Source organism: Bacillus sp. F19 (assembly GCA_023823795.1).
Classification (GTDB): Bacteria; Bacillota; Bacilli; order Bacillales; family Bacillaceae; genus Bacillus_P.
Window position 1 is genome coordinate 4,151,383 of the sequence record CP085710.1, and the last position, 461,373, is coordinate 4,612,755.

431 protein-coding genes, 29 pseudogenes and 7 riboswitches (2 of these 467 cut by a window edge) are annotated in these 461,373 nt (G+C 39.5%); of the genes and pseudogenes, 158 read left to right on the plus strand and 302 right to left on the minus strand.

What is annotated here, in order from left to right; all coding sequences use genetic code 11:
• Both LIT25_21440 and LIT25_21445 read left to right on the plus strand, forming a co-directional pair.
• Positions 1-2,194 carry the 3' portion of a transthyretin-like family protein gene (locus LIT25_21440; protein ID USK33084.1) on the plus strand. Its footprint begins 110 nt before the window's first position, so the window shows 2,194 of its 2,304 coding nt (coding positions 111-2,304); its start codon lies off the left edge, out of view; the stop codon is at positions 2,192-2,194.
• A gap of 136 nt (positions 2,195-2,330) precedes the next feature.
• On the plus strand, positions 2,331-2,804 hold the full coding sequence (locus LIT25_21445; protein ID USK33085.1) for a hypothetical protein: 474 nt from the start codon (positions 2,331-2,333) through the stop codon (positions 2,802-2,804).
• Between the two features lie 230 nt (positions 2,805-3,034).
• Here LIT25_21445 and LIT25_21450 read toward each other — a convergent pair whose 3' ends face one another.
• The 5 genes from LIT25_21450 to LIT25_21470 all read right to left on the minus strand — a co-directional run bounded on the left by LIT25_21450 (position 3,035) and on the right by LIT25_21470 (position 5,338).
• Positions 3,035-3,442: a hypothetical protein gene (locus LIT25_21450; GenBank protein USK33086.1), complete on the minus strand. Its 408-nt coding sequence runs from the start codon at positions 3,440-3,442 to the stop codon at positions 3,035-3,037.
• A gap of 238 nt (positions 3,443-3,680) precedes the next feature.
• Positions 3,681-4,148, minus strand: a complete 468-nt coding sequence (locus LIT25_21455; protein USK33087.1) for a UPF0158 family protein — start codon at positions 4,146-4,148, stop codon at positions 3,681-3,683.
• A 68-nt stretch (positions 4,149-4,216) separates the two neighbouring features.
• On the minus strand, positions 4,217-4,330 hold the full coding sequence (locus LIT25_21460; GenBank protein USK33088.1) for a DUF3916 domain-containing protein: 114 nt from the start codon (positions 4,328-4,330) through the stop codon (positions 4,217-4,219).
• Between the two features lie 30 nt (positions 4,331-4,360).
• Positions 4,361-4,777, minus strand: coding sequence for a GNAT family N-acetyltransferase (locus LIT25_21465; protein USK33089.1), 417 nt, complete (start codon positions 4,775-4,777; stop codon positions 4,361-4,363).
• A 186-nt stretch (positions 4,778-4,963) separates the two neighbouring features.
• A complete protein-coding gene (locus tag LIT25_21470) occupies positions 4,964-5,338 on the minus strand; it encodes a YciI family protein (GenBank protein USK33090.1) in 375 nt (124 codons plus the stop codon).
• A gap of 600 nt (positions 5,339-5,938) precedes the next feature.
• On the opposite strand from LIT25_21470, the gene LIT25_21475 reads away from it, so the two are divergent.
• The 3 genes from LIT25_21475 to LIT25_21485 are packed head-to-tail and all read left to right on the plus strand — an operon-like array spanning position 5,939 to position 9,292.
• Complete coding sequence (locus LIT25_21475; protein USK33091.1) at positions 5,939-7,561, plus strand: amidohydrolase; 1,623 nt, start codon at positions 5,939-5,941, stop codon at positions 7,559-7,561.
• Between the two features lie 49 nt (positions 7,562-7,610).
• Entirely contained in the window at positions 7,611-7,811 is a 201-nt protein-coding gene (locus LIT25_21480) for a DUF3311 domain-containing protein (protein ID USK33092.1), read from the plus strand.
• Positions 7,808-9,292, plus strand: coding sequence for a sodium:solute symporter (locus LIT25_21485; protein ID USK33093.1), 1,485 nt, complete (start codon positions 7,808-7,810; stop codon positions 9,290-9,292). Before LIT25_21480 ends, LIT25_21485 begins: the two co-directional genes overlap by 4 nt.
• 361 nt (positions 9,293-9,653) lie before the next feature.
• Here the strand turns inward: LIT25_21485 and LIT25_21490 are convergent, their stop codons facing one another.
• From LIT25_21490 to LIT25_21510, 5 genes are all read right to left on the minus strand, one after another.
• Complete coding sequence (locus tag LIT25_21490) at positions 9,654-10,391, minus strand: energy-coupling factor transporter transmembrane protein EcfT (GenBank protein USK33094.1); 738 nt, start codon at positions 10,389-10,391, stop codon at positions 9,654-9,656.
• Positions 10,388-11,977 carry an ATP-binding cassette domain-containing protein gene (locus LIT25_21495; protein USK33095.1) on the minus strand — a complete coding sequence of 530 codons (1,590 nt, stop codon included), beginning with the start codon at positions 11,975-11,977 and terminating at the stop codon, positions 10,388-10,390. Before LIT25_21495 ends, LIT25_21490 begins: the two co-directional genes overlap by 4 nt.
• Complete coding sequence (locus tag LIT25_21500; GenBank protein USK33096.1) at positions 11,955-12,551, minus strand: ECF transporter S component; 597 nt, start codon at positions 12,549-12,551, stop codon at positions 11,955-11,957. The genes LIT25_21495 and LIT25_21500 overlap by 23 nt, the downstream gene beginning before the upstream one ends.
• Positions 12,551-13,234 carry a thiaminase II gene (gene tenA, locus LIT25_21505; protein USK33097.1) on the minus strand — a complete coding sequence of 228 codons (684 nt, stop codon included), beginning with the start codon at positions 13,232-13,234 and terminating at the stop codon, positions 12,551-12,553. Before tenA ends, LIT25_21500 begins: the two co-directional genes overlap by 1 nt.
• A 109-nt stretch (positions 13,235-13,343) precedes the next feature.
• A riboswitch (TPP riboswitch) is annotated at positions 13,344-13,447 on the minus strand.
• 706 nt (positions 13,448-14,153) lie between these two features.
• On the minus strand, positions 14,154-14,642 hold the full coding sequence (locus tag LIT25_21510; protein USK33098.1) for a universal stress protein: 489 nt from the start codon (positions 14,640-14,642) through the stop codon (positions 14,154-14,156).
• A gap of 597 nt (positions 14,643-15,239) precedes the next feature.
• Between LIT25_21510 and LIT25_21515 the strand changes: the two genes are divergently transcribed.
• Positions 15,240-15,815, plus strand: coding sequence for a TetR/AcrR family transcriptional regulator (locus LIT25_21515; GenBank protein ID USK33099.1), 576 nt, complete (start codon positions 15,240-15,242; stop codon positions 15,813-15,815).
• Between the two features lie 25 nt (positions 15,816-15,840).
• Positions 15,841-17,043 (plus strand): MFS transporter, encoded by a 1,203-nt coding sequence (locus LIT25_21520; GenBank protein USK33100.1) that lies wholly within the window; start codon positions 15,841-15,843, stop codon positions 17,041-17,043.
• A gap of 312 nt (positions 17,044-17,355) precedes the next feature.
• On the opposite strand, the gene LIT25_21525 is transcribed toward LIT25_21520, so the two are convergent.
• The 16 genes and pseudogenes from LIT25_21525 to LIT25_21600 form a co-directional block, all read right to left on the minus strand.
• Positions 17,356-17,652, minus strand: a complete 297-nt coding sequence (locus LIT25_21525; GenBank protein ID USK33101.1) for a hypothetical protein — start codon at positions 17,650-17,652, stop codon at positions 17,356-17,358.
• Between the two features lie 96 nt (positions 17,653-17,748).
• Positions 17,749-17,904 (minus strand): hypothetical protein, encoded by a 156-nt coding sequence (locus tag LIT25_21530; protein ID USK33102.1) that lies wholly within the window; start codon positions 17,902-17,904, stop codon positions 17,749-17,751.
• Between the two features lie 305 nt (positions 17,905-18,209).
• Entirely contained in the window at positions 18,210-19,781 is a 1,572-nt protein-coding gene (locus tag LIT25_21535; GenBank protein ID USK33103.1) for a SagB family peptide dehydrogenase, read from the minus strand.
• Between the two features lie 24 nt (positions 19,782-19,805).
• Positions 19,806-21,746 carry a TOMM precursor leader peptide-binding protein gene (locus tag LIT25_21540; protein ID USK33104.1) on the minus strand — a complete coding sequence of 647 codons (1,941 nt, stop codon included), beginning with the start codon at positions 21,744-21,746 and terminating at the stop codon, positions 19,806-19,808.
• Complete coding sequence (locus LIT25_21545; GenBank protein USK33105.1) at positions 21,743-23,674, minus strand: putative thiazole-containing bacteriocin maturation protein; 1,932 nt, start codon at positions 23,672-23,674, stop codon at positions 21,743-21,745. Before LIT25_21545 ends, LIT25_21540 begins: the two co-directional genes overlap by 4 nt.
• Positions 23,675-23,836: 162 nt before the next feature.
• On the minus strand, positions 23,837-24,136 hold the full coding sequence (locus tag LIT25_21550) for a heterocycloanthracin/sonorensin family bacteriocin (protein ID USK33106.1): 300 nt from the start codon (positions 24,134-24,136) through the stop codon (positions 23,837-23,839).
• A 487-nt stretch (positions 24,137-24,623) separates the two neighbouring features.
• Positions 24,624-25,703 carry a Gfo/Idh/MocA family oxidoreductase gene (locus LIT25_21555; GenBank protein ID USK33107.1) on the minus strand — a complete coding sequence of 360 codons (1,080 nt, stop codon included), beginning with the start codon at positions 25,701-25,703 and terminating at the stop codon, positions 24,624-24,626.
• Positions 25,700-26,584, minus strand: a pseudogene (locus tag LIT25_21560) (sugar phosphate isomerase/epimerase). Before LIT25_21560 ends, LIT25_21555 begins: the two are co-directional and overlap by 4 nt.
• A 21-nt stretch (positions 26,585-26,605) precedes the next feature.
• Entirely contained in the window at positions 26,606-27,421 is an 816-nt protein-coding gene (locus LIT25_21565) for a carbohydrate ABC transporter permease (protein USK33108.1), read from the minus strand.
• A gap of 18 nt (positions 27,422-27,439) precedes the next feature.
• A complete protein-coding gene (locus LIT25_21570; GenBank protein ID USK33109.1) occupies positions 27,440-28,390 on the minus strand; it encodes a sugar ABC transporter permease in 951 nt (316 codons plus the stop codon).
• Between the two features lie 62 nt (positions 28,391-28,452).
• A complete protein-coding gene (locus tag LIT25_21575; GenBank protein USK33110.1) occupies positions 28,453-29,709 on the minus strand; it encodes a sugar ABC transporter substrate-binding protein in 1,257 nt (418 codons plus the stop codon).
• Between the two features lie 10 nt (positions 29,710-29,719).
• On the minus strand, positions 29,720-30,703 hold the full coding sequence (locus tag LIT25_21580; protein ID USK33111.1) for a Gfo/Idh/MocA family oxidoreductase: 984 nt from the start codon (positions 30,701-30,703) through the stop codon (positions 29,720-29,722).
• Positions 30,700-31,698: a Gfo/Idh/MocA family oxidoreductase gene (locus LIT25_21585; GenBank protein USK33112.1), complete on the minus strand. Its 999-nt coding sequence runs from the start codon at positions 31,696-31,698 to the stop codon at positions 30,700-30,702. The genes LIT25_21580 and LIT25_21585 overlap by 4 nt, the downstream gene beginning before the upstream one ends.
• Before the next feature lie 27 nt (positions 31,699-31,725).
• Positions 31,726-32,718 (minus strand): Gfo/Idh/MocA family oxidoreductase, encoded by a 993-nt coding sequence (locus LIT25_21590; GenBank protein ID USK33113.1) that lies wholly within the window; start codon positions 32,716-32,718, stop codon positions 31,726-31,728.
• Positions 32,719-32,730: 12 nt separating this feature from the next.
• A complete protein-coding gene (locus LIT25_21595) occupies positions 32,731-33,573 on the minus strand; it encodes a sugar phosphate isomerase/epimerase (protein USK33114.1) in 843 nt (280 codons plus the stop codon).
• Positions 33,574-33,618: 45 nt separating this feature from the next.
• The gene (locus LIT25_21600) at positions 33,619-34,830 is read right to left on the minus strand and encodes an ROK family transcriptional regulator (protein USK33115.1); all 1,212 of its coding nucleotides are present in this window, start codon (positions 34,828-34,830) and stop codon (positions 33,619-33,621) included.
• A gap of 1,156 nt (positions 34,831-35,986) precedes the next feature.
• On the opposite strand from LIT25_21600, the gene LIT25_21605 reads away from it, so the two are divergent.
• Complete coding sequence (locus LIT25_21605; GenBank protein ID USK33116.1) at positions 35,987-37,345, plus strand: glycosyltransferase; 1,359 nt, start codon at positions 35,987-35,989, stop codon at positions 37,343-37,345.
• Positions 37,346-37,606: 261 nt separating this feature from the next.
• Here LIT25_21605 and LIT25_21610 read toward each other — a convergent pair whose 3' ends face one another.
• Together LIT25_21610 and LIT25_21615 are read right to left on the minus strand one after the other, a co-directional pair.
• Entirely contained in the window at positions 37,607-37,873 is a 267-nt protein-coding gene (locus tag LIT25_21610; GenBank protein ID USK33117.1) for a hypothetical protein, read from the minus strand.
• A 183-nt stretch (positions 37,874-38,056) separates the two neighbouring features.
• A complete protein-coding gene (locus LIT25_21615) occupies positions 38,057-40,396 on the minus strand; it encodes an immune inhibitor A (protein USK36366.1) in 2,340 nt (779 codons plus the stop codon).
• Between the two features lie 339 nt (positions 40,397-40,735).
• Here LIT25_21615 and LIT25_21620 point away from each other — a divergent pair, with 339 nt between their 5' ends.
• Complete coding sequence (locus LIT25_21620) at positions 40,736-41,053, plus strand: hypothetical protein (protein USK33118.1); 318 nt, start codon at positions 40,736-40,738, stop codon at positions 41,051-41,053.
• A gap of 92 nt (positions 41,054-41,145) precedes the next feature.
• On the opposite strand, the pseudogene LIT25_21625 reads toward LIT25_21620, so the two are convergent.
• A pseudogene (locus LIT25_21625) lies at positions 41,146-41,307 on the minus strand (IS3 family transposase).
• Between LIT25_21625 and LIT25_21630 the strand changes: the two are divergent.
• A pseudogene (locus LIT25_21630) lies at positions 41,302-41,529 on the plus strand (5'-methylthioadenosine nucleosidase). The pseudogenes LIT25_21625 and LIT25_21630 overlap by 6 nt on opposite strands.
• 496 nt (positions 41,530-42,025) lie before the next feature.
• Here LIT25_21630 and LIT25_21635 read toward each other — a convergent pair.
• Positions 42,026-42,865 (minus strand): MBL fold metallo-hydrolase, encoded by an 840-nt coding sequence (locus LIT25_21635; GenBank protein ID USK33119.1) that lies wholly within the window; start codon positions 42,863-42,865, stop codon positions 42,026-42,028.
• 56 nt (positions 42,866-42,921) lie between these two features.
• Positions 42,922-43,875: an RNA methyltransferase gene (locus tag LIT25_21640; protein USK33120.1), complete on the minus strand. Its 954-nt coding sequence runs from the start codon at positions 43,873-43,875 to the stop codon at positions 42,922-42,924.
• Positions 43,876-44,011: 136 nt separating this feature from the next.
• Between LIT25_21640 and LIT25_21645 the strand changes: the two genes are divergently transcribed.
• On the plus strand, positions 44,012-44,224 hold the full coding sequence (locus LIT25_21645) for a hypothetical protein (GenBank protein ID USK36422.1): 213 nt from the start codon (positions 44,012-44,014) through the stop codon (positions 44,222-44,224).
• A 343-nt stretch (positions 44,225-44,567) separates the two neighbouring features.
• Here the strand turns inward: LIT25_21645 and LIT25_21650 are convergent, their stop codons facing one another.
• From LIT25_21650 to LIT25_21680, 7 genes are all read right to left on the minus strand, one after another.
• Complete coding sequence (locus LIT25_21650) at positions 44,568-45,161, minus strand: hypothetical protein (GenBank protein ID USK33121.1); 594 nt, start codon at positions 45,159-45,161, stop codon at positions 44,568-44,570.
• Positions 45,162-45,612: 451 nt separating this feature from the next.
• Positions 45,613-47,058, minus strand: coding sequence for a DEAD/DEAH box helicase (locus LIT25_21655; protein USK33122.1), 1,446 nt, complete (start codon positions 47,056-47,058; stop codon positions 45,613-45,615).
• A 170-nt stretch (positions 47,059-47,228) separates the two neighbouring features.
• The gene (gene menC, locus LIT25_21660; GenBank protein USK33123.1) at positions 47,229-48,338 is read right to left on the minus strand and encodes an o-succinylbenzoate synthase; all 1,110 of its coding nucleotides are present in this window, start codon (positions 48,336-48,338) and stop codon (positions 47,229-47,231) included.
• Positions 48,328-49,164 (minus strand): GNAT family N-acetyltransferase, encoded by an 837-nt coding sequence (locus LIT25_21665; protein USK33124.1) that lies wholly within the window; start codon positions 49,162-49,164, stop codon positions 48,328-48,330. Before LIT25_21665 ends, menC begins: the two co-directional genes overlap by 11 nt.
• Before the next feature lie 17 nt (positions 49,165-49,181).
• On the minus strand, positions 49,182-50,327 hold the full coding sequence (locus LIT25_21670; protein ID USK33125.1) for an amidohydrolase: 1,146 nt from the start codon (positions 50,325-50,327) through the stop codon (positions 49,182-49,184).
• A 25-nt stretch (positions 50,328-50,352) separates the two neighbouring features.
• Entirely contained in the window at positions 50,353-51,210 is an 858-nt protein-coding gene (locus tag LIT25_21675) for a MurR/RpiR family transcriptional regulator (protein ID USK33126.1), read from the minus strand.
• A gap of 169 nt (positions 51,211-51,379) precedes the next feature.
• Positions 51,380-52,159, minus strand: coding sequence for a LysM peptidoglycan-binding domain-containing protein (locus LIT25_21680; GenBank protein ID USK33127.1), 780 nt, complete (start codon positions 52,157-52,159; stop codon positions 51,380-51,382).
• 611 nt (positions 52,160-52,770) lie between these two features.
• Between LIT25_21680 and LIT25_21685 the strand changes: the two genes are divergently transcribed.
• The 3 genes and pseudogenes from LIT25_21685 (at position 52,771) to LIT25_21695 (ending at position 53,530) form a co-directional block, all read left to right on the plus strand.
• Entirely contained in the window at positions 52,771-52,929 is a 159-nt protein-coding gene (locus tag LIT25_21685) for a helix-turn-helix transcriptional regulator (GenBank protein ID USK33128.1), read from the plus strand.
• 3 nt (positions 52,930-52,932) lie between these two features.
• Complete coding sequence (locus LIT25_21690; protein ID USK33129.1) at positions 52,933-53,220, plus strand: hypothetical protein; 288 nt, start codon at positions 52,933-52,935, stop codon at positions 53,218-53,220.
• Positions 53,213-53,530, plus strand: a pseudogene (locus tag LIT25_21695) (hypothetical protein). Before LIT25_21690 ends, LIT25_21695 begins: the two are co-directional and overlap by 8 nt.
• Before the next feature lie 24 nt (positions 53,531-53,554).
• Here the strand turns inward: LIT25_21695 and LIT25_21700 are convergent.
• A complete protein-coding gene (locus LIT25_21700; GenBank protein USK33130.1) occupies positions 53,555-54,451 on the minus strand; it encodes a sulfite exporter TauE/SafE family protein in 897 nt (298 codons plus the stop codon).
• Positions 54,452-54,953: 502 nt separating this feature from the next.
• Between LIT25_21700 and LIT25_21705 the strand changes: the two genes are divergently transcribed.
• Positions 54,954-55,976 (plus strand): aromatic acid exporter family protein, encoded by a 1,023-nt coding sequence (locus LIT25_21705; GenBank protein USK33131.1) that lies wholly within the window; start codon positions 54,954-54,956, stop codon positions 55,974-55,976.
• A 107-nt stretch (positions 55,977-56,083) separates the two neighbouring features.
• Positions 56,084-57,562, plus strand: a complete 1,479-nt coding sequence (locus tag LIT25_21710; GenBank protein USK33132.1) for a PAS domain-containing protein — start codon at positions 56,084-56,086, stop codon at positions 57,560-57,562.
• Between the two features lie 594 nt (positions 57,563-58,156).
• Here the strand turns inward: LIT25_21710 and LIT25_21715 are convergent.
• A complete protein-coding gene (locus tag LIT25_21715; protein ID USK33133.1) occupies positions 58,157-58,315 on the minus strand; it encodes a hypothetical protein in 159 nt (52 codons plus the stop codon).
• Between the two features lie 170 nt (positions 58,316-58,485).
• On the opposite strand from LIT25_21715, the pseudogene LIT25_21720 reads away from it, so the two are divergent.
• Positions 58,486-58,707, plus strand: a pseudogene (locus LIT25_21720) (helix-turn-helix domain-containing protein).
• 350 nt (positions 58,708-59,057) lie between these two features.
• Here LIT25_21720 and LIT25_21725 read toward each other — a convergent pair.
• On the minus strand, positions 59,058-59,834 hold the full coding sequence (locus LIT25_21725) for a YibE/F family protein (GenBank protein ID USK33134.1): 777 nt from the start codon (positions 59,832-59,834) through the stop codon (positions 59,058-59,060).
• Positions 59,834-60,967: a YibE/F family protein gene (locus LIT25_21730; protein USK33135.1), complete on the minus strand. Its 1,134-nt coding sequence runs from the start codon at positions 60,965-60,967 to the stop codon at positions 59,834-59,836. The genes LIT25_21725 and LIT25_21730 overlap by 1 nt, the downstream gene beginning before the upstream one ends.
• Positions 60,968-61,446: 479 nt before the next feature.
• On the opposite strand from LIT25_21730, the gene LIT25_21735 reads away from it, so the two are divergent.
• Positions 61,447-61,932, plus strand: coding sequence for a cadmium resistance transporter (locus LIT25_21735; protein USK33136.1), 486 nt, complete (start codon positions 61,447-61,449; stop codon positions 61,930-61,932).
• Between the two features lie 289 nt (positions 61,933-62,221).
• On the opposite strand, the gene LIT25_21740 is transcribed toward LIT25_21735, so the two are convergent.
• Positions 62,222-62,371, minus strand: a complete 150-nt coding sequence (locus tag LIT25_21740) for a hypothetical protein (GenBank protein ID USK33137.1) — start codon at positions 62,369-62,371, stop codon at positions 62,222-62,224.
• Positions 62,372-62,687: 316 nt separating this feature from the next.
• Positions 62,688-63,850 (minus strand): IS3 family transposase gene (locus LIT25_21745; GenBank protein ID USK33138.1). Its coding sequence is split into 2 segments (ribosomal slippage): positions 62,688-63,556 and positions 63,556-63,850, totalling 1,164 coding nucleotides; the frame shifts between segments, so codons are not numbered across the junction.
• 346 nt (positions 63,851-64,196) lie between these two features.
• Here LIT25_21745 and LIT25_21750 point away from each other — a divergent pair.
• Positions 64,197-64,538, plus strand: a complete 342-nt coding sequence (locus tag LIT25_21750) for a hypothetical protein (GenBank protein USK33139.1) — start codon at positions 64,197-64,199, stop codon at positions 64,536-64,538.
• 87 nt (positions 64,539-64,625) lie between these two features.
• Here LIT25_21750 and LIT25_21755 read toward each other — a convergent pair whose 3' ends face one another.
• Positions 64,626-65,270: a superoxide dismutase family protein gene (locus tag LIT25_21755; protein ID USK33140.1), complete on the minus strand. Its 645-nt coding sequence runs from the start codon at positions 65,268-65,270 to the stop codon at positions 64,626-64,628.
• 440 nt (positions 65,271-65,710) lie between these two features.
• Positions 65,711-66,124, minus strand: a complete 414-nt coding sequence (locus LIT25_21760; GenBank protein ID USK33141.1) for an Lrp/AsnC family transcriptional regulator — start codon at positions 66,122-66,124, stop codon at positions 65,711-65,713.
• Between the two features lie 261 nt (positions 66,125-66,385).
• Here LIT25_21760 and LIT25_21765 point away from each other — a divergent pair, with 261 nt between their 5' ends.
• The gene (locus LIT25_21765) at positions 66,386-66,955 is read left to right on the plus strand and encodes a hypothetical protein (protein ID USK36367.1); all 570 of its coding nucleotides are present in this window, start codon (positions 66,386-66,388) and stop codon (positions 66,953-66,955) included.
• Positions 66,956-67,838: 883 nt separating this feature from the next.
• Here the strand turns inward: LIT25_21765 and LIT25_21770 are convergent.
• The 9 genes and pseudogenes from LIT25_21770 to LIT25_21810 all read right to left on the minus strand — a co-directional run bounded on the left by LIT25_21770 (position 67,839) and on the right by LIT25_21810 (position 75,095).
• Complete coding sequence (locus LIT25_21770; GenBank protein ID USK33142.1) at positions 67,839-68,018, minus strand: hypothetical protein; 180 nt, start codon at positions 68,016-68,018, stop codon at positions 67,839-67,841.
• Positions 68,019-68,386: 368 nt separating this feature from the next.
• Positions 68,387-69,817 (minus strand): annotated as a pseudogene (locus LIT25_21775) (IS4 family transposase).
• Between the two features lie 319 nt (positions 69,818-70,136).
• Positions 70,137-70,433: a GNAT family N-acetyltransferase gene (locus LIT25_21780; GenBank protein USK36368.1), complete on the minus strand. Its 297-nt coding sequence runs from the start codon at positions 70,431-70,433 to the stop codon at positions 70,137-70,139.
• Between the two features lie 32 nt (positions 70,434-70,465).
• Entirely contained in the window at positions 70,466-71,008 is a 543-nt protein-coding gene (locus tag LIT25_21785) for a PepSY domain-containing protein (protein ID USK33143.1), read from the minus strand.
• Positions 71,009-71,062: 54 nt separating this feature from the next.
• The gene (locus tag LIT25_21790) at positions 71,063-71,602 is read right to left on the minus strand and encodes a PepSY domain-containing protein (protein USK33144.1); all 540 of its coding nucleotides are present in this window, start codon (positions 71,600-71,602) and stop codon (positions 71,063-71,065) included.
• 724 nt (positions 71,603-72,326) lie between these two features.
• Positions 72,327-73,079 carry an MBL fold metallo-hydrolase gene (locus LIT25_21795; GenBank protein USK33145.1) on the minus strand — a complete coding sequence of 251 codons (753 nt, stop codon included), beginning with the start codon at positions 73,077-73,079 and terminating at the stop codon, positions 72,327-72,329.
• 96 nt (positions 73,080-73,175) lie between these two features.
• Positions 73,176-73,616: an SUF system NifU family Fe-S cluster assembly protein gene (locus LIT25_21800; protein ID USK33146.1), complete on the minus strand. Its 441-nt coding sequence runs from the start codon at positions 73,614-73,616 to the stop codon at positions 73,176-73,178.
• Positions 73,617-73,700: 84 nt separating this feature from the next.
• Positions 73,701-74,690, minus strand: a complete 990-nt coding sequence (locus LIT25_21805) for a GTP-binding protein (GenBank protein ID USK33147.1) — start codon at positions 74,688-74,690, stop codon at positions 73,701-73,703.
• A 12-nt stretch (positions 74,691-74,702) separates the two neighbouring features.
• The gene (locus LIT25_21810) at positions 74,703-75,095 is read right to left on the minus strand and encodes a (2Fe-2S) ferredoxin domain-containing protein (GenBank protein ID USK33148.1); all 393 of its coding nucleotides are present in this window, start codon (positions 75,093-75,095) and stop codon (positions 74,703-74,705) included.
• A gap of 333 nt (positions 75,096-75,428) precedes the next feature.
• Between LIT25_21810 and LIT25_21815 the strand changes: the two genes are divergently transcribed.
• From LIT25_21815 to dcd, 5 genes are all read left to right on the plus strand, one after another.
• Complete coding sequence (locus LIT25_21815; GenBank protein ID USK33149.1) at positions 75,429-76,385, plus strand: GTP-binding protein; 957 nt, start codon at positions 75,429-75,431, stop codon at positions 76,383-76,385.
• Positions 76,386-76,619: 234 nt separating this feature from the next.
• The gene (locus tag LIT25_21820) at positions 76,620-77,651 is read left to right on the plus strand and encodes a metal ABC transporter substrate-binding protein (GenBank protein ID USK33150.1); all 1,032 of its coding nucleotides are present in this window, start codon (positions 76,620-76,622) and stop codon (positions 77,649-77,651) included.
• A gap of 54 nt (positions 77,652-77,705) precedes the next feature.
• Positions 77,706-78,413 carry a metal ABC transporter ATP-binding protein gene (locus LIT25_21825; protein USK33151.1) on the plus strand — a complete coding sequence of 236 codons (708 nt, stop codon included), beginning with the start codon at positions 77,706-77,708 and terminating at the stop codon, positions 78,411-78,413.
• Positions 78,359-79,207: a metal ABC transporter permease gene (locus LIT25_21830; GenBank protein USK33152.1), complete on the plus strand. Its 849-nt coding sequence runs from the start codon at positions 78,359-78,361 to the stop codon at positions 79,205-79,207. Before LIT25_21825 ends, LIT25_21830 begins: the two co-directional genes overlap by 55 nt.
• A gap of 50 nt (positions 79,208-79,257) precedes the next feature.
• Positions 79,258-79,833 (plus strand): dCTP deaminase, encoded by a 576-nt coding sequence (gene dcd / locus LIT25_21835; protein ID USK33153.1) that lies wholly within the window; start codon positions 79,258-79,260, stop codon positions 79,831-79,833.
• Between the two features lie 58 nt (positions 79,834-79,891).
• Here dcd and LIT25_21840 read toward each other — a convergent pair whose 3' ends face one another.
• Positions 79,892-80,056: a DeoR family transcriptional regulator gene (locus tag LIT25_21840; protein ID USK36369.1), complete on the minus strand. Its 165-nt coding sequence runs from the start codon at positions 80,054-80,056 to the stop codon at positions 79,892-79,894.
• A 579-nt stretch (positions 80,057-80,635) separates the two neighbouring features.
• On the opposite strand from LIT25_21840, the gene LIT25_21845 reads away from it, so the two are divergent.
• The 3 genes from LIT25_21845 (at position 80,636) to LIT25_21855 (ending at position 82,863) form a co-directional block, all read left to right on the plus strand.
• The gene (locus LIT25_21845; protein USK36370.1) at positions 80,636-80,947 is read left to right on the plus strand and encodes an ArsR family transcriptional regulator; all 312 of its coding nucleotides are present in this window, start codon (positions 80,636-80,638) and stop codon (positions 80,945-80,947) included.
• Between the two features lie 350 nt (positions 80,948-81,297).
• Positions 81,298-82,476: an MFS transporter gene (locus LIT25_21850; GenBank protein ID USK33154.1), complete on the plus strand. Its 1,179-nt coding sequence runs from the start codon at positions 81,298-81,300 to the stop codon at positions 82,474-82,476.
• A gap of 51 nt (positions 82,477-82,527) precedes the next feature.
• Positions 82,528-82,863 (plus strand): L,D-transpeptidase, encoded by a 336-nt coding sequence (locus LIT25_21855; protein ID USK33155.1) that lies wholly within the window; start codon positions 82,528-82,530, stop codon positions 82,861-82,863.
• Positions 82,864-83,163: 300 nt separating this feature from the next.
• On the opposite strand, the gene LIT25_21860 is transcribed toward LIT25_21855, so the two are convergent.
• Both LIT25_21860 and LIT25_21865 read right to left on the minus strand, forming a co-directional pair.
• Complete coding sequence (locus LIT25_21860) at positions 83,164-84,681, minus strand: flavin monoamine oxidase family protein (protein USK33156.1); 1,518 nt, start codon at positions 84,679-84,681, stop codon at positions 83,164-83,166.
• Between the two features lie 465 nt (positions 84,682-85,146).
• Positions 85,147-85,830 (minus strand): hypothetical protein, encoded by a 684-nt coding sequence (locus tag LIT25_21865; protein USK33157.1) that lies wholly within the window; start codon positions 85,828-85,830, stop codon positions 85,147-85,149.
• Between the two features lie 735 nt (positions 85,831-86,565).
• Here LIT25_21865 and LIT25_21870 point away from each other — a divergent pair.
• The 6 genes and pseudogenes from LIT25_21870 (at position 86,566) to LIT25_21895 (ending at position 94,431) form a co-directional block, all read left to right on the plus strand.
• Complete coding sequence (locus tag LIT25_21870; protein ID USK33158.1) at positions 86,566-87,735, plus strand: beta-lactamase family protein; 1,170 nt, start codon at positions 86,566-86,568, stop codon at positions 87,733-87,735.
• A 491-nt stretch (positions 87,736-88,226) separates the two neighbouring features.
• Complete coding sequence (locus tag LIT25_21875; GenBank protein ID USK33159.1) at positions 88,227-88,532, plus strand: hypothetical protein; 306 nt, start codon at positions 88,227-88,229, stop codon at positions 88,530-88,532.
• Between the two features lie 36 nt (positions 88,533-88,568).
• A complete protein-coding gene (locus LIT25_21880; GenBank protein ID USK33160.1) occupies positions 88,569-89,516 on the plus strand; it encodes a LacI family DNA-binding transcriptional regulator in 948 nt (315 codons plus the stop codon).
• Positions 89,517-90,912: 1,396 nt separating this feature from the next.
• Positions 90,913-92,520, plus strand: a complete 1,608-nt coding sequence (locus LIT25_21885; protein USK36371.1) for an alkaline phosphatase D family protein — start codon at positions 90,913-90,915, stop codon at positions 92,518-92,520.
• Positions 92,521-92,547: 27 nt separating this feature from the next.
• Complete coding sequence (gene tatA, locus LIT25_21890; GenBank protein ID USK33161.1) at positions 92,548-92,781, plus strand: twin-arginine translocase TatA/TatE family subunit; 234 nt, start codon at positions 92,548-92,550, stop codon at positions 92,779-92,781.
• A 354-nt stretch (positions 92,782-93,135) separates the two neighbouring features.
• A pseudogene (locus LIT25_21895) lies at positions 93,136-94,431 on the plus strand (IS4 family transposase).
• Between the two features lie 387 nt (positions 94,432-94,818).
• Here the strand turns inward: LIT25_21895 and LIT25_21900 are convergent.
• Complete coding sequence (locus LIT25_21900) at positions 94,819-95,412, minus strand: TetR/AcrR family transcriptional regulator (GenBank protein ID USK33162.1); 594 nt, start codon at positions 95,410-95,412, stop codon at positions 94,819-94,821.
• 136 nt (positions 95,413-95,548) lie between these two features.
• Here LIT25_21900 and LIT25_21905 point away from each other — a divergent pair, with 136 nt between their 5' ends.
• Positions 95,549-96,964 (plus strand): cytochrome P450, encoded by a 1,416-nt coding sequence (locus LIT25_21905; protein ID USK33163.1) that lies wholly within the window; start codon positions 95,549-95,551, stop codon positions 96,962-96,964.
• 536 nt (positions 96,965-97,500) lie between these two features.
• Here the strand turns inward: LIT25_21905 and LIT25_21910 are convergent.
• Positions 97,501-97,731, minus strand: coding sequence for a helix-turn-helix domain-containing protein (locus LIT25_21910; GenBank protein ID USK33164.1), 231 nt, complete (start codon positions 97,729-97,731; stop codon positions 97,501-97,503).
• A 462-nt stretch (positions 97,732-98,193) separates the two neighbouring features.
• On the opposite strand from LIT25_21910, the gene LIT25_21915 reads away from it, so the two are divergent.
• Complete coding sequence (locus tag LIT25_21915) at positions 98,194-98,553, plus strand: hypothetical protein (protein ID USK33165.1); 360 nt, start codon at positions 98,194-98,196, stop codon at positions 98,551-98,553.
• 70 nt (positions 98,554-98,623) lie between these two features.
• Here the strand turns inward: LIT25_21915 and LIT25_21920 are convergent.
• The 3 genes and pseudogenes from LIT25_21920 to LIT25_21930 form a co-directional block, all read right to left on the minus strand.
• Positions 98,624-98,824, minus strand: a pseudogene (locus LIT25_21920) (IS5/IS1182 family transposase).
• A 313-nt stretch (positions 98,825-99,137) separates the two neighbouring features.
• Positions 99,138-100,349 carry a UDPGP type 1 family protein gene (locus tag LIT25_21925; GenBank protein USK33166.1) on the minus strand — a complete coding sequence of 404 codons (1,212 nt, stop codon included), beginning with the start codon at positions 100,347-100,349 and terminating at the stop codon, positions 99,138-99,140.
• Between the two features lie 328 nt (positions 100,350-100,677).
• Entirely contained in the window at positions 100,678-101,802 is a 1,125-nt protein-coding gene (locus LIT25_21930; GenBank protein ID USK33167.1) for an acyltransferase, read from the minus strand.
• Positions 101,803-102,149: 347 nt separating this feature from the next.
• Here LIT25_21930 and LIT25_21935 point away from each other — a divergent pair, with 347 nt between their 5' ends.
• Positions 102,150-103,049 carry an NAD(P)/FAD-dependent oxidoreductase gene (locus tag LIT25_21935; protein ID USK33168.1) on the plus strand — a complete coding sequence of 300 codons (900 nt, stop codon included), beginning with the start codon at positions 102,150-102,152 and terminating at the stop codon, positions 103,047-103,049.
• A 131-nt stretch (positions 103,050-103,180) separates the two neighbouring features.
• On the opposite strand, the gene fabF is transcribed toward LIT25_21935, so the two are convergent.
• Positions 103,181-104,416, minus strand: a complete 1,236-nt coding sequence (fabF, locus tag LIT25_21940; protein ID USK33169.1) for a beta-ketoacyl-ACP synthase II — start codon at positions 104,414-104,416, stop codon at positions 103,181-103,183.
• 213 nt (positions 104,417-104,629) lie between these two features.
• On the opposite strand from fabF, the pseudogene LIT25_21945 reads away from it, so the two are divergent.
• Positions 104,630-105,196, plus strand: a pseudogene (locus LIT25_21945) (TerD family protein).
• 462 nt (positions 105,197-105,658) lie between these two features.
• The gene (locus LIT25_21950; protein ID USK36372.1) at positions 105,659-106,060 is read left to right on the plus strand and encodes a tellurite resistance TerB family protein; all 402 of its coding nucleotides are present in this window, start codon (positions 105,659-105,661) and stop codon (positions 106,058-106,060) included.
• A gap of 268 nt (positions 106,061-106,328) precedes the next feature.
• Here LIT25_21950 and LIT25_21955 read toward each other — a convergent pair whose 3' ends face one another.
• Entirely contained in the window at positions 106,329-106,547 is a 219-nt protein-coding gene (locus LIT25_21955; GenBank protein ID USK33170.1) for a hypothetical protein, read from the minus strand.
• A gap of 208 nt (positions 106,548-106,755) precedes the next feature.
• Here LIT25_21955 and LIT25_21960 point away from each other — a divergent pair, with 208 nt between their 5' ends.
• From LIT25_21960 to LIT25_21985, 6 genes are all read left to right on the plus strand, one after another.
• On the plus strand, positions 106,756-108,084 hold the full coding sequence (locus tag LIT25_21960) for a 5'-deoxyadenosine deaminase (GenBank protein ID USK33171.1): 1,329 nt from the start codon (positions 106,756-106,758) through the stop codon (positions 108,082-108,084).
• Between the two features lie 40 nt (positions 108,085-108,124).
• Complete coding sequence (locus LIT25_21965; protein USK33172.1) at positions 108,125-108,553, plus strand: hypothetical protein; 429 nt, start codon at positions 108,125-108,127, stop codon at positions 108,551-108,553.
• Positions 108,554-108,871: 318 nt separating this feature from the next.
• Positions 108,872-109,186, plus strand: a complete 315-nt coding sequence (locus LIT25_21970; GenBank protein ID USK33173.1) for a PTS sugar transporter subunit IIB — start codon at positions 108,872-108,874, stop codon at positions 109,184-109,186.
• 5 nt (positions 109,187-109,191) lie between these two features.
• Positions 109,192-110,508 carry a PTS cellobiose transporter subunit IIC gene (celB, locus tag LIT25_21975; GenBank protein USK33174.1) on the plus strand — a complete coding sequence of 439 codons (1,317 nt, stop codon included), beginning with the start codon at positions 109,192-109,194 and terminating at the stop codon, positions 110,506-110,508.
• Positions 110,509-110,520: 12 nt separating this feature from the next.
• Positions 110,521-110,841 carry a PTS lactose/cellobiose transporter subunit IIA gene (locus tag LIT25_21980; GenBank protein ID USK33175.1) on the plus strand — a complete coding sequence of 107 codons (321 nt, stop codon included), beginning with the start codon at positions 110,521-110,523 and terminating at the stop codon, positions 110,839-110,841.
• Positions 110,842-110,843: 2 nt separating this feature from the next.
• Positions 110,844-112,166: a 6-phospho-beta-glucosidase gene (locus LIT25_21985; GenBank protein ID USK33176.1), complete on the plus strand. Its 1,323-nt coding sequence runs from the start codon at positions 110,844-110,846 to the stop codon at positions 112,164-112,166.
• 35 nt (positions 112,167-112,201) lie between these two features.
• Here LIT25_21985 and LIT25_21990 read toward each other — a convergent pair whose 3' ends face one another.
• From LIT25_21990 to LIT25_22005, 4 genes are all read right to left on the minus strand, one after another.
• Positions 112,202-112,399 (minus strand): hypothetical protein, encoded by a 198-nt coding sequence (locus tag LIT25_21990; protein USK33177.1) that lies wholly within the window; start codon positions 112,397-112,399, stop codon positions 112,202-112,204.
• Positions 112,400-112,528: 129 nt separating this feature from the next.
• Positions 112,529-112,918 (minus strand): DoxX family protein, encoded by a 390-nt coding sequence (locus tag LIT25_21995; GenBank protein USK33178.1) that lies wholly within the window; start codon positions 112,916-112,918, stop codon positions 112,529-112,531.
• Between the two features lie 59 nt (positions 112,919-112,977).
• On the minus strand, positions 112,978-113,829 hold the full coding sequence (locus LIT25_22000) for a M48 family metalloprotease (GenBank protein ID USK33179.1): 852 nt from the start codon (positions 113,827-113,829) through the stop codon (positions 112,978-112,980).
• Position 113,830: 1 nt separating this feature from the next.
• Positions 113,831-114,244 carry a BlaI/MecI/CopY family transcriptional regulator gene (locus LIT25_22005; GenBank protein ID USK33180.1) on the minus strand — a complete coding sequence of 138 codons (414 nt, stop codon included), beginning with the start codon at positions 114,242-114,244 and terminating at the stop codon, positions 113,831-113,833.
• Positions 114,245-114,361: 117 nt separating this feature from the next.
• On the opposite strand from LIT25_22005, the gene LIT25_22010 reads away from it, so the two are divergent.
• Complete coding sequence (locus tag LIT25_22010; protein ID USK33181.1) at positions 114,362-115,267, plus strand: hypothetical protein; 906 nt, start codon at positions 114,362-114,364, stop codon at positions 115,265-115,267.
• 351 nt (positions 115,268-115,618) lie between these two features.
• Here the strand turns inward: LIT25_22010 and LIT25_22015 are convergent.
• The 5 genes and pseudogenes from LIT25_22015 to LIT25_22035 form a co-directional block, all read right to left on the minus strand.
• Positions 115,619-116,061: pseudogene (locus tag LIT25_22015) on the minus strand (HAD family hydrolase).
• Between the two features lie 118 nt (positions 116,062-116,179).
• On the minus strand, positions 116,180-117,052 hold the full coding sequence (locus LIT25_22020; protein USK33182.1) for an AraC family transcriptional regulator: 873 nt from the start codon (positions 117,050-117,052) through the stop codon (positions 116,180-116,182).
• A 126-nt stretch (positions 117,053-117,178) separates the two neighbouring features.
• The gene (locus tag LIT25_22025; protein USK33183.1) at positions 117,179-117,724 is read right to left on the minus strand and encodes a GNAT family N-acetyltransferase; all 546 of its coding nucleotides are present in this window, start codon (positions 117,722-117,724) and stop codon (positions 117,179-117,181) included.
• 131 nt (positions 117,725-117,855) lie between these two features.
• Positions 117,856-118,038: a DUF4017 family protein gene (locus tag LIT25_22030; GenBank protein USK36373.1), complete on the minus strand. Its 183-nt coding sequence runs from the start codon at positions 118,036-118,038 to the stop codon at positions 117,856-117,858.
• A gap of 77 nt (positions 118,039-118,115) precedes the next feature.
• On the minus strand, positions 118,116-118,820 hold the full coding sequence (locus tag LIT25_22035) for a hypothetical protein (GenBank protein ID USK33184.1): 705 nt from the start codon (positions 118,818-118,820) through the stop codon (positions 118,116-118,118).
• 745 nt (positions 118,821-119,565) lie between these two features.
• Between LIT25_22035 and LIT25_22040 the strand changes: the two genes are divergently transcribed.
• Positions 119,566-120,999 carry an amino acid permease gene (locus LIT25_22040; protein USK33185.1) on the plus strand — a complete coding sequence of 478 codons (1,434 nt, stop codon included), beginning with the start codon at positions 119,566-119,568 and terminating at the stop codon, positions 120,997-120,999.
• A gap of 363 nt (positions 121,000-121,362) precedes the next feature.
• Here the strand turns inward: LIT25_22040 and LIT25_22045 are convergent, their stop codons facing one another.
• Positions 121,363-121,548: a hypothetical protein gene (locus LIT25_22045; protein USK33186.1), complete on the minus strand. Its 186-nt coding sequence runs from the start codon at positions 121,546-121,548 to the stop codon at positions 121,363-121,365.
• Positions 121,549-121,703: 155 nt separating this feature from the next.
• On the opposite strand from LIT25_22045, the gene LIT25_22050 reads away from it, so the two are divergent.
• On the plus strand, positions 121,704-122,633 hold the full coding sequence (locus LIT25_22050) for an NAD(P)-dependent alcohol dehydrogenase (protein ID USK33187.1): 930 nt from the start codon (positions 121,704-121,706) through the stop codon (positions 122,631-122,633).
• A 152-nt stretch (positions 122,634-122,785) separates the two neighbouring features.
• On the opposite strand, the gene LIT25_22055 is transcribed toward LIT25_22050, so the two are convergent.
• Positions 122,786-123,049 carry a hypothetical protein gene (locus LIT25_22055; GenBank protein ID USK33188.1) on the minus strand — a complete coding sequence of 88 codons (264 nt, stop codon included), beginning with the start codon at positions 123,047-123,049 and terminating at the stop codon, positions 122,786-122,788.
• Between the two features lie 323 nt (positions 123,050-123,372).
• Positions 123,373-123,795: an SRPBCC family protein gene (locus tag LIT25_22060; GenBank protein ID USK33189.1), complete on the minus strand. Its 423-nt coding sequence runs from the start codon at positions 123,793-123,795 to the stop codon at positions 123,373-123,375.
• A gap of 558 nt (positions 123,796-124,353) precedes the next feature.
• Between LIT25_22060 and LIT25_22065 the strand changes: the two genes are divergently transcribed.
• The gene (locus LIT25_22065) at positions 124,354-125,670 is read left to right on the plus strand and encodes an alkaline phosphatase (protein USK33190.1); all 1,317 of its coding nucleotides are present in this window, start codon (positions 124,354-124,356) and stop codon (positions 125,668-125,670) included.
• 83 nt (positions 125,671-125,753) lie between these two features.
• On the opposite strand, the gene LIT25_22070 is transcribed toward LIT25_22065, so the two are convergent.
• Positions 125,754-126,458, minus strand: a complete 705-nt coding sequence (locus LIT25_22070; protein ID USK33191.1) for an SAM-dependent methyltransferase — start codon at positions 126,456-126,458, stop codon at positions 125,754-125,756.
• A gap of 187 nt (positions 126,459-126,645) precedes the next feature.
• Here LIT25_22070 and LIT25_22075 point away from each other — a divergent pair, with 187 nt between their 5' ends.
• Entirely contained in the window at positions 126,646-127,362 is a 717-nt protein-coding gene (locus LIT25_22075) for a vanadium-dependent haloperoxidase (protein ID USK33192.1), read from the plus strand.
• A 162-nt stretch (positions 127,363-127,524) separates the two neighbouring features.
• Here LIT25_22075 and LIT25_22080 read toward each other — a convergent pair.
• The 4 genes and pseudogenes from LIT25_22080 to LIT25_22095 form a co-directional block, all read right to left on the minus strand.
• Positions 127,525-128,372 (minus strand): annotated as a pseudogene (locus LIT25_22080) (spore germination protein).
• Between the two features lie 198 nt (positions 128,373-128,570).
• Entirely contained in the window at positions 128,571-129,950 is a 1,380-nt protein-coding gene (locus tag LIT25_22085; protein USK33193.1) for an amino acid permease, read from the minus strand.
• Between the two features lie 506 nt (positions 129,951-130,456).
• Positions 130,457-132,073, minus strand: coding sequence for an alkaline phosphatase D family protein (locus LIT25_22090; GenBank protein ID USK33194.1), 1,617 nt, complete (start codon positions 132,071-132,073; stop codon positions 130,457-130,459).
• A gap of 358 nt (positions 132,074-132,431) precedes the next feature.
• On the minus strand, positions 132,432-132,602 hold the full coding sequence (locus LIT25_22095; GenBank protein USK36374.1) for a hypothetical protein: 171 nt from the start codon (positions 132,600-132,602) through the stop codon (positions 132,432-132,434).
• A 216-nt stretch (positions 132,603-132,818) separates the two neighbouring features.
• On the opposite strand from LIT25_22095, the gene LIT25_22100 reads away from it, so the two are divergent.
• Together LIT25_22100 and LIT25_22105 are read left to right on the plus strand one after the other, a co-directional pair.
• On the plus strand, positions 132,819-132,998 hold the full coding sequence (locus tag LIT25_22100) for a small acid-soluble spore protein H (GenBank protein ID USK33195.1): 180 nt from the start codon (positions 132,819-132,821) through the stop codon (positions 132,996-132,998).
• 179 nt (positions 132,999-133,177) lie between these two features.
• On the plus strand, positions 133,178-133,333 hold the full coding sequence (locus LIT25_22105; GenBank protein ID USK33196.1) for a hypothetical protein: 156 nt from the start codon (positions 133,178-133,180) through the stop codon (positions 133,331-133,333).
• A gap of 307 nt (positions 133,334-133,640) precedes the next feature.
• Here the strand turns inward: LIT25_22105 and tatC (LIT25_22110) are convergent, their stop codons facing one another.
• The 7 genes from tatC (LIT25_22110) to LIT25_22140 all read right to left on the minus strand — a co-directional run bounded on the left by tatC (LIT25_22110) (position 133,641) and on the right by LIT25_22140 (position 143,048).
• On the minus strand, positions 133,641-134,369 hold the full coding sequence (gene tatC / locus LIT25_22110; GenBank protein ID USK33197.1) for a twin-arginine translocase subunit TatC: 729 nt from the start codon (positions 134,367-134,369) through the stop codon (positions 133,641-133,643).
• Positions 134,370-134,431: 62 nt separating this feature from the next.
• Positions 134,432-134,611 (minus strand): twin-arginine translocase TatA/TatE family subunit, encoded by a 180-nt coding sequence (tatA, locus tag LIT25_22115; protein USK33198.1) that lies wholly within the window; start codon positions 134,609-134,611, stop codon positions 134,432-134,434.
• 153 nt (positions 134,612-134,764) lie between these two features.
• Positions 134,765-136,393: a DUF839 domain-containing protein gene (locus tag LIT25_22120; protein USK33199.1), complete on the minus strand. Its 1,629-nt coding sequence runs from the start codon at positions 136,391-136,393 to the stop codon at positions 134,765-134,767.
• Between the two features lie 857 nt (positions 136,394-137,250).
• The gene (locus tag LIT25_22125; GenBank protein USK33200.1) at positions 137,251-137,616 is read right to left on the minus strand and encodes a helix-turn-helix transcriptional regulator; all 366 of its coding nucleotides are present in this window, start codon (positions 137,614-137,616) and stop codon (positions 137,251-137,253) included.
• Positions 137,617-137,722: 106 nt separating this feature from the next.
• Positions 137,723-138,709 (minus strand): Gfo/Idh/MocA family oxidoreductase, encoded by a 987-nt coding sequence (locus LIT25_22130; GenBank protein ID USK33201.1) that lies wholly within the window; start codon positions 138,707-138,709, stop codon positions 137,723-137,725.
• Positions 138,710-138,782: 73 nt separating this feature from the next.
• Positions 138,783-139,478, minus strand: a complete 696-nt coding sequence (locus tag LIT25_22135; GenBank protein ID USK33202.1) for an MgtC/SapB family protein — start codon at positions 139,476-139,478, stop codon at positions 138,783-138,785.
• 369 nt (positions 139,479-139,847) lie between these two features.
• Positions 139,848-143,048: an efflux RND transporter permease subunit gene (locus LIT25_22140; protein ID USK33203.1), complete on the minus strand. Its 3,201-nt coding sequence runs from the start codon at positions 143,046-143,048 to the stop codon at positions 139,848-139,850.
• A 369-nt stretch (positions 143,049-143,417) separates the two neighbouring features.
• Here LIT25_22140 and LIT25_22145 point away from each other — a divergent pair, with 369 nt between their 5' ends.
• Positions 143,418-144,269 carry a TetR/AcrR family transcriptional regulator gene (locus LIT25_22145; protein USK33204.1) on the plus strand — a complete coding sequence of 284 codons (852 nt, stop codon included), beginning with the start codon at positions 143,418-143,420 and terminating at the stop codon, positions 144,267-144,269.
• Positions 144,270-144,327: 58 nt separating this feature from the next.
• On the opposite strand, the gene LIT25_22150 is transcribed toward LIT25_22145, so the two are convergent.
• From LIT25_22150 to LIT25_22180, 7 genes are all read right to left on the minus strand, one after another.
• Entirely contained in the window at positions 144,328-144,942 is a 615-nt protein-coding gene (locus LIT25_22150) for a protein kinase family protein (protein ID USK33205.1), read from the minus strand.
• 33 nt (positions 144,943-144,975) lie between these two features.
• Entirely contained in the window at positions 144,976-145,422 is a 447-nt protein-coding gene (locus LIT25_22155; protein USK33206.1) for a DUF6376 family protein, read from the minus strand.
• A 256-nt stretch (positions 145,423-145,678) separates the two neighbouring features.
• Positions 145,679-145,993, minus strand: coding sequence for a hypothetical protein (locus tag LIT25_22160; GenBank protein ID USK33207.1), 315 nt, complete (start codon positions 145,991-145,993; stop codon positions 145,679-145,681).
• Positions 145,994-146,092: 99 nt separating this feature from the next.
• Positions 146,093-147,961 carry a fructose-specific PTS transporter subunit EIIC gene (locus LIT25_22165; protein ID USK33208.1) on the minus strand — a complete coding sequence of 623 codons (1,869 nt, stop codon included), beginning with the start codon at positions 147,959-147,961 and terminating at the stop codon, positions 146,093-146,095.
• 24 nt (positions 147,962-147,985) lie between these two features.
• A complete protein-coding gene (pfkB, locus tag LIT25_22170) occupies positions 147,986-148,897 on the minus strand; it encodes a 1-phosphofructokinase (protein USK33209.1) in 912 nt (303 codons plus the stop codon).
• On the minus strand, positions 148,894-149,646 hold the full coding sequence (locus tag LIT25_22175; GenBank protein ID USK33210.1) for a DeoR/GlpR family DNA-binding transcription regulator: 753 nt from the start codon (positions 149,644-149,646) through the stop codon (positions 148,894-148,896). Before LIT25_22175 ends, pfkB begins: the two co-directional genes overlap by 4 nt.
• Positions 149,647-151,455: 1,809 nt before the next feature.
• A complete protein-coding gene (locus LIT25_22180; protein USK33211.1) occupies positions 151,456-153,219 on the minus strand; it encodes an ABC transporter ATP-binding protein/permease in 1,764 nt (587 codons plus the stop codon).
• A gap of 162 nt (positions 153,220-153,381) precedes the next feature.
• Here LIT25_22180 and LIT25_22185 point away from each other — a divergent pair, with 162 nt between their 5' ends.
• Both LIT25_22185 and LIT25_22190 read left to right on the plus strand, forming a co-directional pair.
• The gene (locus LIT25_22185; protein ID USK33212.1) at positions 153,382-154,161 is read left to right on the plus strand and encodes a hypothetical protein; all 780 of its coding nucleotides are present in this window, start codon (positions 153,382-153,384) and stop codon (positions 154,159-154,161) included.
• A gap of 13 nt (positions 154,162-154,174) precedes the next feature.
• Positions 154,175-154,639, plus strand: coding sequence for a hypothetical protein (locus LIT25_22190; GenBank protein ID USK33213.1), 465 nt, complete (start codon positions 154,175-154,177; stop codon positions 154,637-154,639).
• A gap of 45 nt (positions 154,640-154,684) precedes the next feature.
• Here LIT25_22190 and LIT25_22195 read toward each other — a convergent pair whose 3' ends face one another.
• On the minus strand, positions 154,685-156,079 hold the full coding sequence (locus LIT25_22195) for an L-cystine transporter (GenBank protein ID USK33214.1): 1,395 nt from the start codon (positions 156,077-156,079) through the stop codon (positions 154,685-154,687).
• Between the two features lie 201 nt (positions 156,080-156,280).
• On the opposite strand from LIT25_22195, the gene LIT25_22200 reads away from it, so the two are divergent.
• On the plus strand, positions 156,281-157,105 hold the full coding sequence (locus LIT25_22200; protein USK33215.1) for a protein-glutamine gamma-glutamyltransferase: 825 nt from the start codon (positions 156,281-156,283) through the stop codon (positions 157,103-157,105).
• Between the two features lie 18 nt (positions 157,106-157,123).
• Here the strand turns inward: LIT25_22200 and LIT25_22205 are convergent, their stop codons facing one another.
• The 4 genes from LIT25_22205 to LIT25_22220 all read right to left on the minus strand — a co-directional run bounded on the left by LIT25_22205 (position 157,124) and on the right by LIT25_22220 (position 160,440).
• A complete protein-coding gene (locus tag LIT25_22205) occupies positions 157,124-157,384 on the minus strand; it encodes a hypothetical protein (protein ID USK33216.1) in 261 nt (86 codons plus the stop codon).
• 83 nt (positions 157,385-157,467) lie between these two features.
• Positions 157,468-158,088, minus strand: a complete 621-nt coding sequence (gene kynB, locus LIT25_22210) for an arylformamidase (GenBank protein USK33217.1) — start codon at positions 158,086-158,088, stop codon at positions 157,468-157,470.
• Positions 158,088-159,359, minus strand: coding sequence for a kynureninase (gene kynU, locus LIT25_22215; protein ID USK33218.1), 1,272 nt, complete (start codon positions 159,357-159,359; stop codon positions 158,088-158,090). Before kynU ends, kynB begins: the two co-directional genes overlap by 1 nt.
• Complete coding sequence (locus LIT25_22220) at positions 159,343-160,440, minus strand: nitronate monooxygenase (GenBank protein USK33219.1); 1,098 nt, start codon at positions 160,438-160,440, stop codon at positions 159,343-159,345. The genes kynU and LIT25_22220 overlap by 17 nt, the downstream gene beginning before the upstream one ends.
• 202 nt (positions 160,441-160,642) lie before the next feature.
• On the opposite strand from LIT25_22220, the pseudogene LIT25_22225 reads away from it, so the two are divergent.
• A pseudogene (locus LIT25_22225) lies at positions 160,643-161,009 on the plus strand (HIT domain-containing protein).
• A gap of 59 nt (positions 161,010-161,068) precedes the next feature.
• A complete protein-coding gene (locus LIT25_22230; GenBank protein USK33220.1) occupies positions 161,069-161,401 on the plus strand; it encodes a DUF948 domain-containing protein in 333 nt (110 codons plus the stop codon).
• A gap of 57 nt (positions 161,402-161,458) precedes the next feature.
• Here the strand turns inward: LIT25_22230 and LIT25_22235 are convergent.
• The 5 genes and pseudogenes from LIT25_22235 to LIT25_22255 form a co-directional block, all read right to left on the minus strand.
• A pseudogene (locus tag LIT25_22235) lies at positions 161,459-162,330 on the minus strand (MBL fold metallo-hydrolase).
• A gap of 50 nt (positions 162,331-162,380) precedes the next feature.
• Complete coding sequence (locus LIT25_22240) at positions 162,381-162,785, minus strand: secondary thiamine-phosphate synthase enzyme YjbQ (protein USK33221.1); 405 nt, start codon at positions 162,783-162,785, stop codon at positions 162,381-162,383.
• A 161-nt stretch (positions 162,786-162,946) separates the two neighbouring features.
• Positions 162,947-164,608, minus strand: a complete 1,662-nt coding sequence (locus tag LIT25_22245; protein USK33222.1) for an alpha-glucosidase — start codon at positions 164,606-164,608, stop codon at positions 162,947-162,949.
• Between the two features lie 419 nt (positions 164,609-165,027).
• Positions 165,028-166,341: a hemolysin family protein gene (locus LIT25_22250; protein ID USK33223.1), complete on the minus strand. Its 1,314-nt coding sequence runs from the start codon at positions 166,339-166,341 to the stop codon at positions 165,028-165,030.
• Positions 166,342-166,459: 118 nt separating this feature from the next.
• Positions 166,460-167,235: pseudogene (locus LIT25_22255) on the minus strand (glycosyltransferase).
• A gap of 165 nt (positions 167,236-167,400) precedes the next feature.
• Here LIT25_22255 and LIT25_22260 point away from each other — a divergent pair.
• Together LIT25_22260 and LIT25_22265 are read left to right on the plus strand one after the other, a co-directional pair.
• Positions 167,401-167,643, plus strand: coding sequence for an atypical membrane-integrating protein (Mistic protein) (locus LIT25_22260; protein USK33224.1), 243 nt, complete (start codon positions 167,401-167,403; stop codon positions 167,641-167,643).
• 12 nt (positions 167,644-167,655) lie between these two features.
• Positions 167,656-168,648 carry an NAD-binding protein gene (locus LIT25_22265; GenBank protein ID USK33225.1) on the plus strand — a complete coding sequence of 331 codons (993 nt, stop codon included), beginning with the start codon at positions 167,656-167,658 and terminating at the stop codon, positions 168,646-168,648.
• Here the strand turns inward: LIT25_22265 and LIT25_22270 are convergent.
• The 4 genes from LIT25_22270 to LIT25_22285 form a co-directional block, all read right to left on the minus strand.
• Positions 168,645-169,049 (minus strand): YugN-like family protein, encoded by a 405-nt coding sequence (locus LIT25_22270; protein ID USK33226.1) that lies wholly within the window; start codon positions 169,047-169,049, stop codon positions 168,645-168,647. The two genes, LIT25_22265 and LIT25_22270, sit on opposite strands and share 4 nt — an antisense overlap.
• Before the next feature lie 478 nt (positions 169,050-169,527).
• Positions 169,528-169,986, minus strand: coding sequence for a DUF523 domain-containing protein (locus LIT25_22275; protein ID USK36375.1), 459 nt, complete (start codon positions 169,984-169,986; stop codon positions 169,528-169,530).
• 125 nt (positions 169,987-170,111) lie between these two features.
• A complete protein-coding gene (locus LIT25_22280) occupies positions 170,112-170,456 on the minus strand; it encodes a cupin domain-containing protein (GenBank protein USK33227.1) in 345 nt (114 codons plus the stop codon).
• Between the two features lie 173 nt (positions 170,457-170,629).
• Complete coding sequence (locus LIT25_22285) at positions 170,630-171,100, minus strand: DinB family protein (protein ID USK33228.1); 471 nt, start codon at positions 171,098-171,100, stop codon at positions 170,630-170,632.
• Positions 171,101-171,176: 76 nt separating this feature from the next.
• Here LIT25_22285 and LIT25_22290 point away from each other — a divergent pair, with 76 nt between their 5' ends.
• Positions 171,177-171,542: a hypothetical protein gene (locus tag LIT25_22290; GenBank protein USK33229.1), complete on the plus strand. Its 366-nt coding sequence runs from the start codon at positions 171,177-171,179 to the stop codon at positions 171,540-171,542.
• A gap of 4 nt (positions 171,543-171,546) precedes the next feature.
• Here LIT25_22290 and LIT25_22295 read toward each other — a convergent pair whose 3' ends face one another.
• The gene (locus LIT25_22295) at positions 171,547-172,899 is read right to left on the minus strand and encodes a glucose-6-phosphate isomerase (protein ID USK33230.1); all 1,353 of its coding nucleotides are present in this window, start codon (positions 172,897-172,899) and stop codon (positions 171,547-171,549) included.
• Positions 172,900-173,042: 143 nt separating this feature from the next.
• Positions 173,043-174,206: an iron-containing alcohol dehydrogenase gene (locus LIT25_22300; GenBank protein USK33231.1), complete on the minus strand. Its 1,164-nt coding sequence runs from the start codon at positions 174,204-174,206 to the stop codon at positions 173,043-173,045.
• Between the two features lie 158 nt (positions 174,207-174,364).
• On the opposite strand from LIT25_22300, the gene LIT25_22305 reads away from it, so the two are divergent.
• Positions 174,365-174,598 (plus strand): DUF378 domain-containing protein, encoded by a 234-nt coding sequence (locus tag LIT25_22305; protein USK33232.1) that lies wholly within the window; start codon positions 174,365-174,367, stop codon positions 174,596-174,598.
• 311 nt (positions 174,599-174,909) lie between these two features.
• On the opposite strand, the gene yugI is transcribed toward LIT25_22305, so the two are convergent.
• From yugI to LIT25_22330, 5 genes are all read right to left on the minus strand, one after another.
• Positions 174,910-175,308 (minus strand): general stress protein 13, encoded by a 399-nt coding sequence (yugI, locus tag LIT25_22310; GenBank protein USK33233.1) that lies wholly within the window; start codon positions 175,306-175,308, stop codon positions 174,910-174,912.
• Between the two features lie 784 nt (positions 175,309-176,092).
• On the minus strand, positions 176,093-177,727 hold the full coding sequence (locus tag LIT25_22315) for a hypothetical protein (protein USK33234.1): 1,635 nt from the start codon (positions 177,725-177,727) through the stop codon (positions 176,093-176,095).
• Complete coding sequence (locus tag LIT25_22320) at positions 177,720-178,277, minus strand: RNA polymerase sigma factor (GenBank protein ID USK33235.1); 558 nt, start codon at positions 178,275-178,277, stop codon at positions 177,720-177,722. Before LIT25_22320 ends, LIT25_22315 begins: the two co-directional genes overlap by 8 nt.
• A gap of 213 nt (positions 178,278-178,490) precedes the next feature.
• Positions 178,491-179,657 (minus strand): aminotransferase, encoded by a 1,167-nt coding sequence (locus LIT25_22325; protein USK33236.1) that lies wholly within the window; start codon positions 179,655-179,657, stop codon positions 178,491-178,493.
• Entirely contained in the window at positions 179,654-180,154 is a 501-nt protein-coding gene (locus LIT25_22330) for an Lrp/AsnC family transcriptional regulator (GenBank protein USK33237.1), read from the minus strand. The genes LIT25_22325 and LIT25_22330 overlap by 4 nt, the downstream gene beginning before the upstream one ends.
• Positions 180,155-180,557: 403 nt before the next feature.
• Here LIT25_22330 and LIT25_22335 point away from each other — a divergent pair, with 403 nt between their 5' ends.
• Positions 180,558-181,385, plus strand: coding sequence for an alpha/beta hydrolase (locus tag LIT25_22335; GenBank protein USK33238.1), 828 nt, complete (start codon positions 180,558-180,560; stop codon positions 181,383-181,385).
• A 43-nt stretch (positions 181,386-181,428) separates the two neighbouring features.
• Here LIT25_22335 and LIT25_22340 read toward each other — a convergent pair whose 3' ends face one another.
• A complete protein-coding gene (locus tag LIT25_22340) occupies positions 181,429-181,683 on the minus strand; it encodes a YugE family protein (protein ID USK36376.1) in 255 nt (84 codons plus the stop codon).
• 685 nt (positions 181,684-182,368) lie between these two features.
• Here LIT25_22340 and LIT25_22345 point away from each other — a divergent pair.
• The 3 genes and pseudogenes from LIT25_22345 (at position 182,369) to LIT25_22355 (ending at position 184,441) form a co-directional block, all read left to right on the plus strand.
• Positions 182,369-183,535 carry a pyridoxal phosphate-dependent aminotransferase gene (locus tag LIT25_22345; protein USK33239.1) on the plus strand — a complete coding sequence of 389 codons (1,167 nt, stop codon included), beginning with the start codon at positions 182,369-182,371 and terminating at the stop codon, positions 183,533-183,535.
• Positions 183,536-183,778: 243 nt separating this feature from the next.
• Positions 183,779-183,931: pseudogene (locus LIT25_22350) on the plus strand (hypothetical protein).
• Between the two features lie 195 nt (positions 183,932-184,126).
• Positions 184,127-184,441, plus strand: a complete 315-nt coding sequence (locus LIT25_22355) for a hypothetical protein (GenBank protein USK33240.1) — start codon at positions 184,127-184,129, stop codon at positions 184,439-184,441.
• Positions 184,442-184,477: 36 nt separating this feature from the next.
• Here the strand turns inward: LIT25_22355 and LIT25_22360 are convergent, their stop codons facing one another.
• Positions 184,478-185,050, minus strand: coding sequence for a superoxide dismutase family protein (locus LIT25_22360; GenBank protein ID USK33241.1), 573 nt, complete (start codon positions 185,048-185,050; stop codon positions 184,478-184,480).
• A 202-nt stretch (positions 185,051-185,252) separates the two neighbouring features.
• Positions 185,253-185,456: a hypothetical protein gene (locus LIT25_22365; protein ID USK33242.1), complete on the minus strand. Its 204-nt coding sequence runs from the start codon at positions 185,454-185,456 to the stop codon at positions 185,253-185,255.
• A gap of 155 nt (positions 185,457-185,611) precedes the next feature.
• On the opposite strand from LIT25_22365, the gene LIT25_22370 reads away from it, so the two are divergent.
• Positions 185,612-185,995 carry a kinase-associated lipoprotein B gene (locus LIT25_22370; GenBank protein USK33243.1) on the plus strand — a complete coding sequence of 128 codons (384 nt, stop codon included), beginning with the start codon at positions 185,612-185,614 and terminating at the stop codon, positions 185,993-185,995.
• 34 nt (positions 185,996-186,029) lie between these two features.
• Here the strand turns inward: LIT25_22370 and kapD are convergent, their stop codons facing one another.
• Entirely contained in the window at positions 186,030-186,653 is a 624-nt protein-coding gene (gene kapD / locus LIT25_22375) for a 3'-5' exonuclease KapD (protein ID USK33244.1), read from the minus strand.
• 418 nt (positions 186,654-187,071) lie between these two features.
• Here kapD and LIT25_22380 point away from each other — a divergent pair, with 418 nt between their 5' ends.
• From LIT25_22380 to LIT25_22390, 3 genes are all read left to right on the plus strand, one after another.
• Positions 187,072-188,280, plus strand: a complete 1,209-nt coding sequence (locus tag LIT25_22380) for an MFS transporter (protein ID USK36377.1) — start codon at positions 187,072-187,074, stop codon at positions 188,278-188,280.
• A 115-nt stretch (positions 188,281-188,395) separates the two neighbouring features.
• Positions 188,396-190,267 carry a penicillin-binding protein gene (locus tag LIT25_22385; GenBank protein USK33245.1) on the plus strand — a complete coding sequence of 624 codons (1,872 nt, stop codon included), beginning with the start codon at positions 188,396-188,398 and terminating at the stop codon, positions 190,265-190,267.
• A gap of 58 nt (positions 190,268-190,325) precedes the next feature.
• Positions 190,326-190,724: a thiol-disulfide oxidoreductase DCC family protein gene (locus LIT25_22390; protein ID USK33246.1), complete on the plus strand. Its 399-nt coding sequence runs from the start codon at positions 190,326-190,328 to the stop codon at positions 190,722-190,724.
• Positions 190,725-190,757: 33 nt separating this feature from the next.
• Here LIT25_22390 and LIT25_22395 read toward each other — a convergent pair whose 3' ends face one another.
• Positions 190,758-191,315: a YufK family protein gene (locus LIT25_22395; protein USK33247.1), complete on the minus strand. Its 558-nt coding sequence runs from the start codon at positions 191,313-191,315 to the stop codon at positions 190,758-190,760.
• A gap of 114 nt (positions 191,316-191,429) precedes the next feature.
• Positions 191,430-191,663 carry a hypothetical protein gene (locus tag LIT25_22400; protein USK33248.1) on the minus strand — a complete coding sequence of 78 codons (234 nt, stop codon included), beginning with the start codon at positions 191,661-191,663 and terminating at the stop codon, positions 191,430-191,432.
• Between the two features lie 238 nt (positions 191,664-191,901).
• Here LIT25_22400 and LIT25_22405 point away from each other — a divergent pair, with 238 nt between their 5' ends.
• The 8 genes from LIT25_22405 to LIT25_22440 are packed head-to-tail and all read left to right on the plus strand — an operon-like array spanning position 191,902 to position 198,344.
• Positions 191,902-194,292, plus strand: coding sequence for a Na+/H+ antiporter subunit A (locus tag LIT25_22405; GenBank protein ID USK33249.1), 2,391 nt, complete (start codon positions 191,902-191,904; stop codon positions 194,290-194,292).
• A complete protein-coding gene (locus LIT25_22410; GenBank protein USK33250.1) occupies positions 194,289-194,726 on the plus strand; it encodes a Na(+)/H(+) antiporter subunit B in 438 nt (145 codons plus the stop codon). The genes LIT25_22405 and LIT25_22410 overlap by 4 nt, the downstream gene beginning before the upstream one ends.
• The gene (locus LIT25_22415; GenBank protein ID USK33251.1) at positions 194,726-195,067 is read left to right on the plus strand and encodes a Na(+)/H(+) antiporter subunit C; all 342 of its coding nucleotides are present in this window, start codon (positions 194,726-194,728) and stop codon (positions 195,065-195,067) included. The genes LIT25_22410 and LIT25_22415 overlap by 1 nt, the downstream gene beginning before the upstream one ends.
• A complete protein-coding gene (locus LIT25_22420) occupies positions 195,060-196,541 on the plus strand; it encodes a Na+/H+ antiporter subunit D (protein ID USK33252.1) in 1,482 nt (493 codons plus the stop codon). Before LIT25_22415 ends, LIT25_22420 begins: the two co-directional genes overlap by 8 nt.
• Before the next feature lie 5 nt (positions 196,542-196,546).
• Entirely contained in the window at positions 196,547-197,023 is a 477-nt protein-coding gene (locus LIT25_22425; protein USK33253.1) for a Na+/H+ antiporter subunit E, read from the plus strand.
• Positions 197,023-197,307: a Na(+)/H(+) antiporter subunit F1 gene (locus LIT25_22430; protein ID USK33254.1), complete on the plus strand. Its 285-nt coding sequence runs from the start codon at positions 197,023-197,025 to the stop codon at positions 197,305-197,307. Before LIT25_22425 ends, LIT25_22430 begins: the two co-directional genes overlap by 1 nt.
• Positions 197,291-197,650, plus strand: coding sequence for a monovalent cation/H(+) antiporter subunit G (gene mnhG / locus LIT25_22435; GenBank protein USK33255.1), 360 nt, complete (start codon positions 197,291-197,293; stop codon positions 197,648-197,650). The genes LIT25_22430 and mnhG overlap by 17 nt, the downstream gene beginning before the upstream one ends.
• 37 nt (positions 197,651-197,687) lie before the next feature.
• Positions 197,688-198,344, plus strand: coding sequence for a DNA alkylation repair protein (locus tag LIT25_22440; protein USK33256.1), 657 nt, complete (start codon positions 197,688-197,690; stop codon positions 198,342-198,344).
• Positions 198,345-199,109: 765 nt separating this feature from the next.
• On the opposite strand, the gene LIT25_22445 is transcribed toward LIT25_22440, so the two are convergent.
• The 10 genes from LIT25_22445 to LIT25_22490 all read right to left on the minus strand — a co-directional run bounded on the left by LIT25_22445 (position 199,110) and on the right by LIT25_22490 (position 207,177).
• On the minus strand, positions 199,110-199,670 hold the full coding sequence (locus LIT25_22445) for a GNAT family N-acetyltransferase (protein USK33257.1): 561 nt from the start codon (positions 199,668-199,670) through the stop codon (positions 199,110-199,112).
• Positions 199,671-199,738: 68 nt separating this feature from the next.
• On the minus strand, positions 199,739-200,128 hold the full coding sequence (locus LIT25_22450; protein ID USK33258.1) for a hotdog fold thioesterase: 390 nt from the start codon (positions 200,126-200,128) through the stop codon (positions 199,739-199,741).
• Positions 200,129-200,140: 12 nt separating this feature from the next.
• Positions 200,141-201,223 (minus strand): PQQ-dependent sugar dehydrogenase, encoded by a 1,083-nt coding sequence (locus LIT25_22455; GenBank protein USK33259.1) that lies wholly within the window; start codon positions 201,221-201,223, stop codon positions 200,141-200,143.
• A 264-nt stretch (positions 201,224-201,487) separates the two neighbouring features.
• On the minus strand, positions 201,488-202,174 hold the full coding sequence (locus LIT25_22460; GenBank protein USK33260.1) for an SIMPL domain-containing protein: 687 nt from the start codon (positions 202,172-202,174) through the stop codon (positions 201,488-201,490).
• A gap of 87 nt (positions 202,175-202,261) precedes the next feature.
• Positions 202,262-202,903, minus strand: coding sequence for a response regulator transcription factor (locus tag LIT25_22465; GenBank protein ID USK33261.1), 642 nt, complete (start codon positions 202,901-202,903; stop codon positions 202,262-202,264).
• Positions 202,904-202,983: 80 nt separating this feature from the next.
• Positions 202,984-205,281: a histidine kinase gene (locus LIT25_22470; protein USK33262.1), complete on the minus strand. Its 2,298-nt coding sequence runs from the start codon at positions 205,279-205,281 to the stop codon at positions 202,984-202,986.
• A gap of 38 nt (positions 205,282-205,319) precedes the next feature.
• Positions 205,320-205,481 carry a competence pheromone ComX gene (gene comX / locus LIT25_22475; GenBank protein USK33263.1) on the minus strand — a complete coding sequence of 54 codons (162 nt, stop codon included), beginning with the start codon at positions 205,479-205,481 and terminating at the stop codon, positions 205,320-205,322.
• A 16-nt stretch (positions 205,482-205,497) separates the two neighbouring features.
• On the minus strand, positions 205,498-206,433 hold the full coding sequence (locus tag LIT25_22480; GenBank protein USK33264.1) for a polyprenyl synthetase family protein: 936 nt from the start codon (positions 206,431-206,433) through the stop codon (positions 205,498-205,500).
• A gap of 134 nt (positions 206,434-206,567) precedes the next feature.
• Positions 206,568-206,708, minus strand: a complete 141-nt coding sequence (locus LIT25_22485) for a Degradation enzyme regulation protein DegQ (GenBank protein USK33265.1) — start codon at positions 206,706-206,708, stop codon at positions 206,568-206,570.
• A 241-nt stretch (positions 206,709-206,949) separates the two neighbouring features.
• Positions 206,950-207,177 (minus strand): hypothetical protein, encoded by a 228-nt coding sequence (locus LIT25_22490; protein ID USK33266.1) that lies wholly within the window; start codon positions 207,175-207,177, stop codon positions 206,950-206,952.
• Between the two features lie 156 nt (positions 207,178-207,333).
• On the opposite strand from LIT25_22490, the gene LIT25_22495 reads away from it, so the two are divergent.
• Positions 207,334-207,717: a hypothetical protein gene (locus tag LIT25_22495; protein USK33267.1), complete on the plus strand. Its 384-nt coding sequence runs from the start codon at positions 207,334-207,336 to the stop codon at positions 207,715-207,717.
• A 184-nt stretch (positions 207,718-207,901) separates the two neighbouring features.
• Here LIT25_22495 and LIT25_22500 read toward each other — a convergent pair whose 3' ends face one another.
• The 6 genes from LIT25_22500 to LIT25_22525 form a co-directional block, all read right to left on the minus strand.
• Positions 207,902-208,510 (minus strand): pyroglutamyl-peptidase I, encoded by a 609-nt coding sequence (locus tag LIT25_22500; protein ID USK33268.1) that lies wholly within the window; start codon positions 208,508-208,510, stop codon positions 207,902-207,904.
• A 144-nt stretch (positions 208,511-208,654) separates the two neighbouring features.
• The gene (locus LIT25_22505) at positions 208,655-209,287 is read right to left on the minus strand and encodes an NAD(P)-dependent oxidoreductase (protein USK33269.1); all 633 of its coding nucleotides are present in this window, start codon (positions 209,285-209,287) and stop codon (positions 208,655-208,657) included.
• 168 nt (positions 209,288-209,455) lie between these two features.
• Complete coding sequence (locus LIT25_22510) at positions 209,456-210,106, minus strand: DsbA family oxidoreductase (protein ID USK33270.1); 651 nt, start codon at positions 210,104-210,106, stop codon at positions 209,456-209,458.
• Positions 210,107-210,190: 84 nt separating this feature from the next.
• The gene (locus tag LIT25_22515) at positions 210,191-210,634 is read right to left on the minus strand and encodes an Rrf2 family transcriptional regulator (protein USK36378.1); all 444 of its coding nucleotides are present in this window, start codon (positions 210,632-210,634) and stop codon (positions 210,191-210,193) included.
• A 147-nt stretch (positions 210,635-210,781) separates the two neighbouring features.
• On the minus strand, positions 210,782-211,684 hold the full coding sequence (locus LIT25_22520) for an aldo/keto reductase family oxidoreductase (GenBank protein USK33271.1): 903 nt from the start codon (positions 211,682-211,684) through the stop codon (positions 210,782-210,784).
• Between the two features lie 66 nt (positions 211,685-211,750).
• Positions 211,751-213,022: a helix-turn-helix transcriptional regulator gene (locus LIT25_22525; protein USK33272.1), complete on the minus strand. Its 1,272-nt coding sequence runs from the start codon at positions 213,020-213,022 to the stop codon at positions 211,751-211,753.
• 139 nt (positions 213,023-213,161) lie between these two features.
• On the opposite strand from LIT25_22525, the gene LIT25_22530 reads away from it, so the two are divergent.
• Complete coding sequence (locus LIT25_22530; protein USK33273.1) at positions 213,162-213,302, plus strand: lipoprotein; 141 nt, start codon at positions 213,162-213,164, stop codon at positions 213,300-213,302.
• A gap of 142 nt (positions 213,303-213,444) precedes the next feature.
• Here the strand turns inward: LIT25_22530 and LIT25_22535 are convergent, their stop codons facing one another.
• The 3 genes from LIT25_22535 to LIT25_22545 form a co-directional block, all read right to left on the minus strand.
• A complete protein-coding gene (locus LIT25_22535) occupies positions 213,445-214,641 on the minus strand; it encodes a S8 family serine peptidase (protein ID USK33274.1) in 1,197 nt (398 codons plus the stop codon).
• A gap of 584 nt (positions 214,642-215,225) precedes the next feature.
• Complete coding sequence (locus tag LIT25_22540; GenBank protein USK33275.1) at positions 215,226-215,615, minus strand: YueI family protein; 390 nt, start codon at positions 215,613-215,615, stop codon at positions 215,226-215,228.
• Positions 215,616-215,694: 79 nt separating this feature from the next.
• Entirely contained in the window at positions 215,695-215,844 is a 150-nt protein-coding gene (locus LIT25_22545; protein ID USK33276.1) for a hypothetical protein, read from the minus strand.
• 353 nt (positions 215,845-216,197) lie between these two features.
• On the opposite strand from LIT25_22545, the gene LIT25_22550 reads away from it, so the two are divergent.
• Positions 216,198-216,440 carry a hypothetical protein gene (locus LIT25_22550; protein USK33277.1) on the plus strand — a complete coding sequence of 81 codons (243 nt, stop codon included), beginning with the start codon at positions 216,198-216,200 and terminating at the stop codon, positions 216,438-216,440.
• On the opposite strand, the gene LIT25_22555 is transcribed toward LIT25_22550, so the two are convergent.
• From LIT25_22555 to LIT25_22590, 8 genes and pseudogenes are all read right to left on the minus strand, one after another.
• Complete coding sequence (locus LIT25_22555; GenBank protein USK33278.1) at positions 216,396-218,450, minus strand: molybdopterin oxidoreductase family protein; 2,055 nt, start codon at positions 218,448-218,450, stop codon at positions 216,396-216,398. The genes LIT25_22550 and LIT25_22555 overlap by 45 nt on opposite strands.
• A 131-nt stretch (positions 218,451-218,581) precedes the next feature.
• Entirely contained in the window at positions 218,582-218,842 is a 261-nt protein-coding gene (locus tag LIT25_22560) for a substrate-binding domain-containing protein (protein ID USK33279.1), read from the minus strand.
• Positions 218,800-219,009: a LacI family DNA-binding transcriptional regulator gene (locus LIT25_22565; protein ID USK33280.1), complete on the minus strand. Its 210-nt coding sequence runs from the start codon at positions 219,007-219,009 to the stop codon at positions 218,800-218,802. Before LIT25_22565 ends, LIT25_22560 begins: the two co-directional genes overlap by 43 nt.
• A gap of 96 nt (positions 219,010-219,105) precedes the next feature.
• Entirely contained in the window at positions 219,106-219,321 is a 216-nt protein-coding gene (locus LIT25_22570) for a spore germination protein (GenBank protein USK33281.1), read from the minus strand.
• Between the two features lie 852 nt (positions 219,322-220,173).
• Complete coding sequence (locus tag LIT25_22575) at positions 220,174-221,328, minus strand: AI-2E family transporter (GenBank protein ID USK36379.1); 1,155 nt, start codon at positions 221,326-221,328, stop codon at positions 220,174-220,176.
• Between the two features lie 260 nt (positions 221,329-221,588).
• A pseudogene (locus tag LIT25_22580) lies at positions 221,589-222,946 on the minus strand (IS1182 family transposase).
• Positions 222,947-223,073: 127 nt separating this feature from the next.
• A complete protein-coding gene (locus tag LIT25_22585; protein USK33282.1) occupies positions 223,074-224,408 on the minus strand; it encodes a hemolysin family protein in 1,335 nt (444 codons plus the stop codon).
• Positions 224,409-224,491: 83 nt separating this feature from the next.
• Positions 224,492-224,905 carry a MerR family transcriptional regulator gene (locus tag LIT25_22590; protein USK33283.1) on the minus strand — a complete coding sequence of 138 codons (414 nt, stop codon included), beginning with the start codon at positions 224,903-224,905 and terminating at the stop codon, positions 224,492-224,494.
• 441 nt (positions 224,906-225,346) lie between these two features.
• On the opposite strand from LIT25_22590, the gene LIT25_22595 reads away from it, so the two are divergent.
• Together LIT25_22595 and LIT25_22600 are read left to right on the plus strand one after the other, a co-directional pair.
• Positions 225,347-225,892, plus strand: a complete 546-nt coding sequence (locus tag LIT25_22595) for a VTT domain-containing protein (protein USK33284.1) — start codon at positions 225,347-225,349, stop codon at positions 225,890-225,892.
• Positions 225,893-226,120: 228 nt separating this feature from the next.
• The gene (locus LIT25_22600) at positions 226,121-227,626 is read left to right on the plus strand and encodes a hypothetical protein (protein ID USK33285.1); all 1,506 of its coding nucleotides are present in this window, start codon (positions 226,121-226,123) and stop codon (positions 227,624-227,626) included.
• Positions 227,627-227,668: 42 nt separating this feature from the next.
• Here LIT25_22600 and LIT25_22605 read toward each other — a convergent pair whose 3' ends face one another.
• Positions 227,669-228,202 carry an HD domain-containing protein gene (locus LIT25_22605; protein USK33286.1) on the minus strand — a complete coding sequence of 178 codons (534 nt, stop codon included), beginning with the start codon at positions 228,200-228,202 and terminating at the stop codon, positions 227,669-227,671.
• Positions 228,203-228,440: 238 nt separating this feature from the next.
• Here LIT25_22605 and LIT25_22610 point away from each other — a divergent pair, with 238 nt between their 5' ends.
• Positions 228,441-228,902 (plus strand): helix-turn-helix domain-containing protein, encoded by a 462-nt coding sequence (locus LIT25_22610; GenBank protein ID USK33287.1) that lies wholly within the window; start codon positions 228,441-228,443, stop codon positions 228,900-228,902.
• 131 nt (positions 228,903-229,033) lie between these two features.
• Here the strand turns inward: LIT25_22610 and LIT25_22615 are convergent, their stop codons facing one another.
• Positions 229,034-229,600, minus strand: a complete 567-nt coding sequence (locus tag LIT25_22615; GenBank protein ID USK33288.1) for a hypothetical protein — start codon at positions 229,598-229,600, stop codon at positions 229,034-229,036.
• A 160-nt stretch (positions 229,601-229,760) separates the two neighbouring features.
• On the opposite strand from LIT25_22615, the gene LIT25_22620 reads away from it, so the two are divergent.
• Positions 229,761-230,249, plus strand: a complete 489-nt coding sequence (locus tag LIT25_22620; protein ID USK33289.1) for a DinB family protein — start codon at positions 229,761-229,763, stop codon at positions 230,247-230,249.
• A 156-nt stretch (positions 230,250-230,405) separates the two neighbouring features.
• Here LIT25_22620 and LIT25_22625 read toward each other — a convergent pair whose 3' ends face one another.
• Entirely contained in the window at positions 230,406-231,158 is a 753-nt protein-coding gene (locus tag LIT25_22625; protein USK33290.1) for a (S)-benzoin forming benzil reductase, read from the minus strand.
• Between the two features lie 155 nt (positions 231,159-231,313).
• Positions 231,314-235,831 (minus strand): cell wall-binding repeat-containing protein, encoded by a 4,518-nt coding sequence (locus LIT25_22630; GenBank protein USK36380.1) that lies wholly within the window; start codon positions 235,829-235,831, stop codon positions 231,314-231,316.
• Positions 235,832-236,975: 1,144 nt separating this feature from the next.
• Here LIT25_22630 and LIT25_22635 point away from each other — a divergent pair.
• Positions 236,976-238,208, plus strand: a complete 1,233-nt coding sequence (locus tag LIT25_22635) for a PucR family transcriptional regulator (GenBank protein ID USK33291.1) — start codon at positions 236,976-236,978, stop codon at positions 238,206-238,208.
• Positions 238,209-238,358: 150 nt separating this feature from the next.
• Positions 238,359-239,489, plus strand: a complete 1,131-nt coding sequence (gene ald, locus LIT25_22640; protein ID USK33292.1) for an alanine dehydrogenase — start codon at positions 238,359-238,361, stop codon at positions 239,487-239,489.
• A gap of 69 nt (positions 239,490-239,558) precedes the next feature.
• Here the strand turns inward: ald and LIT25_22645 are convergent, their stop codons facing one another.
• Positions 239,559-240,290 carry a DsbA family oxidoreductase gene (locus tag LIT25_22645; GenBank protein ID USK33293.1) on the minus strand — a complete coding sequence of 244 codons (732 nt, stop codon included), beginning with the start codon at positions 240,288-240,290 and terminating at the stop codon, positions 239,559-239,561.
• Positions 240,291-240,573: 283 nt separating this feature from the next.
• Between LIT25_22645 and LIT25_22650 the strand changes: the two genes are divergently transcribed.
• A complete protein-coding gene (locus LIT25_22650; GenBank protein USK33294.1) occupies positions 240,574-241,509 on the plus strand; it encodes a DMT family transporter in 936 nt (311 codons plus the stop codon).
• Here LIT25_22650 and LIT25_22655 read toward each other — a convergent pair.
• Positions 241,506-243,275, minus strand: a complete 1,770-nt coding sequence (locus LIT25_22655) for a PAS domain-containing protein (GenBank protein USK33295.1) — start codon at positions 243,273-243,275, stop codon at positions 241,506-241,508. The two genes, LIT25_22650 and LIT25_22655, sit on opposite strands and share 4 nt — an antisense overlap.
• Before the next feature lie 174 nt (positions 243,276-243,449).
• Positions 243,450-244,046 carry a sulfite oxidase-like oxidoreductase gene (locus tag LIT25_22660; protein ID USK33296.1) on the minus strand — a complete coding sequence of 199 codons (597 nt, stop codon included), beginning with the start codon at positions 244,044-244,046 and terminating at the stop codon, positions 243,450-243,452.
• 108 nt (positions 244,047-244,154) lie between these two features.
• Here LIT25_22660 and LIT25_22665 point away from each other — a divergent pair, with 108 nt between their 5' ends.
• Positions 244,155-244,739 carry a biotin transporter BioY gene (locus LIT25_22665; protein USK33297.1) on the plus strand — a complete coding sequence of 195 codons (585 nt, stop codon included), beginning with the start codon at positions 244,155-244,157 and terminating at the stop codon, positions 244,737-244,739.
• 145 nt (positions 244,740-244,884) lie between these two features.
• Here LIT25_22665 and LIT25_22670 read toward each other — a convergent pair.
• Positions 244,885-246,241, minus strand: a pseudogene (locus LIT25_22670) (IS1182 family transposase).
• A 116-nt stretch (positions 246,242-246,357) separates the two neighbouring features.
• Positions 246,358-246,891 (minus strand): DUF6241 domain-containing protein, encoded by a 534-nt coding sequence (locus tag LIT25_22675; protein ID USK33298.1) that lies wholly within the window; start codon positions 246,889-246,891, stop codon positions 246,358-246,360.
• A 188-nt stretch (positions 246,892-247,079) separates the two neighbouring features.
• Here LIT25_22675 and LIT25_22680 point away from each other — a divergent pair, with 188 nt between their 5' ends.
• The gene (locus tag LIT25_22680; GenBank protein ID USK33299.1) at positions 247,080-247,223 is read left to right on the plus strand and encodes a hypothetical protein; all 144 of its coding nucleotides are present in this window, start codon (positions 247,080-247,082) and stop codon (positions 247,221-247,223) included.
• Between the two features lie 115 nt (positions 247,224-247,338).
• On the opposite strand, the gene LIT25_22685 is transcribed toward LIT25_22680, so the two are convergent.
• The 3 genes from LIT25_22685 to LIT25_22695 all read right to left on the minus strand — a co-directional run bounded on the left by LIT25_22685 (position 247,339) and on the right by LIT25_22695 (position 250,813).
• Positions 247,339-248,667: a Na+/H+ antiporter family protein gene (locus LIT25_22685; protein ID USK33300.1), complete on the minus strand. Its 1,329-nt coding sequence runs from the start codon at positions 248,665-248,667 to the stop codon at positions 247,339-247,341.
• Positions 248,668-248,908: 241 nt separating this feature from the next.
• Positions 248,909-250,399, minus strand: a complete 1,491-nt coding sequence (locus LIT25_22690) for a leucyl aminopeptidase (GenBank protein ID USK33301.1) — start codon at positions 250,397-250,399, stop codon at positions 248,909-248,911.
• Between the two features lie 15 nt (positions 250,400-250,414).
• Entirely contained in the window at positions 250,415-250,813 is a 399-nt protein-coding gene (locus LIT25_22695) for a DUF309 domain-containing protein (protein USK33302.1), read from the minus strand.
• A 157-nt stretch (positions 250,814-250,970) separates the two neighbouring features.
• Between LIT25_22695 and LIT25_22700 the strand changes: the two genes are divergently transcribed.
• Both LIT25_22700 and LIT25_22705 read left to right on the plus strand, forming a co-directional pair.
• On the plus strand, positions 250,971-251,450 hold the full coding sequence (locus LIT25_22700; GenBank protein ID USK33303.1) for a divergent PAP2 family protein: 480 nt from the start codon (positions 250,971-250,973) through the stop codon (positions 251,448-251,450).
• A 12-nt stretch (positions 251,451-251,462) separates the two neighbouring features.
• Positions 251,463-252,278 (plus strand): cobalamin-binding protein, encoded by an 816-nt coding sequence (locus tag LIT25_22705; GenBank protein ID USK33304.1) that lies wholly within the window; start codon positions 251,463-251,465, stop codon positions 252,276-252,278.
• A 201-nt stretch (positions 252,279-252,479) separates the two neighbouring features.
• Here LIT25_22705 and LIT25_22710 read toward each other — a convergent pair whose 3' ends face one another.
• The 5 genes from LIT25_22710 to LIT25_22730 all read right to left on the minus strand — a co-directional run bounded on the left by LIT25_22710 (position 252,480) and on the right by LIT25_22730 (position 255,806).
• Positions 252,480-253,178 carry a 3D domain-containing protein gene (locus tag LIT25_22710; protein ID USK33305.1) on the minus strand — a complete coding sequence of 233 codons (699 nt, stop codon included), beginning with the start codon at positions 253,176-253,178 and terminating at the stop codon, positions 252,480-252,482.
• 140 nt (positions 253,179-253,318) lie between these two features.
• Entirely contained in the window at positions 253,319-253,609 is a 291-nt protein-coding gene (locus LIT25_22715) for a YuiB family protein (GenBank protein USK36381.1), read from the minus strand.
• Between the two features lie 102 nt (positions 253,610-253,711).
• On the minus strand, positions 253,712-253,837 hold the full coding sequence (locus tag LIT25_22720; GenBank protein ID USK36382.1) for a YuiA family protein: 126 nt from the start codon (positions 253,835-253,837) through the stop codon (positions 253,712-253,714).
• Between the two features lie 163 nt (positions 253,838-254,000).
• A complete protein-coding gene (locus LIT25_22725; protein USK33306.1) occupies positions 254,001-254,483 on the minus strand; it encodes an NUDIX hydrolase in 483 nt (160 codons plus the stop codon).
• 99 nt (positions 254,484-254,582) lie between these two features.
• Complete coding sequence (locus LIT25_22730) at positions 254,583-255,806, minus strand: NAD(P)/FAD-dependent oxidoreductase (protein USK33307.1); 1,224 nt, start codon at positions 255,804-255,806, stop codon at positions 254,583-254,585.
• 389 nt (positions 255,807-256,195) lie between these two features.
• On the opposite strand from LIT25_22730, the gene yumC reads away from it, so the two are divergent.
• A complete protein-coding gene (gene yumC / locus LIT25_22735) occupies positions 256,196-257,191 on the plus strand; it encodes a ferredoxin--NADP reductase 2 (GenBank protein USK33308.1) in 996 nt (331 codons plus the stop codon).
• A 210-nt stretch (positions 257,192-257,401) separates the two neighbouring features.
• Here yumC and LIT25_22740 read toward each other — a convergent pair whose 3' ends face one another.
• On the minus strand, positions 257,402-258,247 hold the full coding sequence (locus tag LIT25_22740; GenBank protein ID USK33309.1) for a hypothetical protein: 846 nt from the start codon (positions 258,245-258,247) through the stop codon (positions 257,402-257,404).
• Positions 258,248-258,376: 129 nt separating this feature from the next.
• On the opposite strand from LIT25_22740, the gene LIT25_22745 reads away from it, so the two are divergent.
• The gene (locus LIT25_22745) at positions 258,377-258,889 is read left to right on the plus strand and encodes a hypothetical protein (protein USK33310.1); all 513 of its coding nucleotides are present in this window, start codon (positions 258,377-258,379) and stop codon (positions 258,887-258,889) included.
• Between the two features lie 51 nt (positions 258,890-258,940).
• Here LIT25_22745 and LIT25_22750 read toward each other — a convergent pair whose 3' ends face one another.
• Both LIT25_22750 and dapF read right to left on the minus strand, forming a co-directional pair.
• Positions 258,941-259,303, minus strand: coding sequence for an iron-sulfur cluster assembly accessory protein (locus LIT25_22750; GenBank protein USK33311.1), 363 nt, complete (start codon positions 259,301-259,303; stop codon positions 258,941-258,943).
• Between the two features lie 90 nt (positions 259,304-259,393).
• Positions 259,394-260,254 carry a diaminopimelate epimerase gene (dapF, locus tag LIT25_22755; protein USK33312.1) on the minus strand — a complete coding sequence of 287 codons (861 nt, stop codon included), beginning with the start codon at positions 260,252-260,254 and terminating at the stop codon, positions 259,394-259,396.
• Between the two features lie 331 nt (positions 260,255-260,585).
• On the opposite strand from dapF, the pseudogene LIT25_22760 reads away from it, so the two are divergent.
• Positions 260,586-260,864 (plus strand): annotated as a pseudogene (locus LIT25_22760) (DUF2225 domain-containing protein).
• 150 nt (positions 260,865-261,014) lie between these two features.
• On the opposite strand, the gene LIT25_22765 reads toward LIT25_22760, so the two are convergent.
• Positions 261,015-261,257: a YuzB family protein gene (locus LIT25_22765; GenBank protein USK33313.1), complete on the minus strand. Its 243-nt coding sequence runs from the start codon at positions 261,255-261,257 to the stop codon at positions 261,015-261,017.
• A gap of 282 nt (positions 261,258-261,539) precedes the next feature.
• Here LIT25_22765 and LIT25_22770 point away from each other — a divergent pair, with 282 nt between their 5' ends.
• From LIT25_22770 to LIT25_22780, 3 genes are all read left to right on the plus strand, one after another.
• A complete protein-coding gene (locus LIT25_22770; GenBank protein ID USK33314.1) occupies positions 261,540-262,607 on the plus strand; it encodes an NAD(P)/FAD-dependent oxidoreductase in 1,068 nt (355 codons plus the stop codon).
• A 418-nt stretch (positions 262,608-263,025) separates the two neighbouring features.
• A complete protein-coding gene (locus LIT25_22775; protein USK33315.1) occupies positions 263,026-264,153 on the plus strand; it encodes an IS110 family transposase in 1,128 nt (375 codons plus the stop codon).
• Positions 264,154-264,813: 660 nt separating this feature from the next.
• Positions 264,814-265,515: a hypothetical protein gene (locus tag LIT25_22780; GenBank protein ID USK33316.1), complete on the plus strand. Its 702-nt coding sequence runs from the start codon at positions 264,814-264,816 to the stop codon at positions 265,513-265,515.
• A gap of 95 nt (positions 265,516-265,610) precedes the next feature.
• Here LIT25_22780 and LIT25_22785 read toward each other — a convergent pair whose 3' ends face one another.
• Together LIT25_22785 and LIT25_22790 are read right to left on the minus strand one after the other, a co-directional pair.
• On the minus strand, positions 265,611-266,381 hold the full coding sequence (locus tag LIT25_22785; GenBank protein ID USK33317.1) for a hypothetical protein: 771 nt from the start codon (positions 266,379-266,381) through the stop codon (positions 265,611-265,613).
• 655 nt (positions 266,382-267,036) lie between these two features.
• Positions 267,037-267,264, minus strand: a complete 228-nt coding sequence (locus LIT25_22790) for a WGxxGxxG-CTERM domain-containing protein (GenBank protein USK36383.1) — start codon at positions 267,262-267,264, stop codon at positions 267,037-267,039.
• A 214-nt stretch (positions 267,265-267,478) separates the two neighbouring features.
• Between LIT25_22790 and LIT25_22795 the strand changes: the two genes are divergently transcribed.
• On the plus strand, positions 267,479-267,985 hold the full coding sequence (locus tag LIT25_22795) for a DUF3231 family protein (GenBank protein USK33318.1): 507 nt from the start codon (positions 267,479-267,481) through the stop codon (positions 267,983-267,985).
• A 1,029-nt stretch (positions 267,986-269,014) separates the two neighbouring features.
• On the opposite strand, the gene LIT25_22800 is transcribed toward LIT25_22795, so the two are convergent.
• The gene (locus LIT25_22800; GenBank protein ID USK33319.1) at positions 269,015-270,289 is read right to left on the minus strand and encodes an IS110 family transposase; all 1,275 of its coding nucleotides are present in this window, start codon (positions 270,287-270,289) and stop codon (positions 269,015-269,017) included.
• 498 nt (positions 270,290-270,787) lie between these two features.
• Here LIT25_22800 and LIT25_22805 point away from each other — a divergent pair, with 498 nt between their 5' ends.
• The gene (locus tag LIT25_22805; protein ID USK33320.1) at positions 270,788-271,858 is read left to right on the plus strand and encodes an RES domain-containing protein; all 1,071 of its coding nucleotides are present in this window, start codon (positions 270,788-270,790) and stop codon (positions 271,856-271,858) included.
• Positions 271,859-272,515: 657 nt separating this feature from the next.
• Here the strand turns inward: LIT25_22805 and LIT25_22810 are convergent.
• Positions 272,516-272,749: a transcriptional regulator gene (locus LIT25_22810; protein USK33321.1), complete on the minus strand. Its 234-nt coding sequence runs from the start codon at positions 272,747-272,749 to the stop codon at positions 272,516-272,518.
• Positions 272,750-273,284: 535 nt separating this feature from the next.
• Positions 273,285-273,608, minus strand: coding sequence for a YuzD family protein (locus tag LIT25_22815; GenBank protein ID USK33322.1), 324 nt, complete (start codon positions 273,606-273,608; stop codon positions 273,285-273,287).
• Between the two features lie 145 nt (positions 273,609-273,753).
• Between LIT25_22815 and LIT25_22820 the strand changes: the two are divergent.
• A pseudogene (locus LIT25_22820) lies at positions 273,754-274,050 on the plus strand (NifU family protein).
• 45 nt (positions 274,051-274,095) lie between these two features.
• Here the strand turns inward: LIT25_22820 and LIT25_22825 are convergent.
• The 7 genes from LIT25_22825 to yutH all read right to left on the minus strand — a co-directional run bounded on the left by LIT25_22825 (position 274,096) and on the right by yutH (position 282,087).
• The gene (locus LIT25_22825) at positions 274,096-276,084 is read right to left on the minus strand and encodes a S9 family peptidase (GenBank protein ID USK33323.1); all 1,989 of its coding nucleotides are present in this window, start codon (positions 276,082-276,084) and stop codon (positions 274,096-274,098) included.
• Positions 276,085-276,263: 179 nt separating this feature from the next.
• Entirely contained in the window at positions 276,264-277,199 is a 936-nt protein-coding gene (gene thrB, locus LIT25_22830; GenBank protein USK36384.1) for a homoserine kinase, read from the minus strand.
• Positions 277,196-278,254, minus strand: coding sequence for a threonine synthase (gene thrC, locus LIT25_22835; protein USK36385.1), 1,059 nt, complete (start codon positions 278,252-278,254; stop codon positions 277,196-277,198). The genes thrB and thrC overlap by 4 nt, the downstream gene beginning before the upstream one ends.
• On the minus strand, positions 278,254-279,552 hold the full coding sequence (locus tag LIT25_22840; GenBank protein USK33324.1) for a homoserine dehydrogenase: 1,299 nt from the start codon (positions 279,550-279,552) through the stop codon (positions 278,254-278,256). Before LIT25_22840 ends, thrC begins: the two co-directional genes overlap by 1 nt.
• A 286-nt stretch (positions 279,553-279,838) precedes the next feature.
• Positions 279,839-280,012 carry a hypothetical protein gene (locus tag LIT25_22845; GenBank protein USK33325.1) on the minus strand — a complete coding sequence of 58 codons (174 nt, stop codon included), beginning with the start codon at positions 280,010-280,012 and terminating at the stop codon, positions 279,839-279,841.
• A 51-nt stretch (positions 280,013-280,063) separates the two neighbouring features.
• Positions 280,064-281,029 (minus strand): D-glycerate dehydrogenase, encoded by a 966-nt coding sequence (locus LIT25_22850; protein ID USK33326.1) that lies wholly within the window; start codon positions 281,027-281,029, stop codon positions 280,064-280,066.
• Between the two features lie 62 nt (positions 281,030-281,091).
• Positions 281,092-282,087: a spore coat protein YutH gene (gene yutH / locus LIT25_22855; GenBank protein USK33327.1), complete on the minus strand. Its 996-nt coding sequence runs from the start codon at positions 282,085-282,087 to the stop codon at positions 281,092-281,094.
• Between the two features lie 170 nt (positions 282,088-282,257).
• Between yutH and LIT25_22860 the strand changes: the two genes are divergently transcribed.
• Positions 282,258-282,758 (plus strand): phosphatidylglycerophosphatase A, encoded by a 501-nt coding sequence (locus LIT25_22860; protein ID USK33328.1) that lies wholly within the window; start codon positions 282,258-282,260, stop codon positions 282,756-282,758.
• Positions 282,759-283,055: 297 nt separating this feature from the next.
• Here LIT25_22860 and LIT25_22865 read toward each other — a convergent pair whose 3' ends face one another.
• Positions 283,056-283,826 carry a TIGR01457 family HAD-type hydrolase gene (locus tag LIT25_22865; protein USK33329.1) on the minus strand — a complete coding sequence of 257 codons (771 nt, stop codon included), beginning with the start codon at positions 283,824-283,826 and terminating at the stop codon, positions 283,056-283,058.
• An 82-nt stretch (positions 283,827-283,908) separates the two neighbouring features.
• Complete coding sequence (locus LIT25_22870; protein ID USK33330.1) at positions 283,909-284,346, minus strand: DUF86 domain-containing protein; 438 nt, start codon at positions 284,344-284,346, stop codon at positions 283,909-283,911.
• A gap of 202 nt (positions 284,347-284,548) precedes the next feature.
• Here LIT25_22870 and LIT25_22875 point away from each other — a divergent pair, with 202 nt between their 5' ends.
• Both LIT25_22875 and LIT25_22880 read left to right on the plus strand, forming a co-directional pair.
• A complete protein-coding gene (locus LIT25_22875; GenBank protein ID USK33331.1) occupies positions 284,549-284,815 on the plus strand; it encodes a DUF3055 domain-containing protein in 267 nt (88 codons plus the stop codon).
• Positions 284,816-285,016: 201 nt separating this feature from the next.
• Positions 285,017-285,304 carry a cytosolic protein gene (locus LIT25_22880; protein USK33332.1) on the plus strand — a complete coding sequence of 96 codons (288 nt, stop codon included), beginning with the start codon at positions 285,017-285,019 and terminating at the stop codon, positions 285,302-285,304.
• Between the two features lie 24 nt (positions 285,305-285,328).
• Here LIT25_22880 and LIT25_22885 read toward each other — a convergent pair whose 3' ends face one another.
• Positions 285,329-285,604: a YutD family protein gene (locus LIT25_22885; protein USK36386.1), complete on the minus strand. Its 276-nt coding sequence runs from the start codon at positions 285,602-285,604 to the stop codon at positions 285,329-285,331.
• Positions 285,605-285,717: 113 nt separating this feature from the next.
• Here LIT25_22885 and LIT25_22890 point away from each other — a divergent pair, with 113 nt between their 5' ends.
• Positions 285,718-286,371 carry a YhcN/YlaJ family sporulation lipoprotein gene (locus LIT25_22890; GenBank protein ID USK33333.1) on the plus strand — a complete coding sequence of 218 codons (654 nt, stop codon included), beginning with the start codon at positions 285,718-285,720 and terminating at the stop codon, positions 286,369-286,371.
• A 213-nt stretch (positions 286,372-286,584) separates the two neighbouring features.
• Entirely contained in the window at positions 286,585-286,890 is a 306-nt protein-coding gene (locus LIT25_22895; protein USK33334.1) for a hypothetical protein, read from the plus strand.
• A gap of 168 nt (positions 286,891-287,058) precedes the next feature.
• On the opposite strand, the gene lipA is transcribed toward LIT25_22895, so the two are convergent.
• The gene (gene lipA, locus LIT25_22900; protein USK33335.1) at positions 287,059-287,955 is read right to left on the minus strand and encodes a lipoyl synthase; all 897 of its coding nucleotides are present in this window, start codon (positions 287,953-287,955) and stop codon (positions 287,059-287,061) included.
• Between the two features lie 225 nt (positions 287,956-288,180).
• On the opposite strand from lipA, the gene LIT25_22905 reads away from it, so the two are divergent.
• Positions 288,181-289,176, plus strand: a complete 996-nt coding sequence (locus LIT25_22905) for a M23 family metallopeptidase (protein ID USK33336.1) — start codon at positions 288,181-288,183, stop codon at positions 289,174-289,176.
• A 149-nt stretch (positions 289,177-289,325) separates the two neighbouring features.
• Here the strand turns inward: LIT25_22905 and yunB are convergent, their stop codons facing one another.
• The 9 genes from yunB to LIT25_22950 form a co-directional block, all read right to left on the minus strand.
• A complete protein-coding gene (yunB, locus tag LIT25_22910) occupies positions 289,326-290,093 on the minus strand; it encodes a sporulation protein YunB (GenBank protein ID USK33337.1) in 768 nt (255 codons plus the stop codon).
• 131 nt (positions 290,094-290,224) lie between these two features.
• Positions 290,225-290,527, minus strand: a complete 303-nt coding sequence (locus LIT25_22915; protein USK33338.1) for a DUF1805 domain-containing protein — start codon at positions 290,525-290,527, stop codon at positions 290,225-290,227.
• A 60-nt stretch (positions 290,528-290,587) separates the two neighbouring features.
• Positions 290,588-291,991, minus strand: coding sequence for a bifunctional metallophosphatase/5'-nucleotidase (locus tag LIT25_22920; GenBank protein ID USK33339.1), 1,404 nt, complete (start codon positions 291,989-291,991; stop codon positions 290,588-290,590).
• A gap of 15 nt (positions 291,992-292,006) precedes the next feature.
• Positions 292,007-292,831, minus strand: coding sequence for a sulfite exporter TauE/SafE family protein (locus tag LIT25_22925; GenBank protein USK33340.1), 825 nt, complete (start codon positions 292,829-292,831; stop codon positions 292,007-292,009).
• A 20-nt stretch (positions 292,832-292,851) separates the two neighbouring features.
• Positions 292,852-293,709 carry a DUF72 domain-containing protein gene (locus LIT25_22930; protein USK33341.1) on the minus strand — a complete coding sequence of 286 codons (858 nt, stop codon included), beginning with the start codon at positions 293,707-293,709 and terminating at the stop codon, positions 292,852-292,854.
• Positions 293,710-294,195: 486 nt separating this feature from the next.
• Positions 294,196-298,491, minus strand: a complete 4,296-nt coding sequence (locus LIT25_22935; protein ID USK33342.1) for a S8 family serine peptidase — start codon at positions 298,489-298,491, stop codon at positions 294,196-294,198.
• Between the two features lie 170 nt (positions 298,492-298,661).
• Positions 298,662-303,074, minus strand: a complete 4,413-nt coding sequence (locus LIT25_22940; GenBank protein ID USK33343.1) for a S8 family serine peptidase — start codon at positions 303,072-303,074, stop codon at positions 298,662-298,664.
• A 617-nt stretch (positions 303,075-303,691) separates the two neighbouring features.
• Positions 303,692-303,874 carry a hypothetical protein gene (locus tag LIT25_22945; GenBank protein ID USK33344.1) on the minus strand — a complete coding sequence of 61 codons (183 nt, stop codon included), beginning with the start codon at positions 303,872-303,874 and terminating at the stop codon, positions 303,692-303,694.
• A gap of 343 nt (positions 303,875-304,217) precedes the next feature.
• On the minus strand, positions 304,218-307,730 hold the full coding sequence (locus LIT25_22950; GenBank protein USK33345.1) for a S8 family serine peptidase: 3,513 nt from the start codon (positions 307,728-307,730) through the stop codon (positions 304,218-304,220).
• A gap of 1,546 nt (positions 307,731-309,276) precedes the next feature.
• Here LIT25_22950 and LIT25_22955 point away from each other — a divergent pair.
• The gene (locus tag LIT25_22955; protein USK33346.1) at positions 309,277-310,332 is read left to right on the plus strand and encodes a hypothetical protein; all 1,056 of its coding nucleotides are present in this window, start codon (positions 309,277-309,279) and stop codon (positions 310,330-310,332) included.
• A 242-nt stretch (positions 310,333-310,574) separates the two neighbouring features.
• Here the strand turns inward: LIT25_22955 and LIT25_22960 are convergent, their stop codons facing one another.
• Positions 310,575-314,087 carry a S8 family serine peptidase gene (locus LIT25_22960; GenBank protein ID USK33347.1) on the minus strand — a complete coding sequence of 1,171 codons (3,513 nt, stop codon included), beginning with the start codon at positions 314,085-314,087 and terminating at the stop codon, positions 310,575-310,577.
• Between the two features lie 821 nt (positions 314,088-314,908).
• Here LIT25_22960 and LIT25_22965 point away from each other — a divergent pair.
• Both LIT25_22965 and LIT25_22970 read left to right on the plus strand, forming a co-directional pair.
• Positions 314,909-315,271 (plus strand): annotated as a pseudogene (locus LIT25_22965) (spore germination protein).
• The gene (locus LIT25_22970) at positions 315,268-315,483 is read left to right on the plus strand and encodes a DUF2711 domain-containing protein (protein USK36387.1); all 216 of its coding nucleotides are present in this window, start codon (positions 315,268-315,270) and stop codon (positions 315,481-315,483) included. Before LIT25_22965 ends, LIT25_22970 begins: the two are co-directional and overlap by 4 nt.
• A gap of 300 nt (positions 315,484-315,783) precedes the next feature.
• Here the strand turns inward: LIT25_22970 and sufB are convergent, their stop codons facing one another.
• From sufB to LIT25_23065, 19 genes are all read right to left on the minus strand, one after another.
• A complete protein-coding gene (gene sufB, locus LIT25_22975) occupies positions 315,784-317,181 on the minus strand; it encodes a Fe-S cluster assembly protein SufB (protein USK33348.1) in 1,398 nt (465 codons plus the stop codon).
• Positions 317,182-317,262: 81 nt separating this feature from the next.
• Complete coding sequence (locus LIT25_22980) at positions 317,263-317,691, minus strand: SUF system NifU family Fe-S cluster assembly protein (GenBank protein USK33349.1); 429 nt, start codon at positions 317,689-317,691, stop codon at positions 317,263-317,265.
• Positions 317,681-318,901: a cysteine desulfurase gene (locus LIT25_22985; protein USK33350.1), complete on the minus strand. Its 1,221-nt coding sequence runs from the start codon at positions 318,899-318,901 to the stop codon at positions 317,681-317,683. Before LIT25_22985 ends, LIT25_22980 begins: the two co-directional genes overlap by 11 nt.
• Entirely contained in the window at positions 318,901-320,205 is a 1,305-nt protein-coding gene (gene sufD, locus LIT25_22990; GenBank protein ID USK33351.1) for a Fe-S cluster assembly protein SufD, read from the minus strand. The genes LIT25_22985 and sufD overlap by 1 nt, the downstream gene beginning before the upstream one ends.
• Positions 320,206-320,222: 17 nt before the next feature.
• A complete protein-coding gene (sufC, locus tag LIT25_22995) occupies positions 320,223-321,008 on the minus strand; it encodes a Fe-S cluster assembly ATPase SufC (protein USK33352.1) in 786 nt (261 codons plus the stop codon).
• Positions 321,009-321,557: 549 nt separating this feature from the next.
• Positions 321,558-321,926: a carboxymuconolactone decarboxylase family protein gene (locus LIT25_23000; GenBank protein ID USK33353.1), complete on the minus strand. Its 369-nt coding sequence runs from the start codon at positions 321,924-321,926 to the stop codon at positions 321,558-321,560.
• A 174-nt stretch (positions 321,927-322,100) separates the two neighbouring features.
• A complete protein-coding gene (locus LIT25_23005) occupies positions 322,101-322,934 on the minus strand; it encodes a MetQ/NlpA family ABC transporter substrate-binding protein (protein USK33354.1) in 834 nt (277 codons plus the stop codon).
• Positions 322,935-322,947: 13 nt separating this feature from the next.
• On the minus strand, positions 322,948-323,604 hold the full coding sequence (locus LIT25_23010) for an ABC transporter permease (GenBank protein ID USK33355.1): 657 nt from the start codon (positions 323,602-323,604) through the stop codon (positions 322,948-322,950).
• On the minus strand, positions 323,597-324,622 hold the full coding sequence (locus LIT25_23015; protein USK33356.1) for a methionine ABC transporter ATP-binding protein: 1,026 nt from the start codon (positions 324,620-324,622) through the stop codon (positions 323,597-323,599). Before LIT25_23015 ends, LIT25_23010 begins: the two co-directional genes overlap by 8 nt.
• Before the next feature lie 1,108 nt (positions 324,623-325,730).
• A riboswitch (SAM riboswitch) is annotated at positions 325,731-325,842 on the minus strand.
• A gap of 105 nt (positions 325,843-325,947) precedes the next feature.
• The gene (locus tag LIT25_23020; protein USK33357.1) at positions 325,948-327,270 is read right to left on the minus strand and encodes an O-acetylhomoserine aminocarboxypropyltransferase/cysteine synthase; all 1,323 of its coding nucleotides are present in this window, start codon (positions 327,268-327,270) and stop codon (positions 325,948-325,950) included.
• Between the two features lie 71 nt (positions 327,271-327,341).
• Positions 327,342-327,451, minus strand: a riboswitch (SAM riboswitch).
• 75 nt (positions 327,452-327,526) lie between these two features.
• Positions 327,527-327,850 carry a hypothetical protein gene (locus LIT25_23025; GenBank protein ID USK33358.1) on the minus strand — a complete coding sequence of 108 codons (324 nt, stop codon included), beginning with the start codon at positions 327,848-327,850 and terminating at the stop codon, positions 327,527-327,529.
• Between the two features lie 161 nt (positions 327,851-328,011).
• Positions 328,012-328,320 carry a thioredoxin family protein gene (locus LIT25_23030; GenBank protein USK33359.1) on the minus strand — a complete coding sequence of 103 codons (309 nt, stop codon included), beginning with the start codon at positions 328,318-328,320 and terminating at the stop codon, positions 328,012-328,014.
• 25 nt (positions 328,321-328,345) lie between these two features.
• Positions 328,346-328,693: a toprim domain-containing protein gene (locus LIT25_23035; protein ID USK33360.1), complete on the minus strand. Its 348-nt coding sequence runs from the start codon at positions 328,691-328,693 to the stop codon at positions 328,346-328,348.
• Positions 328,694-328,809: 116 nt separating this feature from the next.
• Complete coding sequence (locus tag LIT25_23040; protein ID USK33361.1) at positions 328,810-329,022, minus strand: YusG family protein; 213 nt, start codon at positions 329,020-329,022, stop codon at positions 328,810-328,812.
• A 53-nt stretch (positions 329,023-329,075) separates the two neighbouring features.
• A complete protein-coding gene (gene gcvH / locus LIT25_23045) occupies positions 329,076-329,459 on the minus strand; it encodes a glycine cleavage system protein GcvH (protein ID USK33362.1) in 384 nt (127 codons plus the stop codon).
• Positions 329,460-329,520: 61 nt separating this feature from the next.
• A complete protein-coding gene (locus tag LIT25_23050; GenBank protein ID USK33363.1) occupies positions 329,521-329,880 on the minus strand; it encodes an arsenate reductase family protein in 360 nt (119 codons plus the stop codon).
• A 155-nt stretch (positions 329,881-330,035) separates the two neighbouring features.
• Positions 330,036-331,820 carry an acyl-CoA dehydrogenase family protein gene (locus tag LIT25_23055; GenBank protein ID USK33364.1) on the minus strand — a complete coding sequence of 595 codons (1,785 nt, stop codon included), beginning with the start codon at positions 331,818-331,820 and terminating at the stop codon, positions 330,036-330,038.
• A 40-nt stretch (positions 331,821-331,860) separates the two neighbouring features.
• Entirely contained in the window at positions 331,861-333,036 is a 1,176-nt protein-coding gene (locus tag LIT25_23060) for an acetyl-CoA C-acetyltransferase (GenBank protein USK33365.1), read from the minus strand.
• Between the two features lie 14 nt (positions 333,037-333,050).
• Positions 333,051-335,435 carry an enoyl-CoA hydratase/isomerase family protein gene (locus LIT25_23065; protein ID USK33366.1) on the minus strand — a complete coding sequence of 795 codons (2,385 nt, stop codon included), beginning with the start codon at positions 335,433-335,435 and terminating at the stop codon, positions 333,051-333,053.
• 201 nt (positions 335,436-335,636) lie between these two features.
• Between LIT25_23065 and LIT25_23070 the strand changes: the two genes are divergently transcribed.
• A complete protein-coding gene (locus tag LIT25_23070; protein ID USK33367.1) occupies positions 335,637-335,786 on the plus strand; it encodes a YuzL family protein in 150 nt (49 codons plus the stop codon).
• Positions 335,787-335,996: 210 nt separating this feature from the next.
• Here the strand turns inward: LIT25_23070 and LIT25_23075 are convergent, their stop codons facing one another.
• Positions 335,997-336,914 carry a proline dehydrogenase gene (locus LIT25_23075; GenBank protein USK33368.1) on the minus strand — a complete coding sequence of 306 codons (918 nt, stop codon included), beginning with the start codon at positions 336,912-336,914 and terminating at the stop codon, positions 335,997-335,999.
• 163 nt (positions 336,915-337,077) lie between these two features.
• On the opposite strand from LIT25_23075, the gene LIT25_23080 reads away from it, so the two are divergent.
• Positions 337,078-337,347 carry a hypothetical protein gene (locus tag LIT25_23080; GenBank protein USK33369.1) on the plus strand — a complete coding sequence of 90 codons (270 nt, stop codon included), beginning with the start codon at positions 337,078-337,080 and terminating at the stop codon, positions 337,345-337,347.
• Between the two features lie 12 nt (positions 337,348-337,359).
• Positions 337,360-337,698, plus strand: coding sequence for a spore coat protein (locus tag LIT25_23085; GenBank protein ID USK33370.1), 339 nt, complete (start codon positions 337,360-337,362; stop codon positions 337,696-337,698).
• 218 nt (positions 337,699-337,916) lie between these two features.
• Here LIT25_23085 and LIT25_23090 read toward each other — a convergent pair whose 3' ends face one another.
• Together LIT25_23090 and LIT25_23095 are read right to left on the minus strand one after the other, a co-directional pair.
• Positions 337,917-338,639, minus strand: a complete 723-nt coding sequence (locus tag LIT25_23090; protein USK33371.1) for a gamma-glutamyl-gamma-aminobutyrate hydrolase family protein — start codon at positions 338,637-338,639, stop codon at positions 337,917-337,919.
• Between the two features lie 89 nt (positions 338,640-338,728).
• On the minus strand, positions 338,729-339,271 hold the full coding sequence (locus tag LIT25_23095) for a GNAT family N-acetyltransferase (GenBank protein USK33372.1): 543 nt from the start codon (positions 339,269-339,271) through the stop codon (positions 338,729-338,731).
• A 122-nt stretch (positions 339,272-339,393) separates the two neighbouring features.
• Here LIT25_23095 and LIT25_23100 point away from each other — a divergent pair, with 122 nt between their 5' ends.
• Positions 339,394-339,609: a hypothetical protein gene (locus LIT25_23100; GenBank protein ID USK33373.1), complete on the plus strand. Its 216-nt coding sequence runs from the start codon at positions 339,394-339,396 to the stop codon at positions 339,607-339,609.
• Positions 339,610-339,805: 196 nt separating this feature from the next.
• On the opposite strand, the gene LIT25_23105 is transcribed toward LIT25_23100, so the two are convergent.
• The 5 genes from LIT25_23105 to LIT25_23125 form a co-directional block, all read right to left on the minus strand.
• Positions 339,806-340,072, minus strand: a complete 267-nt coding sequence (locus LIT25_23105; protein USK33374.1) for a YusU family protein — start codon at positions 340,070-340,072, stop codon at positions 339,806-339,808.
• 23 nt (positions 340,073-340,095) lie between these two features.
• Positions 340,096-340,827, minus strand: coding sequence for a (2Fe-2S)-binding protein (locus LIT25_23110; protein USK33375.1), 732 nt, complete (start codon positions 340,825-340,827; stop codon positions 340,096-340,098).
• Between the two features lie 2 nt (positions 340,828-340,829).
• Complete coding sequence (locus LIT25_23115) at positions 340,830-341,639, minus strand: ABC transporter ATP-binding protein (GenBank protein USK33376.1); 810 nt, start codon at positions 341,637-341,639, stop codon at positions 340,830-340,832.
• A gap of 74 nt (positions 341,640-341,713) precedes the next feature.
• A complete protein-coding gene (locus tag LIT25_23120) occupies positions 341,714-342,769 on the minus strand; it encodes an iron ABC transporter permease (protein USK33377.1) in 1,056 nt (351 codons plus the stop codon).
• Entirely contained in the window at positions 342,769-343,770 is a 1,002-nt protein-coding gene (locus tag LIT25_23125; protein ID USK33378.1) for an iron ABC transporter permease, read from the minus strand. The genes LIT25_23120 and LIT25_23125 overlap by 1 nt, the downstream gene beginning before the upstream one ends.
• Before the next feature lie 241 nt (positions 343,771-344,011).
• Here LIT25_23125 and LIT25_23130 point away from each other — a divergent pair, with 241 nt between their 5' ends.
• A complete protein-coding gene (locus LIT25_23130) occupies positions 344,012-345,013 on the plus strand; it encodes an iron-siderophore ABC transporter substrate-binding protein (protein USK33379.1) in 1,002 nt (333 codons plus the stop codon).
• Between the two features lie 84 nt (positions 345,014-345,097).
• Here LIT25_23130 and LIT25_23135 read toward each other — a convergent pair whose 3' ends face one another.
• Positions 345,098-346,699, minus strand: coding sequence for an acyl-CoA dehydrogenase family protein (locus tag LIT25_23135; GenBank protein ID USK36388.1), 1,602 nt, complete (start codon positions 346,697-346,699; stop codon positions 345,098-345,100).
• A 177-nt stretch (positions 346,700-346,876) separates the two neighbouring features.
• Between LIT25_23135 and LIT25_23140 the strand changes: the two genes are divergently transcribed.
• A complete protein-coding gene (locus tag LIT25_23140; protein USK33380.1) occupies positions 346,877-347,602 on the plus strand; it encodes a ZIP family metal transporter in 726 nt (241 codons plus the stop codon).
• A gap of 33 nt (positions 347,603-347,635) precedes the next feature.
• Here the strand turns inward: LIT25_23140 and LIT25_23145 are convergent, their stop codons facing one another.
• From LIT25_23145 to LIT25_23165, 5 genes and pseudogenes are all read right to left on the minus strand, one after another.
• Entirely contained in the window at positions 347,636-348,943 is a 1,308-nt protein-coding gene (locus LIT25_23145) for a TrkH family potassium uptake protein (protein ID USK36389.1), read from the minus strand.
• Positions 348,944-348,970: 27 nt separating this feature from the next.
• Positions 348,971-349,627 (minus strand): TrkA family potassium uptake protein, encoded by a 657-nt coding sequence (locus tag LIT25_23150; protein USK33381.1) that lies wholly within the window; start codon positions 349,625-349,627, stop codon positions 348,971-348,973.
• A 516-nt stretch (positions 349,628-350,143) separates the two neighbouring features.
• Positions 350,144-350,824, minus strand: a complete 681-nt coding sequence (locus LIT25_23155) for a response regulator transcription factor (protein ID USK33382.1) — start codon at positions 350,822-350,824, stop codon at positions 350,144-350,146.
• Positions 350,825-350,827: 3 nt separating this feature from the next.
• Positions 350,828-352,189: a cell wall metabolism sensor histidine kinase WalK gene (locus tag LIT25_23160; GenBank protein ID USK33383.1), complete on the minus strand. Its 1,362-nt coding sequence runs from the start codon at positions 352,187-352,189 to the stop codon at positions 350,828-350,830.
• A gap of 130 nt (positions 352,190-352,319) precedes the next feature.
• Positions 352,320-352,541: pseudogene (locus LIT25_23165) on the minus strand (dicarboxylate/amino acid:cation symporter).
• A 214-nt stretch (positions 352,542-352,755) separates the two neighbouring features.
• Here LIT25_23165 and LIT25_23170 point away from each other — a divergent pair.
• Positions 352,756-353,490: an alpha/beta hydrolase gene (locus LIT25_23170; protein USK33384.1), complete on the plus strand. Its 735-nt coding sequence runs from the start codon at positions 352,756-352,758 to the stop codon at positions 353,488-353,490.
• A 91-nt stretch (positions 353,491-353,581) separates the two neighbouring features.
• On the opposite strand, the gene LIT25_23175 is transcribed toward LIT25_23170, so the two are convergent.
• Together LIT25_23175 and LIT25_23180 are read right to left on the minus strand one after the other, a co-directional pair.
• Positions 353,582-355,375, minus strand: a complete 1,794-nt coding sequence (locus tag LIT25_23175) for a M3 family oligoendopeptidase (protein USK33385.1) — start codon at positions 355,373-355,375, stop codon at positions 353,582-353,584.
• A 143-nt stretch (positions 355,376-355,518) separates the two neighbouring features.
• Positions 355,519-355,695 carry a twin-arginine translocase TatA/TatE family subunit gene (locus tag LIT25_23180; protein USK33386.1) on the minus strand — a complete coding sequence of 59 codons (177 nt, stop codon included), beginning with the start codon at positions 355,693-355,695 and terminating at the stop codon, positions 355,519-355,521.
• A gap of 547 nt (positions 355,696-356,242) precedes the next feature.
• On the opposite strand from LIT25_23180, the gene LIT25_23185 reads away from it, so the two are divergent.
• Complete coding sequence (locus LIT25_23185) at positions 356,243-357,658, plus strand: amino acid permease (protein USK33387.1); 1,416 nt, start codon at positions 356,243-356,245, stop codon at positions 357,656-357,658.
• Positions 357,659-357,688: 30 nt separating this feature from the next.
• On the opposite strand, the gene LIT25_23190 is transcribed toward LIT25_23185, so the two are convergent.
• From LIT25_23190 to LIT25_23225, 8 genes are all read right to left on the minus strand, one after another.
• A complete protein-coding gene (locus LIT25_23190) occupies positions 357,689-358,102 on the minus strand; it encodes a CBS domain-containing protein (GenBank protein ID USK33388.1) in 414 nt (137 codons plus the stop codon).
• Positions 358,103-358,117: 15 nt separating this feature from the next.
• Entirely contained in the window at positions 358,118-359,269 is a 1,152-nt protein-coding gene (gene kdpDN / locus LIT25_23195) for a KdpD-like non-kinase potassium sensor (protein USK33389.1), read from the minus strand.
• 59 nt (positions 359,270-359,328) lie between these two features.
• Positions 359,329-359,910: a potassium-transporting ATPase subunit KdpC gene (gene kdpC / locus LIT25_23200; GenBank protein USK33390.1), complete on the minus strand. Its 582-nt coding sequence runs from the start codon at positions 359,908-359,910 to the stop codon at positions 359,329-359,331.
• Between the two features lie 35 nt (positions 359,911-359,945).
• Positions 359,946-361,958 (minus strand): potassium-transporting ATPase subunit KdpB, encoded by a 2,013-nt coding sequence (gene kdpB / locus LIT25_23205; protein ID USK36390.1) that lies wholly within the window; start codon positions 361,956-361,958, stop codon positions 359,946-359,948.
• Positions 361,959-362,090: 132 nt separating this feature from the next.
• Complete coding sequence (gene kdpA, locus LIT25_23210) at positions 362,091-363,767, minus strand: potassium-transporting ATPase subunit KdpA (GenBank protein USK33391.1); 1,677 nt, start codon at positions 363,765-363,767, stop codon at positions 362,091-362,093.
• 18 nt (positions 363,768-363,785) lie between these two features.
• Positions 363,786-363,863, minus strand: a complete 78-nt coding sequence (locus tag LIT25_23215) for a potassium-transporting ATPase subunit F (GenBank protein ID USK36391.1) — start codon at positions 363,861-363,863, stop codon at positions 363,786-363,788.
• A gap of 124 nt (positions 363,864-363,987) precedes the next feature.
• Positions 363,988-364,371, minus strand: coding sequence for a hypothetical protein (locus LIT25_23220; GenBank protein USK33392.1), 384 nt, complete (start codon positions 364,369-364,371; stop codon positions 363,988-363,990).
• 301 nt (positions 364,372-364,672) lie between these two features.
• The gene (locus tag LIT25_23225; GenBank protein USK33393.1) at positions 364,673-365,191 is read right to left on the minus strand and encodes a hypothetical protein; all 519 of its coding nucleotides are present in this window, start codon (positions 365,189-365,191) and stop codon (positions 364,673-364,675) included.
• A gap of 665 nt (positions 365,192-365,856) precedes the next feature.
• On the opposite strand from LIT25_23225, the gene LIT25_23230 reads away from it, so the two are divergent.
• The gene (locus LIT25_23230) at positions 365,857-366,234 is read left to right on the plus strand and encodes a DUF2294 domain-containing protein (protein USK33394.1); all 378 of its coding nucleotides are present in this window, start codon (positions 365,857-365,859) and stop codon (positions 366,232-366,234) included.
• Between the two features lie 45 nt (positions 366,235-366,279).
• On the opposite strand, the pseudogene LIT25_23235 reads toward LIT25_23230, so the two are convergent.
• Positions 366,280-366,585, minus strand: a pseudogene (locus tag LIT25_23235) (gamma-aminobutyrate permease).
• Positions 366,586-367,290: 705 nt separating this feature from the next.
• Between LIT25_23235 and LIT25_23240 the strand changes: the two are divergent.
• Positions 367,291-367,737, plus strand: a pseudogene (locus LIT25_23240) (glutamine synthetase).
• Between the two features lie 158 nt (positions 367,738-367,895).
• On the opposite strand, the gene gltP reads toward LIT25_23240, so the two are convergent.
• Entirely contained in the window at positions 367,896-369,146 is a 1,251-nt protein-coding gene (gltP, locus tag LIT25_23245; protein USK33395.1) for a glutamate/aspartate:proton symporter GltP, read from the minus strand.
• Between the two features lie 262 nt (positions 369,147-369,408).
• Here gltP and LIT25_23250 point away from each other — a divergent pair.
• Positions 369,409-370,790 (plus strand): annotated as a pseudogene (locus tag LIT25_23250) (amino acid permease).
• Here LIT25_23250 and LIT25_23255 read toward each other — a convergent pair.
• Complete coding sequence (locus tag LIT25_23255) at positions 370,692-370,910, minus strand: hypothetical protein (protein USK36423.1); 219 nt, start codon at positions 370,908-370,910, stop codon at positions 370,692-370,694. The pseudogene LIT25_23250 and the gene LIT25_23255 overlap by 99 nt on opposite strands.
• 63 nt (positions 370,911-370,973) lie before the next feature.
• The gene (locus tag LIT25_23260) at positions 370,974-372,152 is read right to left on the minus strand and encodes a D-alanyl-D-alanine carboxypeptidase (protein ID USK33396.1); all 1,179 of its coding nucleotides are present in this window, start codon (positions 372,150-372,152) and stop codon (positions 370,974-370,976) included.
• A 182-nt stretch (positions 372,153-372,334) separates the two neighbouring features.
• Between LIT25_23260 and LIT25_23265 the strand changes: the two genes are divergently transcribed.
• The 4 genes from LIT25_23265 to LIT25_23280 all read left to right on the plus strand — a co-directional run bounded on the left by LIT25_23265 (position 372,335) and on the right by LIT25_23280 (position 374,638).
• Entirely contained in the window at positions 372,335-372,937 is a 603-nt protein-coding gene (locus tag LIT25_23265) for a TetR/AcrR family transcriptional regulator (GenBank protein ID USK33397.1), read from the plus strand.
• A gap of 126 nt (positions 372,938-373,063) precedes the next feature.
• Positions 373,064-373,402: a multidrug efflux SMR transporter gene (locus LIT25_23270; protein ID USK33398.1), complete on the plus strand. Its 339-nt coding sequence runs from the start codon at positions 373,064-373,066 to the stop codon at positions 373,400-373,402.
• The gene (locus LIT25_23275; protein ID USK33399.1) at positions 373,402-373,716 is read left to right on the plus strand and encodes a multidrug efflux SMR transporter; all 315 of its coding nucleotides are present in this window, start codon (positions 373,402-373,404) and stop codon (positions 373,714-373,716) included. Before LIT25_23270 ends, LIT25_23275 begins: the two co-directional genes overlap by 1 nt.
• A gap of 13 nt (positions 373,717-373,729) precedes the next feature.
• Entirely contained in the window at positions 373,730-374,638 is a 909-nt protein-coding gene (locus LIT25_23280; protein ID USK33400.1) for a DMT family transporter, read from the plus strand.
• A 77-nt stretch (positions 374,639-374,715) separates the two neighbouring features.
• On the opposite strand, the gene LIT25_23285 is transcribed toward LIT25_23280, so the two are convergent.
• Together LIT25_23285 and LIT25_23290 are read right to left on the minus strand one after the other, a co-directional pair.
• Positions 374,716-375,279, minus strand: a complete 564-nt coding sequence (locus LIT25_23285; protein USK33401.1) for a hypothetical protein — start codon at positions 375,277-375,279, stop codon at positions 374,716-374,718.
• On the minus strand, positions 375,269-375,775 hold the full coding sequence (locus LIT25_23290) for an RNA polymerase sigma factor (protein USK33402.1): 507 nt from the start codon (positions 375,773-375,775) through the stop codon (positions 375,269-375,271). Before LIT25_23290 ends, LIT25_23285 begins: the two co-directional genes overlap by 11 nt.
• Positions 375,776-375,968: 193 nt before the next feature.
• On the opposite strand from LIT25_23290, the gene LIT25_23295 reads away from it, so the two are divergent.
• The 8 genes from LIT25_23295 (at position 375,969) to LIT25_23330 (ending at position 384,604) form a co-directional block, all read left to right on the plus strand.
• Entirely contained in the window at positions 375,969-377,036 is a 1,068-nt protein-coding gene (locus LIT25_23295) for a LacI family transcriptional regulator (GenBank protein ID USK33403.1), read from the plus strand.
• A gap of 118 nt (positions 377,037-377,154) precedes the next feature.
• Positions 377,155-378,312 carry a Gfo/Idh/MocA family oxidoreductase gene (locus LIT25_23300; protein ID USK33404.1) on the plus strand — a complete coding sequence of 386 codons (1,158 nt, stop codon included), beginning with the start codon at positions 377,155-377,157 and terminating at the stop codon, positions 378,310-378,312.
• Between the two features lie 36 nt (positions 378,313-378,348).
• Positions 378,349-379,314, plus strand: coding sequence for an ABC transporter permease subunit (locus LIT25_23305; protein USK36392.1), 966 nt, complete (start codon positions 378,349-378,351; stop codon positions 379,312-379,314).
• A 10-nt stretch (positions 379,315-379,324) separates the two neighbouring features.
• Positions 379,325-380,206 (plus strand): carbohydrate ABC transporter permease, encoded by an 882-nt coding sequence (locus LIT25_23310; protein USK33405.1) that lies wholly within the window; start codon positions 379,325-379,327, stop codon positions 380,204-380,206.
• A gap of 18 nt (positions 380,207-380,224) precedes the next feature.
• Entirely contained in the window at positions 380,225-381,832 is a 1,608-nt protein-coding gene (locus tag LIT25_23315; protein USK33406.1) for an extracellular solute-binding protein, read from the plus strand.
• 67 nt (positions 381,833-381,899) lie between these two features.
• Entirely contained in the window at positions 381,900-382,544 is a 645-nt protein-coding gene (locus LIT25_23320) for a DUF624 domain-containing protein (protein ID USK33407.1), read from the plus strand.
• Positions 382,541-383,632, plus strand: a complete 1,092-nt coding sequence (locus tag LIT25_23325) for a DUF3472 domain-containing protein (protein ID USK33408.1) — start codon at positions 382,541-382,543, stop codon at positions 383,630-383,632. The genes LIT25_23320 and LIT25_23325 overlap by 4 nt, the downstream gene beginning before the upstream one ends.
• Before the next feature lie 117 nt (positions 383,633-383,749).
• Positions 383,750-384,604 carry an oxidoreductase gene (locus LIT25_23330; GenBank protein USK33409.1) on the plus strand — a complete coding sequence of 285 codons (855 nt, stop codon included), beginning with the start codon at positions 383,750-383,752 and terminating at the stop codon, positions 384,602-384,604.
• 31 nt (positions 384,605-384,635) lie between these two features.
• On the opposite strand, the gene LIT25_23335 is transcribed toward LIT25_23330, so the two are convergent.
• From LIT25_23335 to LIT25_23355, 5 genes are all read right to left on the minus strand, one after another.
• A complete protein-coding gene (locus LIT25_23335; GenBank protein USK33410.1) occupies positions 384,636-385,841 on the minus strand; it encodes a M20 family metallopeptidase in 1,206 nt (401 codons plus the stop codon).
• Between the two features lie 19 nt (positions 385,842-385,860).
• Complete coding sequence (locus tag LIT25_23340) at positions 385,861-386,691, minus strand: MetQ/NlpA family ABC transporter substrate-binding protein (GenBank protein ID USK33411.1); 831 nt, start codon at positions 386,689-386,691, stop codon at positions 385,861-385,863.
• 13 nt (positions 386,692-386,704) lie between these two features.
• Positions 386,705-387,355: an ABC transporter permease gene (locus LIT25_23345; protein ID USK33412.1), complete on the minus strand. Its 651-nt coding sequence runs from the start codon at positions 387,353-387,355 to the stop codon at positions 386,705-386,707.
• The gene (locus LIT25_23350) at positions 387,345-388,376 is read right to left on the minus strand and encodes a methionine ABC transporter ATP-binding protein (protein USK33413.1); all 1,032 of its coding nucleotides are present in this window, start codon (positions 388,374-388,376) and stop codon (positions 387,345-387,347) included. Before LIT25_23350 ends, LIT25_23345 begins: the two co-directional genes overlap by 11 nt.
• Before the next feature lie 90 nt (positions 388,377-388,466).
• Positions 388,467-388,572, minus strand: a riboswitch (SAM riboswitch).
• Between the two features lie 82 nt (positions 388,573-388,654).
• Positions 388,655-388,764: riboswitch (SAM riboswitch) on the minus strand.
• A 69-nt stretch (positions 388,765-388,833) separates the two neighbouring features.
• Positions 388,834-389,253, minus strand: a complete 420-nt coding sequence (locus LIT25_23355) for a DUF4395 domain-containing protein (protein ID USK33414.1) — start codon at positions 389,251-389,253, stop codon at positions 388,834-388,836.
• A 1,778-nt stretch (positions 389,254-391,031) separates the two neighbouring features.
• Positions 391,032-391,139: riboswitch (SAM riboswitch) on the plus strand.
• Between the two features lie 72 nt (positions 391,140-391,211).
• Between LIT25_23355 and LIT25_23360 the strand changes: the two genes are divergently transcribed.
• Positions 391,212-391,982: an alpha/beta fold hydrolase gene (locus LIT25_23360; protein ID USK33415.1), complete on the plus strand. Its 771-nt coding sequence runs from the start codon at positions 391,212-391,214 to the stop codon at positions 391,980-391,982.
• 50 nt (positions 391,983-392,032) lie between these two features.
• Complete coding sequence (locus LIT25_23365; protein USK33416.1) at positions 392,033-392,767, plus strand: AAA family ATPase; 735 nt, start codon at positions 392,033-392,035, stop codon at positions 392,765-392,767.
• A gap of 476 nt (positions 392,768-393,243) precedes the next feature.
• Here the strand turns inward: LIT25_23365 and LIT25_23370 are convergent, their stop codons facing one another.
• The 9 genes and pseudogenes from LIT25_23370 to LIT25_23410 form a co-directional block, all read right to left on the minus strand.
• Positions 393,244-394,584, minus strand: coding sequence for a D-serine ammonia-lyase (locus LIT25_23370; protein USK33417.1), 1,341 nt, complete (start codon positions 394,582-394,584; stop codon positions 393,244-393,246).
• A 119-nt stretch (positions 394,585-394,703) separates the two neighbouring features.
• The gene (locus LIT25_23375; GenBank protein USK33418.1) at positions 394,704-395,576 is read right to left on the minus strand and encodes a Cof-type HAD-IIB family hydrolase; all 873 of its coding nucleotides are present in this window, start codon (positions 395,574-395,576) and stop codon (positions 394,704-394,706) included.
• Between the two features lie 131 nt (positions 395,577-395,707).
• Positions 395,708-396,490, minus strand: coding sequence for a DeoR/GlpR family DNA-binding transcription regulator (locus LIT25_23380; GenBank protein ID USK33419.1), 783 nt, complete (start codon positions 396,488-396,490; stop codon positions 395,708-395,710).
• A 25-nt stretch (positions 396,491-396,515) separates the two neighbouring features.
• Positions 396,516-397,529 (minus strand): ABC transporter ATP-binding protein, encoded by a 1,014-nt coding sequence (locus LIT25_23385; protein ID USK33420.1) that lies wholly within the window; start codon positions 397,527-397,529, stop codon positions 396,516-396,518.
• On the minus strand, positions 397,529-398,401 hold the full coding sequence (locus LIT25_23390) for an ABC transporter permease subunit (GenBank protein ID USK33421.1): 873 nt from the start codon (positions 398,399-398,401) through the stop codon (positions 397,529-397,531). The genes LIT25_23385 and LIT25_23390 overlap by 1 nt, the downstream gene beginning before the upstream one ends.
• Entirely contained in the window at positions 398,398-399,252 is an 855-nt protein-coding gene (locus tag LIT25_23395) for an ABC transporter permease subunit (protein USK33422.1), read from the minus strand. Before LIT25_23395 ends, LIT25_23390 begins: the two co-directional genes overlap by 4 nt.
• Positions 399,253-399,368: 116 nt before the next feature.
• Positions 399,369-400,202, minus strand: a complete 834-nt coding sequence (locus tag LIT25_23400; GenBank protein ID USK33423.1) for an alkaline phosphatase family protein — start codon at positions 400,200-400,202, stop codon at positions 399,369-399,371.
• Complete coding sequence (locus tag LIT25_23405) at positions 400,192-401,304, minus strand: extracellular solute-binding protein (GenBank protein USK33424.1); 1,113 nt, start codon at positions 401,302-401,304, stop codon at positions 400,192-400,194. Before LIT25_23405 ends, LIT25_23400 begins: the two co-directional genes overlap by 11 nt.
• A 124-nt stretch (positions 401,305-401,428) precedes the next feature.
• Positions 401,429-401,817: pseudogene (locus tag LIT25_23410) on the minus strand (class I tRNA ligase family protein).
• 48 nt (positions 401,818-401,865) lie between these two features.
• On the opposite strand from LIT25_23410, the gene LIT25_23415 reads away from it, so the two are divergent.
• Positions 401,866-402,159 carry a hypothetical protein gene (locus LIT25_23415; protein ID USK33425.1) on the plus strand — a complete coding sequence of 98 codons (294 nt, stop codon included), beginning with the start codon at positions 401,866-401,868 and terminating at the stop codon, positions 402,157-402,159.
• A gap of 355 nt (positions 402,160-402,514) precedes the next feature.
• Here LIT25_23415 and LIT25_23420 read toward each other — a convergent pair whose 3' ends face one another.
• From LIT25_23420 to LIT25_23430, 3 genes are all read right to left on the minus strand, one after another.
• The gene (locus tag LIT25_23420; protein ID USK33426.1) at positions 402,515-403,330 is read right to left on the minus strand and encodes a putative protein N(5)-glutamine methyltransferase; all 816 of its coding nucleotides are present in this window, start codon (positions 403,328-403,330) and stop codon (positions 402,515-402,517) included.
• A gap of 215 nt (positions 403,331-403,545) precedes the next feature.
• Positions 403,546-403,782: a hypothetical protein gene (locus tag LIT25_23425; protein ID USK33427.1), complete on the minus strand. Its 237-nt coding sequence runs from the start codon at positions 403,780-403,782 to the stop codon at positions 403,546-403,548.
• A gap of 141 nt (positions 403,783-403,923) precedes the next feature.
• Positions 403,924-404,379, minus strand: a complete 456-nt coding sequence (locus LIT25_23430; GenBank protein USK33428.1) for a hypothetical protein — start codon at positions 404,377-404,379, stop codon at positions 403,924-403,926.
• Between the two features lie 346 nt (positions 404,380-404,725).
• On the opposite strand from LIT25_23430, the gene LIT25_23435 reads away from it, so the two are divergent.
• Positions 404,726-405,076 (plus strand): YkgJ family cysteine cluster protein, encoded by a 351-nt coding sequence (locus tag LIT25_23435; protein ID USK33429.1) that lies wholly within the window; start codon positions 404,726-404,728, stop codon positions 405,074-405,076.
• 121 nt (positions 405,077-405,197) lie between these two features.
• Here the strand turns inward: LIT25_23435 and LIT25_23440 are convergent, their stop codons facing one another.
• The 3 genes from LIT25_23440 to LIT25_23450 all read right to left on the minus strand — a co-directional run bounded on the left by LIT25_23440 (position 405,198) and on the right by LIT25_23450 (position 406,791).
• Positions 405,198-405,473 (minus strand): DUF3986 family protein, encoded by a 276-nt coding sequence (locus tag LIT25_23440; GenBank protein ID USK33430.1) that lies wholly within the window; start codon positions 405,471-405,473, stop codon positions 405,198-405,200.
• 88 nt (positions 405,474-405,561) lie between these two features.
• A complete protein-coding gene (locus tag LIT25_23445; GenBank protein USK33431.1) occupies positions 405,562-405,957 on the minus strand; it encodes a hypothetical protein in 396 nt (131 codons plus the stop codon).
• Between the two features lie 192 nt (positions 405,958-406,149).
• On the minus strand, positions 406,150-406,791 hold the full coding sequence (locus LIT25_23450) for a DUF3885 domain-containing protein (protein ID USK33432.1): 642 nt from the start codon (positions 406,789-406,791) through the stop codon (positions 406,150-406,152).
• A gap of 252 nt (positions 406,792-407,043) precedes the next feature.
• On the opposite strand from LIT25_23450, the pseudogene LIT25_23455 reads away from it, so the two are divergent.
• Positions 407,044-408,383: pseudogene (locus tag LIT25_23455) on the plus strand (CitMHS family transporter).
• Between the two features lie 201 nt (positions 408,384-408,584).
• Here LIT25_23455 and hutG read toward each other — a convergent pair.
• The 8 genes from hutG to LIT25_23495 form a co-directional block, all read right to left on the minus strand.
• On the minus strand, positions 408,585-409,535 hold the full coding sequence (gene hutG / locus LIT25_23460; GenBank protein ID USK33433.1) for a formimidoylglutamase: 951 nt from the start codon (positions 409,533-409,535) through the stop codon (positions 408,585-408,587).
• Positions 409,507-410,790, minus strand: a complete 1,284-nt coding sequence (gene hutI, locus LIT25_23465) for an imidazolonepropionase (GenBank protein USK33434.1) — start codon at positions 410,788-410,790, stop codon at positions 409,507-409,509. Before hutI ends, hutG begins: the two co-directional genes overlap by 29 nt.
• Positions 410,791-410,804: 14 nt before the next feature.
• The gene (hutU, locus tag LIT25_23470) at positions 410,805-412,457 is read right to left on the minus strand and encodes a urocanate hydratase (GenBank protein ID USK33435.1); all 1,653 of its coding nucleotides are present in this window, start codon (positions 412,455-412,457) and stop codon (positions 410,805-410,807) included.
• Positions 412,454-413,986, minus strand: coding sequence for a histidine ammonia-lyase (hutH, locus tag LIT25_23475; GenBank protein ID USK33436.1), 1,533 nt, complete (start codon positions 413,984-413,986; stop codon positions 412,454-412,456). The genes hutU and hutH overlap by 4 nt, the downstream gene beginning before the upstream one ends.
• 118 nt (positions 413,987-414,104) lie before the next feature.
• Entirely contained in the window at positions 414,105-414,551 is a 447-nt protein-coding gene (hutP, locus tag LIT25_23480) for a hut operon transcriptional regulator HutP (protein USK33437.1), read from the minus strand.
• A 162-nt stretch (positions 414,552-414,713) separates the two neighbouring features.
• A complete protein-coding gene (locus tag LIT25_23485; GenBank protein ID USK33438.1) occupies positions 414,714-414,938 on the minus strand; it encodes a hypothetical protein in 225 nt (74 codons plus the stop codon).
• A 152-nt stretch (positions 414,939-415,090) separates the two neighbouring features.
• Positions 415,091-416,560, minus strand: a complete 1,470-nt coding sequence (locus LIT25_23490; GenBank protein USK33439.1) for a UDP-N-acetylmuramoyl-L-alanyl-D-glutamate--2,6-diaminopimelate ligase — start codon at positions 416,558-416,560, stop codon at positions 415,091-415,093.
• 369 nt (positions 416,561-416,929) lie between these two features.
• Complete coding sequence (locus LIT25_23495) at positions 416,930-418,186, minus strand: trypsin-like peptidase domain-containing protein (protein USK33440.1); 1,257 nt, start codon at positions 418,184-418,186, stop codon at positions 416,930-416,932.
• A 147-nt stretch (positions 418,187-418,333) separates the two neighbouring features.
• Between LIT25_23495 and LIT25_23500 the strand changes: the two genes are divergently transcribed.
• From LIT25_23500 to LIT25_23520, 5 genes are all read left to right on the plus strand, one after another.
• On the plus strand, positions 418,334-419,002 hold the full coding sequence (locus tag LIT25_23500; protein ID USK33441.1) for a response regulator transcription factor: 669 nt from the start codon (positions 418,334-418,336) through the stop codon (positions 419,000-419,002).
• Positions 419,002-420,348, plus strand: a complete 1,347-nt coding sequence (locus LIT25_23505) for a HAMP domain-containing histidine kinase (GenBank protein ID USK33442.1) — start codon at positions 419,002-419,004, stop codon at positions 420,346-420,348. The genes LIT25_23500 and LIT25_23505 overlap by 1 nt, the downstream gene beginning before the upstream one ends.
• 131 nt (positions 420,349-420,479) lie before the next feature.
• Positions 420,480-420,908: a hypothetical protein gene (locus tag LIT25_23510; protein USK33443.1), complete on the plus strand. Its 429-nt coding sequence runs from the start codon at positions 420,480-420,482 to the stop codon at positions 420,906-420,908.
• A gap of 35 nt (positions 420,909-420,943) precedes the next feature.
• Entirely contained in the window at positions 420,944-421,252 is a 309-nt protein-coding gene (locus LIT25_23515; GenBank protein USK33444.1) for an IS3 family transposase, read from the plus strand.
• Complete coding sequence (locus LIT25_23520) at positions 421,222-421,806, plus strand: IS3 family transposase (protein USK36393.1); 585 nt, start codon at positions 421,222-421,224, stop codon at positions 421,804-421,806. The genes LIT25_23515 and LIT25_23520 overlap by 31 nt, the downstream gene beginning before the upstream one ends.
• Positions 421,807-421,947: 141 nt before the next feature.
• Here the strand turns inward: LIT25_23520 and LIT25_23525 are convergent, their stop codons facing one another.
• The 9 genes and pseudogenes from LIT25_23525 to fumC all read right to left on the minus strand — a co-directional run bounded on the left by LIT25_23525 (position 421,948) and on the right by fumC (position 430,499).
• Positions 421,948-422,409, minus strand: a complete 462-nt coding sequence (locus tag LIT25_23525; protein USK33445.1) for an NUDIX domain-containing protein — start codon at positions 422,407-422,409, stop codon at positions 421,948-421,950.
• A 143-nt stretch (positions 422,410-422,552) separates the two neighbouring features.
• On the minus strand, positions 422,553-423,326 hold the full coding sequence (locus LIT25_23530; GenBank protein USK33446.1) for an HAD family hydrolase: 774 nt from the start codon (positions 423,324-423,326) through the stop codon (positions 422,553-422,555).
• Positions 423,327-423,624: 298 nt separating this feature from the next.
• Positions 423,625-424,389, minus strand: coding sequence for a DeoR/GlpR family DNA-binding transcription regulator (locus LIT25_23535; GenBank protein USK33447.1), 765 nt, complete (start codon positions 424,387-424,389; stop codon positions 423,625-423,627).
• Positions 424,390-424,635: 246 nt separating this feature from the next.
• Positions 424,636-425,223, minus strand: coding sequence for a twin-arginine translocase subunit TatC (tatC, locus tag LIT25_23540; GenBank protein USK36394.1), 588 nt, complete (start codon positions 425,221-425,223; stop codon positions 424,636-424,638).
• Positions 425,224-425,351: 128 nt separating this feature from the next.
• Entirely contained in the window at positions 425,352-425,552 is a 201-nt protein-coding gene (locus LIT25_23545) for a twin-arginine translocase TatA/TatE family subunit (protein ID USK33448.1), read from the minus strand.
• A gap of 154 nt (positions 425,553-425,706) precedes the next feature.
• Positions 425,707-427,530 (minus strand): discoidin domain-containing protein, encoded by a 1,824-nt coding sequence (locus tag LIT25_23550; protein ID USK33449.1) that lies wholly within the window; start codon positions 427,528-427,530, stop codon positions 425,707-425,709.
• Positions 427,531-427,823: 293 nt separating this feature from the next.
• Positions 427,824-428,716, minus strand: a pseudogene (locus LIT25_23555) (ABC transporter permease subunit).
• A pseudogene (locus LIT25_23560) lies at positions 428,716-428,874 on the minus strand (phosphonate ABC transporter permease). The pseudogenes LIT25_23555 and LIT25_23560 overlap by 1 nt, the downstream one beginning before the upstream one ends.
• A gap of 239 nt (positions 428,875-429,113) precedes the next feature.
• Positions 429,114-430,499 carry a class II fumarate hydratase gene (gene fumC / locus LIT25_23565; GenBank protein USK33450.1) on the minus strand — a complete coding sequence of 462 codons (1,386 nt, stop codon included), beginning with the start codon at positions 430,497-430,499 and terminating at the stop codon, positions 429,114-429,116.
• Between the two features lie 126 nt (positions 430,500-430,625).
• On the opposite strand from fumC, the gene LIT25_23570 reads away from it, so the two are divergent.
• The 3 genes from LIT25_23570 (at position 430,626) to LIT25_23580 (ending at position 431,440) form a co-directional block, all read left to right on the plus strand.
• Entirely contained in the window at positions 430,626-430,817 is a 192-nt protein-coding gene (locus LIT25_23570; GenBank protein USK33451.1) for a hypothetical protein, read from the plus strand.
• A 10-nt stretch (positions 430,818-430,827) separates the two neighbouring features.
• Entirely contained in the window at positions 430,828-430,974 is a 147-nt protein-coding gene (locus LIT25_23575) for a hypothetical protein (GenBank protein USK33452.1), read from the plus strand.
• Positions 430,975-431,155: 181 nt separating this feature from the next.
• Positions 431,156-431,440 (plus strand): hypothetical protein, encoded by a 285-nt coding sequence (locus LIT25_23580; GenBank protein ID USK33453.1) that lies wholly within the window; start codon positions 431,156-431,158, stop codon positions 431,438-431,440.
• Between the two features lie 58 nt (positions 431,441-431,498).
• Here the strand turns inward: LIT25_23580 and LIT25_23585 are convergent, their stop codons facing one another.
• A complete protein-coding gene (locus LIT25_23585; protein USK33454.1) occupies positions 431,499-432,401 on the minus strand; it encodes a DUF1059 domain-containing protein in 903 nt (300 codons plus the stop codon).
• Between the two features lie 14 nt (positions 432,402-432,415).
• Positions 432,416-434,260: a PAS domain S-box protein gene (locus LIT25_23590; protein ID USK33455.1), complete on the minus strand. Its 1,845-nt coding sequence runs from the start codon at positions 434,258-434,260 to the stop codon at positions 432,416-432,418.
• 229 nt (positions 434,261-434,489) lie between these two features.
• A riboswitch (TPP riboswitch) is annotated at positions 434,490-434,599 on the plus strand.
• A 121-nt stretch (positions 434,600-434,720) separates the two neighbouring features.
• Between LIT25_23590 and thiC the strand changes: the two genes are divergently transcribed.
• Complete coding sequence (thiC, locus tag LIT25_23595) at positions 434,721-436,430, plus strand: phosphomethylpyrimidine synthase ThiC (protein ID USK33456.1); 1,710 nt, start codon at positions 434,721-434,723, stop codon at positions 436,428-436,430.
• A 220-nt stretch (positions 436,431-436,650) separates the two neighbouring features.
• On the opposite strand, the gene LIT25_23600 is transcribed toward thiC, so the two are convergent.
• Positions 436,651-437,982, minus strand: a complete 1,332-nt coding sequence (locus tag LIT25_23600; protein USK33457.1) for an FAD-dependent oxidoreductase — start codon at positions 437,980-437,982, stop codon at positions 436,651-436,653.
• Between the two features lie 265 nt (positions 437,983-438,247).
• Here LIT25_23600 and LIT25_23605 point away from each other — a divergent pair, with 265 nt between their 5' ends.
• Together LIT25_23605 and LIT25_23610 are read left to right on the plus strand one after the other, a co-directional pair.
• Complete coding sequence (locus LIT25_23605) at positions 438,248-439,183, plus strand: ABC transporter permease (GenBank protein USK33458.1); 936 nt, start codon at positions 438,248-438,250, stop codon at positions 439,181-439,183.
• Positions 439,173-440,057, plus strand: coding sequence for an ABC transporter permease subunit (locus tag LIT25_23610; protein ID USK33459.1), 885 nt, complete (start codon positions 439,173-439,175; stop codon positions 440,055-440,057). Before LIT25_23605 ends, LIT25_23610 begins: the two co-directional genes overlap by 11 nt.
• 50 nt (positions 440,058-440,107) lie before the next feature.
• On the opposite strand, the gene corA is transcribed toward LIT25_23610, so the two are convergent.
• The 3 genes from corA to LIT25_23625 are packed head-to-tail and all read right to left on the minus strand — an operon-like array spanning position 440,108 to position 442,748.
• A complete protein-coding gene (gene corA, locus LIT25_23615) occupies positions 440,108-441,064 on the minus strand; it encodes a magnesium/cobalt transporter CorA (protein USK33460.1) in 957 nt (318 codons plus the stop codon).
• A gap of 15 nt (positions 441,065-441,079) precedes the next feature.
• A complete protein-coding gene (locus tag LIT25_23620; protein USK33461.1) occupies positions 441,080-441,847 on the minus strand; it encodes an ABC transporter permease in 768 nt (255 codons plus the stop codon).
• Complete coding sequence (locus LIT25_23625; protein USK33462.1) at positions 441,831-442,748, minus strand: ABC transporter ATP-binding protein; 918 nt, start codon at positions 442,746-442,748, stop codon at positions 441,831-441,833. Before LIT25_23625 ends, LIT25_23620 begins: the two co-directional genes overlap by 17 nt.
• A 38-nt stretch (positions 442,749-442,786) precedes the next feature.
• Between LIT25_23625 and LIT25_23630 the strand changes: the two genes are divergently transcribed.
• The gene (locus tag LIT25_23630) at positions 442,787-443,035 is read left to right on the plus strand and encodes a hypothetical protein (protein USK33463.1); all 249 of its coding nucleotides are present in this window, start codon (positions 442,787-442,789) and stop codon (positions 443,033-443,035) included.
• Between the two features lie 165 nt (positions 443,036-443,200).
• On the opposite strand, the gene LIT25_23635 is transcribed toward LIT25_23630, so the two are convergent.
• On the minus strand, positions 443,201-443,836 hold the full coding sequence (locus tag LIT25_23635; GenBank protein ID USK33464.1) for a lysozyme family protein: 636 nt from the start codon (positions 443,834-443,836) through the stop codon (positions 443,201-443,203).
• A gap of 238 nt (positions 443,837-444,074) precedes the next feature.
• Between LIT25_23635 and LIT25_23640 the strand changes: the two genes are divergently transcribed.
• Positions 444,075-444,512, plus strand: a complete 438-nt coding sequence (locus LIT25_23640; protein ID USK33465.1) for a GNAT family N-acetyltransferase — start codon at positions 444,075-444,077, stop codon at positions 444,510-444,512.
• 117 nt (positions 444,513-444,629) lie between these two features.
• On the opposite strand, the pseudogene LIT25_23645 reads toward LIT25_23640, so the two are convergent.
• The 4 genes and pseudogenes from LIT25_23645 to gnd all read right to left on the minus strand — a co-directional run bounded on the left by LIT25_23645 (position 444,630) and on the right by gnd (position 449,887).
• A pseudogene (locus tag LIT25_23645) lies at positions 444,630-445,986 on the minus strand (IS1182 family transposase).
• Positions 445,987-446,353: 367 nt separating this feature from the next.
• The gene (locus LIT25_23650; GenBank protein ID USK33466.1) at positions 446,354-447,160 is read right to left on the minus strand and encodes a 6-phosphofructokinase; all 807 of its coding nucleotides are present in this window, start codon (positions 447,158-447,160) and stop codon (positions 446,354-446,356) included.
• Between the two features lie 18 nt (positions 447,161-447,178).
• Positions 447,179-448,711 carry a gluconokinase gene (gntK, locus tag LIT25_23655; GenBank protein USK33467.1) on the minus strand — a complete coding sequence of 511 codons (1,533 nt, stop codon included), beginning with the start codon at positions 448,709-448,711 and terminating at the stop codon, positions 447,179-447,181.
• Positions 448,712-448,987: 276 nt separating this feature from the next.
• Positions 448,988-449,887, minus strand: coding sequence for a decarboxylating 6-phosphogluconate dehydrogenase (gnd, locus tag LIT25_23660; GenBank protein ID USK33468.1), 900 nt, complete (start codon positions 449,885-449,887; stop codon positions 448,988-448,990).
• Positions 449,888-450,138: 251 nt separating this feature from the next.
• Here gnd and LIT25_23665 point away from each other — a divergent pair, with 251 nt between their 5' ends.
• Together LIT25_23665 and LIT25_23670 are read left to right on the plus strand one after the other, a co-directional pair.
• On the plus strand, positions 450,139-450,984 hold the full coding sequence (locus LIT25_23665; GenBank protein USK33469.1) for a MurR/RpiR family transcriptional regulator: 846 nt from the start codon (positions 450,139-450,141) through the stop codon (positions 450,982-450,984).
• Between the two features lie 150 nt (positions 450,985-451,134).
• On the plus strand, positions 451,135-452,484 hold the full coding sequence (locus LIT25_23670) for a GntP family permease (GenBank protein ID USK33470.1): 1,350 nt from the start codon (positions 451,135-451,137) through the stop codon (positions 452,482-452,484).
• Positions 452,485-452,520: 36 nt separating this feature from the next.
• Here LIT25_23670 and LIT25_23675 read toward each other — a convergent pair whose 3' ends face one another.
• Positions 452,521-452,823 (minus strand): hypothetical protein, encoded by a 303-nt coding sequence (locus LIT25_23675; protein ID USK33471.1) that lies wholly within the window; start codon positions 452,821-452,823, stop codon positions 452,521-452,523.
• 145 nt (positions 452,824-452,968) lie between these two features.
• Between LIT25_23675 and LIT25_23680 the strand changes: the two genes are divergently transcribed.
• The 3 genes from LIT25_23680 to LIT25_23690 all read left to right on the plus strand — a co-directional run bounded on the left by LIT25_23680 (position 452,969) and on the right by LIT25_23690 (position 455,795).
• Positions 452,969-453,403: a MarR family transcriptional regulator gene (locus tag LIT25_23680; GenBank protein USK33472.1), complete on the plus strand. Its 435-nt coding sequence runs from the start codon at positions 452,969-452,971 to the stop codon at positions 453,401-453,403.
• Positions 453,404-453,407: 4 nt separating this feature from the next.
• Positions 453,408-454,628: an MFS transporter gene (locus tag LIT25_23685; GenBank protein USK33473.1), complete on the plus strand. Its 1,221-nt coding sequence runs from the start codon at positions 453,408-453,410 to the stop codon at positions 454,626-454,628.
• A gap of 153 nt (positions 454,629-454,781) precedes the next feature.
• Positions 454,782-455,795: a putative sulfate exporter family transporter gene (locus tag LIT25_23690; protein ID USK33474.1), complete on the plus strand. Its 1,014-nt coding sequence runs from the start codon at positions 454,782-454,784 to the stop codon at positions 455,793-455,795.
• Between the two features lie 38 nt (positions 455,796-455,833).
• Here LIT25_23690 and LIT25_23695 read toward each other — a convergent pair whose 3' ends face one another.
• Positions 455,834-456,313 carry a TlpA family protein disulfide reductase gene (locus tag LIT25_23695; protein ID USK33475.1) on the minus strand — a complete coding sequence of 160 codons (480 nt, stop codon included), beginning with the start codon at positions 456,311-456,313 and terminating at the stop codon, positions 455,834-455,836.
• Between the two features lie 109 nt (positions 456,314-456,422).
• Here LIT25_23695 and LIT25_23700 point away from each other — a divergent pair, with 109 nt between their 5' ends.
• Positions 456,423-456,746 carry a hypothetical protein gene (locus LIT25_23700; GenBank protein USK33476.1) on the plus strand — a complete coding sequence of 108 codons (324 nt, stop codon included), beginning with the start codon at positions 456,423-456,425 and terminating at the stop codon, positions 456,744-456,746.
• A 37-nt stretch (positions 456,747-456,783) separates the two neighbouring features.
• Here LIT25_23700 and LIT25_23705 read toward each other — a convergent pair whose 3' ends face one another.
• The 5 genes from LIT25_23705 to LIT25_23725 all read right to left on the minus strand — a co-directional run bounded on the left by LIT25_23705 (position 456,784) and on the right by LIT25_23725 (position 459,636).
• A complete protein-coding gene (locus tag LIT25_23705; GenBank protein ID USK33477.1) occupies positions 456,784-457,020 on the minus strand; it encodes a hypothetical protein in 237 nt (78 codons plus the stop codon).
• 60 nt (positions 457,021-457,080) lie between these two features.
• Positions 457,081-457,305, minus strand: a complete 225-nt coding sequence (locus LIT25_23710; protein USK33478.1) for an acylglycerol kinase family protein — start codon at positions 457,303-457,305, stop codon at positions 457,081-457,083.
• Positions 457,306-457,417: 112 nt separating this feature from the next.
• Positions 457,418-458,149, minus strand: coding sequence for a 3'-5' exoribonuclease (locus LIT25_23715; GenBank protein USK33479.1), 732 nt, complete (start codon positions 458,147-458,149; stop codon positions 457,418-457,420).
• Entirely contained in the window at positions 458,146-459,126 is a 981-nt protein-coding gene (locus LIT25_23720; GenBank protein USK33480.1) for a DUF294 nucleotidyltransferase-like domain-containing protein, read from the minus strand. The genes LIT25_23715 and LIT25_23720 overlap by 4 nt, the downstream gene beginning before the upstream one ends.
• A gap of 27 nt (positions 459,127-459,153) precedes the next feature.
• Complete coding sequence (locus tag LIT25_23725) at positions 459,154-459,636, minus strand: ArsR family transcriptional regulator (GenBank protein ID USK36395.1); 483 nt, start codon at positions 459,634-459,636, stop codon at positions 459,154-459,156.
• 241 nt (positions 459,637-459,877) lie between these two features.
• Between LIT25_23725 and LIT25_23730 the strand changes: the two genes are divergently transcribed.
• Positions 459,878-460,198, plus strand: coding sequence for a metalloregulator ArsR/SmtB family transcription factor (locus tag LIT25_23730; protein ID USK33481.1), 321 nt, complete (start codon positions 459,878-459,880; stop codon positions 460,196-460,198).
• Positions 460,199-460,457: 259 nt separating this feature from the next.
• On the opposite strand, the gene LIT25_23735 is transcribed toward LIT25_23730, so the two are convergent.
• On the minus strand, positions 460,458-461,373 hold the 3' portion of the coding sequence (locus tag LIT25_23735; GenBank protein ID USK33482.1) for a cation diffusion facilitator family transporter. Its footprint extends 5 nt past the window's final position; 916 of the gene's 921 nt are visible here — the last part of the coding sequence; the start codon falls outside the window, past its right edge — the gene reads right to left on this strand; the stop codon is at positions 460,458-460,460.

A 461,373-nucleotide genomic window follows, 5' to 3' on the forward strand; every position in this document is an offset into this window, starting at 1 on the left:
TAAAGAATCAGAAAAACCATTAGATGGCGTAAAAATGGTCGTAGAACCGATAAAAAATGAAAAGAAGAAAAATACAACTAATCAAGCGGTGATCAAGCTGAGTTCATCTGCAAATTCGGCGAAATACCGTGTCCATTTGCAAGCCAAAGGAGATGTGGAACTTCAGGGATTAACAAAATATGAAATCGAAGGTTCTGCACCAGGAGAAGAGGTGCAAAAGCAATTCTCTTACATAGTGAACGGAGAAGGAGCAGGATCGATCGAAGCAAACGTAGAGGTATTAGATACCCAAGGTATTGTGATAGCAGTAAAGCGCTCTAAGATTGACGTATTAGCAACGGAGGCAGGTGTTCTACAGGGGAACAGCGGCCTTTTTGCCTTGCAACTGCAAGAGTTAGAAACAAAGAGAACGTCTGGAAATTTGGACAAGGAAGAATATGAAACTGCGAAAAGGGATTTATTCCGCCAGGGCGCCAAAATAAATGTAGAGGAACAACAACGATTGACAGCAACGAGTGATGTCACCGTATCGGGTAAAATACTTTGGACAGATGGTTCTGGGAATACCCATCCAGCAGTAGGTGTTCCGGTGGAGATACTGGACGAGGACGATATCAGTGATGATCTCATTACAACCGTAAAAACAGATAATAACGGGAATTACAAGGCTACATTCGAGAATGATACAGGATTTTTCGAAGAAGGATATGACTTATTCGTACGTATCAAAGCAGAAGGCGAAGATTTCTCCGTTGAGCCGGATGGATGGTTTGAAGACGTCTATCAAATGGAAACCAATCCTAAGCAAGATGTGGAAAACGGCAGCAGTCATACCATGGATTTCACCTTAAACAATACTTCCGACAACCAGACTGCATTCGGCATTCATCAATCCATGCTGATGGCGACTAAATATGTAAGGGAAGTCAACGGTGAGGCTTTGGATGATCTTACCGTGTATTTTCCGACAAGCGATGATACCTCAAACTATGATGGCGACATAAACCTGCTCCAACTGGATCGTTTTGACTGGGATGTTATTCATCATGAATTCGGCCATCACGTTACAGACAGCCTAGACATTGAAGACAGCCCTGGAGGCAGCCATTCTTCAGGAGAAAATTTAGCAGATAGAATCGGTAAAGATGATGGAGTCCACCTTGCCTGGGGTGAAGGATGGCCTACTTATTTCGCAATTTCCCTTCAGAAGGAGATGAATGGTTCATCCCTAGGGCTTTCAAATGTGGGAGATACTCATTATCAAGATACTGAAGATAGTTCGCTTGTATATGACCTTGAAGCTCAAGATAGCTCAAGCCTGGGAGAAGACAACGAACTCTCTGTACAACGCGTTCTTTGGGATCTATACGATAGTAATAGTGACCATGGTGACAACGGCGTTGTTTTTGGAGATAAAAACATATGGGAAACATTAAAAAATGCGGAATCTGTTACACTCTCTGAAGCGATCCAAGCTTTTTACGAGGGGCGATCGATAGCTGAGATCATCAACATTGGTTCCATATTAACAGAACACAAGATCGCATCTGAACCAACTAAACCAGCAGACGGTCATGTTTTTACATTTAACCAATCCCAGATCCCTGTTTTCAATTGGGACGTAAATGGAAAAAGTAAAGAGTTTCCGAACAATTCGTTTGTCATAGAGTTTTATAACAGTACATTAGGCAAAAAAATCTTCTCCTCAAAAGAATTGAATACCGATTCCTATCAGCCAACGGCAGAAGAATGGAAACAAATTTTAGACGGGACTTCAGATCGTACAATACGCTGGGCAGTTAGGGCGAAACAAACAGCGGGTCATCTTACAGGTCCATATATAAGCTATAGCCGTCAAATCATGAAGAATCATGCCCCTGATGTAAAAAATGCAAAGCCAAACCCATCTAGACTCTGGCCTGTTGATGGAAGGATGGTCCCGATCAAAATTGAGGGTGTGGTGGACCCAGACCGTGACCCAGTAACGATTAAAATTAAAAGCATAAAGATAGATGAGCCTGCAAAAGGAACTGACATCGGTGGCATCGGAACAGATACGGCAAGAGTTCGTGCAACCCGTAACGGCAACGGAGATGGCCGGGAGTACCATATTACTTTTACCGCCGCAGATGATAAAGGTGGAGTTTCAACGGGAAAAGTAATCGTTTATGTTCCGCACGATCAAGGAAAATAAATGATTGACGAAGTAATAAAAAAGGAAAGGAGGAGGATCGTAAATCACGAAAATGAAATCACGTTTATTGACGACGGGAAAGTTTATCTTATTGTTCATGTTGATAATGGGGTGTTCACACAAACAAGGAGGGGATGTGAAGGAAACCCCTCCTCTTAAAGCCTTACTGATCTATCAAGATCGTGATTTTGCTAAACGAGAGAATGTCCTCATTACTGCAGAGTTACGTCTTTCTGAAGATAAATCAAGAAAAGTAAAAGTAAGAATAGAAGCTAGTGGTGTCATACAGGTTCAGGGGAAAACTTCTTACAAATACGAATTAGCTCCAAATGAAGTTACGAAAATACCTTTTCATCTTAACGTTAAAGGGCACGATACAGGGATGTTCCGCGTAAAGGTAGATGTGTACGACAATAACAATCAACACCTATACGGAAACTACCCAACACGTTTCGTACTATCGACACCTGAGGAGGTGCTCGTGGGCACTCAAGGGTACGATCGGTTGCGCCTTCAACACTTGGAGCATTTGCTGAAAAGGGGAAAGATTAACCAAGAGCAGTATGAAAAAGAAAAAAAGAAAATTAAATCGGGTGTGACCGATAAGTAGACACAGTAACATTTTAAAACTTAAATGATAAGCTAGGATGCTGACATGATTTTAAATAGTGCTTTTTCACTGAATAGCAAGAACCTGTTAGGAAGTAATATAAACAGGTTCTTTTTTTGTTTGTTGCTGACAGCTTGCTGAATTATTTATCAGTGTGAGATTTTCTATTATTCCTAAAGATTTAAATAGAAAAAGAGAATAAAACAATTCACTCTTTCCTCTTATTATTCTTAGAATTGAAGAAAAGCACCCGTTAGTGAAGATGGAACATTATTTTTTGTTAATTTTCCGCCCTTTGATTGGTAAAGTTTCAAAGCCTTTCCCTGTTCAGTTAGTGGATAATTCTTCACTTCACAGTAATAACTACCTTCTTGTACACCCTGATAATTCTTAGGAAACGAAATGATGCGGTTTCCATAGTTGACCTCCATATGTCCTCCTTTTGCATTATCGAATATGACGATTTCACAGTTCCCTTTGTATTGTTTCGTCTTATCAGCTAAAAGGTTAGGCAGGCCTAACAAAGAATAAACGAACAGGGACCCTGATAGGAAAAATAAAAAGGCAACTGTAAGAATGTCCTTGATCGGTATCTTATACGAATCTCCGTTTTTCCTTTTATTTTGTAAAAATGCCAAAGATAAGCCACCATCCCCACAAGCATTACAAATGACAAGATCAGTAAAAAGAAATACTGTGCCAATTTTCCTCAATTCCTTTTTTAGAGTTTTTTTTTAAACGTACCCCCGAACCAATGATGTTTCAATTCATTTGCTGCCAAATTAACCCACAATATTTTAATCTTGTTAAACTGCCATTAGTTTAACAAAAAATAAGCGATTACCTATTTAGCTTAGCAATCGCACGTAGTCTTATCTATTCAATATAATTTACGTTATTATTCTGACACCATTCTGTTGCAATTTGTTTAAAACGCTCGTCACGATAAGAATACCATTGATCTTCAATTCCAAAATCTATTACTTTATCCTTAAATCTTCTAAAGGCACCCTTTCCCTTAATTGCCCTTAATAAAGAATCTTGTTTACGTCGATCACTAACCGTTAGGCAATAGTCTTCCATGATTTCATATTCATTAACTTCATATTTAGTTGGTAACTCTATGTAATTTTCAAAGTTTTCAACAACATCATTCGCAACCATTATAATTTCTTGTTGCCATTCAGGTAAATGATCAACTGGTTTTTCATCTTCAACAGCTCTCAAATCATCAGATGTTACTAGAACTATTTCACCTGTTTTAATATTTAGTAATGAACGAGACTCTTCAAATTGTATTTCCATTTCTTCAACTATATCTTTAAGCTTTACTTGAATACTCATTATATTGGATCACCTTCTATATTTTTACTAATGCCACCCGTTAGTTCAAGTACGATGTTATTTAAAACTTACTCTAATTCACCTATAAACCAAATATCCCCTTTATAAATTTCCCCATCTTCATCAGTTATTTCTTCTTTTAATCCTAAAACATTCATATTTTCGGGGATATTTATTCCCATTCACTTTCAAAATTTCTTTATTTAAGCTTTTTATATTCTTTTTTCCAAATAGTAATGATTATGTCCTTTAGGATGATCTTTACTTACTCCTATCACTTTATATCCATGCTTCTTATAGAAATCTGGAGCTTGAAAACTAAATGTATCCAAGTTTATCAGTCGACAATCTTTTTCAATTGCAAATTCTTCAATATGTTTCATCAACTTGCTACCATAGCCTTCGTGTCTATATTCTTCAGAAACCCACAGAAAGTCAATGTGTAAGTGGTGCCAGAATGTTGTCGCCGTTACTCCTCCTACTATTTCTTCTTTTTCATTTTTCACTACAAAACTAATATTTTCCGAAGGAGTTTTTTCTTCATCTGAAAGATTTTTTAGGTTATGTTCAATCACTTTTTTTCTTATGTAATCACTATCTTCTTGTTTCCATTGTTTTATTATTTTCATTTTAAGTATCTCTCTCCTTTTTTAAATTTCTATTTTATTTATTCCATTTAATAATCAAATAGTCCTTTCTTATTCAACTAATTTGCCCTTTACTTCAATAAGAAGAGGCGACACTTTGTTAAGTAATCGCGCCCGATTGTGAAACATATTACTGGAATGCTGCCCTTAAGAAACTGTTCAGAAATATCATTCGCTCTTCTTGAAATAGTGTACAGGACGAATTTCAATACGAAAGCCAAATTCCTCTCCCTTACTCACTTGTGTTGTCGGATGCAGTGTGACAATCTGAATGGCTTCTTCAATGTCTTTTGCTTCTATTAGGAATACACTCCCAATCAATTCTTTGGTTTCTTTAAAAGGTCCATCAGTAACCGTTACGTTTCCGTTTACCCGACTCAAGCATTTTGTCTCCAATTCAAGACCAGCATCTATTATCACTTGACCTTTCTTGTAGAATTCCTCTAGGTGGGGCTGACATTCTCCCATAACAGCATCAATCTCTTCTTTTGGACGGGCGTCCATTTTTTCCGGATTAAAATAACCCATACATAGAAATATCATCTTAACCTCTCTTTAAAATTATAAAATTTGTTCATCTACTATAAAGGCGATCAGTAAACAGCGAAATCCACACAATAAAAAACTACTATTCTTCCCTACAATCGTCGACTTGTTTCAAAAAAAATTCCCTCAGACGCGTATTGGTGGTTAACGACGCCGCACGCATGTATTCTTCACACGCTTCGCAAAATTGTCCTAACTTCTGCAGAAAGTTGCCTCGAGTACTTGGTAATAAATAAATAGTTAAAATAGTCTTATTCCTTCTACTTAGAATACCAATACTTTTTTAAAATTTACAGTTTGATAAGTCATCTGATACTTAAAAGAAACATGGGTTTTTAGCGGAATTGTGATGACGAAACCTTGATTATTAAACAATATTTTGCAAAGGGAGACATAAAATACAACCAGTACATCAAGCTATTCTAAATGAATATCAACTTCTTTTTCTATTTCCATTTATACAGATTGTAACTTGTTTAGGTCATTTCATTTACGTTATGTCACATATATTTATTTAAATATTCTGATATTATTTACATATGCAAATTACTCAAGGTTTATTTTTCAGTTGAACAAACTAAAAAAGGAGGTTTTTAGATGGCCGATATCGTCTTTATAAATGGCCAAGTTGTTACAGCAGATTCTAGCAACCGAATTGCAGAAGCTGTAGCGATAACGGGCAACCGAATTGTTGCGGTAGGTCAGAACGAGAAAATTAAAAACTTGATTACAGATGCTGCAGCTGTAATTGATCTAAAAGGAAAGAGCTTGCTGCCTGGATTTATTGACTCTCATTTACATATTACTCTGCATGGTACGAACAAACTGGCAATCAATTGCAAAGAACCTCAAATGAAATCATTGGACGATATTTTTGATAAATTAAAACGCAAAGCACAGCAAACACCTAAGGGAGAATGGATACGCGCATGGGGGTTTAATGAGACAACCATTGCTGAACAACGCTATCCCACAAGAATAGAACTTGAAGAAATTTCTTCTGACCACCCTATTATGATTATGAGAACTTGTGCTCATCACTCGATAGTAAACAGCCAAGCTCTCAAAATCGCTGGAATAAACGAGAAAACACCTGACCCGCCAGGCGGAAAATTTGATCGTGACTGTTACGGAAACCTGAACGGTTTCTTAATTGAAACAGCTCATATGCAGATGTTAAACGCAGCCAAGTATAGTGAAATGGAGCTTAGAAAGGGAATTGCGTTAGCTTCAGATCACTACTTGGAAGCAGGAGACACAAGCATTCATGATGCCGGCGGAAATGATGCAGACAGTCTTAGAGCAATGCAATTGGCCGTTCAGGCAGGCGAGGTTAAAGTGCGAATCTACGCCATGCTGTCTTCCCTTAACCATTCGGCCAAATATGTAAGAAGGATTACGGATTCCGGCATGGTAACAGGACTTGGGAATGAGTATTTTAAAATAGGGCCTGCGAAGGTATTTACCGATGGGGCAAGCAGTGTTCCGACAATGGCTACAAGAGAGCCTTATACAAGCAATCCAAATGAATCCGGAGTCCTTTACTATGATCAGAATGAGCTGAATGAAGTCCTTGGAAAAGCTCATAAAAAAGGATTTCAAATAACAGCTCACGCTCAGGGAGACCGTGCTATAGACATGCTTCTTACATGTATGGAAACGGCTCTAAAAGAATTTCCGCGAGATAACCACCGCCACCGAATCGAACATGGCGGGCTTTCTATGCCAGACCTTATTAAACGGATGAAAAAGTTAAATGTCATTCCCATTCCGAATCCAAACTTCTTTTACGAATTTGGTGATGCATACATTAAGCATATAGGTGAGCGGGTGAATCAAATGTATCCATTGCGGGATTTATTGGATTCAGGGTTAGTCGTTGCCTGTGGATCGGACAACCCTGTGTCAGATCATAATCCTCTTCTTGGAATTCATTGTGCAGTGAATAGACGTTCCATGTCCGGTCAGGAGGCAGGTTTAAGTCAGCGGGTTGATGTTCTTGAAGCAATAAAAATGTACACCTGGAATGGGGCTTATGCAAGTTTTGAAGAAGAAATCAAAGGCAGTATTGAGCCTGGAAAACTGGCAGATTTAGTTGTACTGGATCAAGAAATCCTGACTATACCCACTGAACACATAAAAGAACTGAATGTCGAATCTACCATTATTGACGGAAAATTTGTCTATCAAAGTGAAACTTCTAATCTCTCTTATAACTAAACGTACACCAAGACTTAATAATTAATTTATAATTCAAAGGAGGTTCATTATGAAACCGATTTATCTGTTAGGATTGGTACCGTTTATTGGGATGCTTGGGCTATTGCCCATAGTCAATAGGGTTACTCCTTATGTGCTGGGCGTTCCGTTTATTCTGTTTTGGATTGTCATGTGGGTACTGCTCACTTCCGGCATTATGCTCATAATATTCAAACTGGATCCTGCAAATAAGGAAGGTGATTTTGAATGAATTCAGCAATGATTATTATTTTCGGATTTATCTTCCTCTCTATTTATCTGGGGATTCTGGCAAGAAAAGGAAAGGATATGGACTTGGAGCAGTGGACCGTTGGCAAACGGGGATTTGGCAGTCTCTTCGTCTTCCTCCTGATGGCTGGTGAAACATACACAACAGTTACTTTTCTTGGCGGAAGCGGGTGGGCCTACGATAAGGGTGGACCAGCACTTTATTTGGTTGCATATATTTCATTGATGTACGTCTTATCTTACTGGCTTCTCCCTGCAATCTGGAAATATGGGAAAGAAAACAATCTGGTTTCACAACCTGACTTTTATGTAAGCAAATATAAAAGCCCTGCGCTTGGAATAATTGTAGCCCTCATTGGGGTGCTTGCCATCATTCCGTACATCGTTCTTCAATTAAAAGGACTTGGCATTATTGTGTCAGAGGGGTCTTATGGAAAAATCTCACCCGCGCTTGCTATTTGGATTGGGGCAATCGCAATTACTATTTATGTCATGATTTCAGGCATTCACGGATCTGCCTGGACTGCCGTTCTTAAGGATATCTTGATCCTTATAGTAGTTGTATTCCTGGGAATTTACATTCCATTCCATTACTTCGGAGGCATACAGCCGATGTTTGAGGCAGTTGAAGCTGCCAAACCAGGATTCCTTGCACTTCCTGATAGCGGGTTTAGTATTTCATGGTTTATTTCAACTGTTCTGCTAACCGTGCTTGGTGTCTATATGTGGCCACATTTTTATGGCGCCATTTATTCAGCCAAAAACGGCAGGTCCTTCCGAAAAAATGCGATTATCAGCCCTTTATATACACTTATATTGTTGTTCGTTTTTCTTGTAGGATATACTGCTATCGTGAAAGTGCCGAATTTAAAAGGAACGGAAACCGATCTTGCTTTGCTCCGGATTTCCATTCAAACCTTCGATCCATGGTTTGTGGGGGTGATTGGAGCAGCTGGCTTATTAACAGCCCTTGTGCCAGGTTCCATGCTGCTTATGGCAGCATCTACCTCTTTATCTAAAAACGTATATAAAGTGTTTGTGCCAACAGCTACTGAAAAACAAGTATCCGTTCTGGCAAAACTGCTTGTCCCTGTTGTGACCCTTGTCTGTGTATACTTTACATTCAATGGGGGTGACAGCATCGTAACCCTCCTGTTAATGGGGTATAGTTTTGTCACACAATTGGCACCTGCCCTGCTTTTAAGCTTAATGAAGAATAATTTTGTAACGAAGCAAGGTGCGGCAGCTGGAATGATTATCGGAGTTGGGGTTGTGGCATATACGACCATTACACAAACAACACTTGCTACTCTTTTCCCTTCTCTGCCACAATTCGTTAAGGATATTAATGTAGGTGTTATTGCATTGAGCGTTAATGTTGCCACGATGTTGATTGTCAGCCTATTAACAAAGAATGTGGCTGTTTTAAAAGATTCTAACGCACCTATTGAAAGCACAAACTAAATGTAAAGCTATACCGCTGTTTTGTAATTGTAAAAAGTTGGAGCTTAAAATCGTTTAAGACCTTACTTGCTCCATAAACCCTGAAATTGTATAAATAACTCCATATTCTTAATGACATAGAAAAAAGCAGCTCCTATAAAGATTAAAGAGTTCCGTTTGAGATGCTTTTTCAAAATTAATAAGAAAAATGAGATTGGTTTTGACATTGAAATTGTCTTAGGTTAAATAAAAAAGACTCGTCATTGACGGGTCTTTTGACTTGTATGCGTCTATTTAGATTTATACGGATATTCCATTAAAGCCACTAATAAAAAGAAACACCCCTATTCAAGAATGACGTCCATTAATGGAATAACTAACTTTATTCAATAAAAATAAGGATCCCCAGTACAACTATTAACAAAGAAAATAAATAGACCCAGTCTTTTGTTACTATTTTAGTTGATTGATAATAGGTTCGGTGTCTTGTACCCGTAAATCCACGTGCTTCCATTGCTATAGCAATTCGTTCTGATTTTCGTATTCCTTGAGTAAACAGTGGTAAAGAGTACCTCATAAAAGCTTTCCAACTATTTTTTTGCTTATAGCCTCTTACTTTATGAGCAGTCTTCATTTGGTTTAGTTCAGATTGGAATAATGGGATAAAGCGGAACCCCGCTAATAGCCCATACGCCCATTTAGGTGAAAGTTTACATTGATGAATTAAACTCATAATGAACAAAGTTAAGTCTGTTGTAGAGGTGAATAATAGTCCATACGTTACAAACCCTAACATACGTAAAGCTAAAGTTAAGCCATGATTCATACTCTCTTCGGTGATATGGAACCAGGCCCATTTCCAAATTGTTTCTTGCCCTTCACCAAAAGCCGCCATCATCCAAAATACAAGAATAAAAAAACCTAAATAAGGAAAAAGCCTTTTCATGAGGAAGGTAATTCTCCATCCGCCTAAAAAAATCCCGAGTAATACCGCAAAAAACCATATCAAAAAAGTAACTTTTGGATGTGAAATTGTCATCAATATAAACATAATCAAAAAATGGGAAAGTAATTTGCATGAAGGATTTAGAGTAGAGAGGAATGAATGGTTAGTCTTCATAATAAATTACTCTCCTTTCGTGCATGCATCAATTGATAATGGAGCGGCGGAATTAACGCACTTTCACATAAAAGATTTTGATCAGAAAACAACCGATAAGGTGTCCCTTGATATGTCACTCTCCCCTTGTTGAAGAGAATTACTTTATCTGAAAAATCATCAACTAAATCCATATCGTGAGTCACCATGACAATGGTTGTTCCCTGTTCCTGTCTCTCTTTTAGGCGTTTAATAAGCTCTCTAGCTGTCTTTTCATCCTGACCGAAAGTTGGTTCGTCAAGTAATAATAAATTTTGATCAAACAATAACATAGTCGCAACACTTAACCGACGTTTTTGTCCTAAACTCAATGTAAAAGGGTGAGCATTGTGATAAGATTCCAATCCAAACTCCTGCATTAATTGTTTTGTTTTTGTATTAATTAGCTCTTCAGGCCAATTTCTTTGTCGGCCGCCAAAGGCAATTTCTTCAAATACAGTATCCGTTATAAATTGAAGTTCTGGATTTTGAAAAACAAAGCCCGCTTTTTCATATAATTCTCGATCTGACCATTTTTTCAGTTCAGTATCTTGAAAGTGAATTTTCCCTTTTTTAATTGGCTCCAAGCGTATAAGACTTTTTAAGAAGGTGCTTTTCCCGCTTCCATTTTCACCGACGATCGAAATCCATTCCCCTTTATGGATTCTTATATTAATGTCTCTCACTATTGCCTTCTTCCTATAACCAATTTCAACATTTTCGATGCTGATAAAAATATCCTCTTTTTTGTATTCTTTGGTTTTTAATATTGACTTCTTATCTCTTATATTTGAAAGTTTGATAGATAGCGGATGTGAACTATTATCAACAACTTCCATCCATTTTTCCGGAAATAATTTCGGCCGCCAAATACCAGCTTCTTTCATTTGATTATTAAAGTTCAGCAGAATCTCTTTTGGCTTTCCATCCCCGATAATACACCCACTTTCATTTATGATAACGACCCTATCCATCCATTCAATGCAGCCGTCTAATACATGTTCTACAAAAACCATCGTTTGGTTTGTCTTTTGGGAAATTTGATTCAATAAATCAAATATCTCGTTCCTGCCAGCAGGATCTAATTGGGCTGTTGGTTCATCAAAGAACAAGACTTCTGGTTCTAATGCTAATAAACAAGCTAATGCCAATCTTTGTTTCATACCACCGGATAATGTTTCAATTGGTGTTTTCTTATCTATCTTTAGCCCTACTTTATCCATCAAGTCAGAAATCATTTTGTCCATATCGTTTCGCGGAATAGACCGGTTTTCGAGACTAAAAGCAATCTCTTCACCCACATGAAGCATACAAAATTGAGAATCAGGATCTTGAAACATAACGCCGGCATCTTTCCTGAGGAATACTTCACCACTTACTTCTGCCTCAATATGCTCAGGGATAATACCTGCAAGAGCGGAAATCAAAGTAGATTTCCCACTCCCGCTAGGCCCTAGTATTAATACTTTCTCCCCTTTATTTATTGACAATGTAATACAACTGAGTATTTTTTCAGAACGATTATAAAAGCGAATAGATAGATCCTTACATCCCAGAAACATTTCCATTTAAGTTTTCCCTTTTCCTTTTTTCCTTCATAATTTCATATTGTTCTAAAACACCTGTTTTTGCGAGTGAGTCCACGACTACTTTAGCTAACCAACCACCGAGAATCATTCCGCTTATCACATGAATTACTAACGTAACAAAAAATACTTCTGTCGTGTAATATCCAAAACCGTTGGCAATTAAGTTATAGATCATGCTTCCAACCGCTGCAAGAGCCCCAGATAGCATTAATGTAAATAGGTTGTAGCGTTTATATCTGAATATCGCGAATGCGATTTCTGAACCAATACCTTGAAAGACACCAATTAAAAGGGCTGATAGACCAAAATGACTTCCTGTTAATAACTCTACTGCTGCCGCTGCAACCTCTGCAATAAGGGCCGCACCCGGTTTTCTGATAATATACGCTACAATTGGACTGGCAATCACCCAAATCCCAAACATAAAACCTGCACCCACCGGCCCCACAATAGCGGAAATCGGAATCCAAAGAGTAGACCATCCTAAATAAATAACTCCACAAGCCACTGCTAGAATAACAGCAAGAACTACTTCTTTCATCTTCCAGCTCATCACTTTACTGCCTCCATTTTCACAGGCCATTCTTCGAGTTTATAGGCCATATCCCAAAACATATATTCAAGCTGACAGCTTATTAAGAAATGTTCTTTCATCTTTTCTTTCTCTCTCTCTGTTGCTTCCTTTGCCCACTCATCTATACGGGCACAAAATTTAGTTGTGATCGAATCTGTACGATTACCATAAAAATTTATCCAGTCATAAAATGGATGAGAGCGATCTGGATTAACTTCATTTAATATTCTTTTCCCAATCTCCCAATACGTCCACGGACATGGTAATAAGACAGCTAAAATTTCCCCTAATGTTCCTTCGTGAGCAACTGTAAGCATATGACGTATGTAATGATGTGAAGATGGTGATAACGGATATCCTTGTAATTCCTCATATGGAACACCGGCTACTTGACAAAAGTTATTATGTGGATGGATTTCACTTTTTAATATAAATGAAATTTGCTGATTAAACATATCCATATCTTCACGATTCTCACACTTCGCGACCGCTATTCCATAGATTCTGATAAAGGAATTCAAATATTCAAAGTCCTGTTTAACATAATGAATTAATTGCTCCTTTTTTAATCCTCCATTGGCAATTCCTTTGACAAAAGGATGTTCGAAAATCGCATTAAAGATTTGATTTGCTTCCTTTCTTAGTTCTGCTGAAAAACTCATACATTTAGCCCCCTTATTGGTTATAACGGGAAGACACTATAGGGAGAGACTATAATTAAATACGAAAAAGCCGCTCCAAAAATGGAGCGGCAGAATAATTATATATATTCATACACTGACTCCACTTTCCTACGCTAGTATGAACTAGATCAGGTTCAAAGGGTCCAGGATAACTCCTGTCTCAGCCATAAAATGGCTCCCCTAGTGGTCTTCCTATTAATTTAATATTTACTGTACACATGCTTTATAATAAAGTCAATCAATTTGGCCTTAATATAATGAAAGAGCTCAATTCCAGCTGTATAATTGCAGCTGACATCAGACTTTTTAACTATCAAAAAGTGCAGTTCTCACTGCTTTAGTAAAATTTATTAGCTGTATATAATCTATATTATTATGTAAATTGAAATTTCATATTTTTATAACTTAGCTCTTTTACCGAAGGTTTGGGTGAAATACAATTTTAACTCAAACTTGAAGTTGAGGTATATAATTAATACCCTTCTTTCTGGCACTTGCATAAAATTCGACTGGTAATGTGATTAACTAAAATGCAGCTGCTGATGAAAAAAAATGATCACAGACCAACAAAATTTAGTACTTGTCGAGCCGCTGTTTAAATAAAACCTCCTGTATTCCTTTCTTTAACCCCGAGCCTGCAAGAAAAGCTTTTGTTTTTGAGTTTCATGGATATGCTATAGTAATTGAAGCGATTTCTTTTTAATAGCAACTTCTCTTCTCTCATATTTGATGAACACAATTGAATGACTTGTAGACATACTTGAACAGTAAACTAGAAAATCTGACCTATGGCAAATAGGTCAGCTTAAGTATCGCCTTTCTGCTCTCCATGCACTTAAGTAGATTTAGAGGGCTTTTATTTTTGATATTCAGATTTCATAGACAATAACCTTTCTTTTCACGTCCAAGCTGATAAAACCTTGACCTTACTTAGTGATAAGAACTGCCTGTGTGGCCTCTGATAATACTTTTTGGCTGACATGCCTAAGACCCACTTCTTTATTCTACTTAGTCCTCGGCTTCCCATAACGATAAGGTCAATGTTGTTCTTTTCTGAATACCCGCAAATGGATGCTGCTGGGTCACCATCTAATAGAGCTGTAGTAACCTTAATATCAGGAGATATTTCGTCTTTAGCTTTTCTAAATATAGCTTCACCTTTACCTATCTCAACTTCTTCAGCTCTTTCTACCTCTTCCTGAATAATTTGAGTGCCAGCTTCACTTACGGGGTATACTCCACCATAAAGTGGCAGATGGGTCTCGTTCTTAACATGAATCAATGTCAATTCTGCCCCATTGTTCATTGCTAGCTCATTTGCATGCTGTAACGCTTGCTTACTTCCCTCTGAACCATCAATAGCTACCAATATTCTCTTATAAATCATAACAACCTCTCCTTGATCTGAAGTATAGAGACATATTATTGCTTTATTTAATTACCTTAATTATTTACCCTATCTCTTCAGAACTAACACATATTGCCCTTAACTAAATAATATCTGTATCTGATTGATATAAACACAAAAAAACCTTCTCTTGAAAGAGAAGATTTTTTTCAAGGAATTATGAAATTTTGTTGCTTGTTAGCTTCAGCTTGTTAATCTTTAAGAACAGCTCCCACTGCTCTTCACTGTATATAAAATTGGTATTATACACGAAATTAACTTCGATTAATATTCGTTTCATTAAGGTCATATCCCTTTCTTTTAAAATTATTGTTTCTTCGATTGAAATTTTTCAAAGGCAACAATTTTTCAAGTAATGACTTTTATTACCACCCTAGCACTTCTCCAAAAGCACTCCTGTTCCTCCACAATCTGACTCTTAACTAAATTCTTGATGCAAAATTGCGAGCGATTGTGGATGATTTTTCTGCATTACCGTGCTGCAGAATACCCTTCTTTAAACTAATCTGCTTGCTTTTATTTACTTAATTTGCTAATATAACTAACGAACGTTCGTTAAATTTGAGGTGATATTTATTGAAAAGCAATGAAATTAAAAAGGCTGCTCTAAAATACTTCACAATTCACGGTTATGAAGGAGCATCTCTTTCTCTAATATCTGAAGAAGTCGGCATGAAAAAACAATCCATTTACGCCCATTTTAATGGTAAGGATGATCTTTTTCTGCAAGTTTTACGTGATGCGAAAGAGACGGAGCTGTCTTCAAAACTCCAATATTTAGTTGATGCAAAAAACCCAGAAAAAGATTTATACGGATTTCTACAATTGGTCATCAATCTTTTCCAACAAAATGAGCAGTTAAAGTTTTGGCTGCGTATGTCTTTTTTTCCGCCAGCCCATCTTGAAAAAGCAATTGCACGGGAAGTCATAGATATCGAGGAAAAGGTGCAGACGATACTGGAAAGAAAATTTCAGGATTGGATCAATGCTAAATTAATCGTCGGAGATGCAGCAATAATACCGACCTTTGCTTTCTTAGGAGTAGTCGATTCCATTATGCTAGAGCTTGTATACGGCAATGATGAGAAACGGCTGAAAGATAAATTAGCAGCCTCTTGGATAGTATTTTGGAGAGGTATTTCACATCAATGATTCATACAGAAAAAGGTGTTAATACATGAGGAAACCAATTAATAAACAAAAAGCGGTATTAATTATCCTGCTAAGCAATATATTCATTGCATTTCTGGGAATTGGACTCATCATACCCGTTATGCCGTCTTTTATGAATATCATGCATTTATCAGGAAGTACGATGGGCTATCTTGTTGCCGTATTTGCGGTAGCTCAACTGCTTATGTCACCATTCGCAGGTCGTTGGGTTGACCGTTACGGCAGAAAGAAAATCATCATATTCGGTTTATTCCTTTTTGGTGTTTCAGAACTTATCTTTGGTGTAGGCACGAATGTATCGGTGCTTTATATATCAAGGATTCTAGGGGGTATAAGTGCCGCCTTTATTATGCCAGGTGTTACTGCATATGTTGCAGATATTACGTCAGTTCAGGAACGGGCAAAAGCGATGGGCTATATTTCGGCCGCAATTAGCACTGGCTTTATTATAGGACCTGGTATCGGTGGCTTTATTGCAGAATATGGTGTACGCTTGCCCTTCTTCTTTGCAGCAGCCATTGCTTTTTTAGCATGCATTACATCGATATTTATTTTAAAAGAGCCGCTAACAAAGGAACAGCTTGCAGAAATTTCTGCTAATACAAAGCAAACAAACTTTATAAGCGATTTAAAAAGATCACTTAATCCGCTTTACTTTATTGCATTTATCATTGTATTTGTACTTGCTTTCGGTTTATCAGCATATGAAACTGTTTTTAGCCTATTTTCTGATCATAAGTTCGGCTTTACGCCTAAGGACCTTGCAGCTATTATTACAATAAGCTCAATCTTTGGAGTTGTTGTGCAAATATTTATGTTTGGAAAAATGGTAGATATACTCGGTGAAAAGAAAATGATCCAATTATGTTTAATTATAGGTTCAATATTGGCAGTGGCGTCCACCGTTGTCTCTAGCCTTTTAGGAGTACTAGTGGTAACTTGCTTCATCTTCCTCGCATTTGACTTGCTTCGTCCGGCATTGACGACATTTTTATCGAAAGCTGGCGGTAAAGAACAAGGATTTGTTGCAGGAATGAACTCAACATATACAAGCTTAGGTAATATCGTCGGGCCAGCCATGGGCGGAATACTTTTTGACGTAAACATCCACTATCCTTATCTTTTCGCAGCTGTCATTATGATCATTGGCCTTGGTATTACAGTCATGTGGAAAGAAAACCAATTGGCTGAAAGCTTAGCGGAATAATTAGAAAAGCACCAGACGCCCTAGAACAATTAAAGGCACAGATTATTCCTGCGATGATCATTCAAAGTAGCTTTCCTTGTGGAGCTACAAACCTAACTCCAAAACCTATACTCTTATCTTTGAATCTAAACCCCTTGTCCATATTGAACAAGAGGTTTAGATTTTAGTCCAGAATACCGAAAAAAACCCGTCTCTTAATGGAGAGGTTTTGTAACTTAGTCAGATGTACACTCTTTAATTTCACCCTGCAGACCGCCTAATGTAAAAAGAAGATCCCAACCATTAACTGGTTGAGGATCTTCTTTTTTATGATTAAAAAACCCTTAGTTGCTGCTTTGTCTTTTCAAACTTAAGTCTTGCTTGATAATAAACTTCTATAAGGTTGCTTATTTTTAATTTGATTTCTTCTACATTCCCATCACAATTTGAAATTACCTGTTCAATATTGCAGTGTAGGAATTCACTTAGAAGATTGTTTATTCTTTCGCTGTAAACATCTTTAAAGTATTTTGCAGAACCAAATTCAACTTGTTCCTGCTCTTTTTCAAATGTGAACAAATGAGGCAGCTCAATTTCTTCAATTGAAACGCTTTTTATTTCTTTATCCATGTAATCTCCCCCTTCGTAAACAGTACCACTTAAGAATATGAAGGGGAGGATATCTTTATAACCTAAAATTTGACTATAGAATTGGAAACTGAAGCATCATAATTCATCTTGATTCTTCACCACAATTTCATTTGGATCAATACCGTTTTTCTTTTTTTTATTTTTAGCCCAATTCACAAAAACTGTTATGATATAAATCCCGACTAGGAACATGATTATACCCAATAAAAGCGGAGCTGATATTACATCCATTACTACCACACCAATCTTTAATTTGTCTATTATCATTAGCTGTTTTACAATTTTCATACAAATTAATGTAAAATTTTACGAATTCAGATTGTATAAGTGACTGCGCAGTTTTATCCTGATATGCAATAAAAAAAGCCAACAAGTATTTGTCGACTTCATCCTACTTCACTATAGATCTGCAAATCTCCACGAGTTACGAATAGAACCACCTATCAGGGCGATAGATGGTTTTTCCATTTATTCCATTTCAGCATTGGCTCTGCAGACATTTTAACCGTTGAAAATATCTTCATTCTCGCCATAACTTAGCTTTGTAAACTCCCCTGTAACCAAGGGCGAGGTCGATAGGGACCAATCGGGATTTGGATTAGGCTGGTTTTTCCTTGATTATCCATCTTATATATTTCATCACTCAATTTCGCATCAAATCCTAGTAGTGGATGTCCTCCCATCTCGAGGGCTGAAGCCACTAACAATAATCGTTGCACGAGCATACCCGCTTCCATTTGCTGGATACGATACCCTCTGTACCCCAGTTCCGATATGAGGTGATCTTTGTTGCCTGCCACATGAAAGCAGAGTGGAACTTGGAATAAATTTACATTACCTACTGGCATTCCGTATTGTAAATGAAGTCGATGATCACCTGGATCTGCCTGTCGTAACGCATGATCATCGCAATCATAATAATAAGCACCGTCCGGAATGCCTTCTACATTATACAAACAGCCATACAGTGAGACACGCGGCTCGATTTTCTTATGTGCTTCATCCAAATCATTTCGATACAAGTATGCGGACGTTGCTTCCTGCAGAAGAGTTGCCAACTGCGATTGACTGACCTTTCCTAAGATGAAATCCATGTCCGGTGAAAATCGCTTTTGACATACCGAAGCCAGATCGTACGATAACCTCTTCATATGAGGGAGAGATAACGCTTGACTCTCAACATTCACATTCTCCCTCGCCTTTATTTGCCGAAACGATTGGGCTGATTCTAGCATGGACGCTTCATTCATCTTCGTTAACATCGGAAACGTTTTGATCCTCTGTGATCGGACGTAGTAATTAGGTTGAATTGCTTGCAGCTCTCGACACAGTTCAGCAGCAGAAACAAGCTCATCTCTGCCGCTCCCATTAGTAAACCAGCTTGTAGGTTCCACTGTCAGCGGGATAACTGCATACACACTCTCTTTTTCTTCGATTAGTCCAAGCAGATGGTTGATCGCCCGATCCAGATATTGGAAGTACACCCCCGAAGCAAAACCAAACCGTTTTGCTACTTCCAATAACTGTCCAATCAGCACCCCGGCATCTAACCCTTGCAGACGGTAGGCAAAGTTATTGTATTTATAGAAGTTTTTCCAAAACATTGTCGACACAAAAACGGTACCAAAACAAGCAGACACATCACAGCGATTACCAAGAGCCTTGGCTATATATGAATCGAAATTGCCTTCTCTCAACAGCACCAAGCGATGGTGTGCCACATCATAATGGTAAACACCAGCAGGCAAATCCTCCATCTTCAGATACACATACAATTCGTTTGGATATAACGCCCCGCCGGAAGGAACAAACCGCCGATACGACTGCATTAGTTCCGGTGCCTGATCTGCAGTGGAAAAAGCTGACTGGGAAAATTGAGTAAGGCCGAATACATACCAGAGAAAGTGACTGATTCTCCGAAGGTTAGGCTGTTCTGGTTCTTCCCATTCTTCAAGCGTCAGCGGTACTTCCAGAGATAATGAAAAAACAGGCAAGCCACGGTAAATCTTATACGGAAGCGGTGCATCTTCCCAATCCACTTCCCAGTCCGTTGGGCTTGCCTTGTCGATGTCAAAATGCAGATTGTGCAGAAATGTATCGAGACTCATCCTCCTGCCCCTCCTAGTTACCGTTTATGGAAACGGATGTGGATGTGGATTGAGCTGTTCAAGTGTGAGCGGCTGCTTGGTATATCCAAGTTCCATTGGTACCCTCAGCACCCTCTCAAGCCCTGTTACTCTCGTAAGGTGATGTCCGAATGTCATTGGCAGCATCCCCGGAATCAGCACTTTCACGCAATACAGTCCGTTTCGTTTCGTTTCCGATGTTGACTGATCCACCACAATCACATCGAGGTTCAATCGACGAAACTTCTGAAGAATGTCCTGCAGGTCATCGGTCAGATCTGCATGAGTCGATTTCCACTTGAATTCCTCATCAAACGACCGCAACGGACGATTATCGTCCAGCAAAAACTGCAGGCGCTCCTGCGCTTGCGGCAAACCGTACAGCATGCCATGATCATCCATCTTCTGCACCAAGGAAGAATCTTGCAGCATTCGCACAAACTCCTCATGGTCCGTCTCTAATTTCTCATCAAGCGTCAGCATCATGGCAGCCAACTCGTGAACCGTGCTTTTCACCGCCCGTACTGGATCCAGATGAGCTCCGGCTGCACAGATGATATTCACTCCCTTTTGCTTCCTGTTTTTTGCCATCGCCCAAACGCTTGGAATTCCGTGCTCCATCGTCGAGTTATAAATATGCAGATCATATCCCCCCACTGCCCGCACACGGTCGATCATTAACTGCAATTCTTTATCATTAGCCGAATAAGGATCAAGACGCGGGAGGGGCAGCTCTGCGTACCAAGTCATCAGGAACGAATCACGTTCCACCACTTCCAAAATACCGTAGAAAATGGCTTCCTCCAAACTTCCTCCTAATGCGCATCCGTTGGAAGTTTCATAGACAAATCCATGTCCGCACCCCAAGCTGTAATAGGCAAGCAGCTCTGGAACCAAAATTGGACGCTCTTGCAAAAACGAATAGCCCCATACCCAATTTATCGGACGATCAGGGTTAAACTGTTCAAATGGAAAACCAGGCCGGGCATACTGATCCTTCGCGTGCACTCCTACATTAATAGGATTGAGCGCTTGATCTTTCAGATTACGGTAACTATCATAGACCACCGTCCGCTTTCCACGGGGCGTTATACCGCAGGACCGCTCCAAGCCCTCCAAAATAGCAGTTAACTCACTTACTGCGTATGAATGAGTCCGTCCAGCTACTCCCTCATCCCCTGTGAATAACGGCAAATTCACACCTACATCAGCAAACGGCGGTACTAGGTCATACATTTTCCCATTCAAAATGCCCGTCCGGTGATCCAGATAGTCTTTCACTAGAACTTTACTTAGATCGTCCATCGAACGGCAGCGGTAACTGCCTTCCATTTTTGGACTTGGTTTTAGGGAAATTCGGGCTGCGTCCGGTGAATCATCAGGTAATTGACTGCAAACCGGACATAACGGATCGGGCAGAAAAGGATGCCATGAACCCTTTAATGTTTTCAGATTCATTAAAAATACCCGTCCTTCTGAGTACGCCATATCCCCTTGCAAGATCCTCTGAACCTCCGCCCCAAGCAGATAGGCGATCTGCATAAGCCCCGTGCTGGATGCCCACGCGTCACGCGGTATTCCATCGCCCGCAGCCAGCCTCTGCCCAATTTCCCACATCTCTTTACGGTCTCGTCCTGCCATGAGATGTCGCATGTCCGCACATTGGGAGCACCCCTGTGTATCCGGGCGAATCAGCGGTCCTACAACGCCTTCTCCAAATGAGACGAATCCACGCAGCCAAGGAATGCCGGTTGGACGTAACACTTCTTCCGCTTTTTGATGAACGGAAGGATTCCAGGCATCGTGCAACACTAGAACTAAATCAGTCGCTTCAGGTACTCCTGCCTCGAAATCAATATGTCGAACTACCTGGTATTGTGCTGATAATTCTTCACACAAGTGGTCAGCTAACATTCCTTCTCCGACAACCACTACGACTGCACTCACCGGGATTCCTCCTCTCGTAACAACGTACCATACACACCTACCGGTTCCTTTTTCAAAAATGGTTCCAATTCAAGTTCAAAAACCAAGATTCGCTTGCGGTTCCGTTTCAGGACCTGCATTGCGGACTGCAAAACCTTGGATATTTCTTCACTCGTACGGATTACAAGGCTTTGTGGTGCCTTTTCTGCCAGAAACACGGACGAATCCGGCAACGCTTGTGCCGATTGATTTTTTCCATTCATCAGCGCCTGTTGCAGCGCTTTTTGCAGCGCCATTGTTGTATTCAGATCTGCACTGCCATACCAGCGATCATTCGTGCCGACCCATACAACAGGGAAACCGGAGACTTCCTTACCCAAACCGATGATCGGTGCGCCCTGCATGGTGGTCAGTGCCTGTAAATAATACCGGCAACGTTCATCTTCTACATCACTTAACTGCACCCGGGAGACAACATTCTTCTGTTCCACCAGTTGTTTGTTCAGTTCCGCTGTTAAACACTTTTGCAATCCGCGGCAGACGCCTTCTGCAATTGTTTCTCCCGCTCCAACACCAACATATTCTCCGGTTTCTGCTTTCTGTCGTAGAGGAAGAGTGGCAACGAGCACATCGGCCATTTGAGACACATACGCTTCAATTCCAGTTAGACCCGCTTCTTTCCGTGCCTTCTCATGTGTCAATTCTGTACAGACAATGCTTGGCAGAAGCTCGGCTGGTCCCACAGACAACGGGTCAACTGCCTGTACGCGGCACTGTGCTAACGGTAATTGCTTTAAATCCTCCTCTTCTAAAATATGAAAAATACCAGATTCCGCAGATGTCAAATGGCTTAAATAGAGAAGCAGCCCGCCAAGCTCACCTTTGCCCGAACTCTGTTTGAGTCCCAAATCAAAATCTTGAATCCATTCAGCTGTAATACGTCCGGTCACAAGCGGATGAGGGATGAAATAATGCCAATTTCCTTCCAGCGTATCCGGATCAAGCAGGAAGAATTGATTCCCCTGTTCTGATTCAGTAACTCCCGTAACGTTTTTAAACAATTCAAACACGATCACATTGGCCAACATCGCTCCTGCTGTAGAAGTGAAACTTTGTAATTGCTCATCTTTACCAAACACTGATACGTGTATGCTGCGCCAAGCAGACTCCCAGCATCCTTCAGAGTCTGGATGAACCAGAGGACCTGCCAGACCCACCTGGTGCAGAAATAGAGCTGGGACAAACAGCTTTTTCTCTTCCCTGCAAATCTTATGAAGAGCTCGCAGTTCCTCTACATTGCCTTCCTGCGACACATACAAAATCGAATCAAACGACTTCACGATCTCCCGCCAAGAACTTTCCCCCTCCTTTTTCAGGATGACTTCCTCTACTGCTACCTCGGGGTCCGTTTTACGAGCATGTACCACCAATTCTTCTAACCGCATCCGATTGGTCGGTACTGAGTCCGTTATCAGCACATGGAACTTGGGCAATCCAGATTCAACCAACGAAGAAACCAACGAGACAAAAAAAGGGCCAGAGCCGATCGCAAGCACTTTGGCCTGACGATAGGCTTGAAAACGGTACGCACTTGAATCGCCGAAACTTTCTAAAAATTCAATTTGAGAAGCATAATTTTTAAGAACCTGATCTGCCAATTGATGAGGACGGTCTAGACTTGCATCCCGAACATACCCATTTTTATACAGAACTTCTGCAATTTCATATACACGATCTCGATATTGGTCCGGCAATCCGTGTGTCAAATTCCCCAATGTGTACTCTCCATTAAACATTGGCATCAGCTTGTTTACCCACTGATCGATCGTACTGCCTTTCATATGGAATGAACTTACATTATTTCGAAAATAAACACCGCTGTTTGGATCAGGGAGAAAAAAAGTGTCCCTTTTCACTTTCAGACGCATAGAAGGTTTCAAATTTGTCATTCCGCTCCTCCTTACCCGTGAGCTGTCCTCAAATCTATAGCATCATTTTTCATTTCACTATAAGCCTATGTACCGTAATTTGTCTCTTATGTCTCTTTAAAGAGAAAAACCCCTGCAATTCTGCAGGAGCTTTTCTCTTTAAGATCACTTATACGAAAATTATCAGCCGCCGCAGCGTCCCCCGCCGCAACGACCGCCACAATTACCGCCGCAGTGACCGCCGCAATTTCCACCGCATCTAAAGCAATTAGAGCAGCGAAAACAATTAAAGCATCGAAAACAATTAAAGCAGCGAAAACAATTAAAGCAATTAAAGCAGTTAAAGCAGCTAAAACATCGGAAAAAAACTCCAATTTGTCGATCTTGATCCATATTGTATTGGTTTGGATCCCAAGGAATGGCTTCGTTAGCCTGGAAATCACCAACATTCAACGATTGAAGTTCATTTTGGAAATAATTCATTTTTCATACCTCCGAATTTTATTTAATCAGGTTTCCTAACATAAAAGGGATTAGAACGAAAACAACTGTGTAACAAGAGAGACTCAACTAATACTTCAAATACTTTTCTCAACAAAATATGAAGACTGCTTGGGTATTGTTCCTGATTCAAATACCTATTTTTATTCGAAATAGTCATCCAGATTCTCTGCCCCTTCTTCCACTAACAGATTGAAGACTTCCTTAAACAGGTTATCAATTAATCCTTTCAACTTTTTGGAACGGAATCGATTGATTGTACGGTTTGAAATCCTCTGAGCCACATAAAGGGAAGATGTTGAGTCAGTTCTTATTTTAAGATCTTGATAATAAAAAAAAGGCTGACCCCAAAAAGGTCACTTTAAGTGTCCTTTTGGGTCAGCCCCTTTTCACTAGATTTATAGAATAAATTAAAGGTTTTTTTTGTTTTTTCATTTACATCTGCATAATAAACCCAGCTGAGCAATTTTTAAACTTGAACCTTTCCTTTTTCAAACTGAATTTCCATCCCTTTTTTACTCGATTCATAAATCGCAGTTAATATTTTCATCATTTCAACACCATCGTCCACTGAACTTAATGGGGATGATTCACCTAAGCAGCTTGAGATAAAACAATCAATTTCATTTTGAAATCCTGAAGCGAAATCGAAACCTGCGCTGTCAACCTGTGGGGTGATGTTCAAAATTGTATTGTATTTTTCCGTAATGATTTTGAATTCAGGATCGATTTCTGCTCCACCTTTATCACCATATAGTTTGATTATGCTTTCATCTTTTTGAGCATGGAGAGTATAACATACGTCTACAAGAAAAGAGGCACCGTTTTCAAAACGGATGATTGCATTCGCCAAATCCTCAACTGTGTTTTTGGTTGGATCATAATCAGCTGCTTTATAAAAAGATAGATTTTGAATGTTTGAACGATTTCCGAGCTTAGAATACGTGTTTCCGCTAATCGATTTTACTTTTGGCCTCCCCATTAGGTACCAGCATAAGTCAATGATATGGACTCCAACGTCAAGGAGAGGACCCCCTCCAGATATGTCCTTGTCAGAAAACCAGCCGCCTGGATTTCCTAGACGGCGAAGTGATGATGCCTTCGCATAATAAATGTTACCTATATCACCATTGTCGATGAACTTCTTTAAAGTATGGATGTTATTGTCATAGCGGCGTACGAAGCCAACCTGCAATACTTTTCCACTGTCTCCTGCAGCTTGTTTTACCTTTAGCGCTTCGTCTAATGTTTTACTTAATGGTTTTTCAACTAGTACATGCTTCCCATTTTCAAGTGCTGCAATTGCAATTTCTGCATGTGTATTATTCCATGTGCAAATACTGACTGCTTCAATTTCATCGTCATGAAGAAGCTCTCTGTATTCCGTATATACTTTTGAAGCACCATACTTTTTTGCTTTTAATCTTGCCCGTTCTTCATTTAAATCACAGACGGCGGTAAGCTCTGCCCGATCATTTTGTACATAAGATTGTAAATGCGCATCAGAAATTGATCCTGTTCCGATTACTCCTACCTTTACTTTTCTCATCTTATTATGCTCCCTTCTTTTGCGTCTGAAAAAATTCGTTTCACATTTTCCAAGGAAATTCTTGCCCCTTTTTTGCAATCTTCCATCCCTTCAAACTCTACTGATATGAAGCCATCATAGGCAGAATCCTTGATTATCTTTATGATTTCCCGAATATCAACATCCCCATTTCCAGCAATTGCACCCCGCAAATAATTCGATGAAGCTGTTTTAAACCAGCCTTCCCCGGGATTTTGAACAGCAGGACGATAATAAAAATCTTTGATATGAATCATGGAGGCGTATTAAATCGACTTCTTTACAGCAGACACAGGATTTTCTTCAACACAAAGGAAGTTTCCCACATCGAGTGTCGTTTTAAAGTTAGCTCTGTTTACTTCTTCCACTATCCTCAGCACTCTATTACTCGCTTGGATATAATAACCATGATTTTCAACACTAGTTGTGATCCCATATTTTTTTGCATGATCTGCAATCCGTTGACAAGCAGCAGCAATTGCAGGCAAATCTTGTTCAAAATGTTGAATCGATGTTTCATTTAATGGGCGTGATGCTACATCGTGGCGCATGAGTTTGACACCGAGCTGATTCGCTATATCTACTTCCTTCAATACTCTATCAATCTCAGCTTCATATGACTCTTCCGACTCTTTCACAAAGTTAGCCCCAATTGCATAGTTAGAAATTTCGATTCCAGTGTCCTCACATGTCTTGCAAATTTGCTCGATAAGCTCCTCATTGCCATTTATGGAAAAGTCTAAAGGAACAATTTCAATGTGTTCACTTCCATGATCTGCAGCCCACCGTATCACATCTAAAATGGTCATTTCCCCTGATCGAAGCGCCTCTTGTAAACTATAGGAACTTAGTCCAAATTTCATTTTTCTCACCGCCTATTCATTTTACTTTCTGACACCGCTTAGCGTAATTCCCTCAATCAGATATTTTTGCAGGAAAAGAAACAAAAGAATCATCGGTACAGTAGCCATTAATGCTCCAGCCATAAGCAGCGGATAATCAGTTGCATGTTGTCCCTGGAACGTTGCAATTCCAACTGAAAGAACTCTCATATCCTCTGAGTTCGTCATCGTTAACGGCCACAGGAAATCATTCCAAGAAGCAAGAATGGTGAAGATAGCCAGCGCTACAAGAGCCGGCTTTGATAATGGCAGGATAATTCTCCAATAAATGCCCCATAGTGTACAGCCGTCAATTTTCGCTGCCTCATCCAGCTCTTTTGGGATTGACATAAAGAATTGCCGCAGTAAAAAGACACCGAATGCACTAAACATTCCAGGAACAATTAATGCATAAAACGTGTTAATCCATCCTAGTTTGCTCATGATCACAAAGCTTGGAATCATGACTACTTGAGCAGGTACCATTAGAACGGATAAAAGGAGGATAAAAATAACATTTTTAAAAGGAAACTTTAAACGTGCAAAGGCAAATGCGGCTAATGAACATAATAATAATTGAGCAGCTGTTCTGCCGACTGTAACAAAGATTGTATTTGAGTAATATTTCAAATAATCAACCGCTGTAAAAACTTCCAGATAATTATCAAACTTCCACTCTTTAGGAAAAATTGTTGGCGGTACTTGCATCGATTCAGTAAATGTTTTTAGTGATGTTGATAACATCCACAAGAATGGGATCACCATTATAAAAGCTCCGAAGATTAACAAAATATGAATATACCACTTTTGTATTTTCATTTCCCATCTCTCCTTCCTTTAGGAATCATAGTGTACCCATTTATTTTGCAAACGCATCTGTATCACTGTAATAATTAAGATGATGATAAACAAAATGAATGCTTTGGCTGATGCATATCCCATTTCAAAGTATTTAAATCCGGATTCCCACACGCCATAAACAACTGTTCTCATTGGGTCAAGCAAAGAGTTCTCAGTGCCGACCATGATGAAGATCAAATCAAACATCTGCAGGGCGCTGATCATGGACATGACGAAGACGAAAAAAATGCTTGGCGTCAATAAAGGAACTGTTATATGAAAGAATTGACTTATTCTTGATGCACCATCTAGCTTGGCTGCTTCATAATAAGAGGTGCCGATCCCTTGAAGCCCTGCAAGTAAAAGCACTATATTGTTCCCGATGCTCATCCATACACTTACTAGAATAATAGAGATTAGTGCAATTTTTTCATCAAACAGCCATTCAGGCTGCGGGAGATGAAAGATTCCCAGCACATAATTTATTAACCCGAATTCTGAGTTATACAGCCATTTCCAAACCATACCCACGGCAACAGGCATAGTGACAACAGGTAAGAAATAGAGTGTCCTGTAAATAACCATTCCTTTTATTTTTTGGTTCAGCAGAACAGCTACAAGAACCGCTAAGACGATAGAGAGCGGAACAGAGAGAAAGGTAAAGATCACCGTGTTTTTCATGGAACGAATAAACGTTTCGTCCTTCATTAAATTCATCATATTCTCAAAGCCATTGAAAACTGGTGCTGTTAACCCATCCCATTCTGTAAAGGATAAATAAAATGAAGCAGCTGCTGGTACCATATAAAAAATAAAAAGACCAAGGACAACTGGAGCGATAAACAGATATGCGCCTATCGCTTCCTTATTTAGCTTCTTTCTTTTCTGTTTGATAACAACTGCCTCTTTTCTTTCAATCTTTAATGCTGGAGGATAGTTGTTCAACATAAACTCTCCTTTCAAGGAAAGGTAATAGAATACAGCATTCTATTACCTTTCGTTTTTATGTTTTACTTTTCGTTTTTAAGAATTTCATCCATTTCTTTTTGTACTGTTTCCGCTGCTTCATCAATTGATTTTTTTCCTAATAAGGCTTCCTTAAACTCTTTAACCTCAACATTTTGCCATTTTTCTGTATCCTTAGAAATTGGATAAGGAACTCCAAATTCTAAGGAATCTGTAAATACCTTAAGGTTGATTGAAGGGATTGATTCTACCCATAGGGATTCTGCCTCCTGATAAGCTGGAATGGAAAAACCAGATTCACCCATGTATTGACCTGCTTCTTTACCAGAAAGCTTTTTTAATAGTTCCCAAGCTAATTCTTCATGTTTGGTCTTGTCATTCATTGACCAGCTTAAGCCATGAACAATTGTTGCTTTTTGTTTGCCTTTAGGCAGAGGCGCTATGCCAAGATCTTCTCCCAGCATCTCATAATAGGTTGGAGCGATAACAGAAATGGCCGGTGCCATGGCTGCTTTACCTGAACCAAAAATCTGATCACCTTTTGTTTCAACCTGCGTTTTTGCGGAAGGAGAAATCCCTTTATCCATTAACCTTTTCGTGAATTCAAATGCTTCTTTTGTTTCTGGCAGGTTATATCCAGATTTTGTTTTGTCCTCGTTAATAACATAACCGCCAGCCTGGTGAATTAAGTTGTAGTAACCTTGCTGACTGAGGTTTGAAGCAATATATCCATAGATTTTCTTATCTTTGTCCGTTAATTTCTCTCCTACTTCTTCAATTGTCTCCCAGGTCCATGTTTCATCGGGATACGGAAGACCTGCATCATCAAACATTTTTTTGTTATAGTAAAGTCCTACTGAGTCTAAAAAGTATGGCATTCCATATAAGTGGTCTTCATACGTATATAAGTCCACTAATGCCGGTGTATAGACACTTGTATCAATCTTGTCTTTTTCAATAAGAGGCTGCAGATCTTTAATCAAACCGTTTGAAGCATATTGATGAAAGTTTGGTCCATTCATCCAAAAAATATCTGGTCCGCTGCCGCCCGCTGCACTTGTTTTTATCTTTGCCCAATAATCAGCAAAAGGCGTATAGGTAATGTTCACTTTTACATTTGGATGTTCTTTCTCGAATAATGCAACTGATTTATCCACAACTTCACTCACATTTTCGTCCCAGAGAGCAACATTTAAGGTTGCTTTTTCATCACCTGAAGATTTTTCATTTCCGCTGCAGCCTGCTAAAACCACTCCAAATATCAATATAATGCTCAATATGAACGAATAAGACTTTTTCATGTTCATCCCCCTATTCTCTTATTAATGTGATTACTGATTTTTCTTTTGCAGATTGGTAAGCGGCTTGAACCACCTCTAATGTACGAAGACCGTCTTCTCCTGAAATCGATGGAGTCCGCATTCCTTGTACACAATCAATGAAGTCATTTACAAGTCCAGAATCCATGTCGTCTCCCCATCCAATATGCTGTACCTTTTTCAGTTGGTCATTAAATAACACAAGATGCTGTTTAAAGGCATCGAGTGAGATTGTCCCTTTCGTTCCGACAATTTCCATCGTCACATCTCCCCATGTCGGGAATGTTTTCGGACGGGACCAGCTAGGATCGATCGTCACAATCGCACCTGACTCTAGTTCTAATGTGACAATTCCGCAATCCTCGACATCGATATCATAAAATCGGGTATCAAGTTCGGCATACGCTTTCTTCGCTTCTTCGTCTAACATCCACCTGATAAGATCCATCACATGAACAATATGGTCAACAGCTGCTCCTCCGCCTGATAGATCCTTTTGAACAAACCATCCCCCTGGCATTTGCCCATGATTTGTTGCATCAATTGCTACAATTTCTCCCAGTCCTCCACTGCGAATCACTTCTCTTACCTTTTGAACAGCAGGAACAAAACGAACGGGAAAGGCCACTTGCAGGATTACGCCGTGATCTTTGCATATGCCGATCATTTCTTTTGCATCCTTGACTTCTGTTGAAATTGGTTTTTCACACAAAATATGTTTTTTAGCCTTTGCCGCTTCAATTACATGGTTTTTATGGTTCGCGTTTTCTGAACAAATGACAACGGCTATAAGATCTGTTTGGAGGAAGCTAGTGAGATTCGAATAGTACTCGCAGTTAAAACGTTCAGCCATCATGCTTCCTCTTTCAATATCCTCATCCCAAATCGCTGTCAGTTCGACATCTGCATGTTCAGTTAAATGTTCGGCATAACTCACGGCATGCATATGTGCGAAACTGATGATACCTACTTTCATTTCAACACTCCCCCTTTCTTGAGTTGGATTGGCTGGCCAATTTTCACTGATTCTAATGCAGCTTCAACCATTTCAATCGCTTTAACGGCATCTGCTGCAGTTACAACGGCACTTCTCTTATTTTCAAGACAATCTGCGAAATGCTGAAGCTGATTTTCCAGAGGTGTTCGTTCAACAAGATAGCTCGGAACCGTAACTCTTTCTTGCTTTCTATCAATCTCGTGAAAAAGTTCTACTTCAACAGGGTCATGATCAGAACTTTTATACGTAATCATTCCTTCACTTCCAGCCAGCTCTAAGGAAGCTGAAAATTTAGTAATGCCCCAGGATAACGTTACATGGGCAATTGCGCCTGATGCAAAACGTAATGTGACAAGAGCATATTCAAGGTCTTCTCGTTTGACCTTTTTCGCCATTACACGTTCAACCTCACCGAATGTCCAATGGAGCCAATCAAAATCATGAATACCTAAATCTAATAGAACGCCACCGCTCTTGGATTCATCCCGATACCATTCATCACGGCCTTTTGGATAGGGACAGCCCCTTGATAATCTCATAACACCAGGCTTTCCAATTGCTCCATTTATGACTTGTTGTCTTGCTGCTTTGTATTCAGGAGAGAATCGCAGGACATGTCCTACGAATAGAGGTACATCGTATTTTTCACATAGATCCACAATTCTTCTTGCCGTTTTCGTATCAGCCGCTAATGGCTTTTCACAGATGACCGCTTTTCCAGCTTGCGCCGCAATCTTAATGACTTCCTCATGAAGGTGCGTTGGAACACAAACGTCAACAATATCAATAAGAAGCTGTTCAAGCGCTGCTTGTAAATCCTGGAAACCTTTTACGTTAAATTGTTCAGCAAGCTGAATGATGTTTTGTTCAGTCCGTCCGATAACGGCAACTACTTCGCAACTGCCTGCATTTTTCCAAGCTTCCAAATGCAAAGTTCCCATTGTACCTGTACCAACCACAGCCACTCTCCTCATTATTACACCTCATTTCTCATTTTATTGTTAACACACGGAAGAAGCTGACATAAATTCTGATAAATGAATGGCCTTGCCTGTTATACTGGATGCATTTGCAGCCAAAGTGACAGCTAACGTTTTCAGCCCTTCTCCGTATGGGGCCAACACTAACTCTTGATTGTTTAGGCGCACCGCATCAATAAAAGCACGATCCTGCTCTCCATAAAAATCATGGCTTGATTTATATGAAATCGTTTTGTCTTTATCAATGATGTGTAATGTTGAATTATCCAGCACTACTCTAAAGTCACGCCCTAATAGTTCAATGCCGGTATAATGATCTGCTTGTGTAAAGGAACTGGCAAGATGTCCGATCGCACCTGACTCTAACGTCATGCTAACAGATGTTACATCCGGTATATCGATATCTGGAATATCTCCCATCAGCTGCAATGCCATATTTGCATAAACAGTGTTCACATCACCCGCTAAATAACGGATTAAATCAAGTGTGTGTGTAGATTGTTCCACTAATTGCCCCCCTGACTTACTCATCAGGCGATACCAAGGGGTTTGAACAAATGATGTAATATAATGCCCTCGAACCATTGCAATTTCTTTACCCCGTAAATAATCTTTTGCCTTTGAGACTGTATCCAAATAGCGTAAGCAATAACCGGTTGCACAAATAATTCCTGCTTCCTCGATTACTTTGGCTTTTGCTGTAACAATTTCCAAATCAAGTCCCAGTGGTTTTTCAACCATCATATGAATACCACGTGCAGCAGCTTTTTCTTCAATATCTCCGTGTGCAAAAGGCGGTACGCAAACAAAAAGAGCATCAAGTGATTCGTTATCAAGCATCTCATCTACATTGGTGTAGCCATTTGCTCTATATTGATCTCCTGCTTGCTTAACCCGTTCGGCAGAAATATCACAGACTGCAGTGATTGTTGCATGTTCAATGCTGCTGATATTTTTCAAGTGGACGGAAGCAATTCCGCCAACTCCAATAAATCCAACTTTTACGTTTGCCATCTTTTTCTCCCCCTATACTCTTTGTGCCGCTGTTCCGCTTGCTAAAATCACATCCATATGCCGCGCCGTATCGTTTGCTAATTCATTTGGTGAAATATGATAAGGCGTTAATTCGGCTGTAATCACGTCGTGATAGCCAATCTCGCGAAGTGCTTCCATTACCGACGTCCAATTCACATCTCCAGATAAAAGCGGTACAAATCCTGTAATATTCCCCACTTTCGTTGAAAAATCTTTGACGTGGACTTTACGTATACGGTCCTTGAGTATTCGGATCCATTGTTCAGGATATCCGAATTGCAGGACGTTCCCGACATCAAAATAGGCACCTACATAGTCTGAATCAATCTCATCGATGTAACGGGCCATCTCAAGCGGTGACATTAAAAAGTGGTTCCAAACATTTTCAACACCAATATGTACCTCCTTCGTTTCTGCAACAGCTGACAGGTTCCGAAGCTCATTTTGACTAAGCTCATAACAAGCTCCATAGGATGTTTCTGCATTCACGAGTCCTGGAACAACTAAAATCGTATCGATTCCCATTACACTGGCTAGCTCTAATTGCTTCTTTACAATGTTCCTTCCGTGCTCCCGAACCCTTTCATCCGATGATGAAAGAGGTGCTTTCCACTGGAGAGCTGTCGATAAGCTAGGAAGTTTTAGACCATGCTTTTCTGCCTGCTTTACAATTATTTCTGCTTCCCGAGCGGTTGTATCTAATGTTAAGCCAATCCCATTTTTCTCATAAACATTCAGCTCCACCGCATCAAATCCAGCATTGGAACTATATTCAAAAACCTTCTCTAATGGCGTCCCCTCTGGGTAACACCATTGGTTAATTCCCTTCAACATATAAACCTCACCCCAATTTCCAATATTCAGATTTTTTAATGTGCACTAGATTACAGGCGATTGAAATTTTTCTTGTAAAAGAACAGCAGCGGCACCCAACATTTCAAATTCCGTACCAAGAGTCGTTGGACGAATCGTTATGTCTTCTCTTAAAACCGGAATGACATGCCTTGAAACATGCTGATGGATCGCCTCTAAAAAGATTGGATTCCCTTGAACAATCTCACCGCCAAGAATAATGACTTCCGGATTAAATAAATGGATATAATTAATGATTCCTGCAGCTAAATACGATACGACTTCATCTAAAATTTTCAGACATAGCTCGTCCCCCATATTTAAAGCTTTGATAAAAATAGCTGGAGTAATTTGGCTAATATCTTCCGGTACGAGTTCTTGGATCTTCGTTTGCTGTCCCCTTGTCATAATCGCGGATAAGATCTTCGAATAGATAGCCGGCCAGCGTACATAGCTCTCAAGGCAGCCTACATTTCCACACTCACATCTCACTCCGCTCCCCCGGTCAACCGTCGTATGACCCAATTCTCCAGAACTGCCTTTATGTCCCCGGTAAATTGAGCCGTTAATCATAAGTCCTGATCCTAGGCCGTCACCAACTGTAATATAAAGCAAATCTTTAAACTGACCATAAGGCCCAAAATGTTTCTCTGCTAAAACGAAAGCATTCGTATCATTATCCAAATAAGTCCGTAAACCAAATTGCTGCTCAACTAATTGTTTTAAAGGAACATCACGCAGATCCAATTTTGTATTATAAGAAATTATCCCTTTCTTTGCATCGACAATCCCTGGAGTAATAATAGTAATACCGACACATCTATTCATATATTCTATTTTTTCAAGAAACTGCCTGATCAGTTCCAATACATGATCAATGACCGATTGTCCGAAAAGAAGATTGGTTGAATAGATTTCCTTTCGGCGTATTTCAGCCTCTAAATTCATTTCCGCAATCTTTATAAAAGAATTAGTAATGGAGACTCCAATTATAAAATGACTATTTGGATCAAAGCGCAGCAACACCGGTTTCCTGCCCCCATTTGATACACCAATCCCATCTTCACGAACGTAACCTTCATTCATCAGTTCATTAACAGCTGAAGTAACTGTAGTAGGACTAATATTAATCCGTTTCGCAATTTCGCTTCTAGAAATAGGGGCTTGTTTTCGAATTATATCTAAGATAATAGAACGGTTTATCTCTTGTATTAGTTTTAAGTCCCCAGTTCTTCTCATTAAGGTATACACCCCTAACATATTCATTTTTCAATACATACTTTTTCCATTGGCTTTATTAAGATAGGATGATTAGGACTTATCATTCGTGATAGTAGAAGTAAATCTTTGTGATTTGAAGTGTGGTTTATTCTTTAGGTAATGTTTTTCTAGTAGTATTTGTATAATCATGATGGGGAGAAGGATTTATTGATTCCATTTGTGGTATATCTTTTGATGAAGGATGAAACACTTTCTTTTTCCAATGAGTTTATTAAGTGGAATTTCTCCTTCATTATAAACAGCATGCGCTCTACTAATAAATGGATAAATATATCTATTTTCTTAATTTTCTAAAAAAATATAAAAATAAGCATTATAGTTCATCAGCCATGTATCTCCTTCGTATTCTTTCTCTAATTCTCATCCCCCTTTCGACCTTAACTAGGGTAAAAACCGAATTAATAAATTTGTGGATACCTAGTTACATATGGAATTGATTTCACAAAAGCTCAATTTCATCTTTTATCTCTGTGAGTGCAATATCTGTAAATAAATAACCTAGTGCATTAGTTTGCTGTTATTCTCTCAAACTTATTGTTTTATTTTAATAGCTCTGAAAAATACCTGACTTAAATTACAAGCAATGCAATAATTAAGGCGCTAATAGAATCGTTTCTGAATAAAACGAATTACATGAATGTCTAAATGCCTGTTTTTTCAAAAAAAACGAAATCCTAAATGATTTCTAGTATTTTAGCATCATAAAATTATTTAGACCATTTTTTAAAAGATTGTTCAACCGATTCAGAAATGTAAACACAATTACGATCCCGATGGACTCCTAACGTGTTATCTCAAATGCAACGTACTGTTTATATTCTAAAAATGCACTTCCGAGTGACTAAAGGTTACGAATCTATAGAAGAGTTTATTGCACAAAAACGAACGTTATGAACGGATCAAAGTATTAAGCTTTCTTTATACATCTACATGCTTTTAGAGGGATGTCTCTTATTGGAAGGCAATAATCACACCTATCTGCGGAGGTTTATACTAAAGTTTCCTATCGATAAATCACTTAAATTTATTACCCTTCTTACAATTACCCTCATAAAAATACATTTTCCAAGAAAATATATGATATATTGTCTTTTTTAACCGAAGGAGTGTTTTTTTGGATATTTACAGTTTATTGCTCTTTTCTTTATGTATCATATTTCCAGTGATACATCTGATTCATAGTTTGCCTTGTTTCAAAAGGCAGACTGAGAAGTTAAAGTCTCCTGCAAAAGAGGATAAGGGCATCAGCATTTTAATTCCCTGCTACAATGAACAGGGAATTATCGCCACTTCTATTTTTAGTATGAAATCTCTGTCCTACTCAGCGTATGATGTCATTTACATTAATGATGGGTCTACTGATGACACTATGCTTCTGATGAACAAATTCCTGCAGCTGAAGCCAAGCTCTAAGCAGCCGCTTAGAAAAATAGCCCACCAAAAGATTCTGGGATTCTATCAATCTGAGCTTTACCCGAATATTTATGTAATTGATAAAGTGAATGGGGGGAAGGCAGACTCTTTAAACGCCGGAATTGAGTTTGCACAAAAAGAGCTGGTGATTACTCTTGATGCAGACACGATTTTGACAGATAAGGCGCTTCCTGTGGTGAATGATGCTTTTGAGGATGAGAACGTTGTTGCTGCAGGGGGAATGGTTCATGTGCTTCAGACGAAAACTGCTGAACCGTTGAAATCTTTATCTCTGCTTCGTGCAAATCTCCTTGTCAGCGTGCAAGCGCTCGACTTTCTTAAAGCCTTTTATATTACCAAAATGTCGCTTGCCCGCTTCCATGCTTTAGCGATCATTTCAGGTGCTTTTGGCATATTTAAAAAGCAAGTGCTGATCGAAGTCGGAGGATTTAGAACGACGATAGGAGAGGATATTGATATTACCTTGCGTATCCATAGACATATTTCCAATCATAAAAAGAAGAAAATTATCTTCATACCTGAAGCGGTCTGCTATACGGAGCTTCCGGAAAATTGGAAGGATTTATTTAAGCAGCGGATCCGCTGGCAAAAAGCCTTTATCGATTGCGTCATTCATTTCAGGGGATTTCTGGGAAAAACCCTGTTTAAGAAACCTGTTTCTTTCTTTTATTTGATCGAATCCTTCCTGGCGGGAACGATTGCAGCTTATGTAATGACTGGATTAATTGTTGTAAACGGAATGATTCATCCCCCATCTTCCTATTTGGACTACTTTTTGTTTTTTTCCATTTACATTGTGATATTCGGTTTGATATATGATCTAGCTGCTGTTCGAATGAGCAGACATTATGGCATTTCTTTTAAAAAGAGAGAAATTCCGAAATTGCTGGCGGCGATTCTTTTTGACGTACTGATCTACCGACTCGCCACGATGATATTCATTATGTACGGCAGCATTGCCTATTTCTTCAATCAGAATTGGAATAAGGTTGAGAGAACAGGCAGGGATTATCAGACTGATTCAGAAACAGCAGCTTAATAACAAAAAAAGGTGTCAAACCGGCACCTTTATTTCAGTTTAAATTCCTGCAGCCTCTTATTCTCAAGCTCTGCGACATACAAGTTCCACTCTGATCTACCGCTATATCATGCGGAATCTTCAATTCGCCTTCTACTTCCAAAACGCTACAGGATATTGCCTTTTTTATCAAGGACATGACTCTGCTTGTGAGGTTTTCCTTCGCTCCGTTCAAGAAATCTCCGCCGTTCACTACATATACTTTTTGCTACTCCTCTTGCTTCACCGGACAGCCGGATCACTTTCTGCATGCAGCCAGTCCTGAGTTGCCTGATTGACCAGCACCTGCTTTCCCAAATCCTCTGCCTGTGAGGTGACGGAGTTAATATAGATGGAGTATTGCTCCATCATTTCGACTGTTGAATCTTTTGTCTGATCTTCAATAACGGATGTAAACCATGCCGGAATTAGAAACGATAAAACAAGAAATGGAACGGTCAGGAGAATGGTAAAAATGATGAACAAGCGATTTCTCAGAGAATAAAACATGGAGCCTCCCGGGAACTTTTCAAAAGTTTCTGCTAGTTCTATTTCCTTAAAGTATAATACAAACCGGGGATGCCTGATTTGTATTTTTATAAACAATCCGTTTGGTAAAAAACGTCGGAAGTTAGACATCATTCCGTAAAAAAAGAAAAAAAAGCAGCTTAAAAGCAAGCTGCCTTTTTCCTCTTATTTCCGAATCCAAACCGCTCCAGCAGAGTTATCCTTCGCTTCGCCTACAACCTGGAATTTCAAGCCGTAGTTTGGAACTTTGCGTCCTGCGTCTGGAATGACTTCATTCATGTATGATCTTGAGTCATCGAAGAATGTAACTCCCTTTAAACCGTTGTAGCTGTATTCGCCGCGTGTTGGGCTGTTTACGTACCATGATGCAGATTTGTCATATGAGAATGCTGCGTCTGCGATTTGGTAGCGTGTTGATTGTGTTGTTGTCAGTTTTCCGTCTAGCAATCCGTATAATGGCTGCGGATGAGAGTCAACGACTCCAAGGAATCCTTCACCAGGATGCTTGCCAACCCAGTTGTCTGTGTAGCTGTCATCTGCATACCAGACAACCATGCCAGTATTGTATTTAGGTCCGCGGGAGAACGCTAATGCATTGTCAGATCCTGAGTAGTTTCTCCACTCAAGGTAGTAATGGTGCTTTGCAAGGTATGTTCCGTCGAATGCTTTGAAGCCATCTAATGTAAATTTAGACGTTCCTTCTGCATCGTCGCTGAAAACTTGCTCGCCATCAGCTGTAAGGACTGCGTTGTCTAAAGCAAACCCTTCAGGTGCAAGGCCGCCGTCTGTTAAGTAATCAAATACTAACTTTACTTTTTTGCCGGCAAATTCACTAAGGTCATAGGATTTGTCAATCCATTTTCCTTTTGTTGTTCCTTTAGTAGCGTCGCCATCTGTTACATCGCCGCCTAAGATTTCAAGAACTTTGGTGCCATCTGCTGTCTCTGCTTTTACGGTTAATGAGTCGCATGCGCAGCCGTATTCAATGTTATAGTTTGTTTTGTAAGTGAATGTAGCGCTTGTTTTTCCTGTTAAATCAAATTCAGGTGTTTCCATCACAGTGTGAACGTTATCGCCCTTTGTACTGTGATAGTATTTTTCCCCAAATTCAGGCTGAATTGTACTTTTCACTTGTTTCTCAGGAAGGTTTACTTTAACGATTCCTGGATTGTTTGATTTTGTGACACTTTGGTCGAGGAAAGTTGCTGTTCCTTCAGCTGTCACATCTTTGTAGTCAATTTCCTGGATGTTCGCCCAGTTTCCGCCCATAACTGTCTGGAAGTATTCTTTGTTTTGCGGGGAGAAGCTTGTCGGTTCTGTCCCTGCCGTTTGTCCATTCCAGCTTCCTCCGCTCATGATTGACCATGAAGCAACAGGCTCGCCGTTACCGCTGTACTGCGTGTCATATTCGTCAGGAAGACCTAAATCGTGACCGAATTCATGTGCGAATACACCGACTGCACCATCTTCTGGCTGGATCGTGTAGTCAAATGCAGCCATTTGTCCACCCCAATAAGGTACTTCTGCTTTTGTACCTTCAACTTTGTATACCCCGTCCAATGTCCAGCGGTGAGACCAGATTGCATTATTGCCCAATTTACCGCCGCCGGCTTCTTGTCCAGTTCCTGCATGTACAATCATAAGATGGTCAACAAGTCCGTCCGGCTCATTTTGATTGCTGTCTCCATCTAAATCATATAAATCGAACTTGTCATATTCAGCGAGGTCCATTCCAGATGCAGCTGCCGCATCCAGTGTATCTTTTACAAGGTCGCGAGGTCCAAGCGGTGCCAGGTTGTCATGGCCTCCAGCCGCATTGTCATCTCCATAATCAGCGGCTTTGCCCGCAACAGTCAGCCATTCAGAGACTGTGCCGTCAACTGTATAGCTTCCGCCTGATTGCTCTTCATAATATTGCTTGAATGTAGGTACTTTTTTACCGTCTAAAAGCTGAAACGGCTTGTCTCCGAAAAGCATTTTTTCATAATGTTCTTTGCTGAAATCATTCGAATACATGTAGCCATCTTCTTTGACAATATTGTTATGTTTGAAATCTTCAAACTCGACAAGCAAAATTAGGACTTTGTCTTCTCTTACAGTCCCATTGTATTCAGACTGCTTTGCCGGCTTTACATTTACAAAGTCGTCTTTTTTGCTTTTATCCAGCTTTTCATGACCTTTACTTAATTCCTTTGTCAGCTGTTCTTTCTGCTTTGTTAAGAAATCCTTTGATTTCATATCCATGTCCACTTTTGCCTCTTGATCATCTTCATGGAGATTTACTGTCGGTTTTTCGCCTTGCTTTTCCTCAATATATTTTTTCACGGCTGCAGCGACTTCCTTGTCACTTGCTTTTTGCGGAATGAGTCCTTGTTTTTTTAATGCATTTGCCAGGCGGTCTTCATTGATAATGTTCAGATCAATTGGTGCAGACAATGCTGTTTGAACGTCTGTTGGTACAGGTTCTTTCGCAAATGCAGCTGGCGCGAATAAGCTTGCGGCCAAACTTGTTGCCAGAAGTGATGTTCCGAATTTCTTGCTCCACTTTGTCAATACTACCCCTCCTATTTGTAAGAACATGTAGAATTTTCTGTTTTTTTCTACATATTTAAAGATAGCACAATCCGAATTAGATAGAATTGACCTTTTTTCCTATAATCGGAAAAATTTCACTAGAACAATAGATCAATAGGGATAAGCAGAACCTATTCCATTTAGCCTATAATCCTATTGCGAAAGCAGGGAAGAAGGACGATAATCCCCGGATTACCCCCAAAAAATAGTCATAGATTATAAATAGTGTATTGAGATACATAGGCGAATAAGCTGCTTAGGAGGGGAAAGATGGAATCATATGTGAAAGATTCTCTGCATCAATGGAAAGAGGACATGCTGAAGCAAAAGAATGAAATAGACACTGAATATGACAAAGTCAAAAGCGAACTTCAGTTATATTCCTATAAATTTGGCATTACAAAGCAAGTCATTCAATCTACTATAAACGATGAAATTATCAACAATATCAAAACAACCTATCAAAAACCATTCGAAGAAAAATTCAATGAGCTGAAGCTTTATATAAAAGAGCTGGAAGAGAAGCGCAGAGTTTATCAGATGTTTGTAGAGAAGATTGAGAAGGTTAGTGAGTCGGAGGAGAATTAACGGATTGAAATCATCTTTTTTAAGTGGCTCTGATCACCCAAAGAAAAGGACCATCAACGAAGTGAACCCAAAAAGTTAGACACTTTATTTACTTAGGTAGCCTTGAGGGCATGAATCCGGTAATCAACCGGGCTCATGCCTTTTAATTTTACCTTGATTCGTTGATGATTGTAGTAATGGATATATTCTTCTAGTTCTTGTTTGAAATGCTCCATGCTTTCAAATTCTTGAAGATAGAGTAATTCGGATTTTATGGTGATAAGGGTTTACTTGCAGCAGCTAATGCGGTCAAAGATACATACACAAAGGGCAAAATTGTAGAAGGTACAATAGGATCTGCGGATGTTTGGAATAATGAAGTGGATCGCATTAAATGGTTTTATACTAAGTATGGTTCGTCTGTAGAAGAAATGGAAGATGCCTCCGCTGCACAAATGGCTGAAGCTTACGATGTAGCATTCCTCAGTATCCGTGTCAACGTGTAGTTGTTGAGCGATATCCACACCAACAATAAGATGTGTATCGGAAATTCTTTCTATTAGTTGATTTTGTTTGTCTTGCATTTTAAAATTCATAGTAGGGCTTCCTCCTTAAGACTCTGAGTTAGATTGGACTCTATACTCGTATCTTACTGAGGGGCTCTATTTTTTTCAAACCTGATATTTAACGATCTACAGGAATGCTAAACTGCAAAGTGAACGGAACAACAAAAAAAGTTGCTTAAGCAACATGTTCACTGACCTTTTAGTTATCAGCTTGCTGTTTAATTAAAACCTTTAAAGTGATTTATTTTGGGAGTTTTAAGATTTTTTCTTTGATTTCATTAAAATTATTTCTCGGTTACTTCTACAATCTATGGAAATATCCCTCCCGAGCTGCAGAATTAGCGGATAATCTATACTATAAGGATCGCTGCCGGCTAAAAAATTGCAGCATAAAAAAACAGCCGGAGTAATCTTTTCCGGCTGTTTCCTATTGAAGATATTTCCCATGTTCAGGCACCGCAAGCTTTTCGAAATCCCTGCTTAATTCGGCCAGTCCTTTTCTCAAGACTTCGCCTGACATTGGCAGTCCATGGCCTGTAATAGCAGTTGATGGCTTAAGTGCTTCCAAGGTTTTCACTGAGTTCCAGGCAGCTTGCCAGTCTGTTGTGAAGTACCTTGGAGGACCTGAAATTTCCTGCTTTTGAGTAAACACCTTATAGAGTGAATCCTGTCTTACAGTTACAAACGCATCTCCTGCGATCAAAGTCCGGTCTTCTTCGCGATAGAAGGAAACATGGCCAGGTGTGTGACCAGGCGTATGGATCCATTTCCATTCTGTTAATCCTGGAATTTGTCCATTTTCTCCAAATGCCTGAACATGATCAGTTAGATTGATGGCATCATTCGGAAAAAGCGGTGACATCTTGGCGATCAAGCCGCCTTCAACGCTTCCATCCGGTTCCGGATAATCTTTTTGACCGGTCAGGTAAGGCAGTTCGAGTTCATGAGCATAGACTGGAACCTGCCACTGTTCAATGAGTTCAATGATGCCCCCCACATGATCAAAGTGCCCGTGTGTCAGCAATATTGCTTTTGGTGCAACTTCTACGCCAGCATGCGCTTCAAAAGCCGATTTAATCGTGTCTGCAGAGTGCGGCATGCCCGCATCAATCAAATACCAGTCATTGCCGCTTCTTAAAAAAACTACATTTACAATTTGATTGGTGTAGCAGTAGACCCCTGGCAGGACATCGAATTCCAGTCCGCTAGCAACAGATGTCATCGGCATCCATTTGTTCTCAAAGGAGCTCTCCATTTGGTCACTCATAGCTAATACCTCCTATGTATGGTTCAAAGGGTTAGTATCCTCAGGTCTGCCATTCTTTATTCACAAACTAGTATCTGCCTTGAAAACATCTGCTTCCTCACTGTACAGCGGTCTGCAATATGAAACCCTGCTTCTTCAACCATGTGATCCATCGTTTCACTTGTCACAATCACCGTTTTATTCGAAATTCGGCGGGCATGTTTTAAGATAGACATCTGCTCCTCAGGTGTGGCGTGGGTATAAAGGTTATAGGGCATATCAATAATGGCGACATCATACTTGCCTGTGACTTCTGAAATCGGTGCTGTCCTGACGTCGCATTCATAGCCGAAATGTGCGATGTTTTCTCTCGATCCATCTGTTACAAGCGGATTGATATCGCGTCCGATAATATCTATGCCCATGGATAATGCTTCTACAAGAACGGTTCCAATTCCGCAGCACGGATCGATCGCTTTTACACCAAAAGGATTTGGAACAGCAATATTGGCAACTGCCCTTGCAACCCTTGTACTTAGTGCAGTTGAATATTCACGCGGCTTTTTTAAATGATGCAGCCAGACCGGTTCGCTCCTGCGGTACTTTCCGAAATACCAGCGCCCTTCATGAGTTGTAATGCCAAACGTCTGATCTGGATTCCGGACATCTGCCTCTGCTTTAAAGGGCCAGCCAACCTGCCGCTCAATGTTTCTGCGCTCTTGATAACTAATTTGTTCATAATCTTCAAGATCATTGATTTTCAGAAAAATAATCTTAAACGTATCCGTTCCAATATCAATCTGCTCAACCTGCTTTACAATCTCAGAAAGCTCGTTTCCTTCATAGATGACTTCCAATCTCTCTTTCATAAAAGGACTTCTGCTTGGATCAATGTCAACATCACTTTTCAAACTGAATCCATCGGGCTGAAAGCCAAAAAATGAACGCATCTCCAAGTGACACAATAAAAGCTCCTCTTCTGTACACGCAAATGTATATATAAATGCCGGTTTTCGGCTAAGTTTATTCAATCTATTCCCATCCTTTAGCGCTTTAAAATATTCTTCCTTTCAAAACCATATCTGTATTTGCAGAGAAATGCAATTGTCCAGATGGGTAATTTCTTCTTTTTGAGCAAATGCTACGTATAAAAGGAGGCTGAGTGTCTTGAAAGAGAGAGAACCAATTAAAAGTCAAGAAGCTGATCAAACTTCAGAGGGTCTGAATCAGATTTTCGAGATCATAAATGCTAAAGGCGATGAAGGAGAATTAAAAGAGATCGTACAGACACCAGATGAACATTTGTTATGCAGCGACGATTTATTTGACCGCCAGCTTTTTGCGATTGTGGATGATACTGTACGTGAAGATGAAGAATAAATAGAAAAAAAGCGCACCTTCAAGTGAAAGTGCGTATTTTTATTCTAAAGGTATTAACTTAACCGGTGCCATCGTTTCAATGATATTGCCGTCATCGCAGAAAAACACATATTCCGGCACTGAGAATGAATCATTCCCAAGGATCGTGTTGACCGCTGCCATTCCGCTTGAATCATAGACGAAAAAATTGCTTCCACTGCTTTATACCTTCCTGCCGGCAAATCTTTTCCTGCACTTAACGTTTTGGGAGCTTCTTTACAAAAATTATATGGTTTAGACTGAACTTCTACCTTCTCGTTAGACAAAAAAATTGATTAAGGAAGCAGACTGAGTAAATTGAGGGCTATTTTTCATCAGCACCACTAGTATTTTGATTGTTTTCCTGAATAATCGTTTCCTGAATTTCCAACTCATCTTGGGGTTTTTCGTCAGCTCCAGCAGCCTTTTCCTGGCTTTTTAACATCTCTTCAGCTTTTATTGCAGCATCAGCAGCCAGTTGCAGGAGTGCCTGTTCTTCCAAAGCTTTATTTTCTGCGGCAGCCTGTTCCTGGCTTTTTAACATCTCTTTAGCTTTTATTTCAGCATCAGCTGCCAGTTGCAGGAGTACTTGTTCTTCTAAAGTTTTATTTTCTGCGGCAGCCTTTTTATTTGGTTCATTGCTTTTTTCATCTCGTTTTCGTTGTTTTAATTCTTCTTCCTTGAGCTTTTCAGCTTTTTCCTTCTCCTTTTTTTGTTGCTTGTTTAGTTCTTCATTTTTTAGTTTTTCAGCTTTTTTCTGCTCCTTTTTTTGTTGCTTGTTCAGTTCTTCATTTTTTAGTTTTTCAGCTTTCTTCCCATCTTGTTTTTGTTGTTTTTTTAGTTCTTTTTTCTTTAGTTTTTTGGCTTTCTTCTCATCTTGTCCGTCCTGGTTTTTCAGTTCTTCTTCCGGATTTTTCATGCTATTCCTCCCGTGTTATATTTACGGATTTTTGTTTGCAATTTATCTAATATTGATACCTTTTTCATTTTAGAAGTTAATTAGCTCAGATATTTTATGCTGGACTATTTTATATGTGATTCACATATAAAATAGTCCAGCATAATATAAATAAAGAGCAACTATATTAAGATATTCTGTTATTAGTCAATAATTAATAATTTTCAAATATAAAATAATTTTTAACCTTATCTTTTGTAATGATGTATCAGAAGCAATGGATAGTGATTTTACTCAAAGGGACCTCATTAGTATTCTTTTAGACGATTTTCTTTATCAAGCTAAAAGAAGAAGTAATCCTTACTACTTGTATCACTCACTAAATGAAAAAGGTGGACAAGAAATACATTACTAGGAAAAATGAATTAGAACAGCAAAAAACTCCGCCCACGATGAACGGAGTTTTCTTACTTTATTTATTCGCTTCATGAACTTTCAAAAGCTTGCCTTTAATCGTTGTATTCTTCATTGCTTTCAAAACGATTGGTCCTTTTCCATTTAGAATCTCTACATAAGAAACGTTTTCCTGAATGGTAATGATGCCAATGTCACCCGCTGTCATTCCGGGAATCTTGGCGATCGTTCCGACGAAATCAACTGCACGGATTTTCTTTTTCTTGCCTCCGTTGAAATAGATCTTCATAATTCCTTTATTCAGCTGGGCACTTTTGTCTTTTTTAATTTCAGGACGGGATGTTATTTTTTCTTCGAATGCACCTTTTGCTTTAGAAATATCTTCGCTCGAAGGGGGAAGTGTTCTAGGAATTTCAAAGCCAATATAATCTTCAATTTCGGTAAGGAATTTTTCCTCATATGGCGTAATGAAAGTAATCGCTTTTCCTGTTTTGCCTGCCCGGCCCGTTCTGCCAGTTCGGTGAACATAACTTTCTTTTTCAAGCGGCAGGTCATAGTTAATCACGTGTGTAATATTATCAATATCGATTCCTCTGGCGGCGACATCTGTCGCAACTAAATAGCGGAATTTCCCCCTTTTGAAATCATTCATGACAGCAAAGCGATCTTCCTGATAAAGGCCTCCATGAATTTTATCACAAGGATAATTGGCTCGGTCTAATTGCTTAAATACGGCATCAACCTGCTCTTGTGTTCTGCAGAAGATGATGCAGCTGTCAGGGTTTTCAACGACAGTCACAGCTTTAAGAAGCGGGAACTTCTCCTCTTCTCTCACCACAATTAATGAATGTTCAATTGATGCAGTCGTCAGTCCTGCAGCTTTTATCTCAATTTCAACCGGTTTTTTCATATATTTATGGCAGAGATTTTCTACATCCTTTGGTAAAGTAGCTGAAAAGAGCATTGTAACTCTGTCCGTCGGAAGCTCATCAATAATCGCTTCTACCTGGTCGATGAAGCCCATATTCAGCATTTCGTCCGCTTCGTCAATAATCAGATATTGCAGCTTTTCTAACGCAAGCGTTCCTTTTTCAATATGATCAAGGACTCTTCCGGGTGTTCCGACTACAACATGAGTCTTTTGCTTCAGCTCAATTTTCTGCCTGTCAAATGGCTGTTTGCCATATACGGCTGCCGCTTTTATCCGTTTGAACCTGCCGATGTTTGTTATATCCTCTTTTACCTGTGCAGCGAGCTCCCTTGTTGGAGTCAGAATTAAAGCCTGAGGCCTGTTTTCCTCCCACTCAACCATTTCACAGAGCGGAATGCCAAACGACGCCGTCTTCCCGCTCCCTGTTTGTGATTTCACGACAAGATCCTTCTTTTCTAAAGCGACAGGAATGACTTTATTCTGAACTTCTGTCGGTTCCGTATAATTTAAGCTATCCAGCGCTCTCACAATTTCCGCGCTTAATTTATAATCAATAAACCCTTTATTACTCATTTAGCATCCTCATTTTTTCTTGTGTTTTTTCAAGTATTTAACTCATGAATCATCATTATACTTGAAATAAGCTAATAGAGCGTGATAAATATTGGTTTTTGATTCATTTCACCTGCGGATGAAAAAACAAGAAAGTATAACCCTGCTTGCTTTTCCTGAGTTATCTTTAATTAATTATGATAAAAACGGCTGTATGACGTGATATTCTCGATTTGTTCCAGGTCCGGTTCATACCCGATTCCAGGACTTTCCGGAATATAAATGTATCCTTCTTTCATTTCCACTTCCGGAGTAATAATATCCTGCTTCCAATAATGAGAAGAAGGGGCTGTATCTCCAGGCAGAGTGAAGTTGTTCAGTGAAGTTATGGCAACATTATGAGCTCTGCCGATTCCCGCTTCAAGCATTCCGCCGCACCACATCGGAACATTGTGCAGCTCACATAAGTCATGAATTTTTTTTGATTCTGTGAGCCCGCCGACACGTCCGATTTTAAGATTGATAATCCTGCAGCTCCCAAGCTCAATCGCTTTTCTCGCATCTTCTGCACTATGTATGCTTTCGTCCAGACAAATAGGCGTTTTGAGATGAGCCTGCAGCCTTGCATGGTCAACGATGTCATTATGAGCCAGCGGCTGTTCAATCATTGTTAATCCGAATTCATCGAGTGCTTTTAGGTGATCTATATCATTCAGCGTATAGGCGCAGTTTGCGTCGGCCATTAGCTGAATATGCGGAAATTCCTGACGAATTAATCTAATGATATCAACATCCCAGCCCGGCATAATTTTCACTTTAATCCGCTTATATCCGGCCTTCAAATAACCATCGATTTGTTTTAGCATTTTCGCCTGAGATTGCTGGATGCCGACACTTACACCCACTTCGATTTTGTCTCTTGCACCGCCGAGCGCTTTCGCCAAAGTCATGTTTTTCTCTTTTGCATAGAGATCCCAAACAGCCATTTCAATCGCGGCTTTGGCATTGTAGTTACCGCGTATCTTTATAAATCGCTCTGACACCTCATCTGGATGAGTGACAGGCTCTTGATAAAGAAGCGGAATCAAGTGATCGCTCATCATATGCCAATTCGTTTTGACCGTTTCTTCATTATAGATTGGCTGCGTAATGGAAACAGATTCTCCCCAGCCTGATAACCCTGATCTCGATTTCACTTCAACTAAAATAATGTCTTTATCTTCTTCTGTTCCGACACTTGTGGTAAAAGGATGCAGCAGATCCATCTTGATTTGCCTTAGGATAATGCTTTTAATTTCCATTTCCTTGTCCCCCATTCTCTAATAGGTATAGATACTGGCCAATGTGACGCTTATCTTTCACTAAATCGGATACCACCCACCCCTGACTTAAATAATGGGAGAACACTTCGCCAGTTTTCTCTCTCCATTTTTTAGCAAGCTGAAAATCAGCCCTTTTGATTTCCTGAAACTGTGCCGGCACGGGAACGAAAATATGCGGACTATGCAGGGACAGGTCTGTTTTTTCCGGAAAAGGAAAATTGTCTATTTCATTTGTATAAAGAGCATATGGAATGTTTGCTTCTTTCACATCTACTTGTTTCACATTTACTTTGTTTTGCTTATTCAAATGCCATTCGACTAAAAAACGGTCTGTCGGTATACCGGCATTTAAATTGTCCGCCATTTCTCCGTAAACATTAGGGATATATTCCTTGGCAATTGCCCCCAGCTTATGTATGTTAAGATTTCCATTGACGGTTTCCAGCGGGTCGTATGTCCAGGTGATCCGGTCATATCCCATCTCAAGTGCTGTGTCTTTTTGTGCGATTTTCAGTTTTTCTCCGATTCCAAATTTGCGGTAATCTGGATGGATGCCTAAGCTGTGTGAAACGAGATACACTTTATTCCCGTCATATCCCGCAAAACTGTATTGAAAGCCGATGAGCTCATTTTTATAAAATGCGCCCAAAATAAATCCGCCGTTTTTCACCGCAGCCGCACTTTGATTAACAGGAACAGAATCCTCCATACTCCAGATTATTGCCTCAAGGCGCCTGACTTCTTCCAGCGCTTTTACCGTTTGAAGATTGCGGATAATCATTGATTCCTGCACTTCTTTTTTCAAGATACTATCACCCCTGTTTACCATCGCTGCTGATCTGCTTCCAGCAGCATTTGTGTTAAAATCTTCGTGCCATAAACTAAAGCCTCTTGATTAAATTGCATCTTTGGGTGATGCAAACCAGGCTTTAGGTCACAGCCGAGCCCAATCATCGTGGCAGCAATCGCCGGATTTTCCGCCGTATAAAAATGAAAGTCCTCTGCCCCGGGAGAAACACAGGCCTCTTCGGTATTCTCTTCGCCCAGTATTGAGACGATCGCTTTTCTTGCTATCTCAATCGCATGAAGATTCTTTACCGCTGCGGGTGAGTATTCCTCTACCTTTGAAGTAATTTCCGTCTCGGTTAACTCTTCAATTTTTGTAATCGTATGTTTCGCTTTTTCCAGAAGCATCTCCATCGTGTCATTCGATTCTGCTCTCAAATCAAGTGTAAAGCGAGCGTTCTCAGGAATCGAATTAGAGGCTTCTCCCCCATGCAGTTCCGTTATTTTAATTGAATAATGATCAGCTGCATTCAATTGAATTTGGCGTATCGCCCCGATTAACAGAGCGGCGGCTTCAAGCGGATTATTGCCCAGTTCTGGTCTGGCAGCGTGAGCGGGCACCCCCTTTATTACTCCTTTAATGCTTGCCGTTGAACTATGCAGAATAACTGGCGCGGCCTTTCCAAACGGAATTTCCATCACTGGACGCAAATGGATGCCGAAAAGAAACTTCACTTTCTGAAGGACGTTTTCCTCCATCATCTTAAGGGCACCCGCTGCCTTTTCTTCCGCCGGCTGGAAGATAAAACGGACCGTATGCTTCATCTTCTGTTTTGAGAGAGTGAGTGCGGTATACAGGACCATTGTGCTATGAGCATCGTGGCCGCAGGAGTGGTTGGGCACGACCGCCCCGTCCACTTCCTGAACCAGTGCATCCATATCTGCGCGGAGAGCAATAACATCTGACTGCTCCCCCTCAAGCTCTGCGATAAAACCGAAATGCCCTTCATAGGTTTGAATAATAAAGCCTGCATTTACTAGTTTTTCTTTTATATATTGTGAGGTTTTTTCCTCCTCCCAGCTCGGCTCTGCAAGCATATGCAGCTCATGATACGTTTTTATTATTTCTTCCTTGTGTTCGTCTGCAAAGTGCATTCCATGTAATTTCGGCACTCCATTCATTCAAATCCCACCCCTATGTTTGGTTTTACTCTAAAAATAATTCCTGATCCGTATAAAGCTTTTCTAATTTTTGCTGACGAAGGCTGATTCTGTCCCGATCCCGATGCTTAACACCTTCCATGATGACTTCCAGTAAACTGACAACAGAAGCAATCGAATGATCCCCCGAGTCCAGCTTCTCCTCCGTTGTTAACGTAATTTCAGCAAGCTGTCCAACAGGAGAAAACTGTCTGTTTGTAATGGCTATCACTTTTGCCCCTTGAGCTTGTGAGCATTTTGCAAGTTCTATGGATTCTTGCCGGTACCTTGGAAACGAGAAAATAATCACCGCAGAATTTTGATTCAGATCAAGAATATCTTCAAGTGAAAAGCCTGCTGGACTTGAAATTGCTACATTATCCCTATATTGCTTGAGGGTATAATGCAGCCAATAGGCAGCTCCGTAGGAACTTCCAAATCCGCCTATATAAATGCGGTCAGACTGTATAAAGTGATCAACCGTCTTCCAAATCTCACCCTCCTCGACCTGCATTAATAATTGCTGTAATACAGATATTTCTTTCTCGATGACCGTACTGAAAATGCTCATTTCATTAGGCTGTTTCAATTCTGCAGGCAATCCTTCAAGGCCTGCACCCTGTTTCATTTCCAGCCAATTCCTGCGCAGCGCCTCCTGCATGTCTGAATAACCTTTAAAACCTAGTGCATAGGCCAGACGAATAACGGTCGTCTCACTTACGCCTGCTCTTTTCCCTAATTGAAAAGCAGTGAGCAATACCCCTTCTTCCTTGTGCAGAGTAAGGAATTCAGCAGCTTTTTTCTGACCTTGCGATAAAGAAGAATAATTCTCCTTAATAATTTGAGAGATTGATTTTGGTTTCATGTCTGCTCCTTTTCATTCAGGTGAAGGAAAAACTTCATTTATTTTATTATATTAAATCCTATCCTTCATATTCAATCATTATTTTATTATTCAGAAATTAACCAATAAAAAATACGGCAAATTTCCATTTTTCGGAATATCTGCCGCATCTTATCAATCTGCTAATCTATTAATTTAATACCTTCACATTAACTTCTCTCTTACCGAATGCAACTGCAGAATCTTGTGTCGGGATGAAAACATCAATGCGGTTCCCATTAATTGCACCGCCAGTATCTTCTGCTGTTGCATAGCCGTAGCCTTCAACATATACCTTAGATCCAAGCGGAATGACGTTAGGGTCTACCGCGATTACTTTTTTATCAGGGTTCGCTTTTAAATCAACGCCTGTAGCAGTTGTTCCTGAGCAGCCTTCACAGCTTGCCGTGTATGCAGTAGCTATTACGGTTAATTCTTTTGCTACGTCTTCTTCACTGACGTCGTTTTCTGCCACTGCACTTGCAGAAGCTTCATTTACAGAAGGGTTTTGATCCTTCGGTTCTGGCTTAGCTTCCGGCTTTGGTTCTGGAGCGGGAGCTGGACTTGCATTGTCAGCATCACTGAAGATCACAAGCTCTTGACCAGGGTGGATGACATCTCCTGATAACTCGTTTTTCTCAGAAATATGCTCTACACTAGCGTCAAATTTCTCTGCGATGCTCCAAAGCGTATCGCCTGCAACAACTGTGTATACTTCTTCATCTGATATCTTTAATGTATTGTCTGCAATAATTATGTCTGATGTTAAATTGTTCCAGTTTTTAATATCATCTACTGAAACTTTGTGCTCCTGTGATAGGCTCCACAGAGTGTCTCCTTTATCTACTACGACTTCTTCTGCCTGCGCGCTAATTCCTGCTGTAGTTGTTAGAGCGGCTACAGCCGCTAATGAAAAGATAGTTTTTTTCATAATTTTTCTTCCTCCTTCAGCAATTTCGAATGTTTCCCATGTTATCACAAAAAAGAGGCTTATAAAAAACAGAGAGATAATAAATCTATTACAATTGTAACATCGCTATAACAATAACCTTACTAACAAACTGGAAATTTCCACTTTATTCCTTGTTTTCCTTCAAAAATCTCTTGCAATCTAGTTAATTAATCACCTTTTCACTATAATATTTCATTATATTAGCCCAGTTTGGTTTTCTGTCGTTTAGGGAAATTAAAAGGTACATTTGATAACATTTTCTGGCCTTTAAGATTAATAAAAGCTAATTAGATCATTTATTTAGTTTAGATTGAAACAATTTAAAAATGAAAATCGTCTTATTTATAAAAAGCACAAAGGGGTAATCAATAATGGGGAAATTCTTAAAGAAGATGGATATAACGAAACAAGACCTTATTTTTGGAATGGCAGGCTCTTTACTAATTGCATCATTTGTACAGTTTATTTCTTAGACGTCTTTCCTCAAGCAGGAAGATGTTTTTTTATTATTCTTTTTTTCTGTCCTGCTAGATTCACTCTCAAAACTTTTCTATAATAGCAGAAAAGTACAAGCAGCCGGGGTGAAACAGATGTTAGAGGGGAAACTGATTAAATTTTACCGCGAAAAAGAAGGATTCACACAAGGTGAACTCGTACAGGGCATTTGTTCTGTCACCCATTTAAGTAAAATTGAACGGGGCATTACGGAGTATTCGGGAGAGATCACTTTTTTACTATCAAAAGATTAAAAATTGATTTGGAAACAGAAGTGCCGCTATAACAAACTCGATGAAAAACTGACGGAATGGCACGAAGTGATGATCATGCAGATAACACAGGAAGTGGAAATTCTTAAAAATGAAATCGAACAGGAAACGCTAAAGGACTTGCCGGATTATTTAATTCTATACCGCTTATTGCTTTCTAAATATTATCTTTTTACGAATCAGCTGGAAAAAGCGAAACAGCTCATATTCACGCTTGGAAATCCGTTATTATCAATACATAGATTCAACTGCCCTAAACCACGCTTGTGTTGAAGTACCTTGCTTAGTCAATAAACGCGGAATCCAGCCAATTCATATTGGAGATTTGCCGCCTCATTTAGCAGCGATGAATATGACAAATATTAATGTCCAGCAGTTAGTTGTTGAAGCTGTTCTTACAGGAAATATAGACTGCGTTTATCAAGCGGTTATGCTTGATCCTCATACCTCGTCTGTTTTGTCACTGGACGAAATCTGGGATATGACTGCTGAGTTAATAGAAGCGCACGGTGATCGATTGCCAAAGTTTACAAAAGGAAGAAATCTTGCTAAGAAAGAAAAGGCAGTTTCTAAATCGCTGTAAACAAGAATTTGAAAAAGGAGGAGCCTAAGCCCTCCTTTTTTCTATTCTGATTGCTTCCTCCGCCTTTACCCGGTTTCTCCTGACCGCATATCCAACCGCAAGTGCCCAACCAATCAATATGAAGCCGTAAACAAATGGCACTACAGAAGCATCAACAGCCCAAGTAGTTAGAAGAGTTCTTGAATTTGTCAGAACAATAAATCCTCCAACCAGGACACCCAGAAGATAAGCCGGCAATTTTTTAACAAGCCATGCTGCAATCGGAGCTGCTACGATTCCTCCGATCATAAGAGCAAAAACCCAGTACCAGTTTACTTGCTCCCAGCCAAGTGCTATGAAAAATCCAAGGGTAGCAGAAACAGCGATGGCAAATTCGCTTGTGTCGACCGTTCCGACAACCTTTCGTGCAGATGACCCTTTTTGCGATAAAAGGACAGGAGTTGCAATCGGTCCCCACCCCCCGCCGCCTGTTGCATCTGCAAAGCCGGCAATTAACCCAAGGGGTATCGATTTTTTCCGTGTTAGTGGAAGGGATTCACTTTGCTCACGTGCTTCAAAATGAAATAAGAACCGCAGCATGACATAAAGACCCAATACCAAAAGAAAGATGGCTATAAAGGGTTTTGCCAAATCACCAGGCAAATTGCTCAAAAAGGCTGCTCCTGCAAAGGCCCCAATAGAACCTGGGATAATCAGTTTGTATACTGCCTGCTTATCAACATTCCCAAATTTTATATGTGAAGCACCTGAAGCGGCCGTTGTAACTACTTCTGCTAAATGAACGGAAGCAGAGGCAACTGCCGGGGCTATCCCAAACGTAAGCAGCATTGTTGTGGATGTAACACCATAGGCCATTCCTAAAGAACCATCAATAAGCTGTGCCAAAAAACCGATAAAAGCAAAAATAATTAATTTCCTCAAAGCAATTCCTCCCCACTTGGAAACGAAAAAGGCCCTTAACAAAATGTTAAGGACCTTTGGTTATCCAATCAGTCTGATTATTATAAATTTTTAATGTAATTTTATTATATATAATTCCTATGAGTTTACAAGGATTAATTTTCTGTTTTTTATTTCGGCCGCTCTTTTACATTTGCGATGTGTCTTATACTCCATCTCCATTTTTGGTCAAAATCCATTCAGCCTCTCATAGCCAGTTTCTGCGCGTTCACTTTATATATGTGCACGCTCGGGGAAATTTGTGCGCGTTCACCTTATATATGTGCACGCTCGGGGAAAGTTGTGCGCGTTCAGCCTGAATTTATACGCGATCTGCCAATTACATCCCAAATTAGCACGACTAAAAGCTTGATCAGATCCTTCACCGGTTGGGTCAGCACTCTACAAATTCATTTTTTTCTTAAATTTGAAAATCTGATAAACTAAGTGGAACACAAGATATAAGAAACGGAGTGTCTCCCCTTTGATACTAGGACCAAGAGTTTTAAAGACTGGATTATCAGTTACACTTGCTTTATTTATCTGCTCTATCTTTCAGCTTGAGCCGTCAGTATTTGCAGGAGTCGCAGCTATTTTTACGATTCAGCCCTCCATTTACCGCACATGGAAACAAGTACTTGATCAAGTACAGGCGAATACACTTGGAGCCTTGCTTGCTCTGTTTGCCATTTTCTTTTTCGGCAGCAATCCAATTGTGATCGGGGTTGTTGTAATTTCTGTTATTTTAATCAGCTTAAAGCTCAAAATGGAAGCGACCATTTCACTGACTTTAGTAACGGTCTTGGCGATTATGAGTGCTGCCGGCAATGAAGACTTCTTATTCGTCTGGAACCGATTCTTGATTATATTAATAGGCATTGCCTCTGCTTTTCTTGTTAATCTGCTGATTCTTCCGCCAAAGTATAAAGAAAATTACTTCGCAAAAGTTCAATCTGTTTTTGAAACCATGTCCCTGTTAATGAGGACAGCCATCTCAGATGAATTAACGGAGAAATATTTTCAGGAAAAACAAAAGGAATTTAGAACCGAGCTTCAAAAACTGGAGGATTTATACGAAATCTTTGACGAAGAACGGGAAAAGATGGCGAAGGTAAATCCGGTGAATGTCAGGGAACTGGTCGTTTTTAAACAAATGCTGAAAACCATTCAGCAGGCTGCAGACGTCTTAAAAGTCATTGAAGAACATTATTTTCAGAGCCGCAGCACAATGGTTGACGATCAGTTATTTGATTCCCAGATTGAACAATTAATAAAGTGGCATGAATATCTTCTCTTTAAGTATGAGGGGAAAATTAAGGTTAATGATCAGTTTGAAGATGACACCTTGATCCGCGAAAGCAGGATATTCCTTATTCAATTGATGGAGTCTGATTCTGATAAGCTTGAAAATCAGCGTTTGACTGTTGTTGCTTCAGCTATTTATGAATATGCGTTCCAATTGCACCGTCTTGATCAGCTTGTCGACCGGCTGGTAAAAAGAACATAAAATGAGGAAATAAAAATGCCCTTTATTGGGCTTTTTTTCATAAATCAAAGGATATCTCCGACTTTATGTCTAATTTAATAGGTATCAAAAGTTGTGAGGGATGAGAAATGGAAACCCTTAGCGAAAAAATCAAAGCTTCTGGCGGAGACCTTGCGGCTAGAACCATTGAGCTCTCTCCAAGTCTAAGAGAATATGAATCGATACTGAAGACTTTTTATCAAATTATCGGGGACTTTTTGCACAGTGAACAAGAAGAGCTTGAGCATATCTTCAGGTCCTACGCTAAATTATTTGCAGGAAGATTGATTAGCACACCCTCCACAGCAGATGGATCCATGAAAAGCGTCTCTGTTGTCCGGAAAGTTCTATTGGATTTTCTTGAAAGACAATCAGCAGACGTTCCCATTTCTGCGATTTTTAAGGTTCTGAAGAAACTTGATCCTCTGCTGCAGATGATGTCCGCTTCTATTTTGACCCACTATCATGAAAATCTTCTATTGGCAAAATTTGAACTGGATGAATCGAATAAAGATCTGCAGATTACTTTAAAGGAGCTTGCTGATCTCAAAAAAGCGCTGAATGAAGCCACTATTTTTGCCATTACAGATAAAAATGATGTGATTACATATGTTAATGATAAATTTTGCACAATCTCAAAATATGATAAGGAAGAGCTTATCGGTCAAAGTCATCATATCTTAAACTCATCCTTTCACCCAGCGGCATTTTTCGATGAAATCCTGACGACGATAAAGCATGGTCATGTATGGAAAGGCGAAATTCTTAACAGAGCAAAAGATGGTTCTGAATATTGGGTTGATACGACAGTCGTTCCCTTTTTAGATGATCATGGAAAAATCTATCAGCATATTTCCATTCAATACGATATTACAGATACGAAAAGAACGGAGGATATGCTTCGCAAAGCTGAAAAATTATCAATGGTAGGAGAGCTCGCTGCCGGCATCGCCCATGAAATCCGTAATCCAATGACCGCAATAAAAGGCTTTGTCCAATTATTGGACGAGTCATATGACGGAATGAAATATGCTGATACCATTTTAGCTGAAATTGAGCGGATCAATTTTATTGTCAGTGAATTTATGGTTTTTGCAAAACCTCATGCGACTTATTTCAGCAAGTGCAGCCTGCCTGAAATCGTTAATAGTGTGATAAAGCTATTAGAGCCTGAAGCGCTTTTGAAGAATGTTGTCATTTCCTTATCGGTTCCGTCTGATGAAGTTTCCATTTTCGGGGAAAGCAATCAATTAAAACAAGTCTTTTTAAATATGCTGAAAAATGCAATTGAATCCATGTCAGCAGGCGGAAACATTTATGTTTCCATTGAAAAAGATTCAAAACAAATCAAGGTTTCCATTCAAGATACAGGAATTGGACTGTCAGATGAAGAAATCCAAAAACTCGGCATACCCTTTTACACAACAAAGTCCAATGGAAATGGCCTCGGACTGATGGTAAGCTATAAAATTGTTCAAAATCATGGAGGGCAAATTGAGGTAACCAGCGCGGTAAATAAAGGAACATGCTTCACGCTTTTATTTCCTGTCAAATCAGATGGAGTTTAAAAGGGAAATAAAATGATCAGAATCAAAACGCTCTTCCTGGTAAACATCCCGTGAAGGATTCAATTTAGGTGTATAAATTTGATAATTTAATATTCTAACCCATTTTTTTTGCATCATATTCTCTCCTGTAAGTGAAATCCATGTAATGATTTTATTTTAAATGGTAGCCTCTTTTAAAAGTACAGAGTTCCTTAATTATTCTTTAATTTAATGTATGGTAATTAGTACTAAGTTACTATTATGATAGATGAAAGAAAATAATTTTTTATGTATTTCTTCCAAAAAAGATTTTTCACGTTTTAAATCGTAAGCATTATATACAACACTGATACAGTGTCACAGCAGAAAAGCGCTGTTCGGTATGTTATCTGTCTTTTATAAATCGAAATTGGATATTATTTACGAAAGGAATAAGCCAGGTTGAAAATCAGCATTTGCTAACAAAAAATTGTCGGTCAAGGAGATAAAAGGAAAGAATAATTTATCAGTCTCGACTCTATATTGCACTTCAAAAGAGAGGTAAGGGAAAAAGAGCATCTCATTTAAATGGGAAGCCCTTTCATTTTGCTATTTATTAAGATTCATAACTGTATCTTACAGTGAATACGGATCGTATTGCATGTGGTATTGAAGAATGTTTCTGTCATGGGTTCTTTGATCAAATACCAATACAGGATCTGGAACGCCTTCAGGACTAATAGCCTGAGTGCTTAGAAGGGTCGCTCCTTTTGGTAAAAGAATCATAACAGACATTTGAAATGGTCCTTGATTGACGCTGAAGCTTGGGCTTTCCTCATGTTGAAATATGCATTTCGTATGTTTTCTCTACTCTTGGGTGCTTTTTTGTATAGCCCTAAATAAAAGAGGAAAGTAATCCTTGATGATATAAATGGCTTTATACTCACTTAGTTCCCTTATTCGCAGCGTTTGCAGAATTTGAACGTAATCTGATCGAGGAACGCTCAGTTGCAGGACGAGCAGCTGCAAGAGCGCGTGGGCGTCTTGGTGGGCGACCGGAGAAGTTTGGACCAAAAGATATTGAAATGATGAAATCTTTAATTGAAAGTGGTACACCGATTAAAGATGTTGCGGAAAAGTGGAGCGTGTCTCGCACGACGATTTATCGCTATTTAGAAAAACAGTAAATCGGATGTGCAAATTAACACTTAAAACACACGCAAAATATCTCCAAAAGTTCCTCAACAATCGGGCCATTTAATTGAATAAGAATCTTAAACCAAATTGTATATTTATATTAACATTAGTATGGGATGGAGAGTTTGTGAAGGATTGTACTTAAACCAAAGTGGCAGAATAGTTTTAAAGACCTCCTTTTTAAAAGAGGTCTCTTAATTTTGGGGTTCCCATTGTTTATTATGAAGTAATTTAATAACTGGGTAACTATCAATTTCATTAAGGCCGAATAGATTCGGATTGATGTCAAAAGTTAAAGTATCAGTTCCCATGTATTTTGTGGTCTTTCCTGTCATAAAACCTATTTAAATGTCTCGTTATTTTCTCTTGTTTTCACTAAAAAATAGGCAGTAATCCAGGAAGTAATTGGAATAATCAGGGCTATGCCAATTCCAGCACAAAATATAGTGATCATTTCTGCACTAAATACTTTTGAATTTACGATATCGCCAACAGAATAAGATAAATCTTTAAACCAGATGAGCAATCCGAGATAGCCTCCAAAGAAGGCAAAAAATAACGTATTCGTATTGGTTCCTAAGATATCCTTCCCAATACTTATTCCAGATCTATATAAAGCTTTCCTACTAATTAGTGGATTATGATTCAATATTTCGCGCATTGGAGAGGCAATGGAAATCGCAACATCCGTAATCGCACCTATTGTACTCATAATAATCACGGCAGCTCCAATTTTAGCAAAATCCACTCCGATATAAAGGGAAAACATGCCAAGCTCCTCCGTTTCTTCCTCGCCAAATCCCTGAATCATTGCATTTTCTGTCACGAAGAGAATAAAAAAGAGTAAAATCACAATTGTGATAATAGTAGAAAAGAATGCTGTTGCTGTTTTACGATTCACTTCATTAATAAAAAAGAGAGTAATACAACTAATCAATGTAGATGCAATCACTGTTAAGATAATCGGATTAAGATATGGATCTGCCATAAAAATGATTGTTAGAAACAACACAGCAAAGTTTAAAAAGAGAGCAATAAAAGACCTAGCTCCTTTTTTTCCACCAATAAGTATCATCAATATAAATAAAATAGTTGCTAGCAACACTAATACATTCATTATCTTGCCCTCTTTCGATTAATGAAAAAAATAGAGGTATATAGACCGATTGGAATAGTTAACACGATTCCAATACCACCAGCTAGAGCTCTAGCCAATTCCAATGAAAGGTTCATGGAAAGGGTAAATCCCAATGGAGAAGCATTCTTCAAATACAAAATAAGCATTGGAATCGAACCACTTATATATGCAAAAAACAAAATATTTGTCATGGTTCCCATAATATCTTTCCCAATTTCCATTCCTGAAGTTTTAAGTGCTTTTATTGGTATGTTGTTATTCTTTTCATACAACCCATATATAGACGAAGACATTGTAATGGCTACATCCATTACAGCTCCTAAAGATCCTACTAATACCCCCGCCATAAACACCATTAGTGGAGGACGAGTTATAAATTGCATTTCTTCAAATCGAAGGCCATTTCCTGAAGTTAACCACATAACAAGATAGGTAATTAACAGCGATATAAACGTTCCTAGCAGAGTCGCAATAATAGCTGCATATGTTTTTCCATTAAAACCGTTAACGAGTAATAAAGAAATAAAAGTAAAGAAAATAGCACTTATACTGCAAATCAATACCAAACTGATGCCTGATGTATTCAGATAAATATCTAATGCATACGATAATAATGCAGCATTGACTGCCAAACTTATAATTGAAAACAGTCCTTGCTTTTTTCCAACGATAAGTAATGTCAAGATAAAAATCCAAGCTATAATCAAAACGTATTTATCACGTTTTACATCTTTTATGGTTCCAGTTAAACCTGTATTTTCTTCTGTGTTCGTATTAATCGAAACAAACAATTCATTTCCAACATGGTATTCTTGATCAAACGCTCTAGAGGATGAATACTCATTCGTTAAATGGATAAGCTGCCCTTTATTTTCTCCATTTTTTAACTCTGCTATTATACTCTGTGTGAATAGCTTATCTTCATTATTGTGTAAATCAACCATTTCAGAGGTATTTTCTAGTTTGGTATCAATAACTTCGGCTATTGGACGTTCATAGAATGAATAATTGTGATTAACAAAAAAAACAGAGGCGACAAAACAAAGTCCTATTATGGTGTACATAATAATTTGTTTATAATCCATTTTTTTAAATTTGTTTACTTTTAACATTCAAAAAAAACCCTCCAAGTATCAGGATAGAACAAAGTGTATAAAATTTAAGATTTATTGGTTTGATTATGTATGATTTTTTCTTATTAAGCAAACGGGCCATATTCTGAAGTAAAAAAAGGCAATTAGTTGGTTCATCTCGAAATGTATGTTATTCCGATTAAAGGGCCATTTTAATGGAATAAATCTTATTGAGCCGCGGGGAGTTTAGTTCAAAATAAAAACCATTCACAGATTCCACCATTTAATCATATTAAATTATGTTAAATGCTTATGTGGGCTGATGGTTTAATGAGTATTTGGGGAGCCGTTGTTTCAGGAACGATAGCATTTGCATCAACCAACTTAGACGATATTTTTGTTTTGATGACACTGTTTTCGCAACGTAATTCTAAATTTCGAGATCATCATATTGTTGTTGGTCAGTATCTTGGTATAGCTATTCTTACTACGCTTAGTATATAGCTGCTTATGGTGTTTTGCTTTTCCCAAAGGTTTGGATTGGATTACTCGGTCTAGTACCTATGTATTTCGGAATTAAGATGCTTGTCGAACAATGGAGAAATACAGGTTCTGCTTCAGATGAAGCTAAGGAACAGGATATACAGCTAAATGAAGATGAGAAAAACAATACAAAGAGATTATCATTTCTTTATGGTTTCCTTAGTCCATATAGTGTGAAAGTCGCAAGTATTACTGTCGCAAATGGAGGAGATAACATTGGAATTTATGTCCCTTTTTTTGCGACGAGTAGTTCCACTCAAATTTTAATTATTATCATTGTTTTTGCGGTTCTCGTTGCAGTTTGGTGTTACGCTGGATACAAAATAGCTCAAAATCCTTTGGTCAGTAATGTATTAGAAAGATACGGTCATATTTTTATTCCATTTGTTTTCATTAGTTTAGGGGTACACATCATTACTTCTAGTACATTAAGTTATTTCTATGAAAAGTTATTTCTTTAATGGAGGTAGAACGTGTCAGAAACACACTAATTCTTGTTCCACGGAGGGTTAATGTTCAATAAGTGTGTACCCTTTTCAACGGCCTGAGTAATTCCAGAATCGGGCGCGATTATTTAATATTAGGAGCCAGGCTCTTTTTCTTTTTCTGCTAACAGGGCAGGTTAGAAGTCTAATTCTCTAAGGCGTTTAAGTAAATGTTAAGGGTCTCACGGTTTTTAAAAAAAGAACACTTTCCTGTAATCATTTTATATTATAACTTTAGATAATACCTGTAGTTTTACTAAACAGGCTATTGAACATTTTTACTATTTGGCTGCTGAATAGATACATGTTGTGGTTTTTCTGGATAGGGTCGCTTACCTGGATCGTCAGGACCGGTAAGGTTATTTCTTTGATCCAAAACTTTCCCTGTATACTCAATAGGATTTATGTCTGCCATTGTTTTCACCTCCATTAATAGGATGGTTGAAAAATAAATTCACATGACAGGTAATTTTTCCTTTATCAATAAATGAGTTTTTATCTAGAGCATAATAATTAGTAAGCAGGTTGTGCTAAAGGGGAAGTACCCAAAATCTTATCGTGAAGGGCAACGATCTTTTATCAAACACTGTGAATTGCTTGATACACAATCGGGGGCTTTTCTGCAATTTCTAAAGCTTCTTTTATCTCGGATTATTGTTGAACGATCTTCCATTAAAGGGCGCGATTGCGGAACTGAACTGGCCCACAGAAATGAGACATGAAAAAAGCACCTATGCTGCCTGTTCCCGAAATTCTATCGGGGACAGGTAGTTTAATTTTGCCTGAAGTCGTATTGTATTGTAATAATAGATGAATTTTCTTACTTTTTCCACTACAATAGGGTTTGTAAGATCCTCTCGTGGCTGAGAGTAGAATTCTTCCGACTTTATCGTAGAGTGGAAGGATTCAATAACGGCGTTATCGAAGCAGTTGCCTTTCCGAGACATGCTTGTGATAATGCCGTTTTCTTTTGCTAAATTCTGAAAAGCATAGGAGGTATATTGCGATCCTTGATCACTATGAAGAATAACTCCCTTCACTTCAGATTGATTATCTAATGCATCCTTCAATGTGTCTAACACAAGGGTTACGTCTAGGCTTAGACCTATTCGATAGGCAATGATTTCATTATTATAAAGGTCCATGATACTAGATAAGTACATCATGGATTGACCAAATGGAAGATAAGTAATATCCGTAACCCACTTTTCATTAGGTTTTGATGCCTTAAAGTTTTGATCCAAGTTATTAGACACAACGATTCTGCTTTCCCCTAAAATCTTTCCTTTCCTTTTCGGTTTCACTCTACATTGCCAATTGTGCTTTTGCATAATTCGTTGAACCGTTTTTCTGTTAACCTTAATGTTATATTCTCTTAAAAGCCAAGCTTTCACCGTTCGGTGACCAATGAGATACTTATGTTTGATACAAATTTCTTTTATCTTGTTTTCCAACTTCGTTATTAACTTAATACCTTTCTTTAACCAACGATAGTAGCTAGACCTAGCAACTCCCATACATTCACATATTAATTGAATGGGATATTTCTCCTTCAAAATTTTTACGAGTTCTAGAATAACTTTTGGTACCAACTCCTTTCGATTTCTTGGTACTTTTTTAGAATTTCTACTTGGATACTTAATTGTTTATTTCTCTTTTTTAACTGCTCCACTTCACTTAATTCTTCCATTCCTTTACCATAGGAATATTGTTTTCTCACCCCTTGAGAAAACCGATAAGTTTCTCCATTTTCATACCATTTCATCCAGTTTTGAATTTGTCTTTTATTTTTTATATTTAACTTTTCTTGAATGATTTTATAAGTTAATCCTTTTTGTCTTAATTGAACTGCTTCCCACTTTATTTCTTCAGGGTAATGAACTATTTTCCCCATAAGAAAAACACCTCCAAAATCGTTTAGTTTACTAATACGTTTCAGGGGGTGCTTTTTCCTTGTCTCACTTAACTGGGTCTCTCCAACTGAAAGCTAGGTGTTTTTTGATTTAATGTATAAAAAAAATGATTGCTATTAAGGTAATCTCTTTTGTTTGTAAGGGAGCGTTAGCTTCCTCTGATGTAGTTACCATAACTGGGATTATCGGTAGTTAACGGATCGTAATTTAGGCTGCGAATAAGCTTCACATAAGGACCTATTACAAGCGATAAATATAGACTTAGATAAGCCTGGGAAGTCAATTGGGAGCAATGGTAAAAGAAAATATTGGAATATTGATTTTGGAGTGCCAGAAACTAATAAGATATTTTTAGTCACTATCCATGAGGGAAAAATTGATCAAGCACAGGATTTAACCGGGAAAGGTGATTCTCCTTATTCCAAAAAACAATTTACAAAATCGGAAGATATTAACTACGATTCGCCTGAATTACTTAAAAAATCACTAAAAATGGGCAGTATTTATCCAGGTAAAGATTGGGCAAAAGGTTATAATTTTTTGCTTAGAAAAGACACAGAGACAAATATTACCCTAATGTTAGTACTAGGTTGGAATAGCGACCAGACAAAAATGAAAGCAGCTGGCTTTAATGTAACAACAGGAGAATATATTCCGCCGCAGAATTGAATTTGTTTTGCTATTCGCCTTTGTTCAAACTTTATTTTGTAGTGCAAAACCCTACAATGGTGTAGGGCTTCTTATTAAAATACTTTATTATTTCGTTTCAGTCTCTGTACTCATAATTACTCCGCATGCTTGTCTGTCACCTGCATCCCCAGTTTTCATCGTTGTTTCATCAGGACCAGGTTTTCCGTCTGTTTGATAACGATCAGGTATATTGCCGAAGTTATCAGGATTTGAATGGACGATTACAGCCAGTTCTTCCTCTTTCAATTGGTTAATGGTTAGACGATCGAATGTTGCAGAATATGCAGCACTTCCATCCTCGTTGACATATAGGGAAGGCATGTCTCCGGCATGTCCGGAGTGCATTTTCTCATCCGGATTAAAGTGTCCGCCTGCTGTCGTGAAAGGACCTTCCTCGGCATCAGGTTCACAAACACCTTTTTCATGGATATGAAAACCATGGTGACCCTGCTCTAGACCTTCTATACTAGCAATTATCTGAATTTTACCGTCTTGTTCAAGAAAGCTTACAGTGCCAACAGTTTTATTCTCTACATCTTTAAGTTCTGCTTTAGCTTGAGGTTCCATCTGTTCTTCTAGGCTCTCGCTCGACTCAGCTATATTTTCCGTATTTGTCGTTTCTTTACCATTTGAATTATCTCCGCTGGCACATCCATTTAGCAACATAGCCATAGACATTGTTAACATTAGCTTCGTCCAATTTTTGCTCATTTGGCATCTCCTTTCCGTTTTTAGGTTTTATAACCATTTTATCAAGGGTAAACGATTAAATAAAGTTATATAACTGGTGAATTTCTGAACATATATGTTGGTGATAATCCTTCTAAAGAAATATATATATAAGTATAATTTTAAGGAGAGATTAGGTTCTTATTCACTATTCAACAAACGGGCGCTTTTCTTGAGTAAAGATAGTGTACTTTTTCTTGTATTTCAAGGGTTCTCACTGTTCGATAATTTGTTAATGTCTGCGATTAAAAAAATGTTCTTAGATTTATTTTCAATGGGTAAAGGATTTTTGTACGGCTTTGTATTTGTTAGGTTTTAATTTAGTTGAAGAATTAAATAACTTTATTATGGGGTCACGCCATTGGTGGGACCCCTTCTTCGTCTGAAAATGTCGTTTTAAATGCGACTGCCTATCCGGAGGTTCATTTATACTGCCCGATAGAAATATTGATTTTATAATGGCCGTAGACCAGAATCTCATCCTGCAGCTTGGACAGCTGATTTTGGTCAGGTACCTGGGCTTTTAAAATAAAACACGGCTCCCCGCTGACACGGTGAGCTTCTTTAATTTCATCTCGCTCCTGAATAAATTCCTGGAACTTCTTATGCCTGTAATCCTTCATCTTAACGATAATAAAAATGCAGTAAATGTTCCCCAGCAATTTTCCGTTCAGCCGGACCGTATACCCCTCTATGACCCCGATCTCCTCCAAACGCTGAATTCGATTTGATACGGCCACACCAGACAGATGGACAAGCTGCCCGATCTGTTTCCATTGCATTCTTGAGTTGCTTTGTAAACAGCGAATGATCTCCATATCGATGTGATCAATCATGTCAATCATCCTTTCATCGCTAAAGTACATCCTTTCATCACTAAAGTAAATGGGAGCAAACTCTTTCACCGATGTATGTAAAAGAAAAGGTACACATATTAGAATAATGATTAACCGGTTGTAGCTTTAGCGTACGTTTTTTCCGAAATGTTGTCTGTACCCCTTTTTACGGTCAAAGTATCTAAATCTAAATAATAGGGAGTGAAGAATTTGGTAGTAAAAAAACTTTGTCTTTCCGCAATATGTTTTCTTTTCGTTTTGATGGTAATGGTACCAGCGACATATGCAGCAGAAAAAGATTATACAATTGAATCGTTCCACTATTTAACTGTAGATGGAAAAGATATGAATTCCTTGGCCACAGTAAATAACAAGTCCAACAAAGACATAAAAATAACCATGGTTCTGCCTAAACAGAATAAAAAAGGCGATTGGTTAGCGTATGGATTTACGAGCAGAGAAACTTTGCAGGCATTTATCGAAAAAGATAAACAAAGACAGAAACTTCAAAACAGAGTCGCGCAAAACGAAATCGGGATCATGGCCAGCGGTCCTTGTTGTACCGATTTCTATGAGTATAAATATAAAGGTGGACAATATATTTATTGGAGATACGGGTTTACAAACTTGCCTTCCAGCTGGAATGACAGAATTTCCTCCTTAAGTACAGCGTCACCTTCTTATAGCTATTCGACGACGCTATGGGAGCATACTTCATATCATGGGTATGGAAGAGGAGTTTTGTTTAGACACTCTGATTGGTATGGTAAAACTGCTAATATGGCTTCGGATTGGGACAACAAAGCTTCGGCAATCGAAATCAAATATTAACGAGAGTTTTAAAACACTATTCTCTCATCGATTTAGAAGGAATGGGAGAATAGTGATTTTTTTGTAAGTTTCGTCGCAACTTTCACCCTGGCACAAGCCGCCTTTGACTTTAGGTGAATAAAAGGATCTTCGATTGAATATCCTTTTTCAATACCGATAACATCGCTTATAAGTATAATGGAATTAGAAAAAAATGGAATGGTTAAATATTCCTTGTTTTTAGGAGGATATATTTAAATATGCTTATATTTCTCATGTACATATTAACATCATATTTGATCGTACAATTTTTCTTTAGCATAGGTTATGCTGTTCTAATTATGTTTAAAGTAGCAGATGTAAACGAAAGAGATAATAAAATGTTAAGACATATAGGTATAGCAACGTTATCTGGTGCAATATCTCTTTACCTTCTGTTCGACCTTTTATGAGATTTATTGTTAACTCTATTCTACTAACTAACTGGGCGCATTAATTCAACAAGCACCATAAAAGGATCTTCCAAGTGAACTGCACCCCAATTGTTAGACACAACTAACAATTGGAGGTGCAGTTTTTTTATGACCAAATATTCTTTAGAAACAAAATTAACAGCTGTTAATGCTTAAAAAACGCCCCGTTCGAAAAAAAGTACACTTTTTCGAACGGGGTGTTTTTAAGGTCACGCAAATTTATGAAGGAACAAATGAAATTCAAAGAATCGTAATCTCCAAACATCTTTTGAACACATAAAAAAGCATGAAATTTCAATAATTGCCGAGAAAATTTTCTTCATAAAAGTCTGGCCGGCTGTTCCACTACGTAGGAAAACCGGCTTTTTACAATCCCTTATCGTTGTAAATTTGCGTTTGCTTGTAGTATCCTGAAAAAGAGTTTGCTTTTTTTAACTAATCTGATTCCAAACTCTTTCCATATTTAATGGGACATATACTTTATCCCCATGTATCTCCCTATGTATGATGGGGTTTTCAAAGCTGTTCTCTGAATAATAAGTTTCATTTTTACGCCTTCCTTTACGGTGTACTCCTAATATAATTTCAAAGCTTTCTCCTGAAGTCTTCATTGTACCTTTCTCCTTATACCTATGTTGTAAATTTCTGATTTTAGGATATGGTGTCCAATATATTCTATTTTTATCAAATAGATGTCAAATATCAAGACGGACTTTTGTTGTAAAACCCTTCGTTATTAATTTTATATTGTCCCTTTTCCTTTGGCTACGTTTGAATGTTGGAAAAAGACTGACCACATTTGGAAAGTACATGTAATCTCTATTTAATACTTGGGGTAGGGGTACCGCCACATCGTTATCAAGCTAAGCTCATGTAACGTCAATGATAAGCAAGATTGTTTCTTTTTTTCGAAAGTCTATATGTAGATGCTTTAAAGATTTGCATACGAAATAAACCCTAACGGGTTTCCTTTTTTGAATTAAGCCGCTTGATTATCAGACATGGTACAATTGTAAACGACACCTAATATATCAAAGACTGTTTTCTTCTCATATCGATGAGATTTTCGCCCGTTTTGCTGTAGGAGGTTGAACAGGCGAAGTAAAACCTTTGATAGCTCTTGGGTGTCTTTCTGTATAGCTTGGAAAAGAAGAAGAAAATAATCTTTAATCATATATATGGCCTTATACTCACTCAGTTCTCGTTTCTTTTTCATAAGAAGTAATTGCCGCATTTGAAACATGATAGAAGAACAGAGTAGAATGGCAATCAATTGTCCATACAAATGGCACTCCCATCTTTCTGGTTATATCTTTTTACACTGATCAATTTGAAAGAATGATTTCCACGTTTTAAATAAAATTTCGATTTGCCAACGTAAAGAGTACCAATCATGTACTTGTCCCATCGGGACAATATCTGTAGGAGTGTTTGTCATATATACATTGATACCACTGAGTCGTTTACTACGAGGAGAATACTTCATTCCTTTCTTTTTTTCTCTTACAGTTTGATCTTGTAATCGTTTTTGTTGTTGTTCTTTTGTTAGCCGATGAACAATCACACGAGTTGGTACTTTATCAGTCATTCCTACATAAGCGTCGGATATTTCGCATGTTTGTCCTGGTTGAAGTGAGTTCATTAAGACCTCCATATCTATCTGTATATACTCTGTACCTTTCTTGATTCTTCCATCTTGAAAATAATCAGGGTTGGGATTTTTTTGATAAATACGTGTATTTGATTTAATACGAGAGATATAGTAAGCCTTTTTATCTTGTATATGTTGAAGATCTTTCAAGTGAAAATAACCTAAATCACGGATACATAAATCATTCGCTGTCACAGTTGGGACACACAGAGAACCATAGGTTCGATCATGTTGTTTACCTGGACCTGTATGAATATGTAGGAACTGTCCACTTAATAGATCATACTCAAGCTGAATCTTCACCCCCGCTGTATGACTGCATCCTCCTGCACCTGGATAAACAGATGAAAATACATCGTGAAGTTGAAATGCAGTTGAATCTAGGATACGAATACGCTTGAAAATAGAAGTGTATGGAGAAGTGAGCAGCTTAGTTGAAGATAACTTTTGGTTGAGAAGTTCGGCTAACACTTGTTGTAGAAATTGCACGGATGTGGCATTAAATCGTTGATTCAGTCCCTCAGGACTGATGAGCACTTCTGTTGATGCCTCTAAACAGCTACATAACTGAGTTAAAGAGGTTTTAGCGACATTTTGACTCATCCATACACATAAAGCGACTAAATCTTTTGCTTGGTACTTACTGGTTCGTTGTACAAAACCAACATCTCTAGCAAGATCTCGTAAGAAATTTGGAGATAAGAAGTTTTGAATTTCTTGAGCAAATAGTTGTAATTCATCAGATACAGAAATAGACATACAAAAACGCCATCCTTTCCTATGAGTCTACAGAAAGAATAGCGTATTTTTTTCATTTTAGGGGGTATTTTGTTTTGTTAGCTTGATAGCGATGGGGTACCGCCAGCAAAACGCGGATTTACAACGTTAAGGACACTCCAGTATTAAAAAATCCCAATCTCTCAGTGATATAAATGAGAAATTGGGATTTAATTATTCAATTGCGCCCGATGATGGAAGATCGATTAACTTATATTAGTGAAAAGAGTTTAAAAAGATTATCGGCTCTTGTATATACATAGAATACGTTCAAAGTCTGGATACTTTTCATTTAATCTCGTTATCTTAAAACATTCATTGATCGATAAAAATCTACTGCACCTTTATCGATCAATGAATGTTTTTCACAGCCGAACTTAATCATTTTGCTACCTATCCCTTTTACTCTTCGCACTGGGGAGACTACAATATGTTTTATCTCACAACCATTTGAATTATTAAGTTCAATACCTATACAACCAACTATTTCCCCTTTAAGCTCAAATCCATATAATCTTCGCTTTAATGATTGTATGTATTTTTCATATTCTTGGTCAACTTTATGTTCTGAAGTCGCATAAGAAAGAAGTCTTCTTATGGTAGCTAGTTCTCCCCCATGTAGAGCTGTGGCTAAACCTCCAAATCTCTTGCTTTTTTTTTCGCCATTAGACGCTTATAAAAAGGAAAGCCAAACATATAATACCCTGAAAATGACAGCAGTATTAAGGATAAACCTGTCATAGTAAGGATACTGTATCTATACCAATTACCAAAGAAGGATCCATCATGCAAAGTAATGAGAAAAGTTGAGTAATCTGGATTTGTAGATAAAACTTTTCCCGTACTTGCATCGATTTGAACACCTTGACTGTTATTAAAGCGAACCTGGTAAACATTTGCACTTGGTCTATATTCAATTCTAAATATATCTTCAACCGATGCTACACTCGGAAGTCCCTGAGACGTGGCAATGGACACGACCTTATCCATAGGTATCGATTGACTTGGACTCGCCTCTTTCCCCGTCCTTAACTCATCAGCCACTCCGAGTGGTATCATATAAACAAGCAAGAGGCCTGTGACTGCTATAAACATAAAAACAACAGATAAAATTAATCCTGCCCATTTATGTACTTTTCGGCTTAATTGATACAACTTTACAGATTTGGACATTGTTCCATCACACTCCTTGACTTCTTTTTAATTAAACAATACAAAGGCCTATTACTAAATTTCTAAATTTTTCGCTTTTTTTCTTACCATTAGACGTTTATAAAGAGGAAAGCCAACCATGTAATATCCAGAGAATGAAAGTAAGATTAAGGATAAACCTGCCATCGCTACAGCACTGAATTTATACCAATTACCAAAGAAGCTTCCATCATGCATAGTAATGAGTAAGGTTGTGTAATCTGGTTTTTTAGATAAAATTTTCCCCGTGCTCGCATCCATTACAACTTCTTGATCGTTTGCTAGAACCCTGTAAACATGTGGACTTGCAGTCAATTCAATTCTTGAGATATCTTTGAACGACTTTACACTAGAAAACTCCTGAGAAGTAATGGATAGAACCTTATCAATAGGTATCGTTTGGCTTGGCTTGGCATTCCCCTCCACAGTATTAACACCCGAACCCAATCCAAGTTGTGTTGAAAAAACAATTAAAAGTCCTGTTACAGCTAAAAACATAAAAACAACAGATAAAATTAATCCTGCCCATTTATGTACTTTTCGACTTAATTGATATAACTTTACAGCATTTGACACTGTTCCTTCACCCCCTTTCTTGAAATTGTTTAAACCCTTTATAAATGCTCAAAAGAAAATAGGTGTGGACTAAATAATAGCAACATTTTTATGTCTTTTTTGTAAATCAGAGCATTTCTGAATTTTCCAAATCCGATCGTAATACCTTAATCGATTTTTTCAACCGCCCCACGAATTTCTTCAACTATCTCCTAATTATCAGTAGAAGCTTCTACTTTTTTTCCATCGTAAAGGACTATTTTAATTTGTATTTAGCGTAAGTCTAATACCTGTCAAAGTCCCATCAGATCTACCCTCTTTCTGTAAATTTGGCCAACCGTCTGAAACGTTAGTAATCTAAAGTGTAAAGGGGACTGAACCAGTTGAAACAATTACTGTTTCAGTGATACAGCCCCCTAAATTCCAATATACTATGGGCTCAATTCTAAAAGATTAATTCAACATATATATAAAATTAAAGTGGATTTGGATATGTTATTCAACTTTTCTCTTTGGTGAAGTGAACACTTTATCTCTTTTATATTCTTCCTCCCATTAATCGGCATTCTTAATCCCCAAAGCTTTGGGATAAATACTGGGTCTAGTATCCCTTGCTTTTTCTGATTTTCATAATCATTAGTAATTAATGTTGATTTATCTGAATATTCATTCAATTGATTAATCTCTACTACTAAAGCAAACTATTACAGATGGTGGCAAGGAGAAACTTTCATTATCTCGTGTGTTATTTTGTATTCTCCATTACTGGCACCCATACCCATGTTGAACCTTCCCTTTTAACACGCCCCACTCCTGGAAAAGGATAGTGGCACACAAACAATAAAGCTTCCTTCTCTATTGCATCCTGCAAAAAACGTTTTCGTGTTTTTAACCCTAGATCAGGTGACATTTCCGCACGAATATGAGAAGGAAGATGGTGCAACGATAACGGATCGTTTAAAATATCCGAAGCCACCAATAAATAGTTCCCTTCCGAATAGAGAGTGAGGGAAAGATGACCTGTTGTATGTCCAGGTGCAATAAGAAGATGAACACCAGGAACTATCTCGATATCTGATGCAATTACGGTCTTCTGGTTCCTTAAAGGCTCTAATTTTTTGAATTCCTTTGATTGAGGATTGCTTTCCCATAGGTCCCACTCATCTTTTCGTATGATATATTCTGCATTTGGAAAAGTCGGTGATCCGTCATACGAGAGGCCTCCAACATGGTCCATATGCCCATGAGTAATAATAACAATGTCGATATCCTCTGGATAGATCCCTTGTGTTTCTAACTGGCCAAGTAACTTCCCTGCTGTTGGTAGATGATCCTTTCCAAATCCTGCATCAATTAAAATGTTTTTGTCACCCGTATCTATAAACATGAAATTTAGTGGAACATGAAAATCAGTCGGAATGTGATGAATGATGTCCTCCGGCGTATTCGCGAAAAAGAAGTCCTTGGTAACTGGGAAGGCTCCATCTGATAGTACCATTAACCTAAATGTTCCTAGTTGAAAAGGGAATATTGTAGAGCTCATGTTATATTCTTTGAAACCATTTATAGTCCACATTAAAATGTTTTTTATGAACTATAAGGTATCGTATGCCTCCTCATCGTTTAAAATTTTGTCTAGTGCTTGCCAAGTCATTAACGCGCAATTGTGTCTTGCTTTTAATTGATGGACACCTTGAAGCGATAGACTATCACCTAGATCTACTCCGTCCACTACTTCTCCATGGACTAATAACTGCTCAAATGCTTTTCTAAAGGTATAAATCTCTTTAAGAGTCCTGTTTTGTATAAGCTCAGTCATCATAGATGCAGATGCCATACTTATGCTGCACCCCTCACCCAAGAACGTTGCTTTTTTGACCAGATCACAATCAAGATCTAAATATAACGTCATGACATCCCCACACGTAGGATTCTTATAATGGATACTCCGCACATTTTTTCCTGTTAACTCTTCGAAGTTTCTTTTATATCGATAATGATCCATGATAACTTGGCGGTACAGGTTATCTAGCATAATCATAAATCTCCTTTAACGAAATTAAATGGCTCTTCTGTTAGGATAGTATCGTTTTCGTTCTTCCAGGATATAGAGGTTAGTTTAGGTTGCTATGCAATGTTTAAATTGCTGCTCAAGCGCCTCTTTGTCTAAATTTTTCCCGATAAAGACAAGTTCACTGATCCTCGTTTCATTATCTTTCCACTTACGATCTGGACTCCCTGAAAACAACATATGCAGACCTTGGAAAACCAATCGCTCTTCTCTGTCCTGGATATATAAAATCCCCTTATAACGCAAGAGATCTTCTCCTTTCTCTCGAACAAGGTAACTCATCCATCGATTTACTTTTTCAAAGTCTAGTGGTTTCTCTTCCCTAAAGGCAATCGATGACACCTTATCATCATGATGGTGTTGGTGATGATCTTCCAAAAAATGAGGATCAATTTCAAGTTTACGGTTGAGATCGAATGTATGAATCCCGAGGATATCTTTTAGATTTATATTGCAATTTTGAGCATGCATTCTCTTAGCTGCTGGATTCATCTTGGAAATTCTTCGCTCTAAAAAGGTTTGATTATCTTCTGTTACTAAGTCTGTTTTATTTAAAATAATCACATCGGCAAATGCAATCTGCTCTTGTGCTTCATCATGACCATCTAAGTGCTTGGTGATGTGCTTACTGTCAACTACGGTGATTATACTATCTACTTCAAATTTTTCAGATAGTAATTCATCCATAAAAAAGGTTTGAGCAACAGGTGCTGGGTCAGCTAAACCCGTTGTTTCGATTAAAACTCGATTAAATTTTACGCTTCCTTGGTCCATTGAAAAAACTAGAGTCCTTAAGATTCGAATTAAATCTCCTCGTACTGTACAACAGATGCAGCCATTATTCATTTCTAAGATTTCTTCATCGGCATCAACGACTAGTTGATTGTCTATCCCTACTTCTCCATACTCATTAACAATAACGGCGATTTTTTGATTATGCTTTTCAGTAAGGATCCGATTTAAAAGAGTTGTTTTCCCTGCACCTAAATATCCCGTTAATATAGTAACAGGTATTTTATTTGATTTGATCAACGTCATCACTTCCTTTATCTACAATATTTTCGATACTTTTTTAACTTTTTCTGTGTCTTTTGGAATCCCAGTGACAACTTCCTCTTCGCGATTAAAACCATGTCCATGAAATGTATGGCTTACTTTCTCTAGATAATCTTCATTGGCAAGAAGAGAATCAACAAATGGAGAGGCATCTTCAGGTTTCAAATCCTTATACCATGTTCCTTTTGGATAATCGATGACAACGCATTTATCATGGCATCTTCCATTGCAACGGGTCCGCGTTGTGTGGATGGTATCATCCATCTCTCGTTCTGAGATTTCCTTTCGAATAGCTTGTGTTAGTTCTTCTGCTCCGACCTGATTACAACTGCTGCCATTGCAAATAAGGATATGATGCTTTGTATTGCTTAAATCCCATGTCGCCATATATGACTTCCCTCCATTAATAGGCCTCTTTTATTTTCGAAATGAAGACCTTTAATAAACTCATCTTGTTAAAGTTCAGATTAACATGTATCATTACTTCAAATCGTAATAATTACGATTTACAATGTTATTTTATCTCTTCTTTTCTTTATTAGCAAATGCAAAAACATTCCCATGGAATAAAAAGCTATCCAATCTATAAGGTTATGTTAGGTCAAATAACGATAAATGGTTCACGCGAAAAATTGAAGAATAGTCATCTTTTTTAAACATAGACATAAATCATTGGGTTAAATCGTATTCATTACGAATTATTTGTGAGGAGGAATGGAAATGAAAAAGGTATCCGTTTACGTGATAAATGGTTTTTTAGGCAGTGGGAAAACAACCATGTTGCTAAAGTTGGTAGAACAATATAAAAAAGAAAACAAGAAAGTGGCTATTATCTTAAATGAATTAGGGGCAGTTCATGTTGAAGGTCATTTGTTTAAGGGCCAGCAATTAATTGAGCTTTTAAATGGATGCATTTGCTGCACCATTCAAAATGATTTACACCTAACACTCCAATCTTTAATAATTCAGCATGAAAGTGAGCCCATTGATGTTTTGTTGATAGAAGGAACGGGAGTCGCCCATCCTCTTGAAATAGCAGAGGTCTTTACGCCTGCTTCTATGAAAAAAGTGTTTGATTTGAAATCAATCATCGGCATAGTGGATGCCAGCCACTTTTTAAATTACCTAAGTATTTTTTCAAGTTCAAAAGAAATTCGAACTCTAATGAAGGAGCAAGTACTACATTCATCTATTGTTCTACTAAATAAAATAGACTGTGTGGATGACGTGCTCCTCCCTAAAATTCACAAAAAAGTTGATTCGTTAAAAAAGAATGAGGTTCCCGTATTGATGACTTCCTACGGTGCCACCGATTTTAGTGAAATCCGAAAGGATCGCTTTGAACCTAAAAATTCAAGGCCCCCAACAACAGCCAATGATCATCACCATGAGCATGAGTCGCATCACAGTACCATAAAGACAATAAAAATGGAAAAAGTGCCCATGATGGACAAGCAGCTATTAACCAAGTGGCTAAACAATCTACCGAAAGACGTAATTCGTGTCAAAGGCCTCGTACAATTCAAGGGGGATTCACATCTTACACACATCCAGTATGCAGATAAGCTGGTACGTTATACATCAACAGAAAAAAGTGATCAGAGACAACCTATTTTAGTATTGATTGGAAAAGATTTGACCAAAGATCTGTTTCTTTCATTCCCCAATGATTTCTAACGTGAAGAGTAACAATCTAGTTTTATAAAAAGATTTTATAAAAAGAATGTTACCATTTTAGCCGATCTATCGTTCTAAACGATGGATTTTTTTATTACCCTATGCCAAGATTTCCCTTGTTCTTTTTAAAATTAAGTGGTAAATTATCAATGGTTAGCCTTAAATCGTAATTATTACGATTTGTAAAATATCAGAGAGTACACATATTTAAATGGATAGAAATGAGGAGAAACTATGAATCGATTAAACGTAAAAACAATGTTAGTAGCCATGGTTTGTTTTACAGTCATGGTGGGATGTAGCAATAAAGAGGATGTTACGTCAGGCCAAAATGAAGAAGCCACAAAATCAGAGGAGAAGCTACATGTCGTCACGACCTTTTATCCTATGTATGAGTTTACTAAAAACATTACTAAAGATAAGGCTCAAGTGGACCTCTTAATCCCTTCCAATATTGAACCACATGATTGGGAACCTACTCCGAAAGATATGGCTACCATTCAAAAGGCCGATCTACTCGTTTATAACAGTCCTTTTATGGAAACCTGGATTTCCTCTATCCAAGAAAGTTTGGATGAAGAACAACCCCTGTTTATCGAAGCGAGTGAGGGAATCAATTTAATGGAAGATACCGAACACGATCACCATGATGAAGAAGGCCATCATCATGACGAGGAGTCAGAGCACGATGATCAGGAGGCTGACCATCATGACGAGGATGAAAATCATCAAGAAGACAGTGAACAAATGGATCCACACGTCTGGTTAAGCCCTGTCCTTGCTCAAAAAGAGGTACAAACGATTACAGAATCTATAGTAAAACAAGACCCAAAAAATAAGGAATTTTATGAAAGAAATAGTAAAGAGTATATTCAACAATTGAAAGAACTAGATGAACTTTACCGAACAACACTGCAAAATGCTTCTAGCAAGGAAATGATTACCCAACATGCTGCCTTCGGGTATTTAGCAAAAGAGTATGGCCTAGCACAGGTACCAATTGCTGGATTATCTCCATCAGAAGAGCCAAGTCCATCTAAACTTGCTGAACTCAAGGAATTTGCTAAGAAGCATCAAATAAACGTGATTTACTTTGAAGAAACAACTTCTCCTAAAGTAGCTCAAACATTAGCTGGGGAATTAGGAGCTGAAACCGAGGTGTTAAATACATTAGAGGGTTTAAGCAAAGAAGATCAGGAGAAAGGGCTCAGTTATATTGAAGTAATGAAGAATAACTTAAAGTCCCTTGAAAAGTCGTTTAAATAAATTGAAGTAGATTAATGAATTTTAAAAAGTGTGCGTCAGAGAGGAATAGAAAAAGTGAAACTTGTTTCTTTGTCTAATGTCGTTTTTGGATATTCCCATACTCCATCATTAAACGGAGTGTCCTTTGAAATTCAAAGTGGTGAATTTGTTGGCGTTACCGGTCCTAATGGAGCGTCCAAATCAACATTGCTACGAGTCATGCTAGGTTTACTAAAACCTTGGGAAGGAACGGTAACACTAAGTAAAAATAATGCCGAAGGAAAACGCCTTACTATTGGGTACGTCCCCCAACAAATTGCCTCTTTTAACACGGGTTTTCCAAGTACAGTTTTGGAACTTGTGTGTTCTGGAAGATTTACTAAGTACAAATGGTTTAAAAGGTTAAACCGTGAAGATGAAGAAAAGATAGAAAATGCCTTAAAAATGGTGGGGATGTGGGAATTTCGTCATCATAAAATTGGTGCTTTATCTGGAGGCCAAAAGCAAAAAATAATTATTGCCAGAGTCCTTGCTGCCGATCCTGATTTATTGGTATTAGATGAACCGACAACTGGAATGGATGCAGAGAGCAGAAAAGGATTTTATGACTTTATGTCCCACCAGGTGAAAACACATAGTAGGACCATTGTGATTGTCACACATGAACAGAATGAAGCACAGAAATATTTAGATAAAATGATTCGTTTAGAGAGGGGTGAAAAAGGTGGATGGAAATGTTTAACTTGGAATTCATGCAGCGAGCATTTTGGGCAGGCGGATTAATAGCCATTCTTGCGCCTATATTAGGCGTATACCTCGTATTAAGAAGACAAGCCTTAATGGCAGATACGTTGTCCCATATATCTCTGGCTGGCGTAGCCATTGGTTTTTTTATTCATACAGATATTACCCTATCAAGCATTCTTGTTGTAATAGCAGGAGCAATAGGTATTGAATACATGAGGCGTGCCTATCAAAGCTATTCAGAGGTTTCAATTGCGATTTTAATGGCAGCAGGTCTATCCTTCGCCTTATTCTTAATTAGTATAAGTGAAGGTGGAATGACACCCAGCATTGAGCAGTATTTATTTGGATCGATTGTCACAATCAGCTGGGAACAACTTTATGTAATGGGTGGAGTCACCGCACTAACACTCCTTTACTTCTTTATGTTAAAGAGGCCACTATACTTAATGACATTCGATGAAGATACGGCTTTTACAAGTGGCATCAATACAAATCTATTGTCCCTATCCTTTAGTATTTTAGTTGGTTTAGCTATTTCAGTCATTATACCAACGATTGGCGTACTTTTAGTTTCAGCTCTATTGATTTTGCCGGCTGCTTTTGCAATCAGATTCGCAAAAGGGCTTAAAGTAGTTATTTTGACCGCTATTCTAATTGCCATTTTTAGCATCTTTTCAGGGTTAGCCTCTTCCTATACCTTAGGCACTCCCCCAGGTGCTACCATTACTTTATTATTGGTCATCATCTTATTCATTGGGTTTCTCAGTCAGAAGATAATACTAACTTTCAATAGAAAAATGAAGCGCAGAACACGCCAGCAAAGCTTGTAAGTATCCGTTACAGATAATTGTAGAAAATAGTGATCCGGAGGTACACGGTTATGATCCTGTCTAGTAAAACGATCTTAAAGAAAATAAAAGAAAAAGAGATTATTATTGAACCACTTATATCATCCCAGCTTCAACCGGCTTCTATTGATTTACGTATAGGAGGTCACTTTTTGGCCATCGATGAGCATTCTACCCCTCTCATTTCGCTGGACAAACCAGCTATGTATAAAGAAATTTGCAAAGAGCAGATTATTATACCGCCTAAAGCCTTCGTGTTAGGAACAACCATTGAATATATTCGCTTACCTGCTAATATGACAGCCTTTGTAGAAGGAAGAAGTTCGATTGGAAGATTAGGGTTGTTTATTCAAAACGCTGGATGGATTGATCCTGGTTTTGAAGGACACATCACTTTAGAACTTTACAACGCGAACTGTGTGCCCATTGAGTTAAAGGCAGGAAGGCGCTTGTGCCAATTAGTATTAGCTTGCTTGGATCAAGAAAGTACCCCCTATAAGGGCAAATACAATGGGCAAAATAAAGCAACGGAAAGCAGAATTTATCTTGATGAGGACACAGAAGAATTGAGTCAAAAGAGGAACAAGAAATTTAAAGAATTCGATTAATTGAATAGCTAATAATTCCACTCCTACTGTGTTAAACATTGTTTGGCAAATTATATCTCTAAAGAAAAGAGGAACTAAAATAAACCGCTCCACCGCGCACCCTTCTTATATACTCTTCTTTCTCGAGATATTCAAAATCCCTGCGGACTGTTTCGGTAGACACACCAAACATTTTTGTGATCGAAGACACCTTGACTGATTTATTTTTTCGCAAGCATTCCATTATATTTTCATGACGCTTATGAGCTAACAATATTTTCACCTGCTTTAGTTATTAGGCAAATTTGGTATTTCTTAATTTTTTTACTTATTCTATAAATAACACAAATTCGCATAAGTTCACAACCTAACTCATGTGAGATTTTTGTAAAGTTTTTACATGCAGATACGTACATACAAGCTTTCTCAGTATTTTTCTACAAAAATCCAATATAAATAAGATATGTTTGAATGAACATAATTTTTGGGAAAATAAAGAAATAACTAAAAGGGTGGTTGTTGGTTTGGAATAAAGTTTGATTAAAACTCACTTAAAAAAAATTCTTTAATCGAAAAATGCCCAAACATCCTAGCTTTTTTCAAAACTTCGCGTCTTTTTTATACACATCGTGACTTTATTTCAAATCCACACCCTTTACAGTAGGTCAAATAATGAAAAGCAAATCGAACCCCCTATTAAGGCTACCAAACGACTTGGAAACGAAGAGATAGTCGATTTGTTGAGTACGAATATGTGAGAATAGAAATTTCATTTCCAACATCTCCTATTTACAAATCTATAAAAGTAGATATAATTGTAGTTATGGAACCTTCATTAATTTATAAAGCATTATCAAATGATACTAGACGTCAAATCTTATTATGGCTAAAGAATCCAGAAAAGTTTTTTGACGAAAAGCCTTATTTAGAACAAGGAATTAGTTTTCAAGTTGGAGTATGTGTAGGAGATATCCAGCTCAAAACTGGCTTAGCCCAATCTGTTGTTTCTAGTTATTTATTAACGATGAAAAATGCAGGATTATTAGAATCCGAACGAATTGGGAAATGGACGTATTATCGGCGAAATGAAAAAAAAATACAAGAATTTTCCGATTATGTCCAAAACGAATTATAAAGTGAAACTTGAATCAGTGGGAGTTTTCTTCACCTCACTGATTCTTAGTCTTCTCGAATTCTGCTTTTACAGGAAGCCGGTTCTCCACCTCACCATTTTGCGAAAGGAACCTCCCTGCTCGTTCATGCAAGACAAATAGAAAGGAGGATTTTTTTAAAGATTTCATATCTAATTATACAGATATCTGTTATTGTGTGTTTAAATAAACAAGAGAACGATGACATTTTTAGCGATATCCCCTTGTAACAATACCCAACTATTTTTTACGTTAATGAATTGGATTCCTATAAATTTTAAGCATTTATGTATACATACTTTTTAAATCAATATAAGAATGGAGAATTTTATAAATGAAAAAAGTAGACCATCTACTTATTATTATGCTAGCAGTAGGTGTATTTGGAATTATTACAACAGAGATGAGTATTGTCGGCGTATTACCACAAATCACTCAAAAATTTGGAATTTCAACTGCACAAGCCGGATTATTAGTAAGTATATTTGCTCTAGTTGTTGCGATTTCTGGACCATTTTTAATACTGCTCGTATCTGGGATTAATCGTAAAATACTTTTATTAACAGCAATATCTATTTTTGCTATCTCTAATATGATTTACGCTTATACAACACAATTTGAAGTTATGCTCATTTTTCGTATTCTTCCAGCAGCACTTCACCCACTCTTCTTTTCAATCGCTCTTGTAACTGCTGCTAAACTTGTCCCTCCAGAAAAAAGCGGTCAAGCAGTTACAAAAGTTTTTACGGGAATTACTGTTGGATTTGCTTTAGGTGTACCATTGACTTCTTACCTTGCAGAACAGTTTTCATTAGAAATTGCGTTCATATTTGGAGCATTTGTAAATGCTCTCGCATTTATCGGAATATTGATTTTGCTTCCTTCTATGCCCGTTGAAGAAAAAATGTCTTTTGGCAAGCAAATTCGTATATTGCGTAAATCAGCATTATGGTTAAATATCGCAACTGTTACCTTTCTTTTTGCAGCCATGTTTTCAGTTTACAGTTACTTTGCCGAGTACCTTGCAAAAGTAACAGACATGAATAGCTCTCTCATCAGTATCATGCTATTCATATTTGGTGTCACTATGATTTTAGGTAATCATTTATTTGGAGTTTTTCTGCAAAAAAGTATAGTAAATACCGTAATATTTTTTCCGATTTTATATTCAGTCGTTTATTTATTGGTTAATTATTTAGGGTCTTATCTTGTTCCAATGATTTTTATGGTATTCATTTGGGGAATCGTACATTCCGGCGGTTTAATTGTTGGTCAAACATGGTTAATAAGTGAGGCAAAAGAAGCTCCGGAATTTGGCAATAGCTTATTCGTCTCGTTTTCCAACCTTGGAATTGCTTTAGGAACCTCTATTGGTGGCTCGTTCATTTCTCAATTAGGCATTCACCAGCTTATCTGGAGCGGATTCACATTTACACTGCTTTCGTTTTTATTGATCATCATAAAACTAAAATTTTTCAACTCTAGTAACCAAGTGGTGCTACCCCTTAATTAACAAATGCCTGAGTTACTTCATACAATATTCAAAAAAATGGAGTTGATCTTCATGGCGAGACGGATTGACGTATCTACATCAAAACATCAATTAAAACTTTTTGATGGAAACAGGCTTATAAAAGCTTACCCAATTGCAGTTGGGAAAATATTGTCACCAACACCTTCTGGGACATACACGATTATCAATAAACAACTCCATCCACCCGCACGATTTGGAGTGCTTTGGATGGGATTGTCAAAACCTCATTACGGTATACACGGAACAAATAACCCAGCTTCAATCGGTAAGAATGTCTCACATGGATGTATTAGAATGTTTAATCATGATGTTCTAGAATTATCATCTAGAGTTCCAATTGGTACTAGGGTTTCTATTCATAAATGACTCTGTTAATCTTGTACCCTTTACTACATAGTTTGTGTCTAATGTGTAGCTTCATCAGCTTTTACCGAAAAAACGAGAGAAAAATCCCTTGTTCTCCTTTTTCGGCTCTTGCTCTTGAGTTGCAGCGATCATTTTTTGATTACCCTCCTCTTGGTCAATAAACCAATTAGGGGTCCAGACACATGCCCATCAAGCTAAGAAACTCTAACACCTCAAAACGATAAAAATAAGGCCTGGTTTTTGTGAATTATTACATAAGGAATGGTTTTTTTCTGTTTGGTGATATTAGAAAATTTGCATTTACTGCTTAAGAATTTGCGTTAAATCTTCCTCGATAAAAAGAGTCCTCTGTAAGTCATTAACTTCATCTGCAACCCGTATACCTGATTCAATTGCACCTTGGATCCAACCGTGAACTGTTGAAGCGTGTTCACCGGCAAAGTGAACCCGACCTTCCGGAGAAGCAATATAGGGAGATAGTTCTGTTATCTGTTCCGGTTTAAACATAGCAAAAGCTCCACCGGAATACGGATTTCGAACCCAACTAAAGCCCGTTCCTGTTATAAACTCACGATACACCTGTTCCCCATGAATGGTGGCCAAATTTTTCAATGCATATTCCAGTCGATTTTCAGTATTCAAACTATCCCAAGGTAACGCATCATCTTCCCATGTATAACTAGCCAAAATGACACCTGGCCCGGATGATGTACCCACCCCATGGCTTGGATATTGAGTGTATGTAATAGGGAGGTCAGAAGCTGTGTTTCCCCCAAACATACCTTCTCTTTCCCAGAACCTGCTTTTAAACTGGATACCGGTTTTAGTGGAGCCAACATAATGTAGGTCACGGATCGCTTTCCATTTGTTTTCGGAAAAGGAATTCCGGGGTTCAACCTCGACAAATTGCAATATCGAAAAGGGAATGGTCACGATGGCAAGATCACCGGTGATTTGAAATGGTCTCAAGATTTTGGTATGGATAGAGTCAATCGTTACTTGGTTATGATGCTGTGTAATTTTCGTCACCTTATGCCCAAACATAATGTTATCCTTCAATTGTGGGAGAAATGCTTTAGGAAGTTGGTCGTTTCCACCCGGGATCTCATAGAAGCGAACATCAGGGGTAAATAAAATCATCAGTTCACGCAATAATTCCAGGAAAGAGAGCTCCGGGAATCCTCCCAGTGAAAGAAGTACTTTAATCATTTCGATAGCAGCCGGTGATAAAGTGACACCAAACGGGTTATATCTCAAAAATGCATCCATCGAGTATTTATCAAGTTCTTTTATGACCAAAGGCCAATTTCTCTGCGGGTTTTGGTTGATAAAATCTGTGATGGGTTTTATTGCTAATGTAAGCAATTCTGAAGCCGTTTTACCTCTTTCATGTGGAGCTACCGGAAACCTTAGAATATCAGGGTTCTGTTTATAAAACTTCAATCGGGTCTTAATTCCTCTAGCATAGATGATGTCGTTAGGAGTACTGTTAATAAACCGATTAACTGATAGGTGAAATTTTTTTATGTATTCCAATGTTAAATAATGAGTATGAGGAATACGCATTGCGCCTGCTTCAAGATATAATCCATCAGTAAAATCAGATTTCAACGTGTAGACACGACCTCCCATTCTTTCGTCTGCTTCAAGGATTGTAACATTGTGTCCGGCGTCCTTTAATAATGAAGCAGCGACAAGTCCTGACATCCCTGCGCCGACAATGATGATCTTTTTGGGGTTTTGTGTTTTGTTAAGTCCATTTCTGATGAACGAAACCATTTGATCGGGTGGTAATTGAGGAAATACGTAATTTAACATACTTTGTCTCCTTTGCAATTACTCAGCACACCCGATAGATGATAGTTATAAACCATTCTTTAAGGATGCTTACTATCATCCTATTCAACTCCCTCAACAGCATTCCACTGAAAACCAAAAAGATAAAACAGGCTTCATGAAGGTTTAATAAAATAAAGAGACCGTCGGTTGAACTGCACCCCAATTGTTAGACACCATCTAACAATTGGAGGTGCTGTTTTTTATGACAAAATATTCATTAGAGTTAAAAGTAAAAGCTGTTTTTGCTTATTTAGAAGGAAAGGATTATTTTTAATACGGTCGCCAATAGATATAATCATAATGGTTCCTATGAATAGAATAGCCATACAGTTTTGATCATTTTTCGTCGTTTCTAATGTCCGCTAATACTTATTGCGTGATTTGGTTCCATTGCTACACAGACCCCACAATAGTCGATCTTCCCTTCCGATTCCATTTTAGGTTTTATACGTTTTTAGGTCGCCTAAGAATTGTGCTCTCGCAAAATTTAGAGAATTGCTCCTTAGTTAGTACATCTCCGGCTTCTTTATACATAAGATTTCCTGGGTTTTTGTTGTGGTTAGGATTTTCTGGATCAGGATCTGGATCCTGTTTATTGTTATTACGATTGGAATAATTGAGAACATGTCCTATTTCATGAGAAAGAACTTGGGCTGGGGCGCCTTCACATATCAAAATTATATATGGTGCTCCACCCAGATCATATGCATATCCAACTGTGTTTGATTCTTGACCTCCATTGTTGAAAAAATTCCCTGGAATATAGATGATAATTACGTCGTAAGGGCAAAGGGAATTAGAAGATGTAGCTCTCCATTCATTCCATTTTATATAATATTCGTGTATTTTTTTTATAGTGGCAGGAGCTTCTTTACTCACATCTATTTCCTCCGAATTTGTGATTCCCACTGAAAATTCAGGCACCAAAGGGTTTCCCATAGGAGTAAGAGGAAATAGTACACAACGTGGCCAACATCCATCACACACCGTTGTTATTTTTTCAAAGTAATTCATATCTTCGTTAATTCTTTGGCGTAGCTTTTCAAAATCAATTTTTTCTCTATTAACATCGTGTAGCAATACGGTTATGTAGGGAACTTCGGGTTCTTCACCACGACAATCCACCATAATTAATCAACTCCTATAATTTTATCCACAGAATGTTGGTACTACGCTGTAAAGATGTATGTAAATATGGGTGAGCACTGGTTGCTCGTTCTTATATTATGGGGCGTTAGCCTATTAGGCCTAGTCACAGGGTTGCTGCTGTAGTCCGTCAGATGTTTTACATAAAATGTATATCTTACTCTGGATATTTGTTATCTGCTTCCTAAATGTAGTACCAAAAACGATGTTCAATAGTAAAAATGTTACCTTGTTTTAGGGAATGAGTTTTGGTACTGTAAATTAGCATTAATAGACTATTTGTTGATTAAGTAATGGTAATGCCCATAAACGGTCATTTATGTTACCAAATCACTTGTTTTGGTAACAATAAAACAGCCATTTCATAGCTTTAGACTCATGTGACGGATAAGAGCAGTAACCCTGTGATCAAGCCAATAAGGATTGAATATTATTTTTATAAATAAGATTGTGAAGTAATGTACAACTGTGCAATAAATAGTAAACCATGAGAATAGAAAAATGATATTTAAATCTAATTATTGGGTTTTTATGGTAAAATAAGATAACTTTAAATCATATGTAGAAGAAATGGAACAATTCCTTATAAACATTGAAAAACAATATGAGAATGATGAGTATCAAGACGAGGATAGTCATTTTATGCAAAGTATAGCTGTGTGATTAATATGGAACAACAAGCAACCACCTAATATTAATAGAGGAGAGGAATGCCTTATGAAAATACGTAGTCAAATTACATTTGCAAGTCTGGCCCTATTAATAACTGGAAGTTCCCTGCTATACACATCGCCAACCTCAATTGTAAAAGTAGAGCCCACTCAAAATGTATCTAGTTCGTTACAAACAAGCACTCAACGAGATCATAATTCCGTCAAGCAAGCAATGCGGGATACATTGCAACTTGGATTCCCAGGGATACTTGCTAAAACTTCTGAGGATGGAAAAACGTGGGGTTATGCCGCTGGGGTAGCGAATCTGAGCACCAAGAAACCAATGAAAACAGATTTTCGCTTTCGCATTGGCAGCGTGACGAAGACGTTCACCGCAACGGTTGTACTTCAATTAGCTGGAGAGAACCGCTTGAATCTAGACGACTCCATCGAAAAGTGGTTGCCTGGTGTCATTCAAGGAAACGGATATAATGGTAAACAGATTACCATCCGGCAGATATTGAACCATACAAGTGGTATCGCTGAATACTCAAGGTCAAAAGACGCTGATTTTATGGATACAAAAAAATCGTATTCGGCTGAAGAACTAGTGAAGATGGGGATTTCTCTGCCCCCAGACTTTGTCCCAGGAAAGGGCTGGTCTTATTCAAACACAGGATACGTATTACTGGGTATTCTTATTGAAAAAGTAACCGGAAACAGCTACGCGGAAGAGATTGAAAATCGGATTATTGAACCGCTTGAATTGTCGGATACATTCCTACCTGGCAATTCAAGCGTTATTCCAGGCACCAAGCATGCTCGGGGATATTCCCAACCAGACGAAGCAAGTGAGATAAAAGACGTTACTTATTATAACCCAAGTGCAGGTAGCTCGGCTGGAGATATGATTTCTACTGCTGACGACTTAAATAAATTCTTCTCTTCCTTGCTCGGTGGCAAATTACTGAAGGAACAGCAACTAAAACAAATGCTTACTACAGTTCCTACAGGAAGAGCAGGAATTGATGGATATGGTCTTGGAATCTTTGAAACTAAGCTTTCAAACGGTGTCTCGATATGGGGACACACAGGTGGCATTCTAGGGTTTTCTACTATTGCTGGAGGTACACTTGGAGGCAAGCATACGCTGGTCGTCAGTTTGAACAGTTTGGGTAGAGATAACAGTCCTAATCCTTTTAAAAATATTTTACTTGCTGAATTTAGCAAGTAGGCAAAAAGGGAAAATTTTGTCATAGTTTTTATAGTTAAAAATATACCTTTCTGGTTCAAAAGCCCCAACTTACTTTTAAAAACAGTTAGCTATTAAGCAAGAAAAAGTTAACTCCTTCTGGGGTCCAGACAACATTTTAACCTTTTTATACGTTAAGACATTTTATTTCATTTCATGATACATAATAGTCCTAATCTATACATTAAGTATCATTTAAAAATTATGAAGTGCTACTAAATAAACTTAACTGCCAAAAAACCTTAGTGTGGAGTGATAGAACCAGTTAAGAGATTTATAAAGTACTTGGATAACATGGATATTGTGAAGAAGTACACTTAAACTAAAGGAGGTTAGTTTAATAATAGATAGCATTATTACTTATGCAAAGTTTAATCTGCTTCCTTGTTAGTTTGATTTTTTCTCTTGACTTGAAATGCATTTCATAAATTAGATTGAAAGCAAGCTAATTTTTCAACGAAGGGAGAAGAAAGATGAACAGAAAAATTAACCTTCAACAGGATGAACGTATACTATCTACCCTTACGGGTTTATTGGAAATCTTTGATGGGATACAAAATATCTACTTTGGAGATTTGTTTTTAACCAATAAAAGATTATATTTAGTAACCGCTAAACTAATAAATATCGAAAAATCCTTCTGGTTTCAAGGAGAAATGAAAGATATTGAACATTCTACACTCATAATAGGAGAACATAGGATTACGGTAAAATGGGCATACAATGGAAACCTCCTTTACTTTATAAAAGCTTTTCAGAAATTGAATGTAAAAGGGTAGGATTCCTTGGATACTGATAAATGTGGGAGGTATGTGATGACAAATATTAACGATATCGCAAGATTAGCAGGTGTATCCGTCTCCACTGTGTCTAGAGTCCTTAACAATTATAAGTATGTTGCTAGTGATAAAAGAGAATCTGTTCTTAAAGTTATTGAAGAAATGAACTATACACCAAATAAAAATGCAATTGATTTAATTCGAGGAGAAACAAGAACAATAGGTGTTATTCTCCCATATAACAACAATCCAGCATTTGATCAAATATTAAACGGTATACTGAACAAGGCATTAGAGAATGATTTTTTGATTACGGTACTTCCTTCAAATTATAGTAAAGAAAAAGAATTGGAGTATTTGCAAAAATTAAAAAGCAAGCTGTATGATGGCATCATCATCACTTCAAGAGCAAATGATTGGGAAACGATCATTCCGTATAGCGATTATGGTTCAATCGTATCTTGTGAATATACGCAGCACAAGGAAATTGGATGTTCCTATATGGACCGCTATTCTTCTTATCTAGATGCCTTTCAATTATTAAAAAACAAAGGGCATAATGCGATAGCTTTTACAACTGCTAGACTAGAAAGTAATAGCACGAAGCAAATGATTGATGCTTATACTGAGATTTTTGGTGAACTTCAACCTGAATATCATATTTCAGCATGTCACTGCTTAGAAGACGGATATGAAGCAGCAAGGCAATTCCTGCATTTACCGAAAAGACCAACAGCTATCTATGCGAATGGAGATGAAGTGGCTGGTGGTATGTATTTATTTGCTAAGTCTCAACAATTGAAAATCCCTACTGATTTAGCAATCATTGGTCAAGAAAATCAACCAATTGGTATGGGTATGGGTATTTCTACAGTGGATCACCAGTTAACGAAAATCGGTGAACAAGCTTGTAGCCTAGTGATAAAAAAATCAAGAGAAAAAATTAAAATACCTTATCGCATTGTGGAAAGAGATTCTGTTTAAAGCCCCATCTTCTGGGGTAGAGGTAAGGCCCCAATATAATAAATGGCATCTCTATGTACACTTGGTATATATAATAATCAAAGATCAAAAAAATAGTAGCTTAAAGTGGTGAAAGAAAATGAGTAAAAAATTTATTGTTTTTGACATTGATGGAACATTACTAACGACAGAAATGAAGTTTCTCGACAGTACAAAACAAGCTTTGGTTTCTCTTAAAGGGGTCCAGACAACATTTTAACCTTTTTATACGTTAAGACATTTTATTTCATTTCATGATACATAATAGTCCTAATCTATACATTAAGTATCATTTAAAAATTATGAAGTGCTACTAAATAAACTTAACTGCCAAAAAACCTTAGTGTGCCAAGGGTTAGCAATATTTAGTCAATGATACATAAAAATACAATGAGTATCATTGACACGAAAGGAAGCTTAGCGTAATAAAAACTGACTTTCAACTTCCATAAATTGTCTCAACGTATATTTCCGTTAAAATGTTGGCGGTACCCCATCGCCATCAAGCTAATATTCCATATTTACCCCAAAACGAAAATTCTGAGCAATTTAGTAAAGAAGCTATGAAATTTTCATTTTGGGGGTAGTCCTTTCTCTTAGCTTGATAGGTATGTGTCTGGACCCCTAATTGGCGCTTTTTTTATCATTAAGGCCTATATTGGAAGTTTGAAAAAACCATGGACTCTGTCCAAACCTGCTGGGGAACTCTTCCCCAGCCCCCCCTTTAATTCAACTCCCCAACCCCTCGATCCTTGAGGGGCTCCCTCACCGGTAGGCAGGAACAAACGGTTGTTTGTTCAATGCCAAGAGGGTGTTTTTGCACATCCCCCCGAAAAGGTGGAATAACGAAATCAGTAACCTTTGTTAAGTTAGATTAAAACAAAGGTTGCTGATTTCAACCTTAATTCGTATTCCTTTACCCTTCTGTAGAATTTTCATACCTACTCTTTTCATGGCTCCCACAGCTGTTATCTTATTTTGTTTCCAATCGTGATAGGCGATTTAAATTTTTTATCAATTTCGAATTTCTTTCTGCCGAATTTGACTCCGTTTCGAATAGCTGCTCGAATCCCTTTTATCGTTAAGTCTCTTTATATAAATTTTACGTTAATCCTAGGATTTTTTTCTCTTTTCAATGAAAATTACGAACCGCATCGGCTGTTTTCTGGGAATAAGGGACTGTGATAATCACCCTTTCCTCGTTGAGATAATCCAATCATCATGCATCCAAAAATATATTCTGAAACTTTAGGACTGATTTCTTAACTTTACAAGATCATTAAAATGATTGTACTCTTACTTAACACTTCGTCTTTAATATTAGGGAGAAGGAGATGAAACAAACATGGATCAAGAAAAACTCAATATTTTGCAACGCATGATGAATCTAGACCACCTGAAATCTGGTGAGATGGACCGCCGGAGTTTTCTCAGTACTACAAGCAGGTTAGCCGTTCTATCCTTAGGATTGACGATCTCGAGTTCCCTTGTAGGAAACCGTTCAGTAGAAGCTGCGCCCCAATTTAAAGATTATCCGTTCACCTTAGGAGTCGCATCCGGTGAACCGCTTCCGGACGGAATCGTACTATGGACCCGATTGGCCCCTGACCCGCTTAATGGCGGTGGAATGAAGTCCCATGACGTTCCTGTAAGATGGGAAGTCGCTCTTGATGAAAGCTTTAAGCATGTTGTCAAGCATGGTGTGGAATATGCTAGACCGGAACTAGGTCACTCTATTCATGTGGAAGTGGAAGGCTTGGAGTCGAACCATGTGTACTATTACCGCTTTAAATCCGGTCCGGATATTAGCCCTATCGGCCGCACCAAGACCACACCGGCCTTTGGGGAAGATGTGGCGAAAATGACATTTGCTTTCGCCTCCTGCCAGCATTACCAAGAAGGCTACTTTACCGCTTATCGCCATATGGCAAAAGAAGACTTAGACTTAGTCGTTCATTTGGGAGACTATATTTACGAGGCTGGTCCTATGGACAATGCAATCCGAAAGCATAACGGACCGGAGATTATCACGCTGGACGATTACCGCAACAGGTATGCGCTTTACAAGAGCGATGCCGATTTAAGGGCAGCCCATGAGGCATTCCCTTGGCTGGTTTCGATGGACGATCATGAAGTGGAAAATAACTGGGCCGGCGGTATTCCTGAACAAGGCCAGTCCGTAGAAGACTTTGTTCTCCGTCGGGCCGCTGCTTTCCAAGCCTTCTATGAGCACATGCCCCTGCGGCGCAGCGCTCTTCCGAATGGGGCAAGCATGCAACTGTATAGGCGGCTCTCCTACGGCAAGTTAATCGATTTTCATGCCCTCGACACCCGCCAATACCGGGATGATCAGGCCAACGGAGACGGTTTCAAGCCGCCTTCATCCGAGTCCATGGATCCGAAACGGACGATGATCGGTGCTGAACAAGAGCGATGGCTGCTGAAAGGGCTGGGCAGCTCGAAAGCGGCATGGAATGTTCTGGCGCAGCAGGTCTACTTTTCCTATCGGGATTATAGTCCGGCGGAAGATGAACTTTTCAACATGGATACTTGGGACGGCTATCCCGCTTCCCGCGAACGCATCCTCGATTTTGTGCAAAAGAAGGGGATTTTCAATTTTGTCGTGCTCACCGGGGATGTCCATCAACACTGGGCCAGCGAAATTAAAGCGTCCAAGGATCCAGAGTCGGAAACAATCGGCGTGGAATTTGTCGGCTCATCCATCACCTCCGGCTTTGACGGCACCGATGAAGCTACAGGAATCTTCAAACGAATTTTAGCTGCCAATCCGCAGATTAAATTTTTTAATAACCAGCGCGGTTATGTACGTTGTACCGTAACCCCCGATAACTGGCAGAGCGACTACATGGTGCTTCCTTACGTAAGCAGACCGGATGCGCCGATTTCAACACGGGTTTCCTTCTTGGCGGAAAACGGAAAGCCGGGCTTAACGAAGATTTATGATGCCCTGGTTACAACTCCGTAACCTAAAATTCGATGGGAGTGAAGTGCTATGTTCACAAATATTGGGATCCCCGGTTTGATCTTAATTTTGGTCATTGCCTTAATCATTTTTGGCCCTTCCAAATTGCCTGAGATCGGTCGAGCGTTTGGTCATACCCTAAGTGAATTTAAGAGTGCTACCAAAGGTCTAGTGTCCGGTGAAGATAAAGAAGAAGTGAAGGTTGAAGAAAAAAAGCCAGAGGTCATTTCTGTGGACAAAAAGCAGGACAAGCCTGCCGTTTAATAAATAAAAGAATGTAGACGGGAACACTCGTCTACTTTTTTTGCGTTATTCAATTAAAACACCTGACTTAATGAAATGGTACTATGAAATGTTTTATAGGTTGGACAGAGCGAGAAAGCGCTCGTATTTTTCCTTCGAAGCCTATTGTTATTTGCACGATGTTATAGATAAATAAACATATATTTATATTCTTTTACATTAAATTAACAGTAATTTGTAATAGGTTAATATTTTATTAATTTTACTATAAGGGGTACCGCCACATACCCATCAAGCGAAGTTAAAATCATACCCTCAAAATGAAAAAACGCTATGCTTATCGTAAGAAGTTTACGAGAAAGGATGGCGTTTTTGATGAATCCTATCATTTCAAATGAACTAAATCTTTTCGCACAAGAGCTACAATACTTTTTATCTCCAGTAGTCCTACAGAACATATCCAAACAAGTTGGCTTTGTACAGCGATCTAGTAAGTATCAAGCAAACGAACTCATTGCCCTTTGCGTATGGCTCAGTCAGGAAATCGCTAGCACATCACTTACACATTTGTGCAGTCGGTTAGAAGCTTCCACTGGGGTACTAATTAGCCCAGAAGGACTGAATCAACGCTTTAATCCAGCAGCTGTCGCATTTCTTAGAGAAGTCTTTACTTCTCTTCTCTCAAAAAAACTCTGTTCAAATCAATCGCTTTCTGCACACATGATTTCTACTTTTAATCGTATCCGTATCTTAGATGCGACAGTGTTTCAACTGCCTGATCATTTCGCCACTGACTATCAAGGTTCAGGTGGGAGTAGTAATACGGCAGGCGTGAAAATCCAATTGGAATATGATTTACTGAGTGGTCAATTTCTTAACATGCAGCTTGGACCAGGAAAGAATAATGATAAAACATACGGTACCACCTGCCTTGAAACCGTTGAGGCAGGCGATTTATGTTTGCGTGATCTTGGTTACTTCGATTTAGGAGACTTACAAGCCATTCATGATAAAGAGGCTTACTATATCTCGCGGTTGAAGCTGAATACACGTATTTATATCAAAAACCCTGAGCCAGAATACTTCAAAAATGGCACGTTAAAAAAGCAAACAGAATACATCCAACTTGATATGACACAAATGATGTCTGGTCTAACACTTGGTGCAACGATGGAAATCCTCGATGCATACATTGGCCAAAATCAGAAGCTTCCAGCACGTGTCATTATCCATCGTTTAACTGATGATCAAACGCAAACACGCCTGAAAAACCAAGTGATACGTGAAATGAAGAAAGGCATTGTCATGAAGGATAAAATTAAACGTTTAATGGGCATGAATGTATATATTACAAACACGTCGCCAGAAGAAGTAACAACGAACTACGTGCATTCATTGTATTCACTTCGTTGGCAGATTGAGATTTTGTTTAAAACGTGGAAGTCATTCTTCGAAATTGATGAATGTAAAAATATGAAAAGAGAACGCCTAGAGTGCCATTTATATGGACAACTCATTGGCATTCTCCTCTGTTCTTCTACGATGTTTCAAATGCGACAGCTTCTGCTTGAAAAGAAAAAGCAGGAGCTGAGTGAATACAAAGCGATTTATATGATTAAAGATTACTTTCCATTACTGTTTAAGGCGATAGCAGTTGGTACAGAAGACCTTGGGTACCGCCACATACCCATCAAGCTAATAACGTAAATTACTAGATACGAAATAATCCTTGTTTCAAAACTAGCGAGTGATGGAAAAGTAAGCATGCCAAAAAAGCCTTTAAAAACGCGATTTTTTCGCTAGGCAGCTTGTCTATGCTTCACCGTCGTTTCATACACAACCCCTAGAATATCAAAGACGGTCATCTTCTTATACCGATGACATTTACGACCGTTCTTTTTGAGCAGCTGATAAAGGCGATGCAGAATTTTCAAATGGCGGTACCCCTTATTTGTCTTTTTCTTTCAGAGGCAGAGAGTCACCTAATTTTGTTTAGTGAGCACCACGAGTTCACCAAAGATAAAATAATGGAATTTTTGAAACATAGATGATTATCAATTAATTATCCATTTCTGATTTTCCAACTAGCCCATAGTACAACAGATGATCTAGATCACGAAGCATGGATGAGTTTGTATGCTGAAAAAATCCTGGTTTGGCTAAAGCTTCTTTAAACATCTGAATATAGAAAATGATGGATTCTAGTGAGATATCAGGATGTATTGAACCTTCCTTTTTTCCTTCTTCCACTAGCTTTTTGAAAAAAGGAAGTGTTCTTTTTCGATAAAATTCATCCATATGTGCTTTCATGGTCACATCGTCCAAGTGACTTTGTAGCAAGTTTATTTTTAGATTCTCTGCTGTTTCCTCTTGATCTATCATGATCTTTTTCATCTTCTCGTGAAAAGGGATATCTTGCGATAGGATAGTTTCATACTCAGCTATCCTATTTTCCATGATATAAAACAAGGTACTTCGAATCAATTGGTCTTTACTTTCAAAATAATTATAAATGGTTACAGGTGATACATTTGCTTTTTTGGCTACCTCTGAAATACTCATTTTTTTAGCTCCATATGTACACAACAAATCAAATGTTGTTCTTACAATCTGTTCTTTTTTCTTTTCCGTACGAAGTAAGTATCCATCCATTCCATCACCTCATAATTGAATGTTTTGTAATGATAATCAAAAATTTATACAAAACATATTCCCTTTTTGTCTATTCTAGCATAAAATGAATAATAATCATTAAATCATTTCATTTCACTCAAAAGAGGTGCTTCCTATGGGAAGGAAAAATCGTATTACTAGTATAGGGGAGAGAAAAAGTATTCCTGGACCACGATCTTTATTTGGATGGAAAATTAATATGTTGCGTTTTTATCGTAACCCATTTACCTATTCCCGCTGGTTACATGATACGTATGGAAATATTGTTGCACTGGGACAAGGAAAGAAACCATCCTATGTATTTGCCTTTGGTCCAGAGTTTAATCAACAGATTCTAACAGATCCAGATCTGTTTCAAATTAGTTCTTCTCTACTTAATGTACCAGAAGAATCTCTACTTGGAAAAATGTTTTATAACAATTTAATTTTAATGACAGGAGAAAAACACAAAAAACATCGTCGTCTGATGCAACCTGCTTTCCATCGTCAGCAAATTGTATCTTATTGCAACGATATGATTTCTCTAACTCATCGGCTTGGGGATGACTGGGAAAAGAAACCTCAAATTGAATTAAACCAAGAGATGAAAAAGTTGACACAACGTATTGCTGTTAAAACTTTATTTGGATTTTATAACGAAGAAGAATTAGATAAAATGGGTGAGTATATTCATAAGATGACAAAATCTCTCCTATGGGTTACCCTTGCTCCTGTTAATATTCCAGGAACTCCTTATCATCAAGCCTTGCGGAGTGCTGAGCAACTAGATAAGCATGTTCGAGACATGATAGAAAAAAAGCGATCAGAGGCAAACGCAACCGATGTACTTGCATCGTTGATTCAAGCTCGCGATGAAGACGGTTCTGGGCTAAGTAACGATGAACTAGTTGGACATACTTTTACTTTGTATGTCGCAGGTCACGAAACAACAGCAAATGCACTTACTTGGTCTATTTTTCTACTAAGCCAGCATCCTGAGATCCTGTCTAATCTTTTAGAAGAATTAGATGGTACATTAAAAGGTAGCGAACCATCTCTTGAAAATTTATCTTCTTTATCGTTGTTAGAAGGTGTCATAAAAGAAAGCCTACGACTCTTGCCACCTGCCGGAATAGGCGTAAGAATTACTTCTCAATCCTGTGAATTAGGTGGTTTTACGATTCCCAAAGGAACTAATGTTTTCTTCAACCAGATGATTACACATCGACTACCTGAACTTTATGATGAACCTGATCGTTTCAAACCAGAGCGCTGGAGTTCTATTAAGCGATCACCATACGAATATCTCCCATTTAGTGCTGGACAACACATGTGTATCGGTTGGAATTTTGCTACACAAGAAATGAAAGTAGTACTTGCAGTACTTCTGCAGCGGTTTCGTTTTGCAATGATTCCCAATTCAAAGATTACTCCCAATATGATGATGCGACCCATTCATGGAATACCTATGCATGTTGTTCCACAAGATGGTCAGTTCAGTAGAGTTCCTGTCCGTGGGGCAATTAACCAATATATTGATTTACCATTCTAGAAAACTCTGGTTCAATCGTTGTTCTGAAGTTTATTGCGGCTGGAAAGTGCTTGATGGAAAGGGCCTCTGTGCCCTTTTTACATTTTTTTCTATCTATCGTGCCGCTTTTGGACTTATCTCGGACTACCCCCGTTTATATATAACTAATATTGGACCACAAAAATAATAAAAAACGCCCCTAGTCTCCAAACATTTCAGAAGGGGGTCCTGATAGCAAACCGCGTTTTGCTGGCGGTACCCCAGAAGATCATCAGAACGATTTAAAAGCTGTTTCCGAACACTCCGAGTAGGCTTTTGAAAATTCAATGACAGGTAGTATTTTTTTAAAGGGCAAAAAAAATCTCCACCTTTCCCATTGATTTTTCAAATTTCTCGAGCAAACCCAAAAAGGAGGTGTTGATACTCGGCTTGTTCTGAAAAGTATAAAGCGAGAAACCGCCTGCCTACCGTTCACAATAGGTTTTTTTCGTTATTCAGATACGCAAAGAGCGACTGCCTCACACCCCAAAAAGAAGGGGAAAAACAAAACCTCCTAACTACATATCCCAAAAGTCTGTGTAATCAATGTTAGAATCATGTTTCCTTAATGATTTGATAATTTTCTTTGCATTTTTTATGCTCGGTTCAAACTCTTCTGGATCACATAGCCGACTAATAGTACTTTTGCTAACTCCACTTTCCTTTGCTATTTCCTGCTGTGTAATAGAATTTTTATCAAGGTATTTACCGAACCTCGAACGTTTTTTTCCTAAACCAAACCAACTCATATAAATCTCCCTCCCTTTGCTTATTAGTAGCCATTATGTCCAATACTCCAATTTTTAAAACTTTCTCCAATTCGTAGGAATAGTGGACAACCAGTACCTAATAGCATGTATCAGGACGTCAAAGAAAAGGCGTTACATAAGGGAGGAATTCATATGACAAAGGAATTGGCTATTTCACTACTTGAAGGTAAGGACGTCTATCTCACAGAGGAAGGCAAAAAGCTTCTAGAAAAGATGATAAAGGAAACATCTAAATAATGGTGTATCGCCCCACTGTCCGTTATGCAGATGAATTTAAGGATTACGTAGACGATTTATTCCATGCAACTAAATTAGATCGTAATCAAATAATGAGGGCAGCATTATTTGTAGCTGCCTTTTCTCCAAACTTTGAATTACTACTGAAACAATTTAAAAAGGCAGACGTCCCCCTTCCCCCTCCTAAATGGGATGCTGATCAACATGGATTCTGGCTGGATAGAAACCCACCAAAACAAGAGGGAGGTAAGGACGTCAATGCTAACAATCGAAGAGAAAATGATATTGGGAGAGTTTTTGGAACAGCTGCAGGATCACCCGAATATCAGGAGCAAAGAAATAGATGTGAGCCACAGATTACGAGACGAGAAGGGGAGATTTCTTCCGAACGAATCATCAGAAATCAAGGAGGAATTACCATTAAGATCGGATAGACCGAAAAAGATGATAAAAATTGAAGGTAGTTACAATTCATATCTAATAAAAGATCGATGGTTTACGGATGGTGAGATTGATACACTCATAGTTTTTGGTATCTTCGGAGTGTTGGCTATAATATTTTGATTCGTTGAGAAAAAAGCTCTCTATTTTCCGTTCTAAGGTATGGTTTTTAAAAAATGAATACTAAACCAGTGAAGGTCATTTTAATCAATATGACCGGATCAATACTTGGACGACCTCGATCTGCGGAATAGACTTTCTCTACTAATGGATAGATGAAAGAAAAATCGAGAGCTTGTTCAATTTTACGGACTAAGTGATCTTCCGGCACCAACTGTTCAAGTGTAATCATTTCTAGTTGATCGCGATTCATTTGATTATTTTTAGACAATATCCAAATCACCTCTGTATTGTTCTATTTTCATTATATAAAAAAACTGCCGACAAATCCCCCAAAAAGGGGTATGGAAACGATTCTGTATTTCAGGGGCCACTATGGGGATAAATACCATTTAATCAATTTTGATAAGTGTATTTGAGAAGCTGTAAATCCTTAAAAATCAATAAATCGCTACCTTATCAATAGAGTAAACCTTATTGATAAAAAATAGACTGAACGGTAAAAACCGATCAGTCTATAAATAATTATCTTATTCAATTAAAGCGCCCGATTGTTGAAATACTGTTCTTTAAATCTTTAAAAATTCTTATTGACTTAATAGCATTTTTTTTGCACTTTCCAAGCTGTCTTTTCCAATTCGGTTTTTTATAGGTGCAAATTCCTTTTCTCTTAGCACTTGTAATATAGACATGCTCTCAGCATATTGAAAAATATCGAAATAAAATCTTTCGAGCTTGTATCCATTTGGTTTGTTAGTTTTAATCGTTTGACCATTTTCATTGGTTGAGGGGATAATCTTATGAGCAAAGTGATAAGGAAGATTAACATCAACAGTTTTCTCAAGGAATGAAAGACGAAAAAGATGGATTCCAATGTTAGAATTATTAAAGTTTTTATCCTCACATTCTTCTTTACTCATTTCAGAATATTCAATAACAGCAGGTTTTCCGTTGGATAAACATAATACTCCTACTTTTTCATCTGGTTCTCTCTTTTCAACGGATTTACTTGATACCTCAGACCCTTTTTTATCCGCGAACCCAATAAACAAGGGATCTGCAACTTGAACGAGAGCATTATCAATATTATTGAAAAAAACCCACTGTATACCCTTCATTTTTAGTTCCTTAAGCACCCCGCTTGACTTCATTGAAGCAAATACCCCTCCGTTTCCGTTGGGTGCCATAAAGATTTTCGACTTACTCTCCAGAATAATTTTACCTTGAGGTGTCAATGAAGGAATAAGTCCTTGTTGAAAGAAAAAGATTTGGTTTGGATTACAATTAAAATAATTATTTTTGCTGAAAAATTTCTTTGTTTCCTTATCATTTATCGGGCTAGTCATAATATACCAAGGTATTATCGTATTTGTTTGTTCCTCTAGTTTTCGTAGTCTTTCAGCCTGCAATGCAAACAGAGACATTTGAGATGAACTGTCAATACTTATGGTACCTTTTGGTCCATCATGACCAAGCCGAGTGCCCTGTCCTCCTGCTAATAGTACAACTGCTACTTTCTTTTCTTTCAAAAGTTTAAATCCTTGTTCCTTATACATTCTTATTTCTGAATCGGTAAGATTTTGGACGGATTCAGATTCGATTGGGGTAATTTTATGCTTACTTTTGTTGCATGGATTAGATAATTTTTGGGATGCAATTTCTATTTCCTTGAAATCAATTTCACTTAATTGATTAAGTAATGAATCTTTCTCTACTTGATTTAACTCTTCATAAAAGGAAAGGAGATGGCCTTGTCCGTATTTATTTATTTTTTCTTTTACCAACTGATATTTTTCCAATTTTTAACTCCTCATTCTCTTCAAAATAATTTTGACTGTTTTCTTTGAATTAACCTACTATATTAAGTAGTTCTATATTTGAAAAAGTTTTCCTTGTTATATTAACTTATGTTTATTCTGCCTAGTTTAAATTTAATATTTAGCCTACTCCTTTATTCAACAATCTGGCCCTTTAAATGGAACAATTTTATTGTCATTTAACGTCTAATTTTTCATTTTTGGCTTTGTTTTCCATAGTGGCCCCTCATTCTTCGAATCGTTTCCGTACCCCAAAAAGGGGGGATTTGTCGACAGTCTGAAAAGTCCAGCTATATACTGGACTTTTCATTTATGCAGACTTCTGTACTTTATTCTCAACAAATTCTGACTGAACAGTACGCTTTGATTTTTTGATTTTCGGTACAGGTATAATAAAGCCGCTAAGCGGTATAAATTGCAGGAGCCGGATAAACAAGACTGCAATCAGCATGACCGCTAAAAACATCAGAGGTACATTTGCTACTGTCCAATAATCTTTCGGCATATGATTCGCAAATAGATACAAGATCATCGGATGAATGAGATAAATACCCATTGAATATTGCCCAATTAGCTTCAGTGGTTTATTAATCACTCTCCACTTCGACAGCAGAGGATAAATGCCTATTGTAGCAATACATAGGAGCGGAATGTTGATCAAATTTGTCAGCCTCCGGTTTGATACTTGTCCAGTAACCTTGTACTCTACAACTGCTCCTGCAGAAATAATCAGAGCAAGAGCAAGCATTTGCCAAGGACGTTTTGTTGCAAAACGGACAATTTCTTCCCAAAAGTAAGCTAGTACACCGCCAAATGCAAAATAAAACACCCAGATCGGCATAAATGTTTTACTGGCTAAAAACTCTCCAAAAGCCCCTTCTATTCCCGGGTTAAATCCAAATAATTTATAACTGATTATGAGAGCCATAAATGCAAAAACAAGCATTAGCGTCTTTGTCCGAAACAGCTTTTGTATAAAAGGGAAAATAAAATAAAACTGAACAACAATGGCAACAAAATAGAGATGATAAAAAGATTCTCCCATCAGAATCTTCTTTAATTCTTCCCAAAGATCTCCGACGGCCTGTTTATCATAATAGTAAGTAAGAACACGGTATACCAAGCTCCAGATCAGAAAAGGTATCAATATTTTAGAAAAGCGTGATTTGAGAAAGCTTCCCATTTCAAAGCCCTTCCTCTTTACCTGGTAAAAAAGGAGAAAACCGCTGATGACAGCGAATGTCGTAGTACCAAACCTGCCTAACTGATTAAGAAAATACGTAAACCAGTGCCATGTTTGTTCATTAGCATAATAATGTGTCGCAGTTACATGTACTCCTACTACTGCGATGCAGGCAAATGCCCTTAAAAAATGAATCTCAAAAATGTAATTTCTGCTTTTTTCACTCGTTGCACCTGTTGACTGAGCAGACATTCATTTTTTCCCTCCCTTTATTCTAAAGTCCCATTTTAGTTTAATAGGAATCATCATACAAGTGGTGGCTTTTGTAAAAAAGCGTTCTTTAGAATGGAATCTGCAAAGGTGACATATGATACAAGTTTTTATTTTGTAAGCGCTTTATCAACTGTGGCTGTTTGTAAGTTTTTATACCCATAAAAACTCCTTCTGAAAAAGTCGGTTGAATGGTCATTGGTATTTGGTAAATGTTTCTTTTTTCTGAGAAATGAAGGAATTTGTTTTCATTGCTAATGAATCTGAAGAATCACATTCCAAAATTAACACATCCTAACACTATCTTTTCAACAAAGGCGTGTTAATCAATGAAAAATACATACGAATGCATTATAATCGGCGCAGGTATTGCAGGTCTTCAGGCTGCTATACAGCTTGGGCGCTATAATCGCAGGGTACTGGTAATTGATTCAGGTTCAGGCCGTTCTTCTCTATGCAGGTGCTACCATAATATTTTAGGATGGCCTGAGGGCGTATCCGGAAAAACGCTTCGGGAGCTTGGTAAAGTTCAGGCAGAACGGTCAGGTGTTCATTTTTTAAATGGGTATGTAACAAGTGTCAGTAAAGCTGATTCTATCTTTCATGTGAAGACAGAAAATGGTGAGAGGCATGAGGCGATGAGAATTTTAATTGCAACCGGCTTAACTGATCGCCTGCCTCACATACCTAATTTGTACCCTTGTCTTGGGATAAGTATTTATGTTTGCCCTGACTGTGACGGCTATGAGGTGCAGGAAAAAAAAACCTTGGTGCTCGGATCAGGGACTTCTGGAGCAAATATGGCTCTCACTCTTACATATTGGACAAAAGATCTTACCTATATCAATCATGAAAAAGAGTATTTGCCTGAGGATATAAAAATGAAATTGCGTGAAAAAGGAATTGGCTGCGTGGATGAAGCTATTGATTCTGTGTTAGTAAATGGAACTTCTGCGTTTACAGGTGTTCAGCTCTCTGATGGAAGAAAGATATACGGTGACCGTGCATTTGCTGCGTTTGGAGGCAATACTGTTCATTCTGAATTGGCAGGAATGCTCGGAGCAGAAAGACTGGAGAACAAGCATGTGGTGGTGAATCCAAGGACTAAAGAGACAAGTGTCAAGCATGTCTGGGCTGCAGGAGATGTCGGAGTTCATTCCGAACAGGTTACGATTGCCATGGGAGACGGCTGTCAGGCCGCAATTTGGATTCACAAGAGTTTGCTTTAGTGTGGAGAAATTTCTAAAAATGGAAGATAAATAGGGAAAATAGGGAGATATATGGCTTGTATCCATTGATATAATACGAAAATCACTTGATAAATTGCATATTTAAAGCCGGCTCATCAGCCGGCTTTCTTCTAATTATATTTTTTAAAAATCAGCGTCGCATTATGACCGCCAAATCCAAGTGAATTGCTTAAAACAGCGTTCAGCTCCTGATTTCTTGCTTCATTCGGAACGTAATCCAAATCAAGTTCAGGATCGGCTGTCTCATAATTAATTGTAGGCGGAATCACCTTATCTCTAATAGCCATTACAGAAAAAATAGCTTCTATTGCACCTGCTGCACCCAGCAGGTGACCTGTCATGGACTTTGTTGAGGAAATCGGGAGCTTATAGGCATGACTGCCGAAGACGGCTTTGATAGCCTGTGTTTCGTAAAGATCGTTATAATGAGTGCTTGTGCCATGAGCATTAATATAATCAACATCTTCAGGCTTTAATTCTGCATCCTGCAGCGCCATTATCATCGAACGCTGACCGCCTTCGCCTTCTGGTGCAGGTGTTGTGATATGGAAAGCATCACCTGTTGCCCCATACCCGGCAATTTCTCCATAGATCTCCGCCCCCCTTGCCAATGCGTGCTGAAGCTCTTCAAGTATTAAAATGCCTGCCCCCTCTCCGATGACAAATCCATTTCTGTTTTTATCAAAAGGCCTTGAGGCTGTTTGAGGATCAGGATTTGTAGACAAGGCTGTCATATTTGAAAATCCGGCAACCGTCATTGGAGTAATCGCGGCTTCTGTTCCGCCGGTAATCATGACATCAGCATCTCCCCGCTGTATCACTTTAAAAGCATCGCCAATTGAATTTGCCCCGCTCGCACAGGCCGTTACTGTACAAGAGTTGATTCCTTTTGCACCAAGCTCAATAGAAACTCTCCCTGCTGCAAGGTCAGGAATCAGCATTGGAATAATAAAGGGGCTTACCCGTCTTACACCTTTGTCCAGAAATTTAATGTGCTGCTCTTCAAACTCTCCTAAACCTCCGATGCCTGAACCAATCCAGACTCCGACTCTCTCTGCATTGTTTTCATCAATTGTAAGTTCTGCATCTTTAACAGCCATTTTGCTTGCAGCTACAGCCAGCTGTGTAAACCTGCCCATTCTTCGTGCTTCTTTCATATCCATATACTCTTCGGGTTTAAAATCTTTTACTTCTGCAGCAACTTTCACGTTATAAATACTAGAATCAATATGAGATAAGGGTCCAATTCCGCTTATCCCTTTTATAATGCGATCAAAGCTTTCTTCCGCTGTATCTCCAACCGGAGTGACGGCTCCAAGACCTGTTACAACAACTCTTTTTTTCAAGCTAAATCCCCTCCCTGAAAATGTTTCTGTATAAAGTATTTTACCATCAAGCTTCAGGCACTTGCCACAAATCCTATCCATTAAAGAAATAACAGCTAATCATTGAAAAAATAGTTTAAAAGACTTAGTATTTAATTAGTAAAGGAATTTACTATTTTTACATATTTTTGAAATAATTTTATGATAAAATTTACCTAAGGAGTGAACAATTGAATGGGTGTTACGCTCAGCAAAGGTCAAAAAGTTGATTTAACAAAAACCAATCCTGGTCTTCAGAATGTCATTGTAGGATTAGGATGGGATGTGAGCCAGCATGGGTCTGCATACGATCTCGATGCTTCGGCGTTTTTGCTGGGACAATCCGGCAAAGTAAACAGTGATCTTGACTTCGTTTTTTATAATAATCCGAACGGCGGAAATAGCTCGATTCTATACACTGGTGATAATCGCACAGGCGCAGGACATCAGGATGATGAACAAATTCAGATTCATTTAACGGCTGTTCCTCAGTCCATCCACCGCATTGCCTTTACGATAACCATTCATGATGCACAAATGAAGCAGCAAAACTTCGGACAAGTCCAAAATGCATATGTGCGAATCTTTAATCCTCTTAATAATGAAGAGCTCATCCGATTTAATCTTGGCAGAGACTTCACTGTTGAAACAGCGATTGTGGCAGCAGAGCTTTATCGACATAACGGCGAATGGAAATTCAATGCGATTGCAAGCGGCTTCCAGGGCGGCCTTGCAGCATTGTGCCGCAATTTCGGAGTATCTGTTGATGATGAGCCTGCACCGGCGGCAGGAATTCATTCACAAGGATTTCAGCAAAACCAGACTCAGCCTTCATACTCTCAGCCTTCACCAGTATACGGGCAGCAGAATCAGGCTTTTGGACAGCAGAGTCCGTCCTATAATCAGCAAAATCCATCATTTGGTCAACCTGCATATGGTCAAACAAACCAATCTTATTCTCAGCCTCCTGCTCAAGGATCACATACATACAGCGGCGAAAACATCAGCTGTATCCGCTGTCATTCAACAAATGTCCGGACTGGTGAAAAAGGATTTGGTCTTGGAAAAGCGGCTGTCGGCGGTTTAATTCTGGGTCCTGTCGGTTTATTGGGAGGATTTATCGGAAAAAAAAAGCTGAAGTTCACATGCAACAGCTGCGGAAATTCCTGGTCTCCAAATCAGACGGATTATGCAGACTGGGCCAACCAGCAAAAAAGAAAAGCAATGGAATTGTTCCAGAAGTACAAGAGCCAGGACGTGCTTGAAGCTGTTGTTTCCGCATGCGCACTAGTAGGAATGGCAGATGGCAGATTAGATCCGGCTGAACGCCAAAAAATGATGGAATTTGTGAATCACAGTGAGGAATTGCGCGTTTTTGATACAAATAAAGTCATTCAGCAGTTCAATCTATATGTACAGCGAATTGAAAGGGATCCTATGATCGGCCGTGCTGAAGCATTTAAAGCACTTGGCAAAGTCAGATCAAAGCCTGAAATTGCAAGACTTGTTGCACGCTACTGCATCGCAATTGGCTTTGCTGATGGTCATTTCGACCACAATGAACAAAGAGTGGTAGCTGATATCTGCAATGAACTCGGATTGAATCCGAATGAATTTCTTTCTTAAAAAAAGCGGAAGCTCCGAAAGCCAGATAAGGATCCGACGGAAAAGTCCGGTTTTGAATTTATTGGAGGAGCCGTTCTGACCGGTGAGCTAGGCGCTAAAGCAAGACACGAATGAGCAAACCTATTTACTTGCTTTTCATATAAAAAAATGGAACCCCTGATCGATCAGAGGTTCTTTTTTACGTATAAAATAGTCTGTTACATTTTCTCACACAATTGGAGTGTTTATGATTTTTCTATAGTAGAATAAGAGAAAATCAGAAAAAAATTTATCCTTCCCTGATCATATAAACCCCTCTTCTTGGTTTTACGACAGAAGGATAGCGTTCGATAACCTTTACCATAAATGCGGAGGGAGACGATACCCGTTTGCCTGTTTGTGCTTCCAGATCATCTGCAATTTGTTTAGGAGTAGCTACTTTTCTGTTCCTTAAAAGGTGAAAAGCAGCTGCAATCAATTCATTTGACTCTTTTTTTGTATATCTCACAGTTCTCCATCCCTTTCTGATAAAAATCCTATTTTATTTATTTTACTTGGAAATCCCCCTTAAATCTACAACGTTTTAAAACGTTAAAGCGTTGATTCGTATTTTCACTATATTCCTATATTAACTTTTTATAACCTCATATTTTATAAAATTCTCAATCAGAAGGTTGCATATAATGATTCATATCACTTTTAGGCGGAGGTTTTCTATGGGCTCTCTTCTTATAAAAAATGCACAAATCATTTCGATGAATGAACAGAATGATATTTTTACAGGAGATATTTTCATAAAGAATGATCTGATTGCTGCGATTGGACCAAATCTGCAGAACCCTGCTGAAAAGGTCATTGATGCTGCCAACCGGACCATTATTCCTGGATTTGTTCAAACACATATTCACTTATGCCAGACGCTCTTCCGCGGCAGAGGAGATGATCTTGAATTATTGGATTGGCTGAAAAAAAGAATTTGGCCACTTGAAGCATCCCACGACGGGGAATCTGTCTATTATTCTGCGATGCTTGGAATTGGGGAATTGATTCAAAGCGGTACCACCACCATCGTTGATATGGAAACCGTACACCATACCGATTTTGCTTTTCAGGCCATTGCCGCAAGCGGAATCCGGGCGTTATCAGGCAAAGTCATGATGGATAAAGGATTTGACGTGCCTGCAGGACTTAGAGAGAAAACGGAGTCCTCTATCCAGGAAAGTGTTGATTTGCTGTTGAAATGGAATTTATATGATAACGGCAGGATCCGTTATGCTTTTTCTCCAAGGTTTGTCATTTCCTGCACTGAACAGCTGTTAAAGGAAGTAAGAGAGCTATCGATTGAACATGATGTGAAAGTACATACTCATGCTTCTGAAAATCAAGCAGAAATTAAGGTCGTGCTTGAAGAAACAGGCATGAGAAACATCGTCTATTTAGATCATCTCGGACTTGCGAATGAACGCCTGATTCTTGCCCACTGCGTCTGGCTTGATGAGAATGAGAAGCGGATTATTAAAGAACGCGGCATACATGTAAGCCATTGTCCCGGTTCAAATCTTAAACTCGCTTCCGGTATAGCAGATACAAAGGAACTTCTCGATATGAATGTGAGTTTAAGTCTTGGAGCTGATGGAGCTCCCTGCAATAATAACCTGGATATGTTTAATGAAATGAGGCTTGCTGCCCTTCTTCAAAAGCCGATTCATGGCCCTGCAGCCATGGATGCGAAAACGGTTTTTCAGATGGCGACGATTGGCGGAGCAAAGGCCGCTGGCTTAGAAAATGAAATCGGCAGCCTTGAGATTGGGAAAAAAGCAGATATGGTCATTCTGAATCTCAATCAGTTCCATACATACCCTTCAGAAGCAGATCCTATTTCAAGAATTGTTTACTCTGCCGGACGAGGAGATGTTGAGACAACAATCATCAATGGAAAAATCGTGATGGAAAACGGCATCATGAAAACAATGAATAAGGAACTCATATTAAGAGAAGCAAACCGCTCCATTCATCGCCTGCTGAAAAGAGCGGCATTGACTTAGTGAGGTATAATAGAATCATCACCTTAATAGAAATGAGTGAATGATTCTGAAAGATTTTATTAAGCTTATAGCTGAAATCGTTAATAATATACACGATATGATCAATGCGGCTGCCTACCAGACGCTTGGACTGAACGTGACAGATAAAGACCTGCATTTTTGGATTATGGGCATCATCGGAATGGGCGTATTTGTGTTCGTTTATCTATTATCCAAATGGCTGTCAAAGCTGCCATTTGGCATTACTGCTCTCTCATTCTTATATACACTGACATTTATGTTTGTTCTCGTATTTGGAATAGAAATACAGCAGGCCCTGACTAATAGAGGAAACATGGAATTTATAGATGCTATAGTTGGACTTTGGGGTTTTGTTGCCATGTTCTTGATTTATATTGGACTCATTCTTGCATTCTTGATCATCAGAGGTATTTTCAAGAGCGGCAAAAATAAGGATGTTGATCTGTAAAGAGCTCTCCTGCGGGGGCTCTTTTCTTTTTTGTGCTGTTATCGCTGCTTATCTGCCCAACAGTCTGTGCCTATTAAATGTTTATCAGTCTATTTTCAAGTTTTATCAGCGTAAATCGAGAGTTTATCAGATTTACCCTGAAACCACTCATTTCGGTGCTCCGCACCCCTTTTCCAAATTCAGCCTGTCCGCCTTTATTTTTCTATTTTCCCGCAACCAGCTCATACATATTTCGAAAAATTCTCCATACCTATTATTAAGCTCGTTTATTTTTTTGAACAACTTATGAAATCGCTTACAAAAGGAGGGGCTGTTTAAGTGAATATTTTACTATGCTGTGCTGCTGGGATGTCAACAAGCCTGCTTGTTTCTAAAATGGAGGCAAGCGCGAAGGAGCAAGCACTTGATTGCAGGATATGGGCTGTTGGCGCCAGTGAAGTGAACAAGCATTTGGATCAGGCGGATGTCCTGCTCGTCGGACCGCAAGTCCGCTATTTGCTGCCGCAATTAAAGACAAAGGGGCAGGAACGCGGAATTCCGGTTGATTCCATCAATATGCTTCATTATGGAACATGCAATGGTAAGGAAGTTCTAAATTTTGCGTTAGGACTTATTAATTCAGCTAAGGGGTGACTAGAATGGGAAAGGTCAATCGCTTCTTTGAGGAAAAATTTATGGCGGCAGCCGCAAAGGTTGCGGGGCAGCGGCATCTGCAGGCTTTAAGGGACGGTATTATTCTTACAATGCCGCTCATTATTATCGGTTCTGTGTTTTTAATACTCGGATTTCTTCCGATCAAAGGGTATCCGGAATTTATGGCAAGCGTGTTTGGGGACCAATGGCTGACAAAGCTTCTCTATCCAGTCGGGGCCACATTTGACATTATGGCGCTGATTGCATCTTTCGGGATTGCCTATCGCCTTGCTGAAACATATGGTGTTGATGCCCTTACAGCTGGTGCGGTTTCTGTTGCAGCATTCCTCTTGGCCACTCCCTACCAAGTTCCGTTTCTAGCAGAAGGTGCATCAGAAGCTGTTATGGTCGGCGGCGCCATTCCTGCCGCTTTAATGGGAAGCAAAGGACTGTTTGTTGCGATGCTTCTTGCCATCCTATCAACTGAAATATTCAGGTTCGTTATTCAGAAAAACCTTGTAATCAAAATGCCTGACGGTGTACCGCCGGCAGTAAGCCGTTCGTTTACCGCGCTCATCCCTGGATTCTTTATTCTTACATCTGTCTGGCTTTTGCGGTTACTCGTTGAAAATACGTCATTTGAAAGTCTTCATAATGTAGTCGGCATCCTTCTTGGTAAACCGCTCGGCGTCCTTGGAGGAAGTTTGATCGGAAGTCTTGTCGCCGTTATCCTGATTCAGCTTCTCTGGTCTACAGGACTTCACGGAGCAAGTATCGTCGGCGGAGTCATGGGGCCGATCTGGCTGACTTCTATGGATGAAAACAGGGTTGCCTTTCAAGCAGGAGAAGCTCTGCCAAATATTTTCACTCAGCAGTTCTTTGACCTATTCATCTATATTGGCGGATCGGGGGCCACGCTGTCACTGGTCTTCTGTATGCTCTTCCTTGCAAAAAGCCAGCAAATGAAACAGCTTGGGCGGCTGTCTATAGGACCGGGTGTGTTCAATATTAATGAGCCGGTCACGTTTGGAATGCCGATTGTCATGAATCCCCTGCTGATCATTCCATTTATCTTAACACCTATTGCGATTACAATCGCAACCTACATTTGCATGACGACTGGACTTGTCGCTAAACCAGCTGGAATCGGTGTTCCATGGACAATGCCTCCACTCTTTGGCGGGTACTTGGCAACTGGCGGAAAAATCTCGGGGCTCATTATGCAGCTGATTAATATGGTAATTGCCTTCTTTATCTATTATCCTTTCTTCCGCATGTGGGATAAACAGAAATTCAGCGAAGAAAATCAAGCTGCTTCATAATGGAGGGAATCTATGAATAAAGAACAGCTATATGAGCTTTCCTTCCATCTGATCGCCCATAGCGGCAATGCAAGAAGCCTTGCGATGGAAGCGATACAAGCATCCAAAAAAGGAAACTTTGAACTCGCTATTGAAAAACTTGAAGAAGCCGATAAGGAGTTCGTTAAAGCTCACCGGTTCCAAACAGAGCTGATTCAAAAAGAAGCCGGCGGTGAAAAGTACGACCTTCCTATCATCCTTGTCCATGCACAGGATCATTTAATGACAGCCATGACTGTCAAAGATCTTGCCATAGAAATCGTTGAAATTTATCAGCGGACAAAGAAGGTGTAAGCATGACGAATAAAAAAGGATTAAAGATCGCAACGATTGGCGGCGGTTCATCCTATACGCCTGAGCTGATTGAGGGGTTTATTAAACGCTATGATGAACTTCCCGTATCAGAGATATGGCTTGCAGATGTTCCAGAGGGAAAAAGAAAATTAGAGATCGTAGGTAGCCTCGCTAAACGAATGGTCGAAAAAGCAAATGTGCCAATTTCCATTCAGATGACACTTAATAGGCGCGAAGCATTGGAAAACGCAGATTTTGTTACCACTCAATTTCGTGTAGGACTTTTGGAAGCACGGGCAAAAGATGAACGTATTCCCCTTAAATATGGGGTTCTAGGCCAAGAAACAAATGGTCCTGGAGGCTTGTTTAAAGGTTTGCGCACCATTCCTGTTATCCTCAGCATCTGCAGGGAAATGGAAACCCTTTGCCCCGATGCCTGGCTGATCAATTTTACAAATCCAGCCGGAATGGTAACGGAGGCCGTCCTGAGATACAGCAATATCCGCAAGGTTGTTGGTCTATGCAATGTGCCGATCGGCATGGAAATGGGTGCGGCAAAGCTATTGAATGTGGAGCATAGCCAGATCCGGATTGATTTTGCGGGCTTAAATCACATGGTATATGGACTTGATGTGTATTTAGACGGGGTAAGCGTTAAACAGAAAGTGATTGATCTTATTACGCATCCAGAGCAATCCGTCACGATGCAGAATATCGTTGCGCTCGGATGGGAGCCTGAATTTTTAAAAGCCCTGAATGTATTCCCTTGCCCTTACCACCAGTATTATTACAAAACGAGGGAAATGGTTGAAAAAGAGATGAAAAATGCGGAAACCTCCGGCACACGTGCAGAAGTTGTGAAAAAGCTCGAGGATGAGCTGTTTGAACTCTATCAAAATGAGGAGCTTGCGATTAAACCTCCACAGCTCGAAAAACGCGGCGGTGCTTATTACAGTGATGCTGCTGTACGGCTGATTCACTCCATCTATACAGACAAACGGGACATTCAGCCAGTTAATACAATGAATAATGGGGCGATTGCAAGTCTTCCCCATGATTCTGCAATTGAAATCAGCTCTGTCATCACAAAGGATGGTCCTAAGCCGCTTGCCATTGGTGATCTGCCTGTTGCTGTCCGCGGTCTTGTTCAGCAAATAAAATCGTTTGAACGTGTCGCAGCAGAGGCCGCTGTTACCGGAAATTACAGTACAGCTTTGCTCGCAATGACGATTAATCCACTAGTCGCTTCCGATGCAACAGGTAAAAAAATACTTGATGAAATGCTTGAAGCTCATAAAGAGCATCTGCCTCAATTTTTCAAATGAAAAAGAACCGGCCTTCTTGGCCGGTTCTCCTCTTTTTATCCTCTGGCATAGGTAAATCCCTTCTGAAACCAAACGTAAAAAATCCGGATAATCACCAGGATCATAAAATTAACGGTATAAGTAAGCAGCCAGCTGTACCGGGTATACTCCATCAAATCTGTATATTCAGCAAGCAGCCACGCTGATAATTGAATGCCGAATGCGGTTAAAGAAAAGTAAAGGAATTTGTCCAAAAACCCTTTTTAGGACCGATTCAGCTGGGCATCGACTTCGGCAATCTTGCCACATTCGGGCAGCTGAAGCACGCTTTAAAGTTTTTATATAACAAGAATTAAAAAAAAGACGTTGAGCACGTCCTTTTTTTAGTCTTTATCTTTAAAGATTACCTGTTCCAGTGAAAGAAATTTACTTCCGCTCAAAACAAGACAAATTGACATAGCAAGTAATGCCACATCCAGCTCGTATCCGCCTATAAAACCGCTGCCAAGCTTAGCTGTAAAGATGGCTCCAAGCATAATCAGCCCAAAGAGCGCAGAAATAATTCGTGTACCAAGTCCAAGCATTAAGAGAATTCCTCCGGCTGCCTCTATTATGGCCACAGGATAAGCCAGAAAACCAGATACTCCTATACTGTCGAAAAATCCTGCTGTATTTTCGACTCCTCCCTGAAATTTCGTTAAGCCGTGCACGAAAAAAATAAATCCTAATGCGATGCGTACAATCAGACCGCCAAGTTCTGCATTCTTTGTCATATGTAAAACACTCCTTTTTATTTTACACTACATATCGTAGTTTAATTCCTTAAAAATTTTTAGGACAGCTCGATCAAAAACATCATCAGCAGCATGAAGAATACAAGCATTGAGACCGCGGCCTTTTTTAACGGCAGATCTAACGGTGTCTCTGCGAATGGATCAATAATTTTTTGGATTCTAAGATTAATCGCTGTATCTGCAAATGGTGCATACGAGAATGATAGAAGCTTCTTTTTTTGATTTTTTTTCAAGATTTTAAGCAGCGCACTTCCTAAATCTGCTGAAGATTGAAGTCTGCTGATGGCATAATGATCTGCCAGCAGTTCGCGGATCATTCTGTATTTTTGATAAAACCAGCCGAGAATCGGAATATACCACATCACAGATGAGCACACCGATAATACAAAAAGCTTCAAAGGATCCCTGTTTTTTTGATGATAAATTTCATGCAAAAGAACTGCGCGTCTTTCTCCTTCATCAAGCAAATTCAATAGTCCGGTAGAAAGAATGATTTTCGGACGAAAAAACCCCATCGTCAATGACAGAACAGCATCCTCGTCAATCACCTGGATAGTCTCTTTTGACAGAGAGAATTGCCGGTTGTATCGAAACGTTAAAGATCTGTTCATTCGTTTAGCCATTTTTTTATGAATGGTATGAGAGAGGTAAAGCTGTTTTATAATCTTGTAAACTGTCATGGATACGGTCGCATAAATTATCACTTCAAGTAAATATTCAAGCGACGTAAACCCCAAGGACTGAAGGGCTGTGCTGCACAATTGAATCAGATTAAACTCAATCGGCAGGCCGAGCAATTTTCGAAAAAGATAGATCGTCATTTGAATAAGCAGAATCATTGAGATGGACACACAAGCTAAAAATACTTGTTTTGATCTTTTTTCCCACATTCTATTTTTCCTTTTTCATTTCTTTTATTTTTTGCTCAAGCTTTGCAATCAAGCTCTCATCTGCTTCATCAATGCTGTCAATCATATGGCTTACGACTATTTGTCCAAACTCGTCAATCAGTCCGTTTGTCAGCTCTTTGGATTGTGCACAAAGAAACTCTTCTTTAGTCAGGACTGGACGGAACAGTGATCCTCTGCCCTCCAACCGCTTCGTTAGGACACCCTTTTCAACAAGGCGGTTCATGACTGTCATCACCGTGTTAAAGCTCATTTTTTTCTCTTTTTCAAGCTTCTGCTGAACGTCTTTTATCGACATCTCAGATGAATTCCAAAGGATATTCATTATCTTAGCCTCTAACGGGCCAAAAAACCGATTTAAGCCTTTTTCATTAAATTTAAAATGCTGGATTTTCACAATGACAACACCTCACACTACACATTGTAATGTGCAAATACTCCAGAGTCAAATGATTCTTAAAGTTGTTTCGGTCCAGTGGTAGATGGTAGATTAGTAGAAAGGGGGAAAAATTGAATGATTCTTACCGGTATGATTCTCGATGTGGAAACAACAGGCTTATCGCCCATTCAGGATGAAATGATTGAAATTGGTTTCCTGCTGTTCCGTTATGATACAGATACAGATGTCTTTTTAGAAACGCTTGAAGAGCACTCTTTTTTAAGAGAGCCTTTGTCTCTTTCAGCCAGAAAAAACTATGAATTTGCCTTTCGGATTCATTCGATTCCTTTTGAAGATGTTAAGGGCAAAATGTTCGATGATACAAAGATCAAGTCAGCGATCCATCAGGCTGATTTTATTATTGCTCATAATGCTTCATTTGACCGGAGCTTCACCGCTAAAATGTACCCTGAGCTTCATTCGAAGAAATGGTACTGCTCTGCCAGAAATATTCCGTGGAAGAAATACGGATATCAAAGTGCCAAGTTAATCAGCCTATTACATAACCACAAGCTTGCAGCTGTGCAGACTCATCGTGCACTGGATGATGTAAAACAGCTTCACCAGCTGCTGAAGTGCTCGAATTACGAAGGCACATCCTACTTGAATATCGCTTTAACAAAACATGCTTCTGCACCAAAGTCAAAGTCGATTAAATGTTTACTTTCCGGTGTAAAACAAAAAAGGGCAGACGGGATGAATCCGCAGGCATATCTGCCCCATATTACTCAAAACGAAACTTTGCTGTTAAAAAAAGAAGAGGAAACAGATCGGTTTCATGTGTATACCACGGGCCAAAACTATCTGGGCTTCATTGGCGCTGCCCAAAGCAAAAAATTAGCTGGCTATATGAAAGAATCTTTTCAGCTCACAGCAAAAGTTCTTGAAATACTTCTTAATGAAAAAGGAGAGCACGGCTGCAGGATTGAAATCAGCATCGAAGAACAGGCGAAGAAAAAAGAGCATTCATTTAACCGTTAAAAGAACAGCATGCAGCTGTTCTTTTTTTATATTTACAAATTGCCGGCAGGGTTTCTGAATAGACTGAATGTATCGTGAGAAATGAAATGGAGAAGACTGCTGATGACACATAAAACTCCTGATCTTTCTAAGTTTACAGATGCCTTTCCCATTATTCCGCTGCTGAGGCCTCATCAAAAAGGAAACAGCTTTACGTATTATAAAGTGAGAATGACCGAATGCAGACTATCTCTTCACCGCGAATTAAATCCTTCCACTCTGTGGTATTATGAAAACTCCTATCCAGGTCCTGTAATTGAGGTTGAAAGCGGAGAGAAAACCTATATAAAATGGATAAACAATCTAAAGCTGTTTTTTTACACCTTCCCATTCCGAAACAATGATCGTTTCAAAATACGTTTTAAACCCAATGCGTTTATGTTATCTATTTGGAACTGGCCTTTTCCGTTTGTTATGATTCCTAATTTAATGGACTTGCTTTTTAACCCTTTTAACATACTGATTAGATTGGGAAAAGGGATACAGCTATTCTTAAATTGATTTAAGTAATCTTGAAGTAAACTCTCCCAAGTGATTGCAGTAATGGTAAGCTCATCGACCAATTGCTGATATACTTTATCTTTCCAAACATACCCCCTGCAATCTAATTCTATAAACCTGGAAGTATATTTTTCTTTTGGTATATGACCTATCAGTTTATTCATTCTATCGTATTGGCCGGATATAAACTTCTGTACTGAGGCATCCCGATTTAACAACGTTCCATCTAAATCAAAGATGACTGCCTTAATCATTCTTGTATTCTCTCCCATAAACATAATTCTTGTTCCAGTTCAAAAGACGCCTTCTTATTAAAGAATGGCGCCTTTTTCTTGTTAAAAAGAAACCTATAATCACCAGAGATAAACGGGATTACATTTTTAAAATCGGTATCCATATTTCACTTTTAAACGCGGGTGAACTTGTATCTTTATTTTCATTCCACAGGATTTCCGGACCTTCTAGTTGTTCATAATTTGAGGATGGAAACCATTCGGAATAAATTCGTCCCCATACTTCTTGCAGCCTATCAGGAAATGGCCCGATTGCATCAAATACAGCCCATGTTGAGGCTGGAACTTCAAGCTGTGACAGGTTATCTGGACATTCCATAGTTGTTGCTGCGCCAATATAGTGATCAAGCTCCCCTTTTTCCTCCATCCTCCCTTCAGAAAAGTTCGTGGAGGCGCTAATTAGCCCAATAGGCTCCACATTAGAAAGTTTTTTTAGCTTATTGATCGTTTCAATATCTAAACTTCGCCACATAGAAGCAATCTCTGGATTAACCCCATTAAATTGAACATGAACTCTTTTCTTAATACCAACAATGCGAAATGCCTCTTTTTCTTCTATTCGGTAGTTCATTTCACTTCCTCCTTTAATTGATAACTGGAAGGTCATCCGTGGGAAAGCTTTAAGTGAATGGCCGCTATTTCTGGCTTCTGAAGGTGTGATTCCATGCAAATTTTGAAAAGCCCGTGCAAAAGAATCTGGTGAGCTGTATCTGTATTTCATTGCAATATCAATGACCTTTACGCCGCTGTCTATAAGCTCAAATGCTGCAAGTGTAAGCCGTCTGCGGCGGATGTATTCTGATAGCGAAATACCTGCAAGGAATGAAAACATCCTTTTAAAATGATATTCTGAGCATAAAGACAGCCTTGCAACTTCTTTAATGTCAATATCATCAGTAAGGTTTTCTTCAATGTACTGAATCGCTCTATTCATGTTCTTAAGCAAATCCATTCGGGTGACCTCCTTTATCAATAGATTAACAGGGGAAGACTGTTGCTGCCCGACATTTCGTGCTCACTTATGCAGGTTCTTATTATTCGTTTCTCACTATTAATTTTGATTACAATGCAATTGAACTTACCCATTAAACCTCCCCATCAATATAGTATTATAATAATTTCCATCAGATAATATTTTGTCTTTTTTCAAGACCCCTTCTACTTCAAAACCAAAGTCCTTATAAAGTTTTATAGCTTTTTCATTGATCTCCAGAACATTCAGCGTTATTTTCCTGATTTCATTAGAGTCTGCCCAATAGACAGATTCTTTTAAAAGGTTTTTTCCTATGCCATATCCCCAATATTCTTTTAATATACCGACTCCAAATTCTGCTTTATGGGAAATTCTTTTTAATTTCCCCCCTTCACATCTTGAAAAACCTACGATGCTTCCATTTACTTCTGCTACTAAAAATAGGTTATTCATCCTCTCTGTATCATCTTTAATAATCTGTTTAAATCCTGATTCATCTATGTACGCCTCTCCCTTTTCTCTATCTAAATTTTCTGTTTCCCCATCTATCTGCAATCTTAGATCAGACAAGTTTTTCGCATCTTCCTCTACTGCAGACCTTACAATATAACGTAAATCATGAACGTAAAACTCTTTTTGAATAACTCTCAAGTTCAGTGCCTCCATCTATATTATTTACTTCTCCTTCACTGGATTAACTGCCGTTTCTCCATAGCTGCTTCAACGAAAAAAGCATCAACCCTTCTCAGATCAATGCCCAGTAACTTTATTAAAAATATTAATTATATACGTTTTTTATTTATCAAAATGGTAACTATGGCCGTAACGATCAATAGTGGAATTGCATATATTTGTCCAACAAACAATTTCCATCCTAAGAAATTATAGCCTGGATAATCAGGAATTGAGATTACTATTATACAAACAATCAAATAGGCTAATACTGGCTGAATTATATTTTTTATCCGTTTAAGATCCTTTGGGTAATTAATAAAATTCAATAGAGTTAAAGGGAATTTTTAACTATACTGTGTGCCTGATATTAATTTTTTTTTATCTTCCACACTAATTGATCTGGCTCATCTTTTTCAAGGAATGTTAAGCGGTATATGTTTTTAAATCTATCATCAGCAAACTCTATTTTATTGTTGAGCTTCCATACGAGGATCCAGTATTCATTGAATAAGTCTTGTTCGTCAGTATTCTCCAAAGAGAAAATTTTCTCCTTGCCTACAACTTTACCGTTTCTTTTCTTGATTTCCATGTATACATCGATTGTAGACACCTCATGATGACATACGATGCTGCCCACATATTTCTTATTTGGGCTGCTTTTTTTTATAAGAGGATAGATATTCTGATAATCCAGTTGTTTGACTTTCTCATAAACTTCATCAAGAAGAGATGTGTCCCAGTTAAATTCACAAGCAGCAAGCTTCATCCCTTCGTGAACGATTTCTAAGGTTTTAACTTTCTTCTTCCTATCAGATAATTCTAAAAACGCCTGAACATCCACCTCTACAAATACAGGAAAATAATTAAATATGATGTGATCATAAGGATCCAACTGCTTTACTTTTTCCAGATTTTCTACACAGTTGATCTGAATTCCTCTATCATCCTTCGCCTGCAGTTTTGGCAGAAGACGGCTGTACAAAAATGATATACTCCTTGTCTGATTAAAGAATAGCCAATTCTGATCCATATCCGCTGGAACTAAAAGCTGAATATCTTTTATAATCGGCATAATAACAATCTCCTTATGGTCTATGTTGGAATCTTAAAGCCAGTCTTCTTCTTTATTTTCGTTATGCGATTGTACTCGTTAGCGAAGATCGTCGTGGAACATCTATGCTGCATGAATATACAAAGAAAACCCCTATTCTGGAAAAGATGGATATTTACTGCTTAGTAATTATTATTTCTTCTCTTTCGGGCATTGAGAAAGGGACCTGAAGTGAAAAACTTATCGGAAATTGGAGACCAAACTTTATATATCATTTTATTCCGTCAGTTAATAGAAAGAAACTTTTTCTGCCAATCTGCACGTTTACTTAATGCTGATTATTTCAAAACAAAACAATTTACTCAATACTTTATTTCATTAAGACGGGGAACCTTCGGAAATTTAAGAATTGGAAACTGCTGCTTTAATTGTCATTTCAAATTCCTCTTGGCAGTTGTACCTATGCCGTTGCATTAAGCCATCCAAACTCCACCTCCAATTGTTAATTGTGTCTAACAATTTGCATGCAGTTCATCAATCGGCTGCATATTTATTCAAATTATTCTAAAATAGCCTCCTTTCCCCAAAAATTGAATAATAGCCGAACAGTATATTTCTAATAATAGCCATTTTACTGGCTTAAGGGCACCCGATTTTCAAGCAGCTGTATTTATTTTTAAAAATTTAATTTTCATATAATACTAAATAGTGATAAAATAATGGAGATTTTATAATTCTGCAAACGCTTACTTATAAGGAGGCCTCCATGTTAAATCAGAATCAGGAATTGAAAAAAGAATTAAAAGAAAGGCATATTTTGATGATTGCCCTAGGCGGTGTAATCGGTACAGGACTATTCCTGAGCACCGGGTATACCATTGGCGAGGCGGGACCGGGAGGAGCAATTCTCGCATATCTGATTGGCGGCTTTGTCATGTATTTGACAATGCTTTGCCTCGGTGAATTGGCCGTTGCAAACCCAACTGTAGGATCTTATCAAACTTACGCAACGAAATTTATATCACCGGGAGCAGGCTATGTGGTAGGGTGGATGTCGTGGCTGAACTGGTCCGTCACAATCGGCCTGGAACTGCTTACGGTCAGTATTTTGATGAAGCGCTGGTTTCCAGATGTTGCGCCGTGGATTTGGTGCATCGTATTCGCCATCCTGCTTTTTGGCATCAATGCATTGTCTACAAAAAGCTTTGCAGAAGTTGAGTTTTGGTTTGCAGGTATCAAGGTAATTACCGTTATCGCTTTTATTCTTTTAGGCGGAGCAGCCATGTTTGGATTTCTTCAAATGGGGAGCGGGGAGCCTGCTCCATTTCTAAGCAATTTTACGGATCACGGAGGATTATTTCCAAATGGAATAGCGGCAATTTTAATTACGATGATCGGCGTGAATTTTTCTTTTCAGGGAACGGAACTCGTTGGAATCGCAGCGGGGGAGAGTGAGAATCCTGAAAAAACAATTCCAAAAGCCATCAATAGTACAGCTTGGCGCATTCTTATCTTCTTTATTCTCTCTGTTTTTGTATTGGCTGGACTGTTTCCATGGAAAGAAGCAGGACTTGTGGAAAGTCCGTTTGTGGTTGTATTTGATAACATTGGGATTCCATATGCGGCTGACATTATGAACTTTGTTATTATCACTGCAGTGTTATCGGTCGCAAACTCTGGATTATACGCTACATCCCGTATGCTCTGGTCGATGTCCAGACAGGGGATGATTCATGAAAGGTTCGGGAAGCTGAATAAAAGCGGAGTACCTATCAATGCTCTAGCTGCAAGCATGATTGTAGGCTGCTTGTGCCTATTGTGCGGTTTTTTTGCCGAAGACACAGTATACTTGTGGCTGCTGTCTATCGCAGGTTTTGGAGCAGTGTTTGTATGGGCATCCATCGCTCTTTCCAACTACTTAGGCAGGAAAAAGTTTTTGAGAAACGGCGGAAAGATCAGTGACCTGAAGTTCAGGACGCCGTTTTATCCGATCGTTCCTCTAGCTGCGCTGTCTGCCAATGTACTGGTGATGGTGAGCCTAGCTTTTATTCCAGACCAAAGAATGGCAATTTACTGCGGAATTCCTTTTCTGATAGCGTGCGCTTTATATTATCGTTTTTCAGCAAAGGACAAGATGGAGAAGAAGCGGCTCGTTCAAGAGCAGGACTTAATGGAATTGAATCGAGAAAAGATCTTATAGCAGGTAAAAAGAAAAAGGACCTAAAAGGTCCTTTCAGGCTGTCGACAAAGTCGACAGCTATTTTTATACCAAAAGTCAGGCACAAGATATTGTGGTCTTTTTACAAAAAGACATCTAAATATACGAATAAAACGAAAGAAAAAACCCTATTTCAACAATATGATATTAGAAAATAGGGTTTGTCTACACTCTGAAAGGACCTAAAAGGTCCTTTTCTTTTATTCAAACAGATATCTTAAATATTCTGGGGCTGATCCAATCACTCCTCCGTCAAGATTCGTTCTATGATTCTTCTAAACACTTATGAAATAGTCCTTTATTTTAATGTTATTATTACAAACTGCCCCTTTGGAACATTCTCGTCTATGTTTTTTGTCCTGCAAGAAACCCTCTGCTTAACACCTTGCTGCAGAATATCCAATCATTAGCAAAGCCTTTCCCGCTAATCATCATTCCAGCGTGAATATTCTTCTTAATCCATTTCCATAATCCTTTAAACATTTTAATTTCTTTATATGAGCAGTTTATTTCAATAACTGCAGCTGTCAAATTGTATGGTCCTTTTTAGTATCTTCTTTTAAATAAGAGGATATCACTTTAAAAATGTACGTTCTTCCTGGTTTGATTACAAGTACAATGACATTTATATGTGTTTTATATCATAAGATGAAAATATCATATTAAAGAAAGTATGGAGGAGACTTATGAAAGCAATAGTATGCACAAAATACGGATCACCAGATGTTCTTCAGCTTAAAGAGGTAGAAAAATCTTCTCCTAAGGACAATGAAATACTGGTAAAAGTTCATGCGACAACAGTTACAACTGGGGACTGCAGGGTCCGAAGTTTTGAAAGCCCCATCTTGTACTGGATCCCCATGCGAATAGTCTTAGGTCTCATCAAACCAAGAAAACCTATACTGGGTGTGGAATTAGCCGGAGTAATTGAAGCAATCGGCAAAGATGTAATACGATTTAAGAAAGGTGACCAGGTTTTTGCATTAACTGGGATGAGTTTTGGTGCTCATGCCGAGTATACATGTCTGCCTGAAAACGGATTGGCAGCAATAAAACCTGCCAATATGACCTTTGATGAAGCCGCTGCCGTTCCCTTTGGGGGAACTACAGCATTGCATTTTCTTAGAAAAGGAAACATCCAAAACGGACAAAAAGTTCTTATCTATGGAGCTTCTGGAGCTGTAGGAACTTCCGCTGTACAGCTTGCCAAGTACTTTGGGGCAGAAGTTACCGGAGTATGCGGCACCACAAATTTAGAATTGGTAAAATCTCTGGGAGCCGATAAGGTAATTGATTATACTCAAGAGGATTTTACGAAAAGAGGAGAGCTTTATGATATCATCTTTGATGCAGTTGGGAAAAACTCGAAATCAACTTGCAAGAAAGCCCTGACTCCAAATGGAAAATACGTATCAGTTGTAGGGCAAGGGATAGCAAAGGTACGCACTGAAGATTTAATTTTCCTTAGTGAGATTATTGAGACGGGGAAGATTAATTCCGCCATAGATAGACGCTATCCGCTCGAACAAATACCTGAGGCTCACAGATATGTAGAAAAAGGACATAAAAAGGGAAATGTAGTCATAACTTTGGATCCTCATAATAACAAAACCTGACAAAGCTCTGCACCTGATTTTCAACTGCACTTTTTACACAAAAAATCCACTTATGCTATAAGTGGATTTCCCCTTTTTTATCTGAGGTAACTCGATGATCGAAAACCTTGATTAGCATAAAGTAAAATCAAAAAGAAGGAACCTTTTTTAACTTATATAAACTTTCTTTCAATTTCAGCAAAAAACGCCTCAGATAATAATTTGAAATCCTTTTCACTCAATTTAATTTCATCTCCAATTTTGTAATTCAGTACTGACTTAGCTGGATCATACTTAATTGTTTTATCTGCACTCATTTTATTGTTGTTATTCATAATAGAATCACACAATATCCTCACTTCATTCAGTGGATTGCCATCTTTCTTTTCTAATCCTCTCATTCTATGACCAAAATAATCATTTAAAGCTAAAACCATGTTATTGAAGAAATTTGGTTCAAAAGATTCAATAGCAGAATTAAGTAGTTTCTCATTATGAGCACCAATACTTTCTCTCGGGTACCGTCACCAAATCTTTATAAGTCGAGAGCAATCTATTAATTTTTGAACGGCATTCGTCAATATATTCTTGGGGATAGTTTTTGACAGCAAGCATACTTTTCATTCCTTTCAGCCTATGCAGGCCTATTTAGCGTTTCAATTTCTCATTCTAGTATTCGTTAATGGCTGGTACATAGATAGCATTAGTGGTTCCAATCGCTTTATCAGCGAATCTCATCAGCAACCATCAAATCTTAACGTTACTTAACTAAAGCTGCTCTTAAATTAACACCATATTCCAAATATCCCTTTAAACATGTCAACATATAGACCCAACCCTCTTTATTATCTATCAGTTCACTAATTACCTCATCATCATTTTCTTTAAAACCTTCTTCGTTAACTTCAATAATTGTAATCGAGTTATCCAGCTCTTTTAGTGTAATTGTAACAATATGTCCCTCGCCCCAATGAAACACAATTTTCTTATTAATATCTATTTCGATTACCTCTATATCCCCTTGAGCATTGTATTCATCATACCTCAACGTAACCGTCTTGCCTTGTTCCCATCTTTCAGAACTTGATGAAAACCAAAAATTACCTATTTTAGAAGGGTCTACGAAGGCTTCAAATACTTCATTTGCTGGCCTTAATATTTTTAATTTCGTATTGTTGTTCATTTAAAATCAACTCTCTTCCGTTTAATTATTAATACTTAATAAGTAATAATCTCCCTATTCCAATTAATACAATTCTCGAGGGGCGGGTCAACTTATCTGATACTCAGAGCACATGCGCCAAGTCTGTTTTGCACTTTCCCTCGATTCTTTCTCTAGAACTCAGTCTGAGTAAGACTATTGGTATGAGAGGATCAAGACAGCTGCTTAGAATTATAACAATGTTTTGTAATACCCTTAAAAGTTAATTTCGATTTTCTTTCCATAAAACCTTCTATAGTTTAACAGACCTTTAATTAAAACTAGAAAGCATCACTCGGTATATTTTTTCAATTAAATTGATCTTCCTTTAATGAGACATCAACCTTCAGGCTGCTTCTTTTTTTAAATAAATAGGGTATATTAGTTAACATTTACTAAAATTATAATGTTTATAAAGAATTCTTTACTATACCAATACAGCTGCTTAATAAAACCAATTTGTTATTAAAGCAGTTGTTAAAAGTAGATTAGGTTGGGAAAATATCTGCCGGTAAGACTGAAATTTAAGGGGGAAAAGGAATGGTCAAGAAAAGTTTTAAACAGAAGCTATTACCTTTAGCAGTTGTGTCTTCTATTGCGATTGGCGGTTTAGCTACTACTCTGTCAACACCAACAGCAGAAGCAGAAAATAATCATAACAATGGAAAAGTAAAAAATGTCATCTTTATGGTTCCAGATGGATTTTCAGCTTCTTATGCAACAAACTATCGTTGGTTTAAAGGTGAGGAATCAATTATGGATTCTATGCTGGTTGGCATGCACCGTACATATTCAGCTAATTCAGAAGTAACTGATTCAGCTGCTGCAGGAACAGCAATGGCTACAGGTGTGAAAACAAACAATGGAATGATCAGTACATCACCTGATGGCAAAGAACTAAAAACAATTCTGGAAGCATCTGAAGAAGCAGGAAAAGCATCAGGTTTGGTTGCGACTTCAACGATTACGCATGCAACTCCGGCTGTTTTCGCTTCGCATGTTGCCTCACGTGTAAATGAAGCAGATATTGCACCACAATTGCTGGAAAATGAAGTAGACGTTATTCTTGGCGGCGGAAAGAAATACTTTCCTGATTCTCTTTTAAATGAAGCAAAAGAAGAAGGATACAAATTCGTTGACGACAGCAAGAAATTAGCTAATGCAGGAAAAACTGACAAGCTTATCGGTCTATTCGCTGAAGAAGGAATGGCTCCTGAGTTAGACCGCGATGAGATGAACCAGCCCAGCCTGGCAGAAATGACAGAAAAATCCCTAGACGTTCTTAAGAAGGATAAAGATGGTTTCTTCTTAATGGTGGAAGGAAGTCAGATTGATTGGGCAGGCCACGATCAGGATGCAGCTTGGGCAATGAAGGATTCAGAAGCATTTGAAGATGCATTAGCAGAAGTATTAGAATTTGCAAAAAAGGATAAAAATACGTTAGTAGTAGTAGCAGGAGATCATGATACGGGTGGTATGTCAGTTGGAGGTTACAGTAAAGGTGATGCAAAACTTGAAGTGCTTCGCAATGTAACTGCAACGGGCGATTTCATGGTAAGTAAGTTGAATGCTGACCGCAGCAACGCAAAAGAAGTCGTAAAACAATATGCAAACATCGACCTTACAGATGCGGAAAATCAAAAAATTAAAGCTGCCAGCATGCCTGATATCGCCATTAACGAAGTAATTTCTGAGCGTGCATTAGTTGGATGGTCGAGCACTAACCATACAGGGACAGATGTTCCTCTTTACGCATTCGGACCTGGCTCTAACTTATTTGGAGGTTTACACAATAACACAGATTTACCGCAATTAATGGCAAAAGCAATGAATGTTAAGTTTACACCATCTAAATAATGAATTTATGAGTGAAAGACAGCCCCCTTTAGTTAAAAAAGGTTTTACAAAAAAAGGACAACGTTGAACGTTGCCTTTTTTTATTACACTTTTTTTATTATTAACATCGAGTTAGCATTTGCCTGAAATTCATATGGCACTTTAACTTCTTCGACTGTACATCCATTATCAGCGAGATAACTTATTAATTTATCTAAATGCACGTATCGTTTTCCTTCCAAATCAACTAAAGGGAAAATGCGAATTTCCTCTTGAGTAACCCTCAATAACTCATTTAGCGCTGCTAAATGAAATTGGTAATCTAATCGGTCCGCATACATAAATAGAAAATGAGCGGAAAGAAGAATATCAAATTCTGCATCATTAAACGGTAAAGAAGGTAAAGTGACAGGAACGTATCGTTCACTCGATTCCCTCATATCCTTCGCACAATCTTTTAAGGCTCTCAGACGATGTTTTCTAAGATCATTTGTATCTTCAAAATAATTCCATATATAATTGTTTTTTGCCTTATCCATGAATTCCATAGTGTGTTCGATATCCTGCAGTCCTTTATTATAAAGATCTTCCTTTGAATGAAAATATGCAATATCAGCAGCTTTTACATCTAGATCTTGATAGTTGCCAACAGCAGTAAAGGAACAAGCTCCTGCTGGACAATCCAGTATTTTTTTCCCCTTCAGTGATTCTGCCGAAAGAGAAAACATATCCAAATACTCTTCAAAGGTTCTTCCAATAAAAACAATTCTTTCTAAATCTAACTTTATACTTTGCTCCACTAAGGTCACCTCTTACAAAAGAATTAAAATAAAACTAGCACAATTTATTGGAAAACTTAATCTTTATTTAGTATCTTATTTTACTATTCTACCTTTTAAAAATACCAATCTAATAATCAGCCACAACATATATTGTTATATTTTATTGCTCTCACTCATAAAGAATAAGTAGAAAAAATATAAGGGGGCAGATTCAATGAGAACAAATTACAGAAGATGGTCTGAATATCCTTACCAAGGAGAGCAAACCCCACCTAAAGCTTATATTGCACCAGCGTATTTTCCAATGTTTTTTATTTTCAGGCAAAGCAACAATAAATTCCTGGATCCCTTTCAGCAGCGTATTAATTGGCAAATTAAAAATCCTATTGAGGTTGATTGGGGAACAGAATTACATATCGTAGAACAAACATTATCATCCATAAACCCTCAACAAATACGCATCGCACAATACTGGGGGACGGTCGAAGTAACTCAGAATATGACTCCTATGATTTTCAGTTTAGCAAAAAAATATAGACTAGGATCACCGCATATTGCCAGAGTACTCGGATATTTTCACGCTGCTGTTAATGATGCCTTTGTGATGTCGTGGTATTTTAAATATCTTTGGGATGTGGCACGTCCAAATCAATATGGCAGAAACCTATCTCCTGTGTTGAGTACACCGCGTTTTCCATCCTACCCTTCTGCACACGCCACAGTTGCAGGATGTGCAGAATCGGTATTAAGTTATTTCTTTCCACCAGAAGCATCAGGAATAAAATACACAATGGAACAATGCGCTTTATCCCGTTTGTATGCTGGCGTACATTTTAAAGTAGATAATGATGAAGGGTTGAGATTAGGCAGGCAAATCGGCGGTATGGCTGTAAGTGTATTGAAAGCACAAAACCTCAACGATTTTCGATAGTATAAAAACCCTGTAATTTAGGTTAATTGACACGCAGAAAAAAAGCAGCAAGTTAAACTTCTGCTTTTCACTTATAAATCGCATGCCGCTGCTAGAACATCTTCTTGTTCAGCAACAATATCAAATAAAGCTCATCATGCTCCAAATCATTGGTACTCGATATTACCTGCCTTTTTTTCTTATTCTATTTTTTATAAAAGCAATACCTAGAAGTATAATTGGTATAATCACCTGAAACGGAAGATGCAAAAATAGTGTAACAATCTGTAAACCTTCCTGCAGATGACCAGAAAAATTACTCGCCATCGTTATAGACAAAATCAAAATGACGAGACCAATTGGGAAAACCATTCGAGAAGGTTCTTTGATGTTAAACAAGTTTGCAGTTCCTGAACAGCTGCATAACAAAAGATGCTTATTTTGAAGAAACCGCCAATAATAAGGGCTAGCATAAAATATACATCAAGCCGTTCCAAAAAATCTGCAACCTGGATCGTTTGTATTGTACTAAGCGGAGGAAACGCAGAAAGGGTAATAAGATCCACGCCTAGACCACTTAATCCCAAAGCAAACAAACCGGTAATTCTCGCCTTTTTCGATTTATTTAAATAAGGCATAATCATTGTAAATACGATGACTTCTCCAAAAGGGACATACAAGGTTTGAGTAATTGTGGCTTTTAAAACCGGGAAAATCCCTTCTTCAAGTACTGGTTATAAATTATTAATATCGATTAATCCTGAGACTACAACAAGGATGAAGCCTGTAATTGCGAGCAAGTACATTAATACAAACAACAATTCACCTGTTCTTGCTAATACCTCGATTCCTTTTCGAATGGTTTAGACAACAGCCACCGTCAATAATGCGTTTAGAATGAACAACGGTGTATCCGGATAAGCAAACGTTACCAATAATTCTCCAAAGTCTCGCAATACCCTTGCAGCGAGATATGTAAAATATAAAATTTAAAGAAAGGAAAGGCTGCGCCCGATAATTGAACAGACGAGAGCTGTAACAGTACTATTCTTTGTACATAGAAAATTCCCTGTCTTGAAACAAGGAGCAGGGAATCTTCCATCTTTATATAAATCATGGTAAATCATCCACGATGATTCCTGAGTGTACTCGTTTCACTTAGTGACCACTGAACCACATTCAAGAAGCTTTAAATAAAGCTAATAGCGTGAATTTTTATCCGATGCTTCTTAATTTTCCGCTGCCTTTCCCTGATTCGCTTGATTTGCCTTCGTGTTCCGCATCTTATAAATCGCAATCAGCAAAATAAACCAAACAGGTGTTATGAACAAGGCAACACGAGTATCTTCCGCAAGTGCCAGCACGACAAGAACGAACGCAAGAAAAGCAAGGATCAAGTAATTGGAAAATGGATAAAGCGGCAATTTAAATTTGTTCGTTTTTGCCAGGTCTGGTCTTGTTTTACGGTATTTCAAATGGCTGATGACAGTAATTCCCCAAATAAATATGAAACATACTGTAGAAATACTTGTAATCAGTGTGAATACGCCTTCTGGCATTACATAGTTCAAAACAACGGAAATTAGAATGACAACAGTTGAAAAGAACAATGCATTTGATGGTACTTTACGGGCATCAAGTTTTGCAAATGGTACAGGTGCATTTTTATCTTTGGCAAGTGAGTATACCATCCGGCTTGTACTGAAGATGGCGCTGTTACATGCCGACGCAGCCGATGTTAGGACGACAAAATTGACGATACCAGCAGCTGCAGCGATTCCAACTGCCACGAATACTTGGACGAATGGGCTTTCCGTTGGGATGATTGCGTTCCACGGATAAACACTCATAATGACAATAAGTGCGCCAATGTAGAAAATGATAATTCGAATAGGGATATTATTGATTGCTTTTGGGATAACTCTTTCCGGATCTTCTGTTTCACCAGCTGTAAGTCCTACAAGTTCAATGCCAACAAACGCAAACACAACCATCTGGAATGAGAGGATAAAGCCATTTATGCCATTTGGGAACATGCCGTCGTGGCTCCATAGATTCGTGAAACTGGCTGCGCCTGAATCAGTGGAAAAGCCTTTAATAATCATGAAAATACCGATAACAATTAGTGCTAGAATCGCGATGACTTTAATTAATGCGAACCAGAATTCCATTTCACCAAAAAGTTTTACGGTTGCAAGGTTCATAAATAGCAAAATAACAAGCGCAATTAATCCTGGCATCCACTGTGGTACACCAGGAAACCAATACTGGGTATAGAGACCAACTGCTGTTAAGTCGGCCATTGCGATTGAAATCCAGCAAAACCAGTAGGTCCAGCCGGTCATAAATGCTGCCATATTACCTAAATAGTCTCTTACAAAGTCAACAAAAGAATGATAGTTCAAATTGCTTAAGAGTAATTCTCCAAGTGCGCGCATGATTAAAAAACAAATAACGCCTGTAATCATGTAAGCAAATAAAATCGATGGTCCTGCTAAATGAATTGATTTTCCTGCTCCAAGAAATAACCCCGTTCCTATTGCCCCTCCGATAGCGATTAGTTGGACGTGCCTGTTTTTAAGGCCTCTCGACAATTCTTGTTCCTGCATATAATTTCCCACTCTCTACTATTTCTAGTCTTTTTGCATTTTGCTGATTATAAATATTTTAATAATAAATTTAAAATCAGATAATTGCAAATTAATATTTAAATAAAAGTTTAACATATTATTCAGTCAATTCGACCGCAAAAAATATTATCAATTTCGAATTCTTGCTACAAAAAGCTTTTTGCAATTTCAACAGCTAGATAAATCAGATCAAAATAAGGTATAAAAAAAAGAGGACCTTTTTACGCACTCAATTATTACGTTGTTACAGAGGTTTTTTAAGTTCGGATCAAAAAAACGGCAGGGAATCAAAATTGCGGCTATTACAAGCAGACAAAACAGGACTCTGGCTGAAATGGCCGACTTGATTTTTCCAGTTTTGTAAAAGCTGAAATTTTAAAATATAAAAAAATAAATATTATCCAATAATAAAGAGGTCAATTATTTAAAATAATTGACCTCTAAGTTTTTGATGATAATAAATGAGGAAAAGAATTTTTGAATTATTAAACCGGAAGCGCTTCCTCTGTCTTTACTTGCTGCAAGCTTGATTTCCCATCTTCCACAATGAATGAAGTGCGTGTTTCAATTGGTGCACCCGGTCTAGATACATATGGAACTACCAGATAATCTGTTTGCCATTTTTGCTGGGTTAGTTTGCACCGCACATAACCGCGTTGGTTACTAAAAAATTTAATATGCGGATTTTCTTGTAGTATTTGTTCAGTGTTGCTATTTACATCGGAACCGTCTCCACCAGAGGTAATAGATGTTCCGACAAACTCAACAGCCACATTTTTTGAGTTTTGATCATCAAAGTTCGCTTTAACCTCATTTGCCCAGCTCGTGTGAACATCCCCGGTCAAGACAACGGTATTGGAAATATTTTTCTCCTCTAAAAAGTCCAGAACACGTTGGCGTGCGCCAGGATATCCATCCCAAGCATCCATACTGTAGGACTCCTTCTCAGGACCAATCGCGCCATCACGTCTGGCAAAGAAGACTTGTTGTGCAAGAACCTTCCATTTTGCTTGTGATGAAGCAAGCCCATCTAATAACCAACGCTCCTGTTTTTCACCTAGAATGGTACGGGATGGATCCAGCGACTCAGGTGTTGGACTGTCCCATCCGTCACCATTAGCCTGATCATCTCTATATTGACGTGTATCAAGCATACTGATATCTACTAAATTTCCAAAGGAGAGTCGGCGGTATATTTGCATACTGCTTCCATTTGGAAAGGATGTACGTCGAAGAGGCATGTGTTCATAATAAGCTTGGAAGGCGATAGCCCTTCTTTTTAAGAAATCTTCCTCGGACTGTTTTGCAGGATCTTGGGGAACATCTCCAGCCCAGTTATTATCCACTTCATGGTCATCAAGTGTTACAAGCCACGGAAAATTGGCATGGGCGGCCTGTAAATCAGTGTCTAATTTATATAAGGCATAACGGTTGCGATAATCGTCAATCGTATAGATTTCTGGAAAATCTTTTTCGATAGGCCGAACACCGTTTGAGTTATGAGTACCTTCATAAATATAGTCCCCTAAATGGATAACCAAATCCAAGTCATCCTTGGCCATATGCTGATAAGCTGTGTAATAGCCAGTTGGCCAATTTTGGCAGGAAGCAAACGCGAAGTTTAACTTTTCTACCTGACTATGTAAAGCAGGAGCAGTCTTAGTTCGACCAACTGGACTGATCTCAGAACCGGCCTTAAAACGGTAATAATACCAACTTGAAGCATCCAAGCCATTGACTTCGACATGGACGGAATGTCCCAGTTGAGGCTTTGAAACCTCTGTTCCTCTTTTTACGACTTTTTTAAATTCTGGATCTAGAGAAACTTCCCATTGTACAGGGAATGGATGGGGTGACATGCCTCCTCCATTAAGTGGGTCTGGGGCAAGTCTTGTCCATAAAACAACACTATCTTGCAATGGGTCACCCGAAGCAATTCCTAGTGTAAAAGGATATGATAAGCCCTTAGACTGTGCAGAGACGAAATTCATCGGTATTGTGTTGACAATCGCAGCGCCAAGTACAATCCCAACTCCTTTTCCTGATTTCTTTAAAAAATTTCTGCGATTGAACTTTTTCGAATTATGGTTAGAATCTTTCACTTTTAGTCCTCCTTTTTTTACTCATTGACCATTTTATACAAGAACTATTTAGAAGTTATGACCTCATTGTGAAAGATTTGTAAAAAATAGAAAATTGTATATTAAAAATATTTTATCAGAAACAAGAAAAGAGCCCTTGTCAGGGCTTCGTATCATTTAAGGAGCAGTATCAGATATAAAGTGTGAGTTTTTACGCAAAATCCTTTTTATGTATTGTATAACTTTGTACAGGTTCAATGATTTCACGGATCGTTAGAAACGAATACGTACCCCTCCCATTCATTTGTACTTTTTCCCGCCACTCTTTGAATAAACGAGCCTGACTATAAGTCATCGCCTTTTTCGAATTTCAAATGAATTACCAGTTTATATGTTTTTTCGTTTGTTTGGGGTCATTTTCGTTCAAGTACTTTTGCAGTTCTGGCAGATCGTCTGTAGTAATAAGATCCACGCTAGCTTTTAAGAGCTCATCCCATATGGCTTTACGGTTTGGGAGCGGCAAATCTGGTGTTGCCCAAAAACGGACGATCTGCCCGTTTTTATGTGCCGTTGTAACGATGTGATAGTCTTATTGAAGAGATGTTGGCGAAATATTGAGGTCATGGGGGATGCAGCAGGCTTACATATCATTGTTAAAATTACCAGAAAGATTAAATACTTGAAAGCAGTTTTAATAACAGCAAGTATATTTAAGTAATTTGGAACAAATATTATAACTATTGAAAAACAAAAGGAGGTAACTACAATGAATGCACAACGAGCACAAGAAATTTCTTCTTCGCCAATTATGGCTAATGTAACCTATAATGGAGAAAGTATTTACATTGAGCACGTGGATGAACAAAATGGAAAAGCAACAATTCATTCACTAAAAGAACCAAATAATAAACAAAGTGTTTCTGTAACAAGCTTGACTGAACATTAATTTATGAAGTATTTCCCCCGAGAATGGCTTTCTTTATTAATTACGGCAGAACATTTGATTTCACCAAATAAGATTTTTTCTATTACATGGGCACTCATTGCTATAGCTGATTGCGCAGCTTTTAGGGATGTATTGAATGAAAAATGTATGGGCATTTTAATCCCGAAGGGGGTGTGCTTATGAAAAAAGAAAATCGCTCATCTGATGAACAAACACTTGCTGAAGGAATCAATACAGAAGATGAATTGAATAGAGACGCTACTGAAGAAGAAATTGATAAAGGCGATTACACGAAAGTAACCACTTTATCTCTTGATGAGAACGATCCAAGTTAAACAATAACACCGTATCTCACGGTGTTTTATTATGCTTTCAAGGCAAGTTGCAATCTATTGGATTAACCCCTTTAACAAACCCAACAGTGATTTCTGAATCGAGCAATTGGATTACAAATGAAAATGATGTAAATGATGAAAACTCACTATTTACTCATGATGCTAATGGTCTTTGATCAAAGGGAGTAAGGCAAGGCTGAATTGAGGAATTAAGCCAAAAACAATCTAATACCAAAAAAGAGCCAGCATGCAGGCCGCCTCCTTTTTGATTGGGTTTATCAGCTTATAACGCAAATGAATATCTGTTTCATGAAGAAAGGGTTTCAGTCTTCAGTAATTTTTTCCGATAGATAAAGGATGACAAATTGATACTGACTTCATAGATTAATACAAGCGGAACTAATACGAGTATGTCTGATATTAAATCAGGTGGTGTAATTAACACAGACGTTATAAGAATAACAAAATATGCGATTTTTCTGGATTTCTTTAACATCTGCGGATTTAGTATTCCTATAGAGGTTAAAAATAGAATGACTACAGGCAGTTCAAACAATATTCCAAAAGGAACGGTCAAGCTAATCAGAAAACTAAAGTACTTTTCTGACGTATAAAATTGCTGAAATCCTTCTCCTGCTAATTCTTGCATGAATGATAGAACAATAGGAAACACAAGAAAATAACCAAAGGTAATTCCGAGAATAAATAGTAAAAATAGTGCTGGAATTAGCATAAAGGTTGCTTTTTTTTCATGCTCTTGAAGAGCAGGTAAAACAAACCGCCAAACATGGTATGCAGCTAATGGAATGGTAAGAGCAATCGAACAGACAGCTGCTATCTTGAAATAAATCCATAAAACATCTCCTGGTCCAAGTAAGGCGAGCTTAAATTCTAAGTCTTTAACTAGCCACATATAGATTTGCTCTACAAAAGCAAATGATAAAGCAAAGAAGACCAAAAAACTTCCAAGGATATAGATAAGCCTTTTTCTCAATTCCTCCAAGTGTACCGTTAATGCAACTTCCTGATCCTTCATGTATTTCACCTCTTCAATGAAAAAGAAAAAAGATAAAATAATCCTTTTTCTCTTTTCAATATTTAAAGTTTTTCATCTTCCTTTTTAGAGTCTGAAGATACTAAATCCTTTGTGGCATTTTTAAATTCCTTTAACGTGTTGCCGAAAGCACGTCCAACTTCAGGAAGTTTTGATGGACCAAAAATTATTAGTGCAATGACTAAAATAAGAATTAGCCCTGGAATTCCGATGTTTTGTATCATTTCATTTTCGCTCCTTTATTTTTTGAAAGTATCAACAATCATGTCGAGCTCCAATGCCTGCCCCGACATAGGATTTGCCTTCCTTATAAAACAAGTTTCTTAAGGCTGGTACTGTGTTTGTCGGGGGTGAATTAGGCGCATATAATTTTCTTATTAAAATCCTGTAATAGCAACAACAGCCGGACGCGGCATATTGTCACCGCTGCGGTGCGGCCATTTGCTTGTAGGGTTTGCAAGGTCTTTTGTTTCTTCACCTGGATGCTGGATAGAAAGGAATAGTGCTTTCTCATCAGGAGTAAAACAAGGTCCTGTTAATTCTGCTTGAACTGGGGCTGAAGCAAATTGGAAAGCTTCTCCTTCGTTTTTCCCTTCTGTAGGGATAACAAATAGACCGTTGTTGCCGAATGGCTCCCAAATTTTTGTGTTAACACTTCCGCTTGAAATGTCTGTAACAGTCCAAAGGTTTCCATCTTCGTCGAATAACAGGTTATCTGGTGCACTAAACCCGCTTTGAATACCGCCTGCTGCAAAGATTGAAAACTGGAATTCCATTGAGCCGTGATCGTTATCTTTTTCAAAGAATCGAGTAATATGGCCGTGAAAGTTCCCATGATTACTGTTATTTGTATGAGCAATAAAGATTGAACCATCAAACGGACTGATTTCTAAGTCTTCTGGGCGATCTGTAGGTGTTCCGCCTAAAAGGAGAGCTGCTTCATGGCAGTTTACAACAACATCTGCCTGTGTCTGGAATTTTTTAAGCAGTTCAGTGTTTCCTTTAGCTGCTTTTTGAACAGCTTCAACCGTCAGGGCTACCCATCTTCCTTCTCCAAAATTAGCTACGTAAAGAGTTCCTTCTTCTAATAGTTTTGAATTCTCTTTTCCATCTTTTTGGTTATACTTATTTTTACTGATAAATTTATAGACACAGGCATCTCTCTTATCATCGCCCATGTACACAACAACTCGGTTATCTTTTGAAATACCCATGCATGTATTTTCATGATTAAAGCGGCCTAAAGCTGTGTGCTTGCGAACTTGATAGGCAGGATCAAATGGATCCACTTCAATTACCCATCCATAGTGTGTCTCGTCTAAGTTTGCCGAATTTGATGTAGATTCATAGTTTTCTTCACAGGATAAAACCGTGTTCCAAAGTGTCTTTCCGCCAGAGCAGTTCGCAAATGTACCTTGAACGATTTCTGCTCCGTTAACAGCTTTTGATCCTTTTGCAGGTCCGGTTAAAGCGAAAGGAGTAAGTCCTGTTACGCGGCGGGCATATTCAGATGACGTATCCATTTTCCAGCCATTTTTGTCTTTAACTACTTCGATAATCGAACCGCCTTGATTATAAAGCAATGTTTTTATCTGTTCGGAGTTGTAGCCGCCCTTAATTGTTTGACCGAAAACAAACAAATCTGAGATATATTCATGATTTACCCATAACAATCCTCGGTCCATTTCATCTTCATATGGAAAGAAGAGAGTAAAGTCGTTATTGTATCCGAATGTATCTCCTTTTTGATTAATCTTGTCGCCATATGCAGCAATAACTTCATATTTATAGCCTTTTGGAAGAACAAGATCATCCTTTGTTACTGGTTCGATTGGCTGGAATTTTAATGGACCGCTTTTTGGCCTTTTATATTCTGGATAGTGAAAAGGACCTTTTGCTTCTGCTGTTTTTACTAATCCATCAAGTCCTGTACTTGCTGCTGCTAGTGCAACAGTACCAGTTCCTAAGTATGTTAAAAATTTTTTTCGATTCAATACCGGGGGCATATATGAGCGCACCTCTTTCTATTAGTCATGCATATCTAATGATAGAGAAAAATAATTAAGCTGCATTTAAGTAATTGTAAAGATTCCTATTTTCTTATTTTCAGGAATATATTCATAGAGTTAACCTGATAAAAAAGTCACATACTTCTTTATATTCATTCCTGATTTTTACAAAATTATTTAAAATGAGTGTAGAAATACGGGGTTATATAGTCACTTTTTATGGAATATTTAAGTTGAGAATCATTTCGAAATGTAAATTCATTAAGTTTTTTGTAAGATTTCTTGTCGAAAATTAAGAAAAGGTATATTCTTCTTATATTTTATATATGAATTAAGTAAATTCTATTCAGCTCATATTCTATTTGTGTTAACAATATGTCTGTACTGGATAATACACATCTAAGGAGCGGTAACATTGAAATTCAGAATGCTGTAAGAGAAGCTGAAAAAGGATGAAGCAGAAGAGAAAGAAAAACGAAGATGGGGAGAGAATGATCCATAACTTCTGCTCTAATCATTCACTGTCAGAAATGTCCGATGGATAGGAAACTAGCAGAGAATATGATTAATAGAAATTCCTTGAATGAGGAGTTTGTTATAAAAGGTAAGGTAAACACACCTCTGAGGTAACTGTAAACATCAGTTGATATTAGAAGATTAAAAAACATAAAAAGGATTGCTGCTGCAATCCTTTTTTGACTGATAATATTCTGTATTATGTAAACTATCCTCACCATTTAAATATTCAATAAGGTCAAGTTTAAGTGCATCAGCTTCTATCAGCTGGTTTCATTCAATAACAAGAGGAATTAACACGCCTATCAACAACCGTCTTTCTCTAAAACTTTTCACCATTAGATATTCAAAATGTTATCCTCAAGTACAGCTGATTTATCTCCGTATACTTTTTCAATATGATGAAGACCCCAAGCAGATAAAGACTCGAGTATTCCTGTGACACTCCAGCCATACTCGCTTAGTTCATATTCCACTTTTGGAGGAACTTGATTATAGGTCATGCGATTGATGATTCCATCTTCCTTGAGCTCCCGAAGCTGCTGAGTCAGCATTTTTTGTATGATGCTGGGCATCAGCTTTTTCAGTTCTCCCGTCCGTTTTTTTCCCCGCATCAAATGACAAAGGATCACACATTTCCACTTTCCGCCTATTACTTCGAGAGCTGCTTCTACCGGAATGTTATACCGCTTTGTTTCTTTCATTTCATGTTCCTCCTTAGTAAAAGGGGTGTTTACTTTTATTATAGCCAACTGCTCTGAATATCCCCAAAATTAAGCGCATAGAAAAACCAATCCTGATGGGATTGGTTTAATTTTGATCAGCGGGATAAACAACACCAATTTGTTTTCTTGCTTCATCCATGACTTCCATTACCTTGATTGAATTCTCATAAGTATTAATTGTTGATTCATACAGGTCATTTTGGATTAAGTCGATGAATTCCTTCATTTCATAATACATGGTGTCTTCTTTTTGAGGTTTTGAAATATCCTCTAATCTGCCGTCCCGGTAGCGAATTTCCACTTTTTCAATTGTACTGATGCGGTCAATAATAATTGTACCTTCTTCACCCTGAATTTCCGATGGAAGTGCTGAGTCTGTTATCTTGGAATACATCATCACAGCATCTTTGTCTTTATATTGAAGAAGAATGCTTCCTTCGCCGTCAACACCAGAGCTTAATAGCAGCCCGCTCGCTTTAATGGTTTCCGGTTTTCCGAAAAGAACAATCGTTGGATACAGCGCATAGATTCCAATGTCCATCAGTGATCCGTTTGAGAATGTCGGATCAAATGCATTCAGCACGGTTCCTGAGCGATAGGCATCATAACGGGATGAGTATTGGCAATAGCTTGCTGTATATCTTCTCACTGTGCCAATTTTGTGCAGGTTTTCCTGAATGCTTTTAAAGTTAGGCAAGAATGTTGATTTCATCGCTTCCATAAGCAGTACGCGATTTTCTTTTGCAGCCTGTATCATTTCAGTAATCTCTTTAACGTTTGATGCAAGAGGCTTTTCACACAGCACGTGCTTTTTGTGATTCATGAATAAAATGGCCTGCTCAGCGTGCAATGAGTTGGGGCTCGCTATGTATACGGCATCAATTTCATCGCTTTTTGCCATACTCTCTAAATCTGTAAAGGTGGTCTTCACACCATATTTGGCAGCGAATTCTTCAGCCTTATCGCCATTTCTTGAATAGACAGCCTTCAGCGAAAAGTCCTCGATTTGCATCGCAGCTTTTAATAAGCGGTCAGTGATCCAGTTTGTTCCGATAATTCCAAAGCGTATCAATTTGCTTCCTCCTAAATACCTTGTTTGCTAACAATACCATATGTCATCTGCATACGTCTTATTTGACGCCTGCTCAAATCAGCTCTACTTCAACGGACTCAATACCTTTTACTTTTTTTATATCCTCATAAACATCTGATGTATAACGGTCATTTTTAATCAGCAGAATTAAGTCTACTGTTCTCAAATCACGGTCAATAACATCTTTAATCTTCACATACTTGATTTTCATATCTTTTTTGCGAAGCGAGTGTAAGATATCAGATATATTTACATTTACAGGAACGGTCAGCTTTACCTTTAATTCTTTCAGTCTCAGCGTTTTAGGACCAAGCTTCTTTACTAACGGAGCAATGATCTCAATGGACCCGATCATGAAAATAAGCGCAATAAGTGCTTCCTGATAAAAGCCGGCTCCAATGGCAATCCCAAGGCCAGCAGCTCCCCAGATCATCGCAGCAGTTGTAAGACCGCTGATGACATCATTGCTTCTGCGGAGAATCGCTCCCGCGCCTAAAAATCCGACGCCTGATACGATTTGCGCTGCAAGACGGAGCGGATCCATCGGACGATTATAATCGTTAGAAAACGTATAAGCTGCTTCAATTGAAATCACGGTCAAAAGACACGAGCTTACCGCAATGATAATTGTTGTTTTCAGTCCCAGCGGCTTTTTCTTAATTTCCCGCTCAAGTCCGATAATAATTCCGACTAAGAGGGATAAAAACAATTTTATGATTGTATGCTGATGTACAATAATATCCTCCAAGATCCCTCACCCTCTTCTTTGTCTATAGTTTGCTCTATTTTTATTTCAATCATTATACCATTCGGCAAGTACGGAATATATGCATATTTTGTCGGGCTTTTAAATAGGTCATGATTTTTGAGTTTATTCTAAGAGCCCTGATATTATTCAGTATGGGATTGACATTCGGACAATTTGGCTTGAACTGATACACCCGATTATTAAATCTTTCTGCCTAATTTAGAATCTATACAGCCTTTTTTCATGAAAAATTCATCTGCCCAAATCCGCCTTTATTTAGCCGGCATTATATTTTTTCAGCCAAAAAACTTAATATGCTTTCTGTTTTAAATAAAAAAGCACCCGCCCGGGTGCTTTTTTAATCATGCATTATTCTTCCTCAACTGTTCTCGTTTTTTTTCGGCTGAATTTACTCATCATCTCATAAACAATTGGCACAATTAGAAGTGTCAACAGCGTAGAGCTTGTTAAACCGCCGATTACTGTTACTCCGAGACCTTTTGAAATGATGCCGCTGCCGCCTTCGATTCCAATTGCAAGCGGAATGAGTGCTCCAATTGTGGCGATCGCTGTCATCAGAATTGGACGCAGACGTGTTGTTCCTGCTTCAAGCAATGCTTCTCTTGTAGACAGACCTTCACGTTCTTTGTGAATAACGCGGTCAATCAGGACAATTGCGTTTGTGACAACGATACCGATCAGCATCAATGCCCCAATCATTGCGTTAATACTGATGGTTTCTCCTGCAATCAATAATCCAACCAATGCACCGATTACGGTAAATGGAAGAGAGAACAGAATCGCAAAAGGCGCAAGTCCTCCGCCGAATGTAATCACAAGGACAAGGTACACAATGGCTATCGCAGCAAGCATGGCAAGGCCAAGCTGTGTAAAGGATTCCTGAATATCTTCTGTTACTCCGCCTGTGTCTATGTCAACACCCGTCGGCAAGTCAAGATCATCCACTTTCTTTTGTACTTCCGAAGATGCTTTTGCCACATCATCCGTTGTCAGTTCTCCGGAAACCTGTACGTAAATGCGGCCATCACGACGTGTTACAGTATCTGATGTTTTTCCTTCTTCAACTGTTACGACATCACCGATTTTCACTTCTTTCCCAAGCGGCGAAGTGATCGTTTTTTCGGTTAAATCATCTACATTTTCAAACGTTTCTTTCTCTGTTTGAAGATAAACGTTTAGTTCTTCTCCGTCTTTTTCAACTTGAGTCAGAACTGGACGCTCTCTTTGCGGGCTAAGCTCCATGCCGATTTGACCGGCTGTCAGGCCAAGCTTGCTGAGTTCTTCCTGATTGGCAACAAGGGTATATTCATCGTATGACTCGGCAAGGCTTGAACTTACATTTTTAAAGCTGCCATTGTCGTTTAGAATTTTTTCAATTTCCCCGACAGACGGTTCAATGTCTTCTAATTCATTTCCATATACAAAGAATTGAACTTGGTTGCTGCCGGCGCTCTGAGTGAAGTCCTGTGAAACCCATTCGCCCTGAGCAGTCTCAGCTTGAAGATCTTCAATTACTTTCTCTTTTTCCTTATCAAAATTCTCTGTATCATCTTCATATTCAATAAAGAATACGGCACTGTTTGAATCTCCAGGGCTCATTGGATTTTCGCTTCCTAATGAGAACTGAACTAAAGAAACATCTTTGCGGTCCATTAACAGGTTTTCTGCTTTTGTTACGACTTCTTCTACTTGTTCTTTTGTTTCACCAGGTGCAGGCTTATATGTTGCATAGACAAGCTTCTGTTCTTCTGACGGCAAGAAGCTGACGCCGATAGCCGGAACTAGGAATAAGCAGCCGACAAGCATTAAGACTGCAAGGCCTGATGTCATCCATTTATGATTTAAAGACCAGTTCAAAATGCTTCTGTATACACCAGTCATTTTTCCTGGTTTGTGTTCCTCATGCTTTTTAGCCGTTTCGCCGTATAGTCCTTTTTTGAAGAGGCTGTGTGCCAGCATTGGCACAATCGTAACGGCAACGACCAATGAAGCAAGCAATGCAAAAACGATGGTTAATGCAAATGGCAGGAATAATTCTCCAATCACTCCATTTACGAGAGCAAGCGGCAGGAATACTGCGATTGTTACAATTGTTGAAGACATAATCGGAATAAACATTTCCTTTGTAGCTTCTCGTACTAGGCTCATTCCTTTTAATTTCTCGCCCTGCAGTGACATTCTGCGGTAGATATTTTCTATGACAACGATTGAATCATCAACAACACGCCCGATTGCAACCGTCATTGCTCCAAGTGTCATAATATTAAGGGTAATATCCATTTGCTTTAATAAAAGAACAGCAATTAATAAAGATAACGGAATGGAAACAACTGAAATCAAGGTTGATTTGATATCTCTTAAGAATAAGAGGATAATGATAATTGCGAAAACAGCTCCAAATAATGCTTTGCTCAGCATCGTGCTGACCGATTCTTCAATAGGTTCAGCCTGATCGAGCGTGAAAAGGATCTCAAGGTTATCATACTTTTTTTCAAAACCGTCAAGCTCATCTTTTACAGCATTTGCAACATCAACTGTATTTGCATCTGCAGATTTTACGATTTGAAGACCGATTGCTTCTTCTCCGTTTGTTCTGGAAATGGATTCTGCTTCACCGACAGTTTTAATATCTGCAAGCTCTGACAGCTTTACCGTCGGGAGTTCTATATTCTGTGCTGCAGGAGGCATCTGGCCAGCTGCTGGTGCTTGAGCTGAGCCCTGTGCCTGCCCTGGATTCTGCTCTGATCCTGAGGCAGTCTGTCCCGGCATGCTGCTTTGACCTTGTCCAGAAGTATCTCCTCCACCCGGAGTAATCGGGATCTCCATATTCTTTAAATCTTCCATTGTCAGGATGTTTCCATCTACAATGACAGATTGTTCTTTATCCCCGAAAGTATACAATCCAAGCGGAAAATTCACATCAGAGCCTTTAATGATATTTTGAACAGTTTCTTCATCTAAACCGTATTCTTCAAGCTTCTCTTCTTTAAAAGAAAACTGGACTTCTTCTACTTGCTGACCTGCCACCTGAACAGAAGAAACACCTTCCAGTCCTTTTATTGCCGGAACCATTTCATCCTCTACAAGCGCAGTCAGATCACTCAAAGATCCTTCATCATCTGATATACTTAAGGCTAGAATCGGAAAGGCATTGATGCTGAGCCTTGAAACATCTGATTCATTCACTCCATCTGGAAAAGAGAGATCTGATACAGTGCTTTTCACTTCTTCTTCTGCTTTGTCCATATTTTTTTCAAATTCATATTCAATCTGAATGGATGAGGCATTTTGGAAGGATGTAGAGCTGACAACGTTCACTCCATTTAAATTTTGAACTGCCTGTTCTATAGGCTCTGTTACTTTTTCTGCTACTTCTTCCGGCGTAGCACCAGGATAAACAGTTGTGACTGTTACGATTGGTGTTGTGATGTTCGGAATTGTCTCAAGCTTCATATTCAAACCTGAGTAAAGACCTGCAACTGTCACAATAATAGTAAGAAGCCACACTGCAAATTTGTTCTTCAAAACAAAATTAATGATTTGTTTCATGTTGTCCTCCGGCAGTTTATTTTTTAAGTTTTAAGAAAGTATAAAGTGTGGCGCTTTGATGTCTAGCTCCAGCGCCCAACTCCTCGGCCCGAACAAATCCGTCAAAAAAGTCAAACCCGTACTTTTCTGCCGGATTCTTATCTGTCTGTCGGAGCTAAACGGGCGTTTACGCTTTTCTTATTGACTGACTGGTCATAATAATTAATAATATAAATGACCAGTTGGTTACAGTCAATCATATTTAACCATTTTAAAATGATTCTTTTTTAAATGTGAACATTCAGTCAGAAAGTTTTGCTTGACTTATATAGTAGCAGAAGCGATTCTGTTCTATACTCATTCTTTACTGTTATATAAGGAGAATACACGATGAAGGAAAAAGAAAAGCGGATTATTGAAGCGGCTATGAGCCTTTTCGCTAAAAAAGGGGTTACCTCAACGTCCATACAGGATATTGCGAACGAATGCGGAATTTCAAAAGGGTCTTTTTACCTTTATTTTAAATCGAAGGAAGCTCTCCTGCTTGAAACATTCAAATATCATTTTGAGCTGATTCATTCAAAAATGGAAGCTGTCAGACAGCGGGATCTCGAACCCCGCGCACTTTTAATCGCCCAGCTATCCTGCCAGCTGAGTGAGATTAATAAACATAAAGATTTCATTATTATGCAAATGAAGGAGAACGCCATACCAAATAACCCTTCAATGGCAGCTTTCATTCAAAAAATGAATGCAGATTCCAATCTTTTTGTTAAAAATGCGCTTCTAGCCATTTACGGCGAGTCCATTGAAGAATATATCTGGGATATAAGCACAATCCTTCAGGGCATGATTCATTCTTATTTAAAATTCATTATCTTTGAAAAAGCGGAATTGGATTTCGATGAACTCGCAGCTTTTCTTTTAAACCGGGTGGATGATGTTGCTTCAGGATTGAAGGTTTCAAAAGAGAAACCCATTCTTTCAAGTGAAAGAGAAAAAAATCTTTTCTCTTTATGTACAGCCATCGATCGGGATGAACTATTAGCCAAAATCGACCAAAGCAAGCAGCAGCTCTCAGGTGATCTTCTTGTCACGCTTGAGGTGCTGGAGGCAGAAATTAAAGAGGATTCACCTCGGACTGCTGTAATACAGGGGATGCTTGCGAACTTGAATCAAGATCCGGCTTTAGCAGAGCTTCAGAAGGGCATTGCTGCTTATTATCAAATTAAACTTTTATAGATCATTCTATTTCCATGCAAAAAAACGAGAGATCTCTTTTATAGAAATCTCTCGTTTTTTATGATGCTAATGAAATCAGTTTTTTCTTATACAAGACTGCAATAAAATTCATCATGGCAGCTGGTATTCTTTTAGGAAAATAAGTCTTGCGGTAGTATTTATTAAAAGCTGTCTTTAAATCGTCCCATTGTGTGCAATTTTTTGTTTGACGGAACCTTGCGACATCAATCATTTTGATCTCGCCCCCATCGGTAATGAATATATTGCGAAGGTGAATATCAGACGGGTTCAGCCCTCTTTCTTTAGCGTGCATAAGAGCTTTATCGATTTCTGCTATATGCTTATCAGTAATGGATATTCCCGTGCTGACACAATCAAAGAGAGTGCTTCCTTCTATATAATCTATGACTAAATAGTTTTCTCCCGCTTCATATAGATTGGGGTAATACTCAATCCCCTGAAGGGTCCTGTAAATTTCAGCTTCTTCCTTTGCAATATGAGTAAATGAAGGAAAGAACACCTTTAAAGCTTTATTCTCATTCGCAAGTTTAAAAACAAATGCGCTTCTGCCAGCTCCGATGAAGGTTAAGGAAGAATCATGGCCATATAGCTTGGCACGTGTCCCTTTTCCTCCTATTTTGACGCTATCTGCAAATTGCTTATATCCTTTCATCCTGAGAACCTCCTTTCCTCTTTACCTTGTTTCTCAAGATCCAAGCTGTTCAATTTGATCTAAGATGTTTTGCATTTCAGACACAGTTTTCACAATTTCTGTGTCTTCAAACAGCTGAAGATTCCACTCTCCGTTTTCAATTTGCTTCAGAGCAGAATCAATTCCGCTTTCAAGTGATTCACTGTAGATGACAAGCTGATTATGGGCATCCTCAGCAATTTCCGGCGCATCCGATTCTTTAAATGTATTTATTTCTTCCTTCATACTGTTTAAACTCTGCTCAAGCTCCGCTCTTGCTTCTTCGTTATTTACAGCCTCTTCAGCAAGAGCAGGAATCTCCTCTGCAAATGTGCTTGCCTCATTAATATAATCCTTTGCATCATTTGCGTACTGCAAAGAAGAATTAACGCCTTCAAGCAAAGAACACCCGCTTAGGAAAACGATGGATAAAACAGCCAATACTTTAAACATTTTCATCATCGTGCAGCTCCTTTAATTTCATTTTCGGAAAAAATAAAAGACGTCAGATCCAATTACTTGGTCATAACGTCTTTTTCGAAAGAGACTTCACCAAATAATCGGCAAAGGTCTCGCTAACAGCATCGCTGCCAGCAAAGCCGGGTAACATTCCCGTATTGACGACTTTGCTGTAAAAGCTACTCCCCTTTAAGGAAGAAATATTTAAGTTGCTATTATTATACAATTAATCAAGCTGCGCGGTCAATTTTATAGCTTCTTAACTATCCTTGCTGACAGATACTTTTTCTCCCATCACAAAATAAAAGCCGGCTGTTTTTATATCACGGAAGACACTGTGAAGACCTTCTTCTTCAAGCTTTGAAAATAACCGATCAGTGCTTAGCACATCAAAACTCAGCATCTCTTCTTTATTCAATCCAGAGATCCGGACATCATCCAAAAGGTGATCAAATTCTTCATCAGCAAACACATTGATGCCGATTTCATAAGCTACAGCTCCTGTATCAGAACCGTCTAGCTTGATTTCTTCTGATTTCAAATACCAAAAATCGTAATAGATGTGATCTGTCATAGTCGTTCCTCCCAGCAATTAAGCAGATAATCCTTATTATAACAAAAATAGAGGCTCCATGTAAGAATGGCCTATTCATCAAGTGAATATGCCATACATTTATTCTTTTACTTCTTTTTTCATAAATCCTACCATGACAGCTGTGATCAGTGATCCGATCAGGATTGCTGCAATGTATAACAATGGATTTCCATCAACAATCGGGATAACAAATGCCCCGCCATGAGGTGCGCGAAGTCCAATGCCAAAAATCATCGTAAGCGCTCCAGCTGCTGCAGATCCGATAACCGCGGCCGGGATAACACGTGCCGGGTCAGCTGCTGCAAATGGAATGGCTCCTTCTGTGATAAAAGATGCTCCCATGACGTAATTTGTTTTCCCTGCTTCCCGCTCTGCTTTTGTAAATTTCTTTTTAAAGAAAGTTGTTGAGAGAGCAAGACCAAGCGGAGGCACCATTCCGCCAGCCATAATGGCTGCATGCGGTGCAAAGTTGCCTGCGTCGATCATCGCAATTCCAAATGTAAAGGCCGCTTTGTTGATTGGACCTCCCATATCAACTGCCATCATTCCGCCTAAAATCAATCCAAGCAGCACAAGGTTTCCAGTTCCCATTCCTTTAAGCCAAACCGTTAATCCATCATTCAATGCTTTAACTGGCTCGATGACAATAAACATCATGATCAGACCTGTCAGTAAAATACCGAACAATGGATAAAGCAGTACAGGCTTTATGCCTTCAAGAGAATTCGGCAGCCCGCTGAATGCTTTCTTAAGTCCGACAACTAAGTAACCCGCAAGGAAACCGGCGATTAATCCGCCCAAGAAACCTGCTCCCCCTGTAGCTGCCATAAGACCACCGACCATACCTGGTGCAAATCCCGGACGGTCCGCAATACTCATCGCAATAAACCCGGCTAAAACCGGAATCATGAGATAAAAGGCATTGCCTCCGCCAATTGTGCTTAATGCTTCTGCGATTGGGTGGTAGGATGGATCATCTGGATTTGCGGCATTAATTCCAAAGATAAAGGAAATCGCAATCAAGATTCCTCCGCCCACGACAAACGGGAGCATGTTCGAAACACCATTCATTAGATGCTTATAAAAACCGCTTCTTCCTGATTTAGGTGAGTCAGCCATTTTCTTCTCACCGCTGCTTTTATAAACAGGCGCATCCTGATCCAGCGCTTTTTGAATTAATTCTTGAGGCTTTCGGATTCCTTGGGCAACAGGCACCTGAATGACATGCTTCCCTGCGAAACGATCCATTTCCACCTGTTTGTCAGCAGCTACGATAATTGCTTCGGCTTCTGCAATGTCTTCAGCTGACAAACCATTTTTAATTCCGCCGGATCCATTTGTTTCAACCTTGATGCTTACGCCCATCTCTTTCGCTTTTGCATTCAGGGCATCTGCAGCCATATATGTGTGTGCGATTCCAGTGGGACATGCTGTGACAGCAAGAATTTTCTTGCCTGAAGAGGATGATGCAGGTTCTTCTTCTGCTTCCGTCTCTTTTTCTTTTTGATCAACAGCAGCAAGAACTTCTGCTTTTGAAGCGGCCTCTTCAAGCTTCTTTTTAAAAGCCGGATCCATTACAAAACTTGAAAGTCTGGAAAGCGTTTGCAAATGTTCATTGTTTGCTCCTTCAGAAGCTGCAATCATGAAAAATAGATGAGCAGGCTGGCCATCGAGAGATTCATAGTCTATTCCTTCTGCAGAGCGGCCAAACGCTATTGCAGGTACTGACACTGCACTTGTTTTTGCATGAGGAATGGCAATCCCTTCTCCGATTCCTGTAGTGCTCTGCTCTTCCCTGGCCAAAATCGCTTTTTTATACTCTTCTTTATTTTTTAGCTTGCCTGCCCGATCAAGTGACTCAATGATTTCGTCGATAACATCCGCTTTTGATTCTGCATGCAAGTTTAGGATAATCGTATCGTTTGTTAATAAATCTGTAATCTTCATTTTTCTTCCCCCTTCAATGAATATCTAAATCTCATTGACATTTACTTCATTAATGAGCTCAGCTGCAAACTCTTTTGTAGTAAGATCTTCTGAAAAAGCAGTTGCGCTTCCGGTTGCAACGCCCTGCTTAAAGGCTTTTTTAAAATCTCCATGCTGTTTGAATCCTGCAATAAAGCCGGCAACAACTGAATCTCCTGCACCAACTGAATTCTTTACCTCTCCAGATGGTACATTGGCAAAATAAGCTACGTGCTGATTAATGAAAATGGCCCCTTTTTCAGCCATTGAAACAATAACATTCTGCACGCCCTCTTCAAGCAGCTTCTTCCCATAATAAACAGCTTCTTGGGCGCTGCTGACCTTTGTATCGAATAGCTCCCCTAATTCATGATGATTCGGCTTGATCAGGAAGGGATTGCTTGGGAATGTACTTCTTAATGCATTACCTGATGCATCAATGACAACTTTCACACCATTTTTCAAGCATTTATCTGCTATTTTTTTATAAAAGCTTTCGTCAAGAGCGGATGGAATACTCCCTGCTAAAACGAGTACATCCTCAGCCTGCAATTCATCGATTTTCCCGAGCAGCTCAAGCTTCTGCTCAGTTGTAATCTCTGGACCCTGGCCATTGATTTCTGTTTCTTTAACTGATTTAAGCTTGACGTTAATTCTCGTTTGATCTGAAACACTGATAAAATCATGTGTAATTCCCTCTGTTGAGAGGAACTCTTTAATGAATTGGCCTGTAAATCCTCCTGCAAAGCCAAGTGCTGTACTTTCTGTTCCCAGCCGCTTCAGAACTCTTGAAACATTGATTCCTTTCCCGCCCGGAAAAACGCTTGCGCTATCCGTGCGATTGAGGTGCCCTTCTTTAAAATCGTTTACCTCCACGACATAATCGATGGAAGGGTTCAGCGTACATGTATAAATCATGCTGTCACAACCTTTATCTCTGTCTTTTCTTTAATATCATAAGCTGTGTCTTCATCCAGTTCGTTCGTAATTACCGCTGCTTCGTGCAGGCCGGCAATTTTAGAGAACGAAATTTCATTGAATTTCGTATCATCTGCAAGAATAAATGCTTCTTGAGACAGGGTGATGGCAAGCCTCTTGATTGCTGCTTCCTCCGGGTCCGGTGTTGTATAGCCTGCTTCCGGATGAATGCCGTTCACACCCATAAAACATTTATCAAATCTGTATGCGTTGATTCCTGACTGTGCTCCACTGCCTACAAGCGCTCTTGTTTTCGGCTTTACAATGCCTCCAATCAGGTAGGTTGGGATCTGATTTTCAAGCAGCATTTCGAGATGTGAAACGCCATTTGTGACGACCGTTATTTCTTTGTCTTTTAAATATGGAATCATTTGCATGGTTGTCGTACCTGCGTCAATGTATATGCTGTCTCCGTTTTTCACAAGATCTGCTGCAAATTTGGCAATCCGTTCTTTTTCAGCAGCATTTTGTAAGGACTTTTCAATGACACTGAGCTCTTCACCCTTTTGATGAAAAAGAGAAGCTCCGCCGTGAACACGTTTTAATTTTTTCTCTTTTTGAAGCTGGCTTAAATCTCTTCGGATGGTTGACTCTGAAGAAGAAGTAGCATCAACTAATTCCTGTATCGTTGCGACCTGTTTTTCACCCAGGACCTTAATTATGATCCGGTGCCGTTCTGGTGTAATCATTCAGTACCCTCCAGCTAATCGTTCTAATTGCCTAAAATCTTTTCCTTGAAATCATTCTAACGTAAGCCCTTTCATAAATCAATCAAAAACTTTCAAAAACAATCATTATTAATCATTAATTCTATCATTCAATCAAAAATAGTCAAGAATCCTCTGATTTGCTCTTTTTATTTTCCAGATCTCCTAAATAAGTTGTCATACGCGGTCTATGAGTACCCAAAACTCGAATTTTTACCATTTCAGGGTGTCATAAAAACTCTATGAGTACCCAAAACTTGGATTTTTACCATTTTAGAGTGTCATTCGAACTCTATGAGTACCCAAAACTCGAATTTTTACCATTTCAGGGTGTCATAAAAACTCTATGAGTACCCAAAACTTGGATTTTTACCATTTTAGAGTGTCATTCGAACTCTATGAGTACCCAAAACTCGGATTTTTCTCATTTTAGGGTGTCATACGAACTCTATGAGTACCTAAAACTCGGATTTTTACCACTTTAGGGTGTCATACGCGGTCTATGAGTACCCAAAACTCGGATTTTTACCACTTTAGGGTGTCATACGAACTCTATGAGTACCCAAAACTCGGATTTTTACCACTTTAGGGTGTCATACGCGGTCTATGAGTACCCAAAACTCGGATTTTTACCACTTTAGGGTGTCATACGAACTCTATGAGTACCCAAAACTCGGATTTTTCTCATTTCAGGGTGTCATTCGAACTCTATGAGTACCCAAAACTTGGATTTTTACCATTTTAGAGTGTCATTCGAACTCTATGAGTACCCAAAACTCGGATTTTTCTCATTTTAGGGTGTCATACGAACTCTATGAGTACCTAAAACTCGGATTTTTACCACTTTAGGGTGTCATACGCGGTCTATGAGTACCCAAAACTCGGATTTTTACCACTTTAGGGTGTCATACGAACTCTATGAGTACCTAAAACTCGGATTTTTACCACTTTAGGGTGTCATACGCGGTCTATGAGTACCCAAAACTCGGATTTTTACCACTTTAGGGTGTCATACGAACTCTATGAGTACCCAAAACTCGGATTTTTACCACTTTAGGGTGTCATACGCGGTCTATGAGTACCCAAAACTCGGATTTTTACCACTTTAGGGTGTCATACGAACTCTATGAGTACCTAAAACTCGATTTTTCTCATTTCAGGGTGTCATTCGAACTCTATGAGTACCCAAAACTCGGATTTTTACCACTTTAGGGTGTCATACGCGGTCTATGAGTACCTAAAACTCGATTTTTCTCATTTCAGGGTGTCATACGAACTCTATGAGTACCCAAAACTCGGATTTTTCTCATTTCAGGGTGTCATTCGAACTCTATGAGTACCCAAAACTCGGATTTTTACCACTTTAGGGTGTCATACGAACTCTATGAGTACCCAAAACTCGGATTTTTCTCATTTTAGGGTGTCATACGAACTCTATGAGTACCTAAAACTCGGATTTTTACCACTTTAGGGTGTCATACGCGGTCTATGAGTACCCAAAACTCGGATTTTTACCACTTTAGGGTGTCATACGAACTCTATGAGTACCCAAAACTCGGATTTTTACCACTTTAGGGTGTCATACGCGGTCTATGAGTACCCAAAACTCGGATTTTTACCACTTTAGGGTGTCATACGAACTCTATGAGTACCCAAAACTCGGATTTTTACCACTTTAGGGTGTCATAACCGGTCTATGAGTACCCAAAACTCGGATTTTTCTTATTTTAGGGTGTCTTTCCTTTTCCAGCAAACATCTTTTCACAGCAAAAAAAGACCATCTGATCAAAATCAGACAGTCTCATTTAACCTTATATCATTCAGCTTTAATTGCTGAACCGCGAATTCCCTGTACATCGGATGAGATTCGAGCAGTTCCGAATGTGTGCCTGTTCCGGTGACTCTTCCTTTATCCAAAAAGATAATCTGATCAGCATCAATGACTGTGGACAGCCTGTGGGCAATGACGATCGTTGTTCGTCCGGACATTAAGTTTCCCAGTGCTTTTTGAACAACAATTTCAGAATGGCTATCAAGGCTTGAGGTTGCTTCATCGAGAAGGAGAATTTTAGGATCCCTTATAAGCGCTCTGGCAATACCGATGCGCTGACGCTGTCCACCTGAGAGTTTAACACCCCGTTCTCCTACTTGAGTATTATAGCCGGCAGGATATTCTTCAATGAACTGATCCGCATAGGCCATCTTCGCTGCTTTGGCTATTTCTGAGTCCGTCACTTCTCTTGTTAATCCATAACAGATATTTTCTTTAATTGTGCCTGATGTAATGGGACTTTCCTGAGAAACGTACCCAATTTGCTCTCTCCACGAAGCAAGGGTAAAGCTGTCTATTTGTTCATCCCCAAGAAATATAGCTCCTCCTGTCGGCAAGTAGTAACGTTCAACTAATGAGAACAGCGTTGTTTTTCCGCTTCCGCTCGGTCCGACAATAGCCGTGGTCTGACCCCGCTTAATCTCAAGAGTAACCTTGTTTAAAATTTTCTCTTCTTTTTTGTAGGCAAAATCAATCTCTTTAAATCGGATCGATTGGTGAATGTTCTCTACTTCCTTGCCTGAGTGAAGGTTTTCCTCATCTTCTTCAAGAATTTCAATGATCCGCGCAGAAGCACCCATTGCTTTTTGCAGCTGTGTAAAAAAAGCCGTAAATTGAGTCATTGGAATGACAATCTGAAAGAGATAAAGAATAAAAGCAATCAAATCTCCTGAGGACAGAACTCCGGCTTGAACTCTTAAGCCTCCGTAGCCAAGGATCACTACGAGGAGCGACATAATCACAAGTGAGATTAACGGGCCAATCCATGCATGAATTTTTGCTTCTGCCAGACCAAATTGAAAAAGGCGGCCAACTCCGCTTTTCCCTGAGCTGTACTCTCTATGTTCCGCATTGGAGGATTTCACCAATCGGACATGAGATAATACTTCACTTAATAACGCTGTAAAGCCCGCCGTTTCATCCTGAAGACCTTTAGAGACTTTGTACATTTTTCTTCCCAGCGGAAGCAGTATCAGAATGGAGAGAGGAATTAAGGCAAGCATGATTAACGTCATTTTCCAGTCCAGATAAAGGAGAATGCCGAAGGATCCTATTATGGCAATGATTCCTGTAAAGAAGTTTGTAATATGATCTGTAATTAAACCTTTTAAAATGGCCGTATCATTTGTCATCCGGCTGATCATTTCACCGGTTTTATGATCGTCGTAAAATCGAACAGGAAGGTGGATATGCTTTTTCCAAAGTCTTTCCCTTAATCGTGCAACGACATGCTGACCGACATGATTGAGCAGGTAAATCGAAACCCCGCTTGTAATGGCCTGTGCTATGAAAGCTGATATCAGCAGAAAAATATGTATACTGCCGAATTTGTCAAAGCTGAAATCATCAATTAAATTCTTCGTGAACAATGGGATGACCAGACCGACAACTGTGGATAAAACGCTGAGCGTACCTGCAATTGCCATTCTTATCTTTGAAGGCTTTGTATTTCGTATCAGCTGAAAGAATACCCGCCAGCTGCTACCTGTCTTTTGTAAAGTCATCTCATTCTGTCTCCTATCCTGCATGCTTGCGTGCTATCCTTTATTATACATTTTCCCTCATAAAAGTTTAAATTTGAAACTTCGTGTACTCTCCGCATGTATTTCCATAAAAAAGGAAATGATAAGGTGCATATCAATATATAGAAAGCAGCAGGAAAAAAGATGGATAATTATTCAGGCGCCAATCAGTACAGACGGTATAAAGCTCATTTAAGCATGTTTGGAACGACACAATTTCATTTGAGAAACCCGTACATTATTGCATGGTGGTCTGCAGCCCTTCCGGGATTTGGACATCTGCTCCTGTCAAAATATTCAAGAGGACTGCTTTTATTTGTATGGGAAGTATTTATTAATATGCAATCTCATTTAAACATCGCCATGGTTTACTCTTTTTGCGGAGAAATTGACAAGGCACGGGATGCACTTGATTACCGCTGGACTCTTCTTTATATTCCTGTTTACATATTTGCAATCTGGGACAGTTACCGGACTACGATTGATTCTAATCGTGTTTTTCTGCTTGCTGAACGGGAAAATGCCCCCTTCAATACGTTTTCAATAGGGGCTGTGGAAATCAATTATTTAGATAAAAGAAACCCCCGAATGGCCGTCATTTGGTCTTTTCTGATGCCGGGAACAGGGCAGCTTTATATTAACCGCCTCATTACAGGTTTTTTCGCTTTGATATGGACGGTTGTTTTTGTTTATTATTCTAAGTGCCTGCTTGCCGTTCATTATTTATTTTTGGGGCAAGTACAGCATGCTACAGATATTCTGAATCCTTCATGGCTGATGTTTGTGCCTTCTGTGTACGGTTTTGCGGCCTATGATGCTTATATAAATACGGTTGAGAATAATAAACTTTTTATTGATGAGCAGAGAAATTTTCTGGTGAAAAATTATCAGCAATACCGTGTTAAATTTCCAGACAGGGTTTGAGAGGCGATATCTATTGCAAGTTTTTGCTACGTTTGATCACTCCACATATCTAGAACTGGCCATTTCTCAAATGGAACAAGAAGGAATACCAAAAGAGAGGATACTGGCCGTCTCATTACAAACAACAGACGATTCAATGAAACTAATGGATTCGATTCATCACTCTGATGGAATCAGTTTGTTTGATACAGGCGCTGCACTCGCGACCGCTTTTGCTGTAATAGGCGTAAGCATTGGGTTCCGTTTAGCGTGGGGGCCGGTTTATTGGGGCCTGATCGGAGCTTGCAGCGGACTCTTGCTTGGATTTCTTCTCAATTTATTCTATTATCGGGTGATAAAAAAGAAAAAGGTTAAGCTTCGGTCTAAAATGAAAGAAACAGAAGTAGTTTTAGTGATTGAATGTCATGAGGATTTTTATAGAAGAATCGAACAAGTTCTTTCGGATAACTATGCCATCGCAATCGGCTCTGTAAAATAAAAAGCAGTTAGACTGAAGCTTTTCAGTAGCTAACTGCTTTTTTTATTAAGCTTCCAGCTCCAATTGTGATGAGCCGCTATTATTATACGTATCTGCATCTAATTCTTTTGTCACTTTTCCAGTTAAAACTCCAGCTGTCATGCTTCCGCTGACATTCAATGCCGTACGTCCCATATCAATAAGAGGTTCAACTGATATAAGCAGACCTGCCAAAGCAATTGGCATATTCATGGTTGAGAGGACAAGGATTGCGGCAAATGTAGCCCCTCCGCCAACTCCGGCAACTCCGAATGAACTGATGGCAACCACCGCAATTAATGTAAAGATGAAAGAAGGACTTAAAGGGTCGATGCCGACTGTCGGTGCAATCATAACTGCAAGCATTGCAGGATAGATGCCTGCGCAGCCATTTTGTCCGATGCTAAGACCGAAAGATCCTGCAAAGTTTGCGATTCCCTCTGGTACACCGAGTTTCTTAGTTTGTGTGCTGATATTCAAAGGAAGCGTTCCTGCGCTCGTACGTGAAGTAAAAGCAAACGTCAATACAGGAAGTACTTTTCTAACATATATGATTGGGTTAAGTCCAGCAAGTGTTAACAGCAGCAAGTGAATGATAAACATAATAAGCAGCGCAACGTAAGAAGCTAGGACAAATTTCCCGAGTTTTAAGATGGAATCAAGATCACTTGAAGCCACTGTTTTTGTCATGATGGCAAGCACGCCGTAAGGAGTAAGTCGAAGAATGAGCGTGACGACCCTCATGATGATGGCGTAAAATGCATCAACTATGTTTGCAAATAACTCTGCATGCTGCGGTTCTTTCCGTTTAACACCTAAGAATGCCAGACCTAAGATTGCAGCAAAAATTACAACCGCTATCGTTGATGTCGGACGTGCTCCAGTAAAATCAAGAAATGGATTTCCAGGCAGCAATTCAAGGATTTTTTGAGGGAATGTCTGATCCTGAATCTCAGTGTAAGTTGCATCAAGAGCTTCCCCTCTTGCTGTTTCTGCCTCACCCTGCTCAATTTGGACAGCTTCTAAATTAAAGCCAAGAGAAGTGCCAATGCCAATTGCAGCAGAAATTGCAGTCGTACCAACAAGAATTCCTAAAATAAGAACACTTATTTTACCGATGTTATTTGACAATTTCATCTTCGTAAATGCTGCCAGAATCGAAATGAAAACAAGCGGCATTACAATCATTTGAAGAAGCTTTACATAGCCGCTTCCAACAATATTAAACCAGTCAATCGATTCAAGCAGTACCTCATTTTCCGGTCCATAAATAAATTGAAAAGCAAACCCGAGAATAATTCCCAAACCGAGTGCAGAAAATACACGTTTTGAAAACGATACATGTTTTTTCTGCATAAAAAATAATAAAAAGATAAGACCAAGCAGCACCGCTATATTAATAATAACTAAAATAGATGACACTTTTTCTCCCCCTAACATTTTCCTTTATTATTTAATAAAATATAATGCAATTATTCCAATCAGTCAAGTAGGAATTACTGACACAGATGACTTGATTCATCATATGTTGATCCTTCAGGAAATATTCATCAGGGGTTCCAACTCTCAGGGTTCCCTCATAAATTATTAAATCAGCTTCATATTGGGAGGCGAATGATTGCTGTGATTAAAATACAGAATGCTTATCAAAGCAATAATATATTAAATACATCCATATTAACCGGCGAGCAAAAAGAGATCCTGGATTTAATGGTAAAGTATGAAGAAGTTTATTCCTATGAACATTTTAATCAGCTAAAATTCGAATTGGACTTAAGAATTGAAATTGTAAAAGCGGCAACAGCTTTGTATCAAAGCGGCGTAAAGTTCACCACCTTTGCATATTCCCGCTGCAACCCGGTACTGTGGAATCTGACAAGTCAAGGGGCGATTGTCATAAAGCAGGGAGTTCCGCCGTCCGAAGGGATCAGGGATCTTTATGCAAACGGGAAGCTTTATGGCTTTGAATGCGCGACCGCCATTGTGGCCGTATTTTACAAAGCGGTGCTTGAGATCATTGAAGAGCGTCATTTCAATCGGCTATTTGCCGGAATGATTCTCTATGACTGGCATTACGATGATGATCTGGGCGTTTTTACAAGAAGGGGAAACGATTTTTTGCCGGGTGACTGTGTATATTTTAAAAACCCGGATTTTGATCCTGAAAAGCCTCAGTGGCGCGGAGAAAATGCAATCGATATGGGACATGATCTCTATTACGGTCATGGAATTGGAATTAAAGATGCAGAAGGAATTATCGCTTCATTGAATAAATATCGGAAAGAGGGAGCCGTTCAGACTGCCTATCTGCTTTCACAGGTTACAAGACTGGATTACAGATATTTATATGTTTACAGGAAGGCAGGCAGAGAAAACCAGGGAGCTTTCCCGCTAGCTGATGATCAGAAAATCATTTCTAAGATAGGATCGGCTGTTTATCTAAAATAACAGACAAAAAGCTGCCTATTATTTAGGCAGCCCCAGCTGGTTCTTATCAAAATATTTGCGCTGCAAGTAGTATTGTTCTCGTCCGAGGTATTGATTGACAATCAGCTCCATCTTGCCAAGGTCATCTCTGGTAACGACCGGATCGAGCTCACTCCACTTTACAACTCTAATAAAATAGTATTCTTTAATGGGAATGAAAACAACGGGTGAATTCGGCCACTTATCAAACCAAAATTCAATTCTGCCGTGTTTTCTATAAGAATAATGAATGATTTTCATTTTCCATCACCTACAAACAGAATACACGTTCCGGTCCAAAAAGAAAAGAAACAATCGGTTTTCTTTTTTTACCCTGACAAGCCTTATTCAAACGTTCTTAAAATCGCTCTCACAGGACTTCCATCTCCATCTACAATCGGCAGCGGCAAAGCAATTAACTCATAATCTCCCTGTTCGGCTGCACTTAAATCAAGCCCCTCTAAAATGAAAATTGAATGCTCTAAAAATGAATGATGGGCAGGAAGCTCTTTGCTTTTCATAAAATCAACAGAAGGAACATCCACACCTATCAGCTTGACTCCGATTTCTTTCAAGTAAGCAGCTGCATCAGGGTGAAAATATGAGAACTCTTCCGGAAACCTTAACGGGTCATCCCACGAATCCGTTCGGATCAACAGCCTTTCTGTTTCAGAAAGACCTGCTTTTTTCAGCTCGTGCGCTGTTATCACTTCAACATCCTGAAGGTGTATCACTTTTGCTTTTCCGCAGTAGATTGATAGATCGAGCTCATGCACTTTTTTCCCCTCTGAATCAACATGAAAAGGTGCATCTATATGCGTACCGGTATGGATGCTCATTTCAAGTTTGCCTACATTAACGGATCCGCTTGCTTCTTTTGTCCACATTAATTCAAAGTCAAATGGCGTATCGCCGGGCCACGTTGGCGTGCTATTTTGAATAGGTCTTGAAATATCAATAATCATTATGCGATCACCTCACGCTTATTTTCATATTGTTCATATCTTTTTTCCCTCATAATGTCCTTTAGAAACTGTATAGTTTTCCAAATTTCTTCGTATGATGTATACAATGCAACGGGTGCCAGTCTGATAATGTTTGGTGAGCGGTAATCCGGGATGACGCCAGCCTGCTTTAATGCTTTGCAAATCCTTGCTGCTTCAGGGTGCACGAGAGCTACGTGGCCCCCGCGCCTGTCATCTTCAGCAGGGTTGATAATGCGAAAAGCAAATCCTGAAAGCTCAGAATCAATTAAATCCATCATAATTCTTGTCATATTCAGCGACTTTTTGCGGATGGCTGAAAGTGTAGCCTCTTTAAAAAGCTGAAGAGACACTGACAGAGGCGCAGTACTGAAAATATGGGGCGTTCCAATTTGATAGGCTCCGGCAGAGGCCGCAGGAGTAAAGGTGTGCTCCATATCAAATTGAGACTCTTTATTCGATCCAAACCATCCGCTTAAGCCCGGCATTTTCCCCAAGTGCTTTTCATGAACAAACAGTCCTGCAGATGCACCGGGTCCTCCGTTTAAATACTTGTAATTGCACCAGTAGGCAAAATCAACTCCCCATTTGTGAAACTCATGCGGCACTGCTCCTACTGAATGGCACCCGTCAAACCCAATCAAAATCCCGCGTTCGCTTGCGGCTTTCGTCAGCTTTTCTATATTCAAAAGCTGTCCGCTCCGGTAAAGAACGGTAGGCAAAACGACTAATGCAATTTCATTTGTCATACAAGCTATGATATCGTCCTCTTCAAGGGTATGGCCATTCCTGCTTTTCGCCTTAACTAAATGGACATTCGGATCGAGTCCTCTTAATGACAGCTGACTCTGCAGCGCATATATGTCAGATGGAAAGTTCAGGTCATCTGCAAGAATCTTCGTCCGCTCCTTCTCTGGATGAAAAAAGCTAGCAGCGAGCTGATGCAGATTGACTGTTGTTGATCCGGTCACAACCACCTCATCAGGCTTCGCCCCTATTAAAAATGCAGATTGCTCGCCAAGCGTTTCTGATAAGTAGTACCAAGGCTTTTCTCCTTGAGTCCAGCCGTCAATCCCAAACTCCTTCCAGGCATCAAGCATGGACATCAGTGCTGCCTCTGCCCTTTTTGAAGGCAATCCAAGGGAATTTCCATCTAAATAAATCACATCTTTTTTCAGATAAAACTCATTTCGAAAATGGGCAAGCTCATCTTTCTCATCAAGAGCTGCCGCCTTTTTAAGATCCATTTGCATCCACTCCCTTCCAGCTGGATTTTGTTACAGCGTTCACTTGTCCAATTAATCTGTCCAAAATCTCTTTCGCAGACATAGATTCAGTAATCAGTCTTAATCCCTGTCCTGCCCATAATGACATGTTTTCCGCATTGAGCTCTTGTGCAGCATGACTGCGCAAACTTTTTGTCATTTCATTTTGTACAGGATAAGGTAAAATGCTTTCTTCAAAAGGTTTCATCTTTTGAATAAAGTCATTTTCAATCCCGCGGGCGTATTTGCCGGAAAACGCTCTTGTCAAAACGGTCTCATCTTCATTGCTGCTTAGTACCTTTGCTTTGTAAGCAGAAGGGGCCCCGCTTTCTGTACATGGAATAAATACACTTCCCAGCTGGACTGCATCTGCACCAAGGATCAGCGCTGCTGCTATTCCTCTTGCATCTGCAATCCCCCCAGCTGCAATAATTGGAAGGTTTAGAGCGTCTGCAGCTTGAGGTACAAGAGCCATTGTGCCAATACAAGAATCAGCGGATCGTTTAAATGTACCTCGGTGTCCTCCTGCTTCGCTTCCCTGCATGACGATAACGTCTGCACCCCGCTCTTCGAACAAAATAGCCTCCTCCACTGTTGTTGCTGTACCAATCACAATCCGGCCTGCCCGTTTAAGCTCCCTGACTGCTTCTATGGAAGGAAGGCCAAAAGTAAAAGAACAGATCGGCACATCATTATGAAGAACAGCCTCAAGCTGCTTCTCATAATTTGATTGACTCTTTTCATTTGTGAATGAAATATCTTCCGCCAGCATGTTTAATTTTTCAAGGACACCCTTCATCGTCTGAATATCTTCTTTGCTGATCCCTACTTCTTTCTCAGGGACGAAAAGATTCACATTAAAGGGTTTGTCTGTTAAACCTTTTATTTCTTTTATTTGTTGATCAAGCTGAACGGACGTTAAATACCCTGCACCGACTGATCCCAATGCTCCGGCCTCACTGACCGCGCCGACCAGCTTCGGGACAGTTATTCCTCCTGCCATCGGTGCTTGAACAATTGGGTATTCAATCTTAAGCAGCCTGCTTATAGAGGTATGATTCCATGTCATACAGTTTTCCTCCCATCTCAGAAGAATGCTGTATATCTTCTTCTACATGGCGGCCTCTGTTCCCTGCCATACTAAAAGGAATACCCGCATAGAAGCAAATATCGAGTTCATTTTGGCTGATTATGCTAAAATGGTAAAAAATAGATTCAGATAGATTGAGTTGTCTTAGTTGGAAGAGTTATGCCCGCTTTGCAATCCCGAAATGATAGAAGATCAAAAAGCGGTTCTGTCCAATGAACATTGCGTCTTTTTGCAAATGCCGCAAAAAGTGCTGAAAGGCTCGGGCTTAATCGTTCCAAGAGAGCACAGGCCAACCGTTTTCGATTTATCAGAAGAAGAGTGGCACGCAACTTTCAGCCTGCTAAAAGGAAGTGAAGAAATGGCTCGATGATGAGGATCAGCCTGATGGCTATACGATTGGATGGAATTCAGGAGAAACAGGCGGACAGCATATTTTTCACGCCCACCTGCATGTTATTCCCCGTTTCAAAGACGAGCCTTATGCAGGACGCGGCATTCGCTCCTGGCTGAAGGATATAGACAATATGAGGCCCTCTATCCTAGATTAAGAAATGCCCTTTTAGGGTAAAAAATAAAAAAGAGAAGAAATAGAAAGGAGTTTTTATCGATGGCTATTGTTTATATAAGCATCGCGCTTGTAGTTTGTGCACTCATTTATTTAGGAACCTCTGCTTTTAAAACGTTTAAAAAAGCACAGCCTGCATTGCAGGATCTTCAGGAAACGGCTAACCGCATTCAAAGGCAAACAGAGGGCATACAAACTGAAACAACCAAGCTAACTGCCACACAGCAGAAAATCATGTCAGATGTTGAATACAAAAAACAGACAGTCCAGACAACAATTGAGATCGCCAAAGAAACTCCGGAAACAATTAAAGGCTTTAAAGAGTTTTTGCCGGCAAAAAAAAATGAACGGTTTACTCATAAGGTACGGGGATAAAAAGAAGGCGGCTCGTCTAAATGAGCCGCCTTCTTTTCTGATTTCGGGGAGCAGCTCTCACTGCTTCCTCCACCATGTTTCTCCGATTTTCATGACCTTAAGCAGCTCTTTATCAAGCGAAAGTCTTTCCCATTCTGAATACAGGCGCCCGAGGGCTTCTGGCCCTGTATCATCTGCCAGCCTGTATGCACCATAATGCATGGGGATAAATGGTCCTTTCGAATTTAAATCAAGAAACGCCTGAATCGCGTCTTCCGGATTTATGTGGGAAACCTTCATAAACCACTCCGGCTCATACGCTCCAATCGGCATTAGGACTGCATCGATATCGTATCTGCTCCAATCTCTTTAAATCCTCTGAAATAACCTGTATCACCAACGAAATATACAGTGTATAGCGTGACAGTATCCTCTATCACCCAGCCGCCCCAATGAGAAGAGTTGGTATCCCACAGCGTTCTCCTTGTCCAATGCTGAGCAGGAACAAAGGATAGTTTTGCGCCATTTACTTCAAATGAATCCCACCAATTTGCTTCTATTACCTGCTTATACCCTCTTCTTTTGAAAGCAGGTTTCAGGCCTTCCGGCACATAATACATCGGATTTCCTTTTAATTGTTTTATGCTCGAAAAATCAAGGTGGTCATAATGTCCATGCGAGATTAGAACAAAATCGATCTCAGGAAGATCCTGTATTTGAAGTCCGGGCTTTGTAAGCCGTTTTTGAACGCCCATTCTTTCTGCCCATACCGGATCAGTCAGGATATTCATTCCATTTAGCTGTATCAGAAAAGTAGAATGGCCGATCCAGGTGATGCTCATGTCTGATCGATTGCTTTTTAATTCAGCTTCAACTGTTTTGTCTGTTCGTTCAATTGATAGAGAAAGATCCTTTTGCTTGCTCCTTCTTTCTTTCATCCACTTTCTCAAATCGGAAAAGTTCTTCGTATTTTGAACATCGTCAAGATTTTAATACTTTTTCACAATGAAGACTGCACCTTTACATAAAAAGTACGTTCTCTCGGGCCGTCAAACTCACAGAAGTAAATTCCCTGCCACGTGCCGAGAACCAGCTGTCCGTCTGATACGATAACATGCTGCGTGGCGCCTACTGTGCTCGCTTTCATGTGAGCAGCAGTATTTCCTTCTGCATGCCGGTCTTTCTCATGGTGCCATGGATAGATTTCATCAAAACGTCTGATCATGTCTCTTTTTACGTCTGGATCAGCATTTTCATTAATTGTAATGCCTGCTGTAGTATGCGGGCAGTAAATAAGGACAGTTCCTTCTTTTATAGAAGCTTCTCTCACCAGTTTTTCAACACTTGAAGTCACATCTGCCATCTCGTCGCGTGAGTTTGTTTTTATAGTAAACCTTTTCAGCATTGCAAGTCCTCCTTACTTCTTTTGGTTGCATTGTATCATTAAGCATCCTAATCCGGCACGTTGGAGCTGCTCGCAAGCTTTGATCTGCTCACTTTCAAGGAAATTATCCACTTCATAACAAAACCCCCAAAAGGCATTCAGCCTTCTTGGGGGTATGTGGTTTAAAGAACGTAAACTCTTGTTTCAAATGGTTTCAATGTAAATGAAGTTGTGTGCTTATGTTCAGCAACTTCGTAGTTTTGAAGAATCAGCTGTTTTTTAGATAACGGCAGCTTGCTGTACTGGTAAAAAGCCGTTTTGTTGCTGATGTTTGAGATAACCAGTGCTTTTTTGCCTTCAAAAGTTCTTGTGTAAGCATAGATTTGCTTATCCTCTGGAAGAATCAAATCATAAGATCCATAAACGAAAACCAGATGCTCCTTGCGCAGGTCAATCATCTTTTTATAGAAATGATAAACAGAGTTCTCATCTTTTACCTGCTTTTCAACGTTAATTTTTTTATAGTTTTCATTCGCTCCAAACCACGGTGTGCCAGTAGAGAAGCCTCCATTTTTCTCTTCATTCCATTGCATAGGTGTACGGGAATTATCACGGCCCTTATGCCAGATAATTTCCATGATTTCTTCATGTGAACGTCCTTTTGCCGTTTCAATACGGTAAAGGTTTTTCATGGCTACATCATCATAATCATCAATTGACGGGAAATGAACATTTGTCATTCCAAGCTCCTGTCCCTGATAAATAAATGGAGTTCCCTGCATTAAGAAGTACATGGCTGCTAATGCTTTTGCACTTTCAGTCAAAAATTCCTTATCGTTGCCCCATGTTGATACAGAGCGGGCCTGGTCGTGATTTTCAAGAAATAATGCATTCCAGCCGGAACCGTCCAGCCCTTTTTGCCATTTTGTTAATGTTTCTTTTAACTTAATGAGGTCGACTGTTCCTTCTGTCCCATTATCCCACAATCCGAGGTGCTCGAATTGGAAGATCATGTTGAAGATTCCATTTGTATCGCCAACCCAATCTTCTGCCTGTTCAAGCTTAACGCCATTCGCTTCACCGACTGTCATGATATCATAACGCGCAAACGTTTGCGCTTTCAGCTCGCTGAGATGCTCCATAATGCCTTCTACATTCATGTGGTAATCAAAAGAGGAAACGAAATCCAGTCCGTTCGGATTAGGGAGGTCAGGGAAGCCGTCTTTTTTGTTAATATGAGAAATTGCATCTACTCGGAAGCCGTCAATGCCTTTATCAAGCCACCAGTTAATCATGTCGTATACAGCATGTCTCATTTCTTGGTTTTTCCAGTTTAAATCAGGCTGTTTTGTTGCGAATACATGCATGTAATATTGGTTTGTTGCTTCGTCAACCTCCCAGGCAGAACCGCTGAAAATACTTTCCCAGTTGTTTGGCTCTTTGTCGTTTTTGCCGTCGCGCCAGATGTACCAGTCACGTTTATCGTTCTCTTTTGAGGAGCGTGATTCGATGAACCAAGGATGCTCATCACTAGTATGATTCACTACCAGATCAAGGATCAGCTTCATGTCTCTCTTGTGCACTACAGCAAGAAGGTCATCAAAATCCTCCATTGTACCGAAGTCTGCCATAATATCCTGATAATCACTGATGTCGTACCCATTGTCAGCATTAGGTGATGTGAAAATTGGGCAAATCCAGATCACATCAATGCCGAAATCTTTTAAGTAATCTAATTTAGAAATAATCCCGCGGATATCGCCTATTCCGTCACCGTTGGAATCCATAAAGCTTCTAGGATATATTTGGTATGCAACCGCTTCTTTCCACCAAATCTTTTTCAACTTAAACACTCCTTTATATCAACCTTAACGTCAAGTAAGACGAATGAAAAATAGGTATAAAATGTTAAAAAGCAAAGTATTCGCTTACATTTATTAAAAGTTGTCATTACTAAAAAATATTATACTCTAATTATGTTAAAGATTGAACAATTTCCTTCGAATTCTTTCTAATTGTATTTATAGAAAAAAGAAGCAGATACATGCGATAGATACCTTCTTTTTAAACCATTTTGATATGTTGGAACTAAGTTCAGCTTATTTCTTCTTCGGCCAGTCTTTTCCTTCTGCTAATCTTGAAATCATCATGCTGCTGACATTATCACCGGCTGCATTGAGCATTAATTGTGCGTTTTTTTCAAAAAAATCGGACATGTTTTGTCAGTCATCTGCCATCTTTTTATTCCGAAAAAAACAGGCAATCATTCACGATTACCTGCTGAAGTTTCCATCTTCTTTTTAGCTTCAAGCGTTCTGATATGATGCCCTTCCATATCGGTTACGGTAAACTCGTAGCCGTCAGACATGATTTTCTCTCCTTTTTTCACATCGATTTTCTCTGTGAGCACCCAGCCCCCGATTGTGTCGACATCTTCAGAATCAATCTCGAGCTGAAGGAGATCATTTACTTCTTCAATAAGTGCTTTGCCGTCAAAAATGTAGTGATAATCGCTTTTCTTTTGAACATTAGGCAATTCGTCCACATCAAACTCATCGAGGATTTCTCCGACAATTTCTTCAAGAATGTCCTCTACTGTTACAAGCCCGGCTGTACCGCCATATTCATCTACCAGGATTGCCATATGGATTCGGTCTTTCTGCATTCTCAGCAATAAATCCTGAATGGGAATCGTTTCGATCACCTTGATTACGGGACGTATATAATTTTTAATCAGCACGCCATCTTTTGACATGTAAAGGGCATTTAAAATTTCTTTAATATTGATTAGACCAACAATGTTATCTTTATCTTCATGTTCGAGCGGATATCTTGTATATCTTTCGCTTCTCATGATCTCTAGATTCTCCTCGAAAGAATCTTCAAGGGATACCGTAATCATCTCTGTTCTTGGAACCATAATTTCTTTGGCAATTCTGTTGTCAAACTCAAAAATCTTATTGACGTATTTATATTCTAATTGATTGATTTCCCCGCTTTTTAAGCTTTCAGACAGAATAATCCGCAGCTCTTCTTCTGTATGGGCCACTTCATGCTCGGATGCTGCATGCAGACCGAAGAGCCTGACAATAAATAACGCAGAACCATTCAGCGTTTTTATAAAAGGATACATGATTTTGTAGAAGAAAATGAGCGGACGGGACAGAGTCATTGTCACCCGCTCGGCTTTTTGAATGGCAAGCGTTTTTGGAGCAAGCTCTCCAATAACTACATGCAAGTAAGTAATGGCAATAAAAGCTAGCACAAATGATAAAATGCCGGAAAGAGACGGGTTTATTCCCCATGAATCAAATAGCGGATGAAGCAGATCTTCAATTGTCGGCTCTCCAAGCCAGCCCAGTCCAAGAGCTGTAATCGTAATTCCCAGCTGGCAGGCAGATAAATATTCATCAAGACTGCCAGTCACTTTTTTTGCAGCAATGGCATTTTTATTTCCTTCTCCGACAAGCTGATCAATTCTGGAACTTCTCACCTTTACTATGGCAAATTCTGCAGCGACAAAAAAACCGGTTGCAGCAATTAACAGGGCTACCAATATCAAATTTGTAGCAATCAAAAGTTCCCTTATCCGTTAGCGGATAAGGTCACCTCCCTTCTATGGTGAAATCCATCTCGCTGAAATCTTCATATATACTTTCTATTCTTTACTAAATAGATGGCTTTTACCATCTCACTTATTTCCATATTCGCCTCAAACGAAGAAATTCTTGAAAATAGCCCCATACAGATACTGGTGACATTAAGATTTGATACGTTAAGACAAATAAGAATAAGCCGGCTGTATTTTTTCTGACTCTTAAATCAAGCTCCCTGAACACTTTTTTCTGGTAAGAGTAAATGCTGAAATAGCTGATTAAGGTAATCGGGAGAACAAATAGGGTCATCGGGCCGACGATCCAAAAATAACCAAAAAATGCGAGAATAAGTCCCGGAATCCAAAAAACTGTGTATGTAAAATCAAGGTATGGCATGATAAAGTTTATGCCCGTCAGAAATTTGGAGAACAGAACCGGCTGATGCCAAGGCTTCATTTCCTTTAAAGCTTCTATCATTCCCCTGTTCTGATAACCGTATCATCTGTTGAACCATTATCAACCACAATCACATGAATATCGCCTTCATAATCCTGTTTAGCGATGTAGTGAATCGTGGTCCCAATATTTCTTTCCTCATTTCTTGCAGCAATAATGACCGTAACCGGCACATCCGGGCTGAGGATCTTAAGCCTCGGCTGTCTGTCAATCCACAGACTGCATACCAAAAATGCATTTAAATATCCCGGAATATACGCAATCCCGGCGATAATAAGAATGGCAAGAGGAAGCCAGGTGATTTCTGCAAGTTCCCTGACCCACGGCAAAGAAATCAGAATCGAGGCGCTCATCCAAAGGATTGCGGCTGTCTGACTGATCCAAAACTTCTTTTTTACAGATACATATCTTTTTTTCATAAGTTATCAACCTCAGGTCATGCCTATTTCTTTTATCTTTTACAAAAGAAAAAATAACATGCCAGAAGACAAACTTCAGAACTTTCACCGATTGCCGAAAAAATAGAGCAAGATTGCACATACTACAGAGGAATACGTTTTGAACGGACATAAGGAAGTGAAACGATGAAATTGACTAAAGATGAAAAAAACGCACTCAGCGATGCAATTGATAAAATGAATGAAGGTCTTGATCTCTTTATCCAATTCTACAATGACGCAGAAGAGGATAAGCCTATAATCGAATTCAATGAGAAAACAATGTCTGCCATTGATAAAGCTATAGGTGTCTATGGAAAAGAGGCTGTCACAGATAAAATCAATTCCATTATCAGAGAGGTTCTTTCATTTCTTCCAAAAGATAAATAAGAGGTGAGTTTGGTGAAGTCTAATAAATTACTGATTGATTGGCTGAAATGGCCCGTGTATTTCAGAATTGTTTTGATCGTTATGCTGATTGTGCTTCTTTTCGGTCAGATTATTTCTCTTATTGAACCTGAAGTTTTTCCAACCGTGTTTGATGGAATCTGGTGGGCGCTTGTCACCGTATCCACCGTAGGCTTCGGAGACTATGTGCCTAAAACCGTAGCGGGGCGCTCTGTTGGAATGGTGCTCATTTTAATCGGAGCAGGATTTATCACAACTTATTTCGCAACATTGTCAGCGGCAGCTTTTCAAAAACAGCATTCTTATCTAAAAGGAGATACAGCTTATAAACATGGCAATCATATTGTGATTATCGGATGGAATGAGAAAACGAACGAACTGATTGAGACTTTCCAGAAAATAAAGCCATACAAAAACATTGTACTAATTGATGATACGCTTGAGGAATCTCCTCTTATTGAAAATCTTCATTTTATTAAAGGCAACCCGACAATAGACCGGACACTCGTGAGAGCGAATATCGAACATGCAGATGCAGCCATCATTACAGCCAATCAGCATAAAAATGAATCGGATGCAGATATGAACTCCATTCTCATTTTACTTGCTTTGAAAGGGATAAATCCTGATTTATATACAGTCATCGAGCTCGTAACGGGAATGCATGTGAATAACGCAAAGCGTGCCGGGGCAGATGAAATTATTAAATCGTATCAGCTGTCAAGTCATTTAATGATGAACAGCTACTTAGCAAAATACGGCTTATCGAGTGTGTACTCTGAACTGAATGCTGCAAAAGGAAACTATTTTAAAATCGAACCGATTCCACAAGAATTAATTGGAGAAACTTTTCATGCGGCAAGCCACGCACTGCTTGAAAAAGAGCTGCTGTTAATCGGCATCAAAAAAGGAGATAAGACGAAGTTGAACCCGCCTATCTCCCATATCCTGCAACAGGATGATCTTCTCATTCTGATTACCCATTAATCCAGCAATACCGCTTCAAGTTCTTTCACTAAATCCTTGCCAATATCGACATACTTTTCAGGGAACTCGGCATCCTTATCCTGAGGCTCCTGAAATTGATCAAATGAAGCTTTCACATTTCCGATATGAACATGATCATCAAGTCCGATTTTGTATTTATGTGAAAGCAGGTATGGATTTGTCAGCTTAACCGTTGTGTTTTGCGAGTCAAGCTGACCATCCACCGCTGTAAATGGCACACGAAGAAACTGATAGCCTTCTTCATCATCAATTTTGTAATCAAACGAACCATGATCATACTCCCAGCCTCCGCCGATTGCATAGCCAAGCGGCTTTAGCTGCTGTTCAAGATGGTAAAGCTTAAACGACTTTCCTTCAAGCTTTGACGGAATTTCAATCATAATTTCGACCTCCTTTTTTATTATGATTTACAACGTGGAGAGATTTTATAAAAAAAGCACAACGTATTGCGTTATAAAGCTTTATTAGAAATTCAAGGGAAAAATTAAAAGTTAATTTGTTTTCAATAGAGTTTCCTAAGTCTATAAAAGAAGATAAAAAAAAGATTGAAGAATTAGTTGCAGAATTAGTAAGAGAAGGGAAATCAATAAGAGAATGTGTTCAGCACTCTTTAAATAATCTCCATATTTAGCTGAATAGCAAAGTACTCTTCCAGGAAACGCAAGAAAGCCGGGGAAAGGTTTCAATCTCCCCGGCTCCTGTTTTATTTTTTTCAAACATGTATCATTTTTATCAGCCTTTTACTGCTTGTTCTGGCAAGCGCCCGATTGTTTAAGAACGAAAGTATGAAATTGATATGAATATTTCTCAACAATACTCAATTACTGCACTCTTAGCCTGAAGATAGGATATCTTATCTCACCCGAGATTATCCGAAAACTGTTCTTCTGAAATTACTCGTAACCCGTTTCTTTTTAGTAAAGCAGTTGTGACTCCATTTCCAACAATTTTCTTACCTATAAATTCACCATTGTAAATCATTGAACTTCCACAGGATGGGCTGTCCTCTTTAAGAACAACAATTGTTGCATTAACCTCTTTTGCTTTATTAAAAGTTACATAAGCTCCTTTTATGTACTGTTCAGTTACGTCTCTTCCTGATTTCTCGACTACTTTGGCATTCCCATCCAGTACATCTTCCCCGTTGCCGCCTATTATCTCCGCAGGTTCTCTTGGTGTTGAAAAACCGCCAAGCAATTCGGGACAAACGGTTATTGCTTTATTTTCTTCTATTAGTTTACTTATCTTGTTATCTAGACTATGCGTACCATTATACCTTACCTCTAAACCTGCTAAACAAGAACTCACTAATATCATTTCTTTCATATCCCCTCAAACTAATAGGACCTTCTTGTACAACAAAATGGTTCCAATTGTTCAATAAAACAGCATTATTTATGAAGTTATGCCAACCGTCAATTTAACAATTGATTGATTTACTATTAACTTTCGCTCCCTTTTATATCGTTAATTGCCTTTTCAAAACAAATATTGACTGTCCTTTTGTTTGAACGAGTTCGATGCATTGTATTAGCAGGTACAGTAAATATTTCACCTGGATATAATGAAACTGTTTCATTGTTTTCTAAGTCTATGAAAAGTTCACCTTCTAATACATAAAATAACTCGTCGCAATCCTCGTGTTTATGCCAGTGAAATTCTCCATTTATCACAGCTATTCTAAGAGCGTGGTCATTTACTTCACTTACAATAAAATTTGTGTAGTCCTTTTGGTCTTTTATTAATTCATTTAAGTTCATAACCTCTAATTGACCTTTTTTCATCATTCTCATACCTCTCCAATCTATTCTTTTTTTATTGACTAAATTCAGGCCATAGATCGAAAAAACCTTTATCTTTGTCAACTAAACGCGTCCGTTTCTTTAATATGACAATTTCCATTTTAAAGAAACTGCATAAGAAAAAATAGCCAAAGTATTTGATAACTTCTTCAGCCTATTTAGTCCCAGATTCGAACTCTGGGTATGCCTGCAGATCTTAGATAATCTAATAACTGACCAGTGTGGACAGATTCATGATAGGCCACACGCAGTAGCATATCTCCCAGACTTCTTATGTATCCAGATTCGGATCTGTCAATTTTTATGGTATCTAAATCTTCTTCAGAAAACGATTTAACTGTATCTATGAACTGTTTTCTATACAGGTCTGCAAACTCTAATTCTGCTTCTACTGATGTATAGGGAAGGTTTTCAAAGGGAGAATCAAAAGTAGAGAGGCTCCCTCTGTTTTTAATTGCCAAGTGATAGTAATGTTCACTTTCTAATACATGTCTAATCATTTCAAAACAAGTCATAGCTTTATCATCTGGTTTCCAATTAAGTTTTTCTGCGGGAATAGAAGTCCAAACCTTTATGCTTCTTCTTCTAACTTCATTAAAATTTAAGATAATCAAATCAATTGAGTTCATAATTTCCTCCTTTGAAAAGTATGTCTTAATTATACACGAATGAACGTTCGATATAGAATATTAATGATGAACAATTATGAAAAATATGAAGAATATGAAGAATATGAAGAATATAAAGACAAGTTTGAGGAGTATTAAAAACAAGTACGAGAAGTCTAAGAAAAAAGATTCAGTTTCTTTCGCGGAATATGGATTACTAGTGCAAATCCTTGCCAAACTCCCGGCACAAGTAGAGTTTCAAGAAAAGATTAGGACACAAGGATGGCTGCCGGAAACATTTATCCCATGTTACAAAATCTATGGAAGCCAAATCAATAAAAAAATTCCCGGAGTATATGGCCGACTCAAACACATTTTAGCAAGGAATGTGGTCAGTCGCCCTTTTTATACCCCGAGAACTATGCAATTACCTTATAAAATACCACTTAGGAAGGTCGCGTAAACCCTTATTCCTCTAAGCGTTTCTCAAGCTTCGCTTTCACTTCTTCAAAACCTGGTTTCCCGAGTAAAGCAAACATATTCACTTTATAAGCTTCAACACCAGGCTGGTCAAATGGGTTGACGCCCAGCAGGTATCCGCTCATTGCACATGCTTTTTCGAAGAAATAAACAAGGTATCCGAATGTGTACTCGTTCATTTCCGGAAGATTCACGATTAAGTTCGGAACGCCACCGTCTGTATGAGCAAGCATTGTGCCCTGGAATGCTTTTTTATTAACGAAATCAACTGTTTCACCAGCTAAGTAGTTTAAGCCGTCCAAATCATTTTCTTCTGCTTCAATCGTTAATTCATGACGAGGCTTCTCTACGTTCAGCACGGTTTCAAATAAATCGCGGCGGCCTTCTTGAACGTATTGTCCCATTGAATGAAGATCCGTTGAGAAGTTTGCTGAAGCAGGGAAAATGCCTTTTTGATCTTTTCCTTCACTTTCGCCAAACAGCTGTTTCCACCACTCTGAAAAGTATTGAAGACCCGGCTCATAGTTAATCAGCATTTCAATCGTTTTACCGCGGTTATATAAAGCATTTCGAACAGCAGCATATTGGTATGCAGCATTATCTTCCAGCTCAGAAACTGCAAAATCTTCCATTGCGGCTGCCGCGCCTTTCATCATTTCCTCGATGTCAGCTCCTGCAGCAGCAATTGGCAATAAGCCAACAGCTGTTAAAACTGAGTAACGTCCGCCGACATCATCTGGAATAATGAATGATTTGTAGCCTTCTTCAGTTGCGAGTGTTTTTAATGCACCGCGGGCTTTGTCTGTTGTTGCGTAAATACGGGATTTAGCTTCAGCTTTTCCGTATTTTTCTTCGAGCAGCTTGCGGAAAATACGGAATGCAAGCGCAGGCTCAGTTGTTGTGCCTGATTTGGAAATAACATTGATAGAGAAATCTTTCCCATCAAGCAGATCCATTAAATCCTTCATATAGGTTGAGCTGATATTGTTGCCCACAAAAATAATCTGAGGCGTTTTGCGCTGTTCTTTAGAAAGAGCATTGTAGAAAGAATGATTCAGCATTTCAAGAGCAGCACGCGCCCCAAGGTATGAACCCCCGATTCCGACTACTAAAAGAACATCTGAATCAGATTTAATTTTTTCTGCACTTTTTTGAATGCGTGCAAATTCTTCTTTATCATACTCAGACGGAAGATCAACCCATCCTAAATAGTCACTTCCCGCACCTGTTTTTTCATGAATTGAATGATGCGCCACTTTAACGAAATCGCGCAAATATGTAAGTTCGTGTTCACCAAAAAATGACAACGCTTTAGAATAATCAAACCGAACATGTGTCATTGCAGTTCCTCCATCGCATATAAAAATTTTTATCCTCTTTCACTTTAACGAAACTGAGATAGTAAATCAAGCGAGCCTCCGGATGAAAACGCGTTCATTCCAAAAATAAATAAAACACCCTGCCGAAACAGAGTGTTCTTCTATTATAGAGATGCTTTTAAAATCGCAAGAACGTCTTCTTTATTCAGCTTTTTAAAGTTGCCGAATTCTCCGTTAGACATTGCTTTATCGGCAATCAGGTCAATCTTCTCGTTTGTGATGCCGTAATCAGCCAAGCGGCTTGGTGCGCCTAAGCTGCTCCAGAATTCACTTAGCTTATCGATGCCTTCGAATGCGATGTCACGATCTGATTTCCCTTCAGGATCAACATTGAATACTCGTACAGCAACTTGTTTGAAGCGGTCAACGTTCTCATCCAGCGTATGTCTCATCCAGTTAGGGAATAGGATTGCGAGACCTCCTGCATGCGGAATATCATACACAGCTGATACAGCATGCTCAATGTTATGAGTCGCCCAATCGCCGCGGTAACCCATTTGCAGAGATCCGTTTAATGCAATTGTGCCTGAATATAGGATGGTTTCGCGAAGCTCATAATTTTCTAAGTCATTCATCAGCTTAGGAGCTGTTTCAATTACTGTCTTTAAAGTAGCTTCACAGAAACGGTCCTGCAGAGGTGTGTTTTTCGTATGGTGGAAATATTGTTCAAACACATGCGACATCATGTCAACCATTCCATATACGGTTTGGTCCTTTGGAACTGTAAATGTGTTAACAGGATCTAAAATAGAGAATTTCGGGAATGTAAGAGGGCTTCCCCATCCGTATTTCTCTTGTGTTTCCCAGTTAGTGATAACAGAACCTGCATTCATTTCAGATCCAGTTGCAGCTAATGTCAAAACTGTTCCAAACGGAAGAGCTTCTGTCGGCATATGTTTTTTGGTAACGATATCCCAAGCATCTCCGTCATACTTTGCCCCTGCAGCGATGGCCTTTGTACAGTCAATGACACTTCCTCCGCCTACAGCTAAAAGGAAGTCAATATTTTCACTTTTAGAAAGATTTACGCCGCGCTTTACAGTCGATAACCTTGGATTTGGCTCAACCCCTGCAAGCTCGAACACATTAGCTCCAATTTCCTCAAGCTGTGCAAGAACTTTATCATATAAACCATTACGCTTAATGCTTCCGCCACCGTAAACAAGGAGAACATTTTTGCCGTATTTAGTCACTTCAGTTTTTAGCTGTTCAAGCTGATCTTTACCAAAAATTAATTTAGCAGGATTATGGTATGTAAAATTTTCCACAATTATCGCCTCTTTACTTTTTATAAAATAAGTATGGCCTTTTTTCGATTGTTTTTGCAAGAAATGCGCTCGGCAAACTCTTTTTTGCCTTGATGAATAATTCTGCTGATTTCTTCACACTCTATGAGTGCATTCTCATATCTGAAGGAGGTAACAGCATGAGCGCATTACAACGCATTGCACTTGTACTTACTATTATCGGAGCGATAAACTGGGGTTTAATCGGCTTCTTCCAATTTGATCTAGTAGCTGCTATTTTCGGCGGCCAAGACGCTGCATTATCAAGAATTATCTACGGACTAGTTGGAATTGCCGGCCTTATCAACCTTGCAATTCTGTTCAAGCCGGCAGCTGAAATTGCTCGCGACGAGCCAAAACCAGAAGCACGATAAATGATAAGTGCAGTCACCGAATGCCATCATTCGGTGCTTTTTTTGTTTTTCAGAAATTTATTATCGCTGATATTAAACTTTATTTAGCCGAATTCTGCTTTTTTATAGCTGAAACTCGGAATCATTTAGCCGAAAAAGCAATTTATTTAGCGAAAGACAAAAGCCTATTTAGCCTCTCGGGTTAATGCCTAAAATTGTTTTTATTAGCTGCAGCTAATAGTTTCCAGCCAATTTTTTTTCGCAGACAATCATTTTTTACACAAAAAAAGAATCCATCCGCAACGGATGCATTCTTTTAAATAAGGCCGGATTTATTTATTTGTTTGTTTAGATTGCTCGATCCACTCTTCTAATTTTTCTTTAAGAGTGTTGAAACCTTGTGGAGTTTCGTTAGAATAAGCAGGAGTTGCTTTCACTGTAGCTTGGCGCTTTTTAGGCTTTTTAGGAGCTTCAGTTTGTGCTGGAGCTTCTTGAGTTGCACGAATTGAAAGGCTGATTTTGCCAGCTTGCTCGTCAACTGAAAGAACTTTCACTTGAACTTCGTCGCCTACTTTTAATTGTTCGTTGATATCTTTAACAAAACCGTGTGCGATTTCAGAAATGTGAACTAAACCTTGTGTTGATTCATCTAATGCTACAAACGCTCCGTAGCGTTGGATTCCTGTTACTTTTCCTGTGTGAACAGAACCTGTTTCGTATTTTGTGCTCATGGTAACACTCCTATATAAGTTGTATTTTTCTCGTTTAATATACGCAATTTAAAACTATATCATATATCCCCATTTTTTTCAATGAGGTTTTTTAATTTATGTAAAGCATTTCAGCTCTCAGAAGATAGAAATTTCTTCATCTCCATCAGCCAGCAATCCCGGTAAGCGCCATCAAAAAAAAGGTGTTTCGGCAGCAATTTCACGTTAGTAAAACCGCACTTTTCATAGCAAATGGCACGCTCGTTTGTCGTCAAAGAATCCATGACAAGTCCTAGTCGATCCCATCAGAAAGCAGGCAGGATGCATCGCCTAATCAGCTTTTGCCCGATTCCCCTTTTTCAAAAATCTGGCTCTCCTATAAACTGATCCATTCCAATAACAGATCCCTCTGGGTATCCGTAAATACACCGCTCTTTATGAGTTATTTCATACTAAATTGGAGATTGCCAATCGGGGTATGATCATAGGCTATGATACATCTTACGGTTTCGTTATTCCGGTCGTAAAATTTCTTTTCAACCATTTCCAAAGAGAACGATTTGTCCTTTCCCTCATAAACTAAAGGCCCCTTTTGTCAAATAACTGCTATCCTTTCTCTCAAATTTTCGAAGCAAGCCTATCAGTTTGAACCAGCATTTGAACTCTTCCTTTCCTATTAGAAAAACCGGGCTGCAAGAGCGCCCGGCTGAATCATGAAAATGTCTTATCCGTCTAAATTGATCTTTTGTAAACCTGTTTTCAATATTTATCCACCGATTTTCACCTAATTAAGGATTTATCTACTTTACGGGTAAACAACCTTCGATGAATAATTTTGAGGATCTATTCTAATTTCAAAGCTGTCCGCAGAACCATCCTCATAAAAGAATTCTAATTTCACATTATTTTCATTATATTTTTCACCAAGTTTATACAGCTTATTTGAAAGAGCTTGATACTCCGCTGCTTTATTTTGTATATCACGTTCAAATTCCTCTTTAGACGGAGTTCCATCTCCCTTATAAAGAAGATCATAAGCTGTATCTGCATCTTTCTTGACGATTGTATACATGTATAGACGGATGATATCGGCAGGCTGGAGTTCATTTAGTGCCTCTCCATTTCCATTCTTATATGAAAGATATGCATTGTAAATTCTGTTTGATAAAGGAAACAAATTGATTTCTCTTCCTCCATAAAACGAAACAGACGGCCTTAAGCTTTCTGGAACTGTTACCTCATATTCCAGAAACTCCTCTACCGTATTAAACGTAAAATTCTTCTCTTCTAAATAATTGTAGAACTCTGTTACGACAGCCGCCGTTTGACTATTTGGATCCTTTTCCATTACATATTCCAATGCCGACTTCCATTCTTCCTTTAAACGATTCTCTTCATCGATTGCTTGCGAATTCGTAAGTCCTTTTAAGAGTAAGAACAGCCAAAATTCATACCGCTCTTTCAGCTTTTCACTATATTTAAAATTAGGATTTTTATTTATAAAGTCTTCTAATGCAAGTGTCCGATCCGCAAGCTCCTGAGGTGAAACACTGACTGCACCGTCTTCTGTCACCTGAGCCTGATTTTCAACTTCAAAATACTTCTTCATCTGCGGGCTTGGCTTTAGTTCAGTTTCCAATAAAGCCAGATCAGGCTGAAAATTAATCATCCCTTCACCTTCATGATAAAAACGATAGCCGCTGTCTCTAATTTCTTTCACTATAGGACCTGCTTCAGGGTCGTCAGTGCCAGTACGATTCAATTCATCTGCAAAAGCAAACACATCTGTATATTGTAAGTTCTGTGATACAGACTGCCACTTTTCAAAGTAATATTCATTCATCACACGCTGTTTTTCAAGCAAACTGATAATTTCTTCATCTTTAATTTGCTTTCCTTCTTCAGCTTTTGCACGCAAGTTGGCAAGCTGTTCACTTGGAACAGAGACATTTTGCTCAACTGTCTGCTTCACCGTATTGCAGTAATTTTCAAGCTCCTGCTTTGATTTATAGGTTTCTCGTTTTTCAAAATCAGCAACAGCTTTCTTGGCGTCTTGTATAAAAGCATATTGTTCCGCATCAGCTATGCTTATAGCTTTATCAAATGCAATTAATTGGTCTTCATACAGCTGTCTGACTTCTTTATGCCTTGCTTCAATTTCTTCAGCTGAAGGCGGCACAACTGCTGCCGGAGGCTGATCGCCAGTTCCGCCATTTCCCCGCTCCTTTTGCATTAAAAGCTGGGTACCCAGCAGTCCCGCTATGATTAAGACGCCAATGAAGCTTGCGGCATATAGGGTTTGAGCCGAGAAAAAGCTCCGTTTCTTTTTCTCTTCCTTTTTAATTCGTTCCATTATTTTATCGGAAGAAGTTTGCAAAGGCAGCTGCTGATAGGATTGTTTTAAGTTCGATAATTTTTGCTCAAAGATTTGATCATCCATGAGTTTCACCTTCTTTCTTCTCGTGCTCTTCCAATATCTTCTTAAGCATTGTTTTTCCTCGTAATATTCTTGTTTTAACAGCAGATAACGTAATCGACATAATTTCAGCAATCTCTTCATATTTCAGTTCATGAAAATAATAAAGCACAATTGGAACTCTATATTTTTCATCAAGCTTTTGAAGACAAAGATGAAGGGCCCTGTCTTCTTCATTTTGAAGAACATGAGCTTCTACCTCCGGATAATCATTGGCAGGCTCGTTTTGAATTTTAAAGACCTTTTGCATATTTGACATTCGTTTTCTTGCAGCATCACGCGTGACATTGAGGGTTATTTTATAAAGCCAGGTTGAAAATTTCGCTTTTGAAAATTGATCAAGAAAACGGTACACGCGTATAAATACTTCCTGTGTAATATCATCTATATCATCACGCCGGTTCCCCAGCTGATAAGCAAACTTTTCAACAACTGGAGTGTATTTCTTAACAAGATCCTGAAACGCATTCATATTGCCTTTTTTTGCTTTTATAACTAACTCATCATCGTTCATGTTCTGCCCTCCTTCTGACATCTATGAAACGTTGGCAAAAGATCATTTGTTTCATAAAATATCTTCAGAATTTAGAAGAGAAAAAATGTAAAAAAGAGGTTTAGTCCTCAAAAAAAGGGGAATACTATTAGCGTATAAGCTTTCTAGTATTCCCCCCTTTTGTTTATTGGACAAAACCAAAACGGTTTTGTCCATTTTTTATGTTTAAAATTCCTATTGGAAATTTTTCATAAACATAGAAATTCTTCTTAATGCCTCTTGCAGCTGTTCTAAGGAAGATGCATACGAGCATCTGATAAAACCCTCTCCGCTCTCGCCAAAAACATGGCCAGGTACAACAGCTACCTTTTGTTCGAGCAAAAGACGCTCAGCAAATTCTTCTGAACTGAGTCCGGTATTCGCAATTGAAGGAAATGCGTAAAAAGCTCCTCCCGGCAGATGGCACGGCAGCCCAATTTCATTAAGGGAGTCAACAAAATAATTTCTTCTTTGCCTATAGCTTTTTTTCATCTGTTCAACATCCTGCAGACCATTTTTCAGCGCTTCGATTGCTCCGAACTGGGCCATCGTTGGAGCACACATCATAGAGTACTGATGAATTTTCAGCATGGCTTTAGAGAGAGCTGCCGGAGCTGCAATAAATCCAAGGCGCCATCCAGTCATCGCAAAGCCTTTTGAAAAGCCTGAGATTAAAATGGTACGTTCCTGCATGCCCTTTAAGCTCGGAAAACTTGTATAGGCCTCATCATATGTAAGTTCTGCATAAATCTCATCGGCTAAAATAATTAAATCGTGTTTTTCAGCCATTTCAGCGATTTGTTCGAGCTCCTTTTTATTTAACACAGCTCCTGTTGGATTGCTTGGCGAGCACAGCAGCAATGCCTTTGTCCTGTCTGTAATCGCCGCTTCTATGTGTTCAGGAAGAAGCTTAAATTGATCTTCTGCCTTTGTATGCAGAGGCACAGGCACCCCTCCTGCAAGCGATACTAAAGGTCCATAAGAAACAAAGCACGGCTCTGGTATCAATACTTCGTCTAAAGGATCGGTGATTGCCCTTAATGCAATATCCAAAGCCTGACTAGCCCCTACAGTTACAATAACCTCGTCCTCATAGCGATAAGAAACATTGAATTTCTTTTGCAAATACCTCACAATCTCCACTCTCAGCTCTGCAAGACCTGCATTCGCTGTATAGGAGGTAAAGCCCTGCTCGAGCGATAAGATGCATGCTTCCCTGACATTCCATGAAGTGACAAAATCCGGTTCTCCGACTCCAAGCGAAATAACACCTTCCATGCCAGCCGCAAGATCAAAGAACTTGCGGATGCCGGAAGGCTTTAATTGTGAAACGGTTTTAGATAAATACTCCTCTTGTGTCATGGAGACACCACAATTCGTCTGTCTTCATCATCCTGCTCGTAAATTTTGCCGTCATGCTTATATTTTTTCAAAATAAAATGAGTCGTTGTTGACAGCACAGAATCAAGAGTAGAAAGCTTATCTGAAACAAAATGGGCAACCTCTGACATCGACCTGCCTTCAATCACAACCGATAAGTCGTAAGCCCCTGACATGAGGTACACCGACTTTACCTCTTTAAATCTGTATATTCGTTCAGCAATCGCATCAAAACCTGTTCCTCTTTTTGGAGCGACCTTTACGTCGATCATGGCTGTTACGCCTTCATGACCATCTACTTTGCGCCAGTTGACAGTTGTCGAATAATCAATAATGACCTTCAATTCTTCAAGGCGTTTAATCGTTTCAATCGTTTCTTCCTCTGACAGCTGCACCATTTTGGCAATTGCAAGAGGAGTTAGTCTGCTGTTTTCCTCTAAAAGCTCAAGTATTTCCGTTTCCTTTTGAGAAAGCTTCATTTCGTCGTCCTCCTTCTATCCATTAAGAATGTTCTGATAATTATAGCATGAACAGGAGAAAACAGACATGGGGGTTTCCCGTTTTTTTTCCTCAAATTACGGGTAGATTTTACATGAGTTATTTCTGGATTCAAGGTTAAAATAGTAGAAACTTTTGCGGCAAAAATGCTGTTAACCGTCAGCTTTTGTCAAAATATACGAATTCATATCATATGAAGAAAAGCGCAAGCGCTTGTTTAGCTCAGTCATGGCAGATAAGAATCGGGCAGGAAAGTCCGGGTTTGACTTTTTGCCGGATTTGTTCAGGCCGGGAGTTGGGCAATTTCGCTCGCCATCAATGCGCAAAATGTTATATTTTCTTATCTCTTTAAGAAAATCAGAATAAGTGCTGGAGTGAATGATTATGGTGACTTTTGAAAATAAACAGGAATTCAAGATGAAGATACAGGGCATTCATGTTCATTACGAGCTCTATGAGAACCCTGGAAAACCTACAATGGTATTGATCCACGGCTTTCTTTCTTCCACATTCAGCTACCGGCGGCTGATCCCGTATTTAAGAACTGAGTATCGTATTATTGCGGTTGACCTGCCTCCTTTTGGGCAGTCGGAAAAGTCCATTGCATTTGTTTACTCATACCGCAATATGGCTAAAGTCGTCATTGAGCTTTTAAAAAACCTTCAAGTGGATGACGCCATTCTTGTTGGACATTCGATGGGCGGACAAATTTCCTTGTACGCTTTAAAAGAAATGCCTGAAATGTTCAGAAAGGTTGTCCTTCTTTGCAGTTCAGGATATATGAAAAGATCTCATCCCTCCCTTATATTCGGTTCATATGTGCCTTATTTCTATCTTTGCATCAAACATATTATGAGCCGGCAGGGAGTAAGGAAAAACCTTTGCAATGTCGTTTATGACCATTCATTGATTGATCAGGAAATGATGGATGGCTATATTCAGCCGTTTTATGATGACCGGATTTTTATGGCTTTATCTCGCATGATTCGTGACCGTGAAGGTGATTTATCTGCAGATGATTTAAAAAAAATTGAAACACCGAGCCTGCTTATTTGGGGACAGGAAGATAAAGTCGTTCCCGTGCAGATCGGTGAACGCATGAATAAAGATCTTCCAAATTCTCATTTCTTTTCGTTAAAAAATACAGGACATCTAGTTCCAGAAGAGCGTCCTGATTTCGTTTCCGAACGAATTTTCGAATTTTGCGTGTAACATGCAAAAAGTGAAAACAAAAAATGCAGCTGAGAACGGCCGTTTACCGTTCACAAGCTGCATTATTTTTTATAAGAAGCAATTCAATAGCTATTTTTTCACATTCTTTTAATGGAATAATTTCTTCAAAGGAGAATTCATAAATAGACTGAATTTTTCTGGACAAAGCGGAAGGCGCTTCTGAAACATGAACAGCCTGCAAAACATCGAATACTTCTGTTTCGTAAGCTTCCGCACCGTAATGTAACGGATCCCACTTATATAAAATTTCGAGCATCTGCTCATTAGCTTCTTTCATTTCCACTTAATATCACCATCCATTTCATTTGCATAGCTATTTTATCATAGATATTATAAAAGAAAAGCGGAACCTCCCGTTTAGCGCAGGCAGACAGATAAGGAATCGCCAGAAAAGGCGCTTTTTGCCTTTACTGGCGATTCCGTTCTGGCCGAGGAGTTGGGAGATGGAGCTGGACACCACGAAAAGCGGAACCTCCCGTTTAGCGCAGGCAGACAGATAAGGAATCGCCAGAAAAGGCGCTTTTTGCCTTCTGGCGATTCCGTTCTGGCCGAGGAGTTGGGAGGTGGAGCTGGACACCACGAAAAGCGGAACCTCCCGTTTAGCTCCGACAGACAGATAAGGAATCGCTAGTAAAGGCGCTTTTTGCCTTTACTGGCGATTCCGTTCTGGCCGAGGAGTTGGGAGGTGGAGCTGGACACCACGAAAAGCGAAACCGACTGTTTAGACTCGGGCAGACAGATAACAATTCACCCGAAAAGTCCGGGATTGACTTTCCTGAGGGAATTTGTTCTGGCCGAGGGGTTAAGAGGTGAAGCTTGGCACCACGAAAAGCGGAACCGGCTGAACAGACCCCGGAAGAATTCATGAAATTGTTACGGCAAGGGGTTAGGAGGCGGAGCCAGTCACCGGAAAGCAGAACAGCCTTTATAGTGCACACAAACAGGAAAGAAGGAGTGTTTAAATGAATCCTTTTGATCAAACAACTGACAGATACAATACTCAATCAGTAAAGTGGGATTATACGGAGGAAATTTTCGGTAGTAAAGATGTTCTGCCTATGTGGGTGGCGGATATGGATTTCATGGCCCCTCAAAAAGTAGTTGCGGCTCTTGCAGAGCGGGCATCCCATGGGATTTTCGGCTATACATCTGCAGGGTTCGGGGCAAAAAAAGCCGTGCAGACGTGGATGAAAAAACGCCACAACTGGGACATTACACAAGAATCGATTGTTTTCAGTTCAGGTGTTGTGACAGCTTTAAGCATGGCCATTCAGTCACTGACAGAGCCTGGTGACAGCGTCCTCGTTCAGTCTCCCGTTTACCATCCTTTTTTTGATATAACCGAAAAAAACCATCGCACCATCGTTAATAATCAATTAAGACTTGTGAAGGGTCACTATGAAATTGATTTTACAGATCTTGAAGAAAAGCTTTCAGATCCTGATGTTAAGCTCATGCTGCTTTGCAGCCCCCACAATCCTGGAGGCAGAGTCTGGTCTTTAGATGAATTGAAAAAGATTGGCGAGTTATGTGCCGCCCATCATGTAATCGTGGTATCAGATGAAATCCACTCGGATTTAATGTTATTTGGGCATGAGCACGTGCCTTTTGCCTCCATTTCGGGGGAGCTTGCCAACCTTTCCATCACATGCATGTCACCAAGCAAAACGTTCAATCTTGCAGGTCTGCAATCTTCTGCGATTATCATTCCAAATAAAGATCTTCGGACGAAATATGAGGATTTTCAAAAAAGACAGGGCTTTTTCACATTAAATACATTCGGCATCACAGGCATGGAAGCTGCTTATACTTATGGCGATCCTTGGCTAGAAGAGTTAAAAACATACATAGAAGGAAACGTAAATACGGTCACTTCCTTTATCGCTGAAAAAATGCCTGCGTTAAAAGTGATTCAGCCAGATTCCACTTACCTCGTTTGGATTGACTGCAGAAGCCTCTCAAAAACAGACGCTGAATTGAAGGAATTACTGCTTGAAAAAGGAAGACTTGCTCTTGAAGAAGGCACAAAATACGGTCCGGGCGGCGAAGGTTTTGTCCGAATGAATATTGGCTGTCCACGTTCAGTTGTACTTGAGGGGTTAAAACGTCTTGAAAAAGCATTTTCTTAAATTGCAAAAGCCATAACTGAGATTATGGCTTTTTGTATGTTAGAAAATCCTATTTGTAAATGATAATCAGAAAAACGGAGAACCTTGTTTTTTCTCAAGATAAGCATGTTCTTCAGGGATTGTTTCAAAAGGTCAGATATTTCACCACTTCGTCTTTACTTGTCTTTCAAGAATACTTGGCATGCAGGCGATCCGGTTTAATTATGAGCGTCATTTCGATTCATATCCCCTGTTTATTTTTTTATAAATGAAGTCCGCAATCCATTAACGGCAGTGAGGGGTTTTATTCAATTGATGGGTCAGGAACTACAGGAGAACAAACATAAAAATAAGGACTATTTCGAATTAGTATTATCAGAGCTTGATCAAGCTCAGGATATAATTACGAATTACATCATCCATCACCACGGCGGTCCTATACGCTATCAGAGTGCAGTTGGCGAAGGAACAACTGTCACAGTTTCTCTGCCAATTCAATCAGATGCTCAATAGTTCGAATGTTTCTTTTGTTTACTTAATAAACTGACCATAGAGACGTGAAGTGTCCAGACGAAAAGAACATGAGGAGGGGTTTTACTGAAGAACCGATTCATGCTGATTTTTCTGCTGACCTTATGCCTATTAACCGCAGCCTTCTTTATCCCGAAGCAAATAGGGAACGGCGCACAAGCTATACCGAATGAAGAAATGCAGCAAGAAGCTGCCCTTGCGATTGACACGATTCAAACACTTCACTTTAACTCCTTTCAGCGTGCACTTTCCCTGAACGAGGAAGTGCTGAGCATCAAAGAGCAAAAAGGCTCTAATCAGAAATGCTATGAAACGACTGTCCAGTTTTATACCTTTTTCGGACTGCCTCTCTCAAAAGTAAAAGCAGACTGTAATCAAATCGCGGAAATAAAGTAAAAACGGCCTGAAGGGCCGTTTTTACTTGTTAAGTGATCACTGTTTTTCTTCTGCAGGCTTTACTTCCTTCTTATCAGGACGCTTTCCTTCTTTTTCAGTAATTTCACCGCATGCGATGCGTTTGCCTGAATCACCGGATGGCTGAGTCATTCCATCGTCTTTTAGTTCAGTAATAATGAGCGTTGTACCCTCTCTCATTAATAAAGAGTTTTTTGCATCTTTTTTCAGCGTCACAGCCGGTGCTGCAATTTCCGCCTCAACATGCCCATCTTCATCCGCAATCAGGTTTTGCAGATCACCTGCGTGAGATCCTTCTGGATGCAGCAGGCCGTGCTGCTTTTCATCTGGATTAAAATGATTGCCTGCACTTTTAAACTCCGGCGCCTCGCACTTTGCATTCTCATGAATATGAAAACCATGCTCTCCAGGAGGAAGCCCCTCTAAAACCAATTCCAATTTTACGCCTTTTGCCTGTTCGGAGAATTTCACTGTTCCAAGAGAATCTCCGCTTTCATTAAACATTTCTACATTTAATTTTGTCGGTGCCTCTTCCATGCACCCGCTTAGGAATGAAAGGAATATGACAGCCGGAACAATACGTTTTTTCATTGTTTCCTCCAGAAATATGTACTTCTTACCATTTTTTGCATAGTGTGTGTTTTTTATTCTGGAAAATCAAGAAAAGCTTAAAAGCCCGCCTTGTTCAGAACCATTCTAAGCGAGGATCTGCAGCTAGACATAGATGCAAGGGACTATTTGAAATCTGATCCTATAAAAAATACCAACCCCGAAATTGGAATTGGCTTTCATCTTACAATTTATTTCTATGAGCGGCTTTAAGGTTTTTTTCAAATTCCTCTGCTTTCAGTTCTTCTTTTTTCGAGATTTTCTTAATAAACATGAACGCTGCTGCAGCGGCCACGAAACAGATGAACATGGTAATCCCGGCTGGAAGGTACTCAGACTTGTCTTCAGGAAAATAGAGAAACAGACCTATTATGAAAGCGTTTAACAAAACGATCACTCCTTACCTTTATCCACTTAACTATAACAAGTTTCAGCCCCAAGCTCCACAATAATTCTTGAACTGATGTCTATAAACACTCTATTATTAAAATAACTTCAAAAATAAATGGGGATTTGCACCATTTAAAAACAGGGGGCATAAAAATGAGAGAAGAACTTATTATTGGGGAAATCGTGACAGGCATCTATAAAACCGGAAAATATATCGGAGAAATCACAAATGTACGGCCAAAGCATTATTTGGTAAAAGTAAAAGCCGTTATAAAACATCCGCTTCAGGGGGACCTGCATATGCCAAAGGAAGCAGAGGTTCCTCTCTTTCATGAACGCAGAGCCCTTGCAGAGCATGAGCAAACCAATATTCCAAAGAGCATGGTCCGTAAATATGAAGGAAGCATCCCGTCTTACCATGAATCTCTTAGCACAGCTGTTGCCGAACTTGAGAACGATCTTAAAGAAGATGCAAGGCCATGGGCAAAAATGTCACTTGAGAAAATCCAGCTGTTAAAGGCCGATTACTTTAAATAATCAATAAGCCAAATCACGTGTAAGGTGATTTGGCTCATGTTGCAAATTTGTTCATGACTTTTGAAAAATCAATCCGGTCTCCGATTGTCGTTGGCGTTGGTTTTTGCAAATATCGTTTGTCATTTTCGACAAGATTATAAATATTGTAGGTGGTCAGTGCATCATCTAATGCGCAATGATGCCTGCCTGTTCCTTTTTTCCCATACTCTTCAACAGCTTTCCATAAACCCGTCTGATTTCTGTCTCCAAAAAACTTCTTGTACTCCATTGATAAATCTCTGAATTTGCCGGTGAAAGGGAAATCAGCATTATTCTTCTGGCAATTTTGCCTGAGTACTTTCATGTCCATATTCCCCCACGTCACAACGGTTGTCTTCGGATAGTCTGCAAACTCCTTTAAGATCGTGATCAATTCCTGAAAGGAAATACCTGAGTTAACCTGTGCCTGAGAAATGTGCAGAAATGATTTGCAGCGATTTGATAAAAAGGGAAACTGAACTGGCCTTACATAAGAGGAAAATTGTTTATGTGCGGTTTGATTGATGATGGAGACGATTCCTACTTCGATTATTTCAGGATAAAATCCGCGCGGGTTGGCTTTTCCTTCTGGCATGGTGAATTCAAAATCAATAAAAATTAATTGATGGTGATCAGCCATACGACCCCTCCTTTCAACTTATTTTATTAGACAAAAAAGAAATTTCCTTTTTATTACTATTATATCACCGAAAAGTAAAATATAGCTTTATTTTTCTAAAAATAATGAATATTGCTCAGAAATTATTTCTAAAAACGAAATGATTGATTTATAATATTAAGTGACCCGAAATAAAGTGAAACTTCACTCAGTGGAGTTTTTGGTTTTCCACTGAGTGTTGGTTGACGGCCCGCAGGATGTGGGCCACTCAGTCGTTGCCACAGGACGTGGCGTTCTTAGACTGTGTTCTGATTTTTCGGGCTTTTACGGGCAGTTGTCCTTTGATCCCTTCATAGGTATGGGTATATCTTTTATCTCGGACTTACTGCCTGTTAATCTGCGGTAAAAATCCGGACTTTTATCTAAAGAAGGTGTTTATATTTCTATTCAAAAACGAAATTTCCTAATCATGTGGACGGCTAACTTTTTTGTTGCAGCAAGTGCGACAATGATTATGCCCTTTTTGTCTTTATACTTAAGCACATTTGGCGATTTCTCAGATGACTATGTGCGCAAATGGGCTGGCTATGTATTTGGCATCTCTTTTTTGATGGCTTTTCTTGTTTCTCCTCTATGGGGAAGATTTGGAGATAAGTATGGCTATAAGAAGATTTTGCTGATTACAGGCTCCGGCATTGCAACAAGCATTCTTTTAATGGGTTTTGTAAAATCTGTTCATGAGTTATTTTTGCTGCGGCTGGTGATGGGTGCTGTTACTGGATTTATCCCGACTTCTCTCGCTTTAATTTCAGCACAGACGAAAAAGGAGGCTGCAGGACGCACACTCGGAACCCTTCAGATGGGGACGGTATCAGGAGGCTTATTCGGACCGATTATTGGAGGTCTTCTCGCTGACCAGTTTGGTTTTACGTACACGTTTTTCATTACCTCAGGCGTTATTTACATATCTGTCCTTCTTGTTGCTTTTGGGATTAAAGAAGCACCGCTAGGATTAAAAGAGGAAAAAAAGAAATCGTACACAAGAAAACAAGTCTTGCAGCATATTTTTAAATCTCCTCTCCTCTTAACCATTATGTTCTTAACCCTCCTTGTCCAAATTGGCAATTTCAGCATACAGCCGCTGCTCGCTCTTTATGTGAGCGAACTTCACGGTCCGGCCAATCTGGCATTTTTCTCAGGACTCGCTTTTTCCGCCACTGGCGCCGGCAATTTAATCGCTTCAAGGAGATGGGGTTCTCTTGGTGATCGGATTGGACATGAAAAAGTGCTGATTGGATTATTGGTTGCCTCTGTCTTCTGTTTTATTCCGCAGGCGCTTGTACAGAATTTATGGCAGCTGATGATTTTCCGCTTTTTGTTTGGCATGGCAATTGGCGGCATCATTCCCTGCATTACGGCATTTATCCGCCAGACAGCACCTGTAGCTATGCAGGGTGAGGTCCTTGGCTACAATGTCAGCTTTAAGTTTCTCGGCAATGTCGTCGGACCTGTTCTTGGCGGAATCATTGCAGGCAGCTTTGGAATCTCTGCTGTTTTTTATGTAACAGCCGGATTGTTTCTGTGCAGTGCGATTTTATTATGGAAAAGCCTGCGCAGTGAACAAAAAGCCCTGGCAAAAGCGAGCTGAAAACGCGCTATCCAAACTGGAGCGCGTTTTTTCCTCCGCGCCCTTTCAGGAAATATCTTCTATCTTATTTCAGCAGATGGTACTATAAGGTGTACATTATTAACCTATAAAGCGAGTGACAGCATTGCGTTCAATAATCGGCTGGATATGCCTGTTTATCATGGCCCCCGTTCTTATTTTTTTATTTTTGATCTCTTGGGATGAAGTTAAAAATGTGAAAGCTGTATCAACGGTTTTAGATGAAAAAATTCCTTTAAAAGAAATTCCTCTGACACAAAATAGTTTTATCGTTGATCAAAACGGGACCCTCGTCTCTGAGGTCGTCACAAATCAAGAAAACCGGAGCTTCGTCCCTTTTGATAAGATTCCTGAAGCTGTTAAAACCATTTTCATTGTTTCAGAGGATCAGAAATTCTATGAACATATGGGATTTGATCCTGCCGGGATGGCGAGAGCGGTAATGATTAATGCCAAAAACCAATCCATCGAACAAGGCGGAAGCACGATCACCCAGCAGCTTGCCCGCAATGTCTTTTTATCTCACGAGAAAACCTATAATCGGAAGCTGAGTGAACTCCTGTATTCTTATCACATAGAGAGAACCTTTTCAAAAGAAGAAATTCTCGAGGGTTATTTAAACGCCGTCTATTTTCATAACGGGGTTTACGGGGTTCAAATGGCAAGCAATTATTATTTTAGCAAGCCAATCGACAAGCTGACGCTGGCTCAAATTGCTTTTATCAGTGCTATTCCGAATAATCCGACCTTATATGATCCAATCCAGCATTTTGAAAATACAAAAAAAAGACAGCAGCTGCTGCTTAATAATCTATTAGACGATAAATATATTACTCAAGAACAATACGACTCTGCTTCAGCAGAAAAGATCAGATTAAATCTGCATCATCGGACAGACCGCTACCCTGACTACGTCACCTATGTACATGATGAACTAAAACGCCTTATTGCTGAAAATGAAGGCTACACAAAAAGAAAATCAGATGCAGACGGGGGTGAAAAAGCCTTCCTTGAGGAAGAGCTTAAAAACAGAGTGCATGAAGTAGTGAAAAAAGGCGTGATCATTCATACGGCTCTTGATCCAGCCCTGCAGGCTAACGTTGCCGATGCTTTTAATAATCACCTAAGTGATTCTTCTGTTCAAGGAGCGAGCGTGGTAATTGATCATCATGCTCATCAAATAAAAGCCTTATATGGCGGCCATGATTTTCAAAAATTCGATTTCAACCGCGCTTACCAGGCATATCGCCAGCCAGGGTCAGCCATAAAACCATTGCTCGATTATGTTCCGTATATAGATGTGAAAAATGCTTCCGTATCGTCCCTTATAAGCGCAAGACCTTTTTGTAAGAAAGACTATTGCCCCCAAAATTATGATGAGAAAACTTACGGAAATGTGACGCTTGAAACGGCTTTTAAAAAATCATACAACACACCTGCAGTCAGAATGCTTGATGAAGTTGGCATTGAAAAAGGATATTCTTATTTAAAGCCGTTCGGTTTCCGTTCGGTAACGGATGCCGATTACGTGCTTCCTTCAGCAATCGGCGGCTTCACCCATGGATTTTCACCTTTAGAACTTACGCAAGCCTATTCGGCTTTTGCAAATGATGGCGTCTTCCATAAAAGCCATGCCATTATCAAAATAACGGATTTACAAGGGAACGCTTTATACAAATGGCAGGAAAAACCGGTACGAGTGTGGAAAAGCACAACTAATAATGAAATGAGAAAGCTCTTATCGGCTGTTACAGCAAGCGGTACCGGAACAAAAGCCAATCATTCCGCTCCCTATATAGGCGGCAAAACAGGTACGACTAATGACTATAAAGATCTATGGTTTGTCGGTTTAACTGATCGCTATACTGCCGGCGTGTGGATTGGCAAAGACAAATCAGTCAGCATAGAGAATTTAGCCAAATCCGCCCCGCAGCAGCTTATATGGAGGGATATCACAAAAAATCGGTAGTTTTAGATTGTTTATTCGTGGAAAAGTAACGATATAGCTTGTATTTGAGGGTGAAATGATGTCAAAGGGAAAAATTTTATTATTTGATGGTGTGTGCAATTTCTGTGATGGAACCGTGCAATTTGTGTTAAAGCACGATAAAAAGGCTGTTTTTAAGTTTGCCTCCCTTCAGTCTGATGCGGGAAAGCAAATTCTTGCTCATCACAACCTTCCTCTTTCGGATTTTGACAGCTTTGTTTATATAGATGGTGACAGGGTTTACCTCAAATCTACCGCTGCTCTGCACGTATTAAAGGAGATTGGCGGTTTATTCCGGCTAACCTTTTTATTTATAGTCATCCCAAGGCCTATCAGGGATTATGTTTATAGCCTTCTTGCCAATAATAGATACAAATGGTTTGGAAAGAAGGAATCGTGTACACTCCCTACTCCTGAAACAAGAGAAAGATTTTTATAGGAAAAGCCCCTCGCAATAGCCGAGGGGCTTCTTCTATACAGGCAAACTCGCCATCACGCTGTTGTACAATCTCATGCAAATATAAAGGAGGCCGAACAAAAAGATAGACCAGAACAGCACATGAAACAAAACAAGTCCAATTAACGAGAACGATGTTAAGAAAAAGCTGAACTGATAAACAACAAATATGAAATAACACAGTGTAGCCAGCAGAAAGACAGCGAAAATTCCGATTCCATATTGGAAGAGCAGCAGAGAAAGAGCAGCTGCAATTAAATAGAACGCTGATCCAAGCCTGATTTTCTTCAGGCTTTCGCCGTTCACATCCTTTGAAAAAAACAGCAGAGAAAGCTCTGTTACTGTGTCTGCAATAAGCTTTAGAGCGGAAAAAATCATAAAATAAATAAGAGCAAAAACAATAAACAAGGCTAATTTGATTCCATTCTCCGAAAAGAATTCAAGCATTCCCCCGTAAACACCAAGCCTCTTAAGCACCTTTAAAACCATCATGACAGTAGATATGGAAAAAGATGTGCTGAACAGCAGAATGGAAATCAGGGGGAAGTAACTTGTAAAATATGTATTTTTCATTCCATAAATCTCCTAATCTGACTTAATACTCATTCATTATGACCGAGTGCTATCAGGGTTACAAGAATTATTTTCCACATACAAAACAGAACGTCATATGATTGACGTTCTGTTTTACTTATTCACATTCACAATCCGAATGTATTCTCTCGGCTTAAATTTCTCAAGCATCCTTTTATCCCTATTTGACAAGTAGAACGGTTCTTCTGTTTCAGTCATTTCCGTTTTGCTCTTATTGTAGAAAACCGGATCAATGTAAGAGCGTTTTGTTTTTTCATTTGCAGCCCATGCACTGCTGAACATGACAGTGAAAATAAAAGATGCAGTGATGATCTTCTTTTTATTCACTTGGATCACCTCATTACCAGCATGCGCATTTAAATAAACAAATATACAGGTCTTAAGTGAAAAAATCTGTTGTTTTTTGGCTGATTTTTGATTCTTTCTACTTATTTAATAGAACAAATAAAGGAGGTCAATAATACTTGTGTAAGGAATGCATGAACGAAATTTTTACGTTATAATTAATTTTAAATTCAATATAGGGTCTTATGACCGTGAAATTTCATCATAAGGAGGATCAAAAATGACGTTATTGCATGCGGCTATCATCTCACCATTTCTACTGGCCATTCTGATACCTTTCCTTTATAAATATTTCAGAAGCGTACATACTGGATGGTTTGTTCTCATTTTGCCGATTGTATTGTTTGTTTATTTTCTTGGGTTTATCGGCGAGACCGTTCAATCAACTGTCAATTGGATACCATCGCTCGGCATTAATTTTACAGTCTATGTGGACGGGCTTAGTCTGCTTTTTGCTTTGCTGATTACAGGTATAGGATCGCTCGTCGTACTGTATTCGATTTATTATCTCTCAAAAGAAAAAGAAAAATTAAATCATTTTTATGTTTATCTGCTTATGTTTATGGGAGCTATGCTTGGCGTTGTTCTTTCGGATAATGTCATTGTGCTCTACACTTTCTGGGAATTTACGAGCCTTTCATCTTTCTTATTAATCGGCTATTGGTACCACAGAGAAAAATCAAGATACGGTGCATTAAAGTCGATGATGATCACGGTTTTTGGCGGACTTTCGATGCTCGGGGGTTTTGTCCTGCTCTATTTAATGACAGGAACGTTCAGCATCCGCGAAATGATTGAAGCTGTTCCGGGCATTATGACCCACCAGCTGTTTATTCCGGCTCTTGTTCTTGTTCTGCTGGGGGCTTTTACGAAATCAGCCCAATTTCCATTTTATATCTGGCTTCCGGATGCGATGGAGGCACCAACGCCTGTCAGTGCGTATCTTCACTCAGCAACAATGGTAAAAGCTGGCATCTATCTTGTTGCAAGATTCAGTCCTGTATTTGCGATGACGGCTGAATGGTTTTGGCTTGTCAGCATCTTCGGACTCATTACATTGTTCTGGGGCTCAATAAATGCAGTGAAGCAAACCGACTTAAAAGCCATTCTCGCTTTCTCAACGGTGAGTCAGCTTGGATTAATCATGTCTTTGCTCGGACTCGGCTCAGCCGCTCTTCATTACGATTCACTTGATGATAATTTTTATACCATTGCCACTGTTGCAGCTATTTTCCATTTAATCAATCATGCAACATTTAAAGGCAGTCTTTTCATGGTAGCTGGAATAGTTGATCACGAAACCGGCACACGTGATATCCGAAAACTCGGCGGTTTGATGAGCTTTATGCCGATTACGTTCACAATCGCTGTGATTGGCGCTTTCTCCATGGCCGGTTTGCCGCCTTTCAACGGATTTTTAAGTAAAGAAATGTTCTTTACCGGAATGATCAATGTAACAAAAATGGATATTTTCAACATGGAAACATGGAGCTTATTGTTCCCTGTTCTCGCGTGGATTGCTAGTATCTTTACATTCTTATACAGCATGGTGCTTGTATTTAAAACTTTTACAGGTCCTGTTCAATTGGAGAAGCTTGAACGAAAACCGCATGAAGCACCGCTCGGCATGCTGATTTCTCCTATTATTCTAGGTTCACTTGTTGTGATTTTCGGATTTTTCCCGAATCTGCTGTCTTATACACTAATTGAGCCTGCAGTAGAATCGATCATGCCGTCGCTGCTTCCTGCAGGCAAAAATTTTGAAGTCCATATCACCTTCTGGCATGGTTTCACACCTGAATTAATGATGACTATCGGAGTGATCGCACTAGGTGCAATCGGATACTTGACACTTGGAAAATGGAGAAAAGTATATGATCTGTTCCCGAAAAAACTTGCTCTCAATAAATTCTATGATGCTTCTCTAAGCGGCATGGAACGTCATTCAAACACGTTTACACGCTTTTACATGACAGGGTTCATCAGAGATTATCTTGCCTATATTTTTGTTTTCCTGATTGTGATAACAGGCGGAACCATGGTCATCAAAGGAGGATTTTCATTCACTTTGGATGGTACAGCTGAGATTGGCATTTATGAGGCTGTTCTTGCTTTTGCCATGGTGCTTGGAACGTTCACGATTTTATTTTCAAAATCCAGATTGACCGCTATTATTGCACTCGGATCAGTCGGCTACAGTTTAGCCCTGTTCTTTGTCCTGTTTCGCGCACCAGACCTTGCTCTTACCCAGCTTGTAATTGAAACGGTATCGGTGGCGCTGTTTTTGCTCTGCTTCTACTTCCTGCCTTCTTTTAAGAAAAGAGAAAAGAAGCTCAGCTTCCGATTGGTCAATTTCCTCATTTCATTTGGAGTAGGCCTTGTTGTCACATTAGTCGCTATTTCGGCAAACAGCAATCGTGTCAGCGAAACAATTTCATCTTTCTTTATTGAAAACAGCTATACAGAAGCCGGCGGAAAAAATATGGTCAACGTCATACTGGTAGATTTCCGCGGTTTTGATACTTTGTTTGAGATTACTGTTCTTACCATAGCTGCACTTGGTATTTACGCCATGGTCAAACTTCGGATGGCAAAGGGGGAGGAAGGATGAAAAAAACACATATCAAAACAAACGATGTGATTCTGCAGACGGTTACTAAAGTTGTGTTCTTCATTATCATCATTTTCTCGATTTACCTCTTTTTCGCCGGGCACTACACACCTGGCGGCGGATTTATTGGAGGATTAATGACTTCCTCCGCGATTGTGCTGCTTCTGCTTGCTTATGATGTAAAAACAGTGATCAATATTCTTCCTGTCAATTACATTAATCTTGCTGCAGCAGGACTGCTGATTGCTGTATTAACGGGTGTCGGCTCTTTCTTTTTCGGCGTTCCGTTTTTATCCCATACGTTCGGTCACGTTGATCTGCCGATTCTCGGAGATACGGAGTTTGCAACAGCAGTCTTGTTTGATCTTGGTGTATATCTGGTTGTTATCGGTGTAACTCTGACCATTATTCAGACGATTGGAGAGACGGAATAATGGAGATTTTAATGGCAATCGTTTCTGGTTTATTGTTTATGGCTGCAACTTATTTAATGCTTTCAAAAAGCTTGCTTCGCATTATTATCGGTACAGGCTTGCTCAGTCATGGCGCCCATCTTCTAATCCTTACTATGGGAGGCCTGAAAAAAGGCGCTGCGCCTTTGCTTGGCGAAGAAGCTTCATCATATGTCGATCCTCTGCCGCAGGCTTTGATTTTAACGGCAATTGTTATCAGCTTTGGTGTTACATCCTTCTTGCTTGTTTTAGCTTACAGAGCGTATCAGGAACTCGGGAGTGATGATATGGATCAGTTAAGGGGAAATGATCATAATGAATAATATCGTGATGCTGCCTCTCATTGTTCCATTATTGGCAGGTATTCTTTTAATCTTTTTCAATAAGTATATAACCATCCAAAAATGGATGAGCGTCATTGCATCTTTAATAGCAGTTATCATCTCTTTTCTGCTCGTTTTGAATGTCAGAGAAAATGGTATTCTCACAGTGGAAATCGGAAGCTGGGCGCCTCCATACGGGATTGTATTCGTTGCAGATATGTTTTCCAGTCTGCTCGTTTTAACAACCAGCATCATCGGACTGACTTCTATTCTGTTTGCCTTCCATTCAATCGGGGATGAAAGAGAGCGTTTTTACTTTTATCCGGCTGTTCAGTTCCTGCTGACTGGTGTAACAGGCGCTTTTTTAACTGGCGATATCTTTAACCTGTTTGTCTTTTTTGAAGTGATGCTTATGAGCTCGTATGTACTGATTGTCCTTGGCGGAACAAAACCGCAGCTGAGGGAATCTATTAAATATATTATAGTGAATATTTTTTCCTCAGCTTTATTCGTCATCACCGTTGCTTACTTATATGCAGTAACCGGCACACTGAATATGGCAGATTTGAGTCAGATAATCAGTGAAAACGGACAAACAGGGATATTGACTGTTATTGCGATTTTATTTTTAGTTGTTTTCGGCATGAAAGGTGCAATCTTTCCGCTTTACTTTTGGATGCCGGGATCTTATCAGGCGCCTCCAGCTGTGGTAACAGCTTTATTTGGAGCTTTGTTAACAAAGGTCGGCGTATATTCCATTACCCGGGTATATACACTCATTTTCATTCATGACACGGGCTATACGCATCAGATTTTAGCATGGCTCTCTGTTCTGACCATTCTGTTCGGAGTGATTGGAGCAGTTGCATATTGGGATATAGAAAAGATTGTGATTTATAATATCATTGTCGCAGTAGGCGTCATTTTGTTTGGAGTTGCGGTCTTTAATTCACCTGGGATTGAAGGGGCCATTTACTACTTGATCCACGATATGATCATCAAAGGCGCCCTCTTTATGCTTACAGGTGCCATGATTGTGATTACAGGAACAAGTGATTTACGGAAAATGGGCGGACTGCTGAAAAATCATCCTCTCCTGGCGTGGATGTTCTTTATCGCCGCCATTGCCCTTGCCGGTATTCCTCCATTAAGCGGTTTTGTCGGCAAGCTTAAAATTGTCCAGGGCGGATTTGAAGCCGGAGAATATGTCTTTGCTTTATTTGTACTGCTATCAAGCTTGCTTGTTCTCTACTCCATTATGAAAATTTTCATCAATGGATTCTGGGGTGAAGTCAAGCTTGCGAAAGAACAGGAGAAAGGCTCGACAAAAGGTCTTCTCTTTCCAATCGCTGTCCTGATTGCTCTATCGATTGCTTTTGGGGTTGGAACGGAAGCAGTTGCACCATATATCACTCAAGCTGCTGAAACGCTGCTTGATCCATCAATCTATATTCAAGCCGTGCTGAAGGAGTAGATGTTATGGCCTTTCAAATTTCACTTAATTTCTCTATTGCATTTACATGGATGTTCTTAAAGGGCGAATACTCCGTCCAGGACTTTTTTAACGGCTACTTCTTCGGACTGCTGATGATATTTGCCCTTCGCCGATTTTTCCATCACCGGTTCTATCTATGGAATATTGTCGCGGTTTTAAAGCTTCTTTATATTTTCAACCGAGAACTGATTATGTCTAATCTTGCGGTATTAAAAGTGGTGCTTTCACCTAAAATGACAGCTCGTCCCGGGATTTTCAAGCTTGAAACAGAGCTGAAAAAAGATTGGGAAATTACCATTCTGGCAAATTTAATTACCTTGACGCCCGGGACTCTTGTCGTTGAGATCTCAGATGATAACCGCTTTTTGTATATCCATGCGATGGACTTAGAAGACGCAGAAGAAGCAAGAAAAGATATTAAAAACACGTTTGAGAAAGCCATTCAGGAGGTGAGCCGCTAATGCTCGACCTGGTATTAAGAATCTCGCTTCTCATCATAGCTATTTCAACAGTTTTATACTTGTACAGGCTGATCAAAGGGCCATCGATTCCTGACCGGGTTATTGCACTTGATGCCATTGGAATTAACCTGATTGGTATTACGGCCATCATTTCAGTTATGCTCCGAACCAATGCTTTCCTTGAGGTCATTCTGCTGCTTGGAATCCTGACATTCATTGGAACAGTTGCCTTTGCAAAGTTCCTTGAGAAGGGAGAGATTATCGAAAATGATCGTAATCGCTAATATCATTATTGGGTATTTCATTCTTCAGGGGGCACTGCTGAGTCTGATAGCAGCCTTTGGAGTTGTCCGCCTGCCTGATGCCTATACGCGCAATCATGCCGCTTCCAAGAGTGCGACGCTTGGCGTCATCAGCATCCTGCTTGGTGTATTCTTCTATTTTTGGCTGATTGAAGGCCATTTAAATGCACGAATCATACTGGGGATTGTTTTTGTTTTTATGACAGCACCAGTTTCCGGACACCTTATTATGAGGGCTGCCTATAACACGAAAGTGCCGCTTTGGGAAAAAAGTGTTCAGGACGATTTAGAATCAGATCGGAAAAAAGAAAGTGTAAAAGGATGAGAACTGTCTCATCCTTTTTTAAAGGAGAAGAAGTAAAATGAGCTGCGCTATTAAGCTAAGAGACGTTTTTTTACAGCACGCAGATCAGGAAAAAGCTAGTGCGATGGAGAAGTATATGCGCGATCAATTTCGCTTTTTCGGAATAAAATCACCTGAAAGAAAAGAAATTACGAAACAATTTCTTAAACAGCACGGACGGCCTGATCACTTAAAAACCACGATTTTGGAGCTTTGGACGTTTGAAGAAAGAGAACTATTATATGCTGCGATCGATATTCTTCTGCTTGAAAAAAAGAAGCTTGGGCCGCTGGACATAGAATGGATGAAACACTTGATCATTACAAACCCCTGGTGGGATACAGTGGATCTTATTGCAACAAACATAATCGGTCACCTCGTTATAAAGAATCCCGAATTGCGGGAAACACACCTCGATCAATGGGCTGACTCGGACAATTTCTGGCTTCAAAGAACGGCCATCCTGCATCAATTAAAATATAAGCAAAAAACAGATGAAGCTTGGCTTTACAATGTCATTCTAAAGCACTCAGCATCAACCGAATTTTTCATTCAAAAGGCTATTGGCTGGTCATTGCGGGAATACTCGAAAACAAATCCTGATTCCGTGAGAACATTTATTGCAGGGAATGAATTGCCTTCTTTAAGCAGACGTGAAGGAACTAAGTATCTGTAATCATCTATTGTCTGCAGACATTCATACCTGCTTTAAACTGAGGATGATTTGATTAATGGGTTCCGATTTAGAGAAGAATATCAGTAAATTCAGCTGAAATTGGAGGCAGTATTTGGTATTACAGTGAAAAATGTTAAAGGTAAATCACAAGAAAACGATTTTTATGAACTCTGACCGACTTTGTAAAATGGTGAAATTTCGGTACTCATTGAGTGCGTTTGATTCCCGAAAACATGCCTATCCCTGGTTTTGAGAACTCATAGAGTGCTGTTGAGGACCTAAAAACGGACTCTCCTTGGTTTTGAGTACTCATAAGTACGTTTGATTCCCCGAACAATGACTTCACTTGGTTTTGAGTACTCATAGCGTGCCGTTGTTTCCCCAAAAACAGACTTCTCCTTGGTTTTGAGTACTCATAGAGTGCCGTTGAGTACCCAAAAACGGACTTCTCCTTGGTTTTGAGTACTCATAGCGTGCCTTTGTTTCCCAAAAAATGGACTTCTCCTTGGTTTTGAGTACTCATAGAGTGCCGTTGAGTACCTAGAAACGGACTTCCACTTGGTCTTGAGTACTCATAGAGTGCCTTTGAGTACCCAGAAGCGGACTTCTCCTTGGTTTTGAGTACTCATAGAGTGCGGTTGTTTCCTAATCATTTTTTAAAAGAAGTTAAAATAACAACAAAAAAACGGATACAACTTGCGGTGCAGTTTAGTACCCGTTTTCTTCTATATTTTGCTGTCAAAAACCGTATACATTACATTATGATTAAATGCTCTGTTTTTTCTTGTATTCTTCTTTTAAAATCGAGCATACCGCTGCATCACAAAATACCCCTTTTTCATATGCAGCCTGTCTTAAGACACCTTCATATATAAATCCTGCTTTTTCGAGGCACAGCTTTGAAGCCGTATTGTCCGGATCATAATAAGCTTCAATGCGATTTAAGCCCATTTGGGCAAAACCAAACTCCAAAATGGGTGATAAAACCTCGGTCATTACCCTTTTTCTCCAATGAGAGCGATTCAATTCAAAGCCTATTTCTGCTTTAAAATGCTCTTTTGCCCAGCTGTGATAGCCGCAGCTGCCTATAATTTTATTTGTTTCACTATCAGCAATTCCCCATCTGTATCCTTCATTTTTATCGAACCTTTCAGCCCAGCGGTTAATCACATGAACAGCCTGATCTATTTCAGTAAAGCTTTCAAGATCGTAGTACCTTGTGACTTCATCGTCTGAAAAATAAGCAAACACCTCATTAGCATCGCTCTCATTTATTTTCCTTAAAACAAAACGTTCTGTATAGAGGACCGGAAAATCTGTTTTCATTGTTATTTTCCCCTTTTTCTCATAGAAAACAAGCCCTCATAAACATCAGGGCATGCAGTCGATCTGAATTATTTTTTCTGTAAAATTGCCATCGTGCATCTTGAAATGCAGATCAGGCTTTCTCTTTCATCGACAATTTTAATCTCCCAAACCATTGTTGTTTTGCCGCGGTGCATAGGGATGGCGTGAGCAGTGACGGTGCCGTCCTGCTTTCCTCTTATGTGATTTGCATTAATCTCAAGTCCAACGCACATCTCTGTTTCCTGGTTGATTAAATGATAGGCACCTATGCTTGCAACTGTTTCTGCAAGCGCTACAGAAGCCCCGCCATGCAAAATGCCAAAAGGCTGTCTCGTACGCTCATCCACAGGCATTGTAGCGACGACACCATCATTTGTGATGCTTTTCACCTCAATACCAAGTGAGTTCAGCAGCGTATTTTCAACATTGTATTCCATTATATTTCCTCCTTATTGCGGGCTTAGTTTCTTCACCAGCATCTGATCATCATCTTTGCGCGGATTTCCTCTGCCATCGCGATTATTCGTTACTGTATACAAATTGTCATCTTCAATCATAACATCGCGCATCCTGCCCCATCCTTCCAGGTAAGTCGCAACCTCTCCTGTATGGACTTCAAATCGTTTTACTGCATTTCCGGATAATGTCGCCACATACAAGATTCCTTTCTTATAGGCAAGGCCAGATGGCGCCCAAGTCTCTTCCCCGGTTTGATAGAGCGGTGTTTCCATGCCTTCCTGCTGCTCGTCCCCTTCTATTACTGGCCAGCCATAATTTTTCCCCGGCTGAATCCAGTTAATTTCATCGTGAGCAGACTGGCCGTGCTCTGTGCTGAACAGTGAATTTTTCTCGTCCCATGCAAGTCCTTGAGGATTACGGTGCCCATAAGAGTATACATAGGAATTTGGAAACGGATTGTCATCCGGCACCGATCCGTCAAGTTCAAGTCTTAGGATTTTTCCTGCCAGAGAATTTTTATCTTGTGCAAGCTCAGGACCCATAGCATCGCCTGCTGTTGCATAAAGCTTGCCGTCAGGGCCAATTTTGAGTCGCCCTCCGTTATGGAAACGCGCACCTGGAATATCTTCTAGTACAGTCTTTACTTCCTCCCAATGGTCTGCATTTTCCTTTAGAACAACGATTCGGTTTTTTATTTTGTTTTCATCTTTATATGTATGGCAGGCAAAGGCTTGCTTGCTCTCTCCAAAATCAGGGGAAAGCTCAAAGCCAAGAAATCCGCCCTCACCTTCTAGATGCAGCTTCTTTTTCAATTTCACTTTTTGAGTCACCTTTTCATCAGACACCTGGTTCCATTTCACAATTTGCCCAGTTCGTTCACTCAGATAAAAAACATCATCACTCTTTGCTATGGACCATGGAACATCCATATCCTTTAGAATGCTTTCTGTATCCTGCCGCTCAGACTGGCCGCTCACTTCTTTGTCTTCCTGCTCTTCATTCTGAACGGACTGACATCCCGCAATGACCAAACTGCTGAAAATAATAACCCATAACCGCTTCAGAAAAAACACCTCTTATTCCCATTTTCTATAAGTTTAACGAATAATAAGAAATGATTCACGAATTTATACTTCCATTTTTATTTTCGAAGGGCGTATACAGCAAAGAAAAAGTAAACGATCAATAATATAAGAGCAGGTAATACCGCGATCATGTCCATCATAACCTCCCGGTAAGAAAGCGTTTTTCAACACTTGAATCTGTAATTAGATTCCATCTTAGCGCAGGTTTATGATGGCGATATTGAGAGAAAGTTAAATTTTGTAAACTTATGCTTACTGATACGTAAACAAAACAGTCAGTTCTGCAACAATTTCAATTTTCCTTGCAAAAACAGGGGTCTGTCCTGAAGGTTGTGCACCTAGACTTAATTCTTTAGACAATGGGAAAAATCCTCTAGGTTCTTCGGTTATTTTTACAGGCTTGCGCTGCAGATTGAGCTGATAGGAACGGGCAATTGCCGCTGCCTTATCCAAAGCTTGTTTTGCAGCAAGGTTCAGTGCCTCATTAACCCACCTTTCTGGGTTGGAAAGCGAGAATTGTACAGAATCTGCCCGGTTGGCTCCATTAGAAAAGGCTGTATCATAAATCAAACCAATCTCATCTAAATTTTGAGTTGTGATGGATATAGTATTGGTCACTTCATATCCTTTTAAGACTGGATCCGTACCCGCACTATAATCATATTGAGGAAAAACGGTGTAGGAAATGGTTTCAATTTGCTGTTCTCCTATTCCAATTGACTGCAGGGCTCGAATAAGCTGATTGACGCGTCTTTTATTTTCCTGCTGAGCCGCAGTTACATCCTTGTTCACAGTAACTACTGCAAGCTGAAGAACGGCCGTGTCTGGTTTTGCTTCCACTCTTCCCGTCCCGCGAACAGATATCATGTTTATTGATTTTGGTTCTCTCACGCTTGTTCTGTAAGCCGATTCAAAAGGCTGCCCATACATCGGAAACATAAGCCTCACTCCTCTCAGAATCTAACACTCTTTTCCATCTATATGCCTGAGCAATTAAAAAAAGTGCGCAAGAATGGTTCTTGCACACTAATCAATAATTCCTTCTGATTTTGAAATTAACACAGCTTCTGTTCTTGAACCGACATTTAATTTATTAAAAATAGAGGTTAAACTATATTCAATTGACCGCTTGCTTAAATGAAGCTGATCGGCAATCTCCTGATTCGTCAGGCCTCTTTCAACCTCTTGAAGAATAGCTTTCTCACGATCATTCAATGCTTCTGTATCATTTGATGCGGAACTGCTTTTCATTTTTTGCTGAAGAATGAGAGATTTGAAGTAGGAATACGGTACAACAATGTCACCTGAGAGAGCATGCCGAATGGAAGAAAGAATCTTTTCCTTTGTCTCTGTTTTGCTGATCGCCCCGTGAATCCCAAGGCGAATAGCCTCTTCAAAATAATCTTCTACATCGTAGCCTGTATATAGAATAATCTTGCAATCCTCGGAATGCTTGATAATTTCTGTGGAAAGCTCCATTCCATTAATATCTCCAAGATTCATATCCATCAGGACAACATCGTATTCATGAAAGCTGATATGCTTAATAACATCAATTGAATAGGGGGGATTTAAGCAGGATACCCTCACATCAGACTCTGTTTCTAATATCGCTTTTGTTCCCTCACGTACTGCTGGATGATCATCCACAACTAAAATATGTATCATGTAATCAACCTCTCTGCTCCAAGCATTTACTCTCTATTTTATAAAAAAGACCTGGCAAATGCCAAGCCTGAACTATTCTATCAGATTTCTACAACCACTTTAAAGCCATTTCCCTTTGAAGTCTCAATATGAAGGGAGCCGTTTTGTGCTTTTACCCTCTCCTTTATTCCAGATAGACCCATGCTTTGATTATTGGAATACAGTTCACTTTGATCAAAACCAATGCCGTCATCCTCATAATGAAGAACAATTTTATCCTTTATGCAAACAAGCATAATCAGAACATTGAGTGCATTGGAGTGCTTACCGGCATTTGTTAAAAGCTCCTGAACGATCCGGTACAAATTCAGCTGTGTATCAATATCAATCGCTTTAGTGAAGTTTCCTGTATTTAATCTCACATCAAAGGCTGCGGACTCATTATATTGAGCTGCAAGCTTCTGCAGGGCTTTTACTAGCCCAAGATCATATAAAAGCTGCGGACGAAGCTCCTGGCACGTTTCCCGCGTAGTCTTGATGATATTGGTCATCGAGCTGTTCATTTCCTTCAGCTGATCCCTGAAAACAGTCGGAGCCATTTCAAGCTCAGCTAGAGCAAGCTCGCTTTGCCGCTTTAAAGAAATTAAATCCTGCAAAACAGAATCATGCAAATCCTTTGCCAGGTTAGAACGCTGTTTTTCCTCTATTGAAAATAATACTTTCGTAAGCCATGCCGGATTGCTGCCTTCGCTCTTAATCTTCTGTAAATGATTCATCAGTTCTTCTATCTTAAGGAAGTTCTCAAGGGATATATTCGTATAGAAAGAAAGTGTCTTTAACCAGGAAATTTCATCGCGATTCAGCATTGGAGTATTAAGCATAGACAAACAAACCATGACATAACTTCTGTCATCTGTTTCGCCTACATTAATCACAAACCCGCGATCCACTTCGATAATCTTTCCGATCTCTTGGGTTGCCTTCTTAATCTCTTTTTCATATGAAAGATAATCTGTATTCTTCATATTAATCTCGACTGATATGATGTTCCCGCTCTTATCCACTTCCACATAATTCGCCCTGCTGACAAGCAATACATCTGTAATCACTTGTTTCAGCTCATTTATTACATGATGAAGCTTGCTTGCCTTTCGAATACTTTGCGTATATTTAAAAATACTGTCCTGGTAATTGTATTTTTCGGAAAAACGTTTGAAGCGAAAACGGAAGTCGAGAATTTCCTTAATATAAAAGACTACAAGCATTGTAATATAGATGAAGATTGATAGTTTAATTGGATAGAACGTCGGATTATTTTCTTTAACTAAGATAGTAATGGCAACTAATCCCAATGTCGGCAGTACGGCCAAAAGTGAATAATAACGGACCCTTCCCAGGATAAATTCAATGTCATAAATTTTCGTAGCCATAAATTGGTATACTAAGGAAAATGGGACCAGTAATAAAAATACTGCAAGAACAGTCGGTGGGAATATATACTTATTAAGAAATATAAACGGCAAAATATATAAAAATACAAATGGAGAAAATGCAATGATATTAGTGATAATTAATACCTTTACTAGATATTTTTGATCAGAATATTTTACTTTTCTTAAACCATAAAGCTTCAAAACAAATGTTAGGATTATTAAGATAAAAAATGTAATGAGATTAAGACTTTTTGTTATATAGTACGAAAAGTACATAAAGTCTAAAATAGATTCAACTAGAATGTTTACAACAACAGCAATATATCCAGCAATAATGAATTTTCTTGAAAACAGCTTTTTACCTAATTCGAGGAAATATTTATAAATGAAGTTTAAATATAGAACAGGAACCAGCAGAAAAAGGGAAAGATTTATATACCTGCTGAATAAATCTCCCCTAGATGAACCACTTGCACTAAAATAAGCCATCGCTATAGTAAGTAAAAACAAATTCAATAAATAGGCTGATTTAAGGTTTAAATCTTTATTTCTCTTAAACACAAAATAACTGCAGAAAAGACAGAGTACATATAACGTTAACGGAATTATTAACATAAAAAGACTTTGATTATTAATAATTGTATCTGAAACTTTATATGATATTTCCTTTCCATCTCTCAATATAGTCATATGATCTACTTGCTCTAAAACACCATAATTAGTAGAAGGGAAATGCTTTATTGCATCCTTATTGTTAACTTTTAAGACAATGTCCCCTGGCTGTAGGTTAGCTTTTATGGCCCATGTATTCGGCTCAACCGCTGTAACCACCACTCCATCTGCCTCGTTAGTTCTTACTGTTGCTCCTAAGTATGGAAATTTCACATTTATATATGCAAAATAAAAAGTGAGGATAAAGCTAATCAATACTATTAATAAGTAAGCTTTGTTCAGGTTGAATTTCATCTTTTTCACCTATTTATTGAATTAAGACTATAAAAATATTACCACCAGTACATATTCGTCGTTCTAGCTGTACTCAACAGTCCTTCTACTAATCCTAACACTTCATCCACATTTTTCACACCCAGTAAACTTGCTTCACCGTTAGCTACTTTTTCAATTATTTCCGGGTTTTCTACTAAAAAGTTTACGATTTCCTGCATGACTTAATCTCTCCTTTTATTTTCCAGCTGAATTTATGATCAAATGAGACTTTAGAAGCTCAATTTGATTTTGAGGTAAGGGTAATTCTGCAATCATGGTTGAAGCCTTTTGAATCGCGATTTGCTTCATCACATTCAGGTAATGCACAACCCCAGATTGTAACAATTTCGATTTAAATGCATCAATACTCCCGTAGTGTTCAATAAATGTTTCACTGCTGGAGATAAAATCCGCAAGCTCCTTTGCATGCTCGTTAAACCCTCTTTTTAAAAAGAGGACAGGCAGCGATTTTTTCTGTGCAGATAGATCATTTTTATGTTCATGAAATAAATCACGGTAATCGTTCCCAATTTGAGCAGCAAGTCCTATTTGATAGGAGTAATGTTCAACGCATGTAAATTCTTCTCCTGCAGCAAGCATGGCGCCTGTGACTGATGCCAAAGCAATCAGTGAACCTGATTTTTTTTCAATCATAGAGATGCACTCTTCTTCAGTTGCGATGTCATTTAGAAGATCTGTGTGCTGACCTTCCATTGCCTGCAGGGCAAACCGCTGGAACGTGCTGATGATCTTCCATTTATGTACGCTTGATAATTCATGAAGCATTTGCAGACTGATTGTATACATAGCAGTGGCGGCATTCAGTGAGAGAGATGGGTTTATTTTCATCCATGGCTCTTCATAGTTATCTAGGTCTTCAAGATCATCTAAGATGTCGAATGATAGCGCAAGCAGTTCAACTGCAGCTGACAGATGAATGATTTCCTCTTCTTCTCCGCCAAAAGACGTGTAATGCAAATGTGTCAATTGACCGAATGGAAAGGTTTTTTTCGTTTCTGAGAACGACAGGATAAGCTGCAATAACTCTTTGTTCGTTATATATGAAGAAACTGCATCTTTCAGACTGCAAATCATATCTTCATAGTCCAAATGTAATCTAATTGCAATCACCCCTTCGAAATTATATTACAATATTCACGACCAATATAGTAGATATAAAACAATGTTTTTACATAAATATAAAATATTTAACATATTTTTGAAAAAACAGGCATAAAAAAAGACTTGGCTCGAAAGGCCAAGTCTTATGACACGTTTATAAAGGAGTATTTATCATACTTATCAATGCTTTTATTAATTGATCTCAGTGACTGTTTCGTTTCCTGAATTTCTTTCTCAAGACGTTTCAATAATTGAGTTATTTCTTCAATGTTGTGCTTTTTCATCGTTTCCACACTCCTCTGTAAAAGATCAAATTATGCATGGTGAACGAAACACTTGTTTTGATCTTCCCTACTTCAAATTTTATAGGATGCAGAAAGTATTTACACCGAAAATAATGCGAAATAATCAATGCGTGATACCGCAAACGGAGCAATAGTCCATTGTATCTGTTTTTATATGGACAGAATATAATACCATCTTCATAATTTTAAACAGAAAAAAAGCCCCAGATACAGGGACTTGTCACTTTGCAGCAATAATTGTGTTCAAATAAATGGACTGTGCTTCTTCCATCGCAATTTTCGTCAGTTCATCTCTCTTTTCAATCGGTCCGCTAAACTCTAAGGTGTAATCCAGAATTCCCTGTTCTGACAGTAAACACTCCATTTTAACCTTACATTCGCCATCTGCAACCGAAAATACCGCAACCGTTTTATCATCCAGCACATATATGGATGGCCTTACGCGCATAGAGAGCTGAACCTCCCCCGAAAAAAGTAGTTTAACAATTATCCAAATTCGACATAAGCAGCAGTATTCCTGCATCTTTTTCCTTTTATAGAAAAAAGCACGGACAAGAAACCTAACATATATATAAGGAGCAAGTTCACTCGGAGGTGAATTACTTTGCGGATGCAAAGGCAACAATGGTTAAGGCCGTTTTATTTCAACCCTTATTATCCAGCTCATTTCCCTTGTGATCACTATATAAGGAGACCTCTGCCGGAAGTTGATTCAAGTCAATTTGTTCATTCCTTATCACAAATGGATGGACTGCTAACTGATGCTAAAAAATTGACCACTTACCTCTCAACTTCAAAAGAACAGGCAAAAAAGATTCTGGCTGCCGCTCAGGCGTCCAACAGCGTCTTGGTAAAAAAACTTTTGCGCGCTTCCGGCATTACAAATGAGTTAGAAACTGAGTTTAATCCTGACGGTGTCAGACTCATCCTTTCTTATAAAAATCCTGACTTGAATTGCTGCCGGTTAATATTGGTGCTGAGATGGTAAAAAAAGGATGACGAGTATCGTCATCCTCCTGTTTTAAATCTTTTCACTAGCTCCTGAAGCTGTTTAGTAGCTCTTAACTTGAAGCTTTTTGAACATTTTTATTTCCCCCACTAGTTTCTGTGTATAGGGGTTATATCGTCAAATCAGCTCTAAATATTAGGCTGCAAAGAAAAAAGAAAGTCGGTTAGGCCTCTGGTAGATGCTGGATCATGATAGACACAGCTTCTGTTAAATCCTGCTGAGAAAAACTTGGTACGTTCCCTATTTCCAGACCCAGCTCATGTGATGCAGGAAGGTGAATAAATCCCGCCGGAATGTCCCGATCTGCTTTTTTAAAATAGTGCAAAGTCTGATACATAATGTAATTGCACAAGTAGGTTCCGGCAGTGTTGGATATTTCTGCAGGCAGCCCTTTTTCCTGCATCACATTTACAAATGTTCGGATAGGCAGTGTGCTGAAATAGGCATCTGGTCCATTGGACTGTATCCATTCATCCTGTTTAATAATTCCCTCATTATCTTTTTCGCCATCAGCACAATTAATGGCCACTCTTTCAGGAGTAATTTTGTATCTGCCTGCTGCAAGCCCAAGCAGCAATACGGCGTCAGGCTTTTCCTCCTCAATATGAGCATGGCATTGCTCCCATGTTTTTGAAAATTGAACAGGGAGTACTTTTCCGCAGACTTCAAATTGACCAATCGATTGTCCATGCAAATGCTTCACAATTTCAGCTGTTGGGTTAATTGTATAATGCAAAAACGGTTCAAATCCTGTTAACAATGCCTTTTTCATTCTTTTCTCTCCTTATTTAGTCTCTCGAATGAAATTATTATATCAGAAAATTCAGTTTATAGAATGATCCATATTAAAAATGCTGCCCGAATAAATAAAAAAGCAAATGCGGATTATGGCCCGCATTTGCTTTTCATGAAAAGATTATTTAGACACTACTGTAAAACGCTCATTCTTGTGTTTCGGATTTTCGATTTCATCAACAACAGCAATGGCATAATCTGCATAGCTGATATAACTTTCACCATGTGAATTCGTTAATAAATGGTCTTTCCCTGAATGGTATGTGCCTGTTTTTGAACCCTGCGGATCAAAGTTTGCAGAAGGACTGATATATGTCCATTTTACACTTTCTTCTTTTTGAAGTTCATCCAGATTGATTCCCATATTTTTAGCAGTAGGGAAATAGGCTGCTGGAAAATTCGGATCATCCATTACCCGTGTTGTTCTTTCTTCATCTAAATATAAACTACCAGCTCCTCCAACAACAACTAATTTCGTATTAGTGTTGTTTTCCAAGGCCTGAATGAGCACTCTTCCGGCATCAACATGAAGATGTTCTTTTCCTGGAGCAGCATTAAACGCGTTAACCGCCACATCAAAAGGTTTTAAATCATTGGATGCAAGGTCAAAAAGATCTTTTTCGATTACTTGAACATTTGTGTTTACTTTTGAAGCATCCCTGACGACAGCTGTTACCTCATGGCCTCTTTCTAAGGCTTCTTCCATGATAAGGCTGCCTGCTTTCCCAGCGGCTCCAATGATTGCAATTTTCATTATAAATCCCTCCGAATTTTATTTGATTTGTTTTGAAAAATCCTAATTTCCCAAATTAATCTGGTTACAAAATAAAGACAGGTTTGCAATTAATAAAATTTCACATTCCCCCGGCTGTTCATGTGGTTCTCCAAATCTTATTTGTTAAATGTGTAAATTAAAATTGCCTTAGCAATTGCCATTAAGATCACACTGCAAACCATCTATGGCAAGTAAGTGCTTTTTATCTAATTCCTTATCGATGACTTGTGCCAGCCTTTCTTTGCTTGCCAATCCCTGAATCACTTCGTCCCCAATAATAAATGTAGGAACGGCTGTAATCCGAGCTTCTTCATAAGCATGTCTCAAAGCTTCCTGATGAACCTCTCGATATTTGCGGCTTACTAGAGCGTCTCTGAAGTCTTCCTTAGGCAGGTCAACTTCACCAGCTAATTTTGTTAATACTTCTACATCTTCAATGTCTTGCTCTTCCTGGAAAAATGCAGTGAATACTCTATGGTGAAATTCATTTCCTTTTCCGTGATCCTTTGCAAACAGGCATCCCTCAAAAGCTAAATGTGTATATGGATGGGGAGAAAGGCGCGGCAAACGCATCTCAACGCCAAGCTGCTTTGAAGCAGGCAAAATAAAGGAGTCCCAGGAACCTAATTTATCTGCTTCTTTCCAAGGATCAATTTTTGGAGCAGGACTTGGACGCAGTTCAAAAGGCATCCATTCTACCTCCACATCCTTTTCCTTAATCATTTCATCCAGAGGTCCCTTCCCTAAAAAACAAAACGGACAAATAAAGTCTGAATAAGCTTTAATTTTTAAAGTCACGGCTTAATTCCTCGCTTTTTTAAATTTTTAGTTGTAACTTAACTGGTTACAACACAGGTGAAAAATTAAGCATTCTGAAGAATGCTATACTTTATTTTCACTTTGTATCTGATCTTGCAGTGTTGTAAACAGCTGATCCATCGTGATGCTTTCTAATACTTGTTCCATAGCTTCCTGTGCTTGAACCAGAATAAGCTCCAGCACGCTCTGAATATTTGCACCTATTGGGCAATCTGGATTTGGCTTTTCATGAAAATGAAACAGCTTATCTTCTTCAACTACTTGAACTGCACGATAAACCTCGAGTAATGTGATGTCATGCAATTCTTTCAGCAAATAAGCTCCACCGGCTCCGCGCCGTACTTCCACAAGTCCTGCCTTTTTCAGATAGGACAATATTTTTCTTATGATCACTGGGTTCGTGTTCACACTGCCAGCCATAAATTCAGAAGTACAATCAGAAGGCGGATTTTGCTTTATTAGAGATAAAATATGAACAGCAATCGTAAATCGGCTGCTTATTTTAATCTTAATCACCTCCGATGTAATCATTATAGTTACAACGAAAATGAATGTCAACAGTTAGTGATTATTTAATGTAAATGTTCGGCTGCTTTCCATTTTATTTCTGACTCTTAACTAAAAAACCTCTGCCCATAAGCGGAGGTTTCCAAATTATGCGACTTCTTGTCCCATAGCAGCCTGCAGGATATCAAACCATTGGTCGCGTGTTAATGTTAAATCAAGTGAGCAGATAGCGGACTCAATGCGGCTCATTTTACCTGAACCGACAATCGGCATAATGTTTGCGGGATGACTGATCAGCCATGCATAAAGGACTTCATCAATCCCTTTTGCACCGATTTCGAGAGCAATTCTCTCAAGTATATCACGCAGATTCTTAGCTCTCTCGTCATCAGCAGAGAAAATAGAACCTCCAGCAAGCGGAGACCATGCCATCGGCGCTATTCTCTCTTCTTGGCATAAATCAAGCGTGCCATCTTTGAAGTTCTCAAGATTGTAGGCAGAAAGCTCAATCTGATTCGTAATTAGCGGGGAATCCAAGTATGATTGAAGCATTTTAAACTGTGAGCGTTTAAAATTCGACACACCAAAATAGCGGACTTTGCCTTCATTTTTAAGTTGTGCAAACGCCTCTGCAACTTGTGCTGGATCCATATACGGATCCGGACGGTGTATAAGCAGAACATCTATGTAATCTGTCTGAAAGTTTTCAAGGGACTTATTGACGGAAGCCAAAATATGCTCTTTGCTTGTATCATATGATTTTATTCTGTGTTCAGGGCGATTGTCTGAGACAAGTTTAATGCCGCATTTCGTAACAATCTCCATTTGCTTTCTGAGCTCTCGCTTCAGTGCAAGTGCATCTCCAAATCTTTTTTCGCATGTGTAATTTCCGTAAATATCTGCGTGATCAAAAGTTGTAATGCCAGCTTCTAAGCAATCCTCTATTAATTTAAGCACTTCTTCATTTGACATATTCCAGTCAGAAAGACGCCATAATCCATGAATGATTCTTGAAAATGATAGATCTTCAGTAAGTTGTATTCTCTGCATAATCGTTCTCCTTTCCTTATCATTCTATACTGAATGCGCTCAGGTTTCATTATGTAAACTTGTGTTTTACAGCTTTAAGTATTTTTCTACAACATAGAAAAGTGTTTTTTCATTTTTCGTAACATAGGCTATTTCAGCTATTTTTTTCATCACCTCTTTTACGATAGAGGAATCTCCAACAAGGACAGAATGATTCAGGATCTCATAATAGAACTTCAGAGCTTCTTCCTGATGATTTTTCCGATGATGCAAATCTCCGATTAAATGCAGAAATTTAAATTTAAAATCGCTGAAATCACTTAGATAAACTTCCAGGAACGTTTCATAGAGTCTTAGTACTTCATCATCCTGTCCTGCTTCATAATAGGTAACGGCCAGCTCATACAGCGTATTTAATATTCCTTTTACATCATCTTCTTGTTTGTAAATTTCATGTGCAGATTGAAGATAGGACATCGCGCTGTCAGCATCCAATAAATATCTGCTGAGAATACCTAAATTTGTATATGTGCCCGCCAAATTAAGCTGATCGTCTGTGCCTTCGAAAAACAGCAAAGCTTTTGCGTAGGCCGCACTCGCGTTTTCATACTCCTTCATTCGTCTGTAGCACAAGCCAAGCACCATGTATACAACACCTGTTTGATAGTAAATGGATGTTTTGCTGCTGATAGCCAGTGCCTGTTTCAAAAAGCGGATCGCAGAATAAAATTCTCCTTTTTTTGCATGTGCAAGACCAAGGTTATTCAGTAAAGATATTTTTTCTACACCTGAAGCCTTGAAGGCAATTGAGTCGTCATAAGCCTCATTTAAATAAGAAAATGCTTTTGATAACTGATCCTGGTTAATGAGCAAGGCCGTCAAATAATTGCTGGTTCTGAGTCTCTCTTCACAATATTGCAGGATGCAGAATAATTCGTAGCTTTTTTCATAAGCTGCAATGGCCTCTTCAATTTGAAGCTTTACCCGCTGAAGAATCCTTCCCTGGCAAAAATAATAGAGAGCAAGATCATTTTGGTTCAATGATTCAAGATTCTTTTCTAAGTCGTTTAAATGCTCAACTGCATTTGCAAAGTCATCATTGATCACTGCATATTCCAAACTGGATAGAGCTTTTTTTATATCAAAAGACAGAAGTGATTTATCCTCTTCTTCGAAAAAATCGTGAATATCACATTTCAGTCTTTCGCTGAATTTCAACAGCAGTTTATAAGAAGGCTGGACCATTCCTTTTTCAAGCTGGCTGATGTAGCTGCGGTTCACAATTCCTATTGCCAGCTCGCTCTGAGTCAATTTTTGTTTTTTCCTCAGCTGTCTTAATTTCATTCCAACGGTATTCATACGGCGCCTCCTGATAAAAATTTGAATATGTATTGATAATAAATTGAATAATTGTATATATTTGAATTGTCAGATAATTATAACAAATTGTTACTTATTCTATAAATGTTAAAATAAAAGAACTAATGGAGGCTATGAGATGAAAAAATTCAGAAAACATCTTTTATTACTTGCATTTGGTACGGCAATCCTCTTAACTGGATGCTCTAAAGCTGAGCAAAATGTCCACACTGCTGACGAAGAATGGCCAAGAATTATTAAAGCCAACCAATATAGTTAACAGCTGCTTAAATGAAGATACATTGCTTCACTCTATCTATCTATTAAAACATATTTTCATAGAATTTAACCAAATATAGATGACGAAATCGTAAAAGAGCTTTCCCGATTCAGATGGGGAAGCTCTTTTTATATTTCTCTTATTATTGAACTCTTGCAAATCCAAAGCCTGATGCGTGGTCATCGCCTGTTGCTGCACCAATGCCGCCTTTAATATCATACAGCTTTGCACGGCGCTGCAGCTCTGCACGAACTTGAACATTGCTTTGGCCTTTATTGGAAGACCAGATTTTCGCAGCAAGCCCAGATACGTGAGGAGTCGCCATAGAAGTACCGCTGATCGTGCTGTAACTGCTGTTGATCCAAGTTGATTCAATAGCAGCACCAGGAGCAGAGACTTCAATATCACGCTCTCCAATAATAAAATCTCCATCTGTTGCCGAGTTTCCGCGTGAAGAGAAGTTTGCAACACGGTATGTTCCATTTTGCTGAACATTTTCAAGAGCCGCAACTGCCACCGCATTTACTAGAGCGCCAGGATATCCAATCGTATTATTGCCTGATCCTGAGTTTCCGGCTGCTGCGATAACCAATGCACCTTTGCCATAAGCATAGTTTACTGCACTTGCAATTAAACTATCTTTACTGCTTGATCCAAGAGACATTGAGATGATGACTTGAGAACCAGTACGTGTTCCTTCATCTGCAGCATGTCTGATAGCAGCTGCAATGTCATCTGAGTAGCCAGAACCGCTGTCTGTCAGTACTTTGTATGCCCAAAGCTCAGATTGAGGTGCCACACCGTATATTCCCTGTCCATCAGAACCGCCATTTGCAAGTGCCGTTCCTGCAACATGTGTTCCATGTCCATTGCGGTCTGTGCAGGAATTATTTGTATAAGTAGTCCCAACTGTAAAATCTTTGCACTGTTCGGCATTTTGCGACAAATCAATATGGCTTGTCTGAACTCCGGTATCAAGAACAGCAATTTTAATGCCGTCTCCTCCACTAGTTGATGTCAGCGAGCTGTTATTATAAATGGCTTTAATTCCCCATGGGGTTCTTTTGCTTGGAAGGGCCATTGTCTGAATCGGCTTTCCGGCAGCTACTTTAAAAGTCGGAACTTTTTCAACCTTGATTTTGCTGTTCTTCTGAAGTGCTTCTAATTGTTTCTGTGTAACGGTTGTTGTAAATCCATCCTTGCCAAAATCGCGTCGTACCTGATGACTCTTTTTTATTTTACCCTTTTCTGCATCAGTTCCCTTGATTACTGCACGAATTGATTCCTGTTTCACATCTGTTTTTACCTGTTCATTTGCAAAAGCGGCTGTCCCAAACATTGAAAGACTCATTGATAAACTTAATACTGCAGCTCCAAAACGCTTTACCGATTTTCATTTCTTTTCCCCTCTCAAAATGTTAGTGTTTTATAACTTTTACTCCTAAGCGAATTAAATATATAACACATTAACCGTTATCTCAATAATCTAAATTTACTAACAACTTCGTTGTAAAGCTATGCTAATTGATGCTAGTTTTTAATCCATGTCCCACTAATAGCCCGCTATTTCTTAAAAAATGATTTTAAAAAAAGCTGTAAAATAAAAAAACCACCTTCGTGAGGTGGTTCATGAATCCTATTCGCATCTGCAATATTCGACTTCTGCTTGATATTTCACTTGTATAATTCATATATGAAAATACCGGTGAGAGATTAATCGACAATTTAAGACAAAGGATTCATTGATTAATAACGGTATCCAGAGATATATTAATCTTAAGACAGAAATTGCGGGGTATGTGATGAGGGAAGATCAAGCATTTGCAAAAGGCTGTTTTTACGGGGTTATCCTATCGGTTCCAATTTGGATTCTGATTTTTTATATCATATATAAATTATAAAAAAACACAGGCTCTCCTGTGTTTATTTAAAAGTCTGTTCAAATATTTTATCTTTTACATAAATTTCTTTATGATCAATCGCATGATCAGATGCAACGATTAATCCTATTTTTGTGTCGTTTTGATCGCTTACAATGGTAAATGGGATTTTCTCTTTATTTGCAGCCTTGATATATTTAGACAGGGCTCCATATTCTATTTTTCCATTTAAAAAGAGTGCTTTGTTCTTTCTTGTTTCCAATGCGGCAAGGACTTCATTGTATATTTTATTTTGTCTCACTTGTCCAACGGTAAGAGCCACACATATTCTTTCTCTCAATGAGCCCAGGTAGACATGTCTCTCCTCCGGCTTCGTTTCAAACGCTCCATATATTCCCTGCTTGATATATAAATCGATCTGATCGTTTGACATGATGTCATTCTCCTTGTCTATAGTCCATTATAGGATTAGTCTATCAGAGCAGGAAGCTAACATGAAATGATACGATTGATTACCATTTAGAATAAGTTAAAATGATTTTCATCCATCCGAAAAAGGATACCCACAATGGAACACTAAGAATGGTTGCCCAGATCATTCCTTTGAAAAAGTTAGCATCTTTCATGAGCAGCTCTCCCTCCGAATCTTCCTTTGTATGCATTTTACCCTTCTCTTTATTTTCTATAACTGCGGAAAAAAGTAAACGCTTACATTAAATTTAATTCTTTTCTTTTTTATGATATCCTCTATAACCGTTCATTATTTTTCTGCATTCCCTTAGGGGGGCTTTTCTTGTCAAGTTTCACCTGTACTTCTTCGGCAGCATATAGTGTTTAAATCAAAGGCTGTTTTCTCACATCCCTTTCTGCCTGTTTACAAAACAGGCTTAACCGTTCTTAGAAAAGAGCCAGAAATAGACCGCTAGGAGGAAAAGAATGCCGGCCATTTCAGGGTGAAATCAAAGCTGTACCCTCACTACATCAGTCTTCTGCAGCAGATCGGGGCAGGCGGTTTATGGTTTTGCCATCAGAGGAGGATTTCACTTCCCCTATCGGCAGGCACGTTGAGCAGTATCTGCAGGGAGCTTCATTTGATGCAAAAGCAAAAACAAAGCTGTTTCGATTAGTATGGGAGCTGACTATGAGCTCTTTCGGCACGAGAAAAATACCTGGAAAGAGTCAAAGACTTTTTAGATCAAACGAAAGAAAGACCTCAGGAATGAGATCTTTCTTTTTTTCTAACGCCAACTCTTCCTGAAAAAAATGTTGCGCCCCCGCCCATATCTGACAGCCGGTCTGGCGTAAGCGAATTCACGAGCTGTTTTTTTCCAGGTTCATCTGACCATAATCCTTGGCTAACGACTACACCCGGCAATACGTTCTCTCCAACTGAAACTGTCAGCTCACATTCACCCCGAGCGTTCCAAATGACAGCCATATCTCCATTTTCCAAACGAAGCAGTCTGGCATCCTTACCATTCATATGCAGTTTAGGAGCTTTTTCAAGGGATATATGTTTTTCATTGTTTGAAAACGTGGAGTTTAAAAAGTTATGATTTGGACCAGGGACAAACAGGAAAGGCAAATCGCTTTCTTTGACGAGCGGTGAAAATGTCGGCAAAGGCGGATATCCTGCTTTCTCCATGGCACGTGAGTAAAGCTCGATTTTCCCGCTTGGCGTGTTAAGTCTTCCCGGAAATAGCGGTTTTACATTTGCTTTCACATATTTTTTCTTCTTCAAATCCTGAAAAGTGATTTTATCCATATACGGATTTTGAGGATTATTCAGCGCCTGATCAATCATCTCTTCCTCTGAATCTTTAAATGCCTGTTCTGAAAATCCCATGCCTTCCGCTAAAAGCCTGAACACTTCGACGTTTGATTTTGACTCGCCATATGCTTCAACAACCGGCTCCTGCAAGTGAAGATAATGATGCCAGTATGACGTATAAAAATCTGTATTCTCAAAGGCTGATGCTGCAGGGAGGACGATATCAGCATAGGCTGCAGTTTCGGTTAAAAACAAATCATGGACCACCAGAAATAAATCTTCCCGCTCTAATCCCCTTTTCACTTTGTTAGCCTCTGGAGCGACGACTGCGGGATTGCTTCCGTATACAAACATGGACTTTATCGCTTGATCGGCATTTAAAAGCTCTTCGCCAATTAAGTTCATATTGATGATTCTGGTCTGTTTATTCTGAAGGAGGTCAGGACGCTGCAGAGCATCTGTATTAAATGCCAAATACCCTGAATTGCCCTTAATAGCGCCTCCTCCTTTATTCAGCCACTGGCCAGTCAGAGCCGGAAGACAGGCAATGGTCCGGATGCACATGCCGCCATTATCATGATGCTGCAGGCCATTGCCGATTCGAATACAGGATGGTGATGTTTGGCCGTACATTCTTGCCAGTTTTAATAGGTCATCTGCTGGAACTCCTGTTATTTCTGAAACTGTACGCGGATCATATTGAACGACATGATTTCTCAGTTCTTCGTGTCCAACTGTGTAATTTTCAAGGAAATCGCTGTCCGCCAAGTTCTCCTTAAACAAGATATGCATGATTCCAAGAGCGAGGGCACCGTCCGTTCCCGGAAGAATCGGAATAAACCAGTCTGCAAGTCTTCCGGTCTGATTTTTATGAACATCAATGACGATGATTTTGGCCCCATTTTTACGCGCCTTTTGAGCAAGTGCGACTTGATGCATATTTGTGCTGACCGCATTAATGCCCCACATAATAAACAGCTTAGTATGAACAGTATCCTCTGGATCGATCCCAAAGCTTCCACCCATTGTATACTTGTAACCAGTTGAACCTGCAATTTGGCAAATTGTCTGGTCAAGTCTGCTTGCGCCGAGTTTATGAAAGAAACGGCGATCCATTCCCTCAGCATTCAAATTGCCCATATTTCCATAGAAACTGTATGGAAGAATGCTTTCCGGCCCATCCGTTTTAATTAGTGTTTTCCATTTAGCAGTAATAATTTCAAAGGCTTCGTTCCAGCTGATCTGCTCAAATTGTTTTGAGCCCTTTTTCCCTGTCCTCTTTAAAGGATATTGCAGCCTCTTCTCATCATAGATACGTTCAGCCATATGCCGCACTTTATTGCAAATGCTGCCTTTTGTAACGGGATGCTCCGGATCTCCTTCCACTTTTATGATTTTGCCGTCTTTCTTATGGACAAGAAGTCCGCATTGATCAGGACAATCCAATGAACAAACAGATGGAAAAACACCATCCCGCTTTCCTATATAAGAATGCATATAGTTTCTCCTTTTATGAAAATAGTTGTCTCAATGATAGAATAGTTTTAACTTTCTATCAAGAATTCCTTTTTCATGTGTTTTAGACATAAAAAAACTGAAGAAAGAACTTCTCTCTTCAGCAATGTTTCCTATTGTTTTGTTGATGTTGAATCTCTCATTTTCAGTGTGGATGGAACCAGTACTTTAAGAGGCGCATCTCTATGCTCCATTACTTGCTCATGTATTAGCTTCACTGCGATCTTTGCTATCTCAGCTGATGAAACATGAATGGTTGTCAAGGAAGGGGCAAAGTAGTGAGCTTCAGGTACATCATAAAAACTGACAATTGAGACATCCTCTGGTATCTTCACATTTTCCTCGCGCAATGCCATGATAGCGGCAAGGGACATGACACTGCTTTGTTCTCCGTTAATCTATAGTTTAATGTTTCTGCAGCCTGGAAGATTCTCGATTTCGTTTCTTCAGAGGCCATTGATTCAGCATTTTCATAGAGTACTTCATATGCTGCAGCAGCAGACACCTTGGCAAGCTTTGCTATATCTTTAATCGTTGTCATCCCTACACCTCTTCATTCATTGAATTCATAAATTTTAATACCCTTTTACAAGCAAAAAGAAAACCCTCTCTTCTGAAAAAGAAAGGGTTCTCTTGTTTATCCATTAAAGATAGTCGGCTGATCAATGATGTCAAAGTCATATGAATTTGTGCTGTTTTTGTCGTTCGTAATCACAATGAAGTCTCCTGTATTGAGTACACCTGCACCTACAAAGAATTTACTTGTGCTTTTTGGCGAGAGTGCAAAGACATCACCAGCACTAATTGCACCGCTGCTTGATTCAATTAATATAGGACCAACAAAAGCCGGCATAGAATCCCCACCTTTATTTTTTTATTAGACTATGCCGAAAAGGGCTTTTAGGTTTCTTATAATATCACGGACCAGTTTAAATAATGGTGATCATCCAGCGGAAGACCGCTTGCTTATATATATTTATATTGGATGAATAATAATGTGAATGCGATTATTCCCAGCAGGACAATCATTAATGTCCGTCTTTTGCACCCTTTTAATTGAAAAAGAACTTCATATCTAATTAGAATTGCTTTTTTTTGTTCTTGCAAAATTTTTATTTGCTGTTGCATCTGTTCTATTTGTTGTTGCATTTGCTGCTGCTGTAACTCTTGTTGTTGTTTCTCTTTTTGTGCTTGGATTGTGTCATTTTTATCTCGTTCTAAATGCCATAGCCTTGCCCTATAAGACCTAATGTATCTCCTGTCACATTAAACCATTGTCCAATCAATTGTAGAATATCAGCTAGATTATTGTCATTCCCGACATTCCCATTATTAGAACTCACTATATCCCCTTCTTTTTTGTAATTGTTTTATGTTATGCGAACAGGGCTTGGATAGCATCGAAAAAGACTCACTAACTCATGTTTTCTTATCTTCTTGTTCCACTAAACTGTCCAATAATTAAGAAGAACAACATCTTTTTCATTTATATTGGCCTGAAAATGACATTAATATTGGCATTCAATTTGGTATTGTCGCTTAAGTGTACAATACTTATTGTCCAAAATAAAAATTGATGTCAATTGTTATGACAAAATCCATTAAAAAGGTTTAAAAACCTTGGTAAATAAAGAAAATGACGTGTGCCAAATCACACGTCATTTCTTATGCCATTAAAAAGTACCCGGAAACGGAACCCTTTAAGTTACACCGGCGGCTTTCTATCGTTTTCATCTCTGTTATTTTTTCGGTTCACTGTCTCCTGCTTATACCTGTTTCTTAATTTTACCAGCCTGATGACATGTAAAAGAACAGCTTTTAATACTGCATATGTCGGCACAGCTAAAATCATCCCTAGAATACCTCCAAAGCTGCCTGCGCCAATCAGCAGGAGAATGATGGTGAGAGGGTGTGTGTTTAATCTCTTGCCGATAATTAATGGTGAAAGAACATTTCCGTCAATCTGCTGAACAACGGTTACAACAATGACAGTAAGCAAAGCTTTAGTCGGTGAATCAAGGAGAGCAATCACCACTGCCGGTGCAGCACCGATAAAAGGTCCTACATAAGGGATGATATTTGCAACAGCAACAACTATCCCTAGTATCAGCGCATAATCAAGTCCAATCAGCGTATATCCGATAAAGCAGCCTGTCCCGACAAAGAGTGAAACAAGCAGCTGGCCCTGAATATAAGCGGCAAGCGTCTGATAAAGATCTTCAAAAATTTTAATGCCTTCACGTCTATACGCAGCAGGCAGAATTTTGACTGCTGTGATGGGGAACTTGTGACCATCCTTCAGCATGTAGAACAAAATGAAGGGAACCGTGACGATTATAAGGGTAATATTTGTAACGAAACCCAGCACCTTTGTCAAAGATGAAGTAATGCTTTCCGGGAGCGTTGTCGTCAGATTGCCCAAGAATTTTTCCATTTTGTCGATCGTTTCCTCAATCGAAACATATTCCTGCGTCATCACCCATGTAAACCAGCCGGACTCAGACAGGTTCAAGATGAACTGACTGATTTCAGATATGTATCTTGGGAAATTTATAAACAGGTCTGTGATCTGCTGAGAAACAACTGGTCCGACTGTAGATAAAAGCAGCATAATCAATCCGATAAAAATGAGATACAAGATAAGGATTGCAAGCGTTCTTGGCACTTTGTTTTTTTCTAGCAGCTTAACCACAGGCCTGAAAATAAAAAACAGAATACCGGCAATCAAAATCGGGAAGAACAGCGTAGTTGCAAAAACAATCAGCGGCCGAAATAAAAACGAAACCTTTGTACTTACATAAAAAATTAACAGCAGCAGCAAAATTTCAATCGTCCAAAAATGAACCTTTGACTTATTCAGGTTACATCCTCCTCCTGCTTTATTATCCCTGTTTCAAACGTACTATGAGAATGAAAGAGTGTCAAATTAAGATTTGATGAAGCTTAACGCCATACAGAAGTCAATGAAGCTCCATGTTAAGCTAGGCTATAAAGAAAAAGCTATGCACATAAGCATAGCTTCAGATTGTAGACAAAAGGCATTCGGATGAACTCTATCCGAATGCTTTTTGTCATTTCTGGGGCTAATTTGATGTTTGTAGGCCTATTCGTTGACTATTTTTATACCGCTTTCGCTGGCTTCCATGTCCAGGATGCCAACTTTTTCAAGTTCATGGCAGCAAAAGTAAGCATCGCCTGCATGGACAATTTTTTGAGTCCTCTCAACGTTGTCCAACGCATACCATGCTTTTCTTTTGCATCTGCAAAGACACGCTCTATCGTTTCTTTGCGTTTTGCATAAATTGTTTTGTTCTCTTCTGTATGACGAAGGTGTTCAGCTTCATCTAAGTATTCTTGCCAGAGATGCCTTTCAATCAATTTCTGATGATTTTGGCTCTCCGTACATTGGCTTAGGAATGGGCAATTTTCACAAACCTTCGGATCGGAAGAGTATTGTCTGTATCCTTTTTTCGTAGTAGTTCTGTAAGGAAGCACTTGATCGTGCGGGCATATGTAACAATCAAAATGTTCGTCATACACATAATCACTTTTCTTGAAAAATCCATCTTTTGTTTTTGGCCGTGTATAAGGAAAAACCGGACGAATTTCTTTTTCGTTCAAATAGTGAGCAAGAGCAGGGTTCTTGTAAGCAGCATCGGCAGCAACAGCAACAGGTTTCTTGTGAAGCTCAGTTACTTGATCAAGTAGAGGCTCGAATATTGCACTGTCGTGCACGTTACCAGGCGTAACGATTGTCCCCAGAACAAATCCTTTTTCGTCAGAGGCTGTGTGAAATGAGTAAGCGAACTGTTTTGTTCTTTCATCTTTTACGTAATAGCCACTTTCCGGATCCGTCGTACTTTCTTTAATCACTTTCTCTTCCGGTTCAAATTTATCTGGGGGAAAAGGCTTTTTTCCGTTTTCTTCGCGGTCTAGATTGAGTTCGTTTTGGAGCCTTTCCTCATATGATTTCGTTTCTTTTCGTACGATCTTTTTCTGATACTTTCGTTTATTAGCACTAGCCTTTACGTGAGTTGAATCAATAAATACCTGTTCTCCATTGACCAGTTTCTTATCAATCGCCTCTTTTAAGATGCGGTAAAATATCTGCTCAAACAGATCTGTATCCTTAAAGCGCCGTTCATAGTTTTACCGAATGTTGAGAAGTGGGGCACCTTGTCATGAAAACCAAAACCCAAAAACCAACGGTAGGCTAAGTTGGTTTCAATCTCTTCAATGGTTCTTCTCATGGATCGAATACCGAAAAGGTATTGGATGAAGGTCATTTTAATCAATATGACCGGATCAATACTTGGACGACCTCGATCTGCGGAATAGACTTTCTCTACTAATGGATAGATGAAAGAAAAATCGAGAGCTTGTTCAATTTTACGGACTAAGTGATCTTCCGGCACCAACTGTTCAAGTGTAATCATTTCTAGTTGATCGCGATTCATTTGATTATTTTTAGACAACATCCAAATCACCTCTGTATTGTTCTATTTTCATTATATAAAAAAACTGCCGACAAATCCCCCAAAAAGGGGGGATTTGTCGACAGTCTGAAGCTATGCACATAAGCATAGCTTTCATAATAAACACAGATTATTTTTCTTCTGCAACAAGCTCTTCTTCAGATTCTTCAAGCTTAAAAATTTCAATTACTCGGATCAGGTGGCCTTCCATTTCTTTTGCAAAAAACTCATAGCCATCTAAAATGATGCTTTCGCCTTGCTGGATGTCAATATTTTCTGTCAGCATCCATCCGCCGATTGTGTCTACATCCGTATCATCGATATCTAGACCAAGCAGATTATTCACTTCATAGATAAGGACCTTTCCGTCCAGCAAATAATGGCCTTCGCCTTTTTTCTGAACCTCAGGAACCTCATCCTGGTCAAATTCATCACGGATCTCTCCAACAATTTCCTCGATAATATCTTCAACTGTTACAAGTCCGGCTGTTCCGCCGTATTCATCCACGAGGATCGCCATATGAACGCGTTCTTTTTGCATCTTTATTAATAAATCATGAATTGGAATCGATTCGATGACTTGAATAACAGGGCGGATATACTTATCAATCGTGCTCTTTTTGCGTTCTACTTCGGATAATGAAAAAATGTCAGTGAAGATCTCCTTGAGATTGATCATACCAAGGACGTGATCTTTGTCTCCGTTTACAACCGGATAGCGAGTATATTTTTCCATACTCATTGTCTCAAGGTTGTCCTGAAACGATTTCTCTACTGAAGCAGCTACAATTTCAGTTCGAGGCACCATAATTTCTTTTGCTACACGATCATCAAATTCGAAAATTTTGTTCATATATTTTAATTCAGATTGGTTGATTTCTCCGCTCTCATAACTTTCTGAAAGAATAATCCGAAGCTCTTCCTCAGTATGAGCAAGCTCGTGCTCAGATGCAGGCTTTAGTCCGAAAATACCTGTTACTACGCGGGCAGAGCCATTTAATACCCAAATGAATGGGAACATTATACGGTAGAACCAGATCAATGGAGCTGCAAATAAAAGTGTCACAGCCTCTGCTTTTTGGATTGCTACTGTTTTAGGAGCAAGCTCTCCAATGACAACGTGCAAGAACGTAACAGATGCGAATGCAATACCAAAAGTTAAAATATGGTAAACCGATTCGTTAATTTCAAAGTTATCGAATACCGGTCTGAGAAGACTTTCTACTGTTGGCTCCCCCAACCACCCAAGACCTAAGGCTGTTACCGTTATTCCGAGCTGACACGCTGATAAATATTCATCTAAATGAGTAGTTACTTTTTTTGCAGCCACTGCCCCTTTTTTACCTTCTGCAATCAATTGATCCAATCGTGAACTGCGGATTTTGACAATCGCAAATTCTGATGCAACGAAAAAAGCTGTTAAAGCAATTAAAATCGCCACGAATAACAAGTTAACTATGTCCAAAACACCCTTATCCTCTAATAGAGAATAAGGAGTCACCTCCTAAAATAGTAAGTTATCAATTTTTATATCCGAAAACTATAAAATCAATGCAGCAGAATCATTAATGATTGCATAAGCGCCATGCTCTGCGGAGAGATGCGGCTTGCAATGATTTCCTGGTTTTCCCCATTCATTTTATCAAAAATTGGTTTCAGCTCTTTTATTTCATGTTCGAGCTGTTTCATATGAGTAGCCAGTATTTCGGCCTGTTTGATTAGCTTATCTTCTTCATTGGTTTGACTTCTCTTAAGTTCCAGTCTTTCTTTAATATCCTGCAGACACATATTGAATAACTTGCATTCCTCAATAAAATGAATGTCGTAAAGTGCCTGTTCAGAATAGAGGCGATAGTTGGACTTAGACGTCTTGTCTACATGGAGCAGCCCAATTTGAGTATAGTAATCAATTGTTCTCTTTGATACGTTTGCCAATTTTGCTAGTTCGCCAATTCGATACAATGCCCCATCTTATCACCCCAATAAAAAAAGATTACTCCTATCATACCTTTTTTTAAACTGTACAGTCAAACGTTACGGTTATGAAGTGACGTATTCTTAATCTTTAAATTAACAAGAAAAGTTGATAATCCCACTAGTTTGCAAATGCAATGCTTGGCAGAGTGATGTCATTTATCATCATGGCAGCCTTAGGCTTAACCCGCTTACTTATGGATTAACTTCCTTATTTATATCTTCAGGCATTATGGTACAATCCATCATGCTGTGCAGTTTAGTTCCTTTGCTTCTTGCAGGCCCGTTTGTTTATTTCAAAGTGCCTGCGCTCCGAAATGAGCAATAACAATAGTGATTCTTTAGAATTATTTATTAGTAAGTGCGCTCAGCGGAGTTTAAACTATAGATAGGTGCTAGTACACATATCTAAAAGACAGCGGTGAAAAAATGAAAGAACAATTAATAGAATGGCTGGAAATCAGCGGACCATTGGCATTTATTATAAGTCTCGCTGCTAACACAATCATTAGTTTATTGGCATTTGTGCCGAGTGTGTTTATTACAGCTGCAAACCTTTCTTTTTTTGGATTTGCAGAAGGGCTTCTCCTCTCTTTTTCTGGTGAAATCATTGGAGTCCTGGTCAGCTTTTATGTATACCGGAAAGGTTTCTCATTCCTAAAAAAAAAGAAAGCGCCAATAAACGCCATGCTGCAAAACCTCTCAAAAACGAAAGGCAAAGATGCATTTTTTCTTATTCTTGCATTTAGGATTTTCCCCTTTGTTCCATCAGGTGCTGTTACACTTGCAGCAGCATACAGCAAAGTGAGCGCAGGTGTTTTTTTCAGTGCAAGCCTGATTGGGAAGATTCCTGCTGTTCTTATTGAGGGGTTTGCCGTGCAGCAAGTCCTGAATGCAGACTGGCGCATTCAGCTCATGACAGGAATTGGATCTATACTCATTCTGGTTATTCTCTGGGTAAGCAAAAGAAAGTAAAAGAAAAAGCTGCGGGAGCACTGTTCTCCTGCAGCTTTTCCTTTGTCACTGCTTTTTTCCAGCAAAGAAATCATTTTTCGTTTTGTTCGATGAGTTCCTTATTTCGCTTTATGTAGACAGGAGCCCAATTGACACTGCATTCAAAATGGGCAATTGTTCCTTCTTCTTTTTCAAATAAGGGCTCCATATATATGTAAAGGCTTTCATCACATTGTAAAGGAGTCCTATATGATCAGAAAACTGATAATATTGCTTACGGCTTTCATGCTTTTTGTTCCAGCAGGCACATTTGCCGGCTCATTTGGTAATCAGGATCCTCCCGGAAATCCGGGCCAATGGTATACAGGCGATACTCCGCCCGGCAGCAGTTCATCAAAATCTCCTATCGTCTTCATCCATGGTTTGAACAGCTCATCGAATACGTGGTGGAATCAAAATGATATGTATAGTACCGCTTATGCAAATGGATATCGTACAGCTTTTATTGATTTATATCCTGCGAAAAACATGTGGGATAACGGCGCCCTGCTGGCACAGAAATTAAGCGAAATCTATCAGTATTTTGGCGGTCAGAAACTGATGCTTGTCTCTCACAGCAAAGGAGGAATCGATGCTCAATCTGCGCTTGTGCATTATGGTGCGCATCAATATGTAAGCAACGTGATTACGCTATCGACTCCGCATTCCGGATCGCAGCTTGCAGACCTTACTTACAGCAGCTGGGCTGGGTGGCTGTCAGGAATATTAGGAAGCAAAAATGATGCTGTTTATTCCCTGCAGACCGGCTACATGAGCAATTTCAGAGAACAAACGGATGCTCATACAAATTCCAGAAAGAATCGTATCTATACTTTTGGCGGGACCAAGTGGGGAAGCTTTGGTTCATCTCTTTATTGGGGCGGATTATATTTAAGCTCCTACGGCAGCAATGATGGAGCTGTAACCGTGCAGTCTTCCAGATTATCTTATGGCACTGAAATCAGAACCGGCAGCTGGGATCATACTTCTATTAAGAAAGGAAGTTCAACCTTTCTGTTATTTGAACCGTATTTAAGAAGTACAGCTGCTGCAGAAAGCATCAATATGATAAGTGAAGAAAACAATGCAGTCAGAGCTTCATATTATTATCGCGGCGGAGAATTTACCGGCACACAGCAAGAGTCATTCAATGTTGAAGAATCTGTCAGTGAAATCACTGTTGATTGGATGAGCAGCTCGCCTTCAACGAAGCTTGCTCTGGATTCCCCTGATGGAAAGACAGATTATCATTCGTTTAAAACAATAAAAGCAGATGGAATTTTTGAAGGAGCCTATCATCATCAAATCGTCATTCCAAAGCCTAAAAAAGGTAAATGGAGTTTAACTGCATTAAACTCTTCAGGTGAAGCTTATTTCCTGAACGTCGCTTATCTTTCAGCTGACAATGATGCCATTTCACTACTGCCAATCAATGAGCAAAATCAGAACATTGCCTTTAAAATAAACCAGGCAAAACTTCAAAAAGAGGTCGAAGCTTTCGTGATAGTTGATCACTTTCAAACTAAAACAAAGAAGCAGACAAAAACGTTCATAAAATCAATAAAAAAAGCGGGTATCGGGCTAGAGTTAAAGCAGGAAGGAATCTATAATATAACGGTTGATATTAGAGGGAAAACTCAGAATGGAGACATATTTGAAAGAACAATTGTTCAAACAGTCTATGTTGATTCATCGGGAAAAATATTCAGCCAATAAAACAAATCAAATCCATCATTTCCTTGGGTGGATTTATATCATTCATACGGATTTTTTCAAAGTGGGGTTTTGCAGTTGATTGATTTTTTCATCAAGCTTTTGAATTTTCTTTAAGGCTGTCTTTTCATTAATCGTCCGGTAATGATGGCCTCCGCCTGGCTCCTCATCCATTTCATCAGCTAAGCGAACTACTTTTTGAAGTGAATTTTGATTAAGCGAGCCTTCCGGCAGGTAAGAATCTGTATGCAACAAAATGGCTAAAGCGATCTGTTTAGCAGATTGCGGATCCTCCCCAAGACGGATCAAAAGCTTATGGGCACGTTCTGCACCTTTTATCGCATGTATATCATTCTCTTTATACTTTTCATAATCCCATTCCCCATCTGTGTACCACTCATAATGCCCAATATCATGAAGCAGGGCTGCTTTGGTTGCAAGATCGGGATCTACACCGTGCTGAATGGCTAATCTATATGCATGGTAGGTTACAGCAATTGCATGCGCTACTCCTGAACGCTGTAAATATTTTTGAGCAATAGGATGGGAATAAACCTCTGTCAATGTTACATTTCGCATGTAATCTCCTCCCTGTAAATAGTGTGAAACTGGTAAGAACTATATAATTAAGCTGAGGTATTCTTAAAATATTTCTGTATACCTTAACATAATACGGCATTTGCCGCAACAATCCTGTTATATTGTATGACATGATTATCTAATCTATCTAACTTCTTTAATAATTTAAGCAGTTATACTGAAGTTGCCTTTCATTTCGTGTAGAATTACACTATATCAAGGGAAAAGGAGCTCTTTCATGAAAAAACATGAACTAACTGCCAATCTATCTAAAAAAATGCTTCTAATCCGAACCGAATCCCGTTATACACAGGAAGAAATGGCTGAAGTACTTGGGCTCTCCAAAAAAACGCTCGTGCAGATTGAAAAGGGACGGCAGGAAGCATCATGGTCAACGATTGTTGCATTGTGTGCCCTCTTCAGACACAGCACCATTCTTCAGCAGACTACAGGCGGTGACCCCTTCGATATTCTGCAGCTCGTCGCTCATCAAAAAATGCAGACCCGCAAGGAAAAGACACTAGGAGGAAAAATATGGTGGAAGGATGTTGCTCAGATCAAAGGCTTCAAACTACAGCAAAACGTGATCAGCTTTCATTTTCGTATCATTGATGAAGATGATTATCGCTGGTACTCTTCCTTTGACAGGACAGAAATGGAAAAAAAGCTGAATGAGCTGACAGATAACCATTTAACCTGACGATTTTAAAGTTTGTCTTTGATATATATATGTCAATTTTAATGAGTTGCCATAGGGAAAATCATTAAAAATCATGTTGATAATGAGGATATAGAAAAGGGACGCCATTTTGGACGTCCCAGACCGCTGTTTTATCCTTTTGTTTGTTCTTTCATTAGTGTTTTCATCTTCTGATTGTGTTCTTTCATCTTCTGTAATTTTGCATTCAGCATTTCTTTGATTTTGGCTTTGTCCTTGCTGTCGATTGCTTGCTTCCACTGTTCTCTCATCTCTTGTCTACCTTGTTGGTGTTTCATTTTATGTTCTCTGAAAGCTTCCATCTTCTCTCTCATTTGTTCCTTCGTTAATTCACCTTTTTTCACTTTTTCTTCAAGCTCTGCTATTTCGTGTTTTCTCTTTTCTCTAAGTGCATGATGCTTCTCTCTTAAACCTGCTTTATCCAGCTGCTTGAAAAGCTCTTCTCTCTCCTTAAATACATTCTCCCATTCTTGCTTCGTTTCAGGTGAATACTTACTTACTAATTCAAGAATCTTTTGCTCCCGTTCAGCTTTTCTCTCATGCCAGTCCTTCTTCATTCCTTCATGGTTTGCAGGCTCATGCTGCTCACTGATCCGCCATTTTTCTGTATTTGCCAGTGCACCTGTCGGAATGACAAGTGCCAGTGCAGTGAAAGCAATAAGCCATTTCTTGTTTTTCATTTTCCATCACTCCTTTTTCATCTTTCTTCCCTTATCATGTCCATCTGATTCCGTAACATAATAAGAGAATGATGTGAAATGATGTGAAAATAATTTTAAGAGAATTCTAAAGGGAAAACGGGGTAACTTGTGGAAATTCTCCTAAAAGGAGATGAGAAGAATGAATTCGAATGAAATTTTCAAAGAACAACTAATGGCCTGCTTTTTTGAAGATAATTGGTTTGCCTCCCTTGAAACAGCCCTAAAGGATTTAACTGAAGAACAAGCCTCGTGGAAAAAAGAGGAAAACTTTCATTCAATTTGGGAGATTATTAATCATCTGGTTTTCTATAACACAAGACATCTTAAACTTTTAAAAAAAGAGCCTTTGTCAAACAGTCACCCTGCTAATGAAGATACCTTCGTCATCAAAGAAGGTGATAATTGGCATGACAAAAAAGAGCAGCTTTTTCTGGTCATTAAAGAATGGATAGATGAACTTGAAAAATTGTCGGAAGAAGAACTTCAATCATCCGTTCGAGAAGATAATAAAGAACCGTGGATTTCCGTTTTGCTAAATGTCACCATCCACAATGCAAGTCATGTCGGTCAAATTATCCTTATCCGCAAACTTCAAGGGAGTTGGAAAAAGGAACTTAGTGTGTCTTAATTAGAAAAGCGGAGCCGACTGCTTAGCTCCGACAGACAGATAAGGATCCGTCAGAAAAAGCCGGTTTTGCTTTTACTGACGGAGACGTTCTGGCCGGGGAGCCAGGCGCGAATAAAAAAACGGAACACCCAAGTCAAAGGATGCTCCGCTCTGTTATTATATAAGTTCTTTTATGTCATAAACTCTTCCATTTTCAATTGGACTGTTTAATAACTTAAGCAGTTCAATTGCCACAAATTCAGCGGATCTAAGCTTCCCTGATTCATGGTATTCTTGAAACCTTGCCACTTCTGCAAAATCCTCAGGCTGCGTATTACGTATATTTCCCTGCATATCTGTGTCCATAATTCCCGGTGAGAATGAGAGGACAGTCACAGGATGCTGTTCTTGTTTCTGTTCAAGTCCAAAAGCTTTAGTGAACATATCAAGCCCTGCCTTTGAGCTGCAGTAAGCGTTCCATCCGTAGATTGGATTATTGGCAGCGCCCGATGAAATATTGACAACCACTTTTTCGGCTTCTATATTCTTGGTTTTATATGCAAAAGCATTTGATAATACCATCGGTGCGATCAAATTCAGCTGGACATGCGCTTCAAGTTCAGCCGCTTCTGCTTTTCCGACAGGCTTCATAGGATCAACCGTACCCGCATTGTTAATCAGGGTGATCCTTTCTGCAGCATTCAAATCAATTTTTTCAAAAATTTCAGGGATCGCTGCTTCAACATGAGGAGCGTTTGATAAATCGCATGGTACAAACTGCAGAACAGCATCTTTTTCAACAGCAAGACGTCTTAGTTCTTTATTCTCAGACCTTGAAAGATAAATAATTTGATGGTTGGGTTTCAGCAGCTGTTTTACAATGGCTTCTCCGAGTCCCCGGGATGCACCAGTAATAATCGTCGTATTCATAGTATCGCCCCTTCCTTCTTACCCTGTATTTTATCAAAGTTTTAAGCTGTCTAACTAGGAAATTAGATTCTAAAGTATTTTCAGCTGACATTGTTTAATGCATTTAACTTATTCTAAAAAACTGCCGGGAATCTCCCGGCAGCTCAATTTCTTGCCTATTGCTTTTTTAAATGATTTAATATTTCTTCACTTACCGCATTTTCTCCGCCAAGAACGTTAAATTCATCCGCTTTGATCACCTTTAATGCTGCTTCTGTTTCAGATGGAATGTTTTTAGGCTTAACTAGAAGCATTGATGCATTATCTTTGGCTGCAAGTACAGATCCGGCAAGTGCATCAGCAAAGTTCTCCCCAGTTGCAATAAACACCTTATTTGACGGGTTGAGCTCTGTCGCAATAACAGCAGCTGTTCCGTATCTGTTTTTTCCGTAATAGCGTTCAGGTTTTTCAAGCTGCTTGAATACTTTGGCATTTACTACAGCTTCACCGCCTACTACGATTGTACTGTCTATATTTTTTAATGCTTTCTTTGAAGCTTCTGGAAGTATATTAGTATCCGTTAAAAGGATTGGATATCCTTTATTCGCTGCATACGAAGCTATTGATAACGCGTCAGGGAAATTCCTTCCATTTGCTATGATCGCTTTTTCAGGTGCTCCGCCAAGAACAGCTGCAATGTTTGCTGCTGTTTCAAAGCGGTCATCTCCGCCAATACGCTCTACTTTTAAGTCCATGCCAATAAGCTGGTACTTCACATATTCGCTTACTGCACCTGCTCCGCCAAGAATAACTGCTTTCTCGGCACCAAGGCGCTTGATTTCTTCTTTCGCTGCTCTATTTAATGATCCTTTTTCTGTCAGCAGTATTGGTGCATTAAGCTTGTAAGCAAGCGGTGCACCGGCAAGTGCGTCAGGGAAAGAATCTCCGTGGGCAAGGACAACGGTTTTCGCTGTTTCCCAGCCTGATTTAGAGATTTCTACAGCTGTTTCATAACGATTTTTACCCTTAATGCGCTTTACAGGAGTTTCATTTACTTCTGTTTCTTGAATAATTCTGCCTTCAACCACAGGTGAAACTGGATTGTTCTTTGCAAGATATGATGTGAAGACCTCATAATCTACTACGAACAACTCTGTCATACGGCCTTCGTCTTTAGCTTTTTTAAACATCGTATAGCCGTCTCCGCCATCTGCCGTAAATGCATTGGTAGCGACTCTATATGTTTGATTTGCATCAATTGCTTCAAATCCATTATCTGTTTTCGCTTCAGCAAACCAAACCCGGTCTCCGACAGGCTTGGTTACGTCATACTTAAATTTAATCCCTGATACTTGCAGGAAACGTCCTTCTCCTGTTTCTACTCCGCTTACACTGTGCTCAAGGGCATCCAGGATTTCCTGGCCTGTGAGGTCAAGTGTCACCAAGTTGTTTCCAAACGGCAATACTGTCAGAACCTCGCCAAGCGTAATCTCTCCAGAAGTGATGGACTCACGGATTCCTCCTCCGTTTTGAAGTGCAATATGCGTTTTGACAGATTCATTTGCTTTTGCAGCCATTCCATCTGCAATAAGATTTCCTAAGTTTGTTTCTTTTGTGCGTACATCTGCACGTTTTCCGTTAAGTTCAACCGAAGTATTTCCAACTGCCTGGTTCTTAATTTCTTCAAGCGGCACTTTGTATTCTTCAACTTTTTCTTTTGCAGCAGCATCCTCAGCATAGTTTGAAAGTGTAACTAATTGACCATTATGACCAGTTACAACACCATCTTTGTTAAATGTTACATCTACTAAACCAAGGAAATTTAAGTATTCGCCGGCTTGAACAATAACAGTAGGCTCTTCTTTCTCGATTAAAACCGGTGCATCCAATTTTGTATGAGAGTGGCCGCCCACAATTAAGTCAATTCCATCTACTTCTTCGGCAAGCTTTAAGTCTTTAGAATACCCTAAATGAGAAAGGGCAATAATTTTGTTGACGCCTTCTGACTTGAGCATATCGATCGTTTCATTTGATTTTTGAACAACATCTTCAAATACAACATTCTCTCCCGGGCTTGCAAGGAATGACGTATCTGGAGTTGTTAATCCATAGACCCCTACTTTTTCTCCATCTACTTCTTTGATGATGGCAGGATAGATGATTCCGCCTTCACCAGGTGTTCCGATTTCATTTTTGAAAAGGGGACCTAAATCAGCATCTGCTGTTACATTTACGTTTGAAGTCACCATTGGGAATTCCATTTCATTTATAAAGTTTGCAAGTGTTTTAGAATCTTTATCAAATTCATGATTTCCGAGTGTCATAGCATCATAGTTCAGGTGATTCATAAAATGCAGATCAGCCAGTCCAAGATATTGGCGGAAGTATAGTGTTCCAGAGAAAACGTCTCCTGCATCAACAAGTAAACTGTTCTCTTTTTGGCTGCGCAATTCGTTTACAGCTGTGATTAAACGGGGATAGCCTTCCACATGTGCATGTGTATCATTTGTATGCATAATAGAAAGATTGAACTCCTCATCAGAAGATAAGTCAAACTGTCCAACATAAGCATCGTGGTCACTTGCACGGCCATGCTCTTCCATATATGGAGAGTTAAAGTTGACAATATCATATTCTGCACCGGCAGCCAGTTGATTCGATGCCAGCATGTGGTCAAGAACCTGTGCGTTGCCTTGGTAGTTATAAGTATAGCGTTCAGCTGCAGGAAGGGTTTCAACTAAATTCGCAAGCTCAGAACCTTTTAGGGTTTGGAGAGGCGCTGAGAATTCGAAGTCATTTAAATCTCCCATCACAACTACATTTGCATTTTCATTTTTTTCGTGAACATTTTTCACAAAAGAATTAACAATTTCAGCAATTTTCAGGCGCTGTTCTTCGCTGCCCAATACAGGAGGCTGGTTTTTGCCGAATAGCGGCTGGTCTCCGCCTTTAGAGTTGAAATGGTTATTGATGACAATAACATCTTCTCCTTTAAAGGTGAATTGTGCAGCAAGTGGCTTGCGGCTGTCTTCAAAAGCCGGGTTTGTCGGATCGATTCGTCCAGGATTTAAAGTCAATGAGCCATTTTCGTAAGCAACTGCCGTTGTTGCATCACCTTTTGTTCCTTCTGATAAAGTGACTCTTTCAGGATTGTACAGATATCCAACACGGATATTTCCTCCAGGAACACCGCCATCCTTTTTATCTTCTGGTGCAATTTCAGTAAATGCGTAAGTTGGACCGCCGTTAGCAGCAATCGCATCGCTGAGCGCCTTGTAGTTTGCATCTCCTTTTACTGTGCCGTCATCTGTTTCGCCGCTTTCATCCAGCACTTCTACTAAGCCGATAATGTCTGGAGATTTTAAGTTTTCAACAACAGATTTAGCAAGCTTATCGCGTTTTTCCGTATCTGCTGATGCAAAGTTTTCGATGTTATAGCCAGCAATCGTTAATTTATCTTCTTCCTTTTCAATTGTTGTTACATCTGATGTAACTTCACGTTCTGTCAATTCAGGCAGATTTGCTTCTTTTACTAGGATCTTAAAGTTGCTGAAGCCGTAGCTCACAACACCTGTAACAGTTCCGCTGAACTGGTCTCCGGCTTTTGCCGTATAGCTGCGGTTATCTAATAATAAGAACATTCTCTCTGGGTTTTGATTATCTTTAGTTAGTAAAGGCACGCCTTCTTTTGTATAGGCTTTTCCTTCTTCTTTTCCTGTAATAACAGGTACTTCACCATACTTTTGCGGTCCGGTAACTGTCGGACTTTCAAGAGAAACACGCATACCTTCCAAGCTTTCATAAAAATCAATTCCATCTTCCTGCGGATCGAATGTGCCCAATTGGTCATTGTCGATTACTTCTGTCGGAGGAATCGCATCTTTGCCGATGATCACAGCAGCTGGCAATGCTTGATCGCTTGACTTAATAATTACATTTCCGTATTGAGCATTGATTTCTGTCATGGCAAGGTCCGTTTCAAGCTTCTCTGCATAGCCATTCAGAACCCATTCTTTTACTTGTCCATCTACTGAAACTAGATCACCGGCTTTTATGCCATGTGACGGTTTGTAAACAAGAACCGCCTCTGATGTGTTTGCACTATCATCAGGTGACGCATCCTGCATGTAGAAGTTGCTCGCGTCGACTACATGGGTTACTACACCTTCAACTGCTTTTACGTTCTGTGATTGATAAGGTGAAACATGGCCAGCACCTTGGATATCATGAATTCGCAAGCCTTCAATTCCTTCAATTGGCTTCGGTTCTTCAGGTGTTTCGCCATCGAAATTCATAGCAGTAGGGTTTTTAAGGCCTGGAACTGAAAAATAAGCTTCTAATGATCCAGTTATAATGACTTTTTTGCCTACAATATCAGGGTTCGTTTTCAGACCGAATTTTGCCCGCAGCGATGATGGCAATTGAACAGGAAGAATCTTTGCCGGATCCGTTTCATCTGCCTTGTCTGCTATAGCAAAATTTGTATCAGCGCTAAAAGGCGCTTCAAAATCATAGCTGGAACCACTGTTTGTATAACCGACTATATATCCTTCTACAGTACCTGTACCGGAATTATTGGAGATCGCTTCTTGAACTGTTAAATTGGCTGCCGCTGATACAGGCGTGCTAAATGGAACAATATAACTGACAAGCAATGCCAAAATAGTTGTCAGAATGAACAACTGCTTTTTCATGATCTTCAACCTGGTTCCTCCTCAAATTCAAAAAATTGCAAAATAAGCATATGTACCTATCCGCTTATTTTAGCTTCCGCTAAACTAAAAACCGGAAAAGTAATCCATAAATTTGTAAGCGCTTACTACAGAATACGTTCTATTAAATCATCCATCGGAAAGTCTCCTTCGTTCGAAATCAGACGAATAATGAACACCTCCAAATAAACCTTGTTATTTAGCACTCTTTAAATATATCATTTTTTTGTAAAAAATTAACGAATTTACAGATGATTTGCAAAAAAACCATAAACAGTTAACAAAACGTAAATATTTATTACCATAAATTAGGTTTTCCCTCTGAACACTTCGTCCCATTTTAACTTCTAAAATAAATAAAATACGGACCATAAGTCCGTGTCAGCCAGCAGAACAGCCAAAACCCGAGGATAGGAAGCCGTCCAGCTGATCATGAAGCTTGGCGATCGTAATCCGTATTGTATTATAGCTGGCAATAATCTGTTTGCCGTTTATAAATACGGGCTGATTTATCTAATGCATCCTTCTAAGAAGTGTCATTCGCTCACCTATCCTTTTTCCAAAATCAGTGACTGTGTTCATAATCCATGTTACTGGTTCAGGTATTAAGTTTCATATCATGCTCTTTTCAAGGGGAAAAACAGCTGCTTCTATACATAACAGCAACAATATGGTTACTCAATGACTGGGTTTGAGCACTTTTAGGGTCTTATACGAGCTCTATGATTACCCAATGCCTGGGTTTGGATTTGTTTAGGGCCTATTACGAGCTCAATGGCTGCCCGATTCTTGTGTTTTAGCTATTCTAAGGCATCCTGCAGCCTATAAATTGACCCAGAAGCCTCTAATAATAAGGACAAGTCCAGTCATTGTACAAACGACGATTAACGCTTTCATTTAATAGTAATATAATTTATTTTTAAAATATGTCTAGAATTGTTAGAAATCATAAAACAGAATTACCCTTATTGTTGATTTTTACAAACGCCAGTTACATAATATCCATAAGGGTGTAGCTTAATATAGTTAAAATAGTACCAATTTACTTGAGAATAATCATTTTGAAGTGATATACGAAGATACGATTTTAACTAATATATTTTTTTAGAAGAAGCAGGTGAAATAAATGAACAAACCGGCTAATGAAGCCTTTAAATACAATGCTGACCGTCTTGAAGATGTCGCTGACCGCATCAGCGAGGTTCTTCAATGCCCGATCACTATTGAAGATATAAATCACCGCCTTCTCGCTTACAGCACACATGATGACTGTACAGACCCTGCGAGGATATCAACGATCATTGGAAGACGCGTTCCGGAGAAAGTCATTAACAGTTTATGGAAAGACGGCACGATTCCAATGCTTCTGCAATCAGATGAGCCTATCCGCGTAAAAAACATTGATGAGGTGGGCCTTGGCAACCGCATTGCCATATCCATCTGGAAAAAAAATGAAGTTCTTGGTTTTATCTGGGCTTTGGAAATTAATAAAAAGCTGACAGATGATGAGCTTGAACTTTTAAAGAAAGCTGCGCAGGTTGTTAAAAATAAGCTTCTAAACCTGCACAACCGCAAATCGAAGAAGGAAGAGCGGAATCAGGAGTTTTTCTGGAAACTGCTTACCGGGCATATCAACAAGGAATCTGACATAATCAATGGCTTTCATGATATCGGCATTACTCCTCCCTCTCAGCATTCCGTTGTCTTGTTCCGTTTCAGCGATGAAATTAAAGACCCAACTGAAAAACAAATTAATTATCTGCTTCAAACAACTCAACAGGTTCAAATTATCCTTTCCACCCTTGATCAGAATGAACTGATCATCCTGCTTGCGCCTAAAAGCGGCGAGCCTCTTTTGGATATTAAACAATTTGTCGACTGGACCATCCTTCAGCTTAAAGAGCGATTCATGATTGACCATGTAAAGGCGGCAATAGGCAGTATTTATAAAGAAGCGGAGCAAATTGAACTCAGCTATAAAGAAGCAATCGCCGTTCAAAATATAAAAAAACGTTTTGTTGCAGAAACAGTCGGGCTCATCAGCTTTTCAGAACTGGGCATCTATCAATATTTGGATTTGCTTCATGAAAAACGGAAACAGGAAGGGTTTATATACTATCCTCTTAGAAAACTGAAGGAATATGATGAGATGCATCATACAAACCTTATTGAAACACTGGAAGTTTACTTAGACAAAGACAGCAATGTGAACGATGCTGCCAAAGCGCTTAATGTACATGTCAATACATTAAGCTACAGAATCAAACGTATTTCCCAGATTGCTGAGCTTGATTTAAGGGATCCAAATCAAAAAATAACTGTTTATCTTAACTTAAAGCTTGATAAAATGAGTTTGTGAAATTTCACAAAAGATCAGAAATCCTTTCTCTTTTTTAAACAAACAAATGTGTGAGAAAACGCTTTATACTAATCTCATATTCAAAATCATCACACATTTCAAGATAAGCGGCACAGTATAAACTGGCTGTTAAAGGAGGAAGGGTTTCAAATGATTATTGGAGTACCTAAAGAGATTAAAAATAATGAAAATCGTGTTGCATTAACGCCTGGCGGGGTTACACAATTCGTGGCAACTGGACATAAAGTACTTATCGAAAAAGACGCAGGGATTGGAAGCGGTTTCACGAATGAAGACTATCTTACTGCCGGTGCAGTAATTGCAGAAGATGTTAAGGATGTATGGGCTGCTGAAATGGTTATGAAGGTTAAAGAACCTTTAGCATCTGAATATGTGTATTTCCGCGAAGGGCTTATTCTTTTCACATACTTGCATTTAGCTGCTGAACCAGCTCTTGCAGAGGCGCTAAAAAATAAAGGTGTTACAGCTATCGCTTACGAAACAGTAACAACTGGCCGCACACTTCCATTGCTTACTCCTATGAGTGAAGTAGCTGGACGCATGGCAGCACAAATTGGCGCACAATTCCTTGAAAAACCAAAGGGCGGCAAAGGCATTCTGCTTGCAGGAGTACCAGGAGTGAGCCGCGGCAAGGTAACCATTATCGGCGGCGGTGTAGTTGGAACAAACGCTGCAAAAATGGCAATCGGCTTAGGCGCAGATGTTACAATTATTGATTTAAGTGCGGACCGTCTTCGTGAATTAGACGATATCTTCGGCAATCAAATTAAGACATTGATGTCTAACCCTATCAATATTGCAAATGCAGTTGCAGAAGCAGACTTATTAATCTGTGCTGTACTAATCCCTGGTGCAAAAGCTCCGACACTTGTATCTGAAGCAATGGTTCAATCAATGAAACCAGGCTCAGTTATCGTTGACGTAGCAATTGACCAAGGCGGTATCGTTGAGACAGTTGACCACATTACCACTCACGATAACCCAACTTATGAGAAGCATGGCGTTGTTCACTATGCTGTTGCTAACATGCCTGGAGCTGTTCCTAGAACATCAACACTTGCACTTACGAACGTTACAGTGCCATACGCTCTTCAAATTGCAAACAAAGGCGTAAACAAGGCAATTGCTGACAGCCTTCCTCTTAAAGCAGGCGTTAACGTTGCAAAAGGCGATATCACGTATGAAGCGGTAGCCCGCGATCTTGGCTATACATTCGTTCCTGTTGAAGTAGCGCTTGATAAAGAAATCGCTGTAAACTGATTCGTTTAAAAAAACGGATGGAATACAGAAAGAGCCTGGAGGCAGCCTCCAGGCTCTTTTTTTGATGTACTACTCCTTGTTCGGCGGTACAGCACAGCTTCCGTCTGCGCAAAATGCGTCATTACCGCTTTCTTCAGACAGGTCCTGCAAGGTAGGTTCAGGATTTTCTTCTTCCCAAACCTTCTGAAGTGCACCTGCAAATGTTTCTGCCCGCTGCGCCCCTGAAATCGCATATTTTTGATTGATGACGAAAAAGGGTACTCCGCTTATGCCGTATTGCTGCGCAATTCCTTCATCTTTTCTCACTTCAGCTGCAAATGAACTTTTGTCATCCAGAACTTCTAATGCTTTCTGGCGCTCAAGACCTGATGCTTCTGCCAGATCTGCAAGGGTATGATGATTTCCCAAGTCTTTATTATCTGTAAAATAGGCGTAAAGAAGGTTTTCTGTCATAGTCCCCTCTTTACCATGTGTTTTAGCAAACTTCACCAGGCGGTGAGCGTCAAATGTATTCGTTGGCTTCATCTCGTCAAAGCGGAATGTCAGACCAGCACTTTTTGCCTGCTGCCCGATTCCGGCATTCGCTTCCTTCGCTTGTTCAATCGTCATGCCGTATTTGGATGCCAATGCCTCATCAATCGTTTTCCCGCTGTTTAGGGGAGCATTTTGATCCAATTCAAAGCTCTTATAGACAACTTCAACTAGATCTTTATGCGGAAATTCAGCCAGCGCTTCTTCTAATCTGCGCTTACCTATATAACAAAATGGACAGACAAAGTCAGACCATACTTCAATTTTCATAAGACACCTCATTCATTTATTGATTGCTTCTATAGTAGCATAACCTATTTCAAAAGCGCAGGCGCCTTGCTCAGTTCCGTTCAAACCGGGGGTCAGGCAACCCTGTATATTGGTATCATTTCCTTAAACATCAACATCAAACAATGTTCATGCTCTGCCTGTAAATATGGAAAATGTCGAAAAGCAATACTTCGAAAAACAGCCTTTTTCTAATCTGAACATATCAAAGACTCTAAAAAAAGTGGTAAGGTGAACATAAGAAAATAGAAACGGGGAATGAAAGATGAAGAAAGAACAGGTACTTCCTTACCTTGGCGCTGTATTAAATGCCTCCATAGTCGGACTTACCTTTTTATTTACAAAGCTTGCGCTTGAAGATGCTTCGCCGATCGATACACTCTCATACCGGTTTACACTTGGGTTTCTTGTTTTACTGGTTCTTCAATTCTTTGTGCCTATTAAAATGCCTTCATTTAAGGATAATGGAAAATCTCTTGCTTTTCTGCTGCTGCTTGCTTTATTTTATCCGACGATGTTTTTTAGTTTCCAGGCGTTCGGGCTGCTTTATACAACATCTGCAGAAGGCGGCATCCTGATGGCTTTTGCACCAATCTTAACCGCCTTGCTTGCTTCTGTCTTTTTAAAGGAAAAAACCAGCCTGATTCAAGTTCTGTTTATTTTGATGTCGATATTCGGTGTTGTCTATATTTTTTTCATGAAAGGGGCTGGCATCGAATTTAACAGTTTGCTTGGTTTTCTTTTATTGTTCATTGCCTGTTTATCGATTGCAGGGTATACAGTGCTTGCAAGATTTCTGTCTGTTTCATATTCGCCCTTGCAGCTTAGTTTTATTATGGTGACATTCGGGTTTATCTTTTTTAATCTGTATGCTGTGATACAGCATTTGGCTGCAGGTGATTTTGTTCAATATGTCTCGCTGTGGACAAACGTGCCATTTTTATTATTCACGGTCTATTTAGGTGTTTTTGCTACACTATTGACTTCTTTTCTGTCAAACTACATTCTTTCGAAAATTCCCGCTTCTCAAATGAGTGTGTTCGCTAATTTATCAACAGTCATTTCAATTGTTGCAGGAGCGGTTATCCTGAATGAAACCATTTATTTCTATCACTGGATAGGCGCTTTTTTCATTATCGCCGGCGTTATCGGAACAAACGCATTTAAACAAAAACGAGATAAAGCAGTTGATGCAGACTAAATGGATTCTGCAGGAAGGATGATATGAACTGTCGTTCCGCGTCCTTCCTCGCTTTCAAATAGAATCTCTCCTGCGTGCTCTTCCCGGATGATTTTATAGCAAACCGTTAATCCAAGGCCCGTTCCTTTATCCTTTGTCGTATAAAAAGGTTCACCTAATTTCTCCATTCGTTCTTGATTTAACCCAATCCCCTCATCCGAAATAGAGATCCGAATGCTGCCATCTGCTGAACGCTCTATAGCAGTTTGCACGGTTCCTCCATCAGGCATGGACTCAATTGCATTTTTTATTAAATTTATAAAAACCTGTTTTAAATGATTTTTATTCCCACTGACTTTAAATATGTCCGCTTCGTGATTAAGCATAAGGCTGATGTTATTTTGCTGTGCACTGCTTTTCATTAGTGTCATAACGTCTTCAATGACTGCCTTCAAGTCAACGGATAAGACTGTTTGCATTTGCGGCTTGGCAATTAGAAGCAGTTCGCCTACTACCTCGTTGATTCTGTCAATCTCTTCTGACATGACTCTTAAATGTTCGCCGCTCTGCTTCATATGCTCATCTTCCTGCAGAATTTGCACAAAACCTTTTATTGATGTCAGCGGATTTCGGATCTCATGAGCAATGCTTGCCGCTAATTCTCCGATGACGCTCAATTTTTCTGTTTTTAAAATAACCTCTGCATCCCTTTTCTTCTGTGTCACATCATTGCCGATGCAAAGAATATATGTCTCCCCTTCCAATCTTACAGGGATCTTTGTCACTTCAATCCACCTTGTATTCCCGGCTGAATCAATCGCTAGCTCAGGCTCCGCCCATTTCTCTGTTTCCCAGGCAAGAATCTGAAGTTCTTCATCGCGGATTTTCTTGATCTGATCCGGCTGATCATTAAAGTCCGAATCAATCTTTCCTATTAACTCATGTACTTCTTTGCCGTATAAAGCGGACATTGCCTTGTTAGCCAGGACAAACTTTAGCTCATGGTTCTTTACATAAATATAACTTGGGTTTAAATCCATTACTTTGTGAAGAAAATCCTTCTGATCCCTCAAATCCCTGTTCATCAGCTGAATTCTTTTTGAATGCATGTTGAAGTAAGCCATAAAGATAATCAAGGTCGAGAGAACCGAGCCAAAGCTGGATAAAAAAAGCGGAAAGATTTGATAGCCTGACAGCACACCATTAATAAAAACGAATAAAATCGATGTGCAGAAAAAAATACTGAATGAAGCAAAGTCCTTATTATTAAGTTTCTTCGACACAGCGATAAGCAAAATGATGTTTATAAATACAAAAAAGACATTCAAATAGTACGTCCAGTTCAGCGGTCCAAAAACCGGATAATAATGATCCGGGAAAAAGCCATCCTCTATCATTTTTATACCGGATACTCCAAATGACGTTAAATTAATGGCAAAAACAGCCAGGCTCCAGATAATGAGCATGATGAGTATTTTAATATTAATAAAACGGAACCACTGCTTTTTTTCGGCTTCGTTTTCTTGATTTATCATTAAGTACATAAAATAAAATAAAATCGGCATGATCATAATCGACCCAAAACGCCCTATTTGAAATAAAATTTGTGCTGTTTCCATAGAGAATAAATCAGTGCCATATAAGAGAGCAACGTCTATTTGCCAAATAAAAAGCATGATTAAGAAATAAACGATCGCTCTTGATAAGATGGTTTTCTCATTCATATATATAATCATCCCAAGCATCAGCGGGATGAGAGAAACAAGGCAAAGCACAGTAAAATACATTGTAAGTCACTCCGAACATTCGTATGAAATTGCCAACCTTCTCATTATAGACGAAGAATGGAAATTACGCCTATCTCATTTTCCCTGAGGCTTCCGTTTTACCCGAGTACGTCCAGTTTTAAGTCAGATTCATAACCATAAAAAAATACACCTGAATCATACAGGTGCATTTTTTCAATCCCATGTAAACCGCTCTTCTTTCCACGGATCTCCATTCATATGATACCCGTTTCTCTCCCAGAATCCAGGGTGATTGTGTTCTGTAAACTGGATCGCCCGTATCCATTTTGCACTTTTCCAGAAGTATAAATGCGGAAATACGGCTCTGAACGGAAATCCATGCTCAGGCGTTAGCGGTTCTCTGTTATGGGAATGAGCAAGCAGGCTTGTTTCCTTAAGGAAATCATCAAGCGGCAAATTTGTTGTCCAGCCCTCCTCGGCATGGAGGATGCAATAGTTTGCTTTCTCATGCAGCCCCAAATCCTTCACGAGCTCTCGGGTGCTGATTCCTCTCCATACATTATCAAGCTTTGACCATCCAGTTACGCAATGAATATCGTTGCCCTGAACGACTTGCTCCATCTTCATCAAATCCTCATATGTAAATCTCTTAGGTTGATTAAGTAAGCCAAATACTTGCAGATCCCATTTGCTTATATCCTCGTAATAAGGAACATTGCCTGCGTGAAGAACTGGAAATTTGGTTGTTACATGCTGATTAGGCGGAACCCGATTAGGATCTCCTTTGCTTTTGACTTTGCCGAAATACATATTGACACCTCTTCCTATGTTAACTACAATAAAATAAAGTTGACATATTTAACTGAATTCAGTACTCTTTTTATAGAAAGATACATGGCATCTATGGGGGATGAGAGAATGAAAAATAAATTAAAGGCTTATGATTTAGCACTCGTCGGAATGTTTGCAGCTTTAATGGCAATTGGTGCAAACCTAACTTCGTTTTTAACAGTCGGAACGGTTCCGTTATCGATGCAGCCCTTTTTCTGTATTTTAGCAGGTTTGCTGCTCGGAAGCAGATTAGGCGCATTATCCATGATTGTTTATGCACTCGTAGGTATAGCAGGTGCACCTGTCTTCGCTCAGTTCAGCGGAGGCATTGGAGTTATTTTCGGCAGCACCGGCGGGTTTATTTTATCCTATATCGCAGCTGCTTATGTAGCCGGCAAAATTGTTGAAGCAAGTAAAAAACCAACACTTTCAGTTTTCTTCCTTTCCTCTTTTGCAGGAATTGCTCTTATCTATATTATCGGAACGACTTATATGTACGCAGCACTTAATTATTGGATGAATGTAGAAATGAGCTATTCGGGTGCATGGCTTGTGATGACTTGGTTTATTGTGAAAGATGTCATCTTTACAGCCATTGGCGCTATTATTGCTCCACGCATTTATAAAGCTGTAAATAAAGCTGCGAACCTTGGGAAGCATCGCGCTGCCTGAAACGGAAATATAAGTATTAAAAAAACACATGAGAAATCATGTGTTTCAGTTTGTAGACAAAAGGCATTCGGATGAACTCTATCCGAATGCTTTTTGTCATTTCTGGGGCTAATTTGATGTTTGTAGGCCTATTCGTTGATTATTTTTATACCGCTTTCGCTGGCTTCCATGTCCAGGATGCCAACTTTTTCAAGTTCATGGCAGCAAAAGTAAGCATCGCCTGCATGGACAATTTTTTGAGTCCTCTCAACGTTGTCCAACGCATACCATGCTTTTCTTTTGCATCTGCAAAGACACGCTCTATCGTTTCTTTGCGTTTTGCATAAATTGTTTTGTTCTCTTCTGTATGACGAAGGTGTTCAGCTTCATCTAAGTATTCTTGCCAGAGATGCCTTTCAATCAATTTCTGATGATTTTGGCTCTCCGTACATTGGCTTAGGAATGGGCAATTTTCACAAACCTTCGGATCGGAAGAGTATTGTCTGTATCCTTTTTTCGTAGTAGTTCTGTAAGGAAGCACTTGATCGTGCGGGCATATGTAACAATCAAAATGTTCGTCATACACATAATCACTTTTCTTGAAAAATCCATCTTTTGTTTTTGGCCGTGTATAAGGAAAAACCGGACGAATTTCTTTTTCGTTCAAATAGTGAGCAAGAGCAGGGTTCTTGTAAGCAGCATCGGCAGCAACAGCAGCAGGTTTCTTGTGAAGCTCAGTTACTTGATCAAGTAGAGGCTCGAATATTGCACTGTCGTGCACGTTACCAGGCGTAACGATTGTCCCCAGAACAAATCCTTTTTCGTCAGAGGCTGCGTGAAATGAGTAAGCGAACTGTTTTGTTCTTTCATCTTTTACGTAATAGCCACTTTCCGGATCCGTCGTACTTTCTTTAATCTCTTTCTCTTCCGGTTCAAATTTATCTGGGGAAAAGGCTTTTTCCGTTTTCTTCGCGGTCTAGATTGAGTTCGTTTTGGAGCCTTTCCTCATATGATTTCGTTTCTTTTCGTACGATTTTTTTCTGATACTTTCGTTTATTAGCACTAGCCTTTACGTGAGTTGAATCAATAAATACCTGTTCTCCATTGACCAGTTTCTTATCAATCGCCTCTTTTAAGATGCGGTAAAATATCTGCTCAAACAGATCTGTATCCTTAAAGCGCCGTTCATAGTTTTTACCGAATGTTGAGAAGTGGGGCACCTTGTCATGAAAACCAAAACCCAAAAACCAACGGTAGGCTAAGTTGGTTTCAATCTCTTCAATGGTTCTTCTCATGGATCGAATACCGAAAAGGTATTGGATGAAGGTCATTTTAATCAATATGACCGGATCAATACTTGGACGACCTCGATCTGCGGAATAGACTTTCTCTACTAATGGATAGATGAAAGAAAAATCGAGAGCTTGTTCAATTTTACGGACTAAGTGATCTTCCGGCACCAACTGTTCAAGTGTAATCATTTCTAGTTGATCACGATTCATTTGATTATTTTTAGACAATATCCAAATCACCTCTGTATTGTTCTATTTTCATTATATAAAAAAACTGCCGACAAATCCCCCAAAAAGGGGGGGATTTGTCGACAGTCTGAAACACATGAGAAATCATGTGTTTTTTATTATTTAATCTCACCCTTATTTTCTTCAAGATATTTTAATTCTTCGTCTTTGGACAACACGCCAGTTGCTTTGCCTATTGTACCTCCCTGAAGGCTCCAAATAGCATTGTGGTCCCTGTCAGCTTCTGCATAATCATTTTCAAGCCATCTGCTGAGGATGTCCAAATATAAATCCGAGTTTTCAAAGGCTTCTTTGTCGCTCTCAATTTGTTTAATTAAATAAAGAATTCTCTCTTCCGTGATTTCAAAGTGAATCCACTTATCTTTGGCCTCCACTTTTTGGTGAGACATCCCGTGGAGATATTTCTGTATTTGATCTTCTGTAATCGTAGCTCCGCCTACTGGAAATGGATTATTGCTTAAATCAATTTCAGCAAGCTTCTCCGAACTTTCATTAATTGTCTTATTTACTTGTTCTGTACTTTGTACAGGCGTATGCATCATTTCAGTGAAGATATAAAAAATAACTCCCGTACAGCATAGCAATAATATAATTGCACCCGTGAGAAACTTATGCTGTTTCATCCATTTCATTCACTGCACCCCTATCTTTTTTATACTAAATAGTTCTATTCATCTATTTATATCTCCTTCTCCGGTAAAGATTCTTGCATAACTAGACAAAATTCGATAAAATCTTACAGTACCCTAGATTTCATGTTTAAAAGATTCCTAATTTGGAAAATACTTAGTGTGAGATCTTGTGAAAGAGGTGAGCTTTCATGACAGTATTGCAAATGAAGCGTTATTTCTTAAATGAAAAAGAACGCGAAACATACGAGAATACTCTTTTAAAAAGACAGCCTGAACTGTTGGAGAGAATCCTGGAAATGGATGACGAAGAGTTATTAGAGAGATTGAAATAAGAAAAGCGAAGCTTAACATCATAGAAAAGCTCTGGCGCCTGATCAGGAGGCAGAGCTAAGCATCGAAATAAAAGACCGCCCTGTTTATATGCAGGCGGCCTTTTCTATTTTTCTATTAAAGGACAATTGCCGCGATCCATCCGAAAATAATCAATGGAATGTTATAATGCAGGAATGTTGGCACACATGTATCCCAAATATGATTATGCTCTCCGTCAGCATTTAAACCTGACGTTGGTCCAAGAGTGCTGTCAGATGCAGGTGAACCTGCATCACCGAGCGCTCCGGCAGTACCTATGAGTGCAATGGTTGCCATAGGGCTAAAACCCAGCTCAAGGCAAAGCGGTACAAAAAGAGTCGCAATGATTGGCACCGTTGAGAACGATGAACCGATTCCCATCGTAACAAGCAGACCAACAAGCAGCATTAAAAGAGCTGCAATAGACTGATTTCCGCCAATTAATTCAGCAGAAGTTTTAACCAATGTATCAATATGGCCTGTTTCTTGCATGACAGCTGCAAAGCCGGAAGATGCAAGCATAACAAATCCAATGAACGCCATCATTTTCATCCCGGTAGTCAAAAGCTGATCCGCTTCATTCCATTTCATTGATCCTGTTGCATAGAGAACAATAATTCCTGCCAGAGCTCCGAAAATCATTCCTTCTACTTCCAGTATCTGTGAAAGGAATAATTGAACACTTAATGAAACGATAATAGCAAGTATTGCAAAAGAAACACTTTTTTTCGTATAAACAGCTGGTGCATGTCCAGCTATTTCTTTTGTCTCATAGGAACGTTTCTTTCTGTACGTAAAGAACGCCAGAATTAGTCCGACAACCATACCTGCTGAAGGAATCAGCATCGCCTTCGGAATATCCTTAAGACTTACGGACAAGCCGCCAGCTGCCATGTTTTCTTGAAGAATGCCATGGAAAATCGCACCGAATCCGACCGGCAACAGCATATAAGGTGTAATTAAACCAAATGAAATGACAACAGCGATTAAACGGCGGTCCAACTGCAATTGATTCAATACCTTTAATAAAGGCGGAATTAAGACAGGTATAAACGCGATATGAACAGGTACAACATTTTGAGAAAAAATAGAAATAATCAATATAATTATTATAATAAGTACTTTTGAAAGAGATTTCCTTTTTTCTTCTCCTTCTTTACCAACTAGCTTAATAGCTGCTTCTACCATTGCATCAGGCAAGCCAGTTTTTGACAGAGCAACTGCAAAAGCGCCAAGAAGAGCATAACTCAGGGCAACAGTGGCGTTCCCGCCAAGACCTCCTGTAAATGTTTCAATTGTCGTTTTTAAATCCAGTCCGCCTGTTAAACCTCCAACAAGTGCGCCTGTCACTAAGGAAAATACAACATTTACCCGCAGCAAACTTAAAACAAGCATGACCAAAACAGCCAAAATAACTGCATTCATCTATAAAACCTCCGGAATCTCTTTACTTTAGTATGCTAATGTATTAGTGAGATAAAATTCAATAGAATTAAAATAACATATTTTCTTTTTTAGTGTCAATGTTAAAATTTTATTATATTAGCAGACTAAAGGATTATGGAATAAGGATGTATGTATTTTGAATGATGCAATCTACCGATAATGAATGCATCAATTCCATCTATACAAAAAAAGGCACTGTAATCAGTGCCCTTCCCCGTCATTAAACCTCAAATCGTTCCACAAAAGCGGCAAGCGTCCGAGCCATGACACCAGTGCCGCCAGAAGGTCCAAGATCATCTGCATTGGAAGATGTCGCTGTTCCTGCGATATCTAAATGCACCCACGGCGTACCTTCTGCAAATTCTCCAATAAATGTCCCCGCCATAATGGCATGGCCTTCACGCCCAGGGGAATTATTCAGATCCGCCATTTTACTGCCGCGAACTTTATCAATGTCTTTTTTTGTAATCGGCAATCTCCAGATTGGCTCCCCGCATTCATGGGATGCCTCTAATACTTGCTCAAATAATGATTCATTATTTGTCATCGCACCTGTTGTATGTGTTCCAAGGGCAATGATGACTCCGCCTGTTAATGTCGCAACATCTACTAAGTAATTTGCGCCATGATGCTTGGCATATGTGATGCCGTCAGCAAGGACTAATCGGCCCTCTGCGTCTGTATTGAGCACTTCAATCGTTTTTCCGCAGAGCGAAACGATGACATCATCAGGCTTGAAAGCATTGCCGCTTATCATGTTGTCAGTTGATGGAATGACAGCGAGTACGTTTTGCTCAGGCTTCAGTTTTCCAATGATCTCCATCGCCCCTAAAACAGCTGCTGCTCCGCCCATATCTGATTTCATGCCGACGATGCCGTCTTTCGGCTTAATTGAGTAACCTCCAGTATCAAAGGTAATGCCTTTTCCAACCAGACCAATCACATCTGTCCATTCTTCTTTTCCCTGGTATTTAAGAACAATCATTTTCGGCGGCTCATCAGATCCCTTGTTCACAGCAAGGAGAGCACCCATTCCAAGCTTCTCCATATCTTCTTTTTCAAGCACTTCATATTCAAAACCGTATTTTTTAGCGATGTCAACAGAGTATTTAGCAAGTTCCGTTGCCGTTAAAATATTACCGGGCATGTTGACAAGCGTTCTTGCAGAGTTTGTTCCTTCTCCGAATGCAGATCCAACTGCAAGACTTGAACGTATTTCCGCTTCATCTTCATTTGAGATGATCGTAACTTGGTTGATGTTTCGTTCTGGCTCATTTGATTTTTGTTTATAGTCCTGTATTTTATAAGTAGAAAGCGGAAGAACTTCTGATAATGCGTGAGCAGCTTCATTTACTTGAACATGTTCACTTATGAATGTATCAAGAACGATTGAAAAAGATTGAATTTCAGCTTTTTGCAGTGTCTTGAACAGCTTCGCAAAAGACTCTCTGGCAGCATCAAAATCATATTCCTTTTCTTTGCCAAGGCCTGTAAAATAAATTCGTTTTGCGCCGATTTTACCAAGAGTATGTACTTTCGAGATTTCATTCTTTTTGGCAGAAATATCCCCCTCTTTTACAAGCAATGAAAAATGACCTTCAAGCTTTTGGTCAAGCTCAGCTAAATGGCCTTCAAACGAGCTTGTCTTTTGAAACAATCCAAAAATGATTGTTTCTTCGTTCCATTTAATTGATGATCGAATATGAAACATGAAAACACACCTCCATTAATAGTTAGGTTTTCCCGGCTCTTCTTCAAGATATAGAAAAAGAGCAGGCAATTTAGGCAGCTGCCCGGCTTTTTCAAAAGAAACCGACTGAATGCCGGCAGGAATAATAACCAGACATTCTTCAATGAATGCATTTACTTTTTCAAGATCTACTCCCCAATGGAATGGGCGGTAAGACTGTATGTAAGAGTGTCCGGCTTGCATCATGAGCCTTGCTCCTTTAATATTGCCATATTCGTAATGATAAATAGCAACTGTCATTTGCAGCATGCCTTTTAGAAATAAGTTATCCTTCTCCGTCAGCCAGATTAATTCAAGCAAATCATGACATGTATAATAATCGCCTTCATTAAAATGGATAAAAAACTGATAATATTCCATTGGGTAAAGAGTCACGTGGCATGCACTCCTCTCTGACCTTATTGTATCAAAGGATAAAAAGTTTTTATACTATTTGAACAAATGACAGAGGATAAGGGCATGAATGTATGGAACTATACCATACAGTCAATAACAGAGCATTTATTTTTGAACGGAAAGGATGTCCGACCTCATGGAGATACTGCTTAATTTCCCGCTATTTGCTTCCCTGGCAGCCATTTTCTTTGCACAATTTGTAAAAGTGCCGATTACGTATATTGCGACTCGAAAAATTGACTGGTCTCTTATTTTAAGCACTGGGGGAATGCCCAGTTCTCACTCTGCAGCTGTTACGGCACTTGCAACAGGGGTCGCTCTTGATAACGGGCTTGCCTCTTCCCTTTTTGCTGTTTCAGCGGTTTTTGCTATCATTACAATGTTTGATGCCACTGGAGTAAGAAGACACGCCGGAGAGCAGGCCACAGTTCTTAATAAACTTGTAACTGACTTTAATACATTTGTCGGCGAGGCAAAGGCATGGCCCCGGCAAGAAGAAAAAGAAAAGCAAAAGAAATTGAAAGAACTTCTGGGACATCAGCCTATTGAAGTATTCTTCGGAGGATTAACAGGAATTTTATTGGCCTTGTTCCTGCACTATTTATTCATTAAGTAAGGAGGGATTACTTTGCGGCTTATATCCATCTGTCCAAGCAATACAGAGCTTGCCGCCTATTTAGGTCTGACTGACGATCTCATCGCAGTCGACGATTATTCAGACTGGCCGGAACTAGTGAATGACCTGCCGCGTCTTGGACCTGACTTATCCATTAATATGGATCTTGTAGAACAACTGCAGCCTGACCTTGTTCTAGCTTCATTGAGTGTGCCGGGTATGGAAAAAAACGTTGAAGAGCTTATAAAAAGGAATATTCCTCACCTTGTTTTAAATCCCCAATCTTTTGATGATATAGGAAACGATCTTATGGCCGTAGGTATAGCGGCAGGTAAAGAAAAAGAAGCCAAGGCAGTTGTCTCCCGCTATTATGGGATTTTAAAGGATTATAAAGAAAAAGCATCAAAACTTGATTACCGTCCTTCTGTTTATTTTGAATGGTGGCCTAATCCAATTTTTACACCTGGTCAAGTAAACTGGCTGACTGAAATGTGTGAGTTGGCAGGAGGGCGCAATAGTTTCCGTGATGTGGAGCTTGCGAGTGTCCAAACCAGCTGGGATGACATTCTCCGCAGAAATCCTGATCATATTTGTCTTGCATGGGTCGGCGTTAAGCAAAGCAGAATGAAAGTCCAGCATGTTCTGAAGCGGGAATCGGCAGAAAACCTTACAGCAGTAAGGGAAAATCGGATTCACCTTCTTGAGGAACAGCTTTATTGCAGACCATCACCCAGACTCTTAAACGGGCTTGCGAAACTTGCTGTCATCCTTCATCCGGAACACTTTCCGCAGCCTGAAGAGACAGATTACTTAACTTCTAATACATAGAAAAAGCTCAGGTGTTATAACCTGGGCTTTTTCCGCAGTTGAGAATCCTCATTTATTCTATATTTTTATTATTTCCCTATGATTTCAAGTTGATCAATGAATTCTATGACTTTCGAGATTAATTCCATGACTTTCAAGATTAACCACTTCTGCAGAAATCTCCTCAGGCCGCGGGACTCAGGCAAGGAGTCACTGCGCTAGTTAACTTTTTGTTTTCGGCTTTATGTATTTTTGACGAAATGCCTGCATAGACTTATCTTCATTCAGTTTCGTCAGTTCATTTTCAGTTAATCGTCCGTTTCCTTTTTGAACGATATATATGTCTAACGTTTTTTTGCCCCAGGATTGAAATACTTCTTCAACAGTATCGTAATAAAGATCGAGTTCATTCCCCTTAATCGCTCCGCCCTTGTCTGCTACAACACCAAAGCCGTAACCCGGAATAAAAAGAATGGTTCCTATCGGAAACACACTTAAATCAGCTGCTATTGTTGAATACAAATCTCTTTTTACTTTCACACCAGAATACGTAATGCCATATTCGGGATGTTCAGGATTTTTGCCTGTTGATTCATAGCCTGCCGTGTATCCGGTTGCTGTTACTTCTTTTTTCGGATATTTCGACAAGTTAATTTCATTTTCAAGCGACATTTGGTTTAAAGAACTTCCGCTTGAAGAAATCGCAGTTGCGACAGTTTTTTCATTGTGCAGAGATTTTGGGATAAGGCCTGTCAGCTTATACGGATGGCTTTCACTTTCCAAGATGCCTTTGCTCCACCCATTTATATCAGACAGATCCTTTGCCTCTACACCTGAAAAAGCTTTTAAAGTGGTACCGAGCGCTACTAGAAGTAATAGTGTCATTAATAGACGCCTTGACCAGGTTTTTGTCCTATCCATTTACGATGTGTTCACTCCTCTCACATCAATAATCGTTTCCAAATAATAAACGAAATATTCAAGATAGAGAGAATTCCATATTTTACAAGTTTTAATTTTCTGCAAATAAAAAGATCTGTACACGTTGTACAGATCACCTTTTAAAACATTTGATAGCCTCTTTTGCGGAGCATGTTAATAACAATTCCGGAGACAATCGCTCCGATAAAACCGCAGGCGAGTATTAGAATATCTGCCAAAGCCAAAGATAGAATACGCTCTCCTAAAGATGAAAAAGATGGTCCAGGTGAGGTAAAGTATTGAGTGACTCTCACATTATCTACAATCAATATACAAACAATCGGATAGATAATTGCCATGATCCAAGACATGCGAAGCAGCATATTCAGCAAGAAACCGATTCCAAAAAATAAAACAAAGAATAAAAGCATCGAAATAATCAATACAGGTAAAAACAAATTATCGCCTCCAGTACACCTATTTAAGTGTACTGAACAAGCGATTATCAGTCAATTGTAAAAAAATTGAACGTTTTATGAAGACTTCTTTCCTGTTCCATTGCAGCAATCGCACGTTTCCGAACCGCCAAGTAGCAATTGAAAATAACCTTTACCCGAACAATATGGACATTCTTTCTTTTCAATAGCAGATGCATTCATCATCTATTCTCCCCTTTGTCAAGAATCTCTTTTTTGATATTGAAGATACTATATCAGGTTCTTTGTAAAGGATAAAGGGAGAAAATCTCACGGGATTCTTGATGTAAGCGAATACATCAAGCTCTTCCTCTTATTTTCTCAATTTTTCTTATTATTTTGAAAATTATAAAAATAATTGATATACCGTGTATCCAAACTGATCACCAGGGTTTAGACCTTCTACTTTATAAAGCATTTTCTCAAACACTTCTTCAGCAAATGACTGAAGCAGCAACGATGCATCCTCGTCGTCCTTAAGAATTTGCGGAGAAAAAAAAGAAGCTTCATACAGTTCATCTTCCTGTACAATGACTTTAGAAGAGATAGCCTTTAATTTAAAAATAATCATATTATCGCTGATTGTATTTTGAATGACGCCTGACCGAATTCCAATAACACCTTGCACTTCTGCTTCAATTCCCGTTTCCTCATGAATTTCCCGAACAATCGCCTCATCAAGCGTTTCCCCTTCATTTACGAATCCGGCTGGAAAAGACCACTTTCCTTTCAAACCGCCGTACTTCTTTTTCACGACAAGCCAGTCCCCTTTTTCGTTTTCAACTACACCAGATACAGCAATCCATACATTCCCCCGCTTATTTGCCACCGTAATCCTCCCCTTTTGACTTACTATATTAAATTAGATTTTTTCGGGTAAAAAAAAGACAAAAGCTCAAGGCTCTTGTCTTTTATTTTACTCTACTTCTTAGAAAAATTTAAATTTACCTTTTTTAACGACTAATCCTGCTCCGCCAACCATTAATAGAGCACGGTTATCAATCATTTTTTTCATGAATGAAGCTTTTGTTCCCATTACTTTCTTGCCAAATACCATACCTACAGCGTCATCTTCGCCAAGTGAAGCAACTGTACCTTTAATGTCTGGTTTGAATTCTTCCATTTCACCCTGGTCACGAACGGCCACAGCAATGTTTTTAGCAGCTGTAATACCTTGCTGCATAGCAATTTGAGCTGTTGGAGGATATGGACGGTTGATTTCTTCGTTGATTACTAGAGAACAGTCGCCAATGATGAATACATCTTCATGGCCTGGAGCTCTTAAGTAAGAATCTACCTTTACACGTCCGCGCATGTTTTCGAAGCCAGCTTCTTCAACGATGCTGTTTCCGCGCACACCTGCTGCCCATACAACTGTATCAGATTTGATTTCTTCCATTACGTCATCTTTTGCAACGATGATGCCGTCTTCAACACATTCTTTAATGGCTGTGCCGATTTTGAATTCTACCCCTTTACGCTCTAAGTGGTTTACAGCGTATTCTACAAGCTCTGGATCAAATCCAGGAAGAGCTGTTGGAGCAGCTTCTACACAGATGATGCGTACTTTCTTATGATCAACATCGTACTCGCGGCAAAGCTCAGGAACACGGTTAGCAAGTTCGCCAAGGAACTCGATGCCAGTGAAGCCAGCTCCGCCCACAACGATTGCAAGGCGCTGATCGCGTTTTACTTCTTCTGTGTTGTAAGTAGCGAATTGATATTCGATATGCTCGCGCAATTGACGCGCTGCATTGATGTTTGTAATACCGAAAGCGTACTCCTTCAAGCCTTTGATTCCGAATGTTTCTGGATGAGATCCAAGAGAAATCACAAGGTAGTCATACTCAAGCTCGCCATTTGAAAGAACAATTTTCTTTTCATCTTTGTTGATGGAAACAACTGTTTCTTTCACAAATTTTACACGGCTGCTATCAATAACATCTTTCACTTGGTATCTTGCTTTATCATGATGCAATGTACCTGCTGAAGCTTCGTGAAGCCATGTTGTTTCATAGTGATAATCATTTTTGTTAACCAGTGTAAGATCTGCTTCGTTTACACCAATCATTTTTTGAAGACGTGTAACTGCCATTAATCCGCCGTAACCTGCACCTAAAACTACTATTTTGGGCTTTCTCAACCGAATCACATCCACCTTTTTTTCTGATTTGTTGTAAAGAATGAAATAATTTCTATACTAATTATCTTCCGCTGCTTCACAACATTTTATTTTGTTTTGCCTAAAAAAGTATGTGAAAATGTTCACTTAACTTTTCAAAAATAATACTAAAACTCTGTGAGTAGTAACATGAAATATAATTAATTCCTATATTACATAATAGCATCTGCGATATATTTTTCAAGACCAAATTGAAGGATTAGAAACGTTAAGAATTTTACAAAAATAAAAACATTCTCTATAATAATCATATTCATCATACAAGCACATCTCTTTACTCAAGTACCAGATGAAATTGTTAAAGAGATATGATATGTTATAATTAAGAATTATTATCAATTACAAGCGGGGGGATATTTGTGAAGGAAGACACAAAAGTATACGATATAACGATCATTGGCGGCGGACCTGTTGGTTTGTTCACAGCTTTTTACGGCGGCATGCGCCAGGCTTCAGTTAAAATCATTGAAAGTTTGCCGCAGCTCGGCGGTCAGCTTTCTGCCTTATATCCTGAAAAATACATATATGATGTTGCAGGATTTCCTAAAGTGCGCGCACAGGAGCTGGTAAACAATCTAAAAGAGCAAATGGCCAAGTTTGAGCCGACAGTATGTTTAGAGCAAGCAGTTGATACTGTTGAAAAACAGGCTGACGGCGTGTTTAAATTAACAACTGATCAAGAAGTTCACTATTCTAAAACGATTATCATTACTGCAGGAAACGGTGCGTTCCAGCCCCGTAAAATTGAACTTGAAGAAGCTGCTTCATTTGAAAAAGCAAATCTTCATTACTTCATTGATGATTTAAATCAATTTGCCGGCCAGAGAGTTCTTCTTTGCGGAGGCGGAGATTCTGCTGTTGACTGGGCACTTATGCTCGAGCCAATTGCTGAAAAGGTAACACTTGTCCATAGAAGAGATAAGTTCCGTGCTCATGAGCATAGTGTTGAAAACCTGAATAACTCAAAAGTTCAAGTTCTCACTCCATTCGTTCCAAAAGAATTAACAGGTTCAGCTAATATTGAACAAGTAGTATTAGAAGAAGTGAAAGGCGAACGCAAAGAAGTCATTGATGTTGACTCTGTCATCGTCAATTTTGGATTTGTCTCATCACTTGGCCCAATCAAAAACTGGGGTCTTGAAATTGAGAAAAACTCAATTGTCGTTAACAGCAAGATGGAAACAAACGTTGAAGGCATCTATGCTGCAGGGGACATCTGCACATATGAAGGAAAAGTAAAACTGATCGCAAGCGGGTTTGGTGAAGCTCCAACTGCTGTTAATAATGCGAAAGCTTATATGGATCCAAAAGCAAGAGTTCAGCCGCTTCACAGCACAAGCTTATTTGAAAAATAATAAGAAAAGCAAAAGCGCCTTGATTAGCACAGACATGGCAGATAAGATCCGGCGAAAAGCCCGGGTTTGACATTTTTTTGTCCAAGCCGTTCTGGCCGGGCAGCTAGTCGCTTCCGCTAGCCATTAATGTGCAAAACTTTATATTCCTACAATAAAAAGAGGAAAGCGGTCTGCTTTTCCTCTTTTTTATTGGAATAAACGCTGCAGAACTTATTGCTGCCAGTAATTGCTGTATGGATTGTAATAAACCGGCTGATTCCATTGCTGGAATCTTTGGGCGCCAAACGGCATGCCGCTTTGATCATCTCCAGGCATTTGACCAAAAGGACTTCCCTGACCGCCCTGCATTCCACCAGTTTGACCCATCCCCGGCATTTGACCGAATGGGCTTTCCTGAACGCCCTGAGTGCCCCCATTTTGCCCCCCTGGCATTTGACCGAATGGACTTTCCTGACCGCCCTGTATTCCACCAAGTTGCCCCCCCGGCATTTGACCGAATGGACTTTCCTGACCGCCCTGCATTCCACCAAGTTGACCCATTCCCGGCATTTGACCGAATGGACTTTCCTGAGCGCCCTGCATTCCACCAGGTTGACCCATTCCCGGCATTTGACCGAATGGACTTTCCTGACCGCCCTGCATTCCTCCAGATTGACCCATTCCCGGCATTTGACCGAATGGACTTTCCTGACCGCCCTGCATTCCACCAGGTTGACCCATTCCCGGCATTTGACCGGCTTCCTGATCGCCTTCTGTCCCGCCGTTTTGTTCTTCTGATTCTTGAGGAGCCTCTTCTTCTATTTTTGGAGGTTCCGGCATTACTTCGAAGGATTTAATATCATTCACATTCGCCTGACTTGTCGTTAATGCGGGAAATGACAAAATAAACACCGCACCTGATTGTTTATCTAAGTAGAATATAAATACCTCTTTTTCCGTACCGTTTGTAAAGGTTAATTTTACCCATTTATATAGGCCTTCATTTAATTCATCTGTTGATGAAAGACGAAATTGATTATACATCTGATATGGATATGGATATGGATTGTAATTCATTATTCAAGCTCCTTTCTCTATTCACACATCCATACTATATGCCCGCTATTTGTCCTTTGTTTTTAAATTGGAACCTGAAACCCTTTTCTATTTATCCTCGACTAAATTTTCAAGGGAGGGGGAAATGGTGTGAAATGGAAACTAATCTTATGCGCGATGATTTTGTCAGGCATTTTAGTACATGAAGAAAAAGGCTATGCTTGTTCTTGTGCGCAGCAGCCTTCCGTTCAATCAGAATTAGAAAACAAAACAGCCATTTTTTCAGGAAAAGTATTAAAGGTCACTGTAAGCAGCCAGAAAAAAGTGTTAATTGATGTGGATCTTATCTGGAAGGGCCCTTCTCAATCACAGCTTATGATTGAAACAGAGCGGGACTCTGCAGGGTGTGGAGTGGATTTCATTGAAGGTGAAAATTACCTTGTTTATGCATTCGGAGATAAGAATAACCTCGAGACCGGATTATGCGAACGAACAAATTTGCTCACAGACGCAGGGGATGATATAAGAATACTCGGTGCAGGAAAAAAACCGGAAAAGCAAGTGAATCTGGAACATCAGCTAGAAACTAATGCAATTATTGGGGGAATTTTTATTGCGATTCTTTTCATTTTCACTCTCTTGTTTTTACGGAACAAGAAATAAAAAAGACACTTCACTGGCGTCTTTTTGCCAATGAAATGTCTTTTTTTATATTCAGCACTCTTCAGGTGTACCAGTATTCGCAGCTGTTCTGAAAGATGAACCGCATCCGCATGAAGCAATCGCATTCGGATTATCGATGGTAAATCCGCCCCCCATTAGGGACTCTTTAAAATCAATTTTTGTCCCTTTTAAAATAAGGGAGCTTTCTTTATCGACAAGCACATTGATGCCATGTACCTCAAACTGAGTGTCATCCTCATTCGGTTCTTGTTCAAAACCCATGCCGTAAGATAAACCGCTGCAGCCGCCGCCTTTTACGCCAACGCGCAGAAAAGCCTGCTCTTCGCCATTTTCTTTCATCATATCTTTTATCTGATAAGCTGCTGCTTCAGTAATTATTACAAAATCATTCATTTTCTTGTTCCTCCTTTGCCAATAATCCAAAGGCTATACATTAAGTATACCCAATCCATCCGGAACTCTCAAATGAAACACCCTGCACTGCTATTTATCGCAGAAGTAAACACCTGTACAGATGACCTCTGCTGGGCCAGTCATTAAAACATTTCCCTCTTCCGTCCAATTAATAAGAAGATCCCCGCCGGCAAGATGGACAGTTGTATCCATTCCTCTCTTCGTATATCCATTGAGAACAGAAGAGACAACGGCTGCACAAGCACCAGTTCCGCATGCCTGTGTAACACCTGAACCTCTTTCCCACACTCTGAAATGAAGTTCGTTTTCGGCAGCCACTTCAACAAACTCTACATTGATGCTTTCAGGGAAAAGAGGATCTTTCTCAACCCTTGGCCCAAGTGTTAACACTGGAGCTGTTTCAATGCTGTCCACATAGAAAATAAGATGCGGATTTCCCATTGAAACGGCTGTAGCATGATAGGTTTCGCCGGCAAATTCAAGCTGTTCGTTTATTACTTTTTCATCAGGAGTGCCGGCCATAGGAATTTCTGCACGATCAAGCTTTGGCTGCCCCATATTGATTGTTACTCTGCTGACTTCATTATCTTTCACTTCGAGCTTTGCATGAACCAAACCTGAAAGTGTTTCAATCGAAAATTCTTTTTCATCTATCAGTTTATTCTCAAATGCATATTTTGCAACACAGCGAAGACCATTTCCGCAGTTTTTCCCTTCAGAACCATCACTGTTAAAAATCCTCATCTTTACTGGTGCTTTTTCAGATGGACAAATTAAGATAAGTCCATCTGAACCGATCCCAGTAAATACATTGGATACTTCCTTTGCAAGCTGAGGAAGTTTAGACTCTTCAATTTGTTCTTCAAACATATTTACATATATATAATTGTTGCCGAGTGCATGCATTTTTGTGAATTGGAATTGTTTCATGCTGATCTCCCTCTTTTTTCTCTTTTTATAAGTATAAAATGCTGGAAACAGGATCACAATAGAAATATCCCCCGTTTGTTATAGATAATAAAAGCTCCCTGCTTTGGTGCAGGGAGCTTTTATTTGTGATTTTTTCCATGATTAAAACATTAAATCCCCTGCTATGACTGCACTTAAAGGCTGGCAAGGGGCTAGTTGTCTAATCTTATTTTGTATCTGTTTGCTTTAAGTTATTCAAATAATGTATTTTATTAACAAATCATACTTTTTACCTGCAAATATGATATGATTTCATTAAAATATACCCAGTATACAGAGAGGTTTTTTCAATATGAATAAGCTTGATTTCCTATACGATAAAAATATAAACTGTCTGATTTGCATGCATACATATACTACAAAAAAAGTAAGAAGCAGCTGCATACGTGCAATCGAACATGACAGCGACTTTTGTTCTTAATATAGGCAGAATGAATTCAACCCTGTCCTTTACTATGTAATTGTATGCCCTGCCTGCGGCTATTCAATGTCAGAAGAGTTCTCGCCTGTTTTTCCTCTTCGGACAGAAGAATTGATTAATGAAAAGATACGGGCAAACTGGGAAACCTGAATTTCTGCAAAAAGAGAAGTGTAAAAGAGGCAATCCACACCATACAAGCTTGCCATTTAGTCAGGTGTACTGAAAAACACGTCACAATGCAGGACTTTATTTAAGACTCTCCAGCAGTAAAAAAACGCGTACTAAATGTACGCGTTTTGCTTAGAACATAGGATTCTCATCCAGGTAATCATATATGTTTTTAACTAGCTCTTCAGATGATTCCCCAGTTACAACCTCACCGTTTACAAGGGCATAAAGAGAAGCATAGCATTTTCCGCAATATCCAAGACATCCGTATTCAATAATGTCCAGATTAGGATCCTTTTCTAACTTTTCCAAAGCAGCTTGTGAACCGTTCGCTAAATTGCTTATACAAAATTCTATTATTGGTTTCAACTTCATCACCTCACACCTGCAATCCTATGCTACCTCTTTCTATGTACTATCGTCAATAATTTACGTTTTATGTTATACTTTTTTCATAAATACCAACACATTTTCATTAAAGTGATTTACTAATGGCGGGTTTACTGATTAATAGACGACTTTTTCATAATATATTGTGGTTTATCATCAAATTCGTTATACTTTTAGATGGCATATTGCAAAGGTTTTCTTAATAACTGATTTAACCTATAGATAAGAATATCACTCACTAATAGAGGAGAAAAAGGGGAATCTGCAATGAAGAACTTAGTAATTCTTGGCGGAGGATACGGCGGCATGCGCGTCCTTCATCGACTGCTCCCAGGTCAGCTGCCTGATGATGTGCACATTACACTCATAGATAAAAATCCCTATCATTGTTTAAAAACGGAATATTACGCACTGGCTGCGGGAACGATTTCAGACCATCATATACGCGTAGATTTTCCAGAGCATGAGCGCCTGCACGTAACTTTCGGGGAAATAACCTCGGTTGATCTTGAAGAAAAAAAGGTTCATCTGAATAATCAGGAACCGATTTCATATGATGATCTTATTATCGGATTAGGCTGTGAAGATAAATATCATAATGTTCCAGGCGCAAAAGAGTTTACCCACAGCATTCAGACAATCGATCAATCAAGAGAAACCTACCAGCTCCTTAACAATTTAAGCGGCGGTGCTTCGGTTGCAATCGTTGGCGCAGGACTAAGCGGCGTTGAGCTTGCCAGTGAGCTCCGAGAAAGCAGAAAAGATCTTAAGATCACTCTTTATGACCGCGGCAAAAACATTCTGTCCAGTTTTCCAGAACGTCTCAGCAAATATGTTCAAGGCTGGTTTGAAGATCATGGCGTAACCATTATCAACAGTGCCAACGTGACAAAGGTAGAACAAAATGTTCTATATAATCATGATGAGCCTGTTTCATACGATGCCATCGTATGGACTGCAGGAATTCAGCCGAACAAAGTCGTAAGAGATCTTCCAGTTGATAAAGATCCTCAGGACCGTGTAGTGCTTACAAAACAGCATCACCTTCCGCATCATGAGGATGCATTTGTTGTTGGAGACTGTGCTAGTCTTCCTCATGCACCAAGTGCACAGCTTGCTGAAGCTCAGGCTGAACAAATCGTTCAAGTTCTGCTTAAAAAGTGGAATGGCGAAGAATTGCCGCAGGATTTCCCTGCCTTCAAGCTGAAAGGCGTATTAGGGTCGCTTGGAAAGAAACATGGTTTCGGCCTTGTGAATGACCGCCCTCTAATTGGACGGGTTCCGCGACTGCTTAAATCCGGAATACTTTGGATGTACAAATACCATAATGGATAAGACATTAAAATAGATTTTATTGCATTTAAAACCTTGATAAATCAAGGTTTTTTTATTTGTGAAAATCAAAATAGATTAAAAAGAATTAAACTTCGGGCGGGTTTTTGGCGGGTTTTTTCAAAAAAAGTATTTGCCACCTCAACCAACAACTGGGAGAACCTGAAATCACACGGTATTTAGCACCGCGAATAGCATTAGGATTAGTACACTAATTCGCACCGCTTTTAGCGGTGTTTTTTTACATAATAAAACTCAGTTCATTGTTGAACTGAGTTAATAAGTTATTCCATTATATCCCCCTTTAGTCATAATGAACGAAACGGCTCCCATCGCTTAACGTAGGTTGCACTTGGTCATAATGCTACTATCCAAAATAAAAAACCGAGTGTAGAGCTACACACGAAAAGGAGCCGTTATTATGAAGGATGTTCAAAAATTTGTTGGTTTAGACGTATCTAAAGATACTATTGCTGTTGCGATTGCTGACCCTGGCCGTGGTGAACCTAGATTTCATGGAACTATTCAAAATAAACCAGAAGATATTCGCAAACTAATGAAAAAGTTAGGAAATCATGAAAATCTACTTGTTTGTTATGAAGCAGGACCTACTGGGTATGGAATTTATCGATTACTTCTATCTATGGACATTGAATGTATGGTTGTTGCACCCTCTCTTATCCCAAAGCGTTCGGGCGATCGCGTCAAAACAGATAAAAGGGATTCTACTAGATTAGCTCAGCTACTTCGTGCTGGAGAGCTTACTTCTGTATGGGTTCCAGATGAAGATCATGAAGCATTGAGAGATTTAATCCGTGCTCGTCATGATGCTCGAGAGGATTTACAAAGTTCTCGCCAGAGTCTTGTTCACCTCTTACTTCGCCATGAAATACGTCCTCCGCAAGGAGTTCGAAATTGGTCCGTAAAACATCGTGAATGGTTAAAACGATTAACATTTGAAAGAGCTTCTCAGCGTATTGTTTTTCAAGAATATCTCCATGCCATTTATGAAGTTGAGGAGCGTATGAAACGACTTGAAGCTCAAATACATGAAGAAGCCATTCAAAGTGAACATGCTCCCGTCATTCAAGCGCTCCAAACATTAAGAGGAGTCGCAGAAGTAACTGCTGTTACATTAGTAGCTGAAATTGGACAATTCTCTCGCTTTTCAAATCCAAGACAACTGATGTCATATGCTGGTCTCGTCCCTAAAGAATACTCGAGTGGATCTAGTCGTTGGCAAGGTTCAATTACTAAAACCGGAAACTCCCAAATTCGTCGTTCAATAGTAGAAGTTTGTTGGTCTTATCGCCATCGGCCATCTCTTAAAGGAGAATTGCTTAAACGTCAAGAAGGTCAAGATCCAGAGGCAAAACGTATTGCTTGGAAGGCTCAACACCGTCTTCATATGAAATATCATCGCATCTCTGCTAAAGGAAAAGGCGGAAAAGTAGCTGTTGTTGGTGTTGCCAGAGAATTACTTGGATTTATTTGGGCTATCGGTTGTGCCATTGAGGATAAGCAAGTAATTGATTTGAATGTTGCTTAAGTAGATTAAAAATTAAACTATGTAATAAATTTTTTATCGAATAATATCTTTGTGATTGAAAATTGAAGATTTGGCTCGAAGGCAAACTCCCGGGAAGGAGAACCCTCATGTTCCATTATGCACTAGGTTCTAAGAACCGAACGTGCGCCTTTAGTCAGAGGCAGCTCCGTGACGGATGTAGTGAAATGTGGTACCCAACCCACGCATATCAGTTTGTATACCACCGTCAACGTTTTTGCCTTCGTGCCAAGTTTTTAAGGTTTTCCTTATTCAACTTTTAGGATTGTATCCATTTAGGATTTAGCTTATCAAGGGAAAGTGCGCCCTTGACAAGCTAAATCCGAAAGGATATTTGGTTTGTAAGTTGAACAAGGAATAACTCTATTCATTGCTGAATCAAACACCATTTAAAAACATTTGTGTGTGGTGGGTTGACAGTTTCGTTCATATCAATGGAATAACTAAGATATGGGCTTATTCCTAAAAATCGCTTTTAGCTTGTTGAACTAACGCCCCCGTTGAAGAATGGGGTAAAATCCACGTAATACAGAATTTGATTAAACTTTTCACAAATAGTCAATTTTTCTTTAAAATGATCAGCCTTCTAAGTATGAGACAAAGTATACCGTTATATATTAATTAAAGAAAGGGTGTGATGAGATGTTTTTTGTGCCACAGTGGTGGCAATATCCTACAATGAGGCAGGGCATAGGATCGGAGGGACCTCTTGGTCCGATTCACCATGTGGGTGGGCTGTTACCACGGGACTTTTGGTTTTCCGATTCAAGATTAGTTCTTAACCCTCCCTTTACTGGTGAGACAACAGCAAATGGCTTCACTTTCAGAGGCAGGTTGAGCTATAATAGTGGCTCGTTACTTAAAACAGGTTTCGGGGTAGTAGCTCGTTACGTACTCAGTCCAGACAGGATTCCACGTCCAGAACGTGGCCCATGGCGTTCCGTCCCCCGTTTAGATTTATTCGGTTTAATCTCGGGAGGTACAACTGCTCCGGATATCTTCGCTGGAGACAAATGGAGTAAATGTTCGCTAATAAAAAGACAAACTATCTTCCAGCACGTCTTCTCTCCGCCGGGAACCGATAATAGGAGAATAATCGGTCACAACGTCGAAAGCGAGCAGCTTATTTTTATAGAGGGTGCTGGTAAAGATCAACACAAACAACTGTTGCCTGGGTTTAAACCGATGCCACCGGTGGTCATCGACCAAATCTTCCCTGGTATTCCCATTTGGGCAGAACTTGAGGTCCGCTTCGACATACAGGTAGTAGGGGACAGCACTCTATGGATAGACAACGACATCGTGGTACGCTTGGACCAGTGGCCACTCGAGCCAATAGGTTGATCTCATTTTTTATTAAATTAGCCTTTGTCAATAGGATTTGACAAAGGCAGTATTGTTGCTCTGATAAAAAAAACCACAGAAATCTGTGTAACGTCTCAGTTACAGTTTAGAGGTGTAATATCATTTTCAATAGTCCGCCCATTATTATCTGTGTGTCTAGCTGGGCCGTCTCCTTGTTTGTGGGTCCACAACCAACGAGGCCCTTCCGAGACAATCCGATAAAAGTGAAAATCATGGCCTGGAAATATGAAGCATGCAATAATCAATACCTTCAATGCGTTCGGCCAGCAACCATGATGAGTCCAACCATCGGCATATAGACCACCTTGTACTTCACTACAATTGAATTCCCTAGCTGGATAACCTCCGTGTAGGCCAGGATGAGCCCAGCGCCCACCCCCAACATGATTGCTAGCGAAGGGATAGCAATTATTGTGAGAAATATTTTGAGGCTGATTGAAAGTAGATGCATTGCTATAAAATAAATTGGAATGGCAAGTCTCCCATCTTACTGATTGGGGGACTTTACTACTTTCTCTACTAGTGGTCAAATCAACAACTTCACGAGACGTTGGTACTAATACGACACCTTCTTCAATCACTTCACGTAGTTCGTCCGTTACTTTACTGCATTTCTTTTCTGGTATTTGCAAAAGCCACTCAGCAGCGACCTGCTTCTCTGGTTTGCTCCCAACACGGAACGCCCAAGGGAGTGGGTTTTCTAATGTCCGATTAGTCCTTTTCCAAATGCCATCATCCGACTTAATCTCCCGGACAATCAATCCACGATAGCCAAGGCCAAACTTCTCCTCAGGGGTATGTACTGGTGAAATTTGTGTCGGATCGGAAGTTATAATTTCGAGCAATTCCTTCTCTTCTGTCTAGGACAAAATCCATTTAGGATTAGACACCCCGGAGAAAGATATCCAGCTCTACTTCTAGCATGATAAATAACCTCCATTTTATATAGGTAAATATCTTTATCTTTTGGTTCATACTGCAACCTGCATTAACTTTTTATATATTGTCAGCGTTCTAACTCATTTATTCGCTTCGTAACAATTCAAAAAAATATTTGATCGCTAAACACCATCACTTCTTTCGATACTGATTCCCTTATGTAGCTTAACTATTACATTTTATATTATGGATTTATTTAAAAATCCCTATTCAGCTATTTGGCCCGATTGCTGAACAAAAAGTTGAATCCACTCTTCAATTAAACTGCCCGTTTGTTGAATATGAGCAGCGAATTTTATCCTAATTATGTATTCGAATAAGTAACCATTTAATCCTTTTTGGCTTAATCGCCATTTCTTTACATAGTCACAAATAATAAAACCAGTATATTGGATTTAGAAACTTTTTTACCCAATATAACTCAAGGTATTGGTTCTCCTAGTTGAGACGTTATCAGCTTTTATAGAAAACGCAAAAAGACAGCCAATTTAAATGCCGGCTGTCTTTTTGCGTTTTGAATTTATTGAAGTAAAAAAGTGTATATCAAAATTCAAGTCTAAATTAGTCTTTTCGGTCGTCTCTTCTTCTTAGACCTAATAACCCAGCCAGACCAATTAACCCGATCCATCCCCAATCCATATCATCATCGTCATCATTTGTTGCTGCAACATTTCTTGTCATGTTTGTATCATTATAATTGTCATTATTATTTGCTGAAGCATTATTCCCACCGAATAAAAGTCCTAATGAAAGAACAAGGGCTGTAATAATTACTAATTGTTTTCTAATCATTGTAATTCTCCTTTTAATTTTTTTTCATACTCAAGGTTATTATCCCTTTTGTACATTTTTTTATACTTATTGAATTTGAGAACAATTACTATCGTAAGTCGAAACAACCTTTGAATAAATTCAAATATAATATCTAATAATATTCCCTGTGTTCACTTTCCTTTTAAAGGAGAAAATCATGAATTTTCAAAAGACGATAAGGAGTGTAGTTATGGGAATTTTAAGTGGTAACCCAAAAGATGAACCAATGCATTACGGAGAGATTTTTGGTACATGGACTAACCTTTTAACAAATAACGGCTTAATTTCAGGCTATCAGGCTTTTATTAATCACACTGGTGATCAGGATCTAAAAAAGCTAATTGAAGAAGCAATTGAAGGTTTAAAAAATGAAAATAAACAAATAGAAGAACTTCTTAAAGCGAATGGGATTGGTTTACCCCCTGCACCACCAGAACGCCCTATTGCTAAATTAGAAGATATCCCTGTTGGAGCAAGATTTAGTGATCCAGAAATTAGTGCTTCTGTCTCTAGGGATGTAGCTGCTGGTCTAGTTGCTTGCAGTCAAGTAATAGGTCAATCAATAAGAGAAGATATAGGAGTGATGTATGGTTTATTTCATTTAGCAAAAGCTCAATTTGGTGCTAAAATGTTAAAACTTAATAAAGAAAAGGGTTGGCTGATTCCGCCTCCATTACAAGTTAAAGCTAGTGAATGATGCTTAAACTAAAGTCTGTTAGTAAATAGCATAAACAAAGAAAAGCACGCTCTCCCAGCGTGCTTTTCTTCAATTTTTTTATTTAGATATACTTCAGATGAACAGTCTTCAGTCAACATGTAACAGGAATTTAGCAAATGGGCGGCGGTGCCTTTTCCGCACATATCGAAACAATAGACAAAATCGAATAACGGTATTATTTATAATAGTCATTTAAAAACTCTTTAATATCATTATTTATTTTTATTAAATATTCTTCTAAAGGGAAATGTCCTATATCGTAGGATTTGAATGCTGTTAAATTTGTGATGATTTCTTTTGTAACTTTATTTAATCTACTTTCAGGAAAGAATATATCTTTTTTTCCTGCTATTATTAAAGGTGGTGAGGTGTAATTTGTTAATAAGTAGAAAAATTAACTAACATAAAAGATGTCCCAGTGTTTAAAGTTAAATTTGCAACAGATGATAACGGAGATCTCGGTCCAATTGCTGTATATGTTGATAAAAGTTCTAAAAAAGTTTTAGGTGTTGGAATTCGAAAATAATGTAAAAAAGATGAGAATGTCGAAGACCGAACCGATAATCGGTCTTTCCTTATATATATCCTTCTTCAACTCCCTCAGTTTGATACGAATCTCTCTCGAATGCTCACTTATTCGCAGGATTTCATACCCCTTGTAATTGGATTACGTGTAAATGAAATGAGTTCAGATCATTTTGGCTTCGTGAAGGCATAGTTAAATAAAGGAGTCAGCTACCACTCCATATTTTACCATATAATGCACATCTCCACGCCGCCCCTGGAGGCTTTCCCTCCCATGTCTCAACGGGTCAATTGCCCTCTCATTCCTTCGTCATGCCTATCCAAGGGGTGGAGGCCAGTTATGCTAAACTGATGGGTCACAGTGCCCTTTTGTTGAAGAAACCTGGTACTCCGTACATATTTGAAATCCTACGAATAAGACAACATTCAAAATTAAAGTTAACTATTTTATATGATACATTTTATATAACTAATGTTTTATTTCTATGCTGCTAAAGGGGATAATACTTGGACTTTATTTGGACAGTAAGACTCGTTTCGTCGTGCTATTCCTACAAAAATCCTTGCTAGTTTACCTATCAGTTTCATTATTGACTTCATTTTTTTTATCTTTTTTACCTTCACATTATGGGAATGGACTGCTTTAAACTCAGGGTTATTCATCACAAGGCTCATAGTTGCTAAGTAGAGGAAGCGTCGTAGTCTTGACCTTCCACGCTTTGAAATAACAATCTGACCTTTCCATTTGCCTGAACTTGCCTCTGCTAGATGTAATCCCGCATGACGTAATAGAGAGTTTCCGTGAGAGAATCCACTTAGATCTCCTGACTCACCTAGTATCCCAGCTAATGAAATTTCACTTATTCCTTTAATCATAAGTAGTTTTTTTGCAAATGGTATTTTGTTGAGAACTTCATTAACTTGTTGTTCAACTCTTTCGAGTTGTTTTACAGCGAGGTCATATTCTTCTAATAATTGTTCTAGATGGAATTTATAAGCATCAAGTGCTTGTCCAGTTCCAATAGAAGATTTTGCTAGATTGATCAGTAATTGAGCTTTTTTAGGTCCTGGTTGTCTTTTCATTAATGACTTCCATCCCCTCATGACATCTAGTTGCTCCATTGAAGATATTTCATATGGAGTTGGAAACAAACGAAGGGTTGCGATGGCACCTTTACACGAAACATCTTTAAACACTTGTCTCAGCTCTGGAAAGACAACATCTACCCATCGATTTATTTGATTAATAGACATTACGAGACGTTTTACAATCACATCACGATTAGACATTAACACTCTAAGCTTCTCAAATGATTCTGATGATGGGCGAATAAAGGAGTAATAGCCGTTTTTGACCATATCCGCGATAACGAGAGCATCTTTTTTATCACTCTTAGATTGAGTTTTATCACGATTTTCTTTATTCCTTTTTACTAAGTGGGGATTGACTGTTACTACCTCAATATTTTGGTTATATAACCATTTTGATAGGTTAATCCAGTAATGCCCTGTAGGCTCCACACCTACTATTTCTGCATCTAAGTTTTTTATTCTTTTTAAATCTTTAATCCAGTTTAATAGTTTAACGAACCCCTCTTCATTATTTTCAAATGTAATAGGGTCTCCAATTACAATTCCACGGAAGTTAACTGCTCTGGCAACGTGTAGTTGTTGAGCGATATCCACACCAACAATAAGATGTGTATCGGAAATTCTTTCTATTAGTTGATTTTGTTTGTCTTGCATTTTAAAATTCATAGTAGGGCTTCCTCCTTAAGACTCTGAGTTAGATTGGACTCTATACTCGTATCTTACTGAGGGGCTCTATTTTTTTCAAACCTGATATTTAACGATCTACAGGAATGCTAAACTGCCCTTTACTTCAATAAGAAGAGGCGACACTTTGTTAAGCAATCGCCCCCGATTGTTGAAGATCATTTATGTTGTCTTATCGAAGAATAGCGCCCTTTAATTGAATACCTAAAATATAGCATTAGTCCTAAAATCACTTAATACTTTTTCAAGTAACGCACCCGTTCGTATAATTCTTCACAATGTTAGTTTTTGCTGAAATATCTTTTATGATATTCAAAGTGAAGTTGCTGAAATGTTATGTTAATTCTCATCAACGCTTAGCTAAAAACCAACAGTTTGGATGAAATTATAAACTTTATTTAGTAAAATACTACTTGAGGGATTTATTAATATATATCTCTAGAATATTAAAGTATTTATAAGGTAAGTGGTGATATTTAAATGAAATGCTGTCAAAATTGCTTTGAAGATATATATCTAATACTCAAAATTAAAGAATATGATGAGATTGGCAATTGTGATTACTGCCATACTGAGGAAGTTTATATCATTGATGTTGATGAATTAACGGAAGAATTCGATAGGCTTTTTAAACATTATGAAAGCACAGAACCTTATGAATATTACCATCCCGAAATTCATGATGACCCATCGGACTTTGGCGATCGTCTTATAGAGCTAATAAACGAAGATTGGAATGTTTTTTCGGAAGGGATTGTAGGAACGGGAACCGATGAAACTTTACTGTTTGACATCTTGAATGCTTATAAAAAATGGGATCCAGAGGAATATATTGATCCACATAATTTATATTCAAGAATTACGCAAGCATTTACCTTTGTCCATCCCTTAGAAGATTGGGAAGATATTTGGGATTCATTTAAGGAAGAAATAAAACACGGTAACAGATTTTTTCCTGAAGCCACAAATGATGTTTTTAATAAAAGTTTTGATGATATTTTAGAACTAAGGACAGTATATACCGAAAATATAGATTTATTTAGGGCTAGATTAGGCGTACACCCAATCAGTAAAATGATGGCTCCTCCAGCTGAAATAGCCACAGCAGGAAGAGCTAATCCTCGTGGAATAAGTTATTTGTATTGTGCAGTAGATGAGCCAACATGTATAGCTGAAATCAGGCCATGGAAAGGGGCAAAAGTAACTGTTGCTCACATCAAACCAAAGAAAAAGTTAAAATTGGCAGCCTTATTTAGACAGCCAATATCTCCATTTGATTTCGAATCGCCATATGACATTTTAGAAATAGAAAAAATATTATCATCTTTCATTCAAGAGTTAAGTACTCCTGTAGATCCTGATAAATCAGAAATAGAGTATTTATCCACCCAGTACATAACAGAATTGATTAAATCTAAAGGATTTGATGGGATTTTATTCGATAGTGCAATGGGACCAGGTTATAATGTTGTTCTTTTTGATCAAAACAATGCAGATATTAATAAGATTCATACAATAGAGGTGAATGACATTATTTATGAATATTCTTAATAAAAATCTCATCTGATCAATAAATGGGCTTTAATATAAAACTGACGTGTGAAGCGGCACACGCCAGTTTTTTCATATTCAAAAACATTAAAGGAATCCCCTGTTAGTCAGGAAGAAAAAAGGCTGACGTTTTAGCAAACCATATCTTGAAAGAAAGCGCCCTTTACTTAAAGAAAATTAGGAGAAAATAAGGTTTAAATAATCTCCATGACCTCGTACAAGTTCAACTTCATCTTTAGATGAAATCCAAAAGAAATGGAATAGATCCGAGGAAGAATCTGTTCTTTTCCATTTTTTGTATCGTAAAAAAGCCTATTCCCATATAACGATAGTATGTGAGGAAAAAACATGCATTATTTTCATCGTCAATATCAAAATTCATCCTGATGAGGTTGGATTTTTGGATATATAAACCATGAATGAAAACTAAAAGGAGTGGTTAAAATGCCTGGAATGGAGAATAAACTGTGGGGTTTTATTTACGATGAACCTTATATAGACCGATTAGGGTGCTAATCAGGTAACTAATTCTACTCAAAAACGGTTGAAATCCTTGTTATATCAACAAAAAAGCAGGTCTAATTCATATGCGAATTACCCTGCTATTTTTAATGCTATTTACTGTTTCTCTACTTAAACGGAACCCCTTAGCCATAATTAGGCGGTTTTATTTTGACTTATTATCTTCAAAGTCCTAGGCAATCCTGGCTCCCAAGTGATAAATCCTTTAGCTTTTAAACAATCCAGATGACCCTTTATTGTGGAAGATGATTTAAGATTTACGATTTTCATCAAATCCCTGTATGAAGGTGGCAGTCCTTCTTTATTAATAAAATCACATAAGGCATTTAATACTTCATTTTGTTTATCTGTTAAAGTTCTTCTAAGCATATTTGACACCTTCTTAGATTATTATATGGTGACACAATTAAGAGGAGAAAATATTGTAATTCATGAAGAATTAGATGGCAATAACTTATACATCGATAAAGAATTGATATCCTCTATAGTGGGTGTAAAAGATAAGTCAGACTTATTTACTGGGAGAATAGACCAATATACTATCCACTTGAAAAGTTGGGTCAACATTGAAATTGAAGTATTCGAAAATAGTTACTGGTAAATAAAAAAAGCCCCTCTCAATTAAGAGAAGGGCTTTAATCATTTCTTTTTAACTTCTTCATAAAACCATCCACGAGCATCTAACCATTTTTCAAATTCAGCTTTCATGGAAGGACTTAGACCGCCTGTTAAAGCTCTACCATAATGGATAAGAAAAACGCAAGGCAATGAGATGCCTTGCGTTTTTGCTTTAATTTGAGGGATTTTTTATGGGGTGAGCGCCCGGAACTTGGATCATTCAATTTATTATTTGTTCAAATAATAAAAAAACACTTTCAGCAAGCTGCACTTGCACGTTAAATCATTAAGCAGAAACATACCCATGCTTCTCCATTTCCGCATAAATGGTTTTCAATTTCGGATTGCCTTCTCCTACTACCACTCCATTAATAACAACCAAAGGGTAAAAATACTCATCATTTGCGATTTTCTCCGCAAAACTCTTTTTTTCAGGATTGTCTTGAGGCGAAAATACATCAACATATTCTATTTTAAACTGCTGCTGCGGAAATTTTCTTGAAATTGCTGCTTCCAGCCATTCATATGTTTCTTTTGATGAGGGAAGATTTACACAGCTTGGGCATAATACTTCAGCTCCATATATACACACTTCCACTTGCTTTTTCAATCGTATTCCCCCTTTTCTTAAGTTTCATTGTAAGGGAGGAAGCGTTTTTTTTCCATGAAAACTTATATGCTGAAAGTATCCATTTTTATTCGCCAGGGAATATGTTAAAATAGTGGCATTAACAGATTTTACTTCAATCATATGAATAGATTTTTAGCGTTTTTTTGAATATAATAGCAGGATAAGGAAGGAGTCGATTAAGTTGACAACAGAAACTCAAATGGTAGAACAGGTACAGGAAGTATTAGATAAATTACGCCCATTCTTGCTTCGTGATGGCGGGGATTGTGAACTAGTTGATGTAGAAGACGGCATCGTAAAATTACGCCTTTTAGGAGCTTGCGGCAGCTGCCCAAGTTCAACAATCACACTTAAAGCAGGGATTGAACGCGCCCTTCTTGAAGAAGTACCGGGTGTTGTAGAGGTAGAACAAGTATTCTAATGAAAATGAAAAGATGGTGAGCCCGCTCACCATCTTTTTTTATGCTTATAAATATTCGCTAAACCAATTCTTTATATGATTTAACCGGTCGATCCTAAGCTTAGGATGGCCGCTTCTGGATAATTCATGATTCGCCTCTGGAAAGCGCACGAGTTTTGTTTCTTTTTTCAGGCGCTTTAAAGCGATATAAAGCTGCTCAGCCTGCTCTACAGGACAGCGGTAGTCTTTTTCGCCATGAAGAATCAATAGAGGCGTTTCTACGTTTGTGACGTATTTTAACGGCGAGTGCTGCCACAGTTTATCAAAATCATCGATCAAATTGCCTCCGATTTCCCACTCTGTAAAGTAATAGCCGATATCACTCACTCCGTAAAAGCTGATCCAGTTGCTGATTGAACGCTGTGTAACAGCTGCTTTAAACCGGTTTGTATGACCGACAATCCAGTTTGTCATAAACCCGCCATAGCTGCCTCCTGTGACACCTAATCGATCTTTATCAAGATAATCATAGCTTTCAAGAGCATAATCCACTGCACTCATTAAATCGGTATAGTCGCTTCCTCCATAATCACCGCGCACCTGATCAACAAAATGCTGTCCATATCCATGGCTTCCCCGCGGATTTGTATAGAGGACGGCTTTTCCGCTTGCTGCAAGCATCTGAAACTCATGGAAATAAGTGTTGGCATACATGGCGTGCGGACCGCCATGAATTTCAAGAACGAGCGGGTATTTTTCGCCTGCCTTAAATCCAACCGGCTTCATGATCCATCCGTGAAGCTCAAGTCCATCTTCTGCATTCCACTTAATTGCTTCAGGTACAGCGAGCTCGATTTCCTGTAAGAATTCATCATTTACATGTGTAAGCTGACGATTTTCCCCTGTGCTGAAATCAAAGAAATACAGGTCGCAAGGATGATCAGGACAACTGATTCCGAGAACTGCAGTATGACTGCCAGGGTGAACCGATAACCCGTACACATGCTCCTGTTCAAACCTTACCGGCAAGGTTTGTCCTTCAAGCGATCCATAATAGACACCCGTATTGCCCTGATCGGTTAAAATAAAGTAAAATCCCTGGCTGTCCTCTGTCCAAATAAGACCTGGATTCACACTTCCAGATATAAAATCCGCTACAACGGCATCACTGATGTGAACGTCCCAGTCAGCTGAATAGCACGATAACTCTTCTGTTTCCATTCTGTACAGCCAAATTTTTGAGAAAGTCGCACTTTGGAATTCTTTTTCATGACCAAGAAAAGATAGATAGCTTCCATCCGGCGACCAGGATAGATTGCCAAAGAAACCATTGCTGTTCGTCAGCTGCTGCTGCTCATTAGTATCTAAAGATAGAATAAAAACGTCTGAGATTAAAGTTTGATCGGGATCGTCCGTCATATTCGAAGTAAACGCAAGCGCTTTCCCATCCGGGGACCAGGCTCCATCGTTATAATCAAATTCCCTTGAACCGAAAAGTTCAAGCTCCCCTGTTTTCACATCCACAATCGCAAGCTGCCTTTTACGGTTCTTTACAAAACCGGCTGCATCAGACTTGTACCTCATATCCTCAACTACGAGCGGCTCCGGCAGCTTTTTCTCATCCTTATCCTCTTTGTCTAATTTGTCCTCTGGCGCTAAAGAAATAGCTGCAAGTATTTTCTTGCCATCGGGACTCCAGACAGGCTGTGAGACAGATAAATGTTCTTTTGTGAGTGCTTTAGCCTCGCCGCCAGATGCTGACATGAGAAACAACTGATTCTTTCCATTGCGATCTGATATAAAAGCAAGACGGCTGCCATCAGGAGACCATCTCGGAGAAGCATTTTTACCTTCACCATATGTCCATTGACTGGAAATATTCTTTTCTAAGTCTGTTAAAAATAGATTTGATATGTATTGATGTTTTTCTTCGTGAATTGACGTTTGAACGTAAACGGCCTTTGTACCGCACGGTGAAACTTGAGGATCGTTGACTGACTTCAGCTTGTATAAGTCTTCAGCTGTCATCCCTCTCTTTTGCTTTACACTTTCCATTTTGATCAACACCATACTTTCCCTTGAATTTTTTTCCGTTATTCTATTTATTTCGACAAGCTAAATAAATTTCCTTCTGAAGCGTCTTAAAATAGATTATTTGAAATTGAACAGAAACATCCAAAACTAAGGCTGATCAGCCTCTCAAAACAAAAAAAGCATCCTCACACGAGAATGCCCTATCCAATCGAATTCCGAACTTGTCCAGAACGGGCTTCATAATAAACATTTGATCCCTCTAATACTGGTGCCAGCTCTTCGACTTCACATTTAGGAAATTGCGCTTTAAGCAGTTTAGCGAGTGTTTTCCCTTTCCCTTTAGCCGTAAATGCCAAGACAGTAGGCCCAGCACCGCTGAGAGCCGCGCCATATGCACCTGCATCCATAGCCGCTTTATGTACTTTCGAAAGCTCCTTAATCAAAGTACCGCGATACGGCTGGTGAAATAAATCTTTTTGCATCATTTTCCCTGCAAGTGGCCAGTTGTTTGACAGAACAGCGGCTATCAAAACATTGCTGACTGCGCTTGCCTCTACTGCCCCGCTGTATTCCAAATACCCGGGAAGGACGTCACGGGCATCTTTTGTATACAGCTTGTATGGAGGAACAACTGCCACTAGATCTACGTCGACTTCATGAACGGCTACCAATTCTGTTTCTTGCTCCTGATGAAGCCCCACTACTAATCCTCCGTACAAAGATGCTCCTGCATTATCCGGGTGACCCTCAATAATACTGGCCAGATGCAGCTTTTCATGCATACTTAACTTTAAAGAGCATAATTCATTTGCAAGCTCCACTCCCGCCACGATAGCAGCTGCACTGCTCCCTAACCCCCGTGCCATAGGAATATCGCTCCATACCTCAACTGTACAGCTGGGCAGGACAGATTCATAAGATGATGCCACTCTTTTTGCAACTTGATAAATGAGGTTTTCTTCATCTCTTGGGATAGTGAGCATTTCCTCATTTAACGGAATAAAAGACCATGTTTCAGCAGGAGTAACCCTCAGTTCCAGATAACGATTTACAGCAAGACCGACAGAATCAAAGCCAGGTCCAATGTTCGCCGTGCTTCCGGGAACTTTTATCTTTAACATGTCGCCTTCCTTCACCATGCACCCACTCCCTTAAGCTGCTCCATAACAGCAAGTTCATCGTTAGGAAGCACGATTGGTTTGATTTCAGAGAGATCAACAGCTACGTTTGGATCTTTTAATCCATTTCCTGTTAAAACAGCAACTGCTTTAGCTCCCTTTTGATAAACGCCCTTCTTCACGCTCTTTATTAATCCTGCAATGGAAGCGCATGAAGCAGGCTCTACAAAAATGCCTTCAGTCTTTGCTAAAAGCTGATAGGCTTCAATAATTTCCGCGTCTGTTACTTCATCAATAAAGCCGTTTGACTGCTCCGCTGCATGAACAGCTTTATCCCAGCTTGCCGGGTTGCCGATCCGAATGGCGGTTGCAATCGTTTCAGGATTTTCAATTACTTGATTGCGCACAATGGCAGCTGCTCCCTCTGCTTCAAAGCCGTGCATTTGCGGGAGGCCAGTCTGATGAATGCTGTCATATTCTAAAAAACCCTTCCAATACGCAGAAATATTTCCGGCATTGCCGACTGGGATTGCCAGAATATCCGGAGCTGCTCCCAATGCGTCGCAAAGCTCGAATGCAGCTGTTTTTTGCCCTTCGAGTCTGTAAGGATTCACAGAGTTTACAAGAGTAATAGGAAGCTTCTCAGACATGCTGCGGACCATTGTCAGCGCCTGATCGAAGTTTCCCTTTATAGCAATGATTTCTGCTCCGTACATCACTGCCTGTGCCAGTTTTCCAAACGCAATTTTCCCGTCAGGAATGACAATAATGCAGCGCATTTTCGCTCTGGCTGCATAGGCAGCTGCTGCAGCAGATGTATTTCCCGTAGAAGCACAGATAACTGTATCACTGCCTTCTTCTTTTGCTTTTGCAACAGCCATTACCATTCCTCTGTCTTTAAAGGAGCCCGTCGGATTGGCGCCTTCTGTTTTTGCATACAGCTCAAGCCCTAACTGCTCTGATAGAGTTGGTAAAAAAACAAGAGGGGTATTTCCTTCGTTAAGCGTAAGTAAAGGTGTTTTGTCATTTACGGGCAAGTAATTCCGGTATTGATTCAAGAGACCTTTCCACATCATGAGTAACCGTTCCCTTCTACGCGATATGAGCTTTTAATGCCCTTTACGACTTCAAGATCAAGCAGGTTTGAAAGGATCTCATCAAAGTCTTTGTTTGATGCCTGATGCGTGACAATCACAATTTCTGCCAGATTGCTGTTTTTTAGCGGAAGCTGCAGAATTTTCTCAAAGCTGACCCCGCGTTCTGAGAACAAGGAAGTAATTGTTGAAAATGCCCCCACCTGATCTTTCACATGAATCCGAAGGAAATGCTGGGCATAGATTTCATCGCTCTGCTTCAATGCTTTTTCAAATTGAGGAAGCACTGCGCTTCGTCCATTCACTCCAAGTCTCATATTTTTCATGACGCCTACTAGATCAGAAACAACAGCTGTTGCAGTCGGCAGGCTTCCTGCACCCGGACCGTAGAACATCGTTTCTCCTACAGCTTCTCCGTACACATATACAGCATTATATTCGTTGTTAACCGATGCCAATGGATGATAATCGGGCAGCAGTGTAGGCTGTACACTGACTTCGACTTTATTATGGTTGCGGTTGGCGATGCCGATCAGCTTCATTGTATACCCAAGTCTCTTGCTGTAGCTGATGTCCTCATCCGTTACTTCACTGATCCCTTTAACACTTACATCCTCTAAATCTACGTGCATTGAAAAACCGAGACGTGCGAGAATCGCCATTTTGCGCGCAGCATCCAGGCCTTCTACGTCCGCAGTAGGATCCGACTCAGCATAGCCAAGATCCTGGGCTTCTTTCAGCACTTCTGCATATGGACTTCCCTGTTTGCTCATTTTTGTTAAGATGAAATTCGTTGTTCCGTTCACGATTCCCATCATTTTGTTGATTCGGTCTGAAGCAAGTCCATCTACTAAACTTCTTAAAATCGGAATTCCGCCGGCAACACTTGCTTCATAAAATAGGTCACAGCCATTTTCTGTTGCAGCATCTAAAAGCTCCGTGCCATAGACGGCCATAAGATCCTTATTCGCAGTAACTACATGCTTTTTAGCCTGAAGAGCCTGAAGAATATATTCCTTTGTATGCAGGATGCCGCCCATTACTTCAATAATGACATCTATTTCAGGATCGCAGATAACTTCATCAGCGTTTCTCGTCAGAAGCTCTTTTCCGAATTCAACCTGTCTTTTTTTATCAATATCCTGTACTAGGACCTTTTTCACTTTAACTGGACAGCCTACCTGGTGCATCAATTTATCCTGGTGATCGTTAATAATTTTCACTACACCGCTTCCGACTGTACCTAGTCCCAATAAACCAACTTGAATTGCTTTCATGAATTTATCCACTCCCTTGATGTCCTTCTTGTAAATACATTTGTATATGTATGATAGACACTTTCTATTATTGTCATTATAAACAGTGTGCCATTGCATATCAATAGAGAATTTTCAGTAATATATTATGTAATCGCTTTCTTTGTTAATTATACTGGGTTTATATTTTTTGGAAAATACTAATATGTAAATCGCAAGCGCCTTCGTCAGATCCGATCTGATCAAGGATCCAAGCTCTGAAGATCAGTCGTTTAAAAAAGACGTGCGGTAAATCGCACGTCTTTTTCTATTCGCGGTCAAGCTGTATATCATTTTCGCTTTCTACTATTACATCAATGTGGCCTTTGCGCTCAAGTTTTTCTTTTTCAAGCATGGCTTCTTCCTCCGTTGGAAAAATGGGACCATCAAAGATCCTCTCCATTGTTTTTTTATCTGTATACTGCACTAAAAAACTGTTCATTGTGAAACCTCCCGTTTTAGAACACTATACCCCGTTCTTTAAATCAGTAATCTAATTTAATGGCGTAATGGGTGGTTTCCCTGTTAAAACCGACTTGATATTCTGAACACAACAATCGATCATAGCGTATCTTGTTTCAATCGTCGCACTGCCAATATGAGGGAGCGCAACTGTATTTGGAAGCTTTAACAGCGGATGATCGGGGCTGATTGGTTCATTTTCAAATACATCCAACCCCGCTCCTGCAATTTCACCTTCTTCAAGGGCTTTTATCAAATCCTCCTCCACAACGGTTCCGCCTCGCGAGGAATTAATAAAAATAGCTGAAGATTTCATTTTCCTGAAGCTGTCAGCGTTGAACATCTTTTTCGTTTCATTCGTAAGAGGCGTCATGCAGACAACAAAATCCGATTGTGCCAGCAATTCATTCAGGTTTTTATAAACTGCCTCCAACTTATTTTCAGCATCGTAATCTCTAGACCGATTATGATACAGAATGTTCATGTCAAATCCTTTTGCTCGTTTTGCCACAGCCTGGCCTATTTTCCCCATGCCGACAATCCCGATCGTTTTATGATGAACATCTGCTCCAGCAAGCAAAAGAGGGCTCCAGCTTGTCCATTTCCCTCCCTTCACATAGTCTGCCGCTTCAATGACCCGCCTGGCAGCAGCGAGGATGAGGGCAAATGTGAGGTCAGCTGTTGTATCTGTTAAAACATCAGGTGTGTTTGTGATAATCACATTTTTTTGCTTCGCATAGTCAAGATTAATATTGTCGTATCCTACAGCAAGGTTTGAAATGACTTTTACGTTTTCTGCTTTATTAAGCAGCTCCTCGTCAACCTGGTCGGAAAGCATCGTCAAGAGCGCATCTGCTTCCTTTGCTTTTTCAAGCAGCAGGTCCCGCGGACATGGCTCATCCTCTTTATCCCACATCTGCACTTCTGCTAAATTCTTAAGCGCTTCCAATCTTTCTTCAGGAAATTTCCGTGTTATGAATATTTTTGGCATTTTCATCCTCTCACCCTTTTTCCCTTTTCTTTTATCTTAACATTAGGTGTGAGAGGATTGAACAGGCCCTAAAGCCAATGTATAGCAGGCAAATAAATTTTTTTCGTCCGCATGGACAGTAATTGTGCATATGATTTCAGGAATCCCTCGTATTTGGAGGAAGTCTTGAGCATTTCCGAAAGCTTTGCCTCATAATAGGGTTTATCTGTTTCTGATGATAAATAATAATCTTCAATGCATTCAAAATAATGAATCGGCAGCAGCAGGCGGCTGTATATGAGTCTCCATGAAAAAGACGAGAGCGGCGTTGTCCGGTCATACTCATCTAAAAGTAAAAATCCATCCTGGCGGAGAGTATCGGGATGTTCAAAAAATTGGTTTCTTAAATATTCGGCAATATCTCTGCTGCAGTGATCAAACACCCAATCTGTCGGAATTTTGACAAGTCCTGATGATTTCCATGTATCCGAATAGAATCTGTGATGACAGACAGTTGCTGAATCTATGGGCTGAGGCTCATCGTCAAGTTCTGTGTCTACTAAGTATTGAATAGCATTTTCGGCAAGACCCATATAATATGGAAAGGATTCAGCGAACATTTTTTCAAAAGAATCAAGCGGCTGCGAACGGACTTTTCCTCTCCAAAACCCCTCAAGCTGATCTGTGCGCTTTTCCCAAAGCATCTTCCATTGGCCGATTCTGCTTATCTTTGACACCTGATAGGGATAGCTCCTGGCTTTTTGGTGAAATCGTGCAAGTTCTCTTCCCACCTGAAACACCCGCTCACTTGGAACATAAGAGGTTTTCAGAATTCCATATTTCCTTTTTTCCCATTCTATATATAAATTCCCTTGCTTCGTTAACAAAAAAACCGCCACAAACGGGTCACCGCGTTCAAGCAGAAATTGACTCATATTATACAGTTCATAAAGCTCTTCATCGTCTATATGTGACAGCGGGACGATCAAATAGACATGCTGATGATATGAGAAAGCATCATAACTACCCACTCTGAATGTCTCTGCCACTCTAAGTCCATATTGTTCCCGTATCAATTTTTCCACCAGTTTCTCCCCCATATATATAAAAGTCCTTACCCTATCGTAATCGCAAGTTTGCTCATTTATGTATATTTTGGTTCCTAAGTTAAACACTTTTTAATGATTGACATTTTTTATTACACATTCAGAAGACCGTTTGCGTAAAATAGTAAAAACAAGATTGGGTGAAATGGATGAAAGAAAAAGAAAAGATGGATATTGTTGAAAAAACAGCAAGACAATGGATACAGGACCGTGGAGTAAAAGTAGAAGATATCGCAGAACTCGTATACTTTCTGCAAGTAAAATATCATCCTTCATTAACAATCGATCAATGTTTGGAAAATATAGATCGAGTATTATCAAAAAGAGAAGTGCAAAATGCCATATTAACCGGCATACAATTAGATATTCTGGCGGAGAAAAAGATGCTTGAGGAACCGCTTCAGGCCATTATCGAAAGTGATGAAAGCCTTTATGGGGTTGATGAAATCATTGCCCTGTCCATCGTCAACATCTATGGATCAATTGGATTTACGAACTACGGCTATATCGACAAAGAAAAACCTGGAATCCTTAAATTCCTCAATGATAAATCATCCGGAATGGTCCATACCTATCTCGATGATATCATTGGAGCTATCGCAGCCGCAGCATCAAGCAGGCTTGCTCATCGGGCTAAGAATACTGAGTGATAACGAAAATCGGATCCAGACAATCCCAAATGTGAATCGCCTGGTTATCCCAGGCAGACCGAAAAGGGTCCGCCATATAAGGAGCTTTTAACTTGTATGGCGACCCTTTCTAAAAGCGGAGTTAAACGCCGCAGCTGGACACCGCTGCCGGCATACGTATTAAAGTTTATAGCGAAAATCGCCATTTTATATGCGGAAAATTGATTTTAGCAAGCTAATTTATTAGCTTATATTCCCTTATTTTAGCTGCCACAATATAAAAAAAGCGCATCAAAACCCGATGCGCTATCTGCTTCTTTAAATTTTGTCAAACCACTCAGACAATGAATCAACCGTATAAGTTGGCTTTTCCTCATAGTTCAGCAAATGCTCGCGCAGGGTCACACCAGTATGGACAAGCAGAGTGTCCAAACCTGTATTCATGCCCGCCTTAATATCTGTATCATAGTTATCGCCGACCATTAACGTATCTTCAGAGTCTGTACCCAGTACTTTTAAAGCCTGTTTCATAATGATGCTTTCCGGTTTACCGATAAAAATCGGCTGTACGGTTGTAGAAACAGAAATGACCGATGTTAATGAACCGTTGCCCGGGAGCAGTCCGCGTTCTGTAGGTATGGCAATATCGCCATTTGTTGAGATAAAAGTTGCGCCACCTCGAACAGCGATACAGCCCAATGCTAATTTTTCATAAGTAATGTCTCTGTCTATCCCTGTTACGACAAAATCAGGATTTTCATCAACAAGCTTCAGGCCCCGTTCGATCAATGCCTGCTGAATGCCTTCTTCTCCAATCACGTAAACGGTCGCACCTGCTTTTTTCTCATAAATGTAATTTGCCGTTGCCTGGCTTGTTGTAAATACTTTATCCTCGTCTGCAGGAATATCAAATGAATTTAATTTATCCGCTACCTGCTGAGGTGTTCTTGATGAATTATTGGTAACAAATAAATACGGTATTTCTTTGTCTATTAATAATTTAACGAAGTCGCTTGCTTCTTCGATTCGTTCTTTGCCGCGATACATGGTTCCATCCAGGTCAATTAAATAGCCTTTGTACTTCTTCATCCATCTCACTCCTTGCTTTATGAAAAAAAATGAGACGCCTTCTTAAAAAGGAAGCGTCCATTTATTATAATACGTTTATTCTTTAATGTCTAAAAGCAGAAACCGGTCCAAGTTCATTTTCCAGATAAGCTCTTACGCGGGAAGGAAAACCGTCAAGCACATCCGACTGTTTTTTCAAGATATCTGTAAGTGCAATGTGATCGATGAATAGATACTCCTGTACGAGCTGTTTACGGAAACCGATTACTTCTTTCAATCCATCAGCTTCAGCAGCGGCAACCACTTTTTCATCGAGCAAAATATCGATAATATCCTCATAGCTGCCAGGGTCTCTCATAATAAAACCGTCAATAATTGCGTTTCCGGCATCGAGTATGGCTTCAATCATCATTTGGGCAAGACGTTCAAGCGCTTTCACTTCGATATCTGTTTTCCATTCTTTGTGCTCTGAAAATAGAGTAAGGTTTTTTTCAAAATAAACCAGAGTTTCTTCGATTTTTTCGCGATCTACAAAATACATCTTTTGACACTCCCAACTTTCTCTTTCAAGTGCAGCACGCATGCGCCGCTCAATAATTGTATTTTATCACAATTTGGCTGATTTCAATTTATTCCGGTAATAATTCCTTTCACTGAAAAACGAAATGTTTACAACTTGTTTCGGTAAAGTGAAACGTTTGCTATGATTAGATAAAATGATCTGGTCCAAGGGGGAAATGAACATGTCCGAAAGATTTTATTTATACGATGATACAGTCGAAACAAAAACGCGCTTTGTCAGCTTCATGGGTGAAAACAGCCGCTTTGATTTAGCCATTGTTAAGTCAGATCGCTATTATGGAAAACACCTTGTTCTGAATTTATTGAGCAGCCGTTTTGCGATTATCGGCGAGGATGACTTAAACGAACCGGGATATATTGAACATGCTTTCAGCCTTGAGGAAGAAGAAGCAAATGAGCTGAGGGAATTTTTATATGAAATGGTGTAAGGATAAGATACGGTCATCCATCGTAAACTAAGTCAGAAAAGAGAAAGCGCCCGTTTAGCTCAAGGATGGCAGATCGGCAGAAAAGTCCGGGTTTAATTTATTTTGACGGATTTGTTCTGGCCGAGGAATTGGGCAATTCAGCTTTTCATCAATGCACAGAACTTTATACTTTCTTATCTCTAGAAAAAAGCAGGTGATACAATGGATGATAAAGAAAAACGGGAGTATACTGATTTTTCAAATGTTGAAGACATGAGAAATATGGTCCTGCCGGAAATTTTTCCAGAGGGGCCTTACGGTGCACCGCGGGGCAAGAATGAACCTGTGGAAAACAAAAGCTCTGAGTGGAAAGAGGGTCAGCGTTATTACAGCGCTTTTACCTATGAGTTTAAATCGCTGCATCAGAATCTGCCAAGGCAGTATCCGGGAGCACATCCTGCCCACGACGACCCGGAGAAAAATGAAGAACCTCCATATACGTCAAAATAATAAGCCGTGGATTTTCCCCACGGCTTATTTCTTTATTCTCTTTAAAACAAAATGGGCACATCCAAAATTGCAATACTCAAAAATGTATTCATCAAGGGTGCTGATTTTTGTGTCATAGGAAGCTTTTTGATTTTGATCATCAAAAAAGCCTTTAAGTCTAAGCTGGTTATAGCCCCAGTCACCGACGATGTAATCATACTTATTGAGGATTTCTGAATAACGTGCTTTAAATGCCTCTTCATTGAATCCATTTTTTTCGTCCTTAATGAGTTCAAAGCTTTGATTTTGAACCGTTATCATTACTATCACCTCGCATGAAAGCTTTCTAAATACTATCATAATCGATTTCCCCATCAATTGCTAAGAAAGATTGCGTCTGTTTTGGTCAACCTAAGGTTACGGAGGTGTTTGCGATGAAGAAAATCGCGTTCACGGCGTCCTTGATAGGTATGATCATCATGAGTGGATGCCAAAATACTGCAAGTGAAAATGAGTTATTTGAAGACGGCGGCAATACCGTTAATGTAAAAAATGAAAACGGCATAGAAAACAGAAAAGACAATCAATCATCTGATTTTGGCTATGTTCGTCATGTAAAGAGCAATCTGGCCGAAGACGAGGATTACAACAAAGTACCTGGTATTGATCACGAAGAGGTTGCTAATGCCATTTCAAGCTTAATTGTCCAGCTTCCCAATATTCAGGATGTTGCAACGCTCGTAACCGATGAAGAAGTACTGGTCGGATATAAGACCGATTCTAAAAATCGAAATGAAACAGCCGATCAAGTGAAAAAAACAGCGATTTCCGTAGTGCCAAGATATTACCACGTATACCTTTCAGATAATCCTGAAATGATTAAGCAAATTGAAGGGTACTCAGGTCTTGATCCAAACAACAGAGATATTGATCAAATCATCAATAATACAATAAAAGAAATGCTGAAATCGCCACAAGGCCGCATACTCAACAAAGGTGAGAACGCAAACGGGGAAGGCTACGGTGAAACAAACGAAAACCTTGACCAGGATATGAAGGATAACTACGAGCAGACTAGGTATAAATAGAAAAGCGGAACCGACTGTTCAGCTCCGACAGACAGATAAGAATTCCCCGGAAAAGGCCGGTTTTGCCTTTTTCGGGGAATTTGTTTTGGCCGAGGAGTTAGGAGGTGGAGCTAGACAACTTAGAAAAGCGGAACCGACAGACAGATAAGAATTCACCGGAAAAGGCCGGTTTTGCCTTTTTCGGGGAATTTGTTCTGGCCGAGGAGTTAGGAGGTGGAGCTAGACAACTTAGAAAAGCGGAACCGACTGTTCAGCTCCGACAGACAGATAAGAATTCACCGGAAAAGGCCGGTTTTTGCCTTTTTCGGGGAATTTGTTCTGGCCGAGGAGTTAGGAGGTGGAGCTAGACAACTTAGAAAAGCGGAACCGACTGTTCAGCTCCGACAGACAGATAAGAATTCACCGGAAAAGGCCGGGTTTGCCTTTTTCGGGGAATTTATTCTGGCCGAGGGGCTAGGAAATGGAGCTGGACAACATAGAAAAGTGGAATCGACTGGTCAGACTCGGGCAGGCAGATAAGAATTCACCCGAAAAGTCCGGGTTTGACCGCATATCTTTGATTATTAAAATTAAACAACCGAAAATTGAAATTATCTGCCTGTTTTCAACTTTATATCAACCAAACGGATCCTACCCGCTGCCCGCAAATACAAAGCACCCGCATCAAATGATGCGGGTGCTTTGTTATTACGCCTGTGCCTGTCTTGCCTTAGTTGCTGCATTAACCTGCTCATCTGCATGGTATGAAGAACGTACGAGCGGGCCAGCTTCACAGTGGCTGAAGCCTTTGCTCATTGCAATTTCACGAAGCTCTTCAAATTCCTCAGGTGTGTAATATTTCAATACTTTAAGATGCTTTTTTGAAGGCTGCAAGTATTGGCCGATTGTCATAATATCTACATGATTTGCACGTAAATCATCCATTGTTTCGATAATTTCTTCTTTCGTTTCGCCAAGGCCGATCATTAAGCTTGATTTTGTAGGAATATCAGGCTGCATTTCTTTAGCGCGGCGTAAGAATTCAAGGGAACGATCATATTTTGCACGTGCGCGAACTCTTGGAGTTAAACGTTTTACTGTTTCAATGTTATGGTTTAGAATGTCTGGTCTTGCGTCCATAAGGGTTTTTAAGTTTTCCTCGATCCCGCCCATATCAGATGGAAGGACTTCTATAGAGGTAAACGGGCTTTTGCGGCGGACAGCGCGGACTGTCTCAGCAAATACATTAGCTCCTCCGTCACGGAGATCATCTCTTGCAACAGCTGTAATAACAGCATGTTTTAAGTTCATTAGTGCTACTGAATCTGCTACACGTTCCGGCTCTTTCAAATCAAGCTCGTTTGGCAAGCCAGTTTTTACGGCACAGAAACGGCATGCACGAGTGCACACATCGCCAAGAATCATAAATGTCGCTGTGCGTCTTACTGCCCAGCATTCATGAATATTAGGACATTTTGCTTCTTCACAAACGGTGTGAAGGTTGTTCTCGCGCATCATTTTTTTCAAGCCTGTGTAATTTTCATTGGTGTTCAATTTTATTTTTAGCCAATCCGGCTTTCTCAGGTATTCTTCTTTCTTAGCCATCTGAATCATCTCCAGTATGTATTGTAAGTATTCCTCTGTGTTTTCTGCGAATGATCAGCATAAAAGGAAAATGAAAATAAACATGTACATTAGTCACTTTAACATAACAGATCAAGATAGGACAAGGGAAGGTGATTGAAGAAATTTCTAACATTTTCTACATATGAATTTTCTTTATTACACCAAACTAAGGTTATGAAATTGGTTTTAAAGGAGACCGGTAATGTGAGAAAAATATGGATCCTGTTTATTCTTTGTTTCTTCTGTACCGCCCTGCCGAATCAAGTGCTGGGTGCAGATAAAAGCATCGAACAAATTAATCAAGAACGAATGAACTTATTTAAAAAGGCTGAAACCATTACTCAAATCCCCTGGTACGTACTGGCCTCTGTTGATCAATATGAGCGTAATGTAAGAAGAACCAGGAATGATATCCCAAAAGCAAAAGGCGTAATTGGCATCTATATCAGACCGGAAGTATGGGCCGGTGTGCAAAATCCAGACCAATCTGACACAAACCCAACGAGCATCTCATTGTTCGGAGGAATTGGAATTGACGGAGATGGCGACGGCAAGGCTGAGCCTGACAATGACGAAGATGTGCTATTTACGTTTGCAGCCTATTTGCTGTCTTATGGAATTGATCTCGAAAATATAAAAATTGGTCTTTGGGATTATTATCAGCGTGATAAAACGATTGGATTGATCTCGGGGCATATGAAGCTTTTTCAAAAATACGGTAGATTGGATCTTGATCAGCATTCTTTCCCTGTGCCCATTCGCTTCAATTACAGTTATAAAAATACATGGGGAGATGCACGCGGCTGGGGCGGGCGAAGAATACATGAAGGCACAGACATCTTCGCTAATTACGGAGTTCCTGTGAGCTCTACTTGCTATGGTATTGTTGAAATGAAAGGCTGGAACAGGTTCGGCGGCTGGAGACTTGGTATACGCGACAGCTCCAACACCTACCATTATTTTGCCCACTTAAACGGATTTGCTGACGGGCTGCAGCCAGGACAAATTGTAGAGCCTGGCCAGTTAATCGGTTCAGTCGGCAGCTCAGGCTACGGTCCTCCCGGAACCTCGGGAAAATTCCCTCCGCATCTCCATTACGGCATGTATAAGGATAATGGCAGGACAGAATGGTCTTATGACCCTTATCCGCAGTTAAAAGTTTGGGAACGTGCAGAATACAGAAAAAGAAAAAGAAAATAAAAAGCAGGTCAGCAGTGATACGCTGACCCGCTTTTTTAGTATGATGGCTCCGCTCTAAGTTTTATCAACAGGCTTAAAAACTGGAACAAAGACAGCAGCTCAAGGCACACTGTCTTTACATGAAGATATAATAGAATTCAGCATCTTTTTTACCTTCCAGATGAGCCCTCAGGAACATCAATTGCAGGAGGAGAACTTCCTCCGCCGCCATTGTAATAACTTGGAACCTGCCCCTGTACAGCTTTTATTGCAATTGGGATTGTGTTTCTTACAGTAGCGGTTTGAGTGGAAAAGGGGATGACAACTTCTACATTCACTTCAATTTCAACCGCAATCTCTATTAAAGCATTATTAATTCCATACTGCTGAATGGTTTCTTTTACGTCAGTCTGCACTTCTCCCACGACATAGAAGCGAACCGGAACCCTTGGCCCCAGGTTACCGATCAGCGCATTATTTGCAGCCTGACCCAATGGGATGGAATAGATAATTCCCTCTCCCTGCTCATCTTTTGATATATGTTCTCCCTCAGGAAGCTCAAGTGCATCTATATTTCCTTTCGAAGCTTCTCTCAAGTTCGTTTGAATTTTATCTGTTGTTTTAGCAAGCACGCTTCTTACAAACTTCGCGTTGAAATCTATCGTAGTAACATTCCCTTTTTCATCTGTATCGACAACAAACATTTCATCCACATCAACGTCTTCTTTTATGTCTTTATTAATTGCATTTTGAATGACGAGTGTTGCAATCCGTTTCGTTTCTGTCTCTGCAACAGTCATTAATGTTGGTTCAATTCCTTTATTAACGATCCACAGACCTGCAGCTGTAGAAAAAATAAAAAAGACAAGTGAAAGCAGGAATACATACCGGAAAGGAAGCGGCCCCTTCTTCTGAGGGCGTTTGCGGAATCTGGCCAAAAATAAATCCCCCCTTTACATGATATGTTTATGCAAGCAAGGAGGGATGTACGCATTCTTTTTCATCTATGATTTTGAAATGAATATTTAATAAGCTATTCCTAAAATAAGGCGCTTTTGTTTTTATATCATTACAGCATTCTCAACAGTGCTTCTCTGCCGCTCATACCGACGTGTATGCCGCGATTTTCCGCTTCAAATGTAATGGATTCAAGAGGGGCATCAAGCAGCTGTTCAATGGTACGGACGCCTACTGCACGCCCAGCAATAATTCCGCGGTCTTTTAATTTTTCATTGAGCAAAGCTACATCAAGCGCGCCGCACATAATGTATCCCTTCTCACTTGTCACAGCCAAAAAATTGGTTTTTGGCAATGCTACCGTAATGGCTGTAAACTGATTGTTTTCAATAATAATTGGTGTCATTGATACCATCTTATTTCACACTCCCTTCCTTCTACAATTTATGAAGAAAGCAGACATGGAGTGTGAAAATTAGGCATTCTTGGACGAATGTACCTGTTTTAGCTTCCAGGCAAGCAAGTCCCTCAGCATTTCGGGCATATGATACGTTTTCTTTTCCGCATGACCTATAGCTGGATACAAGACACCAAGTGTAAACATATCCACCGTAGCTACTGCATAAATTCGATCAGGCTGTATGGGTGCCCCTGATACCAAGATTTCTTTTACATGGTGCAGACCGTCTTCTAATGGCTCTGTAAAAACCTCAATTCCGTCAAAAACCATTCGTCCCATTACATGGCCCCGGAATCCAAGACCCTTTAATTTCAGCTGCTCCATCCTTTCTGAGCGCGCTTCTAAAATAACTTCCTTAAGGACGTCTCCTTTTAAATAAACAGTGCAGGGATTAATAGGATGCGGACAAATTCGGTGCAGATCCTTTTTGGTGACAGGGCCTTTTTTAAGAGGCTCAAGCAGCATTCCCGCATTCACCATGCTGACTTCTCCCTTGCACCATTCTTTTATCGCAGCTGCTAATAGATTAGGGAATTCTGAGGGACCAAACCAGTCCAATGATAAATCCTCTTCTAAAACAGTGACTGTTTCTGATAGGATCTCATCACTTTTTATAGTCTCATTTACTAGAAATTGTTTTGTGTCTTCACATTCGGACTCTGAAAGAATGTTAATAACTTCAGCTTCCTTTTCTACTAAGGTGCGGGCATTATCCACAGTGAGAGAAATATGCCCAACCAATCCACAGTTTTTCCCTGCACCTGTTAATAAAGTGCCATGCAATAGTTTCCCTTTTTCAAATATATGATGAGTATGAGCTCCTAGTATGACATCAATATCCGGAAACTCTTTTGCCGCGATTTCATCATCATTTATTCCTAAATGAGAAAGCAAAATGATAATATCCGCTTCATCTTTCACCATTTCAATCGTCTCCTGCAGACTTAGAAACGGATCTTTTATTTTCCAGCCGAGCAATTGATAAAATTTTTCGTAAAAAACGCTTACTCCGAGTAATACTGCCTTCGTGCCATTTGATAGAGTGATGATTTCATAAGGCTTAACCCAGCTCGGACGTTCACCAAGTTCGGTGTATAAGTTTGAAAGAACAACCGGAAAACGCGCATCTTTATATAGAGTATCAAGCGCTTCATGAGGGAGAGTAATCCCTTCATTGTTGCCGATGGTAACTGCATCATAATTCAGGGCATTTAGAAGGTCGACATTTGCTTTTCCTTCTGTTGCTTCTGTAATGGGATGAACACGGTCGATGTGATCTCCTACATCTACTAAAATCATTTCTTCACCGTTTGCAGCATGTTCTTTTTTCATTCTTTTTAAATAGTGCGCAACTTTGGGCCAGTTTTCAAAATAACTGTGCAAATCGTTTGTGTGATATAGATGAATGGTCTCTGCCATTTACATTCTCCTCGATTAAAAAATACCTTCATAAATCAGTTTTATACCGGACAGAATGAGGACAAGACGCAGTAAGTTAATCACGGTTTTACCCGATAGCTTTGTTGCAATCTTGGCTCCTGCAATCCCGCCAGCCCATGCACCCGGTATTAAAGCTAAAGCAAAAAGCCAGTTCACATTTCCAAGCGCGATATGCATGACAGAGCTTGAAAGACCTGATAGAAAAATAATAAACATCGATGTAGCGACTGCAATATGCGGCGGAAATAAGAACAGCATCACCATTGCAGGCACCATTAGAGCTCCGCCGCCAATTCCGAACAGCCCTGAGATAAATCCAACTCCAAATGAGATAAAGACAGCAGGTGCCGGTTTATAAAAATAAGCAGCATCTTTGCCGTTTTCAGATGGATAATAGCGGATTACATCACCCAGACCCGGCTCTCTGTATTTTGGCTTCCATTTATCTCTCATCATAAGCAGCAGTGAGACAGCAATCATGAATAACCCAAAATAAAGAGAGAAAGAATCCAAATTTAAATACTTATTAAGATAAGCGCCTAATAATCCTCCGGGACCGCTTCCGATAAAAAAGATCCATCCGCTTTTATAATCTACTTTTTTAACCTTCATATAAGCAATCGTTGAGGATAAGCCAGTGAAAATCACAACAAGCAAAGAAGTTCCGACTGCCGTCTGCGGAGTTACGTTTTCAAAAATCGTAAAAAAGGCAGATGAAAAGAGCATAGCAGGAACAACAATGATGCCTCCACCAAGCCCCACAAGACTCCCGATCGTGCCAGCAATAAAACCGATCAGGACAAGAAATATCCATTCCATTTAAGCCAACTCTTTTCCGTTTATTCACCGCTGAATAAATCCAGCTGTCTGGGTGCAAGGTCTTCGTACTCAATACTTAAAAGCTTTTGCATTTGTTTTGCATTATCTGCAGCGTCTCCGCCTGAATTATTATTAAAGAGAAGATAAATATCTTTAGTCGCATCTTTCAGCTGATCAATCTTTTCATGCCATTCCTGCAACTCATGCTGATTGTACCGGTATAGGTACCTGACTTCTCGCCAATCTTCACCAATTGCAGGTCTTGTCCATCCATGCACATTTCTGCCGTGCATCCTGATTAACGTTTTATTGTTATCTGTCGCTCTCACTACAGCAGGAATGGATCCGCTGCCAGCTTGAGGCTCGTCGCAAATGCTGTGAATCCACTTTTCCTGTTCCATAAAAGTTAGGGTCTTCTCATATGTATTAGGTGCAAACCATGATTGATGCCTGAATTCTAACGCAACGGGAACTTGACCCATTTGCTCTTTGCACCATCTCAAATAACTGACATTCTCTTTTTTGCATTCAAACCATGGCGGGAATTGAAATAAAACCATCCCAAGCTTACCTCCTGCCTGATACGGTGCAATAGAATGATAAAAAGCCTGGAACATCTCTTCTTTAGAATTAAAAGGTATATCTCCCCGCTGATGTCCTGTCATTCCCTGATAAGCTTTCACGATAAATTGAAAGCTGTCAGGGGTATCCTTCACCCATTTTTCTGCGTTGCGCTGAGGCTGCACAGCATAGAAGCTGGCATCCACTTCAACAATCGGAAAATGTCCAGAGTATTCCTTCAGCTTAGCTCTGGCAGAAGTACCATTAGGATAAAGCGCATCATGATCTCCCCAGCCTGTAAGTCCAATATAAATCAAAGCAGCCTCAGCCTCCTTTATTATTTTATGATACTACAAGGCATTAAAAAATTCATTGAAAAGGACATTCATTTACTGTTCTGGCGGAGATTTTAGTTTTTGGAGAAACTTATAAAGAAGGAAATATACAGCTCTTTCGATTTAAGGGAGGGCATGTATATAATAAAAAAGTGCGATACAAAAGGTAGTCTCCGGATAAAGTCAGAAATAGAGATTATACCTTCCTTATCACAAATCACAAAAAAGCTCACCAGAAACTGGTGAGCCTTTCTTTCTTTTATTAACCGATAGAACCTTCCATTTCGAACTTGATTAACGAAGACTTTCATAACATATTCAATAGATTCAAATGGAAACATCCAGCAACCAATCACCGGCTATATTTGTTTTAGAGCACTCATTTCACTTTACCCATTTAGGATATAAGTGAAAGGTGATTCTATGGTCTACTCATCTGTTTCATTCAATCTATGATTTAGTTAGCTTTTACTTGACATACACTTTACCAGCGGCTGTTCGACGAGATTCATTTCCATAAGCATCTCTCATCACCACTTCGATCACAGCACCGTTGATCGTGTTTTTTGGTGCCTTCCAGATACCAACATAGTGACCTTTTCCTTGTTCTGTTAATGGTATTTCAACAGAAGCGGCGGTTGCGGATGCATAGGCTGAAGGTACGCTTAACGAGAAGAAACCACTAATTCCTGGCTCACTATCTAGTTCGACAGTCAACGTCTTACCCCTTTTTATCACCACATTTTGATCTGGTTTTAAGTTTTCGATCGCAGGTGGATTAAACTTGGCGTAAACAGTGACTTCCTTGTTAGTTTCGTTTCCTGCACGGTCTTTTGCGGCAACTGTAAATTTATTTTCTCCATTATTGAGCAGGACATCTAGGGAGTAGGAGCCATCTTCTGTGACATTTGCTTTTTGACCATTAATTGTGACTTCGGATAGATGCAGGTCGGTCGCTTTTCCTTCGATTGTAACTGTTTGTTGATCCGTCTTAAAACCATCAGCAGGTTTGGTAATGGTTAGTTCTGGTTTTGCTTGGTCAAGGGTGATCTTCACTGGATCGGACGGTTTCGTACTACCTAGATCAGATGAAGAGGTAGCTGTCAGTACGTTTTCACCATTTTGCAGGGGAACCTCTACAGAGAAAGTGCCATCTTCTCTAGCTGTTGTGGTAGCCTCTTTTTTCCCTTTATTGAAAAGATTAACTTGGGTAGCAGGTGAAGCTTGCCCTTCTACTGTGAAAGTAGATTGATTGGTGATGGCTGCATCTTTAGGTGTTGTAATCACTGGAGCCATTGCTTCATATTTTACCTGTGCCCGAATCATAATGTTCTCGTAAGGGGCTGGTCCAAACTCTCCATTATACATTATCCAACTGTGTCTCGCAGGTGTAGTACTTGTATCAGATGAAATTGCTGGCGTATTCGGGCTGACGTTTTTTTGGATATAGACCATATAGAATCTGTCTTTTACCACGATTCCTTTGTCTGACAGATCGACAACCGTCCATTCCCCATTTTGCACAGCAGTTGCATCAAATGGACCCGCCACTATTTTACCAGGAGAACCATTCACGCCAGGTCCACTATTATCATAAATGGCAACCTGAAAGGCTGTTCCACCTGGTTTTATATTTGAGGTAGATGAATCCTGGAAACGGAAGAGACCAGCAGTGACTAAAGCGCTAGTTTTGCCTTCAGGTAGAAACATTTTTACAGCATAACCACTATTAACGGCATCCCATGTGCGATGGGCTTCTGCTGTCCCATCATCATAGCCTATCTCACTAGGATAGCCGACAAATGGTTGTAACGAGACATTTTGTTCGATATTTCCGTTTGCAGGGACAGTAATCCTGATATCTTGGTTCAGATAGAAAGGCGCGGACACATGCAAGGTATAGTCTCCTTCATAGGCAGTGATAGAGAAGCGTCCGTTTTCATCTGTTTGTACAGGTTGAACAATCGCGTCTTCGATCAGAGAGAGTGTTGCGTTAGCTATCGGCTGACCTGTTTGCTTGTTCGTGATCGTTCCGTTAATCGTTCCTTGCGGAAGCGGTTTTAAGGTGAAATTGGCTTCTGCTTCACCATTGGGAGCAATCTTCACTCGTTGATCTGAAGAGTAGTATCCATATGACTCCGCACGTAAGGTGAACTCACCAGCAGGATGAGTCGACATAACATAGCTGCCATCAGCTGGGTTGGTGACAACAGAACGTCCTGATTCAAGCACGCTCACTGTAGCTCCAAGTGGCAGGGACATAGGTTTGTCTGCTGTTGGCGTTACCGTTACCGTGGCGGTTGGTGCCATCACGTCTTGGATTTCTGTTAGTTTGATTGCTTCCGAATTTTCCAATTGCACATCTTCTAGATCAATATTTGCTGTGGTAAGTGCTGTATTACTTAAAGCGACATCATCGATATACCACCCTGTTGTCGTGAATTTATCGTCTGTGGTGACGTTAAAGGCGATATAAATTAGTTTACCAGCATATGCGGATAGATCGATTTGGTGTTGGGTCCATGTCGAAGAGTTACCAGTAAAGCTGGACAGATGCTGCCAGTTTTGTTTGTCTGTCGACACAAACACATTACCAAAGTCTTTGCTTTCTTTGTCTTCAAGTTGATACCAGTCTTTAAACTGAAGATAGCTGTTACCTTCAGGCAAGATGATTGGAGGCATCATCAAGTTCATATTGGCATTGAAATCAACATGACCATTTAACTTGGTTCCGTACACTTTTTCACCAGAAGCGGCCTTTAATGGCCCAGCGGTAGGTACTCCCCATTCCCAAGAGTTTTGGGTACCATAAGAAATCCAGCCATTCGGTGTAGATTCAAAATCTTGAAAATATCCGGTGCTGATTCCAGTTTTGACAGGTACGTTGTAATTATCAGATGTAACCTCGTGTGCACCATAATCTGTGATGCGCCAACGATAGGTGAGGGTTGAGTTCTGTACTGCTTCAGCCGGAATTACAGCTTGGTACGTTCCGCCTTTATAGTTACCTGTGGTACGACTTGCCATTACTGTTTGCCAATCGGCAGTTTCGCTTGCACGGTATTGTAGCTCTACACTTTTTACGCTGACATTGTCTTGTGCTTGAACAGTTAGAGGTAATACCATATTCGTATAGGTTTCTTTTGGAGCGGTATGCTCATAAGTTGGATTTTCAGTATCTTGACCTTCATGAACCACTTGTCCTTGAACTCCGCCTATTCCGGTTAAAATGGAGGAGACAGCGTTATAGGCGTTAACTAGACCATGACCATAACCATTGTTTGGCGAAGTTGGATATCTAGAGTCAGTTAATGGAATTGCGGTTTCAGTTAATATTTGTTCAATAGCATCAACGGAAAGAGATTTATTCGCCTGCTTGATCAAAGCAACGACTCCAGCAAGGGCTGGTGAAGCCATCGAAGTTCCGCTCATTAATCCATAGTTGCTGCCTGGTATAGAAGAGCGAATGCCCACACCTGGAGCAGAGATATCTGGCTTCATTACTCCATATGCCGAAGGACCACGTGAGGAGAAATCAGCAATCTGATTTTTAGTATCTGTTGCGCCAGTAGCAAACGATTCCGGATAATTGCCTGGCAAGCCGACGCTTCCATCAGCAGGACCGGAATTTCCAGCAGAGAATGCAGGGAAAATTTCAGCTGCACGCCAGTTTTTCACCATTTGTCGGTAAAAATCATCGATAAAAGGGCCGGAACCCCAAGAGTTGTTCACTATGTCTGGTGCTTTTTCTGGATGCGGATTGCCCTGGGCATCCTTTGGAGCTAGAACCCACTCTCCAGCTGCCAGTAGATCATCAGTGGTTGCACCCTGCGCTGTAAAGGCTTTTACAGCAATCCATTTTGCACCTGGAGCGACACCGATTTGGTTCGTGCCATTTGGCTCAGAACCCACCATCGTACCTACGGTGTGAGTTCCGTGACCATGATCATCATAAGGTGCAGCTTTCCCATTAATAGCGTCAAACCAGTTGTAAGTGTTATCAGGTTGATCTGGATTGGCTGGGTCGTAACCCCGATACTTTGTTTTTAAAGCTGGGTGATTCCACTGGACTCCTGAATCAATACTAGCAACTACAATTCCTGTACCATCAATGCCCATCTTCCAAACTGGTGGTGCCTCGATTTTTGCCATATTCCATTCGGTTGAATCGAGAGGATTAACTATTGATTGAGTGGATTTGTTACTGCTTTCAGATGGGATTAACTGTACCTTTTCGTTAGGTAGAATTTCTTCGACTTCAGGGAAGGTAGCAAGTTTTTCCATCACTTGTTTGGTTCCTGTTACCGCCATGCCGTTTACGATATAGAAAGATTCAAACTCTTTAACATTTCCTTTCTTTTTTTCTTGTTCTAGATAAGTTTTGACCGAGTATTGAGTTTCATTGGCTTTAGCTCGGAGAGTGGAGACGATAGCTGAGCGTTTCATCAATTCGGTTTTGGCTGCTGTTTGTTTTTGAGCTTTAGCTTTTTTAGCTGTTTCGATTGCAACTTTGTTTGTATCCACTTGATCTTTAAATTCTAATAAAAATGAAACAGTTTTATTCTTATTAAACTGATCGTTCAGTTTTTTGTCTATCTTTGTTTCCGCACTCTTAGATTCTCCATCAGAACTTTCCTGAAGAGAAATACTTTCTTTGGAGTTGGGTTTAGCCAAAGCGAAATTTGGTAAAAAAGTAGAGATCAACAATAATGCACATAAAATAAAACTAAATGTGACGTGGCCTTGTTTTTTCCTTTTTATCAATTTGAATCCTCCTTAAATCTGCTTGTATTAAGACTTGCGTAAGGGAGCAGTATTTTTAATTGTTGTAGATGGCCACCAACTGTTGTAGATGGCCACCAACTGTTGTAGATGGCCACCAACTTTCTTTATTTTTATAAATCTTTTATAAATTGAATCTATCAATCTATGATTTACTTAGGTCTTACGTTTACATACACTTTACCATCGGCTATTTGACGAGATTCGTTTCCATAAGCGTCTCTCATTACCACTTCGATTACAGCACCGTTAATCTTGTCTTTTGGAGCCGTCCAGGTACCAACATAGTGACCGTTTCCTTGCTCTGTTAATGGTATTTCAACAGAAGTGGCGGTTGCGGTTGCTGTTGTTGTTTTTGTTGTTGTTGTGGCTTCAGCTGCATAGGTTGAAGGTAAGCGAACAATGAAGGAGCCACTAATTCCATGTTCACTATCTAGTTCGACAGTCAACTTATTACCCTTATTTATCACCACATCTTGAGCTGGTTTTAAATTTGTGATTGCAGGTGGATTAAACTTGGCGTAAATAGCGACTCCTTTGCTAGTTTCATTTCCAGCACGGTCCTTTGCAGTGACCGTAAATTTATTTTCTCCACTATTGAGTAATAGGCGTAGGGAGTAAGAGCCATCTTCTGTGACATTCACTTTTTGACCATTTATAGTGACTTCGGATAGATGTAGGTCGGTCACTTTTCCTTCAATCGTAACTGCCTTCTGATTTGTTTTGAAACCATCAGCAGGTTTGGTGATGGTTAGTTCTGGTTTTGCCTGGTCAAGGGTGATCTTCACTGGCTCGGACGGATCCGTACTACCTTGATTAGATGAAGAGATAGCTGTCAGCACGTTTTCACCTTTTTGAAGGGGCACATCTACAGAGAAAGTGCCATCCTCTCTAGCTGTTGTGGTAGCCTCTTCTTTCCCTTTATTGAAAAGATGAACTTGGGTAGCAGGTGAAGCTTGCCCTTCTACTGTGAAAGTAGATTGATTGGTGATGGCTGCATCTTTTGGTGTTGTAATCACTGGAGTCATCGCTTCATATTGTACCTGTGCCCGAATCATAATGTTTCCCTGATTTTGAGGGAACGGTACCCAAACACCATTTTGCATTTGCCAGCTCCGACCCGCGCTTTTACTGTTTGTATCAATAGCAAGTCCTGGAGCATTCGGGTAGACGCCTTCTTGAAGATAGACAAAATAGAAGTCGTCGTTTACGAAGATGCTTTCATTTGACAAATCGACAACCGACCATTGCCCATTCGTTAGTGCAGTCGAATCAAATGGACCCGCTATTTGTTTGCCAGGACCACCTTGATTTCCACTATTATCATAGATGGCAAGCTTAAAGTCTGTTCCACCTGGAGACGGCCATCCTTTATCCCAGAAGCGGACGAGACCTGCAGTGACTAAGGCGCTTTTTTTGCCCTCAGGTAGAGAAATTTTTACAGCCCAAGCATTTTTTTCAGTAACACTCCAAGATTTAGCATTTTCCGCTGTCCCATCATCATAGCCTATCTCACTTGAATAGCCTACAAATGGTGGTAACCCAACATTTTGTTCACTCTGCCCGTTTGCTGGGATGGAGATGGTGATATCTTGGGTGAAAAAGAAAGGCGCGGACACATGTAATGTATAGGTTCCTTCATAGGCAGTGATAGAGAAATGTCCGTTTTCATCAGTTTGTACAGGTTGAATGACCGCGTCTTCGATCAGAGAGAGTGTTGCGTTAGCTAGCGGCTGACCTGTTTGCTTATTTGTGACCGTTCCGTTAACCGTTCCTTTCGATGCCGGTTTTAAGATAAAGTTGGCATCTAACGTACCATCTTTAGGAATCTTCACTCGTTGCTCGGAAGAGACATATCCATATGACTCTGCACGTAAGGTGAACTCACCAGCAGAATGTCTCATGGTAAAGCTACCATCAACTGGGTTGGTGATAGCAGAACGTCCTGATTCGAGCGCGCTCACTGTAGCCTCAAGTGGCAGGGTCATGGGTTGTTCTGCTGCCGGTGTGATCGCGGCGGTAGGTGCCATCACGTTTTGTATTTTTATTGTTTTGATGGTATCCGAGTTTTCCAGTTGTCTTGCATCTTCTAGTTCTACATTGGCTGTAGTAAGTGCTGTATTGCTTAAGGCGACATCATCGATATACCAGCCTGCTCTTTGGCCCAATTCGTCTGTGGTGAGGTTAAAGGCGATATAGATTTCTTGACCAGCATATGCGGTTAGATCGATTTGGCGTTGAGTCCATTCAAGAGAGTTACCAGTGATGCTGGACAACTGTTGCCAGTTTTGTTTGTCTGTTGACACAAGCACATAACCATTATCGTAACCGCTTTCAATTTGATACCAGTCTTTAAACTGCAGATAAGTATTACCTTCAGGCACGATGATTCGAGGCATCATCAAGCTCATATTGGCTCTAGCGTCATATTGACCACTTAACTTGGTTCCGTACACTTTTTCACCGGAAGCGGCCGTTGCTGGTCCATTGTCGTAGGCAGGTACTCCCCATTGCCAAGTGTTTTTCGTACCATAAGAAGTCCAGCCGTTCGGTATAGATTCAAAATCTTGATAATAACCAGTGCTAATACCCGCTTTGACTGGTACTTTGTAATCGTCAGAAGTAACCGCATTTTGTCCATAGTCCGTGATGCGCCAACGATAGGTAAGGGTTGGAACCTGTATGGCATCAGCCGGAATCACGGCTTGGTACGTTCCGCTCTTATAGTTACCTGCGGTACGAGTTGCTGCTACTGTTTGCCATTCGGCAGTTTCGCTTGCACGGTATTCTAGCTCTACTCTTCTAACACTGACATTGTCTTGTACTTGAACAGTAAGAGGTAATGTCATATTTTCAAAGTTTTCAGTTGGAGCGGTATGTTCATAAGTTGGATTCTCAGTATCCTGACCTTCATGACCCACTTGTCCCTGAACGCGGCCAAGTCCGCTGGTTATGGATGATACGGCCATATAGGCGTTTACTAGTCCATGACCATACCCATTGTTTGGTGAAGTTGGATAGGTGGAATCAGTTAATGGTGTTGCTGAATCTTTTAAAATTTTTTCAATTTCATCAACAGAAAGAGATGGATTCACCTGCTTCATCAAGGCAACGACTCCAGAAATGTGTGGTGCACCAAACATAGTCAGAGATAAAGTCGAATAGCTGCCACGTAGGTCGGAAGAGCGAATGTTCTCACCTGGAGCGGAAATGTCTGGCTTCATTACTCCATATGCCGAAGGACCGCGTCCTGAGTGAAACCCCCGCAGATTATTACTATCTGTATACCCAACAGCAAACGATTCCGGATAGTTGGCTGGGGTCCAGATTAACCCTTCTTTATAGCTTGAATTTCCAGCAGCGAACACAGGGAAAATCTCAGCTGCACGCCAGTTTTGCACCATTGGACGGAACCATTCATCGACTCCTTCTTGAACTGAACCCCATGAGTTGTTCACTACATCAGGTGCTTTTTCTGGATGTGGGTTGCCCTCAGCATCTTTTGGAGCTAGAATCCATTCTCCGGCTTCCAGTAGATCGACTTGGGTTCCGCTACCACCATAGCTTGAAAAGGCTTTCACAGCGATCCATTTTGCACCTGGAGCAACCCCAATTTGATTTGAACCATTAGGTTCAGAACCTACCATGATTCCTGTGACGCGGGTACCTTGTTTAGTTGTATCATTTGGAGTCGAACTCCCATTAACAGCATCAAACCAGTTGAAGGTATGGTCAGGTTGATCTGGATTGGCTGGGTTGTAACCCCGATACTTTTCTTTTAAAGCAGGGTGATCCCACTGGACTCCTGTATCGATACTAGCGACTACAGTTCCCGTACCATCAAAGCCCATCTTCCAGACATTTGGTGCGTCAATTTTTGCAATATTCCATTCGACTGAAGTGGTGTCTGTCTGAGTGTCTTCCCGAGTGTCCGCTTGGGTGTCAGTTTGAGTTTCTGCTTTAGCATCAGCTGTTGGTTGAGTGGATGTATTACTGCTTTCATTCGGGATCATCTGTACCGTTTCGTTAGGCAGAATTTTTTCGACTTCAGGGAAGGTTGCAAGTTTATCCATCACTTGTTTAGTTCCTGTTACCGCCATACCGTTGACGATATAGAAGGATTGAAACTCTTTGACATTTCCTTTCTCTTTCTCTTGATTCAAATAGGTTTTGATCGAGTATTGAGTTTCATTAGCCGTAGCTCGGAGTGTGGAGACGACAGCCGAACGTTTCATTAATTCGGTTTTGGCAGCAGTTTGTTTTTGAGATTTAGCTTTTTTAGCTGTTTCGCTGGCAACTTTGTTTGTATCCACTTGATCTTTTAATTTTAATAAAAATGTAACGGTTTTATCCTTATTAAACTGATCGTTCAGTTTTTTATCTACCTTTGTATTCACATTTTTAGATGCTGCCTCTGAACTTACTGCCTCAGAACTTTCATGAAGAGTAATACTTGCTTTGGAGTTGGAATTAGCCAAAGCAAATTGAGGTAAAAAAGTAGAGACGAGTAACAACATGCATAAAATTAAGTTAACTGCAACAAGACCATGTCTGTTCCTTTTCATCAATTCGACTCCTTTCTGGAATTTGCTTACATTAAGACTTGAGATACAGGGTTATATTTTTTATTGTTGCAGATGAACACCAACTTTCTATGTTTGGATAGATTTGATCTTTGACCTTTGCTCATTCCTTTCCCCCCTTGCCTGATAATGTAATGCTATTCAAATTGTACAAACCCCTAAAAAAAAAGTATATTGGGGGATTTCACTTGAAATTATTAATATATTTTTTTAATACTTTAATACTATAAAATGTCATTTAATTCATATTTTTTAAAAATTTTCGGTTATTTTTTAGAGGAATGTTGTGCAAATATTGTAAATTTTCAGTTAAAATTCAAGGGAATATGGCAATTTCTCGTATTTTTTTAGAAATACATTTAAAAATAATAGATTAAAAAAGGAAAAAAGTTCTATTTGCCCCTATATGATTTATAAGCTTTTATTACTTCTTCCGAACCCCATAAAATTAGGTTTTCTGTGAATTTCGACATAGATTGTATTAATTCTTTTTCACTTAAAGGTTTTCCCATTTTGCTTCAGCAGGGGAAAATTTTATACTTTCTTATCTATTAAAAAGAGGAGGAATGTCTGTTTCATTCCTCCCCTTCTACACCTTGCTATTGCTTCGGCTCAAGACCGACCAGACGCAGGAAGCAGTTCAGTCCTTTCATGCTATTGCCGAGTGTTTCTTTTGGCTGCTTGTCAGCCGGTGCATCTGGTCCTTTCATTAAGAAGTTTTTCTCAACGCAGCGAATGTCTATCTCGTTGACCACTCCGTCTTGATTGATATCTTGCGGCACATGGATGGATCATTTGTACCATAGGCCTTAGTGATACTTTGAGCATGAATATACCCTTCATATCTTCCTGACGTAGCGCTGGTTGGAATCGTGATTTTTGGCTGGAGCTCCTGTGATTGCCCGCTTGATACTGTAATCGCTGAATGTGAAAAGTCGTTCCTAGGCAAACATCTATGCGGTTTTAGAATCAAATGGTTCCGTTTTCTTAAAAGGTAGGGCTGTTAACAAGAGCCTCTAAAGTGGGGCTCTTTTTTATATGAAACATCCCGGATTCGTGCATGATAAAACCTCAATCCTTCTAACCATCATAAAGGATTGAGGTATTATCTTATGGTTTCGTTTTTTAAGGTTGCTCCACCGTCATATAACGTGGAGTTGTGGTGATCTTTAGACCTGTTTCATCTTCCATCTCAGCGATCACTTTATATTTCCCACTAGGTAGATCAGCAGATGGACTCCATTTTATATAAGCAGTCTCTGTATTCGCTTCTTTATAAGTATGAACCACTTTTCCTTCAGGATCTTGGATTGTAATGGTCCAATTCAATTTTTTCATGCCCACTCCCAAAATATGACCTGGCTCCTTTTGCGTTATTGGTCTAGCCCATACATCCCACGCTGAAAGGAATAAATCCTGTTTTACATACGAGCGATCTCCGTATATTTCATAAGTGACATTACCTGCCCAGTCAAATGGCACTACGATTACACTTTTCGGTTCTTCATTTACTAGTAAGGACGATTGTGTTGAAGAAATAGCCTTATACTTGCCATCGACATAAACCATCGATTTTGTTAAGCCGCTTCCCCCTGCATTATCCATCATGTCCCAACTAATCATATACTTATTTTCTGGTGTTTTGCTGACTTGAATATTTTCTGCTTTTGGTGCAACAGAATCTACATTAATCGGGAACTTAATCGTTTGTGGACGTGCTCCTTCATAATCTAATGTGCTCTCTATAATAAATTGATACTTTCCGTCCGGAACGTATTTTCCATCCTCTGATTTCAAATCCCAGCGATATCCCCCCCAATAGAATTCGCTTCTTGACATTACATTTTTTCTAAATTTCCATGGTTCCCCTGTTTCAGTAACTTCACTGTAATCTCCAAGATTACGAACTCGATTACCTAATGCATCTTCAATGTACATGTGCACCTTTTTTACATTGCGCAAGGCGGTAAACATCGAATAAACACCTTGATTCGCAGCTTGTGGAGAGATGGCCATTCTTTCTTCTGAGAATGTTTTGGTCACTCTATCATAACCAATTGCTATAGCTGGTTTGCCAAGCCAGTTTTTCTGACCATAGTAAGGAAATAGAGCTGTTTCTTGTAAAAATGAATTTTTGTCCCACATCGGTGCATCTAAGTTCTGTGGTTGATCCCAGTCACCATAAAAGCCCATATACGGCAAGGTTAAAGACGGAATCGAAGCTTGATCTCCATTTTTCGGAACAAAGCGTACAAATCCCTCAACAAATATATTTTTCTTCAATCCATCTGGAAGTTTAATATCCACCTCTAAATCTTGAAGATGACCTTTTTTCACGGTGAAAGTGGCAGGTGTTGTATGGCTAAAATCTTTTCCATTGATCTTCGCTGTTGCTCCTTCGATCCGCTTACTTGTTAGCTTTAGCACTTCCATCGTCTTTTCAATTTTCCCATCGCGATTTAAATCTAGATCTTTCTGCTCGGTATCATCTGTTAAAAGATCTAGATAAACATCATAGGTAATCTCTTCTGGAGAAGATTTACCCGCTAACGCCTCTAACTCCAGCATAAATTTTACTTTATCATGCTTAATCTCTTTTAACTCCACAGCAGCTGCATTTTCTGGATTAGCAAACTTATCTTTCACTAATACAGGTGTTTTTAGTGCATTAGCAATCTGCATCATCCCTGAGCCTTGTTTACGTGGAGAATATGGAATGTTACTTTCTGTTGTAGGGTCCATTAAGATTTGAGCTGTATTCATCAAAGCTGTTTTCGCCTGATAAATAGCATCTGAACCTCTCATCACGCCTTTTTCATAGAGCGACTGTAACACTAGAGCTCCTGCACCCGCTACATGTGGCGAAGCCATCGAAGTTCCGCTATATATATCATATTTGTTATCCATGACAGTAGAATAAATCTTACCGCCAGGTGCGGTAATTTCAGGCTTAAAATCAAGGGTGTGCGGTGCTCCATATGATGAGAATCCAGACATAGTCCCCTTGGTTTTATTATCAATCAAGGTTCCATTACCCACTTTAACCTTAATCTTTTCACCATCTTTCAAACGTTGAATCAGGGCTTTTCCTTCAGTGATCCCAGTACTAATTCCTGGAACGTTGCCATAAGGAGAAAAAAGTAATTTGGCATAATCTCCTTGTGCCGCTAAAGGAACCATTATCACTCCTTTTGCTCTACCCTTTTGAGCAGGAGATTGTATGTATTGTTCACTGCCCGCCCATTGTTGTTCTGCAACCACGATTTTGCCGTCTACATCTTTTCCAGCGAAATCCTGAGTACTACCATAGCCTACATAAACTAACTCAATCTCTTCACCTGGAGCAAAGACATCTGCCATTTGAACATAACCTGCATGGCGTTTGTAAATAAGTGGTTTCCCATCTGAAAGAGTAAGTGTGTCCATATGGATTTTATCATTTTCATAAGAAGCTACTTGTAAAGCATATGGACTTGAACCAGGTGCTCCTACTACTCCAATATCAGGATTCTGAGCATAAGGTTGATGAGTGTATGCGGTGGATCCACTTTTAGTACTGTAGAATGCGTTTCCACCAGCTGCTACCACTAAAACTCCTTGCTCTGCAGCAGTACGAACTGCTTTTTGGATGGGGTCTTCTTCATTCACAAAATTAGCGTCTTGCCCTAAGCTTAAGTTGATGACATCGGCATCCATTTCAACCGCATGATTGAGTCCGGCTATGATATCGTCTGCAAATGCCCCACCCCCATAATCGGAAAAGACTTTTTCCGCTATGATCTGTACATCAGGTGCAATCCCTTTCACCCTGTCTACTTCATCGGTTCCATTAGCTCCAATCGTTCCTGCTACATGCATTCCATGTGAGGTAGCATAAGGAAGAACATCTTGATCTCGGTCCGCCCAATCATAACCCGCTGGAACTTTATCTGAATACCAGCGATCCTCTACAGCTGTTTCAGCTAATTTTTCTTGAATATTAGTAGAATTCCAATGGGCTTTCGCTTTTCCTCTGTCAGACATAGTTAGATCTTGATGGCGATAGTCCACTCCGGTATCGACAACAGCAACCACCATTCCCTCCCCATGGTAACCTAACTCTTCCCATACTTTTTTCGCTTGTACCATGGATTTACTGGAGCTCATCGTTTGTTGATAAGTCTCTGCAATATGAACACGAGCCACTCCAGCTAATTTTTCGATTTCTTTGATATTTTTGAACAGTGTATCCATACTGAAGCCATTAATACCTGTCACAAAGTGATGTCGCTCTTTCACATTCAGCTTTTTCGTTTCTTTCATTTCTCGAATCAAGGATTGTTGAGCATGTTTTAATTTTTTCTTTTCAGCTTCATTTCCTTTGGCACTATGTACAGGTTCTCCTGTCATTTCCACTATCACTCGTACAGTATCGTTAGGTGCATACTGATTATCAACTGGCTTGTGGGCTTGGTCTGTCGCCTTTTCTTGATCAGACAGTTGGTTCTCTAACAAACTAGTCGCAAATTCTGGGTTGGTCAATAGTGACTCGGTTGAAGTGTCATTCGTTTCCGCAAAAACTGTGAATGATGAAAGAAGTAAGGATGTTACAGCCGCAGTAGTCATCACTTTAAATGCCTTCAATTTACTCTTGGTCATTAACATTGCTCCTTTTTTATTTGATTTAAGTTTTATATTTATTTCACTACTTTTTATGAGATTAGTAATTTAATAAAATTACAATTTACTAACCATTCCGAGTAAATAAATACAAATAGAATTGTACATACACCATAAATCACAGTAAATTGGGGGATTTAGGCGATTAAATCATAGTTTAATAGACCTATATATTTAAAATTTCATTAAAAAAGATTGTCATTTAAACAAAGTTAAAATAGAATTTCAAGTTATTATCAGGAAAAATATTTTTTTATGATTTTGTCGAAATCAATATTTTCAGTGGCGTATTTTCTCTTAAAATGGGGGAAATAAACATAATTAATAGAATTTTATGAAAATACAAAAAACAATTGATTAAAATGTATATAAAGAACTAGAAACTATATGGTATATTGGACATTTATTCATTATGTAGAAATATAATATTAATTGCCGAACAGCCCTTACATTCCTTGATCCTGTGCAATAAAAAAAAAGGGGTAGCGTTTAGCTACTCTGATATTATCCCCTCTAAGTAGACAGTGTAAAAAGGCTACAGTTTATCTGTAGATGATACACTCATACTTGGAGGGGATTTTACTATGTCTAGAAAAATTCATTGATCGTTTCTAGCAATTTTACTGCTTTAGTAATTACGATTTGGTATAGTACTTTTGTTTTATGCAGGTATAGAACCAATAACAGCAAGAGTTACATCCTATGTTTTATTTTCAGAAAAGGAGAAATGTGGGATGATAAAGGTTAATTAGGTGATATTTCTGAATATTGAATAAACCCCCAGTTGATACTAAATTAGTTGAAAAATTTTAATAACCTGATGTTGAAAGACAGATCAGCGTATTAAATGTGCAGTTAAGTCATCAGCACGAAACCTTCACATTTTTACAAATATATTAATCTACTATTTAGTAAGGAGGAGGAGAGGTTTAATGAGGAAAAGGAGAAACAAAAAAATTATTAATGTATAACCGCAGGCTTGGCTACTGCATTACTTTTGTCAACAAGTACTGGTAATTCATTTGCTTATGATGACACCACCGCCGAAACGCCGGCCACCCAGGCGTCCCAGCCACAGCAGAACGGCTTGCAGGCGGCGACGCTCGCGCCCGCGCCTGATGGCACCCCAATATTTGAAAATATTTCCGCTTTATGTTTTCATTCAGTAAGTCTGATGTTCAGAAATTGTATTTTGTATGATTTCCTAAGGTATTTCATCAATTATTTTTTTTATTAACCAATCCTGAAGTAATTCTTAAGTATTACTCCGTAAGTTTCTCCAATATTCTAAATATACTTAATTTGTTGATAAATGTAGAATTTTATTATTATCGATATTAAATAGGGGGGCTTTGGTTATGTATGAGGGGAGAATCATTAAGTTTTATCGAGAAAAAAAAAACTCACCCAAGAACAATTAGGAAAAGATATATGTTCAACATCTCATATTAGTAAAATAGAGTGTGCCCAAACAACTTACGCTACACAAATTACCAATTTATTATGTGAACGACTTGAGATTAATATGGAAGAAGAGTTAACTAAACTTACGAATATCAAACAAAAATTACTGTATTGGCAAGAAACAATTATTATGCAGCTTTATAATGAAATGGATCAAATTAATAGTGAGCTAGAGAACGAGGAATTATTAGAAATTTCGAAATATGTATACATGTATCAATTACTCCGAGCTAGGTATTTGCTTATGTATCATAAGTCAAATGAGGCATTTAAAATCCTCAAAAATATTCAAAGAAAATTAAATAGACTCTCACCTTATGAAACCAATTTATTAAAGCATACATTTGGTATTTATTATTTAGAAATACAAGATTATATAAGTGCAATTCAATCGTTTAAATCAATTCAAATTACTGTTTATAATAACCCGGAATATTATTATCATCTTGCAGTTTCTTATCACACGACACAATCACCTATGTTAGCATATTATTATGCCGAAAAGGCACATCAATATTTTAAGAACATCAATAACTATCTTAGAGTCATTGATGCAGAGATGCTAATGCTTATTCAAGTAAAAGATGACTTCAGTACAGATGATGAAATTATAAAACGATTAAAAAATTTAATTAAGAGTTGTGAATTATGTAATGCCCCTGATCGGAAAGCAAGAGTATTGCATAATCTTGCTTTTGAATATTTACGAAGGTCTAACTATGAGCTAGCAAGTATTTATTATAAAGAATCTATGGCAATAAAAGATCAAGTATCGAATTCCTACTTACTTTCTTTAGAGGGGTATATTCGAAGTTCATTAGAAGGAGGACTTTTACCAAAAAATGAACTTATTATACTTGCTGAAAATGGGTTTACGATTGCAAATAATATGAATTCTTTATTATATATTCATCTTTTTAAACTCCTTATCTATTTATTAAAGTGTAAAGAGAAAGAATATTATCAATATTTAGTCGATAAAGCATTACCAATGTTCAATAAAAATGGATTTTATTATTTAATTGAACGCTCGAATAAAGAATTATTTAATTATTATTCCACGATGAGATTAAATGATCAGGCAATGGAAATCGCTAAATTACTCATAAAAAATTAATATAAAGAAAACTCGCCGGCTGGCTAGCATTTAAGGCGAAGATTTAAGGCGTAGTTGCACTTATACTTAATACCTAGAACTGGAAAACACGCATGGTACTCTTCCTCGCTGCCAATTATTCTTTCTTAACCTGCAAAAGAAAAAATAACCAAGAATACCTCGTATTCTTGGTTTTATATTTAGGGGAGATTTTATACTTTTCTAAACATAAACAATAGAAGTTGCAGAATACAATTATAAGGTTATTGAACAACTGTTACTGTTTTAGGCGTTGTTGTAACTTTAAAACCGTCTTTTGTTACAAGATCAGCTGAGATAAAGTAATTTCCATTTGGCAGCTCCGGTTTAGGTGCCCATTTTTTATGAGCTTCTTTTTCATTTTTAACTTCAAACGTATCGATTATATTTCCATTTGCATCTTTAACATAAAACGTCCAGTCTACTCTGTTTGAAGCAAAGTAATCAATTTCTGTTGGAGTATTTTTGCTTAAATTTTTGGACGGAAATACACTAGAATTTGAAAGAACTATCCATTCACTCATATATTTTGGACTTTGATCTCCCCAAACTGTGTACGAATGGTTAAATGCGTTATCAGCCGCTTTAACAACAATACTTTTCGGTTCTGCATTTACGAGGAATTTTGTCTCTTTTCCTGGAGTGTAATAATTTCCGTCAACCCAAACCATTGCAGCAACATATCCACTTCCGTTTTCATTATCTGTGCCTTTCCAGGAAATTTCGTATTTTCCATCCTTTGGAGTTACAGTAATGTCTGTAACTTTAGGAAGTATGGAATCTACTTTAACAGGCATTTTAACTTCCTGCGGTTTTGCACCTGGATAGTCTAATGTCGTTTTAATCACATATTGATAATTTCCATCTGGTACAAATTGTCCAGACTCATCTCTCATATCCCAATAATAGAGTTCATTGTAATAAGTGTCCCCAAATGACATGACATTCTTTCTGAATTTCCATGGTGTTCCTGTATATTCACTGAAGTCACCTAAATATTTTACGATATTACCGGATTGATTTTCTATATACATTTCTGTTTTTTCCAAGTTACGTAAAGCTGTAAATGAAGAATAGATACCTAATAGATGGAAGTTTGGCGAGATGGCAATTTTGCTAAGATCAAACGTTCCAGTACTAGAATCATATCCCTTTGGATAACGCTCTGAAGTGCCATCCCAAAGTGCAGTATAACCTAAAAATGCATCTTTCTCCCATGCTGGAGGATCAATATTTTGTGGTTCATCCCATTTTCCATAGAAGCCCATATATGGTATAGATAAAGGTACGACTTTATCTTGGTCTTTGGCAACAGGAACTAGACGAACAAATCCTTCTACAAAACTATTTGACTTTAAGGAATCTGGTAAATTCACATTAACTGTCAGCTGTTTTGTTTGACCAGGTTTAATTTTAAGAAGTGCTCCTTCTGTTTCTGTAACTTTATTATCATTGACAGTAACAGTTGCACCATTGATTCGTTCACTTTTTAATTTTAGATACTCCTTGGATTCCAAGTCACCATCATTGTCTAAATCATATTCTTTCATTTCAGTTTGATCCTTTAAAACATCTACAAAAACTTTGTATTCGATTTCCTCACTATTATTTTTTCCCTTAGGAGTTTCAAAAGCTTCCACATTTAATTTAAAGCTTGTATTTTGGCCTATTTCCTTCAAAGCAACCGCTCCAGCTTGTTCTAAAGGCGTGTTTCGACTTGTCACAATGACAGGCGTATTAATTGCATTTTGAATTTTCATTAAACCAGATCCTTGTAAGCGTGGTGAATATGGAACTTCACCGTTTGTTCTTGGATCCATGACAACATTAGCTGTATTCATTAAAGCAAGCTTTGCTTTTAACACCGTATCTTCTGAATGGGTTAATCCTTTTTGATAAAGTGCCTGCAATAACAATGCAGAACCGCCTGCAACATGAGGAGCGGCCATCGATGTACCGCTCATCACTTCATAATCATTACCAGGTACAGTTGAATAAATATTTCCACCTGGTGCAGAAATCTCTGGTTTAAAATCTAATGTACTTGGAGAACCATAGGATGAAAAACTGGACATTTTGTCTTTCTTTGCGTTATCTATCCAAGTTTCCCCTGCTAATTTCATCTTGACCATTTGACCACTTTTAAGTTTATTTACTAGTTCTTGCCCTGGAGCCTTACCTGTTGTAGCAGTTGGAATGGAATTTTCAGTTAATCTTAGATAAGGATAATCAGTCGCCATATTATCAGCTGGTATTATGATTACCGCTTTTGCTCCATACTTTTCTGCGTTAAATTGAATAGAAGAATAAGAATAATATTCATTTAATAATTTTATTACTGCAATGTAGCCAGTTTTATTGGCAGGAAAATCAGCTTTGTTTCGTCCTTCGTTTACATATACCATTTCATACTCTTGATTCGGATTTAAAAATCTTGAAAGTTTAAAGTTATATTTTGCGGGAAACATCGTTTGATCTTGGAAAGGAAGCTTTAAACCATTTGTTTCAGCTAAAGAATTTAAATGCATTTTTGTATTTTCATAGGATGCTACCGATAAAGCATATGGACCTACACTCGGTGCACCAACTGTCCCAATATCAGGATTTTCTGCATATGGCTCTAAAGCAGAGTCAAGGAATAAATTATTTTTCGTACTATGAGCGGAATTACCAGCTGACACTACAACAAGAGTTCCATGTTCTGTCGCAACTCGGATTGCTTTTTGTACAGGATCGTTTTCTTCACCTACATAGCCTGAGTCAACACCTAAGCTCATGTTTATCACATCTGCATCCATAGTAATGGCATGCTCAATCCCTGCGATAATATCATCCTCGTAGGCTCCGCCGGCATTATCTGAAAATACCTTCTCCGCTAATAGCTGCACACCTGGTGCAATACCCTCGACACCGTCATTCGCTTCGTCCCCGCCTGCTCCAACTGTCCCAGCAACGTGTGTACCATGCGGACTGCCATTTGCTCCAGGAATGACATTGCTATCATTGTCTGCCCAATCATAGCCTGTTGGGACTTTATCGCTATACCAAATATCGTTTACGTCTGTCTCTTTAAATTTTTGATTGATTTTATCTTGAGTCCACTTTTCTTGCGCTTTGGCTGTATCTGATAGTTTCATATCTTTGTGTGTATAATCAAGCCCGGAATCTACGATCGCTACCAGTAATCCTTCACCTTTATAACCATATTGCTCCCATACTTTTTGAGCTTGTACTAATTCTTTACTTGCTGTCATTGATTCCTGGAATGTTCTAGCAATATGTACACTCGTAACCCCTGGAATAGACTCGATTTCTTTCATATTCTGAAACTCAGTTTCTAAACTGAATCCGTTAAAACCTTCAAAATAACGGTGTTTCACTTTCGTTGGTGAATTTGATTTAGAAGTTTTCGTTTTAGTGATTTCATCAATAACTTTGTCTTGCTTTTCCTTCATTATTGACTTTTTATTTTTTGATGATTTCTCCACATCAGTTGGTTGTTCAACTTCAACGATTAGGCGGACCATTTTATTTGGGCTATACGCTTTAGTTAAACCTTCTTTAGTAACAGCTTTACTATAAAGATCATTACTTCCTTGCTCCACTGTATCTCTCAATATTTGAGACTCGGTTGAAGTGTCATTCGTTTCCGCAAAAGCTGTGAATGATGAAAGAATTAAGGATGTGACAGCTGCAGTAGTCATGACTTTAAACGCCTTTAATTTACTTTTTTTCATTTACGTCTCTCCTTTTTTAGTTTTATATTTATTTATCTTCAATATAAGGTTGGTAATTTAATAGCATTAGACCTAACTTATCCCTACCGAGAAAATAAATACTATTTAAATTGTAACTTCACCAAAAAGCACAGTAAATTGGGGGATTTAGGCGATCAAGAAACAGTTCAATAGACCTATATATTTAAAACTTCATTAAAAAGATTGTCATTTAAACAAAATAAAAAATAAAATTTTAAGTTAATATATGGAAAAATATTTATAATTTAGTTGTGAAGTTTCTCTCTTAAAATAGGGGGAAATAAACATAATTCATCAAATTTTATGATTTTTACGAAAAATTAATTTGATTAAAATATGTATAAAGAACTACAAACGTATATGGTATTTTGAACATTTATTCATTTTGCCGAATAGCCCTTACACTCCTTGATCTTGTGCAATAAATAAAAAGGGGCAGCGTTGAGCTACTCCCTTAAATTTGCTTACACTATCTTTATCTTTATTCCAAGCTTTCCGCTCCTGATATAATCGGTTCTGGGACCTTCTGCTGAAATTGCTTCATAAACTACATAGATTGTTTTAGCCAGTAATATTTGTATGTACTTAGACTGAATCGAATAAGGATCGCCCTCATCCACACCACAATAAGAGCAATCGGCATAACCTTTTTTCTTCTTTTGGATAAGGTAAGCCCTCACATTTACCGCTTAAAAACGCAGCCGGTGAAGAAGTCCCCAAGCTACATTCTCTTCCCGTCTTGCAGACACGTTCGGGCTATCGTGGTCACATCTATGAAACTTTGAACCTTATCTTCTAGTTCTTCGCTTCTTCCAGGTGTATACCTTGCCTTAGAAAAGTTTCATAGTAAGGAATTTAGTAAAACGATACAAGAGGGGCTTTTTAACAAAGGTGAAGTGCTACCTACATTTTGGGAAGTATTCATTCTTCTTTTGCTTTTTAAAGTCTTCTTAGATGTAGGGACTAGATCTCCTAAAAGTACCGTAATATTAGTTTCACTCATAGCTGCAATTGTTATTGGAGAAACCGCTGTTACAGCCAACATCATTCACCCACCTGGATTAATTGTTGTGGGATTGAGTACGTTTCTATTATTTTTAATCACATATATGGGACAAATCGGAGTAGTTTTTACTTTAAAGTATCTTTTCTTATTCGCCTGAAGCCGTTAGATTTATACGAATTGTCAGCAGCGGAGCTTATTGTTACTGATGAAAATATGGATTACGCATTTATGAGTATTTATGATTCTTTTAACACTTTGTTTCTTTCTAAACAAGGAAATAGTAAAGAAATAGTACAGAAAATGAATTGGGAAGCGATCATCTGTGATCAACAAACTTATATTGATTGGTTTCTTCCTAATAAGTATTGAACTATCTTCGTCAACAATCGGGTGCTTTAATGGAATAAGGATATAAAAAAACGATCAGATAGAAATCTGGTCGTTTTGATGTTATTTACATATCTAATTACAGTGTTTATTTATCTGCTAACTAGTATGAGATTTTACTTTTTGGACTTCAAAAGAGAGCCCGATCACACCACAAATTTTTTAATTATCCTTGTCTTATTGAACCATAAAAGATTTTAAGTTGGCACAAAATTGGCACGACACTATTTTTCACATAAAAAAGCCTTGGTATATTCCTTATATACCAAGGCTTTTCGGACTTTATCCGATTGAACCTTCCATCTCGAACTTGATTAAACGGTTCATTTCAACCGCATATTCCATTGGAAGTTCTTTAGTGAATGGTTCAATGAATCCCATAACAATCATTTCAGTTGCTTCTTCTTCTGAAATACCGCGGCTCATTAGATAGAATAACTGCTCTTCAGATACTTTTGAAACCTTCGCTTCATGCTCTAAAGAGATGTTATCATTGAAGATTTCGTTATATGGAATCGTATCAGATGTAGACTGATTATCCATGATTAACGTATCACACTCAATGTTGGAACGTGCACCTTCAGCTTTGCGGCCGAAGTGAACGATTCCGCGGTACGTTACTTTACCGCCTTGTTTAGAAATTGATTTTGAAACGATTGTTGAAGACGTATTTGGTGCTAAGTGAATCATTTTCGCACCTGCGTCCTGATGCTGGCCTTTTCCTGCTAATGCAATGGATAATGTCATACCGCGAGCGCCTTCACCCTTAAGGATGACAGCAGGGTATTTCATCGTTAATTTAGACCCAATGTTTCCATCGATCCATTCCATTGTAGCGTTCTTTTCACAAACTGCACGTTTTGTAACAAGGTTAAATACGTTGTTCGCCCAGTTTTGAATCGTTGTGTAACGGCAGTAGCCGCCGTCTTTTACGATAATTTCAACTACAGCACTGTGCAGAGAATTAGTTGTGTAAACCGGAGCTGTACAGCCTTCTACATAGTGCACATGTGCACCTTCATCAACAATAATCAGCGTACGCTCGAACTGACCCATGTTTTCAGAGTTAATGCGGAAGTATGCCTGAAGCGGTGTATCAACTTTGATGCCTTTTGGCACATAGATGAACGATCCGCCGGACCATACAGCTGAGTTTAGTGCTGAGAACTTATTGTCAGTCGGCGGAATGACTTTGCCGAAATGCTCTCTGAAAATATCTTCGTTTTCTTTAAGAGCTGTATCTGTATCTTTAAAAACGATACCCAGTTCTTCAAGATCTTCTTTCATATTGTGGTATACAACCTCAGATTCGTACTGAGCAGATACACCGGCCAAGTATTTTTGCTCTGCTTCAGGAATTCCAAGTTTATCAAACGTGCGTTTGATTTCCTCAGGTACTTCATCCCAAGAGCGCTCTGATTTTTCAGATGGTTTTACGTAATACGTAATTTCATCGAAGTTAAGTGCAGCCATATCGCCGCCCCATTGAGGCATTGGCATGTTATAGAAATGCTCCAGTGACTTCAGACGAAAATCAAGCATCCATTGAGGCTCGCTTTTCATGCGAGAAATTTCTTCAACAATTTCTTTAGTTAATCCCCGCTTTGAACGGAAAATCGAAACGTCTTTATCAGCAAATCCATACTTGTAATCGCCGATTTCTGGCATTTTTTTAGCCATCCGTTTTCACTCCAATCATAGTAGAATGAGGTCTGCCCCCATTCTTTTTCTTAAGAAGGCATAAATTTACAGGTTCCGCTATTAGCTGTTTTGGACCCCTTTTTCCATTGCCTTCCACGCAAGTGTTGCACATTTGATCCGTGCAGGAAATTTAGCAACACCTTGCAAAGCTTCTATATCCTCAAGCTCTACGTCATCATCATAATCTTTTCCCTGCATCATGTCTGAAAAGATTTTTGAAAGCTTTAAAGCTGTTTCGACCGATTGACCTTTAATCGCCTGAGTCATCATTGATGCTGATGACATTGAAATCGAACAGCCTTCACCGTCGAACTTTGCATCCTTAATGCTGCCGTCTTCAATCTGCAGCGTTAAACGAATACGGTCTCCGCATGTAGGGTTATTCATATCTATTGTTAAACTATCTTCGAGTACACCTTTGTTCCGCGGGTTTTTATAATGATCCATGATGACCTGGCGGTACAGAGTGTCCAGATTATTAAAAGACATTCGTGAAGTACTCCTTTGTTTTTATGATTCCTGCAACAAGCTTATCAACTTCTTCTTCTGTGTTGTACAGGTAAAAACTTGCACGAGCTGTCGAGGAAACATTCAGCCATTTCATTAAAGGCTGTGCACAGTGATGGCCGGCACGAACTGCTATGCCTTCAGCATCTAATACTGTGGCAACATCATGAGGATGCACATCTTCAATATTGAATGTTACAAGACCGGCACGCTTTTTAGGACCGTATATAGTGATGCCTTCAACTTCTGACAGTCTCTCAAGTGCGTAATCAGCAAGTTTGTGCTCATATGCTTCAATGTTTTCAAGACCGATTTCCTCCAGAAAATCAATGGCAGCTCCAAGGCCGATTGCCCCTGCAATAATTGGTGTTCCGGCTTCAAACTTCCAAGGAAGCTCTTTCCATGTGGATTCGTATAATCCGACGAAATCAATCATTTCGCCGCCAAACTCAACAGGCTCCATGTTTTCAAGAAGTGCTTTTTTGCCGTACAGTACGCCAACACCGGTCGGACCGCACATTTTATGAGCTGAAAAAGCAAAGAAATCACAATTTAAATCTTGAACATCAATTTTCATATGCGGAGCACTTTGCGCACCGTCAACAACCATGATGGCACCTTTGCTGTGGGCTAACTCTGCAATTTCTTTTATAGGATTTATTGTTCCCAGAACATTTGAAACTTGCATAACAGAGACAATTTTAGCTGAGTCTGTTATCGTTTCTCTGGCATCTTCAAGAGAAATCGTGCCATCCTCCTGCAAAGGAATATACTTAAGTGTAGCACCAGTAGCTTTAGCAAGCTGCTGCCAAGGTATGACATTCGCATGGTGTTCCATATACGTAATCACAATCTCATCGCCAGATTGAAGATTTGCACGTCCATAGCTTGCTGCTACTGTATTCAATGCAGTTGTAGCGCCGCGTGTGAAAATGATTTCTTCTGCAGACTGAGCATTTATGAACTTTCTTACCTTTTCGCGTGCTCCCTCGTAGCCATCTGTAGCTTTGGTGCCCAGTGTATGAACTCCGCGATGGACGTTGGAATTATATTCTCTATAATAGCGGTCCAGCGCTTCAATGACCGGCAGCGGCTTCTGAGAAGTCGCTGCACTGTCAAGATAAACAAGATTCTGCCCATTTACTTGCTGATCCAAAATCGGGAAGAGTGAACGGATATCTTGGATATTCATTACTTAACTTTCCTTTCAATGACCTCAACAAGCTGTTTCTTAACGCCTTCGATTGGAAGTACTCTAACAACCGGCGCAAGGAAGCCGTGAATGACAAGACGCTCTGCCTCAACTTTAGGAATGCCGCGGCTCATCAAGTAATACAATTGAAGCGGATCAACGCGGCCAACAGACGCAGCATGTCCAGCCGTTACATCGTCCTCGTCAATTAATAGAATCGGATTTGCATCTCCGCGTGCTTTTTCGCTGAGCATAAGAACTCTTGATTCCTGCTCTGCATTTGATTTTGAAGCACCATGCTCAATTTTGCCGATTCCGTTGAAGACAGATGAAGCACTGTCTTTCATTACGCCGTGCTTTAAGATGTAGCCCTCAGAATTTTTGCCGAAGTGAATCACTTTTGTTGTGAAGTTTTGAATTTGATTTCCGCGTCCGACAACAACAGATTTAGTATCTCCATAAGAGCCGTCACCCATCAGGTTTGTTGTGTTTTCAGAAATCGTATTGCCGTCATTCATCAAACCAAGCGCCCATTCAATGCGTGCATCGCGTGCAGCAGTACCGCGGCGGTTTACATACGTAGTAACACCTTTATTCAAATGATCAACAGCACCGTAAGTAACTTTTGCATTATTGTTCGCAAATACTTCCGTTACAATGTTGAAAATCGATTCTTCCGTTTCAGTCGTTGAAATATAGTTTTCAACATAAGTCACAGAACTGTTGTCGTCTGCTACAACGATAACATGGTTGAAAAGAGTTGTTTCCGGATTTTCATGTACATATACAGCCTGAAGAGGTGCTGTTGCCTCAACGTTTTTAGGCACATATACAAATACTCCGCCGTTCATAAGAGCTGCATGAAGTGCTGTTAAACGATGCTCATCAACTTTCACGCCTTCAGACATGAAGTATTTTTGCACAAGTTCAGAATGTTCGCGGACAGCCGTATGAATATCAGTGAAGATTACGCCCTGATCTTTTAACTCCTGAGAAAGAGATGTATAAGCAGGCGTTGTGTCTAATTGGATATAAAGATTTTTGTTCTCATCTTCAAGATCAATTAAAGCTTTTACTTCATCACTTAAATCATTAAGGGATGCTAAAGCTTTGCTTTTAACTGAGTGTGTTTGGAATTGTGTGAAATTCCACTTATCAATTTTCGTTTTATCCGGTCTTGGCATTGAAAGGTCTTCAGCTTTTTCAAGAGCTTGTAAGCGCAGTTCTTTAAGCCATTCCGGTTCACCGAGTTCTTTTGAGAAACCCGTGACATAGTCGTGGTTGAATTTCGTCTCTACTGTCATCTTAATCCCCCTAACGCTTACGCTTCTTGACCAACAGTTTCGTCTTCGATGCCAAGCTCATGTTTAATCCAGTCATAGCCTTCTGATTCTAAACGCTGAGAAAGCTCAGGACCGCCCGATTTTACGATGCGTCCCTGCATCATTACGTGTACATGATCAGGTGTGATGTAGTTTAACAGGCGCTGATAGTGAGTGATGATCAGGCAGCCGAAATCTTCGTTGCGCATTTGGTTAATGCCTTTTGAAACAACTTTTAATGCATCGATGTCAAGACCTGAATCGATTTCATCAAGAATCGCGATTTTAGGCTCGATCATCATTAATTGAAGAATCTCATTGCGTTTTTTCTCTCCGCCGGAGAATCCTTCATTTAGGTAACGCTGTGCCATATCAGGATCCATTTCAAGGAATTCCATGTTAGAGTCCATTTTGCGGATGAATTTCATTAAAGAAATTTCCTGTCCTTCTTCTTTGCGTGCATTGATAGAAGAACGAAGGAAGTCAGCATTTGTTACTCCGCTGATTTCGCTTGGATATTGCATCGCTAAGAATAGACCTGCACGTGCGCGCTCATCTACTTCCATCTCAAGAACATCTTCACCGTCAAGAGTGATGCTTCCTTGTGTTACTTCATATTTAGGGTGCCCCATGATCGCAGATGATAGTGTGGATTTACCAGTACCATTTGGTCCCATGATTGCGTGGAATTCTCCGCCTTTTATTTCAAGGTTTACACCTTTTAAAATTTCTTTCCCGTCAATTTCAACATGTAAATCTTTAATAACTAAAGTAGAACCTGCCATAAATAACTATACCTCCAATAATCTATAAGATCTCAATTTAATCATTCTCATTTTATTCTCATTCTAATTTTATAACAAATGAAATGTGAATACAACTTTTTCGGAGGCTTCTCTAAAAGGGCCGGGTTTATTTATAACTTAAAAGGAATCAGCCAGTGACTGATTCCTTTTGGATTGGTATATTAATTCCTTTTACGGTCTAATACTGCGAATAGCTGTTTGCTTTGCTGATAATCTTTTTCACGATTCTTTTCTACTTCCATACGCTTTTCATGGTTTCTGCTGTACACTGCATATCCCATTTTATGAGACTGCATTAAGGCTTTTTCCATTTCAGTTGTGTATTTCAAATCAAGCTTTTGCTGACTTGCGTAGATAATGAATCATCCTTTCAAGGTTTATCAATTAGTACTGGTTAAATGATAACACCTGATCAAATCAGCCTCAATCATCATATAGAAGGATATGAAAGGATCGTGGTTCTTCATATCGGATTTCAGCATTTTGAGACACAGTTCTTATATAAATACTCCAATATGCTCGAGTATGCTATTGCTTAAGCTGATTCAATTCTGTGATGCACTCTTGTACTAAGGTAACGGATTGACTCATTGCCGCTCCACCGCCAAAAGCAGCTGTTACTCCTGCCGTTTCTAGAATCTCCTGTTCGCTTGCCCCCTGATCTAAGCAGCCTTTTGTATGATAAATAATACAATATTCATCTTGTGAATAGATGCTTATGCCAAGTGCAATCAACTGCTTTTCTTTTTGGGAAAGTGTTCCTTCTTTAAAACATTCTTCAGTGAATTCATTATAAAGGTGCGCAAGCTCAGGCATTTTTTCTGTAAAAACTCCCAGACCTTCTTTGTAATTATGCAAAGCGGCTTCACTTATATTTCTCGCTTCAAAATGCTGCATCAATTTCCAGCTCCATTCCTGATAGTAATCACCGTTAGTATGCAAAACATTCAGGAGATGTATGCGTAAAAAGAGTTTTTCAGGGAGCTTTTATTCCTAATTTCTACCATTATAATATATTGGTATATTTCAGATAAAAAAGAGAGCACCAAATTTCGGGTGCTCTCTTGCTATTTATTCTCCGTCAACAGGTACTACTGCACCTTCATATTTTTCTTCAATAAATGATTGAATTTCTTTTGAATGAAGCACTTCAACTAAAGCTTTAATTTCTTCTTTGTTTTCGTCGCCTTTGCGGACTGTGATGATGTTTACATATGGTGATTCTGAACCTTCAAGTGCAATCGCATCTTTTTGTGGATTGAGTCCTGCACCAATTGCATAGTTCGTATTAATTAATACAGCATCGCCTTCATCGTTATTATAAGCCTGCGGAAGAATGCTTGCTTCTACATCTGCTTTGAATTTCAGATTTTTATTGTTTTCATCGATATCATCAATTGTTGCAGTTGTTTTATCGACACCTTCTTTAATCGTGATTAAGCCTTCGCTTTCAAGCAATGAAAGCATACGGCCATGGTCAGCTACAGAATTACTCATGATAATTGTGCCGCCCTCTGGAATATCTTCTAATGATTTATGTTTTTTAGAATACACACCAATTGGCTCGATATGGATGCCGCCTGCATTAACAAAGTCATAATCTTTATTTTCTGCCATTTGAGACTCTAAATATGGAATATGCTGAAAGTAGTTGGCATCAATTTCTTTACTTGCGAGAGATTTATTCGGCAGGATATAATCCTGGAACGGCACGATATCAAGCTCAATGCCTTTTTCCTCAAGCAAAGGCTGTGCTTCCTCCAGAATTTCCGCATGCGGGACATTTGAAGCACCGATTTTCAGCGTTTTTGTTTCTTCTCCTTCGCCATTTCCGCCTCCAGAACCACATGCAGCAAGAGCGAAAGCAGAAGTTGCGAATACAGCACTTAACAATAATTTCTTCATATAAATTTCCTCCCTAGCGTTTATCTAATTTTGATGTTATAAAGTCTCCAATAAATTGGATGATAAATACAATGACTAATATCAAGATTGTCGCAATCATAGTTACAGCATTATTATTCCGCTGGAAGCCTTCAAGAAATGCAAGATTTCCTAATCCTCCGGCGCCGACTACCCCTGCCATGGCTGTATAGCCGACAAGTGCAATAGCGGTTACGGTAATACCTGAGATAAGCGCAGGAGATGATTCAGGTATTAACACCTTCCAAATGATCGTTGATGTTTTTGCACCCATCGATCTTGCAGCCTCAATGACTCCTTTATCTATTTCACGAAGAGCCATTTCAACCATCCGCCCATAAAATGGCGCAGCTCCAATAATTAAAGCCGGCAATGCTGCTTTTGCTCCAAGGAACGTATCTAAAATGGCCTTTGTAAAAGGAATCAGCAAAATGATAAGAAGAATAAACGGAATCGACCGGAAAATATTCACGAATGCAGATATAATGATATTTACCGGTTTATTTTCCCAAATTCCGCCTCTGGAAGTTAAGAACAACAGCAGCCCGAGTATAATGCCCAAGACAAATGTTGCAGCCACGGAGAATCCTGTCATGAATAAGGTTTCACTTGTAGCTTCCCATACATTTTCCCATCTCACATTCTCAAACATTCGCAATCACCTCCGCTTCTACTTCTTGAGTGCGGATAAATGCCATTGCCTTATCCAGTTCTTCAGGCTGCCCGTCCATATGAATGAACAAGGTTCCATATGATCCGCTTTGAGTTTGCGATATTTTCCCTTGAAGGATGTTTACTTCAATCGGATGGTTTCGGATAAGATTCGTTATAAGCGGACTTTCTGTTGAATCCCCGACAAATGTTAGCTGAATAACCATGCCGTGTTTGTATTTTTCTAGAATCAATTCCAACGTTTCCTGTGTATCATCAGGCTCTGTAATTTGTTTCACAAAGCGCTTAGTAATAGGCTGCTGCGGTTTTTTAAATACATCGAGCACTTCACCCTGCTCAACAATCCTTCCGTTTTCCATAACGGCAACACGATGGCAGATTTTACGAATAACATGCATTTCATGTGTAATCAGGACAATGGTTAAACCCAATCTTTCGTTAATATCCACCAGCAGTTCAAGAATTGAATCTGTTGTTTGAGGATCCAGTGCTGATGTTGCTTCATCACAAAGCAATACTTTTGGATTATTCGCAAGAGCTCTTGCAATGCCGACACGCTGTTTTTGTCCCCCGCTCAGCTGGGATGGATATGCATCTTCCCGTCCTTCCAGCCCAACAAGCTTAATCAGCTCTTCCACACGTTTCATCCGCTGCTCTTTTTTCACTCCGGCGATTTCTAATGGAAACGAAATATTTTCCCGAACCGTTCTTGACCAAAGGAGATTAAAATGCTGAAAGATCATGCTTATTTCGTGTCTTGCCTTTCTCAGCTCATCTCCGCGGATTGTATCGATCTTTCTTCCCGCTACTTGAATGGTACCGCCTGTGGGCTTTTCAAGTCCGTTCAGCAATCTGATCAGTGAGCTTTTTCCCGCACCGCTATAACCGATAATTCCGAAAATTTCACCTTGATTTATATTCAAGTCAACCGAATCAACCGCGGTAACATTTCCGCTTTTTGATTGAAAGACTTTTTTGACATCTTTTAACGTAATCATGACTTCACCTTCTTCCAAAATTCCACTCACTATCATTTTGCACGAAATGCGTCAGGTTCATGTTTTTCATTAAGAAACTTTATTTCGAGACTTTGACACATTATTCCGAGACTTCCACACTTTATTCCGGGACTTTCACACTTTATTCCGAGACTTCCACACTTTATTCCGAGACTTTCACACTTTATTCCGAGACTTTCACACTTTATTCCGAGACTTTCAATTAATTCCGAGACTTCCACACTTTATTCCGAGACCTTCACACTTAATTCCGAGACTTTCAACTAATTCCGAGACTTTCACACTTAATTCCGAGACTTCCACACTTAATTCCGAGACTTCCACACTTATTTCCGAGACTTTCACACTTAATTCCGAGACTTTCACACTTTATTCCGAGACTTCCACACTTTATTCCGAGACTTCCACACTTTATTCCGAGACTTTCAACTAATTCCGAGACTTTCACACTTTATTCCGAGACCTTCACACTTTATTCCGAGACTTTCAACTAATTCCGAGACTTTTACACTTTATTCCAAGACTTTCACACTTTATTCCGAGACTTTCACACTTAATTCCGAGACTTTCACACTTAATTCCGAGACTTTCAACTAATTCCGAGACTTTGACAATTTATTCCGAGACTTCCACACTTTATTCCGAGACTTTCAATTAATTCCGAGACTTTCACACTTTATTCCGAGACTTTGACACTTAATTCCGAGACTTCCACACTTTATTCCGAGACCTTCACACTTTATTCCGAGACTTTCAACTAATTCCGAGACTTTCAACTAATTCCGAGACTTTGACACTTTATTCCGAGACTTTCACACTTTATTCCGAGACTTTGAAACTTTATTCCGAGACTTCCACACTTTATTCCGAGACTTCCACAAAATCGGAACCGGCTGTTTAGCTCTGAGAGGCAGATAAAGATTCACCGGAAAAAGTCCGTGCTTGACTTTCTTTAGGAACCTGTTCTGACCGAGGGAGGTGTAGCTAGACATCGATGCGCAGATTATTATTTCCTCTTTAACTTAAAGAAAACAAAAATGCCTTTCTGCATAAATGAGCAGAAAGGCATATCTATAGAAGAACCTTTCTCTCATCTTTCAAAACTGAATAACAGCTTTGAGTGAATTGGCACCTTTTCAATAAAATTGACGGTTGCCGGGCTTCGCAGGGCACTTTCCCTCCACCTCTCTGGATAAGAGACTTACAGTTTATTCAATTAAGTAACGTTTTATTTTAGTGAGTTAGTAGTATGTGTGTGATTTTATCACGTGCCAAAAGACGGTGTCAATCAAAAAGTTTTTTATTTAATTCGAAAAGACGGATGATTCAATTAATGATTTCACACCCGTTGCTTGTTCAATTGCCTGTTCAAGATCCTCCAGAAGGTCATCTATGTGTTCAATCCCAACTGACAATCGAATTAAATCTTCTGTTACTCCTGATTTTTTTAAGCCTTCTGCATCCAGCTGCTGATGTGTCGTGCTGGCAGGATGAATGATCAGGCTTTTGGCATCTCCGACATTTGCTACATGCGACCACAGATTAACAGAATTAATCACCTTGGCGCCGGCTGCACGGCCGCCATCAATGCCGAACACTACAACCGCTCCTGCCCCTTCAGCTAAATATTTATTTGAGAGGGCCTTGTCAGGGTGCTGTTCATCTTCAGGGTACAGCACCCATTTAACTGCAGGATGCTCATTTAAATACTCAACCACTTTTCTCGTATTAAAAATATGCTCTTTCATTCTTACATGAAGTGTTTCTACTCCAAGATTAAATTGAAATGCATTAAAAGGACTAATAGCCGGCCCTAGATCCCTGAGGAGCTGAACTCGGGCTTTTACAATAAAGGCAGCCTCTGGCAATGCTTCTGCATATACAAGATTGTGATAGCTTGGATCTGGTGTCGTAAAGCCCGGGAACTTATCGCTGTTCCAATCAAACTTTCCTCCGTCTACGATAATTCCTCCGAGGGTCGTGCCATTTCCAAGCAGCCATTTGGTGGCAGAGTGAATGACAATATCTGCTCCGTGTTCGATCGGCCTGCATAAATAAGGAGTTGCAAAGGTGTTATCAATTATTAGTGGGATACCGGCTTCATGAGCGATTTTTGCAACTGCCTCTATATCGAGTACCTGCAGACTTGGATTGCCAATCGTTTCTGCAAAAATGGCCTTTGTTTTAGGCGATATGGCATCCCTGATATTCTCAGGATCACCCGCATTTACAAACTTAGTCTGTATTCCGTACTTAGGCAAAGTGGTTTGAAAGAGGTTGTAGGTCCCACCGTATAGGCTTGAGGCAGAGACAATCTCATCCCCTGTTCCGGCAATATTTAATACGGCAAGCGTTATCGCTGCCATGCCGCTTGCTACAGCAAGACTTCCTACACCCCCTTCTAATTGGGAAACTCTTTCTTCAAAAACCGTTGAGGTAGGATTATGTATCCGGGTATAAATGTAACCCTGCTCCTTTAAGGCAAATAAATCCGATGCATGTTCCGTGTCATTAAAAACATAGGCGTTAGACTGATAAATTGGCACAGCCCGGGCTCCTGTTGCAGGATCCTTCTGCAGACCCCCATGTACATTTAACGTCTCAAGCCGATACTTATTTTGTCCCATATTTCCCATCCCCTTTTTCATTTAATCATATAAAAAACCCCTTCAAAGAAGAGGCTGAATCACCATATCTCTTCTTATCTTCCAGAGCAGTCTTGCCTGCTCTGATGGAATTGGCACCGTGTTGCAATAACCGGTTGCCGGGCTTCATAGGGCCAAATCCCTCCACCTCTCTTGATAAGATCAAACTATTGAATCTAAATGAATTGTAACACCGCTTCATTTACCCAGTCAATTAGTAGTTTGAATTTTTAGATTATTATTTAGACAACTGGATAATGGATTCAAGCCTTAGTACATTGCGAAATGATCCTTTTACTTCAATCGCTCCAAGCTTTGAGAGCTGAAGAAGTCTGATTGGTGAATGAAAACAGTCAGAAAGATGATTTTCATCACCTGAAACCAGTACATGTGCTGAAAGATTGTCATTGTCACTGCTTAAAAAACATGCCCCCTTTTTTAAAACAAGCAGGATGGGTTTTTGTTTTGAACTGGTTATCCGTATTCTCAATTCTTCGTTTGGAAGCAGAGGCTGAATAAAATAAGACGCATTCATTTTTTCTACAAACGAAAATAAGTCCATTTCTTTTTCTCTCCCCATTTCTTTCCTATCAGATCATAACGTATTAATTCGTTTTAATACGACTTATCACCTTTATGAAAGGTTCGACACTTTATTGGACTTGGAGAGACAAAATAATCGTTTTTTCTATTTCCCAAGAAATATGTCAAATGCCGCCCTGCTCAGGCGGCATATTCTTTCAATATTTGATAAATATATTCAACAGAATGAAAGGCATATTTCTTGTGGGTAACCGTTCCATTTTCAAATATAAGCAGGCAGGGAACACTTTCAATTCCCCACTCTATCGCTTGCTTAGGCAGGAAATTTAGGTTTGCCGTATGAATCGCTAAAGCTGGGAGCAACTCTTCAACAACAGACAGCATTTTTTTTGCAAGCTGACATGTTCCGCAAAACGGAGTGTAAAGATAAAGGATGCCAAATTCTTTTTCAGCAAACATATCTAATTGTTCTTCCTTTATTTCAATCATTGCTTTTCATGAGACTCCCTTTATTTTATAAGTATTTCGCCTGTACATCGATATTTGCGCTTAATAGCACAGCAGCAACATGCTGATCAGGTGCAGTCGCAACTTCACGGTACATTCTATCTATAAACAAATGCGCAGCTTCGGGCAGTTCCCGCTTGAATTGCTTTCTGAGGCGATCCCCTGATTCATCTGAGTCTACGAGCACGTATACGTCTCTATAAAACAGAGCATCAATCATTTCGTCTAATCGAGTAAGACTTATTGTTCCATTTGTACAGATAATTTCTACAGGTTCATTAACAACATTAAGAACCTTTCGTTTGTCAGATGTTCCTTCAACAATTATGACCTTTTCAACCTCAATTGCAGACATCGCCATCACCTATTCAGTTAAAGTATGTGTTATCTTATAACCTATTCGAATTGCATGAGGTTGTTTCTTAAAATAATTGAACAAAAATGGCAGTGGAACATTCCACTGCCATTCGATTAGCACCAGCCGTTTTCTTCGTCACAATCTACATACTGGAAAAAGGAATGGTTTTCTTCTTCATATCCATTTTTCAATGAAACCTGATTTCCATTTTGACTAAAAGACATTGTGCCAATTTGCTCTTTTTCAAAAAATAAGTTCATTTGACCTTCTGAAAAGCGTCCTGTTACCCGGTCTGTAATATCTAAGCGCTTCTTTTCAAATGACATCCTTGAACACCCTCCTTTTTAAACCTAGGGGGGTCCCGATTTCATGCCGTTTATCAGTCTTCGTTTGTCATTTCCACATATTGCTCAGCAGTCATTAGGCTGTCAACATCACTTACATTGCTTGGCTCGATAACAATCATCCATGCTTTTTCGTATGGAGATTCGTTTACAAATTCTGGGCTGTCATCTAGATCCTCATTGATTTCAACAACTTTTCCGCTGATTGGCGCATAAAGCTCAGAAACCGTTTTTACAGACTCAACGCTTCCGAAAGGCTCGTCTGCTTTAATTTCATCTCCAACTTCAGGAAGCTCAACAAATACAATATCCCCAAGTTCTGATTGAGCAAAATCGGTAATGCCGATACGTACTTTTTCGCCTTCAACTTTAACCCATTCGTGCTCTTCAGAATAACGAAGTTCTTTTGGTGTGTTCATTTTTATTACCTCCAAGTTTTATCATGTTTATTTGTAAAAAGACTGAAGTTAAAGTCTTCTACTACTTTGTCCACGCTGCTTCGAATTGATCTTCTTTAAAGCCGACGGTAATTTTCTTGCCGTCTGTTGCTAATGGCCGTTTGATAAGCATGCCGTCTGATGCCAGAATCTCAAGCAGTTCTTCATCAGATAAAGAAGCAACCTTCTCTTTCATGCCTAATTCGCGGTATTTTTGACCGCTGGTATTGAAAAACTTCTTTACTTCTATCCCGCTGTTATCAAGCATCGTTTTTAATTCTTCTTTTGTCGGTGGATTTTCGACAATATGTACATCTTCTACCTGCAAATTGTGATCTTCAAACCACTTTTTTGCTTTTCGGCATGTACCGCATTTAGGATACCAATAAAACGTAATAGCCACTCTTCTCACCACCTGCAACCGTAATTGAACAAGATTATTTTACCACAATCAATTGGACAATCATAATCACAAGTTTATATTATGTAAAATTTAGTTTCCTCAAAAAAATAAGACCTTTTCCGTTACTGGAAAAGATCCATTTCTTACACTTTGTTTTAAGCGCGGTAACCATTTTCTTCAATTAATGCAGCTGCAATTTCTCGTTTTTTGGCAATCACGTTGATCGGAGTGTGACGCGTGAATTTTCTGAGTGCCGAAATCATCATGCGAAGCGTATCGCCCTGCTCAATTGCAACTAATGATTCCTTCGCGTGTGCTTCAATCTCATTAAATGCTTCCTGACAGTACACTTGTGTATACAGGAGCTTTTGAGCGCTCTTTGCTTCTCCTGCTTTGCTGATTGCTTTTTCAGTGCGCAGAATCGCTGATTCCATTGCATAAATGCAGCTTACGATATCTGCAATGTTCACTAATAATTCTTGCTCCTTCTGCAATGCCTGACCGTACTTTTGTGCAGCAAGCCCTGCGATCATCAAGCCGATCTTTTTAGCATTCTTCAATAAATGTTTTTCTTGTTCAAGAACGCATTCGCCAACATCTTCAGGCATGAGCATCATTAACTCTTCCTGCAGAGCCTGTGCCTTTTGCAGCAATGGCAGTTCACCTTTCATTGCTTTACGTAAATACGTTCCAGGCACTAATAAGCGGTTAATTTCATTTGTTCCTTCGAAAATGCGGTTAATACGGGAATCACGGTACGCTCTTTCCACTTCGTATTCTGCCATAAAACCATATCCGCCATGGATTTGAACGCCTTCATCTACTACATAATCAAGCGTCTCAGATCCTAATACTTTATTTAATGAACATTCAATTGCATATTCGGCAATGGAAGCAGCTACTTCTTTACCGTCTTTCACTTCTTCAGACGACAGACGGCTCATGCGGTCTTCAAACAACCCTACAGTACGGTATACAGAACTTTCCATTGCATAGGTTTTAGAAGCCATATTAGCCAGTTTTTCCTGAATCAGAGAGAAGCTGCTGATTGGCGTTTTAAATTGCTGGCGCTGATTTGCATATTGAACAGAGACATCGATAATGCGTTTTGATCCGCCGATAGTTCCCACTGCTAATTTATATCTTCCGATGTTAAGGATGTTAAATGCGATAACATGGCCTTTCCCAAGGTCGCCTAATAGATTTTCCTTGGGAACCAATGCATCTTCAAGAATAAGAGTTCTAGTTGAAGAGCCTTTGATTCCCATTTTCTTTTCTTCCGGTCCTGTTGATACTCCAGGATATTCTTTTTCTACGATGAAAGCCGAGAAGTGCTCGCCGTCAACTTTTGCATAGACTACAAAAACATCAGCAAAGCCAGAGTTTGTAATCCATTGCTTTTCTCCATTCAGTACATAGTGCGTGCCTTCAGCATTCAATCTCGCAGTTGCTCTTGCACCCAGCGCATCTGATCCGGAACCAGGCTCAGTTAATGCGTAAGCTGCAATACGCTTGCCTGTTGCAAGGTCTGGAAGATATTGCTGTTTTTGTTCTTCATTGCCGAAGAGCACAATTGGAAGAGATCCGATTCCTACATGCGCGCCGTAGGATAATGAAAAACTGCCTGCACGTGCAAATTTTTCTGTGATCAAAGCTGAACTGATTTTGTCGAGTCCAAGGCCGCCGTATTCTTCAGGAACATCTGCTCCAAGCAGACCCAGCTCGCCTGCTTGCTTAAGCAGCTTCACAGATTTATCAAATTGATGATTCTCAATATCTTCTAAGTGCGGCAAAACATCATTTACGACAAAATCCTCTGTCGTTTTAGCAATCATTTTATGCTCATCTGTAAAATCCTCAGGTGTAAATACACTTTCAAAAGTCACATCATCTAATAAAAAGCTGCCGCCTTTAATTACATTTTCTGTCGTTTTAGACATGTATGGTTCCCCCGTTTACTAAAGTTTTATTTCAAGATCATTAAACTAGTTCGAACACTCCTGCAGCGCCCATTCCGCCGCCGATGCACATTGTAACAACTCCAAATTGTTCATTGCGCCGCTTCATTTCATGAATAAGGGACAGGGTCAGCTTTGCTCCCGTACAGCCAAGCGGATGCCCGAGTGCAATTGCACCGCCGTTAACATTCACTTTATCTTCATCTAATCCAAGCTCTCTAATCACCTGGATCGATTGAGAGGCAAATGCTTCATTCAGTTCAAAAAGTCCGATGTCAGATAAGCTCAGTCCAGCTTGTTTTAAAGCACGGGGAATCGCTTCAATCGGGCCAATCCCCATTACCTCAGGCGGAACTCCTCCCACAGCGAAGGACCTGAATTTTACAAGGGATTGCAGACCTAGTGCATCTGCTTTTTCACGGTCCATCACCATAACTGCCGCAGCCCCGTCACTTGTTTGTGAAGAGTTGCCCGCTGTTACAGATCCCTTAACGGAAAATGCAGGTCTTAAATTCGCAAGAATCTGCATGCTTGTTCCAGGACGTACACCTTCATCTTTCGAGAATTGGAAATGTTTTTCATGAAGCTTATTGTCGCTTCCAACGCTTCTTTGTTTGACATCTACTGCAATAATTTCATCATCAAATTTGCCTTCTTGGATGGCTCTTGCAGCGCGCTCATGACTGCGTACGGCAAATGCATCCTGATCTTCACGGCTAACGCCGTATTTTCTTGCCACCTGCTCAGCTGTATGCCCCATTCCCATGTAATATTCAGGAGCGTTCTCAGCCAGATTTGCATTTGGACGGACAACATGCCCCATCATCGGAACCATGCTCATTGATTCTGCTCCGCCTGCAATCGCTGTATCTGAATGTCCAAGCATAATTTTTTCTGCTGCATAGGCAATACTCTGCAATCCTGATGAGCAGTAGCGGTTAACGGTAATGGCGGGAACTGTGTAAGGCAGTCCGGCCAGTGCCCCGATGTTTCGCGCTAAATTTAATCCCTGTTCTGCTTCAGGCATTGCACACCCGATAATCAAATCGTCTATATTTCCTTCATAGCCCCCGGCACGCTTCAGCGTTTCTTTTACAACTAGAGCTCCTAAATCGTCTGGTCTTACAGTTGCAAGTGATCCTTTTTTCGCTCTTCCTACAGGTGTTCTCGCACCTGCTACAATGACCGCTTCTCTCATAACAGTGCACCCTCCTAATTACGTAGTGGTTTCCCTTTAACAAGCATGTGCTGCATTCTTTGCTGTGACTTGCCCTCTTGAACCAAGCTCAGAAAAGCTTCTCTTTCTAAATCCAACAGGTACTGTTCATCCACTTCGGTGCCAAATGGAACCTTGCCGCCAGCAATGACATAAGCAAGTTTTTTTGCGATTTTTAAATCGTGCTCTGAAATATATCCTGATTGAAGCATGGATTGTGCACCTAGCAGCAGTGCTGCATATCCTGTTTCACCTACAACCGGAACCTTTTTGCGGATAGGTGCTTTATATCCTTTATCAAACAGCTCAATTGCTTTTTGCTTTGCATCATGCAGGAGATGATCTCCATTAAAGCTCACAGAATCGCTTTCATTTAAGAAAAAATTGTTTCTCGCTTCAGCAGCAGAGGCTGAAACCTTTGCAGTAGCAATTGTCTCAAAGACTTTATTTGCGACATTCTGAAGATCAAAGTCTACGCCTTTAGGAATACTGTTAAGCAGTTTAATGTAAAGCTCTTTGTTTCCGCCACCGCCCGGGATTAAGCCAACGCCTGCTTCCACTAATCCCATATATGTTTCACTTGAAGCCTGTATATGCGCAGCAGGCAGACAGATTTCAGCTCCTCCTCCGAGCGTCATGCCAAACGGTGCTGCTACAACTGGCTTTGGACTATATTTAATCTTCATCATCGCCTGCTGGAAGTGGCGGACAACCATGTCAACTTCAAAATAGTTGTCATCCTGTGCTTCCATTAAAATCATCGCAAGATTTGCTCCAACACAGAAGTTCTTGCCCTGATTTCCGATGACAAGCCCTTTGTAATTTCTGCTGACTTCATCGATTGCGAAATTGATCATTTGAATGATATCCATGCCAATCGCATTATTTGGGGAATGGAACTCAAGAAGGGCAACATCATCTCCAAGATCAATTAAACTTGCACCGCTGTTCTTTTTAATGACCCCTTTTTTCTCTTTTATATCTTTTAAATCAAGGACTTTTTCGTTTTGCTGGATGCGTCTGTAATCACCTTCATGATAAAAATAAGAGATGCCATCTTCTTTTTTATAAAATGAAGTAAATCCACGCTCAAGCATGTCTTTAATCCAAGCCGGAATACTCTGGCCTTCTGCCTCCATTTTTTCAACCGACTTTGAGAGCCCAATGGCATCCCATGTCTCAAATGGACCATATTGCCAGCCAAAGCCCCATTTCATTGCTTCATCAATCGCAACGATGTCATCTGCGATCTCTCCTGATAATTGTGCCGAGTAAAGGAGTGTCGGACTTGTAATATTCCATAGTAATTGGCCAGCTTTGTCCACAGAATAGATAAGCGCTTTCATTTTGGCTGCTGCACCTTTTGCCTGTTTTGCAATCTCTATGCTTTGGGAGTTTAATTTTTTTCTTTCTCCGTATTCGAGTGTGTCAGGATTCAGCTCAAGAATTTCTTTTCCTTCTTTTTTGAAGAAGCCCTGGCCCGATTTGCTTCCAAGCCAGCCATTTTCAAGCATTTTCTTCATAAATTCAGGAATTTCAAAAACAGCTTTCTCTTTTCCTTCAACCTGGTCATAAACATTTTGCGCTACATGTGCAAATGTGTCGAGTCCTACAACATCCAGAGTTCTGAAGGTGGCGCTTTTCGGGCGGCCGATTAACGGTCCTGTGACAGAATCCACTTCGCCTATACTGTAGTTTCCTTTCAGCATTTCCTGAACAGTGACAAGCAGACCGTATGTTCCGATTCGGTTTGCGATAAAGTTTGGAGTGTCTTTCGCTTCAACGACGCCTTTGCCAAGCACATCTTCCCCGAACGTTTTAATGAAAGATAAAACCTCAGATGATGCTGCTTTTGTTGGAATGACTTCGAGCAATTTTAAATAACGGGGCGGATTAAAGAAATGTGTTCCAAGGAAATGCTTCTGAAAATCCTCAGATCTTCCCTCTGACATCGCCTCAACTGAGATTCCTGATGTATTAGAGCTTACAATACTGCCTTGTTTTCTATATTGATCTACTAATGTAAAGACTTTTTTCTTTATGTCTAAATTCTCAACGACTACTTCAATAATCCAATCAGCTTCAGACAATCTGTACATGTCATCTTCGAAGTTACCCGCTTCGATCAATGAAAGATTTTCCTTAGCAGTCAGCGGAGCCGGCTTTTGTTTTAATAACTTTTGGATAGATTCATTAGAGATTCGGTTTCTGACAGATCGATCTTCTAAAGACAGCCCTTTCTTCTCTTCGTTGTCCGTAAGTGAACGCGGGACGATATCAAGCAATAAAACAGGGATTCCGATATTTGCCAAGTGTGCAGCAATTCCTGAACCCATAACACCAGATCCTAAAACTGCAGCTTTTTTAATTCGCTGAACCATGAATGCTCCCCCTTTTGTCAATTTGAATGAATACTCATTCATTTTTTGGTGAAAAAAATAGTCAGGAATCAATTCCTCTATATACTAATATAAAATATTTCGAAAATTTGTTCAATACATTTACAAAAAATTCACATATTTATTGCTGACAGAATGAAAAAAAGCGGGTCGGGAAGGCTAAAAGCCAGGAGGTGACCAATTATGGCAAGATTAAAGAAAGAACCATCTAAAGCAGGAGTAAGTGCATCCAGCGTAAAAGGCAGCTCTGGTCCAACAAATGAAATGGACGGCGGGGGCAAACGCTCGAGTACAAATCAGCAATATAAAAAGAAAAACATGGGACATGAATAAATAAAGATGGAAGCTGATTCTCAGTAGGGAATCAGCTTTTTTATTCTGTTACTCTCCGTCACTCGTTTATTGAAGTAGTAAAAGGCGTAAAAATAACATTGGAGAGGACAGCCAGCCATATTCCTTCACGGGTGGCCCGTGAGCCAATAAAATGCTTGAAAATCAGATAAATGAGCTCCCTGAAAAAGTCTATCGCTTCCTTGTTTCTTCTTATTTTTTAACCATACCCCTTAAAACGAATGCCACGTTTGCCGGCCTTTCTGCAAGACGGCGCATAAAGTAACCGTACCAGTCTATTCCGTATGGGACATACACCCGCATTTTATATCCTTCTTTCACTAGTTCGAGCTGGCGTTCCGGCCTGATGCCATACAGCATTTGAAATTCAAATTGGCCATTTGGGATGTTGTTTTCTTTTACAAACCGTTTTGTAAATTCGATTATTGCATCGTCATGGGTTGCGACTGCTGTATAATTTCCATTTACTAAATGCATTTTGATTATTTTCTTAAAGTTTTCGTCCACATCTTTCTTTTCAGGAAAAGCTACACGCGGAGATTCTTTATAAGCTCCCTTAACAAGCCGTAAATTGGGATGAAACTGATTCAGATCATCGAGATCTTTGACCGTTCTATATAGGTAAGCCTGAATAACCGTTCCAACGTTATCATACTCTTTTTTCAGGCTTTTAAAGATTTCTATTGTTTTCCCGCAGCGCGAATAGTCTTCCATATCAATGGTCACAAAAACATTGTTTATCTTTGCGGCTTCAAGAATCCTCCGCATATTCCGAAGGACAACCTCATCTGAGATATCAAGACCCATAGAAGTCATCTTTAAGGATAGCTGTGACTGCAGATCTTCCCTGCCTATTGCTTCAATTGCTTTTATTGAATGATCAGCCATTTCATTAGCCTCTGCTTCGTTATCGATGAATTCTCCCAAATAATCAATCGTAACATCTAAACCCTTCTTATTTAGCTCTTTAATTGCAGCCGCTGCCAGTTCAATTGTTTCTCCTGCAACAAAGCGAGCCGCTCCAAATCTCAGTCCATACCTTTTAGCTGCTTTGGTCAGTACTTTATTTTTTGATAAAAACAAAAAAAAGCTTCGAAGTAATTGCTCCATATGAAGTCCCCCGCTCTTCAGCGCAAAAATTAAGAATTATCTGTTATTTTATCATTTTTAGAATAGTTTGTAAGTACATTTGCAATACTCTTCACTAAAATTCCGTATAGAATTTTATGGATTAGGAACGATAAGGAAGAAAATGTTTGAAGGAGGTTATACTATGCAACAACAGCAGAATACAGGCACACAGCAAGGAATGATGCAGCAGCCGCCGTCTGTCATTACAACAAAAGATCACCTTTATTTAACAGATATGCTTTCATGGAATCTGCTTGCCATGAAAAAAGCTCACTTCTTTGCATCACAATGCAGTGATCAGCAATTAAAAAGCGAGCTTGAGAAGGTTGGAAAAATGCATGAACAGCATTATTCTAAAATTTTAACTCATTTAAATCCAAATCAGGAAGCATACAGAACTCAGCTTCAGTAGGAGAGGTGCAGGATGAATAATAATCAGAACCAGAATAAAATCGGCAACCCTGAAACACAGGTACCTAAAACCCCTCAAATGAATGACCGTGACTTTATTAATGAATTGCTGGCTACTGAAAAATATATGACAGATTCTTATTGCACAGCCCTAAATGAGATGAGCCATGATTCTCTTTATCAGGATATTCAGGGAATCTTCAACGAAACTCAAAATTGCCAAAGAGAATTATATAATGTAATGTACAAAAACGGCTGGTACAAGCTTGAAGCAGCGGACAGCCAAAAGCTTCAGCAATCTTATCAGCAGTTTGCTGATTATCTGCAGCAGCAATCACCTTATCTTCAATAAAGATAAGCGGAATCGACATTTCTTGATTTACAACCTTTATTCCTAGACTTTTCGTATTAATTCCCACACTTTTATATTTAATTCCGAGACTTTCTAAGATTATTCCAAGACTTTCACAAATAATTCCGTACAATTGTGAACGTCCACATTTAAAAAAAGTCTTGTGTCTTTCAAGAATCGAAACAAAAAAAAAAAATGGAAGCAGCATTATGCCGCTTTCATTTTTTTTTGCATTTACCTACAAATGTTTTAAACAGATTATGCATCGCCTCATCCTGGGCAGCCATTTCCTCAGGATGCCATTGAACAGCAAGCACATACCACTCATTATCGGTTCCTTCAATTCCTTCTATAATCCCATCAGTTGCCTTGGCTGTTGCCACTAGTCCATCTGCAAGCTTTCCGACTGCCTGATGATGCATACTGTTCACACGGACTGTTTCTGTTCCAAAAATGTTCTGCAGTTTGCTGCCTTTCTCAATCGTGATTTCATGAGTTGGATTTGGGCGGTCAGCTGTTTGATAATGCTTAATCGGATTCTCGTAATTGCTTTCGATATCCTGGGTGACCGTTCCTCTAAGAGCTGCGTTAAGCATAGCTATGCCCCTGCAGATTCCAAAAACGGGCTTTTTATTTTCTTTCGCATATTTCACGACGGCTATTTCCATTTCATCACGCGTGCCATTTGTTTTTCTAAGTTTCGGGTCCGGGTCCTCACCGTAAGAATGAGGGTCCACATCCTCCCCGCCGCTTAAGATGAAGCCATCACATTTTGACACAATAACCTTTGCCATTTCATCATTTACAAGAGGTATAACGACCGGAATGCCCCCCGCCTGAATGACAGAACTGATATATTTTTGATGCACATGCACGCTCGGTATATCTCCGTGATCTACTACTGAGCTTGATATGCCGATAACTGGTTTTGTATCGTCCATTTGTATTCACTCTCCCTGGCAATTACTCTTCTTCTATCTATACCCCTCACGATCCCAGGTCGAATCCGCTTTTTATCATTTTATAAAATTTATCTTTTTGCAAATCGTTCTTCCCACTCTTCCCGCAATAAACCGATTCTGATGGAATCGTAGTATTCTCCATTTACCACTCTGCATTTTCTCATGCGTCCCTCTACTGTCATGCCAAGCTTTTCTCCCACTTTGATCATTCTTATATTTCCAGACCATGTGGTGTAGCCGACTCTTACAATGGGCAATGTCTCAAATAGGTGATCTATCCATAAGCGGAAGGCTTTCGTTCCATGTCCATCGTTCCAATAAGAAGGATCATAAATGCCTATCCCCATTTCAAGCCATAGTGAAGGCTCATGCTCCCAATAATAGCTTACTGTCCCGATGATTTTTTCACCTGCAGCGATCGCCCAATAATCTTCTTGATTTACGATACTGTCTTTCTGTGAAAGGAAGTCTGTCAGAGTAAGATTCTTATGTTCAAAATAAGGTGCATCCCAATTCTTCCACTCAGGATGCTCGTCTTTATACTTGATCTTCCATAAATGAATAAGATCCTTCGTTTCAATTGGACGGATCATTGCTATTGACTGACACATAACTTGTTAGTCCCCCATTTTTACAAGAATTTATTCACTGATAAAAGATTTTGCAGCTCTTTTCCTCTTTTAAAATATACAGTATAATCAAAATAAAGGAAAATTTTGGAGTTGATATTTCTATGAAATATTATGCGGCATCCGTGCTAATCTATCTATTTTCTGTAGGTCTTTTATATGCGGCAGGCTATGCATTTGAGATTGTTTGGCTGAAGTGGGAACACACAGTCACTTATGAGGATGGATCTATTAAAGCGGTTTCAGGATCCATTATACCCTTTTTCTTATGTGTGCCTATCTATTATTTCCTTATAAGAAAAGCGCAAGCGCCTGTTTAGCTCAGGCATGGCAGACTATCACCCGGCAGAAAAGGTCCGGGTTTGACTTTTTTTTGCGGATTTGTTCTGGCTGAGGAGGGGGGCTATGGAGGAGCCAGACATCGAAGCAACAAATACTTTCTTATATCTTAAATCAAAAGAGTCTTCCAACGATCAAAAATAAAAAATCCCAGAGCTCTTTCATTGTTCTCTGAGATTATGATTCATTATTATTTGTCTGTGATTTTGCTCGATGCTGTTCATTCAGCTGCTTAATTTCAGAAATAAGCTGTTTGACCTTTTCTTTCTCTGCCGGATACGTTTCATTCCAATGCTTCGCAAGCGGCGGCATGGACTTGGCAATATGTGAATAAATCACCCAGCTTTTCACTTTTTCCTGAAGTTCAGGCGTCGCCTCTCCAAGAAGCAATTCAGTGTATTTTTCAATCAGGCCATTCAGCGGTTCTTTAAGATTTTCCTGCAACAAGATCTCCTCCTAATCATCCATTATGTTAAACAATGCTTCGGACAAGTACTGCAGCGATCTTTTTTCTCAGAAGTCAGATAGTAAAGACAGCATGTTTGTCTTGTTACTTGCCCTTGTTCTCTATAGAAAGGCAGGAAAGGGTTTTTCATTCCTTCTCCGAAAAGTTCTCCGTCTGCTTCTTTCACTACATACATATAATCCGCCTGTATTTGCTCTATCGTAACATACTCAGGTATGTTTGCAAGCAGCGTGTTATACATCCATACAACGTAAAGGACGATATTCTCCCAAAGGATCAGTTTAGAAATTCTAGCTTTCTCTGACACGATGGTCACAATTTTACTTAAGTGATTCCGAAATAAATCTCTCAGAATTTCGTCTCTCCACGCATCTCTGCTTTCTCCAGCAGAAACACACTCCAACGAATGAAAGTAAAAAGAAGGGAGCCATAAAGGATCCTTATCATCTGTCTCAAGTGTTAAATTTAAAGGGTCAGTATTCATCTTTTTCCCAAAAACAGTCATGGAAAAAAGGGCCATAGCTGCAAGAAAGGCGTAACGTTTAACAAGCATAGATCCTGTAACATTCAATCTGTCTGAATGAATTCTTGGCTGGATCTTAATTAAGTAACTTGAAAGAAAATCAGGTTCCAGCAAGTTTGCCGCTTCTATCGATAAGGCTGATTCACTTCGATCTAAACTCAGCCTGAATCTCGATAAATGCTCGATCTCTTCTTTTGAAAAATGGTTCATGATTAAATAGCCGCCTCTTTAATAATGCACCGGCCTCTTCCATGCGGAATGCACAGAGGTGTTCCAAATAGCGGATCCATTGTAACTTCGCAGTTCATTTGAAAAACATCCTTCACCAGATTGCAATTAATCACATGTTCCGGTCTGCCTTCTGCATAGATTTGCTTATCCTTTATAGCGACAATATGGTGAGCATACCGGCAGGCTAAATTAAGGTCATGAAGAACCATAACAATCGTACGCTGTTCTTTTTCATTCAGCTCAAATAACAGATCCAGAATTTCGATTTGATGAGTCATATCTAAATAAGTCGTTGGTTCATCAAGTAAAATAATATCCGTATCCTGAGCTAGAGTCATGGCAATCCAGGCACGCTGACGCTGTCCGCCTGACAAGGAATCAACCGGTCTTTCAGCAAATTCCAGCATTCCTGTAGCATCTAATGCGCTCATAACTGCCTTCTCATCTTTTTCCGTCCATTGTTTGAGCCAATTTTGATAAGGATAACGGCCTTGTTTGACGAGCTGAAGAACCGTCAGACCTTCCGGTGCAGCAGGACCTTGAGGCAAAATGGCGAGTTTCTTTGCCACTTCCTTTGTGGGAAGCTTCGCAATGGCTTCTCCTTCTAAGAGAACTGCGCCTTTATCAGGCTTTAAAAGCCGTGCAATTGAACGCAGAAGCGTTGATTTTCCGCAGCCATTGCTGCCTATGAATACAGTGATTTCGCCTTTTGGAATCTCTAAATCGAGTTCATTAATAATGGTTGTTTCTCCATATGACAATGTGAGCGCCTTTGTTTTAATAGCTGTCATTTACTATCCAGCTCCTTTTCACATAAGGATTAATTATTGGCTGCGGGATGAATTTCAGATGCTTCAGAAACAGCCTAGTTATTTCTGCTTCTATAAAGCAGGTAGATGAAATAAGGTGCCCCGATCGCTGCAGTGAAAACACCTGCAGGAATTTCAAGCGGAGCAAAAAGGGTTCTTCCAATCAAATCTGCAACCATAACGAGCACCGCTCCGAGCAATGCCGATACAGGAAGCAAAGCACCGAAAGATGACCCTACGAGTCTTCTGGCGATATGCGGGGCAATGAGACCTACAAACCCGATTCCGCCCGCAAATGCAACAGCACTTCCTGTTAATGCAGTTGCAATCAGCAGCAGAATAAATCGATTGAGCTGTACGGCGCTTCCTACACCAGTTGCAAGCTCATCCCCTAATTCCTGAATGTTCACGTTTCTAACAGAAATAAAGCTGATGATAACTAATACGATTGTAATAGGCACCATAATCTTTACTTGATCCCAAGTTGCGGAATAGACAGTTCCTGTAATCCAAATATTTGCCTGTGCCGCGCGGTAGATCGGCCCTTTTATCATTAATAAAGTTGTAAGAGACTGGGCAAGCATAGAAAGTCCAATTCCGACCAAAACGAGTCTTATAGAAGAAGAACCGCCCCTCCATGACAAAATATAAACTAATAAGGCAATGACTGTCGCTCCTATGAAAGCTGCAACAGGCATCCACTGAATCGGAACAGTCAAATTATTATTTTTATCACTGAATATGGCTAAAAACATCACAACAGCGACGGAGGCTCCGCCGGTAATACCGATGATATCGGGAGATGCAAGCGGATTGCGGATAATCCCCTGAAGAATGCCGCCTGCAACAGCAAGTGATATTCCGACCATTAGAGCAATCAGGATTCTCGGCAAACGGAAGGACTGAATGACAAGTTCATCCATCTCTGTCCCGTATCCAGCCAGTGTTTTAAGCACCTGAATCGGGCCGATTCTCAAATCACCCATACCTGTACTGAAAAGAAAGGTAAACGCAGTGACAAGGAGCAAAACACAGAAGACCGTTAAGGCTTTTTTATCAATAAGGAAAGAAATAAATCCTTTTCCTATTCTAAAAGATTGATAGCTTTTCATTATTTCTGGAACCCCCTGCGTGCGATGTAGATGAAAAATGGTGTTCCGACAAGAGCCGTCATCACTCCTACCGGCACTTCTTCAGGCATCGCGACGAACCTGGCCCCAATGTCAGCCGTCACTAAAAGCACTCCTCCGAGTACTGCACAATAAGGAAGAATCCAGCGGTGATCATTCCCGACAAAGTAACGGGCAATATGCGGAATGACAATCCCTACAAATCCAACAGGACCTGCAATCGCAACTGCTCCTCCTGCAAGCAGAATAATAACAGCAGCCGTCATTAATTTGACGGTGCCTGTTTTCTGGCCGAGCCCTTTTGCGACATCTTCACCCATCATCAGCAGGTTGATCTTGGATGCAAGAAAGACACAGATAACAAAAGCGATTCCAATATAAGGAAGAACACTATAGAGAAGCTCAAGCTTCCTTCCCTGAACAGAGCCGGCAAGCCAAAATAATACTTGATCCAATGCAGCTTCGTTACTCACAAGAAATCCTTGAGTCAGCGAGGAAAACAAAGCAGCCATCGCTGCTCCGGCCAATGTAAGCTTCATTGGTGTTAATCCTTCTCTCCCAAAAGAACCTGCAAAATAAACAGTGAAAGCAGCTGCTGCCGCTCCTAAAAAGGAAATCCAAGTGAAGGCCTGCAAAGAGCTGACGCCAAACATAGATACGGCAATCACAACAAAGAATCCCGCTCCTGCATTAATCCCGAATACGCCCGGAGACGCCAGCGGATTTTTAGTAAGAGCCTGCATCAGTGCCCCTGCAACAGCAAGGCTAGCTCCAACAACAACAGCTGTTGCTGCTCTCGGAAGCCTTACTGTTTGAATAATTAAATGTTCGTTAGAACCATTGAAATTTGTAAGCGCATTAATGGCTGTTTCCCACGAGGTTTGTGTATAGCCAAGCACGACACTTGCACAAATACTCACTAAAAGCAAAATAAAACTAGTGATAAGTCCAGCTATTTTCATTAAATTAGTCTTTAATAACATGTTTATACCTCTTGATGTGAAACCATCACTTCTTAATATTTTTCTAAAGCTATTGTAACAAAGTCAATTGAATTTGAAAATCATTTTCAATTAAATATTGACAATCGAAATCAGAAAAATTAATATTTTATTCATAAATGAAAATCATTTTCAATTAAATATTGACAACTGATAGGAAAAAAATTATTATTTAACTTGTAAATGAAAATCATTATCAAATGAAATATGGGGGTAACAACAAATGCAAGCTACATATCAAAAAACATGGCTGTCACTTATTGCAATCGTTTTATCAGCAGTACTTCTAGCAGCATGCGGAAACAACGAGAAAGATAAAGCGGCTGGTGATACTGGCAGCAAAGATAAAGAAAGCGAATCATATACGGTTGAACATGCAATGGGAACTACTGAAGTGCCTAAAAAACCTGAAAAAGTGGTCATTTTGACAAATGAAGGAACAGAAGCTTTGCTTGCATTGGGTATTAAACCTGTTGGTGCTGTTAAATCCTGGTTAGGCGATCCTTGGTATGATCACATTTCAGATGAAATGACAGACGTTGAAGTTGTTGGTGATGAGAGTGCAATTAATGTAGAAGCAATCGCTGCATTAAAGCCTGATTTAATTATCGGAAACAAAATGCGTCAGGAAGACCAATATGAAAAATTAAGCCAAATCGCTCCTACTGTTTATGCAGAAACGCTTAGAGGCGACTGGAAAGAGAACTTTAAATTCTATGCTAAGGCATTAGACCGCGAAGAAGAAGGCAAGAAGGTGCTTGCTGATTACGAAGCTCGCATTGCAGATTTTAAGTCAAAAGCCGGCGATAAACTAGATCAAGAAATTTCAATCGTTCGTTTCATGGCTGGAACAACACGAATCTATTATAAAGATACGTTCTCAGGTGTCATCCTTGAAGAGTTAGGATTTGCACGTCCTGCAAACCTTGAAAAGTTATTTTCAGACAATCCAGATGATTTATTTGTTCGCGAAGTAACAAAAGAACTAATTCCAGAGATGGATGGAGATTATTTATTCTACTTCACTTATGCTCCTGCTGAAACAAAAGCGGATGCTGAAAAACAGGCAGAAGAATTTACAAATGATCCGCTTTGGAAAAACCTTGATGCAGTAAAAGCAGGCAAAGCCTACCAAGTTGATGATGCGATTTGGAACACGGCAGGCGGTGTAAAAGCTGCTAACTTAATGATCGACGAACTTGAGAAAATCATTCTCGAGAAATAATTTTGTCTCCCAACCAATTTATATACACTCAAACCCTTTTAAATGAAAAAAGTCTTCCACCCGGAAGACTTTTTTCGTTTTCTTCTATATATATGCATTCTTAACAGATCCCTTAGATTCAACAATTAAATCATAATATTTTATGGCCAGCATTTTTTCATCCTTATGGGAGTTGTTCCAGCAGTCTTCAAGCCATATATCTGCAATTGCCTGTTTCCGCTGATCACCTGATTTTGCATCTTTCAGCGCAATGGCACTTAACAGCAGATCACACATTAAAGCGGATAATTTTTTCGCATGAAAATTCCATCCATCTTCTTTTTGATTTTCCAGAAAAGCGAGCAAATCTTCAAGTTCCCTTATTCCGTTATTAATGGCTAAGCTGCCTGCCGAATTCTTTCTAATCCATGAGAGAAACGAAAGATGAACAGCATGCTTTTTAATGAGACGCAATACTTCTAAACCAAGTATATTTGCCGTACCCTCCCATACTGTCAGTACTTGAGAATCCCGCAACAGTCTTGGCGTTACAAAATCTTCAATATATCCATTTCCGCCATGCATTTCGATTGCCTCATGCGAAAACGCAATTGCCTCTTCTGCCGTCTTTGCTTTTAATAGCGCAATGAAAAGACGGGTCAGCATTTTTTCTTCATCTGTGGAAGTCTTTTCTCTCATTACCTTGTCAAAAAGCTGAATTAATTCAAAGCAGGCACTGGTCTGAACTTCCTGCCGCACAGCCATTTTACACAGCGTTTCCTGAATCATAGGAGATTCCGTCAGCTTTTTGCCAAAAGCCATCCGCTGCTCTGCATAGCCTTTTGCTTCAATATAAGCTCTTCTCATGATTCCAGCAGATGCGATGGCATTCGAGATTCTCGAAAGATTAAGAGCCTCCATCGTGTAGTAAAACCCTCTGGATGGATCACCAATCAGGAACGCTTCCGCCCCATTTAATTCAACCTCAGCCGATGGAACTGCCCTTACCCCCAATTTATCTTTGAGACGCCTGATATGAATTTGATTTGAAGTTCCATCGTCCTTTTTCCAGGGAACTAAGAAAAGAGACAACCCCTTTGTTCCAGCAGGCGCTCCCTCCATCCTGGCAAGGACTGCTGCTACTTTGCATGCACCCGCATTGCTCGCAAAATATTTTTCACCATAAAGATGATACCCCCTGTCAGCTTTTACGGCTTTAGTCTCATTTGCACCCACATCTGATCCGCCCTGTCTTTCCGTTAAAAAAGTAGCTCCTTCATAAAGCTCAACGTTACCTGTTGAGATGACATGAGGCAAATATTTCGCCTTCAGTTCCTCATCTGCATATTCGTCAATTAAATAGGCAGTTGCCATCGTAAGGGTGACTGGACAATAAAACCCTGATTCAACCTGAGACAGAAGATATCCTAAAGCATATGAATAGTGATAGTCTGCCTTTCTGTTCAATTCAGGAATGTTTTTATGCAAATAGCCGACAATCCCTGTTTGATAGGTGTCTTGGATTGTTTTTTTATACCCCTCGTTCAGCCAGACTTCCGAGACTTCATTTCCGAATTTATCATAGCGGATAAGCTTTGGCTGTCCCTCTCTATCCGTATGCGCTGCACGCTGATCAAATTCTTCAAAACAAAGCTTTTGAAATTCTGATAGTCTCTGAACGGTATATTCATAAAGCTCTGCATCCATAAATTTCTTTAGATTAAATAGCAAATTAGCTTCCAATTTAATCAGCACCTCTCCTTATGAACTCGCCTATAATTTATTTTACAGAATATTCTTTTCATTCGATATGTACTTTTTGCATTCTTTGTAAGATATTTGGTAAGCTAACGCTAGATAGTAAGTAAGGAGGAAATCAGTCAAATGCTGCAGGCTGCGATTTGGGGAGCTTTTGCTGGTTCCTCTATTTTATTGGGTGCTTTGCTTGGCATCTACAAGGAGATACCGCGCAAGGTTTTGGGTTTTATTATGTCGTTTGGAACGGGTGTCCTGATCGGGGCAGCTTCCTTTGAACTGCTTAGGGAATCAGTGGATGACGGAGGAATGCTGGCAGCATCAGGCGGATTCATTTTTGGATCTTTAACATTTACAGTATGTGAATTGCTGATTACTAAAAAGGGCGGAAGCGACAGAAAACGCTCAAAGCAAAACCCGGAAAATCACTCAGGAGTATCCATTTTTATCGGAACTGTCATTGATGCTATTCCTGAATCGGTTATTATCGGCGTCAGTCTGCTTCAGGAGAATACAGTCAGCTTCTTAATGGTGACAGCTGTTTTCATCAGCAATTTTCCGGAGGGTCTTTCAAGCTCTGTCGGATTGCGTAAAGATGGCTATTCCAAAAAAAAGATCCTTTTCATGTGGCTGATCGTTTTACTTCTTTCTTCTCTCAGCTCATTTCTCGGCTTTTCGCTGCTGCAAAATGCCGACTCTGCAGTGATTGCATTTATTGGAGCCTTTGCAGCAGGCGGCATCATTGCAATGGTGGCCTCGACGATGATGCCCGAAGCATTCGAAGAAGGCGGTCCGATCGTAGGTTTGATTGCTTCTTTAGGCGTACTTGCTTCGTTAATCCTCTCAAATCTATAATAAAAAAGGCTTCGCAGATGCGAAGCCTTTTTTTCATCCTGTTAATATATCTTCGTTAGGATATTTAATTTTTTGTTTTTGTGGTTTAGCAATAGAGAACAAGAGCGTCAATGGCCCAACTTTCCCTAAGAACATAATAAAAATGATCACTTCTTTTCCCAAATCTGATAATTTAGGAGTAACAGACATTGACAGTCCTACTGTACCAAAAGCAGAAACAACTTCAAATAATATTTCCATAAAAGTAAGATTTTCCGATAAGGTTAAGATAAACACGGCCACTAATACAAATAGCAGACTTACCACTGTAATTGCAAGAGCTTTCACTATATATCTAGTGTTAATTGAGCGCTTCGCAACACTTATTTCCTCTCTGCCCCGCAAAAAAGTAATGGTTGCCAGAAGGATAATGACAGCTGTTGTTAACTTAATTCCTCCGCCAGTTGATGCACTTCCTGCTCCAATAAACATAAGGATGACCATTAGAAAAAGGGTCGTATCTTCCAGACTTGCCATATCCAATGTATTAAAACCTGCGGTTCTGGGCGATACCGCCTGGAAATATGAAGCTAATAGCTTACTTCCCGAAGAAAGGTCTCCAAGGGTAGCAGGATTGGAATATTCAATAACAAATATAATAAACATCGCCGTTACGTTTATCCCAAGTGTACCGACAAGCATCAGCTTTGTATGCAATGAAAACTTTTTAAAGCTGCGCTTTCTCCATACATCAACAAGCACTGTAAAACCTATACCTCCTATTATAAAAAGAGATGAAAGCACAAGGTTTATAAGCGGATCTCCTACATACCTCATTAAATTATCCGGCCAAAGAGCGAAACCCGCATTATTGAATGCAGAAATCGCGTGAAAAAAACTGTAGAAAAGACCTTTAGACCATCCATACTCGGGTATCCATCTAAACGATAAAAAGATCATTGCAATGAATTCAATTGAAAGGGAAAAGTAGAACAAATACTTCACTAAATTTATGACTCCTCCAATGGAAGTTTGATTCAGCGCAGTTTGCATCACTAATCTTTCTTTAATGCCAATTTTCCTCCCTAATACGATATAAATAAGAACCCCAAATGACATGATCCCTAATCCGCCAAGCTGAATCAGCATAGCAATGATAAATTGTCCGGTATAAGTAAAGGTTGATCCGGGGTCCACAGTTGTAAGTCCTGTAACAGTCATCGCTGATGTCGCTATAAATAACGCATCAAGCCATCTAATCGGTTCATTAGTTGAAACTGGGAGCATCAATAATGCAGATCCAGTTGCAATTCCAACCGCAAAAATAATAACCAATAGCTGAGACGGATTAAGCCGAATCATTTTTTGCAGCTTATGTTCCTTTATCACCTACATGCCCTCCTCCTCGAAACGGCTGATGTCCTTATTCCGTCCAATTACAAGCAGAATATCACCTGATTTGATAGATTCTTCGGCAGGAGGCGAAACAATCATCTCTTCATCTCGCTGAATCCCGACAATATTACATCCATATCTTGCCCTAATATCTAAATCAATCAATGTTTTACGGTGAATTTTTGCTGTAGCAACCATCTCTACCATGCTGTATTCCTTTGAAAGCTCAATATAATCAATCATTTTTTCTGAAATAATATGATGGGCAATCCGCTTTGCCATGTCACGTTCAGGATGAATGACTTTATTTACACCTATTTTGTCTAAAACCTTCTGATGATAGTCATTTTGAGCTTTTGCCCATACTTGCGGAATCTCCATTTCTTTCAGCAGCAGAGAGGTCAAGATACTAGCTTCTATATCATCTCCGAATGAAACAAACGCGTGGTCTACATTGCGGACGCCAAGCTGTTTCAGTGTCGCCTCATCAATTGCATTTGCCCGTACAGCAAGTGTCGCATATTGAGAATAATATTGAACCTTTTCATCATCTTTATCGACCGCTAAAACTTCAATCCCCAACTCATGAAATTCTTTTACAAGACTTCCTCCAAAACGCCCAAGACCAAATACAGCAAATTGCTTTTTCAACAAGATTTCCTTCTTTCGATACCAATTTTTGCACACAAAAAGACACAGAGGTCCCATGAACCGCTGTGTCTGTTTTTAAGATCACATTAGTTTCATTATCCTCTCTCAAGAACGCTTGCGAAGTTAGCTGTCGGGTTCGGGCAATGAGAGTAGCCCTACCTGTAAAGGATTCACCCCAAGCTGCAAAAGATGCCAGCAAAATTGGGTCCCCCGCTCCGTAATGGATTAAGCGAATTAAGAATATCTGAAATGTTATTTATGAAAGTATCTTACTCCTGTTGAATAGGACAGTAAAGAGCCAATTTTTGCAGAAAATAGTTATAATTGATCAAATATAACCGTTTAAGCGCTCTCAAGTCTCATTTGCTCAGCATATCTGTTTATTTTAGATTCTTTGCCAGGCTGAGATGATGCGAGGAAGTTGTGGTTTAACAGCATATATTGAAGCGTTATTAGTAATCAAAGTTCTATCAGTATTATTTGCAGTTTTATCAGCAAAAGAGTTAAGAATTGGTTTTAATTATTTTTTTCATCTTTCCACTTGTATCCAGCTCCCCAGACGGTTTGAAGGTGATCATCAATTGGAAATCCCGTTTTTCTCAGCTTTTCTCTAAGATGACGCACGTGGGAATCTACCGTCCGGTCCTCCGTACCTGCATCATAACCCCAAATAGTCTGAATTAAATGCTCACGATTAAATACTCTGTTTCGGTTCTTTAAAAAGATTCCGGCAAGCTGAAATTCTTTTGGAGTTAAAAGGATAGGCTCATCTTTATAGCTCGCTTCCTGGCTTCGATCATCCCATTTAAGACCCCTGTATTCTATTGCTTGATTATTTTTGACTCTTCTTAATATCGCTTCTATTCTCGCCAATAATTCCGTTTCATTAAAAGGCTTTGTTATATAATCATCCGCCCCTGTCTGCAGCCCTTTTACAATGTCCTCTTTTTGGCCGCTCGCAGTCACCATTATAATCGGAATATCTGAAAATGTTCTGATTTCTTTACACACTTCAAAACCATTCATTTCAGGCATCATAAGATCAAGAATCATAAGGGCAGGTTCTTCTTTTTGAACATTTTCAATAGCGTGCTTTCCTGATGAGGATTTTATGCAAAAATACCCTGCAGGTGTAAGATAAAGGTCAAGCAAATCCAGCATCAGTTTCTCATCATCTACAAGCAAAATCTTTTTCATCGTTTAATCCTTTCTAAAGACAATGATAATGGAGGTTCCTGTTCCGAATGTGCTTTTTGCCCGGACTGTGCCGCCAAGAGCCTCCACAATTTCTTTTACGATCGCAAGGCCAAGACCTGTTCCTCCGCTATGGCGTGACCTTGATTTATCAACGCGGTAAAGTCTGTCAAACAGATATGGAAGATCTTCTTCAGGAACACCAATTCCTTCATCTGAGATGACAACTTTAATGATCCCGTCTTGTTCAAAAACCCTGATTGTAATGGAAGTCCCTTTTCCAGAATAATGGATGGCATTGTCCATGATGTTGAGCAGCACCTGTTCGAACCTTGAAGGATCTATCATATGATGAACAGAATGATTCGGAAAAAGAAAATTCACTTTCCTATTTTCTTTGATTAAGATGGGATTTACTTTTTCTGCTGTTTTTTTAATAAAGGAGCAAAGATCGATCCGCTCTTTTTCAACCTGAAAAGAATGCTGATCAAGCCTTGCAAGCTCAAATAAATCCTTTACAAGCTTCGATAAGTGCTCTGTTTGTTCACTTATAATAGATAGATAGTTTACCTGGTCAGTTCTTGCCAAATCAGGCCTCTTAGCAACATCTGCATACCCCTTGATATATGTAAGGGGGGTACGCAATTCATGGGCGATACTTGCCAGGAATTCATTTCTTTCCTTTTTTAGATGGGATAAATCATTTGCAAGCTTTTGAATAGAAACTCCAAGCTCGCCAAGTTCATCATATCTTTGCATTTGTAAGTTAACTGTAAAATCCCCCTCACTAAGGCGTTCAGTCGCCTGCTTCATGGAGAGCAGGGGTTTTGTCACAATCTTTGACAAAAAAACAACCGCAATGATTGTAAGAATAACAGACACTGTACCAATAAAGATAAAATGGTCATTTAATCTGGAAATCATCAATTGAATGGAATCTGTTCCCTTAAACATATAGACAAAGCCTAATGTTTCACCGTTTATACGGACCGGGCTTACTGTCCAAATGAAAGGACTTGCTTTCCAGTTCGCAGGCACTTCATCATTTTCACCTCTATGATTGTTGATTACTTTCTGCATGAATGGATGAATCTCATTTGAAGAATGCAGCACTTCTCCTTCTGCATTTGTCAGCACAACATCCGTATCTGCTTCAGATTCCATTAAAACAACATGCTGCATCGTTGTTTCATCATTATGCTTCAGCAGAACATCACGGTGGCTGTTGCCTCTTGCCTGTAGAGCAGAAACTTCTTCATTCACTCTAGTGTTGACTAGATTCCGGTATAAAAATAAAAAGAGACAGGTTTCTACTATAAGAATGATCGTAAGAAATAATAGCCCAATTTTTATAGCAAGCTTATTCATTTATTAAACTCCTTAATATTGCACCACTTTGTTTTACAATACCAAAAAAATTTGCATTTTTCGTGCAAATTAAGATAATTGATCTGTATTTATATGTATAAAAAAGGCAGCCTGCTTAAGGCCGCCTTTCTCATTTTGACAATTTTTCTTCCATTTCAGGAATTTTAAAGTCTCCATGTTTCTTTTCTGTTTCTGCTACAATCAGTGCACATGCCGCATCTCCTGTGATGTTAACTGCTGTACGAGCCATATCCAGCAGACGGTCTATACCGAGGATCAAGGCGATGCCTGCTACAGGAAGGCCTACAGAGTTTAAAACCATCGCAAGCATGAAAAGCCCAGCTCCTGGCACAAGTGCCCTACCTTTTAACTATAAAGGATTCACCCCAGTGCATGTGCACAGTTTGGCTCCCCCGTTCCCATTTTAGGATTAAGCGTATATTTATTAAGTTATACTACTATTCTAAATAAAAGATTTAATTTTTGACAAACATCAAAATTTGCCTTCAGTTGAATTTAAACATAAAATTCAGCAGAAGCCGTTATAATTTAAGGAGTTATAAACGATGAAAAAGTGGATAAAAAATTTTTCCCTGATAGCTTCAGCAGGGCTGATTCTTTCATTTGCAGGATTTTATATCTGGTCCCAAATCACCTATAAACCTGCTGAAGAACTGTTTAACTCTACAAATATACAAAATCAAAATGAAAAAAACGGGTATTTGCTCTTTGAGCCTCAAAATCAAAAAACGTATAATGGCATCATTCTATATCCTGGTGCAAAAGTTGATCCGAGAGGATATGCCTATCTTGCAGAGCAGTTAACTCAAAAAGGGTTCACTGCCGTCATTCCTAAAATGCCTTTTAACCTTGCTATTGCAGGCATCAGCAAAGCAGATAAAATCATAAATGATAGAGACGAAATTGAAAATTGGTACATTGGAGGACACTCTCTCGGAGGTGCGGCTGCTTCTATTTACGCGTTTGAACATCAAGAAAATATAAAAGGGCTTTTCCTCCTTGCTGCTTATCCGGCAGATTCCAGTGATTTTTCAAACACAGATTTTCCGATTCTGACCATCTATGCAGAACATGACGGATTAACAACCCTGGATGATATAAAAGAAACGAAACACCTACTGTCTGACAATACCTTTTATTACAAAATTAACGGCGGCAATCATGCACAATTTGGCATTTACGGAGAACAAAAAGGAGATAACAAAGCACAGATCAATGTCTTTGTTCAGCAAGATCAGATCATTAGAGAAATGAACAGCTGGATCGAGCGGATTGAGTAGAAAAGCGGGGAGATTTTCTCGCTTTTTTCCCCATTTACAAGTCGTAAAAAAACGGAAACAGGCAGCAGAATCATGCCGGTTTCCGTTTTTTTTATTTAGTCGCTTCCAAAAACTCTTCCACATCTTGCACAGTCAGCTGAACGGCTTTTTGCCAGAAATCCTCTTTTGTTAAGTCCACTCCTAAGTGTTTCATAGCCAAATCTTCTACCTGCATAGATCCTGTATCTTTTAAAAGAGAAATGTATTTCTCTTCAAATGCCGTTCCCTCTTCCAATGCTTTCGCATATATGCCAAGTGAGAACAGATAGCCAAACGTATATGGGAAATTATAGAACGGCACCCCGGTAATATAGAAATGCAGTTTAGATGCCCAGAAATGAGGATGGTACTCTCCTAAAGCATCACAATAAGCTTCTTTTTGTGCATCTTCCATTAATTGATTTATTTTTTCCGTGCTGACGATTCCTTTTTTGCGTTCCTCATAAAAAGAAGTTTCAAATAGAAAGCGGCCGTGAATATTCATAAGCAGTGCAACACTTCTTTGCACTTTATCTTCTAATAATGCCAAACGCTCTTCATCAGATTTTGCTTTTTTAACAGAAGCATCTGCCACGATCATTTCAGCAAATGTTGATGCTGTTTCAGCTACATTCATCGCATAATTGCGGTTAAGCGGATGCACTCCCGCCATTGCATGCTGATGGAAGGCATGGCCCAGTTCATGTGCAAGGGTTGCGATATTTGACGGGGTACCGGAGAATGTCATGAAGATTCTTGACTGGTCACTTTCGGTAAAACTTGTGCAAAAACCTCCCGGAGCTTTTCCAGGACGATCTTCAGCCTCGATCCAGCGGTTCTCAAATGCTTTTTTAGTAAATGAAGTCAGCTCTTCTCCAAAGTGGCTGAATTGATCTAAGATAAATTCAGCTCCCTCCTGATAGCTAACTTTCGCTTCTTTCCCGCCAATCGGCGCATCGAGATCGTACCAGCTAAGCTTATCGACACCAAGCAATTCTGCTTTTCTTTTTAAATAGCTTACAAGCGGCTGTTTATTCTCTGAAATCACCTTCCACATGACATCAAGGGTCTCGCGCTTCATTCTGTTGATCTCAAGCGGCTCACTCAGTACATCGTCCCAGCCCCGCTTTTCATATACATTCAGTCTAAAACCAGATAGATGGTTCAGCGTATGGGCAAATAAATCTGCACCGCTTCCCCACGCTTTTTCCCATTCTTCAAACACAGATTTTCTGACTGATCTGTCCGCATTTGAAAATTTATTGGCTGCCTGGCCTACAGACAATTCATGTACTTTGCCATCTTCTTTGTACGGTATTTTCACTTTGGAAACGAGAGTATCATAAAGCTGTCCCCACGCATGATAGCCGTTCACTGACAAAGCATTGATCAATGTTTCCTGCTCCATCTGCAGTTTGTTTTTTGCTCTGTTCCGGCGCTCGGTCAAGGCGAATTTTAATTCAGTCAATTCTTCAGCATTTACAAGTTCAGGCCAAACCGTATCGTCTACTTGAACAAGCTTTTGATCAAAGGCTGCCAATGCATTTTGAAACTGAGAGCTGAGTTGAGTAATCTTCCCACGAAGTACTGCGGCATGCTTATCATTTGTATCCTGAGCCTGCAGACATCCGACAAAAGCTCCTGCCTGCCTCATCCGTTTTGCAATACCCTGAAACTTCTCAAGAATCTCTCCTAAAAGGATGCTATCTTCTTTTGTTTGAGGTACTTTGATGCTCTCTGCCTGCACCTTAAATGAAGGAACATCAAGTTCAAGCTCCTCTAAATACTTTTTAAAGGCATCAGATTTGCTTCCACCTTCAAAAAACACATCTAAATCCCAAGTCTCAGCATACGTAGCAGCTTTCATCGCCATTCCCCCTGATATGTATTTCGGAACACCAAATAATCCCTCACTTGTCATTATAAAACAATTAACTAAAAATTTGTACAATTCTAATGGCAGGAAGCAAAAAAAAAGGTATGACGAAGTGTCATAGCCTCTGCTTTTATTTATTTGATTGTTTTATCTGATTTTGCATCATCGTCGTCCATAAGACCTTTAGTAGCATTCTTAAACTCCCGTAGCGTTTTGCCTGCCGCTTTACCCAGTTCAGGCAATTTTTTCGGTCCGAAAAGAAGCAATGCGACAAAGACGATCAACATAATTTCCCCGAATCCCAAGTTCATGATGAACCCTTCTTCCATATTAATTTAATAGATGATTTCACAGCAAAAAGAAAACGCTGCCTTTGTAAATTATAGTTGATTTATCCATCAATTGCAAAATGAAATCAGGGCGAGTTCCTCAGGGAAAATATAGAAATACATAAAATCCATTGACAAACACAAGCTGAGTTGGTAGTTTTATTTTATTAAAATATTATTTTTACTATAAATCCTCACTATAATCTCGGTGAGGTAGAGGTTGCACCAATTAAGAGTAGATTGCAAGAGGCTAGTGGAGCTGTTGACTGCAAATTCGAAAGGACTTGGTGCCGAAGTTTGAAACAGCCACTTTGTTTCTTGCTGGGACTGTATCGAATAGGTACTGGACTGCCACAGAGAATCTGTGGAGTGCTATCATGAGATTTTTGAGTGAGTTTTTTGTGTATTTTTGCGCATGGACTTGTTCCATGCGCTTTTTGTTTGTCAAAAATGATCCATTTCTCAAAAAAATACACACACTAATTATGCAGCCATAACATTATGGTTCTATTTATAGGAGGTTTAAGCATTGAAACAGAAAAAATGGGGATTTTGGCTTTTAACAGCCTTTGTAGTAGGAAATATGGTGGGCTCCGGAATTTTTATGCTGCCAAGCACACTGGCACAGACCGCAAGTCCGCTTGGTGTCACAAGCGCCTGGCTTGTAACCGGATTAGGTGTTTTAATGATTGCACTTGTATTCGGAAATTTATCAATCCGCAGACCTGACCTTACAGCAGGTCCGCAAAGCTATGCTAAAGCTTTATTTGATACTCCCAAAAAAGGAAAAGTCGCCGGATTCAGCATGGTGTGGGGATATTGGGTCGCAAACTGGATCAGCAATGTCGCGATCATCACAAGCTTCGCAGGCTATCTTTCTACATTCTTTCCGATTATGTCCGACGAATCTATTCTTTTTTCAATTGGTTCACAGGATGTTCAATTAGGAAGAGCCGTTACATTTATTGTTTGTACCATTTTGCTTTGGGGCACTCATACCATTCTTTTAACGAACTTGAGCGGTGCAGGCAAATTGAATTTTGTGGCTACTGCTTCTAAAGTAATCGGTTTTATGCTTTTTATCATCGCAGGTTTATTTGCATTGGAGTCAGCAGCGTTTGGAGAATTTTATTTCCCGGTGGAAGTAGAGCCTGGTGTGACTTACGGGCTGACAAATCAAGTTCAATTTGCTGCGATCTCGACTTTATGGGCATTCGTAGGAATAGAGTCGGCAGTCATTCTGTCAGGACGCGCGTCTTCTCAGCGTGATGTAAAAAGAGCGACCATCACTGGTCTAATCATTGCTGTGTTTATCTATATGATTATCACACTTATCACAATGGGCGTTCTGCCGCACGATCAGCTGCAGTCATCTGACAAGCCTTTTGTTGATGTTCTTTCAATCATTATTGGCGATGCCGGTGCAAATGCAATGGCACTATTGGCTGTTGTATCTTTGTTTGGATCAACGATCGGATGGATCCTGCTGTCATCTGAAGTGCCGTACCAGGCTGCAAAATCGGGTATTTTCCCTGCTTTCTTTGCTAAAACAAATAAAAAAGGAAGTCCGAAAAATGCTTTGATAATAACGAATTTGATGTCTCAAATCTTTATTTTCTCAACGATTTCCGGTACCATCAGTGAAGCTTATACATTCTTAACTACATCAGCTACACTTGCCTATCTTTTCCCATACCTTGTATCGTCTATCTTCTTCTTAAAGCTGATTGCCAAAGGAGAGACATATGATCTTATTAAAGGATCAAGAGTAAAAGACGGAATCATCGCCTCACTAGCCTGTATTTATTCTGTTTGGGTGATTGTTACAGGAACTGCTGATTTAAAAACATTTATACTTGGAGTCGGCCTTTTCTTTGCAGGATTTGTGATTTATCCGTTTTTGACGAAATATATGAAAAAACAAGATACTGGCTCAACCATATAATAGAAGGCTGCATGTTGAATGCAGCCTTTTTTAATTCTTTTTCCCCAAAAGCTGATCTGCGCAATATTCAATAATTTCCCTTCTTCTGATTATCCCTATAAAGATTCCCTTATCGTCTGTAACAGGTACAAAATTCTGTTCCATCGCCCTTGAAATAATGTTCTCCATTTCAGCATGAATGGATATTGGTTCATTCTTTCGATGGTAATTAAGTTCAGTTAATCGAATTTTTTCTGTGTTATGAAAATGCAAATCGGGTGTGTTTTTCAGCATCCACAGCAAATCACCTTCTGTAAGCGTTGTTACGTACTTCCCCTCATCATCAAGCAGCGGAACGGCTGAAAAACGGTGATATTCCATTCGTTCAAGCGCCTGCCTCATGGTGGCATTAATGTTTAAATAAACAACTTCCTTTTTGGGTATAAGAAAAAAAGCAATATTCATTTCTCCTGAACTCCTTTAAGATCGTCCATCTGACACGATGTGAATATCAATATTCTCTGTCTTTCTCATTATGGTATTCACAATGGAACCCTTTCTAATTTCTTCCCATCTTGTTCTTGCTGACTGACCGAGAAGGATTTGTGTAATGTGATACTGCTTAGCAATATCAATAATGACCTGAGCGGGCTTGCGGCTGCCTTCCTGCTCCAGCAAAAATACAGCATTAAATTGAGAAGCAAGTATTTTCCATTGCTCCGTTCTTTCCCGTTTTTCCTGTGTAAACGCCTCAGGGGATTCCTTGGTTACATTCAGAATATACAGCTGTGCTTTTAGCCGGTTTGCCATCCGCCAGCCTCTTCTGATTATTTTTTCGGCAGTAGGACCGTACCCGACACATACAAGGATTTTTTCATGAACACCGATTGGACCGTTCATCAAATTCCCGCTGAACTGCTCCATTTTTTCGTCTACATCATCTGCTACCTCTCTCAAAGCAAGTTCTCTAAGGGATGATAAATTAGTCACTGTAAAAAAATGAGCAAGGCTCTGCTCAATTTTTTCTGTGGCATAAATTTTCCCTTCTGCCAGCCGTTTTCGAAGGGTTTCCGGAGTAACATCAATCAGCTGAATTTCATGGGCATTTTGAACAAACAAATCAGGTACTCTTTCCCTGACTGCTATTCCTGTTATTTGCTGCACAATGTCATGTACGCTCTCCAGGTGCTGAATATTGACCGCAGACATTACATGAATGCCGGCATTTAAGATTTCTTCTACATCCATGTATCTCTTCTTATTTTTTGAGCCCGGGATGTTGGTATGGGCCAGCTCATCAATCACTATGACTTTTGGCTTTCTTTGCAGGATGGCATCTACGTTCAATTCTCTAAAGATACTTCCTTTATACTTCATTTCTTTCAGAGGAACCACCTCGATATCTTTAATCAGTTCCTCTGTTTCTTTTCTCCCGTGACATTCGATCAGCCCGATTGCGACATCTTCTACCTCAAGCTTTAAATCATGGGCATCCTGAAGCATTTTGTAAGATTTTCCAACACCAGGTGCTGCGCCAACATAAAGCTTCAGCTTTCCCCGCTTTTCTTCAGCAATTTCATTAAGAAGTTCCTGCGGGGTTTTTCGTCTGAAATAAGGGTGGTTTTCACTCATTTCATCACCTCGGAAAAGTTGAATGACCTCAGCTGAATAGAAGCTGAGGTACATCATGGTTAGTTCAACATATTTTTCAAATCCAGATTTAATTGAAGAACGTTTACCTTCTCTTCGCCAAACATTCCAAGTTCCCTTCCTTGAGTATGCTGCTTGATCAGGTTTTCAAGCTTTGATTGATTAATTCCTGTTGCTTCTGAAATACGCTTCACCTGAACATATGCGGCACCCGGGCTGATATGAGGATCAAGCCCCAATCCTGAATTTGTCAGCAGATCATTTGGGACTTCACTTACTGGCGTTTCCGGGTTGTTTTTCTTCCATTCTTCAATCGAATCCAGCGTGCGCTTCATCATATCTTCATTAGATGGTGCATAGTTATTGGAACCTGAACCCGCACCATTATTCTCAATGCTTGAAATTCTCCCATGAAAATAGCTGTCCGCGCTGAATGATTGCCCGATAAGCTCAGAGCCTATTACATTCTTATTCTCATCATATACTAAGCTGCCATTTGCCTTTGAAGGAGAAATGGTTTGAGCAATACCTGTCACAGCCACTGGGTAAATTATGCCGCAAATCACCATTAAGAATAAACTCATTCTGATGATCGGACCCATAATTGATTGTTTTTCTTCCATTATAAAATACCTCTTTTCTTCCTATTAAATATATGTTACAAAATCAGAGCAAGAACAACATCAATTCCTTTGATTCCAATAAAGGGAACCAGCACTCCCCCGAGCCCGTAAATTAGAAGATTTCTGCTCAGCAAAGCATTCGAACTCATCGGTTTGTAGCTGACACCTTTCATCGCGAGAGGAATCAAGATGGGAATGATAATGGCATTGAATATCAAGGCTGACAGAATCGCTGAAATCGGTGAGTCCAGTCTCATGATATTCAGCACATTCATTTCTGGTATGGCAAGCATGAACATAGCCGGAATAATGGCAAAATATTTCGCGATATCGTTGGCAATACTGAACGTTGTCAGAGCTCCGCGCGTCATCAGCAGCTGTTTCCCGATGGAGACTACTTCAATTATTTTCGTAGGATTCGAATCTAAATCCACCATATTGGCTGCTTCCTTGGCAGCTGCTGTTCCGCTGTTCATCGCAAGGCCTACATCTGCCTGTGCCAGAGCCGGAGCATCATTTGTTCCATCACCAGTCATAGCAACAAGCTTACCTTGTGATTGTTCATATTTAATCACTTCGATTTTATCCTCAGGCTTGCACTCAGCGATAAATTCATCAACACCTGCTTCTTTAGCGATTGTTGCTGCTGTAAGCGGATTGTCCCCAGTACACATGACAGTTTTGACCCCCATGCTGCGAAGCTTGTCAAAGCGCTCTTTCATGCCTGGCTTAACCGTATCCTTCAAGTAAATCAAACCAAAAATCTGATCGTTCATGGCAACAGCAAGAGGCGTGCCTCCCGCCTTTGAAATTTCATCTGTTTTTTTATTTAAATCAGATGGAATGGTTCCCCCTTGGGAGATCACCCATTTCTTGACGGCATCTACTGCTCCTTTTCTGACAGCACTTCCATCAGCAAGATCCATTCCGCTCATCCGCGTTTCCGCCTTAAACTCGATAAATGTTCCGCCTATCGCGATATCTGTTTGATAGGAAAGCTGTTTCTTTTTCAGCAGTTCAAGGACAGATCTTCCTTCTGGTGTTTCATCTTCAAGCGAGCTGATGGCTGTCCACTGAGCCAAATCCTGCATGGCATGATTTCCTACCGGTGTAAACTCGCTTGCCATCCGATTTCCAAAAGTTATCGTTCCCGTTTTATCCAAGATAATTGTATTAATGTCTCCAGCTGCTTCAACCGCTTTCCCTGACATCGCAATCACATTAAACTGTGTAACCCGGTCCATCCCTGCTATTTCAATGGCAGAAAGCAGACCGCCAATGGTTGTTGGAATTAAACACACAAGCAGGGCAATTAATACGGGAATCTCAAGGTGAAATCCCAAGTAATTTGTGTAAAAAGGCAATGTGACAACTACGATCATAAAAATAAGCGTCAGGCTTGTTAAAACCGTGTTCAAAGCAATTTCATTCGGTGTTTTTTGACGCTGTGCTCCCTCAACAAGGGAAATCATCTTGTCAAGGAATGATTCACCAGGATCACTCGTGATTCTTACTTTGATCTGGTCACTGACAACTTTTGTGCCCCCTGTAACGGAGTTGAAATCTCCGCCTGCCTCCTTAATCACAGGTGCTGATTCTCCAGTAATCGCTGACTCATCTACAGAAGCGAGGCCTGAAATGACCTCTCCATCACCTGGAATAAACTCACCTTGTGATACGACAACTACATCCCCTTTACGGAGCGAGGCAGAGACTGTTTTTTCAATTTCGCCATTAGGCATTAATTTGTTTGAAGTTATTTCCTTTTTTGAATTCTTAAGAGAATTTGCCTGGGCAATTCCTCTCCCTTCTGCAAGTGCTTCTGCAAAATTCGCAAACAAAACGGTAAACAGAAGGATGAGAGACACTGTTAAATTAAACCAGACATTTACTTCACTTGATCCAAAAGCAGATGGGATAAAGGTAAGCAGCAAAGTAAGGACAAATCCAATTTCTACAATAAACATGATCGGGTTTTTCACCATTACGCGGGGATCCAATTTGAAAAAGGATGCCTTGATGGCGTTTCCGATCAGTTCCTTTTCCATCGCCTTATTGTTTTCAGGCTTTTGATCATTAGGCTGATTTTGTTTAACTGGGGCCTTGCGCTCATATCTTTCAGCAGATTTTTCTGCTGTTGCTAAAAATGGCTTACTCATTTTGGATCCTCCAATTATCTTTTATAAAGTTAATAGCTCAGCAACCGGTCCCAGAACTAAAACTGGGAAGAATGTCAGAGCACCGACAATAAATATGGCTCCTACAAAAATGGTTCCAAACAAGCCAGTGTCTGTACGGAATGTACCTATCGTCTCCGGTACAATCTTTTTAGCGGCCATTGATGCTCCAACAGCAAGCATGGCAATGATTCCAAAATATCTGCCTATAAACATGACAATGCCGGTTGAGATGTTCCAAAAAGGTGTTGCATCACCAAGTCCTTCAAAGCCTGAACCATTATTGGCAGCAGAAGATGTGTACTCATAAAGGACTTGGGAAAGCCCGTGAAATCCAGGATTTGATATACCGTCAGATCCAAGCGGTGTATATAAAGCAACAGCTGTTGAAGCAAGTATCAAGAATGGATGACTAAGCAGTGTCACAGCGATCAGCTTCATTTCTTTTCCTTCAATTTTCTTGCCAAGGAATTCCGGAGTGCGACCTACCATTAACCCTGATAAGAAAACGGCTATGATCGCATACATCATAATGTTCATGAACCCTGCACCAATTCCGCCGAAAACTGTATTCAACAGCATGTTGGATAAAGCAATCATTCCTGTTATTGGCGACAGCGTATCGTGCATCGTGTTGACTGCCCCTGTTTCAGACGCCGTTGTTACAATAGCGTAAAGGGTTGACTGTACCATACCGAAACGAACTTCTTTTCCTTCCATACTGCCGGAAGACTGCTCAAGGCCTGCTTCTGCAAATCTGGGATTCCCCTGAAATTCTGAGAATAGGGCCGTACCAAGAAAGACAACGAAAATCATGGCCATCGCTGCGAATAGAATTCTTCCCTGTTTAGCATTCCCGACCATTTTTCCGTAGGTAAACGGAAGTGCTGTCGGAATTAAAAGCATCAATAGAATTTGCAGGAGGCTGCTCATCGCATTTGGGTTTTCAAACGGATGTGCTGAGTTTACTCCGAAGAACCCACCGCCATTGTTTCCAACTTCCTTAATTGATAAAAGCGATGCAACAGGTCCTCTTGCGATCGTTTGCCCGGCTCCTTCCACTGTTGTGACCGTGACACTTGAATCAAGTGTTTGCGGAACCCCAAGAAAGACGAATATCAGTGCAGTAATAAATGCAATCGGTAAAAGAACACGTGTGATTGATCTTATTAAATCTACAAAGAAGTTTCCAAGCGGATTACCTGCGAGTCCTCTTATTAACGCAATCGCAGCCGCAAATGCAGTTGCAGGAGCAACGAACATCATAAACGTAATGGCGATCATCTGAGACAAATAGGATAATCCGCTTTCTCCGCTGTAATGCTGAAGATTCGTGTTTGTCATGAAGCTGATTGCTGTATTAAAAGCAAGGGTGGGTTCCATCCCTGCTATGCCGCTTGGATTCAGCGGCAGAATGCCTTGAAAACGGAACACAAGATATACTATAAAAATCATAAAAATATTTGAAAATAAAAGGGCTGATGCATATTGCCTGAAGCTTTGGTTTTTTTGTTTTATTCCGCTGATTTTATAAACAACATTTTCCACCGGGCCAAACAGGGCATCCAGTTTAGTAGATTGATAAGTAAAGGCACGGGCTATATAGATGCCCATCGGCTTTGCCAGCAGCACGGCCAGTGTTAAAGTAAGAATGATTGTAATGATGGATAGTACGCTCAACGTCTTTCCCTCCGCAAGTTAAAATTTTTCTGGATTTACTAACGCATAAAGCAAATAAAGAGTAATCGCGGCAATGCCGCCAAGCAAGACGATCATCATTTTTCTCCCCTGCCTTCTTTCACAATCTCTTCCGACCATTTGACAAGCCCCGCCATGACTAATGCAAGGGCAGCAAATGTAATTAACATCATGCTGTCTAACATGTCGTTCCCTCCTGTTCTTACTGAATCAGAAATTTCACATTATCTTGTTTCGAATAAAAAACGTGCTTAGCCCCGAGCAGTTCATAAAGCTTTGTCGGGTAATTGGCTTTTTTAGTGATGACTGTAATCGGAACCCTTACACTGGCTTTGAGAATTTCCATTAACTTACACGTTTCCGCTATTTTGTCTTCCAGCAGAAGCACTCTTGCAATCGGCTCATGTATAAGCAGATACTGAGCATTCTGCCTTATAAAATAAATTGTTTTGAACCCTCTGCTTTTCAAATGACTCTGCACACTGTAATCTCCTGTTACAAATGCAAGTGATGAGTCCTCCGGGAGAATTTCATCCATGCAGCCGAGCCTTGAATAGCTTGGAATGCAAATCAGCATCGTTTCCATGACGTTCCCTGCCTTTACAGATTCAATAAAAAAACCGCGGAAGAGGGATCTCTTCCGCGGTTTCAGGCATCACTAAAGAAGCGTGCCGCACCTGCGTTTTTGATTTTCCCTCACTACGCTTTCGGGGTTAGCTGTCGGATTCGGACTATGAGAGTAGCCCTACCATTTTTCAATGGACTCACCCCAAGTGATGGTCATCACAAAAGATTGGGTCCCCCGATTTCGTATAGAAATTAAGCGATTAGGTTTTTCTTTTTCCTGATTCTCCTTTAGAGAACCACCTCCTTTAATGACAGATTGATTATCTTTCTTTTACGTGTCTAAGCCGTGTGTATATAAAGTCTTCCGGCTTGCTGACAATGACATATTTTGCACCTGATTTTTTATAGAGGTCATAGTGCCTGCTATCATGGGTCATCACAATGATTCGCATTGTGCCCAATTCAGAGAAAAATGCAGTTAATTCAAACCCTTCATTGATTGAGTCAGAGATGATATACACAGAGCGGTAATGATGGAACTTCTTTTCCATTTCCAGCAGATTATCAATGCGAGTGTTGCCATCTTCAGAATTCGTCAGATCATACGAGTACTGATCGTAGGACATGACATCGCATTTTTTATTCTGAAAGGTTACACTCTCAGCAACAGAACCGTATAATTCTCCCTTTCCTATGACGAGTGTATGATTCATATTTTTCCCCCGCATACCATGAATGACGGCGTTTTTACACTCTCCTGCCGTTTCAGCTTCCCCTGCTGAGCAGCCAAAGAGTAAAAAAAAGAGACCAATGCTTACCCTCTCCCCAAGCAAGTCCATACCATGTCAAACCACCAGCTATACACTAAAACAAGCATAAGCTGATTGAAAAATGACAGGATGGATCTTGGAGAAAAAGTACTCATTGGTCTACTTAACGCCCAGCAAGCTATATGCCCTCTTTGCGTTCCGTCTTCCGTTTTCCTTTTTCATTGAATTGCAATAATAAAAAGACCTTCTACAGTCCCCAGGCCTCTTCCCTGCCGCTTAAAAAAGGGCAGTAAAAAAAGACTCCTGAAAATAAGGTGGTCTTATGACCTCCTTCGCTTTAGCCGACGAAGTTAGCTGACGGGTAGGATGGCGAAAGAGATCTCATCCTTCCTGCAAATGCAGGATTAACCCCAAAAAATTGGTTCCTCCGCTCCCGATTCTCGGGACTAGGCCGTTATGCAATTCTTGATTACGTGATTATCTTACTCCCGCTTATATTCCGTGTAAATACGGAAAATTAGCTGAATTCCAGTGAATTATCCACTTTCCCTCCCTAAATCTCATAATTCCTTCGATATCCTCATATTTTCATATTTTTTATAGACGCAGATTTCATGTCAATGGCTAATTGCTTCAAATTTATCCATCGAATAGTGTTGACACACTCAAACAATCGTAAGTAAGATAAACTCGTCGATAAAAAACAAAAGCAACTGTGCTGGGGGTTTATTCAGATGGCTCTGTCGCCAAAGAAAAAATTAGAATCCGATTTAAGTGAGGCCTTTATCAAACTTCAGAGAGATCTCATTGGACGCGGTCCTCAGGAAACCAGAACGTATATTGTCCATGATATGGTCATAGCACGATTCAAAGGTGTATTAACGGTTGAAGAAAAACACCTGGTTGAAAACGAGAATGGCCGGAAGCTTGTTAAACAAATGAGACAAGTACTGCGTGAAATGTACAGTAAAAAATTCGAAGAAATTGTAGAAAGATATACCGGCTGCAAAGTGCTGTCCAGCCACAGCGACATCAGCACCAAGATGGGTGAACGGATAGAAGTATTTGTAGTTGATAAAGATTTGGAACGGTTAATCGAAACAAAAGGATAAACCAAACAAAAAGGGTTATGCATACTTGCATAACCCTTTTTGCTGCTAATGCTCTTTCTTTTCCGCCTCAATGAGATCTAATTTTATTTCATCCAGCTTTATCCACTTTGTTTTATATACTGCCTTGTATCCTATCCAGGCTCCAGCAAAGAGTAATAAGCCTATATAAGACACCAGCATCCCTTTCCAATCAATCGCATCTCCAGTTAAAGCCTGATAATTTTGGTCAAGAATAATCAGAATGCAAAGTGAAGCTGCTAGCAGAGGGCCAAAAGGAAACCATTTGGCACGTTATGTGAGATTTTCTAAATCATATCCTTGTTTTAAATAGGCTTTTCTGAACCGGTAATGACAAGCTGTTAAATTTGTAAACCTAAATTTTTTATTTTTGCGAAAACCGTTTGAATTTCGTAAGATTTCTTCAAATTTGGAAATTGATTCCGGGTACCCGATACTGAAAATTGGAGCACTCGATTCAGGCAAAGCTATTCCAGGTACCCAATACTGAAAATTGGGGCACTCGATTCAGGAAAATCGCTATTCCAAGTACCCAATATTGAAAATTGGAGCACTCGATTCAGGAAAAACGCTTTTCCAGGTACCCAATACTGAAAATTAGAGCACTCGATTCAGGAAAACCTCTATTCCAGGTACCCAATACTGAAAATTGGGGAAAATCGCTTTTCCATGTACCCAATACTGAAAATTGGGACACTCCATTCAGGAAAACCTCTATTCCAGGTACCCAATACTGAAAATTGGGGCACTCGATTCAGGAAAATCGCTATTCCAGGTACCCAATACTGAAAATTGGGACACTCCATTCAGGAAAACCACTATTCCAGGTACCCCAATACTGAAAATTGGAGCACTCGATTCAGGAAATACGCTATTCCAGGTACCCAATACTGAAAATTGGGGCACTCGATTCAGGAAAACCACTATTCCAGGTACCCAATACTGAAAATTGGAGCACTCGATTCAGGAAAAACGCTTTTCCAGGTACCCAAAACTGAAAATTGGGGCACTCGATTCTGGAAAATCGCTTTTTCGTGCAAGCGGCTTGTTCCCGGCTTTGAGGCCCCTTGCTATATCGCATGGTCAACCTCTAACCGGTCGACCTTGATCCGCATTCCTGCAAAACGGGGGCCTGCCACACGCATTGAAGTAAGACATCCTGATCCGAGTGCGAATCCTTACCTTGCATATGCCACAATTGCTGAAGCCGGATTAGCTGGCGTCACGCTGTCTGAATTTCCAAAAGCAGCTGTTCAAGATGATATTTTCAGTATGTCTGATGCAGAACGCAAATTAATAGGAATAAAAAACCTTCCTGACAACCTGGAGGATGCGTTAGATAAACTTGAACATGGAACACTTGGCAAAATCATTTTAGGGCCGCATGTTTTTCATCAATTCCTTTTTCACAAGCGGGCTGAATGGCATGAATATCGAAATACAGTACATTTGTGGGAAATAGAAAATTACCAGATGAAGTTCTGATTATATCTAAGAAAAGACCAAGATAGATAAAAATCAAACTTATAAGTCCGGTTTTGACTTTTATTTCGAATTTGTTCTGGGCGAGGAGTTGATACGTAAAACTTTTTCACTTACTTTTATTTAAAAAAAGCCCGATTCATTTCGAATCGGGCTCTCTTTTATGCAGCTATATACTCTTTATTCTTTTTGTTATCAAACTCGCCTTCCCATTTAGAGATCACAACTGCAGCCAGTGAGTTCCCTATCACGTTTACAACGGTTCTTGCCATATCCAATATACGGTCAATACCTGCAATAAAGGCCAATCCTTCAACCGGAATTCCTACCGTACCCAATGTAGCGAGGAGCACAACGAATGATACGCCCGGTACACCGGCAATCCCTTTAGAGGTTACCATTAACACAAGCATTAAGGATACCTGCTGCGAGATTGATAAGTCGATTCCATACATTTGTGCAATAAATACAGCAGCTAATGCTTGATAGAGGGTTGAACCATCCAGGTTAAAGGAGTATCCAGTCGGAATAACAAAAGACGTAATGGCTTTTGGACATCCGAACTTCTCCATTTTCTCCATGATTTTCGGTAAAACTGTCTCAGAGCTTGCGGTAGAATAAGCAAGAATCAACTCATCCTTCAGCAGACGGATAATGTTGAAGATATTAATTCCAACCATTTTAGCAACCAGCCCTAAAACTCCCACGATAAAGAAAATCATTGTTCCATATACTAGAATAACTAATTTACCAAGCGGTATCAGCGACTCTAAACCAAACTTAGAAACGGTTACACCAATTAGTGCAAAAACACCGAATGGAGCAAATTTCATAATAAGATTAGTTACATAGAACATCGTTTCTGCCGTTCCCTGGAAGAATGCGAGAACAGGTTTTCCCTTTTCTCCAACAGCAGCGATTCCAAGACCAAATAATACAGAGAAGAAAATAATTGGAAGCATGTCACCCTGAACAATGGACTCAAATATGTTGCTTGGAACAATATTCACAAAGGTATCAGCAAAACCATGAGATTCTACATCCTCAGCTGTATCCACATAGCTATTGATATCTGTTTTCTCCAGTTTGTCCATATCAACGCCGACACCTGGATCAAATATATTTGCAGATAATAAACCCACAAGAATTGCAATTGTTGTAATAATTTCAAAGTATAAAATTGTTTTCCCGCCGATTTTCCCAAGCTTTTTTGTGTCGCCGACGCTTGCAACGCCAACAATGATACTTGAAATGACAATTGGAATAACAATCATTTTAATCAAACGTATAAAAATATCACCTATAGGCTGTAAATAATTTTCGACATTTGGGTTACCGTAAAAAATAGCCCCCAGTGCAATACCCAAAATTAAACCGATAAAAATCTGCCATGCAAGGCCTAATTTTTTCATTCAATCCACCCCTTATGTTTGTTATTTATGATAATAAAATGGTCTATTGAAAATAGTTAGAACTAAACCATCTTATCATTTCCCATGAATCACATTTTTTTATAATATATCAAACTTAAGTATTTAACAATAACATTAATTCCCATATGTATTCACTACTTGAATCAAATGAATATTCTAAAAATTGTTGATATTCCATCAATTCGACAATATACTACAAAATGTTCACTTCTTAGTCATGACTAAATTAATGGAGGATCATATGAGTTCATTGTTCAGAAAAAAATCTATTACAGATTTACTTGCACAAAGTCAGCAAAAATCACTTGCCCGCACTATGGGTGCATTTGATTTAACCCTGCTTGGAATTGGTGCAATTGTAGGAACAGGTATTTTTGTACTAACCGGCGTCGTTGCGGCAGAAACAGCTGGTCCGGCTCTCATTTTATCATTTATTTTATCTGGTATTGCCTGTGCACTCGCAGCCTTTTGCTATGCGGAATCTGCGTCTTCTGTTCCCATCTCGGGCAGCGTGTATACTTACACATATGCAACTCTTGGTGAGCTGTTTGCTTTCCTTATTGGCTGGGATTTAATGCTTGAGTATCTTCTTGCAACCTCCGCAGTTGCCACTGGATGGTCCGCATACTTTCAATCCCTCATTGCAGGATTTGGCGTGAAACTGCCGGATGTCATTACTTCAGCACCAGGAGCAGGAAAAGGCGGATTTATTGATTTGCCTGCAGTGATTATTATTCTGCTCATAACCGCTCTCCTATCAAAGGGCATTAAGGAAAGTACACGGGTTAATAACATTATGGTATTTGTTAAACTTGCTGTAATCCTGATATTTATTGTTGCAGGCGTCTGGTATGTTAAGCCTGATAACTGGACCCCCTTTGTACCATTTGGATTTGATGGCATAGTAACGGGTGCAGCAACAGTCTTTTTTGCTTATATTGGATTTGATGCAGTAGCAACTGCTGCTGAGGAAGTAAAAAGACCGCAGCGGGATGTGCCAATCGGAATTATTGCTTCATTGACAGTTTGTACTGCACTATATATTATCGTCTCGCTTATTTTGACAGGAATGGTTCCATATACTCAATTAAACGTCGCAGACCCTGTTTCTTTTGCTCTTCAATTTGCAGGACAGAATTCTCTTGCAGGTTTGATTTCAGTTGGAGCAATTGCCGGAATTACAACTGTACTGCTTGTTATGATGTATGCACAGGTCAGAATATCATTTGCGATGAGCAGAGATGGACTGCTTCCGAAACGGTTATCTAAAGTACATCCATCTTTTAAAACACCATTCCAAAATACATGGATTACAGGTTTCGTTGCAGCAGCGATAGCAGGTTTTGTTGATTTAACTACGCTCGCACATCTTGTGAATATGGGAACACTTGCAGCATTTACGCTGATTTCAATCGCCGTTATTGTTTTAAGAAAAACACATCCAAATCTGGAACGTGCCTTTAAAGTGCCTTTTGTTCCGGTATTGCCAGCAATCAACTGTTCTGCATTTATCTCATGGTAAGTTTACCTGCTATTACGTGGATCTCTTTCTTCATCTGGATTGGTATCGGCACGGTTATCTACTTTGTTTATGCCAGAAAAAACAGCAAGCTTGGCCGTTAATAAGAAAAGCACAAGCGCCTTGGCCAGTGCAGGCATGGCAGAAAAGGATCCGCCAAAAAAGTCCGGGTTTGACTTTTTTGACGGATCTTTTTTGACCGAGGGAATTAGGCGATGGAGCACAATTTTATACTTTCTTCTATCAAAATAAAAAAAACCTTTCTCCAGCGCTGGAGAAAGGTTTTTTTATAATCTTCTTACTTGCCTAAAGAAATAGCCAACAAGAAGCAAAACAACTGCGAATGAAGAAATGACAATAAATTTCAAATGTTCATGCAGGATGCTTTGACCAAGGGTTGGCTTCACTTCTTCTACCTTCCCTTCCAAAACATCACCCGCATCTGCTGTTTCAGGTTTTAATTTATAGGAAGCGATTTCCCTGCCATCCTCCCCTTCAACCGCAAGCATTCCATCTAAATCTACATCTGTAGAGATGCTTTCATTTAATTTTTTGGCATAATACAGCGGTTCACTCAGTGTAAACTCCTGGCCGCTCTGGTCTTCAAAGGCTGTATCCTCTGCAATAAATTCTGATGTAAAATGATTAAAGCCATAATCTAATAATTTAACGGTATCTTTATATGAAATACGGTCTGTTTTAGCATTCAGGACAATCGCAATCAGACTGATATTCTCTCTTTCAGCAAGAGTGGATAAAGTAAACCCCGATTCGCTCACATACCCGTTTTTCCCGCCGACCATCCCGTCATACGGCGTTACTTTAAGAAGCTTATGGTGATTATGAAGCGTAGTATCCCACGTTTCCCCGTCCCACTTTAATTCTTCTGTTGAAAAAATTTCTCTAAATAATTCATTTTGTGAAGCGTACTGAGTTAACTTTGCAAGGTCTTCAGCGGTCGTTACATGTTCAGGATCAAACAGACCGTGCGGGTTGGTAAAATTGGTGTGCAGAAGTCCTGCCTTCAACTTTAAAAATGCTGTCATTTCCGCAGAAAAGGTCTCGGTATCTCCGCTGATATGTTCAGCAATTGCTACACCTGCATCATTTCCTGAATTAATCATCAATCCCTGGATGAGCTTTTTCAAGGGAACCTGCTCTCCTTCTTCAAGGTAAACCTTTGTTCCATCAACACTTCTGGCATTTTTACTTATCGTCACAATATCTTCCATATTCCCTTTTTCAATTGCATAAATAGCTGTAGCCATTTTCGTTACACTCGCTGGATACATAATCGCATCACTGTCTTTTGAGTACAGAATCTGACCTGACTTCGCATCAATCAATACAGCTGATTCACTTTGAATATCGGGTTCTTTTAAAGAGAGTTCATCAGCGTATGCTTTAAACGAAAATAATCCGAAAGAAAAGATGCATACTACAAGAATCAAAGGGGCTTTTATCATATAAAAAAATCTCCTGTATAGTAGTTAAGATTATTATTCTCTATTCAGTCCATATACAAGCATAACAGCTATTAATAAATCATGACACTGTAAAGATATAGAAATAGTCGGTATATACTTTCATTTGACTTTGTGAAGCACCGGATTTATAATAAACTGACGAACGTCAGGAAGGTGAAAAAATGACATCTGAACAAATAAAAGAAGCCGCGATCCGCAATTTTGCCGCACACGGCTATGATGGTGCATCTTTATCAGCAATAGCGAATGAAGTCGGCATCAAGAAGCAATCTATTTACGCTCATTTTAAAAGCAAGGATGAACTGTTTCTTACTGTCATGGCTGAGGTGCTGGAAAAAGAAATTGAGTACATTAAAAACTACTTTGTTTTCTCAAATTCCGCTTCATTAAAAGAAGTGCTTTACCATTACCTTTCAGAGTATATCAACCGCTATGAAAAAGATGATCAGACAAAATTCATGCTGCGGATCAGCTTTTTGCCGCCAGCTCATCTTTATGATGAAGTGATGAAGAAAGTGTACACCTATCTAGATACCTTTGAAGAGCTGCTTACAGATATCTTTAATGATCCGAAAGTTATATCAATTAACAAATCAGATGCAGTGATTGCTTATATGGGACTTGTTGATGCTGTTCTGGTTGAAATTCTCTATGGCGGTGCTGAACGATTTAAAAAGAGATTGGATGGCTGCTTTAACGTTTACTGGAACGGGATAACGCTTAGAAATGCGGAAGCGCCCTGGTCAGTTCCGAAAGGCAGATAAGAATCCGGCGGAAAAGTCCGGTTTTGACTTTTTTGGCGGATCCGTTCTGACCGAGGAGTTAGTCACTTCCGCTTGCCGCCAACGCAAAATTGTTACCATCCAATTTTTAAAGAAAGGAAGAACATCATGAATCGTGACTGGATAAAAGTTGTCTTAGCCGGTTTCATTGAAGTCATCTGGGTGGCGGGATTAAAATACTCAGACAGCTGGTATGAATGGCTTATCACAATTATTACATTATGTGTAAGTTTTTATTTACTGATCAGTGCAACTAAAAGACTGCCGGTGAGTACCGTTTACGCAGTCTTTACAGGACTTGGCGCTGCAGGAACCGTTATCTCGGAAATTCTCATATTTAACGAGCCATTTCAGCTCATCAAAATTCTGTTAATCCTCGTATTAGTAGCTGGAGTTATTGGCTTAAAAACATTGTCTGATGATAAAAAAGAGGAGGGTGCGCACTAATGGACTGGATTTTCCTGATAGCAGCAGGCCTATTTGAAGTTGTCGGGGTCATCGGAATCAACAAAATGAAAGATTCAAAAGGAATTATTCCCTTGCTGATTATGATTGCAGGCTTTTCAATGAGTTTTCTTCTATTAAATCAATCTCTTCAAACCATTTCGCTTGGAACGGCATATTCTGTCTGGACAGGAATTGGATCTGCGGGCAGCGCGCTTGTGGGCATTTTATTTTACGGAGATTCAAGCAGCTGGAAAAGAATCCTTTTTATTAGTATGATCATCTCAGCTACAGTAGGATTGAAGCTTGTTTCATAAGGAGTTATCATTTGTGAGCCAATTATTTAAATACTCATTCCTTGTCTTGGCCGGCGCATGCAGTTACGGGGTTATTTCTACAATTATCAAAATCGCCTATATGCATGGGTTTACAGTAAACGAAGTGATCGGAAGCCAATATTTGTTCGGTTTTTTCATGTTTTTGATCTGTGTGACTCTTTTCTCTAGAAAAAAAGTTTCCTTTAAGCAGGCGCTCATCTTAATGATTACAGGAACCACTACCAGTCTGACTGGTATTTTTTACGGAAAATCTCTTGAAACGATTCCCGCATCGATTGCAATTATCCTCTTATTTCAGTTTACTTGGATTGGAATCGTCATTGAAGCAATCGCTGTGAAAAAGCTGCCGGGTCCTGATAAAGTGCTTGCTGCAGTCATTCTCTTAATAGGCACATTTATGGCTGGAAACATTTTTGGCCATGATGCTTTTAGCCTGAGTGATCCCGGAATTATCTGGGGACTTTTATCAGCTGTTTCATTTTCACTATTTATCTTTGCAAGCGGAAAAGTAGCAATTGAGCTGCCGTCTTTAAATCGAAGTCTGTTTATGTCATTGGGTGCTGCAGTCTTTTTACTAATCGTCTTTTCCCCTGATTTTCTGACAAATGGCTCCATGCAGTCAGGATTATGGATTTACGCTTTGCTGCTGGGTTTTTTCGGAGTATTCATACCCGTTGTCTTATTTTCAATCGGAACGCCAAAGATCGGTTCAGGCATTGCAACGATTTTAGGTGCCGCTGAATTGCCAATGGCCATTCTCTGCTCGGTCCTTATTTTAAAAGAGCAGGTAACAATCCTGCAGACAGCCGGCATCATCATGATTCTTGCTGGAATTGTCACACCGCAGCTATATCATTTTTTAAAACATAAGCAGCTTGAGAAGAAAAGCATATCTTCTTAAAAAAGAGGGTGAACAAAAACGTTCACCCTCTTTTTAGCATTTTTCGTATGTGATGCAGCGGGCTATTAGATATAGGTTTACTCAGCCGAAAAAGTATGCATAGCATCATTTGCTTGTTTCTCTGTTATATAAGGTGTATGAAAGTACACTCTTACCCATTCTTTTTCATCTGTCTGAACGAAATAGTGATAGGTTTGTGCGGCAGTCATTGTTTTAACATGCTCAAGTATTCTTTCTGCAGGATACTTTAATTCGTTTATTACTTTTCTTTCAAAAATTCCCGGTCCGCTTTCAAGGCTTTTCTTTTCCTCAAATGTACTCGGAGCCGCCCCTCCCACCGTCTTTTCGCCTTGCTTAAAGATCAGGGTATCTCCATTTCTTTCTGTTTTGATTCCATCAGGAAGCTGTATGCTGTATTTTAATTGCCCTTTCCGTGTATCTTCTCCCTTTTCACCATTTATAAAAAAGAGAGAAAAGATGCCTGCTCCGATTAAAAGGATGATTGTTACTGAAAGCTGAAATAATCGGTGCATCACGGCAAGGGAAGCTCCTCTGCGCCTCCTTGAGAGTGCGTTGCTGATTTTCTCCCGCTGTCCGGGCGACAATGTTTTTTTTGGAAACTGAAGATCTTCAGGATTCAAGTTCGGCCCCTCCTTCCTTAATTGCATCTTTCCTGTTCTGATTCAGTTTCTTCAATGCCCTGTAATAGGTGCGGCTGACTTTTCCCCTAGTCCAGCCCAGAACTTCTGAGGTTTCTTCCACGGAAAGCTCAGAGATGACTCTCAGCATAACTACATCTCTGTATTCTGTTTTCAGTTCATCAATTGCTCTGTAGACTTCCCTAACATTTTCATGTTCCATCAGAATATCATCCGGACTTTTTTGCCGCTCTGGCTTTGGCAGCCAAGAAAGAAGCCGTTTCTTCCGGCGCTGATCGATGACAAGTCTTCTGGCAATGCCGATCAGCCATGTTTTCGGATGGGAATCACCGCGAAAATGGCTTTTTAAAGCCCTCAAAAAAACTTCCTGGACATCATCCTCCACATCGTGAGATCCTTTGTAGTAAACAAGAAAATGATAAAGATCATCCCCGAACAGCTTAAACATCCGCTCGATTTCTCTGTGATGTTCGTTCATTTATCCACCCCGTTTGAACACTTTAACTAATTAGACGGTTATATATCTTAATTCTCTCACTTAAATGAAAAAAAACAGTTTTTTCAGAGTTGATTTATTCCATCTTTTATTTTATTTTTCAGAAAATATTGACTTTTTTCCGGAAAACTATTAATTTATAGGAAAGCGTTTGGATAAATGTAAGGAGTATACTATGACAACATTAAAAGAAATTGCGGAGCATGTAGGAGTATCCATTTCAACTGTTTCTAGAGTAATCAATAACGATTTATCAAGAAATATTCACCCTGAAACGAAAAGAAAAGTTTGGGATGCCGTGAAAGACTACGGATATAAACCAAACCAAAATGCCAGGAACTTAGCCTCACAGAAAAAAAATGATAAGAAAAAAACAATGCAGATTGGCTGTTTAGTCCAGCATCCTCATCTAATAGAAAGATATGATCCGTATTATTCACCTATATTTAATGGGATAAGCAAGACTCTTACAGATCACAAATACAGCTTAATCTATATTGATTCATTCGACAAAAAAATTGAGGAAACAGATATTTACAGATCCATCAACTCTGACACATTGGATGGCATTATCCTTTTCGGAAACTTTGAGGAAAATGTCTTGTCCTTCATTAAAAATCAGATATCCTGCATTGTCGCTTTAGAAACTGCACACACGGATTGCTTAGACGTATCATTGGTGGACTATGACAGACAGTCTGCAAGCAGAGCAGCCATTAAGCACTTAATTGAGCAAGGTCATGAAAAGATCGGATTTATTGGAGGCGGTACAGGTGCTGACTATGAGAATCTTTCTGAAGAAGAGAGATATAAAGGCTATGTAAAAGCACTGCATGAATTTGGACTCGAATTTGAATCAAATTGGATTGTAAATGCCAGATGGACCCCTTCATTAAGTTATAGCAGCATGAAGGGAATTTTAAACCTTGAATCTAAGCCAACTGCCATGTTTTGTGCAAGTGACACAATGGCCATCGCTGCGATGAGGTCTGTTTATGAAAATAAACTGCAGATCCCAGAGGATGTTGCATTTATCGGGATTGATAACATTGAAATGTCTTTATATTCTAATCCCCCTTTATCAACCATTCATATTCCTAAATATGAAATTGGAAAAGCTGCAGTAAATGTACTATTAAATCAAATAGAGGAACGGATGGACCTCCCAGTCGTGACATTGCTGCCATATCAATTAATAGCCAGGGAATCATCAGCAAATAAATCTAAATTGAAGCAACTTTAAAATTTTACGCAACAGGAGAACGCTCTCCTTGTTTGGGGAAAATGCAAGTTAAGGAGGTGATCTTTATTCATTGAAGAAGGATTTTTTCATTTGATAATTCGAGAGGAGACATTAGTAAATGACAAAAGTAAGAATTGCTTTAATTGGAGCAGGTTTAAGAAGTGGAATCGCAAAATACTGGCACAAACCAGATGGTGATTCAATCGTAGTCGCCGCAGCAGATATTTCTTATTCTAAATTAAAAGAATTTCAGGAAAAGATAAATCCCGAAGCGTTTATTACACAAGATTACAAAGAATTGCTGCAAAGAGATGATATTGATGCTATTGCCGTGACGTCACCTGATTATTTACACGAGGAACACGCAATCGCCTCCCTGCAGGCTGGAAAGCATGTGTATTGTGAAAAACCTTTAGCAATAACAGTGGAGGGCTGTGACAGGATTATAGAAGCTGCCGAGAAATCAGGCAAGCATCTAATGGTTGGTTTTAACATGAGATATATGAATATGTACAGAACGATGAAAGGAATTGTTGATTCCGGTGCCATCGGAAAAATAAAAGCTGTTTGGGTCCGGCATTTTGTAGGATATGGCGGCTACTTCTATTTCCATGATTGGCATGCAAAATCTAAGAATACGACATCTCTTCTTCTACAAAAAGGTTCTCATGATATTGATATCATCCATTGGATTACCGGAAGTTACACACAAAAAGTATCAGCATTTGGAGGCTTGGATTTTTATGGCGGGGACAAGCCGAATGATTTAACTTGCCCATCGTGCAATGAACGGGATACATGTACTGAAGCCAGCCCCCACACACTAATTGAATGCGCTTTCAGAGAAGAGGTAAATGTTGAGGATAATAATGTGGTCATAATGGAGTTAGAGGGTGGCATTAAGGCCTCTTACCTGCAATGTCATTTCACCCCTGATTATCAGCGGAATTACACATTCATTGGCACGGAAGGCCGAATCGAAAATTCAGAGCTGGAAGGAAAAATATATGTAAAGTCACGTCGTTCAAACTCATGGAGAGAATTCTCTGATACTACCTATGAAATAAAAAAAGCAGAGGGCAGTCATGGCGGAGCCGATCCCAATATATGCAAAGATTTTGTAGATTTAGTGCTTAAAGGCAAGCAGCCTTTAACTACACCTCTTGCTGGCCGAATGAGCGTAGCTGTCGGATGTGCAGCAACTGAATCGATCCGTTCTGGCGGACACATCGTAAAGATTAAGCCAATCCCCACAACTATTCCGAAAGCATTTTAAACATCAGTATAGCTGAAAGGGATGGTATTTTTGAAAATTGAACATAAACCTGAAAATTACACAAACACACGTACAGCCTCTAAGACCTCACTTACAAAATTATCTGCATTTCGAATATCCTTCAGGAAAAATTGGGATCTATATTTGTTGATTTCACCTGTCATACTTTATTTTATTATCTTTCACTACATTCCAATGTATGGAGTACAAATTGCATTTAAAGACTTTTTCCCTGTAAACGGAATATCAGGAAGTCCATGGGTTGGCTTTAAACATTTTGAACGATTTTTTGATAGTTATTATTTTTGGCGTTTAATTAAAAATACACTTGGAATCGGTTTATATACGTTAGCATTATCTTTCCCTATTCCAATTATTATTGCGCTCATGCTTAACGAGGTAAAGCATGAAAAGTACAAACGCTTCGTCCAAACTGTCATTTATGCTCCTCATTTTCTGTCAACCGTTGTCGTAGTCGGCATGCTGCTGTTGTTCCTGAAGCCTGATGGGCTGGTCAATCAGCTCATTATCTTATTTGGCGGTGAACCTATTTATTTTATTACTGAGCCAAGCTTATTTAAATCACTTTATGTTTTTTCCGATGTCTGGCAAACGATGGGCTGGAGTTCGATCATCTATCTTGCTGCTTTAGCCTCTATAGATTATCAGCTTCATGAAGCAGCCATCATAGATGGAGCAACTAGGATGCAGAGAATCTGGCATATTAATGTTCCGACCATATTCCCGACAATAGTTATTATGTTTATCCTAAGCGCCGGCTCTATCATGGCCGTAGGCTTTGAAAAAGTATTCTTAATGCAAAATAGTCTGAACATGTCTACTTCTGACGTTATTTCAACATTTGTATATCGTGCCGGGATTTTAGATGCACAATATAGTTTTTCAGCAGCAGTTGGATTATTTAACTCCGTTATTAATTTCATTATGTTGATCGTTGTTAACTCATTTGCTAAAAAGATCAACGAAACTAGTCTTTGGTAGGAGATGGGATATGACAAACAGTTCATCAGATAAAGTCTTCAACTTCGTGAACTATCTATTACTTGCCATTATTACACTGCTTGTTCTGTACCCTTTATACTTTGTCCTCAGTGCTTCGGTGAGTGATCCCCTCTATGTCTTAAGAGGAGAAATGTGGCTCCTTCCGAAGGATATTAATTTCGATGCCTATAAAAAAGTCTTTATGAATGATGATATCCTAAACGGTTTTTGGAACACGATAAAGTATACAACGGTTGGAACTGCCATTAACGTCGTGATGACAACAATGGCCGCCTTTCCCCTATCAAGAAAGGACTTCATGGGCAGAAACCTTATCATGGGATTCTTAGTGTTTACTATGTTTTTTAGTGGAGGATTAATTCCTTCCTATCTATTAATTAAGGAACTCGGAATGCTGGACACTTTTTGGGTAATGGTTATTCCTAATGCAGTAGCGATCTGGAACATCATTATTATGCGTACATTTTTCCAAACAACAATTCCGATTGAACTGCAAGAGTCGGCAATGATTGACGGCTGCAGCAATATACAGATTCTTATTAAGATCGTTTTGCCATTATCTATGCCTGTCATTGCAGTAATGGTGTTATTTTATGCTGTAGGCCACTGGAATTCTTACTTCAACGCCTTGATTTACTTGCAGGACCGGGAGCTCTTCCCTCTCCAGTTAATTTTGAGGGAAATTCTCATACAGAGTCAAACGGATGAAATGGTCAAAGCGACTTCCGAGTCATTTGTAAAGCAGCAGTTAAGTGTTGAAGGGCTAAAATATGCTGTACTAGTTGTGTCAAATATACCAATGATGCTCTTATACCCTTTCCTGCAAAGATATTTTGTTAAAGGGTTCATGATCGGAGCCATAAAAGGATAATAAAAGGAGGTTATGTTAATGAAGAGCAATAAATGGGGATATGGATTTTTAACAGGTGTTCTTGCATTTTCCATTTTGAGCGGCTGTACGAATGAGGAAGCTTCTAAAGAAAAGAGCGAATCTGCTGTCAAAATCAATAAGACCGGAATGCCGATTGCAGATGAGAAAATAGAATTAACAGGATTTGCAGGGAAATTTTTTGCATCTCAAGACTGGAATAAACTTAAGTTATGGGAAGAATATGCAAAGATGAGCAATGTTGAAATAGATTGGGAAACGGTACAAGTTGATAGTTTAAAAGAAAAAAGAAACCTTCTTCTTGCAAGCGGTGAATATCCGGATGTTCTATTCTCATCCGCACTTCCAAAAGCCGATCTGATTAAATATGGGCAGCAGGGAGTATTACTTAAACTAAACGACTTAATTGATCAGTATGCTCCTAATTTTAAAAAGCTGATGGAAGAAAATCCAGTGGTTGCAAAAGGGGTTACTATGCCTGATGGAAGCATTTATGGATTTCCTACTATTTATGATCCAGAATTTAAAGGCCTGCACTTGGGAACACCATGGATCAATAAGAATTGGCTGAAAAAATTAGGCTTGGAAGAGCCTCAAAATTTAGATGACTTTTATAAAGTTCTCAAAGCGTTTAAAGACGATGATCCTAATGGCAATGGAAAAGCTGATGAAATTCCATGGACTGGGGCATATGGAATTGGAGAAGCTATCGGATTTATTAAAGGGTCTTTCGGTCTTAATAATCATGGTTCTGCCAATGCATATATTGATTTAGCACCTGGAAGCAATAACCTCAGGTTCACTCCAGCATCCGATGAATATAAAGAAATGCTAGAGTATCTTCATAAACTCTATAAAGACGGATTAATAGATAAAGAGATTTTCACAGCTGATCCACAAGCATTTACAGCAAAGGCTTCAGATGGAACCTTCGGTGTCATCAACGGACTCGACCCTGAGACAATCTATCAGTTAAAAGGTTATGTCGGAATACCTGTGCTCAAAGGACCTAAAGGTGAGCAAATGCTTACATCAATGGGTTCACCTCTTGGAAATATCGGAATGTTCGTCATCACGGACAAGAACAAAAATCCAGAAGCAACGATTAGGTGGATTGATCACTTTTACGGGGATGAAGGAACAAAGATGTTTTTTATGGGATTTGAAGGTGTGACATACGAAGAGAAAAATGGAGAGTTAGAATACACTGAGAATATGACAAAAAACCCTGATGGCTTAAATTTGGATCAGGCATTGAGCGAATATCTTACATGGCCGGGCGGGTATTATCCTGGAATTGTTAAAGAAAAATACTTTAAAGGGGCTGAAGGTAAGCCTGCAACTAAAGAAAATGCACTAAAATCTGAACCTTACGCCATTAAACAAGAAGACATTTGGCCTGCATTTAACTTCAGTCCAGAAGAACAAGAAGAGCTGTCAACCATTTCAACTGATATAACGACATATGTAGATGAAATGACAGCAAGCTTTATCTCCGGAAAAACACCATTATCGAAATGGGAGGATTATGTTCAGACCCTTAAACAAATGAACTTAGACCGCTACATGGAGATTTATGAATCCGGCTATAAGAATTACAAGAAATAATGGGTGACATGGTAACCTATAAGCTTCCTTATAGGTTACCTGAATTTCTTCATAGAAACTGGGTGAAATGATGACTTCAAGAATGCTGTTGCTGGGAAGCTATAAGCTCTGTGAAAAGATTATGATAGCAGCCTATCTAAATGTTCTATGGATTATATTTACAGCAGGCGGCTTCATTGTATTCGGAATCTTCCCTTCTACTGTAGGACTATTTACAGTTATTAGAAAAATGATTCTTTACAAAGATCATGATATTAAAATATTCAGCGAGTATTGGAGAGCAGTAAAAAAAGAGTTTGTGAAATCGAATGCTATGGGCATTCTATTAACCCTTATCACATTGCTTCTTTGGCTAAACTTTCAGCTGCTTCAAATCATCGATGGAATACCACATCTCATACTTCTACTGGTCATATGCATGATTGGAATGATTTGGGTCATTCTCTTACTCTATTGGATTCCAATATATGTACATTTTGAACTGCCTATTCGGAACGTTTTGAGCGCAGCTTTTCTGGTTGGTTTATCCAATCCTCTTTATACAATCTTAATGATTTTAGGGTTATCCGTACTGTACATGATTCTGCTTATCGTACCTGGTTTATTTCCCTTTTTTTCAATCAGCGTCTCTGTCTTCCTCATCATGCAGCTTGCTCTTAAAGCCTTTGAACGGAATCAAAAAATCACTTTCAGAAATGAGGAAAAGAAATGAAAGGAACATTTTTGGCTATAGGGCTTACAGTATCAGCCCTGTTAGCATTTCCATCGTTATCTCATGCAGCATCTGCTGATAATGTTTATTTAGGACCTCTAAAGAGTGTTGAGTCTGATATCGTCATGAGTGATTGGTCACCAACTATTACTGCGCCTTATACATATTGGGCCACTCAAAACTGGAATCAAGGTGCAGAGGGCGGCGGATATGCAGGCTTTCAGCAGCAGGACGATCGGGCTTGGGCAAACAGGACCGTACATTTTGCATTATGGGACCCAATGGCTGTTCAAGCTCCCATTGTTTCCTTATATTCTCACCCTGATGCAAAAGTCGAGCGTTTTGGCGGAGAAGGAACAGGATTAAAGGTAATGACACCATATGAATGGGATCTTTCAAAATGGTATCGAATGGTTATCAAACGATGGGATATGCAGGATGGCACTCATTTTGGGCAATGGGTAAAAGATGTCAGCTCTGATAAATGGGCTCTCATCACAGAAGTAGCCTATCCCGTTAAAGATGTGAATTTTGGCGGACGATTCACTCTTTTCCAAGAAGATTGGGCTGGCACTGCAGAGAACGCAAGAGGTGCACGCACAAAGAATGGCTACAATCGATCAATTGATGGAACGTGGAATTCCTGGGATAAGCAGACAATGTCAACTAATAGCTCGAATACAAATTGGGCAGGAGGAGCAACCGAAGAATACTTTTGGTATCAATCTGGCGGAACAACCATTCCTAACCTTGCCAATCCGACGACTTTAACTATCAGCCAGCCAGCAGAACCAGAACTTGATGATATCGAAATCGATTCTGTTAAAGCTATAACTAAAAATAAAAAAGTGCATATAAGCTGGCAGCTGAAAGAATCCAGTTCTCCGCAATTTGAATATGAAATCACAATTGTCGAAACTGAAAATCAAACACAAGCAGCATCAGTGACGAATATTGATACAAAGTCTAATTCAGAAATATTGATAGCCTCATTAGATAAAAAGAAAACATATAACGCTGAGCTTAAAATTACGGATATTTTTGGTCAGCAAAAAACAATAACAAAACAAATCATCCAAAAGCAGTAAAATTGAAACTCAGCTCTATCAATTTTTTCTTTGCATTAAAATACTCCAATACGATAAGGCACTATATAATGAAAAAATATCATATATAGCTTTACTTATTGTTTAAGGAGGAATCTAATGTCAAAAAAAACAGTGCTTATTACCGGGGCTTCAAGCGGGTTTGGCATGCTTGCAGCACATGAACTTGCAAAAGCCGGATATCACGTGATAGCCACAATGAGAAATCTGGAAAAAAAAGCGGGACTGATGAAGTCCATACTGGATGATGGCCTTGATGAAAATGTGACATTGCTTGAGCTTGATGTCACGTCCACTGACTCCATTCAGGCGCTTAAAGATTTTTTGAATGAAACAGGCAAAATAGACATTCTCATCAATAACGCTGGATATGCATTTGGCGGCTTCGGCGAGGAAATTACAGCTGATGAGTACAGAGAGCAATTTGAAACTAACTTTTTTGGTGTGATTGCCGTTACACAGGCTGTCCTTCCTTTTATGCGATCCCAGCGAAGCGGCAAGATTATTAATATGAGCAGCATAAGCGGATTGATCGGCTTTCCGGGACTGTCGCCGTATGTTTCGTCAAAGCATGCACTTGAAGGCTTCAGTGAAAGCCTTCGCCTTGAAGTGAAGCCTTTCGGCATTGATGTTATTTTGGTGGAGCCCGGGTCTTTTTCTACAAATATTTGGACAACAGGCAAGAGAGTTTCCCCTGTCTCAATGGAAGCAAGTTCTCCGTATTTTGAATATATGATTGGAATAGAAGATGAGCTTAAACGGGGAAGAGAAAAACTTGGAAATCCAGGCGAGGTTGCTGCACTCATTGTAAAGCTTTGTAAAAAAAAGACTGGTGTTAAACTGAGATACACGGTTGGAAAAGGGGTCCGTTTTTCTCTATTCTTAAAAAGAATTCTTCCATGGAGTGTGTGGGAATCGATCATCATTGGAAAACTGCTGCCCAATAAGAAATAGAACCCATCTTTTTGACGGGTTCTTTTCCATTTTAGCCCTCTAATACCTTTCGTTTCTGAAACTCTTCCTTTATATCATTGAATAAATCTTCATCTGTCAGAAGTCTTAATCCAGTCAAAGCAAGACCTTTTGCCCCCAGAAGCAGAGCTTCGTCACCACGCTCAGATTTAGCTGCTTCCCTGAATTCAACTGTATGTCCAATTAAAGTATCCGGGCCGATTTTAATATAAGGATGGATCGTTGGCACCGCCTGGCTTATATTGCCGGCGTCCGTTGAACCTAATCCGTCGCGGTCACCAGTCTCAACCTGCTCTCCAAGACTTTCAAGCTCCTGTTTAAAAGCAGCATCAAATGTGCGGTTTAAAACCAGATTATCGACTTCATTTTGAAAAGCGATGACGTTCAGCTTTGCACCTGTTGCAAGTGCTGCACCTTCTGCAATAGCTTTCACGCGTGCAGTCACTTCACTGCATTTTTTCCGTGTAGCTGCCCTGATATAAAAGCGGGCTTTTGCATATTCCGGCACGATATTCGGCGCATCACCGCCATGTGTAATGATTCCGTGAATTTTCACGTCATCTGTTACATGCTGGCGCAAAGCATTAATGCCATTAAAAAGCTGAATGACTGCATCTAAGGCATTAATGCCATGATGAGGAGCAGCTGCTGCATGTGCAGGCTTTCCGATAAACTCAAAGTCAAGAGGATCAACAGCAAGTGAATTTCCGGTAATTCTCGTTGCATTCGCCGGATGCACCATTAACGCAGCGTCAATCCCTTCAAGCAGACCATGTTTGACAAAGCTTCCTTTAGCACTGCCGTTAGGACCGCCTTCTTCAGCCGGTGTTCCGAGGACTGCAACTTCTCCCCCGGTTTCATCGATCACTTTGCTCAGTGCAATAGCAGCTGCCGCGCTCGTTGTGCCTATAATGTTGTGGCCGCATGCATGGCCAAGTCCGGGCAATGCGTCGTATTCAGCTAAAAAAGCGACAACCGGCCCGCTTTTTAAAGCAGATTTCTTTCTGGCAAGAAAAGCTGTTTCATGTCCGGCAACTCCGCGTTCAACGCTGAAGCCTTCTGACTGAAGAAGATCTGCGAGGAGCTTTGATGCAAAGAACTCCTCATTGCCGATTTCAGGGTTTTCATGAATGGAGTGACTGATCTGAAGATACTTCTCCTTATTGTTATCAATACTTAAAATCGTTGCCTCTTTCAGAGTTTCAACAACTGTACTCAAGATGACCCCTCCTTAGATTTTATTCTCCAATTTTGCTTAAAGGCACAAACGCAGGAATCGTATTTCCGTCATATTCTTTTTCAATAAATTCAGCTGTATCTTCTTCCTGATAAAGCTCAACAATGCGTTTCAGTTCTTTGCGGTCCTTATCTTTTGTACGTGCTGCAATAATGTTGATATATGGAGTAGCCGTTTCATCTTCATGAAAAATTGAGTCTTTCACTGGGTTAAAGCCTGCATCTGCCGCAATGCCATTATTAATGATCGATCCTGCTACATCCGGTAATACACGCGGTGTCTGGCCTGCAACAACAGGAACAATTTCTAATTTTTTCGGATTTGAAACAATTTTGTCCAATGAACCATTTCCATCAAAGTCCTCCGGAAGCTCAATCAAGCCTGCACCCTGAAGCAGAAGGAACGCTCTTCCCATATTGGTTGCTTCATTTGGAACGGCAATCTTTCCGCCATCCGGAATGTCTTTGATGGATTTATATTTTTCAGAATAAAGTCCAAGTGGAGCAATCACAGTGGTACCGATTGGTGAAAGATCAAGATCGTGTTCTTTTTTAAATGCGTTAAAATAAGAGATTGTCTGGAATGCATTTGCATCAAGCTCACCTTCTGCCAGTGCCAGGTTTGGCTGAACGTAATCTGAGAATGTCACAATCTCAATGTTGATGCCTTCTTTTTCGGCTTTCTTTGCAACAAAATCCCAAATGCGGTTATCTGATCCGCTTACGCCGATTTTGACATTTACTTCTTCTTTCCCGTTTGCTGTTTTATTTCCGCAGCCCGCAGCAAGAGCTCCCAATACTAGAATAAGTGCTAAAATAATAAATTTTTTCATTCTGTTTCTCTCCCTATCGTCTTCTGATTTTTTTAGATAATAAGTTTCCGGATGATTGAAGTCCCTGAACGAGTATAACAAGGATTGTAACGGTAATAATCATGACAACTGTATCAAAGCGCTGATAGCCATATGTAATGGCGAGATCCCCGAGGCCGCCGCCGCCGACAGCTCCAGCCATCGCTGATGCACCGACAAGACCAACCGTTGCGATTGTAAGACTTAATACAAGCGAGCTTAATGCTTCCGGTACGATGAATTTAAAGATGATTTGCGTTGGTGTTGCTCCCATAGCTTCTGCTGCCTCTATGACCCCTGGGTCCACTTCTAATAATGAGTTCTCAATCAATCTCGCAATATATGGACCTGCATAAAAGACAAGCGGTACTACAGCAGCTGCAGTCCCAATTGATGTTCCTGCAATTAATCTGGTTAGCGGAACAATCGCGACCATTAATATGATGAAGGGTACAGAACGGAAGATATTGACGACACCGTTTAAGATATTAAAAATAATGGCATTTTCCCATAGGTGCCCTTTTCTTGTAATGACCAGCAGCACACCAAGCGGCAGTCCGATCAAGGTTGAGAAAAGCAATGAAAAACCGGTCATCGCAAGTGTTTCGATCAGTGCATCAATAATTTGCTGTGAATTAACTAGCATGTACTTCTACCTCTTTCACTGTGACATTTTTCTGATTCATTACTAATAACGCCCGCTTAATTTCGCTTTCCGCTCCCTGCAGTTCGACAATCAAATGTCCAAACGGGATGCCCTGAAGCTCTGTGATGTTTCCAAATAAAACATTGATATCAAGATCAAACCGTTTAGCAATCTGAGAAAGCAGCGGCTGTCCCGAAGATTTGCCGACAAAGTTAATTTTGAAAATCTGTCCCTGTGCATTCTCATCCTGCACTAATTTCAGCACAGACTCAGGGATGGAATCATTCAGAACAGAGCTGACAAAGTTCGAAGCTGTTTTTGTTTGAGGATTTGAGAAAACATCAAAAACTGAGCCTGACTCGATAATTTTTCCGCCCTCAATTACAGCAACCCTATCGCAAACCTCCCTGATAACTGACATCTCATGGGTGATCATTAAAATCGTAATGTTGTATTCCTGATTGATTTTTTTCAAAAGCTTCAGAATAGAACCGGTTGTTTGCGGATCAAGTGCAGATGTTGCTTCATCACACAATAGAATGGAAGGCTGTGTAGCAAGTGCTCTGGCAATGCCGACACGCTGTTTTTGACCTCCTGATAGTTGGTCTGGATATTGATTTGCTTTGTCCTCTAATCCTACAAACGACAATAATTCCGTTACTCTTTCTTTGATTTCTTTTTGAGAGGCTTTTGCAAGAAGGAGCGGCATCGCAACATTGGCAAAGACCGTTTTGGAATTCAGCAGATTGAAATGCTGAAAGACCATGCCGATTTTGCGCTTAACCTTTCTTACTTCCTTTTGGGAAAGAGTCGTTAAATCGAGATTATCAACAATGATTTTTCCTGAGCTTGGACGCTCTAATAAATTAACTGTGCGGATCAGTGTGCTTTTACCGGCTCCGCTGAATCCGATCACACCGCAAATCTCCCCCTGCTTCACATGAAGATCAATGCCGTCAAGTGCTCTCACTTCATTTCCGCCGCTGTTATAAACCTTTGTGACACCTTCAAATTGGATCATATGTATTCCTCCCGCGATTTTGAAAATAAAAAAAACCCTCTTCTATCCGACAAGAAGAGGGCATGAATTCATAAAGAATCACTAGGTCTCTTCTTATCTCCCAGGCTTTTCGCCTGCTGGAATTGGCACAGTACTTTATAAAAAGTCCGCTGCCGAAGCATCATCAGGCCAGTCCCTCCGCTTCTCTGGATAAGAAATCTATTTATTTTTTGAAAACAAAAAACCTCTTCCTGAAAGCCAAGAAGAGGGTATGATCATAGGTAAAAGACCGTTCACTCTTCTTATCTCTCAAGCGAAATCACGCTTGTTGGAGTTGGCACAGTTCTCATGATTGAGTCTGCTGCCGAGGTTTCAAAGGGCCAAATCCCTCCACCTCTCGTGATAAGAAGTTTCATATTTTCGATGTGAGTCCTACTTTACGCTGGCATTTTCATAAAGTCAACACTTTTTTGAAAAATTATGACTGCTTAGAATGTCTGCGGTATCGGTATTGCTGCCACTGAAAACGAATAAAGCAGCCAGCACAAAAGCCTAATATAGCAACGAATGCAGCAAGCGCGACCATAGCGGTAAAGATATACCCCAGAGTCATCCAGTTCATCATATAACCAAGAAAACCAAGACTAAGACAGATAACTGCAATCATCTGATTGAACTGCTGCTGTTCGAAATCCTCGGGAATGTACTCCGAAGGCTTTTTTCTTAAAAAGAGCTTTGCTGTCTTCATAATGGGATTAAATTTAAAAAGAAGCCCCATTAATCCTGCTATTAGAGGTATAAGAAGAATCCAGCCGGATCCTGTTATCCAGGTGCATGCTACGGATAAAACAATAAACCATTGATTCGTTAACACAAGAGGTTTAGGAATGGTATTCACTTAAATCCCACCTGTCTAATTGGAATATAAGTATTTTACTCCTGTTATTGTCTTTTGTGAAGACAAATGCTTCAGGGCGATTTCATCCCCCTTAAAAAAGCGCGTGAATGGAGTACTCAAATCGCTGGTTTTCCGGTTTCACGACCCCAAAACGCCAAATTGGGGGTACTCAAAATGCTGGCTCTACGATTTCACGACCCCAAAACGCCAAATTGGGGTACTTAAAATGCTGGCTCTACGATTTCACGACCCCAAAACGCCAAATTTGGGTGCTCAAAATGCTGGCTCTACGATTTCACGACCCCAAAACGCCAAATTGGGGTACTTAAAATGCTGGCTCTACGATTTCGCGACCCCAAAACGCCAATTTGGGGTACTCAAAATGCTCTCTCTCCGATTTCACGACCCCAAAACGCCAAATTGGGGTACTCAAAATGCTGGATCTACGATTTCATGACCCCAAAACGCCAAATTGGGGTACTTAAATCGCTGTCTCCCCGCTTTCACGACCCCAAAACGCCAATTTGGGGTACTCAAAATGCTGGCTCTACGATTTCATGACCCCAAAACGCCAAATTGGGGTACTTAAATCGCTGGCTCTACGATTTCACGACCCCAAAACGCCAAATTGGGGTACTCAATATGCTGGCTCTACGATTTCTCGACCCCAAAACGCCAAATTGGGGTACTCAATATGCTGGCTCTACGATTTCATGACCCCAAAACGCCAAATTGGGGTACTCAATATGCTGGCTCTACGATTTCACGACCCCAAAACGCCAAATTGGGGTACTTAAATTGCTGCCTCTCCGATTTCACGACCCCAAAACGCCAAATTGGGGTACTCAATATGCTGGCTCTACGATTTCACGACCCCAAAACGCCAAATTGGGGTACTTAAATCGCTGCCTCTCCGATTTCACGACCCCAAAACGCCAAATTGGGGTACTTAAATCGCTGGCTCCCCGCTTTCACGACCCCAAAACGCCAAATTGGGGTACTCAATATGCTGGCTCTACGATTTCACGACCCCAAAACGCCAAATTGGGGTACTCAAAATGCTCTCTCTCCGATTTCACGACCCCAAAACGCCAAATTGGGGTACTCAAATCGCTGGCTCTACGATTTCTCGACCCAAACGCCAAATTGGGGTACTCAAAATGCTGGCTCTACGATTTCACGACCCCAAAACGCCAAATTGGGGTACTTAAATCGCTGGCTCCCCGCTTTCACGACCCCAAAACGCCAAATTGGGGTACTCAAAATGCTGGCTCTACGATTTCTCGACCCCAAAACGCCAAATTGGGGTACTCAAAATGCTGGCTCTACGATTTCATGACCCCAAAACGCCAAATTGGGGTACTCAAAATGCTGGCTCTACGATTTCATGACCCCAAAACGCCAAATTGGGGTACTCAAAATGCTCTCTCTCCGATTTCTCGACCCCAAAACGCCAAATTGGGGTGCTCAAATCGCTGGCTCTACGATTTCACGACCCCAAAACGCCAAATTGGGGTGCTCAAAATGCTGGCTCTACGATTTCACGACCCCAAAACGCCAAATTGGGGTACTCAAAATGCTGGCTCTACGATTTCACGACCCCAAAACGCCAAATTGGGGTACTCAAAATGCTGTCTCTCCGATTTCATGACCCCAAAACGCCAAATTGGGGTGCTCAAATCGCTGATTCTCTGCTTTCGCAACCTCAAAATTTATTGACAGCTAAAAGCTGCTCATGATAAGATCGTTAAAACCAACTAAACCAATAAGAATTAAATAAATTATCAAGAGTGAACGAGAGATCTGGCTCCGCGACTTCACAGCAACCACCGGCAAACGGAAAGGTGCTCCCACCAGCAAAGCTGCTGTGCTTTGGTTGATAGAGAAAAACCCTCTCTTTATAGCCAATGAAAGAGAGGGTTTTTCTTTTATGATTTGATGAATTGGAGGAATCAAAAATGGCTGAAACGATTTACTCTGTATTGCCAGGTGCTGAAAGCTTTTTTTATAAAGGAAATGAGATTGGCATTCTGCTTTGCCATGGATTTGTCGGCACACCTCAAAGTGTAGGAGCACTGGGAAAACTGCTTGCTGATATTGGCTTCACCGTCCTTGCCCCGCGGTTAAAAGGTCACGGTACAGATGCTCACGAGCTTGAAGCCTGCTGTTATCTGGATTGGATCAAAGACATTGAACAGGCTTATTTAAAGCTGAAAAAAATCTGCCGGAAAGTATTTATTGCAGGTCAATCTATGGGCGGTATCCTAGCTGTGCATTTAGCTGGCAAATACAAAGAAATCAGCGGTGTGATTACGATTAATGCTGCATTAAGCGTGCCAGGATATGAGTCTTTCGAAGATCTGACAGAACCAAGGTTCATCGCAGAAGGAAAACCGGATATAAAAGCAGAAGGAATCGAAGAAATTACTTACTCAGCTGTTCCAATTACAGCCGTTCATAATCTCCTTAATCTTATAAAATCTGTAAAACCAAAGCTTTCAGAAGTCTCATGTCCATTGCTCGTTTTTAAATCCGAAGAAGACCATGTCGTCCCTCCGGACAGCTCCGATACCCTTTTTGAAAACGTCTCATCATCTATGAAAAAAATCATCAGTCTAACTAACTCCTATCACGTTGCTTCCATGGATTACGATAAAGTAATCATTGCAGATAGAACAGCAGATTACATTCATTTGTGCTGTCATCCATTCTACAAAATTTCCGTTTAGCCAATGACTTTCATCCGGCGTTCCTGCTAAACTAAGAGCAGGTGATAAACATGTTTTTAAAATTAATCAAATTAAATAAAGAAGAGATTCCTTCGTTTGAAACGTATCCTTTTTCCATTCCTGCTATTTCACATTTGGATGAACTTAAAATTAAAAGCCCTGTTACTTTTTTTGTTGGTGAAAATGGATCCGGCAAATCGACATTAATGGAAGCCATTGCCTATCAGTGCGGGTTTAATACCGCTGGCGGCAGCCATCATCTTTATGAAACTAGAAGTTCTCAATCTGATTTAGGAAAGTATATCAAGCTTGCCTGGATGCCTAAAGTTAAAAATGGCTTTTTCCTAAGAGCTGAGTCCTTTTATCAGTTTGCATCCTATCTGGAGGAATTGAATGAAGAGCCATTGTCAGGTGACGTTTTTGGCCCGTATGGCGGTAAATCGCTTCATCATCAATCACATGGTGAATCTTTTTTATCCCTCTTTCTCAATCGATTCGGCAAGAGAGCTGTTTATTTATTGGATGAGCCAGAGGCCGCTCTTTCTCCATCAAGACAGCTGATCCTGCTTCGCATCATTCATGACTTAACAAAAGACGGTGACACGCAATTTATTATAGCCACACATTCTCCTATCCTGCTGGGATTTCCCGGGGCAAATATATTAAGCTTTGATTCGGAACGCATAGCTGAAATCGATTATACGGAGACGGATCATTATCAGATTACAAAGTATTTTTTGGAGAATCGCAATCGGTTTTTGGAAGAGCTTTTTAAAGAAAAATAATCTGAGTATTTACACCTTTCCTTTGCTCCTGAGGATTTCAGAGCCTTAACACCATTAATCTATGCCCTTATAAACCCTATGGGACATTTAAGTTAAACATGCAAGAACGTCTGCCAATTTAAAGATCTTCCTAAGAATTACGATATATCTTTTCTTTTGTAAAGAGTAACTCCCCGTCTTCGGGTAGTATTAGCGAAGCTATCACCACCCGCAATTAGGAATAGCAAGTTAATTCCAAATATTTTTTGCATAAAGAGAATATTACAGTTAGTTTTTAACTTTAAACGTGAAAAACTTGTTTGGAAATGAAGCCTTCGGAAAGCATTCCAGAAGGCTTCTTTACATAACATCTCTTTATTGGAAATCATAAAGAAAAACTCCAGCTGGGTACTGAAGTTATCTTTAATCTGCTTAATATTTTTAGTCACTTAAACTTCCCTTGTTTAGGAATACAATTCAAATCAGATCTAAAACATTTAAAGTGATAACGTTGCTCCTTTTTTATAATATTCGTTCATCGTTTCTTTAGGAACCATACTTCCACCGGTAGCCCATATGAGATGTGTAGCATTTTTCATTTTATCTGTTAAGTTATGATTTTGTATGTATTCTTTTCCTTCTTTCTCAGTCCATAACTTAACCGGCCCTATTACACCGGCTAATGCGGAAGGCTCCAGGTGAATGTTTTCTGTATCGACCAATGAGCTTAATAGTTTAAATAATTCATCATCACTTACCGTATAACTTCCGCTTAATAAAGACTCCATGGTTTGACCCACGAATCCTGATGGCCTTCCGACCGCAAGACCGTCTGCTGATGTGATGTTGTCAATTCCAAAATCTTGTACAGAAACTTTATCATGCAGCCCTGTTACTAGTCCAAGTAACATACATGGAGAATGTGTAGGCTCAGCAAAGAAGCAATGTACTCGATGTTGATACATTAGTTTTAAACCAAAAGCCACTCCTCCCGGCCCACCGCCTACTCCGCATGGAAGGTAAACAAATAGTGGATGGTTTTCATCTACAGTTACATTTAAATCTTCTAATTGTTTTTTTAGTCGATTTGCTGCCACCGCATAGCCTAAAAATAAATCACGAGAGCTTTCGTCATCAATAAAGTAACAATTCGGTTCGCTATGCGCCTGCTTTCGGCCCTCTTCTACGGCTTTGCTGTAATCTTCCTTATATTCGATAACCGTTACTCCTTTGCTTTTAAGAAGATCTTTTTTCCATTTCTTTGCATCAGCAGACATATGGACCGTTACTTTAAAACCTAATTTGGCACTCATGATACCTATACTTAACCCTAGATTGCCTGTAGACCCTACTGCAATTGAATATTGTGAAAAGAAGTTTCTGAATTTTTCACTATCAAGGATGGAATAATCATCATTTACCGTCAATAAACCATGTTTAAGTGCTAACGTTTCTGCGTGCTTCAACACTTCGTAAATGCCGCCGCGTGCTTTAATGGAACCTGAAATGGGAAGGTGGCTGTCACATTTTAATAAAAATGTTCCTTCTAATGGATGCTCATATAAGTGTGATAACTGTTGATGCATCGCCGGGATGGGTACAATAGGAGATTCAATGATTCCGTTTAGTTTTCTTGTTTCAGGAAAAACTTTAGCAATGTAAGGAGCAAAACGCTTTAACCTTTCCTCGGTATCCTTTACATCTTTCTCATTAAGCGGAAGTTTTTTTAATCGAGTTTGAAATGCTTCATATTTAGGATTGGACCAAAATACTTCCTTTGTAGCAACTAACTCGTTTATTAAAGGATATTCTTTTATCCAATCTTGAATAGTTTTCATCTCTCTCCTCCTCCTTAGGGATCGTACCTTTTTTCTGTCTCTGCTTATTGACATTTAAAACCCTGATCTTAATGTCCAGAAGTCATTTTAATACCTGCCGCCCCTGCAATAAATGACACTTATTTTTGAACCACGAAGTTCTCCATATATCGATAAATCGCATAAGCTACCCCATTCTCATCATTTTTAAGGGTTGTCGTTGTACAAACAGCTTTTATGACATCTTTCGCATTTCCCATCGCTACGCTGTATCCAACTTTCTGGAACATGGATAAATCATTGTTGCTGTCCCCGATTGCCATAGCCTGTTCTAAGGAGCCATTCATCATGAAAGCCAATTTTTCAAGGGCCATTCCTTTTGAAGCTCTTTTACTAGTCATTTCAATGTTATGATCAGCAGATGAAACAACCATCAACTCATCAAACTTTTTGAATTGGTTCCATGCTTCCCCTAATTTCTTTTTATCAAAAGAACATGCTAAAATGTTATAGAATTCTTCCTCCTGTTTTAAGATATCATGATAGTTTTCAACTAAAACATATCCAAACTGGTCAAATTGCCTTTCCGCTACTTCAACTAATTCTTTCATATCTGTATTCAAATCTGCGCTTTTCAAACTTTTAATCTCATTATGGAAATGTTCTCTTCCCTTTTTAAGAGTATAAATGGCTTTATCAGTAAACACTTCATAATAATAATTCCGTTCATCTAACCATTGAAGAATAGATTCGACACAATCTTTAGTTATTGTAATAGAAGAAATGCACTTTCCGCTTTTTGAATGAATGGTCGCGCCATTTGTCCCGATTACAAATGGGGAAATCCCTGCTTTTTCACAAATTGTTTGAACGTCAAAATAAGCCCGTCCTGTTGAAATAACTACTTCAAAGCCTCTATCTTGGGCATATTGAATCGCCTTTATATTTTCTTCACTAATTTCATTCTGGTCGTTTAATAATGTTCCGTCTAAATCTATCGCAATAAAACTCATGCTATATAGCTCCTTTTCTCATTCAATCTATTAAATTTTCTTTCTAGCTTTTTACCTGCTATCAATAAAAATCTAATCAAAAAAGAGAGAGAACTCCCTCTTCCGTCTCGATATGTCCTTTTATGGATTGACTACGCTTGAATCCAATTGATTTCCTCTAATTTTGAATGATTTCTCCATTCCTCAGGAAATGGCTGCTCGCAGACAATCACATCGACTTTTTCTAGAGGACAAACTTTAGAAAATGTGTCGACACCAAATTTAGAGAAATCCGTTAGCAATATAACTTGCTTTGATACATCGACCATCTTGCGTGAAACTAATGTTTCACGTAAATGATAGTTACTAATCCCATTTTGAATAGAAACACCGCCAGCTGAAATGAACGCTTTATCAATATTAAATTGATTTAACATTTGTTCAGTGAGACCCCCGCATATAGATTGCTGCTTTGGATCAATTTGTCCACCTAGTAATAGAATTTGTCCTGTAAACTTATTTTGATTGAGCGATTCGGTCAACACAGATGACACAGGAAGAGAATTGGTTAAAATCGTAATGTCTTTTTTATTTTCAATACACTGCGCAAATTCAAGCATGGTTGTTCCTACATCAATGGCAATCACATCTCCGTTAGAAATGAGTTCTACTGCTTTTTTCCCAACCTTGACTTTCGCTTCTTGATTCACCGTTGTACGCTGTGTGAATGGAGGCTCCTCAAATTCAAAGACTATTTTAATCGCTCCACCGTAAACCCTCTTTAAAAGTCCTTTTTCCTCTAATATCATCAAATCGCGTCGAATCGTTTCCTCTGAAACATTAAATTGATCAACTAATTCCACAACTTTTACTTTTCCCATTTTGTTCAGTTCTTTTAAAATTTCATTCTTTCTTTCTTCTGGCAAAACAGACATATTTCTTCCTCCGCCATCTAATAATTTATAAAATAATGCATTCTTTCTTCGGTACAAGAATATGAACGCGTGCTCCTTGCTCAAACATTTTTCCTCGGTGGTGAAGATAGTCTACATGGAAAGCGGACTCCTCTGTTTCTACTTCATATCTTAAAACATTCCCTGTCATGGAAACCTCTTTTATAAACCCTCTAATTCCCCAGTTCTCTTGTAAATCCAAGTTACCTTCACCAACAGAAACTAATTGTAAAACTTCAGGACGAATGGCGACTTCATTCCCTTTTAGTTCTGTGCTGCGAACAAGTTTACGGAAAACTTCCATATTAAAAACATTATAATTTCCGATAAATTTTGCAACAAATGTATTGACTGGAGAAGTATAAATTTCTGATGGAGAACCGGATTGTACAACTTGTCCTTTATTCATGACAAAAATTCGATCAGACATCGTCATTGCTTCTTCCTGATCATGAGTAACAAAAATAGTTGTAATATCTAATTCTTTCTGTATTCTCTTTAATTCTTTTTGCAAACTTTTTCTAATTTTAGCATCCAATGCGCTTAACGGCTCATCCAAAAGCAGTACTTTCGGCTCCATGACAAGCGCACGTGCAAGAGCAACCCTCTGCTGTTGCCCGCCAGATAATTGATGAGGATAAGACTCTTCTTTTCCTATTAAATCAACCATCTCTATCATCTTTTTTACTCTTGATTTAATATCTTTTACCTTCTTCATTTTAAGGCCGTAAGCAATATTATCAAAAACGCTCATATTTGGGAAAAGTGCATAAGACTGAAACACCATACCGACTTCACGCTGACGTGGTGATAGATTAGTAATATCTTTTCCATCAATTAAGATTCTTCCTGCATCAACGCCTTCAAGCCCCGCAATGGAACGTAATAATGTACTTTTTCCGCATCCGCTTTGCCCAAGAAGTGTAGCAAATTCTCCTTTTATTAATGTTATAGAAATGTCATTTAAAACGACTTGATTTTCATACCCCTTAGTCACTTGATCGATGGTTACATAGCTCATTATTTTTCACCTTCTAAAGCAGTATTTTTATGACGGTGTTGTTTTTTTAAAAATGAAAGAATTCGCTTCTTATTTGTCCCGACAGGATTTTTTTTGTTTCTAAATGTAAGTTTTAATACAGTCCCCGTTAAAAGTAAAATCACTGTATAATAAGTAATAACAATTGCACTTGTTAAGTGACCACTGCTGTTTAGTTTGTCAGCAAGATAAATTTGAAGGGTTTCAAATCGGCCCCCGACAAGCAAATTGGCAAAAGCAAACTCACTAAATAAAAGAGCGACTGATAATAAGGTAGACACTAAAATCCCAGATATAATATTGGGAAACACCACTGTGCGAAACGCCTGAAATTTTGTAGCACCTAGTAATTCAGCTGCATCAACAAGCTGCACAGCATTAACCGTACGAAGACTGTTACGAATACCTTGATACATAAATGGCAGAATGGTTATGAAATAAGCACCAATTAAAATCCAAGGTGTTCCGGCAATTTGAATTGGTCCATCTGAATATACCTTGATTAATCCAACAGCTCCAACAATAGGAGGAATTCCATAAGGAAGCATAGCTGCTGCTTGTAGCAATCCTTCCCATTTAGCGAAATATACTGTGATGATAAAAATAGTCGGAATCATAATAACAACACTAAGACCGACAGACATGACAATTAAAAACAGCGTTCGTTGAAAAGCATCATAAAACCGTTCGTCTTGAAATAATTCAATATACCATTTCATTGTATAACTCTCAGGCAAAATGGTATGATCCCATTTACCGGCAATCGAGAATAAAAATGTTCCTACTAGCGGAATTAATAAATAAATAATTAGTAATCCAACCAGCACTCTATGAAAAGTCAATGAAGATTTCATCGTAAATCCCTCCTAATGCGACGCATCATTCGTTCATTGAACCACATCGCCCCTATCATGGTCGCTGCAAGAAGCACTCCCATCGCACTGCCTAGCTGAGGCTTTAATGCAACGTCACTAGCAACTAGAGAAGCAATTTGCAATGACAATAAGTTATAGTTGCTGCCGACTAATGCATAGGCTGTAGCGTAAGCTCCCATCGCATTAGCAAACAAAATACTGAATGTACCTACAATACTAGGTAAAAGAACTGGAATCCCAATGTGAAGCCAAAATGAAAATGTTGACCCTCCTAATAATGAAGAGGCTTCTTTCCATTGTTTCTTAATTCCTTGATAAGACGGGTAGATGAGCATAACAGCAAGTGGAATTTGAAAATAAATATAAACAAGAATGAGGCCCGTCCATGAATATAAATTAAAATCTGCAAACACATCCCAACCAATCATAGAAAAAAGCAGCGTAAACAATCCATTGTTTCCAAGTAAAATAATATATGAAAATGAAAGGGGAATCCCCTCAAAGTTCGAAGTCATGTTGGCAATCATCAGTAAACGATTTTGTATTTTTTGTGAGAACTTCGTAAACGAATAGGCAGCAATGACTGCTATAATCACAGAAGTCACAGCAGAAAATAAGGAAATGACAAGGCTATTTTGAATGGCTTGCAAGTAAAATTTACTTTTAAATATGGTAATGTATTGATTAATCGTAACTTGAATTCCATCGTCTGCATAAAAACTATTTTTAATCATTGCCACTAATGGTCCTATTTCAAATCCAATCACAAACAAAATAAATGGCAGTAAAAGAGCTAATAAGTAAATTTTTTGTTTTTTTATTTTTGGCAAGACTTCTCGCTCCCTTTTGTTCTCTAACAATTTGGGAATTGGTTTAACAGTACGTTCATTAAACCAATTCCAGTTAACCTTCATTCTTCATTTTAAAGTTGAATAGTGTATCTTTTTTAAAGGGTTATTTTCCCTTTCAGACCTGGCAATTGATATGAAATCATTTTATTGGACGGCTCAATATTTAAAAGTTCACAAACGAGCGGTGCAAAAGCTAATTGCGGAACTACTTCACTGTAAACGCCAGGCTCAACTTTTGGACTGATGATAAAGAGCGGTACATCACGCTCACCATCAGTTATGCCGCCATGGTTGCCCGTTTCACTCATGCCATGATCAGATGTAATTAAAATGTGGTAACCTTCTTTGATCCAAATTGGCAACAGCTGTGCCAGCAAGCTTCCCATTTTTAAGATTTGTTCACGATATTCTTTCGATTCTGAACCGAAAATTTCTCCTTTTACATCTACACCGAGCGGATGGATATATAAAAAGTGCGGGTCATACTTTCTGCGCAAGGCTTCTGCATCCATTAACACATGACTGTCTGGATAGTCATCATCCCAATAAAATTTTCCATATTGAATCGGCTGAGATTCATCCTCTTGCTCACGATCTTCAATAAAATGGAATGGCGCGCGATTATAAAGTTCGCTTACCCAGTAATACGATACCGTTCCGTTTCTTAAGCCGTTTTCTTTCGTAAGATGGAAGAGACTTTTCTCAGCAGATAAGCGAACAGCTTGATTGGACGTAATTCCGTTCACTGATGCCGGTGTACCCGTTAGTAACACTTCATATAATGGACGGGAAAGACTTGGGAGTTCTGACTTTACTTTGTAAAGTGCTGCCTGATTTGTTTCAACTAGATGTTGAATAAATCCAAGAGCCTCACATGCTTTGTCATATCTCATACCATCAACAACAATTGCTATTACTTTATTTGACATGGACTAACACCTCTTCCTGCCAAATCTGCGGTAAATTTTTAGCCGTTTCTTCCCAAGCTTTGTAATCTTCAATTGGTTTTGCTTTTTTGTACTGTTCTTCTGGAACCATTTTTTCAGCTACTTCTTTCGGAAGTTCTACATCGCGAATTGGACGCGCAAACCCTTTAGCTAAGTTAATTTGTCCTTCATCGCTTAAGATATATTCTCTAGTTGCCATCGCTGCATGCGGATGCTTTGCATATTTGTTAATAATCGTTGCATAGCCGCTGACGACTGAACCTTCGCTTGGAATCGATACATCAAATTGATCACGGTTGATTTGGTCAGCGTAACCAAGGGCATTGAAATCCCAAACAAGGGCAACTTCCACTTCCCCTTTTTCGATGTTAGCAGGCTTCGCATCAGTTAAGCTAAGGCGGCCTTGCTTGGCAAGCTTAGTAAAAAAGTCAATTCCTGGTTGGAGATTTGTTTCATCACCGCCGTAAGCGATAGCGGCAGCAAGAACGGCCATTTGGTTCTGTGTACCACGCTGAACATCTCCAACTGTTACTTTGTAATCTCCTTTTAATATGTCATCCCAAGACTTTGGCGGGTTATCCACTAATTCTTTATTAGTAAAGAATGCAATCGTTCCTTGGTAGCCAACAACCCAATCTCCGTTGTCATCTTTTGCCCAGTCAGGTACCTCGTCCCAATAGGAAGTTTTATATGGCATCGTTAATTCTTTTTGTTCCGCGATTGGTCCAAAGGAAATCCCTACATCGCCGATATCAGCTGTTGCATTCTCTCCTTCAGATTCCATTTTGGCAATCTCTTCGGCACTGGATAAATCTGTATCATTGTGTTCCAATGTATATTTTTTCATCACTTCATTCCACGTTTCTCCCCAGTTAGCCCATGAATCAGGCATACCGACACTATTAATAGTTCCCTCTTCTTTTGCCTTTGTTTCAATTTCTTTCAGGGTTAACGAACTTGGATTCTTAACAACTGGAGCAGCATCCTCTTCAGTGGCTCCACAAGCAGCTAATCCTAGTACACTCACTCCTAACACCACAGCTTGAATAGACTTGTAACAATTCTTCTTGAATGTGTAATTCATAAAAAGTACCTCCATTTATTGTGGGATTTTTAATGTTTATTACTGTTTATTACGGTTTAATCATAATCAACCAATATAAACCCCACATTAATCCAATGTTAAGATTTTGTAAATCAGTTTTTAAATAACGAATGGAGTCCGGATGATAATCCTTAAGTATATCCAGAACCCAAACGGCCCAGTTTCCATTCGTTTATAACTTTTTATTTTCAATCGTCAAGTATTCGCTTGAGATCAAGCGATCCGGGAGTTTCAATCGTCAAGTCCCATTAAGATTCCAGGCCAAATGATGGAATGAAATGGGATGTTGTCTTTTCCATGAACATAATAAGCTCTAGTATCTGTATCCCAAAATTTCAGCCAATCTTGCTGATTTTCAGCAGACCGCTGCTTACTTGCTGAAAGGTAACCGGCTACAGCTTCAATTCAGACATATATTGTCTTACCTTCATATCTCTTTACAGGAACAGGTACGCCAATCGGAAGATCTCTAGTGGCAGATCTGTTCAGAATATTATACCTGTAAACAAGGTAACCTGGTTTCAACTACCCGCGGATGATATGGAGCGAGCATGGAACTTTTATCACCAGGCTTTTGGCTGGAGCCAAGAAGAAGTGTACACAAACAAAGCAATATGGGGTGCTATTAATGGAGAAATTGCTGAGCGCAACGAAGAAATGCAATACCCGAGACTCGTGATAAGAGTTGATGACATAAATCATATGGTGGAAAAAATTAAGAAATCAGGAGGTAAAATTGTAAAGGAAAGAACTGAGATACCTGAAATCGGTATGGTTTTTGCATCATTTGTTGATACGGAAAGGAATATCATAAACATTGTTGGTGATCTTTGACTTGGAAAGTCATCTTTAAGTAGAATCGTTAATACAAAATCGTGGGTGTGGAATCTAATGGATTATGCGTGTCTTCAACAAATGAAAAAGGAACATATGGGATATAGCGCTATCCATAAAGACCGTTGTTATCGGTACGTTTAATACCGAAACAGTTTAGTGGCAATAAAGTTATTTAATTTTAAAACCACCACTCATAACCCCGTTCTGAGTAGGACGGGGTTAAAGTAAAAAAGTTTTATAAATCTTAAAAAATAACAATAAAGTCGTTTAAATCAAAGGTTCTTCCACATTTGCGCCCTATTCTGGAATAAGGAAATTTTGGTTATTAGTACAGTGCCAAGAAATTATCATTTTATTTGTGATTAGAACTAACTGCTTCTTTACCTTGATAGCTAAAATTTGATCCGATAACGACAGTAGCATCCAGTTCCTCGTCTCTGATCACTTTCGTAGTCAGCCCAACACTATCAAAGATTTCAATCGTTTGGGGTGTCTGCATTTCGCTCGTTTCTATCAAAAGATGTCCTCCCGGTGCTAGCCAAAGTAATGCTTCTTCTGCTACTCTTCGCTGAATGTCAAGTCCATCCTCTCCTCCGTCAAGCGCCACCATCGGTTCATATAGGCGAGCCTCCTGGGGAAGTAGTTTGATTGCCTTGGTGGGAACGTAAGGTACATTTGCAACTAGGATGTTCACATGGCCTTTAAGTGAGTCGGGTAAGGCCTTATACAGGTCACCTTCAAAAACGTGACCATCGAAAATCGTTACGTTGCGTTCAGCACATCGTACTGCGACAGGGTCAATATCAACAGAGTACAACATAACCCGTCCCAAAGCTGCGGCCAGTGCTACACCCACAGCACCTGACCCACAACATAGGTCAACAACGATATCACCAGAACATGACAGGAATTCTGCCTGGTGAACAAGAAACTCGGTACGTTTGCGTGGAACGAAAACGCCCTGATCCACTTCTATCCGCAGACCACAGAACTCTGTGCATCCAACAACGTATTCAAGAGGTAAACCGTTGGCTCGCATTTCCACCATTTTATTGAGGTCCACTGGAGTCCGTGCCTCTGAGATAATTAACCGGGTCTCATCTTCTGCGAAAACACAACCGGCGCTTTGAAGTCTGTTAATAATATGTTTTTCCGTTTTACAGTCCAAAAAGAAATGAATTTTTTTCCCTATCTATCTCACCACTTTTGATAAGTTTATTTTAATTCTGTATTCGTTAAAAATAGGAAATATCCCTTCTTCAACAAAATGGCCCTTATGCAGAAGAACTTCAGAATCCGCTTACTCAGTTAAACTGCCCTTTAATTCAATAAGAAAAGACGACACTTTGTTAAGTAATCGCCCCCTTTAACGGAATAAGTAACTCAATAAACAATATTAAAATAGATATAAGTTGCAACCGGGGAAATACTCAACATAATGCCGATGGCAATGAATATTTTGTTTTCGCTTTTTCGAAAGAATCCTATGAATGAAATTACAATCTGAATGAGAATGATTACTGCAATGATTTCCAATTTAATAATAGCTAATATTAAAAACCATATAAAAACACCTAAACTTAAAGAAAGTACACTGAAAAAAATTGGTAGGTTTTTCACGAGTTAGTCTCCTATCTAGATAAGATGCCTTTATTCCTTCAATTATTTCAAAACAAGAACACAATCACAATCAACAATTATATAAAAAAGAGGTATCTCTTTCCAGATAAGCCCCCGATTGTTAAACAAGAATTTAGAGTATTATCTAAGTAATGTCTTTAAAGTTTCTTCAATATCTTTTTCAAGGTCATTTTTAGATAGGTCATATAAAGTTCCAGAACCTTTGAAGTACCCGCCAAAGTAATACCATAACTCAATAGCAGCATAAAAATCATCATCAAATTTCGGACCGTCGTAATTTATTGCTATTTGAGATCGATACTCTTTTTCAAGACACTTCTCAGAAGTTAGGTCGTCAATTTCATCACCATCAACATCTCTACAAATCCATATTCTTAGATTCTGCTTTCCTTGGCTTTCGAATATACTTGAATATTTTCTTTGAAGAACTTTACTTAAATCTTCTGCTATCCTTTCTAATTCACCTATTTTTCTTTGCAGCTCTTCGTTTATCTCATTTTCTGAAACTGAAATATATTTTTCATCAATCTCATTCTGCCTCTGATTTTTAAATAACCTTCTAAGTTTATCAAGCAAATTTCTCCCTCCAGTTACGTGGAATAACATAATAGGAATGCTGCCCTTTAGATGAAGAAGAAAAGCTCTAATTAGGCAGGTTTAGACTTACATCTTAAAATAATATTCTTACTCTTCAGAATCTCCCGAATTTATGTTATAATATATTTTAAGAATAAGTCTTACCATCTTACCCTATGTCTAAGATTAGAAGGTTTAATTTCCATATAAAACCAGATCCATTTCGTCTCTGATAAAATAATTTATTAAGCCTCGCATTTTTGCGAGGCTTTTTCATATGGTAATCACACTACTAATCTTTATAGAAATGTTAAAAAAATAAATTAAATTATTAAGGAGTGTACATATGGATACATTACCATGTCAAGGTTGTAAAGGGTTGTGTTGCGGTCCTGTTCCTGTCAGTGAAAGCGAAGTTAAGATCATAAAAAAGAAAATAAAATCAATGCCTACTAAATTACGATTAGAGCTAGAGAATCAAAAGAGATATTATGGAACATGTATTTTCTATGATCTAAATAAAGATAGATGTGGTATACATTCCGTTAGACCAGAAATTTGTCGTATGTTTGGATATTACAAAGAATTAGTTTGTTTTCGAAAGCCAGAGTTAGCAACAAAAAGCATAAATCAATTTGGTGAAGAAAAACATGCTGGAATTTTAACGCTAGATTTTACCTGGGATGACTTTAGATAAAAAAAATCACCCTCACAATCTTCAACAATCCAGCCCTTTATTTCAATAAAAAGAGCTGCATGAACAGCTCTATTGATCTTCAACTAACGCCCTGATTGCTTAATAAGGAGTTCAGACATTATTAAATTATTTTTTGTATGGATAACCACTTCTCAAATTTTTGTACTCCAATATCATAGTTAAGATCATTGCCGCTGATGGAAAAAATTCTTGTTCCAAATCCCTCTAATGTTAATTCATTTACTTGGGCAGTATTTTTTAGTCCATACTGTTTAAAATCAAAGAAGATATCCCATACATCCTCTGATTGTCTTTTATACGCTATAGACTCATAATCAAAGTCATTTTTGTAATAACCTAAATGCAGATGATATTTATCGTCATACAATATATCCATTTTGTGCCTCTTTCATTAAATTCCTTGTTCTACTAAAGCCCCCGATATTCAGCAATTGCCCCCGATAGTGGAATAAAATCAAACGTTACTACTCTTCTAAAAAGTCATTGATATATTCTTTTAATTCTTCCTTAACATCTTCAATCGTTTCATCAAGTAATTCACCGATAATTTTACTGCCAGGAGCTTTTTTTGAAGTGGGCATTCCTAAGAAATAACGATTGCATTCCCATATTTTAATTGTATGTAAATCGTTAAGATCCTCATTTTTTTCAGCAATGCCAATCGAAACCGAGGAATTGTATTCAGGCATAAAAGGGTCGTTACTCTCTTTATAAAACCCAGCATTAAAATCTAAATCTTTCTTAGCAAACACAGGCTTATATTCAAGTAACAAATTTTCGATATGACCTTTTAGTGCCATTTCTGTAGTTATGATAGTTTTTAATAATTCTCCAGAAAAATCCTTGTGGTGATACCTCATATATAAATCACTCCACTTCATCTAAAACTTTAATATAGAAGTTATTTCCTAATTCTATCTTCCACAATCCTGCCCGTTTGCTTAGTACCAATTATTTCAAAATCAAACAGTTAACTCAATAATTATTTTCATAAAAAAGGAAGCTTACCTTTTTCCGGATAAGCCCCCGCTTGTTGAAGAAGGGTTAATTCCTTATTTAAACAACTTATCTATTTCATCCCTGTCGTAATCTAATATCCAGTCATTAAATTTGTTATATATATCTCGTATGGCTTCAGAAGAAGCAGCAAGCAAATCACAACCTCTGTCATCATAAACATTAAAAATGGTTTTTCTTTTGATATTTAAAAAATAAACACTATGAAAAATATTTGGTTGAATTCCTAAATCTTGATTACATATTGCTTTTAACAATGGAATGTATTTAATATCAGATGTTTTACCTTTAAGAGTAAATCTATGTGTTTTATATTTTCCATCTTCATTGTCTTCTGGGAAAATATAAGGTATTACTGTATGCCTTAACTTATATAGTACTGATTTTTCATATACATATGGAGTAAATAGCCTTCCTTTGTGGGTATAGGATTTTCTATCTCCAAAATCATTTACATCAATTACAACCAAGATTTCTTCGTCTGGTGAATGTAATGAATTAAATAAAGTTATAGCCCTATTATAAACCCCTTTTAAATATTGACTGTTTTCGTAATCATATTCTCTATTCCACTCGACCCCTAATTCGAACCGTATACCAATTTCCCAGTTATAAAATAAAGGTGGTCGAAGATATAAGTTAGAAAAGTTCTCTTTCATATAGTCATTTAAATACATATCCGCACCTCGTTTGTTTCTTTTATTAATCTTTATTCCGCAATCCTACCCGTTTTGTGCTAAATTCCATGCGATTTACTGTTTTGCGCCTCGTTAAATGAAACCGTTACAAGCATTTTAATCATGTATTAATCGGCTCGCAAACTAAAACTTTGCTGCAGATATTTAGTCCTTCCTGTGAACTTAATGTACAAAATATAGTTAACTTACTTTAATAACTTTATTTTGAAAACGTTTTCATTTCAGAATATTTTGTATACACTTTATTTATTAACAAAAGAGGTGAAGACCATGCTTGCATTATTAGGATTTTTAATGATAATTACATTCATGATTTTAATTATGACAAAACGGCTAACGGCTATGATTGCACTGATGGTGGTTCCAGTTGTTTTTGCTCTAATCGGCGGATTCGGAAAGGAAATTGGACCCATGGCGCTTGATGGCATAAAAAGTGTAGCACCCACAGGCATTATGATCCTATTCGCCATTCTCTTTTTCGGCATAATGATTGATGCAGGAGTATTTGATCCTATTATTTCAACCATCTTGAAAGTTGTAAAAGGAGATCCTGTAAAGATAGCCATCGGTACGGCAGTCCTCGCTTTGCTGATTTCCTTAGATGGTGATGGAACCACAACATATATAATTACGATTTCAGCCATGCTGCCTTTGTATAAACGAATTGGCATGAGGCCGCTGATATTAGCAGGGATTGCCGTATCTGCTTCAGGTGTTATGAACCTCCTTCCATGGGGAGGACCTACTGCCAGAGCCATGACGGCATTGAATCTTGAGATGTCTGATATTTTCACTCCGGTCATTCCCTCGCAATGGCTGGCGGAGTATTGTTTGTATTATTCATGGCTTATTGCCTTGGGAAAAAAGAGCGCAAAAGAGTGGGTATACTTGAAATTGATTACAGCACAATAGCTATGCAGCAGACAGCGGCTTCTGCAGAGGAAGCTGGTATTAAAAGGCCAAAACTTAGTGTCGTGAATTACCTGTTAACCATCATGCTTTTAGTGGCGCTAATCAAAGAAGTTCTGCCAACTACTGTCTTGTTTATGATTGGATTTGCCATTGCTATCACGATGAATTATCCAAAATTAAGTTACCAGAAAGCGCGGATTTCAAACTATGCTGATAATGCATTATCAGTCGTTTCCATGGTGTTTGCAGCAGGTATTTTTACAGGTATTCTCTCAGGGACTAAAATGGTAGATGCCATCGCAAACACTATGATTACGCATATACCTGATGCCCTTGGTTCACATTTTGCTCTTATTACAGCGATACTAAGTGCTCCTTTTACATTTTTCATGTCCAATGATGCTTTTTACTACGGCGTTTTGCCATTGCTCGCCAAGGCGGCTGCCGGATATGGAATTGATCCTGCATTTATTGGACGTGCATCACTTCTTGGATTGCCTGTCCACCTATTAAGTCCGCTAGTACCGTCGACGTACCTATTAGTCGGAATGGTTGGAGAAGATTTCGGGGACTTGCAGCGCACCTTCCTGAAATGGGCCTGCGGATCGACAGCCGTTATGATTTTAGTAGCTCTTGCCTTATCAATTATCCCTTTTTAACTAGTAAAAAGGGCATTCAACCGTAAAAAATAGAGGAACCCCAGATGTTTTTTTAAACAGGGTTCCTCATTCTATTTATTTTATAGGGTGCTAAAAACTAAAAACCTATCTCTGAACATCCACTCCTCAGAAATAGGTTTCTATCATCAGGCAATCCCGTTTTTCAATTTCTAAATCCCTTTTAGAAACGAGTAAATATTTTCACTTTCGACTCTTGTAGCCTGTTAAAAAGGTTAAGACACAGTAAGCAGCCAAACGGCTCGTCATATCCCGAAAATCGAGTGTCGGGTCAATTTCAACAATATCCATTGCTCTTACAGCTGGAACTTCTCCTAAAAATCGTATGGCTTCAATCAGCATGCGTGAATCCATCCCCCCTGGACCAATGGCAGGGCAGCCTGGTGCAAACGCCTGATCCATTACATCCATATCAAGTGAAACGTAGATGACGTCAACTTCTTTCAGGAGCTCACTCACACTCTCTTGTAAAATTGAGAGGATCCCTCTTGTGTACACGTCCTGCATGGTGAATATATGAACACCATTTTCTTTGCCATAATCGGTATATTCTTTGCCATTTGAAAAGTCGCGGATGCCAATTTGATGGAGGTGTTTTCCCTGCAGTGCATCTTTTTCGATCAGCTGTCTAAAAGGTGTTCCATTTGACGGTCCTCCATCTTCAAGGTTCCTCAGGTCGTGGTGCGCGTCGAACTGAATAATCCCAGCCTTTCCTTTTTCTTTTTGAAAGGCTTTGAATATCGGCGCTGTAACAGAATGATCGCCGCCAAGAAAAATAGGAACCATTAAAGGATGTTCACCTAAAACTCCTTCTACCGTCGTTTCAATCCTCAGGTGCGATTCAGAAAGGTCTGTTACATGCATGGATATATCACCAAAGTCTATGATTCTCTCTTCTTTTAAATCTGTATTGTCCTGAACTGAGTAGGTAGTAAAAGCGTTCATCATTTTTCTTATTGTTTCAGGAGCAAAAGATGCCCCTGAATGACTGATCGATGGCTTCGATAATGGAACTCCCACTAACCCAATGCCTTCGGCAATTTCCTGATCCCGTTTTTTCAATAACGTTCCCGCCCGCGAAATCCCGCGGTCTGCGAATCTTGCATCATGTGAAAGAAAGGGAAGATGGCTCACGGTGATCCCCCTTTTCAAATACTATGGCACCTTTCTTGATAACGGTCCCTGCGTGATTCACTCCGAAATGATAAGGGATATATTCATAGTTTCCCGCATCCCAGATGACAAGGTCCGCCTGCTTCATTGGCGCGATTATCCCCCGTTCGCCGCCTAACCCGATGGCATGGGCTGCATTAATGGTGACAGCATTCCAAATTTCTTTCACCGTCATTTTATAGATAACCGCTGCGAACGACATGATCAGCTGCAGATTCTCAGTCGGACAGCTCCCGGGATTAAAATCAGTCGCAAGAGTCACCGCCACTCCTTCCTCCAGCATCTTTCTTGCTTTAGCATGATCCGGTTTGTTCAGATAAAAAGAAGTACCGGGCAGCAGGCAGGCGATAACCCCTTTTGCAGACAGCTGCTTAATGCCTTCATCTGAAGTTCCAACTAAATGCTCTGCACTGACGGCACTGAGCTCAGAAGCCAATTCTGCCCCTCCTAATGGATCAATTTCATCGGCATGAATTTTCACCTGAAATCCTTTTTGCTTTGCTTTTGATAAAAACACTCTGGACTGTTCGATGGAGAAAACGCCTGTTTCACAAAAGATATCTACAAATTGGGCTAATTCTTCTTTTTCAATGACATCCAGCAGCTGAACCATTTCTTCTAAGAAAACGTCCGGCTGATGCTTATGCTCCGGAGGTATGGCATGCGCACCCAAAAAGGTTGAAACAACTTCGGCTGCGTGCTCCGCGTTTAATTTTTTTGCGGTCCTCAGCTGCTTCAGCTCTGCTTCTGCGTTCAGTCCGTATCCGCTTTTCGCTTCTACCGTCGTCATTCCATATGAAAGCATCCGGTCAAGATGACCTGCTGCTTTTTCATAAAGCTCCGCTTCACTTGCAGCCCGCGTTGCTTTTACAGTCGAAAGAATGCCGCCGCCCTGTTTCAGGATTTCCAAGTAAGGAACGCCCTGCTGCTTCAGTCCCATTTCATGCTCACGGGATCCGGCAAACACTAAATGAGTATGTGGATCAATGAGGCCAGGTGTAACAAGCTTCCCGTCACAATCAATTCTTTTTTCAGCCGGCCACTTAGCTGCTTCTTCGTTTGAACCGATCACAGCAATTCTCCCATCAGCAATCGCAAGTGCCTTGTTTTCAAGTACAATCAGCTCATCCATGTCCTTGCCGCAGAGTGGACCTTCTTTTTCATAATCCATTGTTAAGAGCTGGCCTATATTTTCAAGTATTAGATCATATTTCATGAAAGAACCTCCCTCTATTCCTGCATTGGAATACGTACATTATGTTCTTTTGCAAAAGTCTGTGCCTCTTCGTAGCCCGCGTCTGCATGACGGATAATGCCCATCCCGGGATCAGATACGAGAACTCTTTCTAATTTACGTTTTGCTGTTTCCGTTCCGTCAGCAACAACAACCATTCCAGAATGCAGAGAATAGCCCATTCCTACTCCGCCGCCATGGTGGAAGGATACCCAGCTTGCTCCGGCTGATGTGTTAACTAGTGCATTTAACACTGCCCAATCTCCAATTGCATCGCTTCCGTCCTTCATCGCCTCTGTCTCGCGATTTGGCGAGGCAACAGAACCGCAGTCAAGGTGATCGCGTCCAATGACGATCGGTGCTTTCAGTTCTCCCGTCCGGACTAATTCATTAATGGCGAGGCCCATCTTCACCCGTTCACCGTAGCCCAGCCAGCAAATACGTGCCGGCAGTCCCTGAAAAGCAACATGCTCATGTGCCATATCAATCCAGCGCAGCAGGGCCTCATTTTCAGGAAAAAGCTCCTTAATCAGCTGATCTGTGCGGTGGATATCTGCAGGATCTCCAGATAGAGCTGCCCATCTGAAAGGACCTTTGCCCTCACAGAACAGCGGACGAATATAGGCTGGTACAAAGCCCGGAAATGCAAATGCATTTTCCACTCCTTCGTCCTTCGCTACCTGGCGAATGTTATTGCCGTAATCAAAGACGATGGTTCCGCTCTTTTGAAGCTCTAACATGCATCTTACATGCTCGGCCATTGATTTTTTTGATTTCTCAACATACAAATCCGGATGATCCTTTTTTACCTGCAGCGCTTCATCCATCGATAAACCATGCGGAAAATAGCCATTTAACGGGTCATGTGCGGATGTCTGGTCAGTAAGGATATCAATCTTTATGTTTTTCTTAATCACTTCATGAAGGACATCTACTGCATTTGCCACTAATCCAATCGAAAGGGCTTTGCCTTCTGACCTAGCCTCCATTGCCCACTGCACCGCTTCATCAAAAGAATGAGTCAGCCTGTCACAATACTTTGTCGCAAGTCTCTTCTCAATTCTGCTTTGATCAATATCGGCAGCAATAACAACTCCGCCGTTCATCGTTACGGCAAGAGGCTGTGCCCCTCCCATTCCGCCAAGGCCTGCCGTTAATGTAATTGTGCCTTTTAAGCTTCCGTCAAAATGCTCTTTTGCCACAGCAGAAAACGTTTCATAGGTTCCTTGAAGAATTCCCTGTGTTCCGATGTAGATCCAGCTTCCCGCCGTCATTTGCCCATACATAGTGAGGCCCTTTTGATCAAGCTCGTGGAAGTTTTCCCAATCTGCCCATTTAGGAACGAGAACAGAGTTTGAAAGCAGAACCCGCGGGGCATGTTCATGCGTTTTAAAAATCCCGACAGGCTTTCCCGATTGAATGAGAAGCGTCTCATCATGCTCCAATGATTTTAACGATTGGACGATTCCATCCAGTGACTCCTGATTTCTCGCAGCCTTTCCAATTCCTCCATAAACAATGAGCTCCTCCGGCTTTTCTGCAACCTCAGGATCCAAGTTATTCATCAGCATGCGAAGCGCTGCCTCCTGCTCCCACCCTTTACAGTCCAATTCTGTTCCCCGTTTTGCTCCTGTGAATTTTGCTGTCATGATAAAATTTCCCCCTTTGTGTCGTTATAATCTTTTTTAAATCTCTTTACATTTGCTTTTTTCAGCCAGGCCGCAGCTGCCTCTATATCCTTTGAAAATACTCTGTCCTTCGTAATAGCCGGGACAACAGTTCTTCCATGAAAATAAAATGTTCTTGTCGTTTCCGACATTTTCTCAATTCCCCGGTAGGCTGCTGCCTCCATCGCACAAATCAATTCAATGGCAAGCACACGTCTGCAGTTTTGAATAATTTGATAGGCGTGCCTTGAGGCAATCGTACCCATGCTGACGTGATCCTCCTGATTGGCTGATGAAGGGATTGAATCAACACTCGCTGGGTGTGCAAGCGTCTTGTTTTCAGAGACAAGCGACGCAGCACAATATTGCATGATCATCGCTCCGGACTGGAGACCGGGCATTGGACTCAAAAACGGCGGCAGATCATTGAGCTGCGGATTGACAAGTCTTTCGATTCTTCGTTCCGAAATATTCGCAACCTCGGCGATGCCCACCTTCAAAAAATCCATGGCAAACGCAATTGGCTGACCGTGGAAATTCCCTCCCGACAAAACCTTTTTGCCTTCATCAAAAATCAGCGGATTATCGGTAGCTGCATTCATTTCAATTTCAAGCTTATCTCTTACGTAAGAAAGGACCTGAAGACTTGCCCCATGAACCTGGGGAATGCACCTTAAGGAGTAGGCATCCTGAACTCTCAGCTCTCCCTGATGCGTCACGAGATAGCTGCCATTTAAAATCCCTCTGATTCGCTCGGCTACTTCAACTTGTTCTTTGTAGCCCCGGGCAATATGAATGTCCTCATCAAACGCATCAATGATTCCTCTCAGACCTTCAATCGTCATCGAAGCAATGTAGTCTGCCTGCAGCGCCACCGCTTCAGCTTCGATGTAATTGACAAGCCCCATTGCCGTCATTGCCTGTGTACCATTGATTAAAGCCAGACCTTCTTTAGCCTGCAGCGTAACAGGGTGAAGTCCCGCTGTCTGAAAAGCTTCTGCTGTCTGCATTTTCCGCCCCTGGTAAAAAACCTCACCTTCACCTACAAGGACAAGTGCCATATGAGACAAAGGCGCCAAATCCCCGCTCGCACCAAGTGAGCCCTGCTCGGGCACAACAGGATGAATTTCATGATTCAGGAGTGAAACAAGTAAAGATAACACCTCTCTGCGAACACCGGAAAAACCTTTCAATAATGCATTAAGCCTAAGCAAAAGCATCCCCCTGGAAACCTCTTCAGGAAACGGATCTCCGACACCGCATGCATGACTTCGAATCAAATTGATTTGCAGCTCTTCTGCATCTTCCGCATCAATCAGCACATCGCTGAACTTCCCAAATCCCGTCGTAATACCGTAAACGACCTTCTTCTGAGCCACTATGTTTTCAACTGCTTTTCTGCTCTTTTCGACCTTATCCCATACATAGTCAGGAATATGGATCATAGCTTTTTCATATAAAACCTTCTTTGCGGATTCAATTGTGAGTGTACTTCCCGTTAATTCGATCATAATCTGCTCCTCTTTTGATCAAAATGAAAAACAAAAAGGAGGCCATACCAATAGAAACACGTTAAACCGTGTTTTCTACCGATACAGCCCCCTGCTATCTATTAACTATGGGCGCATCTTATATATGATTAATTCCCAAACCCATTGCCTCATGCTCTGATCCTTTGACAGGAGCACCTATTGTGCCGTACAAAGCAATCGCAATCCATTCGCCTTCTGTTTCTGCCTCGTAAGGCTTCCCCCTGACAATGGCAAATCGAAGACCAACTGTGCGCAAAACACTTCCAAGCTGAACCTGCCCTCTCGTCACACCATGAAGCGCTTCCATGATGGCATGATATAAAGAGTGTGTTTCGCGGTATCCATCAGGTGATATCACACCTGAACGCTTAGCTGCAGTTTCAATGGCCGCCACTACTTTATGCGTCTCCATTGAACCTGTTTTCCCCTGACAAAATTGAAACCCCTGCTCTGTCAGCTGTTCCCCGTAAAAATGATCATTTTCACCAATCAGAACGAGCTGCATGGCATTTCTCCCAATACGATGATCCGGTTGTATGCTCATATCTATTCTCACTTCATACTGAATTTTCTGATAAACTAATGTCTACCGTTAGTGTATGATTGAAATGGATTTATGTCAAGATGCTTTTGGCTCTTTTTACCGATTTTCCATGGCATACATCCTTAAAATAAACAAACCGCCCTTATAATAAGGACGGTCAGTTCAAACATTATGCCGATTATGCTCTGCCGCAGAATTGGGATTAATTTCAATTCCCGTATAGTTGCTCAAGATCCCGAAAGTTCCAAAAACAACAATCAATAACATCTTTCCTGAAATACGCTGATCATTATTTATAATTCTTCGAAAAGATTTAAGTCTTGAGAGCAAGAATGCAACAATAAAAATAATGCCCATTCTTTCTAACATTAACGGCAGTAAATGCATTATGAGGAATCATCCTTTAAATTTATCATTCCATACATCTTACAACACAGTATAATTTATTGTCGATTCTGCCATCCTTATCGCGGTTATAAAGAAAAAGGGCAGAAACATAATTGGTTTGCCCTTATCTGTCAATTTTCAGATTCTTAAAATCAAGTTGCAATCGTTGTATTTTGATCGATCAGCAATGCGAAGGTTTCCTGATCGGATTTAGATGGGAGTTCATAGTCTTCCTTATACATTTCGCTCCCTTTTCCGGTGACGAGGATCCAATCTCCAGCTTCTGCCATATCCCAGGCTTTTTTTATGGCAAGTGTCCTGTCAGGTATGATTAGATCTGCCGCTTTGCCGGAAGCCTCACGATATTTTTCAAGCTCTGCTATCATATCTTTTTGATCAATTCCATTTAGATCATCTAACGTCAGAATTGTGCAGTCACTCATTTGCGATGAGACAGCCATCATTTCATCCCGTTTGCTTTCATCACGGTCACCCCTGAATCCAAATACATGAAGGATCCGTTTTGCCCCGCAATCACGGGCTGTTTTTAAACAGTAAGAAAACGCATCAGCTGTATGTGCGTAATCAATGACAGCCGTGGCATCATTGGGATGACTGTACATTTCGAACCGGCCCGGAATTCCCGGAAATGTTTTGAATGCATCAATCAGCCCGTCAGATTCGATCCCTAATTTTCTGCCGGTCAGATAGGCCATGGAAGCATTATAAATGTTATGAAGACCCGGAATTGTCATTTGAAAATGAAGCTGTTTTCCAGACTCTGTGACTTCAAAATCTGAGCAATGAACATCACTGTTAGAATCAAAAATAAGATCGTCCTCTTCTGTTTTTCCAAAGGTCGACACCTTGATCTTTCTCTCGTTTAACAGATCCGTCAGCTTCCCCCCCCACTCATCATGAGTGCTGATAATAGCTTGTCCGCCTTCTTTTAACTTTGAAAAAAGCAGCTGCTTCACTTCAAAATATTCTTCAATCGTATCATGATAATCCAAATGCTCATGAGCAAGATTTGTAAACAGACCGATGTCATATTCAATGCCTTCCAGCCTTTTTTGGGCTAAGCCATGTGAGGATACTTCCATAATGACAATATCATCATGGCTTTTGGCTAAAAGCCTTTGTAATTCCAGTGAATCAGGTGTTGTATTTTTCGAATCATAGGTCTGTCCATTTATTACATTGTGTACTGTTCCAAACAATGCACAAGAATACCCTGCATATTTAAGAATATGTCTGAGCATAAAAGAAGTTGTAGTTTTCCCGTTTGTACCCGTAATTCCGATCATAATGTGTTTTTTTGACGGAAACTCATAGTATCGTGCGGCAAGATTGGCCAAAGCATAGCGGCTATTCTCAACCTTAATATACGGGATGGTCAAATCCGGAAAATCTTTTTCTCCAATAACTGCTGCCGCACCTCTATTTATTGCATCCTGTATATAATCGTGTCCGTCACGTTCATATCCTGTAATGGCCACAAATAAATAGCCTTCTTCTATCTTAGAAGAATTCGCTTCGATTCCTTTTATCTCAACAGATTCCAGATCTGCACTGATATTTGCAGAATGACCGGTCTCCTCTAACAATATTTGTAGTTTCATGGCTGAACTCCTTGTATGATGGCATCCGTTCATATTTCGGTTATTTTATGTAACTTTATGCAAAGTTATTTGCGTGCATGAATTTGCGTTATCATATTTGTTCGTAATGATTCCTGTTTTATGAGGGAAGATGCGGGAAGAAAATGCTGGATGATTATTGTGGGGATGCCTCAAAAAGAAGGGAGTTCTAACTTCTTACTTTATTTTTATAACAGCTCGGCATTAGTTTCTGACGACTTTCATCGGATTTGTGGCCGCTTATCCAATTACCTCCTTAATCTCATATCAGCTCCATTTTTAGTCCCGGTTTACAGCAAAACAAAAAACAGCCCCGAAAACCGGGGCTGTCCAAAAGGGGGGTAATCTATATTAACTATTCACAACCTCTTTCTGAGACAAGGTTACTTTTTCTGTTACCTTCTCTCCCTGGCGGTAAAATTCAATATCAATTTTATCGCCGATACTTGTTTGTGAATAGAGGAATTTGCGAAGCTCATTTGAATTTTTGATCTTCGTTCCATTCATTGCAACAATGACATCGCCTTCCTGCATTCCTGCTTCTGCAGCTGGTGAAGACGGGCTTACTCCCTGAACGAAGACTCCTTCTGTAATTTTATTCGGCAGCTGAAGTGTATTTGTACGGTATTGTTCAGGCACTTCGCTTAAGTCAAGCAGACCTACTCCTAAATATGGACGATCCACTTTTCCTTTTTCAAGCAGTTCATCAACGATTGGCTGAAGGTCGTTGCTAGGGATAGCAAATCCTAATCCCTCAACACCATCCTGTGAGATTTTCAAGCTGTTGATGCCAATGACCTGACCGCTCATGTTCAGCAATGGTCCACCACTATTCCCAGGGTTAATTGCCGCATCCGTCTGAATAACATTCAATTCCCAGCTGCCTTCAGAAGTTGCGATGGGAATGGTACGGTCCGTTCCGCTTATAATCCCTTCAGTAACGGTGCGGGAGAAATCCAGTCCCAGCGGATTTCCGATCGCAACGACTCTTTCCCCTGCACGGAGCTGTCCTGAATCGCCAAATTCAGCGATTGTTTTTGCATACTTGCTGTCAATTTTAAGGACGGCTGTATCTGTCAGCGGATCTGCTCCAACAAGCTCAGCCTGTGATTTTTCTCCATCTGAATAGGAGATTTCGATGCTGCTTGCTCCCTCAATTACATGGTTGTTTGTAATAATATAGGCCGTTTCTCCATCTTTTTTGAAAATAACACCGGAACCCGTGCCTGCTTCAGCATCCTGTGTTCTGCCGCCAAACCCCTGCTGCTGCTGTTTGTTTGATATCCCGACAATCGCAGGCGACAGATTTTCGACCATATCCGCAATGTCGCTCGTTTGACTGATAGGCTGTGTGTTCACAGTACTTGAGTCATTTTTTTCTTCTGCCGTGTTAGAATTAATGGAATAAGAAGGTTCCTTTTTGCTTGCCTCATCATCCAGGAAAGGCTGCACCCCAAGCACCAGCGCTCCGCCGACTACCCCGCTGATAACTGATGACATAACCGCTCTCCATCTGGACGGCTTTTTTTGAGGCTGTCTGACCATGATCTCGTGTGATTCCTGATCCAGCGATGTATCTTTCCGTTCTGTATCGTCGTAATATCCCATCCTGATTCCTCCTAGTGATTTTCTTTGTTAACCCTACTATAAAAAATCATTTTGGGAGAAAGATGAAAAGATTATGTGAAATTGTCAAATGATGACCTTATCGTGAAGACATTGTATAATTACGTTTAAGAAGGAGCGTGAAATGGATTGTCCTACTCTATTTTTCTTGTGGAAGACGAACAAAATTTAAATGATTTGCTGACAAAATATCTGGAAAAGGAAGGCTTTAAGGTCACCTCATTTACAAATGGGGAAAAAGCGCGCCAGGCCATTCATGAAACTCCTCACCTTTGGGTTCTCGATATCATGGTACCGGATGTTGACGGCTATCAATTAATAAAAGAAATTAAAGCGGCATCGTCAGATACTCCCGTTATTTTCATTTCTGCAAGGGATACAGATATTGACCGGGTGCTCGGGCTTGAGCTTGGAAGCGATGACTATATTCCAAAGCCGTTCCTTCCCCGTGAACTTGTGATTCGCGTTCAGAAGCTGCTGACCCGTGTTTATGAGAGCAGCTCAGTTAAAACAAGCGTGCAGCTGCCGCCTTATACCATTGATGAAAGTGTGCGCTCTGTCTCGCTGAATAATGAAAATCTGAATCTGACTTCTAAGGAATTTGATTTATTGCTGCTGCTTCTGCATAACAAAGGTCAGGCTTTTTCGCGGGAACAAATGATTGAGCACATTTGGGGCAGCGATTATTTTGGCACAGACCGGGTGGTTGATGATCTCGTCCGCCGGCTCCGAAAAAAAATGCCTGACTTAAAAATAGAAACCATCTACGGATATGGTTACAGGATGCTGACGGGATAATGAAAAATAAATCATTGACGTTTCAAATTTGGATTGTGATCTCTGGTATACTTCTCGTCATTTCCTTGTTGCTGATGATTATATTCCCCACTACACTCAGGAATTTTTTCACGAACGAGATCTATACAACGATTGAAAATGAACAGCATATCCTGACGGAATACCGCATTCAGGGAAATGTCCAAATGGATCCTCTCACCAGAAATGGAGAGAAGCTCTCCCCTGACCGTTCGGTTCAGCACATCATTCTCCCTGAGAGCGCGCCTTTTTTTTACAACGAAAAAAAGCTGCCGCTTAGATTTCTTCAAGAAATGCAAATACTTGCTTCTGCTCAAAAGGACATTACGGAAGAATACTCGAGGGTAATTAATAATGAACGGCTCTTTTTTGTCATCAAGAAGGTGACAGTTGACGGCCAGCCGGCTTTTCTTCTTTCATATGCATGGGACTCTTACCGGAATGATCTTGTTTTGACTTTGTTCAAGCAGCTTGTCTTTGTCATGATCATTGTGTTCCTTTTCAGCTGGATTCCATCCATTTGGCTTGCGAAGTATCTGTCGCGTCCAATTGTTTCATTAGAAAAGGATGTTAAAAGAATTTCGAATGAAGATTGGCATGAACCGGTTGTACTTGATCGAAGTGATGAAATCGGAAAACTTGGAGAAACGATTGAATTAATGCGGAAACGGCTTGTTCAAAAGGATGAAGCACAGCGCACCCTTCTGCAGAACATCTCTCATGACTTGAAAACACCTGTCATGGTAATCAGGGGATATGCGAAATCTGTAAATGACGGCATTTATCCTAAAGGCGATCTGACCAGCACGATGGATGTTATAGAGGAAGAAGCAGAGCGTCTTGAGAAAAAAATTAAAGACTTGCTGTATATAACAAAGCTAGATTACTTATCTTCACGCAACTCAGGCAAATCGGAGATTGAACTGAATATGACGGTTCGCGAGGTCATTGACCGCATCAAATGGTCACGCCAGGAGCTTGATTATGAAATAAACCTGGACCGGGCGGCTATTCATGGCGACGAAGAGCTGTGGATCAAGCTGCTTGAAAACTTATTTGAAAACCAGCTCAGATATGCGGATTCAATGATCGGTGTTCATTTAAAAAAAGCGGGGAATGACTTCCTTCTTAAAATATGGAACGATGGTCCTCCGATTGAAGAAGACATTCTCCCTCATCTGTTTGAGCCATTTCATAAAGGCAGCAACGGCGAATTCGGGCTTGGGCTCAACATCGTAAAAAGAATTGCTGAGCTTCATCACGGTACAGTTTGGGCTGTAAATGAGGATGGAATGAGTACGTTTTATGTGAAAGTACCAAAGAGATAGCAGACGGCCTTTTTGAACTACTACCCGAATAATGGACACTTATTAAAAGTGCCCCATATTCGGGTTTTTCTATGTCTAAACATGTTTAACCCGTTTATAATTAAAATATTAATTTGAACGGAGATTCCTAAATGAGTAAAAAATTGTTTACTGAAACCCAAATAAATGAGTTAGTTATAAATCCTAATGTATCGCATGCATCCGACCGTTCCATAACGTATTTACCAGCCTTTAAGGTCAGAGCTGTTCAAGAGTATCACACTGGTAAGGGGCCTTCTCAGATTTTTATTGAGCATGGATTTGACTTGGATATCATAGGAAAAAAACAACCGAAACGATGTCTTCAACGCTGGCGTAAGACGTTTGAACAGTTTGGAGAGGATGGTCTGCAAGATGATCGCAGGGGCAAGGCTAGTACTGGCCGTACAAGTTCAAGAGAGTTATCAGTCGAAGAAAAACTGAAAAAAGCTGAGGCTAGGATTAAATATCTTGAAACAGAGAATGAATTTTTAAAAAAGCTAGAAGAACTCGAGAGGCAGGCGCTGAAGAAAAGACGTTAAAAGCAGCAAAGAAATTTCAACTTATCGAGAGAAGCTTGAAGGAGCATCACACACAGGGGCATGTATCTTATTTCTGTCAGCTTGCCGGAGTAAGCAGAAGCGGTTTCTACGCTTGGTTAAAGTCAGATAATAAACGACAAGCGAGAGAAGATTCTGATGATCAGGAAAGTCATCTAATCAGAGAAATATTCCGTATCCATAAAGGGCGTACTGGCGCATTGTCCATTAAAATGATTTTGGAAAATGATTTTGGTGTTATCATGAATCACAAAAAAATTAGAAGGCTTATGAAAAGTACGATCTCAACACAAGAATTCGAAGAGCTAATCCTTATCGGAAGATGACGAAGGCAACACAAGAACATCGAACGTGTAAAAATATCGTAAACCGCAAGTTTGATCAAGGAGAGCCAGGAAAAGTACTGTTAACCGACATTACCTATCTCTATTACGGAAAGGGTCAGAAATCTTATTTGTCATGTGTAAAAGACGGAGCTACCAAAGAAATCTTAGCGTACCACTTATCAACTTCTTTAGAAATGGATATCGTTTATCAGACGTTAAGAAAGCTCGCAAAATCTACAGAACTGTTTCATCCTGAAGCCATTCTACATTCAGACCAAGGCGTTCACTACACTCATCCTCTGTTCCAAAATAAAGTGAAAGATCTAGGTCTCATGCAATCTATGTCCCGAAAGGGAAAATGTTGGGATAACGCTCCAATGGAATCTTTCTTTGGCCATTTTAAAGATCATGTTCATCATAGAGCATGTGAAAATCTTCAGCAGTTAACAAAAGAGGTTGATCAATTTATCGAAGTCTATAACCATCATCGCTATCAATGGGGACTAAAGAAAATGACCCCGGCTCAATACCGAGGACACTTACTAGCTGCTTAGGCACTTTTTATTTCACTGTCCATTTTAAAGGGTACAGTTCATTTTATGAGGCCGTTTTTTTATGTTGAAGTCCGTGATTTTTGCGCTAGCATCCAATAACAAAAAAAGAACAGCTTTCATGCTGCTCTTTCATTCCCTATCTTAATTAACATCTCCTAAATAAATCCTTTCAAGCTTCTTCCCATTTGCAAGCATCATAATGGAAGGCAGCATCGATATAGGATAAAGCCGATAATCTGTAAGATTTTTTACAGGCAGCCATTCTACGCCAATTTGACCTTCATCAGGAATAACACCCGCTGCTGGTTCAGGCTGTCCTTCTTTAATGCGGCATAGAAACATCAGATCCAATTGATGGAATCCTTTATCCCAGTCAAATCCATGATTGTCCCCAACATAATCCCGAACAAAGATCAGGTCATCAATCTCAACTTCAACCCCAATCTCCTCCATGCATTCTCTTTTCAAATTTTCATGAAGGTTCTCGCCATGCTCCTGTCCACCTCCTGGCAAAATGTAGAATGGTCCTTTCTCATCTTCTTTTTTGATGACTAAAATCTCGCTGTTTTGAATAATAATTGCTTTTGATGCTGTACGTACCATATGTGTGCTCCTATCAGTCTTTTTTTAAAATTATCAAACTTTATTCCAAATTCTAGTACTTTGCTCAATCATTTATTCGAGAAAATGTCCCGATTCAAAAAGGACACCATTTTTTTCAAGAATGACGCCCTTTTCTAGAATAACTATTGAACATATATTGAGTAATCACACTCTCTCTTAACTTCCTCTCTCAAATCCCAAATGAACTCGCTTTTACTATTAATTAGATACTCAATATTTGGTATGACAAAATCGGCTAGATTTTGCAGCTCTCGTTCAGAACCAACACCCGAGAGTACTCCAATTCCATATCTCACCTTGCCGTTTTTAGCTGTTTTTAAATCAACCACTGTATCTCCAACAAAAGCAACTTCTTCTTTTTCTAAGCCAAATTGTTCACAAAACTTCTCCACTACTTGAGAACTAGGCTTCTTCTCGTAAAGGTCAGATGTTCCCATAAATTGTATTTGATCCAATATTCCTAAATGTTGTAAACAGAGTACAGTAGTTTCATAGTCATCAGCTGTGGCAATTCCAATTATGACTCCTTTTTGCTTAATTGCTGTAAATAGAGATGATAAGTTACAAACAGGTTTTACATACTCGATTGATTGTTTCGTTTTTTTAAATATATTCTCTGAAATCCATTGTTGCAAAGATGGGATATGCTTTGGCAGAACTTCTTGAAAAGCATTGGCAAGATCGAGCGTAGTCCCACTTGCTAAATGGCCTTTCTCATCAACTTCTCCATCTCTTAATCCAATTGAAAGACATAACTGTTTTTTGAGATTGCAATTACCTGTCTCTCCTATCATCTTAAGTAACTCATCGATGACACCTTCTACTACTTTAATCCAAATAGATCCAAATTGTAATAAAGTACCATCTTTATCAAATAAAATGCCCTTAATTTTCAAAACCTCTCCACCTTACCTTGTGCATTAGCTTTCTCTATATCTGAACTTACAATTGTATTTGCCAATCGTTATCCAAAATGACAAAAGAAATCACAACCACAATTCAATAAAAGTCTATTTTTCCATAATTAATCTTCTTTTCACCGCAATATTTCACAATTGTTGAAAATCAATCAGTAATGAAATAAAATACTTTGCTATAAATGTAAAAATACTGCTTTTTCCTCTTTTTCTACAATTTCAACTAAAAAGTGATGATAGTTACCTTAAACATTTCATCTCTGTAATAGTAGTCCTATTACCCATTTATAATCTCAATTCCTTCTTTTGTATACTTTTGATGGACCTTATTTGATAACTTCGAATCAGAAATAATACGGTCGATACGATCAAAATGACAAACCTTTAAAAGGGAGGCAACATCAAATTTGCTGCTATCCGCTAAAACGATACAATTTCTAGAGCTCTCAAGTATCTTCATTTTCACTTGATATTCTCCCAGCCCATAATCTGTTAATCCTTCAGTTAATGATATTCCACTTATACTCATAAAGAAGGTATCAATACTAAAACCTTTAAAGAACTCTTCTGCCAAATGTCCAACCATGCATAATTCTTCATTTCGCAGAACACCTCCAGGTAATATAATGGTGTAATAAGGCATTTCAGCAAGTTCATTCGCAATTACTAAAGAATTAGTCAATATTGTAAGACGTTGAAACTTTTTCTTTAAAGCTTTAGCAAACTCAGTATTTGTCGTACTAACGTCTAATGCAATCGATTGACCTTCTGATACATAGCGTGTCGCAATTTCTGCAATTTCCCTTTTCTCTTCGATGTTCTTTGTTTCTCGCAAAATGAAGTTCATTTCTGTGCTGTTTATATCATCTAATACGGCGCCGCCACGTACTCTTCTTAAATATCCTTCCTTTTCTAAATACTCTAAATCTCTTCTTACGGTTTCAGTAGAAACACCAAACATTTTTGTCACAGTTGAAACTTTTAACGATTTATTTTTTCGTATTAGCTCCATAACTTTTTCGTGACGGTCATACATTAACAATAATTTCACCAACTTTTTCAAATGTATATATACTATTAATATCCCATTTTCGCACAGATTCCCATATTATATACCGAAATTCGGCTTGGCCCCCTAATTATTGGACACGATCTTCCGCTTTGCACGCTTAGGCAAAAGAATTCCTAAGTCCTTACATAGTCGAAAGACCTTCTTGGGGTTGATTACCAGTTGATGTTCAATCCTTAATGAGGCAGCTCTCGGTAGCCGTATACGCCTTCTTCCCCTTCAATGGCTTCCATCAAGAATTCTTTCAGAAAGAAAATCAGGTGGAGTTATGAGCACCGACGTTAAAATCAAAACAAAGTACGCATATTTTCTTGCTTTTTGTAAGCGATATGGATTTAGTATCCCTATACTTGTCAAGAACATAATAATGACTGAAAGTTCAAATAATAACCCAAATGGAAGGGTCATATTCACCATGAAACGAAAATATTTCTTCACTGTAAAGAAATTCATAAACATATCATCTGACAATGAAAGAAGGAAGTTAAAGACGATTGGGAAAATGAGAAAATATCCAAAACATATCACTAATATAAACAAAATAAATAATGCAGGAATGTAAGCTAAAGTTACTTTTCTCTCATTTTCATGTAAGGCTGGCCGGACATATAACCAAATTTGATGAGCTGCGATTGGGATCGTTCCAGCAAGTGCAACAACACTAGACAGCATTAAATATACCCATAATATATCACTAGGACCTAAAACAGCTAACTTATTTGGGAAGTCTTGAATAATCCAATTATAGATATTTTTTACATAAAGAAAAAGATAACATAAAAAAACGATGAAGACACCAAAGGTAATAATTAGTCATTTTCGCAATTCATCTAACATGACCGATAAGATTCATTTCATTTTTCCTCATTCGTAACACCTCGTTAAAAAAAGAAGATGCAAGTTATTTGAACTACTCACATCTTACTAGATTTATATTAAATACTTTTTTCGTTCTTATTATTCGATTTCTCTTGATCTCTCTCATCATCTGAAACTAGATCACGTGTTGAGTTTTTAAATTCCTTTAATGTTGAGCCGACTGCACGACCTAGTTCTGGCAATTTTGATGGACCGAAAATGATAAGTGCAATTACAAGAACTAGTATTAATCCGGGAATTCCTATATTTTGAAACATAAAGTTGACCTCCAATTGTTCATTTTAGACTTTTAATCTTGTAACCTAAATTGTTAGAAGATCCTTGTCATAAGATCTTTTTAAGAAATGGTGAAAGTTATTATTACTACTATTCTTTACTGCCAACAGTGAATGTTTTCACTTAAGTTAGAAGCTAATTCTTTACAGTTTCAAGGACGTTAATCTCCGCAGCCGATGCCCAGCCGTTAACACCCGCCGTTGCTTCGAGCTTGACATATGATGCATCTTTCGAATCAAAAGTTGCTACTTTCTCCACATTGTTGTCTGCCCAAGTTCCGCTTGCAACTTTAGTAAAGGTCACTCCATCTGTACTTACATAAACGTTATATCCTGTAATATTTCCGTTGCTGCCTGATCGCCTTGGTAAATACGCGACCTTATCGATTAGGTAAGTTCCTCCAAGATTTAAGGTGATCGATTGGGGGAGAACATCAGATTTATCCCACTTTGTATGCCAAAACGTTTGTGGGTCTCCGTCAATCGCCATGGATGCTGCATTATTAGCGCCACTTGTTTCCTGACTTGTCGCTGTTGCCGTCATTTGAGACTGAGGGATCGTCATCAGCGTTTTCCCTAATACTTTTAAAGAGTTTTTACTTACATTGCCGAATGCATCAAGAGCATGTACTTCGATCTCGTATATTGTATTAGGCTTTAATTCTCCGACTGGCAAAGTTAAAGGGTTAGGCACAGGATCATTGTAGAATTCTGAGAATGCAAGAAACTCATTGGCTACTTCTTTTGTTTCTGCATTTCTTGCCACTACCTTATAGTCGTGTACAAGAAGGTCATCTTTCGCTTGGGTCAACATTATGGCTAAACTGGTAGCAGTCTTTTTTTCATTATCAATAGAAATCATGGCATCCTTCGTAAAAAATGGTGCTTTTTGGTCTCTATCTTCTGTATACTTAAAGTTATCTTTATCAGCAGGATAACTAATTTCGAATGGTTCCCCTGCCCAATCATTGTTATGGATATCACGGCGTTTAATGATTAATTTATTGTTGTAAACTTCTACAATTAATGCTTGATTTAGGACACCTGCCCCCTCAGGAATTTCTCCTTGAACTCTTCCACCCTCTAGCCACAAATAGGCACCTGTAGAAGTTCCGATAGTCGTAAAATCTTTTTGATGAATGATTCTAGGGTCATCTAATGGATAATGTGTGTGACCAGAAAACGTGACGACTTGCGGATATTCTTTCAAAGTATCGTAAAAAAGGTCTCTATTTTGAGAGAAGCCCCATTCGCTTCCATAAACGGTTCCTTTGATAGGCTGGTGATGGAAGACAAAAATTGGTTTTTTCGGATCATCAGCATTTGCTATCTTTAATTGTTCACCCATCCATTCAATTTGCTTCACTGAAAAGGTCCCAGATGTGTTGCCATCTTCCGTAGCAAGAACAATGAAATGGTAACCTTTGATTACCTTATGATAGAAATGCGATTCCATCCCAGTTTTCTCACAGAACCGTTTTTGAGAATCAGCTGCTGTTAAACCATTCCAGTAGTCATGGTTTCCAATAGCAAACATAGAAACTGCTTGAGATTGTTTTCGTGGATTATAAGCAGACATAAACTTATCATATTCTAATTCAGTTCCCAAATCCGTTAAATCTCCAACAACGACAAAAGCATCTTGCTTAGGAGCAACTTTATTTAACTGTTCTAATGTAGTAACAAACTTATTTAAAAAATCATCGCTCTGACGTTGAACATGAATATCGCTTATAACAGGAAAAACTAAATCTGGTTTATTGCTAAGTGAATTAAAAACAGAAGAGCTAGTTGCTGCACTTACAGGTAAACTATTTAGTGAACTTACTAGTGTTAATCCCAAAGCAGCTCCAGCGACTTTTGATGTCCCCCGTAAAAAAGTACGGCGGTCCATTCCATTTTTAAAAACATCAGCAGACAACGATTTTTCTGTTTCATTTTGTGATTGCTTGTCCTTCATTACGCTTTATCCCTCTTTCCTATGTATTTTATCTAAACCCATTATCACTAACTGTTCTCCTAAAGCTAAAAATTCAATTTTTTGTTTCCAGCGTGAAGATTAAAATTTTCGCTTCCAAATTGATTTCTAAAATTACCTAACCTATCGACGAATTGATTGCCTTAATATTCTCCTGCTTATTCAATTCATCACAAACACACAATAAACCATTTTTTACAACAAATAACCTTCTTTCAACACAAATAATACAATATTAATATTAATTACATGTTAACAACGTGTAAATTTATGTATTATTCACACGTTTTTCCACAAACCAACAACTCCGTAGGTTCTTTTTTTATTTGGACCGCAATTATTTCTAGAAAAATGGCAAAAAATAGAATGCAGAATGTTATTGCCCCAACTTCATGCAAATCTAAATAAAAACTGCTTGCCATGAACATATCAAAACCGATCCCGCCAGCTCCTGCGGCAGCACCCATTGCAACTGCTACTCCAAAATTGATTTCAAATCGTAAAAACGTCCATGATATGAGGGAAGTGAGTGTAGATGGTATGATTGCCTGAAAAACAATTTGCCGCCAATTTGCTCTACTCCCCTTCAAAGCCTCGATCACACCTCCACCCGAGTTCTTCAAAAGATTCTGAATACGCTTTAATCAAATAACCGACAGAGTGAAGCGTCTCCAATGACAGAAGCGACACTTCCAAGACCGGCAGCTGCAGCAAAAATCAACACCCAAAGTACAGTAGGTATAGCACGAATAAATGAAATGAAAATCTTTATTAAGTTTGAAGTTTTAGGTGAAGTTAAATTTTGAGCAGCAAGTAACCCTAAAAATAGCGAAATTATCGCTCCAATCAATGTTGCTAACATCGCTAATCCAATCGTAATGATCACCTGATGGAGCCCTTCAAAAAATCCAAAATGTTTAAATTAATGTTGTGTAAACATTGTTTTCACATTTTGTAACGTTAATAAAATTTCTTCAACAATACTAATGTCTTTGTAATCAAAGGTGATAAAACCATAAATCGTCACAGTAATTAATAATAGAAACGTCATTCCGATAATGAAAGAAGCTTTATTGAAGGGCTTTACGATGATAAGCTTCGATTTATAAGAATCTAATTTATTTCCAGAATTATTTGAAGCAACACTTGTTGATTCATTAACAGCCATTATAAAATCACCCTTCTCACATAATTTGATATCAATTCTAAACACAAAATTGATAATAAAATCACGATTACGACTAAGCTAGCCGAATTATAGTCTAAGCTTTTATAATATAAATCAAATGAAAAACCAATTCCCGTTCCAGTTAAGATCCCAACTAAATTAAACAACATCAAAATCAAAAAAAAGCGAAAAACTTTGCAAAAGAAAATGCAGCAAAGTTTTCGCTTTTATCCGCCTGTTTACTTAAGATAAGGATAGCTCTAGCATTAAGAAAATAATAAAAAATTGGCACTGCCCTTACTTTAGTAATGGCGAATTTACTTCTCCTTTGGCGTGCCAACTTAGTTTTCTTCCAAATTAAAGAAAAATTTATCCGCCTAACTGCATTGCGGACTGCCTATTCCCCCCGAGGGCCAATCATATCGAGCGGATTTACATACTCATCAAATTCCTCTTCCGTCAGCAATTGAAGCTTTAAAGCAGCTTCTTTCAGCGTACTGCCATCTTTATGGGCTTCTTTCGCTATTCTCGCAGCATTCGCATAACCAATATGAGGATTCAAAGCTGTTACAAGCATCAAAGATTCATTTAAATATTTATCTATTACATCTAAATTCGGCTTGATGCCAATCGCACAATGGTCATTAAAGGAGTGAATCGAGTCCGCAAGCAATCTGACCGATTGCAGGAAATTATACATAATTACCGGCTTGAACACATTCAGTTCAAAATTTCCCTGACTTGCTGCAAATCCGATCGTTGCATCATTCCCCATCACTTGTGCTGCAACCATCGTAATGGCTTCACTTTGAGTTGGGTTCACTTTTCCGGGCATAATGGAGCTTCCCGGTTCATTTTCAGGTATGGTGATTTCTCCGATTCCGCACCTTGGACCGCTTGAAAGCCATCTTACATCATTTGCAATCTTCATTAAATCTGCTGCAAGTCCTTTTAAAGCACCATGAACAAAGACGATCTCATCATGACTTGTCAGGGCGTGAAACTTGTTTTCTGATGTGCGGAATTTGGTTGCTGTATACAGACTGATCTCTTCTGCTACGAGTCTCCCAAAATCAGGATGGGCATTGATCCCCGTGCCAACCGCTGTACCTCCTATTGCAAGATCCCGCATTTTTTCTACAGATAACAGAATCATATCTTTCGATTTTTGCAGCATATGAACCCAGCCGCTTATTTCCTGGCCCAATGTGAGCGGGGTAGCATCCTGTAGATGTGTTCTGCCGATCTTGACGATATCTTCATTTTCTTTGGATTTGTTTACAAGTGTTAAATAGAGCTTATCAATTGCCGGAATCAATGAATCAAAAACAGAGAGCACTCCTGATACATGCATAGCTGTCGGAAACGTATCGTTCGAGCTTTGACCCATGTTGACATCATCATTGGGATGAATGACTTGATCAGACTCATTTAACAGCGCGTTTCCCCTGTTTGCAATCACTTCATTTACATTCATGTTGCTTTGTGTTCCGCTTCCTGTCTGCCATACAACCAGAGGAAAGTGTTCATCAAGCTTTCGGCTGAGGATATCATCACATACGTTCACAATCGCTCTCTCTTTTTCTGCGCTTAGCTTTCCTAATCTGCCATTCACTTTAGCTGCGCTTCTTTTTAGAATAGCGAATGCGTCAATCAGCTCCTGAGGCATTCTTTCCATACCGATTTTAAAGTTTTCTTTGCTTCGCTGTGTTTGAGCTCCCCAAAGCTTATCAGCAGGAACTTTAATCTCACCCATCGTATCTCTTTCGATTCGAAATTCCATTTTCTCCACCTCCGCATTTTTATTCTTACCCTTTTTATTCAAGAAAAGTTCATATAAACCTTTTTAACACACCTATTCTTCAGCTGCTTTTTTGATAAAATATAGAAAAACGGCGGTGGAAATATAATGAATTCTTTTAAGCTGGTTATGTTCGATTTAGACGGACCTCTCATAGATCCCGGAACAAGAATTATTCATTCAATTAAATACGCATTGAAAGCACGGAATGTGAAAATGCCCTCACCCGCTGTTTTAAAAGATTTTATTAGACCGCCGCTTCAGATTTCGTTTCAAAAGCATTGCAGAAAAAATTCTTAAGCATTTCAAAATGGACTTCTATTTTGATCATATAGCCGGCGGCAGCCTTGATGGTACACTTACCGCCAAGTCAGACATCATCGCAGAGGTTCTGATGCATGATCCTGCTCTCCCAAAATCAGAGAGCGTCATGATATGCGACCGTGAGCGGAAATAATCGGAGCAAGGGAACATTGCTTCATTTGGGATTTTATACGGGTATGGTTCAAAAAAAGAACTGAGTTCAGCTGCACCCGATTTTCTGGCACCATCAGTGAACGAACCAAAGAAAACCTTGCTGCAGCAAGGAAATTCGCAGCTTAATCAAACGTTTGTTTAACTATTAATGAGGTGATAGAATGGGAGATTTCTTCGTACTGACAGCGGCATTGCTGCTTTTAATTTTTGTTTTAGACTCGCTTGCAAAATTGAAGGGTTCAAGTAAGGACAAGAACGAAAACATTCTTAAACTCTATTTAGGATTTTTAATCCTTATTGCCATTTCCGTTATCCCCTATAAATTGTGGAAGCTCACAGGCAGCCATCATAGTCCTGACGGCATGCTCGTCACGGCAGGTGCTGCTCTTGCCATGATTGTTTTCGTTATCGGTTTTTATTCCCGCAGAGTTAAAAATCATGCATGAAGATCGATAAAATGATATAAGTAGAAATGTAAAACTTCAGCGGAAACGCTGAAGTTTTTTATAGTCCTTCTATCCGGTTAAACTCCCGCAAGATTCTCAGCTTTTCAAGCGTAATCCAGCCCTTCCACTCTTCTTTGGCAAGAAGCCAAACATCATCATATTGCCCCCATGACCAGGCTGGTGCAAAGCTGCCATCATTGGTTTGCTGATCAATGCTGAAATCAAGATTCTGTTCCACGCTCTCAGCGAATAATGGATAATACCTGGAGCTTGGAGACTGAATCACACCCGTTGGCTGAAGTCCGTAGCCTGTCCAGTCTTCTGAATTCCTGATGATACATTTGTTAACAAATTCATCCAGATGAACGGTCATTTCACGGCGGGTTATGTTCGGCGCTCTTTCTGCAAGTCTTAAATAGCAAAGCAATTCATGAAATTCATATTCCTTAAGTCCCTGAAGATGGCTGATTGCATAATCTGTCAATTCAGACAGCATGCTTTCTGGAATCAATCTTTTATATTCATAAAAATAACCCAGTATTTCAGCATTGGGATTTCCCCAATCTGCCCCAGCCTTTTGATAATTCCACCAGGGTGCCCTCGCTGCTGATTCTACCTCAGGGGGCACTTTTTCCCATCCATGAAGTTCTGTTTGAAAGGACTGCATGAAATATGCTATAACTTTGTTAAGAATTTCATCTTCTTCATCCGCGTTCACTCTGGATAAATACTGCATGCCGACCGTTGAAGCAAGTGCTGAAGAATCTGAACATCTGAAATCCGGCTCAAGTCCATTTCCGAAGCCGCCATCTTGATTCTGGTAAGCTTTAAGCTCGATTAGTACATCTTCTTTAGAGCCGCCCTCAAATTCAAAAAGATATAAAGCACGGTCAATCTTTCGTGCTTTTTCAAGCATAAACCCCCGTGCTTTAAGAAATTGCTCCTTTGTAAACAGCTTCATAACCCCAGCCTCCGTTATTTTTTCAGTCTGATGATCACCATTGTGCCTTTGCCAAGTTCACTTTCCATTTTGAATTCTCCATTATGCTCGGTAATGATTTTGTTGCTGATCGTAAGACCCAGTCCGATCCCTTTTTCCTTTGTTGTAAAGAAAGGAGTTCCGAGCTTTTCCAGCCGCTTTTCATCAATACCTGTCCCATTATCTTCAAACGTCAGCTGGTAAAATAAATCCTCTTTGTTTACTCCTCTGATTTTAAGGCTGCCGCCGTCCGGCATAGCTTCAATTGCATTTTTCATAACATTGATAAAAACTTGTTTCATTTGATTTTTTTCACATTCTATTTTTGCTGAATCCGAATCAAACTGAAGATCGATAGCCACATTCCTGAGGGAAGCCTCTGAACTTAATAAAATCATCGTATCTTTAAGAAGCTGGACAATATTTGTGCATTCTTTCAGATGAATAGCCTGAGGCCTTGCCAGTGCCATGAACTCATTGACGATCTGCTCAATTCGGCTTAATTCATCCATGATGACATTCTGATATTTTATCTCTTTCTCATCCCTGTCTTTTTCAGTCAGCAGCTTAAAGAATCCCTTTATGGATGTAAGCGGATTCCTGATTTCATGGGCAACACCCGCTGCAAGCTCCCCTAATACAGTAAGCTTTTCATAGTTGCGGATATATTCTTCCACTTTTCTTTTTTCAGTAATATCCCTTGAAATGAACACAATGTTTTCTGGGTCCCCATGCTGATTTAAGACAGCCATTCCTTTTCCCTCAAACAAAACAGCCTGTCCTGTATGACTGAGCTTGTGATAAGAGATTGTGACAGGTTCTTTTGTAATAAAAAGGGTGTACATAATCTCTTCTACTTTTACATGATCATCAACAAGTATATATTTAAAGACATTTTGCCCGATCATACGCTCAGGTTCATATCCCAAGATTTTCTTATAAGAAGGGGATGCGTATTTATAATTCCCTTTAAGATCGACTACACATATTAAATCATTGCTGTGCTCTAAAATGATCCGGTATTTGCTTTCGCTTTCTCTCAGTTTTTCTTCTGTTAGCTTCCGCTGTGTAATGTTTCTTGAAATGACGATCGCATGCTTTAAGGATTCATTTTCAGTGACAGGAATTCCATGCGACTCAAGCCAAATATAAGTATGATCCTTGCATAAATAACGATACTCAACCGTCAGCTGTCTATTTTCTTTGAGCATTTTATAAAATTGGCAGGCAATCTGCTCCCTGTCCTCCGGATGCACGAATTGAAAAGGAGTGTATCCGACTGCTTCTGACATATCATATCCGAGCACTTCTTTGTAAGACGGAGATACATAGGTAAACAGTCCGTTTTCATCCAGAAGCCCAACGATATCACGCATGTTTTCAGTAATCAGACGGAACGTTTTTATCATTTCCTCGTGTTCTATTTCAAGCTTTTTCTTATTTGTGATATCTCTGATAATCACTTGGGTGGATTGACTGTCCCCCCATACGTTTGGCAATGATGTAACTTCCACGTTTATGGGCAAACCTTTTTTTGTATACCAGATCTGTTCCATTGAAGTCGGTGTGAAACCATTTTTTGTAACAGTAATCCGCTGCTCGATCATCTCTCTATACTGAGGATCAATTGAATTCCAGATGGGTTTTCCAATCAGTTCCTCCTTGCAGGTGACCTCTAGCAGCTTCATTGCAGAAGGATTTATATATGTCCACTTTCGGTTTTCGTGAATTAAAAATGCGGTTGGAGAGTTTTCAAGCTGATTAAGATAGACTTCCATTATGCCATCCAGCTTTTCCTGAGAAAGGATTTTCTCTTCATGAGCCTGATCCAGATTCTTCATTATTCGTCCATCCCCCTCCAAGTACATACATATCTTTAATATATCAAAAATTCAAATAATAAGGTACTGTCCTAGTTGCGAATAAATAAAAAGCCCGTATCTTATGATCAATAAGTACAATGAACCACTTATTGTTTTCTTGATCATATTTTAAATTTATAATTGTGAAAATTTTCACTTGCAAGCTTGCCAACTTACCTGCTATATTGCTAACAAATGAATATTTTTTTCATTCTGCTGGGGGAGTCCATGATGCTGGACTGAGAGAAGAACGCAATTCTTTGACCCTTTGAACCTGATCTGGATGATACCAGCGTAGGGAAGCGGTGTGGCGTAGGCCGTTTTTTTGGCTTTTTACACATACTGTTCCAAGGGTTCTGTTTATTAACAGAACCCTTTTTCTATTTCTTTCGCGGGTGCAGATCAAAATTCTACTAAACGATACGAGGAGGAGTTAAGATTGGATTTCGCATTCATTAAACAGTTTGATGGCAGCAAAAAGATGTACAAAACAGGATCAAGAGAGGATATTCGGGTTCCATTTCGGAAAATTGAGTTGTCACAGGAAAATGAACCTGTGCTTGTTTATGATACGAGTGGTCCTTATACGGATCAATCTGCTGCCATTGATATTAAAAAAGGTTTACCTGAAGTCAGAAGAAACTGGATTTTTGAACGGGATGATGTGGAAGAATATTCAGGGCGCAAAGTTAAGCCTGAGGATAACGGCCGCCAAGAGGATATCACTTCAAATGAAAACGTCTTTACTGGCGAGAGAGATGTACTGCGGGCAAAAAAGAATGCCAATGTCACTCAGCTTCATTACGCCAGAAAAGGAATCATTACACCTGAGATGGAGTTTATAGCCATTCGTGAAAACATGGACCCTGAATTCATTAGAAGTGAAGTTGCGAGCGGCAGAGCCATTATACCTGCAAACATCAATCATAGAGAAAGTGAACCTATGATCATAGGCAAACATTTTCATGTCAAAATTAATGCAAATATAGGAAACTCAGCAGTAACCTCATCCATTGAAGAAGAAGTTGAAAAAATGACATGGGCAATCAAATGGGGTGCTGACAACATCATGGATTTATCGACAGGCAAAGATATTCACACCACCCGGGAATGGATTATCAGAAATTCTCCAGTACCAGTTGGAACTGTGCCCATCTACCAGGCGCTTGAAAAAGTAAAAGGAATTGCTGAGGATTTAACCTGGGAAGTGTACAGAGATACCTTAATTGAACAGGCGGAACAAGGGGTCGATTACTTTACAATCCATGCAGGTGTTTTGCTGAGGTATATCCCTCTTACAATTAAAAGAACAACCGGGATTGTATCAAGAGGAGGATCCATTCTTGCTGGATGGTGCTTAGCCCACCACGAAGAAAACTTTCTCTATACCCATTTTGAGGAGATTTGCGAGATTTTAAAACGATATGATATTTCCATTTCATTAGGCGATGGCCTGCGTCCCGGATCGATTGCAGATGCAAATGATGAAGCACAATTTGCAGAATTAGAGACACTTGGAGAACTTACAAAAATCGCATGGAAACATGATGTTCAGGTAATGATTGAAGGTCCAGGCCATGTTCCGATGCACATGATTCGTGAAAATGTAGAAAAACAGCAGGAAATTTGCCATGAGGCACCTTTTTATACCCTTGGACCATTAACGACAGATATTGCACCAGGCTATGATCATATCACTTCAGCTATAGGTGCAGCGATGATCGGCTGGTTCGGAACGGCGATGCTTTGCTATGTGACGCCGAAAGAGCATTTGGGATTGCCCAATAAAGATGATGTTCGCGAAGGAGTCATTGCCTATAAAATTGCTGCTCATGCCGCTGATCTCGCCAAAGGACATCCAAATGCACAGTATAGAGACGATGCCCTGTCTAAAGCCAGATTTGAATTTCGCTGGGAAGATCAATTTAATTTATCCCTTGATCCTGACCGGGCAAAGGAATATCATGATGAAACGTTACCTGCCGAAGGAGCTAAAACCGCTCATTTCTGCTCGATGTGCGGACCGAAGTTCTGCTCGATGAGAATTTCCCACGATTTAAGAAATACTGTTAAAGAACAGGAAATTGAAGAAGGACTGAAACAAAAGTCAAAAGAATTTGTTGAAAACGGTTCGGCTATTTATCAGTAGGACGATTTAGGCTGTGAACGTTCTGCCGATTCATTGAATCATTTTAGGGCCGAACCTTGTATTACTTTCCAAACCGGTCCATTTACTGTCCGGAATGCCCTCAATACTGGTGAAAAACAGGAAAATACTTTCTAATTTGAATTAAATACTTTCTTTTTTACAAAAATCTCCTAATCCATATAAAAACAGCGGAATGCATGCATTCCGCTGTTTTCTTCTATTACTGCATCGCCTGCAAACCAGCCTGATTCAAGAAGTTCCACGGCTTGTTGTAATGAGGCTGGAAGAAGAAGTCGACATAGCCAAGCTCATCAATCGTCATGCGATTTTGGATGCAGACAGATAAAGTGTTGATTGATTGAGTCAGATCCGCTTTTGACATCACTTGTGCACCTACAATTCTTCTTGTCTCTTCTTCATAAATGACTTTTAAAGTGACAGGTTCATAGGATGGCATAAACTCAGGGCGATCGTTCTCTAAGATTGTGATACTTTTCACATTCATATCCATAAAAGAAGCGGCTGTTTCTGTCATGCCTGTTGAAGCGATATTATTTTCATAAATTTTAATGCCTGATGTACCTTGAGTCCCCATATATTTAATCGTTTTCTTCACTAAGTTTTTTGCGGCTAATGTTCCCATCCGGACGGCATTTGTAGCTAATGGAATATAAGCATGCTTCCCGGTTGGATTATAGAGAATCGCACAGCTGTCGCCTGCTGCAAAGATATCTTCATTGCTTGTTTGCATATACTCATTTACGATTATAGCGCCATTATCCAGCATATCAACTTGCCCTTGAAGCAAACCTGTATTCGGCTTAAATCCTATGCAAAGAACAACTAGATCTGTCTCGTACGCGCCTTTGGTTGTTACTACTTTTGAAACATTGCCGTTTTCGCCTTCGAATTTGCTGACTGTTTCTCCCAGAGCAAGAGTAATGCCGCGATTTTTAAATTCTTCTTCAATGACTTCTGTATATTCCTGATCTAGATATTTACTTAAAATACGGTCTGAACTGTCTATTAAAGTAACTTCTTTTCCGTATGATTCAAACGCTTCTACAAGCTCAATCCCAATATAGCCTGCCCCGACTACTGTTATTTTCTGTGCATCCTTCGCTTTTTCAATAATTTTATTTGCGTGGTTAAAGTTTTTAGAAAGGACGATATTATTTAATTGAATTCCCGCAAGTGGAGGCACGATCGGCCATGAACCTGTTGTCATCACTAATTTATCATACGTATCTTCGAACGTTTCCCCTTTTTCAAGGTTTTCAGCTGTCAGTGTTTTCGCTTCTGAATCAATAGAAGTTACGGCATGCTTCATTTTCATCGTAACTCCCATGTTCTCAAGTTCTTGAGGTGAAGAGTAAAATAAGCCCTGTGCGTCCTGAACAACTCCTCCTACATATAATGCGATGCCGCAAGATAAGAATGAAACATTATCATTTTTTTCATAAACGGTAATTTTTGCTTCCGGATAAAGCTTCGTCATATTTGAAACTGCTGCTGTTCCAGCATGTGTACATCCAATAACCGCGATTTTCATAAGTGTAGTTCCTCCTTGAGAATTGCTTGTGAATAATTCCACATTATATTGTGAAGTAATTCACATACATTACTTAATGCATATTATATTCCCTTATTTTCAAAAACACAAGAAATATTGTGAAGTTTTTCACATAAAGATTTTCCTCATTTATACCTATTTATACCTATTTATACCTATTTATACCTATTTATACCTATTCATCATCCAATAGTCATGGTAGAATTTTTACAATACTCTGAAAGGTGAACGCGGGGTTTTTTAAATGAAATCAACAATAGAAATCTGCAGGCATATCCTTCTTTTTCTCTTAATTGTTCTATCTCTCATTCTAGTCGTTCTATTTCCAAGAGATGTTGAAATAAGAGCTGAGGGCAAAGCACAGACTGTCATATTCGACTATCAATTTTCATGGTCTGACTATCAAGAAAACATAACATCCTTTTTCAGCGGTCTTTATGAGGAAAAAAGCTTTGGACTGACTAAATATGAACGGACTGTGGAAGAAGAATTGAAACTGTATTTTTCAAGAAGCATAAAAATCATTGTTACTGCTCTCATCCTGAGCTTGTTTTTCGGAATTCTGAAAGGAGTTTATGATGCAACGCACCCAAATCCGCTCGGAATGATTTTTGGAAAAGGATTCACATGGGTGCTGCAGGCCATCCCTGATTTCTTTCTGTTTCTTTGTTTACAGTGGGTGCTCATCATCTATTTCAGGGACTATGTCGATATTTTTGGACATGAGAACAGGTACAGTTTTTTCTATCCAGCTCTATTGGTGTCCATTTACCCTGCCCTGTACATAAGCCGCATTACTGCTGCATCCTTTCAGGAACAGGCAGGCAAGCAATATATTACGGTTGCCCATTCAAAAGGGCTGCCGCAGGCTGTTATCACGTTTAAGCATGTTTTTAAAAACAGCGCAGTCCAAATCCTGAATCATACAAGTTCAATGATGATCTATCTTCTTTCTAATCTATTGCTTGTAGAATATCTGCTCGATTACAAAGGGGCTGCATACCGTCTATACGAAGCATTTCATGTAACGCCTGTCTTAAGTGTTGGTTTGAACACAGCAATAGAGCAAAATGTCATCATCGTATTTGGCACTTGTTTCATGATTATGGTCCTTATTGTTCAAATCACGAGCGGACTTATTAAAAGAATGATAGATCCAAGGGAGGGGCATGAGAAATAAAACACTATTATTCGGAAGCGTTATGCTTGCTGCTATTCTATTGATTTCTCTGATAGGTCCTCTTTTCCCCTTTGTGCAAGCAGGGATAGAAGAACAGAGAATGGTTTTTATAAACAGCACCACCTATGAACGGGCACCATTCCCTCCCTCACTGCAGCATCCCTTTGGATCTGATGATGATGGGAGAGACATTCTCAGCCTCATTATCATGGGAGCAAAAGACACACTGCTCCTAATTTTCAGCATTACGGCCATAAGATATCTCTCTGCCGTCGTACTTGCTTTTTTAGAATCCAGCAAAAAAAGTCCGTTCCGTCTTCTGATTTATGGCTTAAACGGTTTTGCAGCAAGTCTTCCCTTAATTTTTGCAGCCATTCTTTTTATTACAATGCCGATGTTTACCTTCAGCCCCAATCGCGTAATCTGGGTTATTCTCTTTCTCTCACTGACTGATGCAGGCAGAGTTGCTTTTATTATTCAGCAATCGATAAGCAGCCTTTCTCATTCTCAATTTGTAGAAGCAGGAGTAACTGTCGGCAATAACGCATTGGGACTTTTCATTCGCTATTACCTGCCAAATTTATTGCCGGACCTGATCGTTCAATTTTTTATGGACCTCGGAAAAGTTGCGCTTTTGTTAGGACAGCTCGGGATTCTATCTATTTTTGTCACACAGGTTTTTGTTCAGACTACCTATGGATATGGCGGACTGCAAAATACGAGCCTGAATTGGTCTACTCTTCTCGGCATGGCGAGATCAGATATATTAAGAGGTTTCTGGATTCCATTTTTTCCTGCACTCTCCCTGACATTTCTGATTTTCACCTTTAACATGATCAGTGAAGGTCTCAGACAGCATTTCAGCCGTGCTTAAACGATATAATAATAGCAAATGCCTGACTGAAGGGACAGTCAGGCACCTTTTTATATTTGGTCTTTATCAAACCATCCCTTACGTTTAAACCAAATAAACATCATGAAACTCAGAAAGCCCATTCCGCCAAGCACATAAAAATAACCGTACTCCCACCTGAGTTCAGGCATGTTCTCAAAATTCATTCCATATACCCCCGCTATAAATGTCAGCGGCATAAATATTGTTGTAATTACAGTCAGCGTCATCATGACAGTATTTGCACGATAAGAGTTGACTGAGATATAATTTTCTCTTATTTCAGCTGTGAAATCCATATTGGCAGAAATCAGCTCGGACAGCTTTATTAGATGGTCATATACATTCATGAAATACGTTCTTTCACTCTTTGGGATACTCAGTCTTTCTGAATTTAATAGCCGGTAAAGCAAATCTCTCATTGGAAAAATGGTCCGCTTTAGCTTAAGCAACCCTGAACGCGTTTCAAAAACCTGCTTCATTATCTCCTTTATTCTGAATTCCCCGCTCTCAAGCGCATTCAGCGTCTCTTCCATTTCTGTTATACGCGGAAAATAGAAATCAACCAGTTTATCCAGCAATTCATAAAAGACATAATTGGGTGTAAGAGATTTCACATGATTTACTTGCTTTATTTTTTCATAAAGAAGCTCTGTTTCTTCTGACTGATGTAAATGAAAGGTCACAATATACTTATCAGACAAGAAAACATCCAGTTCCTCGGCCTCCATTGTTTCTTTATTGATAGAATGGAGAACGAAGAAATGATACCCGTCATAATAGTCAAGCTTTGGCCGCTGCAAAAAATGAAAACAGTCCTCAATTGCAAGAGGATGAAAATTAAAAAGATCCTTTAACAATTTCCCTTCCCAATCTTTTTCAGGGTAAATATCAAGCCAGACCATTTTATATGAATCAAGTGAAAAATTCTTTAAATCGACTGAATGAATGAGACTGCCGCTATGATCGACTGCCATCGTCTTAATCAAAATGTTCCATCTCCTTTAAATTGACACATCCCGCTTCGTAAAAGCAGCCCAGGCTGCTGCAAAAAAGATGCATAAATAAATACATAAAACAGCAATTGAAAAGCCCATTGTTGTTCCCTCAAATAACGGCCTGTTCCCTTCAAGATGCTGCTTGAGGCTGGTGTTGGCAAACAAGATGTATTTTCCCCACTCAAGGTTATAATGGGCAAGCAGCTGAACGAAGGTTTTACCTGAAAACGTGATGAACATCGATAGTCCAATAGCGAGAGAGCTGTTTCTGAATACCGCAGAAATCATAAAAGCGAACGTTGTTATCATGATCATCTCAATCAAAACGGTAAGATAGTTCAGGCTGATGCCTTTCATTAACTCTGTATCGCCCGTTCCGCCGGCTGTCCCAAAGAAAAGCAGTCCGAGCAAAACAGACAGGGCAATATAGAAGAGTAAAAAGTACAATCCGAACAAAACAGAAGTGATGTATTTCGACAGGAGAATTTTCGTGCGGATTACAGGGCGGATTAGCAGGAACTTAATGGTTCCCCACGAAAATTCATTTGCCACAATAGCTCCAGCAATTACAAGTGAAAAAAAGGGCAGAACAAATAAGAAGCCTGTAGTCAGCGATACATACCCCAGTACATTTTCATCTGTTCCTGCGCCGGAAAACATTCGTTTTGAAATGACTGCCATTAATATACTGATCACAGCAAGTGTAATAAAAAGGACATTGGTGCTTTTCTGAAAAAGCAATTTCATATGCTCGATTTTAATTAACTTCATCATGAAGCATTTCCTCCGTAAGCTCGATAAAGGAGTCTTCCAATGACTTATAAACAGGCTGTATGGAATAGACATCTATCTTTCCTTGCACGAGAATTTGATTAATCTTTGGGATATCTTCTTTCTTAATGAATAGAGAGATGCCGTTATTGTATATGGATGCGGAGTATTCAGGCTTTAAAATTTGCAAAGCTCGTTCTCCCTCAGATAATTCAAACCGCACCTTTAGGAGTTCATCTTTCTGACTTCCAATCTCATTTACTGCAGCGATTTGCCCCCTTCTAATAATGGCAGCTCTTGTACACAGCTCCTCTACTTCCTTGAGAAGATGAGATGCAATGATAACGGAGACATTCTCTTTTTCGCAAAGATCTCTTAAATAGGTTCTAAGCTCCCTGATGCCTGATGGATCTAGTCCGTTTGTGGGTTCATCCAGGATAAGCAGCTTAGGTTTATGTAAAATGGCCTGTGCAATGCCAAGGCGCTGTCTCATCCCAAGCGAGTACGTTCCCACTTTGTCGTGAATCGCATCCTTCAAATGAACAAGACCGACAACGTCTTCAATCCTCTTTTTACTGATATCTCCATGCATATCAGCAAAGTGCGAAAGGTTCTGATAACCAGTCATAAATGGATAAAATTCCGGGTTTTCCACAATGGCTCCCGCATGTGAAATTGCTTTTTCAAACTCGCTGTGCACAGAGTGCCGATTGATTCTGATTTCTCCGGAATCAATCTTAATAAGTCCAAGGATCGCCCTGATTAATGTCGTTTTTCCAGAACCATTAGGACCAAGCAGTCCAAATATTTCTCCTTCATATACGTCTAAGGAAATTTGATGAAGCAGCTGCTTTTGCCCAATCGACTTGTCCAGATTTTTTACGCTAAGAATGACCTTCTCCATGAAGCATTCCTCCTCATATCAACAGTATATACCGTACTATGAAGATTCGAAAAGAAGGATGGCAGGGAACGGCAAATAAGAAAAGCCCATGCGACCGTTTCCGGCAGAAAAGTCCGGGTTTGATATTTTTAACGGATTTGTTCTGGCCGAGGAGTTGGGTAATAGGGCTGAACTTCCATGCACAAAATTATTACCCATTTATTCTAATAGTATTTGCTGATGAATATAAAAAACTAAAAGGGAGCACGCTTGGCATCGAAATGGCAAAAGCACGCTCCCTGTTCTAAACTTTATCTCAACTAAGCTCTTCTCTATTTCACTTTTAAGCGTTTACGCTTTTAAGCGATAAAGTAACTGTCTTAATAATATCTCTCTTATTGAATAGCGTCAAGGTCTTTTTTATATTAATGTCTAATGAAAAGAGACCCGCGCAAGCTTGGTCTCACTTAAGATTACATTTGATCATTCTTTTTTGCAGATGCTGTTTTACTCAGAGAATTCACGTTTTCCTGCACCTTCGTGCTGTAAGTGAAATCGCCATAGCAGTAAGGATAGCGGAAGTTCCCTTTATCTCCTCCGCAGTTGTAGATATCCGGCTGTTTTTTTACCTGTATCATCGAAAATTCTTTTGCAAGGTCCTCGCTGTGCTTTCCGCCATTTTTTACAATAAAGTCAATGTAGCCGGTTCCCATATTATAAGCTTGAATGACTGTCAGCTCGTCCACATTTCGTTCTTTTCCGTACTGTAAGCTTTTTTGAAAATATTTGACGCCCTGCTCAATGCTTTTAGCCGGGTCTTCAATGGTATTCCTCGGAAGCCCGGCAGATTCAGAGGCCTGCATTGGGTCACCGCCAAATCCTTTACTCTCTTGCTGCATTAGAGCAAGAACAAGCGGCGTATATTCTTCAAGCTGGTACTCCGCAAGTTCCTTTGAAATCAGCGGCTCATACTTCTTCACATCTTCAAATGCGTCACTTGGATAAAAAACCGGCTGTTTCGTTTCTTCTGAATAAAGGATGGTCAGTATAAAAAAACCAAAAAACACAACTAGTAGAAAACCAATACTATTTTTAAGGAATTTTATCATGTTTTATTCTCCGTTCCCCTTTTCCCTTGTATTTATCATTATAATGATTCTAGCAATCTCATCAACAGAGAACATGCTTCCTTCTTCTAATCAACTTAAGAATAAGGTAGAATGGGAGGGAAAGATACGGCCTGCAGTCTTTCTATCCATAAGGCCAGAGACTTAGTTGAAACTTTTTTGAACTTACCTTCGTCTTAACTCTATGAAACTTCTTGAACATTAAAGTGAGGGATTAAACATGTTTGAAATAAAACAAATTGAAGCAGAACATACATACATCTTAAGACAAAAGGTACTTATGCCTGATCACGCTACCCAGGAATGCGGATATACCCGTGATAAAAAGAAAGAAACACTCCACATTGGCGCTTTTAAGGAAGAAAAGCTAATTGGAACAGCATCTTTTTTCAAGGAAACACATGAAATACTTAAGCAGAAAAACGGCTACCGTATGCGTGGACTTGCAATCGATCCAGATCACCGCAATCAGCTACGCGGGCAGACTTTGTTATTATTCGCTGAAAATAAACTTACCCAGCTGGATGCATCAATGCTTTGGTGCACAACAAGCGTGAATAATGTTGAGTACTATCAGCACTTGGGATTCAAAGAAACGGATCACCGGTTTCACTTGCCTTCTAAAGGGCTTAATGTTTTGATGGTTAAACCATTGTAGAACCGCCTCTGGCGGTTTCAGATTGTAGACAAAAGGCATTCGGATGAACTCTATCCGAATGCTTTTTGTCATTTCTAGGGCTAATTTGATGTTTGTAGGCCTATTCGTTGACTATTTTTATACCGCTTTCGCTGGCTTCCATGTCCAGGATGCCAACTTTTTCAAGTTCATGGCAGCAAAAGTAAGCATCGCCTGCATGGACAATTTTTTGAGTCCTCTCAACGTTGTCCAACGCATACCATGCTTTTCTTTTGCATCTGCAAAGACACGCTCTATCGTTTCTTTACGTTTTGCATAAATTGTTTTGTTCTCTTCTGTATGACGAAGGTGTTCAGCTTCATCTAAGTATTCTTGCCAGAGATGCCTTTCAATCAATTTCTGATGATTTTGGCTCTCCGTACATTGGCTTAGGAATGGGCAATTTTCACAAACCTTCGGATCGGAAGAGTATTGTCTGTATCCTTTTTTCGTAGTAGTTCTGTAAGGAAGCACTTGATCGTGCGGGCATATGTAACAATCAAAATGTTCGTCGTACACATAATCACTTTTCTTGAAAAATCCATCTTTTGTTTTTGGCCGTGTATAAGGAAAAACCGGACGAATTTCTTTTTCGTTCAAATAGTGAGCAAGAGCAGGGTTCTTGTAAGCAGCATCGGCAGCAACAGCAGCAGGTTTCTTGTGAAGCTCAGTTACTTGATCAGTAGAGGCTCGAATATTGCACTGTCGTGCACGTTACCAGGCGTAACGATTGTCCCCAGAACAAATCCTTTTTCGTCAGAGGCTGCGTGAAATGAGTAAGCGAACTGTTTTGTTCTTTCATCTTTTACGTAATAGCCACTTTCCGGATCCGTCGTACTTTCTTTAATCTCTTTCTCTTCCGGTTCAAATTTATCTGGGGAAAAGGCTTTTTCCGTTTTCTTCGCGGTCTAGATTGAGTTCGTTTTGGAGCCTTTCCTCATATGATTTCGTTTCTTTTCGTACGATTTTTTTTCTGATACTTTCGTTTATTAGCACTAGCCTTTACGTGAGTTGAATCAATAAATACCTGTTCTCCATTGACCAGTTTCTTATCAATCGCCTCTTTTAAGATGCGGTAAAATATCTGCTCAAACAGATCTGTATCCTTAAAGCGCCGTTCATAGTTTTTACCGAATGTTGAGAAGTGGGGCACCTTGTCATGAAAACCAAAACCCAAAAACCAACGGTAGGCTAAGTTGGTTTCAATCTCTTCAATGGTTCTTCTCATGGATCGAATACCGAAAAGGTATTGGATGAAGGTCATTTTAATCAATATGACCGGATCAATACTTGGACGACCTCGATCTGCGGAATAGACTTTCTCTACTAATGGATAGATGAAAGAAAAATCGAGAGCTTGTTCAATTTTACGGACTAAGTGATCTTCCGGCACCAACTGTTCAAGTGTAATCATTTCTAGTTGATCGCGATTCATTTGATTATTTTTAGACAACATCCAAATCACCTCTGTATTGTTCTATTTTCATTATATAAAAAAACTGCCGACAAATCCCCCAAAAAGGGGGGATTTGTCGACAGTCTGGAACCGCCTCTGGCGGTTTTTTTATGTTGCGGGCTTGGCAGCTCAATTTTCATCAAAGTTTACCTGGTTCGGAGGATTTTATTTAGCAAAAATGCATTTTATTAGCGATTTTTCCAGTATTATTAGCGGTTTTTAACGATTATTTAGCCGAATGTGAAGTCCATTTAGAGTTCGGCTATTTTTCATTAGCTGAAGTTCTCTTTAACTAGCCAAATACAGCTCTTTTAGCCATTTTATCTAAGAAAAAAGCCCGCAGCATTCTACCGCTGCAGGCTTCCCTTCATTTTACTTCTTTGTTTTCGATTGTCAGCTCTTTTGTATCATCCGCGTTTTTCAGCCACTCATATACTGCCTGAGACAAATTTTTCTCAATAATCCGGTCAGCGGCAGTTGGACGTGAGCTCATGCACTGAGATTCATCAAATAACAGCTCTTTAAAATCAAGGTCCATCTGCTGCAGCAGGAATGCTCCCAGCTGTTCTGGCAGAATGGATTCATTAATAATCAAGAATGAGTAGGTCACTCCTTTTTGATCTTTCTCTCTTAAATAATCTGCAGCGTGCATCCACACAGATTCTCCTCCGGTAACAACCAGCCCATCAACAGCGGCCGCCGCATCGCGCATTAAATCAGAAAGTTCTTCTCCAGGGAGCTGAACACAGCACACTCTCTGCTTCATATATAAAAGAGAACTGATCGTATCTTTTACTTTCAGCACATTTGTTACAACTTCATTCAAAGCTGTATCGTATCCTAAAGAGCGGTCAGATAAAATGGAAATTGGAAGAAAGAGCAATTTCACTTGTGCAAAAGACAGCACGTCAACAGCCTTCTTGCTTCCGCCAAATACAATCACTGCGTCATATGCTTCGATGACTTTAATAAAACTTTCCTTATTCTCAATAAGCGTTTTCTCAGATACAGAGCGAATCCAGTTTTCCAAAGCTTCTGCCTTCAGTTCTGATGAAGCCGTCAGCCATTCAAGTCCTTCTATTACGCTGTTCGTTTCAGAGGCGAACTTTGTTATGTCCTGGGTGATAGACTTCGTTTCATTTATTGTATCGATGCCGAGAACTCCGATCCGCATGATATCCCTCCTTCTTTTCTATATATGCTTTTGCTGAAAAGATGCTATGCTTGCGTACTCTTCTTTCAGAAGTCGTGAAAGGCGAATATAAATTGGTGTTAATTCTTTATAAACCTCAACATGTTCTGAGTTCGGCTTGTGGTGGTGAGTACCGCCGACCATATCTGATACTACATCAAGAGAATCAACATGTCCAACTCCATATAAACCAAGAAGTGCAGCACCTAAGCAAGAGCTCTCAAAGCTTTCTGGAACTGAAACCTCCTGATCAAAAATATCCGCCATCATTTGGCGCCATAATTCTGAACGTGCGAATCCGCCTGTTGCCTGAATTTTTTTCGGCTCGCCGATCAGCTCTTCAAGTGCAAGCAGCACAGTATATAAGTTGAAAATAACACCTTCTAATACAGAGCGTATCATATGTTCTTTTTTATGGTGAAGGGAAAGCCCGAAGAAGGAACCTCTCGCGTTTGCATCCCACAAAGGAGCACGTTCGCCGGCCAGATACGGATGAAAGAGCAAACCGTCAGAGCCTGGCTTCACAAGTGATGCAATCTCAGTCAGCACTTCGTATGGATCTTTGCCTAAACGCTTGGCTGTTTCCATTTCAGAAGAACCTAATTGATCGCGCACCCATCTGAAGATCATTCCGCCATTATTAACAGGACCGCCGATTACCCATTTATCATCAGTCAGGGCATAGCAAAAGATACGTCCTTTTGGATCTGTCACCGGCTTGTCCGTAACTGTCCGGATTGCGCCGCTCGTACCGATTGTAACGGCAACAACGCCTGGCTGTATTGCATTCACTCCAAGGTTTGACAAAACTCCGTCACTTGCGCCAACTATAAACGGAACCTCTGCAGGAATTCCCATTTCTGCTGCATAAACAGCATCTAGTCCCGTTAATGAAAATGTTGTATTCACAGGTTCTGAAAGATGTTCCGCCGTAATTCCTGCAACTTCAAGCGCTTCTTTATCCCAATCTAACGACTCCAGGTTAAACAATCCAGTTGCTGAAGCAATTGAATAGTCGATAACAAAGCGCTTAAACAGCTTGTGGAAAACGTACTCTTTAATGGAAATAAATTTAAACGTTTTCAAAAATAAGTCTGATTGTTCATTTCGGATCCACGTTATCTTAGACAGCGGGGACATCGGGTGGATAGGTGTCCCTGTGCGTAAATAAATCTCATGGCCATTCATTTCTTTTGCTATTTTTTCTGCCCACTTGGCACTGCGGTTATCTGCCCAAGTCATGCAATTTGAAAGTGGTGTACCATCCCGGTCAACAGCGATGACACTGTGCATTGCAGAACTGAAAGACACGCACAGCAGATCAGCCGGGTCCACTTTGCTGATTACTTCCTTAATTGTTTTGATCACAGCTTGAAAGATCTCCTGCGGGTTTTGTTCTGCTGTTTCAGGATTCGGAGAATAAAGCGGATACTCCACTCCAAATGTTGAAACGATTGTTCCGTCTGTTTTAAATAAAACGGATTTTGTGCTTGTTGTGCCAATATCGACTCCGATAACAAATTTCTGATTCAAGGTGACTCCTCCTTACATTGCGCCAAAATCTTATTAGAAAATACAAAAGCGCAGGCGCCTTGGTCAGCTCCGACAGTCAGATAAGGATCCGCCAGAAAAGTCAGGTTTTGACTTTTTGGCGATCCATTCTGACCGAGGAGTGAGGCGCCTGCGCTAGGGCGCAAATTAAATGAATTTAATAAGCAAGACCTATTCATGATTAAAATCTTCTAAACAACGAAAAAGAAGATGCTTGTTGTTAAGCCTCTTCCCTTCTCGTTTTAATGCCTAAACGTGTTAGTCTTTATTTACAACAGCATGTCCGCCAAACTCATTACGCAGCGCTGCCACTACTTTTCCCGAGAAAGTATCTTCATCAAGCGAGCGGTATCTCATCATTAAGGATAAAGCGATAATCGGCGTAGCAGTCTGAAGGTCTAATGCTTCCTCAACTGTCCATTTTCCTTCGCCGGATGAATGCATAACTCCCTTGATGCCATCTAATCTTGAGTCTTTTGAAAATGCATTTTGAGACAGCTCCATTAACCATGATCGAATAACAGAACCGTTGTTCCACACTCGTGCTACCTGCTCATAGTCAAAGTCAAATTGACTCTTCTCGAGCACTTCAAAGCCTTCTGCAATAGATTGCATCATTCCGTATTCAATACCGTTATGAACCATTTTCAAATAGTGTCCGCTTCCCATAGCGCCGGCATATAAATAGCCATTTTCAACACAGATATCTTTAAACAGAGGTTCGATTGAAGCAAACACTTCTTTTTCTCCGCCGACCATTGTGCAGGCTCCATTTCTTGCGCCTTCCATTCCTCCGCTTGTTCCTACATCAAAGAAATGAATGCCAAATTCCTTTAATTCGTTTCCGCGGCGAATGGATTCTTTGTAATTTGAGTTTCCGCCGTCGATCACGATATCTCCAGGCGCAAGAAGATCTTTTAATTCAGATAGCACATTTTCTGTAATAACGCCTGCAGGCACCATCATCCAAACCGTTCTTGGAGATGGAAGCTTAGAAACTAGATCTTCAATTGAAGATGAGCCTGCCGCACCCATATTAGCAATTTTATTTACAGCATCTGAATCAATATCAAATGCAACAACCTCATGTTTATGATCTATTAAATTAAGTGAAAGATTATATCCCATTTTCCCTAAACCGATTAAACCTACTTGCATGTTTTAAAACTCCTTTATATCTTGTTTTTGTCCTATTTCTATTATACGAAAATTTTTTTCTTCTGCAATCGTTTTCAAGAAATTTTTTTTCATATTCTTTTTATGCTATACTTTTTTTCGGAAGGATAAAATATATTTAAGATTCCGTATTCATGTCTAGCAGAAGCGCCAGACTCCCCAGCTAGAACGTCTGCAGGAGCGGGCCTTGGCGCTTCCGCTTTTCTTAGTAAATGTAAGCGAGGTCATACTTTATGGGGCAAAACTGTTTAGGAAGTATTCGTTCTCATTATGCAAGGTTAAGTGAAAAAGAAAAAAAGATTGCTAATTATATTTTGGAGAACCCAAAAGAAATTATTCATAGCACGATTAACGAAGTGGCCGATAATCTTGGCGTTGCAGAAGCAACTGTTTTCCGTTTTTGTAAGCGCATAGATTTTAAAGGGTACCAGGCCATGAAAATTGCTCTTGCCTCTGAAATCATGAGTCCGATTCAGCAAATCCTCGAGGAAATTAATGACAATGACAATGAAAAGGCTGTCGCTGAAAAGGTTTTCCATTCAAATATCAGAACACTCGAAAACACACTTCAGATATTGGATTTTTCCTCCATAAAAAAAGCCGCCGGCATTCTCACAAACGCGAATCACGTTAATTTTTATGGAACGGGAGGATCGGCCATCATAGCTATGGATGCCTATCATAAGTTTATACGTACTGGTATTTCGGCCTATGCGTTCATCGATTCGCACTTTCAGCTGATGTCGGCTTCCCAGCTGACAGACCGTGATGTTGCTGTCGTTATTTCTCACTCAGGAACGAACAAGGACACAATTAAGGTGATGAATACGGCTAAAAAAAATGGAGCAAAAACCATTGGCATTACTGGATTTCCAAAATCACCGATCGGCCAAAATGCAGATGTCGCTCTCTTTACCAGCTCTGAGGAAACGGAATACCGGTCAGAAGCGCTCGCTTCAAGAATTGGCCAGCTCAGTCTGATTGATGCTCTTTATGTAAACATGATGATTTCAAACAAAGATGACGCAAAAAAATCATTGGAAAAAGTTCGTGACGCAATTTCGGAAACACGCGTATAACGAGAGAGCCTCTTGGTTCTCTTTTTTTTCCGCCCTCTGAAAATAAAATATTTTTTCATAAATGTATTGATTTTAAAAAATATTTTTCATATAATCGGAATCACTAGTTGAAAGTGCTTTCAAATTTTTAAACAAGAAAGGATTTTATACATGCTATTACTCATCGTCTTCGCAGCAATCGTTGCGCTTCTACTGCTCATAACTGTGGCAAAGCTGAATCCTTTTGTCGCGTTAATTGTAACCGCTATTGGCGTTGGTCTTGCGACTGGAATGCCGCTTATTTCTACTAATCCCGAGGTTCCTGGCATCATTGATTCGATTAAAGCCGGCATGGGAAATACGTTAGGGTTTCTTGCAATTGTTCTTGCACTAGGTACAATGCTTGGTAAAATGATGGCAGAATCAGGCGGTGCTGAGCGCATTGCCAATACTCTGATTGCAAAATTCGGAGAAAAAAATGTTCACTGGGCAATGATGTTTGTTGCTTTCATCGTTGGGATACCTGTTTTCTTCCAGGTTGGGTTCGTTCTCTTAATCCCGCTTGTTTTCACAATTGCACGCCGTACTGGAGTTTCTTTAGTCAGCCTTGGTGTTCCGCTTGTAGCTGGTTTATCTGTTGTGCACGGCTTAGTTCCTCCGCATCCAGCCGCAATGGCAGCTGTTGGAATATTCAAAGCTGACGTAGGCACCACGATTCTTTACTCGATTATTGTTGGTCTTCCGACTGCAATCTTAGCAGGTCCTGTTTACGGTAAATGGATTGGTAAACGCATACACAAAACTGTTCCAAAGGAAATTGGGGATCAGCTGACAGAACAAAAAGATGAAAAAGAGCTTCCTGGATTTTTAAATACTGTTATCACGGTTTTAATCCCTGTTTTCTTAATGCTTTCTGCTTCGATTGCAGAGCTGTTTTTATCAAAAGAAAGCACAGCATTTGAAGTTTTCCGATTCCTTGGAGATCCTGTTGTTGCTCTATTAATTGCAGCCGTCTACTCATTCTTCAGTCTTGGCTTCTTCCGCGGCATGAACCGTGATAAAATCTTGAAACTGACAAACGACTGCTTGGCTCCTACTGCTACGATTCTATTAGTTATCGGTGCAGGCGGCGCGTTTAATAAAGTTCTACTTGATTCAGGCATTGGTGATTACATTGCACAGCTTGCGCAGGAATCGAATGTTTCTCCGATTCTCCTTGCATGGGGAATTGCTGCGATGATTCGCATTGCAACTGGTTCTGCCACTGTTTCCATGATGACAGCAGCCGGTATCGTTGCTCCAATTGCAGCAGTAGCTCCGGATGTAAACCTTGAGCTTCTTGTATTAGCAACAGGCGCTGGCTCACTCATTCTTTCTCACGTTAATGATTCAGGTTTCTGGATGATTAAAGAGTATTTTGGGATGACTGTTAAAGAAACGCTTCAAACGTGGACAGTGCTTGAGACTATCATTTCAGTTGCGGCACTTGTATTTATCTTATTGTTAAGTATGTTTGTATAAGAAGAAAAATCCTCAAGCGATTGCTTGAGGATTTTTTTATGGTCTGATTTTAATTAATTGAATCACAGTCTTATCAATGATCTGTTTTCCTCGAAAATAACTGACTGAATAGCCGGCAGCTGCTATTGATAGGGAGACGAGCAAATAAATCATCCAGTACAGATGCGTGCCTGCATGATATATGCTAAGCACAAACGCTCCTGTGAACCAAAAGATAATATGCAGGAGATGCTGAAGCTTGTATCGCTTTTGCTCAGCAATTGCCTCAATAAAAAAAACCGTATAGATGACAGCTAGCATGGCATAAATAAAAGAAACAACAACGAGCATAACAATCATGCCTGATCACGCTCCTTTAAACTCCTCTACATTTTCTCACAATTGATGAATTCTATAAAGAAGTTTATCCAATAGTTACCCAGGTAACTTTTCTAGTATTCTATGTTATAATTACCTAGGTAACTAATTTGCGAGGAGAAATAATATGTCAGAAATTGATCAGAATATTTTCCACTCCATTCAGCAGCTATCAAGGCAGCTTACAAAACGGCTGAACGAGGTTTTACAGCCCTATGGCCTGTTCAGTGCACAATGGACCGTTTTATTCACCTTAAAAAAATATGGAACACTTACACAGACAGATCTCTGTGACTACCTCTCAATTGAAGCTCCGCCAATGACCCGGACGATTCAGAGACTTGTGAAGCAAGGGTATGTTATTCAAATCCCAGGTTCAGATAAACGGACAAAGCATATAAAGCTTACAGATAAAGCAATAAATGATTATGCGCTATGGGAAAAATCCGTATTAGAAATGGAGAATGACTTACTTAAAGCAATTCCTGATGACATGCAAGATCCTCTCCGGACATACATCCAGCAGTGGCTTCAGCACATAAGAAATTCAGAACGGGGATGAAAGTATGAAAGAACAAAAACTATGGACAAAAGATTTTCTCTCTATCTCTTTAAGCAGCTTTTTTCTGTTTTTAACGTTTTACTATTTGCTTGTTACTCTTCCAATCTATTCTCTTCATGATTTAAACGGCAAGCCATCACAAGCAGGACTGATCGTGACAATTTTTCTTCTGGCAGCGATTGTCATCCGCCCTTTTGCAGGAAAGTGGATTGAGCTCTGCGGAAAAAGGATTGTGCTGATATCCTCTCTTTCTATCTTTGCTTTAGGATCTCTTCTCTACTATTTTACAAATACAATGAACGGATTGTATCTTCTCCGCTTTTTTCATGGGATTGGATTTGGAATGGCTACAACAGCTGCAGGGGCAATTGTTGCAGATATTATTCCAGAATCCAGGCGCGGGGAAGGAATGGGCTATTATGCGATGTCAATGAACCTTGCAATGGTCATCGGTCCGTTTCTCGGACTTACTGCAATGGAACAATGGGGAACAGCAGCGATGTTCGGCATCTGTATCTTCACTGCCTTTTTCTCTCTGTTCTCATGTCTTATAATCAAGATGCCAAAGCCTGTAAAAACAAGCAGCAAAGTGGTGCCTTCAATCGATAACAAAGGCTTGAAAGGACTATTTGAACCAACAGCCATTTCGATTGCTATTGTTGCAGGTTTATTTGCCCTTGTCTACGCTTCTATTCTTTCGTTTGTTTCGGTTTATGCGAAACAAATTGGCTTATTTGAAGCAGCAAGCTACTTCTTTGTGGTATATGCTATCGTCATGTTAATTGCACGGCCCTTCACGGGAAGATGGTTTGATCAATACGGGGCAAATGTCATCATTTATCCGGCGATTGTTTGCTTTGCATCAGGCATGGTGCTTCTAAGCATGGCAGATACATCATTAAGCTTTTTACTGTCGGCAGCTCTTATTGGCTTAGGCTGGGGAACTTTGTTTCCAAGCTTTCAAACGATAGCCATACAATCTGCGGAACCTAAAAGAAGAGGGCTTGCCACTGCTACCTTCTTATCCATTTTTGATATCGGAATCGGCATTGGCTCCTTCCTTGTAGGTGTCATCACGACAAAAATTGAATTTAGTTCCCTGTATTTCTTCAGTTCATTTTTCATCTTGGGAGGCCTTGCTGTTTATTATGCTCTGCATGGTAAAAAAACGAGTCTGAAATACAAGAATGAAAGCAGTGCACCGCTGTTGAAAGCGAATGGCTGATCTTAAAACCTCTGATTATAATCAAGGGTTTTTCTTTTGAAGACCCCCTATTATCAATATTACTAATAAATATTATAATTTATATTTATTTTACTAATAGTTATGAAGTTGATAAAGTTATCTTAAGAACAAATTGCTTAGGAAGTGTACATCATGTTGAACAGTCAAACAAAGCTAAAACATCAGCAGTTTCCTTTTATGCAAGGGATTTTGCTGACATTCATATTTGCAGCTATTGCTTCTTATATAGCAAGTTTCTCCTTATTTTCCGTTATAGGACCCCTTATCATCGCCATGATTCTGGGAATATTGTGGAGAGCTTCTGCCGGAATAAGTGAACCAGTGCTTACAGGAGCCTCTTTTTCAAGTAAAAAGCTATTGCGCCTCGGCATCATTTTTCTCGGAATGAGATTAAACCTGACAGCTCTCTATCAAGCTGGAATTAACGTGTTTATCCTTTCCTTAATCGTAATCCTCTTTACCATACCCCTGGTATATACTCTTTCCCGCTTTCTCAAAGTGGATAAGAAAATCAGTATACTCACCGCATGTGGAACCGCAATTTGCGGGGCTGCAGCAGTTGCAGCAATTGCCCCATTGGTGAAGGCGAATGATGAGGAGACAGCTGTAAGTGCAGGAACCATTGCCATTTTAGGCACGGCCTTTACTCTGCTATACACCTTTTTATATTCTTTTATAAATCTAACACCCTATGGTTTCGGTGCTTTTTCCGGAGGAACGCTGCATGAGATTGCACATGTCGTAGCTGCGGCATCGATTGGAGGAACCGAATCAGAAGATATAGCTATTATCGTAAAATTAACCCGTGTCGCCCTGCTTGTACCCTCTGCTCTGATAGTCGGAATCCTTTTTAGAGAAAAAAAGACAGAAGGTGCTCCCTCTTCCCTGCCTATTCCTTGGTTTATTCTAGGATTCCTTTTCATGAGCGGGTTGAATACAGCTGGAATTGCTTCAGAGGAAACTGCCTCTTTCCTTGTCTCTTTTTCCTATCTATTAATTGGAATGGCCATGGCTGGACTTGGATTAAACGTAAACTTAAAGACTTTTAAAAAGCTTGGCTCTAAGCCGTTGATTGCCGGTTTGACAGGGTCTGTGCTGCTGTCTGCTGCGGGGTATGGGTTAGTCCTATTGCTTGGGCTTAATTAAAAAAAGGAGGACCGGTCAATTACGATCGGTCCTTCGTATTAATGAGCTATTAATGCCTTAACCCGCTTCTCAAGCAGCTCTGTCCCTCCATACCCAGTCAGCACACTCGCAATTTCGCCATTCCTATCCACAAAAAAGGTTGTAGGCACCGCCGCTACTCTATATAGTGAAGAAGCTTCCCCTGTCTTATCAAGCAAAACAGGAAATGAAAATCCATAGTCTTTAGCGAACATATACGCTCCTTCTTCTGAATCCTGATTGGTCATATTGACGGCATAAATCTTCACCTGACCTTTATATTTCTCAGCAAGCTTCACTAAATCAGGTGCTTCCATTTTGCAGGGACCGCACCAGGATGCCCAGAAATTCAGAACAATGGGCTGATCGTAGGGCGGTTTTATTTCATGTTCTTTCTGATTGATATCCGAAAGCTTAAGTTCAGGAGCTTTTGCTGCAGCAGATTGTTCCAGCGGAAGACAAAGACTGAGCAGTACAGCGAGCAGAATTATTCGTGCCATCTAAATCACTTTCCTTTTTTATCCTTATCATTCTCCTTTAAGAATGGACATATTCCTGTGAGACGAGCGTACATATGAATTAAGATGTTTTTGAAAGGAGCGGCTGGTGTTGCTGTCTAAAACAAGTTCACAAATCTTCACCCTCTTTTTTCTCGTCCTCCTGATTGGAACGATGGCCTATTTAGATTCATTTCAGGCAAGAAATATCGAAACAGGATCCTTTCCTATGGCTGCTGAAGAAGAAGCAGCGACTGCGGCAAAGGAGCAGCCGCTTTTTACAGTGTACGAGGATAAGAAAATTTCATCAGAAGTGAAAGATGGATATTGGGTAGAAACGTATCAGGAGTTTGAAATCCTTAAAGATGCAGATGGTAAAACGGTTGAAGTGAAGCCGACAGAGAACTACAGTTACTTAAAATATAGAGTAGATTAAATGACAAAAAAGCTGATCTGTATGAAGATCAGCTTTTTCATTTTGAAAGCAGGATATATCCTTTGTTATACAGCTTTCCGTTCTGCTGAAATTTAGACGGGCAGGTTTCCACAAGATAATCTCCCTGCAAATGGCCAAGACTCAATTGCATCGTTTGCTCGAAAGGATTCTTTTTATAAAAAGAATCCGCCAGGTGCCGCTCTTTTCCGATTGAAAGCCCCTTTGGCACGAAGATGTCCCAGTTCGAAAGACGAATCACACCTGAAATAGCCAAGTCTCTCCGTCCTGCTGCATGAAAATCCGTCACCAACCGAATAAAGGCCGATGGTCCTGTTCATATTGCTTCATTTATAGTACCGTCCCCGCCCATTGCCGCAACAAAATCAAGCTTTCTTTCACAGGCTTCCCGGGCAAACTCCATTGCATCTCCCTCGCCTTTTGTTTCATGGAGCTCTGTTTCATAGCCCATTTTATTCGTTGTTTTAAAAGCATGTTCCGTATATTCAGTCCCTTTTTCCTTTCCTGAAGATGGGTTTACAATTAACATTGCCTGCTTCAAACCATTTTCCCCCTCGACTTAAAATGCCTATAATTTACCTTACCCCTAAAATAGACAAATTGAACCGTCGTACAAAAAAACATTACTCCTTTTACTGAAGTAATGTTCCTTATCACAGGATGGCAATCCGTTCATAAATATCCCTCAGGTTTCTGCAGCCGAGCCCTTTTACATCCTCTACATATTTACACCATAATTTCGCTGTCAAGATGGCGTCGCCTAACGCATGATGACGGTCTATAACAGGAATCTGCTTATGATCACACCAATCTTCAAGTCTTACATACTCTGAATTCGGTTCAGCGATGCGGTATAAAAAAGAAGTGTCCACAATCCGGTGCTTAAAAGGTGCACGGAACAGTTTCCTGCTTGCATGCTGCATAAAGTTTTTTTCATGTGAAGAGTGATGGGCAACAAGTGTATCTCCTTTTACAAACTTATAAAATTCGATCATGGCTTCTTCAAGGGAAGGCGCATCCTTTAAGTCATCATCAGTAATGCCCGTTAACTCACGGATTTCATCGGACATCCCATTTTCATGTCTGACAAGCGAGTAGAAACGTTCCTCTTCCTTCAGCGTGCACCCGCTCACCTTAACTGCTCCGATTGCAATGATTTCATTCCCCTGCTCTGGGAAAAATCCGGTTGTTTCAATATCAAAGACAACTACATTCAGATCATCTAATGGAACCGACAGCGCCTCCTCTGCTTTCATTTCGCGCTGAAGCTGACGCAAAAACGCGATTTGCTGGGAGTTTTGCCCGCTTTGAGCAGTTCCAAATACGCTCGTTTGAAACTTTCCGTGCACTTCTCTTATAAAATGAACGAACGGATTCGTCTTCATTTATGAACACCCTTTTCAATGATTCCCTGCACAAAGTGATGCAGCTTTTTCCCGTTTTTCAGGATGGTTTTCATTTCTTTTCTCTCCGCACGGCTGAGCTTTTGAATGGGAAGGTAATGTACATCATCGTAATCTTGGATTCTCTTTAAATTAAACATCCGAAACTGCAGCAGATTTGCAAAGCTGGTTTTATAGTCTCTCAGCTCATTCCGATAAAATTCGTCTTTGCTGAGTTCATCAATCCGGTCCAAAGTTGATGCGGCTAATACTCCTTCTTTAATGGCAAGGATTCTTACCGCATTTACATACGGCAAAAACGCAGCCTGCTTTAAATTCAATGATCCCTGATAAGGGCCGCTGTTTTCAGTAAAGATTTGCCCAAGAGGACCAACAGAAGGCTTGAGGTGCATGATATTATCCATAAACCGTTTTAATAGTTTCGGAGACTTTTTCCGGCATTCATCAATGACGTTTTTTAAATGGTCAATAAATGCTTCTTCTCCCTCTAAAACTCTTGCATCAACAAAAATCTGCAGATACCGCATTGACTCGAAGCTGACTTCATCCATCCATTTTGACAGCTGTTTTTCAAAAGCTCCAAGCGATTTGCACCAGACAGGATTTGAGCTCATGACTTTTCCTTCGCAATAAGGATATCCTGCAATATGAAGACCTAAGGAAACTTCTTTTCCAAGTGCCAGAAAGTACTGATCTGCATCCGTACCGCTTTTTTCATAAACCATTCCATGATCCTGGTCACTGATGACCCCCTGTTCATATCTCCCTGCACTCCCCATGACAAACCATGTAAAGGGTGAAGGAGGAGTCCCCTTTTCCTCCTTCACCCTTTGCAGAGATACGTTAAAAACCGCCCGCATGACTTGATCGTGAAATTGATTTAATGAGTGCGTATCAGATGTATATTTATTTATCTCTTCATCTTTCCATGCACGAATCGATTCGTAGCTTTCTCCCATTTACAGCACTTCCCTTTCGCTCCGGAATTAAGAGCTGATCTTATCCTCTTTTGATAAGAATACTTCAGGATAGCCGTAACTTCCATGCTCACTCATATCAAGCCCCATAATTTCTTCTTCTTCCGTTACACGAAGACCGCCCATCAGCTTTTTAGCGGCAAAGAGAATGATAAATGAAACGATAAAAGCATAAGCCCCGGATACGCCTGCACCCATAATCTGAACACCTAATTGTTCAATGCCTCCGCCATAGAATAATCCCGGCTTTCCAACTGTCGCTAGTTCAGGTGCTGCGAAAAATCCTGTTGAAATCGTACCCCAAACCCCTGCTGCGCCATGAATGGATAAGGCGTAGATTGGATCGTCTATTTTTCTCTTTTCGAAAATCGTCGCAGTCGTAGCCCCGACGATATTCGCCGCATCACAGACACAAAGCTCCTCTTCTTCTAAAAGCGCATAAGCAATTTTCAACCTTGTATCATCAGCGAGGGCTTTATAAATTTCCGCCACATTAGCCGTTTCCTGTCCTCGAAGCTTGTTCTTAACCCGTTCCACTTTTTCCGAATCCACACAAGTTATTTCACACACATCCTGCAGGCTTCACTTCATCACATCCTATTCATTCAAACGTTTGTTTGATTAAAGTATATGCACGATAATATGAACAGTTAAACAATTATTTGAATGTTTGTGTAAATAGATAATCTTCCCTATAATGATAACTACACAAGAAGTCAGAAGGAGACCCACGATGAAAAAAGAAAAACAAGAAGCAGACACGTTTCATGATCTGGACGAAGAAACCCTCTTCATCTCTTCCCAGACCTTCAAGGCGCTGTCAGACCCAACACGGCTCCGCATATTAAACCTGCTCACTCAAGGTGAACGGTCCGTAAATGAAATTGCTGAAACATTATCTCTTCTCCAATCAACCGTATCCCACCAGCTAAGATTTCTAAAAAACCTCCGCCTCGTGAAATTCCGCCGCGAAGGAACAACCTTATTCTATTCACATGACGACGAACACGTTATCGGGCTTTTGAAGCAGATGATTGAGCATGCCAGGCACTGAAACGAAATGCGGAACCGGCTGTTCTGGCCTAGGAGTTGGGCGGTAAAGCCTTCACAAGCAAAACTTGAAATTTGGGATCCTTAATGACACGAATCCGTTCAGCTTGATTTAAACTTTTAGCCAATTTATTAGCCGAAATTCAACTTTTTATAGTGGAATTTCCGTTTTTATTAGCTGATTTTGGACTTTATTTAGTCAAACCCAATTAAATAAAACAAAACCAATCTGCAAAAAAAAGAGACACGACCGTGTCTCTTTTCTAATTACAGTGATCATCCCCGCAGCAAGTTGAATCCTTCCTATCAATCTGAATCGTTGTGTGGTGCAGTCCAAATTGATCATGCAAAATACGGTTTGCTTTTTTCAATAAGTCCTGCTGATTCTCCCCGCTCTCTACTATTAAATGACAGCTTAGCGCCGGAAAATCTGATGTTATCGACCACACATGCAAATCATGGACGCCGCACACTTCTTCTATTGTTAGAAGAGCAGCCCGAATTTCGTCCGTTTTCAGATTTCCAGGTACACCTTCCATTAAAATATGAAAAGACTCCTTCGTCACTCGGAATCCGCTGATAATAATCAACACGGCAACAATAATGCTTGCAATCGGATCTGCAAGGCCAAAGCCAAAAAACATAATGAGAAGCGCCGCGATAATCGCGCCCACCGAACCAAGCATATCACCTATAACATGCAGAAAAGCACTTTTTACATTCAGATTCTCATCTTTATCTCCGCGCATCAGGATAAAAGCAGCAGCAATATTCACAATCAGACCTATACTGGAAATCAAGAGCATACCAGAACTGATGACCTCAGGCGGATCGATAAACCGCTGATACGCTTCCCAGAAAATATAGACTGAAATCACAATTAAGGAGAGGCCGTTAATAAAGGCAGCCAAAATCTCAAACCTTTTATAGCCGAACGTTTTAGATGCTGAAGCTCCTCTTGCTCCAAAAGTCAGAGCTAGAAAGCTTAACCCTAATGCAGCTGCGTCACTGAGCATATGTCCTGCATCAGACAGCAGCGCCAGACTATTCGTCAGCAAACCCCCGATCACTTCTACAACCATAAATAGAGTGATAATTAAAAATGCCAGAAGGAGTGCTTTTTTATTGCTTGTATGATGATGATGATGTCCCTCATGACCTTGATGATTATGCGAGTGT

Excerpts from the sequence above, each read along its gene's own strand:
- LIT25_21455 (USK33087.1), bottom strand. The coding sequence starts at position 4,148 with ATGAGTATTCAAGTAAAGCTTAAAGATATAGTTGAAGAAATGGAAATA.
- LIT25_21460 (USK33088.1), bottom strand. The coding sequence starts at position 4,330 with ATGGGAATAAATATCCCCGAAAATATGAATGTTTTAGGATTAAAAGAA.
- LIT25_21465 (USK33089.1), bottom strand. The coding sequence starts at position 4,777 with ATGAAAATAATAAAACAATGGAAACAAGAAGATAGTGATTACATAAGA.
- LIT25_21470 (USK33090.1), bottom strand. The coding sequence starts at position 5,338 with ATGATATTTCTATGTATGGGTTATTTTAATCCGGAAAAAATGGACGCC.
- LIT25_21475 (USK33091.1), top strand. The coding sequence starts at position 5,939 with ATGGCCGATATCGTCTTTATAAATGGCCAAGTTGTTACAGCAGATTCT.
- LIT25_21480 (USK33092.1), top strand. The coding sequence starts at position 7,611 with ATGAAACCGATTTATCTGTTAGGATTGGTACCGTTTATTGGGATGCTT.
- LIT25_21485 (USK33093.1), top strand. The coding sequence starts at position 7,808 with ATGAATTCAGCAATGATTATTATTTTCGGATTTATCTTCCTCTCTATT.
- LIT25_21490 (USK33094.1), bottom strand. The coding sequence starts at position 10,391 with ATGAAGACTAACCATTCATTCCTCTCTACTCTAAATCCTTCATGCAAA.
- LIT25_21495 (USK33095.1), bottom strand. The coding sequence starts at position 11,977 with ATGGAAATGTTTCTGGGATGTAAGGATCTATCTATTCGCTTTTATAAT.
- LIT25_21500 (USK33096.1), bottom strand. The coding sequence starts at position 12,551 with ATGAGCTGGAAGATGAAAGAAGTAGTTCTTGCTGTTATTCTAGCAGTG.
- tenA (USK33097.1), bottom strand. The coding sequence starts at position 13,234 with ATGAGTTTTTCAGCAGAACTAAGAAAGGAAGCAAATCAAATCTTTAAT.
- LIT25_21510 (USK33098.1), bottom strand. The coding sequence starts at position 14,642 with ATGATTTATAAGAGAATATTGGTAGCTATTGATGGTTCAGAGGGAAGT.
- LIT25_21520 (USK33100.1), top strand. The coding sequence starts at position 15,841 with ATGAGGAAACCAATTAATAAACAAAAAGCGGTATTAATTATCCTGCTA.
- LIT25_21525 (USK33101.1), bottom strand. The coding sequence starts at position 17,652 with ATGGATAAAGAAATAAAAAGCGTTTCAATTGAAGAAATTGAGCTGCCT.
- LIT25_21530 (USK33102.1), bottom strand. The coding sequence starts at position 17,904 with ATGGATGTAATATCAGCTCCGCTTTTATTGGGTATAATCATGTTCCTA.
- LIT25_21535 (USK33103.1), bottom strand. The coding sequence starts at position 19,781 with ATGAGTCTCGATACATTTCTGCACAATCTGCATTTTGACATCGACAAG.
- LIT25_21545 (USK33105.1), bottom strand. The coding sequence starts at position 23,674 with ATGACAAATTTGAAACCTTCTATGCGTCTGAAAGTGAAAAGGGACACT.
- LIT25_21550 (USK33106.1), bottom strand. The coding sequence starts at position 24,136 with ATGAATTATTTCCAAAATGAACTTCAATCGTTGAATGTTGGTGATTTC.
- LIT25_21555 (USK33107.1), bottom strand. The coding sequence starts at position 25,703 with ATGAGAAAAGTAAAGGTAGGAGTAATCGGAACAGGATCAATTTCTGAT.
- LIT25_21565 (USK33108.1), bottom strand. The coding sequence starts at position 27,421 with ATGAAAATACAAAAGTGGTATATTCATATTTTGTTAATCTTCGGAGCT.
- LIT25_21570 (USK33109.1), bottom strand. The coding sequence starts at position 28,390 with ATGTTGAACAACTATCCTCCAGCATTAAAGATTGAAAGAAAAGAGGCA.
- LIT25_21575 (USK33110.1), bottom strand. The coding sequence starts at position 29,709 with ATGAAAAAGTCTTATTCGTTCATATTGAGCATTATATTGATATTTGGA.
- LIT25_21580 (USK33111.1), bottom strand. The coding sequence starts at position 30,703 with ATGAAAGTAGGTATCATCAGTTTCGCACATATGCATGCCGTGAGTTAT.
- LIT25_21585 (USK33112.1), bottom strand. The coding sequence starts at position 31,698 with ATGAGGAGAGTGGCTGTGGTTGGTACAGGTACAATGGGAACTTTGCAT.
- LIT25_21590 (USK33113.1), bottom strand. The coding sequence starts at position 32,718 with ATGGCAAACGTAAAAGTTGGATTTATTGGAGTTGGCGGAATTGCTTCC.
- LIT25_21595 (USK33114.1), bottom strand. The coding sequence starts at position 33,573 with ATGTTGAAGGGAATTAACCAATGGTGTTACCCAGAGGGGACGCCATTA.
- LIT25_21600 (USK33115.1), bottom strand. The coding sequence starts at position 34,830 with ATGAGAAGAACTGGGGACTTAAAACTAATACAAGAGATAAACCGTTCT.
- LIT25_21610 (USK33117.1), bottom strand. The coding sequence starts at position 37,873 with ATGTTTTATTCTCTGAGAAATCGCTTGTTCATCATTTTTACCATTCTC.
- LIT25_21620 (USK33118.1), top strand. The coding sequence starts at position 40,736 with ATGGAATCATATGTGAAAGATTCTCTGCATCAATGGAAAGAGGACATG.
- LIT25_21635 (USK33119.1), bottom strand. The coding sequence starts at position 42,865 with ATGAGTGACCAAATGGAGAGCTCCTTTGAGAACAAATGGATGCCGATG.
- LIT25_21650 (USK33121.1), bottom strand. The coding sequence starts at position 45,161 with ATGAAAAATCCGGAAGAAGAACTGAAAAACCAGGACGGACAAGATGAG.
- LIT25_21655 (USK33122.1), bottom strand. The coding sequence starts at position 47,058 with ATGAGTAATAAAGGGTTTATTGATTATAAATTAAGCGCGGAAATTGTG.
- menC (USK33123.1), bottom strand. The coding sequence starts at position 48,338 with ATGGAAATTAAAAGCATTATCCTAAGGCAAATCAAGATGGATCTGCTG.
- LIT25_21670 (USK33125.1), bottom strand. The coding sequence starts at position 50,327 with ATGAATGGAGTGCCGAAATTACATGGAATGCACTTTGCAGACGAACAC.
- LIT25_21675 (USK33126.1), bottom strand. The coding sequence starts at position 51,210 with ATGAAACCAAAATCAATCTCTCAAATTATTAAGGAGAATTATTCTTCT.
- LIT25_21680 (USK33127.1), bottom strand. The coding sequence starts at position 52,159 with ATGAAAAAAACTATCTTTTCATTAGCGGCTGTAGCCGCTCTAACAACT.
- LIT25_21685 (USK33128.1), top strand. The coding sequence starts at position 52,771 with ATGTTAGAGGGGAAACTGATTAAATTTTACCGCGAAAAAGAAGGATTC.
- LIT25_21710 (USK33132.1), top strand. The coding sequence starts at position 56,084 with ATGGAAACCCTTAGCGAAAAAATCAAAGCTTCTGGCGGAGACCTTGCG.
- LIT25_21715 (USK33133.1), bottom strand. The coding sequence starts at position 58,315 with ATGTCTGTTATGATTCTTTTACCAAAAGGAGCGACCCTTCTAAGCACT.
- LIT25_21725 (USK33134.1), bottom strand. The coding sequence starts at position 59,834 with ATGAATGTATTAGTGTTGCTAGCAACTATTTTATTTATATTGATGATA.
- LIT25_21730 (USK33135.1), bottom strand. The coding sequence starts at position 60,967 with ATGTTAAAAGTAAACAAATTTAAAAAAATGGATTATAAACAAATTATT.
- LIT25_21740 (USK33137.1), bottom strand. The coding sequence starts at position 62,371 with ATGGCAGACATAAATCCTATTGAGTATACAGGGAAAGTTTTGGATCAA.
- LIT25_21755 (USK33140.1), bottom strand. The coding sequence starts at position 65,270 with ATGAGCAAAAATTGGACGAAGCTAATGTTAACAATGTCTATGGCTATG.
- LIT25_21760 (USK33141.1), bottom strand. The coding sequence starts at position 66,124 with ATGATTGATCACATCGATATGGAGATCATTCGCTGTTTACAAAGCAAC.
- LIT25_21765 (USK36367.1), top strand. The coding sequence starts at position 66,386 with ATGGTAATGGTACCAGCGACATATGCAGCAGAAAAAGATTATACAATT.
- LIT25_21770 (USK33142.1), bottom strand. The coding sequence starts at position 68,018 with ATGAAGACTTCAGGAGAAAGCTTTGAAATTATATTAGGAGTACACCGT.
- LIT25_21785 (USK33143.1), bottom strand. The coding sequence starts at position 71,008 with ATGTCCAAATCTGTAAAGTTGTATCAATTAAGCCGAAAAGTACATAAA.
- LIT25_21795 (USK33145.1), bottom strand. The coding sequence starts at position 73,079 with ATGGTACTATCAGATGGAGCCTTCCCAGTTACCAAGGACTTCTTTTTC.
- LIT25_21800 (USK33146.1), bottom strand. The coding sequence starts at position 73,616 with ATGCTAGATAACCTGTACCGCCAAGTTATCATGGATCATTATCGATAT.
- LIT25_21805 (USK33147.1), bottom strand. The coding sequence starts at position 74,690 with ATGACGTTGATCAAATCAAATAAAATACCTGTTACTATATTAACGGGA.
- LIT25_21810 (USK33148.1), bottom strand. The coding sequence starts at position 75,095 with ATGGCGACATGGGATTTAAGCAATACAAAGCATCATATCCTTATTTGC.
- LIT25_21815 (USK33149.1), top strand. The coding sequence starts at position 75,429 with ATGAAAAAGGTATCCGTTTACGTGATAAATGGTTTTTTAGGCAGTGGG.
- LIT25_21820 (USK33150.1), top strand. The coding sequence starts at position 76,620 with ATGAATCGATTAAACGTAAAAACAATGTTAGTAGCCATGGTTTGTTTT.
- LIT25_21830 (USK33152.1), top strand. The coding sequence starts at position 78,359 with ATGGAAATGTTTAACTTGGAATTCATGCAGCGAGCATTTTGGGCAGGC.
- dcd (USK33153.1), top strand. The coding sequence starts at position 79,258 with ATGATCCTGTCTAGTAAAACGATCTTAAAGAAAATAAAAGAAAAAGAG.
- LIT25_21840 (USK36369.1), bottom strand. The coding sequence starts at position 80,056 with ATGGAATGCTTGCGAAAAAATAAATCAGTCAAGGTGTCTTCGATCACA.
- LIT25_21845 (USK36370.1), top strand. The coding sequence starts at position 80,636 with ATGGAACCTTCATTAATTTATAAAGCATTATCAAATGATACTAGACGT.
- LIT25_21850 (USK33154.1), top strand. The coding sequence starts at position 81,298 with ATGAAAAAAGTAGACCATCTACTTATTATTATGCTAGCAGTAGGTGTA.
- LIT25_21855 (USK33155.1), top strand. The coding sequence starts at position 82,528 with ATGGCGAGACGGATTGACGTATCTACATCAAAACATCAATTAAAACTT.
- LIT25_21860 (USK33156.1), bottom strand. The coding sequence starts at position 84,681 with ATGTTAAATTACGTATTTCCTCAATTACCACCCGATCAAATGGTTTCG.
- LIT25_21865 (USK33157.1), bottom strand. The coding sequence starts at position 85,830 with ATGGTGGATTGTCGTGGTGAAGAACCCGAAGTTCCCTACATAACCGTA.
- LIT25_21870 (USK33158.1), top strand. The coding sequence starts at position 86,566 with ATGAAAATACGTAGTCAAATTACATTTGCAAGTCTGGCCCTATTAATA.
- LIT25_21875 (USK33159.1), top strand. The coding sequence starts at position 88,227 with ATGAACAGAAAAATTAACCTTCAACAGGATGAACGTATACTATCTACC.
- LIT25_21880 (USK33160.1), top strand. The coding sequence starts at position 88,569 with ATGACAAATATTAACGATATCGCAAGATTAGCAGGTGTATCCGTCTCC.
- LIT25_21885 (USK36371.1), top strand. The coding sequence starts at position 90,913 with ATGATGAATCTAGACCACCTGAAATCTGGTGAGATGGACCGCCGGAGT.
- tatA (USK33161.1), top strand. The coding sequence starts at position 92,548 with ATGTTCACAAATATTGGGATCCCCGGTTTGATCTTAATTTTGGTCATT.
- LIT25_21900 (USK33162.1), bottom strand. The coding sequence starts at position 95,412 with ATGGATGGATACTTACTTCGTACGGAAAAGAAAAAAGAACAGATTGTA.
- LIT25_21905 (USK33163.1), top strand. The coding sequence starts at position 95,549 with ATGGGAAGGAAAAATCGTATTACTAGTATAGGGGAGAGAAAAAGTATT.
- LIT25_21910 (USK33164.1), bottom strand. The coding sequence starts at position 97,731 with ATGAGTTGGTTTGGTTTAGGAAAAAAACGTTCGAGGTTCGGTAAATAC.
- LIT25_21915 (USK33165.1), top strand. The coding sequence starts at position 98,194 with ATGGATTCTGGCTGGATAGAAACCCACCAAAACAAGAGGGAGGTAAGG.
- LIT25_21930 (USK33167.1), bottom strand. The coding sequence starts at position 101,802 with ATGTCTGCTCAGTCAACAGGTGCAACGAGTGAAAAAAGCAGAAATTAC.
- LIT25_21935 (USK33168.1), top strand. The coding sequence starts at position 102,150 with ATGAAAAATACATACGAATGCATTATAATCGGCGCAGGTATTGCAGGT.
- LIT25_21950 (USK36372.1), top strand. The coding sequence starts at position 105,659 with ATGGAATTGTTCCAGAAGTACAAGAGCCAGGACGTGCTTGAAGCTGTT.
- LIT25_21960 (USK33171.1), top strand. The coding sequence starts at position 106,756 with ATGGGCTCTCTTCTTATAAAAAATGCACAAATCATTTCGATGAATGAA.
- LIT25_21965 (USK33172.1), top strand. The coding sequence starts at position 108,125 with ATGATTCTGAAAGATTTTATTAAGCTTATAGCTGAAATCGTTAATAAT.
- celB (USK33174.1), top strand. The coding sequence starts at position 109,192 with ATGGGAAAGGTCAATCGCTTCTTTGAGGAAAAATTTATGGCGGCAGCC.
- LIT25_21980 (USK33175.1), top strand. The coding sequence starts at position 110,521 with ATGAATAAAGAACAGCTATATGAGCTTTCCTTCCATCTGATCGCCCAT.
- LIT25_21985 (USK33176.1), top strand. The coding sequence starts at position 110,844 with ATGACGAATAAAAAAGGATTAAAGATCGCAACGATTGGCGGCGGTTCA.
- LIT25_21995 (USK33178.1), bottom strand. The coding sequence starts at position 112,918 with ATGACAAAGAATGCAGAACTTGGCGGTCTGATTGTACGCATCGCATTA.
- LIT25_22000 (USK33179.1), bottom strand. The coding sequence starts at position 113,829 with ATGTGGGAAAAAAGATCAAAACAAGTATTTTTAGCTTGTGTGTCCATC.
- LIT25_22010 (USK33181.1), top strand. The coding sequence starts at position 114,362 with ATGATTCTTACCGGTATGATTCTCGATGTGGAAACAACAGGCTTATCG.
- LIT25_22020 (USK33182.1), bottom strand. The coding sequence starts at position 117,052 with ATGGATTTGCTTAAGAACATGAATAGAGCGATTCAGTACATTGAAGAA.
- LIT25_22035 (USK33184.1), bottom strand. The coding sequence starts at position 118,820 with ATGCCGATTATAAAAGATATTCAGCTTTTAGTTCCAGCGGATATGGAT.
- LIT25_22040 (USK33185.1), top strand. The coding sequence starts at position 119,566 with ATGTTAAATCAGAATCAGGAATTGAAAAAAGAATTAAAAGAAAGGCAT.
- LIT25_22050 (USK33187.1), top strand. The coding sequence starts at position 121,704 with ATGAAAGCAATAGTATGCACAAAATACGGATCACCAGATGTTCTTCAG.
- LIT25_22055 (USK33188.1), bottom strand. The coding sequence starts at position 123,049 with ATGGTTTTAGCTTTAAATGATTATTTTGGTCATAGAATGAGAGGATTA.
- LIT25_22060 (USK33189.1), bottom strand. The coding sequence starts at position 123,795 with ATGAACAACAATACGAAATTAAAAATATTAAGGCCAGCAAATGAAGTA.
- LIT25_22065 (USK33190.1), top strand. The coding sequence starts at position 124,354 with ATGGTCAAGAAAAGTTTTAAACAGAAGCTATTACCTTTAGCAGTTGTG.
- LIT25_22075 (USK33192.1), top strand. The coding sequence starts at position 126,646 with ATGAGAACAAATTACAGAAGATGGTCTGAATATCCTTACCAAGGAGAG.
- LIT25_22085 (USK33193.1), bottom strand. The coding sequence starts at position 129,950 with ATGCAGGAACAAGAATTGTCGAGAGGCCTTAAAAACAGGCACGTCCAA.
- LIT25_22100 (USK33195.1), top strand. The coding sequence starts at position 132,819 with ATGAATGCACAACGAGCACAAGAAATTTCTTCTTCGCCAATTATGGCT.
- LIT25_22105 (USK33196.1), top strand. The coding sequence starts at position 133,178 with ATGAAAAAAGAAAATCGCTCATCTGATGAACAAACACTTGCTGAAGGA.
- tatC (USK33197.1), bottom strand. The coding sequence starts at position 134,369 with ATGAAGGATCAGGAAGTTGCATTAACGGTACACTTGGAGGAATTGAGA.
- tatA (USK33198.1), bottom strand. The coding sequence starts at position 134,611 with ATGATACAAAACATCGGAATTCCAGGGCTAATTCTTATTTTAGTCATT.
- LIT25_22120 (USK33199.1), bottom strand. The coding sequence starts at position 136,393 with ATGCCCCCGGTATTGAATCGAAAAAAATTTTTAACATACTTAGGAACT.
- LIT25_22125 (USK33200.1), bottom strand. The coding sequence starts at position 137,616 with ATGAAAGAAACAAAGCGGTATAACATTCCGGTAGAAGCAGCTCTCGAA.
- LIT25_22140 (USK33203.1), bottom strand. The coding sequence starts at position 143,048 with ATGAAACAAATCATTAATTTTGTTTTGAAGAACAAATTTGCAGTGTGG.
- LIT25_22145 (USK33204.1), top strand. The coding sequence starts at position 143,418 with ATGAAGGAAAAAGAAAAGCGGATTATTGAAGCGGCTATGAGCCTTTTC.
- LIT25_22150 (USK33205.1), bottom strand. The coding sequence starts at position 144,942 with ATGAAAGGATATAAGCAATTTGCAGATAGCGTCAAAATAGGAGGAAAA.
- LIT25_22155 (USK33206.1), bottom strand. The coding sequence starts at position 145,422 with ATGATGAAAATGTTTAAAGTATTGGCTGTTTTATCCATCGTTTTCCTA.
- LIT25_22160 (USK33207.1), bottom strand. The coding sequence starts at position 145,993 with ATGACAGATCACATCTATTACGATTTTTGGTATTTGAAATCAGAAGAA.
- LIT25_22165 (USK33208.1), bottom strand. The coding sequence starts at position 147,961 with ATGAAGATTACAGATTTATTAACAAACGATACGATTATCCTAAACTTG.
- pfkB (USK33209.1), bottom strand. The coding sequence starts at position 148,897 with ATGATTTATACATGTACGCTGAACCCTTCCATCGATTATGTCGTGGAG.
- LIT25_22175 (USK33210.1), bottom strand. The coding sequence starts at position 149,646 with ATGATTACACCAGAACGGCACCGGATCATAATTAAGGTCCTGGGTGAA.
- LIT25_22180 (USK33211.1), bottom strand. The coding sequence starts at position 153,219 with ATGACTTTACAAAAGACAGGTAGCAGCTGGCGGGTATTCTTTCAGCTG.
- LIT25_22185 (USK33212.1), top strand. The coding sequence starts at position 153,382 with ATGGATAATTATTCAGGCGCCAATCAGTACAGACGGTATAAAGCTCAT.
- LIT25_22205 (USK33216.1), bottom strand. The coding sequence starts at position 157,384 with ATGAAAATCATTCATTATTCTTATAGAAAACACGGCAGAATTGAATTT.
- kynB (USK33217.1), bottom strand. The coding sequence starts at position 158,088 with ATGATTATTGATATTTCAAGACCTATTCAAAATAGCACGCCAACGTGG.
- kynU (USK33218.1), bottom strand. The coding sequence starts at position 159,359 with ATGCAAATGGATCTTAAAAAGGCGGCAGCTCTTGATGAGAAAGATGAG.
- LIT25_22220 (USK33219.1), bottom strand. The coding sequence starts at position 160,440 with ATGACATGGAATCATACCTCTATAAGCAGGCTGCTTAAGATTGAATAC.
- LIT25_22230 (USK33220.1), top strand. The coding sequence starts at position 161,069 with ATGGCTATTGTTTATATAAGCATCGCGCTTGTAGTTTGTGCACTCATT.
- LIT25_22240 (USK33221.1), bottom strand. The coding sequence starts at position 162,785 with ATGCTGAAAAGGTTTACTATAAAAACAAACTCACGCGACGAGATGGCA.
- LIT25_22260 (USK33224.1), top strand. The coding sequence starts at position 167,401 with ATGAAATTGACTAAAGATGAAAAAAACGCACTCAGCGATGCAATTGAT.
- LIT25_22270 (USK33226.1), bottom strand. The coding sequence starts at position 169,049 with ATGATTGAAATTCCGTCAAAGCTTGAAGGAAAGTCGTTTAAGCTTTAC.
- LIT25_22275 (USK36375.1), bottom strand. The coding sequence starts at position 169,986 with ATGATATTAGTGAGTTCTTGTTTAGCAGGTTTAGAGGTAAGGTATAAT.
- LIT25_22280 (USK33227.1), bottom strand. The coding sequence starts at position 170,456 with ATGATGAAAAAAGGTCAATTAGAGGTTATGAACTTAAATGAATTAATA.
- LIT25_22285 (USK33228.1), bottom strand. The coding sequence starts at position 171,100 with ATGAACTCAATTGATTTGATTATCTTAAATTTTAATGAAGTTAGAAGA.
- LIT25_22290 (USK33229.1), top strand. The coding sequence starts at position 171,177 with ATGAAAAATATGAAGAATATGAAGAATATGAAGAATATAAAGACAAGT.
- LIT25_22295 (USK33230.1), bottom strand. The coding sequence starts at position 172,899 with ATGACACATGTTCGGTTTGATTATTCTAAAGCGTTGTCATTTTTTGGT.
- LIT25_22305 (USK33232.1), top strand. The coding sequence starts at position 174,365 with ATGAGCGCATTACAACGCATTGCACTTGTACTTACTATTATCGGAGCG.
- yugI (USK33233.1), bottom strand. The coding sequence starts at position 175,308 with ATGAGCACAAAATACGAAACAGGTTCTGTTCACACAGGAAAAGTAACA.
- LIT25_22315 (USK33234.1), bottom strand. The coding sequence starts at position 177,727 with ATGGATGATCAAATCTTTGAGCAAAAATTATCGAACTTAAAACAATCC.
- LIT25_22320 (USK33235.1), bottom strand. The coding sequence starts at position 178,277 with ATGAACGATGATGAGTTAGTTATAAAAGCAAAAAAAGGCAATATGAAT.
- LIT25_22325 (USK33236.1), bottom strand. The coding sequence starts at position 179,657 with ATGACACAAGAGGAGTATTTATCTAAAACCGTTTCACAATTAAAGCCT.
- LIT25_22330 (USK33237.1), bottom strand. The coding sequence starts at position 180,154 with ATGAAGCTTTCTCAAAAGGAAACGGAAATACTTGAGCTTTTAGAGGAA.
- LIT25_22335 (USK33238.1), top strand. The coding sequence starts at position 180,558 with ATGGTGACTTTTGAAAATAAACAGGAATTCAAGATGAAGATACAGGGC.
- LIT25_22340 (USK36376.1), bottom strand. The coding sequence starts at position 181,683 with ATGAAAGAAGCTAATGAGCAGATGCTCGAAATTTTATATAAGTGGGAT.
- LIT25_22345 (USK33239.1), top strand. The coding sequence starts at position 182,369 with ATGAATCCTTTTGATCAAACAACTGACAGATACAATACTCAATCAGTA.
- LIT25_22355 (USK33240.1), top strand. The coding sequence starts at position 184,127 with ATGCTGATTTTTCTGCTGACCTTATGCCTATTAACCGCAGCCTTCTTT.
- LIT25_22360 (USK33241.1), bottom strand. The coding sequence starts at position 185,050 with ATGAAAAAACGTATTGTTCCGGCTGTCATATTCCTTTCATTCCTAAGC.
- LIT25_22370 (USK33243.1), top strand. The coding sequence starts at position 185,612 with ATGAGAGAAGAACTTATTATTGGGGAAATCGTGACAGGCATCTATAAA.
- kapD (USK33244.1), bottom strand. The coding sequence starts at position 186,653 with ATGGCTGATCACCATCAATTAATTTTTATTGATTTTGAATTCACCATG.
- LIT25_22390 (USK33246.1), top strand. The coding sequence starts at position 190,326 with ATGTCAAAGGGAAAAATTTTATTATTTGATGGTGTGTGCAATTTCTGT.
- LIT25_22395 (USK33247.1), bottom strand. The coding sequence starts at position 191,315 with ATGAAAAATACATATTTTACAAGTTACTTCCCCCTGATTTCCATTCTG.
- LIT25_22405 (USK33249.1), top strand. The coding sequence starts at position 191,902 with ATGACGTTATTGCATGCGGCTATCATCTCACCATTTCTACTGGCCATT.
- LIT25_22410 (USK33250.1), top strand. The coding sequence starts at position 194,289 with ATGAAAAAAACACATATCAAAACAAACGATGTGATTCTGCAGACGGTT.
- LIT25_22415 (USK33251.1), top strand. The coding sequence starts at position 194,726 with ATGGAGATTTTAATGGCAATCGTTTCTGGTTTATTGTTTATGGCTGCA.
- LIT25_22420 (USK33252.1), top strand. The coding sequence starts at position 195,060 with ATGAATAATATCGTGATGCTGCCTCTCATTGTTCCATTATTGGCAGGT.
- LIT25_22425 (USK33253.1), top strand. The coding sequence starts at position 196,547 with ATGGCCTTTCAAATTTCACTTAATTTCTCTATTGCATTTACATGGATG.
- LIT25_22430 (USK33254.1), top strand. The coding sequence starts at position 197,023 with ATGCTCGACCTGGTATTAAGAATCTCGCTTCTCATCATAGCTATTTCA.
- mnhG (USK33255.1), top strand. The coding sequence starts at position 197,291 with ATGATCGTAATCGCTAATATCATTATTGGGTATTTCATTCTTCAGGGG.
- LIT25_22440 (USK33256.1), top strand. The coding sequence starts at position 197,688 with ATGAGCTGCGCTATTAAGCTAAGAGACGTTTTTTTACAGCACGCAGAT.
- LIT25_22445 (USK33257.1), bottom strand. The coding sequence starts at position 199,670 with ATGAAAACAGATTTTCCGGTCCTCTATACAGAACGTTTTGTTTTAAGG.
- LIT25_22450 (USK33258.1), bottom strand. The coding sequence starts at position 200,128 with ATGGAATACAATGTTGAAAATACGCTGCTGAACTCACTTGGTATTGAG.
- LIT25_22460 (USK33260.1), bottom strand. The coding sequence starts at position 202,174 with ATGTTTCCGATGTATGGGCAGCCTTTTGAATCGGCTTACAGAACAAGC.
- LIT25_22465 (USK33261.1), bottom strand. The coding sequence starts at position 202,903 with ATGATACATATTTTAGTTGTGGATGATCATCCAGCAGTACGTGAGGGA.
- LIT25_22470 (USK33262.1), bottom strand. The coding sequence starts at position 205,281 with ATGAAATTCAACCTGAACAAAGCTTACTTATTAATAGTATTGATTAGC.
- comX (USK33263.1), bottom strand. The coding sequence starts at position 205,481 with ATGCAGGAAATCGTAAACTTTTTAGTAGAAAACCCGGAAATAATTGAA.
- LIT25_22485 (USK33265.1), bottom strand. The coding sequence starts at position 206,708 with ATGAAAAAGCACAACATTGAAGAAATAACTCAATTATTGAAACGTCTT.
- LIT25_22490 (USK33266.1), bottom strand. The coding sequence starts at position 207,177 with ATGCGCGTAAGGCCATCCATATATGTGCTGGATGATAAAACGGTTGCG.
- LIT25_22500 (USK33268.1), bottom strand. The coding sequence starts at position 208,510 with ATGAAAAAGGCATTGTTAACAGGATTTGAACCGTTTTTGCATTATACA.
- LIT25_22505 (USK33269.1), bottom strand. The coding sequence starts at position 209,287 with ATGAAAATTGCAATCATTGGAGCCGCTGGGAAAGCAGGCAGCCTTATC.
- LIT25_22520 (USK33271.1), bottom strand. The coding sequence starts at position 211,684 with ATGCAGAGAATACAACTTACTGAAGATCTATCATTTTCAAGAATCATT.
- LIT25_22525 (USK33272.1), bottom strand. The coding sequence starts at position 213,022 with ATGAATACCGTTGGAATGAAATTAAGACAGCTGAGGAAAAAACAAAAA.
- LIT25_22530 (USK33273.1), top strand. The coding sequence starts at position 213,162 with ATGAAAAAATTCAGAAAACATCTTTTATTACTTGCATTTGGTACGGCA.
- LIT25_22535 (USK33274.1), bottom strand. The coding sequence starts at position 214,641 with ATGTTTGGGACAGCCGCTTTTGCAAATGAACAGGTAAAAACAGATGTG.
- LIT25_22540 (USK33275.1), bottom strand. The coding sequence starts at position 215,615 with ATGTCAAACGATCAGATCGATTTATATATCAAGCAGGGAATATATGGA.
- LIT25_22545 (USK33276.1), bottom strand. The coding sequence starts at position 215,844 with ATGCATACAAAGGAAGATTCGGAGGGAGAGCTGCTCATGAAAGATGCT.
- LIT25_22550 (USK33277.1), top strand. The coding sequence starts at position 216,198 with ATGGTTTTGCCATCAGAGGAGGATTTCACTTCCCCTATCGGCAGGCAC.
- LIT25_22555 (USK33278.1), bottom strand. The coding sequence starts at position 218,450 with ATGCATTCTTATATAGGAAAGCGGGATGGTGTTTTTCCATCTGTTTGT.
- LIT25_22560 (USK33279.1), bottom strand. The coding sequence starts at position 218,842 with ATGTCCCTTGCCGCTATCATGGCATTGCGCGAGGAAAATGTGAAGATA.
- LIT25_22565 (USK33280.1), bottom strand. The coding sequence starts at position 219,009 with ATGACAACGATTAAAGATATAGCAAAGCTTGCCAAGGTGTCTGCTGCT.
- LIT25_22570 (USK33281.1), bottom strand. The coding sequence starts at position 219,321 with ATGCCGGCTTTTGTTGGTCCTATATTAATTGAATCAAGCAGCGGTGCA.
- LIT25_22595 (USK33284.1), top strand. The coding sequence starts at position 225,347 with ATGAAAGAACAATTAATAGAATGGCTGGAAATCAGCGGACCATTGGCA.
- LIT25_22600 (USK33285.1), top strand. The coding sequence starts at position 226,121 with ATGATCAGAAAACTGATAATATTGCTTACGGCTTTCATGCTTTTTGTT.
- LIT25_22605 (USK33286.1), bottom strand. The coding sequence starts at position 228,202 with ATGCGAAATGTAACATTGACAGAGGTTTATTCCCATCCTATTGCTCAA.
- LIT25_22610 (USK33287.1), top strand. The coding sequence starts at position 228,441 with ATGAAAAAACATGAACTAACTGCCAATCTATCTAAAAAAATGCTTCTA.
- LIT25_22615 (USK33288.1), bottom strand. The coding sequence starts at position 229,600 with ATGAAAAACAAGAAATGGCTTATTGCTTTCACTGCACTGGCACTTGTC.
- LIT25_22620 (USK33289.1), top strand. The coding sequence starts at position 229,761 with ATGAATTCGAATGAAATTTTCAAAGAACAACTAATGGCCTGCTTTTTT.
- LIT25_22625 (USK33290.1), bottom strand. The coding sequence starts at position 231,158 with ATGAATACGACGATTATTACTGGTGCATCCCGGGGACTCGGAGAAGCC.
- LIT25_22630 (USK36380.1), bottom strand. The coding sequence starts at position 235,831 with ATGAAAAAGCAGTTGTTCATTCTGACAACTATTTTGGCATTGCTTGTC.
- LIT25_22635 (USK33291.1), top strand. The coding sequence starts at position 236,976 with ATGAACAAACCGGCTAATGAAGCCTTTAAATACAATGCTGACCGTCTT.
- ald (USK33292.1), top strand. The coding sequence starts at position 238,359 with ATGATTATTGGAGTACCTAAAGAGATTAAAAATAATGAAAATCGTGTT.
- LIT25_22645 (USK33293.1), bottom strand. The coding sequence starts at position 240,290 with ATGAAAATTGAAGTATGGTCTGACTTTGTCTGTCCATTTTGTTATATA.
- LIT25_22650 (USK33294.1), top strand. The coding sequence starts at position 240,574 with ATGAAGAAAGAACAGGTACTTCCTTACCTTGGCGCTGTATTAAATGCC.
- LIT25_22655 (USK33295.1), bottom strand. The coding sequence starts at position 243,275 with ATGTATTTTACTGTGCTTTGCCTTGTTTCTCTCATCCCGCTGATGCTT.
- LIT25_22660 (USK33296.1), bottom strand. The coding sequence starts at position 244,046 with ATGTATTTCGGCAAAGTCAAAAGCAAAGGAGATCCTAATCGGGTTCCG.
- LIT25_22665 (USK33297.1), top strand. The coding sequence starts at position 244,155 with ATGAAAAATAAATTAAAGGCTTATGATTTAGCACTCGTCGGAATGTTT.
- LIT25_22675 (USK33298.1), bottom strand. The coding sequence starts at position 246,891 with ATGAAATGGATGAAACAGCATAAGTTTCTCACGGGTGCAATTATATTA.
- LIT25_22680 (USK33299.1), top strand. The coding sequence starts at position 247,080 with ATGACAGTATTGCAAATGAAGCGTTATTTCTTAAATGAAAAAGAACGC.
- LIT25_22685 (USK33300.1), bottom strand. The coding sequence starts at position 248,667 with ATGAATGCAGTTATTTTGGCTGTTTTGGTCATGCTTGTTTTAAGTTTG.
- LIT25_22690 (USK33301.1), bottom strand. The coding sequence starts at position 250,399 with ATGTTTCATATTCGATCATCAATTAAATGGAACGAAGAAACAATCATT.
- LIT25_22700 (USK33303.1), top strand. The coding sequence starts at position 250,971 with ATGGAGATACTGCTTAATTTCCCGCTATTTGCTTCCCTGGCAGCCATT.
- LIT25_22710 (USK33305.1), bottom strand. The coding sequence starts at position 253,178 with ATGGATAGGACAAAAACCTGGTCAAGGCGTCTATTAATGACACTATTA.
- LIT25_22715 (USK36381.1), bottom strand. The coding sequence starts at position 253,609 with ATGCTTTTATTCTTTGTTTTATTTTTTGGAATCGGTTTCTTGCTGAAT.
- LIT25_22720 (USK36382.1), bottom strand. The coding sequence starts at position 253,837 with ATGAATGCATCTGCTATTGAAAAGAAAGAATGTCCATATTGTTCGGGT.
- LIT25_22740 (USK33309.1), bottom strand. The coding sequence starts at position 258,247 with ATGAATTACAATCCATATCCATATCCATATCAGATGTATAATCAATTT.
- LIT25_22750 (USK33311.1), bottom strand. The coding sequence starts at position 259,303 with ATGAATGATTTTGTAATAATTACTGAAGCAGCAGCTTATCAGATAAAA.
- dapF (USK33312.1), bottom strand. The coding sequence starts at position 260,254 with ATGAAACAATTCCAATTCACAAAAATGCATGCACTCGGCAACAATTAT.
- LIT25_22765 (USK33313.1), bottom strand. The coding sequence starts at position 261,257 with ATGAAGTTGAAACCAATAATAGAATTTTGTATAAGCAATTTAGCGAAC.
- LIT25_22770 (USK33314.1), top strand. The coding sequence starts at position 261,540 with ATGAAGAACTTAGTAATTCTTGGCGGAGGATACGGCGGCATGCGCGTC.
- LIT25_22775 (USK33315.1), top strand. The coding sequence starts at position 263,026 with ATGAAGGATGTTCAAAAATTTGTTGGTTTAGACGTATCTAAAGATACT.
- LIT25_22780 (USK33316.1), top strand. The coding sequence starts at position 264,814 with ATGTTTTTTGTGCCACAGTGGTGGCAATATCCTACAATGAGGCAGGGC.
- LIT25_22795 (USK33318.1), top strand. The coding sequence starts at position 267,479 with ATGGGAATTTTAAGTGGTAACCCAAAAGATGAACCAATGCATTACGGA.
- LIT25_22800 (USK33319.1), bottom strand. The coding sequence starts at position 270,289 with ATGAATTTTAAAATGCAAGACAAACAAAATCAACTAATAGAAAGAATT.
- LIT25_22805 (USK33320.1), top strand. The coding sequence starts at position 270,788 with ATGAAATGCTGTCAAAATTGCTTTGAAGATATATATCTAATACTCAAA.
- LIT25_22810 (USK33321.1), bottom strand. The coding sequence starts at position 272,749 with ATGCTTAGAAGAACTTTAACAGATAAACAAAATGAAGTATTAAATGCC.
- LIT25_22825 (USK33323.1), bottom strand. The coding sequence starts at position 276,084 with ATGGAAAGTGTAAAGCAAAAGAGAGGGATGACAGCTGAAGACTTATAC.
- thrC (USK36385.1), bottom strand. The coding sequence starts at position 278,254 with ATGTGGAAAGGTCTCTTGAATCAATACCGGAATTACTTGCCCGTAAAT.
- LIT25_22840 (USK33324.1), bottom strand. The coding sequence starts at position 279,552 with ATGAAAGCAATTCAAGTTGGTTTATTGGGACTAGGTACAGTCGGAAGC.
- LIT25_22845 (USK33325.1), bottom strand. The coding sequence starts at position 280,012 with ATGAACAGTTTTTTAGTGCAGTATACAGATAAAAAAACAATGGAGAGG.
- LIT25_22850 (USK33326.1), bottom strand. The coding sequence starts at position 281,029 with ATGAAAATGCCAAAAATATTCATAACACGGAAATTTCCTGAAGAAAGA.
- LIT25_22860 (USK33328.1), top strand. The coding sequence starts at position 282,258 with ATGAAAGAAAAAGAAAAGATGGATATTGTTGAAAAAACAGCAAGACAA.
- LIT25_22865 (USK33329.1), bottom strand. The coding sequence starts at position 283,826 with ATGAAGAAGTACAAAGGCTATTTAATTGACCTGGATGGAACCATGTAT.
- LIT25_22870 (USK33330.1), bottom strand. The coding sequence starts at position 284,346 with ATGTATTTTGTAGATCGCGAAAAAATCGAAGAAACTCTGGTTTATTTT.
- LIT25_22875 (USK33331.1), top strand. The coding sequence starts at position 284,549 with ATGTCCGAAAGATTTTATTTATACGATGATACAGTCGAAACAAAAACG.
- LIT25_22880 (USK33332.1), top strand. The coding sequence starts at position 285,017 with ATGGATGATAAAGAAAAACGGGAGTATACTGATTTTTCAAATGTTGAA.
- LIT25_22885 (USK36386.1), bottom strand. The coding sequence starts at position 285,604 with ATGATAACGGTTCAAAATCAAAGCTTTGAACTCATTAAGGACGAAAAA.
- LIT25_22890 (USK33333.1), top strand. The coding sequence starts at position 285,718 with ATGAAGAAAATCGCGTTCACGGCGTCCTTGATAGGTATGATCATCATG.
- lipA (USK33335.1), bottom strand. The coding sequence starts at position 287,955 with ATGGCTAAGAAAGAAGAATACCTGAGAAAGCCGGATTGGCTAAAAATA.
- LIT25_22915 (USK33338.1), bottom strand. The coding sequence starts at position 290,527 with ATGGTATCAATGACACCAATTATTATTGAAAACAATCAGTTTACAGCC.
- LIT25_22920 (USK33339.1), bottom strand. The coding sequence starts at position 291,991 with ATGGCAGAGACCATTCATCTATATCACACAAACGATTTGCACAGTTAT.
- LIT25_22925 (USK33340.1), bottom strand. The coding sequence starts at position 292,831 with ATGGAATGGATATTTCTTGTCCTGATCGGTTTTATTGCTGGCACGATC.
- LIT25_22940 (USK33343.1), bottom strand. The coding sequence starts at position 303,074 with ATGAAAAGGAACAGACATGGTCTTGTTGCAGTTAACTTAATTTTATGC.
- LIT25_22950 (USK33345.1), bottom strand. The coding sequence starts at position 307,730 with ATGACCAAGAGTAAATTGAAGGCATTTAAAGTGATGACTACTGCGGCT.
- LIT25_22955 (USK33346.1), top strand. The coding sequence starts at position 309,277 with ATGGAAGAAGAGTTAACTAAACTTACGAATATCAAACAAAAATTACTG.
- LIT25_22960 (USK33347.1), bottom strand. The coding sequence starts at position 314,087 with ATGAAAAAAAGTAAATTAAAGGCGTTTAAAGTCATGACTACTGCAGCT.
- sufB (USK33348.1), bottom strand. The coding sequence starts at position 317,181 with ATGGCTAAAAAAATGCCAGAAATCGGCGATTACAAGTATGGATTTGCT.
- LIT25_22980 (USK33349.1), bottom strand. The coding sequence starts at position 317,691 with ATGTCTTTTAATAATCTGGACACTCTGTACCGCCAGGTCATCATGGAT.
- LIT25_22985 (USK33350.1), bottom strand. The coding sequence starts at position 318,901 with ATGAATATCCAAGATATCCGTTCACTCTTCCCGATTTTGGATCAGCAA.
- sufD (USK33351.1), bottom strand. The coding sequence starts at position 320,205 with ATGACAGTAGAGACGAAATTCAACCACGACTATGTCACGGGTTTCTCA.
- sufC (USK33352.1), bottom strand. The coding sequence starts at position 321,008 with ATGGCAGGTTCTACTTTAGTTATTAAAGATTTACATGTTGAAATTGAC.
- LIT25_23000 (USK33353.1), bottom strand. The coding sequence starts at position 321,926 with ATGCAGCATTTTGAAGCGAGAAATATAAGTGAAGCCGCTTTGCATAAT.
- LIT25_23005 (USK33354.1), bottom strand. The coding sequence starts at position 322,934 with ATGAAGAAATTATTGTTAAGTGCTGTATTCGCAACTTCTGCTTTCGCT.
- LIT25_23010 (USK33355.1), bottom strand. The coding sequence starts at position 323,604 with ATGTTTGAGAATGTGAGATGGGAAAATGTATGGGAAGCTACAAGTGAA.
- LIT25_23015 (USK33356.1), bottom strand. The coding sequence starts at position 324,622 with ATGATTACGTTAAAAGATGTCAAAAAAGTCTTTCAATCAAAAAGCGGA.
- LIT25_23020 (USK33357.1), bottom strand. The coding sequence starts at position 327,270 with ATGGGACAAAATAAGTATCGGCTTGAGACGTTAAATGTACATGGGGGT.
- LIT25_23025 (USK33358.1), bottom strand. The coding sequence starts at position 327,850 with ATGGACTTATTTTCGTTTGTAGAAAAAATGAATGCGTCTTATTTTATT.
- LIT25_23030 (USK33359.1), bottom strand. The coding sequence starts at position 328,320 with ATGATTGAAATAAAGGAAGAACAATTAGATATGTTTGCTGAAAAAGAA.
- LIT25_23035 (USK33360.1), bottom strand. The coding sequence starts at position 328,693 with ATGTCTGCAATTGAGGTTGAAAAGGTCATAATTGTTGAAGGAACATCT.
- LIT25_23040 (USK33361.1), bottom strand. The coding sequence starts at position 329,022 with ATGTCATTTGAAAAGAAGCGCTTAGATATTACAGACCGGGTAACAGGA.
- gcvH (USK33362.1), bottom strand. The coding sequence starts at position 329,459 with ATGAACACACCAAAAGAACTTCGTTATTCTGAAGAGCACGAATGGGTT.
- LIT25_23055 (USK33364.1), bottom strand. The coding sequence starts at position 331,820 with ATGTCTAAAACGACAGAAAATGTAATTAAAGGCGGCAGCTTTTTATTA.
- LIT25_23060 (USK33365.1), bottom strand. The coding sequence starts at position 333,036 with ATGAGAGAAGCGGTCATTGTAGCAGGTGCGAGAACACCTGTAGGAAGA.
- LIT25_23065 (USK33366.1), bottom strand. The coding sequence starts at position 335,435 with ATGGTTCAGCGAATTAAAAAAGCTGCAGTTTTAGGATCTGGTGTTATG.
- LIT25_23070 (USK33367.1), top strand. The coding sequence starts at position 335,637 with ATGGCAAGATTAAAGAAAGAACCATCTAAAGCAGGAGTAAGTGCATCC.
- LIT25_23075 (USK33368.1), bottom strand. The coding sequence starts at position 336,914 with ATGGAGCAATTACTTCGAAGCTTTTTTTTGTTTTTATCAAAAAATAAA.
- LIT25_23080 (USK33369.1), top strand. The coding sequence starts at position 337,078 with ATGCAACAACAGCAGAATACAGGCACACAGCAAGGAATGATGCAGCAG.
- LIT25_23085 (USK33370.1), top strand. The coding sequence starts at position 337,360 with ATGAATAATAATCAGAACCAGAATAAAATCGGCAACCCTGAAACACAG.
- LIT25_23090 (USK33371.1), bottom strand. The coding sequence starts at position 338,639 with ATGGACGATACAAAACCAGTTATCGGCATATCAAGCTCAGTAGTAGAT.
- LIT25_23095 (USK33372.1), bottom strand. The coding sequence starts at position 339,271 with ATGTGTCAGTCAATAGCAATGATCCGTCCAATTGAAACGAAGGATCTT.
- LIT25_23100 (USK33373.1), top strand. The coding sequence starts at position 339,394 with ATGAAATATTATGCGGCATCCGTGCTAATCTATCTATTTTCTGTAGGT.
- LIT25_23110 (USK33375.1), bottom strand. The coding sequence starts at position 340,827 with ATGAACCATTTTTCAAAAGAAGAGATCGAGCATTTATCGAGATTCAGG.
- LIT25_23115 (USK33376.1), bottom strand. The coding sequence starts at position 341,639 with ATGACAGCTATTAAAACAAAGGCGCTCACATTGTCATATGGAGAAACA.
- LIT25_23120 (USK33377.1), bottom strand. The coding sequence starts at position 342,769 with ATGAAAAGCTATCAATCTTTTAGAATAGGAAAAGGATTTATTTCTTTC.
- LIT25_23125 (USK33378.1), bottom strand. The coding sequence starts at position 343,770 with ATGTTATTAAAGACTAATTTAATGAAAATAGCTGGACTTATCACTAGT.
- LIT25_23130 (USK33379.1), top strand. The coding sequence starts at position 344,012 with ATGCAAGCTACATATCAAAAAACATGGCTGTCACTTATTGCAATCGTT.
- LIT25_23135 (USK36388.1), bottom strand. The coding sequence starts at position 346,699 with ATGGATGCAGAGCTTTATGAATATACCGTTCAGAGACTATCAGAATTT.
- LIT25_23140 (USK33380.1), top strand. The coding sequence starts at position 346,877 with ATGCTGCAGGCTGCGATTTGGGGAGCTTTTGCTGGTTCCTCTATTTTA.
- LIT25_23145 (USK36389.1), bottom strand. The coding sequence starts at position 348,943 with ATGATTCGGCTTAATCCGTCTCAGCTATTGGTTATTATTTTTGCGGTT.
- LIT25_23155 (USK33382.1), bottom strand. The coding sequence starts at position 350,824 with ATGAAAAAGATTTTGCTTGTAGATGATGAGAAACTGATGCTGGATTTG.
- LIT25_23160 (USK33383.1), bottom strand. The coding sequence starts at position 352,189 with ATGAATAAGCTTGCTATAAAAATTGGGCTATTATTTCTTACGATCATT.
- LIT25_23170 (USK33384.1), top strand. The coding sequence starts at position 352,756 with ATGAAAAAGTGGATAAAAAATTTTTCCCTGATAGCTTCAGCAGGGCTG.
- LIT25_23175 (USK33385.1), bottom strand. The coding sequence starts at position 355,375 with ATGAAAGCTGCTACGTATGCTGAGACTTGGGATTTAGATGTGTTTTTT.
- LIT25_23180 (USK33386.1), bottom strand. The coding sequence starts at position 355,695 with ATGAACTTGGGATTCGGGGAAATTATGTTGATCGTCTTTGTCGCATTG.
- LIT25_23190 (USK33388.1), bottom strand. The coding sequence starts at position 358,102 with ATGAATATTGCTTTTTTTCTTATACCCAAAAAGGAAGTTGTTTATTTA.
- kdpDN (USK33389.1), bottom strand. The coding sequence starts at position 359,269 with ATGAGTGAAAACCACCCTTATTTCAGACGAAAAACCCCGCAGGAACTT.
- kdpC (USK33390.1), bottom strand. The coding sequence starts at position 359,910 with ATGGAAGAAAAACAATCAATTATGGGTCCGATCATCAGAATGAGTTTA.
- kdpB (USK36390.1), bottom strand. The coding sequence starts at position 361,958 with ATGGAAAAGGAACTGATCGGAAACGCCATCAAGGCATCCTTTTTCAAA.
- LIT25_23215 (USK36391.1), bottom strand. The coding sequence starts at position 363,863 with ATGATCGTCTTGCTTGGCGGCATTGCCGCGATTACTCTTTATTTGCTT.
- LIT25_23220 (USK33392.1), bottom strand. The coding sequence starts at position 364,371 with ATGGAAACGATGCTGATTTGCATTCCAAGCTATTCAAGGCTCGGCTGC.
- LIT25_23225 (USK33393.1), bottom strand. The coding sequence starts at position 365,191 with ATGGACTTGCTTGGGGAGAGGGTAAGCATTGGTCTCTTTTTTTTACTC.
- LIT25_23230 (USK33394.1), top strand. The coding sequence starts at position 365,857 with ATGGCTCTGTCGCCAAAGAAAAAATTAGAATCCGATTTAAGTGAGGCC.
- gltP (USK33395.1), bottom strand. The coding sequence starts at position 369,146 with ATGAAAAAATTAGGCCTTGCATGGCAGATTTTTATCGGTTTAATTTTG.
- LIT25_23260 (USK33396.1), bottom strand. The coding sequence starts at position 372,152 with ATGATAAAAGCCCCTTTGATTCTTGTAGTATGCATCTTTTCTTTCGGA.
- LIT25_23265 (USK33397.1), top strand. The coding sequence starts at position 372,335 with ATGACATCTGAACAAATAAAAGAAGCCGCGATCCGCAATTTTGCCGCA.
- LIT25_23270 (USK33398.1), top strand. The coding sequence starts at position 373,064 with ATGAATCGTGACTGGATAAAAGTTGTCTTAGCCGGTTTCATTGAAGTC.
- LIT25_23275 (USK33399.1), top strand. The coding sequence starts at position 373,402 with ATGGACTGGATTTTCCTGATAGCAGCAGGCCTATTTGAAGTTGTCGGG.
- LIT25_23290 (USK33402.1), bottom strand. The coding sequence starts at position 375,775 with ATGAACGAACATCACAGAGAAATCGAGCGGATGTTTAAGCTGTTCGGG.
- LIT25_23295 (USK33403.1), top strand. The coding sequence starts at position 375,969 with ATGACAACATTAAAAGAAATTGCGGAGCATGTAGGAGTATCCATTTCA.
- LIT25_23300 (USK33404.1), top strand. The coding sequence starts at position 377,155 with ATGACAAAAGTAAGAATTGCTTTAATTGGAGCAGGTTTAAGAAGTGGA.
- LIT25_23310 (USK33405.1), top strand. The coding sequence starts at position 379,325 with ATGACAAACAGTTCATCAGATAAAGTCTTCAACTTCGTGAACTATCTA.
- LIT25_23315 (USK33406.1), top strand. The coding sequence starts at position 380,225 with ATGAAGAGCAATAAATGGGGATATGGATTTTTAACAGGTGTTCTTGCA.
- LIT25_23320 (USK33407.1), top strand. The coding sequence starts at position 381,900 with ATGATGACTTCAAGAATGCTGTTGCTGGGAAGCTATAAGCTCTGTGAA.
- LIT25_23325 (USK33408.1), top strand. The coding sequence starts at position 382,541 with ATGAAAGGAACATTTTTGGCTATAGGGCTTACAGTATCAGCCCTGTTA.
- LIT25_23330 (USK33409.1), top strand. The coding sequence starts at position 383,750 with ATGTCAAAAAAAACAGTGCTTATTACCGGGGCTTCAAGCGGGTTTGGC.
- LIT25_23340 (USK33411.1), bottom strand. The coding sequence starts at position 386,691 with ATGAAAAAATTTATTATTTTAGCACTTATTCTAGTATTGGGAGCTCTT.
- LIT25_23345 (USK33412.1), bottom strand. The coding sequence starts at position 387,355 with ATGCTAGTTAATTCACAGCAAATTATTGATGCACTGATCGAAACACTT.
- LIT25_23350 (USK33413.1), bottom strand. The coding sequence starts at position 388,376 with ATGATCCAATTTGAAGGTGTCACAAAGGTTTATAACAGCGGCGGAAAT.
- LIT25_23360 (USK33415.1), top strand. The coding sequence starts at position 391,212 with ATGGCTGAAACGATTTACTCTGTATTGCCAGGTGCTGAAAGCTTTTTT.
- LIT25_23365 (USK33416.1), top strand. The coding sequence starts at position 392,033 with ATGTTTTTAAAATTAATCAAATTAAATAAAGAAGAGATTCCTTCGTTT.
- LIT25_23370 (USK33417.1), bottom strand. The coding sequence starts at position 394,584 with ATGAAAACTATTCAAGATTGGATAAAAGAATATCCTTTAATAAACGAG.
- LIT25_23375 (USK33418.1), bottom strand. The coding sequence starts at position 395,576 with ATGAGTTTTATTGCGATAGATTTAGACGGAACATTATTAAACGACCAG.
- LIT25_23380 (USK33419.1), bottom strand. The coding sequence starts at position 396,490 with ATGTCTGTTTTGCCAGAAGAAAGAAAGAATGAAATTTTAAAAGAACTG.
- LIT25_23385 (USK33420.1), bottom strand. The coding sequence starts at position 397,529 with ATGAGCTATGTAACCATCGATCAAGTGACTAAGGGGTATGAAAATCAA.
- LIT25_23390 (USK33421.1), bottom strand. The coding sequence starts at position 398,401 with ATGAAATCTTCATTGACTTTTCATAGAGTGCTGGTTGGATTACTAATT.
- LIT25_23400 (USK33423.1), bottom strand. The coding sequence starts at position 400,202 with ATGTCAAATAAAGTAATAGCAATTGTTGTTGATGGTATGAGATATGAC.
- LIT25_23405 (USK33424.1), bottom strand. The coding sequence starts at position 401,304 with ATGAATTACACATTCAAGAAGAATTGTTACAAGTCTATTCAAGCTGTG.
- LIT25_23415 (USK33425.1), top strand. The coding sequence starts at position 401,866 with ATGGAGCGAGCATGGAACTTTTATCACCAGGCTTTTGGCTGGAGCCAA.
- LIT25_23435 (USK33429.1), top strand. The coding sequence starts at position 404,726 with ATGGATACATTACCATGTCAAGGTTGTAAAGGGTTGTGTTGCGGTCCT.
- LIT25_23440 (USK33430.1), bottom strand. The coding sequence starts at position 405,473 with ATGGATATATTGTATGACGATAAATATCATCTGCATTTAGGTTATTAC.
- LIT25_23445 (USK33431.1), bottom strand. The coding sequence starts at position 405,957 with ATGAGGTATCACCACAAGGATTTTTCTGGAGAATTATTAAAAACTATC.
- LIT25_23450 (USK33432.1), bottom strand. The coding sequence starts at position 406,791 with ATGTATTTAAATGACTATATGAAAGAGAACTTTTCTAACTTATATCTT.
- hutI (USK33434.1), bottom strand. The coding sequence starts at position 410,790 with ATGAAATATGATCTAATACTTGAAAATATAGGCCAGCTCTTAACAATG.
- hutU (USK33435.1), bottom strand. The coding sequence starts at position 412,457 with ATGACAGCAAAATTCACAGGAGCAAAACGGGGAACAGAATTGGACTGT.
- hutH (USK33436.1), bottom strand. The coding sequence starts at position 413,986 with ATGATCGAATTAACGGGAAGTACACTCACAATTGAATCCGCAAAGAAG.
- hutP (USK33437.1), bottom strand. The coding sequence starts at position 414,551 with ATGAGCATACAACCGGATCATCGTATTGGGAGAAATGCCATGCAGCTC.
- LIT25_23485 (USK33438.1), bottom strand. The coding sequence starts at position 414,938 with ATGCATTTACTGCCGTTAATGTTAGAAAGAATGGGCATTATTTTTATT.
- LIT25_23490 (USK33439.1), bottom strand. The coding sequence starts at position 416,560 with ATGAAACTACAAATATTGTTAGAGGAGACCGGTCATTCTGCAAATATC.
- LIT25_23495 (USK33440.1), bottom strand. The coding sequence starts at position 418,186 with ATGGGATATTACGACGATACAGAACGGAAAGATACATCGCTGGATCAG.
- LIT25_23505 (USK33442.1), top strand. The coding sequence starts at position 419,002 with ATGAAAAATAAATCATTGACGTTTCAAATTTGGATTGTGATCTCTGGT.
- LIT25_23510 (USK33443.1), top strand. The coding sequence starts at position 420,480 with ATGAGTAAAAAATTGTTTACTGAAACCCAAATAAATGAGTTAGTTATA.
- LIT25_23525 (USK33445.1), bottom strand. The coding sequence starts at position 422,409 with ATGGTACGTACAGCATCAAAAGCAATTATTATTCAAAACAGCGAGATT.
- LIT25_23545 (USK33448.1), bottom strand. The coding sequence starts at position 425,552 with ATGTTTCAAAATATAGGAATTCCCGGATTAATACTAGTTCTTGTAATT.
- LIT25_23550 (USK33449.1), bottom strand. The coding sequence starts at position 427,530 with ATGAAGGACAAGCAATCACAAAATGAAACAGAAAAATCGTTGTCTGCT.
- fumC (USK33450.1), bottom strand. The coding sequence starts at position 430,499 with ATGGAATTTCGAATCGAAAGAGATACGATGGGTGAGATTAAAGTTCCT.
- LIT25_23570 (USK33451.1), top strand. The coding sequence starts at position 430,626 with ATGAATTCTTTTAAGCTGGTTATGTTCGATTTAGACGGACCTCTCATA.
- LIT25_23575 (USK33452.1), top strand. The coding sequence starts at position 430,828 with ATGGACTTCTATTTTGATCATATAGCCGGCGGCAGCCTTGATGGTACA.
- LIT25_23580 (USK33453.1), top strand. The coding sequence starts at position 431,156 with ATGGGAGATTTCTTCGTACTGACAGCGGCATTGCTGCTTTTAATTTTT.
- LIT25_23585 (USK33454.1), bottom strand. The coding sequence starts at position 432,401 with ATGAAGCTGTTTACAAAGGAGCAATTTCTTAAAGCACGGGGGTTTATG.
- LIT25_23590 (USK33455.1), bottom strand. The coding sequence starts at position 434,260 with ATGAAGAATCTGGATCAGGCTCATGAAGAGAAAATCCTTTCTCAGGAA.
- LIT25_23600 (USK33457.1), bottom strand. The coding sequence starts at position 437,982 with ATGAAAATCGCGGTTATTGGATGTACACATGCTGGAACAGCAGCAGTT.
- LIT25_23605 (USK33458.1), top strand. The coding sequence starts at position 438,248 with ATGAAATCAACAATAGAAATCTGCAGGCATATCCTTCTTTTTCTCTTA.
- LIT25_23610 (USK33459.1), top strand. The coding sequence starts at position 439,173 with ATGAGAAATAAAACACTATTATTCGGAAGCGTTATGCTTGCTGCTATT.
- LIT25_23620 (USK33461.1), bottom strand. The coding sequence starts at position 441,847 with ATGATGAAGTTAATTAAAATCGAGCATATGAAATTGCTTTTTCAGAAA.
- LIT25_23625 (USK33462.1), bottom strand. The coding sequence starts at position 442,748 with ATGGAGAAGGTCATTCTTAGCGTAAAAAATCTGGACAAGTCGATTGGG.
- LIT25_23630 (USK33463.1), top strand. The coding sequence starts at position 442,787 with ATGAAGATTCGAAAAGAAGGATGGCAGGGAACGGCAAATAAGAAAAGC.
- LIT25_23635 (USK33464.1), bottom strand. The coding sequence starts at position 443,836 with ATGATAAAATTCCTTAAAAATAGTATTGGTTTTCTACTAGTTGTGTTT.
- LIT25_23640 (USK33465.1), top strand. The coding sequence starts at position 444,075 with ATGTTTGAAATAAAACAAATTGAAGCAGAACATACATACATCTTAAGA.
- LIT25_23650 (USK33466.1), bottom strand. The coding sequence starts at position 447,160 with ATGCGGATCGGAGTTCTCGGCATCGATACAATAAATGAAACGAAGTCT.
- gnd (USK33468.1), bottom strand. The coding sequence starts at position 449,887 with ATGCAAGTAGGTTTAATCGGTTTAGGGAAAATGGGATATAATCTTTCA.
- LIT25_23665 (USK33469.1), top strand. The coding sequence starts at position 450,139 with ATGGGGCAAAACTGTTTAGGAAGTATTCGTTCTCATTATGCAAGGTTA.
- LIT25_23670 (USK33470.1), top strand. The coding sequence starts at position 451,135 with ATGCTATTACTCATCGTCTTCGCAGCAATCGTTGCGCTTCTACTGCTC.
- LIT25_23675 (USK33471.1), bottom strand. The coding sequence starts at position 452,823 with ATGATTGTTATGCTCGTTGTTGTTTCTTTTATTTATGCCATGCTAGCT.
- LIT25_23680 (USK33472.1), top strand. The coding sequence starts at position 452,969 with ATGTCAGAAATTGATCAGAATATTTTCCACTCCATTCAGCAGCTATCA.
- LIT25_23685 (USK33473.1), top strand. The coding sequence starts at position 453,408 with ATGAAAGAACAAAAACTATGGACAAAAGATTTTCTCTCTATCTCTTTA.
- LIT25_23690 (USK33474.1), top strand. The coding sequence starts at position 454,782 with ATGTTGAACAGTCAAACAAAGCTAAAACATCAGCAGTTTCCTTTTATG.
- LIT25_23695 (USK33475.1), bottom strand. The coding sequence starts at position 456,313 with ATGGCACGAATAATTCTGCTCGCTGTACTGCTCAGTCTTTGTCTTCCG.
- LIT25_23715 (USK33479.1), bottom strand. The coding sequence starts at position 458,149 with ATGAAGACGAATCCGTTCGTTCATTTTATAAGAGAAGTGCACGGAAAG.
- LIT25_23720 (USK33480.1), bottom strand. The coding sequence starts at position 459,126 with ATGGGAGAAAGCTACGAATCGATTCGTGCATGGAAAGATGAAGAGATA.
- LIT25_23730 (USK33481.1), top strand. The coding sequence starts at position 459,878 with ATGAAAAAAGAAAAACAAGAAGCAGACACGTTTCATGATCTGGACGAA.